Raw genomic sequence first — 461,373 nt, 5'->3', positions numbered from 1 at the left:
TGAGCCAGTGTTTACTTCCAAGCAGTGGGCGACACTGGAGGCGGCAGTATCACGGGGACAGTGGCCGTCCACGGTGACACTGCGAGTTGGTGAGAGAGAGTTCACTGCCTATGTGGATGAGCGGGCAGACGGGCGTATCGTCGAGGCTGCCCGGCTAGGGGGTATCTGATGGCGGTAAAAGCCTGGATCGCTGCACATACGGGCCTGCCAGCGTTCTACTCGCCCGCCCCGGCGCGGATCGTGGCGGGTGATCGGATCATCGCAGATGGCACGCGGCCTGTCTGCGTGTCTGACGGGCTGGCGCGCCTGGGTGTGGCGACAACGTATCTAGTGGATGGCGTCCCGGTCGTGCTCACACGTCCGGCTGGTCCGCGTGAGGGTGCTATCGTCGCTGACCGGTACGGGCGGACGGTGCCTGGCCTGGTCGCGGTCGCTAACGATGATCCCGTTTCATGGGATCCTGGCGTCTCCCGTACTGGGCATATCACCCGGTGGCCGATGGTCCGCCCGCTGGCGACGGGTACTAGCCTCGTCCTGCTGGAGGATCCGACGCTGGAGGCGAGCCTGTGGGATATCCTGCGGCAGCGTGCCCCACTGGTCATTGGTCCGGCGCGTGAGACTCCGGGGGTGCCGCTGCGGCTGGTCACGCTCGATGCGGTGTCCCGGCAGCGTATCGGCATGCGGGGAGAGCTAGAGTTTCAGCTCGGGTGGACTGAGTGCCCGGCGTCGCAGGGTACGGGGGCCGTGCCGGTGGTGACGTGGGGAGAGTATGAGGCCCGCTATGGGACGTGGACGACCGGGGCTTATACGGATGTGTTGCATGATTTGGCGGGGATGCCGGTATGAGGCCGGGACCATCGACTGAGGCGCTGGCCGGGCCGGTCGCCGTCGGCGTCCGCGTCAATGTCGCACGTGCGGGCCGGGTCATCGCTACCGATATCCCGGTGACTAACGTACAGGTGGACGTGCAGGCGTCCCGTACGGTGCCGGGACAGGTCACGTTCACTGCGCCTCATACGCTCGTCCCGGTAGGCCCGTATGACTCCCTCGCGAATTTTGGGCAGCGAGTACAGATTATCTGCCTGCTGGATGTGGACGGTACGCCATGGGAGGTGCCGCTCGGCTGGTATCTGATCACGGAGTGGGCAGAGCAGGCGGGCGGTGGCGTGCAGGTCACCTGTGCTGACCTGCTGCGTACCCTGGAGGAGGATCCGCTGCCGTGGCCGTCGTCGCCGCCTGTCGGGGCGACGCTACGGACGGAGGCACAGCGCCTAGCCGCAGGGATTCCGGTCATACTCGACGACATGACAGACCGGGGCGTGTCCCGAGAGTCGCAGTGGGGGACGTCGCGGACTGAGGCACTGGCCGCGCTCTGCACGGCATGCGGCGTCTCCTACGCGGTCCGTCCCGACGGCTACCTGCACCTGTACACGCCGGGCATGTCGTCGGCTGATGTGGTAGCGACGTATCGGGGGTGGACTATCGAGCCCGAGCGTGCGTCTATCGCCCGGCAGCCGAACCGGTGGATCGTAGCAGCGACGGCGGGGAGTGGTGACGCGCAAGAGCAATACTCGTCTACCGTGTCGTACACGTCGCCGCCGTATGATACCGCGTCGTATGGGTGGGTGACTGAGCGGGTGGAGTTGTCCGGGTCGGAGCTGACGGCTGCATCTGCACGCCAGCGGGTGGCTGAGGAGGCGCAGCGTAGGCTGCGGATGCGCCTCATATCTGCGCGTACCCGCTCGGTGGAGATCCCGCTCGACCCACGCCTAGAAACTGGTGACGTGGTGGTGGTTGAGTCTCCGGGTGAGACAATCACGGGCCGAGTTACTGCCTACAGTATGCCACTATCGGATATTAGCGCGCGTATGCGTGTAGACCTCGACGTTTTGGAGTGGTGATCTATGGCTAGACCTAATTTCTTCTTGGACATGCTTCCCCGGCAGGAGCAGCCGACTGACTCTACGTTGACGGGTGTTGTTGTGGAGGATTTGGGCGGTGGGAAGGTCGCGGTTGCTGTGGATGGTGCGCCGGATGATTGGCCGCCTGTGGTGGCGGTGTCTGAGGCGGGGTTGACTGGTGTTGGTGCGCGTGTCCGGCTGCCGCGTGATTCGTCGGGTCGCGTGGTGGCGGCGTCGTCTCCCCTGTCGCTGCCTGAGGGTGCCGTGCCGGTGCCTGTCGGTGTGACTGGCCGGGCCGTGGTGGAGGCGTTGGAGGCTGCGCGGGCTGCTGGTGCGGGCCTGGTGGAGGCGCAGGCGAAGGCTGATGCTGCGGCGGCTGATGCGGTGGCGGCGATGGTCGCGGCGGGGAAGGTTGTCACGGTCGCGGCGGTCGCGCCGGAGTCTCCGGCTGAGGGCCAGTTGTGGGCTGTGACGGAGGCGGGATCGGCGCGGATTGTGGGTCTGCGCCTGTGGACGGGCAGCGAGTGGGTGGCATACGCACTGCTCGCGGATTCGGTGATTGTGCCTGGGAGTGTGGGCACGATTGCGTTGGCGGATGGTGCGGTTACCGCGCCGAAGGTTTTGGCGTCGGACGAGCTGTGGGCGAATTTGCTGACGGTGGCAGGCGACGCGACGATTGGAGGCAGTCTGTTGGCTGAGATCATTACTGGTAAGACTCTTATTGGTTCGCAGGTGATTGCGACGCAGGGGGAGCGGGACGTGGCAAATGCGGGGCAGCGTCTCGCGGCTGCTGATGCGGTGGCGACGGATACAGGGTGGACACTCCCGCTGGGAGAGCTGTCCGGCAAGCTCGACTATAACATCGCGGATGTGGTCCCGGCTGGCGTGACTGATCCGGGCACGTGGCAAATGCGGGTAATGGTCGTCGATAAGGGGTCGCCGCGCGTCTATGCTCGCCTGTCCCGTCCGACAGGCAGTCAAACCTCGCAGGTTGAGCTACTCGACAGCGAGTGGGTGACGCTATCGGGGGTGTATACGGGAGCTGACACGCTGTTCCGGCTCTCGCTGGATATCCGGGGGGCCGAGCCGCTGCCGATGGACGCCACACTGCACGTCGAGCGCGTCCGCGTATACCAGCCTGCATCGCAGGTTGCGTTGAGGAATCTCGATGATGGCACGCCAGTGGTCGTGTATGAGGATGTGGACTCGGGCTTGCATACGGTGATGTCTCCTGACAGGCTGACGATTACGCAGGCCGGGCAGGAGACGCGGATTCCGTGGCGCAACGTCGGCCTGGCTATCGCGCCGCCACGCGCCTACCTGGAGGACAACACGGCGCGAAACGTCGGCAACGCGAACTGGAATATCGGGACTCTCGTCCCGCTCCAGCTGGAGAATGGCATGACGGGAGCGTCGTCCGGTGTAACAGTGCCAGTATCCGGGTACTACCGGATTTCGGCGCGCGCGAAGTTCGCGCCGAATCAGACGGGGCGACGCGTCGTCGGCATCTCGGTTAATGGCGAGTCGCCGGATACTAATACGTCGGTGATGGCGTCGCAGGGCACGACAGCTGTTGAGTGTAACACGTCCCTATATCTGGAGGCAGGGGACCTCGTGCAGATGAAGCTGTTTCAGCAGTCCGGCACGGTGTTGTCGTCGCCGGGGCGGACTATGACCATTGTCTTCGAATCGGAGAAGAGGGCCTGAGATGGCACACGCGCATTGGCGGGGTGTATCCCTGCCGGACCCAGCAGACGGGATCCTCTCCTCGCTGGAGACAGCGGCGGATACGGCGGGGCTGATCACGCCGCTAGTCGGTGATATTGCGGCAGCCCGCGCGCTGGTCGCATCTGCGTTAGCGGCTGGCGCGCCGATTTCTACGGCGCGGCCCGCGTATGTGGACGTGGGCGGAATCCTGTACCGGGCGACGGGTGAGCAGACAGATGGCGTGCTCCGTCTGTCCCCGGTATCGGAGGTCGAGTCAGCGTTTGACTCGTTCCGGGGTGGCCGTTATCAGCGGCAATCGGGAACGCAGTCGGCGCTAGTTACGTCTAAGCTTCCGGCGCGGCCCTATGATCGGACTATCATAGCATTCGGTATGGCTGATGCGACCGTGCAGGGCACGGCTGGTCTGCGGCTGCTCGTGGTGGACAACTCCCAGCCGGTTACGGCACGCTGGGAAGACAATTCGACGTATGAGACGCAGACGACGTTCACGATTGCGCGTGTGCCCGCCGGGGTTGATCCGAAGATAATTCTGGCGGTGTCTTTCGGCGGCGCGTCGGGGAAAGTGTCAACCGTCCAGTTCTCGGAGGCGGCGGACGTGAACAAGTTGGCAGTGCTCGCCTTCCCGGTGTCTATGGGCTGATGGAGGGTGAGTTTCAGGTTATGCATGGGCCGTGGGATGATGTAACATTCTGGGTTGCCATTGTAACAACGTTGGGGGCGATTGTTGCGGCGGTTACGTCGCGCCGGTCGGCCCGCGAGAGCGCGGCGGCGACTGAGAAGGTGGAGTTGCAGCGCGTCAAAATCCAAGGGCAAGAGGTTACCGCTAAGACGTTGTCGGAGACGATCTTGCGCCTACAGGAGCAGGTACGAGACGCGGAGGGCCGGGTGCAGTTGATCCGGCAAAACCTGGACGCGGCGGATGAAAAAATGACGCGGTTGCGCGACGAGCTGGCCGAGGCGCGTAACGATAAGGCGGGCTTGGCGGTCGCGTTATTGGATGAGCAGGCGTATGTGGCAGCGTTGGAGCGGCATATTTGGGCGAAACTGCCGCCCCCGCCACCTGCGAGACCACAAGCGGGTGCGCGGAACCGCGAGCGCGAAGCTGCCGCGACTAGTGGTGGCGACGTGGCGGATGAAGACGATGATGAGGAGGGGGACATATGGCGATCTATCCTAGGGCGGTTGTGGAGCTGTATACGGGGCAAACTGGTGTGGCGTATCGACATACGCCGACGCGGCTTACGTTGCATACGGCGGTCTCTAGCGCGGTTGACTTGTATAAGGGTAGGCCAGATGGTAACGGGTTGATCTCGCACTTTTACGTCAACCGCGATGGCGTGGTCTACCAGTATCGGGATACGCAGTTTCAGGCGTGGGCTGACTATCAGGGCAACGCTGGCAGCATCTCGGTGGAGACGTGGGACGGGGCGCAGGATGTGGCCTGGACTGAAGCACAGATCGCGGCCCTGGCGGACCTGTACGCCTGGGCGTACAGGGTACATGACGGGCTGCCTAATCGGCTGGCGACGGTGTCGGACGTTCGCGGCCTGGCGTGGCACCGGCTCGGATGTACGGGGAATTTCGGCGGGTACGATCCGGGGAATATCCTCACGTGGTCGGGTAATCAGACCGGCCTCGTGTGGTCTAGGGCGCGGGGGAAGGTTTGCCCGCGTGATGTGCGTATCCGCCAGATACCGGAGATTTACCGTCGCGCGCAGACCGGACAGGCGACGACGGCGGCGCAGACGACGGGGGTCGCGAGCGCGGCCACCTTATCGGACATAGAGGAGGTTATCGAGGCGATGAAGGCTACACACGTTATTTTCACGTATGGCAGTGCGATTTGTATTGCTGACATTTTGGCGGGTACCTGGCGGAAGATGCCGGATACGCAAACATATAATGACACGCTGGCCGTGCTCAAGCGGACGGGGGCGAAGGTCGCGGAATGGCGGCATTTCGCGGCTTCCAAGTCTAACACGGTTGCTAATCCGCGCGCCTTCGGCGCACAAGTGGAGGTATGATACTATGGAGTTGTCTCAGCAAACCGAAATCTTTACAGGCGTGGCCGCAGTGGTCGCGCCTTTTTTGACCGCGCTTTTCCAGCGCGCCCACTGGTCCGCAGCGGTCAAACGCTGGGTAGCAATCACTGTGGCGCTCATCCTGGCGACCGTGACCGTGCTCGTAACCGGGGTGGAGGATCCCGGCGATATCCTGGCCGTGGCCGCGCTGATCATCGCTGGGTCGCAGGTGATTTTCTCGGCTGTCTACCCGGCGGCCTGGGCGATCACGGACGCGGCGACACCGGCAGCAGAGGTGCCGGAGGGCGTGTTGCCGCCTGAGGAGCCGGTGGAGCCGACCGAGGACGGGGTGGACCTGGATGCGGTGATCTCCTCGGCGCTGGCCGCGTCGGAGCTGGAGTCTGGCGAGGATGACGTGTGAGTGTCTGGCGTGTGGCGGGCTGGTGTGGGTGGCTGAGGTGATGCTCGGCCCTGATCTGGTGCCTGTCCGGCTGGTGGGCGTGCCTGTGTGTGCGGGGTGCGGTGCCAGTCATCCGCTGGCGTGATGTGTGGGATAGCCCCCGGAGCCTCTGAGGAGGTTCCGGGGGCTATCTTTGATTGGTTCCCAGTTCGGAGCCTATCGGCTCCGGTGGTAGGTCTAGTGTATCAGTCAATCGCTCCGGCGAGTACCGCGTCCCAGAATCCTTCGTCCTCGGTGGCGAGGCGGAAGGCGTTGCGGCCTTCGCCGTCGTGGATGATGACCTGCTCGGCGATGGCGTCGAGATCGTAGGTGCCGGGCTGCTCGTCGAGGATGATCTGGAGTTCGTCCTTCGCGTCTGCGGCGGTTGCGTGGTAGTTCATTTCTGTTCTCCTTTTGCTTGTTGGCTTGGGTTCCTTCCCCCTCGCCTTGTACTTCTAGTGTACAGACAGGATAGGAAGGAAGTCAAGCGTTTTTTCGTGATGCTCGCCACTTCTCCCGCGCCTTCGGGTCCTTCGGATACCGGCCCGTCCAGTCATAAATTATTGTCCGGCTAAGCTCTAACCGTCGCGCCATCTCAGACATGCCCACACCGGCTTCCGCTGCCGCCTGGACCGCGCCACGCAACCGGTCCCGCGCCTCACGCTCCGCGTACTGCGAGGCCCGCCAATCGGCCACTAGATCGTCGAGCACGTCCGCGTCCGACTCGTATGCGGCCCGTCCAGCCTGCACAGCCTCCGGGATCTCCGATAGCCGCTTCATCTGTCCTCCTACTAGTCGTCGATATGAGCGATAATCTCATTCCTGATAGCGCTCACCGTCTCAGCACGGGCTACCGCTCGCGCGATCTCAGGGTCGGGATGCAGCTCTGCTGGCGGCAGCACGCCGTATAGCTCAGTCACATTGGCGAACATTGGTTTTGGCCACTCCGAGCGGGGAATATACTTCTCAATCTCTGGCCAATCTTCCTGTAACCACGTCGTGAGTCTCCTTCCCTCGGTCAGAATGAGGACGAAGGAGGCGTACAGGTCGCCGTTGCCACGATCTCCTGCTTTGAAAAGGATTCGCGCGCCGTCTTCCGCGTAGGTGGCGAGTCGCGCGCCGTCAGCGCGTTCGTCCGGTGTCGGTTTTTCCCAGTTGTAGCGTCCCATAGTTTCTCTCCCTGTATCCCCGGCCCCATGTGGGGCCGGGGATATTCGCGCGTCCAATTTACGCGCCGTGCTCTACGGCGATCTGCTCACGGAGGCTATCCCGGTCGCGGTCAACCTGCGTCTTGCGGGCCTCACGCCACGCGGCGAACTCCTCATCGTGAATCGCTTCGGCCTCGGGGTTTGCGGCCCACTCGGCAGCGAGCGCGATGGCCTTTTCGCGCACCTCGTCGGTGTCCAGCAGGTCCAGTTCGTCAGCGGTGAACAGGGTTGCGCTGCGCAAGCTGGGGATGGTGTCGATAACCGCGTCCACGTGCTCCGCGTTGGTGTAGTCGAGGCGTGCGAGGCTGTGGGTCAGGATTCCGGCGATCCGGTTGGCCAGCGCGTCAGCTGCGGTGTAGTTCATTTTGTTCTCCTTTTGCTTGTGGGTTCGAGGCCTTCCCTCTCCCTGTACTTATAGTGTACAGCTTGGGCGAGCGGGAAGTCAACCCTCAGAAAGTGGGATGAGACACAAAAGCGGCGGGGTCCCAAAACCGGGACCCCGCCGCCATTACAAGCAAAAGGATCAAGAAACTTGAGCCTCGCTTGTAAGCATATCACTCATCGTCGCCCACTGCCAACAGCTCTGCAAGATCAGCCCGCGCCTGCGCTACAGCATCCGCGATAGCTGGATCAGGCCGACGCTCCGCCGGGCCCTTCCGCCCGGTATAGATCTCTTCGGGCCACTCAACGCGCGGAATGTACTTTTCGATCTCCGGCCAATTCTCGGGTCATCGTGCTAAACGGGTTGCCAACCGTGGGGAGCACGACGAAATCAGGGATGATCTCGCCGTCCAGAGTGTAAATGCCGAAGAGTAGCCGTGCGCCATCCTCGGCGTCGGCGGCCAGCAGGACTCCGGCATTCTTTTCGCGGGCTGTCGGCTCGCCCCATGCGTAATGACTCATTGCTTCTTCTCCTTTTGCTTGTGGCTTGGGTTCTTCCCCCTCGCCTTGTACTTCTAGTGTACAGAGGGGGAAGGAAGGAAGTCAAGCGCCAATAAGTGAACTAGGCCATATCACTAGCTTAGCTCTAGCCTCTCAGCCACACCCTCCAACGCCCGCGCCGCCATATCCCGCGAAACCGTCATATACCCCCGCGACGTCGCCATCGTCGAATGCCCCATAATCGCCGTAATCACGACGGGATCAACCCCCGCGTCGAGTAGCAGCGTCGCCGTCGTATGCCGCGCCTCATGCACCACATAATGCCCGCCATCCTCACGTGATATGTCCAACCCGCCTAGGATGCTATGCCACGCGCGCCGGTCGGCCCCAGCCGCCAGCGGCCCACCGTCGGGCCGCGTCCACACCAAACCATACGGCGACGGCGGAGCGACCGCCTGCCACCGCTCCAACGCGGCCCGCATCGGCTCAATCATCGGGATAACACGCTGCCCCCGCGACGTTTTCGGCGGCGTCAAATAGTACCTGCCCTCTACATGCTCAGCCTCCATCCCAGCCGGTATCGCCGACGGATCCCCTATCCGCTGTAGCTGCCGGTCTATCACGATCAGCCCAGCCTCCCAATCGATATGATCCCACGTCAGCCCGAGAGCCTCACCCTGCCGCATGCCCTGGAGCAGCGCCGCGACCCACCGCGACGTATCCGGCACATGCAGTCCATCCCCGGCATGCTGCCACGCGTAGACGGCGAGACGCCGCGCATCCGGTAGCGGTATGGCTGCCCGGTCTGATGGCTGCCCGGCTGGCGGGCGGACCATCAGGACCGGCTGCGGCACCTGGTGGCCCTCGACGACGGCGGCCCGCAGCGCGCGCTGTAGTATCCCGTAGACTCCCCGCGTCGTCGAGGCGGCTAGTCCTGCATCCTCGCAGGAGGCGGCGACGGCGCGCATGTCCTCCGGTGTCAGCTCCGAGAGCTGACGGTGGCCTATCGCGCCGATGATATGCCGTAGGCGCGAGGCGAGCGTCCGGTACGTCTCCGGGCGTAGCCTGCCGCGCTCGGCGGCGAGCCACTGATCCAGCCACGCCTTGACCGTATAGGAGCGTTTCACGGCGGCGATGCCTTGGAGGTTGTAGTCGCGGAGTTTCTGCTGGAGTTTACGCTTCGCGGCGGCCTCCGTGGGCGCGGTTACGGATATGCGCCGTCGTCCGCCTGACGGCGTATATCCCGCCTCGAAGCTGCCGCGCCACTTCCCGTTCGGCAGCCGGGTTACTGACCCGGTGCCCTTCTGTCGTCTCCCCATGCGTCCCCCTCTCTAGTATGATCACACAATCAATCACACTATCTACGGCCTATCCTATACACGCCTAGGGTAGCATAAACGGCGTGATTTCGCGGGTTTCTAGCGTCACCTGGTGCCGTCGGCGGGTTCGTCATGAATCCGACTAGCGTCACCGCGTCCACGTTCCAGTGCGCAAGCCATTCAACGAACTCGGGTGAACTGAAGATGCTCGCCCTGTTCTTCGTGAAAATGGGAAGGTCTCGACTCTCTGATGGCGCCGAGAACTTGCCCAGCGCTGCCACGCGCGGATGAAGCTGCTGCCCGCGCGAACCTGCCGCGAATGCTGCGGACCCAGCAGGGTTCTCGTGTTGGATTAGTGCAACGGGGAGGCCGGACTCCCGGGCGGTTGTGATTGTTGCGATGATCGCGTCGAGCGCAGCATCCACCGGTGGATATTGAATCTGGAGTGGGCCGTCGAAGTATTCGCGCTGGACGTCGACGACGACGAGTGCTCGCCGGGGCGTGGTCATGTGTGTCTCCTTCATAGTGAATAGGGGCTGACTTGCGCAGCGAATTGGGTCTTGTTTGCGTAGCGAATCGGGTCTTGTTTGCCCAGCGAATTGGGTCTTGTTTGCGCAGCGAATTGGGTCTTGTTTGCGTAGCGAATCGGGTCTTGCTTGCGGAGCGAATAGGGTCTTGCTTGCGGAGCGAATTGGGACTTGTTCGCGGAGCAAATAGGGCCTGACTCGCAAATTGGGCGCGACTGTGAGGACCGCCGTGCAGATGCTAGAAATCTGGCTTGATGGTTGTTGATCGATCCTCGACGCGACCGATCCGATCCCGATGCGTCGAATCTGGTGTGGCCGTTGCGACTTGGGTAGCGAATGCCGCCCCTGGTCATCGAAGGGATCGTTCTGAGCTGGCTCCGAGAGAGCATATCGGCGCTAGCAGTTGTTCCTAATGTCATCGCCTCAATTGTCCGCACGCGGGAAGCGGTACAGTGAGAGGCAGAAATGCCCATCTACGATGAAATTAGGCCATATGGGTCGGGAGGGGCCGATCATGCGTATTGCGGTCCATGCGTTTGAGGGAATGTCGCTGTTCCACCTTGCATCCACGCTACTGGTTTTTGGCGAGGTGACCCGCCTGGGCCTGGCACAGGATTGGACGTGCAGAATATGGACTGCTGACGGCGCCCCGGTACGCGCGGCGGAGGGTGGCGTGTTCGACGAGGTGCGGGGCCCGGAGTGGGCTGCGCGAGCCGACCTGGTAGTCCTTCCCTCGTGGCCGGGAGACTTGCCGGAGCCCGGGGAGGACTTGCGGCATGTTGTTCTAAGCGCGCATCGGCGCGGTGGAACGATTGCGGGACTGTGTCTGGGTGCTTTTCCGCTGGCGGCAACCGGGTTGTTGGACGGGCGCAGTGCTACAACGCATTGGCTACATGCGGAGAGCTTGACGAGTCGCTACCCGAAGGTTCAGGTTATGGCGAATGCGCTGTATGTGGATCATGGAGACGTGCTGACTTCGGCCGGTACCGCCGCCGCTCTGGATGCATGCCTACATATCGTGCGGAAAAAGATCGGTGTAGAGGCCGCGAGTTCCATTGCGCGGCGGGCAGTCATAGCCCCGCATCGAGATGGTGACCAAGCGCAGTACGTGGATCGTCCCGTGCCCGCGTATAAGCCCGAAGGGGTTGGTGCGACTGTGGAGTGGGCCTTGACCAATCTGGACCAGCTGCTGAGCGTACGCGATCTTGCCGCGCATGCTCATATGAGCGTCCGGAATTTCTCACGGCGCTTTGCTGAGGCTACGGGTACAACGTCGGCGCGCTGGGTCTTGCTGCAGAGGTTGGACGAGGCACGCAGGCTGCTGGAAACAACGCCGTGGAGCATGGAGAGAATAGCCCGCACCTGTGGCTTCGCTAGTGCGGTGACCTTCCGGCAGAACCGTCACCCAGTACTCGATCACGCCGACGGCGTACCGCGCGCGATTTGCCGGGTAGGGATGGTTGGAGCGGGTTCTGGTTGTGGGCGGTAGCGATGTGGATGGTGCTGGTTGCGTGGGGCGGTGCCGAGGCGGATGAGGCGGTTGTGTCGGGCGTTGCCGGTGTGGATGACGTGGTTGTGTCGGGCGTTGCCGGTGCGCTGTATGGTGCCAATGAAGAAATGTCGTGGCTGAAGTGGCGATCTGTCCAAATCCCGTCCAAACGCGCACACTCTGGATTACTTCCAATTTAGGAATGGCGGAATCATGCGGATTCTTGCCATCGCTCCGCGCGCACTCCCATCGTTTGGACGGGATTTGGACAGTGCTTCCGCCGCAGGTCATGATTTGGCGATTCCGGTAGTGAACACGCGGCCGATGAGCCACTGCTCGCGACGCCTGGCCGGTTCTAGTTCTTTCTCGTTCACGGTGGTGACGGCAAGCTTGCGGCCGACTTGACCAGGTGCCTGCTATGTGAGCTGTTTTACTTACAGGAACGCGGCGACCTGATATAAAGATATTGGTGGTGCCGACAAGGTGCTACCTCCAAGTGCCGGGGGATGTCCCCCGGCAACTTTTGTATCGGAGGTCCTGTCGGTGCGTGAGCTTTCCATATTCGCTGACGAAAGTGGGGTAGTGCCACAACCTCTGCTCATTATCCTCGGTGGCCTTCCCGCCACTGGGAAAACAACGGTTGCGCACGAGCTTATTCACGACGGCGGCTTCGCTTATCTACGCATCGACACGATCGAGCAAGCTCTGCGCGACAGCGGTGAGATGGGAGAACGCGGCGTCGAGGGAGCGGGTTATGCCGTCGGGTACGCCGTCGCACGCGATCTACTGCGAAGCGGCAACAATGTTCTCGCCGAATGCGTCAACCCGATCGAACTCACCCGGGAGGCGTGGCGCGCAGTTGCCCGCTCCACCCGTGCGGAGCTCCTCGAAGTCGAGTTGTACTGCGCCGACCCCGAACTCCACCAAGCTCGCGCCGAACATCGAACCAGCGATATTCCCGGCCTCGAACTGCCCGACTGGCACGCCATCACGACCCGCGAATACGACCAATGGCACGGGGTCGATTTGCGCATAGACACTGCGCGAATTGGCCCGCCTCACGCCGCAGCCCTGATCCGCGCGCGTGCAGCCGATAAGGAACGCCTAGTCAAGGAAGCGCGGGAACCACGGGATGGAGGTGGGGTCTAGTTGTAGTTTCCCATGAGGCAACGCGTTGCTGGTAGTGAGCCTGCGACGCCAGCATCGGACTCTGTGTTGGTCACTGCACTGCAGGCTCGATACCGGGTGCATCAACGCGACCGGCGTCGACTTCCTGCGTTGTCTCAACCGCCGCCTGCTTCTCCGCCTCTTGCCGACGCAAGCGAAGCAGCCAGTACACGTCGATCAGCACGATCGCCGCATTCATCCCAACCGCGGGCCAAACGCCGAGGATGGCGTTGTACGTCGTGGCGATAAACGAACCACTGAAATTCATCCAGCGGAAGGTGTATTGGTTGGCAACAACCAGCGAGATAACGACCAGGCCAGACCCGATCCATCCGATAATCTCAAGAACTGTGCGCGTGTCCACATGAACTCCAAGAATGCCCGGCCGGTCAATGCGCGTGCACTGGTCGAGTCTGAATATCTCGTTGCCGGGGCATTTCAGAATATCGGTTCAACGATATATGGGCAAATTCAGGGCGAGTCCTCCACGGTGTAAGTATTCGTTAACGACGGCGCCCGGTCGCCGGTTCTGGCGTCAAAAGACAGATTCATCGGTGGGGTGTTGGTGTTGGGTCGTCAGTGTGGGTATCGAGGGTAGGGGTCATTGGTCGGGATGCCGGTTGTTGGGGCGTCAATGTGGATATCGAAGGTCAGAGCCATCAGTTCCGGTGTTGCCTCTCGAGGCATGGGATCTGATTTTGAACGCCAGTGCTTCCAGAGTCGCTGTCTGGCTAGTACGTCATCTTTATGCGGAAGGGCACCTGATCTGCCTGGAACGGTGAAAGCTGTCGCTTTTGATGCTGCCCTGACGGGGTAGTGCGCCCGCTTGACCGGCAGGAGGGCTCACACACCCGTCTTCCAACGTCACACTCGAAAGAACATCCGTCGAAGCCTATAGGTGCTTCCAACGCGGGGCCATGGCCGTCACAAACAGCCCGCCCGCAACCACAAGCGGGTAGATGAGAGCGGTTAAGCCGCTTAGTCCCGCCCCGCTTATCCCGGCGGTTCCCATCCCCTCCAGTCCTTCGCGTAGCCCAGAGATAACCGGTGTTAACGGACTGAACTTGGAGATGACCTGCGCCCAGCTAGGCAAGGCGTCAACTGGATAGAACACGCCGGAAAATGACAGAACGATACCGATTGCGAAGGAAATCGCCACATATGTTCCGCGTGTGGCCGCGAAACGGGCACCGAGCGTCGCGGCAGCGATCACAAATGCAAACAGCACAAGCCCGCACGCCGCAGCGGCGGGTGTGACCGCTAACCGACCGCCTGCCAGTGGCCAGAGCACCGCGCCAACCACGAGGCTCTGGCAGCATGCCACCGCAAATTGCGACGTCGCCTGCAGTAAGGAATATAAGCGAATGCCTCCCGGAGCCAAGCGGATCAGAGCCAGACGTTCCTCACTCAGATCTTGGCGCGCCTCGTACGCAGCTCCGATGATGCTGTTCGAGATGACGTTCGCAATCATCGAGGAGACAATCATGAATGTGGTCAGCGTTGAAGCCGTGCTCAATGTGCTCACCGTGCCAGCCGCACTGCCAGCCGCACTGCCAGTTGAGTGTCCGCCGGATCCAAGATACATCGCAAAAGACACCAGCAGGATCCCGCTGAGAAGCGGCCGGATGAACATCGCCGCCGCATCAGTCCGGCTCTGCGCGAGAACTCGTCGATACCGGAAGAAGAATGCGCCAGTCATCCCCGAACTCCGATCACACCGTTCGTCCGGTACGCTGCCACACAGCGCCGGGCCCACCAGGCGCCAACAAGGGCGAAGAGGCCCGCCAGTGCCAGTGCGATCACCAGCTCTGCAGGCTTACCGCCCCGGAGGAATTCATTAAGCCATGCATTGGGCAATAGCCGGGCTGCGTTTCCAAGGATTGGTCCGAGCGTGGTCAGCGGGTACATAACCCCGGCAAGGATAAGAACCGCGTCCAGTCCACTGTTTACGATGTGGAACACGCGTCCCCAGCGCAGTTCCGCCCCGAGAATCAAGCATATGACGCCGATAGAGACGGGAACGCTCGCCAGCATGACAACCAGAACCTGCAGAGCCTGGAGCGGATAGTGCAGCGCGACGCCGATCAGCAGCGTGCTTATTGCGGTGGAAGTGATATACATGGCGTTCAATGCCGCAGTAAAGCCGAAGGCCCACGCGATCACGCCGCCGTCGAGTAGTAGAAGCATGTCAAGCCGCGCAGAATTCACAACCATCTGTAGCCACACCAACGCTTGCAGCGCACAAGAAGAGATAAAGCCCCAGGCCAGATTCGTGTAGAAGAACCAGTTCGCCTGCTCCGCACTCAAGAACGCGCTACCCATCAACAGGATCGGCAGAATTTGCGACAACGGCACAAAGAGCAATAACCGACTTGCGCTACCCGGCTGGCGGAACAGCTGCCGCAGGCTGTACCGGAAATGAATCAGCCAGTTCACGCGTCCTCCTCGGCCAGCAGGATGAACGCGTCGGATAGTGTGACGGGACGCTTCTCAAACGGCATCCCCAAAGCATCAATAGCAGCTGAATCTGCTAAGCCGTACACGTGGAGTGTTGGCCTCCCGTTGACGCGTCGCGTCGCGAGTCGCTCGATACCGGCAGCTCGGAGAAGGTCCCTCTTGGCCGTGAGGTTGGCGTCGTCGTTGGCGGGGATGGTGTAGACGATATCGCCGGCGCTTTTTCGAACTTCGTCGGGTGGACCATCCACGAGGATGCGACCGGTATTGAGAAAAAGCACGCGGTCGCACAGGTCATCGGCTTCTTGCATAAGATGCGTGCAAATGATGAAAGTGATGCCGGTTGTCTGAAGGTCAATCAGGGTGTCGTATACCTTTTGCGCCGCAGCTGGGTCCAGGCCGCTCGTGGGCTCGTCTAGCAGTAGGAGCTCTGGGCGAGCTGCGAGTGCCCGAGCAATATTTGCTCGCTGTTTTAGACCGGTTGATAGCGTCATCACGCGGTCGTCCGCGCGCTCCGTCAGAGCGCAGGCTTCAAGCGCCGCAGCGAGGTTTTCGGCTCGTTCGCGCTTGGGCACGCGGGCCAGCCGCATCATGTAGGTGATGTTCTCACGCACGGTCAATGTGCCATAGAGCTGGGATGAGTTGGTCACCAATCCGATCCGGCGTTCTGCAAGTGAACGTGGGGTTGAAGCGGCGAGGTCGCGGCCGAGGACATTCAAGACGTCGGCCTCACTTGGGCGAAGAAGACCGGCGACCAGTTTGACGAAGGTGGACTTTCCGGCGCCATTCGGCCCAATGAGCGCGGTGGAGCCCCCGGACTGCAATTGGAGGTCGTCCACGCGTAAGGCGACGCGGTCCCCGAAACTCTTGGAAACGGAGCGCATCTCAACGGCGATTAATCGCTCGCCAGCGGCAATGGGCCGCCCTGCCGCGGTGGGAGGGGTAGGTGTGTGCATGAAACCCTTCTGTTGGGCGGTGCTTTACAGGGAAAGTCTATCTTTGGGCCGACGACGACCACCAGCCGCACTGGCGAACTCTGCCGTGCCATGCGGCGCAGGCTATCAACGGTCCGAAGACGACCAACCGCACTGCCGGACCCTGCCGTGCCATGCGGACCGGGCCATCAACAGTCCGACGACGACCACCAGGACCGTCAGGCAGAGCGCCATTCCGCGACTGCCTGGAGGGGTGCAGTCTGGGATGCCGAGCGCGCCGTACACTGTGCACATGCGTGTCGCTGAAATCGCCCGGCTTACCGGCACGACCGTGAGAACGGTCCGCTACTACCATCAACTCGGGCTGCTGCCGGTGCCGGAAGAACGTGGCGGCTGGCGCGACTACGACCTCTCACACGTGGCGCGGCTCTCTCGTATCCGTTGGTTTGTGCAGGCCGGAGTACCTTTGAAATCCATTGCGCAGATTCTGGACCAAAACGCGGGCACGTCCGTTCAGGACCGGAGCACGGGCACTTCCGTTCAGAATCGGAACGCGGGCGCTTCCGTTGAGGACCAAAACCCGGGCACGTCCGTTCAGGACCGGAGCACGGGCACTTCGGTCCAGAATAGAAGCGCAGTTACCTCCGCGCGGGAGTCATCAGATTCGACGCCGGACTCTGCGGGCTCCACCGTGCTCGCCGATCTAACCGGAGCGCTCGACGCCGTCGAAGAGCACCTCGCCGAGGTGCTACGCCAACGGGACATGCTGGTATCTCTGCTGGAGCGTGCCCGGGAGGGGATGACTCTTTCTCCCATGCCGCCGCGTATGGTGGCGTTCTTTGATCGATTGGAAGCCGCCGCCCCAGACGAGTGGACGCGCGCAGCCATTCGGCGGGAACGGGACGCCGTGGATGTCGCCTGTTACCGTGGGCAAATGCCAGCTGAAGCGGAACTCCTATTTCCGGAGGCCGATGACGCGGAAGACGCGTCGGTTCTTGCAGCTTACGGGCAGAACACCGCCGAATTCACCGACGACGAGGCAACCGCGCACGCGGCGGCGAATATTGCCCGTTTTGAACGAGTGCTCGGGCCGGAGCGCTGCCGGACACTGGCGCGCGGTGTTGATAGGACGGCGATTCGCACCTTGTTTCGGCTGTGGGCGACCATGGACGCTGCTGACGCGCGCATAGTCGCTGCCATGGAACGTTTGCTTGACGAGGCTATCGAACGGTGGCGGAATCAATAGACACTCTTGCGTGTGACGTGGCGTAACACCAGATGCTAGCGGCATGACAAACAAATCTTCCGATGGTGCCCAGACGGACGGGACTGTGCGGAGCGCTTTGCGTGCAGACGACGGGGTGCCGATACTGCGATCAAGAGGTGGCGGTTCGAAAGGAGGAGGACGTGCCGCCGGAAATACTCCCTCCGCCGCCGCAGGCGCTGCGAAGGAGGGGAAGCAAACCGTTTCGACCAATTCCTCCTCCGCCGCTTACTCATCCGCAGCTCGCACCTCCGCCGCCGACGTCGTCGTCGGCACTATCCGCGCCGCAGGTTCCGCCACTGCAATCGATACCGAATACGCCATCGAAGTCACCGGTCTCGTAAAAGCCTTCGGCAGCCTGCACGCCGTCGATGGCCTTGACCTGAAGGTTCCGTGCGGTCAGATACACGGGTTCCTCGGCCCCAACGGTGCCGGGAAGTCCACCACCATCCGCGTGCTATTGGGCATGTGCCATCGCGATTCCGGCGTGGTCCGAGTACAGGGCTGCGACCCGGCCCGCGATGCCGGAACCATTACGCGCAACACTGCGTATGTGCCCGGCGACGTCGCACTCTGGCCCAGTCTCACCGGAGCGCAGACTCTCGACGCATTCGCTGCTCTGCGCGGCAAACGCGACCGGAGCCGCGAGATAGAACTCATCGACGCCTTCAGCCTCGACCCCAACAAACCCGTGCGAAGCTACTCGAAAGGAAATCGGCAGAAAGTCGCCCTTATAGCGGCACTGGCCGCCCCGTGCGAGCTGCTCGTACTCGACGAACCCTCCAGCGGCCTCGACCCATTGCAAGAGGAGGTGTTCATGGCGGCGGTACGCGACGCAGCAGCGCGGGGGAGGACGGTGCTGCTTTCCAGCCATCTGCTCTCCGAAGTCGATCAGGTGTGCGATGCGGTGACGATTATCAAGGACGGGAAGACCGTGGAAACGGGCACCTTGGCATCACTTCGACATTTGCGCAATTCGACGATCTCATGCCGCCTTCCGGAAAGCGCGGTACCTCTACTGCCCGACGGCGTCAGTCAACTCGCAGGGCTGAGCCGGGACGCTGGGGCGCCCCAACGCGGAGCGGAAACCAGCGGAGGCATGCCGACTCGGGATAGTGCGCCGGGCTCTCCGCAGTCAGTGCTCCGGTACTCGGTTCCAAGTGAGTCGGTTTCGGGAGCGCTGAGCGCGCTCATTCAAGCGGGCGCTTATGACATTTCCTGTACGCCCGCTTCGTTGGAAGACCTGTTCCTGCGGCATTACCACGTGAGTGCGCGATGAACGGGCACGCAGGGGTATGCGGCGGCTACGCCGCCGCGATGTTGAGGAGCGCGCAATGAACGGGCAGACCAGGATATCCGGCAGGTACACCGTCGGGATGTTGAGGAGCGCACGATGAACAGGCGGACGAGCATGACGTCAGCGATGCGGAGCGAGTCTCTGCGGAATCGGGTACCGATCCCGGTGCGCGTTTGGAACGCCGTGCGTTTGGGGAAGACGACCCGCGTCGATAGCCCGGCGGGTACGCGGAGTTGGGCAGGTATGCGGAGTTGGGCCGGTACGGGGAGCCGGGCTTGTATCGGGAGCTGGGCGCGTCTGTGGATCCCTGCGCGTATCGGCGCTCGCGAAGAGCGGGTATGGCTATTCGCCCTGCCACTTATTGTTCTTGTTATCACGGCCCTCCTCGCTCCCAGTTACGGCACAACATATGCCACAGCGGACGACCTGGCCCGCGCCGTCGTCAATCTCAGATTCTCGAAGGTCGCTGCTGCCCTATACGGCGTACTTCCAGCGGGTGCGAATACGGTTCAACTCGCCGTCTGGGAGCTTGGAGCACTGACGTGCCTGATACTCGGCATCGTCGTCGTTCTGCGGACCGTTCAACGCTCCAGGGCGTCGGAGGATGCCGGGCGCTCGGAAATGCTCCGCGCGATTGGCGTTGGGCCGGCCAGTGAGGTCGCGACCACGGCGGTGGTGATGAGCGTTGAATGCCTGTTACTCGGCTTGGCTGGGGGAGTGGGCCTCCTGGCTTTGAATGGCGCGCGAGTCATCTATGCGGCAATCTACGGTGCGGCAATTGCTGGATTCTGCCTCCTGATGAGTGCCGGTGCACTGGTGCTTGCGCAGTTAACCGGTGACGCTGTCCATGCCCGTGCCGCCGGGGTGGGTGCCATGATTGCTCTGTACGCCGGTCATGGGGCGTGGGCGGCATGGGGTTGGGCATGGGCAGGTGCATGGTCTCCCTTCGCTCTGCGGGCGGCGATGGATCCCGGTGGGCGGAACGAATGGCAGCCACTGGTGTGTGTCGCCGTGGCGTTGGCGGTGCTCTTGTTGGCCGCGACCATTGCGGCTCGCAGGCGGGATATCCAGGCGGGGGTGATTCGCGCGCGACGTCGTCGCCCCCGTCCGGTGCGCGCGGCAGGGCCGGTGAGTTTCGCGCTGCGGCTCTGCCGCGGCCAACTGCTGACCTGGGCGGTGCTGATCTCGGTGCTAGCGGCAATCTTCACCTCCATGGGGAAGAACATGGTGGATTTGGCACGTGCGGGAGCGACGTCCGGGGGTGCGCTCGGCTCTCAGCTGGGAACGGCGGACCCCGGCGCCGATTTTCTCCGCTATATCGGTGTGCTGGTGGGGGCCGTCACTGCGGTGCAAGCCATCGGGTTGGCCGGGCGTTTCGCCTCCGATGAGCGAGCTGGGCTGGTTGAGGGCATGCGTGGCACGGGGAATGGACCTGCGCGCCTACTCCTCGCATGGTGCTTCGTTGCGTGCCTTGGGGCAGCAGTAACGCTTGCACTGGCGACGGCGACGGCGGCATGTGTCGGGTCGACGGTGCTGGACACATCGGCCGCTCAGGCGTTGCGAGTAATTGGCGGCCAATGGCCGGCCTGCGCTGCATGTGCCGGGATCACGGCTCTGCTCAGCGGCTGGTGGCCACGCCTGAACTGGATCGCCTGGGTGGTTATGCTGGTCGGCCTCGGGATCGCGCAGCTTGGCCCGAGTGTTGGCATGCCGGAGGGTGTGATTGATGCGGGGATTTTCGCGCAGGCGGGAGACCCGTGGTCCGGGGGCCTGGTGGCACTTGCTGTTGTGGGTTCTGCACTTGGCGCTGTGGGTGTGCGCCGTCGCGATCTGCAGGCAATGATGGGGCGCGGGCCTCTGAGGCGTAGGCGCGCCTTCACTATGTGGGGTGCAGGCGGCGGCCCGGGTGGCGGTCGAATGTGTTGAGGGTGCGCCCTAACTATGTGGGGTGCCGACTAGCGTAAGGGCAGAGCGGCCGTCGGCGTCCAGCAGCGTCCCGCGCGGCTGGCATGCGCTACGCGCTTCTAAGCACCGCATCCGCGATGCTTTAAAGTGGCCGTATGACGAATCAATCGTTGCATGAACGTGAGGATCGACTGCACCGCTTCTTCGCGGCGGAAAACGCGCGGGATTGGTCCGCCTACGCCACCTTCCTCCACCCCGATGTCGAATGGGTTCTCGTTGAGAGATCCGATGCCGGTAGTTCGAGTAGTTCGGATGTTTCAAGCGCCGCCGTTGCAGCAGGTGACCCGGAGGGGTCAACGAGCACCGTCGTCACAAGTGACCTGGATGTTTCAACGGGCACCGTCGCCACAAGTGACCTGGATGTTTCAACGGACACCGCCGCCGCAGGTACCGACCCCGCGAATACTGCCAGCGCCATTGGCCGCCTGGAACGCCTGATCGCGGGGCGTGACGCCTATGTGAGCGCCATGCGGGCCGCTTATGAGGGGCGGTCGACGACGTTCCGGTGCGAGGCGATGTTCAGTGACACGACCCATGGACGGATCGCCTGCCTGTTGGTCGACGACCACGGCGAGCGCTCTCTGGATATTTTCGACTTCGACGGCCCGCTTATCCGCCGTGAATGGGAGTTTCTTCTGGGGTGCGGCGCATAGTCCCAAACCACGCCACCGGGCCCATCCGTTTCGCGTCGGTCATACCGATGGCCGGCGAGTCCCGAAACTGCGGCATCAAGCCATTCCGGCAACGTTCCAGGGTTCATCGCCCGCGGCAAGCTGCTGCCATGTCAATGTGAGGCCGGGCCAGGTGCTGAGCGCTTCGAAGGCGTCGTCGGCGGCGGATTCGATACCGTCGGCGACATCCTGACCGCCGGACACGAGATCAAGAGCGTTCTGCCTGTCCGCAACGGGATAGGCGGCCCAGCCTCCACGACCGTGTACGCCGCTATCATCGGTCGGTAGGCTGCCCAGGAAAGTCAGTATTGCGGTTCGTGCGATACGAGGGTCTTGGTGATGCGCGACAACGCGCAGCGTGGCCACGTCGGTCTTGCGACGGCGATCCCACACCCAGTCGTGGTCAAGCATGTAGCGCTCGGGTGGAAGGTGCATGGTTCAACGGTACACACTCCTTCACCGGGTGGCACCTTCCAGCTTGTTCACCCGCGATGGAGAGCGATGCGCAGGCAGGGGCCTGGCGTTTCGTTCGCAACGGAGATGGAGGAGAAGTCTCGCGCACCTCTGTTTGCGGAGACTGTGGGCGATGCGAGGGGCGGGGCAACGAGCGGCGACAGTCGGCGTGCAGGTGTCATCCAAGGCGTGCGGGCGCCAACCGACGGGGCATGGGTGCTAACCGAGGCGCGGGTGCCGCCAGCAGGAAGACGTTTCGGCGGCGAAAAGTGTCGGACCCTCCCCTTAGGCTAATGCCATGTCTACAGAACCTCTTACCATTGCTCTTTACGCAACGGACACCATGGCCGACTGGGAGTATGCCTACCTCACGTCACAGATCACCGTCGCCGAGCGCGCGAAACCGGGTCGTTTCACCCTGCTTCTGGTGGGTGACGGCGTCTATACGGTGCATTCGCTCGGAGGCCTGCCGATAACTCCCACGGCGGACCTTGATGTTCTCGATTCTCTGGCGGAGCGGTCGGCTCTTAGCATGTTGGTGATTCCGGGCGGTGAAACCTACGGCCACGGGCATGATCGCTTGATTAAGGCAGTCCGTGCTCTGTTGGCTCGCAACGTGCCGGTGGCGGGAATCTGTGGGGCAACGTATCTGCTGGCCCGCGCCGGTGTCCTCGATGAGAGGGCGCACACGTCAAACAGCGCAGATTTTCTGGCTGCTTCAGGCTACACAGGCGGCTCACACTACGTCGCGGCCCCTGTGATAACCGATTCGGGGGTGACGACGGCGTCGGGCATCCAGCCGGTTGCGTTCACGGCGGAGGTGATGCGGGTGACCGGTCTTGTGTCGAATCCGGTGGCCGATGCTTGGGAGCATCTCTATCGAACGGGAGGTGCCGAACAGTACGGTGCATATGTTGCGGCGGCTAACACATGGGCGGAGGGATAATCATGTAGCGGGGTCTTGCGGACCGGGCGAGATCATGGTGAGATAGGCAAAGCCTCCTTGTTCCTGCATGGCTGCAGCGAACAAGGAACACGCGCGACGCGGCTTTTACGGCGATGTAGGTCAACCGCTTGCCTCGCCGACATAGACCGTCGATGTCTGCTTCACAAAGTGGTGGACTATCACGACGTAATCGTTGTGGCACGTTGCTGGTGCGTAACGTCGGCATCCGCTACGCGCGGCGTAGGTCAAAGGTTCGTATCACGAATACCGGAGGAAACAATGATCCGAGTAGGAATCATCGGATGCGGGAAGATCGCACAGGTGCGGCACATCCCCGAATATCTCGCGAACGCTCATGCTGAGATTGTCGGCTACTACAACCGCACTCGGGGCAGGGCGGAGGAATTGGCACATCGGTATGGCGGCACGGTTTACGCGACAATCCCGGAGATGCTGGCGGATAGCAGCATTGATGCGGTTAGCGTATGCACAGCGAATACCGCACACGCACGGGAGTCAATCGCGGCACTAGAGGCGGGAAAACACGTCCTTTGCGAGAAGCCCATGGCATCGACCCTTGCCGATTGTGAGGCCATGATCAGCGCTGCTGACAGGAACGGCAAGAAGTTGATGATCGACCAGAACCAGCGTTTCGTGCGCGCCCATCGGAAAGCGAGAGAACTAATCGAGGCGGGGGCTATCGGTGAGGTACTGACCTTCCGCACCACCTTCGGGCACGGCGGCCCGGAGACGTGGAGTATCAACCCCGGTCCGTCCACATGGTTCTTTGACGCCAAGAGCGCGGCCATGGGAGCGATGGCGGATCTCGGCGTGCATAAAACCGATCTCATCCAATATCTGCTGGGAAGCACCGTCGTCGAGACATCCGCCAAGCTGACGACACGTGACAAACGCGGCCCTAGCGGCGAACTCATCGGCGTGGACGACAACGCCACCTGCATTTACACCATGGACGACGGCGTCGTCGGCACTATGACTGCCAGCTGGACGTATTACGGAGCGGAAGACAACACGACGATCATATACGGAACAAAAGGCATCATGCGGCTGTATGACGATCCGACGTTCTCTCTGAAACTGGTGCTGCGAAACGGTGAGGAGGTTTGCTACCGACTCGACCAGATTCAAACCAACGACAACCAGACCTCCACCGGGATCATCGACGCCTTTGTGGACTGCATTGAGAACGACACCGCGCCGGAGATCTCGGGCGAAAGTGTTCTGACCGCGATGCGGGCCGTATTCGGCAGTGTCGAGTCGAGCACAACGGGACGCAGCGTTAAAGTGAACCAGGCAAGGTGAACCAACAGCGAAGGCGCCAGGCCGCTGGGAGTGGCCGCTATCCACCTCAATTATTAGAACCATGGCGGTTCGCACAGGAGCGGATGGCCGAAGAAAGGACTCAACACATGAAACTCGGACTAGTCAGCGCAATTCTTGACGGCAGCACATACGAAGAGATGATCGACACCGTCAGCGAATTCGGATTCCAATGCGTCGAGGTGGCGTGTTGGCCACAGGGGAAGGCTGAGCGGCGATATGCAGGTGTTTCCCATATCGATGTGGAGCGGGTTCTCGACGACGACGCATACGCCGCGCACGTCATCGATTACGCACGGAGCAAAGGCGTTGATATCTCCTCGCTCGCCTTCTATCCCAACACTCTCGACCCGGATCTGGAGAAGCGGGCAGCTAACGTGGCGCATCTGCAAACGGTTATCAAGGCGAGTGCCAAGCTCGGGGTAGGCCTAGTCACCACGTTTATCGGCCGCGACCAGTACAAGACGGTCGAAGACAATCTAGAGATTGTCAAAGAGGTGTGGCCGCCGATCATTTCGCTGGCTGAGGCTGAGAATGTGCGCATCGGATTGGAGAACTGCCCGATGCTCTTCGGTGCCGACCAGTGGCCCGGCGGTCAGAATCTCATGACAACGCCAAACCTGTGGAAGCGGGTATTCGAAATCCTCCCCAGCCCGAATCTCGGAATCAACTACGACCCGTCGCACTTCGTCTGGCAGATGGTCGATTACATCAAACCAATCTACGAGTTTGCCGACCGTATCTTCCACGTGCATTACAAGGACATCAAGCTCTACGAGGACAAACTCAATCAGGTGGGTATCATGGCGTACCCGTTGGACTACATGTCGCCAAAGATTCCCGGCCTGGGCGACGTCGACTGGGGCAAGTACGTTAGCGCGTTGACCGACATCGGCTATGAGGGATACACCTGCATCGAAATCGAGGACAAGGCTTTCGAAGGATCGCCGGAGAAGGTCCTGGAAAGCATTCGCCTGAGCAAGCGGTACATGGAGCAGTTCGTCATATGAGTGAGGGGAGGCGAAACCTGTACGCCGCGCGGCGGGTGTCTCGCTCTGCGGCGAGGTATCGCTTCGCAGAATCGCCAGCGGCGGGGCATGCGCGACTGTCGGCGGCGGGGCATGCGCGACTGTCGGCGGCGGGACACGTGCAGAGTTGCTGGCAGTGGAAAACATGCGACGTCGCCTGCGGCGCAGAACATACCACGTCGCTGGCGACGCAGAACACACAGAGTGTCTGTGCGCAGTGACTCGTGAGCCGGTGCAAGACCCTAGAGAGGAAGGAGCCGCAGAAGCGTGGCAACGGAGAAGAAATCGAAGAAGAACTCGCCGGAGATCAGCCGCGACTTTGATGTGAGGACATTCGCCTGGCTGCTCGGAAGGCTACCTGCACATTTGCCGATATCAGACGCATATTATGGGTACCACCGTGCCAGAGAAGAAAAAGGCGTGCTGGAAACACTTGCGGCTTCAGAACGGTTTCACATGGTGAAATGGTTTAGGGCGCAACCGAATACGGGAGACGGGCCGTATCTGAGAAGTAAGTCGAATAGATCGGCGAAGAGGGCATATAACCGTCTCGTTAACTCGCGCTCGTTGCTGTGGATCAATGAGGCATTAGGGCAGGATCCGGCACGGGTGCAAGAGGCCGCCGATGCGGCAGCGGCCGAACCTGACTACCGCAGTCGTTGCCGCATTGTGCGCGAGTATCTGCCGTGGGAGGAGGTTGCCGAGTTGGCGAGTGCGCAGCTCGAATCCGGTAAGCGCGCGCTGTGGTTGCGCCGTTTACAAGTACGACGGCAGGTGTGGTTCACTAGCCGACGATCTGGCCGGTCGGGTACGCAGAGCGATGAATGACGCACCGGCCGCAGCCCGTCGGTGGACCGCGTGCATGTTCACCTTCTATCGGGGAACCGGCTAAACGCGGCGGATAACACCGGCCTGAGGAGTTCGCGGCCATGCAAGGCCGCGAACTACTGGTTTTCAGCCTTGGCGCTCCGCCCACTCCGTCAACGTGACTCGCGGTCCGGTGAAGAAGGGGATCTCCTTTCGCACATGCAGGCGCGCTTCCAAGTTGCGTTGGTGGCGCATGGCGTCGGTAAGCCGATGCAGTTCGTCTGCTTCAAAGGCAAGCAGCCACTCGTAGTCATTGAGCGCGAAGGCCGACGTCGTCGACCCCTTGACATCCGGATACTCGCGCCCGGAGCGACCGTGCTCGGCAAGAATACGCGAGCGCTTCTCCTCGTCCATGTAGTACCAGTCGTAGCTGCGGACGAAGGGGTATACGCAGACCCATGGCCGGGGCGCGACGCCGGAGAAACAGGCGGGGGTGTGCTTCGCGTTGAACTCGGCAGGGCGATGTACGCCCACGCAGGACCATTCAGGGTCGAGTGCGCGGCCCAGGTCCGAGCGGCGGAGGGCGTGGTAAGCGGCCTGGAGTTGGGCCGGATCGTCCGCGAGAGTCCACAGCATGAGGTCGGCATTAGCGCGGAAACCGCTGATGTCGTACCAGCCGCGGATAGTAACACCGGTTGCCAGTACTGCTTCCTCCGCCGTTGCCGTGTCGATTCCGGCGAGCGAAGCGGAGGTACGGAATACGGAGTACATGACGTAACGCGGCTTCGCATTAACCTCTTCGGGCGAAACGGGAGTGTCACGCGGATCAACTGCATGCTGGGCATCGGCGTGGCCGGGGTGCGTCGTTTGGGACATGGGATGATGCTCCTTATCGGGTGTTACTTGTCGATTTATACGGGCGGACGCGGTAGGCAGCATTCCACGGTTTCCTGCAGGCAGGGATGGTCGGGAATTGCTTTGTCACCGCGGGCAAAAGCGGCATGGTCGGCTAGAAGATCGGCGAGCGTACTGACGAAATCGGGGTGTGTTCCGGCTGTTGCGGCGCGCTGATATTCGAGCCCGAGATCAGCTGCAGTTGCACGCGCCTGTGTGTCGAGGTCGAAAGCGACTTCCATATGGTCGCTGATGAAGCCGATTGGTGCCGCCACTACGCCCGCGATAGCCCTCGCCGCATCGCCGCGCAGGGAATGTGCGTCCGGCACTCGCGTGGAGCCTGTATCCGGTATGTTATTGGAACCGCTATGGAGTGCCGGGTGCGTCACACATGAGGAGTTAGCGGCAGCAATTTCGTGCAGACGGTCGTTGACATCCGGCTCTAACCATGGCGTGTGCGGGTTGCCGGAGCGAGAGCAGTAGACAAGCTCCCAGTCCAGACCTTCTTTCACAAGTTCTGCAGCTGCCTGGGCCACTGCCGCTGCCACGCGCATATGCTGTGCATCGTAACGGGCCGGTTCTGTTCCGTCAGCTGAGGCGGCATTCATGGCCGTTGGAATGGAGTGGGTGACGAAGAGGACTTTTATGGTGCCCCTGCGAATCCGGCTGCGCAGGCTGCGGACTGCCGAGGCGAGCGCATCCGCATTTGCGGAGATGAATCCAGGCCGTTCTGCGTACGGACCTGCCTTGTCGATCACGATGCCAGGGACCTGTGCTGTGGCACGCTCCAGATCTTCGCGGTACTGGCGGCATCCGGAATACGAGGAGTACGCCGCCGTCGGTAAAGCAATAACCCGGCGATGCCCGGCCGCACGGAGATCGGCGACGGCGTCGGATACGAAGGGGGTCCAATTCCGGTTTCCGATAAGCACGGGGCGTGGGCAGCCGCGCCGGGCAAGCTCATCTTCCAAGGCATCGCGTAACGCCTCATTCTGCTCATTGATAGGTGAGCGTCCTCCAAACAGTTCGTAATGTTGGGAGACTTCCAGCAGGCGTTCATCGGGTATTCCGCGCCCCGCCGTCGCATTGCGCATGAAGGGCAGCACATCCTCGCTCTTGCGGGGGCCTCCATAGGAAGTGAGGACAACAGCGGTGTAAGGGCTGAGTGAGTCGCCTTGCGGCACACTATCGGCAGAGACGGGCGCGGCCATCAACGTGCCTCCGCCGAATGGTGCTGTTTCGTCGACCGAATGCGCTCTGCTAACCGACTATGTTCCGCCGGGTGATAGGCGGTCGACTGGTCATGTGCTAGTTGCTGGTCACGCGCCGTCGATCCGTCGCAGAAATCATCGCCTTTCCACTGCTGGAGTTCCGCGGCCCTGGTTGTCACCGACCGATCATCCGTGGCGGGTTCCTCCAGATCGGCATAACTCAGACCGGTGACTGGGCAGCGCCGTAGACGGGGGTCGGCCGCACGACGGGCTTCGATTCCGTACAGTTCCTCCAGCGCATCCAAATAATCGTCCATTCGTCCGGCGACGGCGGCGTCGCGGGCGCGAATTGAGGGAATGTGCAGGAGTCGGGTGGCAAGGCGATGTAGGGCCATGGTGCAGTCTTCGGTTGTCAGCGGTCGCCCCTGGGGAAGGCGGGCAACTTCGTCGTCGACCAGTTGCAGCATGGATGCGCGCAGCGAAGCCACCGCCGGATCGGCTACACGGGAGGCCAGGCGTGCGGATACCTCCGCGACTCCCTCAGACACAATTTGCGAGGCACGGGATGACTCTTCAGAGACGAGCGGGGATACGTGGTTTTGGATGGCTTCCAAATTAAGTAGCGTGATGCCGGGAAGTGCCGCCACGCCGGGATCCACATCTGCGGGCAGGGAGAGATCCAGGATGACCAAGGGGCGCGCCGTGCCCGCGGCCATCGAAGCGTCGCTGCACGCGGATGGGTATCCGTGCAATCCCCGAGCCTCTGCCAGTTGCGCCGCGTTAAGCGCGGTTGCAGATCCTCCACGGCAGGTGACAATTAGCGTGGCTTGGGTACATTCGCGCACAAGGTTCTCACCGGCGCGAATGCCATGGCGCTCGGCAAAACCTGTGGCACGGTTGGAGGCTGAGTGTACGGCGATATCGTGCACTCCGCGGCGGCGCAAGGCGGCCACTACCGCACCGGCGTAGGCGCCCGTACCCATAAGCAGAACCTGCTGTTCGCTCCAGTCGCGAATGCCGCTTAGGTCCAGGGCGCAGGCAACGATGGAACGTCCCGAATCATGCAACTCTGTCTCTGCCCCAATCTTGCGTGCCGTTCGCAGGGCTGCGTTCACCGCTGTGACCAGAGCGCCGGAGGTATGTCCGCGCTCGCTCGCCTGCTGGAGTGTGCGGCGCAGCTGTCCGGTGACTTCACGCTCACCAATGACCATTGAATCCAGGCCGCACGCGACTTTGAAAAGGTGTTCCAGCGCGCGGGTGTCTTCATAGATAACCCACTCCGGCTGCCGGTCGAGTTCGCGCGCCATGCGCAACCGGAGATGGGCGGCAGGAACCTGGGGAGCGTCAACGATGAACTCAATGCGATTGCAGGTGAGAAGGGTGAGAACGCCTTCGACGCCAGCGGTCTGCTGAACGCATGCGGACAGTGCGTCAGCATGTTGCGCGACACGCTCGACCTCTGCCAAGCCGTGTCTGTCATGTTTCACGGAGAGGATGCGCAAACTCACAGTGCGTCCAGTCTTGCAGATACATAGCGGTGCGGCAAAATCGATACGTGACACAGAGCGTTCAGTTGCCACTACTGATGGCTCTTTCGGGATCGCGGCCCGAGCGATTGCCGGTCTGGTTCATGAGGCAGGCAGGGCGCTCTCTCCCGGAATACCGGAAGGCCCGGCAGGGCGTCGCGATGCTCGACGCATGCCTCACACCCGAGCTGGCTGCAGAGTTGACCTGCCAACCCGTGTGGCGGCACGGAGTGGATGCTGCGGTGTTCTTCTCCGACATTATGGTTCCGCTTGCATTGGCAGGCGTGGATGTCACGATCGAACCAGGGATCGGGCCCGTCATTGCACACCCCGTACGCAGCGCCGACGACGTCGCCGCGCTCGCATCGCATCGCATTACGGATGGATCAGCGATTACAGCGGCGGTACGCATGGCGGTAGCCGAACTCGACGTGCCCATTATTGGATTCGCCGGTGCTCCGTTCACCTTGGCCGCATATCTTGTGGAAGGCCGTGGATCACGTGATCATTTGGCCGCTCGCAGCTTCATGCACGCCGAACCCGCGGCTTGGGACTGCCTCCTAACATGGTGTGCTCGCATATCGGGGGAGTTTCTCCGGCTGCAGGCGGCTGGGGGCGCGGCGGCCGTGCAGCTCTTTGACTCGTGGGCCGGAGTGCTGAGCCTGCAAGACTATATGGCACACGCCGCACCATACTCGCGGCTTGCGCTGCAAGCTGTCGACGTGCCCCGTATTCACTTCGGAACCGGTACCGGCCACCTGTTGGAGGCAATGTTCGAATGCGGCTGTCAGGCCCTGAGCATCGACTATCGAACTCCTCTCAACGAAGCAGCGCGGAGGGTTCCCGGCGCCGTCCTGCAAGGCAATATCGACCCCGCGTTCCTTGCTGCTGGATGGTCCGCGTTGGAAGCGCATACGCGCGACGTCGTCGCACGCGGTCGAAATGCTCCCGCGCATATTGTTGGACTGGGCCACGGGGTGCCACCGCAAACAGATCCTGCGGTTCTTACTGACCTTGTTTCCCTGATACACGAGCTCTGAAAGCTGGTGCACGATGAAGGCCGTCGTAATCGGAGCAGGAATTGCGGGTTTGGCCTGTGCGCACCGCCTCGTACGCGAGGGGTGGTCCGTTGATGTTCTCGAAGCAACGGATCGACCCGGTGGCCTAATCGCGCCGCTTGAGATAGCGGGTCAGGTTATTGATCGCGGAGCCGAGGCATATGCGAGGCGGCGGGGGATCGGTGATCGGCTCTGCGCAGAACTGGGCCTGGACGTTGCCGCTCCCGCGGGCCGTGCACACATCCGCTGGTCAACGACGGAGTCCTGGCCGGGTGCTGACGGCATACTCGGCATACCGGCCAGCCCCGACGATCCGGCGTTGCTACGGGCCCTGCGCCCAGTTGAACTAGCGGTCGCACGGGCCGAACCGCAGATGGCCCCATCAGTTGGGCAAGACGCGGAGACAGTGGGCGAGCTTGTAGCGGCGCGAATGGGGAAAGCCGTGGTAGACCGCCTCGTTGCGCCGGTGACACGGAGCATCTACCGGCTTGCACCCGAACAAATGACGTTGGCGCAGTACGCGCCCGCCCTACGTGGCCCCGGATCCCTGTACGCCAAGGTGCAGGCGGCGCGCGGCTCGCGTTCCAGTGTTGCACAGCCAATCGGCGGACTCGTTCGTTTAGTCGATGCGTTGGTGGAGGATATCCGAGCGCGCGGTGGGCAGGTTCATCTGTGCTCGCGTGTCGCCGGGATTTCTCCACGGAAGGGCGGGAGCTCTTCTGTTCCCACACGGGGTGCACAGCATTGCCCAGCGGCACCGCAGCGGGAGGGTGCATCCTCCGGTCGGAAGGCGATGGGTAGTGACGAGATCGCGAGCGGACGGGAAGCACCGGCTCGATTGCGGGTGAGTGCTGTGCCGAATACGAACGCCGGGTGGCATGTGAAAGTCGGAAATACGGACTATATGGCGGATCGGGTGGTGCTTGCCTGCCCGGGGCGCGTGGCCGTGGCGCTCCTCCGAGGTATTGGTGTGACTGCCGCCGCCCCGGCCACGAGTTCCTCACTCAGTGTGGTGCTAGCCGTGGATCCTACGTATATCGGGGGTGCGCCGGTTGGCTCGGGAGTGCTGCTCGCCCACCCAATTGAGGGTTTGCGGGCCCGGGCATTAACGCATTACTCGGTGAAATGGCCGTGGAGTGCGGGGCAGAGTGAACTGATCCGCCTGAGCTACTCGCCGCAGGATGAGCCGACCGAACAACAGGCCGTGGAGGACGCTGCTGTGTTGTTGGGGTGCCCGATTCCCGCAGCTCGTGATATGGCGGTTGTCCGGTGGCCGGAGATTCCGCGGGGGTTGAGCCCGGATGCGCGGGCTGTGCTCGATGCTTCATTGCCGGAGGGCGTGCGCGTCGCCGGAGCGTGGGTGGCCGGTAATGGTGTTGAGGCGGCCATTGCCTCCGGATTGGAGGCGGCCGTGTGAGTGAAGGCCTCATATATTTGAGTGAAGGCCTAATAGTGCATAAGTCTGGTGTGATGACTTCTGAAGGTACAAGACGCAGGCGTGACGGTTCGCCACCGGTGTAGGTGGTCGTAAGGAAGAATCGCTCGGCTTGGAGCCCAGCCGTGAGGTACGCCACCGGTGTAGGCGGTTGCGGGGGAAAATCAGCGGGAAAGGAACGCGAATATGAGGCTAGGGACTCGCGCGTCGGCGCTTGCTATGACCCAATCCACGCTGGTTGCTGACCGGCTGCGTGAAACAGGGCCGGACGTGGAACTTGTTCCGGTACGAACTTGTGGTGATCGGGAACGCGGTTCTCTCAAGCATCTGGCCGGCCTGGGAGTGTTCGCGGCCGAGCTACGTTCGGCGCTTCTGCGCGGGGACGTGGATTTCGCGGTGCACTCGCTGAAGGACTTGCCTACCGAGACTGTTCCCGGGCTCGTCATCGCAGCCATTCCGCAACGCGAGGTGGCTGCTGATGCTATGTGCGCACGTGATGGTATGCGCTTGATCGATTTGCCTGCCGGTGCCCGTGTTGGCACCGGTTCACCGCGGCGGGTGGCACAGTTGCGGGCGCTGCGTCCGGATCTAGTATTTGTTGATATCCGCGGCAATATTGGTACGCGCTTGGAGCGAGTTCGCCCGGGTGACCTCGACGCCGTCGTTCTGGCGGCTGCCGGATTGCGCCGTCTTGGGCTGGCGGGCTATATCACCGAAGAATTGCCTATTCTGCCAGCACCGGGGCAAGGGGCTCTCGCCGTGGAATGCCGTAGTGACGATGAGAAAACCGCCTCGATTCTGCGCACTCTGGATGATCCGGATAGTAGATTGCAGGCGCAGGAGGAGCGGGAGGTGCTGGCGGTACTGGGAGGTGGCTGTGCCGCTCCGATCGCAGCTCTGGGGATAGACGGCTTGTTACGGGCGGCCGTATTCGCGGCCGACGGGAGCCGACATGTTGCGGTGACGGTCCCCCTACACAGCGGGGCTGGCCGGATCGCTGCGCAATGTTTGCTCGACGACGGTGCCGCCGCAATTGCCGATCTGGGCGCTTCGCGGCAGTCGCGTTTAGAGGAGTTTCACGACGACGTCGCGCTCTGGCGGGAGGGAAAGGCACGGGAAGAGGGCCGCCCACACTCTTTGCGCGAAGGAGCGGATACATTTCCTTCGCGCGAAGGAGCGGTTGCGCCGCCTCCTGGTGAAGAACCCGGAGCGTCCTCTTCCCACGAAGAGGCATGGGCGCCTTTTGCGTGGCGAAAGGCAGAAGTGTTCCTTCCGCGAGAAGAGGGCGTGTTGTCTGCCGCGCTGCGAGAACTGGGTATAGTCGTGACGGCCTGTCCCGTCCAGCGTCGTCGGCTTCTGACGCCGAATATACCCAGTGACCAACTGGAGCAGGCGCAGTGGTCTGTCATCACCTCGGCGCGCACGGTCGGTGCCCTCAAGGAGCTGGGCGTGCAGTTGCCGGGGCGGATCGCCGCCGTCGGGCATGCCACCGCGCGTGCTCTAGAGGCGGCGGGTTACGGAGTTGACCTGATCCCCCGGGAAGAGAGTGCGGCCGGGCTGCTCGCCGAGTTCCCCCGTGGTGGTGGGCACGTATTCTTGCCCTGCTCGGCACTTGCCGGGCCGGAGTTGGCCGACGGCTTGCGCGGACGCGGTTGGCAGGTAGATGTCCAGAGCGTCTACACCATGGAAGAGGTCGAGATTTCAGCGGCAATCCGGCGCCGCTGGCAGGGTGGAGAGTTTGCGGTTGTTGTCATTACCTCGGGATCTGTGGCGCGTACAGTGGATCGAGTACTAGGCTGGCCGCGTGCAACAGCAGTGGTCGCCCTTGGGCCAGCCACTGCACGGGTGCTCGATGAGCTCGGTGTGGCGGCAGAGATTTCCCCGACGCCGCATGCTCCCGACGTGGCGGCAACCGTGGCACAGCTCGTCGTGAAGGCAGGGGAGGCTGCGCTGTGAATACACAGGAGGTAGCGCTGTGACACAGAAGGTAGCGTAAGCAGCGCAGGTCTAACCAGCGGCGGCGATGTCGCTGTTGTGGCAAGCAAGATCAGGCGGAAAAGAGGTGTCGGCAAGATTATGATTCAGCGTCCACGCAGGCTTCGCACAACTGCGGCCATGCGCAAGTTGGTCCGTGAGACCAGACCGGCGGCTTCACAGCTGGTTCTACCGGCCTTTGTGGGGGAAGCTTCGGCGGATATCAGTTCGATGCCGGGCGTGAAGCGGCATACGCCCGAGTCGATTGGCGCCGTCGCCCGTGCTGCTCGTGATGCGGGACTGGGCGGAATAATGCTGTTTGGTGTGCCTGATGATAAGGATAAAGACGCGCACGGAACGCAGGCATGGGCGGCCGATGGTATTGAACAGCGGGCCATTGCGGCATGCCGTGAAGCCGTGGGCGATGACCTAGTGATTATGTCCGATGTGTGTTTAGACGAGTTCACCAGTCACGGTCATTGTGGATTCCTAGGGAAGGACGGGCGCGTTCTCAACGATGAGACCTGCGAGGCCTATGCCCGCCAGGCCGTGGCACAGGCTCGTGCCGGAGCGCATGTGGTGGCGCCGTCCGGGATGATGGATGGTCAGGTGGGCGCGATTCGTGCCGGCTTGGATGCGGAGGGTTTCTCAGATGTCGCGATCCTCGCGTACTCGGCGAAGTATGCCTCGGCCTTTTATGGCCCGTTCCGCGAGGCAGTGGGGTCATCTTTGCAGGGGGATCGGCGCACCTATCAGCAAGATCCGGCGAACCGTCGGGAAGGCCTGCGTGAGGCGCTGCTGGACATGGCCGAGGGTGCCGACATGGTGATGGTGAAGCCTGCGAGTCATTACCTGGACGTGCTGGCTGATGTCGCGGCTGCATCCGATGTGCCGGTTGCCGCCTATCAGGTTTCCGGGGAATACGCCATGATTGAAGCGGCAGCGGGCCGTGGGTGGATCAATCGGCAGGCGGCCATTGAGGAATCGGTGACGAGTATTGTGCGCGCCGGGGCTGACCTGGTGCTGACCTACTGGGCGATGGAGGTCGCGAGATGGCTGAACTAACGGGAAATGCGGCGGGGGCCGATCACGGCACGCCGACTGATAACAGTGCACAGGAAGGCTCTGAGTGGCAGGTGGGTGCCGCCGGGGAAACCGGTACGTATGAGTCGACCGACATCCGTAAACCGGTCGAGGTCGCCGACCTGAGTGTGCAGGCAGTGAGTCAGAACGAACGATTAATGGAGCGGGCACAACAATCGATCCCGGGCGGGGTTAACTCACCGGTGCGTGCCTATGCGTCGGTAGGTGGAACACCGCGCTTTATCCGGGAGGCGGCAGGGTGCCGGGTGACGGATGCCGATGGGCGCAGCTATGTGGACCTTGTCGGTTCGTGGGGACCCGCTCTGCTGGGGCATGCCCATCCGGCCGTGGTCGACGTGGTGCGCGAAGCGGCGGGCCGAGGTTTGAGTTTTGGAGCTCCCACTGCAGCGGAAGTGGAGCTGGCTGAACGGATCCGAAAGCGAGTACCGGCGGCCGAACACGTGCGCCTCGTATCCACGGGCACCGAGGCGACGATGACGGCGGTACGCATCGCGCGCGGTGCAACCGGGCGCGACAAAATGGTGAAATTTGCCGGGTGCTACCACGGGCATTCGGATGCACTACTCGCCGCAGCCGGTTCCGGTGTTGCCACCCAGGGTTTGCCCGGCAGTGCCGGGGTGACGGCAGCAGCGGCCCGCGACACGATAGTGCTCCCCTACAATGACGGCGCCGCGTTGCAGGAAGTGTTCGAGCGTGAGGGTGCTCGGATCGCGGCTGTAATCACGGAGGCCGCCGCTGCCAATATGGGTGTCATTGCACCCGTGGCGGGGTTTAACGCTTTGATCAGGAGTTTGACGGCTGAGCATGGCGCCCTGATGATCCTGGATGAAGTGCTGACCGGTTTCCGTGTGGGACCGGGCGGATGGTGGGGCCTGGAGGCGGGCGGTGGTCTAGCCGTGGACGGTGTCCTGGACGTGGATGACGGCCTGGAGGCGGGAGACGTCGTCGGCAAAGACGCAGCGGGGGCAGCACCGTGGACCCCCGATCTGTTTACCTTCGGGAAGGTGGTGGGCGGTGGTATGCCGCTGGCGGCCGTGGCGGGACGGGCAGATGTGATGGACCTGCTGGCACCGCTCGGTCCGGTTTACCAAGCGGGCACGCTCTCCGGTAACCCGCTCGCCACTGCGGCGGGTATAGCGACACTCGATCTTGCCACACCACAGGTGTATGCCACGGTGAACCGACGTTCGGTGCAGTTGCAAGAGCTTGTGCACGAGGCATTGACCGGGGCGGGCGTGCCGCATGTGGTGCAGTCGGCAGGTAATCTGTTCTCGGTGTTTTTCCGCGAGGATCCGGTTCTCAATTACGACGACGCCCAGGCACAGGACACCGCCGCATACGGCCGTTTCTTCCATGCGATGCTCGATAACGGGGTGGCGTTACCGCCGTCGGCTTTTGAAGCGTGGTTCCTCTCTGCCGCCCACGACGACGCCGCCATGGAGACGATTGAGCACGCCTTGCAGGCAGGCGCCCAGGCGGCGGCCAGCGGATGAGGCACAGGTGACCTTCATCTGAGAGGTCACTATTTTGGCGTGCGAGCAGAGTCAATTAGACAGTCAGGTCTAAAACCAGATCTGAGATGTCCCGTAGGCGCTTGCCGTCTAGCAGTGAATTAAGCATTGACTGCGCTTCGTCATTTCCGCTCTGTTCAACTGCGGCGATCAATTCAGGAAGAGCGAAGTGGTAGACACAGTCAACATCACCGGTTCCTAATGCCAGTGATGCGAGTCGGGAGGGAGTAGGCTCAGCGGTCACAACAGCAATGTGAGGCGTTCTTCCCTTACGATTTCTGATGAGACTGAGAGCCTCTGAACGGGCGTTCTGCGCTCGATCAGAACGTAGCGTCCACTTGCAACTTACAACGGCGTGCAGAATACCGTGCGTGTTGTTCATTGCGCGAATAGGGGCGTGGAGCCCGCTGTCTTCGTCGACGAGGTGTTCGTCTATGTTGATGTGGTCGTCAGGTTCTGGATCGCGTATAACGAGGACATCTGGACTAATGGCATAGGAGTTTCCGAGAACCGCGCGTAAGGTGTTGTCCTTTTCGATAGCGTTAGCTAGGTCATCAAGGTGGGTGTAGGGTTCAAATCGTGCCAGATGGTATTCGCCGCGACGAGCGCCGACATTCTCGATGCGCCAAGCTCCCGGACGTAATGGAGCGAAACGCGGGAAGGACGAACGCAAAAACTCCGATACGGCATTCTCAAAGTTTCCACCGGTCGTCTGTCCGTTTAACCTGCGTGCCACCTCGCGCGCCCGGAGTTTCCGAGCGATTGATAGAGCAATCTTTCGCGAGGTCTCTTGCGAGCGATCGGCATTCGAGGCAATGCCGTTGTTGTCAATGATCAGAGTGCCACTGTCCACCAAGGTCTGGTGAAACAGTGTTCGAGCCTGAGTAAGAATGCTAGACATCTACAGAACTCCTACTTAGTGCACGGGCGATTTGCCTCCCTACCGCGCGAGCAACCGGTGGTGGAAATGCGTTGCCAATCTGCCGATAAGCGTTGGTTTTCGCTCCCGCGAACTCCCAATCATCAGGGAAACCTTGAATTCGAGCCGCCATTCTGGTGGTGAGGTGGGGCATGCCCTGGAATCCCGGGTGAGGGGGATTGTTCCCAATCAGCCGCCCATCGACCCCCAGTTCTGCCCAGGCCTTTCGCGCGCGGCTTGGTCCCAAGTCTGGTCCGCCGTGTTTCTTTGACCCGCCAACAAGGGTCGGGGCTATCCGATTGGCACGCTTTGCCCATTGATCGGCATGCTCCCAGCCATTGGAAGACATAAGATCTACAAGAAGATCTCCGACGTGCCTAGGGGGTGACTGATGAGGCTCTGGCCACTCAAAATTTGTGGCGAACTCGCTGTCCAAGGCCACCATAACAGCACGCGGGCGAAGTTGTGAGACTCCATAATGGCAAGCGTTCAATAGTCTCCAACGTGGGGTGTACCCAAGGCTGCTCAGACGATCATTAATTCTCTGTCGGTAGTCGTCGAACTTGGGTGTCATGAGTCCGCGAACATTCTCGAACATTACTGCTTTTGGTTGGATCTGCTCAACGAGTCGCAAGGCTGCCGGGAAGAGGTCACGCTCGTCGCTGGCACCGAGTTGCTTTCCGGCGACGGAAAACGGCGGGCAGGGAACACCTCCGGCAACTAAGTCCACGCCCTTATAACGTGCTCCGTCCCACTCGTTCAAGTCATCTTCTACGACGTTCCACTGAGGGCGATTCAGCCGTAACGTTGATGACGCCCACGCGTCATACTCAACTAGCGCAACGTGTTCAAAGCCCGCTTGTTCCAACCCTAATGCCTGGCCGCCTGCGCCGGCACAGAGTTCAACACTTGTGAAATCCATGTCCTCCCCTCGACTAGTTCTCCATTCTAATGTCTGAGCGTACGTCTAATGTCTGAGCGTACGTCCCACCTCCGACACGGAATACTCTCCATTCTTTCTTGACGCTGTGCGTCGAACATTCCATGGTGGTGTGCCCTCGGCCGGTCAACTGGGGAAAGAGCGTCGGGCTGACTCGGTGTGCGTGAAGTGGCACCTAGGTTGCGGCAGGTAGTCCGCCGGGAGGGCCTACTTCGCGGAAGGCGTCGAGAGTATTCGGCACGCCTTACGCGACGGCGGGAAGTCCAGGCCACCCACGACCGGTGGTATCGTGAAATAACACTGATTGGAAACTGGCGGCGGACTTGGAGAGAGACGAATCGTGACAGACATGCCCACTTGGGAAGAGTTCATGACCCCTACGCTCCGGGTCCTCAGCGATGGAGTGACGCGACATGGTCGCGAAATTCGGCCTCTCGTTGCTGCGCAAGCAAAGTTGACTCGCCGACAAAAGAACATAATGCTACCTTCTGGTCAGCAGCTGATGTATGAGAATCGTATTGGCTGGGCCCTCTCATTCCTCGCCATTGTCGGTGCACTGGAACGGCCGAAGCGAGGGAACTACCGCATCACGGACGCTGGCAGACAGGTGTTGAAGCAATTCCCGAGCGGATTTAGCCAACAGGATCTTAAGGCTCTCGGCGAGGATCCGACGTCTCCGATCCGTGTCTATCAATCTGGGTCGCGCACTCGGCCAGAGGAGAGAACCGCTGATGCACAAGCTGCCTCGATGACGCCTCTTGAGCAAGTGCAAAGCGGTATCGAACGCATTCATAGAGATGTGGAGGCTGAGCTCCTTATACGTCTACAGGGCCAAGACCCGGGCTTCTTTGAGCACGCCGTCGTCGAACTTCTACTCGCCATGGGTTATGGCGGTACTAACGGTGCAGGCAGCGTTACCCCGATCAGCAACGACAACGGGATTGACGGTGTCATTGATCAGGACATTCTTGGCCTCAACCGGGTGTATATCCAAGCAAAGCGGTATGGCGATGAGCATCCCGTTGGTCGGCCGGAAGTGCAGGCATTTGTGGGTGCCCTCAGCGGCAAGGCAGACAGCGGTGTCTTCATTACAACGAGTCGATTCTCGGACGGTGCACGGAACTATGCGGATGGCATTCCCGCGCGGATTATTCTTGTGGATGGCAAACGCTTGGTGAAACTGATGGTCCGCTATGGGGTTGGTGTGCAGGTACGCGATACGTACCACGTGGTCGAGATCGACGAGGATTTCTTCGAATGACCGGGCGACATGCCGGGTTGCCCGGGCGGCATGCTGCGGCAGGCGCCTCACTTCACCGGCGTTGCGTACTCGGCCGAAGCATCATTGGCTGCCAGACTTCAGGCAGGCCTCAACGAGGCGGTTACGATCACGCTGTGCCAGTGTTTTCGCGGTGATGAGAAAGCGGACAGGGTGAGCGGCGGGTCAATGCCCACGGTCCGGATTCCCGCATAGGAATGCTCGGCTTCGTGCCCGCTGAAAACGGGCGTCCGCATAGCCATCGGAAGCGTGGCGAGTTGCGCGAACGTTGCCTCGACCGTTGTGAACGGTATGCCTGCGTTTACGGCCAGACCTCTTGAGGCAAGTGCTCCCTCGATAAGGTCGTGCTGAGCTGGGTTCATTCTCCTGTCAGCCAGTGACACGGGTGATTGTGCGAGCTCTTGAAGGCTCACTGCATTCCGGTTTGCCAGCAGATGTGTGAGGGGCATGGCGGCTACGAGTTCTCCATACCAGATGTGTGTTGTTTCGACGGCGTGCGCGCGAACGTGTCCCCGCAGCAGGGCAGCATCGATCTTTGCCTCTTCAACTTGGCGTGTGCGTTCGGCCGGTGTTAGGGGAAGCGTTCGCAGGGTCACGCCTTCACGCGCGAGACGCTGCAGGATAGCGGGTAGTCGCGGTCCGTAACCTCTGGCGAACGCGCGTCCCGCACCGTGAGTAGATGCTCATGCCTAAGAATGACGGCGCAGGTGCGGAGGCTGAATCGTCCGTTCGTGCTGGAGGAGGACGGGTCCATCACCTTGCGAGTCTACTGCGCTGCGGTCCTTACTGCTTGCCCTGTGCACTGCAATAGCCGACGATGCCGGAGATCGCAAGGACAACGACGAGCCCCGGCACACTCGCGTAACGCAACCGCAAACAGAGGCTGTCAGAAAACGTATCCTGAAACCTCGTTGATGCGGTTGACCATGAACACGCAGCACACCAATGCCGCTAGCGCGAGGAGTCCCCAGAGGATGGCGGCGCTGCGACTCGGCCTGCGTATATGAAAACCGCCTGCAACGGTGGCGCCGATACCCAGCACGCCCGTTGTGACGGCCATTTGGATCAGTTCCGGATAATGAAGATGCCTCGGAACATACTGCGGGGCTCCGCCGGGTTTCAGGGGCGGACGCACGTAGGACGTATACGCGTTCGCCACTGCGCTTGAACACGCGAGGAAGATGCCAATCGCGAAGAGGGCCACCGCCGAAATGAGCAGGGTGCGTTTTTTCTTGCTTGGTGTAGCTGCATGCTGAGCAGTTTCCGTTGCACTGTCTGAGGTTATCTGGGTAGATACTGGTTTTTCGGCGAGCATGGCATTATGTTAGCGTTTCAGAATGCGGTGTGCAATGCGGCAGCTCTTGCCGCACCTTGGCTCCCGGTACTGACCTATATCCAGCGCTGAGTTGATCGGTGAAGAGAGCAACGCAGGGTCAATAGACTAGCGTCGAAACGTCGTACGAGTGCCGGGCGGTGACCGCACAACAGATAAGTGCGGCGAGAATGAGGAGTCCCCATGCCAGGCCGGTTGCCACGGATCGCTTTCGTAGGTGAATGATGCCGACGACGGCGGAGCCAGCTCCAACGATTCCGGTAAGCCAGGCCAGTCGAATCAGTTCCGGATAGTACGCCGTGTGGTCACAAAGTTGGAAATCCTCGGTACCGCACGGGGTCACATACCCAACCCTCGACTGGGCAACCGCCCCCATGCACACGATGGCGGTGGCGAAAATAGACCCGGCAAGTGCCAAAAGACGCCACGCAAAGGCTGGTGCTCCCCATGCTGGCCGCATGTTGCTGCGAGGCGCGCGCGGTTGTTCTGCACTCGGTCCGGGCGCAGACGTTTGCGGGGTGTGTTCATTCACCGTATGTGCGTTCGCGTTTGTTGCTGGCTGATCGCCGCGTTTCTCCAGTGAGCATAGGTTCAGCATACCGTTACGCTGCTGCGGTTCGTTGCCCAGCAGCACTTGTGGATAATGAACCCATGGACCAGATCTGGTATGACATCGCGGGCAGACTGCAGGACAGCGTGCATGCGGGCGCGGCACCTTCGCTTATCGCCGCAGGCATCGGCGTCGGCGTGGCGTTGACAGCCGTCGTCGTCCCGCAGATCTGGAAGGTGTTCCGCGTCGTTGTCACCCTTGTGCACGAGCTCGGACACGCCGCAGTCGGCGTGATAACTGGACGCAAGTTCGCCGGATTCACGGTGGAGCCAGATATGTCTGGCGCGACCGCCACCAGGGGTCCGAGCCGGGGTCCGGGACTGGTGCTCACCACACTGGCGGGGTATCCGATGCCGGCACTAATCGGCGCGCTGCTGTTCTGGCTGGCTTCAACGGGACGTGCTCGCCCTACTCTGTTGGGAATTGCCCTCGTTATCGCACTGGTGCTATTTCGTGCTCGCTCGGTATATACTCTCGCGATCCTATTGTTTGTACTTGCCACCGATATAGCGCTGTGGTGGTGGGGAGAACCGGAGGCTGCCGGAGGGGTGGTACTTGGCCTTGGCCTCTTCCTTCTGGTTGGGGCGTGGCGGCAGTTCTGCAACGTACTTTTCCACGGAGATAACTCACAAGATCCGGGTGCACTGGCCGCGCGCACGCGCGTTCCCGCCTTCGTTTGGAATCTCATCATCGGGCTGTTGCTCGTCCTCGCCACGGACTGGGCCGTTCACAGTTTCTTGTGGGCGTATACGTGAGCATTTTGTGCATGGGTACGAGTGCGCTACATGCGAAAACAAACAGCCGTGCCAAGAGCACACCCCCTCTTGGTGCGAGGTGGGTGCCGGTCAGTCATTGCCATCGCAAGCCTCCGATTCCTCCTGGAGGGTCCTGCCCGTACCGATCAATCCACCCTAATTCACTGGTCCTGCGCGCTGCGAGTCGACGACGGCGTCGAGCTTGCCATTCAACTCCGCGATCTGCTGCTGTAGCTCAGCGATCAACTGGCGTGTAGTCTCTTCTTCCTCCTCGGACTCCTCGGAAACCGAGCTGATGATCCACGATGCCAACGTTGCCGAAATAACGCCAATAAGCGCGATCCCGCCGGTCATAAGCAGCACGGCGACGAGTTGCCCGGATGGCGTAACCGGTGACACGTCCCCGTAACCGACCGTCGTAATGGTAACCAGCGCCCACCATACTGCGCGCGGGAAGGTGGTGATGGTCGCGTCGGGAGCGTCACGTTCCGCATTAAGGGCCGCGAGGGAACCGACGAGCGTGATAAGCACGACGCCCCCGGTGGCATATATGCTGATCCGCCCACGAAGTGCGGCGCCAGCGGTGCGTTGCAGCGTTCCGATGAGGGTGAGGACTCGCAGGAGTCGCAGAGGACGGAAGAAGGGGAGGACGACGATCGCTAGGTCGAATAGGTGGTGGACAAACCAATGACCACGCTGCGGCGCAAGGGCCAAACGTATGACATAGTCGATAACGAACACCACCCAGATGACGTTCATGGTGGCTTCGGCGGCGGTGCGAGCAGAACCCTGCAGGTCGGCTATGATCTCCCACGCGTATGCGCCGAGGAAAATGAGAGAGACGATAGCCAGGGGCCACTCGGTTATATGTTCCCAGCGTGCGAGCCGCGACTGTGGGTACTCATTCACCTTTGCATCCTAACGCCCAGCAGTTGTGTGTAGTTCGTAGTTGTGAGGAACTCGGCCTGTCACCATGCGGCCTGCCACCATGGGTGACAACACCCGGATCATCAAACGACAGGGGCAAGGCATCATGCCCACAGCGGCTGGCCCAGCCACCGGCACTCCTTCACCGGCGACCACAAACACGGTAACGGACGACCGCATTCCTTCGACCCGACCGCCTACAAGGATCTCAACACGGTCCAGCGCTGCTTCGGCCAGCTCAAACAGAACCTGGCCATGGTCACCAGATACGGCAAACTCGCCGTCCGCTACCAACCACCACTCATATCGCCAGCATCGACCACTGGCTCAAACGATTTGCATATCACAACCTAGAGCCAGTTCATCGACGGCGTCTTAGTTCGTGATGAACCCAGAGATCGCTCTCCTCCCCAGCGAGCGACCCTAGCATCGCGATCGATAATAGGCTAAAATCGACAGCCGTGGTGATCGATTTTCGCCGCCCGTTGGCGGTAGACCTCTTCGCTGGGGCTGGCGGCTTGTCCCTCGGTCTCGAGCAGGCCGGCTACGAAATCGCCGCCGCCGTGGAGTACGACCCCATTCACGCGGCGATCCACGACTTTAACTTCCCCTATGGCAAAACCTTCTGTGCCGACGTATCTAAGATCTCGGGCGACCAGATACGCGGGGAGTCTTTAATCGGCAACCGTGAGATCCACCTCGTCGCCGGGGGTCCGCCCTGCCAGGGCATCTCGATGATAGGACGCCGCGCACTCGACGACCCCCGAAACGCCCTGTTGAAGGAATACGTTAGGGTCACTCTGGAGCTCGATCCGCGGTACTTCATCATGGAGAACGTCTCCGGTCTCATGGTGGGCAAACATCGGCAGCTTCTCGACGAGGTCATCGAGATGGTCAACGCAAGCGGTCGCTACCGCGTCGTGGAGCCGGTTCGCGTCCTCCAGGCGGCGGACTACGGCGCACCGCAGTCCCGTCGGCGCATGATCCTCATGGGTGCCCGAAGTGACGTGGCCTTGCCGGAGTACCCCAAAGCCATGTTTACGCCACGCACGATCAAGGGCGCGATCCCGACCAAGTTCACGCTCCCGCTCGGACCGAGTGTATTCGATGCGCTTGGGGATCTTCCGGACGCCGACGACTACCCCAAGCTCCTGAGCGACGACTCAGTGAGACCTGTGACCTATGGCCCTCCGAGCGCTTACGCGGCCAAGCTCCGCGGATTTATGCCTGACGTCCGCGATTTCTCCCGTCCTCGGCCAACGGACCCCGATTCCCTCACATCCTCTACTCGTACCGTCCATACGGACGTATCGATCAGCCGCTTTGACGCCACTCCGCCCGGGACGACAGAGCCCGTGAGCCGCTTCCTGCGGCTACACCCCGACGGTCTCTGTAACACCCTGCGCGCTGGGACGAACTCCGACCGTGGTGCCTTCACGGCTGCGCGGCCCATCCACCCGACTCTCCCTCGCGTCATCACCGTGCGCGAGGCGGCCCGCCTTCAAGGCTTCCCGGACTGGTTCCGCTTCCACGCGACAAAGTGGAACGGCTTCCGTGAGATTGGCAACTCGGTTCCTCCCGCTCTCGGCCGGGCTGTCGGAGCAGCCGTCCTCAGTGCTGATGGCGTCAAACCACGACGGGGGCGTCCGACGCCCTTGGGGGATCCTGCGGTGCTCAAGATGACCTCTGGTGGCGCGCACGCGCACTTCGGTTTGACTGAGCGTGTCATTGCGCAACGTGATCGGAAGGCTGAGTGAACATGGATGAGACGGCGATGAACCTGGGTGCAGTCGGCAGCAAGGACACATCCAAGGCCAATCGGTACCAGCAGCTGATCGAGTGGGTCTTCCAGCGCCACTACGTGGCTGGGGACACTGCAGTCTACTGGGAGCGCCCCGAGCTAGTCGAGGGCGCGAGAGAACTCGGCATCGCCTTGCCCCGAAACCTCGGAGACGTGGTATACGCCATACGTTACCGCATACCGCTGCCCCAAAGTGTAGTCGAGACGGCCCCTGCGGGCACCGAGTGGATCATCCGCGGCAACGGGCGAGCAAAGTACGTATTCAACCTCATTCCTGCCCAGGTCCGCATCCGCCCTGACATGGCGCTGACAGTGATCAAGATCCCCAACAGTACGCCCGAGATCATCGCTGCGACCGCCCTGGGCGACGAGCAGGCTCTGCTAGCGCTATTGCGCTACAACCGACTTGTCGACATTTTCCTGGGGGTCACGGCCTACTCGCTCCAGAACCACCTGCGCACCACCACGCGCAAGATTGGCCAGGTCGAGATCGACGAGGTCTACGTGGCCGTCGACCAACACGGCCGCCAGTTTGTAGTCCCGGTCCAGGCCAAGGGTGGCAACGACGAGATCGGCATCACGCAGACGGAACAGGACCTCGCCGTCTGCGCTGATAAGTGGCCCGAGATGATCTGTCGGCCGGTGTCTGCGCAGTTCGTTGCTGACGGGCGCATCGCGCTGTTCGAGCTCGCGCTTCAAGATGAGCAGATTCGTGTACGGCGTCAGGCGCACTACAAGCTCGTGCCTGCGGCCGAAGTCACGAAGAGGGACCTCGACCTGTACGCCTTGGCGAGCGACGAGGGTACCGTGAACGCGGTGGGCGTTGAGTCCCCACCATCGGAGGACTAGGTCGTATTACGTAAGTGGGTGGGGTGGTAGGTGTCGTGTGCGGACCAAGGTGAGGTCTTCGGGCTATCACGGGTGGTGTGAGAACAGGCCGTGACACCTCGAAAGGCCTCGACCGTTAAGTAGAGAAGCTGCCGCGGGCCTCGACCTGGCCGATGCCCAATGGGAGCTGCTCGAGCCCTGCTGCCCACCCCGGCTGCTCGTGCAGGCCTCGCATGTGTCCGCTGCGGGCCCAGATCAACAGGGCACACGCCCCGTACCGGGACTCGCGGCTGGACGGGGTGTGGGGGTGCATTGGCAGCGAAGGCCGATGCTGAAGGTAAGGTCGGCTGACGGGTGACGGTGGATTCGAGCACCTGCCGGGTGTAGCCGACCAGGGTGCCCATGGCAAGGCCCACCGACGACTGGGGGTGGTTGTGGTAGGACCTGATAGGAAGCACGAGAGTAACTCTCTGCGACAGCTTTGGGCGGGCATCCAGTGACTCATGGCCGAATCTCAGCCCGGCATCCGGTCCTTGATGTCCTCATTGTTCTCAATATGTTGCCCGCGCGGGGCGCCGTGTCCTCGTCCATGAAGGCGAGCCCGGTCTAGGAATAATGCGTTACTCGCACGGGGCGTCGCGAGACGCACAAGATGTTGATCGAATGATCGCATGATGAGAATATGTGCACTGCGTTCATCTGTTCAAAAGATGTACATCCGATCAATACTGGTGTAACGTGGAACACGTCAACGCCGAGACGACGACGTCTAGAGGAAGGATGACGACATATGGCACCGAATATGAGAATGCAGATGGCGCCCGACCTTTCGTTCTCCCGTGTAGCCCATGGCTACTGGAGGTGGGACGAGTGGGGAATCAGCGTGGACGACCTGGCACAGTTGCTCCCGCAAATCCTTGACCTCGGCATTACCACCTTCGATCACGCCGATGGGTATGCGCTGGGAGCAGCTGAGACCGCCTTTGGCGAGGCCTTTGCAAAGACGGGAATATCCCGTGAAAGCATCGAAATCATCACCAAATGCACACTGGTGTACCCAAACGAGCATGTGAAGGTGAAGTACTACGACACCTCGCGTGAACACATCATCGCGCGGGTGAACCGTTCGTTGCAGAAGTTGCAGACCGACTATATCGATCTGTTGCTACTACATCGCCCAGATCCGCTAATGGATCCGGAGAGCACGGCTGCCGCGTTCGATGAGTTATACGAATCGGGGAAGGTCCGCCATTTCGGCGTGTCAAACTACAAGCCAATCGATTTCGACATGTTGCAGTCGTTTTCGAACCAGAAGCTGATCACCAACCAAATTGAAGTGTCCGTACTTCAGCATGAGAACTTTGATGATCGTACGGTTCAACACGCGGTGATGAAGCGCATCCATCCAATTGTGTGGTCGCCGTTGGCTGGTGGGCGGATCTTCACGGGACAGGGCGAAGAGGAGGTCCGGGTGCGGGAGGCACTGGAAGCAATCCGTGCTGAAATCGGCGCTCCGGCGATCGACGACGTCGCCCTGGCGTGGATCTTCACCCACCCGGTTGGATTTGTTCCCATTACGGGCGCCGCGGAACTTGAGCTGATTCGCAGGCCGATTGAGGCACTCGACTACACGTTGACCAAGGAGCAGTACTTCACGATCTGGTCGGCAAAGACCGGACGCCGGGTTCCGTAGAAGAACCATCAGCACCAGAACAAATGTCCAGTATCCAGAAAGGAAGAGTCATGCAATTGACAAGAGAAGAGTTTTTGCAGCGGAATGATCATTCCCTGCTCAAGCCGACTTTGACGTACGCCGACCTGCGCGCCGGTCTCGAATTCGCCGCCGAAACAGGGTGCGGCGCGGTATGTATTTCTCCGCATCGCCTGGCCCTGGCCAGTGAAGTCCTCAAAGGCACCGATGTGCGCATTGCTACCGTCGTTGGCTTCCCGACCGGAACGCATGCCACCCGGGCGAAGGTCGATGAGGCCAAACAGGTGATCGACGACGGTGCCGTCGCCCTTGACATGGTGATGGACATTGGCGCCATGCTCTCCGGTGATGAGACGAGGGTGCGCGATGACGTCGCCGCCGTCGTCGAAGCTGCTGCCGGAACTGAAGTGAAGGTCATCCTTGAGGTGGACTATCTCAGTGACGAGCAGATTGTCCGTGCGGCGCAGCTTTGCGCCGAGGCAGGGGCGAATTACGTAAAGACGTCCACCGGCTTTGTTGCGGGCGGTGCCAACGCGCACAATATCGGACTAATGCGCGGGGCCGTGCCGGATTCCGTCAAGATTAAGGCTTCCGGTGGTCTGTCATCCCTAGCGGATGTGCAGGCTGTTTTCGATGCCGGCGCAGATCGGTGGGGGATCTCGCGCACCAAGCAGATCCTCGCTGAGTTCTGAACTCAAGCGAGTTGCTGAGCAAGGCAAAGCATTGGGCGAGGGTGGCTGACGGGCAAGGCCGCCAACCGCCCGGCGCGGGGCCTGCTTCCGGTTTCATTCTCGACATGGTGCGAACAAGTGAACGAGGAGATGGACAAGGTGACGTATATTAAGCGCAGATACGCGTGCCAGGGGATCGCGTGCAACGCGGTCGCACGCCATAGCGCGGTCGCGTGCAATACGAAGGAGCCACATGTTCATTTCGCCGTCGCGAATCGCGCATATGTACTACGAGGAGGGCAAAACCCAGCAGGAGATTGCAAATCTGGTCGGTATGTCACGGATTCAGATCTCCCGTGTCCTGCAGCAGGCGCGCGTCGATGGAACGGTGCGCATCTCCATCGACTACGACGGATACTTTCCGGAGTTGGAAGGCGGGTTGAGCGAGAAGTACCCCGATGTGCAGTTCGTGGTGGCAGATTCGCTCGACGGCAGCGATGCGGCAATCAAGCGTTCCATCGGTGTGACGGCCGCCGATTATCTGGTACATCGCGTGCCCGATGGTGTGAAAGTTGCCGTGGGCTGGGGAACAACCTTGCGCGAACTTGGGCAGCGCCACGACGCCAAGGTCAAGAACATGATCTTCATTCCGTTGATCGGTGGGCAGGTCGGAGCGGGACTGGATGTGCATGCCAACTCGATTGCCGAATTGCTGGCCCAGCGTCTGGGCGGACGCGCTTTGCGCATGTTCGCACCCGCCGTCGCGGAAACCAAGAAGATCCGCGATCAACTCGTGGCGTCGCGGCCTCTGCGCGACACTCTCGCAGAGGCAGCGAGCGCCCAGGTGGCCCTTTTCAGTGTTGGTTCGCCTTTCGCTACCACAACCACAATCGACAAGATTGGTTACTTCACTCCTGATGAGGTCGAACAGCTCCGCAAGGACGGTGCTGCCTGCGACATCATCTCACTGCGGTACTACGACTCTGTCGGCAAAGAATGCGGACAGAAGCTCAGTAGCCGTACCGTATCTATCACAGCTGAACAGCTTTTCAACATTCCGCTGAAGATCTGCCCGGCGGGAGGAGAGGACAAGCACGAGGCCATTGGCATTGCGCTCGGTCTTGGCCTTATCGACGTACTCGTCACCGATGACGCGACCGCGCGATTCCTCTTGGCCTAGCCCGGAAGCAATGTAACCGCAAGGGCTATGCGCCTCTGACCGCGGCGGGGATTTGATGCTCGTTCATGGCGATGGTGAGTCGTAACACGCCCCGTCGCACTACGTGTGATGCATTTCCTCGCACGGGAAGACGATCTGGCTCAGGGCACTTGCGGTGCAGAGCCGATGGCATCGGTCCGAGTTGCTGCAGCTGTTCATGATCGAGAGGCAACTCATGACTTTTTCCTTCAAAACAGCCGAAGAGATTGTCTTCGGCGACGGAGCCGCCGCGCGGCTCCCTGCATTCGTCGGGTCCTTCGGTTCACGCGCCTTTCTGGTTCTCGATCCGTACCTCGACGAATCGCGACCTCCGGCGGCCGGTATTGCACCGGAAATGCAGACGATTCGCAGCAGCGGTGAACCGACCGTCGAGGGGATCCGAGCCGCAACGCTGCAGGCTCGCGCCTTCGCACCGGACGTCGTCGTCGGAATTGGAGGCGGATCCACAATGGACACGGCAAAGGCTATCGGCATCCTGTTGCGCAATGACGGCGACGTGCTCGACTACCTGGAAGTAGTCGGCGTCGGCAAGCCGCTTGTGGCGGAATCGGTGCCCGTCATCGCCGTTCCGACGACGGCGGGAACCGGGGCCGAGGTGACCGCGAATACGCCAATTTACTCGCCTGAACACCAAGTGAAGGCGAGCCTGCGCAGCCCGGCCATGGTCCCGGATATCGCCCTGATAGACCCGGCGTTGACGGCGAGCACGCCGCGCTCGGTGACGGCCTCCTCTGGCTTGGATGCGTTGACGCAGTGCCTCGAACCCTACACGTCGCGATTTGCCAATGACTTCACGGATCTGTTCGCGCTGGAGGGATTGCGCCGGGCCGCGCGCGGACTGCGTGCTGCCTATGCCGATGGAAGCGATATGGCCGCACGTACGGACATGGCAATGTGTTCGCTGCTGGGAGGCCTATCGCTTGCAAACGCCAAATTGGGTGCGGTACACGGCCTGGCCGCTCCACTCGGTGGCATGATCGGCGCCGCGCATGGCGAGATCTGCGCCTCGTTGCTCGCGGTGGCGACCGAGGTGAACGTTGCCGCCATGCAGGCACGGGAGCCGGATAACCCCGCACTTGCCCGTTACAGTGAGGCCGCACGTATCCTCGCGGGGGATCCGCAGGCGAGCGTGGACGACGGCGTCGCCTGGATCCGTGAGACGGTGAACATGCTGGGTGTGCGCCCCCTATCCCAGCTCGGGCTGACGCAGGAACGGATTCCCGAAGCGGCCGAGAAGGGCATGGTTGCCAGTTCCATGAAGGGCAATCCAATCGTTCTCACGCTTGGCGAGGTCACGGAAATCGTCACGCGTTCTATGTGAGGTGCAACGAGGCGTTCCCAGGTGAGGTGAGACGGCGCAGGATGCGAGCGTGCAATGGGCTTGCGCGCCGACGCCCAGCCGAGATGCCTGTACCTCCACCCATCTGCTATTTCACGACGACTACTCGAAGACGAGGAGGACATCATGACATCACAAACTGCAGTCTTAACTATCGACGTCGGCTCTGGCTCGGTGCGGGCTATTGTCTGGAATCGTTGGGGGCAGATACTCGGCATGTCGCAACACGAATGGACATACGCACTATCCGATGTACCCGGCGGTCTGGATTTCGACACTGCGGCGGGCTGGGCGGCAACGGTCACCTGCATCCGGGAGGCTATTGAACGGGCGTGCGGTGAAGACGGAAGTATCGACCGCGAAAACATCAAAGCAGTCTCCGCCGCCAGTATGCGTGAAGGCTTCGTCCTTTACGACGACGTCGGCAAGGAGATCTGGGCCATTCCCAATGTTGACGCCCGGGCACAGGAAGAGGCGGCAGAGCTGCTCGAAGAGGGCCACGGCCCGGAGTTCTTCCGGATAGCGGGCGATTGGACATCATTGGCCGCGTCGGCCCGGCTGCGGTGGGTGCAGAAGAAACGTCCCGATCTGTGGGCGAAGGCCGCGCATATGACGATGCTGGGTGACTGGGTGTTGTACCGCCTTTCGGGCGTATTCACCGCAGATCCGTCCTTGGGTTCGTCATCGGCCATGTTTGACCTCAGGGAGCGGACGTGGTCGAAGCATATCGCGCAAGTCATTGGCGCCAAGCACATCCTGCCGCAGGTGCGTGAGTCGGGAACCGTCATCGGCGAGATCACCGCTGCGGCTGCCTCGGAGACGGGTCTTTTGCCGGGAACCGTTATCGTGGCCGGCGGCGCGGACAATATGCTCGGAATGGTAGGCGCACGCGCCGTTGAAACCAATCAAATAGGTATCGCAGGCGGCACGTACTGGTTAACCGCCGGGATTACCGACAGGCCCGTTCTCGACGACGCCATGGAACTGCGTTCGCTCTGCCATGCCATTCCGGGCAAGTGGATCCTGGAGGGTTGCGGCTTCGCCCACGGATTCTCCACCCGTATTGTCCGTGATGGCCTGCTACGCGAGGCCAATCCCGCCTTCGACGAGTCTAACGGCTACGAATATCTGACCAAGATAGCGCGCGATTGCCCGCCCGGTGCCAATGGCGTGTTTTACTTCGCGTCGAACGTGATGAACACGAAGTCCTGGAAGCACCCCGTGCCCTCTATCGTCGGCCTGGATCCCTTCCGAGTAGAGGAGACGGGACTGCCGTCGATTTACCGTGCGGTGATGGAGGAGGCCGCTTATGGGGCTCGCGCGCACCGCGACATGATCGAGCATGTGTGGGGGCATGGCGCGAGCGAGACGATCTTCTTCGGCGGCCCGTCGCGTTCCGAGTTGTGGTGCCAAATTGTGGCCGATGTGCTCGGAGTAGATCTGAAGGTTCCGCGTGGCCCGGAGGCGACGGCGCTCGGTTCGGCCCTATGCGCTTTCGTGGGAGCAGGAGAATTCGCCTCGCTGGACGACGCCGTCGCCGAGGCCAGCTATCGGCACCGCACCTTCCACCCTATCCCGGAGAACGTCACCGCCTACGAGCGACTGTATCCGCAGTGGCGTGCGCTGAACGACCACATGCTCGAGGCCTCTGATAAGGGGCTTGCGCCGTACATGTGGGTGGGAGCGGGCGCAGCTAGCCCACTTTCGCAGCGTTGAGGCGTGGGCGCGCGCAGGCGTGTGTCAGAGCCGAGGGCAACACCTACATTGGCAGGCGAAGGTGGCCGAGAGGCGCAGGGGAGCACTTCCCTGCGCAGTGCCACGTCGTCGTCGATGTGGCGCCGGTTCAACTGATCGGCGCCACACACAACACATCAATAAGTAAAACAGGGCGGTTTCGTGAGGCGGATGTACGCATGTGGGTCTGCGTATGTGGGCCCGCGCATTCGCGACGTACGCCGGCCTCACCGTCCACCTATCGAATGGAGAACATTATGACTCTCGTCGCCGGAGTGGATTCGTCCACCCAGAGCTGCAAAGTAGTTGTCCGCGACCTCGCCGGAAATATTGTCCGCGAGGGACGCGCACCACACCCGCCTGGAACCGCCGTCGACCCGGCGCTGTGGTGGAATGCCATGCTGTCCGCCGTCCAGGCGGCGGGCGGTCTGATGGATGTCGAGGCGATATCGGTTGGTGCGCAACAGCACGGCATGGTGGCCATGGATGAGCGAGGGAATGTGTTGCGCGACGCTCTAATGTGGAATGACACCAGTTCTGCACCAGCCGTCGTCGCACTGAACGATGAACTAGGGGCCGATGAGTGGGTGCGCCGCACCGGGTTGCCGCTGGCGGTCTCCTTTACCGTCACGAAACTACGCTGGCTGCGCGACAACGAACCCGACAACGCCGCCGAGGCGGCTGCGGTGATCCTGCCCCATGACTACCTGACGTGGCGGTTGAAAGGCGGTGAACCGGGAAATCTGAACATGGACGATTTGACCACCGATCGATCCGATGCGTCTGGTACGGCCTATTGGTCGGGTGAAACAGAGGATTACTGCCATGATCTTGTGGAGGTGGCGCTCGGCCATCGAGTGCACCTGCCGCGGGTGCTCGGACCGCGGGAATCCGCCGGCGTCACGGCCGAAGGTCTACCGGGGATTCCCGCCGGGATTCCGATTGGAGTGGGAGGCGGCGACAATGCCTGCGCGGCGCTCGCGCTCGGATTGGAGATCGGTGACGCGGTTATTTCCATGGGGACGTCAGGAACGGTTTACGCTCGCACTGATCGGCCCGTGCACGATTTCTCCGGTGTTGTGTCGTCCTACGCGGATGCCTCGGGAGCGCATCTACCGTTGTCGGCAACGCTGAATGCGGCGCGGGACGTCGACGTCGTCGCGCGGCTACTGGGCCGCGATCACGGCGAAATCGCCTATCTCGCCTCGGTGGCATCTCCGGGATGTGACGGTCTCACGCTCCTGCCGTATTTCGAGGGAGAGCGTACTCCGAATCTTCCCGATGCCCGTGCCAGCCTGTACGGCATGAATATAGCCAACACGACGCCGGCAAATCTGGCCCGCGCGGCGGTGGAAGGTATGCTGTGCTCGCAGGTTGTAATGCTGAATGCGACTATTGACCTCGGCGTGCCGGTGGAGCGGGTGCTCATTATCGGTGGTGCTGCACGTTCGGCAGCTGTGCGAGCGATTTTGCCGCAGATCATCGATAAGCCCATCTTCGCACCGGAACCGGGGGAGTATGTGGCTCAGGGTGCCGCGATGCAAGCGGTGGCGGCGCTGACCGGTGACTTCCCGGATTGGGAACAGTGTGGCGACACAATTGAATCCGCCGAGCAGCATCCCGAGATCATGGGTCAACATCTGGAGGTACGCCAGCGCATCTACGGCGTGTGACCCAAGCTGTGGCCCAATGCGATGGGGCTGGTGTTGGGGCTGGGGGCCTGGCCGTGGGCGTGTTTCGGCTCTGGGCTGGGGCAGTGGCTGTGGTCTTGGGCGCTTCGGCTGTGGGCTGGGGTGCCGGGATTCCTGACTCGGGTGTTCCAGTTGCGGACTGGGGTGTTCCAGTTGCGGACTGGGGTGTTCCAGTTGCGGACTGGGGTCTTGGGTGCTAGGGGTCCTGACTTGAGTCCCTGCCTCTTACTGCGTCAAAATCTCCGGGTTTTCCGCAATCTTCCGCGGAAAGCCCGGAGGTTGGCGGAAAGCCCGGAGACTTCGGCTAGTGGGTGGGGATAGGCAGGCCATGGCGGCGCGACTCGGCTCGCGGGTCCGTTGGATATGGCGTGTGGTCACGTGCTGGACGCGAGAAAGAGTGTGGCCTGGACTAGAGATCGCGCGTGAGCCCGGTAGGAGTCAGATTGCCTGTGGGCCAAGCATGAGCGTGGGATCATATAGGCGGGACTGAAAGGAGAATTACCCGGATACCTTGGGAGGCAGGCACGGGTGAACAGACAGGACATACTCGAGAGGCTGCGGGCACAGATCGCGGTGAATGGGCACGTGGTTGGTGCCGTCGTTGGCTCGGGAATGGCGGCTAGATTCGTGGCGATGGCGGGCATCGACTTCTTGCTGGCGCTTAGTGCTGGTCGATTCCGGATCGCAGGTCGCAGTTCGTACGCGAGTTATTTCTGCTACGGGAATTCCAATGAGATCGTCAAGGAGTATGGAACCAGCGAGCTCTTGCCGATTATCCGCGATGTGCCCGTCCTTTTCGGTTTGTTCGCTTCCGATCCATTCATTGCCCTCGGGCCTTTCCTGGATGGGATCCGGGAGAGTGGATTCTCCGGCGTCGTCAACTTTCCGACGGTCGCGCTTCTGGACGGCCAGTTCCGCGAGGCGGCAGAGGAGGACGGAGTCACCTTCCAATGTGAGGCCGACGCTATCGCCATGGCACACGAGCGCGATCTCTTCACGGTCGCGTTCGTGACGAATGCCAGCCAGGCGCGGGAGATGGCTGAGGCCGGAGCAGATGTCATATGTGCTCATTTGGGCCTGACCCGTGGCGGATATGTTGGTGATGGCCAAAGTATCCCGATAACTCAAGCCGAGCAGATCGCCCGCGAGGTCTTTGCTGTTTGCCAGCAGGTGCGCCCTGAGGCAATTCGCATGGTTTATTCCGGGCCTGCCAGCACGCCGGTCGACATGCAATACCTGTACGACAACACACCCTGCCAGGGATACATCGGGGGATCGGTCTTTGACCGTATACCCTCCGAGAAAGCGATTCTTGATGCGGCCATCGCCTTCAAGAGCGGAGGTAATGCCGCAAAAGAGGCCCGGATGCGTCGCCTGGTACGTCGAAGTATGCAGCCGTCCGACTATGCCGACATTGTTAAGCAGTATGTCGCAGAGAACTATGCACATCCGGTCCATCTGCGTGACATCGCGCTTGTTCTTCATCTGTCATACTCGCACCTCAGCGCCATGTTTACGCGGGAGGTGGGGTGCACCTTCACGGAATATCTCATCCGCTACCGGATGAATATTGCCCAGGATCTGCTGCGTCAAAGTAGAGCCAACATTGGTGAGATTGCGCGCAGTGTCGGTTACTCTGACCCGGGGCAGTTTTCGAAAACCTTCAAGAAACGAGTCGGTCTTCCGCCCGGCGCGTTTCGACTGGCCGAGGGACCTGGCCGAGGGAAGTGATTGAGTCGGCAGGTGTTGACCGGGGCCGATGGGGAACCCGGGGCCGAGGGAAGTGATTGAGTCGGCAGGTGTTGACCGGGCCGGTGGCGATGTCTTGTAGCGCGGCACTACGCAGTGAGTAGGCGGCGGTGACGCCGTAGCGCAACGACGCCGAGCCGGTTCCCCGCACCGGCTAGGGTACGGGGAACCGCTCTAGGTCTGCAGGGCTTTCCGACCGGAGGCACAGGCAGAAGCCATACCCGGACGGTCTCAGATCCAGGATGTCCGATTCCACCTGTGCAAGGTTGTGCCCGGTCAAAAGCGCGAGGACGGGACTACTCTCACCCGTCGGCATCGCCACGACCAGGACCGGTTAGAAGCGCGCAGACGGGATCACTTGCTAATCGCCTTGAAGGCGGCGGCCTGTGCCGTCATACCGCGCTCGGAGGCAAGCCTCTCAATGGAAGATGCCCCGAAGAATCCGTCGATTTCGGGAACGTTCCGGATGACGTATGCGGCATCCTCCGGGTCCGCGATCGGACCGCCATGGCAGATCACCATGACCTCGGGGTTGACGGCGCGACCGGCGGCAATGATCTCGCGGATTTTTGCACAGCAGTCGTCCAGTGTCAGAGCCGTTTCCGCGCCGATTGAGCCTTTTGTCGTCAAGCCCATATGGGCCACGAGGATGTCGGCGCCTGCCTCGGCCATGGCGGCTGCTTGGTCCGGATCAAAGACGTAGGGGCAAGTCAACATGTCGAGTTCATGTGCCTTTCGGATCATCTCGACTTCAAGCCCGTACCCCATGCCGGTCTCTTCCAAGTTGGCACGGAACTTCCCGTCAATCAAGCCGACCGTCGGGAAGTTCTGGACGCCGTTGAATCCCTGTTCTTTGAGTTGCTTCAGGAAAATGTCCATGATCCGGAACGGGTCGGTGCCGCAGACTCCGGCGAGTACCGGTGTTTTCTGCACGATGGGCAGCACCTCTTGCCCCATCTCCTGGACGATCTCATTTGCGTCGCCATAGGAGAGAAGGCCGGAGAGCGATCCACGTCCGGCCATGCGGAAGCGCCCGGAGTTGTAAATGATCAGGATGTCGACGTCGGCCTGCTCGGAGCATTTTGCGGTGATACCGGTACCGGCACCAACGCCGACGAGGATTTTCCCGGCAGCGATCTCTTCTCGGAAACCTGCGAGTATCTCGGATCGGGTTGCGTGAAGCATTTGTTGTCCTTTCCTTTGAAACTGTCGTGTTGGGATTGAATGCGGCGGATTGTCGGGCGAGGGCGTCCAGCGCTGGAACTTGTGGCCCTGGATTGTCCATCGCGCCGATGCGGTCTAGTCCGCTGCCCGCATTAGGCGGATAAGAGTGTCCGCCGCTATGCGTGCGAAGTTCTCATTGTTGATATGAAGGTCTAGTTCTCTCACCTCGATCCGGGTGGGGTCCAACTGTTGGCGGAGGGTGGTGAACAGGGCGGCGTCGGCCTGTTGATCCCAGAAGGCTTCACCCTCAGCGTCAAGTGCTGATACGCCCTGTAACGGTAGGAGCACGATCGTCTTCCCGCCACCTTTGTTGAGGTTCGCCGCTATTCGCGTACCGATTTCTCGGAGCTCTTCGGGCGTTGTTCGCATGAGGGTGACAGATGGGTTATGCCGGTATAGGTTCCGTTCGCGAAATTTGGTGGGTACTGAGTCCGGTGGGCCATAGTTCACCATATCGAGCGCACCTACGGAAACCACTTGTGGCGTGCCAGCCCTGCCAGCTGCGGTGCAGCGATCTGGCCCGGCCGCCAGGATGCCTCCCACCACTTCGTCGCACCATTCTGTAGTCGTCAGATCTAAGACACCGGCGAAGGCACCGGAATCGATCAGAGACTCCATCGTTCGCCCGCCGGTACCGGTGGCATGGAAGACCAGGACTTCGTAGCCCGCCTCCTCTAGACGTTCCTTGGCGGCCATAACACAAGGGGTTGTAACGCCGAACATTGTGGCGGCGACGAGCGGACGGTCCTGCTCGTGGTCCTCTGCTGTGCCGTCCGCGTTGAGCATGCCGACGACGGCGGCCACGGCATTACGGTAAATGGTCCGTGAAATCTTATTGAGCCCGGCGACGTCGACAATTGATGGCATCATTACGATGTCACTGGTGCCAACGTAACGGGCGACATCGCCAGCCGCCATGGTTGAAACCATGAACTTCGGAACGCCGAGGGGAAGCTCCCGCATGCCGGCTGTTGCGATCGCTGTTCCGCCTGAGCCGCCTAGTGAGAGCACTCCGTCTAGGCGGCCTTGTGCGTAAAGACGAGGGAGAAGTTTGGCCATGCCCTCGGACAGAGCCGCCGTTGCTGCGGCTCTGTCGTGTGCGGCTGCAATGAGGTCGATGTCGTGGCCTGCTGCCGCGGCGACATCACGATTGCTGATGTCTGGCGTGGGGCTCCCGGTTCGTTCGGGCACCGGGCTTGATGCGGCGGGGGATGGAGTGCCAGTGTCGGCGAAGACTCCGGTATCGATCAGCAGGGTACGCGCGCCAAGTCGTTCGGCGCATTGTTGGACGTAGAGGAATTCGGCACCCTTGGTATCAAAAGTGCCTGCGATAGCGAGGGTTTTCATATGAACCTCCTGCTGTACTGCAATGTACAAATCGATGTCTATTTCGACGGTTGCGCGGCCGTCTGGAGACTGGTGCGCTGACAGTCGCTCAGTGGCTTGTGTCAGTTTCAGCCTCGTTGCGTGTGTGTTTTCAGTATGCGGAGGCGATCGGGGGAAGGGAATGGTTTGATTTTGGATTGTTATGGGTTCATGTTGGAGCCGGGGAGCTCCTGAAGGCTGGTTGCGGTCGGTGGGTTGCTGGTTGCGACCTGTGCGGTGTTAGTTGCGGCTCGCGCGGTGTTGTTGCTTGCGGGGTGCTGCGGCGGCTGTGGCGCCTTGGTTGCGGCTCGTGAAGTGTTGGTAGTGGCGGTGGATTCTCTGATTCTCCGGGTTTTCCGCAGTTTTCCGCGAATAACCCGGAGACCGGGCGAAAACCCGGAGAATCCCGGTGGTGAGGGGGCCAGGTTGGTGATGCGCCTACACGTTGCCAGTTGCTCGTATTTCACATGCTGAGCCTCTCGCGAGGGGAGGTTTCAGGTGGCCGAGCCCATGCCTCACTTGTCGGGGTCATCGTTTTCCGGCGGTTGAAGTTGGTGCTCAGCGCCGAGCATGGCGATGTGCACCTCAGCGGGTGGAAGATCAAGTTCTTGGGCAATACGGGTGCCAGTTAGCTTTCCGTATCGGGTGGACTCCAATACAAAAGCAAATAGTCGCGACCGTTCGTAGCCTGGCATTCCCTCTGGCTCGCTGGTGCGGTATCCAAGGTGAGTCAGCTCGCTCGAAACTGAGCGGTAGGACCACACAGTCATATGTCCGATGTCGCGGGCCACATGCGTGAGGGTGAGGGCGGCGACGGACCAGACCTGCTTGGTCTCTAGAATCTCTTCGGTCGAGGGATTGTGGTTGAGTTGCTGGGCTAAGACATCGCTGGGTAGGAGGAACTCACGAGCGAATAGGGTGGCCTGGACCTCGTGCGAAGCTCCAGACGGGGTGCCGCTGTGGCGGTGTAACACGAGATGGCCGAGTTCGCGCGCTAAGTCAAAACGTGTTGCCTCGGGTGTAGATGCGCGGGCGAGCAGGATATACGGGCGGTCATCATACCAGTGCGAGAAACTCTTAACCGCGGCGGCTGCCATCGGAAGCCCGTTGATCCGGATGCCGCGGAGCTCTGCTAGCCGGACAAGATTAGGGATGGGATCTGAGCCTAAACCCCAGGCGGAACGGAGCTCACGAGCCGCCTCTGCCGGAGAGAGACCTGGCAAGTCGGGAACATTGAGGCGGGGCAGACTGAAACGTGTGTCAATCCACTCATTGACGTCCATGTAGAGCGTTGCAGCCGCAATGGCGAGCGACCGTTGCTGGTGCGTGGTCTTCCGGCCCGGTCGCAGAGCGGGAGAGGAGATGTTCAGTTGGACCGGATCGCCACGGGAGAAGAAGCCGTCGGGGAAGGACAGCAGCGCTCCGAGTGCTGGCCGGACGGTATGGGGAGCGCTATGCGCCTCGTATTTCTGTACCGTGGGTTCGGTGACGCCTAGTAGGCGAGCAAGTTCATTTTGACTCAGTCCACGGCGCAGGCGGGCAACACGGATCCGTTTGGCATTCAGTGGGCGTTGACTCACTCCCAATGGCGAAGAGGACCTCACGTGCCTCTGCTCCTGGCTAGTTGTTTGTTGCGTGGTTAATCAATTCTCCCACAAAAACAGATAACTCTAGCCCCTATCGAGAATTCCCTGACTGGATGGAGCGCCGACAGACCCTCAGGAGGCGAACAATGTTGTGGTGACAGAGTAGCGATCAGTGCGGTACAGGTGGTTCCCAAACTCGACGATCTGATCCCCTTCGTCGTACGAGGTGCGTGTTGCGGTGAGAAGAGCCGTCCCTTCGCGCACACCGAGAGTCGCTGCCTCCTCGGAGCTTGCTGCACGAGCGCCAACGAATTGGTCGGCGGTTACAGGCACGATTCCACGCTCGTGTAGTAGATCGTAGAAACCTGCGGAAGTTAGTTCCTGCGGGCTTGGCGCTATTGCTGCGGGCAAAAGATTCGCCATGAGAGCCAGAGGCTGGCCGTCGGCACTGCGTAAACGGAGCATGCTGACGACCGGTACACCCACTTCCGTTCCAAGTACTTGAGCATCGCCCGCGGTAGCGGCGCGCTCTTCGTATTCCAGTACGGATGTGGTCACCTCGTGCCCTGCAGCCAGAAGGTCGGCGTGGAGGCTAGTGAGATCAACCGGCCGTCGTATAGGAGCAGGGGAGACGACGGTGCCGACGCCGCGTCGGCGCTTGAGGAGGCCGCGATCCACGAGTTGTTGGAGAGCCTGACGGGCAGTGAGGCGTGAGACCCGCAGACGTCGTGCCAAAGCGATCTCGTTTTCGAGCCGCGCACCGGGAGGCAGTGCACCTTCGTTGATGCGCTGCGCGATGGCTTCGGCAATTTGAATGTAAAGCGGGGTGGTGCTGCGTCGATTCAGGTCGATGTCAATGATGAAGGACGAAGGGTTCATAATTCTGGTGTATCCGGTGTTGTGTGAATCTGAGGTTGTCCGATGAAGTCTGCTTGCCGGAGGCGCCATTTCCGTGGTTTCCGTGGCTCAGGTCGCGTGGTCGGGTAGGAGGAACTTCAAGGGTGCGGTGAAGGGAATTGAGCCACAGGGCGGCACCCATTTGTCTCAAAAGCCCCTAACCTAGGTCGCACCTCGAAATACCAATAACAGTATACCCCGCAGCGGGCGGTTTCTACTCCATCTTTGTTCTGACAATTGTTTGGCGACGCCGCAGAGGAGAGGTGATGGCGACAATGAATAGCCGCGATCCAGTGATCGTGTCGTCATAGATGGCCCCAAGTGCACCTCAAACGTGAGGTGAGCGATAGGTGGCGTGGTGGCGCGTGTTTCGATATTGTGTCATGTAGTTGTATGCACATTACGGGAAGATCTTGGTGGTGCGCGCCGTAATATCACCGGTCTCACCGAATGTACACGCGGGTTGCGCTGCTACAGTGAACGGCACAATCGTTCAGGTGCGCAGTGCAACTCGTTCGACTTGTGAGGCCAGTCTAGCGTGGGGGACTTAGGACTCATTACAGTGGAGGTGTCGCGGCACATAACCGGACTCTCAACGGTCGACGGAAGTTGTGCTTCAGCAATCCTCACCAGGACATGGGAACAAAGGAACAAATTCCAGGAGTCAATGACGATGAAAACTATTACACACTGGATCAACGGAGAGCACTACGAAGGGAGTCCCGTGGGACGAGTCCCTGTGGAGAACCCCGGAACGGGCGATATCAACGCCGAACTGCTCCTCGCCTCTGACGACGATCTCGACTATGCCGTCAAGGTTGCTACAGAGGCGCAAAAGGTCTGGGCAAGCTATTCACTCGCGAGGAGAACCGCTGTCATGTTTCGCATGCGCGAGCTGGTGCTTGCGCATCAAGATGAGATGGCTAGGCTAATCGTCGCCGAGCACGGCAAGAACTATTCCGACGCGATTGGAGAAATCCAACGCGGGCGCGAAACACTTGATTTCGCGACGGCGATCAACGTCGCCCTCAAGGGCGAGTACTCGTACGACATCTCAACTGGTGTTGACATCCACACCTTGCGCCAACCCGTGGGTGTGGTTGCGGGTATTTGCCCCTTCAACTTTCCGGCGATGGTCCCGCTGTGGATGCACCCACTGGCAATTGCGACGGGCAATGCCTTTATTCTCAAGCCTGCTTCCGCCACGCCGTCGGCGGCGATGCTCACGGCCGAACTCTACAAGGAAGCCGGGCTTCCCGACGGCGTCTTCAACGTGGTCGCGGGTAACCGGGAGATGGTGACCAAAGTTTTGGAACACCCCGGCATCAATGCGATCTCCTTCGTGGGATCTACACCCGTGGCGCATATCGTCCAGAACACCGGCATTATGCATGGAAAACGTGTGCAGGCGCTCGGCGGTGCCAACAACCATGCCATCGTGATGCCGGATGCCGACCTGGATTTCGCCGCCCAGCACATTTCAGCGGCAGCCTTCGGTGCCGCGGGTGAGCGCTGCATGGCGCTGCCCGTCGTCGTCGCCGTCGGCGGTATCGGGCCCGACTTGGCGCAACGTGTCAAGGCGAACGCCGTCAAGATTAAAGTCGGGTACGGCATGGATGAGGGCGTTGAGATGGGCCCGGTAATCGATGCTAAGTCGAAGCAGAAGATTATCGATCTGATTTCCGAAGGCGAGTCCAAGGGAGGCGAGGTTGTACTCGATGGCCGCGACCTGGTGATTCCCGGTCATGAGAACGGGCACTTCCTCGGCCCGACAATCGTGGATAACGTGCCACTTGATTCGCAGCTGTACCAGCAGGAGGTGTTCGGACCAGTGCTGGCGATTGTGCATGCTGAGACGTATGACGAGGCAATCAGAATCGTCAACGCCTCGCCCTACGGAAATGGTTCGGCGATTTTCACCAACGACGGCGGTGTCGCGCGGCGTTTCCAACTCGATGTGGAAGCGGGAATGGTCGGCATTAATGTGCCGATCCCGACGCCGGTGGCGTACTACTCCTTTGGCGGGTGGAAGGAATCACTGCTCGGAGATACACATATCCACGGTCCGGAAGGTGTGAAGTTCTATACCCGAGCCAAGGCGGTGACCGAGCGGTGGCCCACCGAGAAGGGCTACGCGGCAACGATGTCATTCCAGCGTGAGGAGTGACGGAACTGACAGGAGGGGCACTGTTCTCGGTGAGGGCAAGGGCCTGTTCGCGGCTGTGAACCCTAAGAGCGGAATCAAGGCCTGTTCTCGGCCGTGAGCTCCGAGGTCGGCCCCAGGGGTCCACTTGCAACCTCGGCAAGGGCCTCGAAGTTGAGACCATCCGGACTCCACATCCCAAGGATGGCGAGGTTCTTATCAAGGTTGCAGCCTGCGGCATGTGCCATTCCGATCTGCATGTTATCGGTGGCGCGATCGTATTTCCGCTGTCCGCCGTGCTCGGCCACGAAGTGGCCGGAACGATTGTGAAACTTGGTCCGGGCAACGAACACACCGGGCTGTGCTCGGTGCCCGAATGTGTCCCTTTCCCGTCCAAACGAGTGCGCGGCGGAATGGTTCGCTTTGTGAAGTGGCAGAATCATGCGGATTCTGCGACGAGCCAGAGGCCGGGCGGAGCGGTTTGGACGGGATTTGGACAGCACCCATTTCGACCTGCTCATCCACCCCGCTCATAATTGAGGATGAGGAGGAAAACGTGGTCGAGAATGGATGTGCGCAAAATGAGCCTAGGCGAAATGAGTCCAGACAAAATGGACCCGCGCAAGAAGGTGCATGCGAATCGGGCGGTGCGGCTACTGTTCTTGTCACCGGCTTTGAGCCTTTTGGTGGCGCTTCGTACAATCCGACGGAGGCCGCCGTGCGCATGCTGGCCGCTGACTATGCCTCCCACTATCCGCGCCTGATCGTCGAGATTCTGCCGGTCGAATTCGCTGCTGCGACAGCACGTATCCGTGAACTGATCGCAGCTTATCGCCCAACAGTAACGCTGTGCTGCGGTTTGAATGCTTCCTCAGAAGTACCAGTGCTGGAACGGGTAGCCCGAAACCGTATCAATGCGCGCATAGCCGATAATGCTGGGGTTCAGCCCGTTGGAGAAGCAGTCCAGAGCGGAGCCCCCGGTACGCTTCGTGCCACACTCCCAATCGGCAGAATGTTGGAGGCTGCGCGAAGCTCGGGGTATGAGATTGGCGTATCTGACGACGCCGGGGGTTTCGTATGCAATGCGACGCTGTTTTCGGCTCTTGACGCCTTACGGCAGATCAATGACAAGAGGTGCTGTGCTGGTTTCTTACATCTTCCCGACGACGTCGCGCGTTCTCGCGTGAGCAACGACGCAGAGTTAATTGACGTGCTGGTTGGTGCTGCTACGGAATGACTCCGCGGGGAAGAGCGGGCGGCACCGGGCAAGGCTTGCCGGAATCCGCGAGTGTGCCCGCCGCTGCTGATCCCTGCTGCGGAAACTCACAGGCCCTTTGCTGGGGGTGGAGGTGGTGCAGCCTCGCAGCCGTGCACCTTTCCGATGTGCGCTGTGTAACGCATTACCCCTTTGACCTGGTGAGAAGCTATGTACCAACTGGTAAGTTCATCTGGTAGCCCGGGCTCGTCCCTACTGACAGCATGAGAGGTTAACAATGAAAAACCGGATCTTTGCACTAGGAGCGTCGGCTGTTCTCGCCGTCTCCCTCGCCGCTTGTTCGAATGACAACGCGGACTCCGATTCGACAGATGGCAGCAGCTCGGCGGTTGAGACGACTGCGGTTGATGAGCCTATCGCTTCCAACGATGCAACTGACGACGAGGAGCTCAGTGCAGGAGAGAAGCGCGATGTCACCCGGTACCTGACGCTGGCGTCCGACCCGGGCGGATTCGACGAAGTATCGCTTGACCGTAACGATATGCGGGCATTTGTCGACTCGAATAAGAAGACGGCGGATGATGAGTGGGAAAGCTTCTTCCTCGTCGTCGCACTGACCGATGATTACTATGCTGAAGATCAGTACGTGATCCAGGATGTTTCTGAGATGACGTTCCTGGATGATGACGAGGTGCAGGCCGATGGCACCATGACGATTGCCGGTGAAGAGGCGAAGGTCTTCGTCGGGCAGACGGAAGAAGATGGATCGTATTACGGGGTGCGAGCAGCTGTGGTCGACCGCGGTAATGATGTGCGCATCTTGTTCGTCCTGCAGTTTGACGGTTCTTCGGAGTCAATGGCCGAGGTCAAAGAGAGCGATCTTGAGAATTACACCAGCACGGTGAAGTGGATCGACTGATCCGAGAGACGCCGCCGCGTTCGCGACGGTTGGCGCCGCATCGGCGTGACTGGGCCGCGAGCAGCGACAGTCTCGGGACCAGCGCGATGGAATAAATAGGCAATTCCCGCGAGGCTTCGTGCTTCGCGGGAATTTCTTTCTGCAAAGGCATGTAGCTACGCCGGCATCAGTTCACCGGGCGGTTGCGAAGAAGTGAAACTGCGGCAGACGCAGCGGAGGTCCGACTGGTGGGGGTCATCGAGAATCACGGGCCGACTGGATGGGTTCGAGCAGTGCGGTGGTGGGGCGTCGACATCTTCCGATTTATGTCGGAGGTTTCCGGCAAGATAGAGGAGAGACGGATCGTTTGCACCCTGATTGAGAGGAGGTAGCCGATGGATATCCTTGAGCGGTTCAGTGGCCCGGCGCGCCGCTGGTTCCGTTCCACTTTCGGCTCTCCGACGGTGGCGCAGGCAGATGCCTGGCGAGCGATTTCGCAGGGGCATAACGCTTTAGTGGTCGCGCCGACAGGGTCAGGTAAGACGTTGGCGGCTTTCCTCTGGGCAATTGATCGAATCGTCCGGGAACAGAGTGAAGAACGGGAGAATGAGACCCCGTCGAACAAGGGCTCGCTGGAGAAATCGGCGGTTGCTGCTCCGGGAGAGGGTGCCATGCCGCGTGAAAGCCGACACGTGTCCGGCACCGGTGCTGCCACAACGGGTGCTGGAACAACGCGGATATTGTATGTGTCCCCGCTCAAAGCGCTGGGCGTTGATATCGAACGAAACCTGCGCGAGCCATTGGAGGGGATCACACAGGTAGCGCGGCAGTTCGGCGAATCGCCGCCAAGTATCCGGGTAGGAGTGCGTTCCGGCGATACTACGTCATCGCAACGCCAGCGCCTTATACGGAATCCTCCGCATATTCTTATTACGACGCCGGAATCGCTCTACCTCATGCTCACCAGCCGCGCCCGCGAGACGCTGCGCGGTATAGACACAGTCATCGTCGACGAGGTCCATGCCATTGCCGGAGCGAAGCGTGGTGCGCATCTGGCTGTGAGTTTGGAGCGCCTTGACGCTCTGCTTGCCGCACCCGCCCAGCGGATCGGACTATCGGCCACGGTACGGCCTATTGATGAAGTGGCGCGTTTTCTTGGTGGCACAGCACCGGTGAAGGTCATCGAGGCGGGGGCGGCGCGTTCGCTAGAGCTAACCGTCACGGTGCCCGTCGTCAACCTGCAGGCATTACCCGCGCAAGTCTCGGAAGCCGGGGCGGCCGAAGAAGCCGTGAATTCCACCGGTTCGATATGGCCGTATGTGGAGGAATCGGTTGTTGATCAGGTCTTGCAACATCGCTCGACGATCATGTTCGTCAATTCGCGGCGGCTGGCAGAACGGTTGACCGGTCGCTTAAATGAGGTCTACCTGCGGCGCTTGGAACAGCAGGTGGAGCCATCGCAACGGCAAGAAGGGCATGGCGTGGCGCCTCCGGCGGGCGATAGGGCAGCCATGGCGCCCCCGCCGGGCGATAGGGCAGCCATGGCGCCTCCGGCGCAGATGATGGGGATGTCGGGGCGCGCGGAGGGCGTCGCGCCTGTGCTTGCCCGGGCACATCACGGTTCGGTATCGAAGGAACAGCGGGCCGAGGTGGAGGAGGGCCTGAAATCCGGGAGGCTGCGCTGCGTCGTCGCTACCAGTAGCCTCGAACTCGGCATCGATATGGGCGCTGTTGATCTCGTTATTCAAATTGAATCGCCGCCCAGTGCAGCCAGCGGCTTGCAACGTGTGGGGCGTGCCGGGCACCAGGTCGGTGAGGTCAGCCGTGCTGTTTTCTATCCCAAGCACAGTGGCGACGTTCTGCACAGCGCCGTCGTCGCCGAAAGAATGCTGCACGGGAACATCGAGGCCTTGGCCATTCCACGCAACCCGCTCGATATCCTCGCCCAGCAGACGGTGGCGCAGTGTGCTCTTGAATCCGTCAATGTGGACGAGTGGTTCGCAACGGTTCGGCGCAGCGCTCCATTCCAGTCGCTGCCTCGAAGTGTTTTCAACACCGTGCTCGATTTTCTGGCGGGCCGTTATCCCTCCGAGGAATTCGCGGAACTGCGTCCCCGCCTCATCTGGGATCGGGATGCGGGGACCATCACCGGGCGGCCCGGTGCACAGCGTCTCGCCGTGACAAGCGGCGGGACCATCGCCGACCGGGGTATGTACGGCGTTTTTGTCGCCGGTGAGCAACGTGATGCTCGGGTTGGCGAGCTTGACGAAGAAATGGTCTACGAGTCGCGCGTAGGAGATGTGTTTACCCTCGGTACGACGAGTTGGCGAATAGTCGAGATTACGCATGACCGTGTCAATGTGGCTCCGGCCTTCGGGCGGCCAGGCCGCCTGCCCTTTTGGCGCGCCGATAGTCTGGGCCGGCCGGCCGAACTCGGCGAAGCTATGGGGCGTTTTTGTCGAGAAATCACCGCAGTTCCCGAGGCCGAGGCGGCCGAGCGGCTCAGCGCTGCCGGTTTGGATGAGAACGCCGCCAACAATGTGTTGTCGTATCTGCGCGAGCAGCGTGCGGCAACCGGCACACTGCCCACAGACCGCACCCTAACCGTGGAACGTGGGCGCGACGACGTCGGCGACTGGCGGATTATCTTGCACTCGCCCTTCGGCATGCATGTGCATGCCCCCTGGGCGCTCGCTGTTGCGGCACGTATTCGCCAAGTCTACGGCGGTGACGCATCCGCAGTTGCCAGCGACGACGGCATTATCGTGCGAATCCCCGCCGCAGATACGCGGACGCCTGGAGCGGAACTCTTTGTTTTCAACCCGGACGAACTTGAGCAGATCGTGACCGACGAGGTGGGCGGGTCGGCGCTCTTCGCGTCCCGCTTCCGAGAGTGTGCTGCCCGTGCCCTGCTGATGCCGCGGCTCAACCCTGGCAAACGGATGCCGCTTTGGCAACAGAGGCAGCGTTCGGCGGCACTGTTGGAGGTAGCGCGCAGGCATCCGGACTTTCCGATCATTTTGGAGGCAATGCGCGAGGTTCTGCAGGATGTTTACGATTTGCCTGCGCTGCTGCGGCTAGCACGAGGAATCGCCCAGCAGGACGTCCGCCTGGTGGAAACCGACCCGGCGCAACCATCTCCCTTCGCGCGTGACCTTTTATTCGGTTACGTGGACCAGTTCATTTACGAGGGCGACGTTCCGCTGGCCGAGCGCCGCACCGCTCTCCTGCAGGTCGATCCTGAGCTTCTTGGCGAGCTGCTTGGGCGGGTGGAGATGCGCGAGCTGCTCGATGCCGATGTCATTGCTGATTATGAGGCGCAGCTGCAGCACCTGACTCCGCAGCGGAGAGTACGTGGAATTGAAGGTGTGGCCGACCTGCTCCGGCAGCTTGGCCCCCTCAGCGTGCGCGAAATTGCGGATCGCCTGCAACCCGAGGAGGCCAAGCTGCAGGGGTGGAATGAGGATGAGGCGGTGCATGCTGACGGCGGCGGGAGTGAGCGCACAGGAAGGGATGCGGCAGAGAGCTGGAGTATTCGTGTTGCGCAGGCACATGTAGGCGAATTGGTTCATGCCGGACGTGCGATTGCGGTGGTATTCGCTGGAGCCGTGGCAGGTGAAGAAGCCATGCCGATAGAAGAAGCCATGCCGATAGAAGCGGATACGCCGATAAACGGCATCGGGCGGAGAGTGCCGACTTCGCGTTATGCCACCGTCACGTCCGAGGATGGCGCGTCCGAGACTGGCATGGTTCCCGCGGATCAGCCGACGGCTCTGCGTTACGCAGCCATTGAAGACGCGCCGCGCCTGCGTGATGCGCTCGGCGTGAAGCTGCCGCCGGGCATCCCGGCAGTATTCCTCGAACCTGTTTCCTCGCCCCTTGATGACCTCGTCTCTCGCTATGCGCGCACGCACGGCCCCTTCATCGCCGACGACGTCGCCCGGCGCTTTGGCCTGGGAGTAGCCGTTGTTACCGAGAGCCTGCAACGGCTACGTGAGGAGCACCGGGTGACCAGCGGGTTCTTCTTACCGGAGCGTCCGCACCCGCCGGAGGAGGGCGCTGCGCAGGCACCTGGCCTCTCCGCGCAGGAGCGGCGGTCCGCTTATGTAGAACTACCTGACGCCGTGAGCGGTGCGGGTATGCCAGTGGCGGCAGAGTGTTCGACTGATGGGGTCCATGGCGGCGAACCGTCGGGCTCGATACGGTGGGAGCGCATCGAATGGCGGCAGCGCGTCGAATGGTGCGATGTGCAGGTGTTGCGGCGCCTGCGGCAACTGTCGCTTTCCGTGCTGCGGGGAGGTGTGGAACCGGTCGCCCCGGAGGTGTACGCCCGTTTCCTTCCTGCGTGGCAGCACGCCGACGGATCCTTGGAAGGGATCGATGGCGTACTCGCCGTCGTCGAACAACTGGCCGGTGTTCCTATTCCGGCCAGTGCCTGGGAGTCGCTGATTCTTCCCGCTCGGGTACGGGACTATTCCCCGGCCATGCTTGACCAGCTCACAGCGGCGGGAGAAGTGACCTGGGTGGGGCACGGAACGCTTCCGGGGCGCGACGGATGGATAGCGCTATATCCGGCCGGGTATGCGGATGCGGGCGCGATACGAGGTATAAGCACGGCCGGAGCGCGGACTGCTAGCCAGCAGGCCATCGGCGGTATCGAGAAGCCTTCACCCGAGGCTGAGGCGGAACGAACAATCATCGCGGCCTTGCGCAACGGAGGTGCTTTTTTCGCGGGTCAACTGCGGGAGGCTGCGGGCGGGATAGCCGATGAGCAAGCATTTATGGCCGCGTTGTGGAACTTGGTGTGGGCGGGGTATCTGACGAATGACACCTTGGCTCCCGTGCGTGCGTTCATTGCGTATGGAACGCAGGCGCATAGAAGTGCGCGTACACCGCGTCCGCGCGCATACCGTGGTATGGGATATCGGGGAGTGCGGGCTGCGGCGGTGCCGCCGGTACTGGCCGGGCGGTGGTCGCTTGTTCCGGGTGCAGCTGGGGATGGTGGTGGCAGTCAGGAGGAAGGTTTCGAGCTGGTAAGCGCGGAGGTGGATTTGCCCCTCGAAGCTCGGCATATGGATGGGGAACCTACAGGGTCATTCGCGTTCGGGGTGAGAGCTTCTGTTCCGGCGAAGCAATCTTCTGTTCCAGGCACGGTGTCTTCTGCTGATGACGCTGCGACCGGCCGCGGGTGGTCCGCGCAAAGTGTACAAGCGGTCGATACTGCGTCTGCCTTACTTGACCGCTACGGCGTGGTGACGCGCGGATCGGTCCAGTCCGAGGGTATGCCGGGAGGATTTGCCGGTGTGTACCGCGTGCTGCGTGGTTTTGAGGAGGCGGGGCACTGCCGACGCGGGTATTTCATCGCCGGGCTGGGTGCTGCTCAATTTGCCTCAGCTGCAGCAGTTGATCGATTGCGGGAATTCGCCGATAGTGCTGATAATCAGGGGGATTCCGGCGGCGCTGTCACTCAGTCGAATGGCTCCAAGGAGTACACGGATCGCACCGCGACGCCTTCAAGCCGCAGCGGGCTTCAACCAACCGGCCACGGAGCGGCAATCACACTTGCTGCAACTGACCCTGCCAATCCGTACGGCGCGGCGCTTCCGTGGCCGGTAATCGAGAACGTGCAGCAGCGCCCGGGCCGCAAGGCGGGTGCACTTGTGGTTCTTGTGGCCGGTAAGCCGGTGCTATATGTGGAGCGTGGAGGGCGCACCGTTCTTCAGTTCACTGACGAAGCGGAGGAGTTGGCGCAGGCATGCCACAGTCTGGCGGCGACCGTGGCAGACCGGCACTTGGAGACGCTGGCCATAGAAAAGGTTAACGGCGAAGGGGCGGTCTTCCGCTCGGCGCTGGCAGGTCATCTTCGGGATGCGGGTTTTGTGGACTCGCCACGTGGGCTCGCACTGTACCGCGCGTACTAGCGGGTAGGCTGCGGCGTACCAGGCCGCAGACAGGACATTTGCCTGCACTTTTACAGCATTTCTTTAAAGGTAGTGCGGCGGCGCATCCTGTCTGCTAGCCTCGTACTATCTCACCGGTTCGGCCTCCGGCCAACTCACCGGTACAGCAGAGAGGTGGCATAATGACCCGAATTGATCCCGAGTATGTGAGCGGGCAGGCGACGCGTGTGCTGAATGTGTCGGTTGATCTCCGCTCGGCGTGGCAGAACGAGTCTTTTCCCGTTTCCGGAATCTCGTCGGCGGCAGCGGGAAATAGCTCGGCTGGTCCGCAGTTCGTCAGCAAACTCACGGGAATGGCGAATTCCGGCGACAACGCACATGAGAATCTGTCTGACTCATTGGAGTCGGCGTCGGAGGCAATGCAGGCCTGTGCGGCGGACTTGAGTGATACCGATGAGCGGACAGCCGAGAGTTGGAGGATCTGATGAGTGGGTCATGGGATCTAGAGGCGAAGCTGTCGGAGTTGTATGCGGCTCAGGGTGCATGGGAACGCATGGCACGGTTCTCCTCGCGAGCGGCGGATGATTTCGCGCGGCACGCGAATAATGCTCTGGGGGAATGGGAAGGCGATACCGCTGATGCCTTCGCTACCCGGCGCTCGGAGTTGGTCAAGGATCTGGACAAGGCAACGGAGATTGCGGGTCGGTGCGCTGCGGTGATCTCCTATGCAGCATCTGATATTTCCCGAGCACAGGGAGCACTGGATAGTTCGTGGCAGCGAGTGTCGAGTGTTTCGCATACGGGCGGACCGAGTTCTGCGCCTACCTTTCAGCCCGAGGATGCTGACGAGGAGCAACTGGTACAGCAGGAGATGGCTGAGGCGGAACGGATTCGGCAGGAATTGGATGAGAAGCTCAGCGGTTACGGGGCCGATGTGGACGCCTTGAGCAGAAGTTGGGGAGAGATTACCAGGCGCTGGAACAGGATCGCAGGAGGAGCCCCCTTCATCTGGAATATGCCGCAGGAAGGTTCCGACGTCGGCATCCTGCAAAACGGTGACGAGGTAGTCCTTTCAGCGGGCAAGGAGGATAACCGGATTACGGTGATGATCGATCCAAAGACCGGTGACCAGATCGTCAAGGTGGAGGACTTGGTTTACAACGACAAGGGCGAGATCGTTGATGTACGCAATACTCAGTCGTATCGCATCCCAGCGGGGAAGCATCTGACCATCCGCGGTGGTGGCGGTGACGATATTATCGCGTTGCCCTCCGATGCGACTGTTGGGTACACGGTTGTTGGTGGTGATGGGTTGGATCGGATCACCGGCGGTGGTGGAGATGATCGTCTGTTCGGTTCAGCCGGTGACGATGAGATCAAAGCCGGTGCGGGCAATGACTATGCTTCCGGAGGTGCTGGACACGACTATCTGGACGGTCAGACCGGTAATGACCGACTCTTCGGCGGGCGGGGCCGTGACACAGCGTACGGCCTAGGTGGAACTGACAAACTCTCCGGCGGGCAGGATGCGGATTATCTGGAAGGTGGTGAAGGCAAAGACGAGCTGCTCGGCGGGGATGGTGATGACGTTGTCTCTGGCGGCCGGGGTAATGACCACATGCTCGGCGGCAGTGGGAACGATACGCAGTACGGCGGCCTCGGTGCGGACACCGTCATGGGCGGCCAAGGCGATGACACGCTCTACGACGATAAGGGTGGCAAGACGGACTCGGTGGAGAAAGATATCACCGTACAGATCGAGGACCAGACCTCGTGGATCAAGATCGAAGGCTCGCCAGAGTTCATCGCCCGTACCCAGGCAGACCTGGACATGCTCAGCGCATCCCCCGCAGGCGCAGAGCTTCTTGGGCATATCAAAGAGAATCATGAGAACTCGGGTCTCTTCGGAGTATTGGGAAAGAACTCGCTGACAATCAAGGAACTTATTCCTCCGGAGAATAATCCTGGTTTTCGGAATAGTTACGCCTACCCAGGGCATTTGGGCCATCACAGTGTGGAGTACTTGCCTACTATCGATGATTTCGGAGGAGCACCCCCGGTTGTGGTGTTGCAGCATGAGCTAGCACATGTGGATACCTTCGGTAGTGGTATCTATGATTCTCAGGATATCTACGACGGAGACGATGCACGGGACAATATGAAAGACAACCCTGACCCCGACACCAAACCGGTCTATACGGCTGAGCGGCAGGCTGTCGGGCTGCCGATCGACCATGATGACAACCCGAACACTCCGGAGATTGTGGATCCGCGGCAACCGATTGAACGGACCGAGAATGGATTACGGAAGGAAATGGGTTGGCCGGAGAGAGAGTCATACCGATGAGTAAAATGTTGCGGCGTCGTCGTGTGTCGTCGGTCGTGGTAGCCCTGTTGGTGGTTGCTGTGGTGGCTGCTGGGGTCGTCTTCTGGTGGGTGGTGGTACGGGATACGCGTCCGCGGTTTGTGGTGGATGAGGTGGATGATGGGCTGCAGGTGGAGTGGGTGTCGACGACGGTGTCGGATGGTGAATTCACGGGCACGTACCGGCTCACGAATATGACAGGTGAGGATGTGTGGCTTCCGACGGGGTCGGGTGCCGTACCGGATTCTGCGGGTGGGTACGCGCTGGGACGGGTTTTTCTTCCTCTTGATGATGCGAAGCTGTGGGTGACGCCGCCGATGATTTCTGCGTTTCGGTTAGGTGCGGGTGAGAGTCGGGAGTTTACGTTTTCGTATGCGCGTCCTTTTGGTTTGATTTTGAGGTATCTGGAGGAACCGGAAGAAACAGTGAACCCGTCCACAGTACGACTGTGTGTGGGTTACATTTCAGGCTCTGATCTCCACAGTGATCCTGATCCGAGTGAGGATCTGGAACTGGGAGTTATGAGGGCCTTCGAGCTGCAGCATGTCTCGTGTTCTGAGTCGATTGATGTGGAGTAGGCGGTGTGGTTGTGACTGATCGCTGGTCGGCGGTGCCAGAGCTCGGAGCGTGTTCTGGGGCATCGCGTCGCTCGTGGTGTCTTGTGTCGGTCTTTCTCTTGTCTGCAGGATCGGGAGGGTTTCGATGAGCGGAACCCGACGTCGTCGTGTGTTGTTGGTCGTTGTAGTAGTGCTAGTGGTCGGGTTGGTGGCTGCCGGGGTCGCCTTCTGGTGGGTGGTGATACGGGATACGCGTCCGCGCTTTGCGGTCGATGAAGTCGATGATGGTTTGAAGGTGGAGTGGGTGTCGACGGATGTCTTGGACACTTTGTTTGAGACAACGTATCGGCTCACGAATACGACCGGCGAGGATGTGTGGTTGGGTGGCAGTCGGGGGATTGTGTCGGATCGTTCACGCGGGGGCTATGCCTTTGCCGCTGCGTTTGTTCCGCCTGATCCTGACGTGGATTACTATGTTGAGCCTGCTAGTGGAGTATCGGTGTTGGGTGCGGGTGAGAGTCGGTATTTGAATATCTCCGTGGCGCTACCGTTTAGCTTGATGCCGCAGATGGAAGATGATGATTCGGATGTGTATGTTGATCCGTCTTCGCTGCGTATCTGTGTTGGGTATATTCCGGATTCTGAGCTTCCCGAGGGTATGCCAGAGAAGGGGCTGAGCTTGGGCTACCCGGATATGCTCGCGATATACGACTGGACTGGCTTCCGCTTGCAGCATGTTTCGTGTTCTGAGCCGTTTGATTTGAATTAGGTGGGGAGGAGGGAAGGTGGATATGTGTGTGGTGTGGAGACAAGTGAGGGTTGTCAGAGTGCTAGCTGCTGCGGTGGTCGTGTTGTCGGGTTGTCAGAGTAGCGATTCGCCGGGTAGTTCGAGTGCCTCGTGAGGGTCGTTGCCTGTGACGCCGACGCCGTTTGTCTCGTCGTCGGCGTCGGATGAGTCGGAGCGGTTTGTTGTGGATGAGGTGGATGATGGTCTGAAGGTGGAGTGGGTGTCGGCGACAGCGACGGATGACGAGTTTACGGGCACTTTTCGGATCACGAATCTTACCGGTGAGGATGTATGGACGCCTTCGGGTTCCTATGTTGTACAAGACAAGGAGCGTGGGTCGTATGCGTTCGCGCGTGTGTTTCTGGCTCCTGATCCTGATGTGAGTTACTACGTGCCGCCTACGAGTTCCGTCTTTTTGTTGGAGGCAGGCGAGAGCAGTGAGCGACGTATTACGTTGTCGCTTCCATTCATGTTGACTGCGCAGCGGATTGATGCTGCTCCGACTGTTGTTGATGTGCAGTCGGCACGGATGTGTGTTGGGTATATTCCGGCGTCTGAACTTCCCGAAGGCCGCCCTGCAGAAGGTTTGTACAACAGTACGGGTATGAGAATGGAAGACGATTTGGGAGCTTCCCTTCAGCATGTTTCGTGTTCGGAGTCGATTGATGTGGAGTAGGGAGGCGTGGTTGTGATGTGTCTACGGCCGCCAGTGCCCGGGTTCGGTGCGGATTGTGGGGCATCGTGTTGCTCGTGTTACCTCGCGCCGGTTTTCGTGTCGTCCGTCGCGGTGGGAGGTTGTTGATGAGTAGGACCCGGTGTCGTCGCCCGGTGTTGGGGATAGTGGCGGTCTTGACGCTGGCCAGTGTGGCGGCTTGTCAGGGTAATGGTGAGCTCAGTGGTTCGGGTTCCGTGTCGGTATCTTCTGGGGTGTCGTCGACGTCGTCGCCTGTGACACCGACACCGTCGGTCTCGTCGTCTGCGTCGGATGAGTCGGAGCGGTTTGTTGTGGATGAGGTGGACGAAGGCCTCAAAGTGGAGTGGGTGTCGACAGATGTAACGGATACGTCGTTCGAGGCCACGTATCGGGTCACGAATATGACAGGCGACGATGTGTGGCTTGCGGGTGGCATCGACGTGGTGCGTGATGCTGACCAGGATAGTTATGCGTTTGGGGCGGTTGTTCTTCCTCTTGATGAGGCGAAGCATTGGGTGACACCGCCGATGACGACGCTGTCGTTGCTGTCAGTGGCTGAGAGTCGTGAGGAAGGTTTTTCGCAGCCGAGGCCTTTTGAGGTGTCGTCGCGAGAATATGAGGACTCGGAAGGCCCCGTGGATCCTTCCTCGATGCGATTGTGTGTCGGTTACGTTATGAGTTCTGATCTCTATCGTGATTCTGACTCGGGTGGGCTTTTGGGTGTGGAGATCGTGGAGGCCTTTGAATTGCAGCATATTTCGTGTTCTGAACCGGTTGATCTGGGGTAGGTGAGGGCACAGATGAGCGTGCGAGTGGCGTGGCGTTGGATGGTGGTTGTCGGAGTGCTTTCCGGCGTGGCGTCGGTGTTGTCGGGTTGTCAGAGTGGCGATTCGCCGGGTAGTTCGAGTGCCTCGTCAGGGTCGTTGCCTGTGACGCCGACGCCGTTTGTCTCGTCGTTGGCGTCGGATGAGTCGGAGCGGTTTGTTGTGGATGAGGTGGATGATGGTCTGAAGGTGGAGTGGGTGTCGACTGATGTTTCGGATACGTCGTTTGAGGCCACCTATCGGGTCACCAACATGACGGGTGAGGATGTGTGGCTCGCGGGTGGTTCGTATGTGGTGCCTGACGAGGTTACTGATGGCTATGCGTTGGTGGATGCATACATGCCAGTGGATCCGGATGTTCTTTACGAGTACGAACCAGCCAGTCCGGTGCATTTGTTGGCGTCGGGTGAGAGTGAGGAAGGGGAGATGGCGTTCGCGCGCCCGTTTGAGGTGTCTGTGCAGATGATGAATGCCCCTGCAATGATTGTTGATTTGGATTCGACGCGGATGTGTGTGGGGTATGTTCTGGCATCGGACCTTCCAGAGGGCGTGCCGGAAAAGGGACTGCTTAACGGTTCTCCAGATGTCTACGCACTGTCGGACCAGACCGGTTTCGAGCTGCAGCATGTTTCCTGCTCAGAGTCAGTTGCTCTCGACTGATTCCGCGGCAGGTCGGGATGAAAGGCGCTAAGCGCCCGCTGTGGGGCCGTTACGCCGGAACACTGCGGAAGCGGAGTGTCGCCCCTAGGAATCCGCCGGCCAGCCCTAGGAATCCGCCAACCCCTAGGGATCCGTCAGGCGTAGCCCCGAGGAATTCGCCAAGTGCCGACTGCCCCTAGGAATTCACCGGGCGTCGGCTCGCCACTCGGGCCAGTACGAGGCTTGCGATGATTACCATGCCTCCGAACCAGGCAGTAAAGACGAGCAGATGGCCGACGTCGAGGACACCGTTGCGAGCGTCCGTCACCATTTGCGTCACGGCAGTCACCGGTGAGGCGCTGACAACGGGCCGTAACGCGGGCGCGTACATTTCACGCGGCATCACCGCTGTATTGAAGAACATTGCCGCCATGATCAGAGGCGAGAAACTCAATGCTCCCTGTGGAGACTCCACGGTGTAACCCAGCATGCTGCCGATGCTGCCAGCCGCATACGCAACCAGCGCAAGTATGAGAACCGTCCAGGCGAAACCGGCGACGCCGCCGAAGTCCGCGCCGTATGCGAATCCGACGCCCAGCGCAGCCGCAGACGTGATAAGGGCGCGCAGGCTTTCCGCCACCACGCGCCCGGCTAAACTAGCCGACTGGCGCCCTGGCATGGTTGCCAGTCGATCAGGCAGTCCCTCCTGGCGCTCCTGCACCGTGCTGCCCGCACCCATGATCGCACCGGTAAATGCCATGGACACGGCGACCATCACCGCAACATGCGCGGGGTTCATCCCGCTCCCAGAGAACTCTTTGACCATGCCTCCGAACATGATGTTGATAGCGGCGACCATGACGATGGGCATGCCTACGGTGGAGGTGATCATGGTCGATGAGCGAGACCATCTTCGCAGGAGCCGTCCCGCGTGAACTCGCATAGACGTGAACCAGCTGACCGATGATCGAGTGGCGGATGCAGAGGCCGGTGAAACCGCTGGTGTCAACGCCCCCTGTGAGGAATTCGGGCTCGTACTCATTGCTGCCCCCTACTCATCGCTGCCTCCTAAAGGCATGGGCCACCCAGAGCGAGCCGAGTACCAAACCCGCAACCAGCCACGCAAGGGCCTCCCATCCCGTTGAGCCTGCGCCTGTTCCTGCCAGGAGCGCCCGAGTGGTGTCGATAAGCGGGGAAAAGGGCAGATGCTCAACAACGGGTCGCAGCCAGCCTGGTAGCAGGGCCACAGGAATGAAAGCCGTGGAGAAAACGAGTAGCGGCATCTCGACTGCCTGGAGCAATCCGGCAGTCTGCACCGGGTGGGATGAGCGCAGAGCGATGCCGCAGAAGGCCAGGGCCATTACTTCCCCCATAACCAGCACGATACCGAAGCCTAGGATCAAGCCCGAGACGCCGTCCGGTTGTGCCCCGCAGACCAAGCCCAACGCCACCACGGTGGCTAATGAGCACAACGACCGGATGAGATCGGTGATCAGGCGTCCACCTACCGCAACTATTGCGTTGATGGGCATGGCACGCATACGGGAGAGCAGTCCGTTCTCCATGTCAACAGCCAGTGCCAGTGTGGAGCCGCCTGCGGTGAACATTACCGCTTGGATCATGCATGCGGCCATGAGGAACAATGCGTAGTCGAAGCCGGACGTAGCCGCTGCATGGCCGAAAACCGACCAAAAAGACAGCATGAATAGCCCGGGAATAACAAAGGCCGACACCAGGGAGGCGGTATTGCGCCGCAGGCGCAGGTTGTTGCGCCAGACCGCCCCCGCCAGGGCGCGCGTCAGCTGGTGCTCGCTCCTTGTATATGCCTGGTCGGAGGCCGTGCCGCGTGTAGCGGGCGCCTCGGTACGGTTCGCATCGCCAGCATCCCCGGTTCCGGGTGCCTTCGGAGGGTGCACTGACCGCGCACCGTACGTGGGTCCGGTGCTTTCAACTGGGTGGGTGGACATTATGATGCCCCCGCCGCCGTGAAGGCCGTGCCAAGGAAGACGTCGTCAAGCGTCGGCGGTGTGAGTGCCGCAGAAACCGTGACGATATCTGCATTTTGAATGGCAGTGAGCGCGCGCGAAAGATCCTGCACTCCACCATGGGCGGTGAACGAGACTGTTAAACCGTCCAGGGATGGCGTGATACTCGTAGGCCCGAACTCCGATATGAGAATGGTCTGCGCTACCCGGCGCGAATCTGCCGTGTCGCGGAATGTCAACTGGCACAAGGGTGCTCCGAATTCTTCTCGGATAGCAGCGGGAGGCCCGTGCAAGACCACCTGTCCATCGCGGATGAGGACCACATCGTCGGAAAGCCTCTCGGCTTCATCAAGATATTGAGTGGTCAGTAATACTGCGACACCGCGGCCACGCAGCTGCTCTACCGTCTCCCACAGTTCGCGGCGGGATAACGGGTCAAGTCCGGTTGTGGGTTCGTCAAGGAAGAGTAGCCGCGGTTCGACAACGAGCGAGGCCGCGATATCCAAACGACGTCGCATGCCGCCAGAGTACGTGGCGACGCGCTGGGTTGCCGCATCGGCGAGTCGGAATTGTTCGAGGAGTTCATCGGCGCGCGCCTTCGCCTCACGGGGTGGCAGGCCGTGGAGGCGCGAGAAGAACACAAGGTTCTCCCGGCCGGTGAGTTCGCCGTCAACGGCAGCGAATTGGCCGGTCAGAGAGATGAAACGGCGCACCTCGTCGGCTTGTTTGACGACGTCGGCTCCGCAGACGGATATCGTGCCGGAAGACGGCAGCATCAGTGTCGAAGCGATGTTGACCAGGGTCGTTTTACCGGCGCCATTGGCACCGAGCAGGCAAACGACTTGGTGGTTGAGTACGTCGAAGGAGAGCCCCTTGAGCACATCCTTCTTACGTCCGTTTTTACCGAAGCTCTTGTGAATCTGCCGGACGGCGAGAATAGGCTCGTTACCTACAGTGTTGCTGCTCATGCGATGCGTCCTCTATTTCTGAGTGTTCGATGCTCAGGGCACCCGATCCGAGTCGCTGCTCATAAGGACATCCTAACTTGGACGGTTGTGGTAGGCAATGGTGGGATCTGTATCGGTTGGAGTCCGTGCCATGGCCACAGTAGGCGAGCGGCCATTCATTCACAGCACGTCAAGGCAAGGTAAGGCTTTCCTAAATTGCTGCGAGCGCCTAGGCTTGCGAGTAGCGTGACGAATTGGCGGTTGGCTGGCCCGTCAACACATCTATATCGAATTCGCGCTGCTGCAGACGTACACGGAAGGTGAAGGAGCGATGACGCGAAACGAAGAACAGATGACGCGGACTCACCCAGCGAGCAATGCCTGTACGGGACCGGCCAACGTCTGGCAGTTAACGGCCAGCGCGCATCGCTCGATGCTGCTGGGCGGCCTGACGGCTTTTGTCGGCTCTGCAATCAAGCTAGTGCCCTACATTGCACTGGTAGAAATCGGGCGTGGTCTGCTGGCAGGCGCCGACTCCTCGCGACTGTGGCGCTGGGTTATCGTCGCCGTCGTCGCCATGGTGATTCACGGTGTTGCGTATATGGGAGCGCTGGGAGGCAACCATCGCACGGAGGCCCGGCTGCGATACGAACTGCGGCGCAAACTCGTCGCTAAACTCAAACACGTCGCCCTCGGATGGTTCAATGACCGCTCCTCCGGGGTGGTTCGTAAATCAATCACCACTGACACGAGCGCAATCCACTCCCTCGTTGCTCACCTCGCCGGAGACCTGGCCAATACGCTTGGAACAATCGTCGTGGGTTTCGCCTACCTGCTCTACCTTGACGCTCGGTTCGCCGGGATCATGATTGCCGCATCCGTTGTGCTCATCATCGTGTGCATGATTCCAACCACACGAGCGTGGGGAAACGATTTCAACGCCTACGCCGACGCGCAACGTGACCTTGCCGCGGTCACGGTGGAGATGGTCGACGGCATCAAGGAAGTGAAGAACTTCGGTATGACGGCCAGCGTCTACGGGCGCTTCGACGAAGCCCGCCGACGCCACGGCGACGCTGCCATGCAATGGATGCGTAATTCCGGTATCGGTATGGCCGTGATTCAAGCGGTTATGCAACCGGCTGCCACCCTCGCCCTCACCGCGGGTATCGGATACTGGATGGTTGCGCTGGGATGGACGACGCCGGTCACGGTGTTGGCGTTCATGCTCGTGTGGGTGGGAATCCCCGAAGGGCTGACCACTCTGGTGCAGCTCGGGCAACAACTCTATGCGGCACGGGAGGCCGCCCGCTCCACCGTGGACATACTGCAAGCAGAGGAACTACCAGAACCGGATGAATCGGCCGTCGTCGTCGGGAATCCATCCCGGGTGGAACTCCGGGATGTTGAATTCTCCTATGACGAAGGACGCAGGTTATCAAGGGCATCAGTCTGACCTGCGAACCCGGAACCGTAACGGCGCTCGTTGGTCCTTCTGGTGGTGGAAAGTCAACACTCGCCAAGCTCATCGCCCGCTTCTGGGATGTGGATGCCGGGGCGATAACGGTAGGTGGCGTGGACGTGCGAGATCAAACGAGCCGGCAGCTCATGAGTTCCATGGCGCTGGTTTTCCAAGAGGTGATGACTGTCGCCGACACAGTCGCCGGGAACATTGCGCTCGGAAAGCCGGGAGCCAGCCGAGAAGAGATCATCGCCGCCGCGCAGGCCGACGCCCACTCGGAGTTGGAAATCCAGCGGGCCATTACCGGGCTGGCACAAGGCCGCACGGTCATCATGATCGCCCATCGCCTTTCCACGATCACTTCGGCGGACCAGATCGCCGTGATCGACTCTGGACGAGCGGTGGAAGTTGGAACGCACGAGGAACTTGTCGCCCGCGGTGGGCTCTACGCCGATCTGTGGCGCGCCCAGACGGCAAGCATGAACGCTACCGCTTCCGCGCAGTCGACGGCGGCCGCAGCGAGCAGCGAAGGAGAAGCAGGGCATGTTTAGGCGTTTTAACAAGCATTTCGACCACCCGGAGACCATCTATTTGCTTATCGTCGGCTATGTTGCCGCCGCTATCCTGCAGGGCCTGGCCTTCGGAGCACTTATCGGGTTCTTACGTGCTTTTCTCGGGCCTGACCCGTCGACGGCGAAGAGCGCCCTGTGGGTTCTTCTCGCGCTTGGCGTGGCCGCATTCCTCATTCAATCCATCACCACCGCGTATGCGAACAAGGTGAGCTCCTACGATATTTGCAACAATATGACGGCCCAAGTGGGCAAACGAGTCTCCAATCTGCCCTTGGGATGGTTCGATGCGAATTCGGTGGTCCGGGTCACCGCAACAATTTCCACCGAAGTTGATACCCTCTCCCATTTGGCCTCCGTCGTGTTGCCCCAGCTCATATCGGCCACTGTCACCCCGGCGACGGTTATGGTGGTCACCTTTGTGTATGACTGGCATCTGGCGCTGATCATGCTTGTCGTCTTCCCGGTGGTGGCGGTGTTGTGGCGTTGGGCCTCCCGGCTCCTGATACGCGAACACCGGATCGCACCGCGTGTAGCCGCCCAGACTGCGGCACGTACCGCAGAGTACGCCCACCTGCAACCCGTTCTGCGAGCGCAGGGAGCGGCGGGCACCAACTGGCAGCCGCTCAGTGACGCGTTGCGAGCCGAGAACGATACCGTCACCGGGCTTATGCGTGCGCAGGCGGCACCCGCTGTATGCTTCGGGATCCTGGCACAGATGTTCTTCGCCGCAATATTGGCGGCGGGTCTGGGGCTCGTAGTGGGTGGAGATATCGACACTCCCACATATGTAGCTATCGCGGTGATGGCGGCGCGGTTCACGACGCCGATCAGCCAGTCTGTGCTGTATGCCTCTGCGTTGCAGGAGTGAATGGTCGCACTGGATGCCATCGGTGCGATTGTTGACAGCCCGATTCTGCCGGAACCCGCCGTACCACAGGCCTCACAGGGAACGCGGATCGTGCTTAACGACGTCGACTTCGGGTACACGCCGAACCAGAAGCTCTTCTCGTCACTGAGCCTGACGGCTCCCGCGCAGCAGATTACGGCGCTCGTGGGCCCATCTGGGTGTGGAAAGTCAACGATTACCAAGCTCATTGCCCGGTTCTGGGATGTGCATGGTGGCTCAATCACCGTCGGTGGCGCCGATGTGCGAAGCATCGGCTCTTCCGACCTGATGGTGATGACATCTATGGTGTTCCAGGATGTGTACCTTTTCGACACCACCATCGCGGAGAATATCCGCTTATCCCGCCCGGAGGCCAGCGACGAAGAGGTGCGTGATGCTATCTCCAAGGCTGGATTGGATGCGGTTGTCGCCGGCTTGCCAGATGGTATTGACACCCAGGTCGGCGAGGGTGGTCTTAAACTCTCCGGGGGTGAGCGGCAGCGCGTGTCAATCGCGCGAGCCTTCCTGAAAGATGCTCCGATCCTGCTCTTGGACGAGATCACTTCCGCGTTGGATACGGAGAACGAGGCGGCGATTACCGAGGCTCTTGCCGAGTTGTCCCGTGGGCGCACGGTTATCGTGGTGGCGCACAGGCTCTCGACAATCATGAATGCCGACCACGTCTATATTCTGTCGGGATACGAGAATGGCGAGCCGACACGTGTGGTTGAGCATGGTTCACCGCGCGAACTTGCCCGGGCCGGAGGCGTGTTCGCCTCGCTGATTGACGATTTCGCTCAGACCGCTCGCTGGCGTATCCGCTAGGTGTGCCGAGGGGAGAGGCCGTTGGCTGGATGAATTGGCGGTCCGGGGCGGCCGTGTTTGTCAGCTTGTGATATTCGTGCGGCCGTCACCCCTCAAACTGCGAAATTCATGAGGAGAACAAAGCAGAGGGTCCCGGCAGCAACCGAGAGGATGGTCCGGCGTCCGCATATCAGGTGCACGGCGGCGGTTACCGCGGCAGCAATTCCCGTGTACAGGAGGGGTGCGCCGGACGCTGCCGTGCGGAAGGTCGCTGCTGCGAGTATGCCGAGAATCCCAACCGGCATCCACACGGCCATCCGCGAGACGAAGCGGGATTCGCGCAGCGGTTTGAGTATGGCGAAGGGGATCGCGCGCAGCGCCACGGTAATTGCGGCGGCAACGCCGACGACGGCGAGAATCGCTCCGGTACTAGGCATAGGGCCATGCCCCTTTATTGCGAGTGAACAGGTAACGGATCCCGAGTGACGCCGCGAATAACAGCATGGAGGTGAAAATGACTGCACCCGGAGTCGCGACTATTGCAATGGCGAAGCTGAGGGCCGCCAGTAGCAAAGAGGGAACGGTCGCCAACGAGCGGGCGGCGTCGAGCGTCAGGGTGATGAAGAGTGCGCATAGGGCGAAATCAAGGCCTTTGATCTGCCCGGGCAGCAGGGAGCCGAGGAGGACGCCGACCATGCCGCCACCGACCCAGTACATCTGCAGAGATACTTGCAGCGCAATAAGGCGTGCCGGTGTCCACCCGTGTGGATGCGCAGTGGTGATGGCGTAGGCCTCGTCCGTCATCGCGTAAACCGAATACACGCGCGCAAAGCGGCCACGTAACACGCGCAGCGGGAAGGAGAAAGAGTAGAAGACGTGGCGGAAGTTGACGAAGAAAGTAGTCAGTGCCACCGTTGCCAGCGGCGCGCCGCCTGTCATAAGGCTGATTAACAGGAGCTCCAAGGATCCCGCATAGACCGCGCACGAGGTCAGCGGAGCAACCCACCACGGCAGCCCGGCCTGCAACACGAGCAGGCCGAAGGCGACACCGAGGGGAAACATGCCCAGCCCAACGGCCAGCGACATGCGGATTCCGGTGGTGACCTCGTGTTTCACCGGATCAGTCTCCCACTGTGCCCATAGCACCGGCCACTTCGCCCGATTGCTGGTAGGTAGAGCCGCTACCATCTAGCCAAAGAGCGGTCCGGTGGGTGTGCGAATTCGCCACAGCTGCCGTTCGATTCAAGGGATGAGCGAGCGTTGCCCGGTCACACATTGTCGGCATGTATTGCCCGTTCTTCCCTCCCGCGCCCCGTGATGTACGGCGCCAGCGCACACTGCATGCTGCTAGTCGATATTCCTTTGCATCAAGGGCACAACAAGCGGCGTACCTGACTCCGGATCCGGGATGACGCGGCACGAAACACCAAAGACTCTGTGCACCAGATCTGCGGTAATCACGTCTTCCGGGCTGCCATGGGCAAGAATCTTTCCGTCGTGCATGGCGATAATCTCGTCGCAGTACCGACCGGCCTGGTTCAGATCGTGTAAGACCGCAACAATCGTGGTGCCGTACTCGTCCACGAGCTCTCGGCACAAATCGAGTACATCGAGTTGGTGGGCGAGATCGAGGAATGTGGTGGGCTCGTCCAGCAGCAGGATATCCGTCTGTTGTGCAAGTACCATGGCAATCCATACGCGTTGCCGTTGGCCGCCTGAGAGTGCGGTCACGGGCTCTTTGGCGAGCTCGGAGGTATGGGTGCGTTGCAGAGCACGGGCGACGGCGGCTTCGTCGTCGCCGGTCCACTGATGAAGAAGGTTCTGATGCGGGTAACGTCCTCGCGCGACCAGATCGGCAACAGTGATCCCGTCCGGTGCCGTTGCGGACTGTGGCAGCAGGCCGATGATACGCGCGAATTCCTTGGAACCGTAGGCGCTCACCGCTCGTCCATTGAGAAACACGTCGCCGCTGTGGGCTGCCAGAACGCGACCGCAGGCTTTCAAGAGCGTGGATTTCCCACAGGCATTCGGCCCGATGATGGCCGTCATTTTACGTGGTGCTACCTGTAACGACACCCCGTGTAGGATCTCGGGCGCTGATCGTGAATAGGCCAGGTGTAGGGAGTCGACGTGTAGGTGGGCGCCCGCCGTTTCAGCAGCGTGCGCCCACCTGTGTGGTTCATGTGTCACGAATACCTCGTGCCGTGCTACCGGGAGCGCTATTTGCCGAGCCGTTCGCTCAGTGTGGACAGCACGAGGTTGGCCGCCGTCGGTCCGGCGTTCAGATAGAAGGGGTCGTTGTCGACGGCGACGGCATGGTTCGTGGTGACAGCCTCAAGAGTGTTCCACAGCGGCAGGGACTCCAGTTCGCTGTTGTCGCCGCCATTCACGCCGTAGAACAGCCAGGTTCCGTCGGCTTGTGCGAGTTCCTCGGAGCTGATATCTAAAGAGGTCTCGTCGGTGAAACTCTGCGATTCAGGTCGGGAAATCCCGGCGTCCTCGGCAATAGACCCGCTGAAGGAGGATACGCCGTAGACGCGAATACGATCACCATTCTTGGTTAGGAAGGATACCGTCTCATCCGGGTCAACCTCGGTAGCGAGCTGATCGGCTTTCTCATGGTAGTCGTCAAGAATGCCTTGCGCTTGCTCGATGCGTCCGAGTGCGTCGGCCAGGAGCAGGAAGTCGGACTTCCAGTTCACTCCGGTTCCCTCGGTAACGACGGTTGGTGCAATGGCCGTGAGGGATTCGTATAGGCCGTCAGAATCCTTCTTCCCCGCGTTGTTGATGAGAATGAGGTCGGGGTTCAAGCTGGCGATATCCTCGATGGACGGTTCGGTGCGGCTTCCAACGTATGTGATGTCATCGAACTGCTCGGCCAAATCTGGGAATGCATCGCGCAAGTATTGCGGAACAGTTTCCGTATTGCTTGGCGCGGTGGTTCCCGCCGGCACGACGCCGAGGGTGAGCAGGCCGTCAATTTGACCGGTGGAAATGACGACGACGCGCTGCGGCTCCGCCTCAATGGTTGTCTCGCCCTGGAAATGCTTGACGGTACGCGGGAAGACGCCGTCGGCTTCGCCAGAGCCCATGCCGTCGGCCATGGTGCGTGGAGCAATATAGTCCGTACCAGAGGTAGCAGCGCTGTTTGACGTCTCCGCGGAGGCCGTAGCAGTTGCCGCGCCGCTGGTGGTCACATTGTCGGAAGTTGAGTTTGAACAGGCCGTCAGACCTGTTAGAGCGATGGTGAGGGCTCCGGCAGTAAGCGCAGCCCGAAGAGAGATTGTTGACATGAGGTTAGCCTACCCACACGTAACTTCTTCTTAGTAGAGTGTGGACGTGGAATATGGCCAAGGTCACCGAGGAGGGGTTACTACTCAGGTGCGATTTAGGGGGCCCAGCGGGAGCAGTGTGCCCACGAAAGGAAGGGGTGCGGATGCGAAAGAAAAAGGTCCAGCGCCTGCGCGTGTGATTGGTGTCGTCATTGTCTGCCTTGTTGTTCTTATCGGGCTATTCATTCTTAGCATTGCCATCGGGGCTAACAACATGTCGCTTGCGGACGTGTGGCGCGGGATAAGCGCGAGCTCCTCCCAGCGGGATACCCTGCCGGAGGCCATCATCGTCTGGCAGTTGCGCATGCCGCGCACGTTTCTGGCTGTTCTCGCCGGGGCGGCACTCGCGGTGGCCGGTGTGGTCATGCAGGCGCTTACCCGAAACCCACTAGCGGAGCCGGGCCTGCTCGGAGTGAACTCCGGTGCCGCCTTTGCCGTCGTGTGCGCGACGCTGTTTCTGGACATTACGGAACCGAACCGGTACGTATGGTTCGCCTTTTTCGGGGCAGCGGTGGTGGCCTGTCTCGTCTACGTGGTATCGGTACGAAGAATAACGCGCAATGATCGTGCGCATTTGGTGCTGGTGGGGGCTGCTATTAGTGCCGCGCTGTCCTCCTGCACCGGGGTCCTGACCATGTCGCACACCGACGTATTCAATTCTTACCGCTTCTGGGTTATAGGCTCGGTTGCGAATCGTGGCTATGAGGTTTCCATGCCACTGCTTCCGTTGTTCGTGGTGGGGTTTATGTTGGCCTTCGCGGCGGGGCCGACGCTGAACGCCATGGCGCTCGGCGACGAGCAGGCACAGGCGCTCGGTGTACGCCTTGCTGCGGCGCGGTCCGTTTCTCTCTTGGCCATTACCTTGCTATGCGGTGCGACGACGGCGGCTTGTGGCCCCATCAGTTTCGTCGGGCTGGCCATTCCGCATATGCTGCGCCTCTTAGTCGGCGTCGATCAGCGGCGCTTGTTGGTGTTTTCGCTGTTGACCGGGCCGAGTTTCATGTTGGGGGCGGATATTATCGGCAGGGTTGCGGCGGCCGGTGAACTAGAAGTCGGAATCGTGACGGCATTCGTGGGAGCGCCGGTGCTCCTCGCAATTCTGCTGCGGAAGGTGCGGTGATCGCGTGAAAGGCAAAAGGAGCGTGAGGGAAGTCCGAGGGGCCGCAAGTGCGGCTCAAGTAGGTATGGAGGAAGTAGATCCGTGTGCAGGAAAGACGGGCTGTGCGGGGCAGCCCCAAGGGTGCGTGAGCTCTCTCGTCGCGAACATGGGGCGTTTTTTACCGGCAGGATACCGGCGGCTCTCTCTGCCGGGCGGTGGGAGCTTGCTTCTGCATAGACGCAGTGTCACAGTAACCGGAATGCTCCTGCTGGCAGCTGTTGCCATCGGTTGCGTGACTCTGACAACGGGCTCCTACGATATTCCGATGGCGCGAATCATTGAGATCTTGCGTGGCGGGCAGGAGGGTACGGATGCGTATCTGGTGCTGAACCAGCGCCTGCCGCGAGTGGTTGCCGCGCTACTCATCGGCATATGCCTGGCTGCATCAGGCGTGATCTTTCAAACCCTGTCGTCTAATGCTCTTGGGAGTCCGGATCTCATCGGTTTCACCACCGGTGCGACGACGGGCGGACTCGTGGTGATTATCGTGATGGGCCGTTCCACTGGCAATGTTCTGATGTTAGGAGCCTTCTGTGGCGGTCTCGCCACCGCGACGGCTGTGCTTCTTGTCGCCCGGGCCGGGGCCGGTACAGGGGAACGGTTGGTGGTGGCGGGTATTGCGATTGCCGCCATGCTCTCGTCGGTTAACGACTATTTGGTGAGCCGTGCGGATATTGAGACGGCTGAGGCGGCACGCGTATGGCAGCATGGCAGCCTTAACGTCATCACGTGGCGCAGTGTTGTGCCCCTGGCTCTTGGTGCCGCAGTTGGGATTCCGCTGGCGATGGGTGCTGGGCGGGTTTTGCGCTATCTCGAATTAGGCGACGACGTCGCAATTGGTGTGGGTTTACCGTTGCGGCGCGTGCAGATCGGCCTTGCCGTGCTCGGCGTGGGGCTGGCGGCCGTCGCCGTGGCGAGTGGCGGTCCGATTGGTTTCGTTGCACTTGCGGCACCGCAGTTGGCGCGTCGGTTAGCCCGGTCCCCGGGTGCGGCGATGGTGCCAGCAATGGCGATGGGCGCGGCCCTGTTAGTGTGCAGCGATCTAATTGCGCAGCGGGCGCTGAGCCCCTTCCAGATCCCGGTGGGTCTGGTCACGGGGGCGATAGGCGGGTTGTATTTGGTGGCAATGCTGTTGCGGCGTCGCAGCGCATGAGAACGAACGCACGCAGCGCGTGAGAGCTACCAGTGCGTGAGAACGTACGCAGTGCGTGAGTTGCTACGCAGAGCGTGAGACCATACAAAGTGCGTGAGTCGCTAAGCGTGAGGATGCAGGAGTTAGGGACGTACTCGGGAGAACCCACCCGACAGGAGCTGGGGCAGGTCATGCGCGTTCTGCCCAGCCGATATATCGGTCCAGCGACTATCTATCGCGGACGCTTCCCGTACGTACATCTCGGATGTACTTAGCGGGAACGCCACCGACGATGGTTAGCGGTGCGACGTCTTTGGTGACAACAGCTCCGGCTGCAATAATTGCGCCTTCGCCAATGGTGACACCGCCAAGGATCGTCACATTGGGGCCTATCCAAACATTCGGGCCGATGTGGATAGGTGCGGGATGGAGGAGAGCGCGGTGGGCGGGATCCTCATCGTGGTTCAGAGTCGCCAGCACAGCGTTATGGCCGATGAGGAAGGTCGCTCCTGCAATCGGGTTGTTCCCACGCCCGGCGGTTCTTCCTGCGGTCGAAGGTCGCTGCCGGATTCTGCGAGATCAGTCGCTGAACTTGAGGCCGTTCAACTGCTCAACCATGGAGTTGAGCGTCTCCTCGTCGGGCGCGTTGATAGTGATATTCCACTGCACGCCATCCACAGCAACAATATAGATCCGTCCCCGGTAGTCGCCATCGCCGTATCTCAAGATGTCGGTTGCCGCAGCGGGAAATTCGCCTAATTTGGTGACATCGGTCGTTGTCGAGTCGGTATACCCCCCGCTGATGAGCAGATCAGTCATCTCTTGACTGCTTGGAATTTGGTCAACGAAAACGTCGTCGCGCCGGAACACATAGTTGCAATACGGATCATCGGGGGCAACAGCCATTCCGCCTTGCGGGTTGTCGTTGCTGCTGAAGTAGTAACCGCTGGGCGGCGTGAATTCAGCGGTCCGGCTTCCATCGGCGGAGAACGTGAAGACGCCGTCGTGGAGAGCGTACTCCTCTACGGCCTCAACGTTGTTGCCGGTTGGAGAACGCGTGGGGGAAGGTGATGGAGAACCGCTTGTTGTATCTGTGCTCGGTGCGGGCGCTGGTGCTGGCGCCAATGTGACACTCGGTGCTGGTGTTGTGGTTTCGATATCGAGTCCGCCTGCAGTTGTCCAAAGATCGCAAGCGGTTAACGTGGCGCCGAGCAGCGACAGGCAGGCGATGCCTGCAAGGCCCCGCGTTACACGGTGAGAAGACGGTGTCATCATGATTGGTTTTCCCTTCTATGTTGTATCCACCTTGGCACAAGACGCCGCGCCGCGCCATGGGGAAAGATACCCATGGCGATTTTGATGATTTTGCTTGTGTGATCGCGTGCGATGTGGTATGCGCCGAATGTTGCCTACGGGGTGCGGGGTGGTCCGTCGGCCTCGTCGGATGTTGTCCTGCGGGGTGGAGCGGCCGACGGCGGGACGGCGCAGTGCGGCAGTGATGGGAGGGATCGGGCGCGTGATGGTTGCTCGTGGCGGGTGGTGTGGGGTCATGTTTCGCCGCTCCACTCGAGTGATGGCGGTCGTGGGTCGTCATGTTCTTGTAGTTGCGGAAGGATGGGATTCTGATGGTGTGGGCGGGGTATCTGCCTGGTGGGGTAGGCGGTTCTCGTTGTCTTTTGGTTCTGGTCGGGCTGTTGGGTTTCGTTGGCTGCGGTTATGGCGTGGTGGCATGTGACTCTCCTTGTCGTGCGTGGTCTTCGCTGTCAGATGGGGCAACGTGTGCGGTTCTGTCTCCTCACGTCGGGTTACCGTCTGCGAGGGGTCGAGGCAGTGTGAGGCGTTGTAATGGTTGCCGCTGTTGCTCTAGTTGGTGGTGGGTATGAGGATGAAGGTTTCGGGTGGGTCGGGGTCGGTGCGTTGGTCTTGGAAGCTCATGACGGTGGGGGTGAAGTCTCCGGGGACTTGGTAGTACAACCAGCCTTCACCGGTTTCACCTTGTTCAAGCCAGTGGACCTTCACAAGGTATTCGTCGCCGTGGTAGCCGGCAGTGTCCATGTGGTGTTCGTAGTAGGTGCCTTTCGAGATGCCGATAATGTACCGGTCAAGATCCACGTAAGGGGCAACTCGGTCTGTGCCGTTGTTGGTGATGCGGAGTTTGACGCCGACGTATTTGTGTCCTTCGATGTACACGGGTTGGTCGGCGGCGGCGAGGATGTCGTTCACATTAGGTGAGTATTCCAAGATTTCAACGGTCCATTCGCCGACTTGGGTGGGGCCTGTGGATACTGGTGCGGACGCTGATGCTGACGGCAGAATCAGGGGTGACACGGTCACTGTCGCCGTGGCGGTGGGCGTGTCGCTCATTGTTGTCCCATTAGGTGTGGTCGAGGTTGTTGGTATCAGTGTTGTCGTGGCGACCGGTTGTGTGCTGGGCGTGGTCCGCCCCGCGATCATGATCCCGGCGATGACGACGGCCACGACTACTAGGGCGCCGAGGAGCGCCCATGCCCAGCCGCGCGGGCCCCGCCGCGTGGTGGGTGGTGTGGTAGTCGTCTGCGGCGTGCCACTACTGTTCGTGTGTTGGCGCATATGCGGGGCTCTGTTTGGCGGGAATGCCTGCGGTCCATCGGCAGGCGGTGGTGTGGTCATGGGGAGAGTGTCCTTGTCTCGTTCAGTTCCAGCCGTGGCGTGTGGGGAAACGCGGGCGTGTGCCTCTCGCGTCCGGGTTACCGTTTGTGAGGGGTCGAGGCAGTGTGAGGCGTTGTAATGGTTGCCGCTGTTGCTCTAGTTGGTGGTGGGTATGAGGATGAAGGTTTCGGGTGGGTCGGGGTCGGTGCGTTGGTCTTGGAAGCTCATGACGGTGGGTGTGAAGTCTCCAGGCACTTGGTAGTACAACCAACCCTCACCGGTCTCACCAGGTTCAAGACGGTAGACCTCAGCCAGGTATTCGTCACCCGGGTAACCGGCGGTGTCCATGTGGTGTTCGTAATAGGTGCCTTTCGAGATACCGATAATGTACCGATCAAGATCAACATACGGGCCGACACGTTCTGTGCCGTTGTTGGTGATGCGGAGCCTGACGCCGACGTATTTGTGTCCCTCGACGGTGACGGGGTGGTCGGCGGCGGCGAGGATATCGTTCACATTAGGTGAGTATTCCAGGATTTCAACGGTCCATTCGCCGACCTGGGTGGGACCGGTGGATACTGGTGCGGACGCAGATGCCGACGGCAGAATCAGGGGTGACACGGTCACTGTCGCCGTGGCAGTGGACGTCTCAGGCACGGTCGTCCCACCAGACGAAGCCGACGCCGTCGGTTCCGGCGTCGACGTGGCGACTGGTTGTTTGCTGGGCGTGCTCCGTCCCGCGATAATGATGCCAGCGACCACGACAGCCACGACCACCAGAGCGCCAATGAGCGCCCAGACCCAGCCGCGCGGGCCCGGCCGGGCGGCTGGTGGAGTGGTAGCGCCGTGGGTTGGGTCAGGTGTGTTGCCGTGTGGAGTTGGTGGTGTGGTGGTCATGTCGCTCCGCTCTGCTTGACTGCTGTGGGTTGTCTTTTGTGTAGATTGTGGCAGATCACGGAGCGGTGTGCAGTTTCTGATGAGTTTTCGTCATCGTTGTCGGGGTGTGACACGCGGTGTGACCTGCGTAAACATGTTGGGACGTCATTCTGGTGAGGGAGTGCGGGTTGTTATTCGTTGTAGACAGGGCTTGGTTTGCCGGGTAGAGTCTGTTCCATCACACACGATTCTGTTCCGGATTCGGGGTGCTCACCGAGTACGACCCTAACTGGGACACGAGGGGAGAGGGGACAGCAGATGGCGAGTCGAGAGCAGCGTGACACCTTGGCGGAGATCGCAACCTTCGACCCGAACGAAGCACAAGACCTCGCCAATCGGCTCAGTCTTATCAGTGAGGGTTTTGAGGGGTTGCGTCTGCGGATTAATGGGATGTTGAATCCTGATGATTGGGGGATCCGGGGTGCGACAGCGGATGCGATGTTATCGTCGCTGGAGTGGGTACGGAACCGCCTAGGAGACCACGCGGATGATACGGAGGCTATGGGTAAGTCGGTGCAGGTAATTGCTGATGCGACGATTCAGGCCCGGGCAGCGCATGAAGAAATCAGTGCGGGCACGCAGGCCTCGGATACTGCCTACAAGGCGGAGGTGGCGTCTATTGGTATGACGAGTAGTATGCTTCCTACCCCGGCCAATGCGCTCCGTACCACAGCTGGCATGGAGCATGCTGAGCAGGCGCATGAGGCTCGCGATGCCGGGTATGAGGAGCGGGCTGGGCGGATGGTGGATTATGTGGGTGAGGAGGTGGATCGGGCGATTCGTATGCTGCCTAGGAGTGAGAAGGCCGAGCCACGGTCCTATGTCACCTACGCGCCACCGTTGTCTGGTGTGGATTCGTCGGTGACGGGGCTGCCGTCTGATGGTGGTGCGTCGTATGCGGCGGCGTTGGCGGAGGGCCGCCCGACAGACACGGACCCAGACCTAGACGTGTCGGATGGTGGTGGGTCTGTTGTTCCGTCGGTGGGTGCGATTGCTGCTGGTGTGGGTGTTTCTGGGAGTTTGGCGTGGATGTTTTCGTGGTATGCGGGTGAGCGTGTCGAAGGCATGGTGGGTACTCCACAAGGCAGGATGATCCGAGCTGATTCGGCGGAGGCACGCTACTTGTATGGTCCGGGTGGAGGGGATTTGATGGACCGGGTCCGGGAAGCCGGACGTCTCTCCTTCCAAGACAACAACAACCCCACGGGTGGTGCGGCGGGTGCGGCTGCGGGTGCTGCTGGTGCGGCGGGGTTGGCTCGTGGTGCGGCATCTGGTGTGCGGTGGAGTAATGCGCAGCAGATGGGTATGCGTCCCACCCGTATCCCCTTATCAGGCCAACCACAACAAGCCACCGGTACCGGGGCCCGGGGAACCGGGACCGGGACCCGAGGCACGGGTGTTCGTGGTGGTCAGGCCCAGCAGGCCGGTATGCGTGGCACGGGTGGCGTTCGTGGTGGTCAGGCCCAGCAGACTGGTGCCCGCGGCGGCCAAGCAGCTGGTGGTCGTGGCACGGGTGTTCGTGGTGGACAGCCTGCTGGTGGTCGTGCTGGGACTGGCCGTGGAGCCGGTACGGGCGGCGTCCGGGGCGGGCAGACACAGCAATCTGGCCGTGGGACGGGTCGTGCTGGAACGGGTGTTCGCGGCGGCCAGGCCCAGCAGACTGGTGTCCGTGGGGCTGGTGTTCGTGGAGCGCAGGGCCAGCAGTCTGGCGTGCGTGGTGCGGGTGTGCGTGGTGCTGGTCGGAAGAGGGATGAGCGGGAGCGGAAGTGGAGTCCGGAGGTGCGTTTTGCTATGCGTGGTCGGGAGGTTCCGGATCCGCAGGAAGAGGAACGCCGCAAGGAGGAAGCGCTCAAGCGTTTGGATGCGGTGTGGTTGAGCCGCCATGGTGCCGAGAGCATCCGTGAGCGTGAGCGGCGTGAGGCCGAAGAGGCCACCCGCCGTGAAATGTTCTCCCGGCCCCTCCTGTACTGGCGAGAGCCCCGCGAAAACGAACAACAACAATAAACCCGACCGGTGACCTGCGCGTCCAGCTGGTTTAGATCAGTAGGCACGGGTCGGTCTTTGAAGGCCCTCATTTCTGGCAAAGGAGACAAAACGATGAGTATCGAGTTCGACCGTGAAGCTGTTGGCGTCAGTGCGAAAGAACAGTGGAATGACTGTGAGGAATTTGGCGCGTTGTTCGCGTATTTGCGTGAAACGGTAGTGGCGTACTGCGCTTCTAAGCTTCCTTCTTTTGACGGGCCGGGAACCGAGAAGCTGGATGCGGCGCTTAAAGAGTACCAGGCGGCGATGCGGGACGGGTTGGGGGAATTCTCCAACGCATGTGCTGTTTTAGGGTCGGGTGCGCAGGGTGCAACAGCCGATTTTGACGAGACTGAGTCGCGCCAATCGGAGGCGTACAAAGAGATGGAGGCGATACTCGGTGGTGGCGAGGACTCATGATGCGGCGGCGTCTGGTGGGTAGTGCCCTAGCACACGGCGGCTTTGCAGACCGAGGCACATGCCGTGAATTACCACAGCGAGAACTGTTTCTCATGCGTGGCGCGTTGACACGCGCAACGTGTGATGCGTTGATGATGGAAAGGTGTGGATGATGGCGTCCGGTTTCACGTTTGAGGTACCACCAGACACGGCAGGGGAGTGTGAACGCGTTGCCTACCGTTTGGAGCAAGCCGGTGGTCGTGTTGCGGCAACGCAAGTGGCGACGGCGACCGGCGGTGTACCGGGATGGATTGGTGAATCAGCGGACGCCTATACGGATCAGATCCTCGCGGTGGGCGGCAAGGCACGGAAGATGGCCGACGCACTGCGGTTTGCATCGTCTCCACTAAGGGAATATGCAGATAAAGTGAAAGAGACGATCCGCAACATCGGTGCCTTGCAGGAGGATTACGATGCGGCTGAGGCCGCGTATGAAGCCAAGACTGCCGAGATAGACGAGGCACAGGCCGAGGTGGCGACCAATGCGGTGACACCGTATACGCAGGGGGATGTGGATGCGTGGCGCCAGCGTGTGGACCAGGAATGGCAAGAGACCGTGGTGGAGTTCAACAACAAATATAAGGGTCTGTTGACAGAGCTCGACGAGGTAGCAGACAGCACGGCTGCAAAGGTCTTAGCGGCGCAAGATGAGATCATCAACCCGGATGTGCCACACAGTTCCAGGTGGGAGACGGGCTTGAACATTTTTGGCGACGTGCCTTTGGTGGCGGGTGCGATTGAGTGGAAAACCGCCGATAAGGAAGCGCGAGAGATTGCCACGGTTATTTCGGATCCGAACCTGACGGCCGAGGATGTTGAGGCTTTCAATACAAAGTACGGCGATAAAATCCAAGATCCTTTTGTCGCCAATGCGCTCTTGCAGTACGTTTCTGCGGACGACCTCGTGAGGTTCTCGCTGCGGATTGATCGCGCGTACTCCCAGGAGGATATGGCCGCGAATCCCGATCTTGATCGAGAGGTTCGCGATGACGTGCTCTGTGCGATAGGCACCACCATAGCGCTGGGTACAGGTGGAATGAACCTGGCAGGAGATAACGCTGAGAGGCAGATCCTCTTTGAGCAGGTCAGAGATGGCATCGAGACCAGATCGGGAAAGCCGTTGGCATCACAAACACAGCGGTTCGTAGAAGATCTTAAAATGGTGGGAAGAACCGAGTATGACCAGGCGAACTTAGATTCAAACATGACCTGCGACATCGGCACAGACGGGTACGACATCATCCTGCAACTTGTGGGCGAGGCGGGATATGCCAATCCGGAGTTGACATTAGGCCCGGGATTCTTCGAGCCGCCTGCGGGAGGTGGCGTGTCCGTGGCGCAAGATATCGTCGCCATGGATGCCGAGGAAATGCGTTGGAAGGGTGAACGAACTCCTCAAGCCCAGTTCGGAACCTACATCTTCGGCTCGGACCGCGCGGTCCATGAGCCTCTGCAGGCCATGTATATGTTGATGGATCGGCCTGAGAGTTTAGATCCGCAGACCGGCGACCCGGCGCTTCTTGCAGCAGATCGGCGCAGATTAGATTCAGTACAGCTGTTCTTTGCCGGTGATACGCCGACGGGCATGGATATCAACCACGATGGCGTCGTCGATAGCAATGACAAACCGATGAACATGACACGCTACCTCACCGGAGGACGGACATACGCTACGTGGGAAGAAAACCAGTACTACGGATTCGAAGACGGTGGCGAGCAGTTTGGGCGTGTGCTTCAGCAGGCTGCAGATACCGGGGATGTGCCGGATCGCAGTCAGATGACCGATGAGGAGTGGGAGCAGTGGCAGAAGCGTGATATGACTGCGACGACGATTGCGGCGAACTTCCTGTTCGGTTATCAGGATGGCCTAGATGTGGTCCATGACTTCAACATGCTCCGGGACACGGACAAGGTCGACGGCCAGGACGCGTTCGGGTATCACAACCCGAATCTACGTTCCTGGGCAGGATTGATTCTGGAACCGCATGTGGATGGCATCGCGCTGTCGCTCCTGGCGGCTGGTTCGTCGAATGGCGTTGTCGCTACGGGTAATGGCGACTATCAGATCGTGTTTGATACCTACATGAGGGCAAAGTTGCTCGGCCCAGATGGGGTGATTCTTGACTTGGGGTTTGATGAGCCTGAACTCAATAACAATGGAACGCCAGATGACGAAAGCGACGATTATTGGGAGGGAGGCCGCGCCCCGGCAATCGATAATCTTCTGGTCGCCAGTCAACGCGGCTATGAGGAAGAGCTGGATGATGCGCTTGATGGTGTTGGCGGGACGCCACCGAAAGACGTTGTACAGAGGTGGAACCCGATGCTAGAGGCTTTGTTCACGGTAGATGCGGATGCCTCTGATGAGGCAAAACACGCGCTTGATGTTCGCAATGCTCGGTGGAAGGGGTACATTATGGCAGGAGCGGGCGCTATTCCGGGCGGCGCCTTTTTCGATGAGAGTGACAAGGTCGCAAATTACTTCTTCGACCAAACCAAGGCGAACGGTGTTGCACCCGTGGTTGATTTCCTGCTCCCCACCAACAATGAGGAACATGGGGATCAGGCGGCGGCCACACTAGAACTCAACAAGTACATGGAGCAAGCGGTCTATCAATCTATGAGTACGCACGGCTCTTTTGAGGACTTCGCGCAGACACCGGAAGAGTTCATTAAGACGGACACTCAAAACCTGGAGCCATTCTTCGATGAAAACGGCGACATCATTCCCTATGCGGATCAGACGGATAAACAGCGGACATCCTATGAACGGTATATCCAGAACCAATCGGGAGGGTCGGGCTACGTCGAAATTGTGAATTCGGTTGGGGGTTTCACTGCGGATAGTGCCGCTCAGCACTCCAATGCGTACGATATGAGCAAGCGGTATCGGGGGAAATGATAGTGCGTAGTGCACGCCGTCAACGGGTTCATCGGAGTATAGCCGCATCCGTGATCGCCGCGTTGTGTTTTCTTGCAGCGGCGTGTGGGGTGTATCGTCCTGAGGTTGCGGAGGTGACGCCGTCGGTGCCGTCGACGTTTGTGGCGACCGATGAGGCTAGGGATGTGATGCATGCTGACGTGCCGTCGGGGTGGAGTGAGGTGCCCGTTGACGGGGAAGCGATTTTTTTGATCACTCCGGATGGGTCTTCTTCTGCGGTTGGTGTGGCTAGTATCAGTGCCGCGCATTTTCCCTTGGTTATTCTTGACCGATCGCAGTATCGTGCTTATGGCGGAGATGCTAATGAGTATGATCTGGAACGGTGGATGCGCGGACTTCTCATCGATAGAGAAAGGTATCCGGCTAGTTCGAGTTTCGTTCTGTTGCCTGATCGGTATATTGATGGAAATCCGGCGCGTGGGTTCAGCTGCGTGTTTCGGACCGCAGACGGGACTGCGAGGCGTTGGGAGACTTGGTATGTCGGTCGTCATGATGGGGTGTGGGAGATCAGGTTGACGTCGGGCCCTGGTCATACGGAGTTGCCGGCGGAGTTGGACGGGATTTTGGATACGGTGAGGTGGACGGCGCCGTCGTCGGATGCGGATGGGTGAGACGATGGGTGGGTTCCTTCCTCGGAGGGGTGGCACTAAGCGCCTGCTGGCTGCGATCACCGCGTTGTGTTTTCTTGTAGCGGCGTGTGGGGTGTATCGTCCTGAGGTTGCGGAGGTGACGCCGTCGGTGCCGTCGACCTTTGTGGCGACTGATGACGCTCGGGATGTGATGCATGCGGATGTGCCGCCGGGGTGGAGTGAGGTGCCCGTTGACGGGTTAGTGGTCTTCTTGATCACTGCGGATGGGTCTTCTTCTGCGGTTGGTGTGGCTAGTATCAGTGCCGCGCATTTCCCCTCGGTTATTCTTGACCGGGCGGAGTATCGCGCGTATAGCGGAGATGCTAATGAATATGACCTGGAATGGTGGATGCACGGACTCCTAATTGACAGAGAAAGAGTTCCGGGTAGTTCGAGTTTTGCTCTGCTGCCTTCTCGGTATATTGATGGGAATCCGGCGCGTGGGTTCAGCTATGTCTTTCGTGATGCTAACGGGGCTGCAGTGCGGACAGAAGTCTGGTATGTCGGTCGTCATGATGGGGTGTGGGAGATATTTCTGGAGTCGGATCCAGGTCATACGGAGTTGCCTGCGGAGTTGGACGGGATTCTGGATACGGTGACCTGGAGCGCGCCGTCGTCGGATGCGGATGGGTGAGATGTTGGACCGAGCCCTGATACGACAAGGCGGCACGATACCCGGGGATGAATCCGGTACTTATGCTGCTGGTGCTACCTGGCCTGCTGAGTCGGCTCGGCTCGCGGAAGTGGCTGCCGGAGGTGCAGGAAGTGACAGGCCGGTCGCCAGGCGAGATGTTGCCGCTCACGCTATACGCGGATGCGGCATGTTTGACAGTACAGCTCGGCTACCTGGAAAGGATGGTGTGTTGCCATGAGGCATCGTTTGAGGAAGCGTGGATTGCTTAGGCGCCGTGCCCGTGATGCGGTGGTCGGCGCTCTCGCGGCGGCGGTGGTCTTTTGCCTGGCCGCGTGTGGTAGCGATGATAGGGCCAGCAGACACACCACTTTTGTTGCGACAGCGGAGAGCGTGTCGGTTATGGATGCGGAACCTCCAGCCGGGTGGGTGGAGATCGCGCAGGACCCTGATCCGGGGATTGAGTATCTTGCCTCGGCTGATGGAAGCGCGGGTTTTACGGGGGCGAGCGTACGGGCGACGCGCATAGCGCCGGATATATTGGAACTTAACGGCTATTGGGTTGAGGACCATCCGGATACTTTCGATTTGGATGCTATCCAGCGCTCATGGGTCGGCAGAACACAGGCATACGGCCAAAACGATCAGGTGACGGAGCTTCCCGAGCGGATGATTGATGGCAATCCTGCCCGTGGCTACTCGTACATCAGTACCCGCGAGGACGATACGTACTATGAGATGTGGATCGTTGGGCGTCCAGATGGACTGTGGCGAATCACTTTCAATGCGCCACACGGCGAGGACAGCCTGCCAGCAGGACTAACCGAAACGTTCCTGGACTCGATCACCTGGGCCACACCCACGCCGACGGGTGCGACACCGAGTGTATCTAGGTGACGGTACCCGCCTGTTTATTGGGAGGACAGGGCGTGGAACCGGTGCGCCGACCGGCACGATAAGACGGCGGTCCGCCGCGCTGGGCGGCAACGAAGTCAATGCGGCAGTGGAGTCAGTGCGGCGGCGGAGCCGCCCTCGTAGCGAAATGCGCTCTCGCGTATCGCCCGCACTGGAATCAAGTGGTATCGCCCGTACTTGAGTCAAGCGGTATCGCCTGCACTTGAATCAAGCGGCGTCACCCGCACGTGAATCCCCCGTAGCCCGCAGGCAGCGCCTCCCACGGCCCCACCGCGATCTCAGAGGGCTAGAAACTCGGCAAAGCTCAACGGTCTCCGCCCGGCAATGTCCTCAATGGCTGTGCTGTCTCCATCCAACTCGCCGACCTTGATCGCGGTGTAGGTGGACACCCAGGCGTCGTACTCCCACTGTTCGGCCGGCCAGCGCAAGCGCGACTGGTATGCCTCTTCAACGGTCTCATCATGGAAGCGAATCTTGCGGCCCGTATGGTCGGATAACGCCTGCGCAACCTCGGTCAGCGTGAACGACTCCGGCCCGGTCAGGTCATAGGTTCGCCCGGCATGTACCGAGGGATCACGCAGCACTGCCGCAGCCGTGCGTGCAACATCAATACGAGCAACGCCCGCGGCTCGCCCGTCACCGGACGGTCCGCGGATCACGTCGTCGTCGCCTGCAAGCCCGGCGAAGAAGTCCAGATAGAAGTTATCCCGCAGAAAGGTATAGTCAAGCCCTGATTCCTTGATGTGCTCTTCGGTGACGAAGTGATCACGCGCCAGGGTGAAGGTCGCATCCGGCGCTGCACCGAAGAACGACGTGTACACAATCTGCTCAACCCCGGCCCCGGCCGCCGCATCGACTAGCGCGAAATGCTGCTGCAGGCGATCCGGTGCTTCCACCCCGGAGACCATGAAAAGCGTCTTTACTCCCGCAAGGGATTCTCGCGTAGCGGCGTCGTCGGCGTAGGAGCTGCGAACGGCCACCGCCCCAGCCAACTGTGGTGCGCGCTCCGGCGCACGGGCGAGCAGACGAAGGTCAAAACCCTCGTGTGCGAGTAGGCGGGCGGCATTCCCTCCGATGAAACCGGTGGATCCGGTCAATGCAAGTGCCGGTGCGGAAGATGTCATGAGGTGTCCTATTCTGGTGATACCGGCCGTTGCGGCGCCGTGGCCTCGAACATTCACTCGGCACATGCGCGCACCGGCCGGTAGCGGTAGGCCGAGAGCCCTGACGCCAATACCGAGAGCCCTGACGCCAATACCAATTGTGTGGGTGTCGGTAATTGCCGATAAGCGCGGCGTTCAGCTGCGGTTTCGCTTATCAATCCCTGCCAATTGTGCACGTCACCGCAGCCGACCTTGCCTTCGTCATCGCCGTTAACGCGAATCACGCGAGCAGGATTCCCGACGGCGTGCGCATTGGGCGGAAGATCTCGTGTCACCGCAGCGCCGACGCCCGCCACGGTATGAAGGGTGGCAGCGCAGTGTTGGCAAAGGCACCAGGGGCAGTTTAATCGCATCCGCTAGATCAACCCGAGTTGTTGAAAACCGTAGGCCAATCCGTCGTCGTCAATACCGGGCACGATCATGTCGGCCGCATCCTTCACGCTCTCGGTACTATTGCCCATTGCGACTGCGGTATCGACAGCGTCGAATACGGCGAGGTCGTTCGGGGAGTCGCCAAACATAATTGCATCACGCGCATTTACCCCGAGGTGTTCTGCGGCTTCCTGTAGACCGGTGGCTTTGGTGACCCCGTTTATCAGAATTTCCCCGGCCAGGCCCGACTCTCCTTCCACGGAGCCGGTGAGTGCGATGTATCGACCATCATAGGGCGCAACGGTTTCATTCGGATGGAGCGGATTATCGTCCGGGATGAGGAAGGTTCCCTTCGACGCACTTTGCGGCGGACCGCTGCGCAAGAAGGGAGAAATACGGGCGGCGTAGGCACTCCAGTCGGAATCCGCTGTATCGGCCGAGCACGCCGCACCCGCATCGGTACCGGGTGTATCCGCATCGGCGTCGGCCTGATGTGCATCCGAATCGCGTTTCTCCGCAAACGCGGCGAGGAAGTCGGCGCTCGGGTAAAAGTCCGTGGGCGTCTGCCACAGCCACTGCACGCCGAGCGCGTCGAAACGTTGGCTCATATGCTGAACGTCGGCGGTCGGCATGCGATGGTCGGCAACGACGACGTCGCCTACGCGCACCCACGCACCGCTACCCCCAATCATTCCGCTGAACCCGAGATCCCAGATCCACGGGTAAATCTCCGGCAGAGACCTTCCGGTGCACAGTAGCAGTGTGTGCCCGGCGGCCGCTGCCGAAGAGAGAACCCTGCGGGCGGAATCCGGCACTTGTTGCCGCGAATTAATCAGAGTGCCGTCAACGTCGACGAGGATCAAGCGCTTGCTCACTGTTTCAGAATACCCGGTGGGATGCGAGATACGAAATGTCTGTTATAAGGTGTAGGTGCCACTGCCAGATGTGGCGAGAGGATACGTGATGAGACTAGCGGGTGCAGCTTTAGGAGGTGGAATGGCGCAAGCGCGTGGCGAGATTCGGCGGGCGGTGCGGTGTGATGGCGGGCTATACTTCGGTAGCATTTCGGGAGCAATCCACTGTGACCGAATCCTCGTACTGTTAGAATCCGTGGAAGACAGCTGCAAACGCTGCGGGCAGTTATAAGCGCTGCGGGCAGTTCAGAACCGCGGGACCAGTGGACTGGTAGGTAGGAACGGCTAAAGGGCTTGCTGTGGTGACAAGAAAGGACACGCCGCGATGACAACAGAGCATGGACAGAGCAACCGTACCGTTGTTTTTCTGCACGGCATGGGGGAGGGGCCGGAGGCTTGGGATGCGCAGGCGGCTGCGCTGCCCGCAGGTTTCACCGGATTGGCACTCCCGGTTTTCGGAACCCGGGACGCCGATATGCTCGATTTTACGCTTTCCGGTGCGGTGAGAGCACTTGTGGCGGATCTGGATCAACGCGGCCTCGACGTTGTGGATGTGTGTGGACTCTCGCTTGGCGCAATGGTGGCCACCCAATTTGCGATTGACCACCCACAACGGGTGCGGTCGTTGGTACTTTCCGGTAGTCAGACGCGTCCAAACCCGATTCTCATGAAGCTTCAGAATGCACTGATCCGCGTCGCCGGTGGTCAGATTGCGCCGGAGGGTATGAGTAAGGCACGCCTGCGGCAGATTGTGCATGAACTGGCGCGGATCGACACGCGGGAGGCAGTCACTACCCTCAGCGCTCCGACCCTGATTATGTGTGGTACACGTGATCGTCCAAACCTCCCGGCGTCGCGCTTGCTGGCGCGGCTGATTCCGGGGGCACAACTGCAGATCGTGCCAGGGGCGGTCCATGTGTGGAACACGCAGAAACCAGAGGAATTCTCCCGGCGGATCAACGAGTTTTTCGTCGACGCGATACCAACGAGTGCCGGTGAAGCCTGAGGGCGGGCTGATAGCTGTGACGCGCTCTGATACTGCCAGTACCAGGGTCCTGACGCGCCAACGCGAGAGTTCCAACGCGCCAGCACGAGAACTCTGCCAGCACGAGAGCTCTAGCGTGCCGACACGAGGCTCTGGCACTGCGGAAGGCGCTGGCTACGAATGATCTTGGTCGTCCAACTGCTCGAAGATATGTGGCAACAGGGGGCAGATCACCCCGAGTGCGTCCTTCACCCCGCCACGTGATCCGGGGGAGTTGACGATCAACACCCCGTACACCCCGCGCTCGGTGATTCCTACGATTCCCCGCGATAGCGAGGATAGCGGTGTCTTTGCCAGGCCGACGTCGCGAATCTGCTGCGTGAGTCCGTCCATGCGCACGCTGATGAACTCCGCGCTGACCTCCGGAGTAATATCGCCCGGTCCGACTCCCGTACCTCCCACAGTGACGATGATGCGCGCGCCGGAAGCAATCGCATCCCGCAACGCCGCGCGCAGCTCGAGCGGGTCCTCTGCCACATGCTGTGGTGTTTTGGTATGCACTCGGCTCTGTTCCAAAATGCCCACGGCGAGGGGGCCGACCGTGTCCTCGCGCGTCCCGTTGACGATCTCCGTGGACACGACGACGGCGCCCGGCAGGTCACGGTCCATGGCGTGGGCTTGACGATGCTCCGATTTGCCGCTGAGTTCTGCGGCATGGTCGCGACCGGGCCGACCCTCGTTCCGGGAAGCCTCAGTCGGCGATGACGTGACATACGACGACAAGGCGTGCCGATCTGTGCCCAGGGAACCCTCCGCCTCCCTCCCGGTACTCGCTGCCGCTTCCCGGCCGGCGTCATTGTTGCCTCTCATCATGCTCTCCTGGCGCTATTGCGAATTTGCTAACAAAAGTCTTACGTAAAAACGCGGGAATTGCGGCCGAATATGCCGCGTGCGGCGATTTTTGCCCGTAGCCTGATAGTAGCAAAAGCACGGTCGGTGGCGTGAAAAATTGACTCGGTTGAACTGCCTCTGTTGGTTTGTTCAGGCGGAACCGGTACGGCTGCCGTACTGTGCCATTGGTCTGTATGACTCGAACGGTGGTTTGTACTGACTAAGTGCAGGCCGCTCGCTCGGTGCGCAGGTCCGAGTAGGGCGCATTTGTGCCCCACCTTGGACCGAACAGACCGAGCTTCTGAGCGGGACGAACTTGCGGTCCGCGCTGATTGCGCGGATGGCCGGAGCGGCCCTCGCGAACCGCCCTGCCTGCCTGGCTGGGTATCGGCCGACATCAATCTAATACGGGCTGTGACACTGCTAGACAAAGGTGCTGGTTCACGGCTCGACGTCGTGAGAATCAACGTCGTCACAGTAAGGAAACCACGTGAGTAAGCACAACCCTGAGGAATCCACTACGGAATCCACCAGTTTGCATACAGAAGGCTACCTGCTCGTCGGCTGGGATCCGGAGAACCCAGACCGGTGGAGTTCGAAGACGGCTTGGACCACCCTTGTCATCTCCACCTTCTCGCTGGTGATTGGCTTTTGCGTCTGGTTCCTCGTCTCGGCGCTGGCCTCAAAACTGAACGACATCGGCTTCAACCTCACCAGCGGACAGCTCTACTGGCTTGCCGCCATGCCCGGCCTCTCGGGCGGCCTTCTCCGGCTGGTCTTCATGTTCCTCCCGCCGATGATCGGCACCCGGCGCCTCATCGGCTACTCGTCACTGCTCTACACCATCCCCATGTTCGGATGGTTCTTCGCCGTGCAGAACACCTCGACCTCCTTCGGGGTACTTATGCTTCTCGCCTTCCTCTGTGGTGTTGGCGGAGGTACTTTCTCCGGCTACATGCCCTCCACCGGGTACTTCTTCCCGAAGCGGCTCTCCGGAACGGCTCTCAACCTCCAGGCCGGCATCGGTAATCTCGGTATGTCCATCATCCAGATCGCCGGACCGTGGCTGATGGGCTTCGGACTCTTCGGCATCACTTTCATCGCTCCGGAGAACAGTGGCGGAGAATCACTCTGGGTGCACAATGCGGCGATCTTCTTCGTACCCTGGGCGCTGGTGGCGGCGGCCCTCGCCTTCACCTTGCTTAAAGATGTGCCGATCAAGGCCAACTTCCGCCAGCAGATCGATATCTTCGGAAACCCGAACACCTGGTTCATGACGCTGCTGTACATCATGACCTTCGGCATCTTCTCCGGCTTCTCCGCCCAGTTCGCCCTGCTGGTTAACAATAACTATGGCTCCGCCTCCCAGCTCGCGGAGGCGGGCTTCGCCAATTTGCCGCAGGGGGTGACCTACGCCTTCCTCGGCCCGTTGATCGGCTCGATTGTCCGTGTACTGTGGGGGCCGCTCTGTGACCGATTCGGAGGTGCCATCTGGACCTTCGTCTCCGGCGTCGGAATGGCGGCAACGTTGGCCACCTGCGCCTTCTTCCTTGATCCCTCCTCTCCGGACGACTTCACCGGATTCCTGTGGGGAATGCTCGTGATGTTCTTCTTTGCGGGCATCGGCAATGCCGGCACCTTCAAACAGATGCCAATGATCATGCCGAAACGGCAAGCCGGCGGCGCGATCGGTTTCACGGCAGCCATCGCGGCCTTCGGTCCCTTCCTGGTAGGTGTGGCACTGTCCGCCATGAGCGCCCGCACCTGGTTCATTGTCTGCGCCTCGTACTGCGTGGCTTGCGCATTGCTGTGCTGGATGCAGTACGCCCGCCGCAGGGCACCCTTCCCGGGATAAGCACCTATTCATCACACCAGCGGAAAGGAGTTTCACATGGCAACCACAGGCAATGCGGCCGGTCCGAAGGACTCATCACTGTTCTCGTTTGGTGCACATCTGCGCCGCGGCGAGGTATCCGCCGATGCCCGGCAGATCTTCCTGACGGGCGGGCGGGAAGCCGACGTGTTCTACCGGCAACGCTTCAGCTATGACAAAGTCGTTCATTCTACGCACGGCGTGAACTGTACTGGATCATGTTCGTGGAAGGTGTACGTGAAAGACGGCATGATCACCTGGGAGTCCCAGGTCACCGACTATCCGACGACGGGGCCGGATATGCCGGAATACGAGCCGCGCGGTTGCCCGCGCGGGGCGGCCTTCTCCTGGTACGAGTACTCGCCGACCCGTATCCGCCACCCGTATGTGCGCGGCGTACTCCTCGACGCGTATCGTGCGGCGAAGGCCGTTCATGGCGGCGACCCCGTGGAGGCGTGGCATGCCGTCATCTCCGATCCGCAGGTTTGCCACGCCTTTAAGAGTGCTCGCGGCAAGGGCGGCATGGTCCGGACCAGTTGGCAGGAGGCCACCGAAATAGTTGCGGCGGCGACGACGTCGACCATCAAAGACTACGGCCCGGACCGCCTGGCCGGCTTCACCGTAATCCCGGCCATGTCGCAGGTTTCTTACGGTGCGGGAGCACGCTTCCTCGAACTGCTGGGCGGAACCATGCTCTCCTTCTACGACTGGTATGCGGACCTGCCTCCGGCGTCGCCGCAGGTATTCGGCGACCAAACGGATGTGCCGGAGGCGGGTGACTGGTTCAACGCCGACTACCTCATCATGTGGGGATCGAATGTGCCGCTGACGCGAACCCCCGATGCCCATTTCATGGCGGAGGCCCGCTACCACGGGCAAAAAGTCGTGGTCTGCTCGCCGGACTTCGCCGACAACACTAAGTTCGCCGACGAATGGTTGCGGGTTGCGCCCGGCACCGACGCGGCCCTCGCTCTGGCCATGGGCCACGTGATTCTCTCTGAATTCCACCTTGACCGCAAAGAGCCCTTCTTCCTCGACTACATGAAGAAGAACACCGACTCTCCCTTCCTCGTCACTTTGGTGAGGGAGGAGGACGGCACCTACACTCCGGGTAAGTTCCTTACCGCCTCCGATGTAGGTGGGGCATTGGCGCAGACCCCGTACGCGGATTTCCGGCTCCTCGTACTGGATGAAGACGGCGCCGTCAAGGACCCGGGAGGCACAATCGCTGATCGGTATGGTGATGCGGGCGCTGGCAAATGGAACCTGCGCATGGACGGCGTTAACCCGGTCATGTCGTTGTACTCCGAGGGTTGCCGGAGCGCGGAGATCTCCCTGCCTCGTTTCGACCTTCCCGGGCAGCCCGGTGACGGACCGATCGGCACCGGTGTTGTGCGCCGTGGTGTTCCCGTGCGCGAAGTGGCCGGGCAGCTCGTCACCACCGTGTACGACCTGCTGCTTGCGCAGTACGCGGTGGCCCGCCCGGGCCTGCCGGGTCAGTGGCCAACCGGCTACGACGACGCCGCGACACCGGGCACGCCGGCATGGCAGGAGGAGCTTACCGGCGTACCCGCCGCGGCAGCCGAGCGCGTGGGCCGCGAATTTGCCCAGAATGCACTGGATTCCGGCGGCTGTTCACAGGTCATTATGGGAGCGGGCATTAATCACTACTTCCACGCTGACGTGATTTACCGGGCGATTCTGGCACTGACATCGATGTGTGCCACGCAAGGGGTAAACGGCGGAGGATGGGCGCACTACGTGGGGCAGGAGAAGGTGCGCCCAATTACCGGGTGGACGCAGTACGCCTTCGCGCTGGACTGGGCACGGCCCGCGCGGCAGATGATCACCACCGGCTTCTGGTACATCCTCACGGATCAGTGGCGCTATGACGGCGCCTCCGCCAAGCGCCTCTCGTCCCCGCTGTCCAAGGGATCACTGGATGGGATGAGCCTGGCCGATACCCTGGTGGAGTCCATTCAGCGCGGCTGGATGCCCGGTTTTCCACAGTTTGATCGCTCGTCGTTACAGTTGGGTGATGATGCGAAGGCGGCCGGTATGGCTCCCGGCGACTACATTGCGCAGGAACTTGCCGCCGGGCGGCTGCACTTCGCCGTTGAAGATCCGGATGCCAATGAGAACCAGACCAAGGTGCTGTTCAACTGGCGCACCAACCTGCTCGGTTCTTCGGCTAAGGGCACGGAGTTTTTCCTACGGCATATGCTGGGGGCGGATAACGACGTGCAAGCCTCCGAGCTGCCACCGGAGCGCCGCCCCAGCAAAATGGTGTGGCGAGAGGAAGGCACACGCGGCAAACTCGACCTCATGGTGACGGCTGACTTCCGTAACACCTCGACGACGCTGCATTCCGACGTCGTCCTCCCGGCGGCTACCTGGTACGAGAAGCACGACCTCTCCTCCACCGACATGCACCCCTTCGTACACACCTTCAACCCGGCGATTCAGCCGCCATGGGATGCACGGACGGATTTCGAACTTTTCCAGGAGCTGGCCGATCTGGTTTCGCAGCTGGGTGCCAAGCATTTGGGCGTGCGCACCGATATTGTGGCCAGCCCACTTACGCACGATACGCCGGATGAGCTCAACGGGGCGCACGGAATCGTGGGGCCACGGGAGAAAGTCGGGTGGGTTCCCGGCATCACAATGCCGAAAATTATCCCGGTGGAGCGCGACTACTCCAAGATTGCCGAGAAGTTCAATACGATTGGCCCGCTGCCGGAAAAGGCAGGCATGATTACCAAGGGCGTGGCCTTCAAACCCGACAAGCAAATTGAACAACTCAAGGCTCGCTTCGGTACCGCGCCCACCAGCGCCGGGGAGCGCCCGCTTGTGGACACCGCCAAGAAGGCGGTGGAAATGATTCTCACGCTGTCGGGTACCACCAATGGAGCCGTCGCGGTTCAGGGCTGGAAACAACTGGAGAAGCGAGTGGGCACCGCGTTGGCCGATCTGGCCGCCGGGGACGAGGAGAAGCTCATCCGCTACGAGGATATTGAACGCCGTCCGGTAGGGGTTATTACCTCTCCGGAATGGTCCGGATCGGAGCACGGTGGACGGCGCTACACCGCCTTCGCCGTAAACAGAGAACGCTCCAAGCCATGGCACACGCTCTCTGGGCGTATGCATTACTTCCTCGACCACGATTGGATGCGCGATTCGGGCGAGCAGCTGCCCACCTTCCGCCCGCCGCTCGATCTACTCCATCTGTACGGCGAAGCCGCGCCCGGCACAGTGTTGGAGGACGGCCGTGGACAGGTGGAAGTGGCGGTGCGCTACCTGACCGTGCACAACAAATGGGCTATCCACTCGCAGTATTACGACAATCTGCACATGCTGACTCTGGGCCGGGGTGGCCAGACGGTGTGGATGAGCCCGCAGGATGCGGAAAAGGTTGGGGTTCGTGATAATGAGTGGATCGAGGTGCATAACCGCAACGGCGTGGTCACGGCCCGTGCCGTTGTGTCGCATCGCATCCCGGAAGGGACCGTCTTGATGCATCACGCGCAGGAGCGCACTATGAACACCCCGCTGAATGAATCCACCGGTAAACGCGGCGGTATTCATAATTCGCTTACGCGCATCCTCATTAAACCCACCCATGTGCTAGGTGGTTACGGCCACTTCACCTATGCATTCAACTACATCGGACCGACGGGCAACCAGCGCGATGAAGTGGCGCTTATCCGCCGTCGTAGCCAGGAGGTGCAGTTCTGATGAAAGTCATGGCACAGATCGCGATGGTGATGAACCTCGATAAATGCATCGGTTGCCACACCTGTTCGGTCACCTGCAAGCAGGCATGGACGAACCGTGAGGGCACCGAGTACATGTGGTTCAACAACGTGGAGACCCGGCCCGGCGTCGGCTATCCGAAGCGGTGGGAGGATCAGGAACACTATCGTGGCGGATGGCGCCGCACCGAGGATGGCAAGCTGGTTCCGCGCCAGGGTGGGCGGCTGCACCGGCTCTCGCAGATCTTCGCCAACCCGCGTATGCCGCAGCTCGACGCCTACTACGAGCCATGGACCTACGAATACGACAAGCTGCTCTCCGCTCCGAAAGACGCGAAGGCGGTACCGGTTGCGCGTGCGAAATCGCAGATCTCGGGCAAATATATGGATACGCCGCAGTGGGGACCGAACTGGGACGACAACCTAGGTGGCTCATTGGAAACCATGCAGGACGATCCGGTGCTCGCAGCATCCGGGGCGACCATCAAGGCGGAGATCGAAAAGGCCTTCATGTTCTACCTGCCGCGCATCTGCGAACACTGCCTGAATCCCACCTGCGTGGCCTCCTGCCCCTCCGGTGCGATGTACAAGCGGTCCGAGGACGGCATCGTGTTAGTGGACGAGGACAAGTGCCGGGCATGGCGCATGTGCGTATCCGGTTGCCCGTACAAGAAGGTGTACTTCAATCACCGCACCGGTAAGGCGGAGAAATGCCACCTGTGCTATCCGCGCATTGAGCTTGGTGAACCAACGGTGTGCTCGGAGACCTGCGTAGGGCGCATCCGCTATCTGGGCGTCTTGCTGTACGACGCCGAGCGGGTGGGGGAGGCCGCGGCTACGGAGGACGAGAAAGAACTCTACGAGGCACAGCGATCCATCCTGCTTGATCCACACGATCCGGCTGTTATTGAAGGTGCGCTGCAAAACGGCGTGCCGCATTCGTATATTGAATCGGCGCAGCAGTCGCCGGTGTACGCGCTGATCCACGACTACCAGGTGGCCCTGCCGCTACATCCTGAGTACCGCACGCTGCCCATGGTGTGGTATGTGCCGCCCCTCTCTCCGATTGTGGACGAAGTGACGGCCTCGGGTGCCGACGGCGAGGGCGCCAAGGTGCTGTTAACGGCCATTTCGCGTATGCGCATCCCGCTGGAGTATCTGGCTGGAATGTTCACCGCGGGCGACACCGTGCCCGTGGAACGCGTGTTGCGCCGCCTCGCATGTATGCGCTCCTATATGCGCGATATTCACCTGGGAGGCGAGGGGAATGAGGAGATTCCGGCCGCCGTGGGCATGACTGGCGAGCAGGTGGAACGCATGTATCGGCTGCTCGCCGTCGCCAAATATGACGACCGGTATGTCATTCCAACGACCCATCCCGAAATTGAACGGTCGGCGGATGCCTTCAACTGCCCGCTGGATAGCGCGGGTGGGCCGGGTATGGGCGGCAGGCCCTTTTCCGGGCGCAAAGTATTCGTGGATCTTCTGCCCAGTAGGCCGTAATGAGTATCAACATGGGGCCACGCCGTAAGGCGCAGGCAGGCTCTTCCACTGCTGACCGGGCACATGGTGTGCCTGGCCGGGGCGCACGTCGCGGTGCACCCGCAGACGTGGTACCGGTAACCGTGAGCGACGCCGAGCGGGCTACCACCTTCATGGCGGCGTCAATATTGCTGGATTATCCAGGTGCCGATTTCGCCGCGCGGCTCGATGCCGTGGACGACGCCGTCACCTCCCTCCCGGAGCGGCTCGCTGTGCTTTTCATGGACTTCACCGGGTGGGCACGGGTGTATGGCCTGCGTGCGGTCGAAGAAGCGTATGTGGCGACCTTCGATGAGCAACGGCGTTGTGCTCTGGAGCTGTCGTATTACGCAGTGGGGGACACGCGGCAACGCGGGCAAGCTCTACTGGCCTTCCGGGAACTCTACCGGGCAGCCGGATTTGAACAGGAGGGTGACGAGCTTCCCGATTACCTGCCTGCGATCCTCGAACTGGTTGCGCGTTCGATTGATGACCCGGTCACTTCCGGTGTGCTTCCCGCACATCGGGAGGGCCTGGAGGTGTTGCGCGCCGCGCTCTATCAGCGTGAATCGGCGTGGTACGGCATTATTGCAGCGGTGTGTGCCGTACTGCCGGAGATCACGGACGACGTCGTCGAACGATACCAGAAACTCATCCGGCAGGGCCCGCCGACGGAACTCGTCGGCATTCATAATCTTCCTTTCCCGACTCTTCAGGAGGCACGGCCATGAACGCCCTTGATCTCTTCCTGTGGGCCATTTTCCCGTATATGTGCGCGGTTCTTTTCGTCGCAGGACTCGTGTGGCGATGGCGCACGGACCAGTTCGGTTGGACCGCACGTTCCTCCCAGCTGCATGAATCAAAGTTGTTGCGGCTTGGTTCTCCGCTGTTCCACTTCGGCATTATCTTCGTGCTGCTCGGCCATCTGATGGGGTTGATTATTCCGAAGTCTTGGACGAATGCTCTGGGGATTTCCGAGCATGCGTACCATGTGCTGGCTACGGTCGGGGGATCTGCGGCAGGGCTGGCTACGATCCTCGGCCTTGTGCTGCTGATCATTCGGCGTATCCGCTATCCGGGAGTCCGCCGGGCGACGACGCGAAATGACAAGATCATGTACGTGTTGCTTGGCATGCCGATTCTGCTGGGGGCTTTCGCAACCGTGCAGAATCAGATCTTTGGTGCACCGGGCGGTTACGACTACCGCGAAACGATTTCGGTATGGCTGCGCTCCTTGTTCGTATTCCAGCCGAAAGTGGAGTTGTTGGCGGGGGTGCCGCTGAGCTTCAAGCTGCATATCGTGGCGGGCCTGCTCCTCATCGCGATGGTTCCCTTTACGCGTCTCGTGCATTCGGTGACGCCGCCGGTGGGCTACGTGACCCGGCCCTACGTGGTGTATCGCTCGCGAAGGGCTGACGTGGCAACGAGCGCGACGGCGAAGGGGTGGGCTCCGTTGAATGGTGTTCAACCGCGCGATCAAGGCCGCCATGACGCCCATGCGCAGGGAGCGTGACGTGGTCAGACTTGACACTGTCGTTCGGGCGGCGGCTGAGTCTGAATGATGTCGGCGCGCAGCTGGCTCTAGGCCGCGCCGACTCCCCCCTCGCTGCCGCCGCCAAATGGTGGCGATGCACCGGCTGCGACTATGAAGCAGGTGTCATACCTGCTTGGTGATGGTCATGCCTGCGACGATGGTCCGCTCTACGCCGTCGGACTCTCGCGGTATGATGACCGAAAATGTATTTCGATAACAGCGGGTAGTGCGGCATCGGAGGACCCCGGTGGATCGGTTCCAGCACATCTGGCAGCGTTATCGACGGGAGGAGAAGCCATGACGACCAGTTCTACGCAGTTGCGTCACAGCGCTGCCATTGATTCTTTTTCACGGCTTGCCTCTAATCTGGCGGACTTGAGCGCCGGTCAGAGTTCTATGCTGCTTGTACTGACGGAGTTCGGGCGGCCGGCCACCATCAGTGACCTAATGGAACGGACCGGATTACACGCGAACTCGATCCGAGAAACGCTGACTGTATTGGTGGATGCGGGCCTAGTGCAGCGGTCAGCTGTTCCCAGTGTGACTCGCGGGCGCCCGGCTTGGCAGTACGAGCCAGCAGTGCCGCCGTCGATCAGTGCGCTGATGGACGACTTCCTCGCTTTCGCGATGGCCATATGCCGCTACTTACACGCCAATGCTGCTGACGAGTGGAATGACGCCTGGCAGATCGGTACGGCGTGGGGCGACGAGATTATCGCGTACGGAATCGCGGGTGTTGCGCCATCGCAGGAGGATGGGCTCGTCGGAATGCAGTCCTCGGTCTACCCGGTGGCGCAGCAGAAGCAGGGACGAGTTGCAGGGTACTCGCCTACGGAGCCTTCCTCCGGGGAGAATAACGAGCTCTCCGGTCCCACGGCACGGCTCCGGATTCTGTTATCGGTTCTTGGCTTCGCTGCCCGCGGCGGGACGGATGTTGGCACCATCCAGTTGACCGTCTGTCCATTCTCCCGTGAGGGCAGGGCACCTGATCCGTTGATCTGCCGTATGCATGCAGCCATGCTGTCGCGGCTCACCGCTGCTCTGGCGGGCGAGCAGTATCAGGCGAGCATCGCGGTGAATTATCCGGTTGCGCCCTGTCAGGTTTCTCTGCTGAAACAGGACGGTGTCTGTGTGTGATGGTCCTGCGGTAGGTAGTGTCGCTCACCGTTGGCACGGCGCACCGCTAGAACTATAGGCCACACGGATCCGTATTTGCGGAATTGTTCCAAGTGTTTCCACGCAAATCGGTATAGTTGAGGTATGGCTGATTATCGGATCGCTGAGGTTTCCCATCTGCTCGGAGTTTCCGATGACACCGTGCGGCGGTGGATTGAGGAAGGGCGCATCGCGACGGTTCCCGATAGTTCTCCGCGGCGGGTGGAGGGAGAGTCCCTGGCGCGGCATTTGAGCGAAGCGCATCCACATGAACCTGAGACGCGTGTATCCACGCGGAACTTGTTAGAAGGCCTCGTCGTTGAGGTGATCTCTGATCGGGTGATGAGCCAGGTCGTTATGCAATGCGGCCCGTATCGGGTGGTCAGCCTTATTTCCACAGAGGCGGTTCATGAACTGGGACTCGAACCGGGAGTGATTGCCGCAGCGCAGATCAAGGCAACCAACGTCTCCATCGTCTCTGGTCGGTCCGCGGGATAGCGCGTGGAGCCAGTACGGCTGGGCGTGCGCTGGTGAGCACAGGGCCAACTGGGAATGTGCAGGAGTTAGGCGGCGCGGCTCCGAGTGCGCCCAGGCAAGCGGCTTGGACGGTCCCAGACGACGGTCACATAACAGTCGCGCATAAGAGGAGCAATCATGTCATCGCTACACGATAGTTCGGTACGACGCCGCACGGTCGCCATCCTCGCGGTCTGTGCTCTGCTCGGCGCGTGCGCAGGAAACAACTCCAATGCTGCAAGCACAGCAGCTGAACGAATGCCGAGCAGCGTCAACAATACTGGCGCCGTGGAGCTCTCAGGCAACATCACCGTGTTCGCCGCTGCTTCGCTGATAGATGTGCTGCCGGAGGTGGAGGAAGCCTTTCACACCAAGTATCCCGATGTGGCGCTTACATACAACTTCGGTGGCTCGTCCGGCCTCGTCGACCAGTTAGAAGGAGGAGCCCGAGCGGACGTCCTCCTGACCGCCAACGTCACCACCATGGAGAACGCCGACGACGCCGACCTGATTGACGACTCCTACTCCTTCACATCGAACACGCTGGTTATCGTTGTGCCTGCAGGGAATCCAGCCGGTGTCACCGGTCTCGCCGATGGATCGCTCGATAACACCAAGGTGGTGATCTGTGCGCCAGAGGTCCCCTGTGGCGAGGCGACCCAGAAGCTGGCGGCGATCAATGATGTGACTCTACAACCCGTCTCGGAGGAACAGGCGGTCACCGATGTGCTGGGCAAAGTGGCCAGTGGTGAAGCAGATGCCGGACTCGTCTACACCACCGACGCGCAAGGGGCGGGCGATCAGCTTGAGGTGATCGAGATTGAGAATGCTGACCAGGTTGTAAACGACTACCGGATCGCCATCCTGCGAGAGGCGGCGAACCCGCAGGCCGCACAGGCATTCACGGACTTCGTCCTCTCGGAACGCGGGCAGGAGATCCTGCATGCGCATGGTTTCCAAGACCCGGTGGAGTAGGAGCGAATGCCGGAGAAGCCTGCAGTGATGAGCCTACGACCTCGCCCTCGCCAGCCGATCCCTCGCCGACGTATCGGCTATGCGCCATGGCTCCTCATTCCCAGCTCGCTCGCTGCCCTGTTCCTTCTTGTTCCGCTTGTGGTGATCGCAGCCCGCACTCCGTGGGGGGATTTCTGGCCGCTCATCAGCGCGGAGGGAAGCAGAGCCGCGCTGTGGCTCTCGGTGAAGACGTGCCTTGCATCGACATTGTGCTGCGTGGTGCTGGGTGTTCCGCTGGCGATGGTGTTGGCGAAACTTCCAGATAGCTGGTGGGCGCGCGCAGTTAGGACCGTTGTCACATTGCCGATGATGCTGCCGCCCGTGGTCGCCGGCCTTGCTCTGCTGTTGACCTGGGGGAGGCGCGGATTGATCGGCCAGCACTTGGCTCTTTTCGGAATCGAGATCGGCTTTACGACACTCGCCGTTATCATGGCGCAAACCTTCGTAGCCATGCCATTTCTGGTCAGTTCGCTTGAGGGTGCGATTCGAGCAAGTGGATCGCACTACGAAGAAGCCGCTCGCGCGCTCGGGGCCTCCCGTACGCGGACATTCTTCCAGGTGACTCTGCCGGTGTTGCTTCCCGCCTTCATCTCGGCGACGGCGATCTGCTTTTCACGGGCGCTGGGTGAATTCGGCGCTACCATCACTTTTGCCGGCTCATTGCAGGGTGTTACGCAGACGATGCCGTTGGCGATCTACCTGCAGAGGCAGATCAATACCGATCAGGCGCTTGCACTGGCGATTATGTTGATCATGTTGGCGATTGCCGCAATCTTCGGGGCGAATATGGTGGCAGCACGCTTGCCCGGGATGGGCGGTGTAATCGCAGGAAGTGGGCGGGAGCACCGGTTGCGGTCCGAGGGCATGGCACGGGCAATCACCGCGGGAGGCTTCGACCCGGATGTGGAAGATACCAGTGCGGGCGAGGGCTTTGCCCGTCCGGATGGAGAGAGTGCCGTTGCGCAGGCGGAGCAGCCCGCCCCGGAAACGCGAAGACCGCCGGGCAGTTCCGGCCTCTCGGGCTACGGCACACACCGAGGAGCCTCCCCGCGCATCACAATCCGGGCGGCCGTGACCGCGCGAGGAGCCAAATACGATGTTGAGATTCCCGGCGGCGAGCTCACGGCGATTATGGGGCCGAACGGCGCCGGGAAATCCACCATGCTTGAGTTGGTTGCGGGTTCTCTGCAGCCGGACAGTGGCCGCATTTCCTTCGATCCCGCCGACGTCACGGTAACGATCCTGCAGCAAAAACCGCTCCTCTTTCCGCATATGAGCGTGCAGGCCAATGTGGAGTTTGGCCTGCGCTGCCGTGGCGTGGGAAAGCCTGAGGCGCGGCGGCGCGCGACCAGCGAACTTGCGCAGGTCCGCTGTGAGGCATTGGCGGAAAGAAGGCCCCACCAGCTATCGGGTGGCCAGGCACAGCGGGTCGCCATTGCTCGCGCCATGGCGATCAATCCCGACGTGGTGCTGCTCGACGAACCCATGGCCGGGCTGGACGAGGAAAGTGCCTGCCAAGTGCGCGCCCAGCTGCGAGAGCGGTTGGCCGGATCCGGAGTGACAGCATTGCTCGTCACCCATGACCCGGTGGATGCCGAAGAGCTTGCCTCTCGAACCGTCCTGATCCGACATGGTCGAGTGGAACGTGTAACAGCGCGCTAGTACTTTCCCGCAGTAACGAACCGTTGTGCGTGCTTCCTGCAGCTTCGTCACCAGGCGAAGCAGGCCAGCTTGTGCCTTCGGGGGTACATCCGCGGTTGAGGCGCGCCAGTTGTTGCATGGGACGGGGTGCGTTCCATTGCCCTGGCCGGATGCGGTCTATTACCCGGAACTAGACGTGGTCTATTGCTTGGGCCGGACGCGGTCTATTGCTTGGGACCGGGCTGCGTCTCCTGCTTTGGGCTGGGCGTCGTCGTCTGCTCGGGACCGGTCGGCATCGTTTTGCTTGCGACCGGGCGTCGTCGTCCGGGTACTGAACACATTCGCGGTACCCGAACTCCCCTTGCCTACGCTGAGGGCACACCGGTTGGGTGTCACACCGCGCCGCGTCCCGCTGCGGGTGTTCGCCACACTAGCAAGAAAGGAATGACATGAACCGGATTCTGACCACACATGTGGGATCTCTGCCGCGCCCGGCGGAACTACTTGAGGCCAATGCGCGCATGTCGGCTGGCGACATCAGCGTGGATGAGTTCACCGCTATTCTCGACGACGCCGTCGCGACCGTGATCAAGCAGCAGCGCGAGATCGGTATCGATATTGTCAACGATGGCGAATACGGCCATATCATGACGGAAAGCGTCGACTATGGTGCGTGGTGGTTCTACTCCTTCACCCGCTTCGGCGGCTTGACCATGAGCGAGGATGTGCGGTTCGAGTTCGCCCCGGCAGCTTCGGAATCGAAGGTGCAACTGCAACCGTTCTCGGAACGCCGTGACTGGACGCGCTTCCGCGATGCCTATAGCGACCCCGCCTCGGGAATCCATACGGCCAACAGTAAGGCGACTGCCTTCCCGATTATTACTGCCCCGATTACCTATATCGGCCAGGAGGCAGTACAGCGCGATATTGAACTGACGCTCAAAGCTCTTAAGGCAAACGGGCTGAGCGCCGCTGACGGCTTCGTCGCCGCGCTATCGCCGGGGTCGGCTTCCCGTATCGGGAATGACTACTACAAGAACGACGTCGAAGTGGTCAACGCCTGTGCGGACGCTCTGCACGAGGAGTACAAGGCGATCACCGATGCCGGCCTGACGGTACAGATTGATGATCCGTCCATTGCCGAGGCTTGGGATCAGGTCAATCCGGAGCCGGCGTTGGAGGACTACCGCGACTTCATCCAGGTGCGTATTGACGCGCTTAATCGGGCCCTGGAAGGAATCCCGGAGGATCAGGTGCGGTTCCACGTCTGCTGGGGATCCTGGCACGGTCCGCATACCACCGATATTCCTTTTGCAGATATCGTGGACAAGGTGCTGCAGGTTAAGGCGCGTGGTTACACCTTCGAGGCTGCCAACGCCCGGCATGCCCACGAATGGAAGCTGTGGAAGAATGTGGAGCTTCCTGCGGGGAAGGTCATTATTCCCGGCGTTGTTTCCCATTCCACAAATGTTGTGGAGCATCCCGAGCTGGTGGCGGAGCGTATCGAGAACTTCGCCAAGTTGGTTGGTCCGGAGAACGTTATTGCTTCTACCGACTGTGGACTGGGCGGGCGTGTTTACCCGTCCATCGCGTGGGCGAAGCTGGAGGCACTTGCCGCTGGAGCTCGTATAGCCAGCCAGCGGCTTTTCGGCTAAGTGGCACGATAAAACCATGCGGGCATGAGGCCAGGCCGGTTGGCTTCATTACCCACAAGGCCCGGCTCGCAGCGCGCCATGCGCGACCCAGGTGTGGGTCGGGCCTTCTTTTGGACCTTGCGTGAGTACTTGCCTCGCATGTCAGGGGTTAGTGCCTCACATCGTGATCGGGTGGTGAAGGCTTCTCACCCCAACGTAATACCCAGTCGCGCCCGTAGACGCAGATGATCGCAAAGGGAAGTTGCAATAGGAGCAACGGCAACTCGGCACGCAGTACCTGACTGAATGCGGCATCGCTCGCGATGCGTCCGGCGATCAGTGCCACGGCCACTAATGCAGCGTAGCCGATTAAGACTTTGAGTGGTATGCTGACCTGCCCACCTCCTTCGTCGTCGACACTTCCTTCGTCGTCGACCGCGCATAAGGCCGACTCACCGTGAACTCCGTTGCCGAAGAGTCGGCCCTGTAGCACGGCCGGGCCCTCGCTGGAATCGACACGGCAGCGGCGGAGGAAGAGTCGGCCCTGTAGCACGGCCGGGCCCCATGGCTGCCACATAGACGTGCTAACAGGACGTGAACGTGGGATAAACACCAAGGTTAAGTACGCCGAAAACACCGGGGTAGAGTGCGGTGGGCGTCGCACACCGGCGTGCGAGTAATGCCGAACAGGTGCCGCCGAAATAGCATGTGGAAACATTGACAACCGACAGACTCTCCGACGAACGCCTACGCTCGGCCCGTGCACAGCAGGAAACTGATCCGCTTCGGGTGGTGTGACCACGCTAGGATAGCGGTGTGATTCGTGACTTTCCGCTTCCGGATGCGCAAGTCCCTGCCGTCCGCGACTGGCTGTCCAACCCCACCGTAGGGGTGACTCCGCGCCCGGCATCGACTGTCATGCTGTTGCGTCCCGCCTCCGGTTCCCATCCTTTCGAGGTGTACATGGTGCGTCGCGCTTCCACCATGGCGCACACTCCCGGCGTATCCGCTTTTCCGGGTGGTTCCGTGCGCCCAGACGACGACGATCTTGACATTCCGATGCTGGGACCTTCCACCGACGTGTGGGCGTGGCGTCTGGATGAGGAACAGGAGAAGACCCATCGAATGCTGCTTGCCGCAGCACGGGAGGTCTTCGAGGAATCCGGTGTGCTGCTAGCCCAAGGGGAGGCATCCCTTGCCTGTGATGAGTGGGAAGATGCACGGCGCGAAGTGGAAGCCCATCGCTTGGACTTCGGCGATATGCTTCGGGAGCACTCACTGACGCTCGATTTTCGTACCGTGGCCTTCCGTGGAATGTGGACGACGCCGGACTACGCTCCGAAACGCTTCGCCGTCGCCTTCTTCACCGCGCTGTTGCCGGAGGGGCAGAATCCGGTGCTTGCATCGTCGGAGGCCACACGCGCAGGTTGGGATACACCTGCCGGTCACCTGGAGCGCGCGGAGCGTGGCGAGATCACACTGGTTGCACCCACTCGGGTCAATCTTGAGGAGCTTGCGGCGGCTTCGAGCCTGGATGGGGCCTTGGAATCGGTGACGAGGCACATCAAATTCGTGCCAACACAGCGCGCACCGGGAGAATTCGTTCTTCGGTGGGAGACATGATCCCGGAACTGGGAGCTGCCGAGGAGGTACAACGTATCGCACCTTGTGCGGTGCGTGTGCTCGCGAACAATCCGTCGCCTATGACCCTGAACGGAACCAACACCTATGTGTTAGCCGCCGCGGGCCAGGGCGTCGTCGTCGATCCCGGGCCGACACAGCGCGCGCATCTGGACGCCATTATCGCCGGAGCCGATCTGCTGGGTGTTTCGATCACCACGATCATCACCACGCACTCCCATCCTGACCACACCGCTGGCGTGCCGACATTGGCAGAACATACCGGGGCAGAGGTTGTCACTGCGGCGGAGCTTGCGGGGCATGGCGGAACGTTCCGCCGCGCCGCGGACCTCCAACCGGCGGGTTCCGCCGAGACGATAACCGGTACCCCTGCAAGGCTCAGCACCCCTGCAAGGCTCAGCACCCCATACCAGAATGCCTGCCCTCCGTCCGCCGGTTCCGTTACCTCCGCCGACGACGCGGGGCGTCGGCACTCCGTAGGCGGAGGCTGTCCGTCCTCCATCAAGGGGGTGGTCGCCATTGCCACGCCGGGCCACTCGGCGGATTCGGTTTGTCTGCTTGAGCCCGGCGAAGGTCTACTGTTCACCGGCGACACCATCTTGGGTCGGGGGACAAGTGTGATCGCGCATCCCGATGGGCATCTCGCCGACTATCTCGCCTCGTTGGACAGGATTGAGGAATTGTTTTCCGCAGGCCGTGCGAGGCGGCTACTGCCCGGGCATGGTCCGGAGGTGGCTGATCCTCTTCAGTGGCTTCGTTTCTACCGGGACCATCGACACGAGCGTTTAGTGGAAGTGCGAGCCGCAGTGGAGCGGTATGGTCCGAGCGTCGAACTGGTCACCGCGGCTGTCTATCCGGATACCACTGGTCAGATTCGCACAGCTGCCTGCATGATCGTGCGGGCACAGGTGGAGTACCTGGCGAAGGAACACCAGTAGAGAGGTAACGCTTGTGCGGACTGCGCCTGCACATAGGCGTAGTGGGGAGGAGGCTAGCGCCAGCGGAGTCGGCGGCCGGGTTCGCAAGTAGAAGCGGGCCTCTCACGATACCCACCAGGTAGCTCATTGCTACGCATGCGCACAACCACACGCCCGTGCCCACCAGGCCCTTTATCGCTACGCTTGCACACAACCACACGCCCGCGCCCACCAGGCCCTTTATCGCTACGCTTGCACACAACCACACTTACCAGACCTCTCGGTTCGACCGGGTTCACTGCTGCGTTAGCTATGGATTCTCTCCGGGTTATTCATACATCTCCGCGCAAAGACAGGACCCCGGCGAAAAACGCGGAGCAGATCCATAGTCGGCGAAGAGATACACCGCGAGCAGTGAGCGACCTAGCTCAGAGCAGGCGCCCTCACCTGGAGCATGAGCTCCCACCTGGAGTGGACAATCAATCCCTGTCGGCAGCGGGGATCCTCGGCTCGGAGTGTTTTCCGAACCCTTCACGCACAGTGTCAAACCACCAAAGGCGGTACGAGTCAGCCATGCAGTAGCCACGTGTCAGAAATAAGAACTGAGCCGAAATCTGCGTGCAGATTTCGGCTCCGTCCGCTGCGGTTGTGCTACCGCTACACAGGTCAGTTCACGGTTGATTCACCGAGGGTGACTTCGACTTCCCGCGAGGTGCCGTCAACACCGGTTACGGTTAGTGTGACCTTATCTCCCACGGAATACCGCTTGATGGCCTCGGAGAGCTCAGAGGCAGAAAGCTCCTGACCGTTCAAGGCGGTAATTGTCTCGCCCGCTTGCAGGCCCGCCGCTTCAGCGCCGGAGCCCTCGAAGACCTCGCGGATAATCGCCCCGCTGGAATTCGACTGGCTTGGATCAGCCTGCTGACCTGACGACTGGGAATCCGCGTCTGCTGTGGAGATGGACACTCCAAGCGCGGCATTCTTTCCGATCACGACCGTGTCGCTGCTTTGACCGTTTTTGATCTGATCAGCAATTGCCATCGCATCGGAAATCGGAATGGCATAGCCAGAGACCTGGGTTGAGGTAACTCCCATTGAGGCGGCGGTGGTAACGCCAATGACTTCGCCGTCCGCATTCATCAACGGTCCGCCGGAGTACCCGGAGACCACGTCGGCATCGGTCTTGATCAGCCCCGACAGCTCTTCGGATCCCGAGGAGGATCCCTCGCTCTGCGCGGTGATCTGTTGGTTGAGACCGGTCACGCTGCCTTTAACCTCGGATAGGTAGCCCTGCCCCATGCCATTTCCGATAGCAGAGACAGCGTCGCCCTCGTTAACCGTGCCTTTGTTAATCTTCACCGTCTCAAGATTTGTCGCATTCTTAAGCTGTAGGAGTGCAACATCTCGGCTGGCATCATGCCCGACGACGGTAGCCTCATACGTTTGGCCGGTATCGCCAACCGTCACGTTGACGGTGGTCGACCCTTCCACAACGTGATAATTCGTGAGAACGAGTCCGGAGGGGTCAATAACCATTCCGGTACCGGCTCCCTGGCCATTCATGAGTAGGGTGTTGATCAATACGACTCCCGGTGCCGATTCCACCCGGGTTCCGGTGCTGGCCGCATCGGAGTCTTCTTGATCGTTTGGCAGGACCGGAATAAAGCCGCCCTCAGTGCCCTCGACATCATTAGTTCCCGGGTCGGTAAAGAAGGGGTCGATAGTCTGTGATGGCGTATCCACTGCGGTATTGTCACCCTGGATCAGGGTCCCTATCCCTGTTCCGAGTACACCTCCTAGCACGAGGGCAAGTGCGGCCGTTAGTGCCAGGACGGCGGTGGAGAAACGGCGGCGCGGCGGAGACGGTACGAGTGCCTGAGGGGCAAAACCGGTGGGGCCGTTGGTATACCCAGTGGCGCCGTAGACGTTTAGTCCAAAGTTTGGGGGAGTGTTGTAGCCGGAAGTGCCCGGGCTCCCCGGTAGCGCAGGGCCTCCTGGGAGGGAATCTCCGTCGGACATTGCACCTGCAGTTGCGAGGGGAACTTCTACGTTATGTGTAACGGTGGGCTGCGGTGCCGGAACTGGAATTCCTCCAGTTTGGACTGTGGTAGTGTCGACCAAGCCTCCGCCGGGAGGGTAAGCCGCCGTTGGAGCACCAGTTACCTGTGAAGCGTTGGGCTCTACCGAGGTAGAAGGCACACCCGGGTTGGGGCCAGGGTGTGACGCACCGGGCGTTGTTACTGGGGTGGAGGCATCAGCTCTGGCACGAGAATCCGCATTGCCGGTTGATGTACCTGCAGAGGGATCCGGTGCTGCTCCCTGGTGGGGGTTCCACGAGGCGTCATGCATCTGTTACTCCTTACGTCTCATCCGTGTCGGTGTAACGCACGGACTGGCCGATTCATTTCTTAGTTGGTAACCATCTAACATGGGAAGTTGCAATGTTCTCCTGTAGAAGCCTGGGAATAATCTGCGTGGGGAGCGTTGTAGGCATTGGCGCCATGCTGTAGGTGGCGCATGCACATACTAGGCAAAGCTCTGCTGCCACGTCGAACCCCGTTGTCCTAACGTGGCACAATTCGCACGCTACGCTACTTGGGTGAGCGGTGCAATACTCGAAAGGTCCCACAAATGCTGGGCATGTGACGGTTAAGTGCAGTGACCTGCGGCTTTGTTGGGGCACCTCATAAGGTTGGAGTGATTCAAGATCGGCGCGGAGTGTAGATTCGCAGGTGAAGGGGTGTGGATCCACAGGTGAAGGCGTCGTCGGTGAGGCTAGATCCAGCCCTTGGCTCGTGCCTGGCGGGCTGCCTCGAAGCGATTGGCGGCCCCCATCTTGGCTTGCGCGCTCGAAAGATAATTGCGCACGGTTCCCTCCGCCAAGAATAGACGTTGCGCGATTTCCGCCACGCGTGACCCATCCGCAGCGAGTGCCAACACGTCCGCTTCACGCGCACTTAGCGGGTTGTCTCCAACTGCGATTGTCTCCGCCGCCAACTCGGGGTCGACGGCGCGCCGGCCCGCGGCGACCTGCCGGATGCCGCCGACCAATGCCGCGCGGCTCGCAGTTTTCGGGAGCAGGCCGCGAACATCGGCGGCGAGGGCCCGCTTGAGATAGCCGGGGCGAGCGTGGCTGGTCACAATTATCGTGCGCACGGTTGGATACTCGCGCATCAGCGCCGTACAGGTCTCGATGCCGTCCATGCCAGGCAATTGGAGATCCACGATGGCGACATCCGGCTCGACACCACGCACATTGGCAAGGGCCTCTTCGCCGCTGGAGAACTCGCCGCACACCTCGAAATCTTTTTCAAGCGCTAGCAGGGCAGCAAGTGCCGACCGAATAAGCGTTTCGTCGTCAACGAGGAGTAGGCGGATCATGGGGTGCCCTTCAGGTCGAGTTGGAGTACGAAAGAATTGCCTTGACAATAATGCACCAGGCTGCCGCCCGCCGCCCGTGCCCGCTCCGCTAGTCCAATAAGACCATGTCCACCACCGCTTGTTGTCTGTGCGGCACCCTGAGCGTTTGCTTCGAGAACTCCGTCATTTGTGACAATCAAAGAGTGGTGATTGACCGCGATATCAACGCGCGTCGGCGTGGCGTGCCGGAGGATGTTCGTCGTCGCTTCATGGATAGCGGCAGTGAACAGTTCGGCGTCGTCGTCACCGTAAGTGCCTCGCACACTGATAGAGACCTCCGCGCCGACCGAGCGTAGCAGTCCGGCCGCGCCGTCCAGCTCGCGTTGGACGTCCACTTGCCGGTAACCGGCTACCAGGGAATGAACGTCGCGGCGCGCCTCATCGGCCAACTCTTGGATGCGGCGAGTCTGGGCGATCGCGCGTTCGTCACCGCGTGTCGCCAATTCGGAGGCGGTTTCCGCAGTCAGCGAGATAACCGCAAGCCAGCGGCCGACGACGTCGTGCAAATCGCGCGAGAAGCGAAGCCGTTCGTCGACGACGGCGAGTTCGGCGCGAATCTGCTGCGCCTCCTCCAGTTCATCAACGATCGCCAAGTACCACATGGAGCTGTGCGTCGTCGTGAACATCAATACGACGTAGAACGCCATCGCCGGAGAGGCCAGCAGAATAACGGGTATCGATGTGAGTAGCGCGAAGCCAGCCCCGACGTACCAACGTCCGATCGTAGTGAGCGGCCCGGCCGCCGGTACCACAAGTGCGGCCACAGCGAAGCGTCCCACTCCCGCCAGAATGCCCTGGGCGAATGCAAGCAGCACGATGACGCCGAGAAGAAGCCAAGGAAGACCGCACAACACGACGACGGATCTCCGAGCTAGTGGGCGATACGTCAGCAGTAGATACATGGCAAGACCGGCCACCATGCCCATCACCATTGCGCCGACCGACCAGAACCACGGCCGCTGAATGAGCAGAATCTCTTCAAGGGCGGTGGTCGCAGCGAAGGCGGGCATGAGGCCGTTGAAGATAATGAGTGGCCAGGTGACGCTCGTCGTCATGAGACGTCCAGAGCGCGTGACATTGTGGTGTTTCTCCGCACCAAGCCAGCGCGAAAGGCGCGACGGCGACCCCAAGGCGGGGGTGTTTTCCATGGTCGCTATCTTACGCATAGATGTCCTGCTTGCCTTGTGGGGAGGGGCCTTGTGGGGAGGGCGTCATGGCGGGGCCTTGTGGGGGCGTCATGGCGGATGAAGCCGACCAAGAATGGATGCGGCGACGTCTGTTTACCTCGCGGGAGGAGGCCATGCGCCGGGTCGCGCGCTGCCTTACGCACGGGGATCCCAGCGGAAGGCGGCGCGGACAATCACCGCGATCACTACGCACCAGACGGCGAGGGAAGCGAAAGCAGGCAAAGACTCAAGCAGGGCCCCCAGGCGGGAGAGCGAGGCCTCGTTATTGTCGATTCCGAGCCACCCATACTGGGCAATAACCGTAACCGCATTGGTGGGAACGAGAAGAAGGGCTTGCTCCGCCCAGGCCGGCATGCTGCTCAAAGGCAGCAGTCCGTTCGTCGCGAGGAATCCGACGACGAAGAAGGGAAGATACGTAACACCGGCGGATTCGGTTGTGCGGGTGACAATAGCTGTTAGTGCGCCGATTCCGGCGATCACAACTGTGCCCAGCACAATGCCAACGATAGCGAGTTCTGGATACTTCGGTAGGGGCAGCTCGAATAGGAACGAGGACATCGCCAAGCCGACTCCGAGCGCGGCTAAGGAAAGAAGGACGGCTGGAGAAGCGGCCGAGATGAGAATCGTCGCGTCTGAGCATTCACCTGTACGCAGACGCTTCAAAACCATGTCTTGACGACGTGAGACGTAGGTGGACAAGACATTGAAATACGTCGCGGTTAACAGGGTCGTGCTTATGAGAAGTGACAACAGCATGGTGGCAGCCGTTAAAGGCGGCATATTCGAAGATTCCGCCAGCGAGTTCGCCCAGAGGGGGATCAGAAGTGGAGACATGATGGCGGTGGCCATCAACATGCGGTTTCGCCGCAGTAGTGCCCATTCACTTCCGAGCAATGCGCGAGCCTTGCGGAACTGTGAGTGTGATGCTGTCCTGCCGGGCGCGGCGGGAGACCCGTCGGGCATTGCTTGCGTGGCAGGAGTGGAGCGTACTTTGAATTGGAGCTTTTCGTAAGGCATATGTGTTTCTTTCCTAATTGGCGACGCACCAGTGGGTGCGCTGGGCATACCGGTGTTGGTGGCGATGGTGTTGGCCATGCCCGGTGTTGGTGGCGACGGCGCCGATCATGCAAGCGGCAGAGCGCGCGTTGTAGGCCTAACTGTTGGCGATGCCGAGGAAAACGGACTCGAGAGTCGCCTCTCGCGCGGAGAGACCACTGAGCGTGACGTTCTCTGCGTCCGCCCAGCGGAGCAGCACTGCCAGGTGTTCCTGAAGGCGCGTGGTCTCAATGGTGGTGCGTGGTCCGACGGTTTCTGCCAGGGAGGCAAGAGGGTCGGGCAATCGCCGGTTCAGCGTGCGGAAGGTGATTACTGCCGGATGATCGGCGACGATCTCCTCGATTGTTCCTGAACGGGCGATTTCGCCCTGATGCATGATGGCCAGCCGGTCGGCCAGCTCCTCCGCCTCCTCCAAATAGTGCGTCGTCAGCACGATGGTCGTGCCGTTCGCGTTCTGTGCGCGGAGCAGTTCCCAGGCGGTGGCCCGTGACTCGGGATCGAGACCGGTTGTCGGTTCGTCGAGGAAGAGCACGGACGGTGAGGCGTTAGCCAACGCGCAGGCCAGGTCGAGGCGGCGTCGTTCACCGCCGGAGAGCGCGGATACTCGGACCTCGGCTCGATCGGTCAGGTTGAGTTCCCCGAGCAGCTTGACGGGGTCGCGTGGCTGGCTCAGGGTGCCGCACCACATGGTGAGGGTTTCTCGCACGGTGAGATCCCGGGAAAAGCCACCTTCTTGCAGCATAGTGCCAATATGCGGCCGGAGTTGGCTGCGGTTGGCGACAGGATCCTGCCCCAGCACCCGCACGCTTCCACCGTTGGGCCGGGCAAGGCCTTCCAGCATGTCCATCGTTGACGTTTTTCCGGCGCCATTGGTGCCTAGCAGAGAAAAGACCTCGCCCTTCGGAACGTCGAGGTTGATTCCTTTGACTGCGGTGAACACCTTATTCTTCGTGCCATACGTCCGCGTCAGATTGCGAGCGGTGATTGCGTCTCCGGCTGCTGGGCCTGGACCTACGGATACAGCGTACGAGGCCGCGGCGTGTGGTTGTGCGACTGCAGGGTTTGGGGTTGTCGGGTGTGCATCTGTGGGTGCATCCTCGGCGCCCCCTGGCATGGCATTTCGTTCACTCGTAGCTTTCATATCTTCTATGTTTCCCGCTGGGAATCCGCTGTGGTAGAGCCGGATGTAATGAACTGGAGCAGCACTTTCCACGGCAGCCGTATGACAAATGTCAGATCGGTGGAAGCGAAATAGTCAGAGCGGTGTGCGATGCACTTCTAGGATGAGCGTATGGCGGAGAGAATCGGCAGAGTCGAGGCGAAGGCGGCTGATGCGAGGAATAGTGCGCAAGCGCGGGAGGATAGCTCGCAGGCACAGGAGAGCGGCGTGCACGCGCGGGAGAATAGCTCGCAGGCACAGGAGAGCAGCTCACAAGCACGGGAGAGTTACGCCCACGCACAGGAGAATGTGGATGAACGCGGGCGGCGAGCGCTCCGGCAACTCATTGGGACACCGGAGCCGGATACTGCGGCGAAATTGGCCGTCTACTCACCGCTGACTGGCAGCCGCATCGGGGCATTACCGGTGGCGACTCCGCAGGACATTGCAGAAACAGCACGCCGCGCGAGAGTGGCGCAGCAGGCATGGGCGGCGACCCCGATCAGTCAGCGTGTGCGAGTGCTGCGCTCGTATCAAACCCTGGTATGGCGTGAGCAGGACGCCCTGCTCGACCTCATTCAGTGGGAAAGCGGGAAGGCCCGCGCCGACGCGTTCGAAGAGCTCGCTGATACGGCGATGACGGCTCGCTATTACGCGAACACTGCGGCTCGGCATCTGGCTGACAGGCGGCGCCGAGGCGCAATTCCGCTGCTCACTGACACCCAGATCCACCGCCACCCGAAGGGGTTAGTAGCGGTTATTGCGCCATGGAATTATCCGCTTACCCTGGCGGTTTCCGATGCGATTCCGGCCCTTGCGGCGGGCAACGCCGTCGTCGTCAAACCGGCCAGTCTCACGCCGTACACCGCCCTGGCCGCGCGGCATTTGCTGGTACGTTCCGGCCTTGATCCCGATCTGTTCCAGGTGGTTATCGGATCGGGTTCCGCGGTGGGGGCGGCGCTGGTTGACGAGGCCGACTACCTCATGTTCACCGGGTCGTCTCAGGTGGGAGCGAAAGTCGCCGCTCAGGCGGCAGGTGCGCTGATCGGAGCGTCGGCGGAGCTGGGCGGAAAGAATGCGCTTATTGTGCGCGGCGACGCCGATATTGCGCGCAGTGTGCGCGGTGCGATCAAGGCGTGCTTCTCCAACGCCGGCCAACTGTGCATCTCTATTGAACGAATGTACGTTCACCGTGCCGTGTGGGATCGCTTCGTCCCCGCCTTCGCGGAGGCTGTTAATGAACTGCGGGTTGGTACCGGACTTGATTGGGATTCTGACCTCGGCGTGCTGATTGACAGTCGGCAACTCGAGAAAGTACGGGCGCATGTAGACGAGGCATTGGCTAAAGGAGCGGTTGCGCTCGCGGGTGGCACGCCGCTGCCCGCCATTGGGCCAACGGCTTTCGCACCCACGGTTCTCACCGGGGTCACGGAAGAGATGAGGGTCTACCGCGAGGAAACCTTCGGACCCGTCGTCGCCGTCTACCCATTTGCCGACGACGCCGAGGCGATCCGTTCCGTTAATGACACGCCGTATGGACTCAATGCGTCGATTTGGACTCGGGATGTTCGGTATGGGCGGGCAATGGCACGGCAGATTCAGGCGGGAACGGTCAATATCAACGACGGGTACACCGCCGCGTGGGCGTCGCTGGCTGCACCCATGGGCGGGATGAAGAACTCCGGCCTGGGTAGACGGCATGGCGCGGAGGGCATTCTGAAGTACACGGAGTCACAGACAATCGCGGTGCAGCGTGCGATGGGAATTCAGGCGCCGGGCAGCGTTGGGACGGAGACGTGGGCGCGCACCATGCGCTTATTCTTACGCGCTACGGCGCGAATTCCGGGGTATGACAGGTGACGTGCCTGATTTCGTCTTAGCCCCGTCTGCTGCCTAGCGGCTATTGGCAGGGTGGTGCTCCTGGGGGCCGATAGGGTGGCCTTTCCGCCTACCGGCAGGGTGGTTTGTAAGAAGTGTAGGGTTTTTCGAGAAGTATCGTGAATTTGCCTCTACTTCTTCATATTCCCTACATTTCTTGGCTGTTTTCTTGGCTGTCGTGTGGCTGGAGTCGGACGTTGATCGGGGTGACAGGGCACTGGCGCCGAGCGCGGCCGTACCGGGGCGCTGCATGCTGTAAGAAGTGTCGGGTTTTTCGAGAAGTGTCGAGAATTTGCCTCTACTTCTTGATGAGCCCGACACTTCTTCGCTCTTGTTCCTGGTGTGTTAGTTGTGTGGTGTGGGTGGTGTTGGGGTGGAGCGCCGTGCGCTAGGACTGCGCGTGTCCAAATCCCGTCCAAACGGCCGATAAGTCGATTCGATCGATATACGAACCGGCGGAGCTCCGCGGATTTCTCGGTACGACGAGGTCGGGTTCCTCTCGTTTGGACGGGATTTGGACAGTGAACACCCTTGCAGAGGACAATGAACGCCCACGCGTTGGATAGCGAACGCTCGTGCAAGGGGCAGTGATCGCCCATGCAGGGACTGACACCGTTGCGGGCGGGTAGGACCTTCGTTTCGTGCCCCGCCTACTGCCTACTGGCTACCGGCAGGGCAGTCCTTCTCGCCGCAGGCAGGGCGGCCTTTCCGCCTACCTGCAGGGTGGCCTTTCCGCCTACCGGCAGGGTGGTTTGTAAGAAGTGTAGGGTTTTTCGAGAAGTGTCGTGAATTTGGCTCTACTTCTTCACATTCCCTACATTTCTTGGCTGTCGTGTGGCTGGAGTCGGACAGCGATCGGGGTGACAGAGCACCGGTGCCGAGCCCGGCAGCCGTGTGCGCCACATTCCTGGCGCACACCCACCCGGCTCGGCGCTACACCTTGGCGGCAACACCTTGGCGCTACACCCAACTCGGCGCTACAACCCCACCCGCGGCGGCACCCTTCCTGGAGCAACACCTGGCGCACCCCCACCCTTCCCGGAGCAACGCCTTGGTACTGCAGCCTTCTTGGCGCTACACCCAGCTGGGCAGCCACATGTGGATATGCCAGAAGGTGTACGGCACGGTTTGCCCGGTCCAGATAGGCCACCAGAACGCCGCGAAAACGGTGATCACGCCGAGCACGACGCCGAAGGCCACTTTGGCTGACCTGGTGGCCCGCCGTGGCAACCACCAGTCGCGCGGCTTCTCCGGCGGTGGGGGCGGCACGTCTGCGTCCAGTTGCACCATGAACTGCTGCGCCGGAGTCAGACCTGGCGCTCCAGGTGTAGGGCTCGGTGAATAGGGACCGAACGGAGCTGGGCCCGGCACGGGGTCCACGGCACCCGCGCCGAAATCTGGCTGGGTGCTGCGCGCATGGTCCAACGGCGTGGCTGCGCCGGTCTTGGTATCGGTGCCGCTGGGGACGCCGCCCGGTCCTTCTCCGACGCCGAGGTATGCGTCGCTAGGAAGGGAGCTGTCCGTAGCACTGCTGGCATCTTCCTGCTCGACGGAGTAGCTATTACCGTCCATAGAAGAGCTGCGCGCAAGTCCATAGGCTGCGCCTGCAAAGGGGGTCGACGCCGCTGTACCCGAAGGCTGTGCACTCGACGTCTCCGCACCCGCTGTCTCGGAAGCCGCTGCACTCGCGAGGGCTGTTCCCGATGTCTTTGTGCTCGTTATCTCGGGACCCGTTGCGCCCGAAGGCTCTGCGACCGACGTCTCCGCCCCCGAAGCCGCCACACCCGAAGGCCCTGCCCCCGACGTCTCTGCACCCGTTGTCTCGGAACCCATTGCATCATCTGCATCATCCACGGCGCCATCGGCCGCATCGATGGCGCCGTCGGGTTCCCGGGTGTCTCCTGTGCCGTTGGCGACTCGATTATCGGTTTCATTTTCCCCGCCTTCCTCGGTGGCGTCGTCGTCGGCATCATCGCCTACGGGCGCTCTCGGCAAACCGACTGCGGGAGAGTGCGCCGGAGCCAACGCCCCCACTAAATGTGCCAGCCCAAAGGCCAGGGCAAGTACCACGTACGGCAGCACCGCGACGGCGTAGAACTGATAAATCGTTCGGTTCACGTAAGTCAGCCACGGGGCCCAGGTAGCCAGATAACCCGCGAGAATCGCGCCTGCTCGCCAATCGTGCCGCCGAATCAGCGCCCAGATGACGACGAGAAGACCGATAAGCGCCAACCACCACACTGCGGGGTTGCCCACCGAAGTAATTGCCTGCACACAGCCACCGGAGGAATCGCACGAGGTCAACTCCGAGTCGGTGCCCTCCCAGTAGAAGGAGACCGGGCGGCCCTGGAAGAGCCAGCGCCACGCTTGCGACTGATAGGTGTGCGCTGAGTCGAGCCCGTGGTGGAAGTCCCACATTCGCTGGTGGTAGTGGATGAAATTGTTGATGATGTCGGGCGCCCAGGAGAGCGCTTTCGATTCTGTTGCCGGGTTGAGTTCGTTGGCTACCCAGTCGCGATCAAAAGAGTTGGGGTTGAGGAACCAGGAAGTCCACGCTCCGAGGTAGGCAAGCAGCGCGGTTGGGACAAGCGCGAAAAAGGCGGGGAAACCCTCGCGGAAAACACCAGCGCCAGACCAAAGTCGCGTGCCGACCGCTCGCCGAGCGGCGATGCCCCAGAAGAGAACAAGAAGCCCGAAAACAGCAACGGCGTAGATACCCGACCATTTCACGCCGCAGGATAGGCCCAGCAGGACGCCCGCCAGCAAAAGCCACGGACGGAAGCGAGTGCTCGGACCCCAGGGATCGCGCGGCTTTCCCTTAAGTGTGAAGTACCCGTAGGCGACCCGGTGAGCGAGTTTTGCACGCGAGGCATCGCGATCACGCAGCACCGCCCAGAATCCGGCAAGTACGAGGAAGGCGAGGATATTGTCCAGGATCCCGGTGCGAGAAAGAACGATGCCCATACCGTCAAGGGCCATTGCCACGCCCGCGAAACCGGCAATCCAAGGCGAGCGGAACATGCGCAGCGCAATTCGGGTAATAAGCATAACGGCAAGCACGCCGAGCGCAGCGGTGGTGAAGCGCCAGCCTGCTCCGTTGTCGCTCCCGAAAAGCGCTTGACCGATGGCCATCAGCCATTTTCCAAAAGGAGGGTGGACCACATACTCCGCATTGGTGGCCGATAGTGCGGAGTAGTCGCCATTGACGAACATCTCGTTGATGATCGAGCCCTCGCCGGTCCAACTGCCTTCGAAGCCCTGCTTGTACAGCGAAAATGCTTCTTTGACGTAATACGTCTCATCGAACACCAGCGCGTGGGGATGATTGAGGTTCCAGAAGCGGGTGATAAAGGCGATGAGGCCGGTGAGCACGGTTGCTATCCATCCCTGGATACGCAGACGGCGCGGCACGACGACGCCCAGCGGAAGCAGCCCGAGGCGCCCACGCAACTCGTCCTCGTAGCGGCGAGCGCGCTCCGGAGTTAGGCGAGTACGGGGACGAGTACCCGGCATGGATCCCCAAGGCGTGTGTAGCTTCCTGCCGGTGTGTTTGTCTGCTCTTCGGGCAGCGTCAGGTCTCGCCTCAGCCATGCCACCGGTTGTGGGACCATCGCCGGCGAGATTCCGATCGGGTGCGTTTTCATCGATCGTCTTGTGCTCGGTCACAGGCGCGAGTCTACCGGCCTTCACTGCTCGACGCGAAAGAGCCGTGCGTTGGCCTGCCCGGGCGGCGCGTTGCGGGGCGTGTTTCTCCGCTGCGCATCGTGCTTTGAAGCCGGCGGTGGGCGGGGTGATTCGCGCATGTTAACGTGCCGACATGCGATAGTTGACCCATGACGGGAACCATCGTTTTAGCGGCAACACCGATTGGGAACGACGGCGATGCATCGCCGCGACTACGCGAAGAGATGGCCAGGGCCGACGTCGTCGCCGCAGAGGATACGCGACGTTTCCTTAATCTTGCCGACCGATTGAATGTGACGGTTGGAGGCCGCGTTCTCTCGTACTACGAGCACAATGAGGCCGAGCGGGGACCTTACCTTGTGCAACTGGCCCAGGAGGGGCAGAGGGTTTTGGTGGTCACCGACGCCGGGATGCCAGCAGTTTCCGATCCGGGCTATCGTCTAGTGAGACGGGCGGCGGACAGCGGCGTGCCCGTTACCGTGGTTCCCGGTCCTTCGGCAGTGCTATGTGCCCTGGCCGTATCCGGGCTGGCAACGGATCGCTTCTGTTTTGAAGGGTTCCTACCGCGTAAGGATGCAGAACTGCGCAATCGGCTCGGTCACCTCGGCGGAGAGGAACGCACGATGGTGTTTTTCGAGTCTCCGCGCCGGCTTCCCGCAACGCTAAATGCGATGGCGGAGGTCTTCGGTTCCGCTCGGCCCGCATGTGTGTGCCGCGAACTCACCAAGACGTATGAGGAAATTGCGCGCGGGCAGCTGGGGGAGCTTGCCGTGCGTTTCGATCACGATGTACTCGGTGAAATTGTGATCGTGGTGGCGGGCGCACAGCCCGGCGAAAGCGACATGACGGCAGCGGTTGAGGAGGTTCTTACCCTGGAGAAGGCGGGTCTGCGCTTGAAGGACGCGGCGGCGCATGTAGCTGCACGCGTCGGCATACGTAAACGAGAGTTGTACGACGCCGCACTCTGCGCACCGACGCGAGGCGCCTAGAACCTCCACCATCGCCCGGGTCCTGCTCGACAGGAAGCAATCGCCAGGTTTGAGGACATAGAACCTCCACCATCGCCCGGGTCCTGCACTCGCTAGTGCAGAAGATGTGCACGATTTCGTGCCTGCGAGTGAGCGTGGTCGGTATGTTGCCCGCCCGGGCGGTCTTGGTAGCGAGCAGTGTTGTCAGGAATACGCGCTGGTGGATGCTCGATGGCATGCCTTGCGTAGCGCTTCGCACTCATATTTGATACGGCATGTCGTCTTCTGGTGTGCAGCGGATTACTACGGTAGAGTGGTGATCAGTTGCAGTGCTGGCAGCACTCACCGGCTCACCGCTGGGAGGGCGCCCGGTGTTCGGGGCGGCTCGCCGTCGTGGTGGACGGATGATCGCAGCCTGTACGCGGCACTGAGATAACGAATAGGCAGACCGTGAGGGAAAGTCATGTCAGAACTGTACGTAGATAGGGCGAGTCTATCGGCTGCCGCGTCAAACGCCGGTAACGCTAGCGATGATGTAGCGGGTGTGAAGATTACCGGCGGTATGACGGATGTTTCGACCGGGATGCCCGGGGCCTCGGCGCTCGACTCGACGTCGCCGGTTGGGGAAGCCGTGGACGCGATGGCGAAGAAACTGTCGGAGGCGTTGACCGAGTACTCCACAGCATTGACAAGTGCAATGGAGTCGTATACGGCCGCAGACAACAAGACGAGTATCGACTTCGCCGCGTTTGACAAGGTGGTGGAAGGCTGATGGTGACATGGAGCGATATCCAATTATGGAAGAGCATTGGCCTCGACCCGGCATTAGATGATCTGTTCCGTGCGCGTGGTAGGGCGATGTCGTCGGGAGGGAACATCGTTGATATCGACGTGAAGTCGGGATGGTCGGGGGCGGGCGCCACGGCCGCGCAGTCGCGGCGGGACGAGCTGGAGGACTCGTGCGAGCTTCTGCTGGCGCATATTGGTGATCTCATCACTGCGACGTCCGCGGCACAAGACGGCGTGGGCGAGGTTCAGTTGCTTGTCAATGAAGCGAACTCGCGGGCGGATTTTTACGGGTTTCACATCGATTCTTCTGGGGTGGTTAGCGACCCACTCGCAGCAGGTACGTCGCCCACTATTGAGGATGTGCTTGAGTATCTGCGCAATCCAACCGCAGCTTTTGATTTGGAGGCCTTGGATCGCCAAGAGGCCATGTCTGATACGGAGATCGCAGTGGGCAAGGCACTCACAAAGGCACGTGAGGTCGATGAGGCCTACAAGGCTGCCTTAGATAGAGTCCTTCAAGGTAAAGTCAGCCAGATCGAAGATATGTCGGACACCCCCGGTTTAGCTGACTCCCCGCCTGTAGGCGCTTCGACAGAGGAAGTGGCCGCGTGGTGGGAGGCTCTCACCGACGGAGAGCAGGCGAAGATGATTGACGACTACCCGCGGGAACTCGGCAATCTGGACGGTGTTGATGGCTGGGCGCGGGATAAGGCTAATCGAAGAAATTTGGAAGAGGATATTGCACTGTATGGCCCAGAGGTGGTCGAATTAGGGCGCCAGATTTACAGCGGTCGGAAGCTGACACTGACTCCGGAGGAAGAGGCGAAATATGAACGATACGCGGACATGGTGGCTATCAGGAACGCACTCGACCAAGGAGATGTGGAAACTCAATTGCTTGTTTATGAGCCTCCTCGAACAGGGGAAACCGGACGCGAGATGACACATGCGGCAATCGCAGTGGGCAATGTTGATACTGCGGATCGTGTGACAACCTTTGTGCCGGGGATGACGACGACAGTGAGGGGCGATATGGAGGGGATCACTCGAAATATGACTAGCCTGAAAGCCGATACTGAGCGCATGCTGAATAATGGCGAAACAGTGGCAGCTATTGGCTGGATAGGATATGACGCTCCACCGGATCTTATCGCAGCAGCAAGCGCTGACCGGGCAGTGGCTGGAGCAGATGACCTTACGCCTTTTCTAGAAGGAATTGCAGACTCGCGTAATACCGACAGCACGGGAAGTTCTGGAGTGGAACAGATTCCACTGGGCCATTCTTATGGGTCAACGACCTTATCCAAAGCTTTAGCACAGGTGCGACCGGGTGTAGCCACGAGCTACGGGGTTTTTGGCTCTCCGGGGACCGAACCTGGATGGGACATGAATACCGAAAGTGGGTATGCGCTCGGGAATGTTACTGATCCGGTTACGTATGTAGGCAACGTGCACCTTAGTGGGGCACCAGGGCTCTTGGGAAGCGATCCGCTTACAGATCCTAACATCACCGAATTGAGCGCAGGAGGCCCGAAATGGCCTTGGGACTCTCATTCGTCATACTGGGACGAAGGATCTACTTCTTATAAGAACATTACAAGGATTGTTGCAGGACAAGCGGGATGAGAAACCACCGCAGGAGGTACGGTCGTCCAAGAGCCGTGGGTTCGGAAGGGCGATGTCCACGGCTGGCACTGGCAATCGTGCCGTTGGTGCTGGTTCTGTTGTTTTCTGGTTGTGGTTCGGGTCAGCGAGGAGATGACATGTTTATTCAAGATAATGGGTCGAAGCCGTTTGCGGAGCGGGTTGATTTGGCGACGGCGCAGGAGCAGTTGCTGGGTGCGGCTGCGCGGATGCGGGAGCGGATTGACGCGGAGTTCGGGCCGTTTAAGTGGGATCGGATTGATGGTCCGACGCGGTCCTCTTGCCGTGATGGCAATGATCGTGGCGGTGACGCTGTTAACGTTCAGGGCATGGTGCCAAACTCGGGTCTTTCTGATGAGGATTTTGAGGTGGCCATGCAGATTGTGCGGGAGGAAGCCGCTGTCTATGGGTTTACCTACGAGGTCGATGTCAGTGACGAGGTGGTATTCTGGGTGAATCTGTTTAACGAGGAAGATGGCGGGCATGTCTCCGTCATTATGAATCGTGAGAATCGCGGCTTCTCGATCGGTTACACGACGGGCTGCCGTCCGGAGGCGAGGCGGTAGGCGTCGGATTCGTCGCGTTGATTGGGAAGGCTCAGGATGTGATGACGGGGCGCGTGTTGCGGGCCGGGGATGCTCGGAGAGCCCGGTGAACTGCGGGCGGGGTTGTGATGCGTGAGGGTGCCCGCAGCTTTTCTGGTGGATCGCGGCGTTCGTCTTGTTGGTTTGGTTGGGGTCTGGGAGTGCAAACTTGCAGGCCGCGTCGCCGGTTCGTTTGGCTGGCTTTTGCGGTGGTCGTGTCGTCTGTTGGGTTGGTTGCCTGTGGTTCGGGTCAGCAGGGAGATGACATGTTTATTCAAGATAATGGGTCGAAACCGTTTGCGGAGCGGGTTGATTTGGCGACGGCGCAGGAGCAGTTGCTGGGTGCGGCTGCGCGGATGCGGGAGCGGATTGACGCGGAGTTCGGGCCGTTTAAGTGGGATCGGATAGATGGTCCGTCGCGGTCCTCTTGCCGTGACGGTAACAATCGTGGTGGCACGGATATTAGCAGTCAGGGCACAATATATGATTCTGGTCTTTCTGATGAGGATTTTGGGGTGGCCATGCAGATCGTGCGGGAGGAGGCTGCTGTCTATGGGTTTACCTACGAGGTAGATGTCAGTGACGAGGTGGTGTTCTGGGTCAATCTGTTCAACGAGGAAGAGGGCGGGCATGTGTCTGTCATTATGACTCGCGAGAACCGTGGTTTTTCGATCAGTTATGTCACAGGCTGTCGTCCGTCGCCGCGGCAGTCGGCATCAAATTAGCAGAGTTGATTGGGAAGGTTCAGGACGTGATGACGGGGCGTGCGTGGCGGGCCCGGGAATGCTTGGAGGATCCGGTGAACTGCGGGTGTGGTTGTGATGCGTGAGGGTGCTCGCGGTTTTGCTGGTGGGTGGCGTTCGTCCCGTCGGTTTGGTCGGGGTCTGGGAGTGCAAACTTGCGGGCGTCGTCGCCGGTTCGTTTGGCTGGCTTTTGCGGTGGTCGTGTCGTCTGTTGGGTTGGTTGCCTGTGGTTCGGGTCAGCAGGGAGATGACATGTTTATTCAAGATAATGGGTCGAAGCCGTTTGCGGAGCGGGTTGATTTGGCGACGGCGCAGGAGCAGTTGCTGGGTGCGGCTGCGCGGATGCGGGAGCGGATTGACGCGGAGTTCGGGCCGTTCGAGTGGGATCGGATAGATGGTCCGACACGGTCCTCGTGCCGGGACGGCAACAATCGTGGCGGTGATTCGATCAATCGGCAGGGAACAATACATAATTCTGGTCTTTCTGATGAGGATTTTGAGGTGGCCATGCAGATCGTGCGGGAGGAGGCCGCTGTCTATGGGTTTACCTACGAGGTAGATGTCAGCGATGACATCGCGTTCTCGGTGAATCTGTTTAACGAGGAAGATGGCGGGCATGTGTCTGTCATTATGAATCGTGAGAATCGCGGCTTCTCAATAATCTACACGACGGGCTGCCGTCCGGAGGCGAGGCGGTCGGCGTCGGATTCGTCGAGTTGATTGGGAAGGTTCAGGACGTGATGACGGGGCGGGTGTTGCGGGCCGGGGATGCGTGGCGGGCCCGGGAATGCTCGGAGAGCCCGGTGAACTGCGGGCGGGGTTGTGATGCGTGAGGGTGCCCGCAGCTTTTCTGGTGGATCGCGGCGTTCGTCTTGTTGGTTTGGTTGGGGTCTGCGAGTGCAAACTTGCAGGCCGCGTCGCCGGTTCGTTTGGCTGGTTTTAGCGGTGGTCGTGTCGTCTGTTGGGTTGGTTGCCTGTGGTGCGGGTCAGCAGGGAGATGGCATGTTTATTCAAGATAATGGGTCGAAGCCGTTTGCGGAGCGGGTTGATTTGGCGACGGCGCAGGAGCAGTTGCTGGGTGCGGCTGCGCGGATGCGGGAGCGGATTGACGCGGAGTTCGGGCCGTTTAAGTGGGATCGGATTGATGGTCCGACGCGGTCCTCTTGCCGTGATGGCAATGATCGTGGCGGTGACGCTGTTAACGTTCAGGGCATGGTGCCAAACTCGGGTCTTTCTGATGAGGATTTTGAGGTGGCCATGCAGATTGTGCGGGAGGAAGCCGCTGTCTATGGGTTTACCTACGAGGTCGATGTCAGCCATGACGTTGCCTTCTCGGTGAATCTGTTTAACGAGGAAGATGGCGGGCATGTCTCCGTCATTATGAATCGTGAGAATCGCGGCTTCTCGATCGGTTACACGACGGGCTGCCGTCCGGAGACGAGGCGGTAGGCGTCGGATTCGTCGCGTTGATTGGGAAGGCTCAGGATGTGATGACGGGGCGCGTGTTGCGGGCCGGGGATGCTCGGAGAGCCCGGTGAACTGTGGACGGGGCGTAGGCGACTCAAGTGACTTGGTACTGTGTCGATAACAAGCCCGCAATAATGCGGGGTCGGCAGACGGACAACGGCGACCGTGAAACTCCTCAGGAACCTGCTGATCAGGCTACAGCGGGACGTTCTGGCCGCCTTCGGCGTGACCGATCCGACTTCGAGGAATTCGTGACGGAGACCTAGCTGTAGCCCTTGAACGTAGAAGGCAAAAACCAACTGGAGTTTAGGCCAGAGCGAGGCTTGGCTAGAGCGAGGCGTGCTAAAGCTCGCGCGGATCGAAATCTATATCTGAGAAGTCGAAGTCCTCCTCGCTGACCTCATCGGAGAAGTCCGCATCTTCGTCGATATCGAAATCGTCCTCTAGATCGACATCGACATCCCCACCCGAGCGGCCTGTTCCACCGGGCCCGAACAATCCCGATGTGATGCGGGAGGCGAGGTCTGTGGGCGGATTCAGATTGGCGAAGTCCTCGTCGTCGAAATCTTCATCGTCGTACTCATCGTCCGCGGCGTCTGCGTCATCGTCTCCGAAGAGATCGTCGTCAAAATCGCCCTCGTCATCGCTGTAGTCGCCGTCCAGGTCGTCGTCGTAAAAGTCATCGTCAACGTCGCTGTCCAACCCGTCACGCTCGGCGCCATAACCGTCGTCACCGTAGCCGTCATCGCCGGGGATGGCTACGTCCTCGCCTTCTTCGTAGAAACCAAAGGCCTCGCTGGAGAGCAGCTGCTCGACGCCGACTTCATCCATTTCTGCTCGCGCCTCTTCGCCCAGCTCTTCACTGGTAGGCACAGTCAGATCGGAGAATACGCGCACCGGCCACCCCGCCTTGAGGCCATCCAATGCCGTTTCTTTCACGCAGTGCGATTCAGCGATGCCAACCACATCGATGGCACGAATATCGGCATCGCGCAGGATATCCTCCAGAGTGCGGCCGTCTGCATCGGTACCCTCAAAACCCGAATATGCCGCCGCGTATTCGCCCTTCTTCACCGACACATCGATGGGTAGCGAGGCCACGGCCTCATGCAGTTCTGCCTCAGGGGTTCCGGCGACGCCATGTGGCGGCCACGTATCAACAAAGTCCGGTTCATCGGAAAAATGTTTGCCGGGGTTGATATGCCAATCCTGCGTGGTGACTATCAAGTCGTATTCATCGGCATTGTCGGTGACAAAGTCTGCAATCCGCTCCGCGGTGGCGTTTCCGCCGTCGACTGCTAAGGCACCGCCTTCACAGAAAGTGGGCTGAACGTCAACGATGATGAGTGCGCGGCTATCCGATTCTTCATCCATGGGAGCCTCCCGGGAGTCTGTTCTGCTGGCAAGATTGGGCATATCCAGTCTAGCCGCAACGGCAATGCCACGTCGCGCGAAGTTGCAACACGGCGGAACATCGTCCGAACTGCAACACGGCGGAACATCGTCCGAATATGAGCGACGCGCTCTGAAGACGTAGGCTTATAGGCATGTCGCATATTCTTTCCGCAGTTGCCTGGCCCTACGCCAACGGGCCCCGCCATATCGGTCATGTCGCAGGATTCGGCGTCCCCTCGGATGTGTTCTCCCGCTACATGCGAATGCGCGGAGAGGACGTCCTTATGGTGTCCGGAACCGATGAACACGGCACCCCCATCCTCGTCGCGGCAGAAGCCGAGGGTGTGACACCGAAACAGCTGGCGGACAAGAACAATCGCATTATCGCGGAAGACCTGGTAGCGCTCGGCCTTTCCTATGACCTCTTCACTCGCACCACCACGGTGAACCACGAGAAGGTGGTGCAGCAGATGTTCGAGGTTTGCCGTGACAACGGATACATGATCATTGAGGCGCAGAACGTCGCCATTGACCCGGAAACCGGCAACACGCTTCCCGATCGCTACATCGAAGGAACATGCCCGATTTGCGGCGCGGATGGTGCGCGCGGTGACCAATGCGATACCTGCGGCAACCAGCTGGACCCGCAGGATCTCATTAATCCGATCTCGAAAGTGTCCGGCAAGGCCCCCGAATTCAAAGTCAGCGACCACTACCTTCTTGATATTCCGGCGCTGGCGGATGCGCTCGCCACCTGGCTGGATCAGGTGGAGGCCACGGGCGAATGGCGGCCTAACGTCATCAGCTTCTCCAAGCACCTGCTTGAGGATGTACGACCGCGCGCCATGAGCCGTGACATCTCCTGGGGCATTCCCGTGCCCGGATGGGAGGACCAACCCAATAAGCGCTTGTATGTGTGGTTCGACGCCGTCATCGGATATCTCAGTGCGTCAATCGAGTGGGCTCGGCGCCGCGAAGCGGCGGGTACAGGCAGCGCCGATGACTGGCGGGCGTGGTGGAATGATCCGGAGGCTCTCACCTATTACTTCATGGGCAAGGACAATATCGTCTTCCACTCCCAGATCTGGCCCGCCGAGCTCCTCGCCTACAACGGTAAGGGCAGCCGCGGTGGACAGCCGGGTGCTTTAGGCGAACTCAACCTGCCCACGCAGGTTGTTGCCTCCGAGTTCCTCACCATGGAGGGAAAGAAGTTCTCCTCCTCGAAGAACGTGGTGATTTACGTGCGCGATGTGCTTTCACGCTATCAGCCCGACGCGCTGCGCTATTTCATCTCTATTGCCGGCCCCGAGGCTTCCGATGCCGACTTCACCTGGGCTGAGTTTGTACGCCGGAACAACTCCGAACTGGTGGCAGGTTGGGGAAATCTTGTCAATCGTACCGCGGCGATGATCGCGAAGAACTTCGGAGAGATCCCCACACCGTCGATGCGCGACGACGTCGACGAGGAACTCCTAACCGCTATCAGTGGTGGTTTCGAGACCGTCGGCGACCATATCGCCCACCACCGCCAGCGCGCGGCGCTGGCGGAGATCATGCGACTGGTGGGTGAGGCGAATGCCTACGTGGCCAAGACGGAGCCCTTTAAACTGAAGGCCCCCGAGCAGCGCGAACGCCTAGCTACGGTGCTGCATACGCTGGCACAGGCCGTTTCAGATTTGAACACGATGATATGCGTGTTCCTACCGCATTCTTCTAACGCGGTGGATCGTGTGCTCGGGGGTAGTGGTGATATTGCGCCGCTGCCGCGCCTGGAAGAGGTCAGCGATCTGGATGGGGGCGACCCGTACCCGATTATTACCGGCGACTATACCGACGTTCATCGCTGGGAGTCGGTGCCCGTTGTACCGGGTACGCCGATTGCCAAGCCGAAGCCGGTGTTCCAGAAGTTGGACGAATCCGTGGTGGATGAGGAATTGGAACGCCTCGGATTGTCCGATTAGGCCCGATGAATTGTCTAATTGGGCCCGGTGAATAGATGTACTGACGTCAGGCGGACTTGGCGGAAGGAAGAGACTTGGCGAAGAAGAAGCGTCACCAATATCCAGATGTCCCCGAGCGTCTGCCGCATCCGGTGGTCGACAACCACACGCATCTGGCGGCACGCCGCGAAATGGCACGACTGGAAGAGCTGACGCGCTCCGGGGCGGCGGAAGCCGCGGAGGCGACGTCGTCGCGACACTTGAACGTGCCGGAACATCTGGACCGGATGGAACGTGTCGGCGTGCGGCACGCTATTACCTGTGGCTGTGAGGTTCCCGAGTTGGAACCAACCGTTGCCGTGGCATCCATGCATCCGCACCAGCTATCGGCAGCGATCGCCATCCATCCGAATGAGGCGGCGCTGCACTGCGGGATTACCGCCGAGTCACCGGACGGATTGAGTCACGGGCTGGACCCTTGGCATCGGGAGTACAGTCTCACCGACGCCGTCGCGCTGGTTGCGGAACTCGCGCGGCGCCCCGGCGTGGTAGCCATCGGAGAGACGGGACTGGACTACTACCGCACCGGCGACGCGGGAAAAGCAGCGCAGGCCGAATCGTTCCGTTTGCATATCGAATTGGCCAAGCAACTCGACCTGCCGCTGCAGATTCACGACCGGGAAGCCCACGCGGATACCATCCGCATCCTCATGGAGTGCGGAGCGCCTGAGCGTACCGTGTTCCACTGTTTCTCCGGTGATGTGGAGATGGCGCGCATATGTGCCGCCCATGATTGGTATGGCAGCTTTGGCGGGTCCATGACCTACCCGGTCAACGGGTCATTGCGGGAGGCCTTCCTGGCCTTCCCGCCGGAGTTGCTCCTAGCGGAGACGGATGCACCCTATCTGACCCCTGTGCCGTGGCGGGGCCACCCCAACGCGGCGTACGCGGTGGCGTACACCGTGCGGGCACAGGCGGAATTGCGAGGGTTATCGCTTCAACGGTGGTGCGAGCAAATTGATACGAATACGCGCACGGTGTACGGGGTGTAGACGGTAAGAGTGCCGTGTGGGTGTTGCCGCTAGGGGCCGCAGGCTTCGCATAATCGAGCCGCGGGTTCGTATGCAACCGCACCCAAGGATGATGAATGCTTGATGGACTGATGTGAGGATGTATGTCTCATGGACCGGTGTGTGGATGAATGCCTCACGGACCGGTGCGCGATATATGCTGTGCGGGCATTTGCGCTTCGGAGTTCTTACTGCTGCGCGAGGATATGTTCACGACGGCGGATGGCTGCCCATACGCGAGCGATCAGTACCATGCCAGCGGCGATCAGGCCGACAGCACCCGCAAGAATCAAGCCAAAGCCGATTCCGCGCTCGAGTATGAAACCGTTGTACTCAACCCAGCGTATGTTTCCCGGCTCGAGATTCACTGCGACATTGCCAAGCGCAACGCCTCCGGCGATGAGGCCAAAACTTGATGAGCCAAGGAGGAGGTTGCTGGGCATTTTACGGTCGAAGAACTGCAAGACGAGCGGGACGAGCGCAAGTGCTAGGAATACGAGCGTTGAGATGAACGGCCTCGCGCTCCCTTGGATCTGACTTGCTGTGGCCCAGGAGATCGGTGTACCCGCCGAGTCGGGTGTTCTTATCTGAAAGTAGGGAAGGAAGAGACCGATGAACGTCACGATGATCGGGATGCCACAGATCAGAACATGTACGATCCGTGCTATGGGCGTGAATAGTGCGGCGTGGGACCGTTTTGCGGAGTCTGCGGCCAACTCGTCTGCGGGATCCGTGGTCATAGCTGAAGACTAACACCATATGCACATCGCATCGTGCGTGATAGACGCGATAGATATCTGTTGTGTGACGACAGCCGATAGATATCTGTTGTGTGACGACAGCCGAAGTCACCTTACTGTTTAGCTGGTCGGCTGCTGGCAGTAGTCAGGGACTGACGGTAAACTGCCTTCGCCCGGTGTCTGATCGCGACTATCAACTTCTCACCCGATAGCGGCACTCTTGTTCTGGGGTGGCAGTGGCTGTTTGGTGCTAGTGGCTCAACGAGTACGTACGCCGAGGCTGCGTGCGCATGGCAAAGTGTGTGCTATTCCTCGAAATCGTGCGAGAAACGCCATTTTCCGCTGGTAGATCGGCAAAAAAGCGTGTGGCGCACTTTGTGGGCGTGACGCCGGTTGCGGCACAACAGTGGAAACTGCTGGCCAAAAGGTCACGATTTGGTTACGATCAGTCTAGATTTGTTACAAATTGGGGCGGCAGGCCGTTCTCGATGAGAACAACTATCAGGAGGCACTCGTTTGGGGCGTCATAGTGGGGCTGCAGAGGCAGACATCCAGCGGCTTGAGGCGCTGCTGGCACAAGAACCGGCCGAAGGGTCGCGGCGCGCGGCAAGGCGGGCCGAACGTCTAGCGCAGAAACAGCTGGTAACCGGGGGTGTAGTGAACGACGCATCGTCGGTCACTACAGGCGCGGCTGCCACGCAGGAGCCTGTGACCGATGCGCAAGAGGCAGCAGCGAATGACGAGTCGGCGTTGGCAGCGGATGCCGCAGTCGTTGTGGAAGAAGCTACCGCAACGGTTGAGGAGCCTGCGGCGGACAGTGTTACGGAGACGCTTGAAGATGAGGCGGATGCGCGCGACACTGCGGAAATCCCCGTTGTCACCGCAGCACCTCGTAAGTTCCACCTCTTTGCGCGTTCGCGCGCGGCCGTAGTGGCGGTTGTCGCCGCTGCCGCCGGTGTGGGGGCCGTTGGTGCATCAGATGGCAGTTTGCCGGCGTCGGCCGATACCCTGCACTCCAGCCGGGCGTCGATGGCGTCGTTGAGTGCGCCGTCGACGAGTAAGGCAAGCGACGTGACCTTCACCGTGCACGTGGATGGTGGCGAGCGGGAAGTCACCACCAGCCAACCCACACTCGGCGGAGCATTGGCCGAGGCGAATATCGCGGTCGATGCGGACGATCAGGTATCGCAGCCCTTGACCGATCCGGTCGCGGATGGGGCTGAGGTGACGATCAACCGAGTGGAGACAAAGACGATCTCCGAGGATGAGGTTGATAAGTACCAGTCTTCAGAGGTTGAGGATGCCACTCTCGCCTCTGGCAGCACCGAGGTTGAGTCCGAAGGTGTCGACGGTGTTACGTCGAATACATACGAAGTGACCTACATTGATGGTGAAGAAGTGAACCGGACGCTCATCCTTTCGGTGAAGAAGACCGAGCGGGTTGACGAGGTTGTCCGGGTTGGTTCTGGAGATACCACTGCCGCCAGCAGCACGGACGCGAGTGCGAGCTCCAGTAGTACAAGTTCCGCTTCCATCGCTCCGGCGGGTGAAGCACAGCAGATTGCCTACAACATGATGAGCTCTTACGGCTGGGGCGATGGCGAATTCTCCTGCCTCGTTTCGCTGTGGAACAGGGAGTCCAACTGGAATGTGACGGCGAGTAATCCGTATTCCAGTGCCTACGGTATTCCGCAGGCACTGCCCGGTTCCAAGATGGCCTCGGCCGGTTCCGATTGGCAAACCAACGCCGCAACACAGATCAAGTGGGGACTCGGTTACATTTCCGGGCGCTACGGGACGCCATGCGCTGCCTGGTCGCATTCGCAGAGCACCGGCTGGTACTAGATCGGCGCCCTGATCACTTACGATGACATTCTTGGATGCCGCCGGTCAGGCATCGGAAGCGGCACAGTTGCTCGGTCCTGCCGACATTCGCGCATTGGCTCGGGAATTGGGTATTCGGCCGACGAAGACGCTGGGCCAGAATTTCGTGCACGACGCCGGCACCGTTCGGCGTATTGCGCGTGATGCCGACATCGGCCCGTGCGATAGAGTTCTTGAGATCGGACCAGGCCTCGGATCCTTGACACTCGCGCTGCTGGAAACGGGTGCTTGTGTTTCCGCAGTGGAGATCGATCCGCTATTGGCAGCCGTTCTACCGGCAACGGTAAAGGCGCGAATGCCGCAAGCTTCCGGGCGTTTCGCATTAGCGCAGTGCGATGCCCTCACCATCGACGGCGTCGCTGATCTTGCCGTTCCTCCGCTGGCTGGCGCGGCACCATATGTGCCGGAGCATCTTGTTGCCAACCTTCCGTACAACGTGGCTGTTCCGGTGCTATTGACCTTGTTGGAGGTGCTTCCTAGCCTGAAGACCGCGCTTGTCATGGTGCAATCCGAGGTCGCTGATCGCTTGGCGGCGGAACCGGGCTCGCGCACCTACGGGGCTCCTTCCGTGAAATTGGCGTGGTATGGACAGGCGCGGCGTGGCGCGAAGATCGGCCGTTCCGTCTTTTGGCCGGTCCCCAACGTTGACTCGGCGCTGGTGAGTTTCAGGCGTAACGCCTCGCCGCGGGATGCCTCGCCGCAGGATGCGGCGCAACGCGCATCCAACATTTCGCGCGAGGAGGTATTCGCCGTCGTCGATCATGCCTTCGCGCAGAGAAGAAAGACCTTGCGCGCCGCACTGGCCGAATGGGCAGGAAGTCCAAGCAGTGCCGAACAGATTCTCCGCCGGGCCGGCCTCGATCCCGGGGTGCGTGGTGAGCGTCTGAGTGTCAATGAGTTCATTGCCATAGCGACGGCGGCCCGTTTGATCACAGAATCTGAGGGTGGGCTGGACTAGGCTTAGACGAGGAGCCCTTCCACCGGGGACCCGCTCCATGGCCCGCGAAACGAGGAACGTAGATGGATCAGGCGATGCACCAGCTCTGGCTGCGGGCTGAGCGTCGGATCGATCTGGCCATTGCGGGTATGGCTGCCTGCGGACTGTGGGCGCTGCTGTTGCTGACAATTGTGATACTTACTGGGGTGCACTGGACGTCCCAGTATTCCGTAGCACTAATAGCCGGATTCCCGGTGGCGCTGGTGTTGTGCGGTCCGCTGCGTGCCGGGCTGCGTGTGGCGCGGGCGATCGAAGAGCGAGATCTCGACGAAGTGGAGCGTTGGCGCGAAACGCGTTTGCCCCCGGCTTCTCCGGACCTCCTCATGGCGCGCATGCGCCGCGTTCACTTCCCGTTACTGGGCGTTGTGGCGGGGTTCGCCGTAGTGATCGGCATGCTGGGCTATTACGGTATGACTCACCCGGAGCATTCCGCCATGCGGCTCTACGCACTGGGCATTATGCTGACGGCGCTGGGAGTGGCACTATGCGCATTGATTCTCATGACGGTGGCGCGGCTTAGCTCGCGTGTGGTTTTGGCGCTGCTGACCGCAGTGAGCTGGCTGGTTCCGGTAGGTCTAGGCACGGGCGCGTGGGCTCTGATCAGCGGCAGAGTGGAAATCGCGGATTCTGCCGGTGGCACCAGCACCACGGCCATTGTGTATGTCATTTTCGGCGTGATTCTGTTCTTGATCGCAATCACGCTCAGCGGGCTGTGGGTGGTGTGGCTGGGGCGTGCCCTACGCGGATTGGGCTTGGAACTGAATCTCGATGCGCGTACCGTCCCCGCCATTACTGATGAGAGTGCACTAGCCTTCAGTGAGCCCGAATTCGACGAGACCGACGTTCGTATTGTGCGTGACGCCTTGGCGGTGTCACTGCGCGACAGGGCAGCCGGAGTAGTGGTGGCACTGGCCAGCGTGGGGATTATATTGCTAGGGGCGGTCGGCCAGTCGGGAACGCCGATCCATGGTGTTGTGGGCGGAATACTGGTGATCGCCTTCGTGTACTACATGGCGCGTATGCGCGGGCCAGCTGGAGGCTAAGAGCGTATGCGCGGCTTTCGATGTCCTTCGCGAGCGGCGCGAGCACATGGCACGAGAGTTCACTCCTGCTCGAAAGATGGGAGCAGAAGCAGAGCGGCGGCCTCTGGATCGTCGCGGTATTGTCGGCCTACTCTCCCTTCCCGGTAGACTATCCGCCGTGCATACAGTTCTCGCATCTGCACCGGCAAAGGTGAATCTCGCACTGCGCGTCGGGCCGCCGCGTCTGGATGGTTTCCATCCCCTCGACACCGTTTTCGAGGCTCTTGACCTCTTCGACGACGTCCGCGCCACCGCGCTGCCCGATTCGGATTCAGTGGCGCAGGCCGGCTCGGGCAACAGGTCCGTCCGTTTACGTTACGAGGGCGACGACGGCGGTGCTCCCACCGGCGATACGAACCTGGCCGTTCGGGCGGCACAGCTGCTGCGCGAACGCTACGGCATTGCCGACGGCGTCGAACTGACCCTGACCAAGCGCATTCCGGTGGCGGCCGGGCTGGCGGGTGGGTCCGCCGACGCGGCTGCCACGCTGGTGGCATGCAACGAACTATGGGGCCTGGGGCTCGACGCGCCGACTCTGCGGGAACTGGGCGCCGAACTCGGCTCTGATGTGCCCTTCTGCCTGTTGGGAGGCGTCGCCCATGCCACCGGCCGTGGTGAAGAGCTGCGGGTGCTGCGCCCGGGCACCATGCACTCCTGGATCCTCCTGGTTTCGCCACATGGCCTGAGCACGCCGGATGTCTTCCGTGAATTCGACGCCATCATGGGATATCGGCCCGTGCCCGAGTCTCTGGTGCCGGAGACGGAGGAATTGCAGGGCACGGTTGGCACAGCCGATCTGCGGCGCATGGCGCCGCTTATGGTCAACGATCTGCAGGAGGCGGCCTTCTCGCTGTATCCGACTCTGCGGAGCATCATTGGGAAGGCGAACTCCTACGGCGTGGCAGCGCTCGTCTCCGGGTCGGGCCCAACGGTTGCCGTTCTGGCAGAGGATGCAACGACCGCCGACGCGCTCGCGGGACGCCTCGCCCGGGATTTCCCCGAATTGACTGCACTTCGGGCGGACGGGCCCGCCGGCGGCGCGCATATCCGGGACGCCTTCTGATGGCTCATTTGTTGGCCGCCGACCGGATCGGTATTACCCGCGGGCACCGTCCCATTCTCGCTGATGTCTCTGTGAGCCTTGCGGATGGTTCACGCGTCGGCGTCGTCGGTGCAAATGGCGGCGGGAAAACTACCCTACTGCGGATGCTCGCCGGAACCCTCGCACCGGATACGGGAAGGGTGACGCGCACACATGATTCCCGGATCGCCTTTCTCCTGCAGGCCGACTCGTTTGCCGAAGGCTCCACGGTGTACGAGGTCATCCATTCCACGGCCGCCGTACACGAGTGGGCGAGTGACGCACATATCCGGCGCCTGCACGCCGGTTTACTGCCTGATATCGCGCTGGATAGCAAGGTTGACGAGCTTTCGGGTGGGCAGCGCCGCCGCGTCGCCCTGGCCGCAACGCTGTGCCAGGACGCTTCCATCGTCATGCTGGACGAGCCGACCAACCATCTCGACATTGACGGTATTACGTTTCTGGCGGACTATCTCAACGAGCGTTTCGGAGGGGCACGTGTACGCGGTGCGTTGATTGTGGTCACTCACGACCGGTGGTTCCTGGACGCGGTGTGTACGCGACTATGGGATGTAGTGCCCGGTGTGGATGAGCGGGGCGGCACCGCACCCCAGCCCGGCCGTGTTGAAACGTACGAGGGTGGCTATGCCGCCTATATCCTGCAGCGGGCAGAGCGGGAGCGGCAGGCGGCGGTTGCGGCCGCGAAACGTAACAATATCCTGCGCAAGGAACTGGCATGGTTGCGTCGGGGAGCTCCCGCCCGTACATCGAAGCCGCGGTTCCGCATTGAAGCGGCGGAGGCACTGATCGCCGACGAGCCGGCTCCCCGCGACACCGTGGAACTCACGCGCATGGCAACTGCCCGCTTGGGCAAGGACGTTATTGATCTCGAGGGTGCTTCTTTCGCCTACCCGGGCGGCGAGGATGTGTTGCACAATGTCACGCTTCGCCTCGCGCCCGGGCAGCGCATCGGTGTTCTCGGTCCGAACGGTGCGGGAAAGTCCTCGCTGCTCGGTCTGATCTCCGGGAAGCTTCAGGCCACGGCCGGCCGGGTGAAAACCGGGAAAACCGTGCGGCTGGCCGCACTGACGCAAGAAACGCGGGAATTGGACGAGGTCGCAGATTTGCGCGTGGTGGAGGCTGCAAGCGAGGTTGCCACGAGGGTTACGGTGGGAAAGAAGGAATTGACCGCGAGTCAGCTGGTGGAACGACTCGGATTTACGCGCCAGCGCGCCTGGACCGCGGTGGCCGATCTTTCCGGTGGTGAACGACGACGGCTGCAGCTGCTCCGCTTGCTGATGGCGGAGCCGAATGTGCTGTTGTTGGATGAACCGACCAACGATCTAGACACCGACACCTTGGCAGCGGTGGAAGACCTGCTCGACTCGTGGCCGGGAACGCTGGTGGTCGTCTCGCATGATCGCTACCTGCTGGAGCGCCTCACCGACCAGCAATATGCGGTACTGGGCTCCGCGGTGCGGCATCTGCCCGGAGGCGTCGATGAGTACCTGCGCCTGCGGGAGAATGCGGCGGTACGGGCAGCCGGTGTACAGGCGGCACCCGCAGAGAGGCCTGCCGAGCAGAAGACCACGCGAGCCGCAGAAAATGATGGTGGTAGTGCCACGCCACTTTCCGGTGCGCAGGAACATGCCCTGCGCAAGGAACTTCATGCCGTAGAGCGAAAAATGGACAGGGCTGCTCGCACGGTCGAGGCGATTCACGAGCGGATGGCAGCGCACGATCCGAGCGATTTCGAGGGCTTGCGCGCTCTGGATGATGAACTGCGCGAGGTGCAGGCCGCTAATGAGCAACTCGAACAGCGCTGGTTCGAGATCTCAGAACAGCTTGAATAACCGATGTAATACGGATTGGAGACAGGCGCAACTCGCCTAGAAGATGCAGGTTCTTTTCGGATCCGCCGATTTCGTCCCTTTTCTCAGGCGCTCTTAGCGACCGAGTCATCCTCCAGCAGGCAGCGAGCGGTTGCTACGTCGGTAACGAGGTGGGTGGCCAAACCGCCGATCAGCGCACTGTGAAGGGCCGCGACCTTTGCCGGGCCGTGCGCGATAACGAGGCGTGTTGGGATCTGGGTCATCTGTGGGAGCGTTAGCCCGACGACGCGCTTCTCCAAGGTGGAGGCAACGGTATGCCCGTCCGCGTCGAAGAAGCGTGCCGATGTGTCGCCGACGGCACCCGCGCGTTCCAACTGTTGGCGTTCTGTGGCGGTAATGGCGTGAGCCAGTGGGCTTTCCGTCCAGTCAAGGCCACCAACGCCCGTGATAAGCGTGTCCGCGCTTGCCGCCCGGCGAAGTGCTTCGGCCACTCCGGGGCTTTCGCGCAGGCTGCGGGCGACGGCAGGTGTTTCGGCAAGCAGCGGTGCCAGCAGGTGATAGCAGTGGCCACCGGTGACGGAGGCCAGATGAGCGGTGAGCTCTTCCGGGTTCAGCCCTTCGGCCGCTCCGGACCACCCGCCCGCCAGCGGAACGAATAGTGCATGCCTGCGGCCGAATGGAGCGAGCTCCCGAATCGCGGCACCGAGCGTGCGGGAAAGACCGACGGCCACCGTTGATGCCTGGTTAAGAGCGAGATATAGGGTTTGTGCGCCCGTGCCTGCCATTTCAGCCGCAGTACGCTGTGGATCATCGAATGTGGGGGCAAGGCGAACCTGTTCCAAGCCGTATCGCGCCGCCAAGCGTGCCGCCAACTCGGCGAAGGGCGGGCCGTCGTCGCCGTGAATACGGATCTCGACGATTCCGCGTTGGCGCGCCTCTGCCAATAGGCGCGTCACCCGTACGCGTGAAAGTCCAAATGCCTGTGCTATCTCACGCTGCGTCATATTTCGCTCGTAATAGAGGCGAGCGATTTCTACCAGGTGCCGTGAGGATAACCCATCTGATAGTCGGATAGGTTTGCTCTGGTCGACGTCGCTCATAAGACAAGACTAGCGGCAACAGCATGAATGCGTGTGAACCGTTGTGCAATCCTGGTGAACCGTTGTACGCTTGCTCTGTACTACCGTTCGAAGGAGATCGGCATGGAAGAAAAACAGAACCGATACGTCATCGGAGTAGATGGCGGGACGACGGCAGTCAAAGCCGTCGCTTTTGATATGACCGGGGGCGTCGCTGCCGTCCACTCGGAGCGGGTTCCGGTTGAGTACGGCGAACATGGTGAAGCCGAACAGGATATGGAGAGCATATGGCAGGCTGTTGCTGCGTGTCTGCGCCAGGTTGTTGCCGAGTTGGGCGACGGGGTGGAAATCCTGGCGGTGGGATTAACCGGACAGGGCGATGGCCTGTGGCTGCTAGAGGGCGACGGACGCCCGGTTCGCAAGGCAGCGATATGGCTGGATGGTCGAGCCGCTGAGAGAGTGGAGGAATGGAACCGCAGTGGTAAGGCCGAAGCTGTTCTGGATACGACGCAGACGACGACTTTTCCCGGACTGGCACCGGTTCTGCTGGAGGAGCTGCGGGAGGCCGAGCCGGACGCAATTGCCCGGGCGGCCACCTTGCTGTACTGCAAGGACTGGTTGCGCTACCGGCTCACCGGTGAACTCTCCACGGATTACACCGAGGCCTCGCGGAACTTCCTCGACGTGCGCACCGCAGCGGGATACTCCGAGGAATTGGCGAGAGCACTCGGCATGGAGGAGGCCATCGGCCTGCTTCCGCCTGTGCGGCAGGCAGATGCATTCGGTGGTCGAGTAAGCGCTGATGCCGCGGCCGAGACCGCCTTACCCGTGGGTACCCCGGTAGGAATGGGAATGATTGATGTTGCCGTCACGGGAAATGGTCTGGGTGCCATTAACAATGGCGATGGATGGCTGATCCTGGGCACTACGGGATTTGTTGGTGTGTTGCGGGCGGATGCGACGGCGCGCAGCTCGGAGAACTCCATGGTGCTCGCCACCGGACGCGGCACGCAGGTTCTTGAATTCTTCGCGCCCATGACGGGTACGCCAAACCTGGAGTGGATTCGCAGCACCTTGGGGTTGGAAGAACTGACCTGGGGCGAGATAGAGAGCATGGCACGCACCGTGGCTCCGGGAAGTCAGGGTGTTATCTACTTGCCCTACGCCTCGCCCGGTGGTGAGAGGGCACCATTCCAGGACACCGCAGCGTCGGCGTCATGGATGGGAATGTCCATCACTACCACTCAGGCGGAGATCCTGCGCAGCGTGTACGAGGGCGTCGCCTTCTCGTTGTTGGAATGCGTTGACGTTCTGCAATTGACGGGAGAACTGGTGGTCTCCGGGGGAGGATTCCGCTCCGATCTCATGTGCGAGATTCTTGCCGATGCCTCGGGGCAGAGTGTACTGCGCCAAGACGCTCCGGAGGCGGGCGCGCGGGGAGCCGCCGTGCTGGCACTGGTGAGCGCGGGTGTGGCGCCGGATGTGAAAGCCGCTGCGGGGATGCTTGCTACCTCGTTGAGTCGCTTCGAACCGGATAGCACGCGCCGCCAGCGTTACCGCGCCGTGCACGAGGTCTATCTACGCGCCCGAGAGGCAATCCGACCGGTATGGCCGCAGATGCGTGCGTTGCGCGTGGACGGCGTCGCGTCGGGCGATGATGCGACGGGGAACGCCACGGCTACAGCGGGTGCAACAGAGGCGGAAACTGCGCCCGAAACTGGGGTGTCACCGGACGCCACCTCAGCAACGGAGACGTCCCTGCCAGCGGCCGATGCGGCACCAACAGGCAGGCAGTCGCCGTCGGACAAAGGCATGGAAGGGCAATGATGATGAACGAAGCACTGGAGAAAGAGATAAGAGAGCGTGTGGCCGAGCTCATTGAGGTGGGCCGCGATATCGTTGCCAAAGGCTTAGCGCTAGCCAGCGGTGGAAATCTATCTGCCCGAATAGGTGAGGATACCTTCGTTGTTACGGGGAAGGGGACGTGGCTGGACAGGTTGCAGCCCGAGCACTTCACGCTGATGCGCATGGAGGGCTCGGTTATCAACGGGCCTGTTCCCTCCAGTGAATGGAAACTGCACGCGCGAACATACGAGGCGCGCGCTGACGCGCGAGCCGTGGTGCATATGCACCCGCAATACGCCCTGCTATTGACCGCTCTCGGTCACCGCATCCGCTTCATCACCCAAGACCACGCCTTCTATGTGGGAAGCTATGGGTACACCCCGTACTACGTCAACGGTTCCGACGAATTGGCGGATACCGCTGCCGAACAGGTAGCCGACGGGTCACACGACGTCGTCGTACTGGGCAATCACGGGATTAGCGCACTGGGTGACTCGGTTGAGTCGGCGTTCCGTAAGGCGTTGAACCTGGAGGAGGCCGCGACGATGACGTACCGTGCCCTGCTCCTGGGCGATACGACGACGGTATTTCCGCCGGATAAGTTGGCGGAGCTGAAACATCAATAAGAGCAGCGGAGGAACGAAAAATGAAAGTGCTGGTTGCCGCGGATCGTTTTATGACCGCGCCGGTAATGACCGACGCGTTGCGGAAGCATTTGCCCGACGCGGAGATCGCCTCCGTCGCAAACGATTTCCCGTATACGCCGCTGGCGTCAATTGGTGATGTCGATGAAGCAGTGGGAGACGAGGAGGAACTTATCGCTGCTCTCACTGGGGTGGAGGTGTGTTTCACGCACACGTACCCTTTCACACGCCGGGTACTGGAGGCCTGCCCGCAGTTGCGGATGGTAACGGTATGCCGCGGGGGACCGGTTAACGTCAATTTGCCTGCCGCAGCGGATCGCGGCGTCGTCGTTACGAATACTCCCGGGCGAAATGCGGCTGCGACGGCGGAGCATACCGTGGCGATGATTATGGCGGCGGTGCGCCAAATACCGCAGCGGCACAATGAATTGGCAGCGGGGCAGTGGCGTGGGGACTATTACGATTATGAGAAAGTTCCGCTCCAGATCGATGGAGCCGTTGTGGCACTTGTCGGATACGGTGCGGTGGGTTCACGCGTTGCCGCTGTGCTGCGAGCGTTTGGCGCGCACGTGCGGGTCTATGATCCGTTCCTCGCTTCGCACCTGCTTCCAGACGGTATAGAGCACGCCGTCTCCTTGGAGGCGGCATTGCGAGACGCGAATATAGTGACGCTGCACGCGCGATTAACCGCAGAAAACCGGGGCATGCTCGGCGCCGAACAGCTGGCGTTGCTCAGCCCGGGAGCGGTAGTGGTCAACTGTGCACGTGGTGCCCTGCTTGACGCGGATGCCCTCTGCGATGCGTTGGAATCCGGCTATCTGGGCGGCGCGGCGCTTGACGTATTCCCGATTGAGCCCCTGCCTGCCGACCATCGCTTGCTGCGGGCGCCACATGTGGTTTTGACACCGCATATTGCCGGTGCGAGTCGCGGCTCAGCCGAGGTGGCGGCTCGCACCGGGGCGGAGGACATCGCGCGATACACGCGGGGAGAAAAGGTGCTGCATGCGGTGATATGACACCCCGCGCTGGAGCACGCGGGGTGGGCACGCTCGGCAAAGTTATCCCTGAGACCCCCTGAATAGCGATGTGATCTTGACGCGCTCGCCTGTGCGCAGAATGGATCGCTCGTAGATCCTCCCGGCGAGTATGCCGAGCAGTGGGATACAGACAAGTGTCAGAGCCGCTGCCAGTAGCTGCTCCCAGAGAGCCACGGAGTCAAGAGCGGTTCGCATGGGCATCATGTAGGGGGAGAGGAAGGGAACATACGAAAGTATGCGGGTGATGCTTGCGTCGGGTAGCAGCGGAACTAGGTTCAGTGCCGCATAGAACGGGATCATTTGGAAGAAGACGACCGGGGTTTGTACCGCCCCCAGATCTTCCTGTCTCGATACCGTCGCTGCCAGGCCACCGATTAGTGCGGCGTAGGTGAAATACCCGAGTACGATCCATAGAAGAACGACCGGCAGGAAGCCCCACAGGCCCAGGCTGCCGAGCGCGGAGAGATTACTGAGAAGCCCGGCGATTGCGAGGCCTGAGAGCAATGCCGTGAGGTAGACGGCAAAAATGATGAGCATGGCCGAACCAATGCCAAGGATCTTGCCGAGTAAGAAGGTACGCGGGCGCACCGTTGTCAGCAGGATCTCCACCACGCGGCTCGACTTCTCTTCCACGACGCCAGCAGATAGTGTGGAGATACCCAGCAGAACTATCACCATCAATAGCGCACATCCGATCGTTCCGGCGAGGTAACCCATTGGGTTCTCGAACATTGCGTTGGTTGAGATGACGTTGACCTGTAAGAAGGACAATCTGACCAACTGTGATGACAACTCGGGGGTGAGCACGCCTTGCTGGTCAACCAGATAGAGGGTGGATGCGAGGACGACCTTTTCACGAATAGCGTTCGCTTCGCCGCGGGTCGAGAGAACTGGTTCGGCGGGTATTCCCGATACAACGGCCTCGACTTCCTCGTTGTCCTGCAGAATTGTCTCGGGATTTCCGCTTGCCTCGACTACTTCGATTCCACCCTGCCCGACGAGGAACTCGGTTAGCGGGGAGGCATCTTGCGTTACCGCGATGGGGATGGCTTGCGGGGTGGATTCCTCGTCGTTGTGCAGGAAGATCCGCCCAGCAACTCCAGCGAGTAGCAATACTGCGACGACAATGGCGGTTGAGATACGCATTGCCTTCGACGTCAAGATGGTGTTGAATTCACGCCTAATAACGATTCCGAGCATCAGGCCACCGCCTTTCGCCGCGAAAACAGACTTCGCTTGGGTTTCTTCGCTGTTTCTTCTTCGTCTTCGGCAGGCGCCACGACGACGTCCTTGAATAGCTCGGTCAGGTGGGGACGGCGCGGCGCAAACTCGTGCACCGGGCCCGCTGACAGGGCCGCCTGGAGGATTTGTTGGTCGTCGACGGCGCTGGGCTGATCAAAAACGACTCGGACGGTGCCGTCGATACGGGGTGCCTCGGAGGTTCCTTCGAGGGGATCCGCCTCAACGCGGATGCCCAGTGGAGTGAGCACATCTCGTAGGGCGTCGAACGAGGCTCCGGAAGCGATGGCGAGCTGCTTATGGTTGGCGCCGCGAAGTTCGTCAATCGTTCCTTCGGCGATCATATGCCCCTGCGAAACAATGCCAACGCGATCACAGAGGCGCTCCACCAGATCGAGCTGATGGGAGGAGAAGATAACCGGGACGCCGACCTTTGCCTTCTCTTGTAGGACCTTGCTCATCACATCTACGGCTACTGGATCCAGGCCGGAGAACGGTTCGTCCAGGACGAGTAGTATCGGGTCATGCACAAGCGATGCAGCCAGTTGTACTCGTTGCTGGTTGCCGAGGGAAAGCTTTTGAACGTTATCGTTGCGGCGGGATGCGATGTTGAGCCGCTCGGTCCAATGCTCCATGGCGGTTTTTGCGGCTTCAGCGTCTAGGCCGTGTAGCTGTGCCAGGTAGATGAGTTGCTTGCCGACAGCCATACGCGGGTAGAGTCCGCGTTCCTCCGGCATATAGCCCACCTTGCGGCGGGTATCGAAGTCTAGTGGGTTATGATTCCACGTCACTGTGCCGGAATCGGCGGCGAGTACGTTGAGCATAATGCGCATAGCGGTGGTTTTTCCCGCGCCGTTCGAGCCGACGAATCCGAAGATCTCGCCTGGATTCACGTGGAAGGACAGATTGTTCAGGGCCTGTAGGCTGCCGAACGACTTATTGAGGTTGTCGATCTGAAGCATGCCGCTCCTCCATGTAGTGGTACTTCCTGGGCAAGCTATCACATTGCAGATAGCCGTGTACAACCCCGGGGAGTTGGTGAGATTGAGCAGTGGATGGCCAAGCGCGGGTAGCCGGGGGTCTTCCTCCGGAACGGGGATTCTTCCCGGTCAGCGGTCTTTGCTGACCGCTGTTGTGCGAGGGCGTCGTGCTGCTGTACCGAGTGGGAGGCGACGGCGGCCTCTCTGGTGCGGATATGGGGTGTTGTTCAATGGCCGCTGGCATGCAGTGGAGTGTGGGTCTGTTACGTGTTTGTGGGGTTTGATTCCTCTGGCGGGGTGGTGGGGGTGTTGGTTTCGTCAGGGTCTTCGATTTCGTAGGGTTCGTCGAGGCCGTAGGGGTCGTCCGGGCAGCGTCGTTCGTCTGCTGCCGGTGAGGGGATAGTGGGTGGGAGGGGTTGGTCGGCGAACATTTGCTTCACGAGGCAGGGGTCGATCTCGAATCCGGGTTCGGGTTCGAAGCAGAATCCGGCGGAACCGCCGGAGCCGATGAGTTCTGGATCACGATCACGTTCCTCTGGTGTGATGGAGAGGAGGGTGAAGGTACCGACGCCGGGTTGGGTGACGGACTCCCCGACTTGAAGAGTCCTGTCTATGCTGCCGAGTCCCTTGCCACTTCCGCGGATGTGAGCTTTTCTGATGCCGTTTTCGATGCGAACGCCGGAGACTGTGTATTTCGGCCCGTCATCGTCGGCGCCAAGCCACAGGCTGGTTCGTTCTATCATGGCGATCGGGATGCCGTTAGTGCAGGCAGCTTTGTCAGCCGGGATTGTCATGCGGCTGACGGAGGGCATGGGAACGTTGAGGTCTGCGGTGCAGGAGGAGAGCGTGGATCCTAGGAGGGCTGCGGTGATGATTGCCGTGCCGAGTTGGGTTCTTTGCGTGGCTCTGAGCCGCATGGTGTGTTCTCTTCCTCGCGTTTGTCGAAGTGCTTGTCTGCCCATGTGATTGCCGATGGCTACGTGTGCGTGGTATCCGATTCCTCTGCCGGGGTGGCGGGGTTGTCGGTTTCGTTGGGTGTGTTGGAGTCGTCGGTTTCGTCAGGCTCTTCGATTTCGTTAGCTGCATCGGCTTCGTAGGGATCGTCCGGGCAGTTCGGTTCGTCCGCTGCCGGTGAGGGGATACTTGGCGGAAGTGTATGCCAGTAGGGTTGTTCTTTCACGAGGCAAGGATCAACTACGAAACCGGGTTCCGGCTCGAAACAGAACCCGGCGGAACCGCCAGCACCGATAAGTTCTGGGTCTCCCTCATACGGGGTGATGGACCTCAGGGTGAAGGTGCCGACGCCGGGTTGGGTGATGGACTCCCCGACTTGAAGAGTCTGTCCGATACTGCCGATTTCCTTGCCTCCTCCGCCGACGTAAGCCTTCCTGATACCGTTTTCGATGCGAACACCGGAGACCGTGTAGTGGGGGCCTTCCAAGTCTGTACCGAGGTCGAGAACTGTCCCTTCGCTGATGCTGATGATGATGCCGTTGGTGCAGGCAGCTTTGTCTGCCGGGATCGTCATGCGGCTGACGGAGGGCAGGGGAACGCTAAGGTCTGCACCGCAGGCGGAAAGCACGAATAACGGTACTGCTGCCAGTACGGTGAGTTTGCGTGCCATCCTTCTTCTCCGGTCTGTGCTTCTCTGCATATCTGGTGTGTTCTTTCATGTAAGCAAGGCCGGGTTGATGGTGAATCCGGGTGCGGGGTCAAAGGCGAAGGTAGCAATGCCACCACCTCCGGTACGTCCGGGAGCGCGAACCTGAACGCGAATATGCACCAGAGTGAAGGTCCCAACTCCGGGATGGTTAACCGACTCGCCGGCCTGCAGGGTCCGTTTGATACGGCCGGTCCGGCCTCCGCCGCGTAGGTGGGCTTTTTGCACGCCGTCCTCAACACGCACGCCGGACACCGTGAACCGTGGTCCGTCCGGGTCATCGCCGAGATGAAGAACAGTCATCTCCTGGGCAGGGATAAGAATGCCGCTGTTGTTGTGGCTCATGGGATGGTTCCTATGTCGACCTGACCGTAGTACCGTGAGAACGTATCCCAGGACAAATGGAAGGTGCCGTCCACAGCGCTGTCGCTAGGGGTGTCATTATGGCCCCAGGGGTTGCGTAGCGTGACGCCAGACGCGTCGGCGGAAACAATGGTGTAGGCATGTGAGCCGTTCAGAAAGATCTCTTGTTGGCTGCCATCCGGAAGTGACGCGGTGACGGTTGCATGGCCCTCGCTATCGAAGGTTCCGTCGGGTACCACGGTGGTCGAGGCGATGGCGGGCTGGTGGTTCCTACTGGCCTCGATGATCGCGGCGCGTTTCTCGGAGTCGTATTCTCTTCCCATGCCAAGGACTGATGTGGCCTCCAAGCCGGTGATGTCTTTGAAGACCTCCGTGCCGCTATTGCCACTGATACCGTCTGGGCCGCCCAGTGTGCCACCAGGATGGAGTTGACCGTAGGCGGACTCGAAAACAGAGACGACACTAGGGCCGTTACTCCCTTTCACGCCTCTGGTGTAAACATCGGTGACCAATACCTGTTGTTTAGCGTCGTCATCGGGATGGAGGGGATCGTCGTAGAGTGTAACCAGGTAGCCGTCCTGCTTTCCACTCGCGTCATAGTGCGGAGTAATGCAGGAGGCGAGCCACTCCTGCCCCTCCGGGTACTGCATCACCGATCCCAGACCAGCCAGGTAGGTACAGTCCCCGATGCCACGCTGGTTGATATCCTCTGGGGCCATGTCCTTCAGCTGGTTATTGATCCGCTCCATATCCCGCTCGGTCAGCGACCGTTGCGAGCCTATCTCAACACCGTCGTCGTTATAGTTGACCGGCTCGATATCCAGCGCATTGCGTAACTCGGCACCGCATTGGTCTGCCGCCTCCTCCAGCGAGGTGAGGTACCGGTTGTAGTCGTCGACGAGCAGGGCGACCTGCGGAGACAGTGCCATATAGGTGGCTGCCTCCTGCCAGGAGGGGACGCTGGAGAGCTGTGCGTCCAACTTCTCCAGCTCGCCCTGTACATTGGCTGCCAATCGCTTGAACTCGGCAACAATGTATCCGTAGTTCTCTAACGAACTCGCCGCCATGTACAGCCCATCTTGCAGTCGTGTTACGGCTGACTTTTGTTCTGACATGGCAGATTGGAATGCATTGGCGGAGGCGCCCTGCCAATCGGGTACCGCGCGTTCGCTATGCCGCAGATCGCCATACGCTTCCTCCGCGTTCTCTCCGGCCGCTCGTACTTCCCGGGCGTAACGGGCTACCTCGGCCGGATCGCCGGGCACATCCCCGATCAAGTTATTGAAATACGACATAGTCCACCCCTAGTGGGCGCGGTGATCATTGCCGGTAAAGATCTGCGACCATACCGACGTTCCGGTGATTTCGCCGCCGAGGAGTAGCGCCATGGCCTGCCACGAGGCCCCCGAATCCGACTGGGCCCAATCATGCGCGACATCGTCATCCGTCTGGCCGACAAACTTGGCCGTGTAATCAACCGCGTCGGCCGTATCCTCACACCAGGAGATTGCGCGCGAACGCCGTTCCGTGTGAGCAAGGCCGAAGGTAATCGCCGAATCGAACAGGCTCGGGAAACCTAAACCAACATCAGGCACGTACGGGAAGGTTTCGAGGTGGAGATTGTCCGCGATCTTCAGTAGCCGCTTACGCAGATCCGCCATCTGATCCACATCAAGCCTGATATCACCCATACGATGCTCCTGTACGAGGCATGGAAGAAATGGAAATTTCGCTGTGGATTAAAGGCTAACAGGATGAAGGTGGCTGGCGCTAGGACACGGAGAGCGCCAGCACCCGAACTCCAACGGCGGCGGGTGGCTGCGAGCCCGCAACGAACTGTCGCCCGAATCACGTTTGCGCAGGTGAGAGGTCCGAGGTGGAGGGTTGCTGCACTCTGATACCCGCGGCTGGGGGCGACGGCAAAGCTGAAATATGTGCTTGGTCACATGGCTATTACTGGGGCGGCGACTAACCGTCGCCCGTCGCGGTTCCGCTGCGCAAGGCCGCAGAGGCAGTCGGGGTGGACTGCTAACCCTCGCTTGCGGGCGCTCCGCCATCGCGCCCTAAGGTCACCAGATGTGGATTGCGTTCCATTGCCCGTAGCCCGAACCAGACGAGATTCGTCACATGAGCGGCCGTCTCCTCCTTGGAAAGCAACCGATCATCGGCCCACCATTGCCCGATCCGCCCGATTGCCCCCGCCAGCAGCTGACCGTAAATCGGGGCGGTTTTCGGATCAAGCCCCTGCCTCTCCAACAAAGGAGCCAGCAAGTCCGCCACTTGCTCTGCGACGTCGGCAATCACCGTGGAGAATGTGCCGGATGTAACGGCGGAAGGGGACTGATGCGACAGCAGGCGGAAACCGTCGGCGCTGTCCTCAATGTAGTCGAGAAGGGAGAGCACGATGCCCTCCAGCATCGCCCGCGGGGGTAATTCGGGGCGCATTTGTGCCGCGAGCATGTCGGTGAGAGTGGTCAATTCGCGGTCCACAATGACCTGGTAGAGGCCTTCCTTTCCGCCAAAATGCTCATAAATCACGGGTTTTGACACCTCGGCGGCGGAGGCGATTTCCTCGATGGATACAGCGTCGTATCCGCGTGCTCCAAAGAGTTCCCTTGCCACGCGAATCAACTGTTCGCGCCGCTCGGCGCGCGTCATGCGCACGCGCTTAGGAGTTGGCAGGTGCGGAGCCGGTAGAGAATCACTCATGGCTTCCATTATGACAGGAGGCGAATCCCCCGCTAGAATCATCATGGTCTGAATTCCGCCTTGGTGTAATGGCAGCACAGAGGTCTTTGGAACCTTTAGTCCAGGTTCGAGTCCTGGAGGCGGAGCTGGCGTGGCATCTGCAAAGTGCCGCGCGGCTCGGCACATGAGTGCCGAGGGGCCCGTCCCAGTCACCCAGATAGGGGGTTGCCGTGAGCGTGTCGCATCCGGCCGCGGTTATCATCCTCGCAGCGGGGCAGGGTACCCGTATGAAGTCCGCCACTCCGAAAGTCTTGCATACCATGTGCGGGCGGTCATTGCTCGGCCATGCCATTGCGGCGGCGCGTGGCCTGGAACCTGAGCATCTTGTTGTCGTGGTGCGCCACGAGGGTGAGATCGTCGCGGCGCACGCCCAGCAGTGCGACGCCGCCGCGGCAATTGCATGGCAAGACGAGATCAAGGGCACAGGCCGCGCGGTGTGGTGCGGTCTGCAGGCGTTGCCAGAAAGTCTTGACGGCGCAGTCGTCGTGATGGCCGGTGATACGCCACTACTTGATACTGCAACGCTCTCGGAACTCGTGGAGAACCACGCGGCGAACGCCGTGACGATTCTGACCACGCTGGTTCCCGATGCCACCGGATACGGTCGGATCCTGCGCGACGCCGCCGGTCAAGTGTGTGGCGTGGTTGAACACCGCGATGCCACGGAAGAGCAGCGCGCCATCCGAGAAATCAACACATCCACCTATGCCTTTGATGCGGCGTTTTTACGCGATGCTCTCGGCAATCTCGGTACCGCCAACGCGCAGGGTGAAATGTACCTCACCGACGTGGTATCTGCAGCCTACGGTGCCGACGCCGGCGTCGGAGATCTGGTTCTCGATGACTCCTGGCTGGTGGAAGGCTGTAATGATCTGGCACAACTGGCCACCCTGCGCGCGCAGATGAATCGGCGCCTTCTAGAAAAATGGATGCGATCCGGGGTGTCGATTATTGATCCGGCGACGACGTCGATCGATGCGGGTGTGCGCCTGGAACCGGATTGTCGGGTAGAACCGGGGACCCTGCTCCGTGGAGAGACGACCGTGGCGACCGGCGCAATCGTTGGACCAGGTGAATTCGAGAACGCACTTGTGGGCGAAAACGCCGTCGCCCGGCACGTCGTGGTCCACGACGCATCCATACCGGCAGGCGCTCGGCTCTCGCCCTACACCGCCGTGTCAGCAGAAACAGAATCTGCTGATGATACTGACCCGAAACGACTACCGGCCAACTGAGTGATACAGGGGATCCATCATGACGGGAATGCAGGTCAGCAACGATAAGCGCCTCGTGCTGGTGAGCGGCAGAGCCCATCCGGCACTGGCCAAGGACGTGGCCGAGGAGCTGGGGATTGACCTGCTTCCCACCACGATTTATGACTTCGCCAACTCAGAGATTTACGTCCGCTTCGAAGAATCGGTACGTGGTGCGGATGTTTTCATCCTGCAGTCACATCCCGATCCGATTAATAAGTGGCTGATGGAGCAACTGATCATGGTCGACGCCGCCAAGCGTGCGTCTGCGAAGCGCATTACTGCGGTTGCGCCGTCCTATCCCTATGCGCGCCAGGATAAGAAGCACCGTGGCCGCGAGCCCGTTTCTGCGCGTCTTGTTGCCGACCTCTTGAAAACAGCCGGAGCCGATCGCATTATGAGCGTCGATCTCCATGCCGCCCAGTCGCAGGGTTTCTTCGACGGTCCGGTGGATCATTTGTGGGCGATGCCCACACTGGTGGAATATGTGCGCACACGTATCGACACTGAGAATGCGGTGGTGGTGTCCCCGGACGCCGGGCGTATCAAGGTGGCGGAACAGTGGGGCAACCGGCTGGGAGGCGTACCCCTTGCCTTCGTCCACAAGACTCGCGATATCAACAACCCGAATCGGGCGACGGCGAACCGTGTTGTGGGTGACGTGATCGGGCGGACCGCAGTGATCGTAGATGATCTTATTGACACGGCCGGGACGATATGTGGCGCGGTACGTGTGGTGTTGGAAGCAGGGGCGAAGGACGTCATCGTCGCCGCCACGCACGGCGTGCTCTCCGATCCGGCGGTTGCCCGGCTGCAGGAATCGGGCCTGCGTGAGCTTGTCATTACTGACACTTTGCCCATCCCGCCGGATAAGCGGTTCCCGCAACTGACCGTACTGCCGATTGCTCCGATCCTGGCACGTGCCATCGACGAGGTATTCGAGGACGGTTCGGTCACGAGTCTGTTTGACGGCGCCTACTGACGATGCGGGCACGTGGCTGCGCTCTACGTTCAGGTGTCATCGCGATACTCTTGAAGGGATGTATTACACAATCCTTGTGCTGGCCGGAGTGGGTGCAGGAATAGTCGGCTACCTCGTCGGGCTGGCGTCTCTGGTGAGTTATCCCGTCATGGTTGCGCTGGGTATCCCGCCGGTACTGGCGAATACCTCGAACACGGTGGCATTGCTTGGCGCAGGAGCCGGCTCCGTGGCGAAGGCATGGCGGCGAATGCTGCAAGTAAAGGTGTACCCGCTATGGCCGCAGTTGCTGGTATCCCTCGTTGGAGGCGCTGTTGGGGGATGGCTCCTCATCGTGGCCGACCCGGCCGTATTCGAAGCGGTTGTGCCATGGCTTGTGTTGACCGGTACGGTGTTGGTGATGCTGAGTCCACGGATCAACGGTGCGGTGACGAAGCGTCGCCTGGCGCTATGGGCATTCCTCGCGATTCTGCTCCTCATTACGATCTACGGCGGATATTTCGGTGCCGGGGCGGGAGTACTGTTTTTTGCTCTATGTGTTCTGGCAACGCCGATGTCCGCCCACGATGCGGTGCTGATGAAAACGCCCATGCTCTTGGTGTCGAATATGGCGGCCGCACTGATCTTCATCGCGCGTGGGCAGGTGGATTGGCCTGCGGCCATTGCCGTTGGTGTAGGCGCTTTTGCGGGAGGTTATGTTGCCCCAATCATCCAGCGCTACATCCCGGAAAACGTCATGCGCTGGATGGTGGCTATAGGTGGTCTTGTCATGACCGTGTGGTTGGCGGTGCGTTAAGGTCAGCATTCTTCAGACGAAGGCGTAGTTCCAAGTGCGAGTGGTAGCCGGAACTACTGTTGCTGGGTGCTGACGCGCACTACTCGGGCCGTCCCGCCGGTTATAGCGCGGTACGACTCCGGCTTGACGTAGTGCACCCGTCATGTCCGCTGTGAGTGAAAGGTAGGGGTCGGGTTGTGACGGGCTTTACTTAGTAACCATACACTCTATATACGTTGGTAACGTACATCGGGCCCGGTTGTACACCGATCCGCAGCCCGGCAAGGTCGCGGATCCCTGTCATGTACCTACGACCCAAGGACGAAACTATGTTGTTCCGTACTATCGCTGCTACAACGGCGCTCAGCGTTGCGCTTGGCACTGCCGGCGTTGTCACGGCATCAGCCTCAGAAAACCGTCAACCACCTATCCCGCCGGTGGTATTGACCAGTCACCTTACAAGTGGCCGCACCGCTCCGGACGAAGCATTCACTCTGCCACCCATCACGCCAGTGATCCCACCAGCTGTCGGCGCAGTGCTGATGTGGCTCGGGCGGCTCGCGATCCGATTCACATTCCACTCAACGCAGAAAATGGCGAAACACGGACTCTCCCGGCAGATGGTGAAGAATGTCATCAACAACGGGAAAAGAACGAAAGGCAATGGAAATACATCGGTCTTTACCTCCGGGAAAGGGCAGAACAAGATCCGAGTCGTCATCGACAACAGAACCGGCAACATCATCACGATAACGAAAGGAAACAACTAGATCATGCACATGACATACGACAGTGTGGCCGATGCGGCAGACATTGAACTCGTTGACATCTCGAGAATCTACGCCTCGCGCAACGAGATTCATCATCCTGATGGGATCAATGAGTGGGAGATCAACCTGCATTTCGATGTGAAAGGCTGCCTTGTCGGGGTTGAGATCCTCTTTGCCAAGGAGGGCCTTCCAGCTGAGTTCGTAGCTCAATGTCAACAGCTCGCCTGAAACCTTGCCGAGAGAAGCGCCTTAGCCGCGCACTTCTGGCAGAGAACAGCCGAGTTGATGACCCAACGCGAGCTTCTTGGCGAACAGGCAGGGATTAACCACCACGGAAGGAGGAATCATGTATATGACCTACGCTGCAGATGTTGACGCGGCCTATATCGGGCTGATCGACAACATGAGAAGCCACGACATGGTGACGGCGATTCACCACCCCGACGGGATTAATGAGTGGGAGATCAATCTGGACTTCGACGTCAAGGGTCGGCTTGTCGGAATCGAAGTGCTTTTCGCGAAGGACGGCCTGCCGCCGGAGTTCATCTCTCAATGCGAACGCCTCGCCTAGGCACGCAACCGGGCAGGGTGCGGGCCCCTGACCGGTTGCGCCGTGGTCCTATACGGGCCGATGTCTGGTCCAGGCCCCTGATCTGCCTCTGATCCGTGCCCCCAGAGTTTTGCAGGCTTGTTCACTCGCCTACAACCACATGCCCCCAACCGAACGACAACGAACCCCAACAGAACTACAACGAAAAGGAAGAACCATGCGAATGACATACGATGACAAGGCCGACGTCGCCTATATTGCCCTGGTTGACGAGTTCACAGGCGACTTCACGATCGTGCAATCCGTCACCGGGTTGCGGCACCCCGAGGGAATCAACCCTGTCGAGATCGCACTTGACCTCGACGTCAAAGGCCGCCTCGTCGGAATCAAGATCCTCCACGCAAAACAAGGAGTACCACCAGAATTCCTCACTCTCTGCGAACGCATCAACCCGTAAGTCCGGCGAATTCGTTGGCTTGGATTCGTGGCATTGTCGCGTTAAACTGGCACAGTTGCCTCGGCGAGGGAGAGCTGACGGTACGGACTAGCCGGTTGGCGCTGGGCCATTACGTCAGCCACTCCGTTATCGACGCGGTGGTTATGCCCTTGTGGTGTCGCCTGTCGTGGAAGAGGCCACATCGGTCCGGTCGGGCCGGTGGAGAACACTAACAAGGAGTAGACCATCATGGCAGATTCCAACAAGCTCTCTGCACTTGCGCGCACCAACTTCGGAAAGGGCGCGGCGCGGCAGTTGCGCCGCGCGGGGCGCATTCCGGCAGTGGTATACGGGCATGGCGCTGAACCAGTTCACCTCTCTTTTGATGAGCATGACGTTTTCCTCGCCACGAAGGGCCAGGCAAATGCTGTTCTTACCGTCGATCTGGAGGGTGAGGAGCTTCTTGCCCTTGTTAAGGATATCCAGCGGAACCCGCTCTCCCGCGCCATCGAGCATCTGGACTTGCTGCGCGTCAGCCGTTCGGAGAAGGTGGAAGTGGAGATTCCGGTCGAAGTGACCGGCGAGTCCGCATCCGGTACGATCCATCAGGTCGAAGTCATGCAGCTGCTGGTCAAGGCACCGGCCGTTGCGATCCCGGAGAATATCGTCATCAGCGTTGACGGCCTCGAAGACGGCAATCACGTCACCGTTGCTGATATTGCCTTCCCGGAGGACGTGGAATGCGATCTCGACCCGGAGACAATTGTCGTCGTGATTTCCCAGCCCGAGGTTGATCGCGCCCTGGAGGCCGCTGACGAAGCCGCCGCAGAGGCTGCTTCCGCCGCTGCCGCCGAAGCGGCTGAGTAATCCTGCCGAAGGATTGCTATCGGCCCTGAGACGATAGAGTTTTCAACGGAAGGCGGCTGTTCGTGTCCGCGACGGTACGAGCAGCCGCCTGCCCACTACATGGCATAATGTCGGCGCGATTTCGCGCCACTTGGCAGGTGCCTGGCTCACCGCGTTTTACAACAGCCCATCACAGGGAGGACCGGAAGGAATAATGTTCGCCGTCGTCGGTCTAGGCAATCCCGGGGAAAGATACGCACAGACTCGGCACAATGCCGGGCATATGGTCATTGCTTCTCTTGCGTCTCGCGCTGGAGGCGCGCTTCGCGCGCATCGTGCTACACATACGCATACCCTTTCTACGCGAATCGGGACCGTTCCGGGCGAAAGCGGCGAACAGGTCATACTCGCCACCTGTGACTGTTTCATGAATGTTTCTGGAGGGCCGGTCAAGGCGTTGCTCGCGTACTTCAACGCCGGCGCGGAGGGACTTCTCGTCATTCACGACGATCTCGACCTGCCTTTCGGCACCCTTCGTCTGAAACGTGGTGGTGGGGAAGGCGGGCATAACGGACTGAAGTCCATCAGCCAGGCCTTGGGTACGCGCGACTACCTGCGGCTGCGTTTCGGCGTAGGCCGTCCACCCGGCAGGCAGGACCCGGCGGACTTCGTGTTGCGGCCGTTTGCCGCGGCGGAGCGGCGTGAACTCCCGACCCTGGTGGACAAAGCCGCCGACGCCGTGGAAGACGTTCTGACCCGGGGCTTTGAAGCGGCACAGATGCGCCTCCATACCGCGCATTAGGCGACTGTACTTCGCTGCCAGCGCTACCTTTTCGCCACGCAGGCGATGACACCGTGACATGAGTTGGAGATGCCATATGGATTTACGTCCGATTCTTCCTCTTGTTTCCGCCGACCCGGTGCTCGCGGAGCTTGAGGCGCAGTTTGGACTTGGCGGGAATGCCGAGCAACGCCGGGACATCGCCATGCCCCGCGGACTGGTCACACCGGTTGTCGCACTGCTCGCCGGTGCTGAAGGCGCTTCCGATGGTGCACGCGGCGACGTCGGTGGGGAACTCGTCTCGTCGCCAACCGACCGTGCCGACGACGCCGCAGATCGGTCGGTACTATTGCAGGTCGCCGTTACCGCCACTGGGCGGGAGGCAGAGGAACTTGCCGGTGCGTTGCGTGCATACCTACCAGAGAGCGCGGTGGAGGTATTCCCCTCCTGGGAAACACTGCCACATGAACGGCTCTCACCGCGTTCGGATACCGTTGCCCGGCGGTTGCTGGTGCAGCGGCGGCTCGCCCACCCGGAGGAGTTTGCTCCGCTGAAGGTGCTGGTTATGCCGGTACGAGCCTTGCTGCAGCCGATTACGGCCGGCTTGGGTGAGATGGTGCCTGTGCGCGTCCGCCTCGGGGACCGGGTTGACCTCACCGAACTGGAAGAAGCGCTGGTCGGAGCGGCATATTCCCGCGTGGATATGGTGGAGCGGCGCGGTCAATTCGCGGTGCGCGGCGGCATCATCGATGTCTTTCCGCCCACCGAGGCACGCCCGCTGCGAATCGAACTATTCGGCGACGAAGTGGACGAGATTCGTAGCTTCGCAGTCGCGGATCAGCGCTCACTCGCGCCGGCCAGCGAGGTGTACGCCACCCCGTGCCGAGAGATTCTTTTGACCGACGGCGTGCGGCAGCGCGCTCGCGATCTCATGGCAGAGCTGCCCGGCGCCGTCGACATGCTGGAGAAGATCTCGCAGGGAATCGCTCCGGAGGGTATGGAGTCGCTTGCACCGGTGCTGGTGGAACGCATGGTTCCCGTGGTCGATACTCTGCCTGATTCGGCGCGTCTGCTCATTGTGGAACCGGAGCGCGTCCAGCAGCGCGCAGAGTCTCTGATCGCCACTACCGAGGAGTTTCTTACCGCGGCGTGGAGTTCGGCGGCCGCCGGTGGCAAGGTGCCCGTCAGCGTTGATACGGCGTCGTTCGCGGAACTCGCTGACACGCGCGACCGAGTGTTAGACAGCGGGCGCGGTTGGTGGACGCTGGGCGGCTTCGCACGCGACGAGCGGATCACTACGGGCGCCAGCACGGTTGATGCGCGGGAGCCGCGCCGTTTTCTCGGTAAAGTCGACGACGCAATTGCCGCCATAGGCGAGCGGTCGCGGCAGCGGTGGCGCCTGGCACTGGTGGTGGAAGGCGCCGGGCCAGGCAGGCGGTTGGCTGCGCAGCTCGGCGACCAGGAGATCCCGGCCCGGTACGTGGACGACTTGCCGGCAGTACTGGAACCGTCCGTGTGCTACGTGACGATGGCACCCATCTCCTCCGGATTCATCATGGAGGGGCAACGCCTCGGCGTGTTCACGGCCGCCGATATATCCGGGCGAGGCGGCTCATCAACGAAGGACATGCGGAAGATGCCTTCCCGCCGTAAGGCGACGGTGGACCCGCTGTCTCTGAAACCCGGCGACTTCGTCGTCCACGAACGGCACGGCGTCGGCCGATTCATTCGCATGGACAAGAGAGCCGTTGGCTCGAGTCGCGATAACCAGCGCGAATACGTCGTCGTCGAATATGCGCCGAGCAGGCGCGGGGGGCCGGCAGATCAATTGTGGGTGCCCACAGACGCACTGGACCAGCTCTCCCGCTACTCCGGCGGTGAGGCGCCACCGCTGAACAAGATGGGCGGCTCGGACTGGGCGAAAACAAAGGCCAAGGCACGTGCAGCCACGAAGCAGATCGCCTCGGAACTGGTGCGTTTGTACGCGCAACGCCAGGCCACCAAGGGTTTCGCCTTCTCACCCGACACGCCGTGGCAGCGGGAACTGGAGGACGCCTTCGCCTACGTGGAAACCCCCGATCAGTTGCATACGATCGACGAGGTGAAGGCGGATATGGAGAAGCCGGTACCAATGGACCGGCTTATTTCCGGCGACGTCGGCTACGGCAAAACCGAAATCGCCGTACGCGCCGCCTTCAAAGCCGTGCAGGACGGAAAACAGGTAGCCGTCCTCGTTCCCACTACGCTACTGGTGCAGCAGCATTTCGAGACCTTCTCCGAGCGCTATTCTGGTTTCCCGGTCCGCCTGGCAATGCTGTCGCGTTTCCAGTCTGATAGGGAAGCGGATGGGACTATCGCCGGGCTGGCCGCAGGCACGGTGGACGTCGTTATCGGCACGCACCGCTTGCTTACCGGTAACGTGCGTTTCAAGGATCTCGGACTGGTGGTGATCGACGAGGAGCAGCGCTTCGGCGTCGAACACAAGGAAACTTTGAAACAGCTGTATCCAACTGTGGATGTGCTCTCCATGTCAGCCACACCGATTCCGCGTACTTTGGAGATGGCGGTTACCGGGGTGCGGGAGATGTCCACACTCGCCACACCTCCAGAGGAACGCCACCCGGTGCTCACCTATGTGGGCGTGCATGAGGAGAAGCAGATTGTGGCGGCGATTCGCCGGGAGCTGTTGCGCGACGGCCAGGTGTTTTATGTACACAACCGGGTGGGCGATATGGTGCGTATCGCCGCGCATTTGCAGGAGCTGATTCCCGAGGCGCGGGTGGCCCTTGCGCACGGCAAAATGAACGAGGCACAGCTGGAAGAGGTTATCCAGAGCTTTTGGGATAAAGAGATCGATGTGCTGGTGTGTACCACCATCGTGGAGACCGGCCTGGATATCTCGAACGCCAACACCCTGATCGTGGAGGACGCGGACAGGTTCGGGCTCTCGCAGCTGCACCAGTTGCGCGGCCGGGTGGGGCGAGGCCGGGAGCGTGCCTACGCCTACTTCTTCTACCGTCCGGAAAAGACTATGACGCAGACGGCGCTGGAACGCCTGCGCACGCTCGCCGCCAACACGGAACTCGGCTCCGGCATTCAAGTGGCAATGAAGGATCTGGAGATTCGCGGCGCGGGCAATATGCTGGGCGGCGAGCAATCCGGCCATATTGCCGGTGTCGGTTTCGACCTGTACGTGCGTATGGTGTCCGAGGCGGTTGCCAAGTTGCGCGGCCAGGGAGTCGATAGCGGCGACGACGAGCCCGCCGACGTCCGTATTGAGCTGCCCTTCGAAGCGTTCCTGCCGGAGACGTATGTGCCGTCTGAGCGGCTGCGGCTGGAGATCTACACGAAGCTGGCAGCCAGCCAGAATGAGGAGCAGCGTGAGGCGGTCCGGGCGGAACTTATTGACCGGTATGGGCCGATTCCGCAGGAGGCGGAGCGGCTCTTCCGCGTGGCTCGCCTGCGTGAGCTGTGCCGGCGTGCCGAGATCGGTGAAGTGACGCAGATGGGGCGCAATATCCGCTTTGCGCCGGTGGCGCTTCCGGATTCGCGGCAGGCCCGCCTGAAACGGTTGTACCCGGGATCCTTCCTGAAACCGGCGATTCGTGTGCTGCTTATCCCGGCGCCGGGCGTGGGCCGCCGCATGGGGGAGCAACGCCAGTTGGAGGGCGATGCACTGCTCGAATGGGTTGAGCAGGTTATTACCTCTGTTTTTCTTGCCACCATTGGTGCCGCGCGGTAGATACGAGGTGCACGGTGATAGTGGACACGGTGGGCGTAGGCGGACGTGGTTGGACGCGCCGGGCGACGTCGCCCACCTAGCCTTTGGTCCCGGGAGGTCCTACTGGCGCAATCAGCGGGCAGTGAAATGAGCAACGTCCGCAGACGTGAGGCTGACGCGGCGGGTACTTCTGCGAGACAATAGCACTTAGCGGGATTTCTTCCCGTCAAGATGTGGCCGTCAGGCGGCCGTGAAGTTGAACAAAAGGAGTACCTGTGGCCAGCATTGAGGCTGTTGCTTCTCGCGAGATTCTGGATTCGCGCGGTAACCCGACCGTCGAGGTCGAGGTTCTGCTAGACGACGGCACATTCGCCCGCGCGGGCGTGCCGTCCGGCGCATCCACCGGAGCTTTCGAGGCGGTGGAGCGTCGCGATGGCGACAGCGGCCGCTACCTCGGCAAGGGCGTCCAGGACGCCGTCGGCGCCGTATCCGAAGTCATCGAGCCGGAGATCGTCGGAATGGAAGCCGATGATCAGCGCTTCGTTGACCAAACTCTTATCGATCTTGATGGCACGGATAACAAGGGCAAGATTGGCGCCAATGCCATTCTTGGCGTGTCGCTCGCCGTGGCGAAGGCTGCCGCCGAATCGGCCGGCCTGCCGCTGTACCGTTACCTGGGGGGACCGAACGCGCACGTGCTGCCCGTCCCGATGATGAACATCCTCAACGGCGGATCTCATGCGGATTCCAACGTTGATATCCAGGAGTTCATGATCGCCCCCTTCGGCGCACCCACCTTCAAGGAGTCGCTGCGCTGGGGTGCTGAGGTGTACCACTCGCTCAAGTCCGTGCTCAAGCAGCGCGGGCTCTCCACCGGTCTTGGCGACGAAGGCGGTTTCGCGCCGAATCTGGAGTCGAATGCGGCCGCCCTTGACCTGATCTGCGAGGCTATCGAGAAGGCCGGGTTCAAGCCGGGCCAGGATGTGGCTCTCGCGCTTGATGTTGCCTCCTCGGAGTTCTTCAAGGATGGCGCTTACCAGTTCGAAGGTGGCCCGAAGGACACCGACTTCATGATCTCGTACTACGAGAAGCTCATCGCCGATTACCCGCTTGTTTCCATCGAGGATCCGCTTTCCGAAGAAGAGTGGGATGCCTGGGTGCGCCTGACCGCCGAGATCGGTGACAAGGTGCAGCTGGTGGGCGACGATCTTTTCGTCACCAACCCGGCCCGTCTGCAGAAGGGTATTGATCTCGGTGCTGCCAATGCGCTTCTGGTCAAGGTGAACCAGATTGGTACTGTGACCGAGACCTTGGAGGCCGTGGAGCTGGCGCATCGTAACGGGTACCGTTCGATGACCTCGCATCGTTCCGGTGAGACGGAGGATACGACGATCGCCGATCTCGCGGTTGCCACCAACTCCGGCCAGATCAAGACCGGTGCACCGGCGCGTGGCGAGCGCGTCAACAAGTACAACCAGCTGCTGCGCATTGAGGATGAGCTGGACGACGATGCAGTGTTTGCAGGCCGTTCGTCCTTCCCGCGCTTCAAGCGCTGAGGCGGCGGTGAGAGGACGCTCTGCTAGCAGAGTATGCCTCGCTGAGCACCTGCGCAGGTAGAGCCTGTGATAACGATGGGGGCGGAACCGGAAGGTTTCGCCCCCACCTGCATGCGCTTGGGTCAGGACAGCGGTTCGATCTCGCTGACTTCTATGACTCCCGGGTAGACGAGCGTGCCGGTGACGGTGACAAATGTGGAGCGGTAGCGGGGGCGTTGCTGCGTCAGCTCGGTATCCCAGCTGATCTCGTCGAAGGGGATATTGAGCGCGATGAAGCGGCTCCCAGTGCAGACGGGAGGATGAGACTCGCCCACATCCAGGCACAGTGTCGCAATGTCTTCATCGAAACTCTCGAGAAGCACGGTCATTGTGACCACGGTACCAACGCGGAGGTCGGCCGCATCCTCGTAGTATTCGATGATCGCCGGACCTATCGGATGAATCTCCGACGGCGAGGTGCTGTTGCCGGTTGATTGGGTTCCGCAGGCGGATAGCAATATTAGGCCAATGGATGCGATGGCTGCGGCTAGGCGCTTGAACATACGGTTCCTTCCGGTGCCGATGGTGGGGGACCGTCAGGTCCCCCGCCATGTACTGACTAGGATGCTGCCGGGGAAATCTCGCTGACTTCAATGACTCCGGGGTAGACGAGGGTGCCGGTTAGGTCGACATATGCGTAGCGGTAGTCGGGACGTTGTTCGGTCCATTCCTCCTCCCAAGTTATGTCGTTGAAGGGGACGTTCAGCAGGACAAAAGGACGTTTTGAACACGTTGGTGGGTCAGAGTCGCCGACCAATGTACATATGGTTGCCACGTCTTCATCAAATGCTTCGAGGAATCCGGACTCGAATACGACGGTGGTGCCCACGGGCAGATCTCGTACTTCCTCCTGGTACTTGAACGTTACAGGGTCCGATGGCACTGCGGGCGACGGAGACGTATCGTTGCTGGTTGATTGGGATCCGCAGGCGGATAGCAGCGCAAGGCCGATGGCCGCGATTGCTGCGGCTAGGCGCTTGAACATCTTGTTTCTCCTTTCTTTGTTAGCCAAGATCGATGGTCATCTGCTGCCCGAGCGTTCTGTTCCAGTATGTGCGGATCAGTGGCATGGGTGTAAAGTAGGAATATTTACTTGCGTTATTACGATGACAGCCGCTATCTGAACCGGAATGGACCCCATACAGTAGCCTCACCCCGGACACGTTTCTTGTCCACGGGCCACCTGAGTCTCCTCCGCAAGCGTCGTATCCTTTAACGGCGACGAGCCCGTTCCTGAAACCGCTGATAGTTCCACAAGGAGAAGAGCTGACGTTTATTCCACCGAGGCAAACTGAGTGGCCCTTGATATAGGACGCATTGATGCTGATGAAGCCCGTAACTCTGCCAAGATTATCCGGACTGCCCGGGTGGAAAATGACACCGCGGCGGGGCCAACTGAGCCAGTAACTGTTTGCGATTCGCGCCCGGGCGAGGTCGAGTCCGGGATAACCAGACTGATGTCTGTAGTCGAATGATTGGCGGATCGGGCCGATACGTTGTTCGCCATGTGCTGTCATACTGTTGCGTCCCCCGCAGTGAATGCCCAACGGCTGCCGTCTGCAGCAGTCGCCGTGAAGCCGATGCTACACACACCGTCCGGGACTGTCATGGAAATTCCCGACCGTAAGGGGCCGCCACAGTGAAAGCGATCGGTGCACTTATCTTCCGGCATGTCCGCCAGGTCTTCGATTGTTGTGGATACGGGAATTGAGGCGCCGTTGGAAGCCCCCGAATTTGTCTGCGTCTGGTTACCGCCCGATGCGCTGGCTGCCTGCGTTTCGGATAGGGAGGCTATGCGGCTCTCCACCCGGTCGGCGGTGGACTGGTCTGGCGCGGTAACAAGTAGTGTTGATGTTTCGTAGTCCGGCGTGGCAGCCACCCCTTCGGTGCCGAACTCGGAGTTTATGGAAGCGGCAACAGCGTCGAGTTCAGCAATGCTCCAGGGTGTCTCATCATAGGTGATATCAATACCGTGTTTGGCTGCGATTGCATCGACTTCCGCTTTGTTGGCGAAGTCCGGGGTGATTCGGACGTGTAGCGTGCCGGTGTGAACGTCCAGCGAAAACCCACCGACCGTGTCGGAGTACTGGCCGCCCACTTCTTCCGCGAAGAAGACCTGTGCGTCTTGGAGTTCGACCAAGTGGCGGGCTTCGGCCTCGGTAATGCCGTTGCCTTCCATAGAGGCAGCAACCTGGGCCTCGACGCCGTCAAACTCTTCGTCGGTATTTGCCATCTGAGCGCTCACAGGCGTAGCAGCAGGGGGATTTCCCACAGGGGACGCAGTGGCTGATGCGGCAGCAGTTGCAGCAAGGCAAAGAGCCGAGAACAGTGCGACCTGCCGTGCACGCCATCGCTTTGTGGTATGCATGATCATTCCCTCCTTCTTTGGAGTGTTATATGAAGTTATGGGATTGGTTGGCGCAATGGGTAGTTGTACTGCTCATTGCATGGATGGTAGGGTAGTGCCCCACCGGCGTAGGTTGTGCGAGCGGCGATCCGTCGTCGTGGAATCCGCTTAGCCTCAGCCTACCAGATGATGGTTGTTAAATAAAGAACGACGCCGACCGGCCCGGGCATGTGCAGTCGGGCGGTCGGCGTCGTTGGACCGAGTGACTAGAGCTTACGGCCGGGCGTGAGAATCCCGTTCGGGTCTAGCGCCTTCTTAATGGCCAGCTGGACATCGCGAGTGTCCGGCGAGAGCAGCTGCGTTACGGCGTGATGCTTGAGATAGCCGATACCGTGCTCACCGGAGACGACGCCGCCCATGCCAACGGCCATCTCGCAGACCTCGTCGAGCAGTTCTTCCGCTGCCCGGCTCTCCTCAATGCCCTCGCCGCACTCGACGATCGGGTGAATATTGCCATCACCGGCATGCGCCAGAATAGAGACGCGGCGCTGGCGCTTCTCCGAAATGGCCATAATGTTGTGGATGGCCTCGGCCAGTGACGCGATCGGAACGGAGACATCACCAATGACTTCCATCCCCGCAGCGGAGAGTGCCGGATAGGCATCGCGCCGCACCTGGAAGAGGCGGTTGCCCTCCTCGAACATCACCGCGGTGGCGCCGTATTCGCGGCAGGTGTTGGCGAACTCCTCCACGTCTTCCTTGGCGCTCTGACCCTCGGCTTGGCCGAGGAGTAGGCCTGCGCCCGGCTGCGGAATCTGCAGATCGGGGTTCCGCTCATTGACAAGCCGCACGCCCAGAGCGTCGATAAGCTCGAGCGATACGGGCTTGTTCTCTGCCGCACGGATAGCAATTGTTGCGTAGCCGGCATCCTCGATGCTGTCGAAGCAGGCGAAGAACGTGTAGGGCTCGTACTCGGGAATGTGCTCGATGCGCACAACTGCCTGCGTGATAACGCCGAGCGTACCCTCCGATCCGATGAACAGCTCCTTCAGATTGAGGGAGGAAACGTTCTTGATGGTCTTCGATCCGACCTCGATCACACGCCCATCCGCGAGTACCACCTCAAGAGCGCGCACCCAGTTGATGGTGACGCCGTGGCATACCGCGCGCAAACCGCCAGCATTGGTGGCGATATTTCCGCCCACCGAGGCAATGGAGGCGCTGGCCGGGTCGGGCGCGAAAAAGAAGCCTTCCTTGGCCAGCTCTTTGTTGAACTCGGCGTTGATAATGCCCGGTTCAATCACGGCGACGCCGTTTTCCGGGTCGATCTCAAGGATACGGTTCATCTTGTGCAACGAGAGGATGAGTCCGCCGTCGTAGGAGACGGAACCGCCCGCCAGGCCGGAACCGCCGGTGCGTACCGATACGGGAACAACATGCTTATTGGCCCACGCCAGTGCCTTCGACACGTCCTCGGTGCTTTCGGCGAAAACCGCGCCGACCGGTTCTCCTTCCGGAAGCATCCACGACATGTCGCGCATATATGGGGCGAATGTGCGCTGGTCGGTGATGAAACGCTCGCCGAACTGGTCCTTCAGCTCCTGCAGGTCGGAGGCGGTGATAGTCATGAACTCATCTTTCTGGTAGGCGGTACTCGTCGTCGAGTGGACTCCGCGCGACGAAGGGATGTAGGTCCTACGAGCCGGTGGTCCCTCTCACAGCCTACTGGGTGTTAGTGGGGGCTTGTCAAGCGCTTTGTAATAATCAGTTAAAAGTCGGGCGGGTGAATGGGGTGCCGCGCGGTCCGCCACGCGGCGCGGGTCTTCTGCATCGCGTAGTACGCCGTCACTCCGGTTCGGGCAGTCCAAGTCGTTGCCGCTGCAGGCCAAAAGTGTGAACTCGTGCCACGCCTCCGGCGGTGTGTGAGTTCTGGGCTTTCCGTCCCGCTCGTCGCCGCTATGGGCCGTGTGTCGCCGCGAACTGTGTGCCACCGGCCAGCCTCTCCCGCGCCGAAAACGAAGCCGATTCATACGCTCGATACCGGCAATGGTGGTGGCAGGTGCAGGTTGTGCAGAGAGGTAATCAGGGTTTCTCACCGCGGCCACGCATCTGATACACGGTGTTCTCCAGTTGCCCGCCTCCGGGTCACCCAGTCGTTCTATGTGCAGCTGCTGTTCTATGTGCAGCGGAGTTGCGGCTGTTCTATGTGCAGCGACTGCTTCATATGCACTGGGCTGGCACGGGTCGTTCCCACTCGCACCCATTGGCATGCGTAGCAGTGGCGAGGAATTGAAGGAGGCCGAGAGCGAAGGCACACCGGGGTGTTCGTCATGCCGCCGTGGCGCGGGCGCCACATAGAATGGTTCGTATGAGTACGCGCCGCCCTTCCCCTTCACGCCGAGGCCCCCGCGGTGCGGGGGCTCGTGGCGGTACGCGGCCCGAGCAGCGTGCAGAACGGGCGGGGGGAAGGCGTCCGTCGTCGCCGCAAAATGCCGCAAGTAACTCCAAAGCGCGTGACGGGCAACAGTCCCGTGGCGATACGCCGTCCCGGAGGGCAACCGGTGGAAGGCCGAAGAACACGGAGAATACGCGGCAGCGTTTTCGAATGAAGCGTTCGGTGGTTGTCTCCGGGGCGAGGGGCTCTCGCCGCATCTCCCTGCGGTTAGCGGTTGTCCTGTTCTTTGCGGTACTCGCGGTGATCATCGTGACTCCAACACTCTCGAACTATCTTGAGCGTCAGGCTGAGCTGCGCGATGCGAAGGCCGAACTGGAGTCCGTGCGGCAGCATAATGAAGACCTCGAGCGCGAGTTGCAGCTGTGGCAGGATGACGACTATGTGAGGGCACAGGCGCGGGAGCGGCTGGGGTACGTGATGCCAGGGCAAACACTCTACGTGGTTACCGATCCTAACGAAGGGACCGCACGGGAGAGGCTCGACGAGCGAGTCGAGACCGCCAACCGGCAGCGTCGGGCGGCGACGCCCTGGTTTGTTACGCTGTGGGATTCGGTGACGATGGCGGGTGAGGTTTCCGGCGACGACGTCGACAATCCAAATAACACGCCGCTTATCGAACCCGTCGAACCGACTGAGTCTGAGGCTGGATCTACGCCGTCGGAAACTGTTGCAACGCAGTCAAGCGATGGCTCCGCGGCGGATGGAGGCGAGTGAGCCCAAGCGGATGGAGGTGAGTGAGCTGGAAAGGAACCATGTGAGAGCGGCGAGGCGCCGGGGCGAGAGAGCAATAACCCGAGAAACAATGACCAGAGAAACAGCGGGCGGCGAATGTTGCAGGCACGCGATGAGAGCGGAGGAAAGTGACGGTGAATGACCACGTGACGGCGGATCTTCTTCGGCGCGTGGCCGCGAATGCCACTCCCTTACGAGACGGAGACGAGGCCCTGATCGCCAAGCAACTGGGCCGCCTTCCACGTGGGCTTGTAGGAGTGGGGGCGCGTTGCGCATGCGGTGCACCTGCGGTAACCGTGACATTGCCGCGCCTGCCAGACGGAACTCCCTTCCCCACGTTGTTTTACCTGACGTTGCCCTGGGTGGTGCGGTCAGTGTCGCGGCTGGAAGCTGCCGGAGAGATGGTCCGCTTCAATGATCGCCTGGCGAGTGACACTGAGTTCGCTGCGGCCTATGAATTGGCGCATCATTCATATCTACAACGGCGCGCACTTCTGGGAGAAGTGCCGGAAATCGTCGGCGTCAGTGTCGGCGGAATGCCTCGCCGGGTCAAGTGCTTACACGCCCTGGCGGGATACTCGCTTGCCGTGAGGGCGGGAGTGTGCCTCGTCGGTGATTTAACACTGGAGGCTGTGGGCTGGGATCCGAATGTATGCCGCTGCTCTGAATCTGAAGGTGTTGCGGGGCGGGAGCCCAGTGCTGCCGCAGAGTCGGCACCCACGGCCGACGCCGCGGTGAAGCCAGACGGTGAAGCCGCCGAGAATGGGTAGATGGTCGGATATCGGGTAGGTGGCCGGTTATCGGGTCGATGGTCGGATATTGGGTCGATGGTTCACGTTTGCTTGACCGAGGAGTGCCCGCGCGGCGCTAGGATAGCGGAGGCGTGTCGGAGCGATATGACAGGATGGATGACGTGAGAGTTGCAGGAATCGATTGCGGAACAAACTCCATCCGATTGCTGATCGCCGACGTTCCTGGTGCACGAGCGCCGCTGGATGACGTCGTGCGGCGCATGGATGTGGTGCGGCTGGGGCAGGGCGTCGATCAGGCGGGAGAGTTCGCGGCGGATGCCCTCGAACGGACCTTCGCACAGGTGGAGGAGTACGCGCAACTGTGCCGGGAACACGGCGTCGAATCCATTCGTTTTGCGGCGACTTCCGCCGCTCGTGATGCACGGAACCGAGACGTGTTTCTCAGCGGCGTCCGTGCGCGAATGGGTGTCCCGGCGCAGGTACTCAACGGTGAAGCGGAGGCGCGAGCCAGTTTTCGTGGCGCCGCATCGGTGCTCTCGAATGGGGCGGCATCGGGCGCTACATCAGTGTTGTCAGAAGGAACAGCGCCGGGCGCTGCCGCGACGTCGTCGGCGATGCCACCATCCGCTGCGCTGCCAAGGTCAGATGTGGCGGGGGCAGGTGCGCTGGCGGCGTCGCCGCTGCTAGCCGTCGATCTGGGAGGTGGCTCCACGGAGATCGTGCTCGGCTCGCTCGTTGGTGGAGTTATCTCTGAGTTCTCCATGGATGTGGGCTGCGTGCGGATGCATGAACGCCACTTGCACGACGATCCGCCAACATCGGAGCAGATCGCTGCGGCACGCGCAGATGTAAACGCTGCATTAGATGCTGCCGAACGAGTCGTGGACTTTGGAGCCTCCCACGCCCTGGTCGGTCTGGCCGGAACCGTCACCACCTTGACGGCGAAGTCGTTGGGATTGGAGGCCTACGACCCGAGCCGAATCCATGGGAGCAGGCTGACGCCCAGTGAGGTGATCGCTACCTGCGAGTGGTTCCTCGCTGCTCCGCGAAGCACGCGCGCCGCGTTGGGATTCATGCACCCGGGCCGGGTCGATGTCATCGCGGCGGGGGCATTGGTATGGGAAGAGACCGTCAAGCGCATCGCGCAACGTATGGCTGAGGGCGGGCATGCGTTGGAGGCGGTTGTCACCTCCGAGCATGACATCCTCGACGGCGTCGCCCTCTGGGCGGCAGAGGAAGTACAAGCGCCGCAGTGGTGATTGCGGCCGGGCCGCTCGATCTCCGTCGTTTGCGGGTAGGCCGACCTGCCGCTGGGTATTGTTGGAGTCCGTGTTGCTGGAGTCCGGCCTCTTGTGCTTTCCAGATGACGGGTGCGGTATTCTCCGAACGAACGGCTGCCGGGCGCGGCCGGTGGCGGTTGGGCACGCTGGACACTGCTGCACGTAGCGTGAGAACTGTCGCCGGGAAAGGCCGGAACCGGTTTAGCGCCGCATGGATGCGGAGACGACCAGATGGACATCTGTCTGTCCGACAGGTGGCCTATTGCTTAGCGGGCTGTGCCAGAGCCTGGCCTCTTACGGTCGTTGTTCTTTGCACGGGCTGAGGGCTCGCGTTCGTCCGTGCGAGCCTGCTCGCGGTTGCGGCCTTTGCGTTCCAACGCGTCCGGCGCATGGTCGCTGGCGCCGGTTGACTTGCCGTGACGCCGCCGAACCGGGCCGCGTAGCCGCTGGTTCTTGCGGATCTGCAATGTGACAGCGCCGAGTACCATCGCTAGCAGGGAACCGACAATAACAGCTACCCGTGCGTGGGCCTCGTGTGGGTCCTCGGCACCGAACGAAAGCTGTGCGATCAGCAGCGATACGGTGAACCCGATGCCGGCGACAAACGAGATGGGGAAAATATCCGCCAAGTCAATACCGTTGCCAAGGCGGAGTTTGAACAGCCGCGTCATAATCCACACACCGCCGAAAATACCGATGCACTTCCCCACAGGCAGACCAAGGTAGATGCCCGCGGCGACCGGGTCGGTCATCATTCCGCCAATGCCGCCGGAATCGATGATGTTCACTCCTGCTGCAAAGAAGGAGAAGATGGGCAGAACGAAACCGGAGCTGTAGAAGTCAAGCTTGTCGGCAAAGAGCTTCGTCATCGGTTGGCGCTCTCCGGCGATCTGCCGCGTGGGCACAACCATGCCCAGTGCGACACCGGCGATCGTCGCATGAACTCCCGCGCGGTGCATGGCATACCAAGCCAAGATCGCCAGTGGCCATAGCAGCCACCAGTGCGTGATGCGCTTTTGAACGAGCACGCCGAAGATCGCGACGATGGCTAGGGAGATTGCGAGCCACAGGAGGGAGATTCCGGAGGAGAAGAATACGGCGATGACAATGATTCCGCCGAGATCATCCGCGACGGCGAGAGTCATAAGGAAGGTGCGGGTAGCCGGGGGAAGACCACGCCCAAAAATGGAGAGAACTGCCAGCGCGAAGGCGATATCGGTGGCGACTGGGATAGCCCAGCCGCCGTAGACGCCTGAGCCGGTAATAATCTGAATTAGGCAGTACAGACCGATTGGACCGGCCATGCCGCAGATGGCGGCAATGATTGGAACGGCGGCCTTGCGGGGGTCATGCAGCGATCCGATAGTGAATTCTTGCTTGAGTTCCAAGCCGACGACGAAGAAGAACAGCGCCAGCAGGCCATCGGATGCCCAGTGAGCGATGGGTAAGGAGAGATGGATGGCCTCCAATCCTACTTCCGTTTCTGCCATGGTGAAGTAGGACTCGCGGATGGGCGAGTTTGACCAGATGAGGGCAAGCAGCGCCCCGATCAGCAGAACGATTCCAGCGAAGGATTCGTTATGCAGAGCGTTGCGGTAGCGGGCGATGATCCCTGGTCTTTTTGGCATGACACTCCTTGTTGTGCCGGTCGCGTGGTTGTGCCGGATCGGACGCTGGCTGGATTGCCAGCTGTTGTGGCCAGCGCTGTGGCCTCGGTTCGGCACCGGGCAGATGGCCAGTGCTCGTGGCCTGCGGTTGCGGCCGCGGTTGTGCGCGGGCCGGGTTTCTCGTGGTTGCCGCACCGGTCGCGGTGCCGGGCGATCACCACTAGTTCCGCGCCGACGGGACGATTGCGGGTCAGGACTCTGGCCCACCGGACCTCTGTAGGCCCATGAACGGTCCGGTGCTTGGGAAGGTTCACATGTACTCCAGCATCAGACCATACCTTTCAAGTGTACCGGCAGGTGGAGTGTTCCGATGGTTGGTAAGGACGCATGGGCTCCGATGGTTGGTAAGGACGCATGGGCTCCGATGGTTGGTAAGGACGCATGCGCGGGGGCGGGCCTGTCGTGCTGGGTCCTGTCGCCTTCTGAGAAGTGGAGGGTTTGGGAAGAAGTGGAGGTTTTTTCGCGAAGTTTCTTGAAACACGCTCCATTTCTCGGGCGGAGGGTCGTGTGAGGCCGATTGTGCAGAGAATAGGCGGCTCATAGGAGCCCCGCGCGTTCCGTGCCTCTCCGAACTCTAGGCGAACTCGGGGTCATTACCTGCAGTAGAGCTCGACTCGATGGGTGGAGTGCATGTTTCCTACTCGAACGCATACAATGTGGGAGGTACCGCTTCGCTCGACGGATCGGTCAGCCCCCATAGCCCAACCGGCAGAGGCAGCCGACTTAAAATCGGCACAGTGCGAGTTCGAATCTCGCTGGGGGCACTCTCAGGGTCAGTCTGATGGAGGTCTTATTGGCAAGGAGCTCCGCAGGCTAAGGGCGCGTGGATGTCACAGGGCCATTCCACGCGCGGGATACAAGGAGCTCTGCAGATTATTAGGGACGCGTGTGGAGATTTATGATCAACGGTGGCATGTGGGTGTGTGTGCGAACTGTTTGATTCCATTTGATCCGCAGAAGGTCAGACGAGAGCATGCGACGTTCTGTTCGACGCACTGCAGGCTCCAAGCAGAAGGAATCCAATATATGCGCCGTTCTATACGCGATGGGCGCATCGCCGACCCCATGACTGCGCGGGTCATTCTTGACAACAAAGTTGCATTTCTGGCCTACGCGCGGCCCAAGCTCGCTCCAGACCTGCGTGCGGAAGTGTTGTCAGACGACGACGGGCTATGTGTGATATGTAACAAGGAATTAGCAACCGGGGTGGATCATATTCGAGGCGGATCAATCGACCGCAGCAACATGCGTGGCGTATGTCGTGAGTGCCACGAGTCCAAACCTCATGGCCCCGTCCCAGACGGCCTGACTAGAGACGGGCAAGGGGCCGTGGATTGTGGAGACGAGACGATGCCGCTTCTACGGTGTTGGGCAGCGGTTCTAGACCGAGGAGATTCTCTCGATGATAGTGATGGTTGGCAGGAGATACGCCGATGTGCGCGGCAGTACTCGCACACGCGTTTTGGGTGGATCACAGAGCAGATTCTGACTGACCGCCCGGAATCCCCGGCACATGACGAGGCGACGTGGCACCGAAGGTGGCGGCAGTACCGCCAGGATTATCTGGACTGGGCTGCGGATTCAGGGTGAAGTGAGATGGGGATGCAGTGCGAAGGGACGATCTCGAGGATGCCGCTATGAGGAGCGGAGCAGATGGTCCGCGTTCGCGCCCGAACTCATGGTCTACGATTGCGCCAGATTTGAACATGGGTCAGACATTCAGCCGTAGAGGTTTGATTTTGTGCTGATTTCGGAAAAAAGTTCCGAAAAGGTCTCTGATTGCGATATGATCAAGGTATGTTGCTCGACTTTAGCGTCTCCAACTACCAGTGCTTCGCTGATGAAGCGTCGATTAATCTTGTACGTCCTAGCCTTCGTACCCAGGTTCCAAAGGCCGACCAGTCATGGATTGATGTAACGTACCGTGCTGCAGCACTCTATGGTGCCAATGCTTCGGGTAAATCTACCTTTCTACGCGCATTCAGCAGGCTGTGTGCTGCGGTTACTGAATCGGCGCGATTCAGTAGTCGGCTTCATAACCCGGATCGCTCCCGGGATGAGAATCTCAGCCTTCCGACTGTGTATGACGTCAACTTCGTGGTCGATAGCGTTCGCTACCACTACACGGTTGAAGCACATCCATGGGGAATTTCCTTTGAGTCTCTCCATGCATACCCGCGCGGTGTGCGGCGTCATCTTTTCACTCGGACGCAGACGGAGGGTGGTGTGATTGAAGTCAAGGCAGGGACTGGGCTTATTGGTCCGACGGCGCAGGTTCTCAAGGTGACAACTTCCCAGGATTTGTTCTTGGCCGCGGCATACCGCTATGGCCACACAACTCTTGCTCCCGTTGCCAAAGGGTTGCGTGTCGGTGTTTCGGTGACGATCGTAGAGCATAGCGAGTTCGCACAACGTGAGCGGATCGACTGGGTGATGACCAGGATCCTAGAAGATCCGCTCTATTGGCAGGCGATGGTCAATGCTCTAGCGCAGGCGGCTGATCTTGGAATCAAACGAATTGAAGTGCGCGAGCAGGACGTACCCCCCAAGGTGCTTGAACATATTCGGTCGTTGTACAAATCGCTGGCGTCGCAGGAGGAGGAAGGTGTGGAGCTTCCGGAAGATTTGTTGAGTCCGGTTGCGCGAGCGCTTGTATTTGTTCATAGCGGTCCGGATGGTACGGAGTTTGAGCTGAGCCTCAATGCGCAGAGCGAAGGAACTCGCACGTGGCTCGCAACCATAGGACCGGCCGTTGATACTCTGCGAAAGGGAAAGGTCCTCGTCGTCGATGAACTGGATGCAAGCCTACATCCAGCACTCGTGGCCACGCTCGTCAGTATGTTCAAGGACCCTGACTTTAACAAGACTGGCGCACAACTCGTTTTTTCGACCCACGACACTGCACTTCTGGGAAACGTTCCAACGCGACAGTTGGAGCCGCCAGAGGTCTGGTTCTGTGAGAAAGATGCTGCGGGGTGCAGTGAAATTGTATCGCTGGACGAGTATGACACTCGGAAAGGAAACAACGAGCAAAAGCGGTATCTCTCGGGACGTTTCGGGGCAATGCCGCGGGTTGATCTTTCGCGGCTACTAGCCCATGTTGCTGCCGACAACGCCGATAGTGAGGGCTGAGTATGTCGAAAGACATCACCCGCCGAAATGGTAGGCGTGCGAATCGTAGAGAGGTACGTAAAACGGTTCTCCTTGTAACTAACGGCGAGAAGACCGAGAGGTTGTACTTGGAAGAATTGAAACGCCGAACGGCACCGAATGATGTGGCCGTGACTTTGGGTAGGCCAATCCCCGGGGACCCGATGACGTTGATGCGCAAGTTAGAGTACCAACACGCCACCTCGGCGTTTGATGAGGTGTGGATCGTGGTGGACCACGACGGTGAGGACAGGAGTGAGTTTCTCGCAGAGTGCTTACGGCGTTCAAGGCCTGCGAAGCGGAGAGGAAAGGGGACGATGTTCTACGGGGTCGTCTCGCTCCCGTGCTTTGAGGTGTGGCTGATTGCCCACTATGAGCAAGTTGGTAATTTTCAGGACCAAAATGAAGCCCAGCAGAGATATAGGCAGTTGACCGGGTTGACCTCAAAAGAACAGAAGTCTTTGCCGGGTAGTTTCCCTTGGGAGGAGATTGGTTCGGCTTGCGAACGTTCAAGGCTGAAGGGAGTTGCAGAACCAGAGGTGAATACCCAGGGGCCCCACCCGTCGACGACGATGCCGCATCTCGTGCGTTCGCTTGGGTTGGTGTAGGAAGCAGCGATGGGCTTCGGCTCTCTGGAGGGCCTTCCGTGCTCTGATTGGTGTCGGTAGAGTTGCCGGGGCGTGAGGGATGAGCCCCGAATACGCTGGTCAGCATGTTCTCCTCCACGGTGTCGCCGGAGGATGCGCGAGGCGACGCGGTCGACGCCGATGCGCGGTCGCGGGATAGGGCGTGATCGTAGTTGGTGGCGGGCGTGATGGGAGAGGGGCGTGATGCCACTACCTGTCAGACGCTCTACGGCCGCGGCGAGGCGGCGTGCTCAGAGAGTGCCGACCGAGCGAGGGAGCGTGCAGAACACAACTCAGGGTCCTCACCCGGTCGGCGCCGAAGTTGCCATTACTCGGGGCGGCGGTTCGCCGCTGTGGCCGATCAGTGGTTGCTTCTCACTGGCTGTTTCTCAATGGTTCCTTCTCGATGGTTGCTTGGACCGGTCAGACGGTCGTCGGTTCTCGGCCAAGTCGTCGTCGGTACGACCAGTTGGTAGCCGCCAGAGCTAGCGGTCAACAAGAACTGCCTCGGTGCCGGCTTGATGGCCACTCCTGGTGCCTCGCGTGCCGATGTATGATTCTCAATCTCTGTGAGGCTTGGCCATGCGCCTGATCTCTGCAAGGCTTGGCCACGGGCCGGAACCTGGTGTTCAGCGCACCGATGTATGATCCTCAATGCTACGAACCGCCCACCAGCCCAGAAGGCCTGCGAGTATCACCACTGCGAGGATCGGCCCAAAGTCAATAAGGCCGAAATTTGAGCGGGCGGTGGCGTACTCCAGGTCGCCCATTATCTCGTGGTACAGCCACCCGCGATGCTGCCAACGCTGAAGCAACGCCTCATGATCGTAGTGGAGTCGCAAGGGCACGACCCAACTCATGAAGCCAGCGGTGACTGTGACGCTGAAGAAGAACAAAACGCTGCCAATCACAGGGGCTCCGAGGCCGAGATGATTCCAGCGCGACTGGGAACTGATGCTGAGGCTAGCCACCAGGCCGACAATCAACGCGATGACGGCGATGATGCCAGCGGGAATCACCACCCACAACCACGGGCCTACTACTGTAAGCGCATCAAGGACAAGATTAAGGAGCTCACCATTAACCGAGCTGGTTTTCTGGCTGTTCATCCATGCCGTTAGGAAGCATCCGGCGATGGCGAGGATCGTGCCAACGACGGTAGTCAGGATCATGAACAGGAGCTTGGCAGCGAAGATGGCCCGCCCGCGTACCGGGATCATGAAGGTGAAGTAGCCACTCTTGCCATACAGGCTCCGCCAGTACTCGATCAAGAGAAGAAGGAATATGAAAACGGGAATGGAGAGGAAAGACGCCAGTGCTATCCCCATGAGCTCGGTTTCGACAATGGGCGTGTCCGCGAGACTCGCAGCTGCTGCGGACAGTCCAACGACTGACATGACGACGACAATGGCAAGGATACGGCGCCAATTGGTCCGCAATTCCTGGCTGAGAAGAGTGGTGAGCATTAGCGGTACTCCTTCCGGAAGAGGCCATCGAGGCTGAGATTGTTTTGGGCGCGCAAATCGTCGGCGTCGCCGGTTAAGAGGATGCGACCGGCACGAAGGAAGACCACAGAATCGACGATGGTTTCGACGTCGGCGATCAAATGGGTGGAGATGATCATGAGGGCTTCGGGATTGAAGTCGTTCAGAATGCCTCCGAGGATGGTTTCGCGGGCGGCTGGGTCGACGCCGGAAATGGGTTCGTCGAGCAGGTAGACGCGGGCACGGCGTGCCATGGTGAGTGCGACCTGCAGTTTTTCGCGCATACCCCTGGACATTTCTTTGAGTCTGCCTTGTTGTGGGAGTCCAAAGTAGGTGACGAGCTCATACGCCTTGGCCGCGTCGAAGTCTGCAAAGAACCGTGCGTAAAGCGCAATGGCATCGGCACACGTGAGTCGGGAGGGCAGGAAGCTGGTGTCCGGTAGGAAGGAGACGGTAGCCTTGGTTTCCGGCCCGGGCCGGTTCCCGGCGATCGTGACATCTCCCTCCCAATCGGAGAGTAGGCCGGCCAGGATCTTCAGCAGGGTGGTTTTGCCGGAGCCGTTTTCTCCCATGAGGCCCACAATGTGGCCGGCCGGCAGTGACAGTGAGATGTCATTGAGAGCGCGGGTGGAACGGTAGTCCTTTGTCAGGTTTGCGACGTGGATGAGCGGTGTTCCAGTTGGGATTGTGCCCATTATACGTCTCCTTTCTGTTGTGAGCGCGTCTTGCGATCAGAAGTGTCTGGTGCGATGGAATCGACCGTGGCTTGTGCGGCGTCGCTTGCGGACTGGGTGCCGGTTGCGGACTGGATACGGCTTGCGGACTGGGTACCGGTTTCGGGCGCGGCAGCAGTTGCGTTTGCTCTGGCCACTTCCGATGAACGGGCCGGGCCAGGTGCTTCCGACGAGCGAGCTCGGCCAGGTGCTGAATCGGCACGGTCTTGGGCGACGTCGCGCGCGTGCCACTGCTCTTGAAGAGTGTTGGTGGCGTCCTCGAGGCCAAGACCGACGGCGATGACTGCGCCGATATAAACGTCCGCAGCGGTCCGTGCCAGGGTGTATCGGGCGGTCTCGATGGTGGCGGCATCCGAGGTGACGAATCGGCCGGATGTCCGTTCGGTGGCCGTGAGGCCTTCGCGGTCGAGTTCCCCCAGGGCACGCTGGATGGTGTTCGGGTTCGCCCCTGCTTCCATAGCGAGTTCGCGCACGCTGGGGATCTTCGTTCCAGCCGCCCAGCGTCCGGAGGTGATGCGCATGCGGAAATCTTCCGCCAGTTGGACCCAAATGGGGCGAGCATCATCAAGGTGCATATCCTCCTCCTCTCTGCATCACTGTATTAGTACAGTAACACAATAGGGTGGCGGGAGAGGTTTGTCCAGTGCGATGGGTGTGAGGTGACCGGCGTCATGAGTGCACAAGGCCATGGTGAGGCGAGGCAGGTGCGCACTGTGGCGAGCGATGCGGGTATGCGGTGCGGCGGGCGTGCGCGGTGTTCATGGGCATGCTTCGTTGCGGCCGAATCATGTCCAAACGGCGTCCTTTTCGGTCCTGTGTGGCGTCGCGGATGCCTTCTACGTGGCCGAATCGCGTCCAAACGGCGTGGGTCTTGTGCTGCGTGAATGTGAGATTCGCATGGCTTCGCCGTTTTTGAGAGCAGATGAAGTGCGGTCTCGGCTCGTTTGGACGCGACTCGGTCAGTTTGCCATTGGGCCAGCTTCTTTGGTGTGAGGCTTCGGGGTCCTTGACCCGCGGCTTTTAGATATCGGAGCGGTTGTACCGGACGAAGCCGAGCGCCGTAACAACGACGGTATAGATCACCCAGACGGCCAGAGCCGCGCTCCAACTCAGATCTCCGGACTCGACGAGGCCGCCCGTTCGATCCGCCTGTGCCATGGCTTGCATGACGTTGGTGGGCAGGTAGTCGGAAAGCGTGTCGCGCACCCAGGCACTCGGCACCAGGCTGAAGCCATTGGTCACATAGAGGAATACGAAAGCTGCGGTCATCCCGCCCGCGGTCGAGCGGACAACGTAACCGAATCCTGCAGACATCAACGCGGTGAGGGTCAATGCGAGCCAGAACATCACCAGGGAGCGGCCGTTGCCGTTCTCCAGTAGGACGGGTGTCCCTGAGCCGAAGCGTAGAGCGAGAAATGCCAGCGTGACTAAAACAAGATTCACCACGCCGCAAGCAACGAAGACTGCAGTCATCTTTGCAAGGAAAGCACTGGGGCGTTTCGGGCTTGCGAGGGCAGTGGTGCGCATCGTGTTTGCAGAGTACTCATTGGTGACCGGCAAGATCCCGATGACAACCACCAACATGCCTATGAAGGAGACGCCGTAGGAGATTACACCGGCGGGGATTTGGCGCGGTCCGTCGCCGAATTCGTCGAAGGCTTTCGCTATGCCCAAGATAATGAGCGTGTACAAGCTAACCGTGACAATCGCCGTGATCCAGAATGACCGAAGTGTGGTCATCTTGCGTATTTCTGCACGCAGGGAGCCCCAGAATGAAACATGGTAGCGTTCCGGATCGACAAGGCGAGGTCGTCCGACGGATGCAGTTCGATAGGTGGCGGTCATCGGAGTCCCTCCTGCTGATCATTGATGTGCCGCGGGGCGGGCATTGCGTGGCCTGGGGCGGGCATTGCGTGGCCTGGGGCGGGTGGTGGTAGCGGGATATCCGCTACATGTGGAGCCCTACCGGTGCCGCCGGAACCGTAGACGACCTGGTCGCGAGTCATCTCCATGAAAACGTCTTCCAGCGACGAATGCGTCTCGGAAAGTTCGTGAAGCTCTAAACCGGCCTCATGGGCAAGGTGCCCGATCTGTGCGCGATTACCTCCGACGACGTCAAACATGCCGCCCGGATGCCTTTCGCTCGCCGGTGTTCTTTCGAATGCGATTCCGCCTTGAGTTAGAGCGCGTTCAAGCCCCTTCATATCCGGGCCTGCCACATGCACCCGCGTGTGAGCGTCGCTCTGCGTGAATCGTTCAACCGGCCCCTCGGCAATGAGCCGCCCACGGCCAATTACCACCAGATTGTCGGCAGTTTGCGCCATCTCGCTCATGAGGTGTGAAGAAACGAAAACGGTCCGACCTTCACCAGCGAGCTGACGCATCAATGAACGCACCCAGCGCACGCCGTCGGGATCGAGGCCGTTAACCGGCTCGTCGAATAGCAACACTTCGGGATCTCCGAGCAGCGCGGTGGCGATTCCCAGACGCTGCCCCATGCCGAGTGAGAAGCCTTTGAGGCGTTTATCGGCGACCTGCGCGATACCGGTCAGCTCCAGTACGTCGTCGGCGCGTTGCCGGGGAATGCCGTGCGTTGCCGCGACGATACGAAGGTGTTGACGGGCGGTCCTATTGGGGTGGAAGGCATTGGTGTCCAGAAGCGCGCCCACGGTGGTGATGGGGGAGCGCAGGTTCCGGTACTCCACTCCGCCGATAGTGCAACGGCCCGCAGTGGGTCTGTCGAGGCCCACAATGCAGCGCATGGTTGTGGACTTTCCGGAACCGTTCGGGCCGAGGAAGCCTGTCACTTTTCCTGGCGCAAGGCGGAAGCTCAGCTGATCGACGGCGAGGGTTTTTCCGTATTGCTTGGTCAGGGTCTCTACGGTAATCATCAAGATCCTTTCGTTTGCAACATTGTAAGCAGAAGCGGCTGGTCGGGGTTTGAAGAGGTCGGCATGGTCCGCTCTCGACGCGAAGCGACCGCAGTATCCGTTGTGCTGACCCGCAGCGTCGGTTGTATGGATCATGCCAACAACGCGGCCCCCAACAGAAGTGAGGCATGTCATTGAGTGACTCATTTGGCGTGAGTTTTGTCATCATGCGGGCGGCTAGTCATCATGCCTGCAGCTGCTCGAACTAGTCGTGCTCTAGTCCTGCGTAGGTGTGAGTGATGGCAAGGTAAGTGCGGCTACTCGCTAGATGCTGCCGCGATCCTCGACAGGCTGCGATTCTTGCATGATGGGTGCTGCTGCTCATCCCGCCCGTTGCGGCTCTCTCATGCGACTCGCCGATGGCCTGGCTCGGCTTCTTGCTCGGCGTTCGCCACGCCTCCTTGAGCCCCATCGAAGCCCGAACGACGTTGTGCTCTCGGCGTATACCCTGTGAAAGAAATCCCGCGTTTCGCTACAATTGCCCTAGCCGGACTAGGCTCATCAGTCCATACGAAGGAGGAAGACCTTGTCCAATAACCCGGTTATTAGCCGGAACCCGTATTTCAACGGGCAGACGGCTACTCCAAATACCTACCCGTACGGAACTCAGGTGAATGGCCAGGGAGTCCCGCAAGGGGATGCGTCGCAGGCGTACGCGCCCTACAACGCCGCTGCCCAGCAACAGGGTATGCCGCAGTACGGATACCAGAGTGATGGGCCATTCGCCAGCGCGCAAACCACCACTATGACGTACGACGACGCCATGGTGAAGACCTTCGCGCTTCTTGCACTCGCGGTGCTCTCCGGCGTCGGTACGGCAACATTGCTTCCACTCTCCTCCATGATGCCGGTCGCGATCGGAACCACTATCGCTGCCTTCATCATCGGCATGATCGGGGCGACGCAGCGCTTGGTCAAGCCGATCTTTGCGGTGCTGTACTCGGTGCTCGAAGGCATTTGCCTTGGCGCACTAACCGGTGCGCTCGACGCCCTTTACCCGGGTATTGCCGTTCAGGCGGTCTTGGGCACCGTCCTCGTTGTCGGCGTTGCGGCGGCTTTGCACTTCAGCGGTGCAGTTCGCACAACGACCAAGGGCTTCCGCATCATGATGACCGTGATGATCGCGGGAATCATCTATGGACTGGTCAACCTCGTGGTGATCTGGACGGGTGCTTCGCAGCGCATGTGGGGCTTCAGTTCAATGCGCGTGGGCGGCATACCGCTCGGCGTGATTATCGGTCTTGTTCTCATCGTGGCAGCGTCCTACATGCTGATCTCCGATTTGGAGCAGGTGAAGTTCGCGGTTGCTAATGGTGCACCCAAGGCTTTTGCTTGGACTTGCGCTTTTGCGATCGTGATGACGGTGCTGTGGATTTACATTGAGGTGCTGCGCATTCTGGCCATTGTCGCGTCAGACCGTTAGTTGGCGGTCGAGCGAGGCGAGACAACTAGTAGCGAGTCAAAGCGACCGCGCAGCTTGGAGAATGTACGCCGAAGAGACCGCGTGAGTCGACGTGGTGTGATGTGCGACGCCGGAGCCAACGTTGCAGTCACCTCTTGGGGCCGCAACGCAGCGTGCGGTCGAATAGGGGCGTTGGCAGAGTTACGATGGCGGACGCCACAGCCACGCGTACATGCGCGCGCCGAGCAGTCGGCACATACCGGGCGTTGAAGCACTCTGGGCGTCGATGCGCAAAGGCGGGGTGGGATTGGATCCCCACCCCGCCTTTGTGTGTTTTCCGGTGCCACGTTTTCTGTGTGGTGCTCGCACTGGTTCGCTGAGTGAGGCCCCGAGCGTGAGTGGTGTGTCTGAAGGTGGGATCGCGCCCGCCAACTGTGGGCGAGGCCTTCCGGCGTGAGTGGTGTGTGGCTGCCGGGGCAGTTCATGCATCGGTTCGTAAAACGGGGTGTGCAGGGCGGAGCGATATCTTGAGGCGCAAGTGTTGCTCGGGATGCGGGACTTTGTGTTGTCACGGGTGGGCTATTGTGTTGTGGAGCGATTGCAGTGCGGGGTTTTGACGGTGAGGTTTGTAGGGGGCGATGCGGCCATCGCTGTGGCGCGTTCGGTGAGGCGGCATTTGCTTGGAGGCCGACGGCGACATGTGGATGCGGCCTGTGAAGGCCTGGCATAGGAGATGTGTGTAGTCTTGAGGTGGAGAGTGTCCAGATCCCGTCCAAACAAGAGGTGCTGAGGCTGGGCGAGTCGTGAAATCCTTGGAAATCCGCCAGTTCTTAAACTGAGCCGGTCAAGTTATCAGTCGTTTGGACGGGATTTGGACAGTTCTCTGTCACTCGCGGTCGCCCAGACCCCGCGCATCAGGCGGGGGAATCGACGCGAGACACAGGATGGCTGCAGGACGCCCGCACAACAGGTGGGCGGCGAGGACACGGGCGCCACGCTGCTCGAACACAAGCCGGACGCCCGCGGCCCTACTTGAGGCGGCGAATATCGACGACGAAGACGAGCGTGTCCGTTCCTTTAATGCCCGCACGCGGATTTCCAGAGCGGCCGTAGCCCTTTTCCGGCGGGATCGAGATCAGCAGCCGTGACCCGACATTCTTTCCAACGATGCCCTGATCCCAGCCTTGAATCACGACGCCGACGCCAATGGGGAACGAGGTAGGCGTCCCACGATTGAAGGAGGAGTCGAAGACGGCGCCATCCCAGATCTGCCCGTGATAATCAACCTCAATCTCGCGGCCGATTTGCACCGTGGGGCCGGTTCCTTCTTCGAGCACGACGACGTGCAGGCCCTGCGGCGCGTCATTGTCAGGGAATGTCAGTTCAGGCGTCTCGCCGAAAGAGCCGTTGACGGTGGGAAGGGAGATGTCCATAGTTTCCTCTCGTTAGTCTCTCGGTGCAGGTCACCGCGCCGAGCGGGTCGTGGTGGGGAGTGCCCCGGATACTCTACCGCCGCGCTATGGCAGCAGTCAGGCTCGCATCGATGTAGATGGCGGCGCCAGAAGGCAACCCGGAGCGTATACCGCACCGCCGTTAGTTTACGTGCTGCTACGCAATTGCGCTGATAACCGGTATTACGGATCGCGGTTTCTTCGCCTGCCATGCCGCGGCCAGGGAGACTCGCCGCAGTGTTTCGCTTAGAAAAGACGCACTGGTAGGCCGCTGATGGCCATTCGTATAATAGAAGTTGGTATTGGAGGCGACGGTCGATAGCAGCGGCCCATACAAGCGCGGGAGATGACAATGACGAGTCTAGTGACGATCTTAGCGATATTCGCACTGACAATCCTCGCGGTCGCCGTTGGTGAGCGCACGCACCTGCCTTATCCGGTTCTGCTCCTCATCAGCACCGCGGCTCTCGCTTTTCTCCCCTTCACCCCGAGCCTCGTCGTCGACCCTGATATAATCCTGCCGCTGTTCCTGCCGCCGTTGCTATTCTCCACCGCCCGCCGCGCTTCGTGGAGCGTCTTTGCCGTGCGGCGTCGCACGCTGTTCATCATGGCATTCGCGCTTACAGCCGTGACGGCCTTCGCCGTCGCCGGCCTGGTGAAATTGCTGGTCCCGGCCCTGAGCCTGCCACTGGCCATGGCTCTCGGGGCTATGGTCGCCCCACCCGATCCGGTGGCGGTTGAGTCTGTTGCAGGGCCCGCACATTTGCCACGGCGAGTCATGCGAGCGCTGCAAACAGAGAGCCTTTTCAACGATGCCGTCGCCATCATCCTCTTTACCGCTGCCGTGGCGGCTATCAGAGGGGAGCGGGCCTTCGGGCTCGGCGTGGCCGGTAACTTCATCGTGGGCGCTGTATTGGCAGTTGCGGTTGGTTTGCTCGTCGGATGGATTGCGAGCTACGCAACGACCCATTTGCGCAGCTCTGCCGCATCGGGTGCACTCACGCTGGTGGTGCCCTTCCTCGCTTACCTGCTGGCGGAGGAAGTCCACGCTTCCGGTGTGATCGCCGTTGTTGTCACCGCACTGGAAATAGGGCGTCACGCTCCGGAAGCCGTCCACGACCGCGTCATCACCGCATCCTTCTGGGAAGTGGCGGACCTGTTGATCATTGGCGCGGCATTCGGACTCATCGGGGTGGAACTGCGCAATATTGTGACCGACCAGGGCTGGAGTGACATCGTCGGCTACCTTCCCGTGGCACTCCTGGTTGCGCTCGCGGTGATTGTGATCCGTTTCTTCGGTACCTGGGTTCTGCACTGGATGACGCGACGCTCGCGCGGAGTGCCGCGCAATTGGCGGGAATGCGTCGTGGTGACGTGGTGTGGCATGCGTGGTCTGGCAACCCTGGCACTGGCATTGTCGCTTCCGGCAGTTGCGCAGGGAACAGTGGTCATAGGCCGCAATTTCGCAGTAGTCACCGCGCTCGTGGTCATGATTATCACGCTGGTTCCAACCGGATTACTCCTACCGTGGCTGATTCGCGTGTTGAAGTTGCAGGAAGATCCGCGCAAGCAGCGCCTGGAGGCGATTCGTCTGAGCCGCCGTGCCGAACGGGCTGCGCTCCGTGCCCTCAACAGTTACTTGGCCACCTTGGACCTACCGGAAGATACGAAAGACAAACTACGGGCATGGGGAAGTCAGCTGCACCGGCGTATCACGCTTCTGCAATCCCTACCGGGAGGCCCGCAGACGACGGCGGAGTTCCACTCCTCCTCCCCGGAGAAATACCAGGAGCAGCATGACATGATGGTGTCGGCTCAGACCGTTGCCCTGGAAGCTGCGCGCGCCGAAGTCTTGGCCGCTCGAATGGATCCGGAACTTGATGTGGCGACGGTGGATCGCGTGCTGCGTACCCTCGACTTGCGCACCCTCGCAATTCGCAGCTAGGTGTTTGCTTGCCCGCTGTGCGGTTGGCGACGGCGCCGCGGCGAGGCCGCGTGGCCTTAGCCAGCCATTCCCCGCCCCAGACGCTTTGCGGTGAGGAGCCCTTCAACTAGCTGCAGGCCCGGAGCCGGGCAGAGGGCAGGCGATACCCGTACGAGAGTGGCACTCATAGCCGCCCGGGTTCTTATCGAGGTACTGCTGGTGATAGTCCTCGGCCGGGTAGAAGCCACCCGCTTGGGAGGAGGGGACGATCTCCGTCACGATCAGCCCGAATCCTCGTTCGGCTAGCACAACCTGATAGCGGGCCACCATTTCGTGGGCGATGCGTTCCTGCTCCGCCGTCGTCGGGAAAATCGCCGACCGGTACTGGGTTCCGATATCACCGCCCTGGCGGTTGAGGCTGGTTGGATCGTGCGACTCGAAGAACATCTGCAACAGGCTTGCCGTGGAGAGTTTGCTCGGCGAATACAAGACGCGCACGGTTTCCGCATGACCGGTTTTGCCGGTGCAGACCTCTTCATAGGTGGGATTCGGGGTGAATCCGCCCATGTATCCCACGGCCGTAGTGTCGGCTCCGAGCTGCCAGGCGGCTTTCTCTGCTCCCCAGAAGCAGCCCGAGGCCAGGTAAATGACCTCCTGGTCCACCTGGGGATCCGCCAAAATAGCAGTTCCCAGTACCGTGTGGGCGGCCGGGTTCGGAAGGACCGGCTCGCTACGCCCCGGCAGGGCTTCTTCCGGCGTTACCATCTTGGTCTTGTTCGCGATATCCCAAATGAACATCTGCATACCTTCCAGTGGGCTGGGATTATGAGGAGCGTCGGGCGTGTTAGCGCTTTTGCCTAACGCGACGACGGTCGGGCTATGCTATGCGGCCCGGAAACTTGATGTCCCGGACTCGAATGTGGCTCATGTCCCGGACTCGAATGCGGTGTAGGCGGTGCGTGCTCGGGCGGGCGCGTACAACGGCACGCGCAAGACGTGCAGTAAGCACACGCAAATACGCCATGAGCGCGCTAAGCGTTTCACCGAGGGTACAGATCAGCCGGCAAACGGCTCAATTTTAAGGATCTCAACCTTGATCTGGCGGCCATTGCGCATCGCGAAAGAGGTGGAGTCGCCCTCTTTCAAGCCCATGATGGCCTTTCCAAGCGGCGCATTCTCGGGGTACACCTCGATATTCACCATGTCGGCGGCCTCGCGCGAGCCGAGGAGGAAACGCTCCTCCTCACCGCCGATCTTCGCGGTAATAACGGTGCCTGCCGCTACCTTATCGGCTGCAGGGGGCTCGGAGACATGGGCGTTCTCCAGCAGATGTGTCAGCTCGGCGATCCGGCCCTCCATTTTCGACTGCTCTTCGCGGGCCGCCTGATAGCCGCCATTCTCACGCAGATCGCCTTCCGAGCGTGCAGCCTCAATTTTTTGAGCGATTTCGGCGCGGCCAACAGTTGTCATCTGCTCCAACTCAGCCTGCAGCTTCGCGTAGCTTTCGGGCGATAGCCAGGTTCCCTGACTGCTCTCAGCCATGTGCCTCTCCTTCCGAAGCATGTCTCGACCGGGTGGCCCGTCCTTGAAAAGTGCGAGCAGGTGCAGCCGAGTGTTGACGAAAAAAGTTATGCCCGCCGCAGCGGACATCTTGATCTGCTGGCAACAATACCAGCGGTACGCCGTTTTTCAAGAGTCGGTCGCCGGGATTTGCCCAGGGCGTAGTCTCGGTTTGGCGAAAGAATGCGCGCGGCCTGGGGCGATGCGATGCATAAGCTTGCCTGGCGTAGTCTCGGTTTGGCGAAAGAATGCACGCGGCACACGTGATCGAAAAGCGGCAAGGTGGCGCAGACCATGGGAGAGAGAACGGACAGGGCGAGCAATAGTAGCCGGTACTGACTATGCTCACGTGGTAGGCTGCTGCGCCGCCGTCGTAGTTTTTGTTCTTCGGCGGTACCACGAGAAGTCGGCGACGTCGTTGGAATTGCGGCGGACGTCGTCGTCGATCCCACAAGGAGGAGCAAATGGCTACCGAACGACGCCTCATGGCTGTGCATGCGCATCCGGACGACGAATCGTCCAAAGGTGCGGGAATGATGGCGAAATACGCCCAGGTGGGGCGAGTCCGAGTAGTCACCTGTACCGGCGGCGAGCGGGGCTCCATCCTCAACCCGCATTTCGTGCCCGCTTACCCCGACGAGCCGATGACGGATATTCGACGGCGGGAAATGGCGCAGGCCGCGCAAGCGCTCGGAATTGAGCATCACTGGTTGGGCTTCGTGGACTCAGGGCTGCCGGACGGCTACCCGGATGTGGAGCTGCCCGGGGGCTGCTTCGCCGTCCAACCGCTGGAGATTCCGGTGAAGGCGCTGGTTTCGCAGATTCGAGAGTTCCGCCCGCAGGTGCTGACCTGCTATGACGAGCGTGGCGGCTACCCGCATCCGGACCATGTGCGTTCGCACGTGGTCGCCATGGAAGCGGTACGTAAGGCTGCCGATCCCGGGCTGTGGCCGGAGCTGGGCGAAGCCTGGCAGGTCTCAAAGGTCTATTACGATCTCACCTTCAATGCGCGGCGGTTGCGTACCCTGGATCGGGCGATCCGGCGCGCCGGCCACGAATCGCCGTATGCGTCGCTGGTCTCCGCGCGCGAGGACCTTCCGGAGGCAGCGCCGTCGGCCCGGATCAACGTTGGCGATTTCTTCCCACAGCGCGACGCCGCCCTGCGCGCTCACGCCTCGCAGATCGACCCGGAGGGCTTCTTCTTCGCCTGCCCGCGTGATATCGAGAAGGAGAACTGGCCGTGGGAGGAATTTGTTCTCGCACTGTCCATGGTGGGGGAGCCGAGCGGGATCGTCGATGATTTGTTCGCACGAGTGCCGGGCGTGGAACATGTGCCGTGAGGCGCGCGGGCCGGGGCGCCTGACCGGGCTACATACTACTGTGAGTCGTGCCGCGAGGTATGCGGACTAGGGCCTCCCGCATGCGCGGTCCAGCATTGGCGTGGCTCGTGTGGCGTCGCGAGCCGTGATGCGCGTGCGGACTGAGGTATCTCACATAGCGCAAGGCTTCCTGCTGTGTGATGTGTGAGGCTTATAGGCCTGACTCTTCTGCACGACTCGACTAGTGGTCCGTGAGTCGATGCCCTTCACGTACGACGGCGACCACACGGAAGGTCGAATCAAGTACCAGGAAACTCGGCGCATGGCCGCGCTCAAAAGTGAGGGTGACACCCGGAGTACTCGCAATACCGGCGGCAAGCGCGGGCGTTGCCACGCACGCATTGACAATACTACCGAAGGGCAGGCGGCCCCGCAGCGCGAACAGCCGTAGTTGGTCCGCCAATGTCGTCGCGCCTCCGGCGAGGGTATCTGTGCCAGCCACATAGCATCCTCCCGCCCGTAGCTCTACCGCGACTCTGCCGAGTAGAAAACGTCCCGGCGGCGAGCCTGCGGCCGCCGATGCGTCCGTAACAAAGCACACCCCGAGTGGTTGGCGGCGCCGGGACCTTCTTGACGCAACGAACGCAAGAACGTCTTCCACCACCTCCGGGGCCACATGGACGCCATCGGCAATGATCTCTGCGGTGGCCCGCCCGGAGCGCGCCGCGCAAATGAATTCCCGGACCGGCCCCGGTTCGCGGTGGGAGAAGGGTGTCATGCCATTGAACAGGTGGGTGATCATCTGTGGAGCTGCCGTATGCTGCCTGGCCGCCTGCGAAGAGGTTGGCTTGCAGATGGCATCGAGCAGTTTGCGCGCGGTCGCGGCATCGGCATTGGTGTGCCCCCACGAGGGATGCGCGCCATGACTCAGCGCCAGCAGTGCAGCATCGTCTGCTCCGGGTAACTCTGGCGCGAGCGTGACCGTTCTGATCCAGCCGCGTCCTCTGGTCAACCAGTCGCGCAGTTTTGCCAGGTCGATGGGCTGAATTGCATGCGGGTTCTGCGCTCCGGCCCGGCGTGGTGAAATAAACGGCCCTTCGAGGTGAATACCGGCAAGCTCACCCGTCTCGCACAGGGGGATGAGAGCATCGATATATGGTTCTGGTTCCGCTAAGGAGACGAGCGAGGCCAACAACGCAGTCGTTCCGCGTCGCCGATGGGTAAGGATGGCCGTTTCAATAGCGCCATCGGCGGTGCGGTCTGGACCGTCGCCGGGCGGATCGCCAGTACACGTGGGTTCCGGGGGATTTCCGGCGGATTGAGCGTGAGTACACGCGGGTTGTGGTGAATTGCCGGTGGCCTGGCCGTGAGTACACGCGAGTTGGCCGGGACTATGAGTGGGCCTCTTAAACTCGCCAGTACGCGGGGCGGGACTGCCGGTGGGCAAATCGGAGAAGGAGACGCCACCCCCACCGTGACAGTGGATGTCGACAAGGCCAGGGATGATAAAGGCTCCGCAGGTACCACCATGCTCGGCGGCCGAGTCCGCGGTAGCACCCGCCCGGGTTGCAGCGAACTGCGTATCCTTCGGCCTGCCGCGCTGCGCATAGTCGGTGTGATTCCGGAAGGCGCTACGGCCGCCGTCGGTACTGGGATGTGCGGTGGGGCTGCCCGCAGCCGGGTCGTCGTCGCGTCGCATCGTTTCTCTATCCGGGGAGGAAACATAATCGCTCGTGACGACGCGGACCAGGCGGCCGCCGTCGTCCAACTCGAGACCGGCGCCAATCGCTTCACCGTATCCGTCGTATACCTTCCCCGTGTACAGCATCATCTGCCTCACTGCAGCGGCACCCACCACCGCGATTGCGTACCTCTCCAGTGTAGAGGCATGTGAGGATCGATGCATGAGCGTGCCGGATGCTTCGAGCACCCGCATGGCCGCCCCGGGAAGCTGCGTGGCAGCCTTGAGCCTGCTTGGTGGCCCTGAGAATCTGCGCAGCGAGGTTTCATGCTCGGCGATCTCGGAGCCTACCGACTACCTGAGCTTGCAACTGGCTACCGCCTACCTAAACTCGCAGCTGCCTACCAACGATCACGCACCGGAAGAGACTACTCTCGCGCAGATGCGCCTCGTTAAGACTCGCCGTGCGCTCATGCGCGCTGGGAGGGATTTGCTGCGACTCATACTCCCCGGCGCCCATACACGGATGGGCTCACGCGCGCTGGGAGAGATTCCAACGTGCGCGGTAGAGATCCGTAAGCTCGAGGTCGCTCGCGGCGGCTTCGTCGAGCAACACGGTCACCAGCGGATGCATTTGCAGAATCGTGGCGGGCCACCGCTGCGAGATCGGCCCTTCGATGAGTTCCCGCACTGCCGCGCTCTTCCCGCTGCCGAAGGCGAGCAGCATGATCTCGCGCGCTTCCATAATCGTCCCGAGGCCCTGCGTGAGAGCTGACGTAGGAACTTGTGACAGGTCGTTGCCGAAGAAGCGGGCATTATCCGTGATCGTTTGTGCGGCGAGCGCCTCATGGTGCGTGCGAGAGACCAGTGAGGAGCCCGGCTCGTTGAAGGCGATATGCCCATCGGAGCCGATGCCGAGGATCTGCAGGTCAATGCCTCCCACTTCGCGAATTGCCGTGTCGTAAGCCTTTGCGGCGGCCTCCGGATCGGGATGTTGCCCATCCGGTGTGACAAGGTCCTTCTCGGCAAGTCCTGTTTTATCCTCGCCGACTAATTCGGCTCGCAGCACGTTTCGATACGCTTCCGGATGGTCGGGGGCGATACCGACGTACTCATCCAGGGCGAAGGCTCGTGAGTGAGCCAAGGTGAAGCGGCCCTGGGCCTTGGCCGTGCGCAGTTCGGCGTAGAGCTCAAGTGGAGTAGATCCGGTGGCGACGCCGAGTACCGCCCCGGGTGAGGCGGCGAATCGATCAATGATCATCTGCGCACCAGCAGCGCAGGCTGTGGCGGAGGTGGGGAAGATTCCGATACGCATGGTGTTCCTTTCGTCTTCTCTCCCGCAGTGTTCTCGCGGGGAGGGGGCAATTGCGCCTAGCGGCGAAGTGAGATGGCAGGGAAACGCGACGGCAGGAGAGGGCTTTCGCTACTTCTTCTCTTTCGCTTTCCGGGCCTTCTTCGCCGCGCCTTTCACCTCCCGATTTCCTTTCTTGCTTTGAGAGGGTTTGCTGAGTTTCTTCTTGTGTTTGGAAGTGCTCTTCTTGTGTTTGGAAGTGCTCTTCTTGGACGCCTGCTTCGCCCCGGCTGTTCTTTCTTCTTTTGGTGTGACGGCGTCGTGCCGTTTCGAGCCGACAGTGTTGTGTTGTTCCAGGTGGCTGCGTTCAGCCTTTGCCTTTCCCTTTTTGCCGATTTCCGGCTCTCGGCCTGCGGCCACATTCGGGCTCGCCGCCGCGCTCTTCGTGTGTCTGGGCCGTGCGGGACGAGTGTCCTGATCGGCCCTGTTCGCCCGCAGGGCGGAGAGTTCGGCGTCCACGCGGTCGCCGGCGCGTTCCGCACTGCGCACCTTGGCTGCGACTCGACGTTGTAATGCTGTTGCTTGGTCGGCCGGAATCGTGGTGAGCAGGCGATGGCGTTGCGCCTCTAGCTGCCAGGTGGCTTGCGGCCAGCCCAGGTCCATTCTCGACATCGCCTCGATGATGAGCTCAGTGACCGCAAGCCGGGCATACCACTTGTTATCGGCAGGAACCAGGTACCACGGCGCCCAAGAGGTTGAGGTCTGATCGAGCACGGCCTGATAGGCGGTTTGGTAGTCATTCCATTTCTCGCGTGCATTGGCATCAGAAGGGCTGTATTTCCAACGTTTATCCGGTCGCTCTAAACGTTCCAGTAGACGTGCCCCCTGCTCCTCGAAGGATATCGCTAGCAGCACCTTAATGATGACGTAGCCGGCCGCGACGAGTTCCTCTTCGAAACGATTGATCTCCGCATACCGAGCTGCCCACACCGACTCCGGAACCAGGTGCTCGACACGGGCGACGAGCACGTCTTCATAGTGCGAGCGATCAAACAGTCCGATCATTCCGGCAGCGGGGAGTGCCTTCTCCACCCGCCACAGATAATGATGGCGGCGCTCTTCGGCGTCGGGAACACCAAAAGCATGCAGTTGTACGCCCTGCGGATCGATCATCCCCAGAACATGGCGGGCAATTCCACCCTTACCAGCGGTATCTACGCCCTGCACGACGACGAGGACGCGACGGAAGTCGGCTCCTACTTTCGCGGCGGCGAAAAGGCGTTCTTGGAGATTGCCGAGCAGTGCGCCGCGTTCCCCCATGTAGGTTTCAGCTTCGAGCCGTGTCCCCTTCCATCCGGGGGTTGCGGCGTGACTGAGACTCGCAAGGCAGGTTCCCGGATAAACGCGCAGCAGCGCTGAAGGCGATGCCTGCCAGCGAGCGTTTGTAGCCAAGCGGCGCGTCGCTGAGGAGCGGCGGGATGTTAGACCTTGCTGTTTTGCCATGTATCCTCCCGTGCCCGGGGTCTGTGCCTCTCCTGAGCCTACCGGAAGGAAGACTTCCAAGGTCAGAGCAAATCGGTGTGCCGGTACGTCCGCAATGCGCTGTTCTGACAGGCCTGGATGCGGTATAACGGCAGTCCTCGGTGTGAAGGCTGCTGGTACCGTGTTCGCATACGCGGAGTGTGGCAGATAACAAGATGAGGGTTAGTCATTCAGCCCGCACTGTGGCAACACGTGTGGACCGCGCTCCACCTGGTGGGCGCGGCGAACTGCGCTTTATCCGGGCATTCAGGCGAGGCATTCACCCAAGGCGTTCAGGCGACGGCGAAAATAGTCAGCCACACGGCTACCGCGTGGCAGGCGTAACCGATCAATGTACCGGTATGGAAGAACTCGTGGAAGCCCCATATGCGCGGCCACGGGTTGGGCCACCGCAGACCGTAACACAGGGCACCGATGGTGTAGGCGATACCTCCGGCAATGATTAACCACACGATAGCTGGCCCGCCAGCTCGCCAGAAGGAGGGGAGGAACCAGATGGCCACCCAGCCCAGTGCCACGTAAAAGGGTACGTAGAGCCAGCGCGGTGCATTCGGCCGGAACACGGAGAGGAAGATTCCGCCGACGGCGCCGATCCACACGATCAGAAGTACCAACAGAGCGGTCCGTCCCGGTAAGAGAGCTACGGATAACGGTGTGTAGGTGCCGGCGATGAGTAGGAAGATATTGGAGTGGTCCATGCGGCGCATGATGTCGTGCGCCCGCGGTGACCAGTTGATGAGGTGGTAGAAAGCGGAGTGTCCGAAGAGTACAACGGCTGAAATGCCGAAAACAATGCAGGCGAGTTTAAGCCCTGCGCCGGGTGCGAAGATGAGGAGCACGATGGAATTAGCCAGGGCAAGCGGTGCTGTACAGGCATGGATCCAGCCGCGGCCCTTTGGTTTGGGCAGTGAGTTCAGCCATTCACGGCGTTGCTTGAGGCGGCTGGTCTTTCCGGCGTGTGGCCGCACAGTCGTGTCATCGCTGCTTCCGTCGTGGCTCAACGGATCGCGCGCATCATCCATGGCCTTCTCCGGTGGTGCTGGAGTGCCGAGCTTCGCTGACATATCGTGCCTCTTTACTTGCGTGACTCTTGGACTCGTGCCCGGCCGCCAGGCCGACGAGCCGACCCCGGGTGGCTCTGTATGCAATTTTAGTGCAGCACCGAAGGTGTAGAAGGATGCGTTCGAAGCACGGGCGGTGTTCCAGATGTCCCGCACTAGCGATGATCGGATAGACGACGGTGAGGATTCGCAACGTGGCAGCGGCGCCCGGCCAGGTGGCAGCGGCGCCAGGTGGTGGTGTGGATTCATCAGGAAGCACGGATTCGCGCGGAGGGACATCAGCCCCAGAGTTTTAGGTGGCACGCCCGAAGCGGCGTAGTTGATAACCCTGCTCGCACTGGGCGGTAGGTCTTTGGCGGGAGCTACGCCGGAGTTGGGTGCCGACGAGCACCCTTTTCTGGCGCCTGGTCGTGTTCGGTGGGTCATACTCCCGTTGAGCCGCTAACCTTGACTTACCGAACGAAAGGGGGAGGCATGGATGCGCCGGCCGTGCTTTACAAACTGTACGAGAGACGCCTTCTTCGTACCCTCACCAGTCAGGAATTACCGCGCCATATCGGCGTGATGCTGGACGGTAACCGGCGTTGGGCCCGTGAACTCGGCCATACCGCTTCGTACGGGCATCGGCGGGGCGCAGACAAGATCTCGGAGTTTCTCGGCTGGTGCGACGAAGTCGGCATCCAGTTGGTCACGCTGTGGCTGCTTTCTACAGACAATCTCAAGCGGGATGAGGCTGAGCTGACCGAGTTGGTGGACATCATAAGTGGGGCAGTGACATCGCTGGCCTCAAGCGGCAGGTGGCGCCTGCACATGGTTGGCAATCTCGACCTGCTGCCCGAGATCTGCGCCCGGGAGTTACGCCAGGCGCAGCAGCATACCGCCAATGTGCACGGAATGGCGGTCAACATCGCTGTCGGCTATGGCGGACGGCAAGAGATTGCCGACGCGGTGCGCGACTTGCTATGTGAGGAGGCAAAGGCCGGAAAGACTCTGGCAGAAGTGGCGGAGACGATATCGCTGGATGGGATTGCTGCGCATCTATACACCCGCGGTCAGCCGGACCCGGACTTGGTGATTCGCACCTCCGGTGAGCAGCGGATGAGCGGCTTCATGCTCTGGCAGTCGGTTCACACAGAATTGTACTTTTGCGAAGCCTTTTGGCCGGATTTTCGCCGCACGGATTTTCTGCGAGCGCTGCGCGACTACACGCAGCGTGAGCGGCGACTGGGCCGATAACGATCCTGGCAGTGCGCGCAGCACCTGACGCGGCCGACCGAAGTAATCGCGTGCGATGCCCCGCTGAACTCGCTCTCCAGCAGCGGGAATCATCGATTGTCGGGTGTCCTACACCACTGGCACGGCCGCTTCAGGTTGCTACACCGCAGTAGCAACCGGCTCATCGGAGACTTGCCGCGCTTCGGATACGCTAATCACCTCTTCACGACTAGGTGGATATACCCCTGCTCGGCTAGCGGCAACGGTTGCTGCGGCTGTGGCATATGAGCCAAGCACATCCAGAGCGTCACCTGTCAAAGCATGTAAGGTCGTTTTACCATGCGGTCCGTCAAGTGAGGAGCGGCTGATGCCGTCGATCAGTGCCGCAAAGAAGGCTTCTTCCGCGCCGACGGTGTCAACGACTCGCGCAAATGCCTGCACGTGCAGTGGTTCACCAACCCGTGGGATGAAGTCTGCGCCGTCGTCGTCAGCAACGACGACGAGTGCCGCACCGAGTTCTTGCCAGTGGCGTGCAATGGTCAATACATCCGTGGCGCCGTACAACTGACCAACCCGCCTGCGCGGGGCGCAAACCACGTCCGCCAGGCCGATGAACGCCTCGGCTTGCTCGCGCACTTGCGCCATTGGCGCGGTGAAACCGGGAGGGAGCCCGAGGTGGTAGAACACGGATGTTGTACTGCGGAGGTGTTCGACCCAGCGGCGGACCTTCCCCGCACCGGGAGAGGTATGGCACGCGGCTCCGCCGAAGGCAACCGAACGCGGCGCCAGCATCTCCAGGTCGAGTACGCAGGCCCCGGATACAGGTGTGTCTTGGATATCCCATGTGAAATCAAGGCGCGCAGCGGGCGACGGCCTCTGCGCAGTTATTTCCTCGCTGTCCGTGACGGTCGTGAGAACCGAGGTGGGGTTGTTCCGCTGGTCGTCCGCGCGTAGCCACAGCTCAACGCTATGTGCTGCGAAGTACTCCGCGAGTAGCGTGCCGCCCGCATCCAGCCCGAAATCGGTGACAAAACGGACGGTTCGCCCCAGTCGGCGCAGAGCCACCGACACATTCAGCATGTACCCGGCGGGCGTACGCTGCCACGAGCCGTCGGCACGCTTCACGGCGTGAATGAAGCACTCCCCGAGGGTAAGCACACTCATGATTCATCCTCGGGGGAGGAATCGGTGCCGGAGGACGGGGTGGTGGTCTCGTCCGCCTGGGGAGCTGACGCCCCCGCGGCGGCCAGGCGTTCGCGCGCCCCATCGAGCCATGCCTGACAACGCCGGGCCAGCGCCTCGCCTACCTCCCACAGGGCAAGCGACTCCTCGAGAGGGAGTGCACCCTGCTCCAACTGGGCCACGATTTCCACTAGGCGGGAGCGTGCTTCCTCGTAGGAAAGGCCAGCCACTTTCTCGTCGAGTTCGGCGGGCGTGACGGTAGTATCGGGTGCGGCGTGATCACTCATCATGGTCTCCTTGCACAATGGTGTGGACGTTGAGAGTTAGGCGGCCGGAAGCGAGGACACCGGTGAGGCGATCACCGGGTGCCGTTTCTGCGGCGTCGCTGATGACGCGGCCTTGTTCATCGAGCAGGATGGAATACCCCCTGCCGAGCGTCGCCAACGGCGAAAGCGCTCTGGTCTGCGAAAGCAAAGCGGATACCTCTGATTCTGCTCGGTCGATTCGCTGAGTGACGTGACTGCGCAGCCATGTGCGCAGCGAGCGGATGTCCTGTTCGCGCACGGTCACCATCTCATAGGGCCGGGCGAGAGCGGGCCGTGTCGTGAGTGAGCGCAACTCGTCCTCGGCGCGTTGCAGGCGCAGTTCCAGACTACGGCGCCCGCGTGCGACGGCGTCGCGCAACCCGGCATTCTCTTCGGCGACGTCGGGCACGATCCGTTTGGCAGCATCGGTGGGGGTGGAGGCGCGCAGGTCGGCGGCGAGGTCCACGATGGGGGAATCGCCCTCGTGACCGATGGCCGAGACAATCGGCGTGGAAGCTGCGGCGACGGCGCGCACCAGACGTTCATCGGAGAAAGGAAGTAAGTCTTCGACTGAGCCGCCACCGCGGGCGAGCACAATAACCTCGACCTGAGGTGCGGCGTCGAGAGCGGCGAGGGCTTCCAACATGGCGTCAACGGCGCCCTGTCCCTGTACCTGCACTTCACGGATATCGAAGCACACGGCGGGCCAGCGCAGGCGTGAATTAACGACGACGTCTTCTTTCGCCTTCGTATTCCGGCCGCAGATCAGGCCGATGCATGCGGGGAGGAAGGGGAGTGGCTTTTTCCGGGAGGCATCGAAGAGTCCTTCCGCCATCAGTTGGGCTTTCAGACGCTCCAGACGGGCGAGAATGTCGCCCAGCCCAACCGGGCGGATCTCATCTGCCCACAGGGAGAGGGAACCGTTACCCTCGTAGAAGTCGGGTTTTGCGCATACCACCACGCGACTGCCCGGCTCAATGGAGTCAGGCAGCAGATGCGTCAGGATCTTGACGGTGATTGATACCTTGACCTCGAGATCGCGCAGACTGAGGAACTGGACCTTCGCGCCGGGACGTCGTTGTAGGGTGATGACTTCGCCTTCCACCCACAGGCGTGACATGGCTGCCACGTACTCGCGGATCTTCGCCGATAGCAACCGCAACGGCCACGGGTGTTCCGGGGTCGTCTGCGCCGCCAGCTGCGGGAGATCCGCTGGCACGGGAATCTTGGATGCCATGGATCTATGGTTTCACAGGAACAGCCCGTCAGATTGTGCCCTTGAGCCTAGACGGGTGTGGGTTTGTGTTTTGCATCGGTATCGCGCGCGTGGGCATGCGGGGACGGTGACCTGTGAGGAAGCGGCGTCTATCGCATCGGTATCGCGCGCGTGGGGATGCGGGACTCTGCACCCGTGTGGGTCTCGTACCAGTGCCTGCACCGGCCGGCCCCGCTACTCCTATCATGTGCGAGTCAGGACGTGTGGCCGCGCTCGCTGTGAAACTGTGTTCCGGCGCTCTCGTATCCCAGGCGAACGCCTATTACCCTGGAGGGATGAGTGTGAAGAATCCGGTGCAACAGCTGGGCGGGTCCGAGCCTGTGCCCGAAGCGGAGTCGCTGGCCGGGGCGTCCGCTTTTCCGGCCGACATTTCCTCGCAGCCTTCACCCGATGGGCGTCGGATTCTCCTGGCCACACCGCGCGGTTATTGCGCGGGTGTTGACCGAGCGGTCGACGCCGTCGAAAAGGCATTGGAGCTGTACGGTGCCCCCGTGTACGTGCGCAAGGAGATAGTCCATAACAAGTACGTCGTCGAAACCCTCACCCGCCGCGGGGCGATTTTCGTCTCCGATACCGACGAGGTGCCTGAGGGCGCGCGAGTCATCTTCTCCGCACATGGCGTTTCACCGCAGGTGCATCGCGAAGCCGGAGCTCGGAGACTTCTGACAATCGATGCAACGTGCCCGCTGGTCACAAAGGTGCACAAGCAGGCGGTTCGTTTCGCGGGGGAGGACTACGACATTCTGTTGATCGGGCACGCCGGTCACGAGGAGGTCGAAGGTACATATGGAGAGGCGCCCGAACATATTCAAGTGGTAAACGGGCCGCATGAGGTTGATCGTGTTCAGGTGCGCGACCCGGAGAAGGTCGTATGGATTAGCCAGACCACGTTGTCTGTGGATGAGACGATGAAAACTGTGGAGCTGCTGCGACGTCGTTTCCCGCATCTCGCCGATCCGCCGTCGGGGGACATTTGCTATGCAACGCAGAATCGGCAGGGCGCAGTCAAGGCGATGGCGCCGCAGTGCGACGCGGTGATCGTGGTCGGTTCGGCTAATTCCTCCAATTCGGTGCGCTTGGTGGAGGTAGCCTTGGAGGCCGGTGCGCGGGCCGCCTACCGGGTGGATCGTGCTGTGGAAGTTGATCCCGCGTGGCTTTCTGGTACGACGACGGTGGGGCTGACCTCGGGGGCATCGGTTCCAGAAGTCCTTGTGCGCGAAGTGGTGGATCGCCTGAAGTCCTTCGGATATACACAGGTGGATCGGGTGGAGACGGTTCAAGAAGACATGCGTTTTTCACTGCCGAAGAATCTGCGTGCTGATTTGAAGGCCAGCGGCATCCAGCCGGATCGGCCGCACAAGGTGCGAGAAGGTCGGTCACACGCGTAGCTCGTGGCTCGTGGCGCCGGTCGGCGAGTTCGCCGAAGGCAGGTCAGTCACACGTGGGTAGCACGTAGCGCGCTGATGCCGGAGGTCGGCCGGGCGCGGCACGTGCTCAAATCAGGAAACGGCATGGTGGCAGTTACGAGTTGGGGTCGGTGCCGCACGAGTCCGTGGCACAAGACTCGTACGATTTCAATGGGGAGCATTCCCCGTGCTGGAAACTTTTGCGATGGGTGCGGGGCCTTTAGGTTGAGGGGCATGAAACGAGAATTTGCAGTGCAGCGCAGTTATGCGCGCCGCCGTGCCCAGCTCATCGGTGCGGCGATCCTTTTGGCAGCGGCGCCTCTCACCGCATGTTCGAATGCGACCGACGACGCCGAGACGACGTCGTCTGAGACGACGATTGCACCGAATCCGGATTCGGCGGAGACGCGGTCAACTACGACGGACACCCAGGCGGCCCCCACAGAGACTGCGGAACCGGATGACGGGCCGACGGCGATGGAAATCTCCCGGACAGATCCGGCCAGCGGCTCGGGTGTCTCACAGTTCCTCTACTCGGGTATCGGTTTTGAGATGCCGGTTGAGACGGTCAGAGATGGTGAGCCGAACACCGATTCAGCTCCCATGGGTGTGCCGTTTTACTACACCGAGGGTGATACTCTTGTTGCCGCGCAGCCGGACTGGTTTGGTCAGAAGATTGAGTCAGTTGACAGCATGAAGTCCCATGCCGAGGACTACGCGGAGAGGCAACATAATGACTTCACGGCTAGCGATATAACCGTTCCTGGTGCCAAGGAGGCGCAGCTGTGGGAGTGGACAGAAACCGTGCAAGCCGGAGACATTGATGGTGTGGACGGTTGGAGCAATTTTGAAGGTGATGTGCAGACCAAGGTGGTGGCCGTGCTTGGCAGCAATGGTTACTACTACGAGGTGACGTACATCTACCGCGTGGGTGACAGCGCCGCTGAGAAGATCGTGTCCGACTCCATTGACTCGATCTACATCGATACGAAGTACCCCAAGAAGTAAGGCGGCATTCAATATCAAGCGAGACGATGGCGTTGGCGGCAACGGTCAGAAAGCTGGGAGTGTTGCCCCGAGCCGGGCACCGCTAGGCGGAATCCTTGCCACCGGGCAAATGGTGAACGTTTGAAGATACGTGCACGGGCTCCTGGCACCCCGGTTGATGCGATACCCACAATCGGGTAACGGACGAAGGTGGGTGTACAGGTTCCCGGCACCCCCGTAACAAGGAGGGGCGGCGGGGTGGCGTGGGGCTCATCACACTGCGAGGGCAGAGCGGGCCATCTACCTGTGCATGTGCGCGAACTGCTACCCAGAAGTCCTTATCCGCCGCAAATGCGAGTAACGTGGTGACGACTTACGTCCCAGTGTGATGGTACCTTGTATAGCTATACCGGGTTTGACCGAAACGTGCGGTCTCACCCAGACACGCAACTTTTATCAGGAGGAAGATTGTTCCGCCGTATGGCCGCCTTTCTCACCCTGGCACTCATGAGCCTTTTCAGCCCAGTGGCCTCAAGTGCCGCTCCGAATACGGTTCACGTATCGGCCACAGATGGTTCAGATCAAGACGGAGATGGCAGTACCGCGAAGCCCTACGCGACCTTGGCGCATGCCGTGACTCAAGTCTCTGATGGTGACACCATCGCGTTGGACTCGGGCACATATCGCGAAGGTGGAATCTTCGTGAGGAAAAGTGTGACCATCACTGAAGAGCCGGGGGCCACGGCGGTATTAGACGGTTCTCAGGTGGTTTCCGATTGGCGGCAGACGGGCAACGCGTGGACGACATCGTCGAGCGACTTTGTACGGTTCTGCGACGTGTGTACGACGAATAACGATCCCTCGCGAGAAGGCATGGCCGCTTATGTAGAGCAGGTGTTCTACGACGGTGAGCCGCTGACACAGGTGGCATCGGCAGACCAGGTGACGGACGGAACGTTCTATGTTTACGATCCGGACCCGGTGACGCTGCAGCAACCCAACGATGTCTCCTCTGGTTACAACGTCAAGCCGCACCGGGGTACGGCCTATGTGATCGGCTCTGATCCGAACGGGCACACGGTGGAGATCGTGGAACACGCCCGTGCCGTTACCCTCGTTAGCGGTGGCATCGTCTGGGACGGTGTGGACGTGCAGCGATACAGCCCGGTGCAGCGCTGGGACTACGACGATCCGGAGATTGGCACTATGACCGGCGGTGCCATGTTCGTGAACCAGTCTGCGGGATCCACGGTCGCTAACTCGACATTCTCCTATTCCGCAGCGGGAACGGCAGCTGAAATAACCACCACAGAGAATGTGACATTCAAAGGGAACCGGGTCGTTAACAACGGCGGCGTCGGTTTCGGTATCAATAAGTCGAAGAACGTAACGGCGGAAAACAACCTGTGGAGCCGTAACAATCTGGCTGGATTCATCACGACGAACTGCGGTGCTTACTGCACCTTGAGTGACACGAAGATTACGCATTCCGAAGGTGTGCGATATGCCAGCAACACACATGACTATTCGGATGTGGGCTACGACCACAGTGATCCTGAAGTTGAGAGCCCGTATCGTCTGAACGGTGTGTGGTTCGACGAGGGTGTTGTGGACAGCTCAATCGTCAATAACAGCTTCATCAATGTGGGCCGCACTGCCATTTACGACGAGGTGAGCAGCCACAATATCATCGCGTCAAACGTTGTGGCCTCATCTCATGAGGGCATTGTGATTTCCGGATCGGATCACGACCAGATCTGGAACAACACCGTCGTGGATACGGTGAGCCCGCTGATTGTGCGTGAGGACACGCGCTATGGCGGGTGCAATGCGCGTGCAGCGGACGGCAGCTGTACGGCACCCGAACCCTGGTCGCGCTCGCGCGGCCTATCGTGGAACACCACGAATACCTCGATATACAACAACGTTTTCGGGCAGTCGTCCTCGCGACTCGCGAGAGACCCGTACCGGTACTCGGTTATCGCACGCTTCTCAGCGGGCACAAATGGCGACGGCACGCGTATCGGTGCAAATGAGATGGTCGAGGGAATGGATCACAACACGTATTTCCGTACCTCGGCTGAGCAGCCTTCGTATGTCATTCACTGGAAGACCGATGAGGAGCAACCAGGATTCAACGCGAGCACGTTGGCGGATTTTACTGGCTCTTCCACAGTGACAGTTCCCAATGCTGAGGTGAATGGCCAGGATGTGGTCGCATCTCGTGGCTCGCAGGATCTGTTCACGGAACTCAGTGACAATGCGAAGAACACAGGCAAGAACAATCTCCGGGCGCGTCCGGGAGGGCGGTTGGACGGCACGGGTACCGCCCTGCCGAAGGATGTCGCCACTGCGATTGGTGAAGAGTCTGATACGCCGGTCAACCGGGGTGCACTTGTCAGCGTAACCTGGGGAGCAGGCGGTCAGGCGCAGGCCAACAATGCCAGTAAAACCGCGTCAAGTACGGGGAATACGGTGGGTGCGCAGGCATCCAGTGCGGCGCCGGATGCGACGGCGACCCCTGATCCGAGCGATGCCGGGTCGACGACGCGGGGTGCCGGGGCCACGGCGGCGGACAATCCGGGTCATGCGGCTGACAGTGCGAGTGCGAAGGGTACGGCCGGGCGTGCAGTGTCACTGGCGTCGCTGCCGACTGCCCGTGTCTTAGCAGCCTCGGCGCTGATTGGGGCATTGTTCGGTTCTGTTCTAGGGGTCGGGGTCGTGCGATATCGCAGCGGGTTGCGTATGAGGCGCTGAGACCGGTCGGGAGATTGGCTCTAAGCACTTGTTGCCTTGGGCGTCTCGCCCGCATGCGAGGTTTCGAGATGGTTTTGAGATGCCGGGGTTACGGCAAGAGGCTCCGAGTTCCTGTTGCCACGGTGATGCTCCTCATCGAGCTAGTGTTGGGAACTGCTTCGTAAGGCAGAAGCGATACGGGAGCTGCGGCGAGACCGCAGCTCCCGGTTCAACGCCCCGTGTGTGGACGCGAGGCATTGTGCCGCGTACTGACCTACTACACAGTGACCTACGAGGTGATCGCCTCCTCAGATTGCGCGAGCTCGGGTGCGGTGAAGCTGCGGATCTGGGCGTCGTCGGCCTCGATCTGTGGAACTTCGCGCAAGGGAACCTCGATGGAATCGAAGGAGCGGGCGGTCACCAGCACCCGAGACTCTAAAGATGCCACTGCCTTGTTGTAGTTGGCTACCGACCGGCGCAGTCCGGCGCCGAGATCGCCAAGATGATGTGCCGCCACATCTAGACGCTTCACCAGCGTGCGACCGAGTTCCATAATGGCCTGTGATTCCTCCGCGATACGTGTGGAGGACCATACGGCAGCAACGGATCGCAGCAACGCGAGCAGGGAGGACGGCGAGGCAGGGGAGACGCCTGCCGCCAAGGAATCCTCCAGCAGAGCTCCGTCCGCCGCCAGTGCCTGCGAGAGTAGCGATTCTGCGGGCAGGAACATGACGGTGATCTGCGGTGATCCCGGAAACTCTGCCGGGTAGTTCCGCTTCGCCAAGGTGTTGATATGCCCGCGCAGGGCCTTTGCGTGTTCCTTGAGAAGCCGTTCACGTTCTGCCTGTTCCTGCGGGCCCTCGCCGGAGATATCTTGCGCACGCAGAATCGCCGACAACGGCACCTTGGCATCCACCGCGATATGTGCCCCGCCGGGCAGGTGGATCGTCAGATCCGGCCGTGAGGCCGATGCCGAGTTTGAGACGGCGCCCGTGCTCAGCTGTTCAGAGAAGTCCACATGGGCAAGCATTCCCGCCGCTTCGACAACGCGATGTAGCTCGACCTCGCCCCAGGTGCCGCGCGCCGAGGTTGAAATGAGCACGGAGCGCAAGGAACTGGTCTCTTGAGCCAGTTCGCGCTGCCCCCGCCCGGTGGCCTCCAACTGTTCGTGCAGCTCTGCACGTTGAGCAGCCTGTGCCTCCTGCATGACCTGTACACGGTGCTCCATGGCTTCCAGGTGCCTGCCCAGTGGGGCGATCGCGCGCATGATGTCATTATCGGCGCGGGAGCGACTGACGAGGCCATTGTTTTCCTCCGCCAGGCGTTCGGCACGTGCCTGTGCGGCGGCTTCGCGCGCCTGCAGTTCACCAAGTTCGCGTGTACGCGCCTGGTCTGCGGCACGTGCGCGCATGGTGGCCGCGCTATAACCAAGCGCAGCTCCGAGGCCGAGGCACAGCAGTACCAGGAGCAGCAGTAGTCCGACTGAAATGTTCATGGGAACAGTACAGCAGAGGGGTCCGACACAAGATGCCTCACGAACACGATGGGCCGACGCAGAGAGCGGAGGCGACAGGGGCAGGTGGTAATCGCGAACGGGACGGAGGAGAGTTTCAGGTAGGCATTGTGAGCACTGCACGGGAGACAAGGGAGTGCAGTACCGGTGTGAGGCATCTGCGCAATGGAGCACTGTGAGGAGTGAATGGGGTGGAATGACGAGGTTTGAAAGGTGTGGATCGCTCGCGCGGGGCACAAAGTTGATACGCGCTGATGCGTGAAGGGGACAAGTCGCTCGGTATGCCGGTGCGGGATACGGACGCACGCTTGTCTGGGCACGTGGAATCCGGAAGTTCGCGCCATCCTTGAGGAAACTGCTCACTGCCTCCCGCCGAGGTGTGTGTTCATCGTGTCGGCATTGCTCGGGTTGATTCCGATCACCCCTACGTGCCCGGGAATGTGGCGCGACTCTGTATTTGTGACTGTGACACATCTGTCAATTAGTCCCATATCAGTCTAATGTAGACTTATTTGGGACAAAGGAGAGTGTGATGACTGAGTCGAGGGAAGTGAGAACCGTTCGGGCAGACTTGCGCGTTGCGAGTGCAGAAAAGAAGTTCCAGGAAAAGAACGGGCAAACACGAGCGAGGGATCTGGTAGAAGAATCGGGGAAGGGACAGGCCGAAGGAGAGACCGGAGAAGAAACGAAGTCCGTGGGAGTCGACGTCGCCGACCAGTTGTACACTGCTGGGCAAGCGATCGAGTCAGTCTACGACGCCTTCGCCAAGTCGGCTGGCCTTACACCGACAGAGTTCTACGTGTACTGGGCTTTGGAAGATCTGGGTGCGACGGCTACGCAAAAGAAGATAAGCGACTACATGGGGATTCCTAAACAGACTGTTGCAGCCGTTATTGCCAAAGCGCGTGCTGAGAGTCTAGTCGTTTCTCGGCGGAATCCTCGTGATGCGCGGAGCAGCTACCTCGCATTGACATCACGCGGCCATGCGATGTTCGATCCCTTGAACGAAGCCCGCAAGGCAGCTGAAATGCGTGCGTATGAGACCGTGGGTGATGAGAATATCCGCCGCATGATACGGGCACTGAAGTTGTACCGCTTAGGGCTACAGGAAGGATTCGGTTTAGGAGATTGGCCTGGACAAGACGAGTGATGACCTGCCTGCTCGGTAGCGGATATGCCGCTGGGCGGCGGTCGTTGGGTCTGCGTTGCCGGATTGATGTGTGCACTGGCGGGCGATCCCAAGAGGAGGAGAGACGGACACAAGGTGATCGCGGAAACGAGAGGTGCGCGCTCCAACGAACCGACTCGGCGCCACGCAGTCTAATCTTGCGGACCCGGGTGTTAGGAAGTGTGTCAGATGTGTGGCGGTTGCGGCTGAGTTGGCGTGCCCCTCCTAACGCGATATGCACCCACCGGGTATGGACACCGGCAGTAATCACTACGCCTATGGCAGTACGGATGCCATGCCGGAAGGGACAAGGTAGGAATGGATGTGCTCGCACGAGCCGCCGAGGTTCGCCGATCACCCGACCCACCTTGCCCGGGCCTGTCAAGGCCTGGTATGGGCCGCCACCGTACTGTCGACAAGTTTGAAGAAGACGCGAAGAAGAGGACTAGGAGATAGCAATGGCAGTTGATATGAGCCAGCATTTCACGTTTAGCAAGCTGATAAAGTTTGCACTTCCGACTGTTGGCATGATGCTCTTCATGTCGGCGTATGCCATGGTGGACGGATTCTTCGTATCGAATTTCGCTGGGAAAACCGCGCTGGCAGCCGTCAACTTTGTGTATCCAATCTTTATGATCATGGGAACCGTCGGATTCATGCTAGGAACCGGTGGCGGCGCCGTCGTCGCCAAAACACGTGGTGAGGGCGACCCTGCCCGCGCCAATCGGCAGTTCTCCCTGTTGGTGTATGCGGCGATAACAGCCGCGGTTGTATTCACGGTGATCGGCTTTGTGGCACTGCGGCCACTGCTTGTGCTAATGGGCGCGGAAGAGGCGTTGTTTGGAAGCGCCATGGCGTACGGTGTGGTCCTGATGGTGGGTATCCCATTCAGTATCTTGCAATACCTCTTTCAGGAGTTGCTGATCACAGCCGGTAAACCGGGGCTTGGATTTGCGATCACGGTGGCAGCCGGTGTGACGAATATTGTGCTCGACGCCGTCTTCGTTGCCGGATTGGGCTGGGGGCTGCGTGGTGCGGCCGTAGCCACGGTGATTGGTATGGCCGTGGGCGGTATTGCCCCACTGGTTTACTTCGCGTTGCCAAACACGAGTTTCCTCCGGCTGGGCGAGGCAACCCTTGATTGGCGGACACTGGGGCATATGAGCGTGAATGGCTCTTCTGAGATGGTCTCCAACATCGCGTTGTCCGTTGTGGCAATCGCTTACAACATTCAGCTGTTGAAGTACCTCGGCGACGCGGGCGTAGCCGCATACGGCGTCATTATGTATGCCGGCGGCATGTTCGCGGCGATCTTCATGGGTTACATTGTGGGTACCGCACCGCTGATGAGTTTTCAGTACGGTGCCAAAAATCGGGTAGAGATGCAGTCCTTGTTCCGCAAGAGTTTGGCCATTGTTGCCGGTAGTGGGCTGCTTATGTTCGTTGCGGTACAGCTTCTGGCACGAACGGTAGCGCAGGTCTTTGTCGGCTACGATGCGAGCCTCGTGGAACTCACGGTGCACGCAGCCAGGTTCTTTGCCCCGGCAGTCACGTTGATGGGGTTCAACATGTACGCCTCGGCGTTGTTCACCTCGTTGGGAAACGGAGGGATCAGTGCGGTTATCGCCTTTGTGCGGACCTTCATTTGCGAGATTGTGGCGGTGCTGCTGTTACCGGTGTGGCTGGGTTCCAATGGAATCTGGCTTTCTGTTGTGGTGGCGGAGATTGTGGCACTGAGCTTGGCGACGTTCTTGTTGCTCCGTTTTGCGCCGCGCTACCAATACATTGCGGTGGGAGCACACGGGGTCGAAAGGGGATCACTGCGAGGAGGTCCGGGTACTCCGCAAAGCGGGCAGAACTCTGAACATATTGGTGTAAACGGTTCGGCGAAGAACGAGCGGTTCGATGCTGATTCCGTCGGTGTGCTGGAGTAGCAGGTAGGTGTGAATCCCGCGCCTTATCAGGGTGCCTCCTTGACGTGGAGACTGGTGGCGCAATTGGGCGAGCGGTTGCGCCCGTTCTAACGGCGTCTGCATCGATTCTGCCGTGAAAACTGAGGCGCCGGGAACGGATGTGGACGTGGAACGGGAAGCCGGTAGCGCACTGGCATAGACTTGTACTCGTGTCACTGACTATTGGAATCGCAGGCCTGCCCAACGTCGGCAAGTCCACCTTGTTCAACGCCCTGACTCGGGCGACGGCGCTCGCGGCGAACTACCCCTTCGCTACCATCGAGCCGAATGTCGGCGTTGTGCCGCTACCGGATAGCCGACTCGACGATCTGGCAAAGCTGTTCAACTCGGCGAAGATTGTTCCCGCGACGGTGTCTTTCGTGGATATCGCAGGGATTGTGCGGGGCGCCTCTCAGGGGGAGGGCTTGGGCAACCAGTTCCTTGCCAATATTCGTGAGGCGGACGCGATATGCCTGGTCACGCGCGCATTTGCCGATCCTGACGTGGTGCACGTGGAGGGCCGCGTTGACCCGAAGGACGATATCGAGACGGTGACAACGGAGCTGATGCTCGCCGATATCCAGACCTTGGAAAAGCAGATCCCGCGCGTGCAAAAGGAAGTGACGGGCAAGAAGACTCCGAAGGAAGTGCTGGACACCGCGCAGGCGGCGCTCGCGCTGCTGGAAGAGGGCAAGGTGCTCTCCGCTCATGCTGGATCGCTGGACTCGGATATCCTCAAGAGCTTCCAGTTAATGACCACCAAGGCGGTCATTTACGTTTTCAATACCGACGACGACGGCCTGGCAGACGACGCCATGCAGGCAGAGCTGCGAGAGTTCGTGGCGCCTGCCGAGGCGATTTTCCTTGACGCCAAGTTCGAGGCGGAGCTGGTGGAGCTGGAGCCGGAGGAGGCGAGGGAACTCCTGGAAGCCACCGGGCAGAGCGAATCGGGGCTCGACCAGTTGGCGCGGGTCGGCTTCGACACGCTCGGCCTGCAGACCTTTCTGACTGCGGGGGAGAAGGAGTCGCGCGCCTGGACGATCCACAAGGGGTGGACCGCCCCACAGGCCGCAGGCGTGATTCATACCGACTTCGAGAAGGGTTTCATCAAGGCTGAGATCGTCAGCTATGACGACCTCATTGCGTACGGTTCCATGGCCGAGGTGCGCGCCCACGGGCGAGTGCGCATGGAGGGCAAGGACTACGTGATGGCCGACGGGGACGTGGTGGAGTTCCGCACGGGACTTACGTCTGGGAGTAAGAAGTGAGCGAGCAGGCCGCAGTGACAGTCCCCAGCGACGACGAAGCGCCGGACGGCAAGGTCGTCGACTATATCTCCGGCATCCCGGTGCCTGCCAAGCCTGAAGAGCTGCTCGCGGTCCAGCCGTTCGCCCGCCAACTCGTCGAGGACTACGGCTACCCCAAGGGGCACATCCGCACAAGGCCCCAGTGGCACGTGAAGGCGCGCCCGTCGGACCGGGCGAAGACTTATCCGGTCGACATCGCCGTCTTTAGCGGCGACCAGCATCGCGACGAAGACTTGTTCCTCGTGGTCGAGTGCAAGAAGCCGGACCGCCGCGATGGCCGGGACCAGTTGGAGGACTACCTCCGCCTCTCCCGCGCTTACCTCGGCGTCTGGACCAATGGGGACGAGCGCCTCTTCCTACGAAAGCGTGAGGCCAACGGTAAGGTCACCTTCGACGAGATCCCTAACATCCCGCGCTACGGGCAGCGCGTCGAGGACATCGGCCTGTTCAAGCGCGAGGATCTACGACCGACCCATAACCTCAAGGCCGTCTTCCGCTCGATCCGTAACTACCTGGCGGCGAACGCCGTCGGCATGACGCGCGACGAGCCCCTAGCTCAGCAGATCATGAACCTCATCTTCTGCAAGATCTACGACGAGCGATTCACGCGACGCGACGCTGTCGTCACCTTCCGGGCGGGCGTGGACGAACCCGTTGCCGACGTGGCGGCGCGCGTGAAGGAGGCCTTCGCTCACGTGGTCAAGCAGTACAGCGATGTCTTCGACGACACGGACAAGATCGAACTCGACGACCGCTCCATCGCCTACGTTGTAGGCGAGCTCCAGCAGTACTGCCTGATCGAGTGCGAACGCGACGTCGTCGGCGACGCCTTCGAGACGTTCATCGGACCCTCCCTCAAGGGCGGCCAGGGGCAGTTCTTCACGCCGCGCAATGTCACGCACCTGGTGCGGGCACTTGTGCGCCCGAAGATCCAGGACATGGTGCTCGACCCAGCCTGCGGCTCGGGCGGCTTCCTCGTCGAGGCCCTGCGTGGCCTGTGGGACCTCGTCGATGACCGTGCCGACGAGCTCCAGTGGCCCGACAGCGAGCGCGAGAGCGAGAAGCAGAAGGTCGCAATCCGCCAGCTGCGGGGGATCGACAAGGATGAGTTCCTCAGCAAGGTGGCCAAGGCCTACATGGCGCTACTCGGTGATGGTCGCGGTGGGATCTTCTGTGAGAACTCGCTGGTGCCGATGAGGGACTGGGGGCTCAAGGCTCGCCAGGAAGTCTCCGTCGGCGAGTTCGACGTCATCATGACTAACCCGCCGTTCGGTCAGAAACTCAAGGTTACCGAACGCACGACCCTGGCCCAGTACGACCTCGGCTCCAAGTGGCGCAAGGCCAAGGGCGGTGTCGGCTACGAGAAGACGGATAAGGTCGCGGACTCGCAGACCCCGCAGATCCTCTTCATTGAGCGCTGTCTCGACCTGCTCAAGGATGGCGGCCGCATGGGCATCGTCCTGCCGGAGTCGATGCTGTGCAATCCGTCGCACCGCTACATCATGCAGTACGTACTGAGCCGGGCGACGATCCACGCGGTCATTTCCGTGCACGAGAACCTCTTCCAGCCGCACACCCACGCCAAGACCGCCGTCGTGCTCTTGGAGAAGGGTGCTGAGCCCGCTGGCGAGTCGCACGACGTGTTCATGGCCGTCGCCCGCTGGTGCGGGCACGATTCACGAGGCCACTCAATCCCGTTCGACGACCTGCCCAAGATCGTCGAACGCTGGGAGAAGTATGCGGACGGTGAGGCGCTGGACTTCGACCACCTCGGCTTCGTCGTTGACTCCGCGCAGATCACGGACATGATCTACCTCCCCAAGTACTACAACCCCGAGGTCCGCGAGTCGGTTGAGCGCCTATCGAAGACCCATGACCTCGTGCGCCTGGGTGATCTGGTCACCCAAGGCGTGCTGTCAGTCTCGACCGGCGACGAGGTGGGCAAGCTGGCCTACGGCACGGGCTCGATCCCGTTCATCCGCACCAGCGACATTGCAAACTGGCAAATCAAGGGCGACCCCAAGCACGGCCTCAGTGAAGCTCTATACGAGTCGCTGGCGGATAAGCAAAATGTCGCCCCTGGCGACATCCTCATGGTCCGGGACGGCACCTACCTCGTCGGCACCTGTGCCATCGTGACTGACCTGGACTGGAAGATCGTCTACCAGAGCCACATCCTCAAGTTCAAGGTCCTCGACGAGAGCAGGATGGACCCCCATATGCTGCTCGCTCTGCTGTCGTCACCTGTGGTCAAGTCTCAGATCTTCGCCAAGCGCTTCACGCAGGACATCATCGACACCCTGGGTGGTCGCTGGGCTGAGCTGGTCCTGCCGGTGCCTAAGGACTCCAAGCGGTGCAAGGAGATCACCGACTCAGTGAAGAAGGCGATTCTGTTGCGGCGCGAGGCCTCCGAGCTTTCGTGGCAGGCCGTCCAGAAGGTCGCGCCGAAGGTGGAAGGGGACCTCGAGCTGCTCGACGACGAGGCGGGGTACGGCTTCGGTATCCTGAACCAGTAGTTCAGATATCGCCTGAACTCGGGGTGGAGTTCCGGTTTAACGTGTAGGGGTAGGAGGTAACCGCCTGACCGGTCAGGACATGGGTAGGCTTTTGTTTTCGGGATATGGGCGAGCTGTTGTTTGGGGGTTGGGTTAGTTGGCTACCTCCTGCATTGGCTCGTGGGAGCCGTTTTGCCCTGGCATGCCGGGTTGGGTCCTGTCGGGCACGATCTCCGGTCGACTCCACCACCCTGTGAAGTCGACGGTCCACACGTCGTTGGGGTCTTTCGCCGAGATCAATTGCCTCATAGAATCGGCGTCTGTGCATTCAGCCTTGAGTACCGGTCTTTTCTGCCGTGAGTCCGTCCTTGCCGAGTATGCGGTAGATGCTGCTGTGTGATGGGGCCGGATCGTGTGGGTAGGCCCGCTCGTAGAGCGCTTTTGCCTTCTTCTATCCTCAGGTCGGATGGGCATGCCTGAGCGTGATGATACGGACGACGGCGTCCTCGTTGAGTTGGTTGACACTGGCGTGAGGGGCGCGGCTCTTGTCATGAAGGCCCGCACCTCCGTTTTCCATGAACCTTCCACTTATGCACCGTCTTCTCCGAGATGCCATACTTCGCGTACAGTTCCCTGATGGAGCTCGCTGCGCGTATCACGTCTTCGATCAATTTTCTTCTCTGGTGAGTCACACGGGTGTCCTTCCACACCACGCAGAAACCCTCTGTCTAGTGTCTTCTACATAGCCTATGGCTCTGGCGTACCCATGTCCTGAAACCGGACAGACCTCGCCCCACGGGAGACCGTGGTGTATCAAACGCCCGTTGTGAGGTGCGTATTCTTCACTTGTTGATAGTCCTCTGCTGGTGTATTGGCTCATACGTTGTCCGCAGATGCGCTGCCGATTTACGGCGAGCATGGATGAACCTTGGTGTGGTGAGCGTAGTAGCAAGTTCAGCTCTTGGCGGAACGGCGCCGCCGGGGTGGACTTGAGCGCGGGTTGTTGAGATCGCATAAGTCCGGGGTGTAGGGCTTCAGTCGTGGGTGTGAAGCGTGATCGCTCACCTCCGTCGGTGGAAGATGGGTGACGTCGCAACTTGAGATTATTTGGTAAGTCTGGAATGCTTCATTATTGCCTCGTTTGAGACCTGCGCGTTTCCAGCGCCTATACGGTGGGTCACTGTCTGTCGGAAGCAGGGGGTTCTTCAGATCGTGTCTGGAGAAGTGAGCTGAGTAATCCGAAGACCGTCTGCGCATTCGGGTGGGTTGCCGATCGAACTTGGTGCAAGTCTGTCAGTCGTTATGGGCAAGAAAGATGAGTAAAGCTATGCGTGAATCCGGCAGAGTGTCATGGAAGATCCAGTTGGTGTCAGCCATTGTGATCTTCTTCTTTTTCGGGGCACTTTTCCCTGTGTTGAAGTTGCTAGGTTTTGATGCCTCAGCCAATGTTCTTCTCGACAATGCACTTCGGCTCGTTCTCAGCCTCGTACTAGCAGTGATATGCTACCGCCTCATTGAAGGTAGTCGAGTGCTGTTGACACGACCACAGCTTTCGGTGTCAACAAGAGTCTGGGTTGTCGCCCTATGGCTGGCGATGGTACTGCTTTTTGTGTCGAGTGGTGTTCTACGCAATGTTCTTGCAGTGTTCAAGCTCAGCCCCTCGCTGTTTCTCGCTTCGTTTTTCGCGGCGCTGGGAGCTGCCGTGTTTGAGGAATTGCTTGTGCGCGGACTGCTGGTCTCGACCTTTATGAAGGCTTTCGAAGGGAAGAAGTACAAGCTGCTGCTAGTCGGCTTCTTTTCCGCTTTGGTCTTCGGCGTGCTCCACTATTACAACCTGCACGAGGCAACTTTTGTTGCAACGAGCAAGCAGGTATTCTTTGCCTTCGCTGTGGGGCTGCCGCTGGTGGCAATCCGCATCCGCTACAACAACTTGTGGCTGCCGATACTGATCCACTTTCTGATCGATTTCCAGCCCTCTGTTACGAAAGCCGTTTCCAACGGCGCCCCTTGGATTGCACTCTTCGCTATAACGGCGCCGATGATACTGGTTGCCGTGGGCGTCCTGTCGTCGATGGATCGTGACATATGGCGCGCGGAAAAGTCAATGCCAAGTGTTAACTAGCGTTGGGGCTGGGGTGTTACTGTCAAGCAGGCGATTGTCTGTAGGTAAGGTGTCTACGGACTTCCCGTCCTGGCGCACTATGTGATGTTGGGTGACCAAGACGCGCCCGTAATAGGCCGTATTCGTCACGTGGCGGTGTGTGCGATGTACATGCCGCCACGTGTTCGGTAGGCAAGTAGTTGCATTTTCGCCCTTGGATTTGCGTGATGGGCAGCGCATTCACTCGGAGGTTCTGGGCCTATTCTGACGAAAGTAAAGTTCCGGTGTAGTAGAGAGTGGGGAACCCCAAGACTTCCCCTATGGTGCAAACACTGGAGGAACTTCGCGAAGAGTATGAGAGTAGCGTAGTACTGGTTTACGAGTGTGATGGTCAGATTGTCGGTTCGGTGCGAGCTTCAGCTTGTAAGTCAATTGCGTATGTTGGTCGCTTGATTGTCGATCCGGCCTGGCGACGTCGTGGCATCGGCAGTTTACTCATGAAGGAACTCGAATGCCGCCTTGGGGGATGTGCCGCGTTTGAACTCGTCACGGGGAGGAGTTTCCAGAACTCATCCGCCTCTACGAAAACCTGGGCTACCGGGTGACTGGCAGAACCGAGGAGGGTTCGGTGCCGATGGTTCTGATGTCTAAGCGGAATGCAGTGCGCTAACACGGCGTAAGTGCGGTTGTTTTTGGGGAGGGCATGGCTAGTCTCCACTCGCGGTTTCATCCCACGGGTTGATAACTGTCGCTTTGAGAGGTTGGAAATTTCTGACGTTTCGCGTGACGATGGTCAGTCCGTATGCCAGAGCAGTTGCGGCAATGAGCGCATCTCGCCCGGGTCTTGGATCGGGCACGTGAAGGCGTGCCGCTTGACGTGCAACCGTCAAGTCAACAGGGATTATGCGGTTGGTGAATGCGTCAAGAACTCTGTTCTCAAGCCAGTTTCGCAGCAGTTGCGCTTGGTCCGGGTCTCGTCGACCTAGTCTCGCGATCCCGGTTTCAATCTCCAGGATTGTGATAACAGACAGATAGAACTCGTCTGCGTTATGCGACTCAACCCAAGTGCGCACCCGGTGTGCCGCCCGTCTGGCAGGTTTACGAAGTTCGCTTACGACATTGGTGTCTAGCAGGTAGCTCATAGGCCTGGATCCTTGAGATCGATCTTCAAGGGCTCGAAATCAATATTCAGGTCCTCATCCATGCTTAGGCGGTCAACCAATGAGACCTCGTTCTTGCTGAGGCGCCGATACTCGTCGATGGAAAGGAGAACATAGGCGGGCTTCCCTCGATCAGTGATAATGACGGGCCTCTTGCTGGCGTGGCGTTTGGCGGCACTGACGTCTTGATTGAACTCGCGAGCGGATATCTGAATCATACGTCACCTCCATTGTAGGTACATGCCTACAATATGGCCGTATCGCAGGTATAGCAAGGGGTTTCTGTCGTTCGGTGCGTTTAAGGCAAGACCGCGACTACTCTTGCGCTTCCCTGCAACTTACTATTGACCTGCCTTCCGCAATGCACTAGCCTTGTACACCGTCCGGGCGGGCCGGCGATAGTCGGTTATCAGGACTGGAAGGTTCGGGGTTCAAGTCCCCGTCGGCATTAGCCGATAGCTCAAAGGTAGAGCGTCTGGCATTTTCTCCGGTTATCACAACATGACCGCCCGGACTTCAGTCATTCTGTTGCACCCATGGCCTACACATGTGCAGCATGACCATTGCCCGCAAACGGAGAGGAATCCAGACATGGGGCAGCCGCAAGCCATGCCGTAAAACCCACCACCCTCATATGAACAAGAATCCCGGCATAGCGCTGCCGTAAGCCATGCCGTAAAACTCACCGCCCGCATATGGAGAAGAATCCCAGCCAATTCCCCGCATTGCCAACTTGCATCTATGCCGTGTAGGGGTCTACACTCTTGTGAGTCGGCGCAAGTCGGCACACGTGCGAACACAAGCAGAACGGGCCGAAGATCTTCGGTTATCGGAATTAGTTGGTTCGACCCCAGCCCTCTGCGGAGGATCCGGAGGTCAACACACGTCCGTTCCGCTTTGTTCGCGGTGTCGCATTGCGGGGAGCCACACGCCCCAGGGTGTGAATCTCTCGACGCCGGGCCGGAGGCCTTTGGTTATCGGTATTCGCTGGTTCAACTCCAGCACTCTTCGGAGCGGAGCATCCGGAGGCCACACCATGCCCGGTTTCACCCTCTTCGGTGGTGTCGAGAGGTCCACATTGGGACGAGCGGTTCCCACGGCTTACGACGGGCCGAAGCTAGTCGGTTATCAATAAGGCTGCGGCAGGTTCTCCGGGTCAATACGGCCACGGTGATTAGTGCGGGTCGACGGCGGTTACGCCTGGTTTTCGGTAGCGCTCCACGCCCGTCGTCTCTAAGTGAATACGCGGCTCGGCGACGCCGTCGTCGTGCGCACAGTAGTCGTATCCGTGCATCCCGCAGATGCCACTACTCAAGCAACAGTCCCCGAGGAGAAAGGAAGGAAGGGACATGGACATTCTGAAGAGCATCAACACCAGGCGGACGCCACAAGGCATGCAGGCCACAGCGAGCCAGGTGCAGAACTCCGCCGGTGGTTACGTCTTTGCGCTGGACGACGCCGCCCGGTTGCGCCGCTTCCTGATTCTCGGGGTCGATGGGGGTACCTATTATTCGGCACCGCAGGAACTGGCCGTCGACAATGCCAAAGTACTGGAGCGCATGGCTACGAATGACCCGGAAACGCTGGTCGAGACCATCGTAGATGTCTCTACGGGAGGACTTGCCCCCAAACAAAATCCGGCGCTGTTCGCGCTCGCCTACGCCGCATCGGTTCCGGAGTCGCGCGACGCCGCCCTGGCGGCACTGCCGAAGGTAGCTCGTACAGGAACACACCTGTTCACCTTCGCAACCTACGTCGAGCAGTTTCGAGGGTGGGGGCGTGGCCTGCGCCGGGCAGTCGCCTCGTGGTACACGGTGCGTGACGCCGACCAGCTTGCCTACCAGGCGGTCAAGTACCGCCAGCGTGGTGGTTGGACGCATCGCGACCTGCTGCGTCTGGCCCACCCGGTAGCCGAGAGCGCCGAGCTGCGTGCCACCTTCGACTGGATCGCACATGGTGCGGTCGGGGATGAAGTCCCCACGCTGATTGAAGGATTCGTCAAGGCGCAGGAAGTTGAGGCAAGCGGTAAAGGCGCTGCCAAGGCCTGGGCGGAACTCGTGCGCGAGTACGGCCTGACCTGGGAGATGCTGCCGGACGAGGCGTTGAGCATGCCGAAGGTGTGGGATGCGCTGCTCGACGTCGGCATACCGATGACGGCTCTTATGCGTCAGCTGCCGAGGCTGACACGCCTGGGCTTGCTGCCCGCGATGGGCGGACGCACGCGCGAGGTATGCGCACAGTTGACCGACGTGGAGCGTCTGCGCAAGGCGCGTATACACCCGGTGAATGTGTTGGTGGCGCAGCGTACCTATGCGCAAGGCACGTCCATGCGGGGCACCGGCAAGTGGACGCCGACGCCGCGAGTTACAGCGGCGCTTGACGAGGCGTTCTATGCGGCGTTCGGCGCTGTAGAACCTGCGGGTAAGCGCACCATGCTGGCGGTCGATGTCTCCGGCTCGATGGGCTGGCCGATCTCCGGCATGATGATCACCGCCCGCGAGGCTTCGACGGCACTTGCCTTGGTACAGTTGGCAACCGAACCGGAGGCAGCGGCCTTCGCCTTCTCCGGTTCGTTGGCGCGCAGGGCAAGATCACCTCTGCGGCCGCTGGATATCTCGCCGAAGCGCAGGCTCGACGACGCACTGGAAACAGTCAGTGGGATGCCGTTCGGCGCTACCGATTGTGCCGTGCCGATGCTGCATGCCACCAAGCAGCAGCTTGAGGTAGATACCTTCGTCATCTACACGGATAACGAGACCTGGGCCGGAGATATCCATCCGTTCCAGGCGCTGCGGGACTACCGTGAGCGCTCCGGCATTGACGCGAAACTCGTCGTCGTCGGAATGGTGTCTACGGGCTTCAGCATCGCTGACCCGAACGACGCCGGCATGCTCGACGTCGTCGGATTCGACGCTTCGGTGCCGAACCTGATCTCGGAGTTCTCGCGTGGACTCTGATCCACTGCGCGGTATCAGTACGAGGAGGGTGGCCACCCCGGAAGGGGAGGACCGCCCTCCTGTGCTGCGCTCAGCGGGGCAGATGACCTCCGTAAAACAGAAGCGGGCCGAAAGAGCTGCGCGTGCACGGGTGCAACGCGCGCTTGAATCTGACCATGGCACGGGGGATGGTTTAGCGCATGCGGGCAGCGGCGTAGAGCACCGAGCGGGGGACGGCGTTGAGCACCTCGCAGGTAGTGGCGGAGAAAACCGAGCGGGCAGCGGCGGAGAGCGTGGCCCCGAGGCGGACTCGGCCGAGTTTCGCGCCGGGGGAGTCTCAGATCCTTTGGCCGCGCGGGCAGCAGAACTTCACGCCAAGGCCCTGGAAGCCGACGCACTGGCCGCCCGCTACCGTGCCGAACGCGACGGCATTATTGACCGACTCCGCGAGGCGGAGCCGAAGCGCTGGTCCTATACTGCGCTCGCGCAGGCTCTCGGTTGCAGCCGGGAGCTTATCGCGCAGATCGTGCGACGCCGCCGCTGAGGGCACAGTGGCGGCTGCTAAGTGACTGACTGAAGTCCTGCTAATTCACTGATGAGTACCGTGCTGAGTGACTGGCTGAAGTCCTGCCAATTGACAGATTCAGACCGTGTCAAGTGACTGACTGAAGTCCTGTCGAGGAACTGATCGGGGCAATGTTAAGTGACTGATTTTGATCGCGCTGAGAAACTGATTGAAGTCTTGCCAAGTGACTAACTTGCGTTATGGAATGCGTGCGGAGAACAGCAGCTACGAGGCTAGACATTCTGCTCGCCGAGTCGTCGGCCCACTTACGCACGCGTACCGGTGTCCGCGAAATCGGCTTGGCAATCGTCCGTTCGGATGGCTGCGGGCTCGTAATGGAGATGGAACTCTTGTCCTGCCGCACGCCAAGTCTTCTGTTCGGATGGCTGCATGCTGGTAATGGAGATGAGGCTCTCAGTAACTACTATCGAAGGCGATGTCAGGCACTTTTATTGGCTGAGAAAGTGATTGGTCACTCAGCTGCTCGATGCTATTGTGGTGACAACCGGCCCCGTCGCTTACCGGCGCTCAGATGGTATCGGCATTGTGCCACTCAGCTTGCTGGGGCCATAAACAGCAAAGTCAAGGAGATCGACCGTGGAAGTCGGAAGCATCGCGGATTGGCTAAGCGCTGTAGGAGGGCTGCTGGCAGTCGTCGCCGCAGTCATCGCGTGGTGGGTGAGTGTTAAAGCGTTGAAGCTGGAGCAGCAGCGGGAAGCTGCGGCGCAGGCCGCTCGGCGCCGCGAACAAGCGGAGCTGGTGTACGTCATGGGCGCGACACTTTCCGGTCATGACAAGAACGAGAGATGGGCGGTATTCATCGCGAATGGTTCGTCGAAGCCGATTTACGATGTTGAGGTTCGTACACAGCACGTCCGTAACGGCTCTGCCCAGCCCGTCCTGCATTTGGGTGCGGTTCCGCCGGGGCACTATGTGGTGCCGCGCCATCCGCAATACAACTGGGGGCACATGATTGATTACGAAAGGCTGAACGTGGGAGTTGACCTGCTGGTGCGTGGCAAAGGAAATGCGATGGTCACCGAGGTGAATTTCCGTGATGCGCGGCGGATAGCCTGGTGTTTGGTAGGCGGCACCGAACTCTGGGAAGTTGACGGAGCAGGGATTGGGTAAGCGAAGAATTGCTTACACTCCGCAGTGGGGGCAACCGGCCGGTGCGGCAGGCATCCTCCCGGGCAAGAATTGCCACCTCTGCGGGGGCCAATCTCTGCCTGCCGACCCTCGTGAAAGCGGAACAATGGCAGGAATTGCCACCAGAAGAAGCCTCAACTTGGCGGTGGTTCAGGGATCTGCGAGTACGGAATACCGTCTTCGAATTGATCGCCGGATCTTGCTTGGTGCGACAGTATCGATTACAGTGCGCGCCGGGCGTTACCACGCTGACTGCGGAATACCAATGATGTATCCATCCGACTGATTGCCGCTTCGTCGGCTGTGCTTCGTTCAGGACATTTGACGCCGGAAAGCGACAACCTCGGGCGCCGTGCGGAGGCGCTCGCGGTGAGTTATCCGGCTGTACTGCTGGTCGTTTTCGCGTCTTCAACAGCACTGAAAGGCAGAAGTGTCGACAAGAGTTGAAAGGAGCACTCAGTGTTCTTGAGCAGGATCGCCACAATCAGCAAATGTGTGACCTTGCTGTGGAACTTGCTGTTGGTTTCGACGGCAATAGCAGGCGTGGGCGTGCCGTCAGCGACGGCGGCAACCGCATCCCAGCGGTGACCACCTGAAACAACCGCAGCGGTCCAGGCGATGAGACGGGCTGTACGGTCGCGACGGTTTGCGCGCAAGATGGGCGCAACAGTAGTCGACTGCGAATAGGCCGGAAGTAAACGGCGGCGTGGGAGTACGCCACTGGCAAGGTGTGTAGGCAAGCGCCTAGCTGGGCGCGCAAGGCGCACGGCGGCAGGATGCGCGCAGGTCGGGCACTGTAGGACAACGGCATACCACCAACAGGAGGTCTTATGATCAGGGTAGCGATCAACGGATACGGCAATCTCGGGCGAGGAGCCGAACAGGCGATCTCCAAGAATGATGACATGGAGCTCGTCGTCGTTTTCACTCGACGCGATCCGAGCTCGATCACTACGCAAGGCGCACCGGTTGCCCATGTCGACGATATGCCCGCCTGGGTGGACAAGGTGGACGTGTGCCTGAACTGTGGCGGTTCGGCCACCGACCTCATCGAGCAGACCCCGGCGACGGTCGCCCTGTTCAACACGGTCGATTCTTTCGACACACACGCGCGCATCCCGGAGCATTTCGCCGCCGTCGACGCCGCCGCGCGTGTGGCCGGGCACGTTGCGCTTATTTCCACCGGATGGGATCCGGGGCTGTTCTCCATGCTGCGAGTTCTGGGGGATGCTGTTTTGCCCGACGGTGCGACCACCACCTTCTGGGGTCCCGGCGTTTCGCAGGGGCATTCCGACGCGCTGCGCCGGATCGACGGCGTCGTCGACGCCAAACAGTACACGCGGCCCGTGGAGGCGACCGTTGCTGCGGTGAAGGCCGGGGACGACGTCGAGCTGACCACGCGTTCGATGCATACGCGTGATTGTTACGTTGTGGCGGAAGAAGGCGCCGATCTTGCTCGCATTGAGAAGGAGATCGTGGAGATGCCGAACTACTTCGCCGACTACGATACGACGGTCACCTTCATCACCGCGGAAGAGATGGCGGCCAAGTATGCGGGTATTCCGCACGGGGGCACGGTGATTCGGCGGGGGCATACGTCCGACGGCGTCGCCGAAACAGTGAACTTCGAACTGCAGTTGGATTCCAATCCGGAGTTCACAGGTTCAGTGGTGGCCGCCATGGGGCGTGCGGTGGCGAAGATGGCTGCGCGCGGGGAAAGCGGCGCCCATACAGTATTCGACGTGACGCTAGGAGATCTTTCGGGGAAGTCGTCCGAGGAACTGCGCGCGCATTACCTGTGAGTTCGCGTGAGTTTGCCGCCCTGGAGTGGGCCGTGCGCGTATCGATGCGAACTCTCCCGTTGGGCGCAGTACCCAGAGCGGGAGTTGTCCGCGGTCGGGCATTAACGTGACCTGTGGGCACGTGCGGTCGGTAAGCCGGTGCCATTGGAATATGGTGTGCCAGGTGCGTAGTCGTGGGGAAAACGGGCGGGCATAGGCTTGTCAATTTGGTCGATGGCGACGACCTGGCGGTTTTGCAGGCGCGATATCGCTATTGCTTGGCGTTGATGAAACGCGGTGGGCAATGGTGGTATCGCGCCAGAGTGTTCGTATGGCAAGGAAATGGGTCTTGGTACGGGAAGGAAATGGGCGCTCCCTTTGGCGGGAGTACGGGCGGCCGTCGGCGGTTGTCGACGGCTGTCAGGTTGGAATGGGTGCGGCTGCATAGGTTGAGCGTGGCTGCATAGGTTGGGCGTGGCTGCATAGGTTGGGCGTCGCCGCGCCGCAAGGGCATGGGTTGGCCGAAGGGGTGCCTCCGGTGCTCGTGGCACGCAAGCGCGGCGAACTCGCTCCCACTCAGCCGTGCTGCTTTTCTAGTTTGCGCAGCATTCTCATGGTCCCGATCCAAGGAATTACCGTGAAGATAAATGGGACAACGGTGACCAGGTACAGGGTGATATCGACCCACAGGGGCGGTTCGAGTTTGATGTGTACCGCTAAGGCAAGCATCATCAACGCGAGGCACACGATCGCCGCGAGTCCATGCCCCCCCTGGCCTGCAAGGCGAGTGTTTCTCTTTCTCCCTGCTTTTCGGTATGTATCGGGCGCGTGCCCGGGGCGGCCTTGAAGATCTGCATGTCGCCGATCCCGAGGACGTGTTGCCAGCCGGCTGCCTCGAAAACGGCTAGATAGTCTTCATTGGGGGTGTCGGTGTAGTCAAGGGCGAAGATGACATCTTCGGCGGGGGCGGGCTTGAATCTCCACATGAACCCGAGCGCGCTAACGCCCACGAGTGCCTGCCCGCGCGCTGCCATGTCGGAGAACAGGGCGAGGTTCTTTTCGGGAGCGACGGCCATGCCATGCGCTAAGCGTCGTGTTGTCATGCTTCCTCCATTGCTGTTTGAGCGAATTCGATAAGCCGCTGGCGGCGTTCGAGACTTTGGTTGAGTGCCGCTGTGCCGCTGCTGGTGCGGCGGTAAGGGCGGCGTTTGCCGGTATCGTCGACTTCCTCGATGAGACCGGCGCTGAATAGCTTCTTCAGTGTTGTGTACAGCGTGGCTGGCCCCATCGTTATGTCGGGGCCACCACGTTCATCAAGGAACGCCATGATGGCGTAGCCGTGCAGTGGCTTTCCCAGTGTGGCAAGCACGGCGACGGCGGGATCTGGCAGATCGCCACTGGTGTATCCCGAGGTGCGACTCATGACGCCTCCTCTCACTCGGTTATATATCAACAATGGATATATTATTGATTGATATAGGTGAGGTCAAGTGGCGTGGCGTTGAGGTGGTGGTTTGGGTGGTGGAAGGGCGGTGGTTGGGGTGGTGCTGGTTGGGGGTTCGCGCGGGGGTGGATGTCTAGTCGATTGGATGGCTGCTGGCTTGGCGAAGACGCTTGGGGTCTGTCTGTGACCGATTGGTGATGATGCTCCTATGGTTGTCAAGTGGTGAGGGGTGGGTGGGTGTTGAGCCGTTGGCGGTAGTTGTTGGTTAGTGCGGTGTCGTGGTGGAGTCCTCGTTCGAGTCGGCTGGTGAGGGGTGGGTGGGTGTTGAGGTGGTGTGCGGCTTGGGTGAGGGTGAGTCCGCGTTGGTGGTGTAGGTCGTCGGTGCGTGGTGGGGTGGGTGGGTTGGTCAGGAGTTGGTAGGCGTCGCGGGCGATGGCGCGTTTGAGGCAGCGCATGATGTCTCTGGGGGGTTTGTTGTGTTGTGTGAGGCGTGTGGCGTAGGTCTGGGTGCGTTGGTCGTAGGACAGGCGGACGAGGGCGACTTGGTGGAAGGCCCAGTTGGCTTGTCGGTCTCCGCCGCGGTTGAGGCGGTGGCGGTTGGTTTTGCCGGAGCTGGCTGGTATGGGGCAGACGCCGCATAGGGTGGCGAAGGATGCTTGGTTGTGGATGCGGTCGGGGTTGTCCCCGATGGTCACGAGTAGGGTGGCGGTGGTCAGGGGGCCGTAGCCTTTGGTGGCGAGCATGGCGGGAGCGGCGTTCGGCCAGGAGGACGCGTAGTTGTTCGCATGTTCCCTGGCGGTTTTTGGGGATGGGGAGGGTGTGGGTGTCAGCAAGGGTTTGCTGAGCGGCGGCGTACGCGTCGATCCGGTCGGATTTACCGCGGCGTCGTTGACTGCGTTTGGGGCGGATCACTTCCCGGATGGGTGTGTCGGTGTCTGTCAGGGCGCGGGCTAGGCCTGCCCCGTAGGATCCGGTGCCCTCGATACCGATCATCTGGATCTTTCCCAGGCTGGTCACGAATTCGTGTAGTTGGTGATAGCCCGTCGGGGTGGCGGGTACTTGTCTATCGCCTAACCGCTGCCCGGTGGAAGCGTCAAGCACGGCGACATGGTGCGTGTCTTTGTGGGTGTCCACCCCGGCGACCACCCACCGGTCTGGCTGCCGGGGCAGGGTCGATAAGCCTGTGCTCGTGGTGGTGATCGTGCGTCGTTGGGTGTTATCTGTCATGATGATCATGACCTCCTTGAAAGTAGGCCTACCGACAAGCCCGGGACACGCTCTGGCAGACAGGACGTTGACGAGAAATCAACTCCAAGCTCATATCAGGTCATGCCAGCAGCCCCGAGCCTGTCGGGACTCGTTACATACACGCCCGCCCAGCCCAGAACGCGGACAGATCACTACCAAGACAAACCCAATCAGGCCGCCAGTCCAAACCAGGGTCACACACCCCACACCGAGCAGACACTTACATTCCCAACGTCCAAATCCCGTCCAAACGATGGCAATATGGAATGCTTCAATTTAAAGAATGGCGGAATCATGCGGTTTTTGACATCGGTTGAAACCGGCCCGTCTTCGTTTGGACGGGATTTTGACAATGTGCCTCATGGATGGTGTCAGGTCCGTGTTTGGCTTATGGTGTCAGAAGAAGTGGGTGCTGTGTGCTTGGGTGTCCGATTCGCGTCCAAACGCTCCGTTCCTGGATTTGTTCCATTTAAGAAATGGCGGAATGACGCGGTTTTCGCGGATGGATGTGATGTGTGGTTAGTTGTTTGGACGGTAATTGGACAGTGGCAACATGTTATGGACCCTCAAAACACGTATTGGATCCTAAGGCCATGGGGCACGGCGTTGTGCTAGGCGCATGATGGAGCGCGGCGGGGCACCCGCTGCGGTCACGGCGAGGACGCGGTTCGTCCTCTAAAGAGCCTCGCAAACGCAGTGCGCCATGATGCGTTCTCCAGAGCGGGCCAGCCAGTCCATTGTCAGTGCGGATATGCCAGGGCGGTGAATTCTGGACAAGTGACCTCGCAGTGCTGGGTCGGCGGCTGGATCGTCATGGTGGTAGTGATGGAGCGCAGTGACACATGCTAAACACGAGCTGAAGTGAGCTGTTCGTATGCATGGTCGGGGAGGCTAGTGCGGTGACGAGGTTCGAAGCGGTGCCCGCATCACTGCGAAAGCGAGCGCGTTCATCGTTTTGTAAAAGCCCCGCTCGGAAGATCGCCTTGCGAAGAGGGCGCTGCCTCATGCCTTAGTAGCTACCGGCTCCAGTGCACCCGTGGCACTTGGTGAGTGGCCGTTATCCGTTCATGCCTTAGTAGCAACCGGCTCCAATAGCGGGCTGGGCGCACTGTTCCAAGAAATCGCCAACTGGTCTCGTGCTCGGCTAGCGGCGACGTACAGCAATGACCGCTCTCGCAGGAGTGCGTCGGTCCGATCTTGTTCAGAGTAGCTCTGTTCTTGAACCGAACGCGGAATGATGTCCTTACTTACGTCGAATAGCAGCACCTTCCGGAATTCGAGCCCCTTGGCGCGGTGCATGGTCATCACGAGCGGCTGGCCGCGCAAGGCAGTGTCTCGTGCGACCGGGCGCACATCGATGCCCCGCTCAGCAAGCCCTGCAACGACGGCGTCGCATCGGTTGCGGTCGCGCGTAAGAATTGCGATTGTCTCTGGAGCAGTCTGACCGGAGGCTTCGTCTTCGTCAAGCCAGTCACGCACAAGTTGCGCCGCCATGTTCAGCTCCTCTGCGGGATTTCCCGCTTTGAGCAGTATTGGCTCGGGGCCGGAGCGTGGAGATAGGTAACGATGCTGCTCGGCACCGCCCTCAAGATCCTGATAGTCGCCCGGCTCTAATATCTCGAAGGCGAAGTTGAGATTCTGCCGTGTTGTTCGGTAGTTACGGGTGAGGCGGTGAGACCGCCCGCGCACCTCAATGCCGTAATGGCTGAGTACGATTTTCTTCCCGTAAATGCGCTGGTGTGAATCCTCTGCAAGGAACAGATCGTTAGGCCCGGGGGCTACCAGCGCGCGGAGCAGCAGAAGGTGTGCGGGGGAAAGGTCTTGCGCCTCATCCACAACGACATGCTGGAAAGGCCGCGCACCACCATCTGCCACGCAGGCATCCAACCAGGCCGCCGCGAGTACCAGGCGTTCGGCGAAGGACGTGTAGTCAGCCGCCGCCGCGTAATCACGGTAGGCTTCCACCACCTTCCACACGGCTGCCCGCTTGGCACGATCAAGAGCCACGCCGCGTCCAGGGCGGCGTACGCGTAGATACCTCTGCACAGTGGTGAGTTGCTGAGGGAGAATGATGAGCTCGTACTCGGATTCGAGGAAGTCTGGTTTGCGCAGTGCTTCGGGCAGGTCCGCGCCGGCCACGGTAAGCGCCTCATTCCAGGGATTGGACTGCCGACCGCGTAGCCCCGAGAACACGCGGGAACGCCGCCTACCGAGCACCGATGCAGTCACTCGCAATATGGAATCGCCTGCGTTTTGTAGGATCGTCATGGCAAGAGCGTCCAAACCACTGACCGTAATACCCGGCTCGGAGAAGTCATCGGGCAGCGCGAGTTCCGGTGCGAGTTGGGAAACCTGCCGGTGTAGGTCGTCGGCAAGATTACGGGTAAAAGTTGTCAGCAGGACATGTGCCGCCGGGTTACGACGGGACAGCCGTGTCGTCCGGTGAACGGCGACGACGGTCTTTCCGGTACCGGCACCGCCACTGATGCGGGAGGCACCGGCGGTATCTCGCTCGACGAGGACGCGTTGCTGCGGATGCAGGAAAAGCTGCCACTGCTGAAAGTCCAGGACTTCAATCGCCTTGCGGAGTTCGTCATCGTTCTCTGCCCAGGTGAAGGAGGAGCGGGCGGCGGGGGTGCGAAGGCCGTCAAGTAGATCCTTGTCCGAACCAGTAGCAGAAACGTCTTCCGGAAGGTGTAGACCGAATTCTTCCCGGACATCTTTGATCGTCGAGCCGGTGGCCAGCGAGAGTAGTGCTTCCGCCTGCCAAGGCACCTCCGCGGCCATGGCGATATCGAGGAGCTGTGATTCCCGTTCGGCCGCAAGCGCGGTAGTGACTAGCGCAAGGTCAAGGCCAAGTTGTTCGTGAAGCTCTGCTGCGGTGAATGGCCGCGCCCAGGCGGGAGGGTCATCGCGTATGGCCACGGAGACGCCTGATTCAACGCCTGATTCAACCTGCGCAGAGCCCGCGTCCACTTGCTGACGGGCGCGCTCATTGGCCGCTTCAACTTGGGCGGCCTGCCGCTCGAGGGCCCGTGTGGCGTTCTCTGCGGCCTGCAGTCGCTTCATTGCCTGATTCTGCCGTGCCGTGACGCCTTCCTGACTCTTCTGAACGGCTTCGGCGACTCGAATTACTTCTGTGGCTCCATTGCGCGGATTGACTTGCAGGCTCACCTCTTTCGCTTCGTTGATGGCATCGTCATGGGGCCAGACACCGTGGAATACGTAGACGGCGTCGTCGCCCTGCCCGATCTGAAAGACCACCGCGCGGTAAAAGCGGTCCACGCGGGCGGTACGTACACGCGGATCCGCGGAATGCCGAATTGGCTCCACATGCAGGCCGGACGTTCTATCCGTGCTGGCCAGCTTCATCAGAAAAGTGCCGACCTTGGACTTCAGTGACGGGTCTTTGGCCGTCGCATCCTTCGGATTCGCCTTCGGTACCACAATGGAGGGCATATCAGTCTCCTTCCAGGAACAAGGTTAGTCTCCCACACGCTTCCGACACGTTTTCAGTTTTGATTGCGGTACATGCCGTTACGTGCGATGCTTCGGCTAGGCCTCGTGCGTCAACAACTGGGCCACTTGTGCAGCTGTTTGTTGTGGATCGGGCCCGGTGCAGACAACGCGCCAGCCGGCAGCACGCATAGCGGCGGCATCGTCCTCCGCATCGTCGACGACGACGGCGACCCGCTGCTCGTGCCAGACGAGGTCGGCCATTATTCCGCCAGCGATCTCTTCGCCATCGGCGCTATGCCGGACGCCGCGAGCCGCCAGATGGGGCAAGAGGTCCAAGATGCGCGGGTCGGTGAGCTCGGGGTCAACACGATTCCATTCGAGTGCTTCAAGCGTTGATAGGCCAAGGGTCTGACCAGTAACGGTTGTGCCTTCGGGCCCATACTGCTCATCGATGGCAGACTGCGCCGGAGTCCCAGCCCGCTCCGGACCCCCAGCCCATTCCGGACCCCCAGCCCATTCGGGACCCCCGGTCCGCTCGGGAGCCGCGATGGGCTCCGAGGTCGCGGTTTCTTCCAGGGGCCCAGTGTGCTGCGGCACTCCGCTCTGCTGATCCGCAAAGACCCGACGCTGCGAAGCGAGGCTGTGGTCGCCCGCGAATAGATCTTGCGAAGCCAACTGGTGTTGGGGTGTGAAACGGCGCTTGTCGGCGAGCTTCTGCCGCGCACCGGACACCGTGGTCACGGTGACGGGTGCGTTTGCCAGCGGCAGGACATTGCCCAGTCGCAGCCAAGTCAGCCAGGCATCGCGGTGATCTGCGGAGGCGATTGCCTCGCGGGAATCATCAAGCACGAGCGCCATGGCCACGGTGGACTTGCCCCGCAGTTGCACGGCAAGCGCCAGATGTGGCCAGAGGAATACCGAGGCCGATGTGTGGTTGCTCGGGGAGGCCGCAGTATGCGTGCCTGCTGGCACCGACGTGCCGACGGCGGAGGTACGGGCGGGGGCAGGTGTGCGCCTAGTGGCAGGTGAGTGGCTAGTGGTTACAGCAGATGCGCCTGTTGAGGATACAGACCCGGTATCTGCACTTCCAGCATCGCCCGCCCTGCCCTGTGCATCGGGCGATGCGGGATACAGTGCATTCAGAGCCTGCTGCAGCACATCACTTGCCGCGTCCGCAGACTGCTCCCAACGCATGCCATCGCTCCCGCCCTGCGCATACGCCTGCTGAGCGTGTACAAGCAGCGGTACCCACACGGCGTCGGCCAGGGCACTGCGCGCATTATCTTCGTGGTCACGATCATGATCGGTGGCGTCCAACAACATCTCGGTGAGCAGGGCAACGGGACCGCCCTGCCACGTGTCAATGGCCTTATCCGTAACCGCGCCAGCGCGGGCCGCATATTTCGAGCCGTCTGTTCGCAGCAGTTTTGCGCCCTGAATAAGCCACTGGGGATCCCAGGCTCGGTCCAAATCTGCGGCAGCCACCGCCACAACCCGGTAGCCACGGGCGCGTAGGTGCTCGCGTTTGGCGGCGTCGTCGGCAAGCCGATTGTGCCGCGGGCTGGCATGATACTCCCACCCGTCGCAGAACACGGCAATCCGCGCGGCTTCAACTGAAGGCAAGCAGGTGAAATCGGGGCGAGAGCCACCGGTGTCCAGCTGGGGTTGAATTCTCCATCGCCCGCCATCAATATTGAGCGCAGGTGCTCCGGAGTGATGCGCAATTTGTTCGACGTCGGTCACCTGGGCCAGTCGGCGCCACAACTCATCGCGTAGGCGATCTTCCAACGGACTGGCACTGGCCGTCTGGCGGACCACGGCGCCCCGTGTGATTCCCCATTGAGGAATGCCGGGGTCAAGAGAAGAAATCGTTTCGTCTTTATCAAGGCCGAGAATGCGGCGGATTGCGTCTATTGCGGCGGCGCGCGAAACATCACCGCCGACTGCGAAGGGCAGCAGGCAGCGGTGGCACATGTGCTTATTCTCGTGGCGGCAATCGCAATTCTCCAGATGTGTACCTGCGCAGACGAGGAGATTCCAGAGCCTACTCGGACCCGTCAGATCCGTGAGATAACCGGTGCCTCCCGGTACGACGTCGTGCACCAGGACGGCCTGCCGTGTTTCTCCCGGTTCTCCATCGGCCACGGGGTGTGGAACGACGGTAACGTTGAGATGGGCGGGAACGCTGTTGGTGATGATCCGCAAGCCGAGGAATAGTGCGGCGCACAGTGAGGCCGTGCCGGTGCGGTTCGTTGCGAATGACGGCGGGAGGATAAGAGCCAGCGCTTCGGTTTCGAGGGAGCGCATGAGATCGACCTGTGCGATGTGTTCCGTGCGGGAGTTGCGATGTTCGCACCACGGCCGATGCTCCCGCGGGTTATTCGGCCCCGTTTCCGTGTCCAGCTTTCCGCACGCCTCACACAGCCGGAAGCCGGTGGCGGCGATTTCGATGCCCGCCACCTGATCGTTGCCCTGCCCGCCGCCGAGGCGTCCGGTATTGAGCCAGCGCAGCATGAGATGCCGATAGCTGATCAGGCCAAAGCCGCTATCGGAGGCCCATTGCTCTTCCGCTCGCTGCGGGTCGAAGTCTGCCAACGGCAGGATTTCGAAGCGGGCCTGCAGGCGGTCTTCGCGGGTATCGCTGATACGGGCGTCGTCGCGCGAAATATCGGCAAAGACGCGGGTGAGGCGCAGAACGCGGCGGGCACGGCCGATATCCGCAATGCGGGTGTCGGCGCAACGTGGGCAGTGGGTGGGAGCCTGCGGCACGTGTTCCTGTGCGCGCTCAGTATGGACGTATCCGCAGCGCGAGCAGCAGAACCACCACTCGGCCTCACCGGAGATGCCGGAAAGGTCGACGCCGTCCACCTGCATCTCCATGCCGTGTGCGTAGAAGGTGGCGCCCGGTGCGAGCTCGGCCAGCGCCTTGGCGGAGGAGCGGTCCAGATCGTAGGGCTCTGTCCGCATCTCGTCACTATCCGGATCGCGCCACGATATCCGCGCCGCCAGGCGGACGGTATCGTCTAGCAGTGCATAATTGGGCAGAATCCCGTGGCGTTCGAGTGCCGATACCCAGTGTTCCTCATTCAGATCACTCAGCCGGGCACCTACGGCCTGATAAGCACCGCGTGCCGCACGCACGGCCCGCTGATCCTCCTCCGTAGCGTTGGGAAGATCGGCCGCTTCGATGAGTTCGGGTAAGGCGGACTTGATTTGGTCGAGTTGTTCGTAAAGCAGGCGTTCTTCGTTGGCATGCTCGGCGACGGCGCGCTCCAGCAGGCGCCGCGGCCCCGCCGCGTGGTCTTCGGTGGCCCAGGCAATGAGACGGCCGAGGCTACCGTTTTCCAGGGCAGGAGCGACTGCCCAGTCCGAAGCGGACGCCGTACCAGCGGCGATGCTAGAGGATTCGGAGAGATCCGACGTGAAGGTAGGGCTAGCGGACGAATCCGTGTTGCTGGCGGTGAGGGAGGCGCCGTTGCCGTTCCGCCCGCCCGTATCGGAGCCGCCGCCTTCGAAGGTGGCGGCAAAAGCGGATGCCAACGTGGCTCCGTCGTTCTCAATCCGATTGAGTATGGAGCCGACCAGCGACTCACGAGAGCTGGATTCAAGTGCGGCGCGGGCTGTCGGGCGGTGGCCTCCCCCTCCGGGGATCGCCGGATCACCGGAACGCGCCATTGAGTCGAGTACGGAGGCGATGAACTGGCGCCGAAGGATATCCTCTGCGCCCAGATAGGTGGATGGTGGCTCCACCGCGCCGTTCAACAATCGTGCCGGATCCTCCAACAGCGGCAGCTGGCTGCTCCGCCCCGGAACATATGCGAGGGCGAGTGCCGAGCCGTTCCGCCGCCCGGCTCTTCCCACCCGCTGAATATACGAGGCAACATTATCCGGCAGTGAGCCGAGCAATACCGTGGAGAGATCGCCAATGTCAATGCCCATTTCCAGGGTGGGTGTTGCCACGAGGACATTCGGATCGCCGGGATTCTGCTCGGCGCGTTTGAAGCCCTCTTCGATTCTGTTGCGTTCTTTCGGGGTAAGGAGCGAGGTGTGCTCGTGGGCGTCCACCCGCCGTACCCGGTTTCTGGCGTATTGCTGCCGGTAGAAGCTGGTGTGCGCGTGCTCGGTGCCTTCCAGATGCCCGGGGCAGGCTGCGGTCAGGCACGGTGCCCCCGTTAACTGTCTCGAGGAGGTGGACGATGAGGGCAGTTGGCTGCGGCAGGTGTCGCAGACCAGTAGTAGGCGTTCGGAAGACTCCTCCAGGGGAGAGGTAGTGGCGGGTTTCTTCTCCAGCGGAGAGGTAGTGGAAGGCTCCTCCTTCAGAGGAGACACAATGATGCGGGCAGTCGGAATGCCGTACACCGTGCCGCCACTCGCGGTTGCGGTGGTGGAAAGAACACCGGCCTGCGCCAGGCCTTTGAGTAGGTTGCCTGCGAGCCTGGCCGCATGCTGCGGGCTGACCTGCAGGCACTTACGAGTCCAGATGGCATGCCAGGACTTCGGCGAGGTCACGGGGGTGAAAGTGGAGCGCTTCGAGTTCGTTGTGCCTCCGACTTGCGGAAATGCGGGTGCACTGCGCCCGGCGGGAAAGGCGGGCTGGCCCTGCGCGCGTTTGCGTTTGTACCAGATCCATACTCGTGCGCCGTCGTCCTCCTTGTAACGTTGCAGCCATTCGTGGTCAATGGCTCCATCGCGCCGCATGTGCTCAAGCGTTCCACGCACCCAGGCGAGCAGCTTGCTTTCGGGTAGGTCGGTGAAGGCGGGTAGGAGGCCTCCGTCGTCGTCGCTGAGCGTTTCGCGGGCGATGGAGGCGATCTGGGCAGAGCTTCCGGCGTCAACGTGCGCGGCGATGGAACCGGTTGCCTCCATGGTCCGCCCGTAGGTAGATTGCAGACCGACTTCGAGCGATGCATCGAAGAGGAGGCGACGGCGCACGTATTCCTCGGCGGCGCGACGGCTCTTGCGTGAGGCGCCCGAATCCCAGAAGGGCTTGAAGTGTTTGTGCTCGGTGAGGTCGGCGGGAACCAGGCGGTAGCGGTCGAAGGGATCGGATGCGGTGATCGTCGTGGCCTCCACCCAGGAATCCAGTGGCATTGGGTTCTCGAGTGCGCCGCGTAGCGCGGAACGCAGGCTGATGGTGTGGGAGCGCTGGTCCACGAAACCGGCACGATGGGCGGCATCCTGCACGGAGTCGGTGAAGATGAGGGTGCGTTTCTCCGCGGAGTCCAGAGCGTCGTCCCCGAAAAGGGTGGTGAGGCTGACGGAGAGGAGCGTGGCGACGGCGGAGCCGAGGAAACGGATGGCGTCGTCGCTGCCACAGGAGGGGCAGACATCGCGGGTGGTGTCGCGGGAGATGTCGGATTCGGCCCCGGTGAGGATGAGCACGGGAACAACGCGGCCCTCGCGGGTCTCCGTATCCGATTCTGCGGGGCGGCGCGTGAGCAGTTCCCGGCGGGCGACCGAGTACCAGCGCAGGCCGGGAAAACGCTCGGCAGGATTGGGGTGGCCGTCCGCCAACGCGGTCAAGTAGGCGGCATCCTCGCCCGGGGCGTGCAAGAGAGCGCGGAAGCGAGAATCGTGCAGTAGGTGGTCCCGTCGGACATTCGACTGGTCAGGCTTTTCCGCCTGTCCGGTACGCGCAAGTGTGATCCCCCAACCGGAACGACCGCAGGAGCGGCAGTACAGGGCCGGACGCGCGGGAATATCCTCTTCGAGGTCGGCGTAGGTGGAGGCAACGTCATCTGACCAGCGGAAGGCGGGTTGGGTGGAGAGCATGCGGTCGATTCGGGTTACTTCGCGAACCCACAGGGTGATTTCGACGCTGACGGCGTTCCGGTTGGGAGTGCCGTTGAGCCCGGCACGCACGGTGGACAGTGCGGCGAAGACGGCTGCTAGCACGCGCCGAGCACGTACTGGATCCTCCAGAAAAGCCCCACCCAGCACGCGACGGGCGAGAGTGGACACCGGCACGGCCTGCTGGGCCGCCTCGATGAGGGTGAGAACGTCGGGATGGGCTTGGAGGGCCGCGGCACAGGTGGCGGGGTCGGTTCGACTGGTGGGGTCGGTTCGACTGGTGGGGTCGGTTCGACTGGTGGGGTCGGTTCGACCGGCGGGTGTGGCGCCCTCGTACAGTTTTCCGACGACGTCGCGCAGCAGGTCCAGGGCATCGGCGGCGGAGCCTTCTGCGAGGTCTGCTAGAGCATCGAGCTCGTTGGCCTGCAGTGTGTTCAGGCGGCGCGGTGTGAGGCCGAGCGGAGCGATTGTCCGCCTATGCTGTTCCGCCCACTGGCCGAGCGGAACCCGTGTTTCGGTGATAACCGCCTCGGGCGGCAGCGGGAAGCCGAAGACTTCGCGGGCGAAGGCGAGAATCTCGGAGGGATCGCTGCCGTCGCCGAGGGTGGCGGATGTGGCAACCGGGATGATCGGGCCAAGCGGGGAGGCGGTAAAGGCCTCCAACCTCGGATCGCCGGTGGATAGGTAGGAGCGAATGGCTAGGCCCAGGCGGCGCAGCAGCATGGCGACATCGGTGCCCTGTGCGCCGTCGTAGGTGTGGAACTCGTCGAGCACCAGGTAGGTGAGGGACTGTGCGGATGCCTCCCAGAGCTTCTGATCCTCCGGGCGGAGCAGCAGTTGGTCGAGCATCTTGTAGTTGGTGAGCAGGATGTCCGGCGGGTCGCGGCGGATGGAGTGGCGGTCGGTTTCCAGGGCGGTGCCGCGGTGCTGCAGGGCAGAATCGGTGCCGTCGGTGGTGTTCGCTGGCGCGGTGGTGGGGGTCGGTGTGGCGCCGGGGGAGGATGCGGTGCCGGGGGAGGTCGTTTCGGCGTCGCCGGTATAAAGACCCGCGCGGATGTGAGCGAGGGCCGGATCTGAGGTGATGAGTTGCGTGAGCCGGGCGGCTTGGTCGCTGGCCAGCGCGTTCATCGGGTACAGGATGAGTGCTTTGATGCCGGTGATTCCGGCTTTCTGTGCGCGTAGTACATGGTCGAGGATGGGGTGGAGGAAGGCCTCGGTTTTGCCCGAGCCGGTGCCGGTGGTGACGATTGTCGGTTCCGGGCTGGTGTGAGCGGACCCGAGCGGCTTGCTGGTCAGGCGCCTATAGGCCTGTTCCTGGTGGTGGTAGGGAGGGAAGGGCGGGGTCCAGTCCAAGGCGGTGGTGCCTTCGGAAGGTAGGTAGGGCAGACGCAGCCGTGCGAAGGGGCCGGTGAATACGCCGTGCTCGGGATGTTCGAGGAAGTCCGTCAGGGCGCGGCGGGGTTCGGCATCCGTCAGTGCGAAGGTGGTGGCCAGATAGTCGACGACGGCGCTGCGGATGCGTTCTGCCTGCACACTGGGAAGGAGGATGGCCATGGAATAAGCCTAGTAGATCCTGGGAAGAAGGGTTGGATTCGGGGAAAGTCGGATTCGGTGGGTGGGTGGGTGGAAGCGGTGCCTGCTCGGGGTGGGGCTCGCGGGGCCGTGACGCAGGCGATAGGGTCGAACGAGTAGGAGCACACGTTCGGGGTTTCGATTTTTTCGAATTGTCGTTATGCTTGAGAAATGACAACTGGAGCTGCGCAGATGCAGGTGACACTGCCACCCGGGGACCTCGAGCCGATGCTGGACCTGTCCCGCTTTTTGGAGCAGGTTACGGAACCGGTTGCGCTCGTTGGGTCGGATGGCCAGACCGTCAGTCTCCCCGCGGAGGTGTATCGGGTGCTCAGCAACGTCGTGGACGCCATGTCGCGAGGCAGGGCGATTGCGGTGGCACCGGTGGATCAGGTGCTGACGACGCAGGAGGCTGCGGACTTCCTCGGTATTAGCCGCCCTACCCTCGTCAAGCTTCTGGAGTCCGGCCGGATTCCTTTCGAGCGTCCAGCAGCGGGTAGGCACCGCCGGGTACGGCTCGCCGACATTGTCGCGTACCAGCAACAGTCTGCTCAAGAACGTAGCGACACTCTGGATGCCATGACGCGCGAGGCCGTCGACCTCGGCCTGTACCACGATACCGCCGCGGACTACAAGGACGCCCTGCGTCGCGCACGCGAGGGATGACGCGGCCGTGACTCTCGTGTGACTGGGGGAAAGCCTCGATGGCTGGCCCGGAAGGAGACGTGGTTCGCAGAGGTGTGGGTGTCGCAGGGGTGTGGATCATTGCCGCAACATGTACATTTCCGCCATTTTCGCGTATGTTGAGCAATGTGGTCGACATTAGTGTTTCCTGTGCGCGCAGCAGGCTTGCAGACGTGATTGATCACGCTCGTGTTCACCATGTGCCCGTGTTCCTTACCCGCCGTGGCCGTCGCGTTGCGGCGGTCATCGATGCGGAGGACCTTGAGCGCATAACCCAGGCTGCAGAGGACCTTGAGGATATTAAGGCGGTCGAAGTTGCTCGCGCGGAAGTTGCCGAACACGGCACGATTCACTGGGATGAGGTCAAGGCGGACCTCGGGCTGGCTTGACATACCGGATCGAGTTCAGCCCCCGCGGCGGCGCGCCGACTGCGCAAACTGGATAGCCAAGCACAGCTCCGGGTCCAGGCTGTGGTTGAACTGCTGGCGCAAGAGCCACGCCCCTCTGGCGCGAAGAAGCTCGTCGGAGGGCGGGGCGAGTGGCGCGTACGCACCGGCGATTACCGCATTGTTTACGAGGTCCACGACGGTGTGTTGCTAGTCCTGGTCCTCGCCGTTGGGCACCGCCGCGAAGTCTACCGGCGCAGGTAGCGGGGAGGGGCAGGTATGGGGAGTGCCTGTGTGGCTTGACTCGCCAGGCAGTGAGCAAACAGTTTTTCGCTGCATGACCTTGGACTCGGCAGCTAGCAACCGTTCGGCTGCTGCGCGGCATTTTGAGTGGTCACTACCGCACCTCTGGCGAGGATAAGGATTCAGCCTTCTGCGGCATTCCCGCGCATTTCAGCCTGTTAAGGAGGGCTAAGTCATGACGAGTGTTGAAGAGGTGCTACACGAGGTTGAGAACGCTTACAACTGCGAGGCGCCACATCCCGCAGTGACTGTCGAGGGTCCCGCTCTTGCGCGAAACGCTATTGAACAGATACGCGTTTAGGCCGGTGAGAGTGAGCATGATGAGGTTATGCTTGCGGCGCGGAAGGTTGGTTAGTCGTGATAGGCGATTGGCGAGGCAGAGGCGGAACCGGCTATCAGGGTCCGAGACGTTGACGAGCTGATGGGCCTCATCGACCGTGCATGACCGGGAGATCGCCTATCGCCCAGCTTTCCTGCGCGACGTGAAACGGCTTAAACGCAAGCACTACAGTATGGACGCGCTCAAGAGTGCGATCCAGGCAGTCGCCGAACGGCGCACCGACTGGCTCAAGCGGCACCGCGATCACCAGTTCACGGGCAACCTAGCAGCCTACCGCGAACTACACATCGCAGCCGACTGGCTGCTCCTGTACACCATCGCCGCCGGGACTCTCATCCTGGCGCGCACCGGCGGCCACGACGAACTTCTCTGATGTGATCAAAGGTTGTGGAAGATGCAGAAAATAGCGTCTGTCTGAAAGATTGTAAGCAGATCTGGTTCGGTACGCCGGGATGCTGGGTGATCCTTGCTGATGCCGTGAGGGGAGGCTGTGCTGGACCGAGTTAGTGGTTGGCAACCTCACGTGATCGCGATGCCTCGATGTTCCACGATATGTTCCGATCAGGCGGCCGTGTGCTGGGCTAGGTGGCCTATGCGGTCGCAAGGCTACGATTGGCCCGAATGTTCGGGTCGGCCCGAAGTTGTCAGACTGCACCGCGTTAGCACGGCTGACGACCGTGCCAACGCTCCTCGGTGGTGAGGTCGGCCGTGTCCACAGAAATGGGTGCTCTGGGCACAGTGAAATGTCGTGACTGCTGCCGAACTGGGGTGTCGTTTTGGGGTCAGGACGAGGCTGGTGATAATCTCGTTTCGCAACCCGGTTGCGGCCGTCCTGCCGGGGCGGTTGACATTGGAGTCGGTCGGAAGGACAGCATGTGGTTCAGTTAAATGCGGAGTCTGGGCGCGGAACAGCGTGGCGGATCTGGGACTTGCACGTCCATACGCCCGCCTCACTAGTCCAGCACTACGGTGCCGACAATGACGAGACCTGGGAACGGTTCATCAGTGAATTGGAAAAGCTCCCAGAAGAGATGAGCGTTATTGGGATCAACGACTACTGGTTCCTCGACGGTTATGAGCGCGTACTCAAGGAACGAAAGAAGGGAAGGCTTCAGAACCTTGAAGCAATCTTCCCGGTGATAGAGATGCGACTCGATCAATTCGGTGGAACAGACAGTAAGTTGTCCCGGGTGAATCTCCACGTCATATTCGATCCTAACCTCGAGGTGGAGGTAATTAGCGCGCAATTCATAAGTGCTTTGCAGCCAAAGATATCTCTGGCGCCAGGCTATGCCGAAGTCGATTGGCAGGGAGTCATTACAAAAAAATCATTGTGCAATCTTGGTCGGAAGATCAAAGACACTGTGCCACTTACCGAGCGCGAACGATATGGGAGTGACTTGATGGAAGGGTTCAATAACATCAATGTCAGGCTCGATGACGTCAAAGAGGTGCTTGATGGCCCGTACTTCCGAGGCAAAGCCCTTATCGGGATAGGTAAGACCGAGTGGAGTGACATCAAGTGGAACGAGCAGTCGATCGCCTCAAAAAAGAACGTAATTAACTCGTCGCGCCTCCTTTTCACTGCATATCCCGATGCATCACGCTGGTCGGATGACGTAGAAAAACTGCGCGCGAGTAATGTCACCTACAAGATCCTAGATTGCAGTGACGCCCACTACTTCTTGGATTCAGATCAACCTATGCGCCTTGGAATGTGTCAAACCTGGATGAACACGACGCCCTCCTTCGCAGGATTGACGTATGCGCTCGAAGAGTTTGAAAGACGTGTCTATGTTGGCCTTGAGCCTCCAGCGGTTGAGCGTATTCGGAAGAATCGAGAGCGTTTTATTAAGCGTGTTCGTGTGAGGTCTGAGAAGAAGGACTGTAACCTCTTCGATCATGACCTTCCACTCAACCCGGGGTTTGTGGCGGTCGTGGGTAACAAGGGACAGGGTAAATCGGCGTTACTCGACTGCATTGCGCTCGGTGGGAACTCGTCACGCAACAAGGAGTTTGCGTTCCTGAGTGCGTCCCGTTTTCTGAACAAGCGGAACGAGAAAGTGGCGCGAGACTACACCACCGAGCTAGTCTGGGCTACCAATACTACCCCTCGTAAGGTCCGACTCACAGACGGGCATGATGGGTCAGTGCCCGTCTCCGTCGAGTACTTGCCACAGATGTTTGTTGAGCGTGTATGCAGTATCGACCCCGGAACGGACGGTATAGATGAATTTGAACGTGAGTTGCGAACGATATTGTTTACGCATATCGATAAGTCCGAACGAGCGGGCGAGAAGACGTTTGAGGCGCTTCTAGCGCACAAGACCCAGTCGTCTGACGACGACGTCCTTAGGCTGAGGAAGGAACTCAGCGAAGCTGTTCGGCAATACGTCGCTGCGACGACCTTCCGCTTTGAGAACAAGGCTGAGGAGGTGCAAAACCGATTTAAGCTCAAGCAGGAGGAAGTAACTGAGGCCGAGAAAAAGGTTGGTGAAGCCGAGGAAGCGTTGGCTGAGATCGATTCAGGGAGTAAGGACGACGACGAGCTTGCGGATCGCAGGAAGCGCTCAGAAGAAATTGAGAAAGAACGGTCACGCCTGCTGGAGCAACGCCGTGTAAATGAGCATAAACGCGCACAGATGAGAAGACAACTAGCCGACATGGAGTCGTTGATTCATCGCGCGGAAGCTATCCGTGAGGATGTTGACGAAATCAATCGTGATGTGAAAGCGATTCTCGGAGACGAGGGTGAAACGCTCGTAAGCCTAACGATCAACGAAGCCAGATATATTTCATGGCGTTCGTCAACCAAAGAAACAGTTCAGAACCTCGAGGTTCGACACCAAGAACTCGGCGATACAATCGCCGAACGAGAAAAGGACCTACTTGGGATTACTGGTGAGCTCGCCGCTGCGGATAGCGCTCGCGAACGGGCGCGACAACGTGTACTTCAGTCGAAAGAACATGTTACCGCCCTTATGGGTGACGAGGATGAGCCCGAGTCGTATAAGGGCCTCAAGGCGTTGCTATGTCGCATCAATGATGCGCCGGCTAGAGTTGATCAGGCTCGTGAGCAGATACTTAGGTGTTCGGAGCGTATATACGAAGCGCTCAATGCGCGACTGCGGGCCGTTGAAAGTATGTACTCACCGGCGGCCGATTTCATCGCTCGGTCCGAGGTCGTTAAGAACGCTGGGCTCCAGTTCAGTGCAGAACTTCGCATGCTACCTAGCTGGAAGGACGTGTCCGCGGGTCTTGACGGTCGCAGAAACGGCGATTTCATTGAATGGCTTAGGGGGCTTCCGCAGCGAATCGAAGACACGAGCTGGGAACAACTTAAGAAGCAACTCGCTGAGGCACTCTGTCGGCTTGAGCACGAGAGGGGAGAACTCAGCGGAGAGTTACGCAACCCCGGGGCTGCGTTGCGCAGCTCAACTACTCTCGAAGAATTCCTGAATAGGATGTTCGATCTCGCTTGGCTGGAAGTCAGCTTCGGTCTGACTGGTGACGGGCGGCCTCTCTCGCAACTATCACCCGGGCAGCGGGGCCTCGTTCTCGCGCTTTTCTATCTTGTGGTCGATCAGCGTACTACGCCGCTTCTGTTGGACCAGCCTGAGGAAAACCTGGACAATGAGACTATCGCGTCCAAACTCGTTCCAGCGATCCATGAGGCAGCCGGTCGGCGCCAAACAATAGTGGTCACACACAACGCGAACCTGGCGGTCGTGGGAGATGCGGATCAGATTATTCACTGCCAGATACGCGACGGGCGTTTTACCGTGAGTAGCGGGAGTATAGCGGAACTCGACGTGGCTAGGTCGGCAGTCAATATCTTGGAGGGCACGAAGCCTGCGTTTGACAATCGCAGGCACAAGTATGAGGCCTTCCCGTCATTGACGTAGGTATCAACCCATCAACATGATTCGCAGCGGACAGAGGGCGTCCGTCTTCTTGGATGAAAGCAATGGTCATGCGGGTCGCGAGTGGCGCACTGCCAACAACAGGATGCTATAGATGGGCTCCTCCGGGTCTATTAAGGCGCGAGAGCGCTGCAGAGATGCGGCGGAAGTCGGATTCGCGGTCGCGGGTGCGGAAGGGGAGCTCATAGACGTAGGTTACGCCGGAGCCGGGGTGGGTGTGGGTGCGTTCGTCCAGCGGCATGTCGGCGTCCGACTCGGGGCGCTTGCGCTTGTCCCAGGCCTGACGCACCGGCGTGGGCACCTGCCGCCCATTGGCGTCATACACATAGGCGCCCGTGCCCCGGCCATGGTCGTAGTCGTAGAGCACCGCGAACTGCGTACGGTAGATCGTGCACAGATCCTCAATCGGTACCCCAAGCATCGTAGCCACCATCACGTCGACCTCCGCCTGCGCGTTACGCCGGTCCTCGGCACGCCGCAACGGCGTATCCGGAGTCCAGACCGGCCCGATCGGGCGCTCGTCGTAACGCTCCAAAATCGGCGAGTCGTCCAAGAAGGCGTCATCCCAACACTCGGCCCACAGGTCCGCGTAGGCGTCGGTGAGACAGTTCAGGCGGAGAGTTCGCAACAGGATGTGTTGCGCAATAGATGAGTGTGCATCCGGTTGTGGAAGTAGGTTGAAATCTGACCCATGGATATCGTTCCTGGCGCGCGCCCTAATTTGGAAGTCAGCCAGGAGGGAGGATGCGATGCTTCCGATGAGTACGAGGTCTGGAGAATCTAGGGACTGACTGCCAGCAGCGTATACCGGGTGCACGTGTGCGGTTCCCGGAGGAATGATTGCCGGGATCAGCGTCCGTTCACCGGTGTTAGCTGCCATGCGGCGCCAGGCGATGCGGTAGTGGTCGCGGGCGGAGGTGGTGCCCCAGTGGGTGTAGAGGCGATCGTAGGTGGCGCGGTCGCCGGCGGGCTTGTATTGGGTGACCGGCTGCGCGTCCGCAGGCAGGGCCTCGAAGTCGGTCGAGGTCCAGTCCTGGTTGTGCTTCATGGTCTCGTTTGGCTGCTTGTACAGCGGCGTGGACACATGCAGGTGCGGACCCTGCAGGATGGCGTCCTTCCAAGAGGCTAGGCCCCATTCTCTGATGAAGCGGCCTTTCTCAAAGTCCGCTGTCTCGTGCCAGCCGGCGGAGAACTCAAGACCGAGCGAGCCTACGCGCTGGTTATGGGACAGCGTTTCCAGGGTACGGGCGGCTGCCGAGTTGACGGTGGAGACCATGGGTGTGGAGCGCCAGTCGTCTGCCTCGGTCACGGCCTGCCAGGTGCGGAGCATGGACTCGTCGACCCGCTGGATGCGGGAGGCATGCGGGCGCAGGTCCCAGGTGCCCGTGTGAGGATCTTTGAAACCCGGTTCCTCGCCTGAGCCATCATGCTTGAGAGAACGAGCAACCGTATCGGGATGGTAGAGCGAGGCGGCGCTGAGGAAGTCGGGCGTGTGCTCAGCGCCGTAGACGTGGACGCCATAGGCATTGTGGTGATCGATGTCGAATAACTGAAGCTCATTGATGAACTGCCAGTGCCTCCGCAGGTGTCGATACGTAGCTGCGCGGAGGTTCGGGGTCTTGGCATCGGTGAAGTGAGTCTCCATATGGATGAGTCCCGAGGCGCCGCTGGGCCTCTGGTGCTCCCACACCTGGCACATGAAGGCGCGATACAAGTCGGGCTGGCCGCTCAGCAGCGGGTATACGGTCGAATCGCTGAGCAACTCGGACTGCACGATCTGCTCGGCGGTGCCGTCAATGACCAGGTTGCGCATGCCTGGGCGCGCGAGAGTGCCCGGGCGGCGGGCCTGCTTCGCCGCCTCCGAGGGCTTCTTCGTCAGCGTCCACCACGGGTCGCCCTCCGCCAGGAGCGCGTTCACGTCGGTGCGGGGCCGCACCCACGGCGGGTTACCCACCTGCAGATCGAAGCCGCCGCGCGCGAACACGGTGGCGAAGTCCAGCTCCCAGTGGAAGAAGCCCTGCTCGTCCGCGACCTGCTTGGCCACGCGCAGCCACGGCTGCTGCTCAAGTACTGCCTCCACCCTGCGGGCGCCGGCGAACTGAAGGTCCCAGGCCTCCGTCTCCTCCAGGCCCTCCCAGGTGATGGCCTCGGCCAGCGGCACCGCGTTGGCGGGGGCGGCGTCGCCCGCGTAGCCGAGCGTGTGCTCCAGCGTCTCCAGCCACTTCTCCAGGCTCGGCGGCTTTACGTCGGTCGTGAGCGGCCAGTACCACAGTGCGCACCACGCATCCATCACCAGCCGCAGGCGCCGGTAGGCGGAGTCCGGGCTTGCCAGGTAGGCCTCGATCTGCTCCCGCGTCACCGCAGAACCCGCGCCCGCCCGGGGCTCGCGGCCCCACAGGTCGATGCGGCGGGAGGCCTCCGCCTCCGCCACTCGCAGGCGCCGCAGCGTCAGCTCCCACAGCACCTCCACGCGCCGGGCCAGTGCCGTCAGCCGCCTGACTTGGTTGTTCGCCTTGTCCTTCGGCGCCTTGGTGATGTCCTTGCGCCACTCCTTCAGAGCCTTCAACCGTCCGGCGTCCACCAGGTCGCGCACCTGCTTGGGCACCTCCGTGGCCGAGCCCCAGCCCCGGGCGGGCAGCAGGAAGTGATGCACCCGGTCGGCCACGTCCAGGGCCTGCCCCAGGCGGTGCCCGGAGGCGGGCGAGGCAGGCTCGCTTACGCCGGTGGGCTGCGCTTCCGAGCCGCCCGGGCCTGCCAGGCCACCCGGGGCGACGCCGTCGTCCGCCGCACCATCGATGGCCTCGGCCACCTGCCGCAGCGGCTCGGCCACCGGCGTGGTGGTCAGCCACTCCCGCTTCTTTCTCAATGCGCTCTCCGGGTACAGTGCCCGCCTGGCCCCCACCAGTGAATTGCCGCGACGCAGCCGCAGGCCGAACCACGGCGCCGCCAGACCCTCCACCATCGTGTCCAGCCACAGGGAAATTTCCGCCAATTCCACCGCGGTGGCGTTCAAATCCACGCCATAGACCTGGTGCAGCGCCAGGTAGGCCTTCACCTTGGCCAGCTCGCGCGGACGCTCCTCCGGGTCCACGCGCCGCCCCAGCTCCCGCTCCCGGCGGGACAGGTACTGCTCGGCCAACTGGCGCACCGCCTCAATCGCGAAGGCGCCCGAACCCAGTGCCGGCTCGCACACCGTCAGGTGCAGCACCTCCTCCGCCGTCGTCGTGCGGCCATCCTGATCCAGCAGTTCGGCCAGGGCCTGCTGCACCGTGAAACGCGTCAGCACCTCCGGCGTGTAATAACTCGCCGACCGCTGCCGATCCCGGCCCGAGAGCCGGAACACGAACTCGCCGGGCTCGTAGGTGACATTGCGGCGTTCCCCGGTCACCTCATCCACCACGGTGACGAGGTCGTCCCGGTTCAACTTCTCCATCACATCACGGGGTACCACCCACGAGCCTTTGGATGCGTCACCGCCCGGCGCTACCTCCCACAGACGTTCGGTAGCGAAGGTGCCGGTGTAACTCATCAGTCCTTCGTACACCGCTCCCAACTGATTAATGCCGAGTTCCACATAACTGATGAATCCGCGCCCGGCGCCGGAACGTTCCTTGGTGAGCAGCAAGTGGCGCAGCACGCGCAACAGTGCCTCATTGCCCAGGCCTACCTCGTCGATTAACGCCGTTGCCTGCGGGAGGAACAGGTCGGCGCGCATGGGCTGAAATACGAGGCCGTCGAAATCCTCGGGCAGTTCCCCGGTGTGATTGAATCCCTTATCAACCAGGCGGAATAGTACGGCCAAAGACTCGTACACATGCGTGCCCGACTGCTCCGCCTCCTGATGAATCTCCTGCAGGGTCAACTCCCGTAGCCGATGCAAGCCGTATCCGGCGTCGTACTCGGCGGCTCCCACCGGCAGAATGCTCAACTCAGGGCTCGCCTCGGCATAAAGCAGGAAGATGATGCGATACAGGTAGCGCAAAGACTGCAGGGCGAGCGGTTGCGCCTGCTCTGGAGGCAGAGGCGGCAGACCTAGCGCAGCGCGGCGCCGGACCACCTCACCCGCGATGATCTCGATGGAGAGCCGCACGCCTTCACGTAGATCTTGCGAGACGCCCACGGTATGCGCGGCAGAATCCTCCAAAGTGGCCGTCCACCAGGTTTCGCCGTCGGCGGTGGGCAACAGGGAACGCGCTTCCAGGCAGGTGAGGGCGTGTTCCACCTCGCCGCCGCGCCTGGTATCGGCACGTTCGACGACGAGCTGCAGATCGACGGCGAGCCAGCGCCCCTCCGGCCAGCGTTCCTTCTCCGCAATCAAAGCGAAGCGCCCGGCCAACACGAGGGCGAAGGCGGGGCCGTGCGCGTCGGTGAGTAAGGTAGAGAGGGCACGCGCCACCGAGTCGATGGACTCGGCTCCCTCTATTTCAGGTGCGGACGGGTCCGCCAAATCAAGCGGGAACCAGGGCTCGATCAGCGTGCGGGTGGCTGTGCTCTTGTTGAGGAGTTCTTCGATGGTCGCGGCCGAGCGAGCACGCAGCAGCACCAGTGGCGCGGGCCCCTCCTCGCCGCGCGGGCGGACCAGCGTGACGGGCCCGCGGTCAAGCAGTTCGTATTCGCCCGTGGTATACCCAAGGACGTCTCGCAGCAATGCATCGATGTGTAGGGTCAGTTCGTCCGCCTGCGTGACTGCGGCGTTCACACGAACGGTGGAGCGGCGCGGCGAGGCCGGGTCGGCCGAGGAAGCGGAGGCAGCGCGGAAGGTAGAACTGGTCGAGTGGCCGGAGTCGGTCCGGGAAGAAGAATTGGCGGAATATGCGGGGGTGCTCCGCGGGCCGGAACCCGCCGGGAAGGCGCCCGCCGGCGCGTCGTCGTCGAAGAAATCGTCGCTGTCGGAGGGGAGAGCGGCGAATAACTGCTCTAGCTGCGCGCGCACGCCAGCCAGTCGTGACCGGGCAGTGGGCCGCCCCTCCTTCTCCTCCGCCTCCCATTCCTTGCGGCGCTCCAACACTCTGGCCAGGAAGGATTCCTTGGTGGCGTCGGTAGTGAAGTAATGCTCGCTGATCCAGTCCTCGCCCACTACCAGGGCATCAGATACCGTCATTAGCGTGCTCCTTCCGCCATTAGTGCGATGCTCATTGGTGGGGCCGTCGTTACGCGACGCTCGTAAGTGCGTCCGCCGTTAGTGCGCCCGTCATAAGTTCACCGCCCGTAAGTGCGCCTGCCATTCGTGTGCCCCTCATCAATCCGCCGCTCAGTATTCTCCCGCCGTGCCAAAGTCATGCGGGACGACGACGAGCAGCGGCCGCACCAGCGTGTGTGCGGGCTGATGTTGGTCCAATAACTGCTTTTCCAACGCCACCGTTGAACGTTGTTCACGCAGTTGCCGGTTCTGGACCAGGTGGCCGGCGTCGTCGTCCCACGCATCAACATGCCGTGCCCAACTTTCCACACGTTGGTTGGCGTCGCGGCGTGCGGCGTCAACCGTCAGTGCCATTTGGTTCTCTGCCGCATCCACCGCCGGGGCAATAAGAGCCTTAAGCAGATCGAGATGAGGAACCGGGCCGGGATTGGTTTGTGGTTCGGTCACGCGCACATCGGTGAACATGGCAGCGGGCGTCGGATGAATCGTCGTGAACGCCACTGCCTGCGGCGCCTCTCCACGAGCCAGTGAGTCGCGGGCGGAAGCAAGGTCGAGATAGCGGAACTGTGCGCTCAGGCTGACTAGGCTTACCGTTCGGCCAACGCGGTTTGTCAGTGTTCCCATGAGCAACACGGTAGGAGCATCCACCGCGCCACGCATCGCAAAAACGCTACCGCGATTAAGACCGGCGAGGATGCGGTCGCTTATCCAGTCGAGTATGGGATGCAGTGGACCGAGATAGTGAGCCTCCGGCCATGACGAGTCGCTGGAATCGCGTAAGGCATCGGCCATCAGGGCCTTGGCCTTGCTGCGCGAGGTGGCCAGGACCAGATGCTCCCGCACTCCGCGCTCAGCGAGATAACTCTGCGGAAGCACCTCCAAGCGGGAGCGCAGACCACTGGGCGGCACGAGCTCGGCGATATGCTCCTTGGCATCGTACCGCCAAGAAACACCGCCTCCGCCGGATGGAAGAGCCTTCTCGGCGGGCCGGTCGTAGATCTCGGCTAGACCTTCACGCAGGAAGTCCACTTGTGAGGGGTATAGCAGTGAGGCGTGCAGCGGAGCATCATGATGCAGGTCATTGCGCCCTTGCCCGGTTGCGGCGTTGTGCTCGGTTGCGGCGTTGTGCCTGGCTAAGATCGATTCACTTCCCGTCAGCGTGGCGAACAACGCGGCCATCGGGTCGAGTTCAAGTGCGCTCTCGGCGTCGTGGACGACGTCGTCGATATCCGTTCCCTGTTGCAACGCCTCGCGGATCGCCTTCTCCTCCTTCTCGCCGGAGTACAAACCCATAAGCGATGCGGCGCTGCCAAGAGCGCGATGCGCCTCATCCTCCTTGTGCATCAGGCGAGCCAACACGTGGATATCGCCGTTGAAACGCCGATCCGACGGGTCGAGTAGGAGCGTGGTGATCCGCGGCGAAATCTCCTGACCGTAGCGGTCAATGCGTCCGTTGCGTTGCTCAATGCGGATCAGGGACCACGGAATGTCGTAGTGGATGAGTTCGTGGCACTGGCTGTGCAAGTTCACGCCTTCGGAGGCGACGTCGCCGGTAATCAGCACCCGGATGGGCGTATGCGTTTGGCGGAACTCCTCCACAATCTCCTGCTGTTCAACGTCCGAGAGGCTGCCGTGCATCACCCGCACGGCACCGAGTGGCATTTTGAGGTCTTCCTCAATGTGCTCGCGCAGCCAGTTCAGTGTGGCGATCCGCTCCGCGAAAATCACCACTCGCTCGGAGGAGCGCGGCCCGACGCCAATGCGCGCTAGTTCTTCCAAGAGCGCCCGGTACTTGCCGGAGGCGCTCGTGTTTGCGTCGGTGGCAAGTCGCAGCAGGTGCTCCAGCGCCAGCGCCTGCTCGCTGGTCAGTGGGGCGTCGTCGGCGGATGAGGAGACTGCGGTGCCGTCGGGGGTGACGGCGGCGACGGAGGCGTGGGTATCGACGGGGGCTGCCGCCGGGGTTGTTGCTTGGCCGACAGAGGGCGCGTTGGCGGGCCGCTGCTGGGGCGGCACAGGAGGTGCAGCAGTGCTTTGGACGGTTGTTGTTGGCGCGGTGCCGAGGCTCGTCGTCACCTCACGACGGCGGTTCAGGCGCCCATCAATCGTTTCGATTAGCGCGGCGGGCGAACTGAGGAAGGCCTTCGCCAGTGTCCATGAAAATAGGGCCTGACTCCCGCGCGTCCCACTCGGCACACCTGGCGCCAGAGCGCCGTCGGAGCGATGCAGCCAGGTCTGGGAAAGCTCGCCCGCTACGACGTCTTCCTCCGGAGAAGGCGTTACCAGGCGATTCACCGGCTCCTGACGCTCCTTCCACTTGTCGCCGACCACGCTGCTGACCTCGGGCGAATGGCGGTGGCGGCGGATGACGAGGCGGCGCACGGCGTCGTCGTCACGCGTACCATCCGGGCGCACGGCAGTCGGTTCCAGGAGGCGGACCAGTTCGTTGAAAGACTTCGGATCGCCGTTATGCGGGGTGGCGGAGGCAAGAATCAGCGCGTCGGTTTGCCGAGCCAGAATATCGGCCAGCCGATTGTTCTGGGTGGCGCGGTTAGTGATGTTGTGTGATTCGTCGATGACGACGGCATCCCAGCGCTGTTTGCGCAGGTGGGCCAAATAGCGGTCATTCTTGAGGGTGTCGATGGAGATAATCGCCCGGTGATACACGGAGAACGGGTTACGGGTGGCCGGCACGCGCTGGCGCACGCGCTGAATGCCAAGCGAATCCAGCCGCACGAAAGGCAGGGCGAAGCGGGACCACATTTCATGCTGCATCTGCTCCAGCACGTGGCGGGGCGAGACAATCAGAATCCTGTCTCCCCAGCCGCGGCGCACCAACTCCGCCAGGATCATACCGATTTCCAGGGTTTTGCCGAGTCCAACGGCATCCGCCAGCAGAATGCGCGGGCGTAGGCTGGCTGGGTCGAGGGCCTGACGTACAGCGGTGAGTTGGTATTGCAGAGGGTCGGCCAGCATGTCGCCCACAACGGAGAGGGATGTATCCGAGGTGGGAAGCGCGGTTTTTCGCCATGTCGCCTCCAGCCACAAGCGCGAGAGCCTGTGGCCGGTGGAGGTATCTGCGACGACGTCGGTATCGCGCGGGTCAATCGGCTCGATGCGGTCGATTCCAGCGCTGAACTGAGCCGAGGTATCGCGGACCAGTTCGGAAAGACCTTGCACGGTGATGAGAGTGCCGTCGCTGGTGGCGGTGACGCGGGTGACAAGCCAGTCTTCATCCCGCACGCGCACGACCGAACCGGGAGCGAGGTCGATGGTCGTATTTGGTGGTGGGGTGTTAGTGGGCGGGGCAGGGGTTTGCCCTGGGGTGACGGTTGGTGCGGGTGAGGTGGTGGGTCTTGGGGTGGTGGTTGGTGTTGGGGTGGCGGGTCTTGGGGCGGCGGCCGATGTGGCAGTGGACTGGGTGCCGATGCGGGGGTTACTGGTTCGCTGAGAGTTCGTCGCTAGGGCGGTGGTAAGGGAGGGCGATGTCGGGGATGAGGAAGAACTTGTGGGCGTGGTCGAGCCTACGTCCGTGTAGTTGGAAGAGTTTGAGCCTCGGCCAGGGCGCGGCGAACCGGAGGCGTCGGAATCGCGCGGGATTGACGGCGTCGGAAAGGCAGCATCGCGTGGCACAACCGTGATTTTATGCCGCGAACGGAAAGATGGCCAGCAAATCGCCAGGAAAGCGTGAGGTAGTTGGGGTGAGGATGCCGGGGTGTGTAGGGAACTGCGTTGCACGGGACGTGGGCGGGCATCTCAGTATAGGGAGATAGGAGGAGTGGAGGGGTCGTTGGTGTGGGGAGGAGTGAACACATGGACGTGCTCTCTGTGCGGGGAGGGGAGTGAAAGGAGTGGCAGTTCGGGAGTTGAGCTGCGAGAAGGTACCCGTCGAGGTCGGCTAAGACGGGGTGTGGCAGTTCGGGGAGTTGGAAAGATAGGGGCACAGTACCTGGGAAGGCGACATCGAGGTTTCTGATGCTCCTGTGCTGTTGTGATGGTGTAGTGCGGTTGGGTGTTGTGATGGTGTCGTGCGGTTGGGTGTCTGCCGGGGTTTCGTTACTTTTGAGGCTATTGTGACAGTAGGGTGAAGGCTCCCGCAGGCAAGGTGTCCAAATCCCGTCCAAAGGAAGAAAACCTGGAGTGATTCCACTTTAAGAATGGCGGAATCATGCGGATTTCGGCGTCGGTGAAAACCGGGCGGCCTTCGTTTGGACGGGATTTGGACAATGCGGCTCGTGGATGGTGCGGTCTGTGCCTGGCTGATAGTGTCAGAGGTGGCCGTTGGGGAGATTGGAGGAGGATTTTTGGGAGAGTAGCATGCGTGTGACCGTTCAGGACTTCGCCATCAATGCGCGCGAGATCAATTCGGAGGTGGCTCTTCGTCACTTTCTATCGCGGCGCTTCGATGACGCAGGTATCTTGCGCAGCGCTCGCGGCTCAAACCGTTTCATCCTCTGGTTCGGGGACGATGAAAAGCCGAGTCTCAGGGTCTACGTGCGTGATGGCGTGAGTGCCGCATACTTCACCTCTGCGAGTGGCGTCATGTATGCGAGTGTCGGTGATTCGCGGCGCACCGATTGGCAGGAATTTCGCGATGACGCTTCGCCAGATGTCGCTGAAACAATTCTCCTGGCGGGCGGCTCTTTGATCCCGTGGCCGCAAGGCCTAGAATCGGCGCTGGAGTTCGCCTGTAATCGGCATCGGTCGGATGTAATCAGTTGGGAAGGACTGTAAATCATATGGCAGAGCCTGTAATACGTGAGGGTGAGCTGTTCCCGCGTCCAAGCCTCGCGGGTATGGCGTAGACCTGCGGCTTCGTCGTCAACGGCAGCGAATTGGCCAGCCTCACGAGTATTGCGGAACCATAGACTTCAGCAAAGTGTAAACCTGTACCATCCATCTCGATGATGTTGCCTCGCACGTAACGCCTCCCCGGCCGAGTGGGGCTCGAGCCAGCTGTTTGAAATGGGTGCGCGGATAGGAGAGCCCATCCCCACCCGGGAACTCGAACGTCGCGCGGCCCGGAGGTAAGGTCGTCGGCGGGCCACTCCCCGCCCGGGCCGGGCTCGAACCATTGTGGCTGCTTGCGCACGGCGCCGTGCGATCCCCCGCCCGAACCCGGCTCGAAACGTGTCGGAGGCATTCCGTAAGCTAATCCCATGGCGCGCGAGATTGCACATGACGACTGGCCGAGGCAGCTGACCGACGCAGCGATTGCGGCGGTCGCCGGTGGTGTGACTTTCGCGCGTGGGCGCGCCTACTACGAGGACGGCATGGTCTCTCATCTCTCGATTGACGACGACGGCGAAAACATCACCGCCGAGGTGGATGGCTCACAAATCGACTCCTACCAGACCATGGTGTTTCCGGCATTGCATGGCAAGAGCGTTTCCTGGGAGGGGATATGCTCCTGCCCGGTTGCCAGCAATTGCAAGCACACGGTTGCCGTGCTCCTTACTGCGCGGCACGTGGCAGCAACGAGGGCTACTTCGGCAGCGAAAACCGGATGGGAACGTCAACTGGACGATCTGCTGCATAATGTGCCAGAACGCAGCCAGGTCGGGGGATATCGGCGTGTTGCCGTGGAAGTATCAACTGCGGAAAGCGCCGGGGATGTGGCACGGCGCAGGGCTGGCAGGCTCGGCCTATTGCCACTCATTGAGGGGCAGCGCGGGTGGCTGAAACAGGGGATTTCATGGCGAGCCATTCGCGACGGAGCACTTTCCGGCCAGGTCGCTCCGGCCGCGTTGTCGTGTCTGGCGGAGCTGGAGGCCATGGACCTCGGGCGCAATACGAACCGGAAAACTGATCGGATCGATCTGGAAGCACTTCCAATAGAAGTATGGGACGTCCTTCGGCGATGCCTGGATGCAGGAGTGACGCTGACGACGGCGCAGCGCAACGGGCAGCCGGTAGCGATTCGCGAGGGTCTGCAGGCCGGGGCCACGGTGTCGCGCCGGAAGGATGGCTCCGCCCTGATCTCCGCAAGGATGGACTGTTCAGCGATAAGCACGTTGACGGAGGATGAGCGCACGAATCCGGAATTGCATCCCATCGGGCTGCCGCCTCACGGGTATGCGCTTGTCGGTAGGGACGGGGCGATCAGCCTGTTGCCGCTAGATCCGCTGCAGAGCGAGGTACTTGGGCCGCTACTGCGCCAGGGTGGCGACATCGTGGTCCCACCCGACGGTGTGAAGCACTTTGAGGAGCAGTATCTGCCTCAACTGGCCGTCATCGTTCCGGTGGTTGGCCTGGATCCTGGGCTGAAAATACCGGAGCGTTCGGAGCCCATCGCGGTTCTGCAGGTGGCGATGGATGCTGCCAAACACCGTGCCGAGACATGCTGGGCCATTCGCTATATGACGGCCGGTGGCGAGGTGAAGGGGACGGTTGCTGTTCCGAGCCTGGCGGATGTGGTGGATGGCCCACTGCCTCATAAAGAGAAGCGTCGCGCGCTGCGCGGTGATGTTGACGCCGTGCTTGCAGAGTCCCTGGTGAGCCCGAACGGCCTCGTAGCTGGGAGTGTGGAGCCTGCCGCGCATAATACGGAGCCTGCCTCACGGAATGCCGCGCCTTCCCCGCGTGACGCCGAGCCAGCAGTACGGGACCGGCAGGCCGAGGATGAACTCGCACGCCGCGTTATTGCCGCCTGTCTGCCAGTGGTCGAAGAACACGGACGGCTGTGGGAACAGCGTGTTTTCGCGGGAATGAACACCGCGCGGTTCTTCACGCATGCCTTGCCGATCATGCGGGAGATTGCGGGTGTAGTCGTCGAAGTGCACGGCGACGTTCCCGAATATCGAGAAACTGAGGCCACGCCGCGTATCACGACGGCGATTTCGGACGACGAGGAGGACCTCGACTGGTTCTCGCTGCGGGTGCGAATACGTGTGGGCGACGAAGAGATTCCGATAGACGAGCTTATGACTGCGGTTGCCGAAGGCGCCGAAGCGATTCTCCTCGAATCGGGGCACTGGGTGGTGCTCGCGGATCACCCCGAGATCATCCGATTGGCCAAGTTGATGGAGGAAGGGCGGGAGTTACGGGATCCGGCATCAGCGGATGGAGGCGATCTGACGATCAGCCGCTTCCAGACCGGAATGTATTCCGAACTGCTCGACTTGGGAGCCGATAGCGAGGCGACGCCAAGGTGGCGGGAAGGCATGGAGCGTCTGCTGGCCGTTATTGCGGCGGCGGAGGCTGCCGGTGATGGCCGGGAGGCGGCTGCCGGTGATGGCAGCGCGGCCGCGGAGAAGAGCCAAACAGTAGAGCGCGAAGGTTTGACACAGCCCGAGAGTCACATAGTGGAGGGCGAGGGGGTTGTCGGTTCACCTGAGAACGAGTCAGGGGCGGGAGAGGGTGCTGTTGGCGTGACCGATAACGGGCCAGGGGCAGGCGGCGCTTTTGTTGAGGCAGGCGAAGATTCGCCACTGAACGTTGCGCCTCCCGCTGGTCTGCAGGCGACGCTCCGGCCCTACCAGCTCGACGGTTATCGCTGGTTGGCGTTACTGCAGTCCACCGGCCTGGGCGGAGTCCTAGCTGACGACATGGGCCTGGGGAAGACAATTCAGGTACTGGCGGCTGTTCAGCGGATGTTGGAACAACGCTCCGCCCCGGGGCCAGCAGCATCGAAACCAACCGCTCCGGGACCAACCGCCCCAAAACTCACGGCGCAGAGACCGACCACATCGAAAGTGGCAGCTCCGAAAGCGGCAGCCCTGAAGGTCGATGCGCAGGAACTAACCGCCCCGAGCCCGAGCACTCTGAAACTCGCTGTGCAAGAACCAACCGCTCCGAGTTCGGCCGCGCAGGGCCCTGCCGCCCCGGGCCCGACCATGCAGAGTTCCGCTCAGCGTGACTCCTGCACATCCGGCGATGGTCCGGTTCTGGTGATTGCCCCGACCAGTGTGATCGGCTCTTGGATGGAACAAGCGGCTCGATTCTGCCCTGCCATGCGGGTGCACACCGTCACACGTACCCGTGCCAAGCGTGATAGGAGCCTGAATGAAGTCGTCGCGGAGGCGGACCTCGTCGTCACCAGCTACACGATCATGCGCCTGGAGCAGGAAGATTTTGCCGCTGTCGACTGGGCCTGGGTCGTGTTGGATGAAGGGCAAACCGTCAAGAACCCTCACTCGATGACGTACAAGGCGGTGCGGCGTCTGCGCACGCCGTCCACTATCGCCATCACGGGCACTCCTTTGGAGAACACGCTGATAGACCTTTGGAGCCTGCTGTCGATTACGGCACCGGGGTTGCTTCCCGGTGTGGAGCGTTTCGCTGAGGTGTATCGGCGTCCCATTGAGCGCGGCGACGACGGCGTCCTGGCGGCACTCCGGGCTCGGGTCCGTCCTTTCCTGCTTCGCCGCACGAAAGAGCAGGTTGCTTCCGACCTGCCGCCGAAGATCGAACAGGTGCTATTCGTCGAATTGGATGCTGAGCATCGGCATGCCTATGAGCGTCGATTGGCACGGGAGAGGCAAAAGGTGTTGGGCCTGCTGGAAGAAGACACGGCGCAATCACGGTTCACGGCGCTCCGTTCGCTGACCATCCTGCGGCAAATGGCGCTCGACCCGGCGCTGGTTGAAGAGGTCGATCACGAAGATGGCGATACGGCCGCGGCAGTTGAGCAACCGAAGTACACGGCAAAGATCGAGATGTTGCTGGAGATACTGCGACCGGTGGTCGCAGAGGGGCATAAAGCTCTCGTCTTCAGCCAATTCACTCGGTACTTGAGCGGCGTGCGTTCTGCACTTGACACCGAGGCAATGCGTACCGCTTATTTGGACGGTTCGACGTCGGACCGGCAGGAAGTGATTGACGCGTTCCGCAACGGTGACGCCGATGTCTTCCTGATATCCCTGAAGGCGGGCGGAGTTGGCTTGACTCTCACCGAGGCGGACTACGTGTTCCTGCTTGACCCGTGGTGGAACCCGCAGGCCGAAGAACAAGCAGTTGATCGCACCCACCGGATCGGGCAGGCTAGGCCGGTGATGGTCTACCGCTTGGTATCCGCCGGAACGGTGGAGGAGAAGGTCATGGCGCTGAAGGAGAAGAAGGCGGAGCTCTTCGATCGAGTTGTGGAGGGCGCCAAGGATGCGATTGGTGCCGGGGCCGAGGCTGGAGTTACTGGGGCCGCCAGGGCTCGCGGCGTTGGTGGCGGAGGTGTTGCCGATGGTGGTGTTACCGACGGAGAAGCCATGGACCATGCTGACTACACTGACGATGCTGGTGTCGCTGCCGATAGCGGTGCCAACGGCGGCGCTGACAGCGGACCGTTGGCCGGGGAAGGCAGCTCGATCGGCGTGGGCGGTGTTCGACTCACCGCTCAAGAGATTCGAGACCTCCTCGACGGGTGAGAACGCGTACCGTCGTCGCTATCGAGGCCGTCTTGCTCGGCGCACGGATGCGCGGAATCTGCTGCGCCGCAGCCGCCTGCTGCACGCGGGAGCTCTACCCGTGGCGGCTAGGCATCGCGCCGGGCCGAGGTGTCGCAGCCGTGTTCCTTGGTCGGATGTAATTCTGTGGTGGCTGGGTGTAGCGCTAAACCGATGCTGGGCGAGATCACAAGACGGCATTTAGCCGTATTAGTGTGAAAATCGCAGAAGTAGTCCCCAAGACGATACCGATGATTGCAAGAGATTGCCCACGCTGTCTCTCGCGATTAGCGGCACCGATCCCGACGCCTCCGGTGATAATCGCTATTGCACAGGTGACAAAGAAGAGTGGCAGTAGCAACGAGACAACGCCCATGACGGCGCTGACCGCGCATGTTTCGTTCAGGCTTTGCAGCTCGCGGCGACTGGAGCCTCCGTAGGAGCGTTGGGACGCGGTGGCTGGAGGCTGTCGGCGGTTGGCGCCCGATGCGGTCGAGCTTCGTTGCCTGTAGCGCTCGGCGTCGTCAATGGGAGAGGCGTAATGAGATGAGCGCGTGGTTGTAACGCTGCTGGTTGGCGAGCTAGTTCCCTGTGTCGCTGCCGCAGTACTGCCGGAACCCGGTTCGCGATCGGCGCTGGGATTTGGCTTGCTACCGCCGTCTGGTGTGGTAGTTGCACTAGAGTTAATGATCGTTGCTGTGCCGCAGCGTGGGCAATAATTGTAGTCTTCGGTTAGCTGTGTGCCGCAGTGAGTGCAAAACATGTGGTCCTCTCTGGTGTTGAAGAGCGGTGTTATGGCAGATTCCTGCGGAATTGCCGTAACAAGTTGAGGATCTCCGACAAGCGCCGGTGAGTGCCAATTCGATAGTACCCGTATTGCGGCGTGACTAACCACCGGAGTCTGCTGTGGCAGGCGGGCGGCAGGGGTATAGGGCCTATGGTGTGACGGGCTCTTGACCCTTGCGAGTATGTCGCGTTTAGCGTGTACGATACACCGCTGCCACATCGCTCGGGCCAGACCTCCTCCACGGCCTTGCGCAGAGCCCAAGTGGGCATTGGAGGTACCTATGCGTGTGTGCCTCACACTGCGTCCTTCGAGGGCCTGCAAGAACCCCTGCCACGACGCGTTGCACTCGGCGTTGGTACACGTGAAGCTCAGGACGTGGCGTCGGCCCTCGTCGCCCACGCCGATAGCGGTCACGAACGTCTCGGACCGGACCCGACCATTCAGGCAACACTTCAGGTAGGTCGCATCAAGGACGAGATAACACAAGCGCATGCCCGACCAGTCCTTGGCGAGGAACGCGTTAACCTCACCATCAATGATGGCGAACAGCCAACTCAGCTGGTCCTTGGACAACGACTCCACGCCGAACTTTGTTGCTACCTGCTCCACCTTGCGCGTCGAGGTGCCAGCGACGTGCATCTCGGCGTCCGCAGCAGCCAACGCCCGGTCGGTCCGGCTTCACCGCTCGGGTACATCCTGCGTCATCGTGTTCAAGCTGACCATCGTTACTCCTTCCCTGTCCGTTTTGGCGAACCGACATTCTAGAACAAGCGATGGTCTCCCCTCATATGTCACAATCCGCGACACGATCACTGCTGCATGCGGGCAGCTCTGACCCGTGGCGGCTAGTCATGTTAAGGCGATGCTGGGCGAGATCACGATACCGCACAGCCGCATGAGCGTGAGAATCGCAGAAGTAGTCCCCAAGACGATACCGATGATCGCAAGAGATCGCCCACGCTGTCTCTCGATATTAGCGACACTGATTCCACTATTTCCGGTGAAAATCGCTATTGCACAGGTGACAAAGAAAAGTGGAAGTACCAACGAAACTGCGCCCATGACGGCACTAACCACGCATGTTTCGTTCAGGCTTTGCAGCTCGCGGCGACGGGGGCGCCCGGTGGAGCGTCGGGCCGCAGTGGCTGAAGGCTGCTGCCGGTTGGCGCCCGATGCGGTCGAGTTTCGTTGCCTGTAGCGCTCGGCGTCGTCAATCGGGGTGGCGTGATGCGCTGAGTGCGTGGTTGTAACGCTGCTGGTTGGCGAGCTAGTTCCCTGTGACGCTGCCGCAGTACTGCCGGAACCCAGTTCGCGATCGGCGCTGGCACTTGGGGTGCCACCGGTGTCTGGTGTGGTAGTTGCATCAGAGTTCATCGTCGTTGCCTTGCCGCACTGTGGGCAATAAAAGGACTGTTCGGCGAGCTGCGTGCCGCAATGAGTGCAAAACATGTGGTCCTCTCTGTTCTGGCCGTTGAAGAGCGGAGTTACGGCAGAGTCCTGCGGAATCGCCGTAACAAGCTGAGGATCGCCGACAAGCGCCGGTGAGTGCCAATTCGATAGTACCCGTATTGCGGCGTGACTAACCACCGGAGTCTGCTGTGGCAGGCGGGCGGCAGGTTCGGGGCTTGTGGTGGCGCGGCCTTTCCGGAAGCCAATTCGATCCGCCACTAGGTGGCGGCAGCGCGTCTAGTGCCGGGCTACGGCAAAACGTGGCCGGCCGCGCGGTACAGGCCGTACCATTCTGCCCGCGTGAGCGGGATGTCGGAACCGGCGGCCGCAGCGGCGGCGTGCTGCGGCGTCGTCGTTCCAAGAACCACTTGAATTCCGGCGGGGTGCCGAGTGATCCACGCGACCGCAATTGCTTCCGGAGCCACGGCATACTTATCAGCCAGGTGCCCCAACTCAGCATTGAGCTCGGGATAGTGCGGCGAGCCGAGGAACGTGCCGCCGTGGGCCGGCGCCTGCAGCGGGCTCCAGGCTTGCAACCTGATTCCGTTCAGACGTGCATAGTCGACGACGCCGCCACCGTCGCGCGTGATTGCGTCGTCGTGCCCGAGCATGTTGGACGCGAGGCCCTGCGCAATGATCGAGGCGTGAGGTAGGGACAATTGCACTTGATTGACGATGATTGGCTGGGCAAGCGTGTAGCGGAGCAGATCGATCTGCCTGGGCGTGTGGTTGGAGACGCCGAAATGTCTGACCTTGCCAGAGGAATGCAGATCGTCGAAGGCGCGGGCGACCTCTTCCGGCTCGACAAGGGCGTCGGGGCGGTGGAGCAAGAGGATGTCGAGGTAGTCGGTGCGCAATGCGCGCAGCGACTCGTCGACCGAGGAAATGATGTGCGTGTAGGAGTGATCGTAGCCGGGCGGGTCGGTAATGATTCCGGTCTTGGTCTGCAGGATGATCTGCTCGCGCTCGGAAGGCGCGAGGCGCAGGGCGTCGGCGAAGCGGCGCTCGCAATAGTGCAGGCCGCCACCCGGGTGATTGAACCCATAGATGTCGGCGTGGTCGAAGAAGTTGATTCCTACTTCGCGTTCGGCGGCATAGAGCGCGCGGATCTCGTCGTCAGTTTTGCTGGCGATGCGCATCATGCCGCCAATGATGTTCGAGGCGGGGAGGTTCAAAACCTCGACGCCGTGTGATGCGGGTCGGCGCGAGGGTTTCGTGTGGGAGGAGTTTGCAAAAGTAACGGTTTTCATCGCTTGGACTCCTGAACAAATGGCTTCCGGAATAAAACGTGACGTGTTATGCCTGATCGTATCTGCTCGGCACTTGCTCGTGTAGCTTCGGCATCCGTTCCGGCGTTTAAGTCGCTATGGGTCAGGGAAGAAGACATCCTCGATGCGTAGGTCGAACGTAGCTGCGATGAGGAAAGCAAGCGGAAGCGAGGGGGAGAATTTTCCCTTTTCGATGGAAATGACGGTCTGCCGACTCACGCCGAGCACCTCCGCCAGGTGCTCCTGCGACCATCCGCAGCTTTTTCGCAACTCTGCCAAGCGATTACGCATCTACCTCACCTTGTGAAGCAGATAGCTCACAAGGAAGGCGATAGCTGAGAAGGCAGCTATTGCGGCCAGTGTCCAGGACACTGTCGCATTCCATTTGCTCGCCACACCGGACCCAACACCGCATACAGCAAAGGTTAGGTGAAAGGCGTCGAAGGCTGCCTTCGAATACCAAGTGCTCTCCACGCTGTTTTCGGTATCGCGCACCGCACCCGGTAGCGTGCTGCGGTCAACGCACGCAACCCATACCAGCCCTGTGACAGACGGGGCTAAGAATGCCGCGAGGATGATTGCGGCTACCCACTTATTCGGTCCGTCGGGATTGTTGAGAAGTTGCACTGCGGCAAGTGCCAGGGCCACAGAAAGGCCGATGGGTATTGCGAGGCGCAGAGCGGGCGTGCCGTTTGGCCTTATGCGCCCGAATCGATAAGTCTTTTCGGCTGTTCGGCGTGCGGCGGTGTCATTTGGGCCTACCGTGCTTCGCGTAGCCGACGGTACAGCATCCATCGGTACTCTTTCATTGGTGGATGTTTCTGTTGGCGTGTGCCTATCCATTGTTCCTCCTTGCATCATGTGATGTTCCGTAAGATCTACTGCGCCCAAGATCCTTGTGGCGCGCACTCCACTTTTCTGCGATCTCCTCTGAGCAGGGCTCTGCGGAAAGCGCCCAATCTCTGCTTCTGAGCCCTTCGGACACGTGTCAGTCGGACCGCCTATCGATTGCACGTGCGGCACTCATATCGACTCGATACGCCGTGCGCCTATATTGCCCGGGTGTGGTCGGTGTTTAACAGCCAGGTGGGTCGAAGGCCTTCCATCTGGCGGTGTCGACCTGTAACTCGTAGGTTCACAGCACGAGAATTGTAAAGGTAACTTTACGTGAAGCTCACTTTACATGCAAGTGGTCCATGACGGCGTTTGAGCATGGTGGTCATGGGTGGCCGGGGCAATGGGGTGACTGTGGTGACGAGGCGAGAACAAGTGGTAGTCGAAAGGACTAGACGTGCTGAAGACATATCCAAACGGCAACTATCGTGACCAGGTCAATTGAAGGAATGGTGGGGTCACGCGGATTTTATAGGTTGCCGGAATCGTGAGTCTCGCATGCAGACGGGATCTTGAGGCTCTTGCTCGCGCCAATGCTGTGCTGTTTTCTTCTCAAAAGACGTCGCGGGAACGAGGTGCTGGCCGGTTGCGGTGCACGGACAACGTCTTCCATATCGGTACTGTAGGTGAGCATGTCGTCAATCAATGGCAACGGGTCCATGTGTCACCTTATTTCTGTAAGTCCGGGACAACTTCGAATGTGTTCAGATTACCTCGTCCACGTCTCAAAGTGAAGGCATCGGGACCCGTCTCCTCGCTGCGGCCCGCTACCGTACAGGGACCCGCCGCCTCGCCGGGGTCTATCCGCCTCGCCGTCGCCCGTTGCCCGACCGTGGCCTGTTACCGTACCGAGGTCCGTTACGTTGTCGGCGACCCGTCACCTCACCGTGGCCTTGCCGCCTCGCCGTCGCACGTTCCTCACCGGGATTGGTCACTTCGCGTGGCCCAGCCGACCCGCCAGGATCCGGCCACGTCGCTCGTATACGCGCCACCGAAAAGGCAAAACGAGTGGCAGTACATGCGCATAACGTGCAAGAATCCAAATTGGAGAGAACAGAGGAGCCCTGTAGTGGCCGGATGTGACGACCACGCCCCGCTCAGTGAGGAGAAAACGATGCTCGAAACAGACTTCATTGCACTTAACCCAAACCCGCTGGTACGTACCCTAGGCAAGTCGCCGGAGAATTTCACCCGCGCCGATATCGCCCGCTTCGTCGCTGAGAATGACATCTCAATGCTCACCCTGCGCTACGTCGGGGGTGACGGCCGCCTCAAAGCTCTCAACTTCGCCATCCAATCCGCTGCTCACCTCGACCGCGTGCTGACCATGGGGGAGCGGGTCGACGGCTCATCGCTCTTCGACTTCGTCGACGCCGCCAGTTCAGACCTCTACGTCATCCCGCAGTTGCGCACGGCCTACGTCAATCCCTTCGCCGAGATCCCAACCCTGGAAATCCTGTGCGGCTTTTACGACGTCGGCGGTCACCCCCTCGCATCGGCACCCCAGCAGGTGCTCCGCAAAGCGCAGCAGGCGCTCGAAGACCAGACCGGTTGCCGCCTGGAGGCACTCGGCGAACTGGAATACTACCTCTTCTCCCGTGAAGAAGAGCTCTATCCCGTGGAGCCACAGCGTGGTTATCACGAGGCCGGTCCCTTCTCGAAGTGGCAGGAGATTCGCACCGAGGCGATCCACCACTTGGCGCGCATGGGTTGCACCGTCAAGTATGCGCACGCCGAGGTGGGGAACTTCGTCGACGACGGACAGCAGATGATCCAGCAGGAGATCGAATTCCTGCCTACCGATGTCATGCGGGCGGCCGATCAGATGGTGCTCGCCAAGTGGGTGGTCCGCGAGGTCGCCAGCTCCTACGGTATTGAAGTGTCCTTCTCGCCGAAAATTGCCGTCGGGCAGGCCGGATCCGGCATGCATTTCCATACCCGTCTGATGAAAGATGGCATCAACCAGTTCTCGCAAGGCGCCGGTCTGACCGGCCAGGCACGGCGGGTAATTGGCGGGTACCTTTCTCATGCGGCCTCACTGACCGCCTTCGGCAACACCGTGCCAACGTCATTCCTGCGCCTCGTCCCGCACCAGGAGGCGCCTACCGCAATTTGTTGGGGCGACCGCAATCGGTCCGTTCTGGTACGCGTGCCGCTTGGCTGGCAGAACATCGACGACAGCATGTTCCGCGATGCGAACCCGCAAGAAGGGTCAATTGGGGCTCTGCCCAATGATTCACAGACCGTTGAGTTGCGTTCCCCGGACGGCTCGGCGAACGTGCATCTTCTGCTGGCGGGGATCACAGTGGCGGCTCGAATCGGCCTGACCGATCCCGCGATGCTCGACTACGCCAACCAGCGCTACGTCAGCGGCGACGCCTCGAAGATCGAAGGTTTGGATCAGCTGCCCACCTCCTGCGCGGAGGCTGCTCGCAGGCTGTTGGATCAGCGTGGGAGCTACGAGGCCTTCGACGTGTTTCCCGCCGGCCTTATAGACTCCTGGGCGAATCGGCTTATCGCCCTGGGCGACGACAACCTGCGTGAAGACATCGCCGAGGCGCGCGTTGAGGTGGAGGACCTGGTAGACAGGTACTTCCACGTCGGTTGAGCTCCGTAGATATCGGGTTCCTTCCGGAGACTAAGGCGTCGGCCTCGGGTGCGGATGGGATGCGGAGCATGCCAGCAATCACCGCAGATTGCATGCCCGCTGGCTTCATGCGTGGACGGACTGCGGTGCCATGACGGCGAACGTCTGCGGACGCTGGCCTCACGTGCGGACGGGCGTCGGGGTGGTTGTGCGCACGTTAGGATGCGGGATTGGGTCCTGCATAGGTACGGGCGTCGGCCGTTGTGGGCCTGGGGTGGTGCAGGCCTCGAGAAGTGTAGGCGTCAGTTGGTGCAGGCCTCGAGAAGTGTAGGGATTGTCGAGAAGTGTAGGGAAAAACCCGACACTTCTTGAAAGACCCGACATTTCTCACGGGCCGGGTCCCTGGATGCTCGTCACGATACGGTAGCCTTGGCGTTTCTTCCGCCCGCCTTGGCATTTCCTGGGATGTGCTGGGCTCCGAATCTGCAATCCGTGACCCCGGCGTCCACAATCCGACCGCCCAACTTGTCCAGCACCCTGATCTTGTCCAGCACCCTGATCTTGTCCAGCACCCCCATCCAACCCGGCGTCCACAATCCACGCCCCTGTGGCCTGGCGCACATCACCACACCCGACAATAATGCCCTGTTGCCACTATCCACGCACCCCGTGGCCTGGCGTCCTGCCGCCTGTGGCCTGGCGCACATCACCACACCCGACAACAATGCCCTGTTGCCACTATCCACGCACCCCGTGGCCTGGCGTCCTGCCGCGCTATCCGTATCCTTGCCCCGCGATCACCCTGTGCGAACGAGGGAAATAAGAGTCCTGTTACTGCCTATAGTGTCTGCATGACAAGTGGATACGATGACGCTTCCCAGACCCTGCAGGCCGACCTTCTCGTCCTTGGCTGGGGCAAAGCCGGAAAGACCCTTGCATGCGACCTCGGTTCGCGTGGGCAGCGCGTGGTGCTGATTGAACGCGACGACGCCATGATTGGCGGCACTTGCATCAACGTAGCCTGTGTTCCAACCAAGGACCTGATCGATTCGGCTGAGCACCGCGGCGACGCGGAGCCATCCTCCTACCTGCAGCGGGCGATCGCCTCACGTGATTCGCTGATCGACAAGCTACGTGCAGCCAACCGCAAGATGCTGGAAACGGTTGATACCGTAACCCTGGTAAGCGGCGAGGCGCGTTTTGTTTCACCACACCGCGTGCGCATGCGCGCGGGAAACGACGTTCTCGACGTCGTCGCCGACTCTATCGTCATCAATACCGGAACATCACCCGCACTGCTGGACGTCCCCGGCGCCAGTCTGGGGCATGTCCATACCTCGCAATCGATTCAGCATATTGAACATTTGCCGGAGAATCTGGCGATTATTGGCGGCGGTTTCATCGCCTTGGAGTTCGCGAGCATGTTCGCCGCCTTCGGATCAGCAGTCCGCATCCTTGAGCGCTCGGACACTTTTGGAGCGCGCCTAGATGACGACGTGCGCGACGCCGTCGTCGGTACACTTGCGGATCGTGGGGTGCAGATCGTAACCGGCGCGCAGGTGCAGGCCATCGAGGTGGATTCTGTGATGACCTCCGCAGGCCGGATTCCTGCCGATGCTGTGCTGGTTGCTATTGGCAGAGTGCCGGAAACACAGGCTCTTCACCTCGAAGCAGCGGGCATCACCACTGATCAGCGCGGTTATATCCCGGTTGATGACCACCTTCGCACCAATGTGCCCAATGTTTGGGCCGTGGGCGACGTCAATGGAGGCCCGCAGTTCACCTACATCTCTCTGGACGACTACCGAATTGTGCGCGACCAACTCGTTGGCGACGGGGAGCGTTCGGTTGCGGATCGCGTAGCGGTTCCGACGACGACGTTTATCACCCCGCCGCTGGCACAGGTGGGTTTGACGGAACGCGAGGCGCGTGAGCGCGGCATCGAATATCTGGTGGCAGCTAAGGATATTGCTGCGATTGCAGCGATGCCCCGGCCGAAGATCGTTGGCGAAACGCATGGGTTAATCAAGGTGCTTGTGGATCCGGAAACTGATCTGCTGCTGGGGGCGACGGTGTTCAGTGTGGATTCGCAGGAGTTGATAAACCTGCTGGCGCTCGCGATGCGGGCAGGGGTAACGGCCAGCGCGTTGCGCGATGGTATATGGACACATCCCTCTAGCACCGAGGCTCTGAATGAGGTGCTCGGAGGTCTGCATCCCGTGGGCTAGAAGGTCTCTAGGTGCGTGTGGCCGTGGGTGACAGCGGTGCTGACCAATGGGCACAGGCTGTACGCGGGTTTCTAGGCGCCTGTGACTGGGGCTGCCAATATGCCACCACCGGCAACGTGCAGGCTACGTGGAATTGCAGGTGCGTGTGGTTGGGGACGGCAGCGGCTATCCCGTTAGCCGGGTAGGCTTCCGCTGTGCCTCTGTTTCCGCTGGCAATGGCGGTCGTTATCCTGCAACTCAGAGGGTTTTCGTGCCATCGCTTTGGTTGTGGCAATAGTGCATTCGATGTGCAGGCGCGCTGCACCGATCTTGCTCTTGGTTAAGCTGTCGCGATTCGGGGAGCAGGCGCAGGGGAGCGTCTTGTCGATTTCCTATGGCCCGCTTTGTTTTGGGTCCTCGCGTGTCACGCTGCAAGGGACTGCGCCAAGAATAGCCCAGAGAACTTTGTTCTGGACTGGAGTCACCCTTTGTTCCGCAGGAGCGGATGCAGAAAGGAGAATGCCGTGGCACAGGCGATAAGTACGATGATCGCAATGAAAGGTGCAGCCGTGTTCCAGCCGTACACGCTGGTGGAAAGAATCGGCGCTATCGCGTAGGTGACGCCGTTATTGGCATTGATAAGGCCGGCCATGGATCCCTGCTCGTCAGCAGACAGTGCCATGGTCGGCCCCGTGTTATAGCCAGGGATGGCCATGCCGATACCCAGACCGCCCGCAATCGACCCCGCGAACAGCAGGATGTACGACGACGATGGCAGTAGGCATGCCATCCCAATGGTTGTCAGGAGGAGGCCATTGCGTAGAAGGCGCTGCGAATTCCAGTGCAGACGCGGGACGATTCCTCCCTGCATTGCCACCATTGAGACTGAAAGGACCACCATGACCGCGGAGGTGATTCCCGCAGTGGAGGAGGAGTTCAGGCCGAATCGATCCTGAATGGCAAACCCCAGTAGGGTCTGCATCGAGGAGAATGCCAGGAATAGGATGAAGTCGGCGACGAGGAAGGGAAACGCGCGCGGATCGCGATAAACGATCTTCTTCGGGTGGTCCAAGCGGCTCTGTGCGCTCTCTGGTTTAAAGAAGAAAGCGACGACGAGCACGCCGATAATCATCAGCGATGGCATGACGGAGACCGGAAGGAGTAGGCCGCCGGTGGCGGCCAGCGCCCCGCCGACAACGCCGCCGACGATGGTTGCTAGGCCCTGCGCCGCGCCCGAAGCGCCGAGGAGTTTCACCCTTTGTGCTTCGCTGTTGGCATGAGTGACGAAGTATGTTTGCGTGGTTGGGAAGATGGCTGAGATGCCGGAGCCGTAAAGGAGGCCACGCGTCAGAATCACTCCGGTGACGAGTCCGGGGCCGACCCAGATGCCGCGGATCCCTAACCACGCCAGGGCAGCAAAAGACGCCAATGCGAGCGAACCAACACACATCGAGATGATGAAGATCCGTTTCGGTCCGACGATTTGTGACCGCCGCCCCCAAAATTGGCTGAGACAGGCGAGCGTAATGGCTGCGAGCGATATTGCGGCGCCGATATGCCATTCTTCTAGGCCCATCTCACGTGAGAGCGGGGCGATGATGGGGTTGAGGATCATCTGGCCCATGTAGGCCAGAAATACCGTCATCAAGACGATTCGCACCTGAGCGCCTTCCTTCTTCGTTTCTGATGGCATGTGAATCCCTTTCTGGCCAATACGGATTATGTGGCGACTCGTGGTGCCGCCACACATGACGACTCCGCACAAAGCGGGCAGTGTGTCGACCAATGCTGGGGTGCTTGACGGGATGAAGTGGCCGCGTCATCCGATCCAGTAACCCGTACTAGATCGCCGTTCTACCATCAAAAGTAGAACGGCGATCTAGTGTTGTCAAGGCGATAGACTTGGACTATGGGATCGGAAAATGAGGTTGCAGGGGGAGGAAAGGGGCGGACGGCTCGACGCGTCGGTCTGAGCTCGGAACTAATAGTAGAAAGAGCGCTGCGCCTCACCGAAGAGCGCGGTTTGGCCGGGTGGTCGATACGTGACCTAGCCGCTGCGCTTGATGTCGTCCCATCCGTCGTTTACCACTATTTCCCAAAGAAAGACGATGTAGTGGACGCCGTCGTCGGGCAAATATGCGAACGCGTAGAAATGCCTGATCCACACCTCGGATGGAAGGAGTGGTTCACGGAGCTATGCCTTGCCATGCGACCACTTCTTCTGGAATACCACGGTGTTGCCGAGCATCTCACCACGGGACGGCTCACGGAGAGCGTGGTCCCTATCATCGATTTGGCTGCCGCCAAACTGCAGGAGGCAGGTTTTGGTGATTCGACGCCGCTAGTCTATTCGATGGTATTTGATGTGGCCGTCGGTGCCATTGCTGCACGGGATCGGCGCTCACCCAAGGCAAGGACCCCGGAGGACATGAAGGGTTTGATCGCGCGCTTGGAACCTCTTATGGAACATTCACCGGGGGTGAGTCTTATGGTGCATTCCTTTTTTGAGCCACTCACCGATGTGAACCAGGCGGATGCCATGTCGGATAAGTACTTTCGCCTCATTATCGAGTCGATCATCGACGGGATCGAACACGTGGTTCTGCCACGAGTAGGAAAGAAATAGTCCCAGGCCTTGAAGTCACGGATACCGCTAATGGTCCTGTTGCGAGTGAGAGAAATAAGCCGTGTGCCATGCCTTCCGCCGCGCCCGCTCCGTCGAGACGGGCACATGATTGCAACATGGTGGGAGCTGCTCCGAGGACTGCAGGGCGATAGGCTTGGGTCAGGTGTGTAACCAGCGATCTCCTGTGCCGTGACAAGCGATCTCAGTTCGGCGAAGTCCGGGCTTGCGGTGTTTGTGTGCAAGGTGCTTAGGTTGAGCAGGGACACGGCTACGTCGTCGGCAAAACAACAGAGAAGGACTGAGATGAGTATCGGCTCAATGACTCCCGTGGGGTGGGACGAGTTCTATCGCATTGCGAAAGACGCCGGCGTGACGCTCCCGCCTGAACAGTCGATCGCCTGGGATGCCTTTGACGAGGCGACGCCCGGGCGCAGCCCGTGGGGGCGTGTCGTCTATCGTGGCGGCGACGGTGCACCGCGCGCGCTTCTCGCACTCACGCGTATGGAGGTACGTGGTTTCCCGTACCTGTGGGCGAAACACGGTCCGGTTTGGTTGGGCGATGATCCTAGCCCCGAAGAAGAGGCTGACTTGCGGGAGTTGTTGATCAAGGGTGTGCGACACCGCGACCGCAGCATCGTTTTCGTCCGTCTGCACGCTATGCATGCTGCCCCCGACTGTCATGAGCTACTGCAAACGAAAACCTTCGATCGCACCATCATTCTCAATCTGGATCGCGACGACGACGAAGCCATTCTCGCCTCATTCAAGTCACGCGGCCGCCGTGACGTGCGCAAGGCCCTACGCAATGAATCATTGACCTTCGCTGACGAGACTGATCGCGCGGAAGAGGTCTTCGATGAGTTGTATGCCATCCTGACCGAAACGGGTGAGCGTGATGGATTCCGAGCGGCACCGAAGGAGACCTATCTGACGATGCTGCGTGCCCTCGGCCCGGAGCATGCCCGGCTTTATGTGGCACGTGAGAATGGTGGCCCGGCGCTGGCATGGGGGCTGCCGGTCCTATGGGAGGATCGCGCGATCTACTACTATGCCGCATCCTCGCATCAAGCTCGGCGGATGCTTGCCGCCGACGCCCTGCTATACAAAGAGGCATGCTGGTTGCACGAGCTCGGTGTGCGCACTTTTGACCTCATGGGCATCGACTCCGAGCGGGCGCCTGAGCTGGCGGGTGTGCGCATGTTTAAGTCCAAGTTTACGCAGGGCGAGCCGGTGGAGGTTGCCGGCGCGTGGGACGTGCCCGTGCGGCCGCGCCTCTATGCCGCATTAGTGCACGCGCTGAACGCCAAGCACACGTTAAGCGCCTTGCCTGAGAAGGCTCAAGGCCTCGCGGGGAAAGCGCGCGGGGGTATGCAAGCTCTGGTGGCTAAGGTCCGCGCGGAAGGGGGCGCGGTACGGGAAGAACACGCCGCCGGTGCTGCTGGCTCCGACGGCGCGGCGAAGGCCGTGGCAGATGTGCAGCCGGTAGCTACGCCGGGCGCGAAGACCGCCGACGCTGCTGGCGCGACCAACATTGCTGGCGTCAGCGATACTGCTGGTACGGCGGGTTCCAGTGCGACAGCGGACGATAACGAGCGGTGAGGCCTTCTCCTTCAAAATTGGGCGGCCTCCCGCGTGGGCTTCTTATAAGCGGCCTACTAGCCACCGCTCTGACACTGTTCTCGATGTTCTTTGGTGCCGGGAATCTGATTTTCCCGCCCATGCTTGGCGCGCAGGCGGGGGCGAACTTCCCGGCGGCCATTGCGGGATTCCTCATCGGTGCCGTGCTGCTACCGGTTGCCTCGGTAATCGCCGTCGCCGTTTCGGGTACCGATGCGCGCGACGTCGCCAGCCGTGCCGGGACGAAGTTTGGTGCGGCATTCGCGGTTCTGTGCTATCTCTCCATCGGAGCTTTCTATGGATTGCCTCGTACGGGAGCGGTTAGCTTCTCCACCGCCATTCAGCCGCTGACAGGTTGGAGTTCTGGTGGCGCCGCCGTCGGCTTCAACGCCGCGTTCTTCGCCGTCGCCGTCGTACTGGCATATAACCCGCGCCAGGTCGTTAATAGGTTGGGCAAAGCGCTGACTCCCGTTCTGCTCGTGCTTCTGGTACTGCTGGTATGGCGTTCCGTCAGTGGCAACGCCACAGATCGCGAGGCGGAGCAGGCGGCCGCCGACGTCGTCACCGGTGCGTACGCTTCGCATCCGCTGTCGGCCGGGCTGCTGGAAGGCTACATGACCATGGATTCGGTGGCAGCGCTGGCCTTCGGCATTATCGTCGTGTCCTCTCTGAAGTACCGGGGTGTGCGTGAGGGGCGGCCGGTTGTTTATGGCGCGGCGATTGCTGCGACCATTGCCGGAGCTTTACTTGCATTCATCTATCTGGGGCTCGGCTTGATCGGCCGGACAATACCGAACTCCGGCACGTATAACAATGGTGCTGCCTTGCTTTCCGACGCCGCGGGCTACGCTCTCGGTCGCCCGGGCCGGGTTGTCTTAGGCCTCATTGTGGTCCTCGCTTGCCTCACGACGGCTGTGGGCCTACTTGCAGCGTCTGGGCAGTTCTTTCACCGCCTTGTTCCGCAGGTCTCGTATCACGTATGGGTGCTTATCTTTGGTGCCACTTCCTTCGGGGTGGCGAGCCTCGGTTTGCGCACCGTTTTACGCGTGGCGGCGCCCTTGATCGCCTTCCTTTACCCGGTGGCGATCACGGTGGTTGTTGTGACGTTGCTGGATGCGCTGCTGCGCGCCGTCCTGCCCGGATACCGTCGGCTGCAGTGGGGATTCACCCTACCGGTGTGGGCGGCGGCCATCTGGTCCGCCCTCGTGCTACTGGAGGGCTTTAGCTGGGGGAATCCGCTAGTGGCGCCGCTGGTAAATTGGGTGCCGCTGGCAAGTGCGGGCCTCGGTTGGATTCTGCCGGTATGCCTGGCTTTGCTTGGCGGAATGATCGCCGATGCTGTTGTCGGTCGCAGTGTGATCCGGGGCGATAATCGGCAGGGCAAGCTACTGCGTCCGTCACAGGGCTAAGTGAAATGTGAGTCGCCCAGGCCAAGTGAAATGTGAATTGCGGGGTCAAGTGAAACGTGCGTTGCGAGGCTTGGTGATACGCGCGTTGCTAGGCTGATCAAAACGTGAAATGCAGGCCTAGATGAAGTGTGAATTTGTACGGTCAGGCGAAATGTGCGTTGCGGGGCCAGGCGATACGTGAATGGTCCAGGTACAGGCTGCGTGACACGCTTTAGTGCAGCGTGACTCACGCGGGTAAGCGCAGCACCGGTCGCGAGGCTAAGCGCAGTACCGACCACAAGGCCAAGCGCCGAAGCGGTGTGCCGACAGAGCCACGATGACCATTCCCAGCTGACTTTCGGTCAAGTGCTTGGTGTTGCACAGTTTACTAGCGGAGAGTGACGGTGCCTCTGAACTGAGGCCATTACGTCCGGCACAAGAGCGGAGGGCAGGTCAAAAGCGATGGTCGCGCAGACTGGTGGGATCGGCTTCGGGCACAGACGCGGATAGTGCGGGAAGTACCCCCGATAGTGGCGGCTGCCAGACGGGAGGAGCGTGAGGTATAAGGTGCTGGCAGGCGCAGCATTCTGCGCCTGCACGGCGGATTGCGCAGTTGCAGTGCACTTGGGTGGGCGCCGCGTGGGCAGACCGGCCTCATCGTGGCTACTTGTTCGTATTGCGACCTAATTGCCTGCTTGGCCGTATCGCTGGCTGTGAAATCAGACTGTTGTTGTTCTGCGGCAGGCAGCCGTCGATAGGGTTTTAACCCCGGTGCGGATGATCAAGGAGAGGGATGGTGAACAAGTGAAACGGAAAAGACTGCCCGTGCGTCTCACGGCGCTTGTGATGGCGGGAAGCACAGCTTTCGCATTATCCGGGTGTACCGGATCCAGCGATACGGACTCCACCACTACGGCCACGGCGTCGTCGTCGATGGACTATTCGGCGCTCGGCATTGATGAAACTGCCTGGCAGTATGACGAAGCCAATGATGTCTACTACCAGATCGGTGTCAGCTACGTGCTGACGCCGCAGGCCGCTGACTATGAGACGCTCGGCATTTACGTGCCCGGTGCCTATATGGACGCCACGGATAACGGAGACGGCACCTATACTGCGAGCATTAGATCAGACGGTGCAGTCGGCGATTTCACGGCGACGACGGCGCCGATCATTTTCCCGGTGAATACACCGGGCTATGCAGCGCAGAGTGCGCCACTAGAGTACAACTACGACAGCATCTCCGAGTATATGGAGGCTGGGTTCATCTACGTATGGCCCGGCCTGCGAGGCCGGGACTCCAACACCGATGACTACACTGGCAATGCTCCGTGGGGTGTCACCGACCTGAAGGCAGCTGTGCGCTACGTGCGCTACAACAGCGATAGTCTGCCCGGTAACTCGGAAGCTGTGTACGTCTTCGGGCATAGTGGTGGTGCGCAAAGTGCCGTCATGGGAGCATCCGGCGATTCCGAGCTGTACACTCCCTACCTCAACGAGCTTGGCGCCGCCATGAACGATGCTGATGGAAACGCGATCTCCGACGCCGTCGCCGGTGTTATGGCCTGGTGTCCGATCACCAACCTTGATGCAGCGGACGCCGCCTACGAGTGGAACATGGGGCAATTCTCGAATTCAGGTACGCGGGCCGAAGGTACCTGGACCGCAGCCTATTCCAGCGACTTAGCCGAGGCTTACGCGCAATACATCAACGGACTCGGTCTGACCGACGAAGACGGTAATGTGCTCATGCTGGACGAGTCCAACGAAGGCATCTACCTTTCCGGCACGTATTATGACTACCTGGTCTCGACGATTGAGGGATCGCTGAACGACTTCTTGGCCGAGACCGAGTTCCCGTACACGCCGTCTAGTAGCGAGATGGCGGGTATGGATGCGGGTGGTCCGCCCTCCGATGGCGAGGATTCGGGGAGTATACCCTCTGGCGGCGCCTCTTCTGATGGCGCTTCCTCCGATAGTCCACCTTCCGAAGATCTTCCCGACGACGCCAGCGGCGCCCCGGACGGTTCGAGCAGTGGGCCGAGCGGCGATGGGGGAGCTCCTAGTGGTGGCGCACCCGGCGGTGGCAACTCAACGGAGGATGCCACCACCTATGAGACGGTGCAAGACTATATTGATGCGCTGAACGCGGACGGTGAATGGGTGAGTCATGACGCCGATACCAATACCGCGACGGTGACAAGCCTGGAAGGCTTTATCACCAGCCAGAAGAATGCATCGAAGGATGTCGGCGCTTTTGACGGTGTTGACGCTTCCGCCACCGAGAATGTGGTGATGGGCTCCGGTGCAGATGGTCTGCACTTCGATACCATCGCCCGTGATCTGATTACTGAAAATGAAGAAGAGTATTCCTCGTACTCCGACTGGAGCGTGGATTACGCGGGGATCAGTATGACTCGGACTTTGAGACAACCGACTCGCTCGGCATTGATGTTGCGACACGCATGAATATGTACAACCCGATGTACTACCTGAATAGTAGTTACGACGGGTACCAGAGTTCCGAAGTTGCGCAGAACTGGCGTATCCGCACCGGCATTGCGCAGGGAGATACCGCAAATGCCACCGAGGTGAATCTGGCGCTCGCGCTGGAGAACTATGGGGTGGAGAACCTGGACTTCGCGACCATCTGGGGGCAGGGCCACACCATGGCGGAGCTGAATGGAAATGGCACCACGAACTTCATCCAGTGGGTGACTGAGAATGAGACAGGCGCCTAAGAGGTAGGTGCTAGAACTCGTTCATGGCACAATGCGCTGCCCGAGGTGACATGCCCCGGGCAGCGCATTGCATCAGCAGCTGTATTGCGGTGGTAACGAGCGTAGGGTAGGGAGGGGGAACGGGATACATGCAGCTCCGCGTGGAAACTGGTTTTTGCCGTTCGCGGCGAAGAACCGGGGAGCACGCAAAAGCTCGGCGGCTTTCGGCGTAGTTACCTCCGTCACTCCTACGGCAAGCGATCTCATTTGTTCCAAGCTCACTCCCGTGGCAAGCGGTCGCGCTGCGCGTAGGCCATGAAGCCGGTAACAACGACGACGACGATTGCGCCTAGCGCTATCGCAAACACCGTGCCGAAGCCTCCCCAGTGCTCAGCGACATATGGCCAGACAACATTTCCAGCGGCCCCGCCCAATGTTACTGCGACGGAAATCCGGGCGTAGAACACCGGATAGTTCTTTCCGGCACCGAATATGCGACGAGCAACCATCGGGCAAAGCACGAGCACTCCGGCAATGAAGAAACCAAAGATAAGGCTGCCGATCGGAAGCAAGATCGTCGAGGGGAACTGCCACACGAAGATGATTCCGAGTGCCCCGGCACCAGAAAGAACGGCAATGGCACGGCTGACGGATAGGTCGGAGAAGAATCCGAGGCCTATCTTGCCGATGGCGTTGCCTGCCTGCGCCACGGCAGCAAGCGTCGCGCCTGCGATGAACGCCTTTGTCGCAAGTCCCGAATCAGCCTGTTCATTGATCCAGCTGACATACCTCGGGAAATAGCCGGGGATCTGGCAGACGAGGTTGACGAAGAAGCCGAACACGATAACGATCCAGAACACGCTCGAGCGCATGCCGACCGATGGTCTGACGGAGGTGGGTTCTGCGACATTGCCATCGCTTGAATTGCGCGCCGCCTCGGCAGTGCCATAAGGCAGAAGGCCGCGTTCGGACGGATTGGAACGCACGCAGATAAGAATCACCGGAATCGTGACAACGAAAGTGATGATGGCAAAGACAAGGTAGGCGGTCCGCCATCCGTGCGTGGCAATGATCTTCTGAGCTAATGGCAGGAACAGTACTCCGCCAAGGCCCGTGAAGGCCGTACAGAAGCCAATAATGACGCCCACATGGGTCTTGAACCAGCGATTGACCAAGGTGGCGGTTGCCATGCCGAGCAGAACGATGTTCGAGAGTCCTGCGAGGAAACCGCCGACCCAGAACATCCAGGGACCTTGGGAGATGGAGAACAAGGCAAAGATGGTAGCTTCGAGAGTGGCTCCTGCGAGCAGGAGAGGACGGATGTCATATCGCGCGATTAGGCTACCCATCAGGGGAGAGAAAATCGCACACGAGATCAGCATGAATGACATCCACACGCTAATACTTGCTATCTCGACATTGAACTCGTTGGCAATTGGCTCGTAGAACACAGACGCGGAACTGATGAGAATCGCCGAAGGCACGCCGCACATCGTGCAGCAGGCGATGATGATGGGGAGATAGCTGGCGAAGCCCTTCTCCGTCAGCTGTTGGTCAGTTGTGGCTTGAGACATGATTACTTCCTTGGATCACGTGGAATGTGGAGGGACATGGGGATATGTAGTGTGGGGTGTGCGCCGTATGTCGTGCGTGGTCATAGCAGGCTCAGTCCTCGATCAAACGTGGGTCGGGTGGTAGAGGAGTGCGGGTGCGCGGTCCGTCCCATAGAACTGTGTCGATGAAGTCGATGATCCGATCCACGACCTTGTCGGTCTTCATTGAGGGATGTCCGTGCCCAGCGCCGCTGAACGATTCCAGCTTTGCACGTTTTTCGTGGCAGGTTTCGTTGACCTTGTTGGTCATAGCGGCCGATTGCGAAAACGGTACGACGACGTCCTCGGTTCCGTGCATGAAATATGCCGGTGGGAAGCTCTCTGTTACGAAGTGAATGGGGCTGCCATATGCTGCGGCTTCGGGGTTTCGCGAGCATTTGAATCCCATGACGAGGTTATGTGGGAAAGCCATGCCTTCGGCGGCGATATCGACTGCGCTGAGTGCTGATCCGGGAGTCACATCGGCGACGGCGGATTCCGGCAGTACGTTGCACAGGTCCACCTGGTACATGTCACTGGGCGCATAGAGGTTAATGAGACCTTGGACTGCGTCGGATTGTTCTGCGTTTCCAAGGTGCTCGCCGCGCTGGATATTGCGCCCGCCCAGTGCAGCTACCATGTTGAGGATATGACCACCAGCGGAGTTCCCCCAGGCGACGATTTTGTCGGTCTTGAGCTGGTACTCGGGCCCGTGCGCACGTAACCAACGGATGGCGGCGCGCACGTCGAACAGTGGCGCGGGCCAGGTGACCTGCGGCGCCAGCCGATACTCGATGCAGGCGACGGCGTAGCCCTGGGAAGGGAGCTTGAACACGCCGGGCATTGTGTTCTCGCGTTTATCGCCGCTGACCCAGCCACCGCCGTGCACGAAGATGACGAGAGGGAAGGGGCCCTCGCCGTCGTCGGGGAGCCAGATGTCGAGTACTTGGCGTGGGTCCTCACTGGCATATGGCACGTCGAGCCAGTGTCGGGAGAATTGCGCGGGATCAATCTGACGGAATGGCCCTGCCATTGTTGTCCTTTCATTCGGCGTCATTGTCGGTTGCTCCAACCATACGTGCTAGTAAAGGGTAATTCTAGGCTTAACGAACTAGATACTACAGTGCTGGAAGTGAGGTATGTCACTGCGCAAGAGGTAGGACATGCCGTTCGTAGCCGGAGGGTTATGCGCGGGCGGAGAGTAGTGCGGGCTGGCAGGGCGTTGCGAGTTGGGCGCCTGGTTGCAAGTGGAAGCATGGGTGCGAAAACGGGAGTGTTACACGAGGGAGACTAGTTCAGGACTGGGAGGGCGTTGTGAGTGTCGAGAATGGTTATGAGCTGGCGGGGCGTGGTGGAGGTGGGGACGTGGCGTGAATGTGGAGAGTGGTTATGGGCTGGCAGTGATCGGTCAGTGCGTGGTGGAATTAGAAGGGTGGCGCGGAGTTTGGGGTGTGTTGGGGCTGGGAGAGTGGTGCGGACCTGTGAGGCTACTGCGTGTTGGGAGTGTGGTTGAAGGCGGGAGCGAGTGGCGAGTTGGCGGAGCGACGTCGTCGGGACGGACGACCGGTTCGAGTTAGAGGCACAATCTGTGGCACAGCGGGGTAATTGCGGTCGATAACGGGTGTATGAAAATGCTCGGAATACCAAGGGAAAGGCATTACGGTAAGGCTCGGAATACTAAGGGGTGCTCGATGACTGATAGGCTCAGGCCATGACGGGAACAGATCGGACGTTCCCTGCTGACAATGCCCAGTACTTCGCCGACAATCGGGCCAACTGGGATGATCGCGCTGCCCTGCACTAATCTAGCGGCTACGGGATTGATGCCCTGTTAGCATCCCCGACGGCGATCTCTGTTGACATTGCCCCGGATCGGGAACGTCTTGGCGACTTGAGCGGACTGGATGTGGCTCACCTGCAGTGCCATCTCGGCGCAGACACCGTGAGCTTGGCGCGTATGGGTGCTCGCCGCGTTGTTGGGCTGGATTTGTCGGGCGAATCCTTGCGCCGCGCCCGTTCCATTGCCGAGCGTGCCGGTGTCGATATCGAATTCATTCAGGCCAACGTCTATGACTCAAGGCAAGTGATCACAGGGGACTTTGACCTCGTCTACACATCCCTTGGCGTTCTGTGTTGGCTTCCGGACATTATGGCTTGGGCGAAGGTCGTCGCCTCATTGCTGAGGCACGGCGGCCGACTAGTGTTGCGCGATGACCACCCGGTTTTCCAGGCTGTGGGTGATGATACCGCTCGTGGCCTTACTCTCCATGCGCCATACTTTCAACGCCGCTTCCCCATTACTTGGGAGGACAGTGGGTCGTATGTTCAGGCCGATTCCGGCTTACCCGCTATCTCCCATACTGTGAGTCACCAGTGGAATCACGGGGTTGGTGAGATCCTCACCGCGCTGCTCGAAGCTGGCATGCTCATCGATGAGGTTACGGAGACGCGCTACTCCGCGTGGTGCCGCTGGCCCGAGATGATGGAGCCCTGTGCAGAAGGCTACCGTTTTATTGATGCGGAGCTACGTGATCGTCTTCCGCTGCAGCTTGCCGTCGTCGCCCATAGAGCGCGTTGATCCGGTGAGCCCAGCGGGACGGTTCTGCGCGGCGGATATCACTCTTGCTCACCGGAAGGCAGCTTGCGCCGAACGGGCACTGCTTTTCGCTCGGGCCGTGGCTTGTGGCGAGCAGGCCGTGACCTGCCTTCGCCCAAAGACCGCCCTACACTTCAGTATCAAACGCTTCAATCAGGTCGTAGCCTGACGCTACTAACGCCACATGCTCGGCTAAATCGGGCGGCAAATGTTTCCGCTGACTCTCGCGCGTAATGCAGGTGGGAGAGCCGGGCGCGATTATCACCCAGTTGGCAGCTCGTGCCGCTTCGACCAGCAGGTCGCAGACCCGATCACCGCCGAAACGCTCTGCAGTCATGGAATCTTCGAAAAGGCCAATGGTTGCTTTTATTTCCGGACCCTTCAAATGCAGGTGGAGGTGGTTCGTGGCGTTTACGAGTTCTTCTTCCACGTTGTAGGGGTCTTCTGGTGAGGGCAGTCTAGGAGTGCGGGGCTGTGGGTCCTCTTCCACGATGTAGGGGCGTAGGACTTCGTAAGCATCGGCTTTGCCATCCCCACGCACCTCGCCGTTGTGGAAGCCACCGGCAACAATCATGAAGGACACAAGTTGCATCATATCGCTCTGTGCTGCATGCCGCGGCGTGGGGAGACGCCCACCTGGCCCCCGAAGCAGAAGGAGAAGCCGGTGCGTTCCGCCGCGGCGTGGGGAGACGGGTGGTAGGAGGGGGTGGGATGGGAGAAGATGGAATGGGGGAGTCAGGCGCGGCCTTGAGGGTGGAGAAGTGGAGGTTTTTTCAAGAAGTGTCGCGAAAAGACCTCCACTTCTTGCTGGGCCCTCCATTTCTTGGCGCCCAGCGCACCCAAGCGCACCGTGCGCGCTGGTAGCGCGGAACCTTCTCATCATGTTCGACGACGACTACGCTATCGCCCACGCGCGCGCTGGTAGCGCGTTTTGACTTCGTAACTGAGGAAGAGCGCCAACAGCCAGACAGGCCCAACCACCACGGCCACCTGATGGTCGGGAAGCACCGCCATAAGCACGGCGACCGCGCCCAACATGGTCAACGCGAAGGCGGTTGCCAACCGCCCTCCGGGCAGCTTGAAGCGCAACTGAGCCACCTCTTTCGGGGTGAGCGACTGCCGGAACTTGAGCTGGGTGATGAGGATCATGGCCCAGTTGATAAGCGCGGAGGCAAGCGCAGTGGACATGAGAACAGGGAACGCGGTGTCCGGTTGTGCGAAGGCAAGGATCACCGCGCCCACGGTTACCACGGAGGAAACGAGAACGCCGAGAAGCGGGACGCCTCGTCCCGATAGTTGGCGGAAAGAACGTGGTGCATTACCCTGCCAGGACAGCGAGTACAACATGCGGCCATTGGAGTACAGCGCCGAGTTGTACACGGAAAGCGCGGCCGTTAGCACTACCAGATTGAGAATATGCGCGGCTACGCCAATCCCCACGGAATCGAAGATCTGCACGAAAGGACTCAGTTTCCCGTCGATGCGATTCCAGGGGACGACCGCCATGATAACGAGGAGCGCACCGATATAGAAAATGAGGATTCGATAGACAACCTGGTTGATAGCACGGGGAATGGAACGTTGTGGATCGTCCGCCTCGCCAGCGGTAATGCCAATGAGCTCAATGCCACCGAAGGAGAACATCACCACCGCCAGAGATTTCGCCATGCCGCTCACGCCATGAGGGAAGAAACCGCCTTCGTTCCACAGGTGGGAGAAACTGGGGGCCGGCAGGCCTGCGCCGGGATTCGTCCCCATGATGATGACGACGATACCCAGCACGATCATGCCGATAATCGCAATGACCTTGATAAGGGCGAACCAGAACTCGAACTCCCCGAAGGCTCGCACGCCGACAATGTTGACAAAGGTAATGATGAGGAGAACAAGCGCAGCCGTCAACCAGCGCGGGACGGTGGGGAACCAGTAGTTGATATAGACGCCAACAACAGACAACTCAACCATCGAGACGGCGACGTAGTTGAACCAGTAGTTCCAACCGGAGATGAATCCGGCGCGCGGACTCCAATACCGATAGGCATAGGCGCTGAACGCGCCAGAGGTGGGGGACTGCACGGACATTTCGCCCATCGCCCGCACGACGAAGAAAATCGTTACCCCGCCCAGCAAGTAGGCAAGCAGAATCGAAGGACCCGCGAGAGTAATCGCATCAGCTGAACCATAGAACAGCCCGGTGCCAATGGCTCCTCCCAGAGCAATCATCTGGATGTGACGGTTGCTCAGCGCGCGGCGCAAGGCGGGCTCGGCAGAGCTTCCGACTTCGCGAGCATCTACTGCGCGCGTGGATGCCGCAGAGTCGCCTCCCGCAGCTTTCGGAGTAGTCATGGCAGTTTCTCCTCCCGGTCTGGACTACCAGTCTGCCAGTTCCGTACGTCGCGATAACAACATGCCCGGCTTGCGGCGGGAACCCCTTCGGGTGTCCGTAGAGCAGTACGCGTCCCGCCCGCGTGCACTGGGTAGAACCGACGGCGCCTATAGCTGTGACCTTCGCCAATGAACCCCACCCGCCTGCATAGGTATCGCACCACGACGGCGTCGCCCGCTGGAACTTCAGTCGTGCTCTTTCTCGTCCGAGTCAAGGCATCCCGCACTCGCCCTAAACCAAGCAGTACGGCAAGTCAGATCACCAGTTGCGGTAGATCCTCGGTGATGACCTGTTCGTAGTAGTCGTCCGGGTCGAGCCGCCGTAGTTCTTCCATCAGGCAGTCCTGCACGGAGCGTGTCGGTAGGTTGACATCTGCGGTCTCCAAGCCGGGCCGGTCGAGTTGTGCAACGGCAGAATCAGCCCGGCGGCTCAGAGTGACCCGGGTTCCGTCGTCGAACTCAAAACTCACTGCGGTGATGGTTTCCGCCTCAGTGTGGGTCTCCCGGACTGTCTCCACTCCGAGTTGTCTGCCCAGCCACGCAGCCATCAGGAAGGAAGAAGGATGGGTGGCGTGCCCCCGCACAACGACTCGTACCGGCATGTGATCGAGTTGCTCGACGACGGCAGCTAGCAATGCACGCCATAGCGTTACACCCGCCCAGCTCAAATCGGTGTCTCCCGCCGTGTACACCTCGGCAAGGTGGAGCAGCGCCTGGACGGCATCATCCGTGGTGCGCGAGTCGGTAATACGCCGAGTGGCGATCTTCCCCAACGGGTGCTCGCCCGGGTTATCCGGCGGGGTATCCGGCCAGTAGGTTACCACCGGAGTATCCGATAGGAGCAGTGGCATGACTAAAGAGTCCAGGTCGCTGGCTGCCTCTCCGCGCGGTTCGAGTACCACGACATCAGACGGTCCGGCAGACTCTCCAATACGTACCTGCGCGTTAAGACGTGCCGGGGTGTCACGCTGCTCGGTATCGACGACGACGATCACGCGGCACGGGTGCTCCCGTGAGACGGCGTCGGAAATCTCAATGGCACGATCAACATCGATTAAATCCGGCACCACGATGATCAGGGTCAAAACCCTGCCAAGGGCGGCGGAGCCGCGGTCGGAACGCATCTCGACGATACGTTGGGCTACCTCCGACGTCGTCGTGTTTTTCAAAGTGATAATCACGGTATCCTCCACGTACGTCCATCGCGGGCCAGCATGTCATGCGCCGAATCGGGCCCCCAGGAGCCTGGCTTATACGGCTCGGGAGCACTGCGCTCGGCCCAATACCGCAGCACCGGGTCCAGAATCTGCCAAGAAAGCTCCACCTCCCGCTGATGCGGGAAAAGCGGCGCAGAACCCACGAGGGCATCAAGAATCAGCCGCTCGTATGCCTCCGGGGAATCCTCAGTGAAGGCGTGCCCGTAGTTGAAGTCCATGGTGACATCCCGCACTTGCATTTCTGTGCCGGGAACCTTTGCACCAAACTTAATCGTCATGCCCTCGTCTGGTTGGACGCGGATCACCAGAACGTTCTGCCCGGACTCGGCAACGTCGGAGTTCTCAGAAGGCACATGGGCCGCGCGTTTGAAAACGACGGCGATCTCCGTAACACGCTTGCCGAGCCTTTTCCCGGTTCGCAGGTAGAAGGGGACGCCCGCCCAGCGTCGCGTGTCAACGAATAGTTTCAGTGCCGCATAGGTCTCCGTATGCGACTCGGCGGGGATACCATCCTCGTCCAGAAAACCTTTTACCTCGGCGCCTCCCTGCCAGCCGGCGGCATACTGACCATGGGCGGTGGTGGAGGCCAGATCTTCGGGCAGGCGAAGTGCGGAGAGGATCTTCTCTTTCTCCGCTCGAAGCGATTCGGGGGTAAATCGCACCGGCTCTTCCATGGCAGTCAGTGCCAGGAGCTGCAAAAGATGATTCTGGATGACGTCGCGCGCCGCTCCGATGCCGTCGTAATATCCGGCGCGGGTGCCAATGCCGATCTCTTCCGCCATGGTGATCTGGACGTGGTCAACATAGTTGGCCTTCCAGAGGGGTTCGAACATGGTGTTAGCGAAGCGGATCGCGAGGATATTCTGGACGGTTTCTTTGCCGAGATAGTGATCGATACGGAATACATCTGATTCGTCGAAGGCTTTTCCGACGACGTCGGAGAGTTCGCGGGCCGAGGCAAGATCCTGGCCGAAGGGCTTTTCGATGATGACACGGCGCCACGCATTTCCCTCGCGCTGGTTGAGCCCGTTATCAGCGAGATTCTGGCAGACCACGGGGAACCATCGCGGCGGGATGGACAGATAAAAGGCATGGTTGCCACCTGTACCGCGGGACTGATCAAGTTCGGCAACCGTCTCGGCCAGGCGTTTGTAGGCGTCTGGATCGTCAAAGGAACCGGAGACGAAGCGCAGGCCGGATGCCAACTGCTGCCAGGTGCGCTCGTTGAAGTCGGTACGTGAGTAGTTCTCAATCGAGCTGCGGACGAACTCCTCGAAATCCTCTCGGTCCCAGTCGCGCCGTGCAAAGCCGGTCAGGGCAAAGGCAGGGCTGAGAAGCCCGCGGTTCGTGAGGTCGTAGATGGCAGGGAGGAGTTTCTTACGTGCTAGGTCGCCTGTGATGCCGAAAAGAACGAGTCCACACGGTGGGGCCATATGAGGAAGCCGCCTGTCGCGTGGGTCGTGTAAGTCAGGGGTGGGAGATTCTGATTCCACCAAGTTCCTTCCGTGGGTCTACATTCCGTTGGTTTACACGCCAGGTGCTAAACCGTATCGACGCGCCCGGTAAACACATGGTTATGGCCGCCACGTGTTTTATGACGGGCACATACGCATTTGGTCACGTATGAGTATAGACATCACCCACGACCGGTCTAGTCGTGGCGGCACCTGCCGATAATCAAAGGGTTTGCGCGGTTGCGTGAAGCACGCGCCAGCGGCGATGACAATACGTGGACGCCAATGAATGCGGATGCTGCCGAGGCGGCTAGTGCAGTCAACCGGGGGCGGTGCGGAAGTAGCAGGGCCTAATTCACGGCGTGCCGCGTTCTCCAGTTTCCGTCGTATGTTCCCGCCCCGATAACGTGCACCGGTTGTCCCGATGGTGGGCCACGCGGTCCAGCACCTACCGCGTATCGGGTCGCCCCGATAACGTGCACCGGTTGTCCCGATGGTGGGCCGCGTTCCCTGGTCCCGGTGGCGTGCTCTAGGTCTGGTTGTGTGGCCCGGCAGGGTGGATGCAGGTGTCAGTCGTCGAGAAGTTCGCGCAGTACTTCCTCGGTGGCGGCAGTTTGTGCCTCCCGTGCCTCGCGGTGCCCTCGCTGAACGAGCGCCGTCACCGAACCGATTAGCCCACCCCAGATGATGAGAATTGATACCAGCATGCAGACGATTGCTTCGGGAGCCATGTCATTTCACCTCCGGGTCGTGCGTGTTTGAGGTGTCGGATAGTGCTTGCGCGGTGTTGGAGTCAAAGGATGGTGCGACGTCGGGAACATGTGTTGCCGGATCAGTTCGTACTGCCGGAGCGGTAGCCGCGGTTGCAAGCTCTCCTGGTGCGGCGTCGTCGTGAGATCCGGTACGAGTAGCGGTGCCGGATGAGGTCTGCGTGGCGATGCGTGCCTCTTCGCCCGAGCCTGCGCGCCGGGTCCTCTTCCTATCGCTGAGCTCTAAAGGCACGAAGTCGTCGACGGGTGTGCGCCAGGGAAGTAGTGTTAACACCGCCACCAACACTGCGCCCACGAAAAGCGTGCCCCAGCCAAGTACAAGCTCGAAACTGGGCGAATAAGCGTAACCGTCATGCACATAGGACCAGGCAGTCTGAACAAACATGTATCCGAGCAATATCGGTACGACGACGGAGACCAGAACCCTCCACCAAGCGCCAATCAGATTCGTCTCCGAGACGTGATCGAGATGCCGTTGCAGGGTACGGGTGCGCCGCAACACGACGCCGACGCCAACACACATGATGATGGCCGAGCCAACCACGCCAATGTTGTTGATGAAGGCGTCAACGATATCGAGATTGTATTCTCCCGATGCGGTGCCAAAGAGGAGAAACGACAGCGCGGCCGCCGGAAGGCTCACGACAACCGTTGCCACCGGTGTGGTCAGATTGAATTTCTCCGCGATGGCGGGAGAAACGACCTGGATAATTGAGATAAAGGAGGTCATGCCCGCCATTGAGAAGGAGGCGAAGAAGAGCACGCCGAAGACGGCTCCGCCTGGCATCTGCGAGATCACGGTTGGGAAAGTGATGAAGGATAGAGAGATGCCGCTAATGCCGGCGTCGGCCAGGTTGGTGCCCTGTGCCTGCATCATGAAGCCGAGGGTTGCGAACACGCCGATGCCGGCCAGAATCTCGAAGGAGGAATTGGCGAAGGCAGCAACCAAACCAGTACCTACCAGGTTGGAGCGTTTGCGCAGGTAGCTGGCGTAGGTCAGCATGATGCCGAAGCCGACTGACAAGGAGAAGAATATCTGCCCGAAGGCGGCCATCCACACTCGGTAATCCGTCAGCGAGGACCAGCGCGGGGTGAATAGGGCATTGAGTCCGTCCATGGCACCCGGCAGGAAGAGGGCTCGGATCACCAGAGCGACGAACATGACGACCAGGATGGGCATGAAGAAACGGTTGGCGCGTTCCACGCCGCGGGTCACGCCCAGTCCGATAACGACGATGCCGAAGATCCAGACGATTGCCAGCGGAATCGCAACCCCGGCAACCGGAGTGGCGGAGAACACAGGGGTTCCCGACTCCGTCAGCTCGCCAACGCTGATAAAGCGGGTGAAGAATCCTTCGGCGTCGTTCCCCCAAGCCTCGTTGATGGCGAACAGTGTGTAACGTAGCGCCCACGCGACGATAACTGCGTAATAGCTCATAATGATGAAGCAGATGAAGACCTGCCACCATCCCAACCACTCGAAGCGGCGCGCCAGCCGCCGGAAAACTGTGGGCGCGGAGCCGCGGTAGCGGTGCCCCAAGGAATAATCCAGGAAGAGGATGGGAATGCCTACGAAGAGTAGAGCCACAATGTAGGGAATGATGAAGGCGCCGCCACCATTCGTGTAGGCGACGCCCGGAAAACGCCATATATTTCCGAGGCCGACCGCAGAGCCGATGGCAGCCATGAGGAAGCCGAGCTGACTGCTCCATTGTTCGCGGCCGACATCCGCCGCGGCGGACCGTGAAGTGCGTGTAGACATGAGCTCTTTTCGGTAACGCGGCGTGCTTGGGGCACGCGCATACGGGCGTGGATGCGGGCGAAGCCACTGTGGCAACCGTAGCCGGGTGTTGAGCCGACGGTGGTGTGTAGCGGTATTCTGCCCCTACGCTTCGAGCGTGACCCGCGGGATTACCGGGTGCGCGCTCCGTGCCATCCTGCCTGTAGTTCGGAGGGCACATTTGGTCTCGCGCCATATTACGCGTTTTGTAGCCGTGTTGCTGTGAGCTGCATTGCGCTTCTACGGTGCTACCCGAGATTGGCAAACCTGCGGCCCCGGGATCGCAACTGCCCGGATGCCAGGGGCGCGATGCCAGATGTTCCACGCGTGAGGTTCGCGAATCAATGCTCGCGGGCGCGGTCGGATTCCTCACGCAGGATGACGGAGAAATCGTGTTCTCCGAGTCCCGCACGCTGCGCGCGTACCAGCGATTCGAGCGCAGCCGTTGTGGCGGGTAGTGGTTCGTTGGCCGAGTGAAGCATTAGTCGGGCGTCCTTAGCTATGGCATTGGCGCTGAACTGCGCATCGGCCGTATCGCGCTCCAGGGCGAAGTCACGTTTGAATCTTGCCATCCAGCTCAGTGATGTTCCGGCCAGCAGATCCAGCACGCGGTCGGGGGAGAAGCCCTGCGATGCACCTAGACGTATCGCCTCGGCAACTCCCTGCGCGGTCACAGCGAGAGCGAGATTTGCCAGTAGCTTCGCTGTGGCTGCTTCAGCGGCGGTTTCCAGAGGCCTGAGACGCGACGGGTCGGCGTACGCGCTGACGGCGCTGGTAACGAGCTTGCGTGCCTGTGGGTCGGTACCACCCACGTAAACGCCGAGCGTTCCGGCTCGCGCCGGTCCGAGCGTACCGACGACGGGAGTATGTACGTACTTGATGTGGCGATCCTCGGCCCAGTTGGCCGCGGCTGCAGCATCCGCCGGGGAAATGGTGGTGATATCGGCCCAAGTCACACCGGCGGGCAACAGATCTGTTCCGAGAACGACATCCCGAACGGTATCTGGACCGAAGAGGCAGGTCATCACCAGGTCAGCGTTGACGACGGCATCGGCGGGACTGGCGAAGGTGGCGCCGGCGTCCACGACCGGCTCTGCCTTGGCAGCGGTCCGGTTCCATACCCGTAGTTCGTGACCGGCGGCGAGAAGACGCAGTGCCAGTTCGGTTCCCATTCGGCCTGTGCCAAGAAAAGCGATTCGCATATTAGCAGCCTAGGCAATGATCTTGCAGTGAGATAAGCATTTCACGATGCGGAAAGTAGTGTGGTGAAAGATGTAATAAGGGTTTCCATGGCGGGTGTGGCGTGCGCAGGGTGTGGGGCAATTTAGCGGGTGAGCAGCGATGTCTGCGACTCGGTTTTGACGGGCGCGGTGCCGTCTATATGCGTAGTTGATGTGATATAGAGGTGCACGACATGGCCTGAATGTGACTAAGCAGACGTCAGGTTGGCGAGGCCGGATGCAGCGGGTGGCGATATCGACATTGCCTCCTTCGCCCTGGATTTCACTCGCGCACGCCCGGCAGCACGAAGTGTGATCCTGGTACAGATGGTGCCCGTGAGCGGCCAAATCTATCCCGGCAAAGGGAAGGTCGTTGGCCGGTGTGGAGCGGCTGTTGCTGTGATGGCCCAATAGGGTCGGACTACGAGTGGTGGTGCCGAGTTGTAGGTGTGCAGCTGCTACCGAGTTCATAGGTGCGCCGTCGTGTCGAGTCATAAGCGCGCATATAGTACCGAGTCATAGGTGCAGGTAGACCAGGTGATCGGTACGAGGCGCTGGCACCACCGATACGCCGGTGTGCGAGTGGGGATCTACTTGAGGCGAGACGCCGGGCCCGCAATCCGCATACCGGTGGCGAAATGTTAGCTGGGCAGCAAGCTATCGCCCCTTGTGGAAGGGCGACTGTGGCCGCTGCCAGTTCTGTCGCTGCTGGGGTGTGCCGGGCTGGCCCCATGCGTTGGAACCGGGTTGCGCTTGCGTTGGAAAGCTCTGCGCGGCACCGGGCTTCCCCTGCAGGGAAGCCGCATTGGCCGCTCCCGGCACGGTGCTAGCCGACTCCGCTTGCTGCGCAGGTGCAACATAGGGTTGTTGTGCCGTGTACCTCTGTGGAGCCTGCCCGGCAGATGCGGCCCCGAAGCCCTGCGTAGGAGGCACTTGCGGCTGAACGTGTGGGTTCTGATAGCTTCCGTGCGGTCCAGCGGGCGAGACGTGCCCCTGCAGACCCGCACGATGAACCAGAAAGTTCTGCAGCTCTGCAGGATTGGGCCAGTGCCCGTACTGCTGCGCGAACTCATGCCGGATTTCCAGGGCCGAGACATCGAAGCTTCGTTTGTTAAGCGATAGCGTTGTGCCATCGCTGGACACCACGGTGAGTTGTGGGTTTCCGTACTGGGAGATAACCCTGTAGGTGGTGATATCCGCGTAGCGGATGCGCTTGCGCCGTCCGAATGCAGTCGAGAAGTCGATTGCGTCGTCGCCAACGCTTATCCACCAGTTGCGGTACAGAATGGCAAAGAACAAACCGGTCAGCATCATTGCCAGGCCCGCAATAAACATGCCGATCCAGGCATCGTCACCGTCATTCGCTGCGGTGAGAGCCACCGCTACGAATAGGAGGCCTATCAGCAGGAAGAGGATCCCAATGACAATTATCAGGCGGGGCTGCCGGATACGGCTTGGATCCTTCGCTGAGCGGTTCGGACGGCGACGCGTGAGCATACTGACCATATAGGTGATGCCGACGACGAGTAGGATGATGAGTATTCTGAAGAGGATCTTATCCATCCCCCCACCATACAGGGAATGAAAGATTCGCAACAGTACGGGATGTCTGCAGTGCCGACTGCAAACTCGGCAAGACAACAGTAGTGCGCCTGGTAGAGGGGAAAAAGTATGTCGCGACTACGTACCACCGAACCCGCCCGACGGAATTTCCGCGTCGCTTTCCTTATTGGCCTAATGGCCGGGGTGTTCTCCGCCATTGTGAAGTTTGGCTGGGAAGTTCCCTTTCCGCCGCGCACTCCGGAGCGTAAACGTGCTGGCACTGCCGGGGTATGCCTGGCCTGCTCGGCAGAGGCATGGAATGGAAGGAAGAGATGAATAAATCGACCACGTTACCAAGCGCGACGCGTGAACAACTCTGGGCAATATGGTTCTGGCGGCTACTGATCATGGCTGCTTCTGGCGTGGCGCTGTATTTGATGTACAGCGACGACTTCACACCGGAGGGCATACTCGACCAGACTCTCTACTTCACGACGCTGTCCACACTGATGGTGTTTCTTGTCAGTGCGGGATACGTTCTACGCCCGCTTTTTCTGCATGGCACTGCGCGCAGCAGAATCGAAGGCAATGTTCCTTGGTTGCGCGGAATTGCCACCTGTATGACCGCCTTCACCGGCATTATCTTCTTCTTCCTGCTGGGAGGAGAGTATCCGGACCTGTCCGGCAAGCTTGCGCATGTGGCCTGCCCGCTTATGATGAGCGTCGATTGGCTGTTCGTCGGACGAAATCAAGGGAAACTGCGCATCTGGGTACCCCTGACGTGGATGGCGGTGCTCGTGCCATATTTGTGGGCGTATTCCTGGGATGCGCATCGCGACGGCGAACCCATGTATCACTTTCTGAACCCGCTAGAGCCGGGTTTCTTCAAGTGGTGCGCAATCATGGTTGTTGCCTTTGCTGCGCTCTCCTACGCGGTGTGGGGTATCGGACGACTACGAGGAAGGATTCTGGCCAAGTAGGCGGGTGTGCGGTCCTCGCAGCATCGGTCGGTAACGCGTCGCACGCGGAAGGATACTCAGCGCGGCGCAGAAAAGGCGACTGCCCGCACAGGGAGATAGCATTCCCTGGAACGTGCGACCTATATCGCCATGTGTAACAACTACTGTCCTCGATCATCGCAACAAGTTTTCGGTGCGGCGGTAGGCTTTGTTAGGAACGGGTTGAGGTAGGAGGATCATGCGTATCGCACTGGTGCTTGGTTCGGGCGGCGCTCGCGGTTATGCGCATATCGGCGTGATCGATGAGTTGAAGGACCGAGGACATGAGATCGTCACAATTGCCGGGACTTCCATGGGGGCCGTCATTGGCGGGCTGGAAGCTGCGGGCGGCTTGCCCGGTTTTTCGCAGTGGGCGCAGAGTTTGACCTACTTTTCGATGCTGCGGCAGATGGACGTGACGCTCACTGGCGCCGGCATGGTGAAGGCGGCACGGATCATAGAGAAGATTGACGAGTTCTGCGGGAAAGCTTGTATTGAAGATCTTCCGATCCCCTTCACCGCTGTAGCCACAGACATTACGGCGCGTCGCGAGGTGTGGTTCCAACGCGGCCCACTGTCTTCCGCGATTCGCGCCTCGATGGCACTGCCCGGATTCATCACGCCGGTTATTATGAACGACCACATCCTCGTGGATGGCGGGGTGTATAACCCGGTTCCCGTGGCTCCGACGTTCGCGGTGCCCTCTGACCTCACCGTCGCCGTATCACTGGGTGGGCGGCAGGGGCTACCGGAGCCATCGATGTCCAATGCCGATGCTGCGGATGTGCGTACCGATGCCGAGGTCGAAACTGGTCATTACGACATGGCGGATAAGCATGGCGACGCCGAGCACAGTGGGCAGACTCTCGAAGAGGTGAGTAACCGACTTTCCGAGGTGGAGGGAACTGATGAAGTGGAAGGCCGGATCCCGGAAGATCTCAACGCTGAAATCTCCGGCCCCGAAGGCGTTGTAGATGCGAGGCGGGCGAACGGCTTCAGATACCTGCAAGAGCTGGAACGCATTGCCGAAAGCGGACGCTGGCAGTTACCACGGGAGGTGCTTCGTGAGTTCTCGTCACGTTTCACGGTCCCGCGTGCAGGCGAGAGTGCGGAAGCGACGGCGGAAACCGTAGCAGAGGCACTGGTGGCGCCGTCCACCAGTGAAGTTCTGCACATGTCACTGACCGCCATGCAAGAAATGATTGAGCGCTTCCGCGTGGCTGTGACTCCGGTCAATGTACAGATCACGGTTCCGCGTAGTGCGGCAAGTACTTATGACTTTCACCGTGCGCAAGAGATTATACCGGTCGGTCGCCAGCTCGCTCGGGAGGCCTTTGACGCGGCGGGAATTTAGGCATTACCAGGTGCACCTAAACGCATTGAAGTTCCGGTAGAGCCTGCGTTCGCGTTGGTGTAGTTGCTTGGCCGACGTCTCTAAATCCACGCAGTTCCGGTAAGGCTGCATTGCCTGCAGTGTCTAAGGAAAGACTCTGGGCCCACGTATCAATACGCAGGCCCAGAGTCACATCACGTGGGGTCGATTCGTCCGCAGGGGATCCTGCGAACGGTCTTACGTCACCTCAACCGTTGGTCGCTCAGCAGCAACCGGTTTGAATGTTCTCCTCGTCCTGGCGGGCACGTGCTCGCCAGAATTCGCGTTCCGTCATCGGGGCATGATCGGGATGTTCACGCCGGTGGCGCTGCACGTACCGATCATATGCCGACTCGCCCGTGAAGTCGCGCCACAGAGCGCGCCCATGCCGCAGCGCGCGCTGAAGCTGCCCGGTCTGCATACTCATATCAACCTTCCGATGCAGGAGTAGTGTCGGATCCGGTGCGCGCACCGCCAGGGGCAGAGCCCGCTGCGGCATGGGCGCCGGACGACGAAGCCGTGGTGCCGACGGGCTGTTGGCGCTCGTCGGATTTCAGGCCAGGAATGAGATTCGGGTCTCCTACCACGGCATATTCCGCGACAAGCTTCTTATCCAGCGGCGAGGCGAACAGCGTGGTGGGGGCGAAGAAATTCGACTCCTGGTAGGCGTCCTCCGACGTCGTCGTATCACCACTGCGCAGTGCTTTCACCACACGCAGACACGCACAGACCATCACAAAGGCCACTGCTACCACGAAGACGATTGACAGTGTTCCTTGAATGAAAGTGTTGCGGACAATTGCATGTTGGATATTGATGGCTTCTGGATCCTCCAGTGTTGGTAGCAACTCTCGGGCATCGCGCCACTGCTGCCAATATCCAACCTTGGCGTCGGTGGAGAATATCTTCTGCCAGGAGGCGGTGAAGGTCACCGCCGTGTCGAAAGTCAGCGGGATCAGTGGTATCCATGCCCACTTGGCGTATCCCTTACGTACAACCATCACGGTGACTACGAGCAGGGCAACTGCGGCAATCAGCTGGTTCGCGATACCAAAGAGTGGGTACAGAGTCTGGATGCCGCCGCGCGGATCGGTTACGCCCATCAGGAGCAGCGATCCCCATGCGGCAACCACCACGGCGGTGGATACCCAGGCGCCGATTCGCCAGGAAGGATCGCGGAACTTCGGCATGAGATTACCGAGGGCGTCCGATAGCTGGAAGCGGGCCACACGGGTGACGGCGTCGACCGCGGAGAGAATGAAGAGGGCCTCAAACATAATGGCGAAGTGGTACCAGAAGCCCATCATGCCGCGGCCGCCGCCCACCTGGTGCAAGATATTCGCCATACCCACGGCCAGGGTGGGAGCGCCACCGGTACGGGAGACGATAGAGGGCTCGCCGACGTCGGCAGCCACGGCCTTCAGCGCATCAGCCCCGGTGACCTCCACTTCCTCGCCGTCGACATCGGTTGCCCAGCGCGGAACAATCTGATTGCCGTGCACATCTGTGACTCCCAGATTCTCCATGGCGGCGGCGGTGATTTCCTCACGGTCATCGGTTGTTTGCGTAATAGCCGTGCCAGCAAGCTTATCCACGGTGGCCTCGGAGGTGTTCATGCTGAAGTAGATTCCCTGGTTGAGGGAAACGGCAGCCGCCATGGCCATGATGGCGACGAAGGACTCCATAAGCATGCCGCCGTAGCCGATCATGCGGGCCTGGCTCTCCTTCTGGATCATCTTCGGGCTGGTTCCTGAGGAGACCATGGCGTGCATTCCTGACAGAGCGCCGCAGGCGATGGTTATGAACAAGAACGGGAACAGGGTGCCCGCAAACACCGGGCCATCCGTATTCGAGGCAAACTCGGTCACAGCAGGCATCTGCACCAGCGGGCGCACAATAACGATGCCAAGTGCCAGAATCACAATGGTCCCGACCTTCATAAAGGTCGAGAGGTAGTCGCGTGGGGTGAGGAGGACCCAAACGGGGAGGACGGCGGCGAAGAAACCGTAAATGATCATGGCCCAGACCAGTGCGGTCGGAGACAGATGCAAGTACTTCTGGCCGAAGTCGGATTCTGCAACCCAACGCCCGGCGATAATCACGATAATCAGAAGCGTGCAGCCGGCGATGGAAACCTGGGTGATCTTGCCGGGGGAGATGTAACGTAGCCACAGGCCCATGCCGACGGCAATTGGGATGGTGCAGCCGACGGAGAATACGCCCCAGGGGGAGGCTGCCAGTGCGTTAACACAGACCATGGCTAGTACGGCCAGCACGATCATAAGCATGACAAAAACGATGATGGTAGCGACGGCGCCGCCCACCTTGCCGATTTCGTCCGTTGCCATCTGCCCGAGAGACCGGCCACCGCGGCGCATGGAGAAGAACAGGACGAGCATATCCTGCACTGCTCCCGCGACGCAGACACCGAAGATGATCCACAGCGTGCCGGGCAGGTAGCCCATTTGGGCGGCCAGGACCGGGCCTACAAGCGGGCCGGCTCCCGCGATTGCCGCGAAGTGGTGGCCGTATAGGACGACGCGGTTGGTGGGGTCGAAGTCCTTGCCGTTATTGATGCGCTCGGCCGGAGTGGCGTTGGAATCGTCGGGACGCATGATTCGGCGCTGCACGTACAACGCATAGAAACGGTAGGCGATGGCGTAGGTGCAGATGGCGGTGATAACGAACCAGACGGTGTTCACGCTCTCGCCGCGCACGATGGCCAGCATGGTCCAGCCGAGTACTCCCAGCGCAGTGATTGCGACCCAGAGAATAATCTTCTTGACGGTCCATTTGTTGTGGGGGCGTACGCCAACGGGCACGCCCTCTTTGTTCCTGATAATGAGCTTTTCTTCCTCTTCTGCGTAGGAAGGAAGCTCCTGTGCGGTTGATTCAGACATTGCTCGCTCACCTATTCGGTTAGTCGATATGAACCCGCTGTACCCCTTCTGTGTTGTGTACAGCTGGGTTTAAGTATAAGGAAATCCGTGATTAAGAGCGGGGACCTTGGTGCTCGGACAGGGCTACTGGGCCTTTCAGTGAGCTGTTTGCGGGGCGTTGCGGCAAGGTCGACGGAACTCAGTGAGGCGGCTGCACAGGAGCGCGCGGTGGCCCGCGCGGTGGCCGGAGTGAGGAACGCTTGGTCGCGGCCACCGTGCGGGGAGTTGTCTCAGTGTGTTTGAACGGCGTCGACGGGAGTGGTCGAGTCGACGCCGTCCGTGGTTTCCTCCGAAGCGTCGTCCGCAAACAGGTCCTCGGCGGTTGCGGAGCGGTACTTCTCCTCGTCGAGGATGTGTTCGCGCTTCGCGACGATAACCGGAACCAAGGCCTGACCGGCCACGTTCACCGCGGTGCGGCCCATGTCGAGGATCGGGTCGATCGCCAGCAACAGGCCCACGCCCTCCAGGGGTAGTCCGAGGGTAGACAGCGTTAGTGTCAGCATGACTGTCGCTCCGGTGACACCCGCGGTGGCGGCTGAACCCACCACGGAAACGAAGGCGATTAGCAGGTAGTCGGTGATCGAGAGTTGCACTCCGAAGAACTGCGCGACGAAAATCGCAGCGATAGCCGGGTAAATCGACGCGCAGCCGTCCATCTTCGTCGTCGAACCAAGCGGAACCGCGAAGGAGGCGTAGGCGCGGGGAACGCCCAGATTGCGATGGGTGACTCGCTCGGTGACGGGCATGGTGCCAATGGAGGAACGGGAAACGAAACCGAGCTGGATGGCCGGCCAGGCTCCGCGGAAGTAGCTGGCGACATTCAGGCCGTGCAGACGCAAGAGCGCCGGATAGACAACGAACAGTACCAGGGCCAGTCCGAGGTACACCGCAATCGCGAAGGTGCCAAGGCTGGCCAGGGATCCCCAGCCGTAGCTCGCTACGGCGTTACCGAGCAGTCCGATGGTGCCCAGTGGTGCGAGCCGGATAATCCACCACAACACCGTCTGCACGATCCGCAGTAGCGACTCGTTGAAGCTGAGGAAGGGCTCTGCCTTCTTTCCCACCTTGAGCGCGGCGACTCCGATAGCTATGGAGATGACGATGAGCTGCAGGGCATTGAAGCTAATGCTTGAGGCGATCCCGGAGATGGCACCTGAAGCGTCGGTCTCGATGCTTGAGCTGGCAGAGATTCCAAGGAAGTTGCTTGGAATGATGCCGTCCAGGAAATCGAGCCAGCTTCCGGTGCGTGCCGGGTTCGCGGCGGAGGAGATACTGACACTGGTATGAGTACCGGGCTTGAGTACGAGTCCGAGGATAATGCCGATCATTACAGCAATAAGTGCGGTGATGGCGAACCAGAGGATTGTTTTGGCCGCGAGTTTCGCTCCGTTCGCCACGCCGCGCAGGTTGGCGATAGAGGCGACGATGGCGGTGAAGATCAACGGCGGAACCACCGCGCGCAGCAGGGTAACGAATGAGGAACCGATGGTACTGAGCGTGACAAGAAGCCAGTTGTCGGTGCCGGAACTGGTAGGCCCGATCTCCAATGCCGCCCAGCCGAGTAGAACGGCCAGTACCAACGAGATGAGGATCTGTGTGGAGAATGACGGAATGAAACGGCGCCATGTGCGCGCTTTAGCGTCGGCTTCTGCAACCGGGCTTGCCGGTTGAGCTGACTGTGACGAGGTGGACATAGTCCCTTCCTTTGGGGTTGTTGGTGTGTATCCGCATCCGTATGCCCTTGGCGTTTCATAACCGCATGTGTCCCCACTCGTGGCGGCCTTACTTGTGTGGTTCACCTGTGGCGGCCGTACCTGTAGCACCCACTTGTGGCGGCTCGTTGCGTTTAACGGGATATCCGCCTGGGAGTGCTCATCTTGGGGCACTGTGCCGGTCAGAGGGGCACAGTGCCGGTTGGAATTGAGACGTTTGTGGCAGGGCGCGAGAGTTGATCGCTGTGCACCAATTCGATTTTCTGGGAGCAGACCGCAGCCTCTCCCTTCGTTGGGCAGGCAAACGACTTCGGCTATTGAGTGAAATGGAACTGAGATTTGCCGGTGACCGGGTTCTGCCTCACAGACCGCGCACTCATGTGGAGTGCGGTTCGTTGCAGATCCAGCGGCTATTCCATCCGCCTATGCGAAAGCCGACGCCTTCCGCATACAACAACAGATGGCCTGCGAGCGGTGCGCTGTGGCCAACATGTTACGGCGGAAAGCGATCACGAGTTCTCCCGGTCTATAGGATCAACTGGCACGGGGTCTTTGAGCATTAGTGCCCGTGCGTGTGCACCCGGCGGATGCGCGTCTAATCTAGACGCTCCACCCGAGGGAATACAAGTAAGCGCGTTCTATCTCACGTTCCGGGGTGTTGTGGCGTTGTGGCGGGTTGAGCGGAGTACGAAGAGCTCTCGCTGTTGTGTGAATGTCGTGCGGGAACAACGAAGAGGTGCCTCAGTGAGACTTGAGCCCCGGACCGGCGTGCGAATTTTCTTAAGGGGAGTGCACGTGCAGCGCACTGATCCGCGCCGCGGATAGATGCGCCTCATGCGTGAGCACATATTGGGCGGCAGTACTGTTGAGGCGCCTGAGCGGCGTAGAGTAGCCGAGTATATGCATCCGGTCATGACCGTACAAACCGCTGGAGTCTCTGCTTGAAAACAGGCGAGGTACATGAGGAAATACGTCAAGCTTGGACCGGTGGCACGAGAAGAAAGGCACCTATGAGCCAGCGTGACATTAACAACGCGGACCTCAACGTGGTCGAGAAGGCGGAGGCCGCGCAGAACAGCGAGCATTTGCGGCGCAGCCTTTCCAATCGGCATATTCAACTCATTGCCATCGGCGGTGCGATTGGCACCGGTTTGTTCATGGGTTCCGGCAAGTCGATTCACACGGCGGGTCCGTCGATTCTGTTGGTCTACACCATCATTGGCTTCATGCTCTACTTCGTAATGCGAGCGATGGGGGAACTGCTGCTATTCAAGTTGGAATACAAGTCGTTCCAGGATTTTGCGGCCGACCTGCTCGGACCGTGGGCGGGTTTCGTGGTGGGGTGGACCTACTGGGCGACGTGGACGGTGATCGGCATGGCCGACATCATCGCGATTACGGGGTACTGGAATCATTGGGTGAAGAACCAGACGATCTCGATGATCCTCGCTGTGACACTCATGCTGGTGCTGTTGGGGATCAATATGCTCACGGTCAAGCTTTTCGGCGAGATGGAGTTCTGGCTTTCCATTATCAAGTTGGTTGCTATCGGAGCGTTGGTCGTTGTGGCAGCGGGCATGGTTATCACAGGCTTCACCTCGCCCGATGGCACCAAGGCCTCCGTGACGCATATTTGGAGTCATGGCGGTCTGTTCCCAACCGGGTTCTGGGGCTTCCTGGGTGGTTTCCAGTTGGCCATCTTCGCTTTTGTCGGCATTGAGCTCGTGGGTACCACGGCAGCTGAGACGAAGGACCCGACGGTCACGTTGCCGCGGGCAATCAACTCCATCCCGGTGCGTGTTCTGCTCTTTTACGTGGTGGCGCTGGCCGCCATCATGTGCGTTATCCCATGGGACGAGGTCAATCCGAACAAGTCGCCATTTGTCAACCTATTCACGCTGATGGGCCTCGCCGCGGCTGCCTCGCTCATGAACTTCGTGGTGCTCTCCAGTGCGTCGTCGTCGTGCAATTCCGGCATCTATTCCACCTCGCGCATGTTGTACGGGCTGGCGCATAAGAAGATGGCACCGCAAGCATTCGGCAGACTCACCCGGCATGGTGTGCCGTGGATCGGCCTGATTACGACGGTCGCCTTGATCTGTGCGTCACTGGCATTAACGGCAAGTAGTGGAATTATGCGTGCGTTCACCATTGTGACGACGATCTCCTCGGTGCTATTCATCGTCGTGTGGTCGATTATCCTGGCCTGTTATCTCGTATATCTGCGGCGGTATCCGCAGGCGCATGAAGACTCCGTATACAAAATGCCAGGCGCACGGGTCATGCCGTGGGTGGTGCTCACCTTCTTCGTGCTCGCCCTCGTTGCACTGGGGTTCGACCACGACACGCTTGTCGCCATGGCGGTGACTCCCATATGGTTCGTCGTTCTGGGGATCGCCTGGCTCCGAGTTCGTGGCAGGGTTTCTGCCGACGACGCCGCTGCTGACGCCGTCGTCTCGCACTAGGAGAGGCGTACGTCCTGCTCATCGGCGTACATCTTGTCGATCAGACTCTGGTAATGCTCGATGGCATGGGAGCGGCGTACCTTCAATGTCGGGGTTGCGGTGCCGTCGTCGACGGTCATCTCAGCGTCAAGAATCTCAAAACGCTTGACTGTTTCCCAACTGCCCAGCTTCGAGTTTGCCCGGTCAATGTCTCGCTGTAGCTGGCGGCGTACTTCCTGCAGCCGCACCGCCTCGGAGTACGGCATTCCGGCGCGCTCATGGGCAGAGCACCACTCGGAGATCCACTGCGGATCCAATGAGACAAGGGCGACGCAGTACTTGTGGCCTTCACCGACTACCACGGCCTGTGAGATCGCCTCCGAATTACCGGTCAGCATCGCCTCGACTTCGGAAGGCGAAACAAACTTTCCGTTGGAGGTTTTGATGACGTCCTTGATCCGGTCGGTGATGTAGAGGAAGCCATCGTTGTCGACTCGCCCAATGTCCCCGGTGTGGAACCAGCCGTCCCTGATGACCTGCGCGGTTAACTCGGGGTCGTTGTGATAGCCGCGCATCACGCACGGACCCTTAATGAGGATTTCACCGGTGCCTTCGTCCACGCGTACAGCCGATCCGGGAATAATCCTTCCCACCGAGCCGAAGGTGAGATCCTGCGGGCGGTTGTAGAAGGTGACTGCGGCAGTCTCCGTTACCCCGTATCCCTCCAGAAGCGGAATGCCCAGGTTGAAGAACCACCGTTGTAACTCCGGGTTGAGCTTGGCGGAGCCGGAGATGACGTACTGCAGCTTTCCGCCAAGCTGTCGGCGGATGGTGGAGAACACGAGGCGATCAGCCAGGCGGTATTGGGCCGCGAGCCGGGCAGGCATTTTCAAGTGTTGGGAGCGGTAGGGGAAGGACTGTTCGCCTACCCGCATCGCCCACTTCACAATCTTGCCTTTGCTAGAGTCCGGCGGTGCTGCGTTCAGAACTCCGGAACGTACCTTTTCGAAGATGCGCGGGACCCCGCACATAAGTGTGGGATGGACTTTCGCCATGTTGGGCACGATCTGGTCGATACGTCCGTCCAGGGCATTGATTGTGCCGGTATACAGCGAAATGAGGATCATACACTTGCCGAAACCGTGTGATAGGGGCAGCCAAATGAAGTGAATATCGCGGTCTTGGATGGTGTTGTTAGCACCCCAACCGATGGCTTCATAAATCCATGTCCCCTGTGTGATCTCCACGCCCTTGGGTCGCCCGGTGGTACCCGAGGTGTAGATGATGGTTGCAAGGGTGTCATGTGAGGTCGTGTCCATGGCGTTACGTACGCATACGGGAGATTCCTTCAAATGGCGCCGTCCGTGAGCCTCAAGTTCCTCCCAGGTCAGGACGCGTGGATCCGCTGAGCGGTTCTCACCTTCCATCACGATAATGCGGCTGATCTGCTCGTTCAGAGCCTGATGCATGGTGACTTTCTCAAGGATCTGCTCGTTCTGCACGAAAATAGCGGCGGCGCCGGAATCACGCAGAATGAAATTGATATCGTCGGCGCGAGTGTTGGGATAGAGCGAGTTCGTTGTCGCGCCGATAACAGACAGCGCCATATCTGCAGCGATCCAGCGTATTGAAGTCCCGGCACAGATTCCGACGACATCGCCCGTCCTATAACCGAGAGCCAGCAGACCTGCACCAAGAACATGGGTCCAGTCACGGAATGCACTCCAGCTCATCTCGCGCCATATGCCCTTCGCATCCGGATACATCCAGCCGGTCTGGTCGGGGTTGGTGCTCGCTTTGTCATCTAGCGCCGCTCCGATATTGGGCCAGGAGTTGTCGAAAGCATCTTGGATATCAGCTGCGAGATCGTGCGTGCCATAATCCATGCTCTAACAATACGCTCGTTCAGAGTTCATAAGGCGAACTTGCCGGGTGAGTGCGGTGCGTGGCCGCTGGAGCGCGAAGGGGCCGAGTGACACCGCAAATCGTGGACGTGCGTGGTGTGCGGCGGATGGAGCGCGAAGGGACTGCGCGGAGGGCCGCCGTTTCACCCTATCTCCGGTGGATTGGGCGAAGTCGTCATAAGGGGCGCACGTGGAAGATCGTTTCGCCTTGTCGCTTCTGGTTCCGGCGTGCGGAATGCGCGCATGCCTAACCGGGGGAAGGCGCACCGTATGTTTGGCGGAGTGGGTGTTCACGCCCCTAGCGGTGTCTTCCTCTCAAGCAGCGTGCACGAACTGCGGTCCCTTCCCGCCCAATTCAAGGGGCACCTTTGTTTTGGGTGCTGTGTGTGATCGTAGCCTGGGTGCCGACGCTCAACCCCAGCAGAGTCTGCATTTCGGCTTTTGCGGCTGGCCTGAACGTCCACTCCCGTGCTCCCTCGAGCAGAGCGTGTTCACACTAGATCCAGTTGATTGTGTTGTAAAACTCGGCCAGTTCCGCGTCGGTGATTTCGGGCGGAGCGCCGGAATCGCTGTAGGAAAGCATGGCGGCAAGGACGTTGACATCGTTGCGGGTGACCATGATCCCGCGAATACACATATTGCTGCTGTTCTCTTCCACCGAGCAGAAGCTAAACGTCGTTCCGGGAACCCCCTGCAGGTCGCCGCTTCCCAATTCGATAAGCGAGCTGGCATCACGCGAAAAACTCGCAATGTAGCTCCGGGCAATTTCCTCGGGAGTCGATCCGAGAAGGTCGACGTCGGTAGTGACGGTAGCTGCCAGACTTCCGCCTTTCATATATGCCCGTGTAGCCTCGTCCGAGCCGGCGTCCTCGTAGCCTTCCGGGGTGTTGATAGTCAGCAGTGTGTCGAGCGGCACGTCCGATGCGGCCGCTGAGGCTTGGGCAGAGGTCGGGTCCAGCGTCGTTGCTTGCGGTGATGTCGTTGCGTCGGGTGGCATCACCGTGGCAGCGGGCGACAGGTGCGTTGCCGTGGAAGACGTGCCCGGTTGGCTGGCGCAGGAGGTGGCGGATACGACCAGAGCGGCGGCACCAAGCAGCCCCAACGGGTATGCGAACTTCGGACGGGCAGCCTTCATACTCGTCTTTATAGCCCATCTGGCCCCCGCAGTGCCAGCGCCGGTGTTGCTAGCCGTCGTCGTGCTGCTACTGCCGCTGGCGCCGATCAGACCTGCGGGGAAGCAGTGTTGTACAGCTGAACAAGGCCTTGTAGAGAAACATCGCTGATCGGTTCTGGGGCGAGACGGTGTTTTACTTCCACCTAATGTTGTCGGTGATCTCCGCGAGCATTGACGGTGTCACTTCCGGAGCGTTGCCTGAGTCACTGTGAGTGAGAACAACGGCAATGGTGTTCTGGCCATTATGCCCGACGACGATGCCGCGCGCGCATATGTGGTCTGCGTTCGGCGTTCCATTGCCACGCATGACGAAGCCACAAGCGGTGAAAGTGACCCCTTCTTCTCCTGCCATTTCACTTGTTCCGAGTTCCGCGATCAAGGAGTCGTTGTCGGTGATGTAGGGCATGAAGGTGCGGGCGATCTCCTCTGGAGTAGTTCCGAGGGTGAGTGTATCGGCAGTGATCAGAGCTGCTTGGTCCGCGCCCTTCGAAAAACTGAGAGCATTTTCGTCGGAGTGGTAGTCCTCATAGCCGTTCGGAGCGGTGAAATCGATAATCGAGGTGATGGGAGCAGACTCACCGGTACCCGTTGTCGCAGAGCCGCTCGGCGCGGAGCTGGAGTTTGGTGAAGCAGAGTCCTGTGGTGCGCCTGAGTTCTGGGCGGTCGGATCGGGCGAGGTCGCGGAGGATGTTGCCGTCGGCGTCGTCGAGTTTGACGCGGAGGAATCACTAGCCGGGTCAGAACTCGAGCAAGCCGAGATCGTCAGGGCAAGCGCAGCCATAGCAGTGAGAAGCGTGACGCGACGAGACTTCATAGGACCTACTTTCGGAGGTGACATGTACACGGGATGTGTGCTGAGACTAGCACGGGTACGGCGCTAAAGGCACCGCGGTTGAAACGGTCGTGCAGAGAGCCTCTGTTTGTGCGTGATGTTGCCGTGCGGGCGGTGGTGTATCGTTCGCGCGTGACGCTGCCATGCGTGACGGCAACACTATTGGCTTCCAGGCACCGCCGTGGAGATGACCTGAGCGGCAGCGCTTGCCACACGTCGTAAGCCGGAGGTGTCCAGTAAGTAGCTGGTCAACGGGAAGAGCCATCACTTCCGGCCACACGTGCGGGAAACTGCTGGGGCATGGCCAATACATCGGAGTGTATATATGTTCCTGTGCGAGGCGCTGTGCCGCTTGTTCGGCGTGCGGCATCTGAAGGGCAACGGTGTAGGCGCTGGCCGCGATGATGGCTTGGGCGGGGATGCTTGCGGCGCGCAGGTAATGAACAAGCATTGCGGCATGCCGGCGGCGTCGACTCATAATCTTGGCGATGTCCAGCGCGGCAAGTAGGTGCCGGGCCGCAGTGCTCATGGAGGTTGGGTCCCGGGCCGCGTCAACGGCTTCTTCGGCTTGCGGAGTGGGGGTACCGCGTAGTCCGGCGAGCTTCAGCGTGGTGACGCGATCATCTGGTGCAGGCGGAGTCGGCGCGGGCAGGGCAGTGGCGCCCCGGGCGGCATGGGCCCAGGCGCCGTCGGGAATCGGCAACCATTTGCGGAGGGAGAGAACACTGTAGGTGGCATAGTCTGGCGGCGGGGTGTCCGGCCCGGCATGAGTGATATCGGCGACGATGGCGCGGCCTCGTTCGGCCTGCGCGTTCAGGAGTGTTGCGAGTGCGGGGACGGGGTATCACCGCAGGTTGTGCCGAATAGAATCGCAGCGCCCGGGGTGCGTTCGGTTGCTCTATCGAGTGCGGCTGGATCCGGTAGTAGATCGGTGCCGACGGGCACGTGCTGGATGCTGATGCCTTCGAGTTGGAAGGGCTCGATCATGGTGAGGCAGTAGTACGCGGGTACCAAGATGCGGTTGATTCCACGGTCTCGCAGCGCTCTGGCGACGAGACTGAGCGCTTGTCGGCCGGAGGCGACGGCGCGTGTCGGCCACACGGGTGGTTGAGCGATGCCTGCTTCATTGGAAGAGGGGGTACGCGGCGGAGGTGCGGCGCCTGGTGAGGTGCGAACGTTGGGGCGGACTGCGGTGTGACTGTGAAATGTTCCAGGTGCGGGTGGGTTGATGGCGGGTGGGGTGGTGTGTGAGGGAGGTGCTGCGGGTGGGGTAGCGGCAACACCGAAGGGATTTGGGTCCTTGCGCGCTGGGGTAGGGCCTACGTCGGTTAAAGGTGTGGCGGGGGTTGATGCCGCGATAGTAGCGCTGCACAGGGAAGCGGTTGGTGGTATGTAGTGCCCGGGGAGGAAGTCCTCGCGGGGTGCCCAGGTAAAATCGCCGCCAATTTCCGCATTTGCCATTATGGCCAACTTACGAGTATCTGCACCTGATAGCGGTCGGGGTGGAACCTAGTGGCACGTCAGGCGGAGGTGTCGATGTGTATGGGGAGTTGGTGCGGGCTGGTGTGAACCCAGCAACCAACAGGGGAGGTGTTGATGCGTACGGGGAGCTGGAAAAGCCGCTCGGTGAGGGACGTAAACTTGTCGGCGCGAGTGAAAATCTGTTGGTGAGGAGGCGAGGTGCGGCGCGCTTTGCGAATACGCACTTATCGGGTGTGGGCGGACCTCTGTTGGCGATTTGGATGTGTCGTGTGTAGTGGCCAAAGACACCATAATGCGGAGCTTGGTGTGCCTCCGCAAAGGGGCGTGTCCAAATCCCGTCCAAACGATCAGAGTGGACTTCGTTCGGGCCACGAAAACCGCACCATTCCACCATTCCTAAAACTGAATCAATCCAGTTTTGCTCCGTTTGGACGGGATTTGGACATGCTCGCCCGAGAACAGGCAGCCAAACGCCACTCGGCGTGGTCTGGCTCACGGGATAAGGAGGGGTCCTGCAGCAACCAGAGCACTTGTGTGCACAGCAGTATGGTTCTGCATGGCGCGCGGTGTCCGCTGGGTGTGCCTGGGCTGGAGGTAGTATGGTTCTGCGCGGCGCGCCGACGCGCTCTGCGCCACCTGCGCTCCTGGGACTGTTGCAGCGGGCGCCTGGCCGAGCGAAGGCGTAGGCATCGCCGGTGGTATGGGTGGACGAGGCAAAGAGAGCGGTAAGAAGTATCGGGTTTGGCGAGAAGTGTCGGTTTTTTCGCGAAGTTTCTTGAAAAACCCGACACTTCTCGAGGCTCTGCGCGGTCTCGATAGTCGACGGAGCCTCGCAGGTTCGCGGGGCCCTGAAGGTCGACGGAGCCTCGCAGGTTCGCGGGGCCTCGCAGGTTCGCGGGGCCCAGCAGCTTCACCTGGTCGCGAAGACCTCGGCTTGGAGTTTACAACTCTCGCCGAGCGAAGGCATGTGCACCGATGGTAAGTGCGCAGCAAGCAACAAGTAACCCGGTTAGTGCGGGCACCGCCAACGCCGCAGTCCCGCCGCCGACGAGCGTATTCGGCGCTCCGATAAGCCCGAGCGGAGTGTACTTCGCCAGGGGTGCGAATCCACTCAACGCTGCGCAGAGCACGTAGCAGCCCAGGGCGCATCCGGTTGCGGCGCCGGGTGAGGACACCGCTGCGGACAGGCCACAGGTCAGTGCCAGGAATACAAGTGCAGTTACTACCCAGGCCGCGCTCGCCAAGAGGAGTTGGCGCAATGGAGCATCGGCAAAAGCAAGGCGAGTCAGGCTGTACAACAGTGCCACGCCACACATGCATCCGACGACGAGTACCACCGCCCGTGCGGCAAAGGCCGCTATCGGCTGGGCCGAACGGTCGGCTGGGCGCACGGCGAGTAGGCGAGCGCGGCCGGACGAGACGAGGCTCGCCGTCGACCCACCCGCCGAAACGATGACGGCGATCATAGCTAGCTGTGCCAGGTTCTTCGTCCACTGCGCGTAGGTCTCAGCCCAACTCGCAGCGGGAACGATTCCCGCGTAGGCGTCGCCCATAACGGCTTCGGTAAACTCGGGGCCGAAACGCCCAATGAGGATGGACATGACGGCTAGGGCGAGGAAAACGCCGAGCATGACGCGCCCGAGCCAGGTACGCCGTACAGCATTCAGCTCGGTGTGAAACAGGGCGGGGAATCCAATCATGGCTGCTCCGTCAGGTGAAGGAAGACGTCCTCGAGGGTGGGGGCCTCGGAACTGAGTGAATAAAGGGCGAGGTTTGCGGCCGTGATAAGCGCCGGTATGCGCTGCGCCGCTTCGCGCCAACACGAGTCACCGGTGCGCGAAGAGTACGGCCGCGACGAGCATGATGGTGACGAGTACGGCCGCGACGAGCATGATGGTGACGAGTCCGGCCGCGACGAGCATGATGGTGAAGAGCTCGGTTCCCGGTCGTACGGAGATGAGTCCTGTTGCCTTGCCTTGCGCGGGCCGACGTTCCCTGACCGCATACCGTATCCTGGCGAGTCACCTGATCGGGAATCGCGTGGCTCCAATGCGCTGGTCCGCCGATCGCCCGGATCCGAACCACTCGGTTCGGTGCCCTCGCGGCAAAGTGTGGCAGCGGAGTCGGCGTCGGCAATTCGGACGAGGACAGCCGTACCCTGCCGAATTGCGGACCGGCACCACGGTTCGGCGCGCAGCAGCGGCAGCAGTGCTTCCGGATCCGAGCACTCGATGCGCAGGCTGTGCCCGCCCACAGACGTCCGTAGTTCGGCCACGGACCCGGAGAACAATGCGCGTCCGGAACGAAGGACCAGCGCATGCGAGGCGACCTGGGCGACGTCGGACAAATCGTGAGAGGAGAGGATGATTGTCGCGTGCTCGCTCAGTCTCGCAATGAGCTCCAGGACGGCATGGCGGCCGGCCGGGTCGAGCGCGGAGGTAGGCTCGTCAAGTACCAGCAACTCGGGTGCTCCGATCAGTGCCTGCGCCAGGCCGAGCCGTTGACGCATGCCACGTGAGTAGCCGCGAATCGGGCGAGTCATGGCCTTCTCCAGGTCTGTCATTTCCAACAACGCCGGGATTCGCTTTGCTGCAGCGGCGGGGCGGACGCCGACCAGCCGCGCCACGGACTCCAGGTACTCGTATGCCGTCATCCACTCGGGGAATGCCGGGACATCCGGGAGATACCCAAGGGCGCTCCGGGCGGAGCGCGATCCGGGAGGGGAGCCTAGAATCTTCACGGTTCCCGCGTCGGCACGCGCCAGGCCGAGCAGAATTCGCAAAGCCGTCGTCTTACCCGCGCCGTTGGGGCCGAGCAGTGCAAACACTGAGCCCTTGGGTACCTGGAAGCTGACGCCGTCAAGCGCCTGCACGCGTCCGAAGGAGCGGGCAACATTGGAAAACTCTACATCTGTCACGGGTGCTCCTTCTCGCTGCCGCAGTGCGGAGATTCTGGTGTGTGCTCATCCTTGTATGGAGTGTTCATCGGGATCATTCATAGGTGTTGTTGAAGGGTGCGGTGACCACAGTGTTTTCGTGCTCTCAACGAGTAGAACTTGCCGCTTACGAGTAAAACTTGCCGCGAGTGGCATCGCTGGGCATGCGGCCATGGCCATTTCATGTTGCCTCGTCGAGGCGACGCCGGGCCGCGTGTCTCCTTGCGGCATGCAACCACGGCCTTGTCATAATGTTTCGTTGACATGGCGCTGGGACGTATGTGTCGCCGTGGAACCGTCGTCGTACTGTGTTGGACCGTCGTCGTACAGCGCGGAAACACCCGCCTCGACTTTTGTGGTTCTAGGGGTGTCGTGGCGGGAGGAGGCGCCCAGGCCTTTTTTGGCCGTGGCATCGTTCGCCAACTCCGCCGCCAGACGGGCGTGGCGTGAACGCATGATGAAGAAGATAATCGGCCCGACGAGTTCACCGAGGATAATAATGACCGCCCAGAGCAGACGTGTTCGGCGCGAAGGGTTGTCCTGCGATGCCGTATCTGGAGGAGTTTCGGCAGCATCCACGCGCGCATCCGCCTCACCGTTCCTGCGGCTTTGACCCCTGGGCATGCCGGTGTCCAACGACCGCGTGCGTCCGATTGGCGGTACTAGATAATCGGGCATGCGTACCAAGGTCACAAGGGCCACTACGGCCAGTGTCAGTTGCACCAAGGCCAAGCAGGCAATGAAGACCTTCACCGCGGTTGGCAGGGCGAAAAAGGCGTCCAGTCCGTTCATCGCACCTCTCCAGGAACTTGTGCCGAGTTGGCGTCCGTGACGTGCCGCAGTCCAGAGCGTGTGGCCAGAATGAGGAGAACCGGCTCGATGGCCAGGGAGGCGGCACTGGCGCCAAGGACCCAAAGTGGATGGATGCGTCCATCACGTGACTTCAGCGCAAATAGCGCCGAGCTGAGCAGTGAGGCGTTCAGCAGACTCCCCATAGATCCGCGGATTAGTGCATCGCGGATATCATCCCCCTCGCGGGCCGCCCAGATGGCGGTGCCGAAATTCGCTGCGCCGAGAAGGGCCGTGCCGAGTGTTGGATCAATGGTGCCACGAACCTTCCCCGTCAGAGAGATGTTCAGCGGGAGCCGCTTGCCTCGTCGTCGTGCGGTCAGTGTTGCGGCAACGGTTCCGGCTGCCAGCACGCTCGGGAAGAAGCGCACGATGCGGCGCATGTACTCGGGGATGGCTGCTAGGACCTCGTCGTCGACGTCGTCGGGGCGGAGCAGGCCAAGTTTCACGGCGACCGCGCCCATGTTCAGGTCAGCTCCGGCGCCGAACACTCGCTTGACGAACAGTCGTGGGGAGCTGGGATCCCACAGCCGGGCGCGCGCGTCGGCGTCGAACAGGCCGGAGAAGTTTAAATCGAGGTTCGGGTTTGCGCCGCTGCCTTCGTCGTCGGGATCAGCCTCTGCCCCGGGAGCGGCGACGGCGGCAAGTTGTTCGGCGAGCCGTGCGGGGGCACCTAGTGATTCAGGGGTGGTGCCGTCGCTCAGGAGCGATTCGATCTCGCGCAGGATGTCGGTGCGGCGCGGTTCCTCGATGCGCCGTTGTGTCAGCTCGTGATCGAGCTCTTGTAGGTACAACTGTCCGTTGAGGTTGTCAGGCATCGATACCTCCGAGTAAAGCGTTTAAGGCGGATGACATCGCCGTCCAAGCGGTGTGTTGGGCGGCGAGAGCATCGCGGCCGGTGGCGGTTAGTTGGTAGTACTTGCGCGGTGGTCCGACGGGGGACTCCTGCCATTTCGTGGCGAGAAGTCCGGCTTTGGCCAGCCGGGTCAGGATGGGGTAGACGGTTCCGGCCCCCGAGTCGAGCCCGGGGTGGGCCGCCAATGCGGCGACGATTTGCCCGCCATAGGTGGGTTCTTTGTCCAGCAGGGCAAGGATTGCAAGTTCAAGCACGCCTTTGCGTAGCTGTGTGGCTTGCGTTGTTTGGCCTGCCATCGTTCCTCCTCTCTTGCACGTGGTCAGTGTTCGTGGAGAGTCCGCCTGTTTCTTCTCTGGCGGACTCTCTTTTGTTGATCAACCCGTCAACGTTGTTGATCGACCCGTCGATGTTCGTGATCAACATGTCAATGTCGTTGTTCGACCTGATCGAGCTGATCGGCCTGCCGGTGTTCGTGATCGACATATCGACGTTGTGTGGCTCATTGAATGCCTCCATCATAGATGTATAACCTAGTAGCGTGCAATACCAACTAGTAGGTATTGCAAGCTTTGCCACACGAGGAGCGGTTGGGACGTGGGTGGGGAGCGGTGGGCCGGAGCAGTCGGGCGTGTCTACGACCTGGCCGCCCGCGATGGCTGCGGGATGGCCGTGGCTGCAAGGGCGGGCCTCGGCTGGGGCACGGCAGTCTCTGATGCGTTGCCACGCGGCGATGAGAGCATCCGGGCCGGTCCAGGCAGGACAGCGCGCTGCAACACAGCCGCTGAGATCGGCAGGGTTCCGGGCGGGCGTACGCTGGGACTATGGCAGTCTTTCGCGTTCAACGTGTTTACGAGGACGTCGACCAGGCAGACGGCTATCGAGTGTTGGTTGACCGGATGTGGTCGCAGAAGCTCACTAAAGAAGCGGCACACATCGACGAGGGAGACCGCGATGTCGCCCCAGCAACGAACTTGGGTGTTGCCAGCACCGAACTACGGCGTTTGTTTGGCCACGATCCGGCGAGGATGCAAGAGTTCTCTGCGCGATATCGTCAAGAGTTGGAGGCAAGCGGTGCGGCTGCGGCGATCAGACTCTGTGTCTAAAACACCATATGAGTACCGAATTCGCGGTGTTGAGTGGGGCATGTGATAGGACTCTACGAACAGATGGCTTCCTAGACAATGCAACGAGGCCGACAGTCCAAATCGGAATCACGCACCCCACACCGAGCAGACACTTACATTCTCAAGCTCCCGACTAACTACGTGCCTGCCCGAAAAGCCGCGGACGAGGGGAAATGTTCAACGCTATTCAAGACTCAGTCAATTTTCGTTACATGGCTGGTTCGCGCACAGGGGAGGCGCTTAGACTTGTCCCTATGCGTAACCGAAAACAGCGCCTCGCGGCTGGTCCGCAGCTAGACCGCGACGCTTCAACCGCGAGCACGGATGCGCACAGCTCCGGCGTAGGTGGCTCCAAACAGGGCAGCTCGGCTCGACCTCGCGGTAACCCGGCGGATGGCCGCTCAGTTTCCGGCGGTTCTCGGCTAGGGAATCATTTTTTCCCGCAGGAGGCTCTGGGCTTCTTCGATGGCCACGTGGCAGGTCTCAATACGGACATCAACGACGCGGCGTACCGCGATGCGGACCGCAACGATGCGACAGTCATCGATAACGGCGGTATGGCAGATCGCAACAACACCCGCCCGGCAGGCCCTGGCGCCGTTCAGATGGAGAGCTTTGGCGACGACCAAGGTGTAAACGGCGACGCACGACTGGCACACGCACGCGACCTCGCCGAATTCATCTTGGCATCCCCGGTTTCGTATCACGCGGCGGAAGAGGGAGCCCGCCGCCTTGCAGCGGTCGGGTTCACACGCCAGGAGGAAACCGAGCCGTGGGATGCCACGCCCGGTGGGCATTATCTGGTTCGTGGCGGAGCCTTGTGTGCGTGGTGGGTGCCGGAGCAAGTGGGGCCCGGCAGTGCTTTCCGCATCGTCGGAGCCCATACGGATTCACCCGGTTTCAAACTTAAGCCTAACCCGAATTCTACTGCATACGGTTTCGCGCAGGTCGATGTTGAGACCTACGGCGGGCTGTTGCGCAACTCGTGGCTGAACCGTGAGTTGGGCATAGCCGGGCGAGTCACGACGTTGGACGGCGAGGTTCACCTTCTGCGCACCGATGCGTTGATGGTGATCCCGCAGCTGGCAATCCACTTGGACCGCGGTGCGAATGATGGTCTGACTCTTGATCCGCAGCGGCACCTTCGTCCTGTGTGGGCACTCGGCCAGTGCGACCTCTTCGAGGTGATTGCGCGCGCGGCCGGTGTTGAACCGGACCGGATCGCGGGCACCGACTTGTACGCATATGACACTCAGGCGCCGCAGATCATTTCGAATACCTTCCTGGCGTCCGGGCGGCAGGACAACCTGGTCTCGGTACATGCGGCCGTGGTGGCCTTGTGTGCTGCGGTGATCAGCGCGGGAGCCGCGGCTACACATAAGAAACGCCGATTCCGTCGCGGGGCGGCCACCAATGCGGCGACGAATGCGCAGAGGCCCGCGCAGCCGACCACGGGGGCAGACATGGCGGTCCCCCTTGCGCATGGCGATATTGCCGTCTTCGCGGCCTTCGACCATGAGGAAGTCGGTTCCGCCACCACAACGGGGGCGTCCGGTCCTTTGCTGGAGGCGGTGCTACGCCGCACAGCGCAAGCGTTCGGCGCCGACGAGGACGAGTACTATCGCATGCTTGCTCGTAGTAGCTGCGTGAGTTCTGACGTGGGGCACTCGATAAACCCGAACTACCCGGAGAAGCACGATCCAGACCATTATCCGCTGCTCGGACGCGGCCCGATCATTAAGGTTAACGCCGCGCAGCGTTACGCCTCGGATGCACTGGGTGAGTCATTGTGGCTGCGTGCCTGCCAGGCAGCGGGCCTGCCGACGCAGGAGTTCGTTTCCAACAATGCGGTTCCCTGTGGCAGTACCATCGGCCCACTCACGGCTACGCGTCTGGGGATCACCACCGTTGACGTCGGCATTCCACTCTTGTCCATGCATTCCGCCCGAGAGATATCCGGGGTTTATGATTCTTGGGCACTCGCCGAGATTCTGAAGGGGTACTGGACTATTGCGTAAACTTCCGATTTTCAACGCAGCGTTCACGCTGGACCGTGCCGCCTTCGACCACCCGGATCGAGTGTCGCTGACCTATGGTCAACAATCGTGGACAGTGGCTCAGGCGGCGACGGCCACTCGACGCCTTGCGCAACTTTTGGCGCAGGTGGGGGTGAGCGCTGGTGACCGCGTCATGCTGGTCTCTCACAACTCGCCGTATCATTTGTTCTTCCACATTGCTTGTGCGCGGCTTGGCGCGGTGCTGGTGCCGGTGTCCTTCCGCCTTACGCAGTTCGAGCTGCAGGCCTTGGTGGATTTCTGTTCGCCCCGCACAGTGATCTGCGAGCCGGAGGTAGCTGCCAGAGGGTCTTTCACCTCCACCGGAACGCTTATGCATTTCGTCATCGACGACGACGTCCAAGCCGGCCCGCTGACTCCCGGACTGGCGGTGGGATACCTCGGTCTAACAGCTGCTCTCATCGCTTTCGATGGTGAATTTATTGCAGATGGAGCCGACGACGGGCCCCTGGAACTGAACCAGCATGACTACCCGGAAGGCTTGGCGGATATTTTCTTCGTCGCCGGTACTGTCGGCCAACCACGTGGCACGGAACTGACCCACGAAAACCTGTGGTGGGGGTCGAGAAACTTCCGTGACGCCCTGGGCTACAACAACGACGACGTCGCACTAGTAGCGGCACCACTGTCGCATGTCAGTGGCTTTAACTGCGTGACACTCGATCTATTCGCCAGTGGCGGGCATGTGGTGATCACCCGTGACTTCGACCCCGCTGCCATACTACAGATGATCGAAGCGCACCGGGTGACTGTGTTCTTCGGTATGTCCACCATGTACTTGGCGCTGTCCGGGCACCCGGACTTTGCGACGCGTGACCTCAGTTCCTGGCGCCTGCCATTGGTGGGTGGCACGCATGTTCCGCCTCCGCTGTTAGGAAGGCTTGCCAGCAGGCACCTGCGCCCCCTGCCGGTGTGGGGACTACCTGAAACAGCCGCCGCGATCGCCTACCTACCATTTGAACACTGTGCCGAGTATCCGGGCGCGGTGGGCAGGCCTTTCCCGCATGTTGCGATGCGGATCGTTGATCCGCGCACCGGCGAGGACCTGCCAGAAGGACAGGTGGGTGTTGTCGACGTCCAGGGTCCGGCAGTGGCGGCCCGCTACTGGCATAACGATGCTGATAGCAGGGCTACCTTCCCCAACGGCTGGTTTCGCACCGGCGATTTGGGGCAGATGTCCGACGGCGTCGTCACCATAACCGGGCGCTATTCGGAGGTGATTTTCTCCGGCGGTGAGAGCGTGCTTCCCGCGGAGGTGGAAGATGTACTCATCCAGTACCCCGGCATCACCGAGGCGGTGGTGTGTGGTGTACCGGATGCAATCTGGGGTGAAAGCGTTGCCGCTGCTATTACGGTCGATAGCGGTAGTCCCCGGCCGGAGGTGTCCGACCTACTGGCTTTCGCCGACCAGGTTCTGGCGGGGTACAAGCTTCCCCGGCGCGTTATTGTGGTAGACACCATACCTGCCGGTGAGGAAGGTGTCGTGGATCGGGCGGCCGTGCGCGCCATGTTGCTTGATGTTCCTCCGCTGCAGTCGCTTGAACAAGCTGGGAGTACTGCGGGTATCGCGGCTGCGGACATCGCTGTAACGGCGTCTCCCGAGCCATTTGCCGCTACGCCGGGCGAGGAAGTTTCGCTGAATGATGATCTTACACTCAGAGATTCTCCCGCACACGAGAGCGGGACGACGTCGATGGAAAGGCAGTAATTCCCGGTGGCGCGCCGGTCTTTTGGTTTCCACAACAGGTGGCATATCCGCAGCGGTAGCTGTCCACATTAGTTCCATATTCCGAGATATCAAGAATCACGGTATATGATCGGGAGACCGCGTACGGGCTGGAGCACTAGGCCCGGATGCTGGGGAGCCGGAGTTCGGACGCCTGCCGACTGTTCTTCGCCAAGCTCCCCCTAGTATGGATAGAAGGGGATTCCATGAAGAGAATCTACTCACTGGTGGCTCTAGGCGCCGCGGCCACGCTCGCGTTGAGTGCCTGCAGCTCCAGCAATGACAACAATGGTGGCAAGAAGGCAACCGTGGACAGCGGCTCGGCCAGCACTGTCGCCTTTACGACCGGCGCCGATGAATACGCCGGCTACAACAACCGGCTTTCGTCCACGTACTCCACTGGCAACTCGGCCATCAACGACCGGATGATGCCCGGCTTCGGATACTTTGATTCCAAGGGCAATTGGGTACACGGCACTGACCTCGGTGACTACGAGATGCTCTCCGAAGATCCGTTGACCGTCAAGTACACGATTAACGAGAAGGCCGTATACCAGGGTGGCACACCGATTACCTGTGAAGACTACTACATGGACTGGGTGAGTCAGAACCCGAAGTGGATTCAGGACGGCCAAGTTGCCGCTGGCAATGTAGACGATGCGGGTAATGCGGAGTCGCTGTTCAATAATGTTTCGGATGCTGAGTCCTACGCCAATCCGGTCGCTGACGGTCCGCAGTGCGAGGCCGGTGACCGCGAGTTCACCATCACATACTCCGAGCCGAACCCGGATTGGGAACTGGTGGTCAGCGGTGCAATGCCTTCCCACGTCATCGCCGATAAGGTCGGTCTGACGAAGGAAGAGCTTTTCGAGGCCTTCAAGAATGAGGATTTCGAGGTCGCCCAGCAGGCCGCTGAGGAATGGAATAACTGGATCGCCAAGAACCCGGGTGAGCTGCAGTCCAGTGATGAAGCTCCGTCATGGGGCCCTTTCACCTACAAGGAAGGCGGCTGGAAGGCCGGCGAATACGTGACCCTCGTTCCGAACCCCGACTGGTGGGGAGAAGCACCTGGTGTTGACGAACTAGTGATTAAGCAGATTGCGCCCGAAGGTCAGCTGCAGGCGCTGCAAAACGGCGACGTGAACGTCATTGAGCCGCAGGCAACGCAGGATACGCTGGATCAGCTCAACGCCATGGACAACGTCACCGTGCTTGAGGGGTCCACCATGATCTGGGAGCATCTTGATTTCAACTTCGCCGATACCTCGGTATTCTCCGAGGGGCAAGGCGGCCAGGCGCTGCGTGAGGCATTCGCATACTGCGTGCCGCGCCAGGACATCGTTGATCAGTTGATCAAACCGCTGAACAGTGATGCCGTTGTGATGAATGCCCGCGAGTACTTCCCGACCGACGACGACTATGACGAGGTCGTGGAGACTTCTTATGACGGCCGTTACGACACGGTCGATATCGACAAGGCGAAGGAGAAGGTTGCCGAGTCCGGTGTTTCCAACCCGACGGTGCGCATTGGCTACTCCAGCCCGAATCAGCGTCGTAGCGACACGGTGGATCTCATCCGCTCCTCCTGCGAGGAAGCAGGATTCACAATCGAGGATGCTGGGTCGAGCACCTTCTTTGACGCCGGCGGTGAACTCGATCAGGGAGCATACGATGTGGCTCTCTTCGCGTGGAGCGGCTCCGGTCAGGTTGTTTCCGGTGCGAATATTCAGATGACGACCGGAGGGCAGAATTTCGGAGGTTACTCCAACGCCACCGTGGACGAGGAGTGGGGCAAGGTCCTGACCTCTGTCGACCCTGAGGTGTGGCTGTCTTCCAAGAAGATCATCGAGAAAGAAGAGTGGGATACCCTCTTCAATATCCCGTTGTATCAGCATCCTGGCATCGTTGGGCATACCAATGGACTGAAGAACGTTGAGCGTAACGTGACGCAGTCGGGTGTCGTATGGAACGCGGAGAAGTGGACCTGGTAGTAGTACCAGTTGGGTTAACAACAGATCTGTGACCGCACAGTGGCGGGACAGGCTATGCGTCTGTCTCGCCACTGTGATCTCCGTCAAGCATCTCCCGCCAATACGCCTCGCACGCAGATCAAGCGTGTAAAGTTAGGTCGCTTACGACGGTCGGTCACGATCTGCCCGGCGTAAGGGCCATTTGGGATACTGACTGATTGGTCAACACGTGTGCTGCCGGGCGCGTGAGGAAAGAAGTTCGTCTAGTGTTTAGATTCATTGCCAAACGGGTGGGGATCTCCGTTGTCATCCTTTTCCTGGCATCGGTGCTTATGTTCGTCCTGACGATTAATTCGGGCGACCCACTCGCTGATCTGCGCGAGTCCAGCGCGAAGAACCGCGAGAACCTTATGGCACAGCGTGCGGCCATTATGCATCTCAACGATCCCTGGTACGTGCGTTACTGGAATTGGTTGCGCGGAGTTAGCGGATGTTTGCGTGGCTCCTGTGATTTCGGTGTGAACCGCTCGGGGCAGAGCGTCAACACCTTGCTCGGCCATGCCTTGGGTTCCACAATTCGATTGGTTCTTCTCGCTACGATTTTGGCGATTATTCTTGGCATCTTCTTCGGCGTGATGACAGCAGTTCGCCAGTACTCGGGCACCGACTACACGATCACCTTCCTCGCCTTTGTCTTCTACTCTCTGCCATCCTTTGTTTTCGCGGTGCTCCTGAAGGAGTATGGCGCAATTCGCTTTAACAACTGGCTGAGCGATCCGACGATTTCGCTGCTCACATCGATAATCGTCGCCCTACTTTTCGCGGCGTTTACACAGGGCCTATTTGCGGGAGATTCCAAACGTCGCATGCTCACCTTTGGGGTATCTTTCGCGCTGGTACTCGGCATTATGCAGTACGTCTCGATGACGCGCTGGTTCAACAACCCCACGTCGGGATATGTCATTGAAGTCATCGTTGGTATCGCTGGCGCGGTAATGTTCACTTCGCTGTTTACCGGCCTTGCGAACCGTCGGGCACTGCTATCGGCTCTTGGAACGGCGGCGGTTATGATCGCTATCGCGGTGGCGCTGCAAGGGCAGTTGTGGGATCCGACATGGGGCTTCATGTTCATCCTCCTCGCTGTCGGCGTTGCCATTGCTGTGGTCATCGGACTGGTGTTTGGCGGCTACGCGAAGCGTTCGGTTGTCTGGGCGTGTATCTGGACTGCGGTTAGTGTTCTCGTAGGTATAATCATCGATTTCATGGCACGTTACTGGCCGGACTACGTCAGCCTGGTCGGTGGACGACCGGTTTCAACCATTGGTTCAGAAACTCCGAACTTTGCCGGATCTCAGTACTTCTGGTACAGCGTTCTTGACAATGCGACGCATCTGATGTTGCCGACGATTTCCTTGACCCTGATGTCGGTTGCCGCGTACACGCGTTACACTCGCTCTTCCATGCTGGAGGTGCTTGAGCAGGATTACGTGCGTACCGCACGCTCCAAAGGGCTTCCCGAACGCATGGTCATAACCCGGCATGCTTTCCGAAATGCCATGATTCCAATCACGACAATTGTGGCATTCGATTTCGCCGGCCTTATAGGTGGTGCAGTTATCACCGAGAACGTCTTTGGTTGGAAAGGGATGGGCCAACTCTTCGCCGTGGGTTTGCGGCAGATTGACCCGGCCCCGGTCATGGCATTCTTCGCTGTGACTGCCACTGCGGCAGTTGTCATGAATATGCTCGCTGATATTGCGTACGCGTACATCGATCCACGGATTAGGCGGTGAGCTTGATGATTTACACACCCCAGTCCGTTTCGATTCTTAGGAGGTGCGCATGAGTGAGCATGACTCGGCGTCGGTTACAAACGAGAAGCTTTTTGACGCCGTTGAGATTGATGATGAAGTACTCGATCAGACAACCGACAAGTCGTACTCTCAGGGACAGCTCGTACGTCGACGTTTCTTCCATCATCGCGCCGCGATGATCTCGCTGATTCTCTTCGTACTTGCTGTACTTCTAGCCTTCACCTCTATCGGGATTGGTCCGATTCCCGGCTGGTGGAAGTACGGCTATCGGCAGACTTCGCCAACCATTAACGGCGGTGCACCGACTATCGGCTGGTTCCACCTGGGAGAACACCCCTTCGGGCAGGACAATGTCGGTAAGGACTATTTCGCGCTTGTTATGCGCGGTACGCAGATCTCCATCATCATCGCTTTTGTGGTGGGAATCGTCGGTACTCTTGTCGGCACAGTCATCGGGGCTTTGGCCGGCTACTTCCGGGGCTGGCTGGAGAGTATCCTGATGCGCCTGACCGACTTGTTCATTGTTATCCCGCTGCTTGTGCTCGCCGCGGTCGTAGGGCAAATCACCGGTAGCCACGGCGTGATGGTGATGGCCGTGATGTTGGGACTGCTCTCGTGGACAAGTCTGGCTCGCCTTGTTCGCGGTGAGGTGATGTCGTTGCGTGAGCGGGAGTTCGTTTCTGCCGCGCACGCACTGGGGGCTTCCGCGCCACGTATTATCTTGCGGCATATCCTCCCAAACTGCCTGGGAACGATCATTGTGAGCGCGACACTGTCCATCGCTTCAGCGGTTCTGCTGGAGACATCGCTGTCCTATCTCGGTTTCGGTGTGAGGGCGCCTGATACATCGTTGGGCTTGCTCATTTCCACCTATCAGACAACGTTCTCCACCCGTCCGTGGCTCTTCTTCGCCCCGGCAGCCATGATTCTGCTTATTGCCCTCACCGTGAATTTCATCGGTGACGGCCTGCGTGACGCTTTCGACCCGCGCCAGAAGGGAAAGGTTGGCTGAGATGACCAACTCGAATACTGAAGACTCGCACGAGGTGGAAGAGACTCGCGGTGAACAGGACGCCACGGGGAACGCGGCGGATGCGGCTCCAGCAGCAGATTCGCCAGCTGAACCGGAGGGCGCTGGTGCGGAGCCTGCCGCGGCAAATGCCTCGTCCGAGGAGAACAAAGGCGCTGCGACGCAGGCGAACGGCCGAGAGAACGCCTTTGTCAAGGTGCATGCTCGCTCCGAGGAGCCGATTCTTTCCTTCGACGAACTCGATGTCCAGTTCAAGACAGAGTTCGGCCGCGTGCATGCTGTGCGCGGAGTGAGCCTCGAGGTACATCCGCACGAAGTTGTTGCCCTGGTCGGTGAATCGGGTTCGGGCAAGTCGGTGACGTCGACGACGGCGCTCGGGCTTCTGCCGCGCAACGCCACGATTACCGGTGAGATCGTCGTCGCCGGTCGGGAAGTGCAGGGCATGTCTTCGCGTGGCCTGCGCAATCTGCGGGGACGGAACGTCGCGATGGTGTTTCAGGAGCCAATGACGGCTCTGAACCCCGTGTTGACCATCGGGCGGCAGATGACCGAATCCATGGAGATCCACGGGTTGGCCTTCGGCAAGGAGGCGCGCGAGAGGGCGATCGAACTCCTGAAGATGGTCGGCATTGACGACGCCGAGGCGCGCATGAGCCAGTATCCGCACGAGCTCTCGGGTGGTCAGCGACAGCGCGTCGTTATCGCGATTGCGATCTCCTGCAATCCCGAGGTGATTATTGCCGACGAGCCCACGACCGCACTCGATGTGACGGTTCAGGCGGAGATCCTCGATCTTCTTCGGTCCTTGAAAGACAAACTCAATGCGGGCATTTTGCTCATTACCCATTCGATGGGCGTCGTCGCGGATATGGCAGACACGGTCCATGTGATGTTCCGCGGCAACATCGTAGAGTCGGGTTCGGTTGATGATGTACTCAATCATCCGCAGCATCCTTATACAAAGCGATTGTTGGAGGCGGTTCCGCACTTGGGTGCGGGGCGCGAACAGTTTGGTTTCAGCGAGGAGAAGGAAGCGGAGCTGAACCTTGAAAACAAGGTTCTGGAGGCCACGGATCTCGTCATTGAGTACGAGCGCAATGGCAAGGCTCCGTTCCGCGCGGTTAATGGCGTCTCGCTAGATATCGCGGAGAAGGAAATCGTCGGCCTCGTCGGCGAGTCGGGTTCCGGGAAGTCAACGATTGGCAAGTGCGTCCTAGGTTTGATTCCAGCGGCTGCCGGTGAGATCAAGATCTTTGGTGAGGATCTGCTCTCGTTGTCGAAGAAGGATGCACGTGCCGCGCGAGCGCGGATCGGCGTTGTATTCCAGGACCCTGCGGCCTCGTTGAATCCGCGTTTCCCCATCGGAGACTGCATTGCAGAGCCGCTCGTTGTACACGGAGTAGGCAACAGTGCTTCCCGGCAAGAACGCGTGTATGAATTGCTCGATGCCGTTCGTCTGCCGAAGTCCACGTACAACCGCTTCCCGCACGAGCTTTCCGGCGGCCAGCGCCAGCGTGTCTGTATTGCGCGCGCTTTGGCCTTGTCGCCGAGCCTGCTGATCGCGGACGAACCCACATCTGCGCTGGACGTGTCCGTGCAGGCGCAGGTACTGACCATGCTCTCGGAGTTGCAGGATGAATTCGGGTTCGCCTGCTTGTTCATCTCGCATGACCTTGCGGTAATCGATATGCTCGCGCACCGCGTGGTCGTGCTGCAGAACGGTGAGGTCGTGGAGCGTGGACTGCGCACCGAGGTGCTGCACAACCCGCAGGAGGAGTACACGCAGCAGCTGCTGGCGGCCGCGCCGGTTCCTGAGCCGCATGAGCAACGTCGTCGCCGTGAGGCTCGTCATCAACTGCTGGAGTCGCTGGGCGAAGAGGTCTCCGAACTGCGTATCTAGGCACTGGCTACCCGGACAGAAGGACGACGCTCCAGATCCCGGCGGCGATCAGCAGCAAGGACAGGCCGAGGATCACCGCGGAGACCGGTTCTACGTGCTGTACGCGCGGCGCGCCGCCGCTGCGGCGCGCGTGCTTCTCGCGGTAGCGTTCCAGTGCCGAGGGGAATTGACGGAACGTTATCCACCGGGTATGTGTACCGGAAGTCGCAGTGAAATCTATGGGCAGTGACGACGCATTGTCGGTGCGGTGGAGCGGGTGCGAATCACTCAAGCGGTCGCGTCCGCGTGTGATTCCACCCGATCCGGGGAAGGAGGCAACCGTATCGCGATGCGGTACGCCGCGAACCGAGGATAGGACGGCGGTGTCGTAACGGTTCTCTACGCCGGTGAACTCTGACCATGGAACCCGGACGCTGCGAACCCAGTTTCTCACTGTCACGCCTGCGGCGTCGAGCGTAACGGCGGGCAAGAAATACAGCACGGCGGCGGTACCGATTGCTCCGCCACACACGAGCAGCGGGGGAATGAGGGTGACGAGCCGGGCTCCTTCGATGAGGGTGGCGATCACAAAGACAAGGCCGATCATGCAGAGGACAACTCCCTTGATGATCTGGGAGCGGTTGCGCAGCACGTAGCGGGGTTCCTTCACATCGGCCATGTGCAGATTGTCGCACAGGTGTTCTTCTGCGGCGCTCAGTGGTGCGCTATCGGCGCGTACCTGGACGCTTTAGGAGTAGCGGTACGAGCGATACGAGTGACGGTACGGGCAATAGGTGGCGTCTAACGGGGCCCGGCGCGGCGGTGGAATTACGCTGGCTCCTACTGAACCTTGCTGCAGGTGCGCTCTGAACTGGAGGGGTCTGAGCCAGAAGATGTTTGTGGTAGGCGAGTCTTGAAGGAGCCCATCCGCCGTGTCGGCTCGCGGAGGCTCCCAGTTTGTGGTTGGTGAGAATAAAAGCAGGGTGATCGGTGTGATCTAGGGGCGATGTGGCCTTACGAATGCTCATTCGCGCCCAGATCGCGTACTATCGGTACGCGACTTGTGCGCTCCTTCGGAAGTGGTCTGGTCATGGATAGAGGACACGGCCTCGGCACCGTTCGAACTGGCATGCCTATGAATCCAACATGCACGCCCATGAAGGAGCTGCCGGTACCAGGCTGGTCTCGCGTATACCCCGTGCCGCCGGGCGCGTTGCGTCCGATGGCTGTTGAGTCCGATGGCTGTTGGGGCGTGAGTCTGATAGCTGATCGGCACGTGAGTCCGCTGGCTGCTGGGTGCGTGCCCGGCAGTGCTGGGTACGAGTCCCATAAGCCGCCGAGTGCATGACTCTGATAGCTGCCGTGGGCGTATGCGCACGGTGTGGAGAGGGGAAGTTCATTACATGAGTACGCGCAAGGATCTGCGTAACGTCGCAATTGTCGCCCATGTGGATCACGGGAAGACCACTTTGGTGGATGCCATGCTCTGGCAGTCCGGCGCCTTCGGGGAACGCGCCACCGTGGAGAAAACGGGTGAGCGCGTGCTCGACTCCGGCGACCTGGAACGCGAGAAGGGGATCACCATCCTCGCCAAGAACACCGCCGTCACCTACACCGGACCGTCAGCTGCAGCTTTTGGCGCCCCAGAGGGCGTCGTTATCAATGTTGTTGACACCCCCGGCCACGCCGACTTCGGAGGCGAGGTGGAGCGCGGGCTCTCCATGGTGGACGGCGTCGTGCTGCTGGTCGATGCCTCAGAAGGGCCGTTGCCGCAGACACGTTTTGTACTACGTAAAGCACTGGAAGCCCACCTGCCGGTGATCACCGTCGTCAATAAGGTAGACCGGCCGGATGCCAGAATTGACGAAGTCGTTAACGAGACGCAGGACCTGCTGCTCTCACTGATGGCCGATTTGGAGGAGCCCGACGACGACGCCCTGGACCGCCTCCTGGAGATCCCCGTCATCTACTGCGCTGCGAAGGCGGGCTATGCGGATACTCGACGCCCGGGCGACGGCGAGCTACCTGCCAACCACGATCTGGAGCCGCTTTTTGAGGCCATCCTCCACTACATTCCCGCTCCAAGCTTCGATGCCGAGGCTCCGCTGGCGGCTCAGGTGACCAACCTGGATGCCTCGCCATTCCTCGGGCGTCTGGCGCTGACCCGCATCTACTCCGGCGAGCTGCGTAAGGGCTCCTGGGTGGGGTGGTCACGCCACGATGGCAGTGTAACCAAGGTTCATATTTCCGAACTCCTCGCAACCCGCGGCCTCGAACGGGAATCGACGGAGTCCGCGCGTGCCGGTGACATTGTTGCTGTGGCGGGGATTGCAGAGATCACTATCGGAGATTCGCTGGTAGACCCGGAGGATCCGCGCCCGCTGCCGCTGATCCACGTGGACGATCCGGCCATTTCCATGACCATCGGTATTAATACCTCCCCGCTGGCGGGTGGCGAGAAGGGGCACAAGCTCACCGCGCGGCAAGTCAAGGACCGGCTGGATAGCGAGCTGGTGGGAAATGTGTCGATCCGCGTACTGCCAACCGACCGACCGGACCAGTGGGAAGTACAGGACCGCGGCGAGTTGGCCTTGGCCATCCTGGTGGAGCAGATGCGCCGAGAGGGTTTTGAGCTTACCGTCGGCAAGCCGCGGGTGGTCACCCGCACCATTGATGGCACGCTCTGTGAGCCGATGGAGCGCACCACTATTGATGTGCCGGAGGAGTACCTGGGTGCGGTCACGCAGTTGATGGCCGCACGCAAGGGGCGCATGGACACTATGTCCAATCATGGCTCGGGCTGGGTTCGCCTGGAGTTCGTCGTTCCCGCGCGAGGCATGATCGGGTTCCGTTCCCAGTTCCTGACTCGCACTCGCGGCACCGGCATCGCCTCGTCGATCAGCGACGGCTACGCCCCCTGGATGGGGGAGATTGTTTCGCGTGCCACCGGATCCCTGGTCTCTGATCGAGCCGGGCAGGCGACGGCGTACGCGCTTCAGAGGCTGGAGGACCGCGGCACCTTCTTCATCGAACCGGGGCAGGAGGTATACGAAGGGCAGGTTGTGGGTGAGAATCCGCGCGATGAGGATATGGATGTCAACGTGGTGCGCGCCAAGGAAATGACCAATATGCGCTCCTCGACGGCAGACGTGTTCGAGCAGCTGCAGGCGCCGCGGCATCTGACCCTGGAAGAATGCATCGAGTTCGCTGCCGACGATGAGTGCATTGAAGTCACCCCGCAGGCCGTTAGAATCCGTAAGGTGATCCTCGATTCAACCGAACGTTACAAGCAGGCGGCCCGCCATCGGCGGGGAGGGCACTGAGCCGGGAGCCGTGTGGCTGGTCGTCATGGCAATCATCCCCATTGCTCTCGGGTAACCGAGTCACTAGTGATGGTTTGCGTCCCATGACGAAATCAGTCCGCCGCGCTCGAGTACAGGTGCCACTATGAGTGCAACGCATCGGTGATGAGTGGGTGCAATCGGTGCTAGTGCTACCACACGGTCGGGTTACAGTGGAGGCTGGCCGGAGAAGGAGAGAATGTGAAGGTACTGCAGATCGTCCTGGGCGCGCTCGGGGGACTCCTGGTTGGGATGTTGGCCACTGTGATGCACAGTGGTCCGGTGGACTTGCCCGTCGTCGGCCTGGTGCTCGCCACGGCGTTAGTAGCCAGCGGTACGTGGTTTCTGCTCGAATGGAAGAAACCCTACGTATGGCTGGGGTACGCACCGGGTGTGATAGGTGCAACGATTTGGCTGCTCATGTTCCCGCCAGTCAACGATTCGGTTCTTAGCGTTGACCAGTGGGTATCGCAACTCTGGTTGATTCTCGCTCCGGTAGCGGCGCTGGTCCCGAGCCTGCTGCTGGCATACCGGAGGCCGGATTCGACCTCCGGCGAGAAGGCTGCAGACTAGCACGGAGTGAGGCGGTGAACTCTTGAGTCGCAGACTTTCGCGCTTCTATGTGGCGAAAGATACGTTGCTCGTGGTTGCGCCAACTCCTGAGCGTAGGGATCTGCCCGGTAAAATCAAGCCATATGTCTAGTAATGTTGGAGGCTAGTTGTGGCGGAAGACGACGACGCGACGACCGGAAAAGACGCGGCGGGCACCCAAGAGGCGCCACACGACGCCGCGCCAGAATCTGCAGCTACCACCGAGGTTACGGTCACGGATGTGGCGGAAGCTGCCGCGGATTCGGCCACTCTTGCAGGCGGGGATTCAACCACCTCTGAGGGGGCGCGTGCCGATATTGCCGGAGGCGGTTCAGCTGCGACCGCCGCTGATGGCACAGGTACCGCCACAGTCGAGACAGGTACCGCCACAGTCGAGACAGGTACTGCCGCTGCGGTCGCCGAAGGTGCGAGTACGAAGGCGGCTGATAAAACCACAGTTATACCTGGCGCTGACAGTGTCGCTTCTGCCGGAATTGCCCAGGGGCAGGAGAATAGCGGCTCCTCTTCGGATGAAGGAGGCACGCCGGTGAAGAAGCGCCGCCGTCGGTGGCCATGGATCACCGCAGCAACAGTCATCCTTTTGGGCGGAGCTTATGTGGGGGCGGCATACTACTTCGCGGAGCGAATTCCGGCTGGTACAAAAGTGGTTGGCGTTGACGTTTCGGGTATGACGCGCAGTGAAGCGGCAACCGCCCTGGAAGAGCCGCTGCGCGAAAAGCTTGGTGACCCGATTCAGGTAACCGTCGCCGGTGAAAGCTACACGGTTGATCCTGCCTCATACTCACTCGATCTGGACAAAGAAGGCACCCTCAACTCACTCGTTGGTTTTTCTTTGGACCCCCGCCGCCTGTGGGCGCATATCGCCGGGGGACGCAACGTTAAACCGGTCTTGACCGTTGATGAGGCTGAGCTTTCCTCCGTCGTCGACGATCTTGCCGAAAAGACTGACACGGACGCCGTCAACGCAGACATCGTGTTCGATGGCACCACGCCTAGCGTCAAGCCGTCGGAACGGGGAATTGCGCTGGAACGTGAAGCCGCGCGCGATGTGTTCTCCACGGATGCGCTCACCGTGACTCAACCGATCAATCTTGAGGTATCCACGATTGATCCGGTCATTGATGACGAGAAGGCGCAAAAAGCTCTCACTGAACTCGCCGAGCCGCTTGTTGCAGACAAGCTCTCCGTTACCGTACAGGAGAAGCTCGTCGAGTTGACGCCAGAGCAGTTGGCGGCCGCAGCGAGCTTCACGGAGAACGACGGCGAACTCGCCCTGGAGCTGGACTCGGAGCAGCTCGGAGACATCGTCCGTGAAACCGTTCCCGATATTCTCACACCCGGTACGGATGCACGCATTGAGATTGCCAACCACACAACTCCCACGATCACGCCGTCGGAAAACGGTGTGGGCATTGACGACGAGCAACTCGCCGTCGATGCGGTCACGGCGGTTTCTTCCGGAAACCGCACGGTTGAGGCACCAACCAAGGAAGTGGAGGCGGAGTTCAGCACGGCGGATGCCGAAGCGCTGGGCGTGACGGAAGTGGTCTCCCAGATTGAGACCCCGTTGACCAACGACGCTGTGCGGACCACCAACCTGGAGGTTGGAACGGCGAAGATCACCAACACCTTGGTGATGCCCGGTGAGACCTTCTCGCTGTTGGACGCGCTCGGTCCGATCGATGCTGAACACGGATTCGTTTCCTCCGGTGTGGTGGCGGACGGTTTCAACTCCACCGCCATGGGTGGAGGGCTTTCCCAGCTGTCCACCAATACCTTCAACATTGGTTATTTGGCGGGGTTCACAGACGTGGAGCACAAACCGCATTCCAAGTACTTCTCCCGCTATCCCATGGGCCGTGAGGCCACACTGTGGGAAGGGCAGATCGATATGAAGTGGACCAATAACACCCCCTACGGCGCCGTGATCGATACCTGGGTTGCCGACGGGCAGGTGCACTCGCAGTTGTGGTCGACGAAGTATTGGGATGTCACGACGTCGACTTCCGATCCCTACGCCTATGTGGCGCCCAGTACCAGCTACAATCCGGCTGCAGACTGTGTGCCTTCGGGTGCCGGCGGCTCCGGCTTCACGGTGACGGTGAGCCGGACCGTGGCACGCGAGGGTAAGGTCGAAGAGGAGTCGAGCTACGCGTGGACCTACGCTCCCGTTGACGCCGTCGTCTGCAGTCCGACGGGCTGAACGGGCTGGTTCAATCTGGCGGGGCCGGGCTAGCGGGTTCACGCTGGCAGGTGGGCTCTGGCGGGCTGAACGGGCGGCTGACTCCGACGGGTCGAGCTGGCAATGGCCTGCGGAGCAGGGTTATATTGGCTCTCGCGTTCTCATGCGAAACCAGCGATAATAAACACGTAGATATCCGTAGAAAAGGAGTTGGGATATGACGTACATCATCGCCCTGCCCTGTGTGGACGTGAAAGACCGGGCGTGTGTGGATGAGTGCCCGGTGGACTGCATATACGAGGGCGAGCGAACCCTCTACATACACCCGGATGAGTGCGTTGACTGCGGTGCATGTGAACCGGTCTGCCCCGTTGAGGCCATTTACTACGAGGACGATGTGCCGGAAGAATGGTCGGTGTTCAAGTCAGTGAACGCCGAGTTCTTCGACGACCTCGGCTCACCGGGCGGCGCCGCCGCCGTAAGCCCCACCGGCAAAGATCACCCCTACGTTGCGGGGCTGCCCCCGCGTGACGCCAGCGAGTAACGATGCCTCTAGATGCCTCCCGACTTCCCGACTTTCCCTGGGACTCAATGCTTCCGGTGCGTGAGCGCGCCGCCGCTCACCCGGGAGGCTTGGTCGATCTGACGATCGGCACGCCCGTCGACCCGGTGCCGGAGATCATCCAGCAGGCACTGCGCGAGGAAAGCGACTCGCCCGGCTATCCCGCGACAATTGGCAGTCCGGAACTGCGCGAGGCGATCTATGAATGGCTGGCTCGACGGCGCGGTGTTGTTGCCGGGGCATCTTTCGGCGTCGCTGTCGGCGCCTCTCTCGGCGTTGACGCAGGTGCCACCCTCGGCGTCCTTCCCACGATTGGTTCCAAGGAGATGGTCGCGCTGCTGCCGTCTCTGCTCGGCCTGGGAAATGGCGACGTCGTCGCCTTCCCGCAGACCTCATATCCGACGTACGACGTCGGTGCTCGCCTCACGGGTGCTACGCCCTGCCCGATTGACGCCGACGCGAACCCGGACTCGTGGCCCGAGAACATCTCCATGCTGTGGCTCAATTCTCCCGGAAACCCGAACGGGCACGTGCTCGATGTGGAGCAACTGCGCAGAATACTGGCTTGGGCGCGTGCGCGTGGGGTAGTAGTGGCATCCGATGAATGCTACGCGGAACTGGTGTGGGAGGTTCCCGAGGCGCCGTCGATACTTGACCAGCGCGTGTGCGACGGCGACTACCGGGGCATCTTCAGCTTGTATTCCCTGTCCAAACAGTCCAACCTGGCGGGATATCGCGCGGCATTTCTAGCCGGCGACCCGCAGCGCATTGCCGCAATCACCGAGATTCGTAAGCACGCGGGATTCATGATGCCCGCACCGGTGCAACACGCGATGGCGGTGGGGCTCAATGACACCACCCATATGGAGGCCCAGCGTGAGGTCTATAGCCGACGCCGGGAGGCCTTGCGCGGGGTGTTGGAGGCGGCGGGTCTCATCGACGATCCGGCTTGCGTTGCAGGACTCTACCTATGGGCCGCGGACCGGCGCGGCAGCGCCGATTGCTGGGATATTGTCCATGCCTGCGCCCGCCTGGGCGTTGTCGTGACGCCGGGAGTCTTCTACGGAGAGGCGGGGCGCAAGCGGGTGCGTATTGCGTTGACGGCCCATGACGAGGCCATCGCCGAGGCCGTGCGCCGCTTGCCCCTGCTGCCGGAAGAGTTGGAGCGCGCTCAGGCGTGAGGCCGCCCGGCGCATGACGCGCGTGGGGCCGCGATCCTGCTCCAGTCGAGTGGGTGTGGGGGTTGGTCAGCGTGGGCATTGCCCGCGAAGACCCGTGCTGCGGTGCTTCGCCTGGGTACCAGTGCCAGTGACGTGGAATGCGCGGCCACGGGGTAGTATCCCGCCCGGCTCGGCTGCGCGTTGAGTGGGCCCTGCGCAGTCGTGAAGCCGGAATGACCGGACGTGCGACCGGATGGGGCAGTGATCGGCCTGCGCCGTCGTAGAACCTGAAGCAGGTTCTCTTTCAAAGTCTCATCCCTGCCGCCTCGACGATCGGGCCGCCGGGAACGTAGTATCGTGCATCAGAGGAAATCTCACGGCCCCGCCGGGGTCTGAGCGGCGTGAGCCGCAAAATGAGGAGGTCACAATGACTGAGAACAATGCCCCGCGTCCAGCGCGCCTGGAAGTTGACGGCACAGCCATGGAGCTTCCCCGCGCAGGTGCGACGGTGGGCCTTGATGGACTACGGATCTCGAAGATGATGGCGACGACGGGTGCTGTCACCCTTGATCCCGGATACATTAATACCGCCTCATGCGAGTCTGAGATCACATATATCGATGGCGACGCCGGCATCCTGCGTTACCGGGGGTATCCCATCGAGCAGCTGGCGGAGAACTGTACTTTTCTGGAAGTTGCCTATTTGCTGGTGTACGGCGAGTTGCCGGACTCGAAGTCGCTGGCCGATTTCACCCGTTCAATCAAGCGACATACTCTGCTGCACGAAGACTTCAAGGCATTCTTCACAGCATTCCCGGCAGGCGGGCATCCCATGGCAATCCTGCAATCCGGCATCGCCGGCCTCGCCACCTATTACGAGCACACCCTTAATCCGCGCGACCCGGAGCAGTTGGACTTGGCAACGGTACTGCTCATGGCGAAGGTTCCTACCATGATCGCGTATATTGCCAAGCGTGCGACCGGGTTACCGCTGCTGTACCCGGATGCGTCGCGTTCCTACACCGAAGACTTCATTCGTATGACATTCGGCCTGCCCTATCAGATGCAGGAGATCGATCCGACAATTGTGAACGCATTGGACAAACTGTTCATTCTCCATGCGGATCACGAACAGAACTGTTCGACGTCGACGGTGCGCCTCGTGGGATCGTCCCAGGCGAATATGTATGCCTCGGTGGCGGCCGGCGTCGGTGCACTGTCTGGGTCGTTGCACGGCGGTGCGAACGAGGCGGTGCTCAGCATGCTCGGGCAGATTCGCGATTCCGGGATCAGTGTTGCCGAGTTCGTGCGGCAGGTGAAAAACAAGGAGAACAAGGTACGCTTGATGGGCTTCGGCCATCGCGTTTATAAGAATTTCGATCCGCGTGCTCGTGTAGTGAAGTCGCTGGCAGACGAGGTGTTGGGGAGCCTGGGCGGCGACAACGAGCTGCTCGACATCGCCAAGGAACTTGAGGAGACGGCTCTGGCGGATGACTACTTCATCGAGCGCAAGCTATACCCGAATGTCGATTTCTACTCGGGTCTGATCTATCAGGCAATGGGCTTCCCGCCCCGGATGTTCACGCCGCTTTTCGCGCTGGGCCGCCTGCCCGGCTGGATTGCGCAGTACCGTGAGATGATCACGGATCCGACGCAGCGCATCGGGCGCCCGCGGCAGGTGTACGTGGGAATCGAGAAGCGCGATTGGGTGCCGCGTAACCGCCGTGCCAAGCTGCACGACGTGGCGCTGACCTTCGACATGGATATCAAGCGCCTGTAGAGAGAACCTGCCGCCCGTGGCGTGGGGCGTGGGCGCGCCCGGCAGCGGGTGCGGGCGAGAAGTGGAGGGTTTGTGGAGAAGTGTCGGAATTTTTCCTCTGTTTCTTGAAAAACCCTCCACTTCTTGCAGGCCTGCGTCTTGCGGGCCGGTGTGCTAGAAGCTCTTGCGAGCCGCCGTGCCCCAGCCGCGCCCTATGGGCTGACGCGGCCCAGCCGCGCTCCGCGCCCGTCAGCTGGTCTGCATAAGCGCCTGGAGCTCGCTACCGTTCGCGCCTGGGCGCGGTAATGCCTCCACGGCGCCGGAGGTGGAATTGCGGCGGAACATGATGTTGTTCAACCCGGACAACATGCGGGCAGGTACGACGTCGGGTTCCTGGATGTAGCCCTCGCGGCCGGGAGTCACACCTCCGGTTGGAAGCAGCGTGACGCGCGTGCCCGCTGTGACATACAGCCCCGGCTCCACAATGCAATCGTCGCCCAGCGCAATACCGAGACCGGAATTGGCCCCGAGTAGTGATCTCTTTCCTACACGTACGCGTTTTTTCTCATCGGCGGAGAGGATTCCCATGGTCGAGGCGCCTCCGCCGATATCGGCTCCGTCGTCGACGACGACGCCCTGTGAGACGCGACCCTCGATCATCGCTCGGCCCAACGACCCGGCGTTGTAGTTGACGAAGCCTGCATGCATCACGGTGGTGCCCTCCGACAGATAGGCGCCCAGGCGCACGTTGTTGCCATCGGCGATGCGCACGCCGGAGGGGATGACGTAGTCCACCATGCGCGGGAACTTATCGACAGAGAGGATACGGATCGGTGTGTTGCGCGCGGCACGAATGCGCATGCGAGTTGCGTCGAAGTCTTCCAGGAAGCAAGGGCCCGAGCTGGTCCACGCCACGTTCTCCAACACCGAGAAGATGCCATCCAGATTGATGCTGTTGGGCTGCGCTAGGCGCCATGACAGCAAATGAAGCCGCAGGTAAGCGCCAGCCGCGCTGGAGGGTTCATCGTCGAGGTTGATGACGGTTTTCACGATGCGCAGGTGGACGCGGCGTAGCTCGTCGTCGCTCTCAAGTGATAGCAGCAGGGGATCCGGCTGGGCGTCGTCAGGCGGGCTGCCGAGCTGCGGGTGCGGGTACCAGACATCCAGTACCTTGCCATCCGGGCGGGAGGTTGCGAGGCCGAAGCCCCACGCGGTGTTGTCACTCATGGGCCAAGCCTATCGGATTGCACCGGGTTGCCGTTGACAAGCCGACCAGTGAGCGGTCCGAACGGGCGCTCGTCTCAGATTTGGGGCTTAAGCGTATTGTGCGGCTTGTAGTGCCGGTGTGCTTGTGGTGCCAGTGTGTGGCGACTATCTGATTAAGCTCCCTTGTGCGGCTTGTAGTGCCGACGTGCCTAGTGGCGCCGACGTGCGGTGACTATCTCATTAGGTGCTTTGCCCGGCTTGTAGTGCCGGTGTGTCTTGTAGCGGCGGTGCGCTGTGCCTATCTCACCTCTGGGGGCATGAGCCCACGTACGGTCTGCCATCCTTCTGCGAACTGCCGATGTAATGTACCCGGCACGCCGGTGGGGATGTCATCGACGTCGAACCAGCGCAGCTCCTGCGACTCGTTATTCGGCGTGGGAGTGACGTCGTCGAGGCATTGTGCCGTGAAGGTGGTGTACTTCCAGTCTTGATGATCAATGACGTAACTGGTCGTAATGGCGATATGCTCCGCACCGATACCCGTTTCCTCCGCGAACTCGCGCAGAGCTCCCTGCTGGCGGGTTTCATCACACCGCAATGCCCCGCCGGGGATCGACCAGGTACCGCCGTTATGAGACCATGGCGCCCGCAACTGCAGCAACACCTGCGGGCGTCCTTCGTGACGTCGGAACAGGGCGAGACCGGCTGCCCCGGCCAGACCCCAGTGCCGCTGCCTGCAGTTCCCGCAAAATACGAAGCCGTCAGAATCCTGCTGGGGGTTGAAAAGCCTGGTGTCTTGCAGGAATTCACTGCCGCGTGGCGTAAGCGGAACCGATTTCACGCCCGGGCGTGTCCACAGCTGCGCCACGGACAGGCCGAGCTCTGCCAGCATGTTGCGCAGCAAGCTAAGAGACAGGCCGACTACGTTGTGATAGTCCCCGTGCAGACCGGTGACGAAGGGGCCGCCCATGCCATCGATCATGAAGCATCCCGCAGCATTCAAAGGTTCACCGGTGGAGATATAAGCATCGATCTCGGCGTCGGACATGCGGGCGAATCGGACGCTTGACTCTTGGACGGCACTTAGGCTGAACACGGTCTGTGGGCGCAGCAGGCAGTGCCCGGTGTACAGGAATCCGGACTGCCCGGACATGGCGCGCAACTGTTCGCGCGCCTCGTCGGCGTTGCGCGGCTTGCCGAAGAGTTTGCCCTGGAACTCGAACATGGAGTCGCAGCCCAGAATCAGGTCAGGGAGTGCGGCGTTTGTGCTGACTGCAGCGGGCGTGCTGCCTTCAACCGAGGTGCTGCCCGCAGCGGAGACGTCGCCTTCAGCCGATGCGCTGCTTTCGCCTGATGCGCGGACTTCACCCGATGTGCGGCTTTCCGCCGATTCGTGGAGTGCGCCTGCTCCGCTATGCGATTCGTCGACGGCGGGGCCGGGCAACGATGCGTAATGACCAGCGACGCCGTCGGCGAGAGCTCCGCCTGCCGGGTTCCCTTCCGTCAAGGCCACGGGCGACTGGATACTGGTCGGCTCAATGCTGGACTGTCCGCTATCCGCCCGGTCGGCGCGTAGCTGCCGCGCGACGGCGCGTGCCTTTGCGGTAGCGAGAACAAGTACCTGCCGCTGAGGGCCGCCTTTCACTCCCGTTAGCACAGACTCCTCGTCCACATGCGAGACGTGGACAAGTGGTTCAATGCCGGCCTGCCGCAGGATCGACAGCCGGGCGGGGGATTTGCTTGCTAGCAGCAGCGAGAGGTGAGGACCGCCCGTGGAACGGTCCGGGGCCAATCCGCCCGGACTTTGAGGCGGGATGCGCGCGGGTTCCAAGGACGGGGTGAGCGCAGGAACTAGTGGCAGCGATCCAGACTGCTCACCAGGCGCCGAGTTTGTTGGGACCGGATGCAGCGCGCCTGTCGGGTCCGAGGAAACAGACCCTGCGTCTTCCGGCGGCAATGCAGGGGGCATTACTCGGCCTCCCGCAGGGCGTCGCGCAACACATCCAAACCGAGCGATCCGAAGGAGAGTGCGCGCATATGCCATTCCTTCAAGTCGAATTCGCGCCCCGCCGCCGCAGCGGCACCACGTGCCTCTTCGCGCAGCTCATTCCAAATGCGCTGCCCGATCTTGTAGGAGGGTGCCTGCCCGGGCCAGCCTAGGTAGCGATCCAGTTCAAAAGAGAGAAATGCCGGATCCATGGCGACGTTCTCCCGCAGGAAGCGCCAGGCAGACTCATGGTCCCAAGCCCCCTCGCCCCACTGACCGGCGGGCTTTCCGAGGTGAACACCGAGATCAACAACGACGCGTGCCGCGCGTAGGCGTTGCGAATCGAGCATGCCCATACGATCTGCCGGATTGTCGTGGAAACCGAGTTCGTCCATCAGTTGTTCGGCATACAGCGCCCAGCCTTCGCCGTGTCCAGATACCCAGCATCCGAGGCGGCGCCACAGGTTGAGCTTATCGCGCAGATAGGTGGCCAGTCCGAGCTGCAGGTGATGCCCGGGAACACCCTCGTGATAGACCGTTGTCTTTTCCTGCCAGGTGGAGAAATCCGTCACACCGGAGGGGACGGACCACCACATCTGACCAGGTCGTGAGAAGTCCTCGGTGGGGCCGGTGTAATAGATGATGCCGGTGCCATCAAGCTCAACGCGGCAGGTAATTTGGCGCATGGCCGCCGGGATGTCGAAGTAGGTGCCGTTGAGGGCGGCGACGGCGTCGTCGGACGTCTTCTGCATCCATTCGCGCAGCGTGTCCGTGCCGTGGATACGGTAGCGGGGATCGGCGTCGAGCCGGTTCATCGCTTCGCGCACGCTGACGCCGGGCCCATACAGTTCGCGGGCGATTTCCTCCTGTTGGGCCACGATGGACTCAAGCTGGGAGAGCCCCCATTCATAGGTCTCGTCGAGGTCGACGGTCGAGCCGAGGAATTCCCGCGAGAATAACTGGTAGCGATCACGACCGACGGCGTCCAGTTCCGTGGCCCGTGGTGCGACATCCCGGCGCAGGGTTTCGGCCAACTCACCGTAAGCCGCCCGTGCGGTGGCGGCTGCCGCATTCAGCCGTTCGGCCAGCTCTGGATGCGCGGCGGCACCGGCTGTGACCAGTCGCTGCAGGGAGGAGCGGTCGGCGTCGGCAACGGTGTCGCACTGTTCGGCACAGCGTTCCACCTGCCGCAGCGCGACGGCGGGCCCGGAGTCCAGACGCTTGTTCAATGACACCAGATAGCCGGTCAACGCACCGGGAACGGCTTCCAACCGACGCGCAATTGTCACCCACTGCTCTGCGGTGTCACGCGCCATAAGATCGAAGGAATCGCGGACCAACTGGATCGGCGAGGCGATGACATCTATGGTGCCGCCGGATTCCCCCTGCTCGGCGAACTCCACCTGCAGAGAGAGGCGTTCGCGCAGGGCTGCGGCGCTCACGGCGTCGGCGCTGTCGCGTGGGGTTAGTTTCTCCAAGGACTGCAACGTAGTGCGTGCCAGGGCCAGTTCGGCTTCCGTACCGGCGGGCGAGTAGTCGTCGAGAGTACCTTCATCGGCCCCCGCCAAGCCGACGCTTGTGGTTAGCGTGGGGGAAAGCCGGAGCAACTCGCAGAAGTAGGATTCGCTGAGCTCGTCGATCGCTGAGGGCACCTCTTGTGCCGTGTGCGGCTGTGCAGTTGCTTCATCGTGTGCAGTCATGTATCCCAGCCTAATGGTCCAGCCCGATCAGCGGGCATGCTCTGCGCGAGCAATATGGAAGGGATTCGCCGGAAAGTCTCGACGTCGCGCGCTCTGGCCGCTACACTCATTTGTGATCGAAAACACAAGCTGCTACAGTGTCTGCGGTTTGACCTGCGGAAATGCTGTGGCTTCAGTCAGCCGACGCGAAGGAGGAACGGTGGTGAGTAGCGCCATGGACGGCACCATGGACGATGTGGGCCGTGAGGTGCCCGGCCGTGAGGCATCGCCCGGCAGTGCATCTGCATCCGGCACTCCGGCCTCGTCGCCGCAGCCGGTACCCGACGCGCCCGCCACAGACGGCACACCCTCGGCCTCACGCAACACGGTACAGCGCCACGTTGATCGCCTGCTCGGCGGTCGGGAGATCTATACCTTGGCTGAGGCGGCCCAGATCGCGGGCATAAGTACCCGCCTCGCCCGGCGTATCTGGCTCTCCATGGGCTTTCCGACAATCGAGGACGAAGACAACGACCGTGTATTCGCCGACGTCGATATTGAGTCGCTGCGCCAGCACCGCGACATTCTGGAATCGGGCCTGCTCACCGAAGAATCGCTGACATCACTTATTCGCTCCGAATCGCATATGGCGGATCGTCTGGTGCTCTGGCAGCATGAGGCACTAGTGGAGTATGCGGAGAATGAACTGAAACTGGACGGGATATCGGCCCGCTTCTGGATCTTGGACCATTTCGGTGATTATGAAGACTTCCTGCGCATGCAAATGAATTACGCCTGGCGCCGCCACCTTGCCTCGTTGCTGCGACGCTCCGAGGCCGAAGTATCGGAAATGCAGCTCTCCAACGCGGATGATCTGCAACTGCAACGCGCGGTCGGCTTCGTCGATATGGTGGCCTTCACGAACCGCTCCAATGAGATTGGCTCGGCGGAGCTCATCGAGTTGATTGAGACCTTTGAATACACGTGCCGCGACGTGATCGCTTCTCACGGCGCCCGCGTGGTCAAGACCATCGGCGACGCCTTCTTGTTCATTGCCGACGACGTCGTCGTTGGTGCCGAGGTCGCTAGCTCGATTGTGGAGGAACTGCGGCAGGTGCCCGGCATGCTTCCGGTGCGGGCCTCCCTGGTGTGGGGCGGCGTGGTGTCGCGGTTCGGTGATATTTTCGGGCCCACGGTGAATCTTGCATCGCGATTGGTGGATGAAGCGGATACCGGTTCCGTGCTGACTGATCGAAATACGGCGAATCTGCTGCGAGCGGTGAAACCAGGACGCTACACCTTGGTTCAGGCCGGGTCCCCCGAGCTGCAGGGGATCGGGCGTATTGAGGCAGTGGAACTGCGGCGCATGCCCGCGCAATAGACCGGACTGCATGATGCGGCGGTTCGCATGGACTGCGTGGTGTTCTTGCGCTCGGTTCGCGTGGTGCTATTGCGTCGGTTTGGAAGTGTCAAAATCCCGTCCAAACGACAGTAAAGTGGAATTGCTCCAATTTAAAAATGGCGGAATCACGCGGATTTGCAACGGCCACTGCGTCCCGCCCGAGTCGTTTGGACGGGATTTGGACACCGTCCGCCGAGTCTAAGGGCCAGCGAACTGGACAACCGCCGGGTCAGACGGCGGGGACGGGTTCATAGGCCTCTTTGGCGTCGTCGTCCGGACGGCCGTCGCCCGCAGCACCGTCATCACCGGCATCGCTCCTGCCAGTGGCGTCACCAGCTCCGGCATCGCTCTCGCACATGGCGCAGTCATTACCGGCCCTGCTCTCGCCCGTAGCACCGCCCCCGTCCGCATAGTCGTCGTCATCGGTGGCGCGAGTGGGAACAGTGGCATCCTGGTTATCGTGCTGACCGGAGAATACGACGTAGCGGTACATGATATAGCGGAAGGCTGTGCCCAGGGCCAGGCCGACGATATTCGCGGAGATATTGTCGGCGAATTGGCTGCGCAGCCCGAGACCATAGCGTGAGAAGGCGAGGCAGGCGAGGGCAATGAGCATTCCACCGATGTTGACGAGCACGAACATGGTGAACTCGCGGGTCTTGTTCGCCATGCGTCGATCTCCGAAGGTCCACATGCGGTTGACCATCCAGGAGAATACGACGGAAACACTCACCGAGATGATTTTGGCAGTCATGGACTGGTCGCCCGGCAGGTGTACGAGGCCGGTGTGTGCAAGCAGGTTGAAGAGGCCGACATCAACCACATACGACCCCAGACCAACGACGCAGAAGCGCACAAACTCAACAAACCATTCGCGTGGTGACTGGCCTTTGAGGAGGCGGTGGACGAGATGACTAGGGTGAAGCACGTTATCAGTGTAGTGGCTAGGCGCGGTTGTGGCATGCGACCGATGCAACACGGTGAGGAGTGACTCGTGCGTCATGTGGTAGGTACAGGCGCTGAAGCGGCGGCGCCCGCGGTGGGAGTTGTAGGCGGCGGCCAGCTGGCCCGTATGATGCAGGAACCCGCAGCGGCGCTCGGAATCCAGCTCCATGCCTTAGTTGAGGCGCTGGATGGTGCAGCGGGGCAAGTCATCCCTCATGCACGCCTTGGCGAGGCCGACGACGCCTCGGGCGTGCTCCAACTGACTCAAGATGTGGATGTCATCACTGTTGAGCACGAGCACGTGCCCGAGCAGATCCTCGCACAAGCGGCTACGCAGGTGCCGGTGCGACCCTGTCCACATGCCTTACGCTTTGCGCAGGACAAGCTAGCCATGCGGCAGCGGATGGACGAATTGGGAGTACCACAGCCACGCTGGCGCAATGTGAAATCCATAGCCGACGTTGCGCGAGGGCTGGAGGAGTTCGGTGGCGTCGGCGTTCTCAAGATGCCGCGTGACGGATATGACGGCAAGGGCGTGATGCTTATCCACGATGCCGACGACGCACAGGCGTGGCTCACGGAGGCGCCGGGCGGCCTTCTGCTGGAAGAACGTATCGCCTTCGAGATGGAGGTGGCCCAGCTTCTCGCCCGGCGGCCCTCCGGCGAGGCACGTTGCTGGCCGTTGGTACAAACCGTTCAGAAGGGCGGAATCTGTACCGAGGTGATTGCTCCCGCTCCCGCTATTGGGGATGCCGTGGCTCGCCAGGCGCAGCGGGTGGGGGAGCGCATTGCTGCGGAACTCGATGTAACGGGCATCCTTGCCGTGGAAATGTTCGTGGCGCGCGGGCGGGACGGCAACCTGCGGCCTTGTGTCAATGAACTGGCGATGCGACCGCATAATTCCGGCCACTGGACCATTGAGGGGGCAGTTACCAGCCAGTTCGAGCAGCATTTGCGTGCCGTGCTGGATTTACCGCTCGGCTCAACACGCCCCCGCGCCCCGCATGCCGTTATGGTCAACGTTCTCGGTTCCGCACTTGAAGATCCCCGCCGGGCGTACGCGCGAGTCATGGCGGAGTACCCGCAAGTTAAAATCCACACATACGGCAAGGCTGTGCGGGTGGGCCGGAAGCTGGGGCACGTTACCGTGTTGAGCGACGACTTACAAGAGGCGCTGACAGTGGCCCGCGGTGCGGCCGCCATGTTGCAGGGAGAAGAGGCGCTCCCTTAGGCCTCCGCGCCATTATGATTCCCGCCCACTGCGACTGTGCGCAGGGATGACGGTGTGTGCTGGGGGCCGGGAGCGTGAGCAGATGAAAGGATATAGAAGCAATGACGCAGACGAATGCCGAAGTCGGCGCGCGAGTGGGCATTGTGATGGGGTCCGATTCCGACTGGCCGGTTATGCAGGACGCTGCGGATATCCTGCAGGAGTTCGGCGTCGCCGTGGAGGTCGACGTCGTCTCCGCACACCGTATGCCAGAGGATATGCTTACCTACGGTCGGAAAGCGGCTGAGCGGGGCCTGCGCGTGATCATTGCCGGGGCCGGAGGGGCAGCGCATCTTCCCGGCATGTTGGCAGCGGTGACACCACTGCCGGTGATTGGAGTTCCGGTACCCCTGGCACACCTGGATGGAATGGATTCACTGCTGTCCATCGTGCAGATGCCAGCCGGTGTGCCGGTGGCAACTGTCTCGATTGGCGGCGCTCGCAACGCTGGCCTGCTGGCGGCGCGCATCCTTGGTGCGGAAGACCAGGGAATACGGCAGCAGATGGTGGAGTTCCAAGATAGTCTGCGGGCGATGGCAGTTCAGAAAGGGCAGCGATTGCGTGCGAGCTGGCGGGAGCGGCCGTAATCGGGGCCTCCACGCCATCGGAACTCTCTTCGACGCGGTCGGGCCTTTTTGGGCAAGGTTCGCGACGTCGTCGGCGAGACTCACGACCTTGCGGCAAGGATGACGACACTTCGGCAAAGCTCGCGGCCCTTTCGACGAGGATCGCGCGGTTTATCGACGCCAGGTGGGCGGCTCAATGCCGAAGCGCCTCGGCACGGAAGCACTCCGCCGTACCGCACCGGTAAGCCGATGTGCGGCGCCAACGATGCAATTCGCGGCGCAGAAACCCCGGTACACGGCGCGACCCGTGGCGCCCGCGACCCGACGCACCGCACGCCTAGAACCCAGCACGTGGGGACCGCACCTCGACGCGCGAGGCCGACACCCCAACATGGAGCACCCGCAAGCTGGTCTAATAGCTCGCCTGGTAAAAGTCGTCCGCAGTCAGCGTGCCGTTCATCATTTTCTCGAAGAAAGGATCGCTCAGCTCCTGATCGAGTAGGACCACCGACTGGCCGCCCACTCGGTAGTCAAGGCTGGCAATCGGCGGTGCACCGATTAGCCCGCCTTCTCCCATCACGGTCCGCAGCGACATTCCCGCTCGCACCAGCGACAGCATGGAGGTATCGGGATCGGTGGTCAGGTTTTCGGCGACCGCACCCACCAGGTTCTTCTGCCTGCCCGGGCTGAGCAGCGTATCCCGAGAGATGGCCTTATCGACAACCTTCCCGACCACCTGTCGTTGTCGCATAGTACGGCCGATATCTCCGAGAGGATCCGCCTTGCGCATCCGCGAGAATGCCAATGCCGTTGCGCCGTCAACATCGTGGCAACCTGCGGTCCATTCAAGTTGTGAGTCGGCATCCGAGACGTCGTAGTCGTAGCACAAATTGACTCCGCCTACCGCGTCCACCAGTTGCTGCACTCCGCCCATGGATATTTCAATATAGTGGTCAACGGTCATTCCGGTTAGATTCTCGACCGTTGCCACCAGGAGTTCCGGTCCGCCCTGCGAATACGAGGCATTCAGCTTTCCGTCGCCGTACCCCGGGATTGCCACATAGGCATCGCGCGGAAGCGAGACCAGGGCGGGAGATCCCGCTTCTGGAACCTGCAGTAGCATGATGGTGTCGGAGCGTTGCCCCTCGGTGCCATCGTTGATGGCGTTCTCTTCACGCCGGTCAGAACCCACAATGAGATAGGTGGTGCCGGGCGTATCGGCGCGGCCGGAAAGTGCACTGACATGCTCCATTTTGGAGTTGCTGTAGTGCAGCAGGTAGAGCGGCCATCCGATAACAAGTAACAGAATGATCACGAAGACGCCCAGCACCCAGGGCCACTTTCTGCGCCGTCGCCGCCTTCCGCTCGGCCTGTCAGAATGGCCGGAGCGCGAGGGGGAGGCCGAGCGCGACGTGCCTGCCGACCGGGACGAGTTGTTGGACCGGCCGGATCGTGCTGGTCGGCCCGCTTCCTGGGCGGGCTGGCGTGAGGCGGAGTCTCCACGCACGTGCACCTGTGGACGCTGTTGCTGGGCGGAGCGCGCTATCGCGGCCGCGCTGGAGGTGGAGGGACGCGACGACGCCATGGAACGTGAGGCGGGCTGATAGCTAGGCGGGGGAGTCTGGTCGTCCTGCCGGGCGCGGACTTCGCTCTTAGAATTGGGGCTGCTTAGGCTGTTTCCATTCGAATCGCGTAACTTCGGGCGTCGCGAGGCGGCGGAGGCGCGGCCCGCAGAGGCAGACGCCGCGTTGTTGGAGCGAGGCGAATTCGCCGGTGAATGGAGTGCGCCGTGGCGGGAGCCGACCGTGCGTGCACCATCGGCGCTCGGGCGCGCACGCCGTCGCTTCGGCTCAAAGGACGGTGGCTGTTTTTGGTCCTCAGCCAACGGCATTCTCCTTATTGCAGGTCGGCGTCGTCGTACTGGTTGATGGTGCGTCGGCAGACGGTACGGAAGCGGGGATGGTCGTTGTTGGAGTCGACGTGTCTACGTCCTCCGTCGTGTCGCCGTCGGTTTCATCGCCCGCTGTATCGGGATTATTGGCGGCATCAGGATCCACGACCTTGCCCTCTTCGTTGACTGTGACGGTAACCGGGGTGTCATTCGCCAAAGCTTCCCAGATCTGATCCGCGCCCTCCCCAACGGTAACACGGGAACCTGCCCATTCCCAGGGCATAGTAATGAAGTTAATGGAGTCGAGGTTGATATTCCGTAGTGAGTTCGCCAGACTGGCGAGTGTGGTGATATTGCCCAAGTTGTCGCTGGTCGAGAGCGAGGCAGTTCCGGCTTCCATCACCTGGTAGAGCTTAGGCAGATCGGTGAGAAGGTTCATGTCGAGGACCTCCCGCACCATGGCACCTACCAGGTCTTGTTGCCGTGATATACGGCTGATGTCTGACCCGTCGCCAATTTCCTTGCGGGCGCGCGCCAAGGCCAGTGCCTGCTGACCGTTGAGCAGGCGGCAACCCGCTTTCACGTCGAGTCCGGCCAGGGAGTCGTACATGTCCTCCTCGAAATACATCGGCACACCGCCGAGCGCTTCCACGATTTCCTGGAAGGATCCGAAGTCAACCACGATATAGCCGGTCAGCCGAATGCCGGTCAGTGCTTCGACCGTCTTCATCGTGCACGCGGCGGCAGAGCCGACGTCGCCGGTCTGCCCACCGATGGCAAAGGCGGAGTTAAACATGGCATCGTACTGCTCGTCGGTATCGAATGTTTCGGGCGAGCCCGGTTCATTGCGTACCGAACATGACGGGATGTCCACCAGTGTGTCGCGTGGAATGGAGACGATGTCCACCCGTGAGCGGTCGGCGGAAATATGCACGATCATCGTGGTATCGGCGCGCATACCATCGACCGCACCGGATGCTCCAGCGCCGTCAATGTCGGAGGCACCGGAGCGAACATCGGATCCCAGAACGAGGATATTCATGGCTTCCGTGTTTTCGGCGTTCGGGCGTTCCGTACCAATGAGCTCCTCGGGATTGTCCTTTTTAATGTTGCCTTGTAGGACGGAATATCCAATGCCGACCGTAGAACCCACCGTGAGCAGGGCAGCGAAAAACGCCAACGCCACAACGCGGCCGCGGTGTCGTAGCGAGACCGTCTTCTTCAAATGTGCCGCAGCACGACCCGACTTACTCATCGTGCCTATAATAGAGGACGCGGTGAGGAAGGCGCGTGTATCAGCGCAGAAGTTAGGGATACTCACACTCGAAAATGGAGCTGCTTCCCAGGTAATCCATGGTTTCAATAGAGTTACCCCGGGAAGACTCCAGTTGCGGGTGATTCAGGTTAGGCTTGGTTCGTGGAATACCCGTCCCTGCGAATTGTGACAGTTGCCTTCAACCCGGGTAGTGAACTCGCGACACTTGCGGCCTCGCTCGATGCGGCGACTCACCTGCCTTATGAGTTCGTCATCGTTGACAACGGCACGGAGAACGGCACCGTTGACGATGTCGCAGCCACTTACCGCGGTCGCGTTGTGCGCTCGGGTTCTAATCTGGGTTATGGCGGAGCGGTCAATCTCGGTGCTGAAGGTTTTGCGGGGCAATGGCTCTTGGTGGTCAACCCCGATGTTGTGCTTAGCCCGGGCTGCATTGATGCGTTGCTGGACGAAACGCGGGCGTGGCCCCGGGGTGGCGCGTTCGGGCCATTGATTCGCACGCCAGAGGGCGAAGTGTACCCCTCCGCGCGGCATTTCCCACGCCTGATTTCCGGGGCTGGGCATGCTGTTTTCAGTGGAGTTTGGCCGTCCAACCCATTCACTGCCGCCTATCGTGCCAATGAGTCGCTGGAGCGTACGCACGCGGTGGACTGGCTCTCCGGTGCGTTTTTGCTCATGCGGATGGCCGCATTTGAACAGGTTGGCGGATTCGACACCTCGTATTTCATGTTCTTTGAGGACACACAGCTGGGCGAGGATCTTAAGGCGGCGGGCTGGCAAAGCATCTACGTGCCCGGGGTGGAGGTCATGCATGAACAGGGGGCGAGTTGGAGGGAACGACCGGCGAATATGATCCGTGCACATCACCGCTCTGCCGCTCACTACATTGATGGCGTCTACCATGCGCCGTACCAAGCTCCCCTGCGCTGGGCTTTACGCCTTGGTTTGCGTATGCGTGAGGTTGCGCAGGTCCGTGGTGCTCGGAGGGGGCGACCGAGCCGGTAGCGCCAACGCTTGCCTGTGTGTCGCTCATCGGCCTGCCCTGAGACTCGTGTGATAATTGAGATTTTTGGCAAGGATTGTGAATATTGGTGAATCTTCGTACACTGGTCTGCGGAGGCTAACGAAGGGACTACCACTATGAACACATCCCGAACGGCTGCAGCAGCAAGTGCGTTATCGCTACTTCTCGGATCGTTTATCGCCTTGCCTGCTGCCACCGGAGATGATGCCAAACTAGGCGGTATCGCCATTGAACTTGTGACGAGTAGCGGCGTTGAAACAGATGTCGCACGCTCCGGTTTCGATGGCGATGGCGCAACAGAGGTTGTGAAGACGACGTCGCACGTGGCGCAAACCGACGAAACGGTCGATCCTTTCACAGATGAGACCGCAACGGATCCAAGCAGCAACGACTCGGAGGTAGAGTCCGGCACCGGAACATCCGGTGACGATACGACCGATGGCGACGGCGATTCCGCCACCACTCCGGCGGAGCCGCAGACGGATGCCGATGAAACGGATGTTGACGAACCCGACCAGTCCGAGTTGGAGGAGGAGTACGCGCTTTTCACCGATCCGATTGCTATTGACGCGCCCTTCGCCGTCGCCGGCCTCACCTGGGATTCTGGCGATCTGCCCATCGGCTCCGCCGTCGAGGTGCGAACGCTGGACGGTGCGGTGTGGTCCGACTGGTATGTGCTGCCCAGCGAAGACTCCGCAGACGGCCGACCCGGAACGGAATACTACATCTCGGGTGCTTCGACCGGTATCCAGGTACGAATCAGCAGGGGAGATGGTGATCTCCCGGCGGGGCTCCGCATTGATATTGCGTATGATGCCGACGGCGACCTCGTGGCCGAGGATGGAACCGAAACCACGGACGTGCTACCCGCTGCCGATACTCTGACCGACGAAGCTGTGAATGCGGAAGAGGCCAGTCTGATCAGTTCCAGTACCACGGCTGATGCAACGGCCGACGAGGAGGACGTGCAGCTGGCAAGCGTCGTGCAGCCAGCCTCCGCAGCCCCGGCGGGCAGCTACGCGGCCGCGCGGGGAGCCTCTGCCACCACCACAAACGCGGCCCACCTGCTCAACGGGGTGCTGCCGATGGCCAACAGTGTGAATATCAAGTCGCGTTCGGCGTGGGGAGCGGATGAGAGTGTCATGACATGGACACCGCAATACGCCGCCTTCCAGGGTGTTATCGTGCACCACACCGCCGGTTCGAATAACTACACGCAAGCACAGGTTCCTTCCGTAATCAAGGGGATTTATCGCTACCATGCGGTAACCCGCGGGTGGGGCGACATCGGCTACAACGTGTTGATCGATAAGTATGGCGGTCGCTGGGAGGGCCGATCCGGAACGCTCTCGGCACCGGCATCCAAGATGGTGATCGGAGCGCATGCGGTTCCGCGCAACAGCGGCACAATGGGAGTTTCCGTCATGGGGCTCTACACGGAGATCAATCCGTCGACGACGGTTATCGATGCCTTGGTTGATGTGATCGCGTGGAAGTTTGTCGCCGCCGGGGTTGACCCCAACTCGACAAGTCCCTTGACCGTTCCGGCAAGCAACAATTCGCCACTGGTTGGAGGAACGCCACTGCCGCGCATCTCCGGACACAAGGACGTAGCGAACACCGCGTGCCCGGGCAATATCTACAACTACTTCGGTACGATCCGCTCGCAGGTCTCTACGAAGTACAAGGCAGCTAAGTCCGGCACCGCAACGACTCCGACGACGCCCGCAGTGACACCGGGCTGCCCGACCTCATCTACTGGGAAGGTGCTCTGCCTCGGCAATGGCTGGAACACCACATTCAACTCCGTCTTCCAGTACGGTGTTGCTGGTGACGAGGTCTATGTCGGTGACTGGAACGGCAACGGACAGGACACCCCTGTTGTGCGACGTGGTGCAACCTACTATTTCCGCAACTCCCTCTCCATGGGATCCGCCGACAAGGTGATCACCTACGGAAAGGCTAACGACGCCGTAGTCTTTGGCGACTGGAACGGCGATGGCATAGACACTCCTGCGGTGCGCCGCGGAAACGCGTATTACATTCGCACCACCCTGAGCAGCGGGCCGGCGAATCGGGTGATCACTTTCGGTAGGGCCGACGACGACGTGCTTGTGGGTGACTGGAATGGTGACGGAAAGGACACTCTGGCCGTGCACCGAGGAAACGCCTTCTACCTCAGTAATACTCTTGCTACAGGAAAGGCAGAGCGTATAGTCGCCTATGGAACCGTGGGAGACAAAGCCTATGCCGGGAAATTCAATGGACAGCGAGGTGACTCGCTGGCGGTACGACGCGGGACCACGCTCTACGTGACGAATACTCTGAAGGGCGGTCAAGCAGACCGAACGTTCTCGTATGGAACCGCATCGGAGAAAATTGTGGTAGGCGATTGGAACCGGAACGGAACCCAGACTTTCGGCATCGTGCATTAGGACCCTCTCGCACGGCTTGGTAACGCGCGGTCCCGAGAGAGGAACCGCACCACGCCACGAGGTCCAATCGGAATGGGGCACGAGGTCCAATCGGAATGGGGCCGGGAATCTCAGCCCGGCCCCTCCGTTATTTTCTCTACTCGCTCGGCGGAGCGCAGGAGTTCTGCGCCTGCCCAGCATGCACGCACGGCACTGCCTGCGCGCTTCCCGCGAGCAGGGGAAATCGCGGGCCTACTGCCCCTGCTTGGCGTACTTGGCCTCCACTGCCTCTTTCTGCGGGCGCCACCACGCCTCGTTGGCCTTGTACCACTCGACGGTGGCGTGCAGGCCGACGGCGAAGTCCTGGAAGGACGGTTGCCACCCGGTTTCCTCCACCAGCTTCGAGTTATCGATGGCGTAGCGCTGATCATGGCCGGGCCTGTCATTGACATGGTCGAAGTCATCGGGGTCGCGTCCGAACTCGGCGAGGATCATTTTGGTGACCTCAAGGTTGTTCTTCTCGCCGTTCGCACCGATCAGATAGGTTTCGCCAATACGCCCCTTGTTGATGATCTCCCACACGGCGGAGTTGTGGTCGAGCACGTGAATCCAGTCGCGCACCTGCTCTCCGGTGCCGTAGACCCTGGGGCGCACTCCGTCAATGAGATTCGTGACGGTGCGTGGAATGAACTTCTCGATGTGCTGGTAGGGGCCATAGTTGTTGGAGCAGTTGGAAATGGTGGCCGGCACGCCGAAGGAGCGCACCCAGGCGCGCACCAGCAGATCTGAGGCTCCCTTGGATGACGAATACGGCGAGGACGGCTTATAGGGGTCGCCCGGCGCAAACTTGCGCGGCTCATCGATTGCCAGGTCGCCATAGACCTCGTCGGTCGAAATATGGTGCAAGCGAGTTCCGTGCCGCCGTACCGCTTCCAGAATCTGGAAGGTTCCCTCGATATTGGTGCGAATGAAGGGGGAGGGGTCGTTGAGCGAGTTGTCGTTATGGGATTCGGCGGCGAAGTTGACGACGACGTCGGCGTCTTTGACTAGCGGATCCACCGTGTCTGCGTCCGCGATATCGCCAACAACGAGTTGTACCCGCTCCAATCCGGCAATGGAGTCCGGGTTACCGGCGTAGGTTAACTTGTCGAGCACAGTCACCTCGGCATCCGGGTGATTCTCGATGGTGGAATGCACAAAGTTGGCGCCGATGAATCCAGCGCCTCCGGTCACAAGGACTCGCATATGTTTCCTTTCACGTCGGTCCGGTATCACAAACAAGTCTGCCATGAACCACCGGGGTGGGGCACTTCGAATTGCGCAGAGAAGCGTTTTTGAACGCGTGTATACCTCGTAGCGAAGTGCCGCGGGGTGGGAACAGACGCTCAACGCGGCAGGAAGGACAGCGCGGCGGGAAGAACTGCACGCCAAAACGAGTGCCAGGCATCCACGGGATGTGGTTATCCGGAAGGAACAGTGCCCGCGATGCTGAAATCGCCGCCGCGGCAGCCGTCGTCCGAACGCTCGCTCCGAAGGTGCGGCGCCGGGTCAGCTAGCGCTACGCCCGGTCAGCTAGCGGCGGCCGATTCCGCGGTAGCTCCAGCCGGCATCCTTCCACTTCTGGGCATCAAGCGCATTGCGGCCGTCCAACACGACCTTTCCGCGCGCCAACGGTGCCAACGCCTGCGGGTCGAGCTCGCTGAACTCCTTCCACTCGGTGGCGAGGAGCACGGCATCAGCACCCGTGATTGCGGTCGTGGCGTCGGCAGCCACATCAATATCACCCTGCGCGGCAAGGATCGGACCGGCACCGGGATCGGTGACGACGACGTCGGCGCCGCGTTCCTCGAGCAGACGGGCAATCGTGCGCGCCGGAGAGTGCCGGAGATCGTCGGAGTTCGGCTTGAACGCCGCTCCAAGAACCGCCACCCGTTTTCCTTCGAGGCCGCCGGTCATCTCATTGAGGGTGTCGACTGCGCGACCGCACTGCGACTCGTTGATGAGTTCCACCTCGGTGAGGAAGTTGAAGGTCTCATTCAGCCCCAACTCCGCGGCCCGGGCATGAAAGGCGCGGATATCTTTCGGGAGGCATCCGCCGCCGAAACCGATACCTGCGCGTAAGAACTTCTTACCGATACGGTCATCAAGACCAATGGCCTCGGCCAGTTTGCCAACATCGGCGCCGACGGCGTCGCAGGCCTGCGCCATCGCGTTGATGAAGGAGATCTTCGTGGCGAGGAAGGAGTTCGCTGAGACCTTCACGAGTTCTGCCGTCTGATAGTCCATGACTAGGCGCGGTGTCGTTCCGTCGGCCAGGATCTTTGCGTAACACGTGTCTAGAGCGGTTTGGCCGCGTGCGGCGAGTTGTGGATCATCCGGCAGGCCGTAGACGATACGGTCCGGCTCCAGTGTGTCTTTCACCGCAAAACCTTCGCGCAGGAACTCCGGGTTCCACACCAGACACGCGCCCTTGGCTTCAACGGCCGATGCCAACTCGGCAGCCGTTCCCACGGGGACGGTGGATTTGCCCACAACAACGTCGCCCTCGCGCAGATAGGGGAGGAGTCCGTCAATAGCGGCATGCACGTACGTCAGGTCAGCGCCATGAGAATCGCGACGTTGCGGAGTTCCCACGCCGATGAAGTACAGTTCGCAGTCAGCGGTCGCCGCGTAGTCCGTACTGAAGGTCAGGCGGCCAGAATCAACATTGCGGGCTAGGATCTCGTCGAATCCAGGTTCAACGAAAGGAGACTGGCCAGCGGAAAGAAGGGCAATCTTTGCCTCGTCCACATCGATACCAACGACATCGTGCCCAAGCTCCGCCATAGAGGCCGCGTGGACCGCGCCGAGGTAACCACAGCCGATTACGCAAATCTTCATGCTGACTAAGATACCGTCAAAGGGCCGTGGACCGAAACAGAAAACATGGAGTCAGGCGGCTAGTCGGAAGATCAATGCGGAACCCGCTGGGCGCAAGGCAGGCTTCCAGTGCGTGACCTATCGGTACTTCGCGTTTGAGGAAGCGGACCGTGCCGTCGCCGAAGCATGCAGGTCAGTGCCTTCCGGACGAGGTATATCTGCCGCGTTGTCGGCGCTGCTCGTTGGAGCGTCACCTGATATTCGCCGTGAACGTCGCCTGCTAAGCACCACAGGCAGGAACCACAGGATCAGAAGCGCAATTGCAGCGGATACGGTGACATATGCGCCGATTCTCTCCGATGGAAGGTCATAGAAAAGGACGACTTTGTGGGTTCCCGCAGGAACAAAAACGGCGCCACCGGCGTGGTCCGCTTCGATAAGCTCGGCCTCATTGCCATCCACCGTGGCTGAGAAACGCCCCAAAACGCTCTGCTCAACAACGAGCCAGCCGCCGCCACTGGAGGTGACGGAGAAAGACAAAAGATCGCCCGTGTCGACTTCGACGTTGACGCTGCCGGTGGATTTCGTCGCGGGAGTCTGCTTAGGATGTTCGGAAAGAATCACCGAATTCGCGTCAACAGGGCTTTGAGCCACTGCCGCGACGCGATCAGATGCATCGGAGATGACGTCGTAGTCGGAGGCAAAACGGAATCGGTCCAAGGCATTTGCACGCTCGTAAACGACGGCATTTTCTCCCACATAAACCGGATAGAACGAGTTGTTTCTCCGTATTCCCCACAATCGGCGGGGACTCGCGTTGTCTGTATCGAGCATCACGGTGGTGCCTGGAGCTGTGGCGGTTAACGTGACCTCAACGGTCAAGATCTCCGAGTTCTCAACTGTCCTATTGAGAAGTAGAGGAATGTCTAGAGGAACGGTCCCGGAGGTAGACGCGCGACTGATAGTGTTGTGTGCCAGAACCTCTCCCTCGGAGTTAGTGACGGTAGCAGAAGCGGAGAACATACCGTCGGAATTCACGTAAGTGCCGACGCCTACGAGGTCTTTTGCGCTGATTTCCGCCTGTAGAGTGTGTGGAGATGGCGTCCGGACAGGGATCTCGCCCTCGTCACGGTCGCCGACCATGGCATTGGGGAAGCCAAAGGCTCCCAGTGTGTCTTCAGCCGAACTGGCGATGATATGTGTGACGCCGAGGCGATCAAGTCCAGGATTATCAATAAGCGGTGTCAGCGCCGGACTGAGGAAGGAGTAGGTTCCACCATTGATATAGGCGGTGGGGTCGCTAGCTGTAAGGACTTCCTTCCAAGCCGGAGTTGCGAAAGAGTGGCCGTTAGCAAGACGCACGCCGTAAACCGTGGCGACATTCGGCCTTGCCGCGAGCCCTGCGGTCCCCGCCTGATTGTGGCCAACAACTCGGCTGAGATAGTCGAGTGCCTCCGAGTCCGGATAGACCTCATTTCTGTCGGCAATCGGCCAGAAAAACGCCGTAGGCGCCAGAGCTTGAACAACGACGCCAACGCCAAGCAGTACAACGGCAATGGTTCGCAGGTGCCGGACAAGAAGCGCACAACAGATCAGCACCAACGCTGCCAACAACCCGCAGTAGGCCCAACGAAGATCATCGATGTACCAGACGGTGCGTAGATCTGCTGCGTACCGGTTGACGTGGACGTACGCCATGGGGAAAGCAAGAAATAGGGATGCGCCGCTCGCAATGGCAAGTGTTGACCGTGAGAATCCGGGTTTCAGCCGGTCGGGTTTCGCCCAGTCGGATTCGCCGGGATCGTTTCGCAACCAGTCGATCCCCATCGCCGCGAATGCTCCGAAGGGAATGGCGAGTTGGGCGCGGAACCGACCGGGTGGATTGCCACCGAAGACTGGCAGTTTTTGTACGATGTCAATCCAGGTTCCCTGGCCGACGGTGAGCAGTACGGCAAAACCGATCACACCGAGGAACAAGGCACTGATCCCTCGAGGGATCCGGCGCCGTAGTGCGGCAGCGAGTCCGAGCGCGGCGAGCAGCAGCGCAATGGCCCCGACATACGATGCGTAGTCTTGGAACGCGGCCTCGTGGTCGGAGAAAGAGCGGGGAAGTACCATCGTGAACCAACTGACAATGGTGTCCGAAGACTGCGACATGCCATCGCGGTATGAAAGATCCCCGCCTCGTAATGTGAGTTCGACGAAGGGCAGTAGTTGTATTGCGGAAAGGGCCACACCGAGCACCACGCCGATGGCCAGTCTGACAAGGTCGGTCAGCGGTGGCCTCCAGCCCGCCTGCGTGCGAGTGCCGATGACCCGGACGATTGCGTAAATCCCACATACATATAACGTGTGCCCGGCCACCGCGGGAAATCCTCCGAGCATGAGCAACCCGACCGCCAGGGCTACGGGGACGATGTCTCTCCAGCGGCGCTCGGCCATGTAGCGTTCGACCGCCCAGAAGAGCATGGGAATGATGATCGCCACTGAGCTCTGTGCCCAACCGGTCCATGCAATTGTGAAACCTGTCATTGGAACGATGAAGGCGCCAACACAGGCGGCGAAGACGGAGAGCTTCAACCGACGGAAAAAGAGGAACGCGAACGCCATTCCGAAGGCGATCTCGAAAAGTTTCGCCCACGCCGGCGCAACTGTGATCGGTAGCACCAGCCATGCCCACCGACCAGGAGCCGCAAGCCCCAGGTTCGGGCCACTGAGCAAAGGTTGCCCGCCAGCGACCATGTTGGACCATTGTGGGATCTCTCCGGCGTCGAGGCCCGTTTGGATTTCGGCAATTGCCGGGATAGAAGAGTCGATGAGATCGGTCACGTAGATGTTGTTGAGGTATTCGTCGCCGGCGGTGGGCATTGAATTCCAGGGAGCGTAGAGGTCGAGCATGTCATATGCGCCGAAAACCGTGGCTCCTACGAGACTCTCACCCAGGCGTATCCACAGAAACACGGCGACAGCGGTCCAGAATGCACCGAGGCAGAGGCGGCGTTTGAGCGCAGGATTCATTGTGGTCCATTCGACAGAAGTACGTGGTTTCAAGCGTGGATTGCGTTCTGGGTACCATCTTAGTCATATCGTTAGAGCGTGTGTGGGATGCTCGGCAACGCGGTCGCATTGAGCCGATTGATGGGCTTATGGGTGGGACGAACCTGGGCGGGACTGCCACATCGGGCGTTGGTTTGCGGTAATCTCCTAGGGACGGTTGGAGAGGAACAGATGAAGGTATTCGTACAGATCCCGTGCCTTAACGAGGAGAAGACACTTCCCTTGGTGCTGGAGTCGATTCCGGAGACGATTCCGGGCGTCGATGAGTTGGAGATTCTCGTGATTGATGACGGCTCCACGGATCGCACAATCGAGGTGGCGCAGTCCTTCGGGGTGAAACACATCGTTAGGCATGCTCGGAACCAGGGCCTGGCCCGTTCTTTCCGCGATGGAGTTGACTACGCACTTGCCCACGGTGCCGACATTGTGGTCAATACGGACGGCGACAACCAATACCCACAGGAACGTATTCCGGATCTAGTTGCTCCATTGATCGCGGGCGAGGCTGATGTGGCAATCGCTGATCGGCAGACTGCGAAGATCTCTCATTTCTCGCCCTTTAAGAAGATGATGCAGGCGTTTGGCTCGAAGATCGTGAATATCGCCGCTGGCACACACCTGCCCGACGCAGCTTCTGGTTTCCGGGCCTATTCGCGTGAGGCACTGTATCGCCTCAATATCATCACCAAGTTCTCCTACTGTATGGAGACGATCATCCAGGCTGGGAACAAGCGGTTGCGGATAGCGTCGGTACCGGTGACGACCAACGCGAAGACGCGAGAGTCACGCCTGTTCAACAACATCTTCCAGCACATGGCGAAATCAGCGAGCGCTATCATCAAATCTTTCCTGATGTTCAAACCGCACATCCCGCTTGGTTGGCTCGCGGTAATTACGGGAGTGCTAGGGATTGTTCCTTTTGTGCGTTTCTTGGTGTATGCAATTCAGGGCGAAAGTGGTGGTCACGTCCAGTCGCTTATCTTCGGCTCGGCGATGTTGGTGGCTAGCCTGCTCTCTCTCGCGTTGATCGTTATTGCCGACCTCCAGAAGACAAACCGTGTTCTGATTGAAGATGCACTCGAACGAGTGAAAAGAGTCCAATACGCGGAATCTCGGTCTGTTGCGCGACCGGGACCGGAGGCAAGCGACGACGACGAAACATCAGAGCGCCAATCCGATAACGACTAGTTGTCTGTAGGTGGGAGTGAACCGTGCGACTTCTCGGATTCGGCACTTACGACATTCGCAGGCACCCCCGTGTCGGGGTGATCTTGGATGGCTTGGCCGCGCGTGGGCATAGGGTGAGAGAGCTCAATCGTCCGCTCCGGCTAGAAACACCAGAGCGGGTGGCAGCTTTGCAAAGGCCTGCTGCCACATTGCATTTCGGCGGAACACTTGCGCGGCAGTGGGTGGGCCTCATCCGTGATGCGGCGCGTTTCCGCGGCGGCAACCGACCGGACGCCGTCATCGTGGGGTATCTGGGGCATTTTGATGTACTGCTGGCACGAATGCTGTTTCCTCGCGCGCGGATCATCCTCGATCAACTCGTTTTTGCTGCGGATACCGCTCAGGATCGCGGACTGCTCGGTCCTGGTCCCTTCAGCCTAGTGAAGAACATGCTGTTACACGGAATTGACCGCGCGGCATCGGCAACGGCCGATGTAGTCGTGGTTGACACGCGGGAGAGTCTTGGCCTACTGGCCGATAAGCAGCGTGCCAAGAGTGTTGTTGTTCCTGTTGGCGCCCAGGACATGTGGTTTGATGCTGCTGCCTCCCCCGACGAGAACGGCGTGCGTCCCCCCGATGGCACAGTGAGTCCGGAAGCCACGCTTCCTTCCGGGGCGCTTTCGGTCGTCTTTTATGGTCTTTTTACCCCGCTGCAGGGCACCCCTACCATCGCGAAGGCACTGCGCAACCTGGAGGCCCGCGGGATCGACCTCAGCGTCACTCTCATTGGAACTGGTCAGGATTCTGATCGCGTGCGGGACCTGTTGCCGGAAGGCGAGCACGTCACCGTTACGTGGCACGATTGGATTGATGCGCAGGAACTTCCGCGTGTTGTTGCGGCACACGATGTGTGCCTGGGGATCTTCGGAACGACGCCCAAGGCGTTGCGGGTCGTTCCGAACAAGGCGTTCCAGGGTCTGGCGGCGGGTTGTGCCCTCATCACCTCGGATACTCAGGCACAACGAGAGGTGTTAGGGCGGGCCCCTGTGTACGTTGAGCCTGGTGATGCGCTGGCTCTAGCAGATGCCATCGAGAGCCTCACCGATCACAAGCGATTGAAGGAGGCGCGCGTGGCCGCGCTCAGGAAGCGCGAGATGTTCCGCCCGGGCGCGGTTGTCGGTCCGCTTGCAATGGTGTTGGGAGATCCAAAGAAATGAGTGTGCCAGGTTTGCAACGTGATGAGGTCGCCATCGTGAGAGATCTGGATTCGGACGTGTTTGGCTTAAGATGGCCTTCTGGAAGTCTCCGATGAGGAATGCGTGAGATATGGCTGATACGACAGATGTGAGAGCCCCACTCCCGCTCAAGCAGCAGTGGACGCTTGTGAATGCTTTCGGGCAGCGTGACCTCAAGGCCAAGTTCAACGGGACGTTGCTCGGTTGGGTGTGGTCACTGGTCGTTCCCCTGGCGACACTGGGCATCTATACTCTGATTTTCGGCGGTCTCTTCAAGATGGAGCCCCCGCAACTAGCATCCAGGCACGCGGGCATTGGCGTATTCGCGGTGTGGCTGTTCGCTGGATTGACCTTGTGGAGTTTCTTTCAGAACTCGATAAATGCCGGCATTAGCGGATTGCTGAGTGCGGGCGGTCTGCTCCAGAAGGTCTACTTTCCGGCTTATGCGCCAGTGATTGGTGCCGGCCTCGCCATTGGCATTCAATCCGCCATCGAGGTGGGTCTCCTCTTGGTGGTGCTGGCCGCACTGGGAAATATCGGTTGGACATGGTTGCTCATCCCACTGTTCCTGGTGGTGCTGGTTGTGTTCGTGCAATCGATGGCCGTGATTCTGGCCGTCTGGAACATCCATGTGCGCGATCTGGCGCAACTTGTGGGTGTGATCCTCCAGCTCATGTTTTACGCGACGCCGATCATCTATGTGGTCACCATTGTTCCGGAGTCATGGCACTCCATTCCACTGCAGGCGATCATCACCCACATGCCCGTTGCGGAGTTCATCGGCGTTTTCCGCTCTTTGTGTTACGACTTGAATCCCGGCAGCGTCCAGAGCTGGGGACTGTGCATCGCCTGGGCGGCAGCGGCGTTTGTAGGAGCACGGGCGGTGTACCGCAGATGGGGCCAGGACTTGGGGGAGAGGATCTGAGTGTGAGCGAGCAGGCAGAATACGCGATTGTCGTTGATTCGGTCTCGAAGGTGTTCGAGATGCAGCAGGATCGCCGTTCCACATTCAAGGAGCGTTTTGTTCGAGGTAAAGCCCAGGGAAGCAAACACACATTTCGAGCGCTGAATGACGTCTCCTTCAAGATCAAAAAAGGAACGACATTTGGCTTGATTGGACACAACGGCTCGGGTAAATCAACGATGTTGAAGATCCTGGCTGGCGTATACAGGCCTTCAAACGGTTCCGTCGCCGTGTCGGATAAGGTCGACGCGCTTTTGGAGCTGGGCGCCGGATTTCACGGGGAGCTTACTGGGCGGGAGAACATATTCTTAAATGGCGCGATCCTTGGTCGAAGCCATAAGCAAATAGAAGACACCCTTGAGTGGATCATAGATTTTGCCGATATTGGAGATTTCATCGACCAACCGGTCAAGGTCTATTCCTCGGGAATGACAGTTCGTCTCGGTTTCGCCGTCGCCGTCGCGATTAAACCGCGGGTACTCATCGTAGACGAGATCATTGCGGTGGGTGACGAAGAGTTCCAGCGCAAGTGCTTCGATTACATGCGTGAACTGCGGGATTCCGGCACGACGATCGCATTGGTCACCCACTCTCTTTCACTGGCGCAGGAGATGTGTGATGAAGTTGTATGGCTCGATCACGGCGAGGTGCAGATGATTGGTAGTGCCGACGAGACCGTTACCGCCTACCTCGAGGCGGTTAATGCCAAAGAGGCGCGGAATCGTGCCGAGCAGGCGGTTGACGAGCTCGACGAGTTCCCCGAGGATGACTCCTACAAGCTCAATCAGGGCAACGGAGACTGCCGCATGACACACGTGGAGTTGCTGAATGCTTCCGGCGAAGTGGTTCCTTTCGCGACCACCGGAGAGAAAACGACAATTCGGGTCTACGTGCGCGCTAAGAAGGATTTACACGATGTGGAGCTCGGCCTCGCTTTCTCGACGGACGGTGGCGTTACGATTGCCGGCCCCAATTCGCGAGCGAAGGGACGCCTTTACTCACTTTATGCGGGCGAAGAGACCTTCGTCGATTACACAATGGATCCCATCCGAATCCAGCCCGGTCGCTTCTGGATAACCACGTGCTTCGTGCGTGAGGGCTTGATGTTCGATTATTCGGACCGGAAGACGGAACTCGTGATTCGTGGTGGACGCGTTATGGACGAACCCGGGCTGGTTACCTTGCCGTCCGGAAGCTGGAGCAGACGTGCAGGAATCGCTGCGGAGGGAGATAACTAGTGTCAGGAGAGACGCATCAAGATGAGGAGATTCGGAAGCTTCGCTCCGCCTTGCGAGAGTCGCAGCGCCAGGTGACCGAACTCGGTCAGAAGGTGGAGCAGCTTGAGAAGGATCTACGCATCAGCAGGCGCAAACTTGCCGGTGCGTGGGAACAACTTGAGGCGCTTCGGCACTCGTCGTCGTGGCAGATGACCGCGCCGTTGCGCGGCGTTAAATCTGTGCTGCGGAGGGCGATCAGGCGGTGATCGGATTTAGAACTCGCGGTCCGCTGGTTTCTGGGCTTTCGCGGGGCCGGGTGCGCATTGAGAGAGGCCGGAGACAGGATCTTGTAACACGCGAGCGGGTGGCTATTGTGGCCCAGTTCTCGATGGGACCAGTTCAGTCGCGTTCATTGTCCACGTATCTGACGGCGCTGGATGCAGCGGGGTATGCGACGATTGTCGTCTCCACTTGCGAATCTGAGGAACCACTTGCGTTTCCCTTCGGGTTTCCGGAGAACACGGTCGTCATGCGGCGTCCAAATGTTGGTTACGATTTCGGGTCATGGGCTACTGCGCTCGGCTGTGTCCCGGAGATTCGAAATGTACCGGTGGTGCTCCTGACGAATGATTCCCTCCTTGGTCCCTTTGCGCCAATCGACCACCTGCTGGAGTGGGCCGCTAAACCGGGGCCAGATATTCGCGGGCTGACCGCCTCGCACCAGTTCGCCCGTCATACCCAGAGTTTCTTCCTGGCGTTCCGTAATGGTTGCATAGCCGAGAAACCGTGGGTCGACTTCTTCAACAATATCCGCGAGGAACCTGACAAGGATAACGTGGTGTTGCACTATGAATTGGGCGCCTCACGGCTCTGTTTTTCCGAGGCGTACTCCTCGGACGAATGGGTCACCGGCCCCGACCTGGGCGTTCCCTACGGGAATCCGACCGTCGATGGGTGGAAAAAGCTCATTGAGTCTGGCGTGCCCTTCCTGAAACGGACAATCATGACCCACCCAACGACACTGGCAGAGTGCGTGGAGGCGAAGAGTTATATCGAGCGGACCTTCAACGTGGATGTCACCGACTGGTGAGAAAGGAAATATCATGCGGCGACTGACGAGTAATGGCCTCCACCGGCGCGTGGTTTACGTTGCAGCGCGAGCACGCAACGCGGCCGCCAACCTGATCTCCACCGGCAATATCCACGGTTCGCGCGCTGAGCATTGTGCCGATTTCGTGAACTTTGTACAGAGGCAGGGGGGAAGGCAGGATTCCGGCTTTCCAGACCAATGGAGGGTTGATCCGCAGTTCGAGAATCCGGATCCGGCGCGCATCGGCGTGGTGATCCATTGCTTCTACAGCGAGCTCATGCCAGAGTTATTCGAGCACCTACGCAACATTCCCGTGGACTTTGATCTATTCATCACCAATGCTTCAGGTGACAAGATCACGATTCCCGAGATTAAGAACCTCGGCCACACAGTTGTCGTCGATGTCGAGAATCACGGACGCGATATTTTCCCGACTGTTCAGATCGTGAACTCCGGCGCGCTGGACCCCTACGACTTGATACTCAAACTGCACACGAAACGGAGTCCGTGGCGTGAGGAGCACACGGAACTCGTCGGCAACGGTGCCGCGTGGAAAGACCAGTTCCTGGGCGATCTGGTGGGGTCCACTGAAACTGTACAAGACATCCTCAATGCCTTTGCGGATGATGCTGCTCTCGGTATCCTCACGGCAACCGACTCAATTGTTGGTAAGCAGTTCTGGGGAGGTGACCAACGGATTGCCGACCAGTTGTTGCGGCGCATTGAGCTCTCGCTCGTACCCGACGAGTTACAGTTCGCTTCCGGTTCGATGTACTGGACCCGTGGTTTCGTGCTTCAGGGCCTGCGGGCACTCAATCTCCAGGCTGCAGATTTCGACGAGGAGGCTGGCCAGGTTGACGGGACAACTGCGCATGCGATTGAGCGAATCATCGGTATTCTCACTAACGAGGCGGGACTGAATATCGCTGAACCGGTTCATGTGGCGCAACTCAAGCGAGAGGGGTGGCGAAACCCAACCGCTTACCGACGGTTCGAACGTGATGCGCAACGAATCGCGAACGCGCAGGTAGTACCGTTCTATCTGCCGCAATTCCACGATTCTCCGCAGAATAACCGTTGGTGGGGGCGTGGATTCACTGAATGGTCGAACGTTGTGGCAGCGGTTCCCGCCTGGCAGGGGCACTACCAGCCGAAGCAACCCACCGAACTGGGGTACTACGATCTGGCACTTGACAGCGTGCGTAAAGAGCAAGCAGACCTTGCCGCTGCGCACGGTGTCGCTGGATTCATGTATTACTACTACTGGTTCTCGGGCGAGCGCCTTCTCAGCCTCCCGATTGAGAAGCTCAAGGAGTCTGATATTGCTTTTCCCTTCTGTATCATGTGGGCCAATGAAAACTGGACGCGACGTTGGGATGGACGCTCGGAAGATGTGCTGGTTGGGCAGGACTACTCGAAGGTTCCCGCAGAAGATTTCATTGACGATGTGATGGAGTTCCTGCTGGACCCGCGGTATATGCGTCTGGATGGAAAGGCTGTGCTGGCGGTGTACCGCCCGGCACAGATGGATGATTTCGCGCAGGTAGTGAGAACCTGGCGGGATCGTGCGAGGCGTGCTGGCGTTGGGGAATTGAAGATTCTTGCAGTGGCAGTGGCACGAGAGTTTGATGGGTTGGACGACTTTGCGTCGGCAGGTCTTGACGGTACTTTGCAATTCCCGCCGCACAACCTTCCCTGGGTTGCCGGTCCTGCCACCGCAGTCGGGCTCGATTCGCGTTGGCGCGGGAATTTCATGAGCTATCAGGCCACGGCCAATGCCTCGTTGCATGCCGCTGCGGACCTGATGGACAACGAGTATCCGGGGGTTATGGTTGCATTCGACAACACGGCGCGACGCCAGTGGAAGGCCGATGCGTGGTACGGTTCGAACCCGTACACATTCCACCGCTGGATGTCCGGCATGGTGCGTTCGGTTCTTGCGCGTGAACCGCAAGATCGTGTGGTCTTCATCAATGCCTGGAATGAGTGGGCGGAGAGTGCGATTCTCGAACCAACTACTCGCTACGGCAGGACATTCTTGCAGGCTGTCCGCAACGCTGTGTGGAGTTGACACGGCTGCGGTATAGATGTGCCCGGTTGGCTAATCGGCGAGGGTGACCGGGCGGTGCGCACTTGCATCGCTCTGCTTTGCCTACACGCGATGTTGAGTAGTTGAGCTGATCTTTGCACATACCGGTGGGAGTTGCCGTACCTGTGCAGTAGGTGTCAGGTTAAGCGGCCAAGACGCCCCCAGAGGCCGTCTCGAATGGCTCGGACCATCAGGCGTTGGCGCTCCCGCCGCCGATTCACGGCGAATGCATTAAACGCCATGTACTTGAGAGCCCAATAGGTGTAGCGGATGCGCCATTTGCGTGGCAGCACCTGTTGCCTGATCAGGGCGATAGTGTTCCGAAGAATGTAGTAGTTGCGCACGGGGGTGTGAACGTGGACCGGTTGACGACGTCCGGGAAGCATCACCACGTCGTCGCCGAGGGAATGCGTTAGGCGTGCTGCCGGAACGACGATGAGGCGCCACCCGGCTCTTCGCGCACGAACTCCCCATTCAAGGTCAACGTGGTCGATGAAGAGGTCCTCGCGCATGCCCCCCACACCGTCAAGCGCTTCCATCCGTATGAGGCAGCCAGAAGCGATCAGGAATGCGACATCGAGGCGGTCCTGCCGCAATTCTTCCCGGGTGGCGCGCTTGGGCGCCCAACCGCGATCAATGTACACGAGCTCGTCGGCGCCCTCTCGCTCTTCGTAGGGGAGAGGACCGGCAGCAGCTATCTGCGGGTCCTCCCGCAGTGCTTCGCTTAACAGCGCCACCATATTCGGCGCTGGCATCGAGTCGTGATCAGACAGGAGCACAAAACTGGCGCCGTGTGATCGGGCAAGTGTTATCCCTCGGTTCTGCGCTGCGGCAATGCCGATATTCTCACCAAGCTCGAGGAGATGGCTACCGTACTCATTGCACGTTTCGCGCAGTGCTTTCAGGGAGGTCGACCCAGAACCGTTGTCCACGACGACGACGCCGTCACATTGTCGGTGCAAGGCGTCCAATAGGTCTCCCATCGCACCTGGGGGATTGTAGGTGACGATAACCGCTTCGAGCATTACAGTGTCGCGATGAAGGCTTGGACCTCGTCCCAGTTGGGAAGCAGCCCCTGCGCGGATGCTTCGGCCAAGGTGGGAGCCGCGGAGTCCTTGGCGGACAGCTTCAGCTCAAGTGGTTGGTTATCGCGGCTCACCTCAGGGAAGACCAAGCCAATCTGCGGATCGAGTGGAGAGACGCCGTGTTCGCGCCCGGGCGCATAGGGAGCGGAGCACATGTACAGCACGGTTGAGTGATCTTCAAGGGCAACGAAACAGTGCCCGAGCCCCTCGGAGAGGTAAATGGCCCGGCGGTCGACGTCGTCGAGGAGAACGGAATCCCACTTGCCGAAGGTAGGGGAGCCGACTCGGATATCAACCGCGAAATCAAGTACCGCTCCGCGCGGGCAGACCACGTACTTCGCCTGCGAAGGCGGGATATCTGCGAAATGGATACCACGGACGGTACCGGCCTTCGACACCGAGGTATTGGCCTGGAGAAGATCAAGGCGATGGCCGACCGCCTCTTCGAAAGCGGAGGCCTTGTAGGCTTCAAGAAAGACGCCCCGGTCGTCGGGGAATTGTTTCGGGGTGATTTCCCAGGCCCCGGCAATTGCCAGTTCACGGACTCTCATGCTGTTCCTTTCGGTCGCGTCATCTCTTGCCACGCAGTTATCTGACTATTCTAGTCCGGTGGCGCATGGGAATGTGTGTTGCGTTTCCACTCGTTACAATAGGCATGTTCCATGAGGTCTAAGAGAACGGTGGAAACGATGCTCTGGTTGGTTGCGGGTGCAAACGGCATGCTCGGGCACGATCTGGTTGCTCGTATCGGCGAAGAGGGCCACGACGTTGTTGCGGTCGACATAGATGAACTGGATATCACGGACCCGCACAGCGTTGAGCGGGTGGTCAACGGCGCCGACGTCGTCGCGAATGTCGCGGCGTTCACCGCCGTTGATGCCGCGGAGGAGAAGGAAGACCTTGCATTCAACGTCAATGCGACGGGGCCGGAGATCCTCGCGCGGCGATGCAGAAAGATAGGCGCCCGGCTCATTCATATCTCCACTGACTACGTATTCGGCGGAGAAGCAGATGAGCCCTACTCTGAAGATGGGCTCCTGGAACCAAAAAGTGCCTACGGCCGCACGAAGGCTGCCGGAGAGTGGGCAGTGCGGACCAATACGGATGACTACCTCATCGTCCGCACGGCGTGGCTTTATGGGAAGAATGGAAGCAGTTTCCCCGCTACCATTGCAAGGCTCGCGCAGGAACGTGACGTTTTGACCGTTGTCACTGATGAAGTGGGCCAACCAACCTGGACGGTTGACCTTGCAGATCTGATTGTCCGGCTTGTAAGTTCGGGCGCCCCGGCGGGTATATATCACGGCACCTCTGCGGGGCAGACCAATTGGCACGGATTTGCTCAAGAGATCGTCGCTGCGGCGGGTAAGGATCCCGCCATGGTGCACGAAACCACTGCGGCGGCCTTCAATCGGGCCGCTCCGCGCCCGCACTACTCCGTGCTGGGCCATGATGCGTTACGCCGCATCGGAGTAGAACCGATTGGTGATTGGAGAGACCGGTGGAAGCAAGCGGCTCCCATTGTGCTCGGCTGAGCTCCTGACGGCAGTGACGATCAGCGTGGCGGCTGCTCCCTGCCACGAATCCGGGCTGACTAGCACGTCGAAAGCAGGAGCGAGGGGTGGGGATGGTGCTTGCTGTGTGTGGCAGAGTTGGCATACGACATGCGACGCTCTGCCTTACGGTGGCGTTTCTGTTGTGGCAGATTGTCTGGGCGGTGGCGACACCTGGTTTTCGGACACCGGACGAACCGGCGCATTACAACTCGGTACTACGTATGGCTGCAACGGGCCAATGGCCGACGCCTGGAGAGGCCGCCCTTAATCAAACAGTGGCGGATGCAGCGCGAGAGTCCGGCTTGACGACTGTTGAACAGGATTTGTTCAGCCAGGCGAACCGCAGTGAGGTTGCCGGCGGAGACGTGCAGGCAAATGGCGGGGACGTTCTGCCGTACCCTGAAGCGTTGATCGTCGAACACGGTCAGCGCTCTGTTGGAATGTATAGTGATGCCGAGGTGACGGGTGAAAGGGACCAGATGACTCAGCACCCGCCGCTATATTACTGGTTGGCGGGCAAGGCTCTACGGCTTGCGGGTGGCATGGAGTGGACGTGGGATAGGCAGCTACTCTTCCTGCGGATTTTCGGGATCTTTCTTACTGCTCCGCTAGTACCATGCCTGGTGTACACCGCTTGTCGTCTCGGCGCAGGGCGGCGTTGTGCGCTTGCAATTGCCGCAACGGTTTTCCTGGTACCCCAACTTGCCTTCAATACGGCAGCCGTGACTAACGACGACTTGGCGATCGGTGCCGGTGCGGTGGCCATCGCGGCGAGCGCTGCAGCAGCGTATTCCGGCTCTTGGTACGCCGTTTTTGCCAGTGGAACTGCATTGGGCGTGGGATTGTGGAGCAAAGGGACTTTTATTCCCATGGGTCTAGTGGTGGGATGCGCCTTCCTGGTCAATCCTCGAATAGGATCATGTGGCCGCCGCTTACTGCGAGCTCTGGCGGCGGGAGGAATGGGAGTCCTTCTCGGCGGGTTCTGGTGGGGGCGCAACCTCGTGCTGTACGGCGTCCTGCAGCCGGCGGGGCTGGAACGAACCCAGAGTGGCGAGGGGAGCGATGTCTTTTATTTCATTCAGGCCTCGCTCCGCGGCCTGGCGGATACCTCTTGGGGGCGACTCGGTTGGCTTGAGTTCCCGCTGCCGCAACCACTTCTTCTGGCCCTTCAATTGGGAGCATTGGGCTGTTTGACGTGGGCTGTCACTCATGCGCGGGTGCCGGAAGGGGAAACGGATCAGCCCCGTGACGATAGGCTTCGGCGCGCGGTCTTGATACTCTTCTACCCGGCGACTGGCGCGCTGCTGATAGTCCAGGCCTGGACTGCTTATACGCAGACGGGAACACTGCCCGGGCTGCAGGGCAGGTACCTTTTTCCTGCTGTCGTAGGGATGTTGGCGGTGGCGGGTATGGCCTGGGCGCCTCGCCTGGAGCGTAGCGGCGAGCGTAACTGGCCCTACATGATTCCTGGCATTATCAGTTCCAGTGTGGCGGGCTACTCGCTTCTCCTCTGGTTACGCGCGTGCTATCCAGCGGAAGAGGGCCGACTCGGCGTCGATTGGTTGCGGTGGTCCGTCGCGTCAGGACTGGGGCTGTGGTGGCTCCGCCTCGCCGCTGTGCTCGGTGTAGGGATGCTTCTCGTGGCTGTACTGACACCGTTTCTGTTTCGAGATGGACGGGCAAGAGGCGATGGTGGGTACGCCCAAACGCTGTCACCGGCACTCGCGATGCCTGAAAAGGATGGCGATACTGTACAGCAGGAGGCTAGAGTTGAGCGTCCACATCGGGAGAGATACAGGTCGGAGGAACGCGGATGAGACAAGACCCTGCGGAGAAGAGCGCACTTACGGCAGTCATGGTTTTTCCCCTCATTATCGTAGGGGTTGCCGCGTGGGCATTGATTTCTCCCAGTAGTGCCGGGCACCTGACGCCTCATATCAATCAGCTTCTGGGAGTCATCATGTTCGGTATGGGGTTGACTCTGACAGTGCAGGACTTCAAGTTGGTCCTCACCCGACCGCGCCCGATTCTGGTGGGAGTGGTGGCGCAGTTCATTTTGATGCCACTCTTGGCGGTGCTCGTTGCGCATGTGCTGCGGCTGTCACCAGCGGTCACTGTGGGTGTCATCTTAGTCGGTTGCGCACCGGGAGGCACCGCGTCCAACGTTATTGCGTACCTGGCTAGGGTCGACGTCGCATTGTCGGTCACCATGACGGCGGTATCAACGATTCTTGCTCCCATCTTTACCCCTCTACTGACCAAGTGGTTGGCGGGGGCTTATATGCCTCTGGACGCGCTCGGTATGGCGGGTACCATTGCACGGATTGTGTTGATTCCCGTGATCGGTGGACTGACGTTGCGGATGCTGCTGCCTCGAGCGGTGGAGCGGGTTCTACCTGTACTTCCGTGGTTTTCAACCGTCGGCGTGGCACTTGCGATTGCCGGAGTCGTCGCGGCGTCGTCCGCTTCGGTGAAAACGGCTGGAGCGATTATTCTACTCGCCGTCGTGATTCACAATCTGCTCGGTTTTGTGTGCGGTTTCGGATTCGCGTGGCTACTTGGTGTGCCCGGGCGAGCAGCGCGAACAGTCTCGATTGAAGTCGGTATGCAGAACTCTGGTCTGGCGGCGGGACTGGCCACCACATATTTCACACCCGAGGCCGCTTTACCCGGGGCAGTCTTTTCTATTTGGCACAATTTGTCCGGCGCGGTATTGGCTGCGGTGTATCGTCGTATTGCAGATCGGGAGATCGCTGATCGTGCACGGGCGTGGAACGTACGGAAGTGCCGTGCCACCCGCTTCGGACGTGACAACTGATCTTCCTCGTCGATTTCGCGACGTCTCGTGGGTGATTGGAGTCCGAGACGTGCGTAGTCAGTATAATGTGGTAGGCCGTGTGCAGTTCATAGACATGCTCTCAAGTTGTGAAGACGTATGCTTGGACTCCTCGCGGCTCGGTGCAGGGAAGGGAGTATGGGCGTGGCCGAAATGGGTAGCGTGCGCCGAGGCGCCACGAGGCGTCGCCCTCGGGTCTTGATACTCGCGTCCACTTTTCCTGCCCATCAGGGTGATGGAACTCCTGAGTTCGTGGGCGATCTTGCGTCCGAAGTAGCACGGTATGCAGATGTTCGAATCGTTGTACCGGCAGTAAGGGGCGCTGCCGATGAGGAAGGCTACCGTGGTGCAATAGTCTCGCGATTCCATTATTTCCCTGCGCCGTGGCAGGACCTCGCGGAGGGGGCCATTTACGAGAATCTACGCACCAAGCCCTCCCGCGCCCTGCAGGTGCTGCCATTCTTCGTGGCGGAGTGGAACGCGACTCGCCGTGCGGTACGGGAGTTCCGTCCCGACGTTGTTCATGCCCACTGGATCATTCCGCAAGGATTGATTTCATTGTTGGCTGCACGCCGCACTCCCACACTGCTCACCACGCTCGGAGGCGATCTCTACGCCTTGGACCGCTGGCCCATCAACCGCGTGATGTCACGCATTATCAGACATGCGCGTGGTGTGACTGTGATGAACCAGGATATGCGGTCTCGAGTGATCCGGCTAGGAGCGGAATCAGATCGCGTCCATATTATGCCCATGGGTGCCGATCTTTCCGGTATTCGCCCGGCCACCCACCAAGACCGCAGAGAAGTCCGGTTACTCTTCGTCGGTAGACTTGTTCCCAAAAAAGGCCTCGCCGTCCTTCTGGAGGCATTGCGCCGTGTTCCGGAGGAAGCATTGTGGAGGTTGACCGTTGTTGGCGATGGCCCGCTGCGGGAAGAACTACGACAGGCGGCCGTCGATTTACCGGTGGAGTTCGTTGGCGCACTATCCAAGGAGCGGTTACGCGACGCCTACGCGGGTGCGGACATGATCATCACTCCGTCCGTGCCAGCCGATTCAGGGGATCAAGACGGTCTGCCGGTCGCCATGTTGGAGGCGATGTGCGCGGGACTCCCGGTGATCGCCTCAAACCTACCGGGCATCAACGAAGTTGTTGTCGACGGACGTAATGGAATCCTCGTGCCTCCCGGTGACAGCGAACGACTCGCCAGTGCCGTGACTCGGCTGGTCACCGAATCACAGGAACGGGCCGCGTTCGGCGCAGCCGCTCGTGAAGTTGCCTCCAAGCACTCGACGGAGGCGATGGGGCGAGCGTACTACAGTCTTCTGAGAGATGTTGCGACGCAGGAGAGGCCGTGAGCTTGGAAGGTCTTCACGAGGAGCATCCGGGCGGCGGTGTCCCGGAATGGACACGGCCGCGTGGACGCGTCGGTGTTGTCGGCGGAACCGGTTTTCTTGGTTCTCGGATCGCCGAGGCCTTACGAGGCAACGGCTGGGAAGTGGAGGTCTTCTCGCTTGAGAAACCGCTCCTGCTAGCGCGAGGAGTCATCGCCTCTGAGGCGCACGATATTGACCTGGTTGTGTGGGCGGCAACACGCAACACGCCAGCTGTTGCGGCCCAGCATCCGGAACTCGTGCAGCAGGAGCTCGATGAGGTGACCGTCACTCTTGACGCCTTGCGGGCCGCTGCTCCTCAGTCTCGAGTGGTGTTCCTTTCTTCCGGGGGAACGGTTTACGGCGGAGGTAGCACGAACCATCGCGAGTGCGATGCGCTTCATCCCGAGTCCGCCTACGGCCGCCTGAAGGTCGAGTTGGAGCAGGTGGTGCTTGCCGCCTGTGATCGGGCCGTTATTCTCCGCGTCGCGAATGCGTATGGGCCGGGTCAGGGAGCGCACAATGCACAGGGCGTGCTCGGATACTGGTTGCATGCCATCAGCAGAGGGGAGCCGATTACCGTGTACGGCAATCCCGCCTCTGCGCGCGACTACGTTTTTGTTGACGACATTACGGCGGCCGTCGTAGCGGTAGCGAACAATGCTACGGATGTGACGCAGCACATTTACAACGTGGGATCGGGTACGGCCACATCACTTGCAGATCTTCTCCACATCGTCCGAACGGCGACCGGCGCGCATTTCGATGTCATTTATGAGCAGGGACGCGGATTTGATTTGACCTCGTCCAAGCTCGATAGCACCCTCATTGAACGTGAGCTCGGTTGGCGTGCGGCAACACAGCTGCCGCTCGGTGTGAGGCGAATGTGGGAATGGATAAACGCATGAGGGCTTCCGCATATCGATCTGGTAACTTCCTGGAGTGACCGTGCTGACGAAACTACTGCGGATCTTCCAATCGCGTGCATTCCGCACTGGATTCCTGCTGCTCGCACTGGTAGCGGCCATCTGGGCCATTCTCAAGTACCGGGTCGAGGTGGGTGAGGCGCTCACCCGACTTCCGCTGTGGGTAGTGGCCGGGGCTACGTTAGCTTCGTTCATCTTCGTGCCGCTGACCATGCTCTCCTGGCGAGTGATTCTCAACGCAACCGGGGCACCGGTGGATCGCGTCGTCGCGCGCCGCATCTTCTTCACCTCGCAGGTGGCGAAATACCTTCCCGGCGGCGTGTGGAACTTTGTGGCTGCGGCGGAGGTGGGGCGCGACTACGCGATCTCTCGACGACGTTCCGTATGCGCCTTGCTGATCTCGATCATCATCTCAATCGTCACCGGTATGATCCTGGCGGGTCTGGCAGTCGTGTTCGGACCCTCTGGATTGCTCTCGCGATACTGGTGGATCGTTGTGGTGGTTCCCGCGGGCATCGCGGTGCTACTGCCCCCCGTGCTTAATCGCCTTGTTGGCCTGGCGCTGCGGCTCATGCGCCGCGAACCCCTGGAGACTGATATCTCTTGGTCGGCTACCGTGCGCGCTGCCGGATGGGCGTTTCTTTCTTGGTTCGTCATGGGTGTGCAACTGTGGCTGATGCTCACTCATGTGGGGATGACAGCAAATCTCTCCACCTTCATGCTCGCAACTGGAGGATACGCGCTCGGTTGGACTGTGGGCTTCCTCATCTTCTTCGTTCCCGCCGGAGTAGGAGTGCGGGAAGTTGCGCTGGGCGCCGTATTGGCGACGGCGGCGGTGAGCCAGGGGGCAATCCTTGTGGTGGTGCTCCTCTCGCGCGTATTCACCACACTGGCGGATATTGTTCTCGGGGTTGCGGCGGCCGCGGGAATGCGGCGCGCAACTGCCAAACATGCGGCTCCGCCAGTGGAGACGGACGGCAGCGGCAGCCGCTGATGGACGACGGCGACGCCCACTTTTCCTCCACCGGTGCTTCGACTGACGGGCCGCAGTCCTGGGCGAGCTCCGCGCAAGAGGGCCGACCGGCCGAGAGAATCTCGCGGCGCGCCTTTATCCGCTGTGCGATCCTGCTGACCCTGGCGTTTATGACATGGCAGGCAGTGTGGGCCATTGTGACACCGCCTTTCCGCACCCCGGATGAACCGACACATTACAACTCCGTCTTGCGCGGCGCGACAACCTTCGACTGGCCCGCGGTCGGCACGGCGGGCATGGAGGAAGGAGTAATGCAGGCGGCCACCGAAGCCGGTGTACTCGTGGATGGAGTGGTGGGTACCTCCCGGCGGGACAGGACGGTCCTGCAAGAAACCGAAGCCGTTCCATCGTTTTACGACGCGGTGATTACGCCGCACAATAGCCGCCTACATGTGCGCTACACGGGGGACTCGCGCGCCGAAACTCGTGACCAAATGACGCAGCACCCACCGCTGTACTACTGGATGGCCGGGCGACTGCTCCGCACCGTCGGAGGAAGTGATTGGGCGTGGGATCGTCAACTGCTCTTCCTGCGTCTGTTCAGCGTCGTGCTGTCTGCTCCCGTGGTGCCATGCCTGGTCTACGCGGCGCGGAGGATAGGACTGGCGAGGCACTGGTCGCTCACCGCCGGCACGCTGGTTTTCTTCGTCCCGCAACTGGCCTTTGTAACCGCAGCGGTCAGCAATGACTCACTGAGTGTGGGTGCGGGCGCAGTGACCATCGCTGCCTGTGCCGCAGCAGCGTTCGGTACCGGCTCGTGGCGTTCGGTTGTGGCGACCGGATGCGCATTGGGGCTTGGGCTCTGGACGAAAGGACTCTTCCTACCCATGGGGTTGGTTGTCGGGCTTGCGTTCTTGAGCAACGGCTCAATCGGCCCACTCTCACGCCGACTGATTCGCGCGACGGCGGCAGGGGGCCTCGGGGTGCTCGTGGGAGGCTTCTGGTGGGTGCGGAATCTTATCGCCTTCGGCCAGCTTCAACCCGATGGGATGATGCGGGAGACCGCCAACGTGAACCCACAGGTGGGCTATTTTCTACGAACGGGCGGGCCCACGCTTCTGCACTCCTCCTGGGGGAAACTCGGCTGGTTGGAATGGCAACTTCCACTGCCGCTGCTGCTTGTTTTGGAAATCGGTACTGTTGCCTTGGTACTCGTGGCCTTCGTTCGCGGCAGAGAACGCCTACGCCTCGGCGTACTGCTCGCCTACTACCCGCTGACCCTGCTGGTTTTGCTCGGCGTCTCCTGGCGTGCCTATGCGCACACGGGCGTCGTGGCCGGGGTGCAGGGGAGGTACCTATTTCCCGGCATCGTGGGACTGTTGGCCATTGTGGCGGTGGCGATGGCGCTGCCTGATCGGCGTCGCGCAGCGAGGTCGATAAACGGTGTGGCAGATTTGCCTGCGCGCTCGCGTGTGCAGACCATCGTGGGCGTGGTCGGCTTCCTCGTGTCCGCCTGTTCCCTGTGGGCGTGGGCGCACGTGTGCTACCCATCCGGTGCCTTCGGTATCGACTGGGATCGCTGGTCGCTGGTGGCCGGGTTGGATCCCGCGTGGCTTGTCGTCACCGCTTGCGGGGGCGTACTGGCACTCGGGGTCGCCGTGGTCGTGCCGGTGGTGGCAGGCGGCGTACGTGACCGGAGGTGTCAGTAGCCCGGAGGAAGCATCGGGCGTGACAGCGCCGCGGGCGCTGCGCTGTCACGAAGGTGCCGCTCGTGCTTATCCCAAGTTGCCTAAGTACGGGCGGCGAGTGCTCACTGTCGCATAGCGGTCGCGCAGTTTCTGCGGACCGGTACACCCGGCCCTGCTCGCCTCATGGCTCGCGGCGGCCGCGCGGCGCTATTCCTGTTCGAGCAGGCTGAGCAGGTATTGGCCGTAGCCCGACTTCACCAGTGGCGCAGCACGCTCCCGCAGCTCGTCATCGCTGAGGAAGCCCATACGCCAGGCGACTTCCTCCGGGCTTCCCACCTTCAGCCCCTGGCGCGCCTCCACGGTACGCACGAAACCGGTGGCATCCGCCAGGGAATCGAAAGTGCCCGTATCCAGCCAGGCGGTGCCGCGTGGCAGTACCTCAACCTGCAGCTTCCCCGCCTCTAGATACACGCGGTTGACGTCAGTGATTTCGTACTCGCCGCGTGCCGACGGTTTGAGATCGCGCGCGATCTGCACCACGTCATTGTCGTAGAAGTACAGCCCGGGTACCGCGTAATTCGACTTTGGACGCGCGGGCTTCTCCTCGATGGAGAGGGCGGTGAAGTTCTCGTCGAATTCGACAACGCCGTAGGCGCGTGGATCGCTGACATGGTAGGCGAAGACAGCGCCGCCGTCGGGATCGACGTGACGGCGCAGCCGTGTTCCCATGCCGGGACCGTAGAAGATGTTGTCGCCCAGTACCAACCCCGCCGGCTGATCACCTATGAAGTCGGCGCCGATAACGAAGGCCTGGGCCAGGCCGTTAGGAACCTCCTGCACGGCGAAGGAGATATTGATACCGAATTGCGAGCCATCGCGCAGCAGCCGATGGAAAGCGGGAGCATCCTCCGGCGTGGTAATCACCAGAATGTCCTGAATTCCGGCAAGCATCAGGGTGGACATGGGGTAGTACACCATCGGCTTGTCGTATACGGGTACCAGCTGTTTTGAGGTGCCCAGGGTAATCGGATTGAGTCGAGTGCCGGACCCGCCGGCTAGAATAATTCCGCGCATGTGGCTATTCTTCCCTATATTCGCGGCGGACGTGCGATCTTCGCGCCCTCTATTTGTGCAATATCCCGCGGGTCTTTCGCCTGTGAGTCGCTTTCCACGACGACGAGGCTGCCGCGCCCGAGCTGCCAGGCTGCCGCGGCCAGTGCCTGACGCGGGGTGGGGGAGATCAGCAGCAGACGGGAGTCGTTCTTCTTTTCAGAGTCGACGAGACCTTGGTTGGTACCACGATCAGCGGCGGGTCGCTTGGCCATGGCGATATTTCGCCGAGTGGCCGGATTCGCCTCCTCCCGACGTTCGTCTCCGTCGGTAGCATGTGCGGCGGCCGCTTCCGGAACCAGGGCGCCGCGCCCGTGCCAGGCTGCGAAATTGGATGCTTCGTGTAGCGAGCTATCCAGCAGCTGATCGGGCGCGCCGAGTACTTCCGCGCTGGCATCATGTACCGCAGGTGGCAGGGGCGGTCCGCTCCAGGCAAACGCCAGTGGAGCCAGATCAAGAGCGAGAACTTCGGCGCCAGGGATAAGCTCGGGCTGCACAGAGACGTTTTCCGCCCCGCCGGTTCCCGCGCCCGACGGCCCGGCGGAAAGAACGGCGAGGCCTGTCGGCTCGGGAGGTGGCGAAGTCGGCGGCCGTTGCGGTGTTGCGGTAACCAAGGCGACGGCGGGTGCATCGTTGTCGGTCAGCTGCACCACTGCTCCCGCCAGGAAGGCACCGAGCCCCCACAGCACTTGTTTCCAGTGCGCGGGAAGGTCTAAGCGAACCGTCTCACCCGGCGCGACCCAGATGTCATCCGCCAGATAACCGACGATTTTCGCCAGATGATTGGAAGCGACCTTGCCGGACAACTCGGTACGGCCATCTCTCCCATACCAGGTCAAGGCGGGGCGGGTACCGAGGCCAAGCAGCCGCGTGTACACCCCGAGCGCGCTGGCCATGCGGGCGGTCTCGCCGGACGCGTTGGTGCTCAGCGGCCGGGGTGCGCCCGCCGGGACGATGTCAGGCACGGTTCGCACTTTCCCCTTCGCCTGCATGTAGGTCGGGGCGACCGAGCACATCGAGGCAGAAGTTCGCGGCGTCCAGCGTGGCAGCGGCGGCGAAATTTGGCGCCAGTGCGAGATTACGCCGATACAACGGTCCGTCGTCGTCGCAGCCCAGGTAGAACCCTCCTGCACGTTGGACTAACAGAATGCCGGCGGCTACATCCCACGGGTGCGTGCCCCGGTTGAAGGTCGCCAGGAAGTGACCGGCTGCCACCTCGGCTAAGGCAAGCGCCGTGGAACCGCAGCGACGAGTGGAACGCGCAGTTCCAACCAGTCGGGTGAAGTCGGCCGCCGCTTGCTGCTTGTCGGGAACGCGCGGCGAGGGGAACTCGGTGGCCACCACCCCTTCATTTAATGGTGCGCGTCGTACGGCGAGACGTTGCCCATTGCGAAAGGCACCCGAATCATCCGCTCGGTAGAGAATCCCGAGCGTCGGCTGGTAAATTACCGCCGCAATGAGCTCGCCACCGCGAGCGGCAGCGATTGAGACACACCAGTGATCGAAGCCGGTGGCGAAGTTCGATGTGCCGTCGATGGGATCGACGTACCACACGACGTCGTCGTCGGTGGCCGTGCGGGCCCGACCATCGCGGTCGAGCAAGCCGTCCTCCTCCTCGCCCCGGATCAGAGAACCGGGTGCACCGGAGAACAGCGTGGCGCAGAGACGCCGCTGCGATTCCTTATCGTGTACGGTGACCACGTCGTGAAAATCGAGTTTCAGGTCAATACGGCCGGGATCGAGGAATGCATCGGTTAGGTAGGGGCCGACGTTGCGGGCGGCCTCCTCTGCAAGGTCCGCCAATTCAGCTGCGGTTTCACTCATGCCTCCATCTTCCCACGTTCTTTCGGTGAGAGCCCCGGCGCTGGCCTCTGTTGGGCCGAGACGCGCAGGCATGTTCTTGTGTGAGGGCGGGCGGAGATGGTGGCGGGTGCTATCGGAGGGAGAGATTCCCGCGCGAGCCGTGATCGCAACGGGCATAAAGATCACGTAAAGTGGATTAGATCACACTTTAGCTTTGCGCTGACTGAAAATCTCCCTGTAAAGCGGTGCAAACTGTTTCCATCGGGTATGGCAAGGGGCCGAGAAATGGGAGCAGAATTGGCTTTCCTCTTGACTTTTTGGGGATAACACGGGTGTAATTTAGGTCAGACTTGATCAAACGCACTGAGGAGGTCAGCGTGCGTATTGTCGGCGACAGCGCCCCGTTGAGTATCCGCTCGGGCAAAGCGGAACTCACCGAGGACGCACAGGCGATGATGGTGGGCATCTTCGATCTGGGCTACGGGAAAGATGCCGGAGAAGAGCTGCACTGGCAGGAATTCGCCCTGTGTGCTCAGACGGATCCCGATATTTTCTTCCCGGAGAAGGGCGGTTCCACGGCTCCCGCCACGAGCGTGTGCTCCGCATGCGCCGTGCAGAGCGAGTGCCTTGAATACGCTATCTCGCACGATATCCGGCACGGCATCTGGGGTGGAATGTCAGATAATGACCGGCGTCGCATTTCGCGGGAACGCCGCCGCGCTCGCCGGGGTGCCTGACATTTGAGTTCCGAGGCTCCAGCATTACGGGGGGACGTTCTCGGTGTTCTGGTCACCCGGGACGATAATCCACGTCTGGCGCGAGTGCTCGCCAGCCTTGCCGCTCAAGAGCTACGCCCCGCCCGGCTTATCATCGTCGTACCCGGCGGAGCCACCGATAATGTGCGAGAGCTTGTTTCGGCGCATGCAGAGGAACTCCCGGTGGAAATCCGGGCATGCGACGAGCACGCGCCGAACTTCGCCACGGCCATCAGCGGCTCTCTGGACGGCGACGAGCCCTGGATCTGGTTCTTACATGACGACGCTGCCCCGGAGCCGGAATGCCTCGACGCGCAACTGCGGCTAGGCGAATCGAGTGCCAAAATCGCGGCGGTGGGCACAAAACAGGTGGGATGGGACAACTCGCGCGATCTGCTCGAAGTGGGAATCCTTGCGACGCGCACCGCACGCCGAGTACCGGAAATCGAGGATGACGAGCTCGACCAGGGGCAATTCGATAAGCGCCAGGATGTTCTTGGTGTAGGCACGGTCGCCATGCTGCTGCGGCGAGCGGCGTACGAGGAAGTCGGGGGGCTGGACCCGGCGCTCGGCCCTTTCGGTGACGGCTTAGAACTATCGCGGCGGTTATGGGTCGGCGGATGGCGCGTGGCGGTCGAGCCACTCGCTACCGTGGCGCACGCGCGCGAAACGCTGGGAGAAGACGCCCGCTCCTCCTTCGGCCGACGGCGTGGCGCACAGTTGTACAACGCACTATTGGCAGCGCCGCGGTTTCTCGCGCCTTTGCTTTTTGTGTTCTACCTTCTCTTCGCCCTGCCGCGCTCACTCGCCCGTCTGGTTACGAAGGAAACGGCGCTGGCACGCGGCGAGCTCTACGCGGCGTGGTTTCTACTCGCCCACACGCGGACAGTAATCCGCGGCCGGTCGCACGTCCGCAGCATTCGGAAAGTGTCGGACTCCGTGCTGCATTCCCTGGAGTCAACCCCGCGTGATGTGCGCCGCGCCCGCCGGGAAGCACGACGTGCGCGGGTGGAGGCAGTAGCGATGGCCACACTGCCGGACCCGCTGGCGTTACGCGAACAGGCGGTCTGGCGCCGCACCACCCGCGTGTGTGTGCTGGTCTCTTTCCTCTTCGCACTGGCGGCCTCGCTTATTGGGCAGTTGCCGCTACTTTCCGACGGCGTACTCACCGGCGGTGCTCTTCTTCCGGACACATGGGGTCCGGGTGAGTTGATCTCCGCGGCTCGCACTCCCTGGCTGCCAGCGGGGGATGGCTACGCGGTTCCGGTTGACACTTTTTGGATTCTCCTCACGCCTCTCGTGTGGCTGACCTCCTCGCTTGGAGCGGCGGCAACGGGATTACTGTTCGTGGCGATGCCCGCGGCGGCGTTGGCAGCGTTCTGGGCCGCTGGTGTGCTGACGCATTCACCGCAGATCCGTCTCCTTGCCGCATTGGGCTGGGCGTTCGCACCGCCGCTGTTATCCGCGTTGAGCTACGGTCAGGTGGCAGCAGCGACCTGGCATATGCTCCTGCCCATTGCCTTTGCCGCCAGTGTCGCCGCGCGGCGCGCACGGTCTGCCTCTGCCCTTGGACTCGCTTCACTGAGCTTCGGGATTATGGCTACCGCTGCGCCGATCACACTGCCACTGTGCATCGGGGTCACCGTCTGGGGCATGCTGGGTAGCCGCGGTGCCCGTAAACGCTGGTTGTGGCTGCCCATCCCGGCACTTACCGCCCTGCTGCCCGCACTGATCGCTGCCGCCCGCGGCAGCGAAGGGTGGCGCCTTTTCTTCTCTTTGCCCGGTGCCCCGATAGATGTACAGCCCACACTTCTCGGCATGCTCACGCTCTCGCCGACAGCACGAATTAACGTGAGTTCTTTCGCAAACGGCACCTGGCATGTGTTGCTGAGCGTGTGCGCCGCAGCTGTTTTCCTGCTCGTTTCGATTCTGGCGCTGTTCCGGCGTCGCAACGCCGGCCGAATTCGCCTGGGGTGGGTTATGGTCGCAGGCGGAATCGCGTGGGCGGCAATCTGCCGCATCGTCCCGGTGGGCGTCGTCACCGATGGCATTGTGACCAGCGAGGTTGAGGCGTGGACCGGAATCGGCCTGTCTGCTGCCGCATTCGGTCTGTGGGTGATCCTCGTCAATGGCGGTGACGGGCTGCGCACAGACCTCTCCACACGTTCCTTCGGCGCCCATCAGCTGGTGGCACTCGCGGCGCTGATCCTTGTGGCCGCCGCGCCGCTTGCCGCGATGGCGAGCTGGGCGGGCCCGGCATTGCAGGGAAAGAACACCGTTTTGGGCCCCGCCGCTCGGTCAATTCCCGCCGTCGCGTCGAGCGAGCAACAGTCGGAGAATCGCAGCCGCGTCCTCGTCCTGACTCCCCACGACGACGGCCTGCACGCAGCACTATGGCGCGGAGCGGGAACCGAACTTCACGAAGCTGCGATGGGAGCCGGGCTTGAGGATCTCGCACGGTTGCATGCAGCGGCACGCGGAGATTCCGACGACGCCGCCAACGACGCCCTGATTGCGGCCATCGCCGATATTGGCAGCGGTGCGGAGGTCGCCGACGAGCTGGGCGAGCACGCCATCGCCGTCGTCCTGGTACCTCCGGAGAGCAACACCGTCTCCGAGAAGAACAGGCGGCAGATCGTTTCGCAACTCAACACCGTTCCCGGCCTGGAATACGTTACCGAAAGCGATGTTGGTACCTTCTGGCGCGTCCGGTCGGCAGCCGGGCCTACCGGGAGAGGTGCCGATGTTGCCGCAGCAGCGACGTCGCGTCTACGCGTGCTGGATGATGAGGAGGCCATGGAGGTTCCGGTGGGAGTCCTCAGCGGCTCCGCGCGGATCACAGCAGGAAATGGTCCTCGCATGCTCGTACTGGCGGAGCGAGCCGATGCGGGTTGGCACGCCTATCTGGATGGTGAGGAGCTGCCGGTGGTGGAATCCTCCTGGCAGCAGGCATGGCAGTTACCGGCTTCCGGCGGCAGTGTTTCGGTCATCTATGAACCCTACCTGGGGCAGGTTATGGCCGGGGCGCAATTGGCTGCCCTTCTTATCGCAATCGTGGTCGCAGTGCCGCTGCGCCGTAGGAAGCGAGTGCGCGAATGAACCGAATGCAACGCCTTATCAGCGGTGTCGCCGTACTTGCCGCGGCAGCGGGATCATGTGTGTTGGCGCTGGCGCTGCCGCACAGCGAGCCCATATCGGTGGCCGCCGAACGTGTCGTTTCCTCATCGGAACCGATTACCATCGTGTGTTCGGGGGGATTGAGCCGCACCTTCGAAAATGGACTCGACGTCACGGAAGTCACAGAGGATGTGAGGGTCGAATCGTGGGTCCTCGGCACGAAGGATGGCTTGGAGGGGGCCGCTCCCACCGTCACTTTCTCCGGCAGTGGCGTAGCCGCCGTCGGACCGCTGGCATTTGAGGCATCGAGCGAAGCCCGAGAAGGCGCCGCGACGACGCAGGCCGATGGGAACCCGGAGCAGATCCTGCTGGCCGGAGGAACACTGCATGTCGCGTCCGATGGCGACCTGCGTGGAACGGCGATGAATCCTTGTCAGAGTGCCTCCATGGATCAATGGTTGGTTGGTTCGCAGTCCGGTGTGGGAACCTCTAACGAGATTCTGCTGGCCAACCCCGGACTTACACCGGTGACCGTACGACTGGCTGCCTACGGGTCGGTGGGACGGCTTGACCTGGGATCTTCTTCGCGGGTGACAGTGGATGCGCAGACCGTGCAGCGTGTCTCTCTCGATGGCATCGTAGAAAGTGATAGCCGCATTGCCGTGCATGTGACCACCGATGCGGGAGCGGTAGCGGCATCGATGCAGGAGATCACCCTCGATGGTGCGCGCGCTGCAGGCGTTTCTTTTGTGACTCCCGGGCAGTCGGGAACGGATCTAATCATTCCGGGAATTAACGCCACTGAAGGGCAGACCGCGAACCTCGAGGCGCCGACGCTGCGCATCGTCAATCCGGGGACGCAGGCGGCCACCGTCGATGTCTACACCCGCGACGATGACGAGGAAGAGGAACTGGCCGGTGGACAGGGGCTCACCGTTGCACCGGGCACCGTGCTCGACCTCTCCCTGGCCGGGCTCAGCCCCGGATTCCACAGTCTGCGCCTGCGCTCCTCATCCGAGATCGCCGCTGGAGTCGAGTTGCACAGGCAAAGCGGCGACACTGCCCCGCGCGATATCGCCTGGGCGACGGCGCGCCCCGCGCAGGAGACGGGAGCTGTCGTGACGGGGCCGCTCCATGGCGCTCTGGTTGTCACTCCCACAACGGCGGGAGAGGCGATGGTAACGGCCACACCAATTGCTGCTGACGGTTCCCTCCTCGATGAAATCACCGTCACCGTGCCAGAAGCGAGTACCGCCTCGTTATCCCTGCCGGAGGGTGCCGTGGCGGTGGTGTTCAGAGCCGATGCGCCGATAGCGGCCGCAGCAGTGACGCAAAGCGCGGTCACCGATGGCAACGCCATAGACTGGGTTGCACCCTTCGCGCCGGATTCCCAGGTCATGACGCGCCGGGTCGCCGTTGACTAGCCGCCGGAAGATTGACGTGACAGGGGATTTCGGCGTGCGGGAGGTACGTGCCTACGGTTAGCGCAGGTAGTCGATATCTTCGGGTGCCCGTCCCAAGGCGGAGGCCAATTGCTCGGTGATCACGTCGTGCAGGAATAGACGTGGGTGAGGAGAGCGGGACGCCGCGGCAAGCATGGGAAGCCGGTAAAACACAATTCGCCCGGTGATGCGGGCAGGCCGTTCAAAGGGCAAGTAGCGCGCCAGCGGCACCCCGTGTTCCCAGGGCGCCGGATCCGCCTCCGGTACATCAAGCACTCCGAAGTCAGTGTGATCCATGTCGGAGCCAAGAAAACGGCGATAGGTTGCCAAGTCAAAAGCAATGAAGTCGTCGAACCTATCGGCTCGCGTACGCCACGCGGGTGCTTCGGGCGGCAGAACCGGGCCGCGCAGGCCACGCCCGTGGCGGTCGCGCCGTCGTGCATGGGATCGCTGCGGGATAATACTGCGAGGCATGCCCCAACTCTAGCGTGACAACAGCGCGGTGGTGGGACATGAAGCGCCAACGGTGGTACCTTATGTGCCGTGAGTCATGTGCGTCAGTGTTCCCGTCAAAACTGTCATGAACCGGCAGTGGCAACGATGACATACGGTTACGACGACGCAACCGCCGTGATCGGGCCGCTTTCGCCGGTCGCAGAGCCAGGAGCCTTTGATCTGTGCGCGGATCACGCGCTGTCGGTAACTGTCCCACGCGGCTGGACGATGGTGCGTCTGATGACTGAATTCGAACCGGCACCGCCCTCTGACTCTGATCTGATGGCCTTGGCGGACGCTATTCGGGAGACGTCGCGCCGTGAGGTGCCGCCGCCGGTGCGCGCTCGGCGTGAGGTTAGTCGGCCGGCGGATATCTCCGCCGATCCAGTGCCACGGGCGCGTTTAAGCCTGGTGCCGGAGGCGGACTCGGCCGACGAAGCCGAACAGGAGGGTTAGTCACCGCGGCGCGTGCGATACAGTTTCGGCTGCCGACGGTCCGAATCGCGGCCAGTGAATCCCCAATTTGTCGGCGCGGCATGAGAACATACTTCTATGAGCACTCGCATTCTCGTTGTGGACGACGATCCCGGCATTTCCGAGATGGTGGCCATCCTCCTCGAATCGGAGGGATATGACGTCACGGTGTGCGCGAATGGGCTTCAGGTTCTGCCACTGTTCCGCGCCGAACGTCCCGACCTTGTGCTTTTGGACGTCATGCTGCCCGGCTTGGACGGTGTCGCGGTGTGCGCGCAGCTTCGGGAAGAATCCGACGTGCCAATCATTATGATGAGTGCGCGGACGGACTCGGTTGACGTGATTGCCGGATTGGAAGCCGGTGCTGATGACTACGTCACCAAGCCGTTCGAGAACTCGGTTCTCATCGCGCGGGTGAAGGTGCGGTTACGGCGGCAGGAACCTGAGGCGGAAACATTACGGATTGCAGATCTCACGGTGGATCTGCGGGGGCATCAAGTGCTGCGCGAGGGCAAGGATTTGCACCTGACTCCGCTGGAATTCGATTTGCTTGCCGTGCTGGCGCGGAAGCCCTGGCAGGTGTTCTCCCGCGAAGAACTGCTGGAACAGGTGTGGGGATACCGGCACTCTTCGGCGGATACGCGCCTCGTTAACGTTCATATCCAGCGCTTGCGTGCGAAGGTGGAGAAGGACCCGGATCACCCTGAAGTCGTCTTGACCGTGCGCGGAGTCGGTTACCGTGCGGGGGCCGTTCAGGAGTGAGTCCGCGCCGGTCCGCGCCGTATACGCCCCACCAGCGGCGGAGCTTCGTCGAGGGGCTACGCTCCCGCATCGTCGCGCTCGGCTCATGGTGGATGTCCTCGGTGACGGTACGAGTCGTCTCTCTGGTGATGTTGGCGGGGATCGTTTCGATGGTCGTGGCGGGCAGCGTCATCGTCAGTCAGGTACGCAGCCAACTCTTCGACCGCGCGGTAACCTCCGCCGTGGACCAGTTCGAGGCGGCGCGGGCAAGCGCGCAATCGACTTTCGGCACCACCGTGCTCACAGCCGGGCAGATTGAACAGGCTGCCAATGAGCTAATCATCTCCCAGTACGACCCGGTGCGTTCGATCGTGGGCGCCGCGCTGCTGCGGACGCCGAACCAGGATGAGACCTCCTTCCAGATCGCCGAACCGTCCACGCAGTCATCAACGCAGATCGTCACGCTGATCAGTGCCGAGATGAGGCAGGCGGTACCGGGATCCACGGGCGTGCTCTGGCAATCCGTCGCGCTGCCCAACGATAACGGTTCCACGAGTCCGGGCATCGTTGCGGGAGCGTCCCTCGAGCTTCCCGGCGCCGGACAGTACGAGTTTTACGTGGCCTACTCCCTGGAGAACCAGGAAGAAACGGTGCGGCTGGTCACCGGCATTCTGATGGCCGGTGCGCTGGTGCTCGTTCTTCTTCTGGCGCTGATCACTTGGCTGGTGGTCGGGCTTGTGTTGCATCCGGTCCGCGAAGCCTCCCAGAATGCACGCAAGCTTGCTGACGGTGCCTTCGATGCACGGATGCGCGTGCATGGTGAGGACGAACTGGCGCAGTTGGCGCGCTCCTTCAACCAGATGGCTCAGTCGATTTCGGATCAGTTCACACGCCTGGAAAGGATGTCGAAGGTACAGCAGGACTTCGTATCGGCTGTTTCCCACGAGTTACGCTCGCCGGTGACAACCATCCGCATGGCCGGACAACTAATCTACGACAAACGTGACGAATTGCCGACGGCCTTGCGCCGCAGCGCCGAACTTCAGCACGATCAACTTATCAACCTGGACACCATGCTCTCCGACCTATTGGAGATCTCTCGCTTCGACGCCGGAGCCATGACTCTGGCCACTGAACCCTCCGATCTGGCTGATATCGTGCGGCGTACGATTCGCGCGCAGCTGCCGTTGGCGCAGTCCAATGGCGTCGTGGTATACATGCAGACGCAGGGAGACACCACGGCGCAGATAGAGCCGCGTCGTATCGAACGGATTGTTCGCAATCTGGTGGTAAATGCCCTGGAGCATGCTGAATCCCGGCCGGTGCGCATCCGCGTGGTAGGGGGGTCGACGGCTGTGGCAGTTGAAGTGTCGGACAACGGCATCGGCCTGACTGACGACCAGGTGGCGCATGTCTTCGACCGCTTCTGGCGTGCGGATACGGCGCGGGTCCGCAAATCGGGAGGAACCGGTCTCGGGCTGACGATTGCACGCGAGGATGCGCTGCTGCACGGTGGTCGCCTGCAGTGTGCCGGCGAACTGGGCCTTGGTGCAACCTTCCTACTTGCCGTTCCCCGCGAGGTAGGGCAGACGTGGACCAGCCCGCTCCCGCTGCGCGTGGCTGCGGCGGAGGAGTCGTGGAGTGATGACACGCTATGGGAGCGCATCGGCGACGACGGAACCACGCGTGGAGCAGAGGAGGGGGCGCCGCCCCTGATCCCAGAAATTGGACGTGTGAAACGTGAACTCTCCGAGACGGGCTCGATACGTGTCGTTTCTCGTGAGGCGCAGCGTCCGCGCCCCGATGCAATGTCGGCACCTGAGGCTGCTGCCGGAGAAACGCGGGATGTGATGCCGACCCCGGGGGCAGATCCACATCTCGGGCCGAATCAGTCACATGCTCCCCGTGAAACAGAGCCGCCGGAACCGAAGGTCCCGGAGACGGGAGGTAAGGCATAATGCGTTCGCGAGCTATTGCGCTATTGACCGCCTGCGCGCTTGTTCTGGCGGGCTGCTCGTCACTGCCACGCGCCGGTGAAGTACATGAAGTCAACCCATCCCCGACCGCAGAGGGGGACATCGGGCTCACGGCCCAACCGCCAGGGGAGGGGGACGATCCGGAGAAGATCGTCAGCGGCTTCCTCGTCGCCAGTCGAGCGGGACTCGATGACGACTTCGTTGTCGCCCGCCAGTATCTGATGGATAGCGCCGCCTCCGAATGGAACCCTTTAGCGCAGGTGAGAGTGTATTCGGACAGCCAGAATACGCAGATCTCCACCATTGACAGTGGCGCGATACGGGTCACGGTGGGATCGCTTGGTTCACTGTCCAGCTCCGGCGTCTACACGGAATCGGCGAACGATGCCGTGATAACCACCGACTTCTCGCTGGCGAAGAACGCAGACGGGCAGTGGCGCATCGTCTCTCTGGAAGATGGCATCCTGTTCTCAGAGCACCTTTTTGACCAGCTTTACGTCAAGTCTCCGCTCTACTTCCTTTCTACCGATTCGAGCGCGCTCGTCGCGGATTTGCGGTGGTATCCGCGTAAGACCTTCGCCACCAACGCGGTGGATGGTCTGCTTGCCGGACCCTCGCAGTGGCTTGCCGGAGGTGTGCACACTGCTTTCCCCAGCGGTACGTCGAGGGCAATGGCCGTTGACGTCACTAATGGAGTTGCAACGGTTGATCTCTCCACCGAGGTGCTCGCCGCCAGCGATGCCGAGCAGACACTGCTCGCAACCCAACTTCAGCGTACGTTGACTGCTTCGACGGATATTCAGAGCGTGCAGATCACAGTGGCCGGTGCACCACTCGGCGCGGATGCGAACGCCGATCTTTCCGCGTATCCCTTCGGTTCCTTCAGCCTCTCGGTCCTCGCTGACGGCCTGCCCGCCCAGGTCTCCGGCGGTAGCGCGGTTCCCATGATCGACAACCCGGCGCTTCCGGAAGCTGATCTCAGCGACCTGGCGGTTGGCTATGACGCCGACCAGACGCAATACGCCGCGTTGGCGAACGGGGGGAAGGACCTCATGTGGATCGACACGCGCGGTGCTTTCGCGTATTCGCTCTATTCCGGGGAGTTGCTTATCAGGCCGTCGTTCGATGCCTTCGGCTGGGTGTGGACGGGCGAGACGGCGAACAGTGGCTCCTTGGTCGTTCTGGAGAACGACGGCGCCGTGGCGCAGCTGCAAGCCGGATGGCTTGGTGGGGTCAATGTGCGTGATATCGCGGTTTCACGTGAGGGGACGCGCATCGTCGTCGTGTGCGATGTGGGCGGGGAAGCAACGGTCTATGTCGCATCAATCACTCGCGATGGCCAGGGCGTGCCGACAGCGTTGGGCGATCCTGTGACCGTGGGTCAGCGGCTGGCCGACGTCACGGAACTGGCGTGGATAGGGCCCGTTACTCTCGTAGTTTTGGGCAAAACGGCCGCAGGTTCGGAGACCAGCCTGTATTCGGTGGAGATCGGCGGACCGATGAGCCGTATCGCCGCGCCGTACACCGGCACCATTCGATTGACGGCGGGCCGCGATGAATCGTCAATCACCGTACTGACTGACAAGGGTAATGCGTACGGGTATGACGGTGGTAGCTGGCGCTCGATTGCTACCGAGGTGTCCGCGGTGGCGTACCCCGGCTAGCGGGGCGGTGGACGGCTCGCCCAGGAAACGCCACTCAAAGGCTCGGACGCACCCAGGCAAGCGGGGTTGTGGATTTCCGGCGCACTTGGTCCGGTGCTCGTGCGACGCTCTCTGTATGGAGATCACAAGTATTCCCCTCTCCCGAGCGGCGGCGGGGGTACTCCGGGTCTTCGCGGACCTCGGGGACCTCATCTTTCCTCGTTCCTGTGCGGGATGTGGAGCGTGGGATACCGTGCTGTGTGGGGAGTGTACGCGAGAACTATGCGGGCAATGGCAGGATGTCGCCGCTCGGACTCCTTACCTTCAGTACATCAGACCGGCCGACTGCGCGGTGCGCGGTCTCCTGTGGCCCGGAGATCCCGTACCGTTGTTTGCGGTGTGGAGCCTGGGGGAGTACACGGGCACGCGGCGCCGGGTGATTATCAGTTGGAAGAACGCGATTAATCGGGACCTCACGCGCGCTATTGGTGCCATGATCCGGCACTGCACACTTCGGCTGGCGCAGATGATGGCAGATCACTTCCCGGCTATCGATGTGGTGCCGGCGCCCTCGCGGCCACGCCGAAAACGCGATGGTCTTTTCGTGGCCGGGCATATGGCTGCCGCAGTTGTTTCCGGGTTGCGTGATGCAGGCATTGACGCCTGCGTATGTGATGTTCTAGATGCCGGTCAACAGCGAGGGGACGGGCTACTGACCGGGAGACGGCAGAAGACGCGGGGTATCGGCATCGGGAGCGGCGGTCTGCGAGGTGTACCGGTGCTGCTTGTCGACGACGTCGTCACCACCGGGGCGACTCTTGCCGGATGCTGGGAGGCGCTGCGGTACATGCCCGTCGACAGCGGCTGCGACCAGGCTTACGCGGCGCTCGCCGGCGGGCAAAGCGGCCCTGAGCGGGTACCCGCTCAGGGTATGGCCGTTGACGTCATCGGGGCGATAGTCCTAGCCGCCGCTTCGGATCCGCGAGGCCGCGGCGAAGGTGATTCGGTGCTGCGCGCGCCAAGGGCTGCGTATACCGGCGGCGTGGCCTAAGATATGAGCAGGAACACATGTCGGTCCTTTTAGCAGGGACGATGCAGCTCATAAGGAGGTGGTTTATGACGTAGGTGGCACTCGAATCAACGTATGTGACAGTCACCATTTACCACCCGAGGAGGGCATCGTGGAAATCATTGTCAAGGGTCGAAACGCCGAAGTATCTGACCGGTTCCGCGTGCATGTTGAAGAAAAGCTTCAGAAAGTAGAGCAACTCGCCCCTCGCGCGCAGCGAGTCGAGGTAGAGGTTACCCATGAGCCGAACCCGGCTCAGGCGGAAACATCTGAGCGTATTGAGATTACTGTTAGAGACAAAGGGCCGGTGATTCGCGCGGAGGCCTCCGCGTCCGACCGCTACGGCGCCCTGGATCTAGCGATTGGCAAGTTACTGGAGCGCTTGCGCCGTGCACGGGATCGCCGTAAGGATCATCGTCGCCGCGCGGAGGTTAAGCAGCCTCTGACGCTGACCCCCGATGATGTCAACGTCAAGACGCCCGAAGAAGTAGAACCGGAAGCGGCCACCGAACTGGCGGTTCCGACGACGCCTGGCGAGGCAATTGAGACGCAGCTGGGCGACTCTCCCGTCGTCGTACGCCAGAAACTGTACGAGGCGACTCCTATGTCCGTGGATCAAGCACTTTACGAGATGGAGCTCGTCGGCCATCCCTTCTACCTTTTCATTGATGAAGAGACCCGGCAGCCCTGCGCCGTCTACCACCGCCATGGTTGGACCTACGGTGTGATTCGGCTTGACACACGGACGAACTGATATCGCCTCGCCGGTCCCTCGTGGCCGCGGTGAACAGTGAGACCAACGCCTGTGGCGGGTGGACGTAATTCCACCCGCCACAGGCATGTCCATCGGCAGCGGCGAAATGACCGTTGTGCACAACAGCACGTTGGGAGTTAGTACCGGTCACGCTAGGATGGCTAGCGGATTTGTGAGGAAGGGAGCACAGTGGCAGATCGCCGTCTCAATGTGGCTGTTGTCGGGGCAGGACCTGCGGGAATTTACGCCTCGGATATTCTTTCGAAGTCCGATCTTGATGTATCGATTGATCTTTTCGAGCGGCTTCCGGCGCCCTACGGCTTGGTGCGCTACGGGGTTGCTCCGGACCACCCGCGTATCAAGGCCATTATTAACGCCTTGTATAACGTGCTGCAGCGCGGTGATATCCGCCTGCACGGGAACGTGGATATAGGAACGGACGTCACACTCGACGAGCTGCGTGCCTACTACGACGCGGTCATCATCGCGACGGGGGCCAATGCGGACGCGCCACTCGATATTCCGGGAGCCGACTTGCCGGAATGCTACGGCGCCGCGGATTTCGTCTCCTGGTATGACGGTCACCCCGACTATCCGCGCACCTGGCCGCTCGGGGCAAAAGAAGTGGCCGTGATCGGCGTGGGAAATGTCGCATTGGATATCTCGCGCATGCTCGCTAAACATCCCGATGACCTGATGCCAACCGATATTCCGGCAAATGTGGAGGCGGGACTGCGAGAATCTCCGATCACCGATGTGCATATTTTCGGACGGCGTGGACCGGCGCAGGTGAAGTTCACGCCGATGGAGTTGCGTGAACTTGGCATGGTTCATGATGTTGATGTAATCGTCTACCCGGAGGACTTCGAGTATGACGATGGTTCTCAGGCAGCCATCGAAGATTCGAAGATGACCAAGCAAGTCGTCGATCAACTGACCAACTGGGTGTTCCAGGAACCGGAGGATCTTAAGGCCTCCCGGCGTATCCACATCCATATGTTGCAGCAACCGGTCGCCATCCTCGGTACAGACCACGTGGAGGGCGTGCGCATGGAGCGCACGGCGTTGCAGGGAGACGGGTCGGTGCGCGGTACCGGCGAATTCATCGATTATCCGGTGCAGGCCGTCTACCGGGCAATTGGCTATGCCTCTTTGCCGCTGGCCGGGGCGCCCTTCGACCATATTCGGCATATCATCCCGAATTCCGGTGGTCGGGTCATGGACAACGGTGAAACCGTCACCGGCCTCTACGCCACCGGTTGGGTCAAACGCGGACCGGTCGGGCTTATCGGCTCAACCAAGTCGGATGCGCAGGAGACTATTGCGAATCTGCTCGAGGACGCCGCGGCCGATAGACTACATGCCACCGGGCCGGGAACGGGCGCCGAGGGCATGTTCGCGCTGCTTGACGAGCGCGGCGTGCGGTACACGTCCTGGCATGGCTGGGAGCTCCTGGAGGCATACGAGAAGTCACTGGGAGCGCCGCAGGGACGCGAACGCATCAAGGTCGTTGAGCGCGACACTATGACGGCGGTATCGCGCGACGAAGAGCATGACGGCAAACTGTACTGACGGTGCGGGGCTACCGGTAGCCCCGCAATCGGCAAGTAGAGCCGCCCGCTACCGGTAGTTCTGGAACTGGAGCGCGCAGTCGACGTCGGCTCCCTTGAGCAGGGCGATGGTTTCCTGCAGTGCATCACGTGATTTTGATGACACGCGCAGCTCATCGCCCTGAATCTGTACCTTGACGCCCTTCGGACCCTCGTCACGGACCAGCTTGGAGAGTTTCTTCGCGTTTTCCTGTGTCAAGCCCTTCTTCAGATTTCCCGTCAGTCGGTACTCCTTGCCGGATTGTTTCGGTTCGCCGTCGCCCACATCGAGTGACTTCAGTGACACGCCGCGCCGCACCAGTTTGGTCTGCAGCACGTCATAAACGGCCAGGCACCGCTCCGGCGTACTAGCGGCCATGGTGATGCTCTCACCAGATAGCACAACCGAGGCACCGACACCCTTGAAGTCGTAACGTTGTGCGATCTCCTTAGCGGTCTGGTTGACGGCGTTGTCGACCTCTTGGCGGTCATATTCTGAGACGACGTCGAAGGATGAATCTGCCATGTTTTACTCCTTAGAGTTCCTGCTGACACGTTACGGGTGGGCAGGCCCACTCCGCCTTAGTTTGACAGTCTACGGGGAGAAGCTGGTAACCTCATCTGGCGACGTTTTTGGAGCTCTCCGCATGGGCGAGGTTCTGAAGCGCGCAAGAGGCGGGTTTCCCGAGCGGCCAAAGGGAACTGACTGTAAATCAGTCGCGTAATGCTTCGCAGGTTCGAATCCTGCACCCGCCACTGGATATGGCCCTGTGTCGTGTCCATGCCGGAAGGCACGCGGCTATTGACGCGGCATGAGCGCTCCGATGTGGTGTGTGAGTGTTGTTCTTGATAGGCTAGTCCGCGCTGCCCCGATAGCTCAGTCGGCAGAGCGTCTCCATGGTAAGGAGAAGGTCAAGGGTTCGATTCCCTTTCGGGGCTCAAACGCCGGTGTCACGTCGGCGTGTCGACGATGTACCGATTTTGGCGCGACGTCGGAAGGATGAGGCGGGGTAGCTCAGTCGGTCAGAGCGCACGACTCATAATCGTGAGGTCGCGGGTTCAAACCCCGCCCCCGCTACAACAGGAAGCGGTTCTCCGCTTCGTTACGGACCAAGGAGTTGGAAAGTGGCAAGCAAGTCGGCAGACGTTCGCCCGAAGATCACCCTCGCATGTGAGGACTGCAAGGAACGTAACTACATCACACGTAAGAACCGCCGGAATACCCCGGATCGGCTCGAACTGAAGAAGTACTGCCCGAGGTGTCATAAGTCGACGACGCACCGCGAGACACGCTGAGCACAGTGCGGCGCGCAGGCCGGGATACTTTCCATTAGCCATGTGCGTCGGCCCACGGGTTTGAAAGCGACACGCCCTGCGGCAAAGGCCGCGGGGCGTTCATCTTTCGTCGCGCGATATTCAGCGCAGTCAGATCGTACGCGCGCCTGCGGCACTGCTACGCTCTTGTTGTGAGCTGCAGTATCCCAGAGCATTCAGGTACCCCAGCGGACGTTGCTCCGCCGGTTCCCTCGACGCGGCAACGCGACGGGGCGACGTCGCTAGACGAATTGACCACTATTGGAGTGGGAGGTGCCGTCGCCACTGTTGTCAATGCCACCACGGAAGAGGAAGTGATCGAGGCGATCCGGCAGGCCGACGCGGACGGCGTACCGGTGCTTGTGCTGGGTGGGGGATCCAATATCCTTGCCTCCGATGACTCTTTTGACGGTGTCGTCGTCCGCGATACCCGCCGAGATATCCGCCTCTTGCAAGAAGGCGGATGTGAGGGTGCGAATATGCGTGTACTTGGCGGCACCCCATGGGACGACTTCGTGGTGCACACGATTGAGAACGAATGGATGGGCGTGGAAGCCCTGTCGGGGATTCCGGGAACCGTCGGAGCTGCGCCGGTGCAGAACATCGGTGCCTACGGACAAGAGGTTGCGAGTTCCATCGCACGGGTGCGAGTGTGGGATCGCCAGATCGGGCGTCCACGTGAGATACCCATGGCCGATCTGCATTTCGCCTATCGCAGCAGCATTCTCAAGGAGTCATTGCGGCACGGGTGGGGGCCGAGTCCGCGCTACATTGTGCTGTCCGTGGACTTCCAGCTGCGAATCGCCTCGTTGAGCGCGCCGGTGGCCTATAAGCAGCTCGCTGCGGCGCTCGGCGTGCAGATGGGAGCGCGCGTGTCGGCGGCTGATTTGCGGGCTGCGGTACTGGAATTGCGCCGCTCTAAAGGCATGGTTCTCGACGACGCCGACCGCGACACGTATTCTTGCGGTTCGTTCTTCACCAATCCGATCCTGACGGCGGAGCAGGCCGACGCGCTGCCGGAGGATGCGCCTCGCTTCCCGGTGACCGACCTTTCGCACACCTTCTTGGGCAAGGAATCGCCCCAGCTGGCGGGATCTGTCAAGTCCTCGGCGGCGTGGCTTATCGACCATGCGGGTTTTGGGCGCGGATTTGGCATGCCCGGCCCCGCGGCGTTGTCGACGAAACACTGCCTCGCCCTCACGAATCGCGGTGGGGCAAGCGCCGCCCAGATACGCGACCTGGCACGCACGGTTCGCGACGGGGTTGAGAGTACCTTCGGGGTGCTCTTGGAGCCAGAACCGGTTCTCGTGGGCGGTGGACTGTAGTCACGCGAACACGGGGCACATGTGAGGCGCCAACGCCGCGGATGTGAAACGCACGGGTCCGGGAGCGGCAGAGTGACACCGTGCGGGTCCGGGAGTGGCAAGAGTCACGCCGAAGATCGAGATTCCCCGGGGTTTTTCAGCTTCGTTGGATGGTCGTCCAAGGACTGCCTGGTTATATAGAGATGTCGGCAGGAAAGCCGGTGGACGAGGTCCACGGGATTGGTCTCCTGAGTGTGTGCAGGACGAATCCACCAGGCGGATGCTGATGGGATTGTGTGTGTTGATCCAGAGGCGCGCAGCGCCTCGTAGACAAATGAATATAAGCCACCTGATTGTGCGGCCCCGCAGCCCCCTTCACTGCGGAAGAGCCCCGGAGGTGGTAGGCGGGCGGCGATGCGTGGATCGCCGCCCGCCTTGTCTTATGCCATCGGTTCGTTTTCGCTGTTACTGCGGTTTTGGTGGTGCGGTATGGGGAGAGGGTGTCCAAATCCCGTGGAGGCGGACGGGCTCGGCCCTACGACGTGGTGCGGTGTGGGGAGAGGGTGTCCAAATCCCGTCCAAACGCGAACTGCGAGGTCCAACTCAGGCACAAGATCCGCGGAAATCCGCCACTTCTTATATTGACCCAATCAAGTTATTTGCCGTTTGGACGGGATTTTGACACAATTCCTGAGTAGTGAACTCGCACGGGTGGCACGCGGCGGGGCATGCAGTGTTGCGGCGCCCAGGTGCCAGTGTCACCATCTTCGTCAGCAAGCGGTGCTACCGCGCAGGTGTTGGCGGTAATGACTACACGTTGCGCGGCCCGTCGGCAGGACGAGTGAAGCCGCTGGTCAATGCGAAGTTGTTCCCTCTTACAGCTTGCTTTTAGAATGCTCCTGTGAGGTAGCACGCAACCACATGTAGTGACGCGAAGATGCAAGACATAATCACGGCAGACTCGGAACCGTCACAACCGAGATGCCTCGAATTACCAGTGGAGAGGTAGATGCACAGGAGAAAACCCCACAGACGCACGCTGGCGGCGGCAGTCTCATCTTTGGCTGTGATCGTCGGCGGACTTGTCTCCTCAGTACCCGCAATCGCGGACGATGCTCAGGCGCCGGAGGGAGAATACACAATCGCGCAGATCCAGGGTGAAGGGAGCTCTTCACCCCTCGCCGGGCAAAAGGTGACGACCAGCGGTGTTGTTACCGCGGTGCAGACCGGGCGCAATGGTCTTATCATCCAGATGAAGACAGCGGACGTACCGGCGGACTTCACCGGTTCCTCCGCACTCTTCGTGCAGCTGAGTACGGACCTGAGCAGTTACGCCGTCGGCGACGAGCTCTCGGTGGCGGGCGAGGTGCAGGAGATTGGCAATGTAACGACGCTGATTGCCACGAATGGTACCGTCGAGCGGACCGGGCAGGACTTGCTTGATCAGGTCGATATTCCGACGCTGGCGGCGCCGAAGGCCACCGAGGACGCGGAGTCGCGGGAGAGCATGGTATTCAACCCGGCGGGCACGTATCGCGTCGTGGGTAACCCCAACCTCGTTTACACCGGTCAACTCAGCCTTACCGACGGCGACCGGCCGCACCTGCAGCCGACCCAGGCCGGCTTGCCAGGCTCGCCGGAGGCAGTCGAACAGGCGGCATACAACGAGGCACATCACGTCATACTTGATGATGCCAATGCCGCTCGTTTCGACGTGCAGTATCCTGACACGTCCGAGCCTGCACCGCCGGCGGAATTACCTTACCTGGCGCTGGGCAGGCCCGGACCAACCCTGGGAGCCACCGTCACCTTTAAGTCTCCGGCAGTGGTCACTTCTGTTAACGGCAGGACTGTTATTGAACCGACCTTCACGGTGCCCAGTGCGCAAGAGTTCGTTGAGTTCAGCGAGGTGCGCGAACACGCTCCGGCCGACGTCGGCGGTAACTTCAAACTCGCCACCTTCAATGTGCTGAATTACTTCTCAGATTTGGGGGTCTACGACGAAACAGTGGGCGCAGATGGAAACCGTATCTGCCAGCCGACTCTCAACCTGTGGGATAAGAGCGTTCCCGTTGCCGGAAACTGGGACTGCCCGCGTCGCGGTGCTTGGGACGAAGCCGGCCTGAAGCGCCAGGAGGCCAAGATCGTCAATGCCATCAATTCTCTCGGTGGTCAGGGCGCGCAGGTGGTTGCCCTGCAGGAGATCGAGAACGACTGGCTCTTCCAGGAAGACATTGACGCCTCTCTTAAGAGCCTGGTCACGGCGTTGAATGAGGCAGATCCAAGTCAGGGCTGGGGCTATGTGCCCTCTCCGCCTACAGGGAAGGGACAACCGGTTTACGGAGGCGAGGATAAGATCCGGCAGGCCTTCATCTACAAACCTGCCGCCATCGAACTTGTTGGTGACGCGAAGTACTTAGACGACGAGGCGTACCAGTCAGCCGCTGACGCACGGGCTCCTCTGGCGCAGGTATTCAAGCATCGCGACTCCGGGCAGAACGTCCTCGTGATTAACAATCATCTGACCTACAAGGGTGGAACCGTCGTCGGCGATGACAACAAAAACCCCGGTGATGAGAAGGGGCTCGCTTGGGATACGGGACGTAATAATGGAGACCGGACCCGCCAGGCCAAGGCGCTGGTAGCCTTTGCAGAGCAGGAGAGCGCGGCCAGCGATGCCGCGGTGACCCTTCTGGTTGGCGACTTCAACGCATACTCCTACGAGGATCCCATTCAGGAGATGGTGGCGGCCGGGTATGCCGACCTCATGGATGTCAACAAGTTCCCATCATCGCATTCGGCGACGGACTGGAATGAGTACACTTACTCCTACAACTCCATGTTCGGCAACCTTGATCACGTGATGGTGTCCGATTCGGGTATGCAGTACCTGACGGGCAATGACACGTGGACTGCGAACGCGTACGAGTCGAATGCGCTCGAGTACAGCCGTTTCATGCACACTGGAACCAACTACCACTCCGATGACGTGTTCCGGGCATCGGACCACAACGCGGCAATCGTCGGCTTTGAATTGCCGAAGGTCACCGAACCGACCGCACAGCCCTCAAATGAGCCGAGCTCGCAAGCTTCGCCTTCTAGCAGCTCGAAACCAGCGGTGAGTGCAACACCTTCGGTCAAGGCCGAGAACGCAGGCAAGCGTGGCCTACCCAAGACCGGCGCAAATGTGTTGCTATTCGTGGTGATCGCGGCCGGTTTGATACTGGGTGGTGCAGGATTGCGACGGGTACGGGCGGCCTAAGCGCCTTCATTTCCGGCAAGCGGCCGGGGCGTGTATCAGTCGGCACACGCCCCGGCCCTCGTCAAAATACCTCTGGCGTTGAGACAGTTCGGCTCATCTTGTGCTCCGGATGTCAGTTACACAGCCAGGCGTCTATCTCCCGGTGCCAGTGAGCCTTTGATTCGTTGTCGGCAAGTGAGGCGTCCACGGAGGTACCGGCCAGGTAGGCGAGTTCGCTATCGCTGAATCCTGCTGCCCGCAGTATTTCGTACTGGTCGTTCAAACGCGAGAGGAAGAGCAACGGGTCATCCGCGCCGAGAGCAATGGTGGCACCCGCGTCCATCAGTTGGCGTACCGGTACCTGTGCTTCTTCCGGGTACACCCCCAAAGAGACATTGGATTCGGGGCACACCTCGAAGGCCACGCCCGCATTGACGATGGCCTCGACAAGAAAGGGATCCTCACTCGCGCGTACGCCGTGTCCCAGGCGCGTCGGTTTGAGGTGGGTCAAGACGTCGCGTACATGTTCGGGGCCCAGCAGCTCGCCGCCGTGCGGTACGGCGGCCAATCCGCCACGTCGGGCGATATTGAAGGCCGAACTCCACTCGGATGTTTCCCCGCGCCGCTCGTCATTGGACAAGCCGAAGGCGACGACGTCGCCCGGTCCCGTACCGGCGTACTTGACCGCCAGTCGCGCCAGTGTTCGTGCCTCCAGTGGGTGCCGGATGCGAGAGGCGGCGACAATCACGGCAACTTGCACGCCGGTGTCGAGACTGGCGCGCCGCGCCTCATCACAGACGATCTCCAGCGCCGGTGTGATGCCGCCGACGAAAGGCGCATACGATGTGGGGTCGATTTGGATTTCCAGGCGGCGAGAGCCCTCTGCGGCATCGTCCTCGGCGGCCTCGCGCACAATGCGCCGCATCGCCGTCTCGGAGCGAACAACCTTTCGTGCCGCGTCGTAGGCCCGCTGAAAACGGAACCAACCCCGCTGGTCGGCGGGCACGTGGAGGGCCACATTATCGGTGAGATTGTCAGGCAGGCGGATCAGTTCGCGGTGCGCCATGTCTTGCAGGGTCGACACGCGCATGGACCCGGTGAAATGCAGGTGCAGATGGGCCTTAGGAAGAAGCTTGAGATCGCGCACATCGTAAGCATAGTGGCTCGGTGTTCATGCTGGCACGCGAGCGCCGGAGTGCCTGAAAGAAATGCTCCGATACGGTAGAACTGAGTCATGACGAACGGAGCCAGCTTCGCGCGTGAGGGCGAAGACCTTGCGCTGCTCACCGGTAGTACGGCGGGGGATATGCTGCGCGGCGCGGTGGGCACAGATGCGGTGTTGCGCTCGTGGCAGGTGCACTCGGTTCATCACCGGCCGGGGGCGGGAGTCACCGTGGGGTACACGGTGACTGTTGACCGGCAGTCTGCTGCGGGAACGTGGCAGCGGCAGGAGGAATACCTATGTGCCTCGACGGCGCGCCTCGCGCACGCATCCTCACCCCATCTGACCCATTTGCGCTCCGGTGATACGAGAGTCGCGATATGGACCTACCCGGAAGACCCGGAGCTCCCCGGGCTGCCGACGGCGTGCTCTCCGGCCCGTATGGCACAGCTGCTCGGACATCCGGTGTCCATTGAACTGATGAGCTACCGGCCCACTCGCCGCGCGGTGGTACGCGTTACGGATATCGACGGTTCGGCATCCTACGGGAAGGTACTCCGGCCGCCACAGGCGCAATCGCTTGCTAAACGTCACATGATGCTGGAACGCGCCGGAGTTGCGGCTCCGTCCTTACTACTCAATGTTCCGTCCGGGATTGTGCTGGTGGCGGGGGCCGAGGGCGAACCACTGGCGAATGCGATCTCCCGCGGTATGGGAAGCCGGGCGGCGCAGATACTCGGCGCGCTGTCTGCGGTGCTCGACTCCCTGCCGACGGATGCATTAACACTCACCAAACGGCCCGCGTGGGCGGAGCGGGCGACGCACTACGCCCACGCCGCAGCGACCGCGCTACCGGAACAGGCGCGCCGTTGCCGTGCCATCGCGTTGGAGGTCTCTCACTTGCTCGCAGCAAGCGACCCGGGGCCGTTGGTGCCGGTGCACGGCGACTTCTACGAGGCGAACATTTACGTCGATGTCGCCTCGTCCGCGGTGACGGGGCTGATCGATATTGACTCCCTCGGTCCGGGTCACCGGGTTGATGACTGGGCATGCCTGCTGGGGCATATGAGTGTCCTTCCACATCTGGCACCGCGTTCATATCCGCATGTTGCCAGCGATCTGCCGACGTGGCGCAACCTGTGCGAACGCATGGTGGATCCGGTGTCTTTGTGTGCCCGAACGGCGGGGGTTGTGCTCTCGTTGGTTGCCGGGGCCAAACGCGTCGATGGCACGGCTTGGAAACATGACGCGGAAGGTCGCCTCGCTACGGCGGAGGCGTGGTTAACCCGCGCTCGTATCTGGGCGAGCGGCCGCATTCCCGTGCAGTGACGATGAGCCCACCTCGCAAACCGGCGGGTCGCCGAGGGCGATGGGGACGCGGCGATTGCCGCAATAGACGACCTTCACACGCCGGGCCCAGTGTGCGTTCCCTTCAGCGAAGAAGCGTTCCAGATGAGCCGGGCCCCGTGCGCGGGGCCCTGGTGCGAGTCTCCTCACATGTTGGCCGCGATTACGCGAAAAGCCGCTGTAGGCGGTTGATACCCTCCACGATGTCGTCGTCGCCAAGAGCGTAGGAAAGCCGGAAGTACCCGGACGGTCCGAAGGCTTCACCGGGAACCAGGGCAACATCGGCCTCTTCCAGGATGAGGCTCGCCAGCTCGATTGAAGTGCGCGCACTCCTCCCGTTGATGTCGCGTCCGAAAAGCCCGCTGACATCGGGGTACACGTAGAAGGCACCGGCGGGATCCGGCAGGCTTACCCCATCGATCTCGCGCAGCATGTCGACGATGATGCGCCGCCGCCGTGCAAAGGCGTCACGCATCTGGTCAACCACATCCTGCGGGCCGGTCAGCGCCGCAAGCGCAGCGCGTTGCGAGACGTTGGCAACGTTCGACGTCGTGTGGGACTGCATGTTGGTGGCCGCCTTAATCGCATCGGCGGGACCGTACATCCAACCAACGCGCCACCCGGTCATCGAGTAGGTCTTGGCGACACCGTTCAGCACCAGGGTACGGTCGGCCAGTTCAGGGACCTCTTGGAGAACATAGCCGGCACGGGCGCCGTCGTAGGTCAGGTTCTCGTAGATCTCATCCGTGATCACCCAGATCCCGCATTCATGAGCCCAGCGCCCGATCTGCGTGACCTCCTCCGGTGAATACACCGCTCCTGTTGGGTTGCTGGGGGAGCAGAGCAGTACGGCCTTTGTCCGTGCGGTGCGCGCGGCCTCGAGTTCTTCCACGCTCACCTTGTAGTGTGAGTCGACCGTGGCGAAAACCGGCACGGGGATACCGCCGCACAGACGGATTGCCTCGGGGTATGTCGTCCAGTATGGTCCGGGCAGGATCACTTCATCGCCCTCGTCGATGATGGCGGCGAAGGCTTGATACGTTGCCTGCTTTCCGCCGTTGGTGACGAGAATATTGTTGGGGTCGACGACGTTGCCGGAGTCCCGCAGTGTTTTCGCCGCGATGGCTTCCCGCAGCTCCGGCAAGCCTTTCGCGGGGGTGTACTTATGATTCTTCGGATCACGGCAGGCGGCAATGGCGGCTTCCACGATGAAGTCTGGTGTGGGGAAGTCTGGTTCACCCGCACCGAAGCCGATGACCGGACGTCCGGCGGCACGCAGGGCCTTCGCCTTGGCGTCAACGGCAAGCGTAGCTGACTCACTAATAGCTGCTAGCCGGGAGGAAACCCGGCTGCCTGGTGTCGAAGTACTCACGCGGTCATAGTGCCACGCTTCGCTGATTTGTCGTGGCCGACTTTCATATCCGAAGACGCATCTGCCGGGAACGCACCTTCCTCAGTTGGCGACAAAACAGCAGAATTACGCCAAATCGCCATACACCCGTGTCAAGATGTGAGATGTCTCGCTCACATCGAGAACGGCTCGACGACGGAAGGCCTACTCGCTACGCCTGACCGGCGTCAGTGGTGATCGCTATGGAAACGGCGGCGCGGAGATACCGAGTGAGTGCGGCAGGTGGTCTGTGGTGGTCCTTGCGGAAATGGCACTCGCGGGCTGCGATACGCGTTACAGTATGTGGCGCGCAGGCGTATGCGCTGGCGTAAAGGATGCTGCATGGGGCATAATGTTCGAGGCTTCGGCTTTCCGCGGCCCATAGGGTAGTGGCGCAATTGGTAGCGCATCGGTCTCCAAAACCGGAGGTTGGGGGTTCGAGTCCCTCCTACCCTGCCAAGGCGGCTCATTCCAATATGAGCCGCCTTTGTTACCTAGAGGACATGACCAGCTAGGACATGAAGGAGCGATGTGAACGAAGTTGCTGGCGCACGTGGCGCTGCGAAGGCTAGTTCCGCCAAGAAACGGGGCCTCGTCGCGCGCATCGCGCTCTTCTTCCGTCAAATTTTCGGCGAGCTGCGTAAGGTGCAGCGCCCGTCGCGGCGTGAACTCGGCGACATGTTCATCACGGTGATGGTGTTTATCGCGCTAGTGATGGTGTTCGTCGGGATTCTCGACGCCGCGTTCGGTCGGCTTACCTTCTGGATCTTCGGTTAACGCAGTCGGCGAATACCACAGGAAGGCAGGAATGAACGTGCCTGAGGATATCCTCGAGCCAAATGATGCATCCGGTGAGAGCCTCTTCCGCGCTCCCACCCCTCAGGATGACGTGCAACCCGATCAGAGCACGAGCGAACTGAATGAGGCAGGCCTCCAGGATGACGCTGTCTTCGACGCCGATGAGGCGCCTGCGGACGACTCGGACGCTGCGGCCGAGGATGCTAACGCTGCTGCGGCGACGCCGGAGAAGGCAGAGGCGCCGGGTGCCGTCACCGAGGAGGAAGTGCGCGCCAAGCTACAGGGGCTCGACGGACGCTGGTACGTGCTGCATACCTATTCCGGCTATGAGAAGCGTGTGAAGCAGGACCTCGAAGTTCGTATGCACTCGATGAACATGGAGGATTACATCTTCCAGATCGAGGTGCCGATGGAAGAGGTTTTTGAGATTCGGCGCGGTCAGCGCAAACTTGTGTCGCGCGTGCGCATGCCCGGCTATGTTCTTATCCGCATGGACATGACCGATGACTCCTGGCGTGTGGTACAGAACACCAATGGCGTGACTGGCTTCGTTGGTAACGGGCGAACCCCGGTGCCTCTTTCGGAAGACGAAGTCGTGAAGATGCTGACACCTGTTATTGAGGCTGAGGCGGCCGCCGAGGCCAAGGCTGAAGGGCGGCCTACCGGCACCGCTCCCGCCACGGTATCGCCGTACGAGGTTGGCGATGCGGTTATCCTCACATCTGAGCCGTGGGCGGGTATGCCGGCCACCGTCTCCGACGTCGACGCGGCGAACCAGCGGCTGACGGTACTAATGACCCTTGTCGGCCAGGAAACGCCCGTCGAGCTGTCATTCAGCCAGGTGCGGCGCGAAGACTGAGGCCGCTGTCCGGCAACGGTCGTTACCGACTGCATGGTTGCGAGTGCCAATCGTGGCAGGACGCGCTGCGGGTGACGAGCCGCTACTCGAAGCCGGGTAATGGCCCTAATCCGAAAATGTGAGCAGATCGGATTCGAATCTGCGCTACGAAGCGCGTACTCTTATGAGGCGGCTGTCGCTTCTGCCATTGCGACGGCCAACGAGAAAGAAAAGGACCCTACATGCCACCCAAGAAGAAGGTTGCAGGTTACATCAAGCTTCAGATCCAGGCGGGGGGAGCGACTCCGGCTCCTCCGATTGGCCCGGCACTGAGCCAGCACGGCGTCAACATTATGGAGTTCTGCAAGGCATATAACGCCGCAACAGAATCCCAGCGGGGCAACATCGTGCCGGTTGAGATCACGGTGTACGAGGATCGCTCGTTCACCTTTGTCACCAAGACTCCGCCCGCCGCCGAGCTCATTAAGAAGGCCGCCGGCGTCGCCAAGGGATCGTCGACACCGCAGTCGGACAAGGTTGGCCATCTGACGGCCGACCAGGTGCGTGAGATTGCGAAGACGAAGCAGCCCGACCTCAACGCCAACGATCTTGACAACGCGGCCCGCATTATTGCCGGAACCGCACGCTCGATGGGTATTACCACCGACGCGATCTAATCAAAAGGCGTCAGTTGGACGTCATATACAGTGCCCACGGGCACGTGGAAGGACCCGCGCAGGTCCGCTAACCACAACTGCGAAGGAGAAAGCAGCAATGGCAAAGCGCTCAAAGAACTATCGCGACGCCGCAGCGAAGATCGCCCCCGGCGTCCTGTACAGCCCACTGGAGGCCGTGACTCTCGCCAAGGAGACCTCGACCACAAAGTTCGATGCCACGGTGGAAGTCATGTTCCGCCTTGGTGTTGACCCGCGTAAGGCGGATCAGATGGTGCGTGGCACTGTCAACCTCCCGCACGGCACCGGTAAGACGGCAAGGGTCGTCGTCTTCGCCCAGGGACCGCGCGCACAGGAGGCGCTGGACGCCGGTGCCGATGAGGTCGGCGGCGACGAGCTCATCGAGAAGGTCGCCGGTGGCTACACGGATTTCGACGCCGCCGTCGCCACGCCGGACATGATGGGTAAGGTCGGCCGTCTCGGCCGCGTCCTCGGTCCACGCGGTCTCATGCCGAACCCCAAGACGGGCACTGTCACCATGGACGTGGCGAAGGCGGTTTCCGACATCAAGGGCGGGCGTATCGAGTTCCGTGTGGATCGCAACGCGAATCTCGCCTTTATCATCGGCAAGACATCCTTCACGCCGCAGCAGCTGGTGGAGAACTACGCGGCGGCGCAGGAGGAGATCCTGCGGCTCAAGCCGTCGTCATCGAAGGGCCGTTACCTGCTGAAGGGTACCGTATCCACCACCATGGGTCCGGGTATTCCGGTGGACACGACGAAGACCCGCAACCTTACGTCCGAGGCGGCGTCCTAAGGCCGCTTGCCTGAGACCGACCGTTCCGGGCGTCTGGCCGACCGACACGGTCGCGCGGACGTCCTGGCGGCAATTGGTCCGACGTTGCACCTTTGGCGCAAGTGATCGGAGGGATCGCTCGGATCGCTTCGCCATCCAAAACGTTGCTGTGCCCCACCCTCGCGGTGGGGCACAGTGCTTGTGCGCACTTGGCCTTCGTTGCTCCTACGGCAACGGCGCGGTCATAGTGGGGCACAGTGCTTGTGCGCGTGGTCTTCCTCTTGAAACTCGTGGTTTTCGCCGGTGTTCTGCGAAAATCGCGGAGATTGGGAGAATACCCGGTGATCCGTGCTGGTGGTGGGCGTCGTCGGCTGGGGTGTGGTGGCTGGCTGTTGCCTAGTGGCCTGCTGTTGCTTGGTGGTCGGCTGGGGCCGGGCCGATAATGGCATCGAGGCTAGCTGCGGTCTGGCGCCCGGCTGCGGCGTCGTCGTCGGTTGAGTATTGGGCCGGGCTGGCGCGCTGTCGCTGGCGCTGGGCCCTGATGCGATCTCTACACTGCGTGCCGCTCGGCGGCGTGCGGCATAGAGACTCGCCACGGCGACGGAGCTTCCGAGCGCAAGCTTGGAGCACTCCCGCACGTGCCTTACGCTAGACGAGTGAATATCGGGAAGCGTGACGCTCTGTTGGTAGTAGTACTTGTCGCGCTCTCCCTGACATGGAGCGCGGTTGCCATATCGCACGGGACGCCGTTGAGCCGCTACGACGAATGGACCTACGTGGACTACGCCTGGAAAATGGCTTACGGGCATGTCCCGGTCCAGGGGGAAGACCTCGCTGATGAAACGCTGGAGGCATGGTCCTGCCGAGGCATGGAGGGCTCGATCCAAGGCGTATATGTTCCCGTGTGTGGGGCGCGCACGGAAGGCCGCGGCATCGAGGAATGGCCCTATCGTGGCGAGAACTACAACGGGTTCCATCCGCCGCTGTATTTCGCCCTCGCCGGGCACGGCGGCACCTTCCTCGCCAGCCACTTCCATACGGATTTCGTTACTGGCGCCCGCTGGATCTCCGCTTTCTTTGTGGCCGGGGGAGTGGCTGCTCTCTACCTCGCTCTTCGGTCGTGGCGTGCCTCGCGCCGAGCGGCCTTCGCCGGTGCACTCTTGGCCTTGGCGACGCCGGCTGTCGGGGCGTCTGCCGGAATTGTGCACAACGACGCAGTCACATTACTGGCCGGAGCGGCAGGGGTCTGGATCGCGGCGCGTATCTTTCTCGATCATCGGCTCGGCAGTACGGCGCCCGCGCTCGTCATGGTGGGGATTTCCGCAACACGGGTGATATCCGTCGGCGCCCTACTGGCGGTGTTGTGCGCCGTGGGATGCGCGGTGATTCGTCCCGAATCCTTCGGATTCTCCCTCTCTGATCGACGACGCCTGCTCCGGCTCCTCCTTGTCAGTGTCCTCGCACTACTGCTCGTCTACCTGCTGTGGAGCCGTTGGCAGAACGGACGGCGTCCCGCAGATTACGTTCCTGCCATCAGCGGGCTGTCTACCGTCACCCTTGGGGAAGGCGGCTATGACTCCGTGCTGGCGAGCCTGCTGGACGGTTACGGTTTGACCGACCCGCGAAGTGACTTCTACCTACAGCCGGGCGTGCGCTCCGGCGTTGTCAAGGTGTGGGCCGCGTTCCTGTACCTGGTGTATCTGGTTACTCCCGTGGTGGCGATTATTTTGTTGTGGTCGTGGCGGCGTCATCGTGGTCTGGTGGTCGCAACGGTTGCGGGTCCGGCAGCGGCTGCACTGGCAGTTCAAGCACGTGAAATCGTGAACAGTGCGGCCTACTTCCGCATAATCTCCGGACGTTACGCCATCAGCACGGTGGGACTGCATGTGACTGTCTTGGCGCTGCTGACGGACCGGCCGGGCTGGCGGGATGGCTTTCTCGCTTTCGCCGGCAGCGGGTACCTGCTGATGCTCGGCGGTACACTGTTGACCTCAGTCGGGTAGTCACTGCGCGGTTCGTGGTGCACAGCGGCGCCCAATCGCGTACCTTTGGGTAGAAGTCATTCCTCGGAGGTGGGAGATTATGGGGACATTGGTCGTCGGGGTAGCCGGTGGCACGGGAAGCGGCAAAACCACTCTCACCAAAGCACTAATACGTTCCTTCCCCGGAAAGACATCAGTTATCTACCACGACAACTTCTACCGGGCACGTGATGACCTCACCTACGAAGAACGCGCTCGGCTCAACTATGACGCGCCCGAGGCCTTTGACAATGACCTGATGGTTGAGCAACTCAAGCAACTAGTGGCCGGACACAGCGTTGAATGCCCGGTATACGACTACTCCGTGCATAACCGCTCTTCCGAAACCACCGTCATTCATCCGAATCCCGTCATTATCGTCGAGGGGATTCTCATCTTCGCGGAACCGCAGATCTGCGACCTCATCGACATCAAGATCTTTGTGGATACTGATGCGGATGTGCGTATTCTGCGGCGGATCAAACGCGACGTCGTCGAACGCGGCCGCACCCTGGAATCGGTGGAGTCGCAGTACCTGGCCACCGTGAAGCCGATGCATGAACTCTACGTCGAGCCGTCAAAACGCAATGCGGACGTCATCGTGCCCGAAGGCGGGGAGAACCTCGTGGCGCTCGACATGCTCATCCACCGTATCGCCCACGAAATCAGCTAGCACGGCGTCTGATGACCGCAACACGACGAGCGAAGTTCGTCACGAAGGCCGCGGCGGGTTTGGCATGGCGGGCGCGGACGACTACGCTATTGGCTGCCAAAGACCGCAGGTCTCCGCCCACCGGTGGGGATAAACCCGAAAAGGGGCCAGCGTAGGTGAGATGAGCTGAGCCGAGCAGATTCGGCGCGGCCCCGTGCACCTGCGCGGGGCTTTTTTCATGGGCCTGCGGATACGACCGGAAGGAGGCCCTATGGCACGGACCGACAAGTCTGCAGCGATTGCGGAGCTCAAGGAGAAGTTCGAGAGCTCGTCCGCGGTGCTGCTCACTGAGTACCGCGGCCTGACCGTGGCACAGCTGCAAGAGCTGCGCCGTTCGCTCCGGGCCAACGCGGAGTACAAGGTCGCCAAGAATACGCTAGCGATGATCGCCGCGAACCAGGCAGGTATCGAGGACCTCGATGACCTGCTCACCGGACCGACGGCTATCGCGTTTGTGACCGGTGAGGTTGTCGACGCCGCCAAGGCTGTCCGCGACTTCGCGCAGGAGAATCAACAGCTCGTGATTAAGGGTGGCGTGCTCGAAGGCTCGCTGCTTTCGGCTGATGATGTCGTCAAACTTGCCGACCTCGAGTCCCGCGAGGTTCTCCTCGCCAAGGCTGCGGGGGTACTCAAAGCCGCCCTGTACCAGGCGGCATACGTTTTCCAGGCGCCTGCCGTCAAGGCTGTGCGCACCATCGACGCGCTGCGCGCGAAACAAGAATCCGCCGCCTGAACCACGGGTGGCACACCAACAGAAATATCTGCTCGCGTAGCAGGCATCAGGAAGGAAGGCCATCATGGCTAAGCTCTCCACCGAAGAGCTCATTGCTGCTTTCAAGGAGCTCACCCTCGTTGAGCTCAACGACTTCGTCAAGGCATTCGAGGAGGAGTTCGACGTCGAGGCGTCTGCTCCGGTCGCAGCTGTCGCTGCCGTCCCGGCTGCCGGTGACGCCGCCCCCGCCGAGGCGGAGGAGAAGGACTCCTTCGACGTTATTCTCGAGTCCTTCGGCGACAAGAAGGTCCAGGTCATCAAGGAGGTCCGCGCTCTGACCTCTCTCGGCCTGACCGAAGCGAAGAACCTGGTTGAGTCCGCTCCGAAGGCGATCCTCGAAGGCGCCAACAAGGAGACGGCTGACAAGGCCAAGGAGCAGCTCGAGGGCGTGGGTGCGACCGTCACACTGAAGTGAGACGTGTAGCAACCAGCAATCGCTAGTTCTCGGTGGGGTGCGGCAGTGAGCCGCACCCCACTATTTTGTGCTCCATCTCACTGATTGTGGGAAAGGTTTGCGCGGGAGTCGGGATTGTGGAACTCTTCTGGTGACAAAGAGGTTCTGCGTGACCCCTTCCACATGGGAACGGGGTGGACTGTTGTACGCCGAAAGAGTACATTTGATACTTGCGCCAGCGTATCTACAGCTATGCCCAGAGGCCGTCTTGGAGGCGACGGTGATGTGCGGATCGGGTAATCCGGCACGTCAGCGGCCTGCCACCGGGAAACGGGGGTGCTGCTGTGGGCACTGCCGGCGGAATGCCTAACAACGTCAGGGAAGGAACCCCTTTGGCTGCTTCGCGCACCTCTTCACTTTCCGCTCAAAATGGCAAGCCCGCCGTTGACCGCGTCTCCTTCGCCAAAATTCGCGAGCCACTTCAGGTCCCCAACCTCCTCGGTCTGCAGACCGAGAGCTTCGGGTGGCTGATCGGCTCGGAGGAATGGAAGGCCAAGAATCCGGGAGAGCAGTCCGGCTTGGAGGAGATCTTCGAGGAAGTCTCTCCAATCGAGAACGCGGCGGGCACGATGGGCCTCGTGCTGTCTTCTCCGCATCTGGAAGAACCGAAGTACTCGATCCAGGAATGCCGCGAACGCGATCTGACTTACTCGGCCCCTCTCTATGTGACTGCCGAGTTCCAGAACTACGACACCGGTGAGATCAAGTCACAGACGACGTTTATCGGTGACTTTCCGCTGATGACTGATCGCGGCACCTTCATCATCAACGGTACGGAGCGCGTCGTCGTTTCTCAGCTTGTCCGCTCGCCAGGCGTCTACTTCGAGCGTATTGCCGATAAGACCTCAGATAAGGACATCTTCTCCACCAAGGTCATCCCTTCGCGCGGGGCATGGCTTGAGTTCGAGGTCGATAAGCGCGATGCCGTGGGCGTGCGCGTTGATCGTAAGCGCAAGCAGTCGGTCACCGTGTTCCTCAAGGCTCTCGGTATGAATGAATCCGAGATTCGTGAGGCTTTTGACGATTTCCCGGTGCTGCTCGAGACCCTCGAGAAGGACACCGTTCACACTCAGGAAGAAGCGCTCCAGGACCTTTACCGCAAGTTACGCCCGGGCGAGCCACCGACGGCCGAGGCCGGCCGCACACTGCTGGATAACTTCTACTTCAACACCAAGCGTTACGACATCGCGAAGGTCGGCCGTTTTAAGATCAACAAGAAGCTTGGTCTGCACGCCGAAAGCTCTGCTCGTCAACTCGGTATTGAGGACATTACGGCGTCGCTGCGTTACATGCTCGCGCTACACGTCGGCGAGACAGAGGTTGTCTGCGCCCCTGATGCGACCCCGGTGCGTGTGGAGACGGACGACATCGATCACTTCGGTAACCGCCGCATCCGCGCCGTCGGTGAACTCATCCAAAACCAGGTGCGAACCGGTCTGGCCCGTCTGGACCGTATGGTCCGCGAGCGCATGACCACGCAGGAGGCCGAGGCCATCACGCCGTCGTCCCTGATCAACATCCGGCCCATCGTGGCGGCGATCAAGGAGTTCTTCGGTACCAGCCAGCTCTCGCAGTTCATGGATCAGAACAATCCCTTGGCGGGTCTGACGCATAAGAGGCGCTTGTCCGCACTGGGCCCGGGTGGTCTTTCGCGTGACCGTGCCGGCATGGAAGTGCGCGACGTGCATCCTTCGCACTACGGGCGTATGTGCCCGATTGAATCCCCGGAAGGTCCGAATATCGGCCTGATTGGATCCCTGGCTTCCTTTGCCCGGATCAACTCCTTCGGATTTATCGAGACTCCTTACCGCAAGGTTGTGGACGGCAAGGTAACCGATCAGATCGATTATCTGCAGGCCGACGACGAAGACGCTGTGATCATCGCGCAGGCCGAGGCGCCACTGGATGGCGAGGGACGTTTCACTGAGGAAGAGGTTCTGTGCCGTATGCCCGGAGGCGAGCCCGCGCTGGTGGCGCCGTCCGAGATCGGCTACATGGATGTCTCTGCCCGGCAGATGTGCTCGGTGGGAACCGCCATGATCCCGTTCCTGGAGCACGACGATGCGAACCGCGCCCTGATGGGTGCGAACATGCAGCGTCAGGCCGTGCCGCTGATCCGTCCGGTTGCGCCTTATGTGGGGACCGGTATGGAGATGCGTTGCGCCGTCGACGCCGGTGATGTCACCATCGCTCGTGCGGCAGGAACCGTCACCGAGGTTGACGCCGACGCCGTTCATGTGGAGCAGGACAACGGTCAGCATGTCATTTACAAGATGACGAAGTTTGACCGCTCCAACCCCGGCAACTGCACCAACCAGCACGTGGTCGTTTCCGAAGGTGATCGTGTCGAAGAAGGCACGCTTATCGCCGACGGCCCGGCAACAGAGGGCGGCGAGCTTGCGCTTGGCCAGAACCTGCTGGTGGCGTTCATGTCGTGGAACGGCTACAACTACGAGGACGCCGTGATCCTGTCCGAGCGTTGCGTGAAGGACGATCTGCTCACCTCGATTCATATCGAGGAGCACGAGGTCGACGCGCGTGATACCAAACTGGGACCGGAAGAGATCACCCGGGACATCCCGAATGTCTCCGAGGAAACGCTCTCGCATCTTGATGAGCACGGCGTTATCCGTATCGGCGCCGAGGTACAGGCCGGCGATATCCTCGTCGGAAAGATCACCCCGAAGGGTGAGACCGAACTGACCTCGGAAGAGCGTCTGTTGCGCGCGATCTTCGGTGAGAAGGCCAAGGAAGTACGCGACACCTCTCTGCGCGTGCCTCATGGCGAGTCCGGCATTGTGATCGGCGTTCGGCAGTTCACGAAGGCGAACAACGACGAGCTGGCCGCCGACGTGAACGAGACCGTGCGCGTTTACATCGCGCAGCGCCGCAAGATCACCATCGGTGACAAGATGGCCGGTCGGCACGGCAACAAGGGCGTCATCTCCCGAATCCTTCCGATTGAAGACATGCCGTTCATGGCCGATGGCACTCCGGTGGATATCATCCTGAATCCGCTCGGTGTTCCTGGCCGTATGAACCTCGGTCAGGTGTACGAACTGCACCTGGGATGGATCGCCAGCCAGGGCTGGGATGCCAAGAAGGCTCGCGAGGCCGGCGAGGAATGGGCCCTGCGCCTGCCGGAGGAGACGGTGACCGGCGTCGCCGGGCAGCATGTGGCCAGCCCGGTATTCGACGGCGTACGCACCGACGAAATCGACGGTTTGCTCTCTTCCATCCTGCCCAACCGCGACGGTGACATTCTCGTCAACGGCGAGGGCAAGGCGCAGCTCTTCGACGGTCGCAGCGGTGAGCCGTTCCCCGATCCGGTTTCCGTTGGGTACATGTACATGCTGAAGCTGCATCACCTCGTGGACGACAAGATTCACGCTCGCTCCACTGGTCCGTACTCCATGGTGACCCAGCAGCCGCTCGGCGGAAAGGCACAGTTCGGCGGACAGCGCTTCGGCGAGATGGAGGTGTGGGCACTGGAAGCCTACGGCGCCTCGCACACGCTGCAGGAGATGCTGACCATCAAGTCGGACGACACGGTCGGCCGCGTCAAGGTCTATGAAGCCATCGTGAAGGGCGACAACGTGCCCGAGCCGGGTATCCCGGAGTCGTTCAAGGTACTTATCCAGGAGATGCGCTCTCTGTGCCTGAACGTTGAGGCACTGGATGCCACCGGAGAGGCGATCAACCTGCAGGATACGGAGGAGGACCAGTTCCAGACTCCGGAACCGCTGGCAATGCCTACCGGGCTGGAGGGCCTTACATCCGGAGCTGAATTCTAGCCCCGACAGTATTACGGACAGTTTTACTAACCTGAGGAAGTAGGAAACTTGCTCGACGTCAATCGCTTCGATCAGCTCCACATCGCCCTGGCCACTTCGGAGGATGTCCGAAAGTGGTCGCACGGCGAGGTGAAAAAGCCAGAGACCATCAACTACCGCACTCTTAAGCCGGAGAAGGACGGCCTGTTCTGCGAACGCATTTTCGGCCCCACCCGTGACTGGGAGTGCGCCTGCGGTAAGTACAAGCGCCCCCGTTTCAAGGGCATCGTATGTGAGCGCTGCGGTGTGGAAGTCACCCGCTCCAAGGTGCGCCGTGAGCGCATGGGGCATATTGAACTGGCCGCTCCCGTCACTCATATCTGGTACTTCAAGGGTGTTCCTTCTCGCTTGGGCTATCTGCTGGATATCGCACCGAAGGATCTGGAGAAGGTCATCTACTTCGCGGCCTACATGGTCACGGATGTTGATGAACAGTCCCGTCACGACGACATGGCAACTCTGCAGTCCGAATACGAACTGGAGCGTGTCGCCCTGGAGAAGTCGCGGGATGTCGACCTGGAGGCACGCCAGCAGAAGCTGGAAGCCGATCTCGCCGCCGCTGAGGCGGAGGGCCAGAAGTCCGATGCGAAGAACCGGCTGAAGCGGTCCGCAGAAAACGAACTGGGCCGCATCCGTAAGCGCGCCGAACAGGACATCGCGCGTCTCGACGACGTTTGGGAGCGTTTCACCAAGCTAAAGGTCGGCGACCTGGAAGGTGACGAGGATCTGTATCGCGAGATGGAGTCCCGTTACTCGGATTACTTCTCCGCCTGCCGCGGCGCCGAGGCCATCCAGAAACGCCTGCAGACCTACGATCTGCAGGCCGAGCATGATCACCTCGTCGAGGTTATTGAGACCGGTACCGCGCAACGCAAGGCGCGTGCTCTGAAGCGCATCAAGGTGGTCAACGCCTTTTTGCACTCCGGCACTAGCCCGGAGGCAATGGTCTTGGACGCCCTGCCCGTGATCCCGCCGGATCTGCGGCCGATGGTGCAGTTGGACGGCGGACGTTTTGCCACATCGGATCTTAACGATCTCTACCGGCGCGTGATCAATCGGAATAACCGTCTCAAGCGCATGCTTGATTTGGGCGCACCGGAGATCATGGTGAACAACGAGAAGCGCATGCTGCAGGAAGCGGTGGATGCCCTCTTTGATAACGGACGGCGTGGCCGCCCGGTGCAGGGAGCCGGTAACCGCCCGCTCAAGTCGCTCTCCGACATGCTCAAGGGCAAGCAGGGGCGTTTCCGCCAGAACCTGCTCGGTAAGCGAGTGGACTACTCCGGGCGCTCCGTGATCGTCGTCGGTCCGACGCTGAAACTGCACCAGTGCGGTCTGCCGAAGATCATGGCCTTGGAGCTGTTCAAGCCCTTCGTGCAGAAGCGTCTGGTTGACCTGGAGATCGCGAAGAACATCAAGGCCGCCAAGCGCTTGATCGACCGGCAGCGCACCGAGGTATGGGACGTACTGGAAGAGGTCATCCAGGAGCATCCGGTATTGCTGAACCGGGCACCCACCCTGCATCGCCTGGGCATTCAGGCCTTCGAACCGCAGCTGATCGAGGGTAAGGCCATCCGCCTGCACCCGCTGGTCTGCGCGGCTTTCAATGCCGACTTCGACGGCGACCAGATGGCCGTCCATCTGCCGCTGTCAGTGGAGGCGCAGGCTGAGGCGCGTATCCTCATGCTCTCTGCCAACAACATCCTCAAGCCGTCTGACGGACGCCCGGTGACCATGCCCGCACAGGATATGATCATCGGTCTGTTCCACCTCACGACGCTGCGTGAGGGACTGGCCGGTGAGGGGCGGTACTTCTCGTCGGTGGCCGAGGCGCAAATGGCCGCAGACCTGGGTGAGTTGCATCTGAATTCGAAGTGCCACATCCGTTTCGAGGCCGACGTGGTTCCGCCGCGTGATTGGGAAGGCGAGGAGGGCGCACCCCTCCTGCTGGAGACCACGCTGGGGCGGGCGATCTTCAATGAGACCTTGCCGGTGGATTTCCCGTACGTGAATGAGGTCGTGGACAAGGGTGTGTTGGGCGGCATCGTCAACCAGCTCGCCGAGCGCTACGAGAAGGTGGCCGTTGGGGCTTCCCTCGACGCGCTGAAATCCACCGGGTTCTACTGGGCGGGACGCTCCGGCGCGACGATTGCCGTGTCCGACGTCGTCGTTCCGGAAAGCAAGTCCGGGATTCTGGAGAAGGCGGAGCAGGAAGCTGCTCGCATCGAGAGCCAGTTCATGACCGGTCGTATTGAAGACGAAGACCGTCGCCGCGACCTGGTGGACCTGTGGTCCGAGGTCACCGATACGGTGGCCAAGGAGATGCGCGCGAACTTCGACGCGACGAATACCGTGAACCGCATGGTCTCCTCCGGTGCCCGTGGTAACTGGGAGCAGGTGCGCCAGATCGCCGGTATGCGCGGGTTGGTGGCAGACCCGAAGGGTGCGATTATCCCGCGCCCCATCCGTTCCAATTACCGCGAGGGACTCTCTGTTCTCGAGTACTTTATGGCGACGCACGGCGCCCGCAAGGGTCTGGCGGATACCGCGCTGCGGACGGCTGACTCCGGTTACCTGACCCGCCGCCTGGTGGACGTGTCGCAGGACGTTATCGTGCGAGAGCAGGACTGCGGCACACGGCGCGGTCTGACGAAGACCATCGCCCGCCCGGGCGAGAACGGACTGGTTCCGGACGAGATGCTGGATGTGTCCGTGTACGCCCGCACACTGGCCCGTGATATCACGGATGAATCCGGAGAGGTGCTGGCGGCCGCCGGGACCGACCTGGGCGACGCCGTCATCGAGAAGCTGATTGCCGCCGGTATCACCGAGGTGACTGTGCGCTCCGTGCTGACATGCGAATCGCGGGTCGGCACCTGCGCCATGTGCTACGGTCGTTCGATGGCCACCGGAAAGCTGGTCGACATCGGCGAAGCCGTCGGCATTGTCGCGGCGCAGTCCATTGGTGAGCCCGGCACGCAGCTGACGATGCGGACCTTCCACACCGGTGGTTCGGCGTCGGCCGACGACATCACCCAGGGTCTGCCGCGTGTGCAGGAGCTTTTCGAGGCCCGCACGCCAAAGGGCGAGGCGCCGATCGCCGAGGCTGCCGGACGTTTGCAAATCGAGGACGGCGAACGTACCCGTCGTCTCGTCATTGTGCGTGACGACGGCGACGATGACCTCGTCTACCAGGTGTCCAAGCGCGGCAAGCTCCTCGTACAGGAAGGCGGCCACGTGGAGGTTGGCCAGCAGTTGGTCGAAGGCTCCGTGGACCCGAAGAAGGTATTGCGTATCACCGGACGACGTACTGCCCAGCAGCACATCGTTGCCGAGGTGCAGACCGTGTACCGGTCGCAGGGCGTGGAAATCCATGACAAACACATCGAGGTCATCGTGCGGCAGATGCTGCGCCGCGTCACAATCCTGGAGGCGGGCACCACGAAGCTGCTCCCCGGTGAGCTGGTCGATGTTGCCGTCTTCGAGGATGAGAACCGTGCCGCCATGGCGGAGGGTGGGAAACCGGCCTCTGGACGTCCGGAGCTCATGGGAATCACCAAAGCCTCACTGGCAACGGATTCCTGGCTCTCGGCCGCATCCTTCCAGGAGACCACGAAGGTACTTACGGAGGCCGCGCTCAACTCCAAGTCCGATCCGCTGTCTGGCTTGAAAGAGAACGTCATCCTCGGAAAGCTCATCCCGGCCGGCACCGGCCTGGAGCAGCTCCGCTCGGCAACCGTGGAGCCCACCACCGAAGCACGTGTGGAATTTGAGAAGAGTAACGGCTTCTCGCATCGAGATCTGGAAGCCTTCGATGATGGTTTCTCCTACGGCGAGTTTCCAGATTTTGATCTGACAGCGGGTTACGGCCCGTATTGATGTAGTAGTAGCCCCCGGAAAGTGGTACCTACCACGAGATACCGCCATTCTTTGACGAGTTCCCGGGGGAGCCGCTACTCTTGTGTAGGTTGTCCACATCGAGTTGTTCCATGCGCTCGCCGGACATTTTCTAGAAGAACATTTTGCAGGAGAGATAGTGCCCACTATTCAGCAGCTGGTCCGCAAGGGCCGCTCAACAAAAGTCTCGGCGGCTAAGACGCCGGCGCTGAAGGGAAGCCCGCAGCGTCGTGGTGTCTGCACCCGCGTTTTCACCACCACCCCGAAGAAGCCGAACTCTGCGTTGCGTAAGGTTGCGCGTGTTCGTCTGTCGTCGGGCATCGAGGTGACGGCGTATATCCCGGGCGAGGGGCACAACCTCCAGGAACACTCCATCGTTCTGGTTCGTGGTGGCCGTGTGCGCGACCTTCCCGGTGTGCGCTACAAGATCATTCGCGGCGCACTGGATACCCAGGGCGTGAAGAACCGCCAGCAGGCGCGCAGCCGTTACGGCGCCAAGAAGGAGAAGAACTAATGCCTCGTAAGGGACCTGCGCGCAAGCGCCCGCTCACAGCAGACCCGGTGTACGGTTCAACCCTGGTGACCCAGCTTGTCAACCGCGTTCTGCGCGACGGCAAGAAGTCCACCGCTCAGCGCATCGTATACGGCGCGCTGGAAGGTGTGGCGGAGAAATCCGGCCAGGACTCGCTGACCGTTCTCAAGCGGGCCATGGATAATATCCGGCCGTCGCTGGAGGTACGCTCTCGCCGTGTGGGCGGTGCGACCTACCAGGTCCCTGTCGAGGTGAAGTCCGGACGCGCCACCACGCTGGCGCTGCGCTGGCTGGTGGATTACGCCCGCGAACGGCGTGAGAAGACCATGACCGAGCGCCTCCTCAACGAGATCCTCGACGCTTCTAACGGCCTCGGTGCCGCCGTGAAGCGGCGTGAGGATACGCATCGAATGGCGGAGTCCAACAAGGCCTTCGCGCACTACCGCTGGTAATGACGTTGGGCGCTAGGCGCCCTTGAAGGAAAAGAGAACTAGAACGTGGCACTTGACGTGCTGACGGACCTCAGCAAGGTCCGCAATATCGGAATCATGGCGCATATTGACGCTGGCAAAACCACCGTCACAGAGCGCATTCTGTACTACACCGGCATTAACTACAAGATCGGTGAAACTCACGACGGCGCCTCCACCACCGACTGGATGGAGCAGGAGAAGGAACGTGGCATCACGATCACTTCCGCCGCGGTGACTGCCTTCTGGAACGGCACGCAGGTCAATATCATTGACACCCCCGGCCACGTCGACTTCACCGTGGAGGTGGAGCGTTCGCTGCGCGTTCTTGACGGTGCGGTGGCAGTTTTCGACGGCAAGGAAGGCGTGGAGCCGCAGTCGGAGACCGTGTGGCGCCAGGCCGATAAGTACAACGTGCCGCGCATTTGCTTCATTAACAAGATGGACAAGCTTGGCGCCGATTTCGACTTCTCGGTCCAGACCATCCGTGATCGTCTGCATGCCACTCCGGTTGTTATCACCTTCCCGATCGGAGCGGAGAATGAGTTTGATGGCGTCGTCGACGTCCTGACGATGAAGGCTCTGCGTTTCCCGGAGAAGGATGAGAAGGGTAACGACACCAAGGGCATCGTCGTCGTCGAGGAAGACATTCCCGCCGATCTTGTCGCCAAGGCCGAGGAATACCGCATGGCCGCCGTTGAAGCCGCCGCGGAGGCCAACGAAGAGCTGATGGAGAAATTCCTGGAGGAAGAGGAACTGACACTGGAGGAGATCCAGGCGGGCCTGCGTGAGCGCACCATCGCCTCCGAGATCTACCCGGTGTTCTGTGGTTCAGCCTACAAGAATAAGGGCATTCAGCCTATGCTTGACGGCGTCGTTTCCTACCTGCCTTCGCCGCTGGATATTCCGGCTACTACCGGTTTCCGCCCCGGCCATGAGGACGAAGGTGCAACCGAGGTGCGCAAGGCGGATGAGAACGAGGCCTTCGCGGCGCTAGCCTTCAAGATCGCCGTGCACCCGTTCTACGGCAAGCTGACCTACATCCGCGTGTACTCGGGCAAGGTGGCACAGGGCACTCAGGTAATGAATGCCACCAAGGGTCGCAAGGAGCGCATCGGCAAGATGTTCCAGATGCATTCCAACCACGAGAACCCGGTTGAGGTGGCGCATGCCGGCCATATCTATGCTTTTGTTGGATTGAAGGAGACAACGACGGGTGACACGCTGTGTGCGCTTGATCAGCCTGTCGTGCTCGAATCGATGACCTTCCCGGATCCGGTGATCCACGTGGCCATCGAACCAAAGTCGAAGAACGACCAGGAGAAGCTCTCTATCGCCATCCAGAAGTTGGCGGAGGAGGATCCGACGTTCACCGTGCGGCAGGATGAGGAGTCCGGCCAGACCGTCATCGGCGGTATGGGCGAGCTTCATCTTGACATCATCGTCGACCGTATGCGGCGCGAGTTCAAGGTAGAGGCTAATGTCGGTGCGCCGATGGTCGCCTACCGTGAGACGATCCGTAAGAAGGTCGATAAGGTCGAGTACACGCATAAGAAGCAGACCGGTGGTTCCGGCCAGTTCGCGCGTGTCATCGTTTCGCTTGAGCCGCTGACCGATGCCGAAGACGGCGCAACCTACGAATTCGAGGATGCCGTCACCGGTGGCCGCGTGCCCCGGGAGTATATCCCGTCGGTCGATGCGGGTATCCAGGAAGCCATGCAGAATGGTGTTCTAGCGGGTTACCCGATGGTGGATATCAAGGCGACACTGCTCGACGGTGCGTATCACGAGGTCGATTCTTCGGAGATGGCGTTCAAGATCGCCGGTAACCAGGTACTGAAGGAGGCCGCCAAGCGTGCCAACCCGGTGCTGTTGGAGCCGGTGATGGACGTCGAGGTGCGGACTCCGGAAGAGTACATGGGTGATGTTATCGGCGATTTGAACTCTCGCCGTGGCATGATCAAATCCATGGAGGACGCCACCGGTGTGAAGGTGGTTCGCGCCAACGTTCCCCTCAGCGAGATGTTCGGCTACGTCGGTGATTTGCGTTCCAAGACTCAGGGGCGTGCGGTCTACACGATGCAGTTTGACTCCTATGCGGAGGTTCCGAAGAACGTGTCCGAGGAGATCATCAAGAAGACCCGGGGCGAGTGAGTCCCACCGGTCCTGTACAATCAGTTTCCGAAATAAAAAGCACTTAAGCCGGGTCTGATGCGATAGCATCTCACTCATCAGCTGAAAGTCAATCGAGAGTCCCAGGAGGGCCCAAGTGGCGAAGGCCAAGTACGACAAGTCCAAGCCGCATATGAACATCGGCACCATCGGTCACGTCGATCACGGAAAGACGACGCTGACTGCTGCAATCACCAAGGTTCTGGCGGACAAGTATCCCGAGCTGAACGAGTTCACCCCGTTCGACCAGGTTGATAACGCTCCCGAGGAGCGCCAGCGTGGTATTACCATCAACGTGTCCCACGTTGAGTACCAGACCGAGAAGCGTCACTACGCACACGTCGACGCCCCGGGCCACGCCGATTACATCAAGAACATGATCACCGGCGCGGCGCAGATGGACGGCGCCATCCTCGTGGTGGCCGCCACCGACGGCCCGATGGCCCAGACCCGCGAGCACGTGCTGCTCGCCCGCCAGGTGGGCGTGCCGGATATCATCGTCGCCCTGAACAAGGCCGACATGGTGGATGACGACGAGCTGCTCGAGCTCGTCGAGATGGAGGTCCGCGACCTCCTGTCCTCGCAGGATTACGACGGCGACAACATTCCGGTTGTCAAGGTCTCTGCGCTGAAGGCTCTTGAGGGCGACGCACAGTGGACCGCTGCTGTCGAGGCGCTCATGGATCAGGTTGATACCTACTTCCCGGATCCGGTTCGCGACCTCGACAAGCCGTTCCTCATGCCGATCGAGGACGTCTTCACGATTACCGGCCGCGGCACCGTGGTCACCGGTCGTGTGGAGCGCGGCCAGCTCAACATTAACTCTGAGGTTGAGATCATTGGTCTGCGCCCGACGCAGACCACCACCGTCACGGGTATTGAGATGTTCCACAAGCAGATGGACACGGCCGATGCCGGCGAGAACTGTGGTCTGCTGCTGCGTGGCACCAAGCGCGAGGAAGTCGAGCGCGGCCAGGTTGTGGCCAAGCCGGGCACGACCACTCCGCATACGGAGTTCGAGGCACAGGTTTACGTGCTGAAGAAGGACGAGGGTGGACGTCACAACCCGTTCTTCTCGAACTACCGTCCGCAGTTCTATTTCCGCACCACGGACGTTACCGGCGTCATCACGCTGCCCGAGGGCACCGAGATGGTTATGCCCGGTGACAACACCGAGATGCGCGTTGATCTGATTCAGCCGATCGCCATGGAAGAGGGCCTCGGCTTCGCTATCCGCGAGGGTGGCCACACGGTCGGTTCCGGCCGTGTCATCAAGATCATCAAGTGATCTTCTGACGTAGGGACGGGCCCGCTGCCGGGTGGCAGCGGGCCCGTTTTGGTGTTTGCCCGTTTTCTGGCGAGAAGTGGAGGGTTTTTCGAGAAGTGCCGTGAAATCTCCTCCACTTCTTGCGCGACGCTCCATTTCTTGGCGGAGGGGTCGCGTGCCCTGCCGACGAGGCGTGGCGACGCGCGGCACGCCGGTCAAAGGCCGCTGCGAGCTTCCAGTTGAGCGATGAGGTCAACGCCGCGCGAGGTGCCGATCCGCGTCGCGCCCGCTGCGATGAAGGAGAGGGCAGCGTCGAGCGTGCGAATCCCACCCGCAGCTTTTACTTGGACGGCGTCGCCGACGCACTCCTTCATAAGCTGCACATCTGCAAGCGTCGCCCCGCGGGATCCAAACCCAGTGGAGGTCTTGACGAAGTCGGGACGCACGCGCACTGCGACTTCCGCGACGGCGCGTTTCTCCTCGTCTGTGAGGTAGCAGTTCTCGAAGATGACCTTGGTAGTCACCGCGCTGGAGCGGGCGACGTCGACGATGGCTTGCATTTCGCGCTCAATGTAGGAGAGGTTCCCGGCCTTGAGCTCGGTGATGTTTATGACGTAGTCGATCTCATCGGTACCGTTCGCGATGGCGTTGCGCGTCTCCGATACCTTGTCCTCGATGGTCACCTGCCCGAGTGGAAAGCCGATCGCCGCGCCGATGTGCACGCCGCTGCCGCGCAGAAGGTCGGCGCATTGGGCTACGGGATAGGGGTTGATCGCGACCATTGCGAAACCATGCGTTCGTGCTTCTTCACACAACCGGACGAAGTCTTGTTTCGTCGCGTCCGGTCGCAGATTGGTGTGGTCGATCATCGCCGCGAGGCGAGCGGGGGTAATAGACATCGATTCTCCTGTGTATATCGGGTGGTGGCGTGAAACGCATGCCGGGTGGTGGCGCTGCGTGTCGGGTAGTGCTGTTGCATGCCGGGAATGCCGTGGACGTGCGTTGGGCGCTGCTGTGACGGTATGTCGGGCGTGCCGTGACGGTAGGTAGATGGCTCTGTGGAGGTGGAGCAGGGGAGTGCGCGCCACGCGTGGCCTACTCCATCGTGGCATGGCGTTCTCGCATTGATTCATCCGTCTCCTGGAGCTCGTACATTAGATCGAGAACAACTGCGTCGAGGGTCAAGAGAAGTGCCTGCTCGAACAGCGATCCCATCGGTTGTACTGATGGGGAAGAGGCAACGACAAGAGTGGCGCTTGCGCACTGCGCCAGGGGGGAGAGAGGATCGGCGGTAACAGCCACAACCGCGGCTCCGCTGGCTGCCGCGATGTGGGCATTGGCGAGTGGGCCCGCCGTCGACCCGGATCGAGAGGCCACAATCAGGAGATCGCCGGCGCGGATCGCCGGTGAGGTGACATCGCCCACCCGATGCGCACTTAGCCCAAGGTGCATCAGCCGATTGGTGAACGCCGTCAGCATGAGCCCCGAGCGCCCGGCGCCGCTGGTAAAGATCCGATTGGCCCGCACCATCGCCTGTTCGAGCGCTACCGCGCCGTCGTTGGCGGCCTGCGGCAGCACCGCCGCGAGTTCACGCAAAATCGTCGCTGCCGCCCTCATGGCACGATGCTCTCTGTGGGGACCGGTTCTTCCGCCCAGAATCCGCCGGGTGCGAAGAGGGATGCGACGACGTCGTCCAGGGTGCCCGTCTCAAAAAGGACGTCCAAGATGGCATAGCGGGAGCGGATCGTCTGCGCCTGGAAATAGGTGCGGCGGAGTTTCTCGAGGGAGATTCCGATCATTGCCGGGTGGTAGGGGGCGCCGACTGCCTTGAGCATGTCACGAATCTCCGCCGCGGGTGGCACCTGGGAGCGAAGGCGTGCACGGATCTGCGGCCATACCTCTTGAATGGCGGCCACGCGTGAGGGTATCTCCTCGCGAGAAATGTATTTGCCAGCCGCCTGCCCGACGGCGGCCTCGGCTATGGCCGGCACGGACTGTAGCGCCCGCACCCTCGCCTCATTCTCCTGCGGTGTTGGCCACGAAGCAGCGACCTTCGCGGCGTCGACATCGGCGAAGTCGTGGCTCAGCACGGCGTCGTACACCGCGGCGATCGCCATGGTGCCGATGCCGACCTTGGCGCCGTGTGATAGCGGTAGCGGCCAGTCGAGGCCGTAACCTTCCATTTCCCACTGGTGGGAGAAGTTGTGCCCGACGCCGGACCCGGGGCGCGAGGACTGTGCCGCCTGAATCGCCAGTCCGGCGAGCATTGCCTCTTCAACGAGACCTTCTAGTGCTCCTCGCTCACCCGTGCGAGCCGCGTCAGGGTGGGCGAGTGCCTCACGCAGCCCGTCTTGCACCAGGCCCCAGGCAAATGGTGCAAGCGGTTCAATACCGAGCGCATCGGCAATTATCCAGTCGGCACCTCCCGTGAACTTCTCCGTTAGGTCGGCATATCCGTTGGCAGTCATCATCGGCGGCGCCGTCGCGATGATGTCGAGATCTGCAACAATCCCGGCAGGTGCCGGGCAGGCGCGGGTGATCTTGAAGCCGTCCTTGGAGATGGCGGCGCCGAAGGCCGCATAACCATCCATCGACGCCGCCGTGCATACATGCACATAGGGGTGGGCGAGTTCTCCCGAAGCCAGTTTCACCAGATCGGATATTGTTCCGGAGCCGATGGAGCAGGCGGTGGCACCGGATTCTGCGAGTCGGCGGCGGATGCGCGTCACATTCTCGTATCCGGCATACACGGGAGGATCTGCCGGAAAGACCAGCGGGTCGGCAAGGGCGATGCCGGAAGCGGTTAATGCCGCGCGAACCGCGGGGCCGGCCAGGTTCCACGTCGTCTCGTCAGCGATGATCATCGCCTCCGGGGCGCCGGTTGTCGCGGCGAAAAGCGGGCCGGTGCACGAAAGGATTCCGCTTCCAATCTCAATCCGTCTGGTATCGTCGGCGTGGGCCAGCGCCTTCGTAATTCGCGTGGATGTCATTGCTGCCCTACTCGCTGTAGTGATCGGTGACCCGGGCCATGAGCTCCTTCATCTGCTCGTATGACTCGCGGTAGGCCTGGTAGTTGAACATGTACTCCGCGTGGGCGGCGGGGTCGGGCTGGATGACTTCGGCCACCTTCGTCATGGCAAGCGAGGCCGCTGGGATGTCCTCGTACCAGGAAGCGCCGACCGCGGCAACCATGGCCGAACCGAGGGCCGGCCCCTCCGGGACATTGGTGAGAACCAGTGGCACATTGGAGACATCGGCATGCATCTGTAGCCAGAGACGGTTGTTGGTCGCCCCACCCGAGACGATGATCTCGTCAACAGGTACGCCCTCGCCGCGCATGGCCTCTAGAATCGCCTCGGTGCCGAAGCAGATTCCTTCGAGAAGAGCGCGGAACATGTGCGCTTCCGTGTGGTGGAGTGTCAGCCCCCAGAACATCCCGCGTGAGCGGGCGTCGAAGTACGGCGCTCGATTCCCCTGGAAGTGATCGAGGCTGAGCAGCCCGTCACAGCCGATTGGAATAGCGGCGGCCTGCCGGGTGAGGACGTCGTAAATCGACTCGCCGGTTCGCGTCGACTCGGCGCGGGAGGCACCCGCCAGATTCTTAAGGAACCACTCGACGAGGGAGCCCGTTGAAGTCTGTCCGCCGTCGATGGTGTAGTAGCCCGGTACCGTCGCGCCCGTATATGCGCCCCATAGCCCGCGGGTGTGTATCTGCGTGGAGAGCTGGCCGGTAATAACATGAGAGGAGCCGGTGATAAGAGCGAGGCGACCCGGCGCTGCTACTCCAAGGCCGACGGCTCCAAGATAGGCGTCGATTCCTCCCTCCACGATGGTGATGCCGGCAGGAAGTCCCAGTTCCTCGGCCGCTGCGGGGGCAAGCGGGCCGACGACGTCGCCCACCTGCAGTATCGTGCTTGGGTAGCGCTCGAGAATATCGCCTGCCTGCACGGCTTCGTACAACGACGTGGGCCAACCGCCATGGTCGTCGTCGTAGAAGTACTTTCCGGCGGCGTGGGAGACCGACATCGTCCAGCGCCCGGTGAGCCTGTGAACTAGCCAGTCGGTTTCGTCGCAAATGGTTTTGGTGCGCGAGAAGGTATCCGGTTCGTTCTCCTTCACCCACATCGCCTTCGGCAGTCCCCATTCTGCCGATACCGGGCCCTGCCCGCACACGCGCAGCGCCGGATCGCCGGTGGCGTACACGGCTTCGGCTTGCCGGACCGAGCGCACATCCATCCACAGGATGGCGGGGCGAGTGATCTCGTCGTTCTCGTCCAGAAATACCACGGTGCATGAGGTTGCATCCATGGAGATCGCGCGGATGAGGGTGGTATCGATTGCGGCATCGGCAACGGCCGCGCGGACGGCCGAAACGGTCTGCCGCCACCATTCGTGCGGGTTCTGTTCCGCCCAGCCGGGCCGAGGATAGGAGGTACTCCAGGGCGCTGTCCCAAAGCCGAGCTGCTTGCCGGTCACGTCGAAGACGCCGGCACGTGCCGAACCGGTGCCCATATCAATGCCAATGACGTATCCGCTGGTTTTCATGGTGGTCCTTTCTGAGTCGCGTCATCGCGCGGTGTTGAGGTATTGGATTTTTCCTGTCGTAATGGAGGTGTTGCCTGCCTGGACAACTTCGACCGCGGCGAGCCCGTCCTCGCCCGTGGCCAGTGGCTCGGTATCGTGAATGATTGCGTCGACGAAGGCGGCGTCCTCGGCGCTGTACGCGTCGTGGTACAAGGTGCGCCATGAGGGGACAGTGTCGCGATATGAGGAGCCTTGCGCGCCGGAGACGACCACTCGATTGGCGTTCAGGTCGCCAATGTCAATGCGTCCGGTGGTGCCGTGGATTTCGACCCGGCTGTCGTATCCATAACGCACGCCCTGCGCACCGTTGATATGCCCGAGCGTGCCGTTGGAGAAGCGGGCGGTGAGTAGGACCGTGTCATAATAGTCCGGAGAGTGATCGTGCGCCTCCGCGCTGCGGAAGTTCCCGGCGATGGCATAGACGGAGGTGATCTCCGCGCCGGTGAACCAGCGCAGCGCATCAATATCGTGGCTTGAGACTTCGGCCAGCGGGCCGTTGCTGGCCTGCAGATCGTACATCCAGGGGTGGGGGACGCTGGGACCGTGGGTCAGCGAGGTCACCGAGACGATATCGCCGATTGCACCTTGCTCAATGAGTTCCTTGGCCCGGCGATGGCCAAGGTCGAAACGACGCATGAATCCGATCTGTAGTTTGACTCCCGCCCGGTGGGTGGCAGCGATCATCGCGCGGCATTCCTGTGCAGTGATTGCCATCGGCTTCTCGCACAGAATGTGCTTTCCGGCTGCAGCGGCCTTCAGGACGGCGTCGTGGTGGTGCTTGGTTGGAGTCGTGATCACGACGGCGTCGATATTCGTAGCGAGGAGCTCATCCGCGGTTGCCACAACGTTGACGCCGAGTTCGCGCCGCGCCGCCGCACGCGCCTGTTGATTCGGATCGCACAGGGCAACGAGCTCCCCCTGCTTCACGTGGTGCAGAAATGCTTTGGCGTGAATGAGGCCGGCACGTCCCGCGCCGATGATTCCGATATGAACGGTCATCCCTGTCTCCTTCGACTGCGACCGGCGCGGGAGCTGCCTGCCTGTACGCGACGTTGCGCCAGTACCTCTGAGCCTACACCTGTACGGACAACCGGACAACCCTTTTGGCAGAATTGGCAGAAGACGTGGGGCAGGGTGCTTCCACAATGTCAACGTCACGGTCGGCCCGTGCTTTTGGTAGAAGACGTGGGGGCGAGTGGCGCTTATCGGTGAACGAATCAGAATGCAACGGTAAAATGGCGCCATGCCAACGCAACAAGCGCCGGTCGAGGCCATCGATACCGCCTCGGCCTTGCCGTATTATCACCAGCTGAAGACGATTCTGCGGGCGAGAGTCGAGCGGGAAGGGCTTGTGGCCGGCGACAGGCTGTGGTCGGATAACGAGGTCAGTCAGGAATACGGCGTGTCCCGCAGTGTTGTGCGGCAGGCGCTAGCCGAACTCGAGAACGAGGGCCTGCTCGAACGCATTAGGGGCAAAGGCACGTTCCTGGCCCGTGAACGCCGCGACCACGGCCTGGCCCAATCGCTGCAGGGCCTGTACGCACATGCGCAAAAGGCTGGCATCACGCTGGAGAGTGAAGTGTTGCGGCAGGAGATCGTGGCGGCGGGGGAGGTGGTGGCGGAGGCGCTTGCGCTTCCCATACACGCGCCCGTCTTCGTGCTGGAGCGTGTGCGGCGCGCGGAGGGCGAGCCGTGGGCGCGCACCACCACCTGGCTTCCGGCCGCACTGTTTCCCGGCATTGAGAAGAGAGACTTCTGCCAGAGTTCCCTGTACAGGATTCTGTCGGACGACTACGGCCTCACGATGGGCACGGCTCGCCGGTCGATCGAGGCGGTACTGGCCACCGAGGAGATCGCGGCTTCGCTTGAGGTGGAGGAAGGCGCTCCACTGCTACGCATCCGGTCCGTTCTGTGTGACGAGCAGGGGCGGCCGATTGAGGCGTTCACGGCCTACCATCGCGGCGATACGAGCCGCTTCGACATCATCGTCGGCAAGGAACTGGACTCGGCCGCGGTGACGATAGAGCATGCCTGAGTGTGCGCGTCGGGAGAACGTGGCGCTGCCCACGTGTAGGCCCCGCCACTATTGGACGATATGGCTTGCCTGTTCAGCGCGCCTTTTGGCATACTAAACAAGTTGCTCGGCTCGGCCGAGCCAGGAACTTCGCCGGGGCTCCGTGTTACCGGTGTGAAAAAGGGTTCATCGAAATCTGCAATAGGGCTTGTGCTGGTGGTAACGTCGCGACACGCCCGAGTGCGGGTACCGGTGATCACCACGGTAGAGAGAGGTAGACGACGCCATGGCGGGACAAAAGATCCGCATCCGGCTCAAGTCATATGACCACGAGGTCATTGATAGTGCGGCGAAGAAGCTCGTCGACGAAGTGACGCGTACCGGCGCAAGTGTGGTCGGTCCGGTGCCACTGCCGACGGAAAAGAACGTTTTCTGCGTTATTCGTTCACCCCACAAGTACAAGGACAGCCGCGAGCATTTCGAGATGCGCACGCATAAGCGGCTCATCGACATTGTCGACCCGACGCTTAAGACGATCGACACGCTGCGGCGTCTCGATCTTCCGGCCGACGTTAACGTTGAAATCAAGCTCTGAGGTAACGCACATGAACTCCAAGCAGGTCACTGCCGGTGCGCCCGTGAAGGCGCTAATCGGCACCAAGCTGGGAATGACCCAGCTGTGGGATGAGGCGGGGCGCCTCATCCCGATCACGGTCGTCAGAGTCGGCACCAATGTCGTCACGCAGATTCGCACCCCCGAGACGGACGGCTACTCCGCCGTTCAGCTTGCCTCGGGTGAGTTGAAGACGAAGAACGTGACGAAGCCGCTGCAAGGCCATTTCGACAAGGCCGGGGTTGCGCCGCGTCGCAGCCTCGCCGAGGTGCGCACATCCGATGCGCAGGATTACGAACTCGGTCAGGAGCTGGGAGCGGACCTCTTTGAGGCCGGCCAGCTCGTCGACGTCGTCGGTACCTCCAAGGGCAAGGGCTTCGCCGGTGTTATGAAGCGGCACGGCTTCGCCGGCGTTTCGGCATCTCACGGTGCGCATCGCAATCACCGTAAGCCGGGCTCCATCGGCGCCTGCGCTACACCGTCACGCGTTTTCCGCGGTCTTCGTATGGCAGGCCGCATGGGAAGCGACCGCGTAACAGTCCAGAACCTGCTCGTTCACGCTGTGGATGCCGAGAAGGGTGTCCTTCTCCTTGCCGGCCCGATCCCCGGCAACAAGGGCGGCACAGTCGTGGTTCGCACCGCTGTGAAGGGAGCCTGAACATGGCAGAGTCCCGCAAAGTAGACGTTATTGACGTGACCGGCGAAGTCAGTGGCTCGGCAACGCTGCCGGCTGAGCTTTTCGACGTCGATGTGAATATCCCGCTGATTCATCAGGTTGTGGTGGCGCAGCTCGCAGCCGCGCGCCAGGGTACGCATTCCACCAAGACGCGCGGTGACGTGCGCGGTGGCGGCAAGAAGCCGTACCGCCAGAAGGGCACCGGCAGGGCACGGCAAGGATCGATTCGCGCTCCGCATTTCACCGGCGGCGGCACGGTTCACGGTCCGCAGCCGCGCAGCTACGCCCAGCGCACCCCCAAGAAGATGATCGCCGCCGCCCTGCGGCAGGCGCTTTCTGATCGGGCGCGTAACGGTCGCATTCATGTGGTCACGGCCTTCCTGGAAGGGGAGCAGCCCTCTACAAAGAGCGCGCTGACCCAACTGCATCGGGTTGTTGACGAGCGCGACGCCCTCGTCGCAATCGCTCGCGGAGACGAGCTGTCACAGCTCTCACTGCGCAACGCTCCCGAAGCACACGTTATCTATGTTGACCAGCTCAACACGTACGACGTCCTCGTCGCCGACGACGTCGTCTTCACGGAAGATGCGCTGAGCGCCTACGTGGAGAAGAGCGGCAAGGAGGAGAAGTGAGCGAGAACGTCAGCTTCTGGAACAAGCATCCGCAGGACGTCATTCTGCAGCCGGTGGCCACCGAGAAGTCGGCCCGGCTCGAAGACGAGGGTAAGTACACCTTCTTGGTCGACCCGCGGGCAAACAAGACGGAGATCAAGCAGGCCATCGAGGCGATCTTCAATGTGAAGGTCGCGTCGGTGAACACGCAGAACCGTCAGGGTAAGACCGTTCGCACCCGCACGGGGGTGGGCCGCCGCAAGAACACCAAGCGTGCGATTGTGACGCTCAGCGAAGGCACCATCGACATTTACGGTGACATCGTCGGCTGAGGCCGCGAGCGAAAAGATTGAGGATCTGAACTCATGGGAATTCGTAAGTACAAGCCGACGACCCCGGGTCGTCGCGGTGCGAGCGTTGCCGACTTCGCGGAGATCACCCGATCGACGCCGGAGAAGTCGCTGCTGCGCCCGTTGACCAAGTCCGGTGGTCGCAATAACCACGGTCGTGTTACCACACGGCATCGCGGCGGTGGCCATAAGCGCCGTTACCGCCTCATCGACTTCCGCCGCTGGGACAAGGACGGGGTACCCGCGAAGGTCGCGCATATCGAGTACGACCCGAACCGCACCGCCCGTATCGCCCTGCTCCACTACGTGGACGGCGAGAAGCGTTACATCCTGGCGCCGAAGAACCTGCGGCAGGGTGACATGGTGGAAAACGGTCCGAATGCGGATATCAAGCCGGGCAACAATCTGCCGCTGCGCAACATTCCGGTGGGTACCACCGTGCACTGCGTGGAGCTACAGCCCCTGGGCGGTGCAAAGATCGCGCGCAGCGCTGGCACCTCCGTGCAGCTGGTTGCTCGTGAGGGGCGCTACGCTCAGCTGCGTATGCCCTCCGGTGAAATCCGCAATGTTGACGCACGTTGCCGCGCCTGCGTGGGCGAAGTCGGCAACGCCGAACAGTCCAATATCAACTGGGGCAAGGCAGGCCGCATGCGCTGGAAGGGCGTCCGCCCAACCGTCCGCGGTGTCGTTATGAACCCGGTTGACCACCCGCACGGCGGTGGCGAGGGCAAGACCTCCGGTGGCCGTCACCCGGTCAGCCCGTGGGGTAAGCCCGAGGGCCGCACCCGCCGTCCCAACAAGGCCAGCGACAAGCTCATTGTGCGCCGTCGCAAGACCGGCAATCGCTGAGAGAGGATGAGCAATGCCGCGTAGTCTGAAGAAGGGCCCCTTCGTTGACGACCACCTCATGAAGAAGGTGGACGAGCAGAACGAGAAGGGCACGAAGAACGTTATCAAGACCTGGTCACGCCGTTCGGTCATCACCCCCGATTTCCTCGGGCACACCTTCGCGGTGCACGATGGCCGTAAGCACGTGCCGGTATTCGTTACGGAATCCATGGTCGGCCACAAGCTCGGGGAGTTCGCCCCGACCCGTACATTCCGCGGGCACGAGAAGGACGACCGCAAGGGCCGCCGCCGCTGAGCGGGCCTGAGAGAAGAGAGTTAGGCAGGAACATGGAAGCCAAGGCGCAGGCGCGATACGTGCGCGTTACGCCCCGCAAGGCCCGGCGCGTCGTGGATGTTATCCGCGGCAAGCGCGTCCAGGATGCGGTCGACGTGCTGCGTTTCGCACCACAGGGGGCGGCACAGCCCGTCCTGAAGATTGTTGAGTCGGCCGTTGCGAACGCCCGTTACGCGGCGGAGCAGGCCGGTGAGCGTTTCGATGAGGGCGATCTCTACATTCAGGCGGTATACGCCGATGAGGGGCCCACTATGAAGCGAATCCAGCCGCGTGCGCAGGGGCGTGCAAATCGCATCCTCAAGCGCACTAGCCATATCACCGTTGTTGTCGGCGACGAACCCGTCGCCACCGGAAAGAAGAGGAGGACCCGATAGTGGGCCAGAAGGTCAACCCGACCGGGTTCCGACTCGGAATCACCACTGATCACCGCTCGAAGTGGTTCGCGGACTCGGTGAAGCCGGGGCAGCGTTACGCCGACTTCGTGGCGGAGGATATTCAGATCCGCCGCATGATTGAAAAGACGCTGGAGCGCGCCGGCATCTCGCGCGTCAACATTGAGCGTCGCGCCGAGCGTGTCGTCGTCGATATCCACACTGCCCGCCCGGGAATCGTGATTGGTCGGCGTGGTGCGGAGGCCGACCGTCTGCGCGGGGATCTCGAGAAGCTGACCGGCAAGTCGATTCAGCTCAATATTCTCGAAGTGAAGAATCCCGAGGCGGACGCACAGCTCGTCGCTCAGGGCATCGCGGAACAGCTCGCATCGCGTGTTTCCTTCCGCCGTGCCATGCGCAAGGGAATTCAATCGGCGCAGCGCGCCGGCGCACGCGGTATTCGCGTGCAGTGCTCCGGGCGCCTCGGCGGCGCCGAGATGTCTCGTTCGGAGTTCTACCGCGAGGGACGGGTGCCGCTGCACACGCTGCGGGCAAACATCGACTACGGCTTCTACGAGGCACGTACCACCTTCGGCAGGATCGGCGTTAAGGTGTGGATCTACCGTGGCGATATGACCGACGCCGAGTACTACCGCTCGCAGGCCGAGGCCCCGCGTGGGCGCGGACGCGGCGAGCGTCGCGGACGGCGCGGTGAGCGGCAGGGCCGCGGCCAGCAGGCGCAGCAGCGCTCTGCACAGAGTACCGAACAGGCGGCAAGCGAGGCTCCGGCGGCCGCTCCGGCTGCGGAGTCCGCAGAGGCTACCACCACAGGAACGGAGGCCTGAACATGCTGATTCCTCGTCGCACAAAATGGCGCAAGCAGCACCGTCCCGGGCGTAAGGGTATGGCCAAGGGCGGTACGCGGTTGGCTTTCGGTGACTTCGGCATCCAGGCGCTTGAGCCCGCCTACGTCACCAACCGGCAGATCGAGGCGGCCCGTATCGCCATGACGCGTCACGTCAAGCGTGGAGGCAAGATCTGGATCAACATCTTCCCGGATCGCCCGCTGACCAAGAAGGCGCTCGGCCTACGAATGGGCTCCGGTAAAGGCCCGGTAGAGACCTGGGTGGCAAATGTGAAGCCCGGGCGGGTCATGTTCGAGATGGGCGGCGTCGACGAGACGTTGGCGCGCGAGGCCATGAGCCGCGCCATGCACAAGCTGCCCATGAAGACGCGTTTCATCGCACGTGAGGAGGCTGAGTGATGGCTAAGGGACTGACGACTGAAGACCTTGACGCCATGACCGAGGCGGAACTGCGCGATAAGCTCAAGGAGTCCAAGGAGGAGCTTTTCAACCTTCGGTTCTCCTCGGTGACGCACCGCCTGGAAGACAGCGGCCGTCTCCGTGAGGTTCGCCGCGAAATCGCCCGCATTTACACCATCCAGCGCGAACGTGAGCTGGGCATCCGTACCGCTCCGGCGGCGAAGAAGTGAGGTTTCAGTGAGCGAACAGAACACCGCCGAGGCAACTGCCCGCGCGCATCGCAAGGTACAGACCGGTTACGTCGTCTCCGACAAGATGGATAAGACCGTCGTCGTGGAGGTCGAGAATCGCCGCAAGCATTCGCTGTACGGCAAGGTCATCACCCGCACGAAGCGCGTGAAGGCACACGATGAGAACAACGAGGTGCGCGTGGGCGACCTCGTGCGCATCATGGAGACCCGGCCGCTCAGCGCGACCAAGCATTTCCGCGTGGTCGAAGTCATTGAGAAGGCCAAGTGAGCCGCAAGCTCACCGATAGAACCCCATCCGTTCGGCAAGGCTCGCCTGGCGAGAACCGGCACGACGACAGGAGAAATCACAAATGATCCAGCAGGAGACGCGGCTCAACGTCGCCGACAACACGGGTGCGAAGGAGATCCTTTGCATTCGTGTACTCGGTGGCTCCGGCCGACGCTACGCCGGAATCGGCGACACGATTGTCGCCACCGTCAAGGATGCTATTCCTGGCGGAAGTGTTAAGAAGGGCGACGTGGTGAAGGCAGTCGTCGTCCGCACGAAGAAAGAGACCCGTCGCAAGGACGGCTCCTACATCCGATTCGACGAGAATGCCGCCGTGCTGCTTCGGCCCGACGGCGACCCCCGCGGAACACGCATCTTCGGCCCGGTGGGCCGCGAACTGCGCGACAAGCGCTTCATGCGCATCGTTTCGCTGGCACCGGAGGTGATCTGATGGCGAAGATCAAGAAGGACGACCTCGTTCAGGTTATCGCCGGTCGTGACAAGGGCCTGCAGGGCCGGGTGCTCTCGGTTGATACGAAGCGTCAGCGCGTTGTCGTCGAGGGCGTTATGCGAGTCAGGAAGCACGTGAAAGTCGGGCAGACATCCCGCGGCGGCACAACGGGTGGGATTGAGACTGTTGAGGCTCCGATCCATATCTCGAACGTGCAGCTGGTTGTGGATGGGAAGCCCACGCGCGTGGGTTACCGCGAGGTCGAGGTTGAGCGTGACGGACGGAAGAAGATCGTCCGTGAGCGCATTGGACGTCGCGGTGGGAAGGAGATCGAGCTGTGAGCGTGCAGACCGCTCCCCGTCTCAAGACGAAGTACCGCGAGGAGATCATCCCCGCTCTGGAGTCCGAGTTCCACTACTCGAACCCGAACAACGTCGCGAAACTCGAGAAGATCGTTGTGAATATGGGTGTCGGCGACGCCGCGCGCGACTCGAAGGTTCTCGAGGGCGCCATCGCCGATCTCACGGTGATCACCGGCCAGAAGCCGGCGGTCTCGCGGGCGAAGAAGTCGATCGCCCAGTTCAAGCTGCGTGAGGGGCAGGCCATTGGCTGCCGCGTCACGCTGCGCGGTGATCGTATGTGGGAATTCCTCGACCGACTGTTGGCGACGGCCCTGCCGCGTATTCGTGACTTCCGTGGCCTGTCCGATCAGCAGTTCGACGGACACGGGAACTACACCTTTGGTCTTACGGAGCAGACGGTGTTCCATGAGATCAATCAGGACAAGATCGATCGTGTCCGCGGAATGGATATTACCGTTGTGACGACGGCGAGCAATGACGACGAGGGCCGCGCCCTGCTGCGCCACCTCGGATTCCCCTTCAAGGAGGCGTGAGCATGGCGAAAACCGCTCTGAAGCAGAAAGCCGCCCGGAAACCGAAGTATGGCGTGCGCGCCTACACGCGCTGCAACCGCTGCGGGCGTCCTCATTCGGTGTACCGCAAGTTCGGCCTGTGCCGGATTTGCCTGCGCGAGATGGCACTGCGCGGCGAACTGCCCGGTATCAAGAAGTCCAGCTGGTAATAACTACGTCGCAGGTCCGCAAGGGAAACCACGACGAGGAAGGGCACAAGCCCAATGTCAATGACTGACCCAATCGCAGACATGCTGACACGTCTGCGTAACGCCAACTCGGCGTTCCATGAGTCGGTGAGTATGCCGTATTCGAAGCTCAAGGAAAATATCGCAAAGATCCTGGAGCGCGAGGGCTACCTTGCCGGCTACACCGTCGACGACGCCAAGGTGGGAAAGACTCTCACACTCGTGCTCAAGTACGGTGCGAATCGAGAGCGTGCACTGGCCGGCCTGCGCCGCGTATCGAAGCCCGGCCTGCGCGTGTACGCGAAGTCGACTAAACTGCCCAAGGTTCTCGGTGGCCTCGGTGTGGCGATTCTGTCCACCTCATCCGGCCTGCTAACGGACCGCGAAGCGAAAGATAAGGGCGTCGGCGGGGAAGTCCTCGCCTACGTCTGGTGAGAGGGGAGGAAGAAGATATGTCACGTATTGGCAAGCTCCCCATCCAGGTCCCGGCAGGTGTCGAAGTGAAGATCGACGGCCAGCAGGTTTCCGTCAAGGGCCCGAAGGGCACCTTGGAACACACCGTTGCCGCTCCGATCACCGTAGCGCTGGACGGCGACTCCGTCGTCGTGTCGCGGCCGAACGATGAGCGGGTGGCACGTTCGCTGCACGGACTGACTCGCACGCTAATCAACAACATGGTGGTCGGAGTGACCGAGGGTTACTCGAAGGCCATGGAGATTGTCGGCACCGGTTACCGCGTGGTTGCCAAGGGCTCGGATCTCGAGTTCTCGCTCGGCTACTCGCACACGATTCTCGTGAAGGCTCCGGAGGGCATTAGCTTCCAGGTGGAATCGCCCACGAAGTTCTCCGTTAACGGAATCAACAAGCAACAGGTCGGAGAGCTGGCGGCCAATATCCGTAAGCTCCGCAAGCCCGAGCCGTACAAGGGCAAGGGTGTGCGTTACGCCGACGAAACCGTTCGCCGCAAGGCCGGAAAGGCTGGTAAGTGATGGCAGTGACCGTCAAAGGCAAAGGCAAGTTCATCTCGCGTTCCCGCCGTCACTTCCGTGTCCGCAAGAAGGTTGTGGGTACCGCAGCACGTCCGCGTCTCGTTGTCACCCGCTCGAATCGGCATATGGTCGCGCAGGTAATAGACGATTCCATCGGTCGTACGCTGGTTTCCGCTTCAACCATGGAGGGCGACCTGCGCTCCACCGAGGCGAACAAGGTGGACAAGGCGCGCAAGGTCGGCGAGCTCGTTGCGAAGCGTGCTCTCGACGCCGGTATCAATGCTGTGGTTTTTGACCGCGGTGGAAACAAGTACCACGGCCGGGTCGCGGCCGTGGCGGACGGGGCCCGTGAGGCCGGGCTGACTCTGTGAGTCAGCGAGCACGAGAACAGAGGATGTACTGATGGCTGCACAGCAGCGAGACCGGGCCGCCTCTAACGGCCCAGACCTGAACGACGGCGGTCGCGAGCGCGGCGGACGCCGTGACTCGCGGCGCGGCGAGCGCCGTGACCGTCGTTCGGATGACAAGAACGCTTACATTGAGCGTGTCGTGACCATCAACCGCGTCGCCAAGACTGTCAAGGGCGGACGTCGCATGTCGTTCACCGCTCTTGTGGTGGTCGGCGATGGCAATGGCACCGTGGGTGTCGGTTACGGCAAGGCTAAGGAAGTTCCGGCGGCGATTGCCAAGGGCACGGAAGAGGCCAAGAAGAAGTTCTTCAAGGTGCCGCGTATCGGTTCCACCATCCCGCACCTGGTGCAGGGTGAGGATGCCGCCGGCGTGGTCCTGCTTCGCCCGGCTGCACCCGGAACCGGCGTTATTGCCGGTGGACCGGTGCGCGCCATTATGGAGTGCGCGGGAATTCATGACGTGCTGAGCAAGTCGCTCGGCTCATCGAACGCGATCAACATCGTGCATGCCACGGTCGCGGCGCTGCGCTCGCTCGAGCAGCCGGAATCGGTGGCGGCTCGTCGCGGACTCCCGCTGGAGCGCGTTGCTCCCGAGTCGATGCTGCGCGCTCGCGCCGAGGCGGATGCCAAGGATCGCGCGGAGAAGCAAGCGGAGGCTGCCCGCGCTGAGAACGAGGCGGCAGCTGCGGGAGTTGGTGCATAATGGCACGGCTGAAGATCACTCAGAAGAAGTCCACCGTGGGTGGAAAAAAGAATCAGGCGGCAACGCTTCGGACGTTGGGACTACGCCGCATCGGCCAGTCCGTCGTCCGTGAGGACCGCCCTGAGGTGCGCGGCGCGATTCGTACAGTCGCTCACCTGGTTACCGTGGAGGAGGTTGACTGATGGCGGACAACGAAGAGACCAGCGGGCGCACCCACGTCCTGAAGGTTCACCATTTGCGTCCCGCCCCCGGTTCGAACAAGCCGAAGACCCGTGTCGGTCGTGGTGAAGGTTCGAAGGGTAAGACGGCCGGTCGTGGTACCAAGGGAACGAAGGCGCGCAACCAGGTTCCTGCTCGCTTCGAGGGCGGGCAGATGCCGATTCATATGCGGCTACCGAAGCTGCGTGGTTTCAAGAACCCGTTCCGTGTTGAGTACCAGGTTGTTAACGTCGGTGCGCTGGCGGAACTTTTCCCGCAGGGCGGCACGGTTACCGTTGACGACCTCGTTGCCAAGGGTGCAGTACGCGACAATTCCCTGGTCAAGGTGCTTGGCGCAGGCGATATCTCGGTCAAGCTCGATGTTACGGTTGACGCCTGGTCGGCGTCGGCAAAGACGAAGATTGAGGCGGCTGGCGGATCGCTGGCGACACGCTGATCTGAGACATCTGCCCCCACATAACGGTGGGGGCAGGTGTTTATCTACATTGCTAATTCCAATGTGGGCCAATAGGCGGGTATAGTGGACCCGGCGGCGGTGAGGTTCCGACCTCCCGTAGTCCAAGAAGCATGAAACGCGGAGGGGTGCTCCGCACCAACTGGAGGAACCTTGGTTAAGGCGCTAGCGGCAGCGTTCCGTACTCCCGACCTGCGGCGCAAGCTGCTTTTCACCATGGGGATCATGGTGCTCTATCGATTGGGCACCTTCATTCCCGCCCCGTTCGTTTCGATTCGGAACGTACGCGAGTGCATGGTTGAGAGCGGCACGGGCGATTTTCTTTCGATGCTCAACCTGTTCTCGGGTGGGGCGATGATGCAGTTGTCCGTCTTCTCGCTGGGCATCATGCCCTACATTACGGCGTCGATTATCATCCAGCTTCTCCGCGTCGCGATTCCGCGGTTCGAGGAGTTGCACAAAGAGGGGCAGGCCGGAACAGCAAAGCTCACTGAGTACACCCGCTACCTGACCATCGGACTCGGGGTGTTGCAGAGTGCCGTGGTTATTTCGGTGGCCAATACACAGCTATTCACCTCCTGCACGGTGGAGCCGATTCCGGATGCCACTCCATTGAAGATTTCCATGGCGATCCTGACGATGACCGCTGGTACCGGCCTGATTATGTGGCTGGCGGAACTCGTCACCGAGCGTGGCGTCGGCAACGGCATGTCGATCCTGATCTTCACCGGAATCTGCGCGAACTTCCCGACCATGATTGTCAATGTGGTCCGGTCCAATTCGGGTTGGGCTGGTGCCATCCTGATAGTAGCCGTGTTCCTCGCTATTACCGCAGTCGTCACCTTCGTGGAACAGTGCCAGCGGCGTATTCCGGTGCAGTACGCAAAGCGTGTGGTGGGACGGCGTACCTACGGAGGCTCTACCACCTATCTGCCGATCAAGGTGAATATGGCGAACGTGATCCCCGTGATCTTCGCATCCTCCATCTTGATGCTGCCGCAGATGATTGCGCAGTTCGGTAGCCAGACCTCGGGCTGGGTGCAGTTCATCATGCGCTACTTCAACTCGCAGTCCTGGGTGTACATGCTCACCTATGCGGTGCTGATCTTCGCCTTCACCTTCTTCTACACCTCCATCACGTTTAATACCGAGGAGGTGGCGGACAATATGAAGCGCTACGGCGGCTTCATCCCGGGTATTCGCGCCGGACGACCCACGGCTGAGTACCTGCGGTATGTCTCTACGCGTATCACTTGGGTCGGAGCGACCTATCTGGCGATCGTTGCTCTTATTCCTACCGTGATGTTTGCACGCATGGGCATTCCACAGGCAGGCTTCGGTGGAACTTCTATCATGATCCTTGTGGGCGTCGGTCTGCAGACGGTAAAGGATATCGATGCTCAGCTGCAACAGCGTCATTACGAGGGCTTCCTCAGGTAGGCGGCCCGAAGGAACGAGGAGGCTTTATGGCTGTTCGTCTCATTCTCGTTGGACCACCCGGTGCCGGCAAGGGTACCCAGGCGGAACTTTTGTGCGCTCGGTTTGGTATTCCCGCTATCTCTACTGGCGCGATTTTCCGAGCTCATGCGCAGGCGCAGGACGAACTCGGGCGCCTCGCGGAGTCCTATTCGGCACGCGGCGAGCTGGTGCCCGATGAGGTCACGGACCGCATGGTTGAGGAGCGTTTGGCGCAAGAAGATGCGGCAGTCGGCTTCCTTCTCGACGGTTATCCACGCAATGCGGCTCAGGTGGGTTCATTAGACCGTATTCTGCGAAGTGGCGATGTCGCCCTGGATGCCGTGGTGGAACTTACGGCTGACGACGACGTCGTCGTCCAACGATTACTCGGTCGGGCAAGCGAACAGGGCCGTAAGGACGATACGGAAGCGGTTATTCGGCATCGGATAGCGCTGTACCACGAAACAACGGAGCCTGTCGTATCGGTGTACCGGGAGCGCGGCCTCCTGGTACAGGTGGATGGTATTGGCACGATTGATGAGGTTGCGGCTCGAATAGCCGTTGCACTCGATGCCTATCTCGAGAAGCGAGCCTGAGAGCGGGATGCACTAGTCTTGGAGCATATCGAGTACAAGACTGACGCCGAGATCCGGTCGATCCGTACAGCGGCATTGGTGGTCGCGGAGATTCACGCCGCACTGCGGGAGGCAGTTCAGCCGGGAATGACCACGGGCGAGTTGGATAGCCTGACCCTGCGAGTGCTGCAGAGGGCCGGTGCGCGTTCTAACTTCTACGGATACTACGACTATCCCGGGCAGGCATGTATCTCGGTCAACGAGGAAATTGTGCATGGCATTCCGGGTGATCGAGTGCTGGCTCCCGGTGATATCGTCTCCTTCGACTGCGGTGCGGTGCTCGATGGATGGCACGGCGACTCTGCCTTCACCGTGGTTCTTTCCGGGGGCGATCCGGCTATTCGCGCCAGGCGGCAGCGCCTCGCCGACATTACGGAAGAGGCGATGTGGCGGGGAATAGCGGCTATGGCGGCCGGCAAACACGTTGGTGACATCGGCCGCGCTATTGACGATTACATCTCTGGGCTGCCCGACGGGCCGAATATAGTCGAAGACTATGTTGGCCACGGCATTGGAACGGCGATGCATCAGGCGCCGGACGTGCCGAACTATCGGACACGCACGCGTGGACCGCGGTTGCGCCCGGGGATGGTGCTGTGCATCGAGCCCATGCTGACTGCGGGTAGCCAGGAGAATATGGTGCTCGATGACGACTGGACCGTGGTGACGGTGGATGGCTCTGACGCCGCACATGTGGAGCACGAGGTCGCGCTGCACTCCGGTGGAATCTGGGTGCTCTCGGCGCCGGACGGGGGAGCGGCGGGTCTGGCGCCTTTTGGAATCCGCCCCGTTCCTTTGGACTGAGCAGTGAGTGCGTGAGCACTCGTGTGTACCGGCTGAGAGGGTAACGCGCCTGGATGAACACGGAAGGTACCGGTTCGCCCGTTTGCTGCGTGCGGTTGCAGGTGCCTGCTACGCCGATGGGCATGAGTGAAAAACGTCGGCGCAAGTGCCGCGGCGGCCTCTACGTGACCCAGTGCACCGGAATCTGGCTTTCACGCTGAACAATACCCGAGTAGGATTAACACTCGGTACGTTGTGCCCAAGGGGTGCACGTATGCGGTTTCCCGCAATCCGGTGGGGGATCGTAGAGAGTGTTAGCGAGGGATATGGCGAAGAAGGATGGCGTCATCGAGGTTGAGGGAACGGTGGTTGAAACCCTCCCCAACGCGATGTTCCGTGTCGAGCTAGAGAACGGGCATGTTGTGCTGGCCCATATTTCTGGCAAGATGCGGCAGCATTACATCAAGATTCTGCCCGAGGATCGGGTGGTTGTGGAGCTTACTCCATACGACCTGAATCGTGGGCGAATCGTCTACCGCTATAAGTGAGCCCTACTGTGCTATCGCCGTCAGGCGGCAGCCGGACGGCAAGGAAGAACGACAATGAAGGTCAAGCCCAGCGTTAAGAGGATCTGTGACAAGTGCAAGGTAATTCGCCGGCACGGTCGTGTCATGGTGATCTGCGAGAACCCGCGGCACAAGCAGCGTCAGGGTTAAGCTCGGCGTAGCGGGCAGAGCCCGCAAGAAAGCGCATCACCAGCCGATTGGCAACCTCCGGACCGAAGGCCGGGGCCTGCGGTGAGACCCGCAGGGATGGCGATGCATCATACCTTCGGAACTATCAACAGGAGCTAAGAAATTGGCACGTCTCTCAGGTGTTGATCTCCCTCGCGAAAAGAGGGTCGAGATCGCGCTCACCTATATCTACGGCATTGGCCGGACACGGGCGGCTGAGGCCTTGGCTGCGACCGGTGTGAACCCGGATACTCGCGTCAAGGACCTTACCGAGGACGATCTGGTCAAACTCAAGAACCATATCGACGAAAACTACAAGGTTGAGGGTGATCTGCGCCGTGAGGTCCAGGCGGACATTCGCCGCAAGATCGAGATCGGCTGCTACCAGGGTCTACGCCATCGGCGTGGCCTGCCGGTTCGCGGCCAGCGCACCAAGACCAACGCGCGTACCCGCAAGGGGCCGAAGCGTACCGTTGCCGGAAAGAAGAAGGCTAAGTAAGCCTCGTCGTTAGTTCGAGAGAGAAAGTAGATTATGCCACGTCAGTCTGCCTCCGGCACCCGTCGGCCCCGCCGTAAGGACCGCCGGAATATTGCAGTGGGCCAGGCCCACATAAAGTCCACCTTCAACAACACCATTGTGTCGATTACTGACCCCACTGGCGCAGTTATTGCATCTTGCTCCTCGGGGCAGGTTGGTTTCAAGGGATCGCGTAAGTCGACGCCGTATGCGGCTCAGCTCGCGGCCGAGAACGCTGCCCGGCAAGCGATGGACCAGGGCATGAAGAAGGTCGATGTCTTTGTGAAGGGTCCGGGATCGGGCCGTGAAACCGCCATTCGGTCGCTGACCGCATCCGGCCTCGAGGTTACGTCGATTTCTGATGTGACACCGCAGGCGCATAACGGGTGCCGTCCTCCTAAGCGTCGCCGCGTGTAGCGGTGTGCTGCGGCTTATCAATCGCCGCGTTCCCTGCCGTGACTGCGGCGGAACCGGCGCGAAGCCGCTGGTCACAATCGACTTGGGCCCGTTGTGGGGCCATGTCGTACGGCTGGACCGAGAGCCGTACGAGTAACGCGGACATCAAATAGCGGGTGTCCGCTGAAAGGAAAGAATCGTGCTGATCACACAGCGTCCTGTCCTCACAGAGGAACAGGTCTCCGAGTATCGCTCGCGGTTTACACTCGAACCCCTCGAGCCGGGGTTCGGATACACCCTGGGTAACTCCATGCGGCGCACACTGTTGTCTTCTATTCCGGGTGCAGCAGTCACTTCCATTCGTATCGACGGCGTGCTCCATGAGTTCTCCACCATCGCCGGAGTAAAAGAAGATGTCGCGGAGATTATCCTCAATTTGAAGGAGCTGGTCGTCTCCTCCGAGAACGACGAGCCGGTGCTGATGTACCTGCGCAAACAGGGACCCTGCGAGGTTACCGCCGCCGACATTACGCCGCCCGCAGGCGTTGAGATCCACAACCCTGATCTTCATATCGCCACGCTCAATGAGAAGGGCAAGATCGAGGTTGACCTGACCGTCGAGCGCGGTCGCGGCTATGTTTCCGCCGCACAGAACAAGGGAGCCGACGACGAGATCGGGCGTATTCCGATCGACTCTATCTATTCCCCGGTTCTGAAGGTGTCGTACAAGGTTGAGGCCACCCGTGTGGAACAGCGTACCGACTTCGACAAGCTTATTGTTGATGTTGAGGTCAAGCAGTCCACGACGCCGCGTGACGCGCTAGCCTCGGCCGGGAAGACGCTGGTGGAACTGTTCGGACTGCTGGTTGATCTGAACACGGAGGCCGAAGGAATTGAAGTCGGCCCGGCGCCGGTTGTGGAGACGCAGTCTTCCGACCTGCAGCGCCCGATCACCATTTTGAATCTGCCGGCCCGCTCGCAGAACTGCCTGCAGCGCGAGGGCATCCATACCATTGGCGAGCTCGTGCAGCGTTCCGAGGCCGACCTCCTGGACATTCGCAACTTCGGCGCGAAGTCCATTGAGGACGTTAAGGATGAACTGGCGAAGCTCGACCTGCGTCTTAAGGATTCCCCGGCAGGCTTCCTCGCGGGTTATGGCGAGGAGAGCTATACCATGCAGTTCAGCGACGACCTGCAGGCCTGAGGCCCGCAGCATTATAGGAGACAAGTACTATGCCCAAGCCTACGAAAGGCCCGCGTCTCGGTGGCTCTGCCGCCCACCAGCGGCACATCATCGCCAACCTGTGTAAGGACCTCATCCGCAACAAGTCGGTGCGGACGACGCAGGCGCGCGCCAAGGCCGTGCAGCCGCATATGGAGAAGCTCATTACGAAGGCGAAGCGTGGCGATACGGCCAACCGCCGTCAGGCACTGAAGGTGCTTGGAGATCGCGAACTGGCCTACATCCTCTTCGAGGAGTTGGCTCCGCTTTTCGCCGAGCGTGACGGTGGGTACACCCGCATCACCAAGATCGGTAATCGCAAGGGTGACAACGCCCCGATGGCCGTCATTTCTCTGGTGACCGAGAAGGTTTCGCCGAAGCAGGCCGTTGTGCAGGAGGCTGAGAAGGCCGCGGCCAAGGCTGCTGCGGCTGAAGAATCCGCGGAGGAAGTGGAGGAGTCCGTATCCGCAGAGTCTGCGGAGTCCGCCGAGAGTTCCGAGTCGGCAGAGTTGGCAGATGATGCCGAGGCTACCGACGATGCCGAGGCAACCGACGACGCCGAGAAGTAAACGATTCTTATACGGTGAGGGGGCACTCTGTCGGGTGCCCCCTCGTTGTTTACGCCTGGGTGTCATTTCAGACTGGGCGTTGTTCCCGACTGCGCGGCGTGGCCGAGATGCGCGGCTTGGCCCCGGTTTCGTGTTGTCTTCTCTGCGCCTCGGCGTCGTTGCTGATCAGGCGTCTGCCGCTCGGGCGTTGTGGCCGAGATGGGCGTTGTCTCCGGCTGGGCATCGGGTGGGGCCTTCGGGGCTTAGAGGCCGGTTTGTGTGTCTAGGTTGGGCGTGTTGGGGTGGCTGCTGACACCCAGTACATCGTGTGCTTGTAGACTCTCCGGGTTATTCGCGGAGAACTGGGGAAACCCGGAGACTTCGGGTAGCGTGCTATGGCCCGGGTTGCGGGTAGGTGCATCATGGGTTCGGGTCGGGGGTGGGAGTTGCCCCGCGGCACCTAGCATGCATGTGGCGCACTGCGCTCCGGCCTGTTAGCGGTGCGGGCGGGCGAGCGACCAAGCGCGCACGCCACCGTTCATTCCGGCAGCATTGGGAATAAAACTGACGTTGTCGCCTAGCCGGGCGCGCACGGTCGGCGAAATTCGCGCGCTATTGCCACCTCCCAAATAGAGTCGGTCCCAGCGGAAGACGGGCCACAGATACTCAAGGGCACGCAGCACTCGGCGGGACCAGGCGGAATCGCCAAGCCGGATACGCTCCGCCTCACCGATCACGTCATCGTAGGTCAAGCCCCACCGCATAGGAGCGTGCGACAATTCGAGATGCGGCGCCAGCTGGCCGTCGTCGACAAGCGCGGAACCCAATCCGGTTCCCAGTGTGATGACGAGCTCGGAGCCTCGGCCCGAGACCACACCGGCGGCAGCGACTTCGGCGTCGTTCAACACTAACGCGGGTACGGCGAACCGTTCCTGCAATACCGCGGCCATGTCGAGGTGGTCCCATGCCTCCGCCAGCTCCGGAACAATCTTCGTATGCGGTCCGGAGCGCCGAATGTAGTGCGGCGTGTAGATTACGATCCCATGGCGGATCATGCCCGGCATACCCAGGGTGATGCGGTCGAATTCACCAAGAGAGTGCGCATGGTCCGCAACGATGCCGAGAAGGTCCTCGGGAGAGAGGGGATAACGCAGGGCGGTTCGTTGCGGCGGGCCGATTTGAAAGCCTCCTGGGTCCAAGATGCAGCTCTTGATTCCGCCGCCGCCGCAGTCGACGGCGAGCGTGCGCGGCTTGGGTGGACCCAGCGGGGTATGGGAGACTTCACTCATGACTTCGACGGTATCGCAAACTGTGCGGCTGCGTCTCGATCTGGCGTACGACGGTGCGGGTTTTCACGGTTGGGCGGCACAGCCCGGATTACGAACCGTGGAAGGAACGCTGGCGGAGGCCTTGACCACCGTCTTGCGTCATGAGGTGCAGCTCACCGTTGCCGGGCGTACTGATGCCGGTGTCCATGCACGTGGTCAGGTAGCGCACGTCGATGTTCCAGCGGCCGCCTTCGCGGGCCTTTCCGGCCGTAGCAAGCGGGAGCCGACGGAGGCCTTGCGGGCGCGGCTGACAGGCGTGTTGCTGCGCGCAAGTGTTGGCGGTCCGCGGGGATCGTCAGACCTTCTTGTTCGCGCGGTATCGCTTGCACCCGCGGGATTCGATGCGCGCTTCTCCGCGCTTGCTCGCACCTACAGTTATCAGGTAGCCGATTCCGTTGGCGGTTACGACCCACTGCGCCGCAGCACCGTTCTCTGGTTGCCGGAAAGACTGGATGTGCAGGCAATGCAGCGGGCAGCGATCCCGTTGCTCGGGGAACATGACTTTCTTTCCTACTGCAAGCCGCGCGAGGGGGCGACGACGGTGCGCGAGTTGCAGCTGCTCGAGATTGCACGGCGTGGCGAACTAGTGCAATTCACCGTCCGTGCCGACGCATTCTGCCATTCCATGGTTCGCACATTGGTGGGGACTCTGTTGCGGGTCGGAAATGGAAAGAGACCCGAAGAATGGCCTGCGGAGCGGTTGGCGGCGCGCAGACGCGACGGCGAGGTTGTGGTGGCACCTGCCCATCCCCTCACCTTGGAGCGCGTCAATTATCCTGATGATGCGCAATTGGCGTCGCGGGCCCAGGTTACGCGGGCGGTCCGGAATTGTGGTTGTTAGCAGAACTGGTCCATCATGGGTAAATGTGGAGGCAGATCACGTTGCGAAAGAGGTACGAGTGGACTCAGGAAAGGTAATTGAACGCTACCCCGTTCCGCCGGAAAAGCCGCGGTATACGAGCGAGGTGCAGAAAGTATCCGGTCGACGCGGGCCGCGCCTCTACGAGGCGGTTGCCGGAGTGTTCGTCGTTTTCGGATTGATCTTAGCGTTTTGGTTAGCGGGACTGCTGTTGATGCGCGCTTTACCCGGGGAACCGCTATGGATTGTGTACTTGCTGCTATTCTGGGCGCTGTTGACATACCTTGCCCTTCCACGCTTGCACCAGTTGTTCACACTGATTTATGTGCCGGATTACTTCATCGGACGGACCCGTACAGGTGACGGGTTGCTGGGTGACCCGGTGAACCTCGCATTGGAGGGCAGCGAGGAAGATATCCACGCTGCGATGCAGGCGGCGGGATGGACGCTTGCCGATGAGATAACTCTGCGTTCTTCGTGGGGGATGATCGTTTCGGCTCTCGGGCGTCGTTCTTATCCGGCGGCCCCGGTCTCCAATTTGTATCTTTTTGGGCGGCGCCATGCTTTTGCCTACCAACAGGAAGTCGATGGGAACGCTTCGCAACGTCATCATGTGCGATTCTGGCGCACGCCAGACGGCTGGCGTTTGCCCGGCGGTGAAAGAGTGCAGTGGCTCGCTGCGGGAACCTATGACCGCTCGGTCGGCCTATCCGCTTTTACCGGGCAGGTCACACACAAGATCGATGCGAACATTGACATCGAACGTGACTACATCATCAATACGGTTCGCTACGCGGATCCTCAGTCAAGCGTGCGGGTGATTGACCAATTCTCCACCTCGTACCACTCCCGCAACGGCGGCGGAGACGAGGTACATACAGACGGTGATCTTCCTGTTCTTGATGTCGCGGGTGCCGCGCCGCGGTTGCGACTCTCCACCGCAGACGGCGGGGAGCAGAGCGAGCGCGCGCACCGCCTGCCGCCTCTGCCCCTGCTCGGGGCGGGATTGCTGAGCATTATGTCTGTTGTCGCAGCCTGTGGCGATGTGTTGCAAGGTCCGGATGCTTTGACCGGAACACGCCTTGTTGTGCAGTCGTTGATACTGCTGACGTGGATCCAGGCGGTCCGGCACAGGCGTTGGGCCTGGGTCGCCTTCATGGCAATCGAAACTCTTGCTGCCTTTGGAACACTGTGTTTCCCCGACGAAGCCAGTGGTATTTTCCAAGCGGCGCTCGCGGTGCTCGTCGTTCTGGCCGTCACGGCGAATCCGGTGCGCGCCTGGGTTAATGAAGGTCGCACCGACCCGCGCGTCCGGCTTCCGCAGTCGTGAGACGTATGTGCATGACGTCTGGAGCAAACCGTTGAATGGGCGCGGCACGTGCCGCTGATTGGCTAAAGAACGACCCGCTGACCAGGCGGCTAGCCCACGTCGCCATACGATTCGTGCCACCGGTCCGTCTGGAGCGGGCCCGATCCAGACGCACCCGCTCCAGAGGAACGCTGCGAGGGCTCGCGCCGGTTCCCAGGTACCTGCGGCGTGCCACTAGCAACAGTTCATTTGCACTGCAGTTAGTTCCAAAGCAGGCCCGGTGCGAAGACCTCCTCTTTGATCTCTTCAAAGAGTCCGATCTCCCGCGCGACGTCGAGAACCGTGTAACGTGACCGGTAGTACATGGCGCGGGGGAAGGTCTCGCGCACATCGTCGGCGGTCAAGCCGATGTCTTCCGGACGCGACGGCGCACCGGCCTCGGCCAGCATCCGCTGCAGCTCCTTAACGGGCATGAGTTGCCCGGAGAGTCGCTCCCGCAGTGTGGGCCAAGCGGCGCGCAGTTTCTCGACCCGCGTGCGTAGCCCATCCGCATCAACGTACTTCTCACGGGTCTCGTTGATCCCCTTGTCGATCAACGGCCCGGACATTGTGTTGCGAATATCGGCCTCAATGGCGCCCCAGGACGGCCAGGCGGCCACCACGGCGTCGATATCGAGTGCGGAAATATCCCGCAGCAGGAAACGCTCGTGGAAAGCCGTCATAGCGAGCGTCCCGATCACCACCTTGAAGCCGTGGCTCAGGGGCGGGTCGAGCTCGGCGCCCAAATGGTTCAGCTCCCACAGGTGACTGAAATAGTGCTCGGCACCCGAGGCGGGCCGAGTGCCACGCGCCACCTGCATGGCTAAGCCGGACATGACTAGACCGGAACATAGACCCTCGTAGGCCTCGGGTACGCCAGCGGCGAGTTCGGTCGGCCGTGACAGGGCTTCGCGCACGCCTCCTTGGACCAGTTTCCATGCCAGCGGGTGAATGGGATCGACACCGACGGCGTCGGCGTACATCCAGTCCGCCCCGGCGGGAATCTTCGCCGAGAGATCGCCATAACCTGACGCTGCCATGGGACGCGGGGCGCCAGCGGCGACGTCCAGATCAAAGATCACTGTATGAGGAGCCGGGCAGGGCATGGTGATCTTCAAACCGTCGCGCGTCATAGGGGCGCCGAAGCCGGTGTAGCCGTCCATGGAGGCAGCTGTTGCGACGACGGCGTAAGGTTGGTCAAGTTCCCCGGAGGCCAGCTTTGTGAGATCGTTGAGTGTGCCGGAGCCGATGGCGATTCCAAGAGCTCCGCCCGCTGTCAAACGTTCTTTAATCTCCACACAGTGATCGTAGGAGGCATAGAGGGTTGGCCTGCCGGGGAAAATCATTGGGTCGATGGCGGTAACGCCATCCTCCGCCTCCAGATAACCCTGGATGGTCGCTCCCGCAGCCTGCCAGGTATTCTCGTCGGCGACCAACATGACCGGGCGATTCCCGACGCTGCGCAGCATCTGGGCGATGATCTCTCCAGACTTTGTGATGACGCCGCGTCCGACCTCAATAGCCTTGGTGCTTTCGGCCTGGGCGAGCCCTTGTGCGGTGATGTCCTCTTCTGCAGTCATTTCTTTCCTTATTCTCCGTGGTTGAGAACTGTATTCCTTGTGACACCGACTCATATGCATGCCGGATACCGCGCAGATCGATTGGCAATATCGGAGAAGGCCATCGCGCAGATCCCTGCACCTTGCGGTTGTCTCAACCTTTGTTTGTTCGATGGTCGAAAGAGGCGTGATGGAGCTCGAAGAGTGCCGGGTAGAGTTCCGCATACTGGTCGACCCAGAAGCGATACTCCTCGTAGCGTGCCGGGTCTGGCACGATTGTGGTCTTCTCGTGAACCATCGCCGCAGCCGCTTCGTGTAGGTCCTTGTACCGACCTGCCGCAACGGCCGCCATCATGGCCGAACCAAGGGTGGGGCCGTCCTGCACTTCGGTTATTTTGATGCGCAGTCCCGTAATATCGGCATGCATTTGTAGCCAGGAGGGGCTATTCAATGCTCCACCACATGCCACAATGACTTCCGGGTTGTAGCCGAGTGAGCGCAGAGTACGTAGGTTCATTTCCAAGCCGTAGCAGGTGGCCTCCTGGATCGCGTGGTAAATGTGCTCTCGGCTGTGGTTCAGGCTCAGGCCGGTGATGGTGCCGCGGGCGCGCGCGTCCGTATAGGGGCTTCGGTTGCCCTGGAAGTAGTCCGTGACAAGCACACCGTCCGATCCGGGGCCGATATCCTTGCTGGCCTCGTTGAGGATCTCATAAGGGGAAGGACCGCCGTTCTTATGTGCTTCGGCTAGATCGGCGCAGAAGGTCTGCAGAAACCAACGGATAATGGAGCCGGTGGATACTTGCGAGGCTTCGAGCGTGTACTGGCCCGGCACAAGGGCATCCGTGTGCGCGCCGAAGAGGCCCGGACCATGCATCGTTTGTGCCGACTGGGCGAGCAGGCAGTTGCTGGATCCGGTGATAAGCGCCATTTGGCCCGGGTTGAGGACGGCCATGCCGATCATGCCCGCCTCGGCATCGATGCCCCCTGCAGCCACGGGAGTCCCAGCGACGAGGCCGAGTTGCTCGGCGGCTTTTGGTGTGAGTTCGCCGAGGTGATCACCCATCACCTTGAGATCGTTCGGCATCTTATCCATTAGGTCGTCGAGGCCAAGTTGGGCGTAGAAGTCGACCGGGAACCCGCCATGGTCATTGTTGTGGTACATCTTCAGGGATGCACTGGTGAGATTTACGCAGGCGCGGCCCGTAAGGCTGAAACCGATCCAGTCCGGTGCGTCCAGAACCCATTTGGTACGCGCCCAGATATCCGGTTCGTTCTCCTTGACCCACAGTGCTTTGTAAATGAACCATTCAGCCGAGGCCGGATCCTCGCCGCCTGCGTTGTAGAGGCGTGCCCAATGGCTAATGTCGGATGCGCGGGCTGCCTGGTTTTCGGCGCGCACGTCGGACCACATGATCGCGCGACGTAGGGGAGTGTCGTCCTCGCCGACGGCGATAAGCGTTGCGGAGGTGGCATCATAGCCGATTCCGGCAATGTCGGCCGGGTCAACGCCGGATTTTTCGAGCACCTTGTGGACGGAGGTGACCAGTGCATCCCACCATTCGTCGGTATCCTGCTCCACCCAGCTTTGATACGGGTAGTAGGACGTAACATTTGTGTCGTGAAAGGCGAGGGGATGACCCTCGGCATCAAACAAACCAACTCGGCATCCGCCCGTGCCCAAGTCGATACCCATATATGCCTGTGGCATGGATCTTCCTCCTTTGGAGATCTACGGCAATCATAGACAACGCTAGCATCTGCCCGGGCTGCCCGCGGGATTTCGGGGAAGCCGATTCCACTGGGCGATGGCTGGCATATCTCTTGGAATTGCGCCTCTCTTGGAGTTGCGCCGACGACGCCGGTTTGACATCCGTATCTCGGCGGCCGCTGGCCGTCGTCGTGCGGGGCCTGTCGGAATAGGGTGCGGCGGAATCATCTTCTGGCGAGAAGGTCGGAGAGAGTCGTCGGGCCGGGGAGTGCGATGGAATGATCACCGGCTGGTAGGTGTGGACGGTAGTACGTGATGGAGTGCGGGAGCGGGTGCACCGTCCGCCGACGCAGTGCCGTCGCTCACAGCGGGCTCTTCCTTTTGACCGCGCCAAATCCGGCCAGTATTCTTAGTTGATGTTGTGTGTGCTGTTTGCACGGTGTTCTTCCCACTCGCCGTGCCGCATCCGACAGTAAGTTACCTACCCTTTGGGGGTCGTGTCCTCTTACCGCGGTCCCCGATACGAGAAACGAAGGCTACGCCCGTGCGCACGTATACACCGAAGCCCGGCGACGTCGAACCGAAGTGGTATCTTATTGATGCCGACGGCGTCGTCCTTGGCCGATTGGCAGCTCAAGTTGCCACCCTGCTCCGTGGGAAGCACAAGCCGAACTTTGCCCCTAACGCTGACACTGGCGACTATGTGATCGTCGTCAACGCTGGCAAGGTCGAACTGACCGGCAGCAAGCGGGAGCAGAAGATGGCCTACCATCACTCCGGTTACCCGGGTGGTCTGAAGGCCACCAGTTACACGGAGCTGCTTGCAACCAAGCCTGAGCGCGCCGTCGAAAAAGCCGTTGCGGGAATGCTCCCGAAAAATAAGCTGGCTCGTAAGCAGCTAAAGAAGCTCAAGGTTTACGCCGGCGCTGAGCATCCGCATACCGCTCAGCAGCCCGAAACCTATGAGCTGAAGAAGATCGCTCAGTGATAACCGGAAACAGGATGTAAGTAAATGGCTGAGACCACAGTTGATACTGAGCTGGACGAAGAATTCACCGGCTCTTACACCACGGAGAGTGAAGCTCCACGCGTTGGTCAGGGTTCCTCCCTGACCGCTCCGGGCCAGGCAGTCGGCCGCCGTAAGGAGGCGGTTGCCCGTGTCCGTCTTCTTCCTGGAACCGGCGAGTGGAAGATCAACGGCCGTACTCTGGAGGATTATTTCCCCAACAAGCTGCATCAGCAGCTAGTGCGTTCGCCGTTCACCCTGCTGGACCTCGAAGGTCGTTTTGACGTCGTTGCCCGTATCAACGGCGGCGGCGTCTCTGGACAGGCGGGCGCCCTGCGCCTCGGCATTGCCCGTGCACTCAACGAGATTGACCGGGAGGCCAATCGTCCGGCTCTGAAGAAGGCCGGGTTCCTGACGCGCGATGCTCGCGCGGTTGAACGTAAGAAGGCCGGCCTGAAGAAGGCCCGTAAGGCTTCGCAGTTCTCCAAGCGATGAGATTGTTACGACGAGGGGTTCCGAGATTCGGGACCCCTCGTCGTGTATATAGTGGAGCGCGAAGCGCGAACCGGGCTGCCGCACACACCGAGAAGCCGATGCGGGGCGTCGTCGTCGGTTTAATGCGATACTGACCAATGAACTGATCAAGGGAGTAGTAATGCCTCGACTTTTTGGTACCGATGGAGTACGCGGACTCGCTAACCGCGAGGTCACCGCCAGTCTCGCCCTCTCTTTGGGAGATGCCGCGGCGCGGGTGCTCACCGAGTCCACAGAATCCGGACGCCACCCGCGCGCGGTTATCGCACGCGACACGCGCATCAGCGGGGCCATGCTGGCACAGGCGGTGGCGGCTGGCCTGGCAAGCGCCGGCGTCGACGTCGAGCATGTTGGAGTATTGCCCACACCCGGGCTGGCGTATCTGACCGCCAGTCGGGACGTGGATTTAGGCGTTGTTATCTCCGCTTCGCATAATCCAATGCCGGATAACGGCATAAAATTCTTCGCCCGTGCGGGTTACAAACTCGAGGACGCGCTTGAGGATCAGATCGAGGCGATCCTGGGGCAGGACTGGGAGCATCCCGTCGGCGCGGATGTTGGGCGTATTTCCAGCGCGGTGGAAGCTGCTGACGCTGCTTACGTGGACCATTTGGCGGCCTCGATCTCGACGCCACTGAATGGACTGCGGATCGCCGTGGACTGCGCAAATGGTGCCGCATCAACGGTGGCACCGGAGGCGCTGCGCAAGGCGGGTGCGGAACTCGTTGTTATCAACGCGTCCCCGGACGGGTACAACATTAATGTCGCCTGTGGTTCGACCCATCCGGAGCAGTTACAGCGCACGGTGGTCGAGTCCGGTGCCGACTTCGGTGTAGCTTTCGACGGCGACGCCGACCGCTGCCTCGCGGTGGACGGCAACGGCAAGATGGTGGATGGCGACCAGATAATAGGAATGCTGGCCCTGGGGCTGAAGGAAGAGGGACGCCTGGCACATGACACCTTGGTTGTCACGGTTATGTCGAATCTGGGCCTGATCCTCGCGATGCGCAATGCCGGTATTGAAACGGTGCAGACGGCGGTTGGTGATCGGTACGTTTTGGAAGCCATGCGCGCGGATGGTTATGTGCTTGGCGGTGAGCAGTCCGGGCATGTGATCAACATGGAGCATGCCACCACCGGCGATGGCACTTTGACGGCGCTGCTGGTGGCTGAACGCGTTGCCGCAACGGGTAAGTCGTTGGCCGAGTTGGCCGGCGTGGTGCAGCGCCTGCCGCAGACGCTGGTGAATGTGCCGAATGTGGATAAGACTGCGACCAGCAGCAACAGTGCTGTTACAGGTGCCGTGGCCGCCGCCGAGGAGCGGCTGGGCGAGACCGGCCGCGTGGTGCTGCGTGCTTCTGGCACTGAGCCCTTGGTGCGGGTAATGGTTGAGGCCGCGACCCAGGCCGAGGCTGACAGTGTTGCGGCCGAGCTGGCAGAAGTGGTGAAGAAGAATCTCTCCCTGTAGATGTGGGGATTTAGCAGCGAGCTTGCGGGATGCGTGGGTGGGCTTGTGAGAAGTGTCGGTGAGCCTGCGAGAAGTGTCGGGTTTTTCAAGAAGTGTCGTGTGAAAGGGCGGAGTTTCTTGAAATTCCCGACACTTCTCGGCGTGGTGTGGTGCTTGGCGTTGTCTGGTGTGCGGGGGTGTTCGGTCGTGGCTGGGGTGGCTGTGTGCTGGGGGTTGTGTTGTGGGTTATGGTTGGGTAGTCTCGGGGTGATTTAATGGTGCTCGCCGGTTTGGTTTTCACTGGTTGGCCTGAGATGAAGGAGTTGGGATTATGGCGACGGTGGCGGAGATTGCGACGTGGCGCAGTGGGCCGTTGCGAGAGGCGAGTGCGGATTTGAAGACGACGGCGCGCCGGTATGCGGAGGTTGCCGAGGGGTTGGGCGGGTTTGTGAATGATGAGGTGTTTGTTGGTGAGGCAGGTGATGCGGAGGCGGCGTCGCGGCGGGCCTTGGTTGATGATATGGGGGATATGCAGCGGATTTTGGAGAAGGCAGCTAATGATTTTGATGCGATTGCGGATGCTATTGATGAGTTGGTACCGGAGGCGGAGGGGATCAGGATTGAGTTGGGTGGTGCGCAGGTGCCGGATGTGGGTGGTGCGGGGATACCGGATGGTGTGTATTGGCGGGCGACGACGTGTATGAGTAAGGGTGATGCGATTGTGAGAGCGTTGGAGGATGTGTATGCGGAGTTGGGTGGTTTGGTGGCGGCGGGTGAGGCGCCGAGTGCGGCGATACTCTCGCATGGTGTGTCTGCTCCGAAGTGGGGGTGGAGTGTTGAGGAGGTTAATGATTGGTGGATGTCTCTGTCGCGGGAGGAGCAGGAGACGATTATTACGAGTCATCCGGAATGGATCGGCAACTTGAATGGGATCCCGATTGATGACCGCAGTGATGCCAACGTGAATCGCTTGGATGAGGAGATCGAGGCGGTCACGGCTGAACTGGAGAAGGCGGAGGAGGAGTGGGAGGCATCCCGTGCGATGACGGTTCCGGAGATGGGGCCGATGGTGCAGCGTGCTCCTGATCTGGTGGCGCTCCAGGATAAGAAACGCCAGTTGGAGGCGTTGAAGCAAGCGTTCGAGGAGGACAACGGGACGCATAGCCTGGTGAGTTTGGATGTGTGGTCGAGTGATCGTTTGCGTGCGGTGGTGGCGATTGGAGATGTGGATCGGGCGGATCGGGTGATGGTGCATACTCCGGGGATGACCTCGACGGTCAGTAGTAGTCTTGTGACCTTTTCCGGTCAGTGGGGCGGTGGTGTTGAGGGCGTGCAAAATGTCTTGAATGAAGGAAAGACACAGCTGGAACGTGAGGGCCGTGGTGATGAGTTGGCTGGGGTGGTGTTTTTGGGGTATGACGCGCCGCAGTGGGATGAGATGGTCTCGAGTAATTCGGTGGCGTTGAGTAAGAGTGCGAGGGAGGGTGGTGAGAATTTGGCGGGGTTGTTGGATTCGATTCAGGCGACGCATGAGGGGGATTTGTATCTGGTGGCGTCGGGGCATTCGTATGGGTCGACGGTCACGGGGTATGCGTTGCGGCAGTCCACGGTTGCTGATGAGGTGATGGTGATGGGTTCTCCGGGGATTACGACGCGGCAGAATCAGGATGTGAATATGGTGCCTGGGCATGTGAGTGTGGGCGAGGCGCAGGGGTTCCCGCGGATTCCCTTCGTGGATGTCGGTGATGGTGATCCGGTGGCTGATCTGGGTTGGTTTGGTGGGGATCCGAGTACGTCGCGGGAGTTCAACAGGATTGGTACGGATGAGTGGACCAGCGCGGAAGGGGTGGAGTATACGGACTCGAAGGGTCATTCCGAGTATTACGATGTTGGGCGGACCTCGGTC

388 protein-coding genes, 6 tRNA genes and 4 pseudogenes (1 of these 398 only partly in view) are annotated in these 461,373 nt (G+C 60.9%); 252 read left to right on the top strand and 146 right to left on the bottom strand.

Going from position 1 to position 461,373, the window contains the following annotated elements:
* The 8 genes in view from EKN07_RS04105 to EKN07_RS04075 are tightly spaced (at most 10 nt apart) and all read left to right on the top strand, a layout consistent with a single transcriptional unit that may run on beyond the window.
* A protein-coding gene (locus EKN07_RS04105; protein WP_126145687.1) for a peptidoglycan DD-metalloendopeptidase family protein crosses the window boundary here: on the top strand, positions 1 to 169 show its end. 3,335 nt of this gene lie to the left of the window's left edge; the window shows 169 of its 3,504 coding nt (coding positions 3,336–3,504); its start codon lies off the left edge, out of view; the stop codon is at positions 167 to 169.
* Positions 169 to 846, top strand: a complete 678-nt coding sequence (locus EKN07_RS04100) for a hypothetical protein (RefSeq protein ID WP_126145686.1) — start codon at positions 169 to 171, stop codon at positions 844 to 846. The genes EKN07_RS04105 and EKN07_RS04100 overlap by 1 nt, the downstream gene beginning before the upstream one ends.
* Positions 843 to 1,901 carry a hypothetical protein gene (locus EKN07_RS04095; protein ID WP_126145685.1) on the top strand — a complete coding sequence of 353 codons (1,059 nt, stop codon included), beginning with the start codon at positions 843 to 845 and terminating at the stop codon, positions 1,899 to 1,901. The genes EKN07_RS04100 and EKN07_RS04095 overlap by 4 nt, the downstream gene beginning before the upstream one ends.
* A gap of 3 nt (positions 1,902 to 1,904) precedes the next feature.
* The gene (locus tag EKN07_RS04090) at positions 1,905 to 3,608 is read left to right on the top strand and encodes a hypothetical protein (RefSeq protein WP_126145684.1); all 1,704 of its coding nucleotides are present in this window, start codon (positions 1,905 to 1,907) and stop codon (positions 3,606 to 3,608) included.
* 1 nt (position 3,609) lies between these two features.
* Positions 3,610 to 4,269 (top strand): hypothetical protein, encoded by a 660-nt coding sequence (locus EKN07_RS04085; RefSeq protein ID WP_126145683.1) that lies wholly within the window; start codon positions 3,610 to 3,612, stop codon positions 4,267 to 4,269.
* Positions 4,269 to 4,937 carry a hypothetical protein gene (locus EKN07_RS12475; protein WP_164546592.1) on the top strand — a complete coding sequence of 223 codons (669 nt, stop codon included), beginning with the start codon at positions 4,269 to 4,271 and terminating at the stop codon, positions 4,935 to 4,937. The genes EKN07_RS04085 and EKN07_RS12475 overlap by 1 nt, the downstream gene beginning before the upstream one ends.
* Positions 4,841 to 5,653, top strand: a complete 813-nt coding sequence (locus EKN07_RS04080; RefSeq protein ID WP_241228131.1) for a peptidoglycan recognition family protein — start codon at positions 4,841 to 4,843, stop codon at positions 5,651 to 5,653. Before EKN07_RS12475 ends, EKN07_RS04080 begins: the two co-directional genes overlap by 97 nt.
* 10 nt (positions 5,654 to 5,663) lie before the next feature.
* Positions 5,664 to 6,071, top strand: coding sequence for a hypothetical protein (locus EKN07_RS04075; RefSeq protein ID WP_126145681.1), 408 nt, complete (start codon positions 5,664 to 5,666; stop codon positions 6,069 to 6,071).
* 224 nt (positions 6,072 to 6,295) lie between these two features.
* Here EKN07_RS04075 and EKN07_RS04070 read toward each other — a convergent pair whose 3' ends face one another.
* From EKN07_RS04070 to EKN07_RS04040, 7 genes are all read right to left on the bottom strand, one after another.
* Complete coding sequence (locus EKN07_RS04070) at positions 6,296 to 6,490, bottom strand: hypothetical protein (protein ID WP_126145680.1); 195 nt, start codon at positions 6,488 to 6,490, stop codon at positions 6,296 to 6,298.
* 82 nt (positions 6,491 to 6,572) lie between these two features.
* Positions 6,573 to 6,869: a hypothetical protein gene (locus EKN07_RS04065; protein ID WP_126145679.1), complete on the bottom strand. Its 297-nt coding sequence runs from the start codon at positions 6,867 to 6,869 to the stop codon at positions 6,573 to 6,575.
* Between the two features lie 11 nt (positions 6,870 to 6,880).
* Positions 6,881 to 7,258 (bottom strand): hypothetical protein, encoded by a 378-nt coding sequence (locus tag EKN07_RS04060; protein ID WP_126145678.1) that lies wholly within the window; start codon positions 7,256 to 7,258, stop codon positions 6,881 to 6,883.
* Positions 7,259 to 7,316: 58 nt separating this feature from the next.
* On the bottom strand, positions 7,317 to 7,661 hold the full coding sequence (locus EKN07_RS04055; RefSeq protein WP_126145677.1) for a hypothetical protein: 345 nt from the start codon (positions 7,659 to 7,661) through the stop codon (positions 7,317 to 7,319).
* Between the two features lie 320 nt (positions 7,662 to 7,981).
* Positions 7,982 to 8,200 (bottom strand): hypothetical protein, encoded by a 219-nt coding sequence (locus tag EKN07_RS04050; protein ID WP_126145676.1) that lies wholly within the window; start codon positions 8,198 to 8,200, stop codon positions 7,982 to 7,984.
* 113 nt (positions 8,201 to 8,313) lie between these two features.
* Positions 8,314 to 9,498 carry a site-specific integrase gene (locus EKN07_RS04045; protein ID WP_126145675.1) on the bottom strand — a complete coding sequence of 395 codons (1,185 nt, stop codon included), beginning with the start codon at positions 9,496 to 9,498 and terminating at the stop codon, positions 8,314 to 8,316.
* 38 nt (positions 9,499 to 9,536) lie between these two features.
* On the bottom strand, positions 9,537 to 10,007 hold the full coding sequence (locus tag EKN07_RS04040; protein ID WP_164546590.1) for an isochorismatase family protein: 471 nt from the start codon (positions 10,005 to 10,007) through the stop codon (positions 9,537 to 9,539).
* Positions 10,008 to 10,539: 532 nt separating this feature from the next.
* On the opposite strand from EKN07_RS04040, the gene EKN07_RS04035 reads away from it, so the two are divergent.
* Together EKN07_RS04035 and EKN07_RS04030 are read left to right on the top strand one after the other, a co-directional pair.
* Positions 10,540 to 11,514 carry a helix-turn-helix domain-containing protein gene (locus EKN07_RS04035; protein WP_241228124.1) on the top strand — a complete coding sequence of 325 codons (975 nt, stop codon included), beginning with the start codon at positions 10,540 to 10,542 and terminating at the stop codon, positions 11,512 to 11,514.
* Between the two features lie 582 nt (positions 11,515 to 12,096).
* Positions 12,097 to 12,663: an AAA family ATPase gene (locus EKN07_RS04030; RefSeq protein ID WP_206435668.1), complete on the top strand. Its 567-nt coding sequence runs from the start codon at positions 12,097 to 12,099 to the stop codon at positions 12,661 to 12,663.
* A 70-nt stretch (positions 12,664 to 12,733) separates the two neighbouring features.
* Here EKN07_RS04030 and EKN07_RS04025 read toward each other — a convergent pair whose 3' ends face one another.
* Complete coding sequence (locus EKN07_RS04025; RefSeq protein WP_108714947.1) at positions 12,734 to 13,045, bottom strand: YgjV family protein; 312 nt, start codon at positions 13,043 to 13,045, stop codon at positions 12,734 to 12,736.
* Here EKN07_RS04025 and EKN07_RS13095 point away from each other — a divergent pair, their 5' ends adjacent.
* Positions 13,046 to 13,177 carry a hypothetical protein gene (locus EKN07_RS13095; protein ID WP_276308087.1) on the top strand — a complete coding sequence of 44 codons (132 nt, stop codon included), beginning with the start codon at positions 13,046 to 13,048 and terminating at the stop codon, positions 13,175 to 13,177.
* A gap of 396 nt (positions 13,178 to 13,573) precedes the next feature.
* Here EKN07_RS13095 and EKN07_RS04020 read toward each other — a convergent pair whose 3' ends face one another.
* Genes EKN07_RS04020 through EKN07_RS04010 form a run of 3 tightly spaced genes read right to left on the bottom strand, consistent with a single transcriptional unit; the run spans position 13,574 to position 16,091 of the window.
* Complete coding sequence (locus EKN07_RS04020; RefSeq protein WP_126145673.1) at positions 13,574 to 14,380, bottom strand: ABC transporter permease; 807 nt, start codon at positions 14,378 to 14,380, stop codon at positions 13,574 to 13,576.
* A complete protein-coding gene (locus EKN07_RS04015) occupies positions 14,377 to 15,117 on the bottom strand; it encodes a hypothetical protein (RefSeq protein ID WP_126145672.1) in 741 nt (246 codons plus the stop codon). Before EKN07_RS04015 ends, EKN07_RS04020 begins: the two co-directional genes overlap by 4 nt.
* On the bottom strand, positions 15,114 to 16,091 hold the full coding sequence (locus EKN07_RS04010; protein WP_126145671.1) for an ABC transporter ATP-binding protein: 978 nt from the start codon (positions 16,089 to 16,091) through the stop codon (positions 15,114 to 15,116). Before EKN07_RS04010 ends, EKN07_RS04015 begins: the two co-directional genes overlap by 4 nt.
* 271 nt (positions 16,092 to 16,362) lie before the next feature.
* On the opposite strand from EKN07_RS04010, the gene EKN07_RS04005 reads away from it, so the two are divergent.
* The 4 genes from EKN07_RS04005 (at position 16,363) to EKN07_RS03990 (ending at position 21,249) form a co-directional block, all read left to right on the top strand.
* On the top strand, positions 16,363 to 17,316 hold the full coding sequence (locus EKN07_RS04005; protein ID WP_126145670.1) for a MerR family transcriptional regulator: 954 nt from the start codon (positions 16,363 to 16,365) through the stop codon (positions 17,314 to 17,316).
* A 43-nt stretch (positions 17,317 to 17,359) separates the two neighbouring features.
* On the top strand, positions 17,360 to 18,613 hold the full coding sequence (locus tag EKN07_RS04000; RefSeq protein WP_126145669.1) for an ABC transporter ATP-binding protein: 1,254 nt from the start codon (positions 17,360 to 17,362) through the stop codon (positions 18,611 to 18,613).
* Positions 18,614 to 18,745: 132 nt separating this feature from the next.
* Positions 18,746 to 20,557 carry a hypothetical protein gene (locus EKN07_RS03995; protein WP_206435667.1) on the top strand — a complete coding sequence of 604 codons (1,812 nt, stop codon included), beginning with the start codon at positions 18,746 to 18,748 and terminating at the stop codon, positions 20,555 to 20,557.
* Positions 20,558 to 20,691: 134 nt separating this feature from the next.
* Positions 20,692 to 21,249, top strand: a complete 558-nt coding sequence (locus tag EKN07_RS03990) for a hypothetical protein (protein WP_108714954.1) — start codon at positions 20,692 to 20,694, stop codon at positions 21,247 to 21,249.
* Positions 21,250 to 21,324: 75 nt separating this feature from the next.
* Here EKN07_RS03990 and EKN07_RS03985 read toward each other — a convergent pair whose 3' ends face one another.
* On the bottom strand, positions 21,325 to 21,702 hold the full coding sequence (locus EKN07_RS03985; protein ID WP_126145667.1) for a hypothetical protein: 378 nt from the start codon (positions 21,700 to 21,702) through the stop codon (positions 21,325 to 21,327).
* Positions 21,703 to 22,018: 316 nt separating this feature from the next.
* Between EKN07_RS03985 and EKN07_RS03980 the strand changes: the two genes are divergently transcribed.
* The 4 genes from EKN07_RS03980 (at position 22,019) to EKN07_RS03965 (ending at position 25,863) form a co-directional block, all read left to right on the top strand.
* Positions 22,019 to 22,666 carry a DJ-1/PfpI family protein gene (locus EKN07_RS03980; protein ID WP_126145666.1) on the top strand — a complete coding sequence of 216 codons (648 nt, stop codon included), beginning with the start codon at positions 22,019 to 22,021 and terminating at the stop codon, positions 22,664 to 22,666.
* A 279-nt stretch (positions 22,667 to 22,945) separates the two neighbouring features.
* Positions 22,946 to 23,989, top strand: a complete 1,044-nt coding sequence (locus tag EKN07_RS03975) for a Gfo/Idh/MocA family oxidoreductase (RefSeq protein ID WP_126145665.1) — start codon at positions 22,946 to 22,948, stop codon at positions 23,987 to 23,989.
* A 107-nt stretch (positions 23,990 to 24,096) separates the two neighbouring features.
* Positions 24,097 to 25,017, top strand: coding sequence for a sugar phosphate isomerase/epimerase (locus EKN07_RS03970; protein WP_126145664.1), 921 nt, complete (start codon positions 24,097 to 24,099; stop codon positions 25,015 to 25,017).
* A 285-nt stretch (positions 25,018 to 25,302) separates the two neighbouring features.
* Positions 25,303 to 25,863 (top strand): hypothetical protein, encoded by a 561-nt coding sequence (locus EKN07_RS03965; protein ID WP_108714958.1) that lies wholly within the window; start codon positions 25,303 to 25,305, stop codon positions 25,861 to 25,863.
* Positions 25,864 to 25,989: 126 nt separating this feature from the next.
* Here the strand turns inward: EKN07_RS03965 and hemQ are convergent, their stop codons facing one another.
* From hemQ to EKN07_RS03955, 3 genes are read right to left on the bottom strand one after another with little or no spacing between them, the layout of a single operon-like run.
* A complete protein-coding gene (hemQ, locus tag EKN07_RS12815) occupies positions 25,990 to 26,718 on the bottom strand; it encodes a hydrogen peroxide-dependent heme synthase (RefSeq protein ID WP_205647287.1) in 729 nt (242 codons plus the stop codon).
* Between the two features lie 35 nt (positions 26,719 to 26,753).
* Positions 26,754 to 27,947 carry a ferrochelatase gene (locus tag EKN07_RS12810; protein WP_241228123.1) on the bottom strand — a complete coding sequence of 398 codons (1,194 nt, stop codon included), beginning with the start codon at positions 27,945 to 27,947 and terminating at the stop codon, positions 26,754 to 26,756.
* On the bottom strand, positions 27,947 to 29,455 hold the full coding sequence (locus EKN07_RS03955) for a glutamyl-tRNA reductase (protein ID WP_241228122.1): 1,509 nt from the start codon (positions 29,453 to 29,455) through the stop codon (positions 27,947 to 27,949). Before EKN07_RS03955 ends, EKN07_RS12810 begins: the two co-directional genes overlap by 1 nt.
* Before the next feature lie 77 nt (positions 29,456 to 29,532).
* Here EKN07_RS03955 and hemE point away from each other — a divergent pair, with 77 nt between their 5' ends.
* From hemE to EKN07_RS03930, 5 genes are all read left to right on the top strand, one after another.
* Positions 29,533 to 30,513 (top strand): uroporphyrinogen decarboxylase, encoded by a 981-nt coding sequence (gene hemE, locus EKN07_RS03950; protein ID WP_241228129.1) that lies wholly within the window; start codon positions 29,533 to 29,535, stop codon positions 30,511 to 30,513.
* Between the two features lie 13 nt (positions 30,514 to 30,526).
* Entirely contained in the window at positions 30,527 to 31,948 is a 1,422-nt protein-coding gene (locus tag EKN07_RS03945) for an FAD-dependent oxidoreductase (RefSeq protein WP_108714960.1), read from the top strand.
* 204 nt (positions 31,949 to 32,152) lie between these two features.
* Positions 32,153 to 33,922 carry a hydroxymethylbilane synthase gene (gene hemC / locus EKN07_RS03940; RefSeq protein WP_126145662.1) on the top strand — a complete coding sequence of 590 codons (1,770 nt, stop codon included), beginning with the start codon at positions 32,153 to 32,155 and terminating at the stop codon, positions 33,920 to 33,922.
* A gap of 120 nt (positions 33,923 to 34,042) precedes the next feature.
* A complete protein-coding gene (gene hemB / locus EKN07_RS03935; RefSeq protein ID WP_126145661.1) occupies positions 34,043 to 35,005 on the top strand; it encodes a porphobilinogen synthase in 963 nt (320 codons plus the stop codon).
* Positions 34,993 to 36,537, top strand: coding sequence for a glutamate-1-semialdehyde 2,1-aminomutase (locus EKN07_RS03930; protein ID WP_108714962.1), 1,545 nt, complete (start codon positions 34,993 to 34,995; stop codon positions 36,535 to 36,537). Before hemB ends, EKN07_RS03930 begins: the two co-directional genes overlap by 13 nt.
* 55 nt (positions 36,538 to 36,592) lie before the next feature.
* On the opposite strand, the gene EKN07_RS03925 is transcribed toward EKN07_RS03930, so the two are convergent.
* Entirely contained in the window at positions 36,593 to 37,456 is an 864-nt protein-coding gene (locus EKN07_RS03925; RefSeq protein WP_126145660.1) for an NgoMIV family type II restriction endonuclease, read from the bottom strand.
* Complete coding sequence (locus EKN07_RS03920; protein WP_108714964.1) at positions 37,449 to 38,396, bottom strand: DNA cytosine methyltransferase; 948 nt, start codon at positions 38,394 to 38,396, stop codon at positions 37,449 to 37,451. Before EKN07_RS03920 ends, EKN07_RS03925 begins: the two co-directional genes overlap by 8 nt.
* Positions 38,397 to 38,763: 367 nt before the next feature.
* Here EKN07_RS03920 and EKN07_RS03915 point away from each other — a divergent pair, with 367 nt between their 5' ends.
* Positions 38,764 to 39,675, top strand: a complete 912-nt coding sequence (locus tag EKN07_RS03915) for a restriction endonuclease (RefSeq protein WP_346962689.1) — start codon at positions 38,764 to 38,766, stop codon at positions 39,673 to 39,675.
* 98 nt (positions 39,676 to 39,773) lie between these two features.
* Here the strand turns inward: EKN07_RS03915 and EKN07_RS03910 are convergent, their stop codons facing one another.
* The 3 genes from EKN07_RS03910 to EKN07_RS12470 all read right to left on the bottom strand — a co-directional run bounded on the left by EKN07_RS03910 (position 39,774) and on the right by EKN07_RS12470 (position 41,624).
* Positions 39,774 to 40,316: a LysR substrate-binding domain-containing protein gene (locus EKN07_RS03910; protein WP_126145658.1), complete on the bottom strand. Its 543-nt coding sequence runs from the start codon at positions 40,314 to 40,316 to the stop codon at positions 39,774 to 39,776.
* A gap of 263 nt (positions 40,317 to 40,579) precedes the next feature.
* Complete coding sequence (locus EKN07_RS03905; protein WP_108714967.1) at positions 40,580 to 41,008, bottom strand: hypothetical protein; 429 nt, start codon at positions 41,006 to 41,008, stop codon at positions 40,580 to 40,582.
* Between the two features lie 118 nt (positions 41,009 to 41,126).
* The gene (locus tag EKN07_RS12470) at positions 41,127 to 41,624 is read right to left on the bottom strand and encodes a hypothetical protein (protein ID WP_164546588.1); all 498 of its coding nucleotides are present in this window, start codon (positions 41,622 to 41,624) and stop codon (positions 41,127 to 41,129) included.
* A gap of 53 nt (positions 41,625 to 41,677) precedes the next feature.
* Between EKN07_RS12470 and EKN07_RS03895 the strand changes: the two genes are divergently transcribed.
* The gene (locus tag EKN07_RS03895; protein ID WP_108714969.1) at positions 41,678 to 42,391 is read left to right on the top strand and encodes a M50 family metallopeptidase; all 714 of its coding nucleotides are present in this window, start codon (positions 41,678 to 41,680) and stop codon (positions 42,389 to 42,391) included.
* Positions 42,392 to 42,547: 156 nt separating this feature from the next.
* Here EKN07_RS03895 and EKN07_RS03890 read toward each other — a convergent pair whose 3' ends face one another.
* Complete coding sequence (locus tag EKN07_RS03890) at positions 42,548 to 43,300, bottom strand: potassium channel family protein (protein ID WP_108714970.1); 753 nt, start codon at positions 43,298 to 43,300, stop codon at positions 42,548 to 42,550.
* 479 nt (positions 43,301 to 43,779) lie between these two features.
* Here EKN07_RS03890 and EKN07_RS03885 point away from each other — a divergent pair, with 479 nt between their 5' ends.
* The 9 genes from EKN07_RS03885 to EKN07_RS03840 all read left to right on the top strand — a co-directional run bounded on the left by EKN07_RS03885 (position 43,780) and on the right by EKN07_RS03840 (position 56,043).
* On the top strand, positions 43,780 to 45,075 hold the full coding sequence (locus EKN07_RS03885; protein ID WP_126145656.1) for a DNA cytosine methyltransferase: 1,296 nt from the start codon (positions 43,780 to 43,782) through the stop codon (positions 45,073 to 45,075).
* 2 nt (positions 45,076 to 45,077) lie between these two features.
* Complete coding sequence (locus tag EKN07_RS03880) at positions 45,078 to 45,968, top strand: endonuclease (protein WP_206435664.1); 891 nt, start codon at positions 45,078 to 45,080, stop codon at positions 45,966 to 45,968.
* A 769-nt stretch (positions 45,969 to 46,737) separates the two neighbouring features.
* Positions 46,738 to 47,640, top strand: a complete 903-nt coding sequence (locus EKN07_RS03875) for an aldo/keto reductase (protein WP_206435663.1) — start codon at positions 46,738 to 46,740, stop codon at positions 47,638 to 47,640.
* 50 nt (positions 47,641 to 47,690) lie between these two features.
* On the top strand, positions 47,691 to 48,350 hold the full coding sequence (gene deoC / locus EKN07_RS03870; protein ID WP_108714972.1) for a deoxyribose-phosphate aldolase: 660 nt from the start codon (positions 47,691 to 47,693) through the stop codon (positions 48,348 to 48,350).
* A 232-nt stretch (positions 48,351 to 48,582) separates the two neighbouring features.
* Positions 48,583 to 49,509 (top strand): sugar-binding domain-containing protein, encoded by a 927-nt coding sequence (locus EKN07_RS03865; RefSeq protein WP_126145655.1) that lies wholly within the window; start codon positions 48,583 to 48,585, stop codon positions 49,507 to 49,509.
* 214 nt (positions 49,510 to 49,723) lie between these two features.
* Positions 49,724 to 50,869: an iron-containing alcohol dehydrogenase gene (locus tag EKN07_RS03860; protein WP_126145654.1), complete on the top strand. Its 1,146-nt coding sequence runs from the start codon at positions 49,724 to 49,726 to the stop codon at positions 50,867 to 50,869.
* 144 nt (positions 50,870 to 51,013) lie between these two features.
* Complete coding sequence (locus EKN07_RS03855) at positions 51,014 to 52,603, top strand: FGGY family carbohydrate kinase (protein ID WP_164505416.1); 1,590 nt, start codon at positions 51,014 to 51,016, stop codon at positions 52,601 to 52,603.
* A 275-nt stretch (positions 52,604 to 52,878) separates the two neighbouring features.
* The gene (locus tag EKN07_RS03850) at positions 52,879 to 54,294 is read left to right on the top strand and encodes an FGGY family carbohydrate kinase (RefSeq protein ID WP_126145653.1); all 1,416 of its coding nucleotides are present in this window, start codon (positions 52,879 to 52,881) and stop codon (positions 54,292 to 54,294) included.
* A gap of 546 nt (positions 54,295 to 54,840) precedes the next feature.
* Entirely contained in the window at positions 54,841 to 56,043 is a 1,203-nt protein-coding gene (locus EKN07_RS03840; protein WP_108714977.1) for a phosphoenolpyruvate hydrolase family protein, read from the top strand.
* A 372-nt stretch (positions 56,044 to 56,415) separates the two neighbouring features.
* Here EKN07_RS03840 and EKN07_RS03835 read toward each other — a convergent pair whose 3' ends face one another.
* The 4 genes from EKN07_RS03835 to EKN07_RS03820 all read right to left on the bottom strand — a co-directional run bounded on the left by EKN07_RS03835 (position 56,416) and on the right by EKN07_RS03820 (position 61,115).
* Positions 56,416 to 57,246 carry a phosphoenolpyruvate hydrolase family protein gene (locus tag EKN07_RS03835; RefSeq protein ID WP_126145651.1) on the bottom strand — a complete coding sequence of 277 codons (831 nt, stop codon included), beginning with the start codon at positions 57,244 to 57,246 and terminating at the stop codon, positions 56,416 to 56,418.
* Positions 57,247 to 57,360: 114 nt separating this feature from the next.
* Positions 57,361 to 58,632: a Tm-1-like ATP-binding domain-containing protein gene (locus tag EKN07_RS03830; protein WP_126145650.1), complete on the bottom strand. Its 1,272-nt coding sequence runs from the start codon at positions 58,630 to 58,632 to the stop codon at positions 57,361 to 57,363.
* Positions 58,633 to 59,165: 533 nt separating this feature from the next.
* Positions 59,166 to 60,230 (bottom strand): XRE family transcriptional regulator, encoded by a 1,065-nt coding sequence (locus tag EKN07_RS03825; protein ID WP_164505417.1) that lies wholly within the window; start codon positions 60,228 to 60,230, stop codon positions 59,166 to 59,168.
* Between the two features lie 138 nt (positions 60,231 to 60,368).
* On the bottom strand, positions 60,369 to 61,115 hold the full coding sequence (locus EKN07_RS03820; protein ID WP_108716602.1) for a GntR family transcriptional regulator: 747 nt from the start codon (positions 61,113 to 61,115) through the stop codon (positions 60,369 to 60,371).
* A 691-nt stretch (positions 61,116 to 61,806) separates the two neighbouring features.
* Between EKN07_RS03820 and EKN07_RS03815 the strand changes: the two genes are divergently transcribed.
* The 12 genes and pseudogenes from EKN07_RS03815 to EKN07_RS03760 all read left to right on the top strand — a co-directional run bounded on the left by EKN07_RS03815 (position 61,807) and on the right by EKN07_RS03760 (position 77,177).
* Positions 61,807 to 63,300: a CoA-acylating methylmalonate-semialdehyde dehydrogenase gene (locus tag EKN07_RS03815; RefSeq protein WP_108716603.1), complete on the top strand. Its 1,494-nt coding sequence runs from the start codon at positions 61,807 to 61,809 to the stop codon at positions 63,298 to 63,300.
* 140 nt (positions 63,301 to 63,440) lie between these two features.
* A pseudogene (locus tag EKN07_RS03810) lies at positions 63,441 to 63,638 on the top strand (alcohol dehydrogenase catalytic domain-containing protein); the annotation flags it as partial.
* 68 nt (positions 63,639 to 63,706) lie between these two features.
* Complete coding sequence (locus EKN07_RS03805; protein WP_164505419.1) at positions 63,707 to 64,513, top strand: pyroglutamyl-peptidase I; 807 nt, start codon at positions 63,707 to 63,709, stop codon at positions 64,511 to 64,513.
* Positions 64,514 to 64,769: 256 nt separating this feature from the next.
* Positions 64,770 to 65,411, top strand: a complete 642-nt coding sequence (locus EKN07_RS03800) for a hypothetical protein (protein WP_108714981.1) — start codon at positions 64,770 to 64,772, stop codon at positions 65,409 to 65,411.
* Positions 65,412 to 65,785: 374 nt separating this feature from the next.
* Positions 65,786 to 71,311, top strand: coding sequence for a DEAD/DEAH box helicase (locus tag EKN07_RS12985; protein ID WP_241228121.1), 5,526 nt, complete (start codon positions 65,786 to 65,788; stop codon positions 71,309 to 71,311).
* A gap of 161 nt (positions 71,312 to 71,472) precedes the next feature.
* Positions 71,473 to 71,775, top strand: a complete 303-nt coding sequence (locus EKN07_RS03790) for a hypothetical protein (RefSeq protein WP_108714982.1) — start codon at positions 71,473 to 71,475, stop codon at positions 71,773 to 71,775.
* Positions 71,775 to 73,637, top strand: coding sequence for a M91 family zinc metallopeptidase (locus EKN07_RS03785; protein ID WP_108714983.1), 1,863 nt, complete (start codon positions 71,775 to 71,777; stop codon positions 73,635 to 73,637). The genes EKN07_RS03790 and EKN07_RS03785 overlap by 1 nt, the downstream gene beginning before the upstream one ends.
* Positions 73,634 to 74,233, top strand: coding sequence for a hypothetical protein (locus tag EKN07_RS03780; RefSeq protein WP_108714984.1), 600 nt, complete (start codon positions 73,634 to 73,636; stop codon positions 74,231 to 74,233). The genes EKN07_RS03785 and EKN07_RS03780 overlap by 4 nt, the downstream gene beginning before the upstream one ends.
* A gap of 124 nt (positions 74,234 to 74,357) precedes the next feature.
* Positions 74,358 to 74,981: a hypothetical protein gene (locus EKN07_RS03775; protein ID WP_126145649.1), complete on the top strand. Its 624-nt coding sequence runs from the start codon at positions 74,358 to 74,360 to the stop codon at positions 74,979 to 74,981.
* 145 nt (positions 74,982 to 75,126) lie between these two features.
* Entirely contained in the window at positions 75,127 to 75,675 is a 549-nt protein-coding gene (locus tag EKN07_RS03770; protein WP_126145648.1) for a hypothetical protein, read from the top strand.
* A gap of 125 nt (positions 75,676 to 75,800) precedes the next feature.
* The gene (locus EKN07_RS03765) at positions 75,801 to 76,481 is read left to right on the top strand and encodes a hypothetical protein (RefSeq protein ID WP_126145647.1); all 681 of its coding nucleotides are present in this window, start codon (positions 75,801 to 75,803) and stop codon (positions 76,479 to 76,481) included.
* A 12-nt stretch (positions 76,482 to 76,493) separates the two neighbouring features.
* Positions 76,494 to 77,177, top strand: coding sequence for a hypothetical protein (locus EKN07_RS03760; protein WP_126145646.1), 684 nt, complete (start codon positions 76,494 to 76,496; stop codon positions 77,175 to 77,177).
* A gap of 175 nt (positions 77,178 to 77,352) precedes the next feature.
* On the opposite strand, the gene EKN07_RS03755 is transcribed toward EKN07_RS03760, so the two are convergent.
* From EKN07_RS03755 to EKN07_RS03745, 3 genes are read right to left on the bottom strand one after another with little or no spacing between them, the layout of a single operon-like run.
* Positions 77,353 to 78,198, bottom strand: a complete 846-nt coding sequence (locus EKN07_RS03755) for an ABC transporter permease (RefSeq protein ID WP_126145645.1) — start codon at positions 78,196 to 78,198, stop codon at positions 77,353 to 77,355.
* Between the two features lie 13 nt (positions 78,199 to 78,211).
* Positions 78,212 to 79,072, bottom strand: a complete 861-nt coding sequence (locus EKN07_RS03750) for an ABC transporter permease (protein ID WP_241228120.1) — start codon at positions 79,070 to 79,072, stop codon at positions 78,212 to 78,214.
* Positions 79,073 to 79,122: 50 nt separating this feature from the next.
* On the bottom strand, positions 79,123 to 80,109 hold the full coding sequence (locus EKN07_RS03745; RefSeq protein ID WP_126145643.1) for an ATP-binding cassette domain-containing protein: 987 nt from the start codon (positions 80,107 to 80,109) through the stop codon (positions 79,123 to 79,125).
* A 310-nt stretch (positions 80,110 to 80,419) separates the two neighbouring features.
* On the opposite strand from EKN07_RS03745, the gene EKN07_RS12800 reads away from it, so the two are divergent.
* The 4 genes from EKN07_RS12800 to EKN07_RS12785 are packed head-to-tail and all read left to right on the top strand — an operon-like array spanning position 80,420 to position 83,833.
* Positions 80,420 to 81,544, top strand: a complete 1,125-nt coding sequence (locus tag EKN07_RS12800) for an ABC transporter ATP-binding protein (RefSeq protein ID WP_206435662.1) — start codon at positions 80,420 to 80,422, stop codon at positions 81,542 to 81,544.
* Positions 81,526 to 82,101, top strand: a complete 576-nt coding sequence (locus EKN07_RS12795; protein ID WP_205647350.1) for an ATP-binding cassette domain-containing protein — start codon at positions 81,526 to 81,528, stop codon at positions 82,099 to 82,101. Before EKN07_RS12800 ends, EKN07_RS12795 begins: the two co-directional genes overlap by 19 nt.
* The gene (locus tag EKN07_RS12790) at positions 82,094 to 82,990 is read left to right on the top strand and encodes an ABC transporter transmembrane domain-containing protein (protein WP_205647296.1); all 897 of its coding nucleotides are present in this window, start codon (positions 82,094 to 82,096) and stop codon (positions 82,988 to 82,990) included. The genes EKN07_RS12795 and EKN07_RS12790 overlap by 8 nt, the downstream gene beginning before the upstream one ends.
* On the top strand, positions 82,991 to 83,833 hold the full coding sequence (locus EKN07_RS12785; RefSeq protein WP_205647297.1) for an ATP-binding cassette domain-containing protein: 843 nt from the start codon (positions 82,991 to 82,993) through the stop codon (positions 83,831 to 83,833).
* A 92-nt stretch (positions 83,834 to 83,925) separates the two neighbouring features.
* Here the strand turns inward: EKN07_RS12785 and EKN07_RS03730 are convergent, their stop codons facing one another.
* The 4 genes from EKN07_RS03730 to EKN07_RS03715 form a co-directional block, all read right to left on the bottom strand.
* A complete protein-coding gene (locus tag EKN07_RS03730) occupies positions 83,926 to 84,249 on the bottom strand; it encodes an AzlD domain-containing protein (protein ID WP_108714990.1) in 324 nt (107 codons plus the stop codon).
* The gene (locus EKN07_RS03725) at positions 84,242 to 84,928 is read right to left on the bottom strand and encodes an AzlC family ABC transporter permease (RefSeq protein WP_240611337.1); all 687 of its coding nucleotides are present in this window, start codon (positions 84,926 to 84,928) and stop codon (positions 84,242 to 84,244) included. Before EKN07_RS03725 ends, EKN07_RS03730 begins: the two co-directional genes overlap by 8 nt.
* A gap of 231 nt (positions 84,929 to 85,159) precedes the next feature.
* Entirely contained in the window at positions 85,160 to 85,927 is a 768-nt protein-coding gene (locus EKN07_RS03720) for an ABC transporter ATP-binding protein (RefSeq protein WP_346962688.1), read from the bottom strand.
* Between the two features lie 104 nt (positions 85,928 to 86,031).
* A complete protein-coding gene (locus EKN07_RS03715) occupies positions 86,032 to 87,105 on the bottom strand; it encodes an iron-siderophore ABC transporter substrate-binding protein (RefSeq protein WP_108714993.1) in 1,074 nt (357 codons plus the stop codon).
* 175 nt (positions 87,106 to 87,280) lie between these two features.
* Here EKN07_RS03715 and EKN07_RS03710 point away from each other — a divergent pair, with 175 nt between their 5' ends.
* Both EKN07_RS03710 and EKN07_RS03705 read left to right on the top strand, forming a co-directional pair.
* Positions 87,281 to 88,264 carry an iron chelate uptake ABC transporter family permease subunit gene (locus EKN07_RS03710; protein ID WP_240611338.1) on the top strand — a complete coding sequence of 328 codons (984 nt, stop codon included), beginning with the start codon at positions 87,281 to 87,283 and terminating at the stop codon, positions 88,262 to 88,264.
* Between the two features lie 238 nt (positions 88,265 to 88,502).
* Positions 88,503 to 89,456 (top strand): iron chelate uptake ABC transporter family permease subunit, encoded by a 954-nt coding sequence (locus tag EKN07_RS03705; protein ID WP_241228119.1) that lies wholly within the window; start codon positions 88,503 to 88,505, stop codon positions 89,454 to 89,456.
* A gap of 207 nt (positions 89,457 to 89,663) precedes the next feature.
* Here the strand turns inward: EKN07_RS03705 and EKN07_RS03700 are convergent, their stop codons facing one another.
* From EKN07_RS03700 to EKN07_RS03685, 4 genes are all read right to left on the bottom strand, one after another.
* On the bottom strand, positions 89,664 to 89,915 hold the full coding sequence (locus EKN07_RS03700; RefSeq protein ID WP_240611339.1) for a DapH/DapD/GlmU-related protein: 252 nt from the start codon (positions 89,913 to 89,915) through the stop codon (positions 89,664 to 89,666).
* 99 nt (positions 89,916 to 90,014) lie between these two features.
* Positions 90,015 to 90,710, bottom strand: coding sequence for a hypothetical protein (locus EKN07_RS03695; protein WP_126145642.1), 696 nt, complete (start codon positions 90,708 to 90,710; stop codon positions 90,015 to 90,017).
* Between the two features lie 588 nt (positions 90,711 to 91,298).
* Positions 91,299 to 92,084 (bottom strand): hypothetical protein, encoded by a 786-nt coding sequence (locus EKN07_RS03690; protein WP_125482408.1) that lies wholly within the window; start codon positions 92,082 to 92,084, stop codon positions 91,299 to 91,301.
* A 135-nt stretch (positions 92,085 to 92,219) separates the two neighbouring features.
* Entirely contained in the window at positions 92,220 to 92,960 is a 741-nt protein-coding gene (locus EKN07_RS03685) for a hypothetical protein (protein ID WP_108714997.1), read from the bottom strand.
* A 297-nt stretch (positions 92,961 to 93,257) separates the two neighbouring features.
* On the opposite strand from EKN07_RS03685, the gene EKN07_RS03680 reads away from it, so the two are divergent.
* The 7 genes from EKN07_RS03680 to EKN07_RS03650 all read left to right on the top strand — a co-directional run bounded on the left by EKN07_RS03680 (position 93,258) and on the right by EKN07_RS03650 (position 100,578).
* Positions 93,258 to 95,003: a hypothetical protein gene (locus EKN07_RS03680; protein ID WP_108714998.1), complete on the top strand. Its 1,746-nt coding sequence runs from the start codon at positions 93,258 to 93,260 to the stop codon at positions 95,001 to 95,003.
* Between the two features lie 93 nt (positions 95,004 to 95,096).
* Complete coding sequence (locus tag EKN07_RS03675; protein ID WP_108714999.1) at positions 95,097 to 95,441, top strand: hypothetical protein; 345 nt, start codon at positions 95,097 to 95,099, stop codon at positions 95,439 to 95,441.
* Positions 95,442 to 95,589: 148 nt separating this feature from the next.
* Positions 95,590 to 98,382 carry a hypothetical protein gene (locus EKN07_RS03670; RefSeq protein ID WP_108715000.1) on the top strand — a complete coding sequence of 931 codons (2,793 nt, stop codon included), beginning with the start codon at positions 95,590 to 95,592 and terminating at the stop codon, positions 98,380 to 98,382.
* 2 nt (positions 98,383 to 98,384) lie between these two features.
* The gene (locus EKN07_RS03665) at positions 98,385 to 99,032 is read left to right on the top strand and encodes a hypothetical protein (RefSeq protein ID WP_164546587.1); all 648 of its coding nucleotides are present in this window, start codon (positions 98,385 to 98,387) and stop codon (positions 99,030 to 99,032) included.
* Positions 99,025 to 99,684 carry a hypothetical protein gene (locus EKN07_RS03660; RefSeq protein ID WP_108715002.1) on the top strand — a complete coding sequence of 220 codons (660 nt, stop codon included), beginning with the start codon at positions 99,025 to 99,027 and terminating at the stop codon, positions 99,682 to 99,684. The genes EKN07_RS03665 and EKN07_RS03660 overlap by 8 nt, the downstream gene beginning before the upstream one ends.
* A 47-nt stretch (positions 99,685 to 99,731) precedes the next feature.
* Positions 99,732 to 99,953, top strand: a complete 222-nt coding sequence (locus EKN07_RS03655; protein ID WP_108715003.1) for a hypothetical protein — start codon at positions 99,732 to 99,734, stop codon at positions 99,951 to 99,953.
* The gene (locus tag EKN07_RS03650) at positions 99,946 to 100,578 is read left to right on the top strand and encodes a hypothetical protein (RefSeq protein WP_125482410.1); all 633 of its coding nucleotides are present in this window, start codon (positions 99,946 to 99,948) and stop codon (positions 100,576 to 100,578) included. Before EKN07_RS03655 ends, EKN07_RS03650 begins: the two co-directional genes overlap by 8 nt.
* A gap of 296 nt (positions 100,579 to 100,874) precedes the next feature.
* Here EKN07_RS03650 and EKN07_RS03645 read toward each other — a convergent pair whose 3' ends face one another.
* From EKN07_RS03645 to EKN07_RS03635, 3 genes are all read right to left on the bottom strand, one after another.
* Positions 100,875 to 101,720, bottom strand: coding sequence for an SDR family oxidoreductase (locus tag EKN07_RS03645; RefSeq protein WP_126145641.1), 846 nt, complete (start codon positions 101,718 to 101,720; stop codon positions 100,875 to 100,877).
* A gap of 53 nt (positions 101,721 to 101,773) precedes the next feature.
* The gene (locus EKN07_RS12780) at positions 101,774 to 102,034 is read right to left on the bottom strand and encodes a hypothetical protein (protein WP_205647298.1); all 261 of its coding nucleotides are present in this window, start codon (positions 102,032 to 102,034) and stop codon (positions 101,774 to 101,776) included.
* Positions 102,035 to 102,115: 81 nt separating this feature from the next.
* Positions 102,116 to 103,006: an HAD family hydrolase gene (locus EKN07_RS03635; RefSeq protein ID WP_108715005.1), complete on the bottom strand. Its 891-nt coding sequence runs from the start codon at positions 103,004 to 103,006 to the stop codon at positions 102,116 to 102,118.
* Positions 103,007 to 103,370: 364 nt separating this feature from the next.
* Here EKN07_RS03635 and EKN07_RS03630 point away from each other — a divergent pair, with 364 nt between their 5' ends.
* On the top strand, positions 103,371 to 104,051 hold the full coding sequence (locus EKN07_RS03630) for an alpha/beta hydrolase (protein ID WP_108715006.1): 681 nt from the start codon (positions 103,371 to 103,373) through the stop codon (positions 104,049 to 104,051).
* A 153-nt stretch (positions 104,052 to 104,204) separates the two neighbouring features.
* Here the strand turns inward: EKN07_RS03630 and EKN07_RS03625 are convergent, their stop codons facing one another.
* Positions 104,205 to 104,900: a molybdopterin-binding protein gene (locus EKN07_RS03625; RefSeq protein WP_241228118.1), complete on the bottom strand. Its 696-nt coding sequence runs from the start codon at positions 104,898 to 104,900 to the stop codon at positions 104,205 to 104,207.
* Positions 104,901 to 105,411: 511 nt separating this feature from the next.
* Here EKN07_RS03625 and EKN07_RS03620 point away from each other — a divergent pair.
* From EKN07_RS03620 to EKN07_RS03575, 10 genes are all read left to right on the top strand, one after another.
* Positions 105,412 to 106,776 (top strand): nitrate/nitrite transporter, encoded by a 1,365-nt coding sequence (locus tag EKN07_RS03620; RefSeq protein WP_206435661.1) that lies wholly within the window; start codon positions 105,412 to 105,414, stop codon positions 106,774 to 106,776.
* Positions 106,777 to 106,812: 36 nt separating this feature from the next.
* Complete coding sequence (locus EKN07_RS03615; protein WP_108715007.1) at positions 106,813 to 110,529, top strand: nitrate reductase subunit alpha; 3,717 nt, start codon at positions 106,813 to 106,815, stop codon at positions 110,527 to 110,529.
* Positions 110,529 to 112,049 (top strand): nitrate reductase subunit beta, encoded by a 1,521-nt coding sequence (gene narH, locus EKN07_RS03610; RefSeq protein WP_108715008.1) that lies wholly within the window; start codon positions 110,529 to 110,531, stop codon positions 112,047 to 112,049. Before EKN07_RS03615 ends, narH begins: the two co-directional genes overlap by 1 nt.
* Positions 112,049 to 112,798, top strand: coding sequence for a nitrate reductase molybdenum cofactor assembly chaperone (gene narJ, locus EKN07_RS03605; protein WP_205647300.1), 750 nt, complete (start codon positions 112,049 to 112,051; stop codon positions 112,796 to 112,798). Before narH ends, narJ begins: the two co-directional genes overlap by 1 nt.
* Positions 112,795 to 113,580: a respiratory nitrate reductase subunit gamma gene (gene narI / locus EKN07_RS03600; protein WP_108715010.1), complete on the top strand. Its 786-nt coding sequence runs from the start codon at positions 112,795 to 112,797 to the stop codon at positions 113,578 to 113,580. Before narJ ends, narI begins: the two co-directional genes overlap by 4 nt.
* 132 nt (positions 113,581 to 113,712) lie before the next feature.
* Positions 113,713 to 114,738, top strand: coding sequence for a MarR family transcriptional regulator (locus EKN07_RS03595; RefSeq protein WP_108715011.1), 1,026 nt, complete (start codon positions 113,713 to 113,715; stop codon positions 114,736 to 114,738).
* Between the two features lie 123 nt (positions 114,739 to 114,861).
* Complete coding sequence (locus EKN07_RS03590) at positions 114,862 to 115,254, top strand: TOBE domain-containing protein (protein ID WP_108715012.1); 393 nt, start codon at positions 114,862 to 114,864, stop codon at positions 115,252 to 115,254.
* Positions 115,255 to 115,410: 156 nt separating this feature from the next.
* On the top strand, positions 115,411 to 116,247 hold the full coding sequence (gene modA / locus EKN07_RS03585) for a molybdate ABC transporter substrate-binding protein (RefSeq protein WP_108715013.1): 837 nt from the start codon (positions 115,411 to 115,413) through the stop codon (positions 116,245 to 116,247).
* A 27-nt stretch (positions 116,248 to 116,274) separates the two neighbouring features.
* A complete protein-coding gene (locus EKN07_RS03580; RefSeq protein ID WP_126145640.1) occupies positions 116,275 to 117,948 on the top strand; it encodes an ABC transporter permease in 1,674 nt (557 codons plus the stop codon).
* A 428-nt stretch (positions 117,949 to 118,376) separates the two neighbouring features.
* Entirely contained in the window at positions 118,377 to 119,582 is a 1,206-nt protein-coding gene (locus EKN07_RS03575) for a cobalamin-independent methionine synthase II family protein (RefSeq protein WP_108715014.1), read from the top strand.
* Positions 119,583 to 119,730: 148 nt separating this feature from the next.
* Here EKN07_RS03575 and EKN07_RS03570 read toward each other — a convergent pair whose 3' ends face one another.
* Positions 119,731 to 120,138 (bottom strand): hypothetical protein, encoded by a 408-nt coding sequence (locus tag EKN07_RS03570; RefSeq protein WP_108715015.1) that lies wholly within the window; start codon positions 120,136 to 120,138, stop codon positions 119,731 to 119,733.
* Positions 120,139 to 120,377: 239 nt separating this feature from the next.
* Between EKN07_RS03570 and EKN07_RS03565 the strand changes: the two genes are divergently transcribed.
* Together EKN07_RS03565 and EKN07_RS03560 are read left to right on the top strand one after the other, a co-directional pair.
* The gene (locus tag EKN07_RS03565; RefSeq protein WP_126145639.1) at positions 120,378 to 121,184 is read left to right on the top strand and encodes an NUDIX hydrolase; all 807 of its coding nucleotides are present in this window, start codon (positions 120,378 to 120,380) and stop codon (positions 121,182 to 121,184) included.
* Positions 121,181 to 122,140, top strand: a complete 960-nt coding sequence (locus EKN07_RS03560) for an MBL fold metallo-hydrolase (protein ID WP_108715018.1) — start codon at positions 121,181 to 121,183, stop codon at positions 122,138 to 122,140. Before EKN07_RS03565 ends, EKN07_RS03560 begins: the two co-directional genes overlap by 4 nt.
* 645 nt (positions 122,141 to 122,785) lie before the next feature.
* Here EKN07_RS03560 and EKN07_RS12465 read toward each other — a convergent pair.
* The 5 genes from EKN07_RS12465 to EKN07_RS03535 form a co-directional block, all read right to left on the bottom strand.
* Positions 122,786 to 123,862 (bottom strand): trypsin-like peptidase domain-containing protein, encoded by a 1,077-nt coding sequence (locus tag EKN07_RS12465; RefSeq protein WP_164505423.1) that lies wholly within the window; start codon positions 123,860 to 123,862, stop codon positions 122,786 to 122,788.
* A 1,032-nt stretch (positions 123,863 to 124,894) separates the two neighbouring features.
* Positions 124,895 to 125,500, bottom strand: a complete 606-nt coding sequence (locus EKN07_RS03550) for a response regulator transcription factor (protein WP_108715020.1) — start codon at positions 125,498 to 125,500, stop codon at positions 124,895 to 124,897.
* A complete protein-coding gene (locus EKN07_RS03545) occupies positions 125,497 to 126,687 on the bottom strand; it encodes a histidine kinase (protein ID WP_164505424.1) in 1,191 nt (396 codons plus the stop codon). The genes EKN07_RS03550 and EKN07_RS03545 overlap by 4 nt, the downstream gene beginning before the upstream one ends.
* 174 nt (positions 126,688 to 126,861) lie before the next feature.
* Positions 126,862 to 127,743 carry an ABC transporter permease gene (locus tag EKN07_RS03540; protein ID WP_164505425.1) on the bottom strand — a complete coding sequence of 294 codons (882 nt, stop codon included), beginning with the start codon at positions 127,741 to 127,743 and terminating at the stop codon, positions 126,862 to 126,864.
* 136 nt (positions 127,744 to 127,879) lie between these two features.
* Positions 127,880 to 128,923 (bottom strand): ABC transporter ATP-binding protein, encoded by a 1,044-nt coding sequence (locus EKN07_RS03535; RefSeq protein ID WP_241228117.1) that lies wholly within the window; start codon positions 128,921 to 128,923, stop codon positions 127,880 to 127,882.
* Between the two features lie 150 nt (positions 128,924 to 129,073).
* Between EKN07_RS03535 and EKN07_RS03530 the strand changes: the two genes are divergently transcribed.
* On the top strand, positions 129,074 to 130,801 hold the full coding sequence (locus EKN07_RS03530; RefSeq protein ID WP_108715024.1) for a succinic semialdehyde dehydrogenase: 1,728 nt from the start codon (positions 129,074 to 129,076) through the stop codon (positions 130,799 to 130,801).
* A gap of 1,092 nt (positions 130,802 to 131,893) precedes the next feature.
* On the opposite strand, the gene EKN07_RS03525 is transcribed toward EKN07_RS03530, so the two are convergent.
* Positions 131,894 to 134,485, bottom strand: coding sequence for a phospholipid carrier-dependent glycosyltransferase (locus EKN07_RS03525; protein ID WP_240611345.1), 2,592 nt, complete (start codon positions 134,483 to 134,485; stop codon positions 131,894 to 131,896).
* A 167-nt stretch (positions 134,486 to 134,652) separates the two neighbouring features.
* On the opposite strand from EKN07_RS03525, the gene rsmI reads away from it, so the two are divergent.
* From rsmI to EKN07_RS03490, 7 genes are all read left to right on the top strand, one after another.
* Positions 134,653 to 135,492 carry a 16S rRNA (cytidine(1402)-2'-O)-methyltransferase gene (gene rsmI / locus EKN07_RS03520; RefSeq protein WP_108715026.1) on the top strand — a complete coding sequence of 280 codons (840 nt, stop codon included), beginning with the start codon at positions 134,653 to 134,655 and terminating at the stop codon, positions 135,490 to 135,492.
* Positions 135,493 to 135,934: 442 nt separating this feature from the next.
* Positions 135,935 to 136,243, top strand: coding sequence for a hypothetical protein (locus EKN07_RS03515; protein WP_108715027.1), 309 nt, complete (start codon positions 135,935 to 135,937; stop codon positions 136,241 to 136,243).
* Positions 136,243 to 137,886 (top strand): alpha/beta hydrolase, encoded by a 1,644-nt coding sequence (locus EKN07_RS03510; protein WP_108715028.1) that lies wholly within the window; start codon positions 136,243 to 136,245, stop codon positions 137,884 to 137,886. Before EKN07_RS03515 ends, EKN07_RS03510 begins: the two co-directional genes overlap by 1 nt.
* 137 nt (positions 137,887 to 138,023) lie before the next feature.
* Positions 138,024 to 138,470, top strand: a complete 447-nt coding sequence (locus tag EKN07_RS03505; protein WP_164505426.1) for an LppA family lipoprotein — start codon at positions 138,024 to 138,026, stop codon at positions 138,468 to 138,470.
* Positions 138,471 to 138,754: 284 nt separating this feature from the next.
* Positions 138,755 to 139,213: an LppA family lipoprotein gene (locus EKN07_RS03500; protein ID WP_164546586.1), complete on the top strand. Its 459-nt coding sequence runs from the start codon at positions 138,755 to 138,757 to the stop codon at positions 139,211 to 139,213.
* A 270-nt stretch (positions 139,214 to 139,483) separates the two neighbouring features.
* Positions 139,484 to 139,951 carry an LppA family lipoprotein gene (locus EKN07_RS03495; RefSeq protein WP_164546585.1) on the top strand — a complete coding sequence of 156 codons (468 nt, stop codon included), beginning with the start codon at positions 139,484 to 139,486 and terminating at the stop codon, positions 139,949 to 139,951.
* A gap of 282 nt (positions 139,952 to 140,233) precedes the next feature.
* Entirely contained in the window at positions 140,234 to 140,680 is a 447-nt protein-coding gene (locus EKN07_RS03490; protein WP_164546584.1) for an LppA family lipoprotein, read from the top strand.
* 804 nt (positions 140,681 to 141,484) lie between these two features.
* On the opposite strand, the pseudogene EKN07_RS13170 reads toward EKN07_RS03490, so the two are convergent.
* Positions 141,485 to 142,072, bottom strand: a pseudogene (locus EKN07_RS13170) (isochorismatase family protein); the annotation flags it as partial.
* Positions 142,073 to 142,245: 173 nt separating this feature from the next.
* Between EKN07_RS13170 and metG the strand changes: the two are divergent.
* Both metG and EKN07_RS03475 read left to right on the top strand, forming a co-directional pair.
* Positions 142,246 to 144,054 (top strand): methionine--tRNA ligase, encoded by a 1,809-nt coding sequence (gene metG, locus EKN07_RS03480; protein ID WP_126145634.1) that lies wholly within the window; start codon positions 142,246 to 142,248, stop codon positions 144,052 to 144,054.
* Between the two features lie 74 nt (positions 144,055 to 144,128).
* Positions 144,129 to 145,085 (top strand): TatD family hydrolase, encoded by a 957-nt coding sequence (locus tag EKN07_RS03475; RefSeq protein ID WP_126145633.1) that lies wholly within the window; start codon positions 144,129 to 144,131, stop codon positions 145,083 to 145,085.
* Positions 145,086 to 145,291: 206 nt separating this feature from the next.
* Here the strand turns inward: EKN07_RS03475 and EKN07_RS03470 are convergent, their stop codons facing one another.
* Positions 145,292 to 145,843 carry a hypothetical protein gene (locus EKN07_RS03470; protein ID WP_108715032.1) on the bottom strand — a complete coding sequence of 184 codons (552 nt, stop codon included), beginning with the start codon at positions 145,841 to 145,843 and terminating at the stop codon, positions 145,292 to 145,294.
* Between the two features lie 516 nt (positions 145,844 to 146,359).
* Here EKN07_RS03470 and EKN07_RS12980 point away from each other — a divergent pair.
* From EKN07_RS12980 to EKN07_RS03445, 5 genes are all read left to right on the top strand, one after another.
* Positions 146,360 to 147,688, top strand: coding sequence for a G5 domain-containing protein (locus EKN07_RS12980; RefSeq protein WP_240611357.1), 1,329 nt, complete (start codon positions 146,360 to 146,362; stop codon positions 147,686 to 147,688).
* Positions 147,689 to 147,710: 22 nt separating this feature from the next.
* The gene (gene rsmA / locus EKN07_RS03460; RefSeq protein ID WP_108715033.1) at positions 147,711 to 148,685 is read left to right on the top strand and encodes a 16S rRNA (adenine(1518)-N(6)/adenine(1519)-N(6))-dimethyltransferase RsmA; all 975 of its coding nucleotides are present in this window, start codon (positions 147,711 to 147,713) and stop codon (positions 148,683 to 148,685) included.
* Positions 148,686 to 148,747: 62 nt separating this feature from the next.
* Complete coding sequence (locus EKN07_RS03455; RefSeq protein WP_108715034.1) at positions 148,748 to 149,767, top strand: hypothetical protein; 1,020 nt, start codon at positions 148,748 to 148,750, stop codon at positions 149,765 to 149,767.
* Positions 149,768 to 149,813: 46 nt separating this feature from the next.
* Positions 149,814 to 150,869: a 4-(cytidine 5'-diphospho)-2-C-methyl-D-erythritol kinase gene (locus EKN07_RS03450; protein WP_126145632.1), complete on the top strand. Its 1,056-nt coding sequence runs from the start codon at positions 149,814 to 149,816 to the stop codon at positions 150,867 to 150,869.
* Entirely contained in the window at positions 150,869 to 152,740 is a 1,872-nt protein-coding gene (locus EKN07_RS03445; RefSeq protein ID WP_206435660.1) for an ABC-F family ATP-binding cassette domain-containing protein, read from the top strand. Before EKN07_RS03450 ends, EKN07_RS03445 begins: the two co-directional genes overlap by 1 nt.
* A gap of 83 nt (positions 152,741 to 152,823) precedes the next feature.
* Here the strand turns inward: EKN07_RS03445 and EKN07_RS03440 are convergent, their stop codons facing one another.
* Entirely contained in the window at positions 152,824 to 153,819 is a 996-nt protein-coding gene (locus EKN07_RS03440; protein ID WP_126145630.1) for a sugar-binding domain-containing protein, read from the bottom strand.
* A gap of 102 nt (positions 153,820 to 153,921) precedes the next feature.
* Between EKN07_RS03440 and EKN07_RS03435 the strand changes: the two genes are divergently transcribed.
* From EKN07_RS03435 to EKN07_RS03425, 3 genes are read left to right on the top strand one after another with little or no spacing between them, the layout of a single operon-like run.
* A complete protein-coding gene (locus tag EKN07_RS03435) occupies positions 153,922 to 155,625 on the top strand; it encodes an FGGY-family carbohydrate kinase (protein ID WP_126145629.1) in 1,704 nt (567 codons plus the stop codon).
* On the top strand, positions 155,622 to 156,269 hold the full coding sequence (locus EKN07_RS03430) for a class II aldolase/adducin family protein (RefSeq protein ID WP_240611359.1): 648 nt from the start codon (positions 155,622 to 155,624) through the stop codon (positions 156,267 to 156,269). The genes EKN07_RS03435 and EKN07_RS03430 overlap by 4 nt, the downstream gene beginning before the upstream one ends.
* Before the next feature lie 20 nt (positions 156,270 to 156,289).
* Positions 156,290 to 157,303, top strand: a complete 1,014-nt coding sequence (locus EKN07_RS03425) for a 2-hydroxyacid dehydrogenase (RefSeq protein ID WP_126145628.1) — start codon at positions 156,290 to 156,292, stop codon at positions 157,301 to 157,303.
* A 42-nt stretch (positions 157,304 to 157,345) separates the two neighbouring features.
* Here EKN07_RS03425 and EKN07_RS03420 read toward each other — a convergent pair whose 3' ends face one another.
* The 8 genes from EKN07_RS03420 to EKN07_RS03385 all read right to left on the bottom strand — a co-directional run bounded on the left by EKN07_RS03420 (position 157,346) and on the right by EKN07_RS03385 (position 164,275).
* On the bottom strand, positions 157,346 to 158,524 hold the full coding sequence (locus tag EKN07_RS03420) for an ABC transporter permease (protein WP_126145627.1): 1,179 nt from the start codon (positions 158,522 to 158,524) through the stop codon (positions 157,346 to 157,348).
* Positions 158,524 to 159,525: an ATP-binding cassette domain-containing protein gene (locus tag EKN07_RS03415; RefSeq protein WP_126145626.1), complete on the bottom strand. Its 1,002-nt coding sequence runs from the start codon at positions 159,523 to 159,525 to the stop codon at positions 158,524 to 158,526. The genes EKN07_RS03420 and EKN07_RS03415 overlap by 1 nt, the downstream gene beginning before the upstream one ends.
* A 281-nt stretch (positions 159,526 to 159,806) precedes the next feature.
* Positions 159,807 to 160,460, bottom strand: coding sequence for a hypothetical protein (locus tag EKN07_RS03410; RefSeq protein WP_126145625.1), 654 nt, complete (start codon positions 160,458 to 160,460; stop codon positions 159,807 to 159,809).
* Between the two features lie 59 nt (positions 160,461 to 160,519).
* Positions 160,520 to 161,167 (bottom strand): hypothetical protein, encoded by a 648-nt coding sequence (locus tag EKN07_RS03405; protein ID WP_126145624.1) that lies wholly within the window; start codon positions 161,165 to 161,167, stop codon positions 160,520 to 160,522.
* A gap of 45 nt (positions 161,168 to 161,212) precedes the next feature.
* Positions 161,213 to 161,548: a hypothetical protein gene (locus tag EKN07_RS03400; RefSeq protein WP_126145623.1), complete on the bottom strand. Its 336-nt coding sequence runs from the start codon at positions 161,546 to 161,548 to the stop codon at positions 161,213 to 161,215.
* Positions 161,545 to 162,861 carry a hypothetical protein gene (locus EKN07_RS03395; protein WP_126145622.1) on the bottom strand — a complete coding sequence of 439 codons (1,317 nt, stop codon included), beginning with the start codon at positions 162,859 to 162,861 and terminating at the stop codon, positions 161,545 to 161,547. Before EKN07_RS03395 ends, EKN07_RS03400 begins: the two co-directional genes overlap by 4 nt.
* A gap of 9 nt (positions 162,862 to 162,870) precedes the next feature.
* Entirely contained in the window at positions 162,871 to 163,257 is a 387-nt protein-coding gene (locus EKN07_RS03390) for a hypothetical protein (protein WP_126145621.1), read from the bottom strand.
* Positions 163,258 to 163,594: 337 nt separating this feature from the next.
* Entirely contained in the window at positions 163,595 to 164,275 is a 681-nt protein-coding gene (locus EKN07_RS03385) for a TetR/AcrR family transcriptional regulator (RefSeq protein WP_240611361.1), read from the bottom strand.
* Positions 164,276 to 164,329: 54 nt separating this feature from the next.
* Here EKN07_RS03385 and EKN07_RS03380 point away from each other — a divergent pair.
* The 12 genes from EKN07_RS03380 (at position 164,330) to eno (ending at position 175,981) form a co-directional block, all read left to right on the top strand.
* Positions 164,330 to 164,400: transfer RNA gene (locus EKN07_RS03380), tRNA-Gln, on the top strand.
* An 84-nt stretch (positions 164,401 to 164,484) separates the two neighbouring features.
* Positions 164,485 to 165,549 carry an NTP transferase domain-containing protein gene (locus EKN07_RS03375; protein WP_126145620.1) on the top strand — a complete coding sequence of 355 codons (1,065 nt, stop codon included), beginning with the start codon at positions 164,485 to 164,487 and terminating at the stop codon, positions 165,547 to 165,549.
* 19 nt (positions 165,550 to 165,568) lie between these two features.
* Entirely contained in the window at positions 165,569 to 166,549 is a 981-nt protein-coding gene (locus EKN07_RS03370; protein ID WP_126145619.1) for a ribose-phosphate diphosphokinase, read from the top strand.
* A gap of 58 nt (positions 166,550 to 166,607) precedes the next feature.
* Positions 166,608 to 167,342, top strand: a complete 735-nt coding sequence (locus tag EKN07_RS03365) for a sulfite exporter TauE/SafE family protein (RefSeq protein WP_126145618.1) — start codon at positions 166,608 to 166,610, stop codon at positions 167,340 to 167,342.
* 308 nt (positions 167,343 to 167,650) lie between these two features.
* A complete protein-coding gene (locus tag EKN07_RS03360) occupies positions 167,651 to 168,091 on the top strand; it encodes a DUF4258 domain-containing protein (protein WP_108715050.1) in 441 nt (146 codons plus the stop codon).
* 3 nt (positions 168,092 to 168,094) lie between these two features.
* Positions 168,095 to 168,319, top strand: coding sequence for a DUF2283 domain-containing protein (locus EKN07_RS03355; RefSeq protein WP_108715051.1), 225 nt, complete (start codon positions 168,095 to 168,097; stop codon positions 168,317 to 168,319).
* Positions 168,320 to 168,437: 118 nt separating this feature from the next.
* Positions 168,438 to 168,662 (top strand): DUF2283 domain-containing protein, encoded by a 225-nt coding sequence (locus tag EKN07_RS03350; protein WP_108715052.1) that lies wholly within the window; start codon positions 168,438 to 168,440, stop codon positions 168,660 to 168,662.
* A 202-nt stretch (positions 168,663 to 168,864) separates the two neighbouring features.
* Positions 168,865 to 169,098, top strand: a complete 234-nt coding sequence (locus EKN07_RS03345) for a DUF2283 domain-containing protein (RefSeq protein WP_164546583.1) — start codon at positions 168,865 to 168,867, stop codon at positions 169,096 to 169,098.
* Between the two features lie 228 nt (positions 169,099 to 169,326).
* On the top strand, positions 169,327 to 169,944 hold the full coding sequence (locus tag EKN07_RS03340; RefSeq protein ID WP_108715054.1) for a 50S ribosomal protein L25/general stress protein Ctc: 618 nt from the start codon (positions 169,327 to 169,329) through the stop codon (positions 169,942 to 169,944).
* A gap of 193 nt (positions 169,945 to 170,137) precedes the next feature.
* Positions 170,138 to 170,725, top strand: coding sequence for an aminoacyl-tRNA hydrolase (gene pth / locus EKN07_RS03335; protein WP_126145616.1), 588 nt, complete (start codon positions 170,138 to 170,140; stop codon positions 170,723 to 170,725).
* A 76-nt stretch (positions 170,726 to 170,801) separates the two neighbouring features.
* Positions 170,802 to 174,446 (top strand): transcription-repair coupling factor, encoded by a 3,645-nt coding sequence (gene mfd / locus EKN07_RS03330; protein WP_126145615.1) that lies wholly within the window; start codon positions 170,802 to 170,804, stop codon positions 174,444 to 174,446.
* 254 nt (positions 174,447 to 174,700) lie between these two features.
* Entirely contained in the window at positions 174,701 to 175,981 is a 1,281-nt protein-coding gene (gene eno, locus EKN07_RS03325; RefSeq protein ID WP_126145614.1) for a phosphopyruvate hydratase, read from the top strand.
* A 122-nt stretch (positions 175,982 to 176,103) separates the two neighbouring features.
* Here eno and EKN07_RS03320 read toward each other — a convergent pair whose 3' ends face one another.
* From EKN07_RS03320 to EKN07_RS03300, 4 genes are all read right to left on the bottom strand, one after another.
* A complete protein-coding gene (locus EKN07_RS03320; protein ID WP_108715057.1) occupies positions 176,104 to 176,523 on the bottom strand; it encodes a hypothetical protein in 420 nt (139 codons plus the stop codon).
* 56 nt (positions 176,524 to 176,579) lie between these two features.
* Entirely contained in the window at positions 176,580 to 177,005 is a 426-nt protein-coding gene (locus tag EKN07_RS03315; RefSeq protein ID WP_126145613.1) for a hypothetical protein, read from the bottom strand.
* A gap of 528 nt (positions 177,006 to 177,533) precedes the next feature.
* Positions 177,534 to 178,388 carry a hypothetical protein gene (locus EKN07_RS03305; protein WP_126145611.1) on the bottom strand — a complete coding sequence of 285 codons (855 nt, stop codon included), beginning with the start codon at positions 178,386 to 178,388 and terminating at the stop codon, positions 177,534 to 177,536.
* Between the two features lie 245 nt (positions 178,389 to 178,633).
* Entirely contained in the window at positions 178,634 to 179,995 is a 1,362-nt protein-coding gene (locus EKN07_RS03300) for an FAD-binding oxidoreductase (protein WP_126145610.1), read from the bottom strand.
* Positions 179,996 to 180,735: 740 nt separating this feature from the next.
* On the opposite strand from EKN07_RS03300, the gene EKN07_RS03295 reads away from it, so the two are divergent.
* The 3 genes from EKN07_RS03295 to EKN07_RS03285 all read left to right on the top strand — a co-directional run bounded on the left by EKN07_RS03295 (position 180,736) and on the right by EKN07_RS03285 (position 183,565).
* Entirely contained in the window at positions 180,736 to 181,536 is an 801-nt protein-coding gene (locus EKN07_RS03295) for a septum formation initiator family protein (RefSeq protein WP_241228116.1), read from the top strand.
* 188 nt (positions 181,537 to 181,724) lie between these two features.
* Positions 181,725 to 182,324, top strand: a complete 600-nt coding sequence (locus EKN07_RS03290; RefSeq protein ID WP_126145705.1) for a DUF501 domain-containing protein — start codon at positions 181,725 to 181,727, stop codon at positions 182,322 to 182,324.
* 143 nt (positions 182,325 to 182,467) lie between these two features.
* Positions 182,468 to 183,565 (top strand): exopolyphosphatase, encoded by a 1,098-nt coding sequence (locus tag EKN07_RS03285; protein ID WP_108716613.1) that lies wholly within the window; start codon positions 182,468 to 182,470, stop codon positions 183,563 to 183,565.
* Positions 183,566 to 183,852: 287 nt separating this feature from the next.
* Here the strand turns inward: EKN07_RS03285 and nhaA are convergent, their stop codons facing one another.
* Positions 183,853 to 185,214 (bottom strand): Na+/H+ antiporter NhaA, encoded by a 1,362-nt coding sequence (gene nhaA, locus EKN07_RS03280; RefSeq protein ID WP_108715064.1) that lies wholly within the window; start codon positions 185,212 to 185,214, stop codon positions 183,853 to 183,855.
* Between the two features lie 729 nt (positions 185,215 to 185,943).
* Between nhaA and EKN07_RS03275 the strand changes: the two genes are divergently transcribed.
* The 4 genes from EKN07_RS03275 (at position 185,944) to EKN07_RS03260 (ending at position 189,011) form a co-directional block, all read left to right on the top strand.
* Positions 185,944 to 186,017: transfer RNA gene (locus tag EKN07_RS03275), tRNA-Leu, on the top strand.
* A 262-nt stretch (positions 186,018 to 186,279) separates the two neighbouring features.
* Entirely contained in the window at positions 186,280 to 186,843 is a 564-nt protein-coding gene (locus EKN07_RS03270) for a hypothetical protein (RefSeq protein WP_108715066.1), read from the top strand.
* A gap of 207 nt (positions 186,844 to 187,050) precedes the next feature.
* Positions 187,051 to 188,385, top strand: coding sequence for an ATP-binding protein (locus tag EKN07_RS03265; protein ID WP_108715067.1), 1,335 nt, complete (start codon positions 187,051 to 187,053; stop codon positions 188,383 to 188,385).
* A gap of 2 nt (positions 188,386 to 188,387) precedes the next feature.
* Positions 188,388 to 189,011 (top strand): RloB family protein, encoded by a 624-nt coding sequence (locus EKN07_RS03260; RefSeq protein ID WP_108715068.1) that lies wholly within the window; start codon positions 188,388 to 188,390, stop codon positions 189,009 to 189,011.
* A 647-nt stretch (positions 189,012 to 189,658) separates the two neighbouring features.
* Here EKN07_RS03260 and EKN07_RS03255 read toward each other — a convergent pair.
* From EKN07_RS03255 to EKN07_RS03235, 5 genes are all read right to left on the bottom strand, one after another.
* Positions 189,659 to 190,495 (bottom strand): hypothetical protein, encoded by an 837-nt coding sequence (locus EKN07_RS03255; RefSeq protein ID WP_108715069.1) that lies wholly within the window; start codon positions 190,493 to 190,495, stop codon positions 189,659 to 189,661.
* Positions 190,495 to 191,208: an ABC transporter ATP-binding protein gene (locus tag EKN07_RS03250; protein WP_108715070.1), complete on the bottom strand. Its 714-nt coding sequence runs from the start codon at positions 191,206 to 191,208 to the stop codon at positions 190,495 to 190,497. The genes EKN07_RS03255 and EKN07_RS03250 overlap by 1 nt, the downstream gene beginning before the upstream one ends.
* Entirely contained in the window at positions 191,208 to 191,822 is a 615-nt protein-coding gene (locus EKN07_RS13165; RefSeq protein WP_108715071.1) for a GntR family transcriptional regulator, read from the bottom strand. Before EKN07_RS13165 ends, EKN07_RS03250 begins: the two co-directional genes overlap by 1 nt.
* Positions 191,823 to 192,267: 445 nt before the next feature.
* Positions 192,268 to 193,092, bottom strand: a complete 825-nt coding sequence (locus EKN07_RS03240; protein ID WP_108715073.1) for an ABC transporter permease subunit — start codon at positions 193,090 to 193,092, stop codon at positions 192,268 to 192,270.
* Complete coding sequence (locus EKN07_RS03235) at positions 193,089 to 194,138, bottom strand: ABC transporter ATP-binding protein (protein WP_108716614.1); 1,050 nt, start codon at positions 194,136 to 194,138, stop codon at positions 193,089 to 193,091. The genes EKN07_RS03240 and EKN07_RS03235 overlap by 4 nt, the downstream gene beginning before the upstream one ends.
* Positions 194,139 to 194,703: 565 nt before the next feature.
* On the opposite strand from EKN07_RS03235, the gene EKN07_RS03230 reads away from it, so the two are divergent.
* On the top strand, positions 194,704 to 195,600 hold the full coding sequence (locus tag EKN07_RS03230) for a Bax inhibitor-1/YccA family protein (RefSeq protein WP_108715074.1): 897 nt from the start codon (positions 194,704 to 194,706) through the stop codon (positions 195,598 to 195,600).
* Positions 195,601 to 196,607: 1,007 nt separating this feature from the next.
* Here the strand turns inward: EKN07_RS03230 and EKN07_RS03225 are convergent.
* Positions 196,608 to 197,012, bottom strand: a complete 405-nt coding sequence (locus EKN07_RS03225) for an FKBP-type peptidyl-prolyl cis-trans isomerase (protein ID WP_108715075.1) — start codon at positions 197,010 to 197,012, stop codon at positions 196,608 to 196,610.
* Between the two features lie 370 nt (positions 197,013 to 197,382).
* Here EKN07_RS03225 and EKN07_RS03220 point away from each other — a divergent pair, with 370 nt between their 5' ends.
* On the top strand, positions 197,383 to 198,975 hold the full coding sequence (locus EKN07_RS03220; RefSeq protein ID WP_164505431.1) for a sodium:proton antiporter: 1,593 nt from the start codon (positions 197,383 to 197,385) through the stop codon (positions 198,973 to 198,975).
* A 102-nt stretch (positions 198,976 to 199,077) separates the two neighbouring features.
* Here the strand turns inward: EKN07_RS03220 and msrA are convergent, their stop codons facing one another.
* Positions 199,078 to 199,758, bottom strand: coding sequence for a peptide-methionine (S)-S-oxide reductase MsrA (msrA, locus tag EKN07_RS03215; protein ID WP_108715077.1), 681 nt, complete (start codon positions 199,756 to 199,758; stop codon positions 199,078 to 199,080).
* A gap of 252 nt (positions 199,759 to 200,010) precedes the next feature.
* Positions 200,011 to 200,496 (bottom strand): transcription elongation factor GreA, encoded by a 486-nt coding sequence (greA, locus tag EKN07_RS03210; protein WP_108715078.1) that lies wholly within the window; start codon positions 200,494 to 200,496, stop codon positions 200,011 to 200,013.
* A gap of 482 nt (positions 200,497 to 200,978) precedes the next feature.
* On the opposite strand from greA, the gene mca reads away from it, so the two are divergent.
* Entirely contained in the window at positions 200,979 to 201,854 is an 876-nt protein-coding gene (gene mca, locus EKN07_RS03205) for a mycothiol conjugate amidase Mca (RefSeq protein WP_108715079.1), read from the top strand.
* A 220-nt stretch (positions 201,855 to 202,074) separates the two neighbouring features.
* Here the strand turns inward: mca and EKN07_RS03200 are convergent, their stop codons facing one another.
* From EKN07_RS03200 to EKN07_RS03185, 4 genes are all read right to left on the bottom strand, one after another.
* Positions 202,075 to 203,664 (bottom strand): amidohydrolase family protein, encoded by a 1,590-nt coding sequence (locus tag EKN07_RS03200; protein WP_241228128.1) that lies wholly within the window; start codon positions 203,662 to 203,664, stop codon positions 202,075 to 202,077.
* A 382-nt stretch (positions 203,665 to 204,046) separates the two neighbouring features.
* A complete protein-coding gene (locus tag EKN07_RS03195) occupies positions 204,047 to 204,829 on the bottom strand; it encodes a glucosamine-6-phosphate deaminase (RefSeq protein ID WP_108715082.1) in 783 nt (260 codons plus the stop codon).
* A gap of 108 nt (positions 204,830 to 204,937) precedes the next feature.
* Positions 204,938 to 206,308 (bottom strand): PPK2 family polyphosphate kinase, encoded by a 1,371-nt coding sequence (locus EKN07_RS03190; RefSeq protein ID WP_126145608.1) that lies wholly within the window; start codon positions 206,306 to 206,308, stop codon positions 204,938 to 204,940.
* A gap of 311 nt (positions 206,309 to 206,619) precedes the next feature.
* Positions 206,620 to 207,411, bottom strand: a complete 792-nt coding sequence (locus EKN07_RS03185) for a hemolysin III family protein (protein ID WP_240611364.1) — start codon at positions 207,409 to 207,411, stop codon at positions 206,620 to 206,622.
* Between the two features lie 471 nt (positions 207,412 to 207,882).
* Between EKN07_RS03185 and EKN07_RS03180 the strand changes: the two genes are divergently transcribed.
* Entirely contained in the window at positions 207,883 to 208,644 is a 762-nt protein-coding gene (locus EKN07_RS03180) for an isoprenyl transferase (protein ID WP_108715084.1), read from the top strand.
* A gap of 138 nt (positions 208,645 to 208,782) precedes the next feature.
* On the opposite strand, the gene EKN07_RS03175 is transcribed toward EKN07_RS03180, so the two are convergent.
* From EKN07_RS03175 to xseA, 3 genes are read right to left on the bottom strand one after another with little or no spacing between them, the layout of a single operon-like run.
* Positions 208,783 to 209,787, bottom strand: coding sequence for a PfkB family carbohydrate kinase (locus EKN07_RS03175; protein WP_126145607.1), 1,005 nt, complete (start codon positions 209,785 to 209,787; stop codon positions 208,783 to 208,785).
* On the bottom strand, positions 209,784 to 210,095 hold the full coding sequence (locus tag EKN07_RS03170) for an exodeoxyribonuclease VII small subunit (RefSeq protein WP_241228115.1): 312 nt from the start codon (positions 210,093 to 210,095) through the stop codon (positions 209,784 to 209,786). The genes EKN07_RS03175 and EKN07_RS03170 overlap by 4 nt, the downstream gene beginning before the upstream one ends.
* Entirely contained in the window at positions 210,085 to 211,347 is a 1,263-nt protein-coding gene (xseA, locus tag EKN07_RS03165; RefSeq protein WP_126145606.1) for an exodeoxyribonuclease VII large subunit, read from the bottom strand. The genes EKN07_RS03170 and xseA overlap by 11 nt, the downstream gene beginning before the upstream one ends.
* A gap of 314 nt (positions 211,348 to 211,661) precedes the next feature.
* On the opposite strand from xseA, the gene EKN07_RS03160 reads away from it, so the two are divergent.
* The 3 genes from EKN07_RS03160 (at position 211,662) to EKN07_RS03150 (ending at position 216,536) form a co-directional block, all read left to right on the top strand.
* On the top strand, positions 211,662 to 212,774 hold the full coding sequence (locus tag EKN07_RS03160; protein WP_126145605.1) for a 4-hydroxy-3-methylbut-2-enyl diphosphate reductase: 1,113 nt from the start codon (positions 211,662 to 211,664) through the stop codon (positions 212,772 to 212,774).
* A gap of 252 nt (positions 212,775 to 213,026) precedes the next feature.
* Positions 213,027 to 213,800, top strand: a complete 774-nt coding sequence (locus tag EKN07_RS03155; protein WP_108715086.1) for a hypothetical protein — start codon at positions 213,027 to 213,029, stop codon at positions 213,798 to 213,800.
* 447 nt (positions 213,801 to 214,247) lie between these two features.
* Positions 214,248 to 216,536 (top strand): NosD domain-containing protein, encoded by a 2,289-nt coding sequence (locus EKN07_RS03150; RefSeq protein ID WP_206435657.1) that lies wholly within the window; start codon positions 214,248 to 214,250, stop codon positions 216,534 to 216,536.
* Between the two features lie 268 nt (positions 216,537 to 216,804).
* On the opposite strand, the gene EKN07_RS03145 is transcribed toward EKN07_RS03150, so the two are convergent.
* On the bottom strand, positions 216,805 to 218,010 hold the full coding sequence (locus tag EKN07_RS03145) for a DNA recombination protein RmuC (protein ID WP_164546581.1): 1,206 nt from the start codon (positions 218,008 to 218,010) through the stop codon (positions 216,805 to 216,807).
* Between the two features lie 550 nt (positions 218,011 to 218,560).
* On the opposite strand from EKN07_RS03145, the gene EKN07_RS03140 reads away from it, so the two are divergent.
* The 4 genes from EKN07_RS03140 (at position 218,561) to EKN07_RS03125 (ending at position 224,971) form a co-directional block, all read left to right on the top strand.
* Entirely contained in the window at positions 218,561 to 219,178 is a 618-nt protein-coding gene (locus EKN07_RS03140) for a MarR family winged helix-turn-helix transcriptional regulator (protein WP_126145602.1), read from the top strand.
* A gap of 476 nt (positions 219,179 to 219,654) precedes the next feature.
* Positions 219,655 to 221,130: an MATE family efflux transporter gene (locus EKN07_RS03135; RefSeq protein WP_108715090.1), complete on the top strand. Its 1,476-nt coding sequence runs from the start codon at positions 219,655 to 219,657 to the stop codon at positions 221,128 to 221,130.
* A gap of 188 nt (positions 221,131 to 221,318) precedes the next feature.
* Complete coding sequence (gene ychF / locus EKN07_RS03130; protein WP_126145601.1) at positions 221,319 to 222,416, top strand: redox-regulated ATPase YchF; 1,098 nt, start codon at positions 221,319 to 221,321, stop codon at positions 222,414 to 222,416.
* Positions 222,413 to 224,971 (top strand): N-6 DNA methylase, encoded by a 2,559-nt coding sequence (locus EKN07_RS03125; protein ID WP_126145600.1) that lies wholly within the window; start codon positions 222,413 to 222,415, stop codon positions 224,969 to 224,971. The genes ychF and EKN07_RS03125 overlap by 4 nt, the downstream gene beginning before the upstream one ends.
* Before the next feature lie 132 nt (positions 224,972 to 225,103).
* Here EKN07_RS03125 and EKN07_RS12460 read toward each other — a convergent pair whose 3' ends face one another.
* Complete coding sequence (locus tag EKN07_RS12460) at positions 225,104 to 225,259, bottom strand: hypothetical protein (RefSeq protein WP_164505433.1); 156 nt, start codon at positions 225,257 to 225,259, stop codon at positions 225,104 to 225,106.
* A gap of 1,018 nt (positions 225,260 to 226,277) precedes the next feature.
* Here EKN07_RS12460 and EKN07_RS03120 point away from each other — a divergent pair.
* Both EKN07_RS03120 and EKN07_RS03115 read left to right on the top strand, forming a co-directional pair.
* The gene (locus EKN07_RS03120; protein ID WP_164546580.1) at positions 226,278 to 227,072 is read left to right on the top strand and encodes a CPBP family intramembrane glutamic endopeptidase; all 795 of its coding nucleotides are present in this window, start codon (positions 226,278 to 226,280) and stop codon (positions 227,070 to 227,072) included.
* Between the two features lie 299 nt (positions 227,073 to 227,371).
* Entirely contained in the window at positions 227,372 to 227,656 is a 285-nt protein-coding gene (locus tag EKN07_RS03115) for a GNAT family N-acetyltransferase (RefSeq protein WP_126145598.1), read from the top strand.
* Positions 227,657 to 227,758: 102 nt separating this feature from the next.
* On the opposite strand, the gene EKN07_RS03110 is transcribed toward EKN07_RS03115, so the two are convergent.
* The 3 genes from EKN07_RS03110 to EKN07_RS12455 all read right to left on the bottom strand — a co-directional run bounded on the left by EKN07_RS03110 (position 227,759) and on the right by EKN07_RS12455 (position 229,568).
* Complete coding sequence (locus tag EKN07_RS03110; protein WP_126145597.1) at positions 227,759 to 228,193, bottom strand: type II toxin-antitoxin system VapC family toxin; 435 nt, start codon at positions 228,191 to 228,193, stop codon at positions 227,759 to 227,761.
* Entirely contained in the window at positions 228,190 to 228,429 is a 240-nt protein-coding gene (locus EKN07_RS03105) for a type II toxin-antitoxin system Phd/YefM family antitoxin (protein WP_108715096.1), read from the bottom strand. Before EKN07_RS03105 ends, EKN07_RS03110 begins: the two co-directional genes overlap by 4 nt.
* Positions 228,430 to 229,385: 956 nt before the next feature.
* Positions 229,386 to 229,568: a hypothetical protein gene (locus EKN07_RS12455; RefSeq protein ID WP_206435656.1), complete on the bottom strand. Its 183-nt coding sequence runs from the start codon at positions 229,566 to 229,568 to the stop codon at positions 229,386 to 229,388.
* On the opposite strand from EKN07_RS12455, the gene EKN07_RS03100 reads away from it, so the two are divergent.
* The 3 genes from EKN07_RS03100 (at position 229,561) to EKN07_RS03090 (ending at position 232,843) form a co-directional block, all read left to right on the top strand.
* Positions 229,561 to 231,168 (top strand): TROVE domain-containing protein, encoded by a 1,608-nt coding sequence (locus EKN07_RS03100; protein ID WP_126145596.1) that lies wholly within the window; start codon positions 229,561 to 229,563, stop codon positions 231,166 to 231,168. The two genes, EKN07_RS12455 and EKN07_RS03100, sit on opposite strands and share 8 nt — an antisense overlap.
* Positions 231,158 to 231,691: a hypothetical protein gene (locus EKN07_RS12970; RefSeq protein WP_241228114.1), complete on the top strand. Its 534-nt coding sequence runs from the start codon at positions 231,158 to 231,160 to the stop codon at positions 231,689 to 231,691. The genes EKN07_RS03100 and EKN07_RS12970 overlap by 11 nt, the downstream gene beginning before the upstream one ends.
* A 618-nt stretch (positions 231,692 to 232,309) precedes the next feature.
* Complete coding sequence (locus EKN07_RS03090; protein WP_108715099.1) at positions 232,310 to 232,843, top strand: hypothetical protein; 534 nt, start codon at positions 232,310 to 232,312, stop codon at positions 232,841 to 232,843.
* A gap of 392 nt (positions 232,844 to 233,235) precedes the next feature.
* Here the strand turns inward: EKN07_RS03090 and EKN07_RS12775 are convergent, their stop codons facing one another.
* Positions 233,236 to 233,517, bottom strand: coding sequence for a hypothetical protein (locus EKN07_RS12775; protein ID WP_206435655.1), 282 nt, complete (start codon positions 233,515 to 233,517; stop codon positions 233,236 to 233,238).
* A gap of 174 nt (positions 233,518 to 233,691) precedes the next feature.
* Between EKN07_RS12775 and EKN07_RS03085 the strand changes: the two genes are divergently transcribed.
* A complete protein-coding gene (locus tag EKN07_RS03085) occupies positions 233,692 to 234,663 on the top strand; it encodes a diaminopimelate dehydrogenase (RefSeq protein ID WP_108715101.1) in 972 nt (323 codons plus the stop codon).
* Between the two features lie 710 nt (positions 234,664 to 235,373).
* On the opposite strand, the gene EKN07_RS03075 is transcribed toward EKN07_RS03085, so the two are convergent.
* From EKN07_RS03075 to EKN07_RS03055, 6 genes and pseudogenes are all read right to left on the bottom strand, one after another.
* On the bottom strand, positions 235,374 to 235,745 hold the full coding sequence (locus tag EKN07_RS03075; protein ID WP_126145595.1) for a DUF2812 domain-containing protein: 372 nt from the start codon (positions 235,743 to 235,745) through the stop codon (positions 235,374 to 235,376).
* Positions 235,742 to 236,065, bottom strand: a complete 324-nt coding sequence (locus tag EKN07_RS03070) for a PadR family transcriptional regulator (RefSeq protein ID WP_108715103.1) — start codon at positions 236,063 to 236,065, stop codon at positions 235,742 to 235,744. Before EKN07_RS03070 ends, EKN07_RS03075 begins: the two co-directional genes overlap by 4 nt.
* Positions 236,066 to 236,301: 236 nt before the next feature.
* The gene (locus tag EKN07_RS12965; RefSeq protein ID WP_241228113.1) at positions 236,302 to 236,829 is read right to left on the bottom strand and encodes an IS110 family transposase; all 528 of its coding nucleotides are present in this window, start codon (positions 236,827 to 236,829) and stop codon (positions 236,302 to 236,304) included.
* A 55-nt stretch (positions 236,830 to 236,884) separates the two neighbouring features.
* Positions 236,885 to 237,313 (bottom strand): annotated as a pseudogene (locus EKN07_RS12960) (transposase); the annotation flags it as partial.
* A gap of 1,086 nt (positions 237,314 to 238,399) precedes the next feature.
* On the bottom strand, positions 238,400 to 240,793 hold the full coding sequence (locus tag EKN07_RS03060; protein ID WP_108715104.1) for a 3'-5' exonuclease: 2,394 nt from the start codon (positions 240,791 to 240,793) through the stop codon (positions 238,400 to 238,402).
* 96 nt (positions 240,794 to 240,889) lie between these two features.
* Positions 240,890 to 248,137 (bottom strand): DEAD/DEAH box helicase, encoded by a 7,248-nt coding sequence (locus EKN07_RS03055; RefSeq protein ID WP_126145594.1) that lies wholly within the window; start codon positions 248,135 to 248,137, stop codon positions 240,890 to 240,892.
* Positions 248,138 to 248,326: 189 nt separating this feature from the next.
* On the opposite strand from EKN07_RS03055, the gene EKN07_RS03050 reads away from it, so the two are divergent.
* The 6 genes from EKN07_RS03050 (at position 248,327) to EKN07_RS03030 (ending at position 253,773) form a co-directional block, all read left to right on the top strand.
* Positions 248,327 to 248,821 (top strand): helix-turn-helix domain-containing protein, encoded by a 495-nt coding sequence (locus EKN07_RS03050; protein ID WP_108715106.1) that lies wholly within the window; start codon positions 248,327 to 248,329, stop codon positions 248,819 to 248,821.
* A gap of 134 nt (positions 248,822 to 248,955) precedes the next feature.
* Positions 248,956 to 249,228, top strand: a complete 273-nt coding sequence (locus EKN07_RS03045) for a type II toxin-antitoxin system Phd/YefM family antitoxin (RefSeq protein WP_277600492.1) — start codon at positions 248,956 to 248,958, stop codon at positions 249,226 to 249,228.
* An 81-nt stretch (positions 249,229 to 249,309) separates the two neighbouring features.
* Positions 249,310 to 249,489 carry a type II toxin-antitoxin system RelE/ParE family toxin gene (locus EKN07_RS03040; protein WP_346426229.1) on the top strand — a complete coding sequence of 60 codons (180 nt, stop codon included), beginning with the start codon at positions 249,310 to 249,312 and terminating at the stop codon, positions 249,487 to 249,489.
* Between the two features lie 214 nt (positions 249,490 to 249,703).
* Complete coding sequence (locus EKN07_RS13090; RefSeq protein ID WP_276308090.1) at positions 249,704 to 249,829, top strand: hypothetical protein; 126 nt, start codon at positions 249,704 to 249,706, stop codon at positions 249,827 to 249,829.
* Positions 249,830 to 249,965: 136 nt separating this feature from the next.
* The gene (locus EKN07_RS03035; protein WP_108715107.1) at positions 249,966 to 250,241 is read left to right on the top strand and encodes a type II toxin-antitoxin system YafQ family toxin; all 276 of its coding nucleotides are present in this window, start codon (positions 249,966 to 249,968) and stop codon (positions 250,239 to 250,241) included.
* 502 nt (positions 250,242 to 250,743) lie between these two features.
* Positions 250,744 to 253,773, top strand: a complete 3,030-nt coding sequence (locus tag EKN07_RS03030) for a TrlF family AAA-like ATPase (RefSeq protein ID WP_126145593.1) — start codon at positions 250,744 to 250,746, stop codon at positions 253,771 to 253,773.
* A gap of 106 nt (positions 253,774 to 253,879) precedes the next feature.
* Here EKN07_RS03030 and EKN07_RS03025 read toward each other — a convergent pair whose 3' ends face one another.
* Entirely contained in the window at positions 253,880 to 258,892 is a 5,013-nt protein-coding gene (locus EKN07_RS03025) for a class I SAM-dependent DNA methyltransferase (RefSeq protein ID WP_241228112.1), read from the bottom strand.
* Between the two features lie 150 nt (positions 258,893 to 259,042).
* Positions 259,043 to 262,561, bottom strand: a complete 3,519-nt coding sequence (locus EKN07_RS12955; RefSeq protein WP_346962687.1) for a helicase-related protein — start codon at positions 262,559 to 262,561, stop codon at positions 259,043 to 259,045.
* Between the two features lie 684 nt (positions 262,562 to 263,245).
* On the opposite strand from EKN07_RS12955, the gene EKN07_RS03015 reads away from it, so the two are divergent.
* The 3 genes from EKN07_RS03015 (at position 263,246) to EKN07_RS12950 (ending at position 269,857) form a co-directional block, all read left to right on the top strand.
* On the top strand, positions 263,246 to 263,662 hold the full coding sequence (locus EKN07_RS03015) for a hypothetical protein (RefSeq protein WP_108715111.1): 417 nt from the start codon (positions 263,246 to 263,248) through the stop codon (positions 263,660 to 263,662).
* Between the two features lie 425 nt (positions 263,663 to 264,087).
* Entirely contained in the window at positions 264,088 to 268,287 is a 4,200-nt protein-coding gene (locus tag EKN07_RS03010) for an SNF2-related protein (protein ID WP_126145592.1), read from the top strand.
* 1,093 nt (positions 268,288 to 269,380) lie between these two features.
* Positions 269,381 to 269,857, top strand: a complete 477-nt coding sequence (locus EKN07_RS12950) for a hypothetical protein (protein ID WP_240611370.1) — start codon at positions 269,381 to 269,383, stop codon at positions 269,855 to 269,857.
* An 84-nt stretch (positions 269,858 to 269,941) separates the two neighbouring features.
* On the opposite strand, the gene EKN07_RS03000 is transcribed toward EKN07_RS12950, so the two are convergent.
* The 4 genes from EKN07_RS03000 to EKN07_RS02985 form a co-directional block, all read right to left on the bottom strand.
* Complete coding sequence (locus EKN07_RS03000) at positions 269,942 to 270,466, bottom strand: hypothetical protein (protein WP_126145591.1); 525 nt, start codon at positions 270,464 to 270,466, stop codon at positions 269,942 to 269,944.
* 323 nt (positions 270,467 to 270,789) lie between these two features.
* Positions 270,790 to 271,791 (bottom strand): aldo/keto reductase, encoded by a 1,002-nt coding sequence (locus EKN07_RS02995; protein ID WP_206435654.1) that lies wholly within the window; start codon positions 271,789 to 271,791, stop codon positions 270,790 to 270,792.
* A 114-nt stretch (positions 271,792 to 271,905) separates the two neighbouring features.
* Positions 271,906 to 272,100, bottom strand: coding sequence for a helix-turn-helix transcriptional regulator (locus EKN07_RS02990; protein WP_108715116.1), 195 nt, complete (start codon positions 272,098 to 272,100; stop codon positions 271,906 to 271,908).
* On the bottom strand, positions 272,101 to 272,652 hold the full coding sequence (locus EKN07_RS02985) for a hypothetical protein (protein ID WP_125482414.1): 552 nt from the start codon (positions 272,650 to 272,652) through the stop codon (positions 272,101 to 272,103). It lies immediately after the preceding gene.
* A 1,165-nt stretch (positions 272,653 to 273,817) separates the two neighbouring features.
* Here EKN07_RS02985 and EKN07_RS02980 point away from each other — a divergent pair.
* Positions 273,818 to 275,311: a glutamine synthetase family protein gene (locus EKN07_RS02980; RefSeq protein ID WP_108716621.1), complete on the top strand. Its 1,494-nt coding sequence runs from the start codon at positions 273,818 to 273,820 to the stop codon at positions 275,309 to 275,311.
* A gap of 830 nt (positions 275,312 to 276,141) precedes the next feature.
* Positions 276,142 to 277,518, top strand: a complete 1,377-nt coding sequence (locus EKN07_RS02975) for an FAD-dependent oxidoreductase (RefSeq protein WP_108715119.1) — start codon at positions 276,142 to 276,144, stop codon at positions 277,516 to 277,518.
* A gap of 460 nt (positions 277,519 to 277,978) precedes the next feature.
* Here the strand turns inward: EKN07_RS02975 and EKN07_RS02970 are convergent, their stop codons facing one another.
* Complete coding sequence (locus tag EKN07_RS02970; RefSeq protein WP_108716622.1) at positions 277,979 to 279,190, bottom strand: MFS transporter; 1,212 nt, start codon at positions 279,188 to 279,190, stop codon at positions 277,979 to 277,981.
* A gap of 216 nt (positions 279,191 to 279,406) precedes the next feature.
* Between EKN07_RS02970 and EKN07_RS02965 the strand changes: the two genes are divergently transcribed.
* The 5 genes from EKN07_RS02965 (at position 279,407) to EKN07_RS12945 (ending at position 285,869) form a co-directional block, all read left to right on the top strand.
* Positions 279,407 to 280,123, top strand: a complete 717-nt coding sequence (locus EKN07_RS02965) for a TetR/AcrR family transcriptional regulator (protein WP_108715120.1) — start codon at positions 279,407 to 279,409, stop codon at positions 280,121 to 280,123.
* Between the two features lie 303 nt (positions 280,124 to 280,426).
* Positions 280,427 to 281,722 (top strand): GNAT family N-acetyltransferase, encoded by a 1,296-nt coding sequence (locus EKN07_RS02960; RefSeq protein WP_108715121.1) that lies wholly within the window; start codon positions 280,427 to 280,429, stop codon positions 281,720 to 281,722.
* The gene (gene brnQ, locus EKN07_RS02955) at positions 281,719 to 283,149 is read left to right on the top strand and encodes a branched-chain amino acid transport system II carrier protein (RefSeq protein ID WP_346962686.1); all 1,431 of its coding nucleotides are present in this window, start codon (positions 281,719 to 281,721) and stop codon (positions 283,147 to 283,149) included. The genes EKN07_RS02960 and brnQ overlap by 4 nt, the downstream gene beginning before the upstream one ends.
* A 783-nt stretch (positions 283,150 to 283,932) precedes the next feature.
* Entirely contained in the window at positions 283,933 to 285,597 is a 1,665-nt protein-coding gene (locus EKN07_RS02950) for a subtype A tannase (protein ID WP_241228111.1), read from the top strand.
* The gene (locus tag EKN07_RS12945; protein WP_126145590.1) at positions 285,594 to 285,869 is read left to right on the top strand and encodes a hypothetical protein; all 276 of its coding nucleotides are present in this window, start codon (positions 285,594 to 285,596) and stop codon (positions 285,867 to 285,869) included. The genes EKN07_RS02950 and EKN07_RS12945 overlap by 4 nt, the downstream gene beginning before the upstream one ends.
* 257 nt (positions 285,870 to 286,126) lie before the next feature.
* Here EKN07_RS12945 and EKN07_RS02940 read toward each other — a convergent pair whose 3' ends face one another.
* The gene (locus EKN07_RS02940; RefSeq protein WP_108715124.1) at positions 286,127 to 287,422 is read right to left on the bottom strand and encodes an MFS transporter; all 1,296 of its coding nucleotides are present in this window, start codon (positions 287,420 to 287,422) and stop codon (positions 286,127 to 286,129) included.
* A 91-nt stretch (positions 287,423 to 287,513) separates the two neighbouring features.
* Complete coding sequence (locus tag EKN07_RS02935) at positions 287,514 to 288,473, bottom strand: alpha/beta hydrolase (protein WP_164505435.1); 960 nt, start codon at positions 288,471 to 288,473, stop codon at positions 287,514 to 287,516.
* 873 nt (positions 288,474 to 289,346) lie between these two features.
* Here EKN07_RS02935 and EKN07_RS02930 point away from each other — a divergent pair.
* The gene (locus EKN07_RS02930; protein ID WP_346426231.1) at positions 289,347 to 290,018 is read left to right on the top strand and encodes a class I SAM-dependent methyltransferase; all 672 of its coding nucleotides are present in this window, start codon (positions 289,347 to 289,349) and stop codon (positions 290,016 to 290,018) included.
* A gap of 145 nt (positions 290,019 to 290,163) precedes the next feature.
* Here the strand turns inward: EKN07_RS02930 and EKN07_RS02925 are convergent, their stop codons facing one another.
* The 8 genes from EKN07_RS02925 to EKN07_RS02890 all read right to left on the bottom strand — a co-directional run bounded on the left by EKN07_RS02925 (position 290,164) and on the right by EKN07_RS02890 (position 300,425).
* Positions 290,164 to 290,619, bottom strand: coding sequence for a hypothetical protein (locus tag EKN07_RS02925; protein ID WP_126145589.1), 456 nt, complete (start codon positions 290,617 to 290,619; stop codon positions 290,164 to 290,166).
* A 317-nt stretch (positions 290,620 to 290,936) separates the two neighbouring features.
* Complete coding sequence (locus EKN07_RS02920; protein WP_205647305.1) at positions 290,937 to 292,382, bottom strand: amino acid permease; 1,446 nt, start codon at positions 292,380 to 292,382, stop codon at positions 290,937 to 290,939.
* 293 nt (positions 292,383 to 292,675) lie between these two features.
* Positions 292,676 to 293,602 (bottom strand): glucose-6-phosphate dehydrogenase assembly protein OpcA, encoded by a 927-nt coding sequence (locus tag EKN07_RS02915; RefSeq protein ID WP_108715127.1) that lies wholly within the window; start codon positions 293,600 to 293,602, stop codon positions 292,676 to 292,678.
* A complete protein-coding gene (gene zwf, locus EKN07_RS02910) occupies positions 293,599 to 295,131 on the bottom strand; it encodes a glucose-6-phosphate dehydrogenase (RefSeq protein WP_126145588.1) in 1,533 nt (510 codons plus the stop codon). The genes EKN07_RS02915 and zwf overlap by 4 nt, the downstream gene beginning before the upstream one ends.
* A 530-nt stretch (positions 295,132 to 295,661) precedes the next feature.
* Positions 295,662 to 295,823, bottom strand: a complete 162-nt coding sequence (locus EKN07_RS02905) for a methionine/alanine import family NSS transporter small subunit (RefSeq protein WP_108715129.1) — start codon at positions 295,821 to 295,823, stop codon at positions 295,662 to 295,664.
* A gap of 1 nt (position 295,824) precedes the next feature.
* Positions 295,825 to 297,624, bottom strand: a complete 1,800-nt coding sequence (locus EKN07_RS02900) for a sodium-dependent transporter (protein WP_108715130.1) — start codon at positions 297,622 to 297,624, stop codon at positions 295,825 to 295,827.
* Positions 297,625 to 297,983: 359 nt separating this feature from the next.
* The gene (locus tag EKN07_RS02895) at positions 297,984 to 298,844 is read right to left on the bottom strand and encodes an NAD(P)-dependent oxidoreductase (RefSeq protein WP_108715131.1); all 861 of its coding nucleotides are present in this window, start codon (positions 298,842 to 298,844) and stop codon (positions 297,984 to 297,986) included.
* Between the two features lie 675 nt (positions 298,845 to 299,519).
* Complete coding sequence (locus tag EKN07_RS02890) at positions 299,520 to 300,425, bottom strand: DUF6560 family protein (protein WP_108715133.1); 906 nt, start codon at positions 300,423 to 300,425, stop codon at positions 299,520 to 299,522.
* Between the two features lie 108 nt (positions 300,426 to 300,533).
* Between EKN07_RS02890 and EKN07_RS02885 the strand changes: the two are divergent.
* The 3 genes and pseudogenes from EKN07_RS02885 to EKN07_RS02875 form a co-directional block, all read left to right on the top strand.
* Positions 300,534 to 300,671, top strand: a pseudogene (locus tag EKN07_RS02885) (DUF1440 domain-containing protein); the annotation flags it as partial.
* A 65-nt stretch (positions 300,672 to 300,736) separates the two neighbouring features.
* The gene (locus EKN07_RS02880; RefSeq protein ID WP_108715134.1) at positions 300,737 to 301,384 is read left to right on the top strand and encodes a hypothetical protein; all 648 of its coding nucleotides are present in this window, start codon (positions 300,737 to 300,739) and stop codon (positions 301,382 to 301,384) included.
* Positions 301,385 to 301,601: 217 nt separating this feature from the next.
* The gene (locus EKN07_RS02875; RefSeq protein WP_108715135.1) at positions 301,602 to 302,756 is read left to right on the top strand and encodes a patatin-like phospholipase family protein; all 1,155 of its coding nucleotides are present in this window, start codon (positions 301,602 to 301,604) and stop codon (positions 302,754 to 302,756) included.
* 241 nt (positions 302,757 to 302,997) lie between these two features.
* On the opposite strand, the gene EKN07_RS02870 is transcribed toward EKN07_RS02875, so the two are convergent.
* From EKN07_RS02870 to EKN07_RS02860, 3 genes are all read right to left on the bottom strand, one after another.
* Positions 302,998 to 303,201, bottom strand: a complete 204-nt coding sequence (locus tag EKN07_RS02870) for a YbdD/YjiX family protein (RefSeq protein ID WP_108715136.1) — start codon at positions 303,199 to 303,201, stop codon at positions 302,998 to 303,000.
* 1 nt (position 303,202) lies between these two features.
* Complete coding sequence (locus tag EKN07_RS02865) at positions 303,203 to 305,674, bottom strand: carbon starvation CstA family protein (RefSeq protein ID WP_108715137.1); 2,472 nt, start codon at positions 305,672 to 305,674, stop codon at positions 303,203 to 303,205.
* A 269-nt stretch (positions 305,675 to 305,943) separates the two neighbouring features.
* Entirely contained in the window at positions 305,944 to 307,407 is a 1,464-nt protein-coding gene (locus EKN07_RS02860) for a dicarboxylate/amino acid:cation symporter (protein ID WP_108715138.1), read from the bottom strand.
* Positions 307,408 to 308,435: 1,028 nt separating this feature from the next.
* Between EKN07_RS02860 and EKN07_RS02855 the strand changes: the two genes are divergently transcribed.
* Entirely contained in the window at positions 308,436 to 309,890 is a 1,455-nt protein-coding gene (locus EKN07_RS02855) for an amino acid permease (RefSeq protein WP_108715139.1), read from the top strand.
* Here the strand turns inward: EKN07_RS02855 and EKN07_RS02850 are convergent.
* The 3 genes from EKN07_RS02850 to EKN07_RS02840 form a co-directional block, all read right to left on the bottom strand.
* Positions 309,887 to 311,755, bottom strand: a complete 1,869-nt coding sequence (locus EKN07_RS02850) for a long-chain fatty acid--CoA ligase (RefSeq protein WP_108715140.1) — start codon at positions 311,753 to 311,755, stop codon at positions 309,887 to 309,889. The two genes, EKN07_RS02855 and EKN07_RS02850, sit on opposite strands and share 4 nt — an antisense overlap.
* Before the next feature lie 514 nt (positions 311,756 to 312,269).
* Positions 312,270 to 312,908, bottom strand: a complete 639-nt coding sequence (locus EKN07_RS02845; protein WP_108715141.1) for a hypothetical protein — start codon at positions 312,906 to 312,908, stop codon at positions 312,270 to 312,272.
* A gap of 172 nt (positions 312,909 to 313,080) precedes the next feature.
* Positions 313,081 to 313,761, bottom strand: a complete 681-nt coding sequence (locus EKN07_RS02840) for a hypothetical protein (RefSeq protein ID WP_108715142.1) — start codon at positions 313,759 to 313,761, stop codon at positions 313,081 to 313,083.
* A 343-nt stretch (positions 313,762 to 314,104) separates the two neighbouring features.
* Between EKN07_RS02840 and EKN07_RS12765 the strand changes: the two genes are divergently transcribed.
* A complete protein-coding gene (locus EKN07_RS12765) occupies positions 314,105 to 314,287 on the top strand; it encodes a hypothetical protein (protein WP_108715143.1) in 183 nt (60 codons plus the stop codon).
* A 305-nt stretch (positions 314,288 to 314,592) separates the two neighbouring features.
* Here the strand turns inward: EKN07_RS12765 and EKN07_RS02830 are convergent, their stop codons facing one another.
* From EKN07_RS02830 to EKN07_RS02805, 6 genes are all read right to left on the bottom strand, one after another.
* The gene (locus EKN07_RS02830; protein WP_125482415.1) at positions 314,593 to 315,240 is read right to left on the bottom strand and encodes a hypothetical protein; all 648 of its coding nucleotides are present in this window, start codon (positions 315,238 to 315,240) and stop codon (positions 314,593 to 314,595) included.
* Between the two features lie 962 nt (positions 315,241 to 316,202).
* Entirely contained in the window at positions 316,203 to 316,961 is a 759-nt protein-coding gene (locus EKN07_RS02825) for a hypothetical protein (protein ID WP_108715145.1), read from the bottom strand.
* The gene (locus tag EKN07_RS02820; protein ID WP_164505436.1) at positions 316,958 to 318,178 is read right to left on the bottom strand and encodes an ATP-binding cassette domain-containing protein; all 1,221 of its coding nucleotides are present in this window, start codon (positions 318,176 to 318,178) and stop codon (positions 316,958 to 316,960) included. The genes EKN07_RS02825 and EKN07_RS02820 overlap by 4 nt, the downstream gene beginning before the upstream one ends.
* A 264-nt stretch (positions 318,179 to 318,442) precedes the next feature.
* Positions 318,443 to 318,988: a hypothetical protein gene (locus EKN07_RS02815; protein ID WP_108715147.1), complete on the bottom strand. Its 546-nt coding sequence runs from the start codon at positions 318,986 to 318,988 to the stop codon at positions 318,443 to 318,445.
* Complete coding sequence (locus tag EKN07_RS02810) at positions 318,985 to 319,863, bottom strand: hypothetical protein (protein ID WP_108715148.1); 879 nt, start codon at positions 319,861 to 319,863, stop codon at positions 318,985 to 318,987. Before EKN07_RS02810 ends, EKN07_RS02815 begins: the two co-directional genes overlap by 4 nt.
* Positions 319,856 to 320,197, bottom strand: coding sequence for a PadR family transcriptional regulator (locus EKN07_RS02805; RefSeq protein ID WP_126145587.1), 342 nt, complete (start codon positions 320,195 to 320,197; stop codon positions 319,856 to 319,858). Before EKN07_RS02805 ends, EKN07_RS02810 begins: the two co-directional genes overlap by 8 nt.
* A 32-nt stretch (positions 320,198 to 320,229) precedes the next feature.
* On the opposite strand from EKN07_RS02805, the gene EKN07_RS02800 reads away from it, so the two are divergent.
* The 8 genes from EKN07_RS02800 to EKN07_RS02765 all read left to right on the top strand — a co-directional run bounded on the left by EKN07_RS02800 (position 320,230) and on the right by EKN07_RS02765 (position 331,540).
* Entirely contained in the window at positions 320,230 to 320,430 is a 201-nt protein-coding gene (locus EKN07_RS02800; RefSeq protein ID WP_125482416.1) for a hypothetical protein, read from the top strand.
* 292 nt (positions 320,431 to 320,722) lie between these two features.
* On the top strand, positions 320,723 to 321,004 hold the full coding sequence (locus tag EKN07_RS02795) for a DUF488 family protein (protein ID WP_108715149.1): 282 nt from the start codon (positions 320,723 to 320,725) through the stop codon (positions 321,002 to 321,004).
* Between the two features lie 275 nt (positions 321,005 to 321,279).
* Entirely contained in the window at positions 321,280 to 323,043 is a 1,764-nt protein-coding gene (locus tag EKN07_RS02790; protein ID WP_205647307.1) for a M18 family aminopeptidase, read from the top strand.
* Positions 323,036 to 324,808, top strand: coding sequence for an AMP-binding protein (locus EKN07_RS02785; RefSeq protein ID WP_108715150.1), 1,773 nt, complete (start codon positions 323,036 to 323,038; stop codon positions 324,806 to 324,808). The genes EKN07_RS02790 and EKN07_RS02785 overlap by 8 nt, the downstream gene beginning before the upstream one ends.
* Positions 324,809 to 325,032: 224 nt before the next feature.
* A complete protein-coding gene (locus tag EKN07_RS02780) occupies positions 325,033 to 326,817 on the top strand; it encodes an ABC transporter substrate-binding protein (RefSeq protein WP_108715151.1) in 1,785 nt (594 codons plus the stop codon).
* Between the two features lie 245 nt (positions 326,818 to 327,062).
* Complete coding sequence (locus EKN07_RS02775; protein WP_108715152.1) at positions 327,063 to 328,589, top strand: ABC transporter permease; 1,527 nt, start codon at positions 327,063 to 327,065, stop codon at positions 328,587 to 328,589.
* A 49-nt stretch (positions 328,590 to 328,638) separates the two neighbouring features.
* Complete coding sequence (locus tag EKN07_RS02770; RefSeq protein ID WP_108715153.1) at positions 328,639 to 329,622, top strand: ABC transporter permease; 984 nt, start codon at positions 328,639 to 328,641, stop codon at positions 329,620 to 329,622.
* Position 329,623: 1 nt separating this feature from the next.
* Positions 329,624 to 331,540 carry an ABC transporter ATP-binding protein gene (locus EKN07_RS02765; protein WP_126145586.1) on the top strand — a complete coding sequence of 639 codons (1,917 nt, stop codon included), beginning with the start codon at positions 329,624 to 329,626 and terminating at the stop codon, positions 331,538 to 331,540.
* 7 nt (positions 331,541 to 331,547) lie between these two features.
* On the opposite strand, the gene EKN07_RS02760 is transcribed toward EKN07_RS02765, so the two are convergent.
* The gene (locus EKN07_RS02760) at positions 331,548 to 332,198 is read right to left on the bottom strand and encodes a PH domain-containing protein (RefSeq protein WP_108715155.1); all 651 of its coding nucleotides are present in this window, start codon (positions 332,196 to 332,198) and stop codon (positions 331,548 to 331,550) included.
* Between the two features lie 724 nt (positions 332,199 to 332,922).
* Between EKN07_RS02760 and typA the strand changes: the two genes are divergently transcribed.
* From typA to EKN07_RS02730, 6 genes are all read left to right on the top strand, one after another.
* Positions 332,923 to 334,842, top strand: a complete 1,920-nt coding sequence (typA, locus tag EKN07_RS02755) for a translational GTPase TypA (RefSeq protein ID WP_108715156.1) — start codon at positions 332,923 to 332,925, stop codon at positions 334,840 to 334,842.
* Between the two features lie 219 nt (positions 334,843 to 335,061).
* Positions 335,062 to 335,433, top strand: a complete 372-nt coding sequence (locus EKN07_RS02750; protein WP_108715157.1) for a hypothetical protein — start codon at positions 335,062 to 335,064, stop codon at positions 335,431 to 335,433.
* Between the two features lie 148 nt (positions 335,434 to 335,581).
* The gene (locus tag EKN07_RS02745) at positions 335,582 to 337,675 is read left to right on the top strand and encodes a VanW family protein (RefSeq protein ID WP_108715158.1); all 2,094 of its coding nucleotides are present in this window, start codon (positions 335,582 to 335,584) and stop codon (positions 337,673 to 337,675) included.
* Positions 337,676 to 337,871: 196 nt separating this feature from the next.
* Positions 337,872 to 338,198, top strand: a complete 327-nt coding sequence (gene fdxA / locus EKN07_RS02740; RefSeq protein ID WP_108715159.1) for a ferredoxin — start codon at positions 337,872 to 337,874, stop codon at positions 338,196 to 338,198.
* Between the two features lie 2 nt (positions 338,199 to 338,200).
* The gene (gene dapC / locus EKN07_RS02735; RefSeq protein ID WP_108715160.1) at positions 338,201 to 339,397 is read left to right on the top strand and encodes a succinyldiaminopimelate transaminase; all 1,197 of its coding nucleotides are present in this window, start codon (positions 338,201 to 338,203) and stop codon (positions 339,395 to 339,397) included.
* A gap of 406 nt (positions 339,398 to 339,803) precedes the next feature.
* Positions 339,804 to 341,156 carry a citrate synthase gene (locus tag EKN07_RS02730; RefSeq protein ID WP_108715161.1) on the top strand — a complete coding sequence of 451 codons (1,353 nt, stop codon included), beginning with the start codon at positions 339,804 to 339,806 and terminating at the stop codon, positions 341,154 to 341,156.
* Between the two features lie 228 nt (positions 341,157 to 341,384).
* Here the strand turns inward: EKN07_RS02730 and EKN07_RS02725 are convergent, their stop codons facing one another.
* The 3 genes from EKN07_RS02725 to EKN07_RS02715 all read right to left on the bottom strand — a co-directional run bounded on the left by EKN07_RS02725 (position 341,385) and on the right by EKN07_RS02715 (position 346,028).
* A complete protein-coding gene (locus EKN07_RS02725; RefSeq protein ID WP_108715162.1) occupies positions 341,385 to 342,362 on the bottom strand; it encodes a DapH/DapD/GlmU-related protein in 978 nt (325 codons plus the stop codon).
* Between the two features lie 277 nt (positions 342,363 to 342,639).
* Complete coding sequence (locus EKN07_RS02720; RefSeq protein ID WP_241228110.1) at positions 342,640 to 344,310, bottom strand: Maf family protein; 1,671 nt, start codon at positions 344,308 to 344,310, stop codon at positions 342,640 to 342,642.
* A complete protein-coding gene (locus tag EKN07_RS02715; RefSeq protein WP_126145584.1) occupies positions 344,310 to 346,028 on the bottom strand; it encodes a DUF885 domain-containing protein in 1,719 nt (572 codons plus the stop codon). The genes EKN07_RS02720 and EKN07_RS02715 overlap by 1 nt, the downstream gene beginning before the upstream one ends.
* A 202-nt stretch (positions 346,029 to 346,230) precedes the next feature.
* Between EKN07_RS02715 and EKN07_RS02710 the strand changes: the two genes are divergently transcribed.
* Positions 346,231 to 347,388, top strand: coding sequence for an adenylate/guanylate cyclase domain-containing protein (locus tag EKN07_RS02710; protein ID WP_241228109.1), 1,158 nt, complete (start codon positions 346,231 to 346,233; stop codon positions 347,386 to 347,388).
* 250 nt (positions 347,389 to 347,638) lie between these two features.
* Here EKN07_RS02710 and EKN07_RS02705 read toward each other — a convergent pair whose 3' ends face one another.
* Entirely contained in the window at positions 347,639 to 348,337 is a 699-nt protein-coding gene (locus EKN07_RS02705; RefSeq protein WP_240611383.1) for a GtrA family protein, read from the bottom strand.
* Between the two features lie 66 nt (positions 348,338 to 348,403).
* Between EKN07_RS02705 and EKN07_RS02700 the strand changes: the two genes are divergently transcribed.
* The gene (locus EKN07_RS02700) at positions 348,404 to 349,585 is read left to right on the top strand and encodes a 5-(carboxyamino)imidazole ribonucleotide synthase (protein ID WP_240611390.1); all 1,182 of its coding nucleotides are present in this window, start codon (positions 348,404 to 348,406) and stop codon (positions 349,583 to 349,585) included.
* A gap of 101 nt (positions 349,586 to 349,686) precedes the next feature.
* The gene (gene purE, locus EKN07_RS02695; protein ID WP_108715165.1) at positions 349,687 to 350,211 is read left to right on the top strand and encodes a 5-(carboxyamino)imidazole ribonucleotide mutase; all 525 of its coding nucleotides are present in this window, start codon (positions 349,687 to 349,689) and stop codon (positions 350,209 to 350,211) included.
* Between the two features lie 391 nt (positions 350,212 to 350,602).
* Here the strand turns inward: purE and EKN07_RS02690 are convergent, their stop codons facing one another.
* Positions 350,603 to 351,505, bottom strand: coding sequence for an LCP family protein (locus tag EKN07_RS02690; protein WP_240611392.1), 903 nt, complete (start codon positions 351,503 to 351,505; stop codon positions 350,603 to 350,605).
* Here EKN07_RS02690 and EKN07_RS02685 point away from each other — a divergent pair.
* Positions 351,498 to 351,794, top strand: coding sequence for a hypothetical protein (locus EKN07_RS02685; protein WP_108715166.1), 297 nt, complete (start codon positions 351,498 to 351,500; stop codon positions 351,792 to 351,794). The two genes, EKN07_RS02690 and EKN07_RS02685, sit on opposite strands and share 8 nt — an antisense overlap.
* Positions 351,795 to 352,067: 273 nt before the next feature.
* Here the strand turns inward: EKN07_RS02685 and EKN07_RS02680 are convergent, their stop codons facing one another.
* A complete protein-coding gene (locus EKN07_RS02680; protein ID WP_108715167.1) occupies positions 352,068 to 353,336 on the bottom strand; it encodes an LCP family protein in 1,269 nt (422 codons plus the stop codon).
* A gap of 162 nt (positions 353,337 to 353,498) precedes the next feature.
* Between EKN07_RS02680 and EKN07_RS02675 the strand changes: the two genes are divergently transcribed.
* Both EKN07_RS02675 and EKN07_RS02670 read left to right on the top strand, forming a co-directional pair.
* Positions 353,499 to 354,362 carry a glycosyltransferase family 2 protein gene (locus EKN07_RS02675; RefSeq protein WP_240611394.1) on the top strand — a complete coding sequence of 288 codons (864 nt, stop codon included), beginning with the start codon at positions 353,499 to 353,501 and terminating at the stop codon, positions 354,360 to 354,362.
* Positions 354,363 to 354,497: 135 nt separating this feature from the next.
* A complete protein-coding gene (locus tag EKN07_RS02670) occupies positions 354,498 to 356,816 on the top strand; it encodes an N-acetylmuramoyl-L-alanine amidase (RefSeq protein WP_108715168.1) in 2,319 nt (772 codons plus the stop codon).
* A 231-nt stretch (positions 356,817 to 357,047) separates the two neighbouring features.
* On the opposite strand, the gene rfbB is transcribed toward EKN07_RS02670, so the two are convergent.
* From rfbB to EKN07_RS02655, 3 genes are all read right to left on the bottom strand, one after another.
* Positions 357,048 to 358,040: a dTDP-glucose 4,6-dehydratase gene (gene rfbB / locus EKN07_RS02665; protein ID WP_108715169.1), complete on the bottom strand. Its 993-nt coding sequence runs from the start codon at positions 358,038 to 358,040 to the stop codon at positions 357,048 to 357,050.
* A gap of 327 nt (positions 358,041 to 358,367) precedes the next feature.
* Positions 358,368 to 359,675, bottom strand: coding sequence for a UDP-glucose/GDP-mannose dehydrogenase family protein (locus EKN07_RS02660; protein WP_108715170.1), 1,308 nt, complete (start codon positions 359,673 to 359,675; stop codon positions 358,368 to 358,370).
* 117 nt (positions 359,676 to 359,792) lie between these two features.
* Positions 359,793 to 362,672 (bottom strand): 6-pyruvoyl-tetrahydropterin synthase-related protein, encoded by a 2,880-nt coding sequence (locus EKN07_RS02655; RefSeq protein WP_126145583.1) that lies wholly within the window; start codon positions 362,670 to 362,672, stop codon positions 359,793 to 359,795.
* Between the two features lie 210 nt (positions 362,673 to 362,882).
* Here EKN07_RS02655 and EKN07_RS02650 point away from each other — a divergent pair, with 210 nt between their 5' ends.
* The 7 genes from EKN07_RS02650 to EKN07_RS02620 all read left to right on the top strand — a co-directional run bounded on the left by EKN07_RS02650 (position 362,883) and on the right by EKN07_RS02620 (position 370,455).
* Positions 362,883 to 363,899, top strand: a complete 1,017-nt coding sequence (locus EKN07_RS02650) for a glycosyltransferase family 2 protein (protein ID WP_108715174.1) — start codon at positions 362,883 to 362,885, stop codon at positions 363,897 to 363,899.
* A 158-nt stretch (positions 363,900 to 364,057) separates the two neighbouring features.
* Positions 364,058 to 365,095 carry a glycosyltransferase gene (locus EKN07_RS02645; RefSeq protein ID WP_205647308.1) on the top strand — a complete coding sequence of 346 codons (1,038 nt, stop codon included), beginning with the start codon at positions 364,058 to 364,060 and terminating at the stop codon, positions 365,093 to 365,095.
* Positions 365,096 to 365,204: 109 nt separating this feature from the next.
* Positions 365,205 to 366,038 (top strand): ABC transporter permease, encoded by an 834-nt coding sequence (locus EKN07_RS02640; RefSeq protein WP_108715176.1) that lies wholly within the window; start codon positions 365,205 to 365,207, stop codon positions 366,036 to 366,038.
* A 2-nt stretch (positions 366,039 to 366,040) separates the two neighbouring features.
* Entirely contained in the window at positions 366,041 to 367,315 is a 1,275-nt protein-coding gene (locus EKN07_RS02635; RefSeq protein ID WP_240611396.1) for an ABC transporter ATP-binding protein, read from the top strand.
* Positions 367,315 to 367,560, top strand: a complete 246-nt coding sequence (locus EKN07_RS02630; RefSeq protein WP_108715178.1) for a methyltransferase — start codon at positions 367,315 to 367,317, stop codon at positions 367,558 to 367,560. Before EKN07_RS02635 ends, EKN07_RS02630 begins: the two co-directional genes overlap by 1 nt.
* 122 nt (positions 367,561 to 367,682) lie before the next feature.
* Positions 367,683 to 368,384 carry a rhamnan synthesis F family protein gene (locus EKN07_RS02625; RefSeq protein ID WP_241228108.1) on the top strand — a complete coding sequence of 234 codons (702 nt, stop codon included), beginning with the start codon at positions 367,683 to 367,685 and terminating at the stop codon, positions 368,382 to 368,384.
* A 13-nt stretch (positions 368,385 to 368,397) separates the two neighbouring features.
* Complete coding sequence (locus EKN07_RS02620; RefSeq protein WP_108715180.1) at positions 368,398 to 370,455, top strand: glycoside hydrolase family 99-like domain-containing protein; 2,058 nt, start codon at positions 368,398 to 368,400, stop codon at positions 370,453 to 370,455.
* Positions 370,456 to 370,610: 155 nt separating this feature from the next.
* Here the strand turns inward: EKN07_RS02620 and EKN07_RS02615 are convergent, their stop codons facing one another.
* Both EKN07_RS02615 and rfbC read right to left on the bottom strand, forming a co-directional pair.
* Positions 370,611 to 371,498, bottom strand: a complete 888-nt coding sequence (locus EKN07_RS02615; RefSeq protein WP_126145582.1) for a glycosyltransferase family 2 protein — start codon at positions 371,496 to 371,498, stop codon at positions 370,611 to 370,613.
* A complete protein-coding gene (rfbC, locus tag EKN07_RS02610) occupies positions 371,498 to 372,109 on the bottom strand; it encodes a dTDP-4-dehydrorhamnose 3,5-epimerase (RefSeq protein ID WP_108715181.1) in 612 nt (203 codons plus the stop codon). The genes EKN07_RS02615 and rfbC overlap by 1 nt, the downstream gene beginning before the upstream one ends.
* Positions 372,110 to 372,247: 138 nt before the next feature.
* On the opposite strand from rfbC, the gene rfbD reads away from it, so the two are divergent.
* The 7 genes from rfbD to EKN07_RS02575 all read left to right on the top strand — a co-directional run bounded on the left by rfbD (position 372,248) and on the right by EKN07_RS02575 (position 380,932).
* Entirely contained in the window at positions 372,248 to 373,093 is an 846-nt protein-coding gene (gene rfbD, locus EKN07_RS02605) for a dTDP-4-dehydrorhamnose reductase (RefSeq protein WP_108716629.1), read from the top strand.
* A 149-nt stretch (positions 373,094 to 373,242) separates the two neighbouring features.
* The gene (locus EKN07_RS02600) at positions 373,243 to 374,931 is read left to right on the top strand and encodes a DUF2142 domain-containing protein (RefSeq protein WP_164546578.1); all 1,689 of its coding nucleotides are present in this window, start codon (positions 373,243 to 373,245) and stop codon (positions 374,929 to 374,931) included.
* Positions 374,928 to 375,932, top strand: coding sequence for a bile acid:sodium symporter family protein (locus EKN07_RS02595; protein WP_108715184.1), 1,005 nt, complete (start codon positions 374,928 to 374,930; stop codon positions 375,930 to 375,932). Before EKN07_RS02600 ends, EKN07_RS02595 begins: the two co-directional genes overlap by 4 nt.
* 270 nt (positions 375,933 to 376,202) lie before the next feature.
* Positions 376,203 to 377,309 carry a glycosyltransferase family 4 protein gene (locus tag EKN07_RS02590; protein WP_164505439.1) on the top strand — a complete coding sequence of 369 codons (1,107 nt, stop codon included), beginning with the start codon at positions 376,203 to 376,205 and terminating at the stop codon, positions 377,307 to 377,309.
* Positions 377,306 to 378,232: an NAD-dependent epimerase/dehydratase family protein gene (locus tag EKN07_RS02585; protein WP_108715186.1), complete on the top strand. Its 927-nt coding sequence runs from the start codon at positions 377,306 to 377,308 to the stop codon at positions 378,230 to 378,232. Before EKN07_RS02590 ends, EKN07_RS02585 begins: the two co-directional genes overlap by 4 nt.
* Positions 378,233 to 378,272: 40 nt before the next feature.
* Positions 378,273 to 379,244 (top strand): lysylphosphatidylglycerol synthase domain-containing protein, encoded by a 972-nt coding sequence (locus EKN07_RS02580; protein WP_241228106.1) that lies wholly within the window; start codon positions 378,273 to 378,275, stop codon positions 379,242 to 379,244.
* The gene (locus EKN07_RS02575; RefSeq protein ID WP_108715187.1) at positions 379,244 to 380,932 is read left to right on the top strand and encodes a DUF2142 domain-containing protein; all 1,689 of its coding nucleotides are present in this window, start codon (positions 379,244 to 379,246) and stop codon (positions 380,930 to 380,932) included. The genes EKN07_RS02580 and EKN07_RS02575 overlap by 1 nt, the downstream gene beginning before the upstream one ends.
* 186 nt (positions 380,933 to 381,118) lie before the next feature.
* Here EKN07_RS02575 and rfbA read toward each other — a convergent pair whose 3' ends face one another.
* From rfbA to EKN07_RS02560, 3 genes are read right to left on the bottom strand one after another with little or no spacing between them, the layout of a single operon-like run.
* The gene (rfbA, locus tag EKN07_RS02570; RefSeq protein ID WP_108715188.1) at positions 381,119 to 381,985 is read right to left on the bottom strand and encodes a glucose-1-phosphate thymidylyltransferase RfbA; all 867 of its coding nucleotides are present in this window, start codon (positions 381,983 to 381,985) and stop codon (positions 381,119 to 381,121) included.
* A 14-nt stretch (positions 381,986 to 381,999) separates the two neighbouring features.
* Positions 382,000 to 382,986 (bottom strand): TIGR03089 family protein, encoded by a 987-nt coding sequence (locus EKN07_RS02565; protein WP_108715189.1) that lies wholly within the window; start codon positions 382,984 to 382,986, stop codon positions 382,000 to 382,002.
* Positions 382,979 to 383,845, bottom strand: a complete 867-nt coding sequence (locus EKN07_RS02560; protein ID WP_164505440.1) for an inositol monophosphatase family protein — start codon at positions 383,843 to 383,845, stop codon at positions 382,979 to 382,981. Before EKN07_RS02560 ends, EKN07_RS02565 begins: the two co-directional genes overlap by 8 nt.
* A gap of 434 nt (positions 383,846 to 384,279) precedes the next feature.
* On the opposite strand from EKN07_RS02560, the gene EKN07_RS02555 reads away from it, so the two are divergent.
* From EKN07_RS02555 to EKN07_RS02545, 3 genes are read left to right on the top strand one after another with little or no spacing between them, the layout of a single operon-like run.
* Positions 384,280 to 384,561, top strand: a complete 282-nt coding sequence (locus EKN07_RS02555) for a WhiB family transcriptional regulator (RefSeq protein WP_108716631.1) — start codon at positions 384,280 to 384,282, stop codon at positions 384,559 to 384,561.
* Positions 384,562 to 384,564: 3 nt separating this feature from the next.
* A complete protein-coding gene (locus EKN07_RS02550) occupies positions 384,565 to 387,678 on the top strand; it encodes a glycosyltransferase (RefSeq protein ID WP_126145580.1) in 3,114 nt (1,037 codons plus the stop codon).
* The gene (locus EKN07_RS02545; protein ID WP_126145579.1) at positions 387,675 to 389,120 is read left to right on the top strand and encodes a DUF5719 family protein; all 1,446 of its coding nucleotides are present in this window, start codon (positions 387,675 to 387,677) and stop codon (positions 389,118 to 389,120) included. The genes EKN07_RS02550 and EKN07_RS02545 overlap by 4 nt, the downstream gene beginning before the upstream one ends.
* A 57-nt stretch (positions 389,121 to 389,177) precedes the next feature.
* Here the strand turns inward: EKN07_RS02545 and EKN07_RS02540 are convergent, their stop codons facing one another.
* Positions 389,178 to 389,612 carry a metallopeptidase family protein gene (locus tag EKN07_RS02540; RefSeq protein ID WP_108715193.1) on the bottom strand — a complete coding sequence of 145 codons (435 nt, stop codon included), beginning with the start codon at positions 389,610 to 389,612 and terminating at the stop codon, positions 389,178 to 389,180.
* Positions 389,613 to 389,681: 69 nt separating this feature from the next.
* Here EKN07_RS02540 and EKN07_RS02535 point away from each other — a divergent pair, with 69 nt between their 5' ends.
* The 7 genes from EKN07_RS02535 (at position 389,682) to EKN07_RS02505 (ending at position 397,862) form a co-directional block, all read left to right on the top strand.
* Positions 389,682 to 390,089 (top strand): DUF3499 domain-containing protein, encoded by a 408-nt coding sequence (locus EKN07_RS02535; protein ID WP_108715194.1) that lies wholly within the window; start codon positions 389,682 to 389,684, stop codon positions 390,087 to 390,089.
* A gap of 96 nt (positions 390,090 to 390,185) precedes the next feature.
* On the top strand, positions 390,186 to 390,869 hold the full coding sequence (mtrA, locus tag EKN07_RS02530; protein ID WP_108715195.1) for an MtrAB system response regulator MtrA: 684 nt from the start codon (positions 390,186 to 390,188) through the stop codon (positions 390,867 to 390,869).
* Positions 390,866 to 392,806: an MtrAB system histidine kinase MtrB gene (gene mtrB, locus EKN07_RS02525; RefSeq protein WP_241228105.1), complete on the top strand. Its 1,941-nt coding sequence runs from the start codon at positions 390,866 to 390,868 to the stop codon at positions 392,804 to 392,806. The genes mtrA and mtrB overlap by 4 nt, the downstream gene beginning before the upstream one ends.
* Positions 392,806 to 394,488 carry an LpqB family beta-propeller domain-containing protein gene (locus EKN07_RS02520; RefSeq protein WP_126145578.1) on the top strand — a complete coding sequence of 561 codons (1,683 nt, stop codon included), beginning with the start codon at positions 392,806 to 392,808 and terminating at the stop codon, positions 394,486 to 394,488. The genes mtrB and EKN07_RS02520 overlap by 1 nt, the downstream gene beginning before the upstream one ends.
* Positions 394,489 to 394,603: 115 nt before the next feature.
* The gene (locus tag EKN07_RS02515; protein WP_126145577.1) at positions 394,604 to 395,518 is read left to right on the top strand and encodes a hypothetical protein; all 915 of its coding nucleotides are present in this window, start codon (positions 394,604 to 394,606) and stop codon (positions 395,516 to 395,518) included.
* A gap of 130 nt (positions 395,519 to 395,648) precedes the next feature.
* Positions 395,649 to 396,290: a ribosome-associated translation inhibitor RaiA gene (raiA, locus tag EKN07_RS02510; protein ID WP_108715201.1), complete on the top strand. Its 642-nt coding sequence runs from the start codon at positions 395,649 to 395,651 to the stop codon at positions 396,288 to 396,290.
* Between the two features lie 189 nt (positions 396,291 to 396,479).
* Positions 396,480 to 397,862, top strand: a complete 1,383-nt coding sequence (locus EKN07_RS02505; RefSeq protein ID WP_126145576.1) for an FAD-dependent oxidoreductase — start codon at positions 396,480 to 396,482, stop codon at positions 397,860 to 397,862.
* A gap of 48 nt (positions 397,863 to 397,910) precedes the next feature.
* Here EKN07_RS02505 and EKN07_RS02500 read toward each other — a convergent pair whose 3' ends face one another.
* A complete protein-coding gene (locus tag EKN07_RS02500) occupies positions 397,911 to 398,405 on the bottom strand; it encodes a YajQ family cyclic di-GMP-binding protein (RefSeq protein ID WP_108715203.1) in 495 nt (164 codons plus the stop codon).
* Positions 398,406 to 398,553: 148 nt separating this feature from the next.
* Between EKN07_RS02500 and EKN07_RS02495 the strand changes: the two genes are divergently transcribed.
* The 6 genes from EKN07_RS02495 (at position 398,554) to EKN07_RS02470 (ending at position 403,759) form a co-directional block, all read left to right on the top strand.
* Positions 398,554 to 398,635: transfer RNA gene (locus tag EKN07_RS02495), tRNA-Tyr, on the top strand.
* Positions 398,636 to 398,745: 110 nt separating this feature from the next.
* Positions 398,746 to 398,818 (top strand) — tRNA-Thr (locus EKN07_RS02490).
* 65 nt (positions 398,819 to 398,883) lie between these two features.
* A tRNA-Met gene (locus tag EKN07_RS02485) sits at positions 398,884 to 398,957 on the top strand.
* 47 nt (positions 398,958 to 399,004) lie between these two features.
* Positions 399,005 to 399,175 (top strand): 50S ribosomal protein L33, encoded by a 171-nt coding sequence (gene rpmG / locus EKN07_RS02480; protein ID WP_108715204.1) that lies wholly within the window; start codon positions 399,005 to 399,007, stop codon positions 399,173 to 399,175.
* Positions 399,176 to 399,345: 170 nt separating this feature from the next.
* Positions 399,346 to 400,518, top strand: a complete 1,173-nt coding sequence (locus tag EKN07_RS02475) for a UDP-N-acetylmuramate dehydrogenase (RefSeq protein WP_126145575.1) — start codon at positions 399,346 to 399,348, stop codon at positions 400,516 to 400,518.
* Between the two features lie 988 nt (positions 400,519 to 401,506).
* Positions 401,507 to 403,759: an ExeM/NucH family extracellular endonuclease gene (locus EKN07_RS02470; RefSeq protein WP_125482422.1), complete on the top strand. Its 2,253-nt coding sequence runs from the start codon at positions 401,507 to 401,509 to the stop codon at positions 403,757 to 403,759.
* 112 nt (positions 403,760 to 403,871) lie between these two features.
* On the opposite strand, the gene EKN07_RS02465 is transcribed toward EKN07_RS02470, so the two are convergent.
* Complete coding sequence (locus EKN07_RS02465) at positions 403,872 to 404,885, bottom strand: adenosine deaminase (protein WP_108715206.1); 1,014 nt, start codon at positions 404,883 to 404,885, stop codon at positions 403,872 to 403,874.
* Positions 404,886 to 404,972: 87 nt separating this feature from the next.
* Between EKN07_RS02465 and EKN07_RS02460 the strand changes: the two genes are divergently transcribed.
* On the top strand, positions 404,973 to 406,229 hold the full coding sequence (locus tag EKN07_RS02460; protein ID WP_126145574.1) for a phosphotransferase: 1,257 nt from the start codon (positions 404,973 to 404,975) through the stop codon (positions 406,227 to 406,229).
* 181 nt (positions 406,230 to 406,410) lie between these two features.
* Here the strand turns inward: EKN07_RS02460 and EKN07_RS02455 are convergent, their stop codons facing one another.
* Positions 406,411 to 407,619: a pyridoxal phosphate-dependent aminotransferase gene (locus tag EKN07_RS02455; protein WP_126145573.1), complete on the bottom strand. Its 1,209-nt coding sequence runs from the start codon at positions 407,617 to 407,619 to the stop codon at positions 406,411 to 406,413.
* Positions 407,620 to 408,020: 401 nt separating this feature from the next.
* Between EKN07_RS02455 and EKN07_RS02450 the strand changes: the two genes are divergently transcribed.
* The 15 genes from EKN07_RS02450 (at position 408,021) to tuf (ending at position 426,894) form a co-directional block, all read left to right on the top strand.
* A tRNA-Trp gene (locus tag EKN07_RS02450) sits at positions 408,021 to 408,096 on the top strand.
* 72 nt (positions 408,097 to 408,168) lie between these two features.
* Entirely contained in the window at positions 408,169 to 408,414 is a 246-nt protein-coding gene (gene secE, locus EKN07_RS02445) for a preprotein translocase subunit SecE (RefSeq protein ID WP_108715209.1), read from the top strand.
* A gap of 31 nt (positions 408,415 to 408,445) precedes the next feature.
* Entirely contained in the window at positions 408,446 to 409,294 is an 849-nt protein-coding gene (nusG, locus tag EKN07_RS02440) for a transcription termination/antitermination protein NusG (RefSeq protein ID WP_108715210.1), read from the top strand.
* Between the two features lie 221 nt (positions 409,295 to 409,515).
* On the top strand, positions 409,516 to 409,950 hold the full coding sequence (gene rplK, locus EKN07_RS02435; RefSeq protein WP_108715211.1) for a 50S ribosomal protein L11: 435 nt from the start codon (positions 409,516 to 409,518) through the stop codon (positions 409,948 to 409,950).
* Positions 409,951 to 410,047: 97 nt separating this feature from the next.
* Positions 410,048 to 410,764 (top strand): 50S ribosomal protein L1, encoded by a 717-nt coding sequence (rplA, locus tag EKN07_RS02430; RefSeq protein WP_126145572.1) that lies wholly within the window; start codon positions 410,048 to 410,050, stop codon positions 410,762 to 410,764.
* A gap of 635 nt (positions 410,765 to 411,399) precedes the next feature.
* Positions 411,400 to 412,746, top strand: coding sequence for a hypothetical protein (locus tag EKN07_RS02425; protein WP_126145571.1), 1,347 nt, complete (start codon positions 411,400 to 411,402; stop codon positions 412,744 to 412,746).
* Positions 412,747 to 412,825: 79 nt separating this feature from the next.
* Entirely contained in the window at positions 412,826 to 413,437 is a 612-nt protein-coding gene (gene udk, locus EKN07_RS02420; RefSeq protein ID WP_108715214.1) for a uridine kinase, read from the top strand.
* Positions 413,438 to 413,687: 250 nt separating this feature from the next.
* Positions 413,688 to 414,209, top strand: coding sequence for a 50S ribosomal protein L10 (gene rplJ / locus EKN07_RS02415; RefSeq protein ID WP_108715215.1), 522 nt, complete (start codon positions 413,688 to 413,690; stop codon positions 414,207 to 414,209).
* Between the two features lie 64 nt (positions 414,210 to 414,273).
* Entirely contained in the window at positions 414,274 to 414,663 is a 390-nt protein-coding gene (gene rplL / locus EKN07_RS02410; RefSeq protein ID WP_126145570.1) for a 50S ribosomal protein L7/L12, read from the top strand.
* A gap of 371 nt (positions 414,664 to 415,034) precedes the next feature.
* The gene (rpoB, locus tag EKN07_RS02405) at positions 415,035 to 418,496 is read left to right on the top strand and encodes a DNA-directed RNA polymerase subunit beta (protein WP_240611402.1); all 3,462 of its coding nucleotides are present in this window, start codon (positions 415,035 to 415,037) and stop codon (positions 418,494 to 418,496) included.
* Positions 418,497 to 418,544: 48 nt separating this feature from the next.
* Positions 418,545 to 422,414 carry a DNA-directed RNA polymerase subunit beta' gene (locus EKN07_RS02400; protein ID WP_126145569.1) on the top strand — a complete coding sequence of 1,290 codons (3,870 nt, stop codon included), beginning with the start codon at positions 418,545 to 418,547 and terminating at the stop codon, positions 422,412 to 422,414.
* 157 nt (positions 422,415 to 422,571) lie between these two features.
* Complete coding sequence (gene rpsL, locus EKN07_RS02395; RefSeq protein ID WP_108715217.1) at positions 422,572 to 422,946, top strand: 30S ribosomal protein S12; 375 nt, start codon at positions 422,572 to 422,574, stop codon at positions 422,944 to 422,946.
* Complete coding sequence (gene rpsG, locus EKN07_RS02390; RefSeq protein ID WP_108715218.1) at positions 422,946 to 423,416, top strand: 30S ribosomal protein S7; 471 nt, start codon at positions 422,946 to 422,948, stop codon at positions 423,414 to 423,416. The genes rpsL and rpsG overlap by 1 nt, the downstream gene beginning before the upstream one ends.
* A gap of 45 nt (positions 423,417 to 423,461) precedes the next feature.
* Positions 423,462 to 425,588 (top strand): elongation factor G, encoded by a 2,127-nt coding sequence (fusA, locus tag EKN07_RS02385; RefSeq protein WP_108715219.1) that lies wholly within the window; start codon positions 423,462 to 423,464, stop codon positions 425,586 to 425,588.
* A 115-nt stretch (positions 425,589 to 425,703) separates the two neighbouring features.
* Complete coding sequence (gene tuf, locus EKN07_RS02380; protein WP_126145568.1) at positions 425,704 to 426,894, top strand: elongation factor Tu; 1,191 nt, start codon at positions 425,704 to 425,706, stop codon at positions 426,892 to 426,894.
* A gap of 194 nt (positions 426,895 to 427,088) precedes the next feature.
* On the opposite strand, the gene deoC (EKN07_RS02375) is transcribed toward tuf, so the two are convergent.
* The 5 genes from deoC (EKN07_RS02375) to EKN07_RS02355 all read right to left on the bottom strand — a co-directional run bounded on the left by deoC (EKN07_RS02375) (position 427,089) and on the right by EKN07_RS02355 (position 432,456).
* Positions 427,089 to 427,772 carry a deoxyribose-phosphate aldolase gene (deoC, locus tag EKN07_RS02375; protein WP_126145567.1) on the bottom strand — a complete coding sequence of 228 codons (684 nt, stop codon included), beginning with the start codon at positions 427,770 to 427,772 and terminating at the stop codon, positions 427,089 to 427,091.
* 196 nt (positions 427,773 to 427,968) lie between these two features.
* Positions 427,969 to 428,490, bottom strand: a complete 522-nt coding sequence (gene hxlB, locus EKN07_RS02370) for a 6-phospho-3-hexuloisomerase (RefSeq protein ID WP_126145566.1) — start codon at positions 428,488 to 428,490, stop codon at positions 427,969 to 427,971.
* Entirely contained in the window at positions 428,487 to 429,863 is a 1,377-nt protein-coding gene (locus EKN07_RS02365) for a sn-glycerol-1-phosphate dehydrogenase (protein ID WP_126145565.1), read from the bottom strand. The genes hxlB and EKN07_RS02365 overlap by 4 nt, the downstream gene beginning before the upstream one ends.
* 7 nt (positions 429,864 to 429,870) lie before the next feature.
* The gene (locus EKN07_RS02360; RefSeq protein ID WP_108715223.1) at positions 429,871 to 431,418 is read right to left on the bottom strand and encodes an FGGY-family carbohydrate kinase; all 1,548 of its coding nucleotides are present in this window, start codon (positions 431,416 to 431,418) and stop codon (positions 429,871 to 429,873) included.
* Between the two features lie 21 nt (positions 431,419 to 431,439).
* Complete coding sequence (locus EKN07_RS02355) at positions 431,440 to 432,456, bottom strand: Gfo/Idh/MocA family oxidoreductase (RefSeq protein ID WP_108715224.1); 1,017 nt, start codon at positions 432,454 to 432,456, stop codon at positions 431,440 to 431,442.
* A gap of 244 nt (positions 432,457 to 432,700) precedes the next feature.
* On the opposite strand from EKN07_RS02355, the gene EKN07_RS02350 reads away from it, so the two are divergent.
* The 31 genes from EKN07_RS02350 to rplQ all read left to right on the top strand — a co-directional run bounded on the left by EKN07_RS02350 (position 432,701) and on the right by rplQ (position 449,699).
* Positions 432,701 to 433,492 (top strand): GntR family transcriptional regulator, encoded by a 792-nt coding sequence (locus EKN07_RS02350; RefSeq protein WP_108715225.1) that lies wholly within the window; start codon positions 432,701 to 432,703, stop codon positions 433,490 to 433,492.
* 265 nt (positions 433,493 to 433,757) lie between these two features.
* Positions 433,758 to 434,066 (top strand): 30S ribosomal protein S10, encoded by a 309-nt coding sequence (gene rpsJ, locus EKN07_RS02345; protein WP_108715226.1) that lies wholly within the window; start codon positions 433,758 to 433,760, stop codon positions 434,064 to 434,066.
* A gap of 10 nt (positions 434,067 to 434,076) precedes the next feature.
* Positions 434,077 to 434,742 carry a 50S ribosomal protein L3 gene (rplC, locus tag EKN07_RS02340; RefSeq protein WP_108715227.1) on the top strand — a complete coding sequence of 222 codons (666 nt, stop codon included), beginning with the start codon at positions 434,077 to 434,079 and terminating at the stop codon, positions 434,740 to 434,742.
* A gap of 2 nt (positions 434,743 to 434,744) precedes the next feature.
* Positions 434,745 to 435,392 carry a 50S ribosomal protein L4 gene (gene rplD / locus EKN07_RS02335; RefSeq protein ID WP_108715228.1) on the top strand — a complete coding sequence of 216 codons (648 nt, stop codon included), beginning with the start codon at positions 434,745 to 434,747 and terminating at the stop codon, positions 435,390 to 435,392.
* Complete coding sequence (gene rplW / locus EKN07_RS02330; protein ID WP_108715229.1) at positions 435,389 to 435,703, top strand: 50S ribosomal protein L23; 315 nt, start codon at positions 435,389 to 435,391, stop codon at positions 435,701 to 435,703. Before rplD ends, rplW begins: the two co-directional genes overlap by 4 nt.
* A gap of 33 nt (positions 435,704 to 435,736) precedes the next feature.
* Positions 435,737 to 436,570, top strand: coding sequence for a 50S ribosomal protein L2 (gene rplB / locus EKN07_RS02325; RefSeq protein WP_126145564.1), 834 nt, complete (start codon positions 435,737 to 435,739; stop codon positions 436,568 to 436,570).
* Between the two features lie 13 nt (positions 436,571 to 436,583).
* On the top strand, positions 436,584 to 436,865 hold the full coding sequence (rpsS, locus tag EKN07_RS02320) for a 30S ribosomal protein S19 (protein WP_108715230.1): 282 nt from the start codon (positions 436,584 to 436,586) through the stop codon (positions 436,863 to 436,865).
* 32 nt (positions 436,866 to 436,897) lie between these two features.
* Positions 436,898 to 437,278 (top strand): 50S ribosomal protein L22, encoded by a 381-nt coding sequence (gene rplV, locus EKN07_RS02315; RefSeq protein WP_108715231.1) that lies wholly within the window; start codon positions 436,898 to 436,900, stop codon positions 437,276 to 437,278.
* A complete protein-coding gene (gene rpsC, locus EKN07_RS02310; protein ID WP_108715232.1) occupies positions 437,278 to 438,120 on the top strand; it encodes a 30S ribosomal protein S3 in 843 nt (280 codons plus the stop codon). Before rplV ends, rpsC begins: the two co-directional genes overlap by 1 nt.
* Before the next feature lie 2 nt (positions 438,121 to 438,122).
* Entirely contained in the window at positions 438,123 to 438,539 is a 417-nt protein-coding gene (rplP, locus tag EKN07_RS02305; protein ID WP_108715233.1) for a 50S ribosomal protein L16, read from the top strand.
* On the top strand, positions 438,539 to 438,769 hold the full coding sequence (gene rpmC / locus EKN07_RS02300; protein WP_108715234.1) for a 50S ribosomal protein L29: 231 nt from the start codon (positions 438,539 to 438,541) through the stop codon (positions 438,767 to 438,769). Before rplP ends, rpmC begins: the two co-directional genes overlap by 1 nt.
* A gap of 7 nt (positions 438,770 to 438,776) precedes the next feature.
* Positions 438,777 to 439,058, top strand: a complete 282-nt coding sequence (rpsQ, locus tag EKN07_RS02295) for a 30S ribosomal protein S17 (RefSeq protein ID WP_108715235.1) — start codon at positions 438,777 to 438,779, stop codon at positions 439,056 to 439,058.
* Positions 439,059 to 439,140: 82 nt separating this feature from the next.
* Complete coding sequence (gene rplN / locus EKN07_RS02290; protein ID WP_126145563.1) at positions 439,141 to 439,509, top strand: 50S ribosomal protein L14; 369 nt, start codon at positions 439,141 to 439,143, stop codon at positions 439,507 to 439,509.
* On the top strand, positions 439,509 to 439,850 hold the full coding sequence (rplX, locus tag EKN07_RS02285; protein ID WP_108715236.1) for a 50S ribosomal protein L24: 342 nt from the start codon (positions 439,509 to 439,511) through the stop codon (positions 439,848 to 439,850). Before rplN ends, rplX begins: the two co-directional genes overlap by 1 nt.
* A complete protein-coding gene (rplE, locus tag EKN07_RS02280; protein ID WP_126145562.1) occupies positions 439,847 to 440,404 on the top strand; it encodes a 50S ribosomal protein L5 in 558 nt (185 codons plus the stop codon). Before rplX ends, rplE begins: the two co-directional genes overlap by 4 nt.
* A gap of 2 nt (positions 440,405 to 440,406) precedes the next feature.
* Positions 440,407 to 440,592: a type Z 30S ribosomal protein S14 gene (locus tag EKN07_RS02275; RefSeq protein WP_108715238.1), complete on the top strand. Its 186-nt coding sequence runs from the start codon at positions 440,407 to 440,409 to the stop codon at positions 440,590 to 440,592.
* Between the two features lie 54 nt (positions 440,593 to 440,646).
* On the top strand, positions 440,647 to 441,045 hold the full coding sequence (rpsH, locus tag EKN07_RS02270; RefSeq protein WP_108715239.1) for a 30S ribosomal protein S8: 399 nt from the start codon (positions 440,647 to 440,649) through the stop codon (positions 441,043 to 441,045).
* A gap of 17 nt (positions 441,046 to 441,062) precedes the next feature.
* Positions 441,063 to 441,599, top strand: coding sequence for a 50S ribosomal protein L6 (rplF, locus tag EKN07_RS02265; protein ID WP_108715240.1), 537 nt, complete (start codon positions 441,063 to 441,065; stop codon positions 441,597 to 441,599).
* Entirely contained in the window at positions 441,599 to 441,970 is a 372-nt protein-coding gene (rplR, locus tag EKN07_RS02260; protein WP_108715241.1) for a 50S ribosomal protein L18, read from the top strand. The genes rplF and rplR overlap by 1 nt, the downstream gene beginning before the upstream one ends.
* Before the next feature lie 31 nt (positions 441,971 to 442,001).
* Positions 442,002 to 442,712, top strand: a complete 711-nt coding sequence (gene rpsE / locus EKN07_RS02255) for a 30S ribosomal protein S5 (protein ID WP_108715242.1) — start codon at positions 442,002 to 442,004, stop codon at positions 442,710 to 442,712.
* Positions 442,712 to 442,894 (top strand): 50S ribosomal protein L30, encoded by a 183-nt coding sequence (rpmD, locus tag EKN07_RS02250; RefSeq protein WP_108715243.1) that lies wholly within the window; start codon positions 442,712 to 442,714, stop codon positions 442,892 to 442,894. Before rpsE ends, rpmD begins: the two co-directional genes overlap by 1 nt.
* Complete coding sequence (gene rplO / locus EKN07_RS02245; protein WP_108715244.1) at positions 442,894 to 443,367, top strand: 50S ribosomal protein L15; 474 nt, start codon at positions 442,894 to 442,896, stop codon at positions 443,365 to 443,367. The genes rpmD and rplO overlap by 1 nt, the downstream gene beginning before the upstream one ends.
* A 171-nt stretch (positions 443,368 to 443,538) precedes the next feature.
* Positions 443,539 to 444,825 (top strand): preprotein translocase subunit SecY, encoded by a 1,287-nt coding sequence (gene secY, locus EKN07_RS02240; RefSeq protein WP_108715245.1) that lies wholly within the window; start codon positions 443,539 to 443,541, stop codon positions 444,823 to 444,825.
* Between the two features lie 26 nt (positions 444,826 to 444,851).
* Complete coding sequence (locus EKN07_RS02235) at positions 444,852 to 445,439, top strand: adenylate kinase (RefSeq protein ID WP_108715246.1); 588 nt, start codon at positions 444,852 to 444,854, stop codon at positions 445,437 to 445,439.
* 18 nt (positions 445,440 to 445,457) lie between these two features.
* A complete protein-coding gene (gene map / locus EKN07_RS02230) occupies positions 445,458 to 446,282 on the top strand; it encodes a type I methionyl aminopeptidase (RefSeq protein ID WP_108715247.1) in 825 nt (274 codons plus the stop codon).
* Between the two features lie 305 nt (positions 446,283 to 446,587).
* Positions 446,588 to 446,809 (top strand): translation initiation factor IF-1, encoded by a 222-nt coding sequence (infA, locus tag EKN07_RS02225; RefSeq protein WP_108715248.1) that lies wholly within the window; start codon positions 446,588 to 446,590, stop codon positions 446,807 to 446,809.
* Positions 446,810 to 446,863: 54 nt separating this feature from the next.
* Entirely contained in the window at positions 446,864 to 446,977 is a 114-nt protein-coding gene (gene rpmJ, locus EKN07_RS02220; RefSeq protein ID WP_108715249.1) for a 50S ribosomal protein L36, read from the top strand.
* Positions 446,978 to 447,119: 142 nt separating this feature from the next.
* Positions 447,120 to 447,494 (top strand): 30S ribosomal protein S13, encoded by a 375-nt coding sequence (rpsM, locus tag EKN07_RS02215; protein WP_108715250.1) that lies wholly within the window; start codon positions 447,120 to 447,122, stop codon positions 447,492 to 447,494.
* A gap of 33 nt (positions 447,495 to 447,527) precedes the next feature.
* Complete coding sequence (gene rpsK, locus EKN07_RS02210; protein WP_108715251.1) at positions 447,528 to 447,929, top strand: 30S ribosomal protein S11; 402 nt, start codon at positions 447,528 to 447,530, stop codon at positions 447,927 to 447,929.
* Between the two features lie 178 nt (positions 447,930 to 448,107).
* Positions 448,108 to 449,112 (top strand): DNA-directed RNA polymerase subunit alpha, encoded by a 1,005-nt coding sequence (locus EKN07_RS02205; RefSeq protein ID WP_108715252.1) that lies wholly within the window; start codon positions 448,108 to 448,110, stop codon positions 449,110 to 449,112.
* 29 nt (positions 449,113 to 449,141) lie between these two features.
* Positions 449,142 to 449,699 carry a 50S ribosomal protein L17 gene (gene rplQ / locus EKN07_RS02200; RefSeq protein WP_126145561.1) on the top strand — a complete coding sequence of 186 codons (558 nt, stop codon included), beginning with the start codon at positions 449,142 to 449,144 and terminating at the stop codon, positions 449,697 to 449,699.
* Positions 449,700 to 450,172: 473 nt separating this feature from the next.
* On the opposite strand, the gene EKN07_RS02195 is transcribed toward rplQ, so the two are convergent.
* Positions 450,173 to 450,967: an ROK family protein gene (locus EKN07_RS02195; RefSeq protein ID WP_126145560.1), complete on the bottom strand. Its 795-nt coding sequence runs from the start codon at positions 450,965 to 450,967 to the stop codon at positions 450,173 to 450,175.
* Between EKN07_RS02195 and truA the strand changes: the two genes are divergently transcribed.
* Both truA and EKN07_RS02185 read left to right on the top strand, forming a co-directional pair.
* Entirely contained in the window at positions 450,966 to 451,847 is an 882-nt protein-coding gene (gene truA, locus EKN07_RS02190; RefSeq protein ID WP_108715254.1) for a tRNA pseudouridine(38-40) synthase TruA, read from the top strand. The genes EKN07_RS02195 and truA overlap by 2 nt on opposite strands.
* 58 nt (positions 451,848 to 451,905) lie before the next feature.
* On the top strand, positions 451,906 to 453,195 hold the full coding sequence (locus EKN07_RS02185) for an LssY C-terminal domain-containing protein (protein ID WP_240611405.1): 1,290 nt from the start codon (positions 451,906 to 451,908) through the stop codon (positions 453,193 to 453,195).
* A gap of 239 nt (positions 453,196 to 453,434) precedes the next feature.
* Here the strand turns inward: EKN07_RS02185 and EKN07_RS02180 are convergent, their stop codons facing one another.
* Together EKN07_RS02180 and EKN07_RS02175 are read right to left on the bottom strand one after the other, a co-directional pair.
* Positions 453,435 to 454,793, bottom strand: coding sequence for a sn-glycerol-1-phosphate dehydrogenase (locus EKN07_RS02180; protein ID WP_108715255.1), 1,359 nt, complete (start codon positions 454,791 to 454,793; stop codon positions 453,435 to 453,437).
* Between the two features lie 133 nt (positions 454,794 to 454,926).
* Positions 454,927 to 456,480 carry an FGGY family carbohydrate kinase gene (locus EKN07_RS02175; RefSeq protein WP_108715256.1) on the bottom strand — a complete coding sequence of 518 codons (1,554 nt, stop codon included), beginning with the start codon at positions 456,478 to 456,480 and terminating at the stop codon, positions 454,927 to 454,929.
* Positions 456,481 to 457,024: 544 nt separating this feature from the next.
* Between EKN07_RS02175 and rplM the strand changes: the two genes are divergently transcribed.
* From rplM to EKN07_RS02155, 4 genes are all read left to right on the top strand, one after another.
* The gene (gene rplM / locus EKN07_RS02170) at positions 457,025 to 457,468 is read left to right on the top strand and encodes a 50S ribosomal protein L13 (RefSeq protein ID WP_108715257.1); all 444 of its coding nucleotides are present in this window, start codon (positions 457,025 to 457,027) and stop codon (positions 457,466 to 457,468) included.
* A gap of 24 nt (positions 457,469 to 457,492) precedes the next feature.
* Positions 457,493 to 457,981, top strand: a complete 489-nt coding sequence (gene rpsI / locus EKN07_RS02165; protein WP_108715258.1) for a 30S ribosomal protein S9 — start codon at positions 457,493 to 457,495, stop codon at positions 457,979 to 457,981.
* A gap of 160 nt (positions 457,982 to 458,141) precedes the next feature.
* Entirely contained in the window at positions 458,142 to 459,488 is a 1,347-nt protein-coding gene (glmM, locus tag EKN07_RS02160) for a phosphoglucosamine mutase (protein WP_108715259.1), read from the top strand.
* A 310-nt stretch (positions 459,489 to 459,798) separates the two neighbouring features.
* A partial coding sequence (locus EKN07_RS02155) for an alpha/beta hydrolase (RefSeq protein WP_126145559.1) occupies positions 459,799 to 461,373 on the top strand: 1,575 nt, incomplete at its 3' end.

Source organism: Actinobaculum sp. 352, from assembly GCF_003957265.1.
In the GTDB taxonomy this organism is placed as follows: domain Bacteria; phylum Actinomycetota; class Actinomycetes; order Actinomycetales; family Actinomycetaceae; genus Asp313.
The sequence above is the reverse complement of the archived record's forward strand: the minus strand, read 5'-3'. Positions and strand labels throughout refer to the sequence as shown.

Excerpts from the sequence above, each read along its gene's own strand:
- EKN07_RS04100 (WP_126145686.1), top strand. The coding sequence starts at position 169 with ATGGCGGTAAAAGCCTGGATCGCTGCACATACGGGCCTGCCAGCGTTC.
- EKN07_RS04095 (WP_126145685.1), top strand. The coding sequence starts at position 843 with ATGAGGCCGGGACCATCGACTGAGGCGCTGGCCGGGCCGGTCGCCGTC.
- EKN07_RS04090 (WP_126145684.1), top strand. The coding sequence starts at position 1,905 with ATGGCTAGACCTAATTTCTTCTTGGACATGCTTCCCCGGCAGGAGCAG.
- EKN07_RS04085 (WP_126145683.1), top strand. The coding sequence starts at position 3,610 with ATGGCACACGCGCATTGGCGGGGTGTATCCCTGCCGGACCCAGCAGAC.
- EKN07_RS12475 (WP_164546592.1), top strand. The coding sequence starts at position 4,269 with ATGGAGGGTGAGTTTCAGGTTATGCATGGGCCGTGGGATGATGTAACA.
- EKN07_RS04070 (WP_126145680.1), bottom strand. The coding sequence starts at position 6,490 with ATGAACTACCACGCAACCGCCGCAGACGCGAAGGACGAACTCCAGATC.
- EKN07_RS04065 (WP_126145679.1), bottom strand. The coding sequence starts at position 6,869 with ATGAAGCGGCTATCGGAGATCCCGGAGGCTGTGCAGGCTGGACGGGCC.
- EKN07_RS04060 (WP_126145678.1), bottom strand. The coding sequence starts at position 7,258 with ATGGGACGCTACAACTGGGAAAAACCGACACCGGACGAACGCGCTGAC.
- EKN07_RS04055 (WP_126145677.1), bottom strand. The coding sequence starts at position 7,661 with ATGAACTACACCGCAGCTGACGCGCTGGCCAACCGGATCGCCGGAATC.
- EKN07_RS04050 (WP_126145676.1), bottom strand. The coding sequence starts at position 8,200 with ATGAGTCATTACGCATGGGGCGAGCCGACAGCCCGCGAAAAGAATGCC.
- EKN07_RS04045 (WP_126145675.1), bottom strand. The coding sequence starts at position 9,498 with ATGGGGAGACGACAGAAGGGCACCGGGTCAGTAACCCGGCTGCCGAAC.
- EKN07_RS04040 (WP_164546590.1), bottom strand. The coding sequence starts at position 10,007 with ATGACCACGCCCCGGCGAGCACTCGTCGTCGTCGACGTCCAGCGCGAA.
- EKN07_RS04035 (WP_241228124.1), top strand. The coding sequence starts at position 10,540 with ATGCGTATTGCGGTCCATGCGTTTGAGGGAATGTCGCTGTTCCACCTT.
- EKN07_RS13095 (WP_276308087.1), top strand. The coding sequence starts at position 13,046 with ATGAACTCCAAGAATGCCCGGCCGGTCAATGCGCGTGCACTGGTCGAG.
- EKN07_RS04020 (WP_126145673.1), bottom strand. The coding sequence starts at position 14,380 with ATGACTGGCGCATTCTTCTTCCGGTATCGACGAGTTCTCGCGCAGAGC.
- EKN07_RS04010 (WP_126145671.1), bottom strand. The coding sequence starts at position 16,091 with ATGCACACACCTACCCCTCCCACCGCGGCAGGGCGGCCCATTGCCGCT.
- EKN07_RS04005 (WP_126145670.1), top strand. The coding sequence starts at position 16,363 with ATGCGTGTCGCTGAAATCGCCCGGCTTACCGGCACGACCGTGAGAACG.
- EKN07_RS04000 (WP_126145669.1), top strand. The coding sequence starts at position 17,360 with ATGACAAACAAATCTTCCGATGGTGCCCAGACGGACGGGACTGTGCGG.
- EKN07_RS03995 (WP_206435667.1), top strand. The coding sequence starts at position 18,746 with ATGACGTCAGCGATGCGGAGCGAGTCTCTGCGGAATCGGGTACCGATC.
- EKN07_RS03990 (WP_108714954.1), top strand. The coding sequence starts at position 20,692 with ATGACGAATCAATCGTTGCATGAACGTGAGGATCGACTGCACCGCTTC.
- EKN07_RS03985 (WP_126145667.1), bottom strand. The coding sequence starts at position 21,702 with ATGCACCTTCCACCCGAGCGCTACATGCTTGACCACGACTGGGTGTGG.
- EKN07_RS03980 (WP_126145666.1), top strand. The coding sequence starts at position 22,019 with ATGTCTACAGAACCTCTTACCATTGCTCTTTACGCAACGGACACCATG.
- EKN07_RS03975 (WP_126145665.1), top strand. The coding sequence starts at position 22,946 with ATGATCCGAGTAGGAATCATCGGATGCGGGAAGATCGCACAGGTGCGG.
- EKN07_RS03970 (WP_126145664.1), top strand. The coding sequence starts at position 24,097 with ATGAAACTCGGACTAGTCAGCGCAATTCTTGACGGCAGCACATACGAA.
- hemQ (WP_205647287.1), bottom strand. The coding sequence starts at position 26,718 with ATGTCCCAAACGACGCACCCCGGCCACGCCGATGCCCAGCATGCAGTT.
- EKN07_RS12810 (WP_241228123.1), bottom strand. The coding sequence starts at position 27,947 with ATGGCCGCGCCCGTCTCTGCCGATAGTGTGCCGCAAGGCGACTCACTC.
- hemE (WP_241228129.1), top strand. The coding sequence starts at position 29,533 with ATGGCTCTTTCGGGATCGCGGCCCGAGCGATTGCCGGTCTGGTTCATG.
- EKN07_RS03945 (WP_108714960.1), top strand. The coding sequence starts at position 30,527 with ATGAAGGCCGTCGTAATCGGAGCAGGAATTGCGGGTTTGGCCTGTGCG.
- hemC (WP_126145662.1), top strand. The coding sequence starts at position 32,153 with ATGAGGCTAGGGACTCGCGCGTCGGCGCTTGCTATGACCCAATCCACG.
- hemB (WP_126145661.1), top strand. The coding sequence starts at position 34,043 with ATGATTCAGCGTCCACGCAGGCTTCGCACAACTGCGGCCATGCGCAAG.
- EKN07_RS03930 (WP_108714962.1), top strand. The coding sequence starts at position 34,993 with ATGGCTGAACTAACGGGAAATGCGGCGGGGGCCGATCACGGCACGCCG.
- EKN07_RS03925 (WP_126145660.1), bottom strand. The coding sequence starts at position 37,456 with ATGTCTAGCATTCTTACTCAGGCTCGAACACTGTTTCACCAGACCTTG.
- EKN07_RS03920 (WP_108714964.1), bottom strand. The coding sequence starts at position 38,396 with ATGGATTTCACAAGTGTTGAACTCTGTGCCGGCGCAGGCGGCCAGGCA.
- EKN07_RS03915 (WP_346962689.1), top strand. The coding sequence starts at position 38,764 with ATGCCCACTTGGGAAGAGTTCATGACCCCTACGCTCCGGGTCCTCAGC.
- EKN07_RS03905 (WP_108714967.1), bottom strand. The coding sequence starts at position 41,008 with ATGCTCGCCGAAAAACCAGTATCTACCCAGATAACCTCAGACAGTGCA.
- EKN07_RS12470 (WP_164546588.1), bottom strand. The coding sequence starts at position 41,624 with ATGCTGAACCTATGCTCACTGGAGAAACGCGGCGATCAGCCAGCAACA.
- EKN07_RS03895 (WP_108714969.1), top strand. The coding sequence starts at position 41,678 with ATGGACCAGATCTGGTATGACATCGCGGGCAGACTGCAGGACAGCGTG.
- EKN07_RS03880 (WP_206435664.1), top strand. The coding sequence starts at position 45,078 with ATGGATGAGACGGCGATGAACCTGGGTGCAGTCGGCAGCAAGGACACA.
- EKN07_RS03875 (WP_206435663.1), top strand. The coding sequence starts at position 46,738 with ATGGCACCGAATATGAGAATGCAGATGGCGCCCGACCTTTCGTTCTCC.
- deoC (WP_108714972.1), top strand. The coding sequence starts at position 47,691 with ATGCAATTGACAAGAGAAGAGTTTTTGCAGCGGAATGATCATTCCCTG.
- EKN07_RS03865 (WP_126145655.1), top strand. The coding sequence starts at position 48,583 with ATGTTCATTTCGCCGTCGCGAATCGCGCATATGTACTACGAGGAGGGC.
- EKN07_RS03860 (WP_126145654.1), top strand. The coding sequence starts at position 49,724 with ATGACTTTTTCCTTCAAAACAGCCGAAGAGATTGTCTTCGGCGACGGA.
- EKN07_RS03855 (WP_164505416.1), top strand. The coding sequence starts at position 51,014 with ATGACATCACAAACTGCAGTCTTAACTATCGACGTCGGCTCTGGCTCG.
- EKN07_RS03850 (WP_126145653.1), top strand. The coding sequence starts at position 52,879 with ATGACTCTCGTCGCCGGAGTGGATTCGTCCACCCAGAGCTGCAAAGTA.
- EKN07_RS03835 (WP_126145651.1), bottom strand. The coding sequence starts at position 57,246 with ATGCTTCACGCAACCCGATCCGAGATACTCGCAGGTTTCCGAGAAGAG.
- EKN07_RS03830 (WP_126145650.1), bottom strand. The coding sequence starts at position 58,632 with ATGAAAACCCTCGCTATCGCAGGCACTTTTGATACCAAGGGTGCCGAA.
- EKN07_RS03820 (WP_108716602.1), bottom strand. The coding sequence starts at position 61,115 with ATGAACCCTTCGTCCTTCATCATTGACATCGACCTGAATCGACGCAGC.
- EKN07_RS03815 (WP_108716603.1), top strand. The coding sequence starts at position 61,807 with ATGAAAACTATTACACACTGGATCAACGGAGAGCACTACGAAGGGAGT.
- EKN07_RS03800 (WP_108714981.1), top strand. The coding sequence starts at position 64,770 with ATGAAAAACCGGATCTTTGCACTAGGAGCGTCGGCTGTTCTCGCCGTC.
- EKN07_RS12985 (WP_241228121.1), top strand. The coding sequence starts at position 65,786 with ATGGATATCCTTGAGCGGTTCAGTGGCCCGGCGCGCCGCTGGTTCCGT.
- EKN07_RS03790 (WP_108714982.1), top strand. The coding sequence starts at position 71,473 with ATGACCCGAATTGATCCCGAGTATGTGAGCGGGCAGGCGACGCGTGTG.
- EKN07_RS03785 (WP_108714983.1), top strand. The coding sequence starts at position 71,775 with ATGAGTGGGTCATGGGATCTAGAGGCGAAGCTGTCGGAGTTGTATGCG.
- EKN07_RS03780 (WP_108714984.1), top strand. The coding sequence starts at position 73,634 with ATGAGTAAAATGTTGCGGCGTCGTCGTGTGTCGTCGGTCGTGGTAGCC.
- EKN07_RS03775 (WP_126145649.1), top strand. The coding sequence starts at position 74,358 with ATGAGCGGAACCCGACGTCGTCGTGTGTTGTTGGTCGTTGTAGTAGTG.
- EKN07_RS03765 (WP_126145647.1), top strand. The coding sequence starts at position 75,801 with ATGAGTAGGACCCGGTGTCGTCGCCCGGTGTTGGGGATAGTGGCGGTC.
- EKN07_RS03760 (WP_126145646.1), top strand. The coding sequence starts at position 76,494 with ATGAGCGTGCGAGTGGCGTGGCGTTGGATGGTGGTTGTCGGAGTGCTT.
- EKN07_RS03755 (WP_126145645.1), bottom strand. The coding sequence starts at position 78,198 with ATGAGTACGAGCCCGAATTCCTCACAGGGGGCGTTGACACCAGCGGTT.
- EKN07_RS03745 (WP_126145643.1), bottom strand. The coding sequence starts at position 80,109 with ATGAGCAGCAACACTGTAGGTAACGAGCCTATTCTCGCCGTCCGGCAG.
- EKN07_RS12800 (WP_206435662.1), top strand. The coding sequence starts at position 80,420 with ATGACGCGAAACGAAGAACAGATGACGCGGACTCACCCAGCGAGCAAT.
- EKN07_RS12790 (WP_205647296.1), top strand. The coding sequence starts at position 82,094 with ATGTTTAGGCGTTTTAACAAGCATTTCGACCACCCGGAGACCATCTAT.
- EKN07_RS12785 (WP_205647297.1), top strand. The coding sequence starts at position 82,991 with ATGGTCGCACTGGATGCCATCGGTGCGATTGTTGACAGCCCGATTCTG.
- EKN07_RS03730 (WP_108714990.1), bottom strand. The coding sequence starts at position 84,249 with ATGCCTAGTACCGGAGCGATTCTCGCCGTCGTCGGCGTTGCCGCCGCA.
- EKN07_RS03715 (WP_108714993.1), bottom strand. The coding sequence starts at position 87,105 with ATGTCAACAATCTCTCTTCGGGCTGCGCTTACTGCCGGAGCCCTCACC.
- EKN07_RS03705 (WP_241228119.1), top strand. The coding sequence starts at position 88,503 with ATGCTCCTGCTGGCAGCTGTTGCCATCGGTTGCGTGACTCTGACAACG.
- EKN07_RS03695 (WP_126145642.1), bottom strand. The coding sequence starts at position 90,710 with ATGATGACACCGTCTTCTCACCGTGTAACGCGGGGCCTTGCAGGCATC.
- EKN07_RS03690 (WP_125482408.1), bottom strand. The coding sequence starts at position 92,084 with ATGACCACACCACCGCCTGCCGATGGACCGCAGGCATTCCCGCCAAAC.
- EKN07_RS03685 (WP_108714997.1), bottom strand. The coding sequence starts at position 92,960 with ATGACCACCACACCACCAACTCCACACGGCAACACACCTGACCCAACC.
- EKN07_RS03680 (WP_108714998.1), top strand. The coding sequence starts at position 93,258 with ATGGCGAGTCGAGAGCAGCGTGACACCTTGGCGGAGATCGCAACCTTC.
- EKN07_RS03675 (WP_108714999.1), top strand. The coding sequence starts at position 95,097 with ATGAGTATCGAGTTCGACCGTGAAGCTGTTGGCGTCAGTGCGAAAGAA.
- EKN07_RS03670 (WP_108715000.1), top strand. The coding sequence starts at position 95,590 with ATGATGGCGTCCGGTTTCACGTTTGAGGTACCACCAGACACGGCAGGG.
- EKN07_RS03660 (WP_108715002.1), top strand. The coding sequence starts at position 99,025 with ATGGGTGAGACGATGGGTGGGTTCCTTCCTCGGAGGGGTGGCACTAAG.
- EKN07_RS03655 (WP_108715003.1), top strand. The coding sequence starts at position 99,732 with ATGAATCCGGTACTTATGCTGCTGGTGCTACCTGGCCTGCTGAGTCGG.
- EKN07_RS03645 (WP_126145641.1), bottom strand. The coding sequence starts at position 101,720 with ATGACATCTTCCGCACCGGCACTTGCATTGACCGGATCCACCGGTTTC.
- EKN07_RS03630 (WP_108715006.1), top strand. The coding sequence starts at position 103,371 with ATGACAACAGAGCATGGACAGAGCAACCGTACCGTTGTTTTTCTGCAC.
- EKN07_RS03625 (WP_241228118.1), bottom strand. The coding sequence starts at position 104,900 with ATGAGAGGCAACAATGACGCCGGCCGGGAAGCGGCAGCGAGTACCGGG.
- EKN07_RS03615 (WP_108715007.1), top strand. The coding sequence starts at position 106,813 with ATGGCAACCACAGGCAATGCGGCCGGTCCGAAGGACTCATCACTGTTC.
- narH (WP_108715008.1), top strand. The coding sequence starts at position 110,529 with ATGAAAGTCATGGCACAGATCGCGATGGTGATGAACCTCGATAAATGC.
- narJ (WP_205647300.1), top strand. The coding sequence starts at position 112,049 with ATGAGTATCAACATGGGGCCACGCCGTAAGGCGCAGGCAGGCTCTTCC.
- narI (WP_108715010.1), top strand. The coding sequence starts at position 112,795 with ATGAACGCCCTTGATCTCTTCCTGTGGGCCATTTTCCCGTATATGTGC.
- EKN07_RS03595 (WP_108715011.1), top strand. The coding sequence starts at position 113,713 with ATGAAGCAGGTGTCATACCTGCTTGGTGATGGTCATGCCTGCGACGAT.
- EKN07_RS03590 (WP_108715012.1), top strand. The coding sequence starts at position 114,862 with ATGGCTGATTATCGGATCGCTGAGGTTTCCCATCTGCTCGGAGTTTCC.
- modA (WP_108715013.1), top strand. The coding sequence starts at position 115,411 with ATGTCATCGCTACACGATAGTTCGGTACGACGCCGCACGGTCGCCATC.
- EKN07_RS03580 (WP_126145640.1), top strand. The coding sequence starts at position 116,275 with ATGAGCCTACGACCTCGCCCTCGCCAGCCGATCCCTCGCCGACGTATC.
- EKN07_RS03575 (WP_108715014.1), top strand. The coding sequence starts at position 118,377 with ATGAACCGGATTCTGACCACACATGTGGGATCTCTGCCGCGCCCGGCG.
- EKN07_RS03570 (WP_108715015.1), bottom strand. The coding sequence starts at position 120,138 with ATGTGGCAGCCATGGGGCCCGGCCGTGCTACAGGGCCGACTCTTCCTC.
- EKN07_RS03560 (WP_108715018.1), top strand. The coding sequence starts at position 121,181 with ATGATCCCGGAACTGGGAGCTGCCGAGGAGGTACAACGTATCGCACCT.
- EKN07_RS03550 (WP_108715020.1), bottom strand. The coding sequence starts at position 125,500 with ATGATCCGCCTACTCCTCGTTGACGACGAAACGCTTATTCGGTCGGCA.
- EKN07_RS03545 (WP_164505424.1), bottom strand. The coding sequence starts at position 126,687 with ATGGAAAACACCCCCGCCTTGGGGTCGCCGTCGCGCCTTTCGCGCTGG.
- EKN07_RS03540 (WP_164505425.1), bottom strand. The coding sequence starts at position 127,743 with ATGCCTTACGAAAAGCTCCAATTCAAAGTACGCTCCACTCCTGCCACG.
- EKN07_RS03535 (WP_241228117.1), bottom strand. The coding sequence starts at position 128,923 with ATGAAAGCTACGAGTGAACGAAATGCCATGCCAGGGGGCGCCGAGGAT.
- EKN07_RS03530 (WP_108715024.1), top strand. The coding sequence starts at position 129,074 with ATGGCGGAGAGAATCGGCAGAGTCGAGGCGAAGGCGGCTGATGCGAGG.
- rsmI (WP_108715026.1), top strand. The coding sequence starts at position 134,653 with ATGACGGGAACCATCGTTTTAGCGGCAACACCGATTGGGAACGACGGC.
- EKN07_RS03515 (WP_108715027.1), top strand. The coding sequence starts at position 135,935 with ATGTCAGAACTGTACGTAGATAGGGCGAGTCTATCGGCTGCCGCGTCA.
- EKN07_RS03510 (WP_108715028.1), top strand. The coding sequence starts at position 136,243 with ATGGTGACATGGAGCGATATCCAATTATGGAAGAGCATTGGCCTCGAC.
- EKN07_RS03505 (WP_164505426.1), top strand. The coding sequence starts at position 138,024 with ATGTTTATTCAAGATAATGGGTCGAAGCCGTTTGCGGAGCGGGTTGAT.
- EKN07_RS03500 (WP_164546586.1), top strand. The coding sequence starts at position 138,755 with ATGTTTATTCAAGATAATGGGTCGAAACCGTTTGCGGAGCGGGTTGAT.
- EKN07_RS03495 (WP_164546585.1), top strand. The coding sequence starts at position 139,484 with ATGTTTATTCAAGATAATGGGTCGAAGCCGTTTGCGGAGCGGGTTGAT.
- EKN07_RS03490 (WP_164546584.1), top strand. The coding sequence starts at position 140,234 with ATGTTTATTCAAGATAATGGGTCGAAGCCGTTTGCGGAGCGGGTTGAT.
- metG (WP_126145634.1), top strand. The coding sequence starts at position 142,246 with ATGTCGCATATTCTTTCCGCAGTTGCCTGGCCCTACGCCAACGGGCCC.
- EKN07_RS03470 (WP_108715032.1), bottom strand. The coding sequence starts at position 145,843 with ATGACCACGGATCCCGCAGACGAGTTGGCCGCAGACTCCGCAAAACGG.
- rsmA (WP_108715033.1), top strand. The coding sequence starts at position 147,711 with ATGACATTCTTGGATGCCGCCGGTCAGGCATCGGAAGCGGCACAGTTG.
- EKN07_RS03455 (WP_108715034.1), top strand. The coding sequence starts at position 148,748 with ATGGATCAGGCGATGCACCAGCTCTGGCTGCGGGCTGAGCGTCGGATC.
- EKN07_RS03450 (WP_126145632.1), top strand. The coding sequence starts at position 149,814 with ATGGCACGAGAGTTCACTCCTGCTCGAAAGATGGGAGCAGAAGCAGAG.
- EKN07_RS03445 (WP_206435660.1), top strand. The coding sequence starts at position 150,869 with ATGGCTCATTTGTTGGCCGCCGACCGGATCGGTATTACCCGCGGGCAC.
- EKN07_RS03440 (WP_126145630.1), bottom strand. The coding sequence starts at position 153,819 with ATGAGCGACGTCGACCAGAGCAAACCTATCCGACTATCAGATGGGTTA.
- EKN07_RS03435 (WP_126145629.1), top strand. The coding sequence starts at position 153,922 with ATGGAAGAAAAACAGAACCGATACGTCATCGGAGTAGATGGCGGGACG.
- EKN07_RS03430 (WP_240611359.1), top strand. The coding sequence starts at position 155,622 with ATGATGATGAACGAAGCACTGGAGAAAGAGATAAGAGAGCGTGTGGCC.
- EKN07_RS03425 (WP_126145628.1), top strand. The coding sequence starts at position 156,290 with ATGAAAGTGCTGGTTGCCGCGGATCGTTTTATGACCGCGCCGGTAATG.
- EKN07_RS03420 (WP_126145627.1), bottom strand. The coding sequence starts at position 158,524 with ATGCTCGGAATCGTTATTAGGCGTGAATTCAACACCATCTTGACGTCG.
- EKN07_RS03415 (WP_126145626.1), bottom strand. The coding sequence starts at position 159,525 with ATGCTTCAGATCGACAACCTCAATAAGTCGTTCGGCAGCCTACAGGCC.
- EKN07_RS03410 (WP_126145625.1), bottom strand. The coding sequence starts at position 160,460 with ATGCGGCTCAGAGCCACGCAAAGAACCCAACTCGGCACGGCAATCATC.
- EKN07_RS03405 (WP_126145624.1), bottom strand. The coding sequence starts at position 161,167 with ATGGCACGCAAACTCACCGTACTGGCAGCAGTACCGTTATTCGTGCTT.
- EKN07_RS03400 (WP_126145623.1), bottom strand. The coding sequence starts at position 161,548 with ATGAGCCACAACAACAGCGGCATTCTTATCCCTGCCCAGGAGATGACT.
- EKN07_RS03395 (WP_126145622.1), bottom strand. The coding sequence starts at position 162,861 with ATGTCGTATTTCAATAACTTGATCGGGGATGTGCCCGGCGATCCGGCC.
- EKN07_RS03390 (WP_126145621.1), bottom strand. The coding sequence starts at position 163,257 with ATGGGTGATATCAGGCTTGATGTGGATCAGATGGCGGATCTGCGTAAG.
- EKN07_RS03385 (WP_240611361.1), bottom strand. The coding sequence starts at position 164,275 with ATGAGTGATTCTCTACCGGCTCCGCACCTGCCAACTCCTAAGCGCGTG.
- EKN07_RS03370 (WP_126145619.1), top strand. The coding sequence starts at position 165,569 with ATGACGGGAATGCAGGTCAGCAACGATAAGCGCCTCGTGCTGGTGAGC.
- EKN07_RS03365 (WP_126145618.1), top strand. The coding sequence starts at position 166,608 with ATGTATTACACAATCCTTGTGCTGGCCGGAGTGGGTGCAGGAATAGTC.
- EKN07_RS03360 (WP_108715050.1), top strand. The coding sequence starts at position 167,651 with ATGTTGTTCCGTACTATCGCTGCTACAACGGCGCTCAGCGTTGCGCTT.
- EKN07_RS03355 (WP_108715051.1), top strand. The coding sequence starts at position 168,095 with ATGCACATGACATACGACAGTGTGGCCGATGCGGCAGACATTGAACTC.
- EKN07_RS03350 (WP_108715052.1), top strand. The coding sequence starts at position 168,438 with ATGTATATGACCTACGCTGCAGATGTTGACGCGGCCTATATCGGGCTG.
- EKN07_RS03345 (WP_164546583.1), top strand. The coding sequence starts at position 168,865 with ATGACATACGATGACAAGGCCGACGTCGCCTATATTGCCCTGGTTGAC.
- EKN07_RS03340 (WP_108715054.1), top strand. The coding sequence starts at position 169,327 with ATGGCAGATTCCAACAAGCTCTCTGCACTTGCGCGCACCAACTTCGGA.
- pth (WP_126145616.1), top strand. The coding sequence starts at position 170,138 with ATGTTCGCCGTCGTCGGTCTAGGCAATCCCGGGGAAAGATACGCACAG.
- mfd (WP_126145615.1), top strand. The coding sequence starts at position 170,802 with ATGGATTTACGTCCGATTCTTCCTCTTGTTTCCGCCGACCCGGTGCTC.
- EKN07_RS03320 (WP_108715057.1), bottom strand. The coding sequence starts at position 176,523 with ATGTTCAAGCGCCTAGCCGCAGCCATCGCATCCATTGGCCTAATATTG.
- EKN07_RS03315 (WP_126145613.1), bottom strand. The coding sequence starts at position 177,005 with ATGTTCAAGCGCCTAGCCGCAGCAATCGCGGCCATCGGCCTTGCGCTG.
- EKN07_RS03305 (WP_126145611.1), bottom strand. The coding sequence starts at position 178,388 with ATGCATACCACAAAGCGATGGCGTGCACGGCAGGTCGCACTGTTCTCG.
- EKN07_RS03300 (WP_126145610.1), bottom strand. The coding sequence starts at position 179,995 with ATGACTATCACCGCCTCCGACCTGCAGGAGCTGAAGGACCAGTTCGGC.
- EKN07_RS03295 (WP_241228116.1), top strand. The coding sequence starts at position 180,736 with ATGAGTACGCGCCGCCCTTCCCCTTCACGCCGAGGCCCCCGCGGTGCG.
- nhaA (WP_108715064.1), bottom strand. The coding sequence starts at position 185,214 with ATGCCAAAAAGACCAGGGATCATCGCCCGCTACCGCAACGCTCTGCAT.
- EKN07_RS03270 (WP_108715066.1), top strand. The coding sequence starts at position 186,280 with ATGCGCCGTTCTATACGCGATGGGCGCATCGCCGACCCCATGACTGCG.
- EKN07_RS03265 (WP_108715067.1), top strand. The coding sequence starts at position 187,051 with ATGTTGCTCGACTTTAGCGTCTCCAACTACCAGTGCTTCGCTGATGAA.
- EKN07_RS03260 (WP_108715068.1), top strand. The coding sequence starts at position 188,388 with ATGTCGAAAGACATCACCCGCCGAAATGGTAGGCGTGCGAATCGTAGA.
- EKN07_RS03255 (WP_108715069.1), bottom strand. The coding sequence starts at position 190,495 with ATGCTCACCACTCTTCTCAGCCAGGAATTGCGGACCAATTGGCGCCGT.
- EKN07_RS03250 (WP_108715070.1), bottom strand. The coding sequence starts at position 191,208 with ATGGGCACAATCCCAACTGGAACACCGCTCATCCACGTCGCAAACCTG.
- EKN07_RS13165 (WP_108715071.1), bottom strand. The coding sequence starts at position 191,822 with ATGCACCTTGATGATGCTCGCCCCATTTGGGTCCAACTGGCGGAAGAT.
- EKN07_RS03240 (WP_108715073.1), bottom strand. The coding sequence starts at position 193,092 with ATGACCGCCACCTATCGAACTGCATCCGTCGGACGACCTCGCCTTGTC.
- EKN07_RS03235 (WP_108716614.1), bottom strand. The coding sequence starts at position 194,138 with ATGATTACCGTAGAGACCCTGACCAAGCAATACGGAAAAACCCTCGCC.
- EKN07_RS03225 (WP_108715075.1), bottom strand. The coding sequence starts at position 197,012 with ATGGACATCTCCCTTCCCACCGTCAACGGCTCTTTCGGCGAGACGCCT.
- EKN07_RS03220 (WP_164505431.1), top strand. The coding sequence starts at position 197,383 with ATGACGAGTCTAGTGACGATCTTAGCGATATTCGCACTGACAATCCTC.
- msrA (WP_108715077.1), bottom strand. The coding sequence starts at position 199,758 with ATGCAGATGTTCATTTGGGATATCGCGAACAAGACCAAGATGGTAACG.
- greA (WP_108715078.1), bottom strand. The coding sequence starts at position 200,496 with ATGGCTGAGAGCAGTCAGGGAACCTGGCTATCGCCCGAAAGCTACGCG.
- mca (WP_108715079.1), top strand. The coding sequence starts at position 200,979 with ATGGCTACCGAACGACGCCTCATGGCTGTGCATGCGCATCCGGACGAC.
- EKN07_RS03200 (WP_241228128.1), bottom strand. The coding sequence starts at position 203,664 with ATGATGCTGTACACGGGGAAGGTATACGACGGATACGGTGAAGCGATT.
- EKN07_RS03195 (WP_108715082.1), bottom strand. The coding sequence starts at position 204,829 with ATGCGTATCGGAATCTTCCCCACCTCCGCCACAGCCTGCGCTGCTGGT.
- EKN07_RS03190 (WP_126145608.1), bottom strand. The coding sequence starts at position 206,308 with ATGGCAAAACAGCAAGGTCTAACATCCCGCCGCTCCTCAGCGACGCGC.
- EKN07_RS03185 (WP_240611364.1), bottom strand. The coding sequence starts at position 207,411 with ATGTCAGCGAAGCTCGGCACTCCAGCACCACCGGAGAAGGCCATGGAT.
- EKN07_RS03180 (WP_108715084.1), top strand. The coding sequence starts at position 207,883 with ATGGATGCGCCGGCCGTGCTTTACAAACTGTACGAGAGACGCCTTCTT.
- EKN07_RS03175 (WP_126145607.1), bottom strand. The coding sequence starts at position 209,787 with ATGAGTGTGCTTACCCTCGGGGAGTGCTTCATTCACGCCGTGAAGCGT.
- EKN07_RS03170 (WP_241228115.1), bottom strand. The coding sequence starts at position 210,095 with ATGATGAGTGATCACGCCGCACCCGATACTACCGTCACGCCCGCCGAA.
- xseA (WP_126145606.1), bottom strand. The coding sequence starts at position 211,347 with ATGGCATCCAAGATTCCCGTGCCAGCGGATCTCCCGCAGCTGGCGGCG.
- EKN07_RS03160 (WP_126145605.1), top strand. The coding sequence starts at position 211,662 with ATGAGTGTGAAGAATCCGGTGCAACAGCTGGGCGGGTCCGAGCCTGTG.
- EKN07_RS03155 (WP_108715086.1), top strand. The coding sequence starts at position 213,027 with ATGAAACGAGAATTTGCAGTGCAGCGCAGTTATGCGCGCCGCCGTGCC.
- EKN07_RS03145 (WP_164546581.1), bottom strand. The coding sequence starts at position 218,010 with ATGAACATTTCAGTCGGACTACTGCTGCTCCTGGTACTGCTGTGCCTC.
- EKN07_RS03140 (WP_126145602.1), top strand. The coding sequence starts at position 218,561 with ATGACTGAGTCGAGGGAAGTGAGAACCGTTCGGGCAGACTTGCGCGTT.
- EKN07_RS03135 (WP_108715090.1), top strand. The coding sequence starts at position 219,655 with ATGGCAGTTGATATGAGCCAGCATTTCACGTTTAGCAAGCTGATAAAG.
- EKN07_RS12460 (WP_164505433.1), bottom strand. The coding sequence starts at position 225,259 with ATGAGGCAATTGATCTCGGCGAAAGACCCCAACGACGTGTGGACCGTC.
- EKN07_RS03120 (WP_164546580.1), top strand. The coding sequence starts at position 226,278 with ATGCGTGAATCCGGCAGAGTGTCATGGAAGATCCAGTTGGTGTCAGCC.
- EKN07_RS03115 (WP_126145598.1), top strand. The coding sequence starts at position 227,372 with ATGGTGCAAACACTGGAGGAACTTCGCGAAGAGTATGAGAGTAGCGTA.
- EKN07_RS03110 (WP_126145597.1), bottom strand. The coding sequence starts at position 228,193 with ATGAGCTACCTGCTAGACACCAATGTCGTAAGCGAACTTCGTAAACCT.
- EKN07_RS03105 (WP_108715096.1), bottom strand. The coding sequence starts at position 228,429 with ATGATTCAGATATCCGCTCGCGAGTTCAATCAAGACGTCAGTGCCGCC.
- EKN07_RS03100 (WP_126145596.1), top strand. The coding sequence starts at position 229,561 with ATGGACATTCTGAAGAGCATCAACACCAGGCGGACGCCACAAGGCATG.
- EKN07_RS12455 (WP_206435656.1), bottom strand. The coding sequence starts at position 229,568 with ATGTCCATGTCCCTTCCTTCCTTTCTCCTCGGGGACTGTTGCTTGAGT.
- EKN07_RS03085 (WP_108715101.1), top strand. The coding sequence starts at position 233,692 with ATGATCAGGGTAGCGATCAACGGATACGGCAATCTCGGGCGAGGAGCC.
- EKN07_RS03075 (WP_126145595.1), bottom strand. The coding sequence starts at position 235,745 with ATGACAACACGACGCTTAGCGCATGGCATGGCCGTCGCTCCCGAAAAG.
- EKN07_RS03070 (WP_108715103.1), bottom strand. The coding sequence starts at position 236,065 with ATGAGTCGCACCTCGGGATACACCAGTGGCGATCTGCCAGATCCCGCC.
- EKN07_RS12965 (WP_241228113.1), bottom strand. The coding sequence starts at position 236,829 with ATGCTCGCCACCAAAGGCTACGGCCCCCTGACCACCGCCACCCTACTC.
- EKN07_RS03060 (WP_108715104.1), bottom strand. The coding sequence starts at position 240,793 with ATGCCCTCCATTGTGGTACCGAAGGCGAATCCGAAGGATGCGACGGCC.
- EKN07_RS03055 (WP_126145594.1), bottom strand. The coding sequence starts at position 248,137 with ATGGCCATCCTCCTTCCCAGTGTGCAGGCAGAACGCATCCGCAGCGCC.
- EKN07_RS03050 (WP_108715106.1), top strand. The coding sequence starts at position 248,327 with ATGACAACTGGAGCTGCGCAGATGCAGGTGACACTGCCACCCGGGGAC.
- EKN07_RS03045 (WP_277600492.1), top strand. The coding sequence starts at position 248,956 with ATGTTGAGCAATGTGGTCGACATTAGTGTTTCCTGTGCGCGCAGCAGG.
- EKN07_RS13090 (WP_276308090.1), top strand. The coding sequence starts at position 249,704 with ATGACGAGTGTTGAAGAGGTGCTACACGAGGTTGAGAACGCTTACAAC.
- EKN07_RS03025 (WP_241228112.1), bottom strand. The coding sequence starts at position 258,892 with ATGACGGTATCTGATGCCCTGGTAGTGGGCGAGGACTGGATCAGCGAG.
- EKN07_RS03015 (WP_108715111.1), top strand. The coding sequence starts at position 263,246 with ATGCGTGTGACCGTTCAGGACTTCGCCATCAATGCGCGCGAGATCAAT.
- EKN07_RS03010 (WP_126145592.1), top strand. The coding sequence starts at position 264,088 with ATGGCGCGCGAGATTGCACATGACGACTGGCCGAGGCAGCTGACCGAC.
- EKN07_RS03000 (WP_126145591.1), bottom strand. The coding sequence starts at position 270,466 with ATGAACTCTGATGCAACTACCACACCAGACACCGGTGGCACCCCAAGT.
- EKN07_RS02995 (WP_206435654.1), bottom strand. The coding sequence starts at position 271,791 with ATGAAAACCGTTACTTTTGCAAACTCCTCCCACACGAAACCCTCGCGC.
- EKN07_RS02990 (WP_108715116.1), bottom strand. The coding sequence starts at position 272,100 with ATGCGTAATCGCTTGGCAGAGTTGCGAAAAAGCTGCGGATGGTCGCAG.
- EKN07_RS02985 (WP_125482414.1), bottom strand. The coding sequence starts at position 272,652 with ATGGATAGGCACACGCCAACAGAAACATCCACCAATGAAAGAGTACCG.
- EKN07_RS02980 (WP_108716621.1), top strand. The coding sequence starts at position 273,818 with ATGCTCGAAACAGACTTCATTGCACTTAACCCAAACCCGCTGGTACGT.
- EKN07_RS02975 (WP_108715119.1), top strand. The coding sequence starts at position 276,142 with ATGACAAGTGGATACGATGACGCTTCCCAGACCCTGCAGGCCGACCTT.
- EKN07_RS02970 (WP_108716622.1), bottom strand. The coding sequence starts at position 279,190 with ATGCCATCAGAAACGAAGAAGGAAGGCGCTCAGGTGCGAATCGTCTTG.
- EKN07_RS02965 (WP_108715120.1), top strand. The coding sequence starts at position 279,407 with ATGGGATCGGAAAATGAGGTTGCAGGGGGAGGAAAGGGGCGGACGGCT.
- EKN07_RS02960 (WP_108715121.1), top strand. The coding sequence starts at position 280,427 with ATGAGTATCGGCTCAATGACTCCCGTGGGGTGGGACGAGTTCTATCGC.
- EKN07_RS12945 (WP_126145590.1), top strand. The coding sequence starts at position 285,594 with ATGAATATGTACAACCCGATGTACTACCTGAATAGTAGTTACGACGGG.
- EKN07_RS02940 (WP_108715124.1), bottom strand. The coding sequence starts at position 287,422 with ATGTCTCAAGCCACAACTGACCAACAGCTGACGGAGAAGGGCTTCGCC.
- EKN07_RS02935 (WP_164505435.1), bottom strand. The coding sequence starts at position 288,473 with ATGGCAGGGCCATTCCGTCAGATTGATCCCGCGCAATTCTCCCGACAC.
- EKN07_RS02920 (WP_205647305.1), bottom strand. The coding sequence starts at position 292,382 with ATGACTACTCCGAAAGCTGCGGGAGGCGACTCTGCGGCATCCACGCGC.
- EKN07_RS02905 (WP_108715129.1), bottom strand. The coding sequence starts at position 295,823 with ATGGCTCCCGAAGCAATCGTCTGCATGCTGGTATCAATTCTCATCATC.
- EKN07_RS02900 (WP_108715130.1), bottom strand. The coding sequence starts at position 297,624 with ATGTCTACACGCACTTCACGGTCCGCCGCGGCGGATGTCGGCCGCGAA.
- EKN07_RS02895 (WP_108715131.1), bottom strand. The coding sequence starts at position 298,844 with ATGCGAATCGCTTTTCTTGGCACAGGCCGAATGGGAACCGAACTGGCA.
- EKN07_RS02890 (WP_108715133.1), bottom strand. The coding sequence starts at position 300,425 with ATGGATAAGATCCTCTTCAGAATACTCATCATCCTACTCGTCGTCGGC.
- EKN07_RS02880 (WP_108715134.1), top strand. The coding sequence starts at position 300,737 with ATGAATAAATCGACCACGTTACCAAGCGCGACGCGTGAACAACTCTGG.
- EKN07_RS02875 (WP_108715135.1), top strand. The coding sequence starts at position 301,602 with ATGCGTATCGCACTGGTGCTTGGTTCGGGCGGCGCTCGCGGTTATGCG.
- EKN07_RS02870 (WP_108715136.1), bottom strand. The coding sequence starts at position 303,201 with ATGAGTATGCAGACCGGGCAGCTTCAGCGCGCGCTGCGGCATGGGCGC.
- EKN07_RS02865 (WP_108715137.1), bottom strand. The coding sequence starts at position 305,674 with ATGTCTGAATCAACCGCACAGGAGCTTCCTTCCTACGCAGAAGAGGAA.
- EKN07_RS02860 (WP_108715138.1), bottom strand. The coding sequence starts at position 307,407 with ATGTCCACCTCGTCACAGTCAGCTCAACCGGCAAGCCCGGTTGCAGAA.
- EKN07_RS02855 (WP_108715139.1), top strand. The coding sequence starts at position 308,436 with ATGAGCCAGCGTGACATTAACAACGCGGACCTCAACGTGGTCGAGAAG.
- EKN07_RS02850 (WP_108715140.1), bottom strand. The coding sequence starts at position 311,755 with ATGGATTATGGCACGCACGATCTCGCAGCTGATATCCAAGATGCTTTC.
- EKN07_RS02845 (WP_108715141.1), bottom strand. The coding sequence starts at position 312,908 with ATGAAGGCTGCCCGTCCGAAGTTCGCATACCCGTTGGGGCTGCTTGGT.
- EKN07_RS02840 (WP_108715142.1), bottom strand. The coding sequence starts at position 313,761 with ATGAAGTCTCGTCGCGTCACGCTTCTCACTGCTATGGCTGCGCTTGCC.
- EKN07_RS12765 (WP_108715143.1), top strand. The coding sequence starts at position 314,105 with ATGTTCCTGTGCGAGGCGCTGTGCCGCTTGTTCGGCGTGCGGCATCTG.
- EKN07_RS02830 (WP_125482415.1), bottom strand. The coding sequence starts at position 315,240 with ATGGCAAATGCGGAAATTGGCGGCGATTTTACCTGGGCACCCCGCGAG.
- EKN07_RS02825 (WP_108715145.1), bottom strand. The coding sequence starts at position 316,961 with ATGATTGGATTCCCCGCCCTGTTTCACACCGAGCTGAATGCTGTACGG.
- EKN07_RS02815 (WP_108715147.1), bottom strand. The coding sequence starts at position 318,988 with ATGAACGGACTGGACGCCTTTTTCGCCCTGCCAACCGCGGTGAAGGTC.
- EKN07_RS02810 (WP_108715148.1), bottom strand. The coding sequence starts at position 319,863 with ATGCCTGACAACCTCAACGGACAGTTGTACCTACAAGAGCTCGATCAC.
- EKN07_RS02805 (WP_126145587.1), bottom strand. The coding sequence starts at position 320,197 with ATGGCAGGCCAAACAACGCAAGCCACACAGCTACGCAAAGGCGTGCTT.
- EKN07_RS02795 (WP_108715149.1), top strand. The coding sequence starts at position 320,723 with ATGGCAGTCTTTCGCGTTCAACGTGTTTACGAGGACGTCGACCAGGCA.
- EKN07_RS02790 (WP_205647307.1), top strand. The coding sequence starts at position 321,280 with ATGCGTAACCGAAAACAGCGCCTCGCGGCTGGTCCGCAGCTAGACCGC.
- EKN07_RS02780 (WP_108715151.1), top strand. The coding sequence starts at position 325,033 with ATGAAGAGAATCTACTCACTGGTGGCTCTAGGCGCCGCGGCCACGCTC.
- EKN07_RS02770 (WP_108715153.1), top strand. The coding sequence starts at position 328,639 with ATGAGTGAGCATGACTCGGCGTCGGTTACAAACGAGAAGCTTTTTGAC.
- EKN07_RS02765 (WP_126145586.1), top strand. The coding sequence starts at position 329,624 with ATGACCAACTCGAATACTGAAGACTCGCACGAGGTGGAAGAGACTCGC.
- EKN07_RS02760 (WP_108715155.1), bottom strand. The coding sequence starts at position 332,198 with ATGGCCGATGTGAAGGAACCCCGCTACGTGCTGCGCAACCGCTCCCAG.
- typA (WP_108715156.1), top strand. The coding sequence starts at position 332,923 with ATGAGTACGCGCAAGGATCTGCGTAACGTCGCAATTGTCGCCCATGTG.
- fdxA (WP_108715159.1), top strand. The coding sequence starts at position 337,872 with ATGACGTACATCATCGCCCTGCCCTGTGTGGACGTGAAAGACCGGGCG.
- dapC (WP_108715160.1), top strand. The coding sequence starts at position 338,201 with ATGCCTCTAGATGCCTCCCGACTTCCCGACTTTCCCTGGGACTCAATG.
- EKN07_RS02730 (WP_108715161.1), top strand. The coding sequence starts at position 339,804 with ATGACTGAGAACAATGCCCCGCGTCCAGCGCGCCTGGAAGTTGACGGC.
- EKN07_RS02725 (WP_108715162.1), bottom strand. The coding sequence starts at position 342,362 with ATGAGTGACAACACCGCGTGGGGCTTCGGCCTCGCAACCTCCCGCCCG.
- EKN07_RS02720 (WP_241228110.1), bottom strand. The coding sequence starts at position 344,310 with ATGCCCCCTGCATTGCCGCCGGAAGACGCAGGGTCTGTTTCCTCGGAC.
- EKN07_RS02715 (WP_126145584.1), bottom strand. The coding sequence starts at position 346,028 with ATGACTGCACACGATGAAGCAACTGCACAGCCGCACACGGCACAAGAG.
- purE (WP_108715165.1), top strand. The coding sequence starts at position 349,687 with ATGACGCAGACGAATGCCGAAGTCGGCGCGCGAGTGGGCATTGTGATG.
- EKN07_RS02685 (WP_108715166.1), top strand. The coding sequence starts at position 351,498 with ATGATCACGAAGACGCCCAGCACCCAGGGCCACTTTCTGCGCCGTCGC.
- EKN07_RS02680 (WP_108715167.1), bottom strand. The coding sequence starts at position 353,336 with ATGAGTAAGTCGGGTCGTGCTGCGGCACATTTGAAGAAGACGGTCTCG.
- EKN07_RS02670 (WP_108715168.1), top strand. The coding sequence starts at position 354,498 with ATGAACACATCCCGAACGGCTGCAGCAGCAAGTGCGTTATCGCTACTT.
- rfbB (WP_108715169.1), bottom strand. The coding sequence starts at position 358,040 with ATGCGAGTCCTTGTGACCGGAGGCGCTGGATTCATCGGCGCCAACTTT.
- EKN07_RS02660 (WP_108715170.1), bottom strand. The coding sequence starts at position 359,675 with ATGAAGATTTGCGTAATCGGCTGTGGTTACCTCGGCGCGGTCCACGCG.
- EKN07_RS02655 (WP_126145583.1), bottom strand. The coding sequence starts at position 362,672 with ATGAATCCTGCGCTCAAACGCCGCCTCTGCCTCGGTGCATTCTGGACC.
- EKN07_RS02650 (WP_108715174.1), top strand. The coding sequence starts at position 362,883 with ATGAAGGTATTCGTACAGATCCCGTGCCTTAACGAGGAGAAGACACTT.
- EKN07_RS02640 (WP_108715176.1), top strand. The coding sequence starts at position 365,205 with ATGGCTGATACGACAGATGTGAGAGCCCCACTCCCGCTCAAGCAGCAG.
- EKN07_RS02625 (WP_241228108.1), top strand. The coding sequence starts at position 367,683 with ATGGGACCAGTTCAGTCGCGTTCATTGTCCACGTATCTGACGGCGCTG.
- EKN07_RS02620 (WP_108715180.1), top strand. The coding sequence starts at position 368,398 with ATGCGGCGACTGACGAGTAATGGCCTCCACCGGCGCGTGGTTTACGTT.
- EKN07_RS02615 (WP_126145582.1), bottom strand. The coding sequence starts at position 371,498 with ATGCTCGAAGCGGTTATCGTCACCTACAATCCCCCAGGTGCGATGGGA.
- rfbC (WP_108715181.1), bottom strand. The coding sequence starts at position 372,109 with ATGAGAGTCCGTGAACTGGCAATTGCCGGGGCCTGGGAAATCACCCCG.
- rfbD (WP_108716629.1), top strand. The coding sequence starts at position 372,248 with ATGCTCTGGTTGGTTGCGGGTGCAAACGGCATGCTCGGGCACGATCTG.
- EKN07_RS02595 (WP_108715184.1), top strand. The coding sequence starts at position 374,928 with ATGAGACAAGACCCTGCGGAGAAGAGCGCACTTACGGCAGTCATGGTT.
- EKN07_RS02575 (WP_108715187.1), top strand. The coding sequence starts at position 379,244 with ATGGACGACGGCGACGCCCACTTTTCCTCCACCGGTGCTTCGACTGAC.
- rfbA (WP_108715188.1), bottom strand. The coding sequence starts at position 381,985 with ATGCGCGGAATTATTCTAGCCGGCGGGTCCGGCACTCGACTCAATCCG.
- EKN07_RS02560 (WP_164505440.1), bottom strand. The coding sequence starts at position 383,845 with ATGAGTGAAACCGCAGCTGAATTGGCGGACCTTGCAGAGGAGGCCGCC.
- EKN07_RS02555 (WP_108716631.1), top strand. The coding sequence starts at position 384,280 with ATGGTGGGCATCTTCGATCTGGGCTACGGGAAAGATGCCGGAGAAGAG.
- EKN07_RS02545 (WP_126145579.1), top strand. The coding sequence starts at position 387,675 with ATGAACCGAATGCAACGCCTTATCAGCGGTGTCGCCGTACTTGCCGCG.
- EKN07_RS02540 (WP_108715193.1), bottom strand. The coding sequence starts at position 389,612 with ATGCCTCGCAGTATTATCCCGCAGCGATCCCATGCACGACGGCGCGAC.
- mtrA (WP_108715195.1), top strand. The coding sequence starts at position 390,186 with ATGAGCACTCGCATTCTCGTTGTGGACGACGATCCCGGCATTTCCGAG.
- EKN07_RS02520 (WP_126145578.1), top strand. The coding sequence starts at position 392,806 with ATGCGTTCGCGAGCTATTGCGCTATTGACCGCCTGCGCGCTTGTTCTG.
- EKN07_RS02515 (WP_126145577.1), top strand. The coding sequence starts at position 394,604 with ATGGAGATCACAAGTATTCCCCTCTCCCGAGCGGCGGCGGGGGTACTC.
- EKN07_RS02500 (WP_108715203.1), bottom strand. The coding sequence starts at position 398,405 with ATGGCAGATTCATCCTTCGACGTCGTCTCAGAATATGACCGCCAAGAG.
- EKN07_RS02470 (WP_125482422.1), top strand. The coding sequence starts at position 401,507 with ATGCACAGGAGAAAACCCCACAGACGCACGCTGGCGGCGGCAGTCTCA.
- EKN07_RS02460 (WP_126145574.1), top strand. The coding sequence starts at position 404,973 with ATGACGAACGGAGCCAGCTTCGCGCGTGAGGGCGAAGACCTTGCGCTG.
- nusG (WP_108715210.1), top strand. The coding sequence starts at position 408,446 with ATGAACGTGCCTGAGGATATCCTCGAGCCAAATGATGCATCCGGTGAG.
- rplK (WP_108715211.1), top strand. The coding sequence starts at position 409,516 with ATGCCACCCAAGAAGAAGGTTGCAGGTTACATCAAGCTTCAGATCCAG.
- rplA (WP_126145572.1), top strand. The coding sequence starts at position 410,048 with ATGGCAAAGCGCTCAAAGAACTATCGCGACGCCGCAGCGAAGATCGCC.
- udk (WP_108715214.1), top strand. The coding sequence starts at position 412,826 with ATGGGGACATTGGTCGTCGGGGTAGCCGGTGGCACGGGAAGCGGCAAA.
- rplJ (WP_108715215.1), top strand. The coding sequence starts at position 413,688 with ATGGCACGGACCGACAAGTCTGCAGCGATTGCGGAGCTCAAGGAGAAG.
- rplL (WP_126145570.1), top strand. The coding sequence starts at position 414,274 with ATGGCTAAGCTCTCCACCGAAGAGCTCATTGCTGCTTTCAAGGAGCTC.
- rpsG (WP_108715218.1), top strand. The coding sequence starts at position 422,946 with ATGCCTCGTAAGGGACCTGCGCGCAAGCGCCCGCTCACAGCAGACCCG.
- deoC (WP_126145567.1), bottom strand. The coding sequence starts at position 427,772 with ATGTCTATTACCCCCGCTCGCCTCGCGGCGATGATCGACCACACCAAT.
- hxlB (WP_126145566.1), bottom strand. The coding sequence starts at position 428,490 with ATGAGGGCGGCAGCGACGATTTTGCGTGAACTCGCGGCGGTGCTGCCG.
- EKN07_RS02365 (WP_126145565.1), bottom strand. The coding sequence starts at position 429,863 with ATGACATCCACGCGAATTACGAAGGCGCTGGCCCACGCCGACGATACC.
- EKN07_RS02360 (WP_108715223.1), bottom strand. The coding sequence starts at position 431,418 with ATGAAAACCAGCGGATACGTCATTGGCATTGATATGGGCACCGGTTCG.
- EKN07_RS02355 (WP_108715224.1), bottom strand. The coding sequence starts at position 432,456 with ATGACCGTTCATATCGGAATCATCGGCGCGGGACGTGCCGGCCTCATT.
- EKN07_RS02350 (WP_108715225.1), top strand. The coding sequence starts at position 432,701 with ATGCCAACGCAACAAGCGCCGGTCGAGGCCATCGATACCGCCTCGGCC.
- rpsJ (WP_108715226.1), top strand. The coding sequence starts at position 433,758 with ATGGCGGGACAAAAGATCCGCATCCGGCTCAAGTCATATGACCACGAG.
- rplC (WP_108715227.1), top strand. The coding sequence starts at position 434,077 with ATGAACTCCAAGCAGGTCACTGCCGGTGCGCCCGTGAAGGCGCTAATC.
- rplD (WP_108715228.1), top strand. The coding sequence starts at position 434,745 with ATGGCAGAGTCCCGCAAAGTAGACGTTATTGACGTGACCGGCGAAGTC.
- rplB (WP_126145564.1), top strand. The coding sequence starts at position 435,737 with ATGGGAATTCGTAAGTACAAGCCGACGACCCCGGGTCGTCGCGGTGCG.
- rpsS (WP_108715230.1), top strand. The coding sequence starts at position 436,584 with ATGCCGCGTAGTCTGAAGAAGGGCCCCTTCGTTGACGACCACCTCATG.
- rplV (WP_108715231.1), top strand. The coding sequence starts at position 436,898 with ATGGAAGCCAAGGCGCAGGCGCGATACGTGCGCGTTACGCCCCGCAAG.
- rplP (WP_108715233.1), top strand. The coding sequence starts at position 438,123 with ATGCTGATTCCTCGTCGCACAAAATGGCGCAAGCAGCACCGTCCCGGG.
- rpmC (WP_108715234.1), top strand. The coding sequence starts at position 438,539 with ATGGCTAAGGGACTGACGACTGAAGACCTTGACGCCATGACCGAGGCG.
- rplN (WP_126145563.1), top strand. The coding sequence starts at position 439,141 with ATGATCCAGCAGGAGACGCGGCTCAACGTCGCCGACAACACGGGTGCG.
- rplX (WP_108715236.1), top strand. The coding sequence starts at position 439,509 with ATGGCGAAGATCAAGAAGGACGACCTCGTTCAGGTTATCGCCGGTCGT.
- EKN07_RS02275 (WP_108715238.1), top strand. The coding sequence starts at position 440,407 with ATGGCGAAAACCGCTCTGAAGCAGAAAGCCGCCCGGAAACCGAAGTAT.
- rpsH (WP_108715239.1), top strand. The coding sequence starts at position 440,647 with ATGTCAATGACTGACCCAATCGCAGACATGCTGACACGTCTGCGTAAC.
- rplF (WP_108715240.1), top strand. The coding sequence starts at position 441,063 with ATGTCACGTATTGGCAAGCTCCCCATCCAGGTCCCGGCAGGTGTCGAA.
- rplR (WP_108715241.1), top strand. The coding sequence starts at position 441,599 with ATGGCAGTGACCGTCAAAGGCAAAGGCAAGTTCATCTCGCGTTCCCGC.
- rpsE (WP_108715242.1), top strand. The coding sequence starts at position 442,002 with ATGGCTGCACAGCAGCGAGACCGGGCCGCCTCTAACGGCCCAGACCTG.
- rpmD (WP_108715243.1), top strand. The coding sequence starts at position 442,712 with ATGGCACGGCTGAAGATCACTCAGAAGAAGTCCACCGTGGGTGGAAAA.
- rplO (WP_108715244.1), top strand. The coding sequence starts at position 442,894 with ATGGCGGACAACGAAGAGACCAGCGGGCGCACCCACGTCCTGAAGGTT.
- EKN07_RS02235 (WP_108715246.1), top strand. The coding sequence starts at position 444,852 with ATGGCTGTTCGTCTCATTCTCGTTGGACCACCCGGTGCCGGCAAGGGT.
- infA (WP_108715248.1), top strand. The coding sequence starts at position 446,588 with ATGGCGAAGAAGGATGGCGTCATCGAGGTTGAGGGAACGGTGGTTGAA.
- rpmJ (WP_108715249.1), top strand. The coding sequence starts at position 446,864 with ATGAAGGTCAAGCCCAGCGTTAAGAGGATCTGTGACAAGTGCAAGGTA.
- rpsK (WP_108715251.1), top strand. The coding sequence starts at position 447,528 with ATGCCACGTCAGTCTGCCTCCGGCACCCGTCGGCCCCGCCGTAAGGAC.
- rplQ (WP_126145561.1), top strand. The coding sequence starts at position 449,142 with ATGCCCAAGCCTACGAAAGGCCCGCGTCTCGGTGGCTCTGCCGCCCAC.
- truA (WP_108715254.1), top strand. The coding sequence starts at position 450,966 with ATGACTTCGACGGTATCGCAAACTGTGCGGCTGCGTCTCGATCTGGCG.
- EKN07_RS02195 (WP_126145560.1), bottom strand. The coding sequence starts at position 450,967 with ATGAGTGAAGTCTCCCATACCCCGCTGGGTCCACCCAAGCCGCGCACG.
- EKN07_RS02180 (WP_108715255.1), bottom strand. The coding sequence starts at position 454,793 with ATGACTGCAGAAGAGGACATCACCGCACAAGGGCTCGCCCAGGCCGAA.
- EKN07_RS02175 (WP_108715256.1), bottom strand. The coding sequence starts at position 456,480 with ATGCCACAGGCATATATGGGTATCGACTTGGGCACGGGCGGATGCCGA.
- rpsI (WP_108715258.1), top strand. The coding sequence starts at position 457,493 with ATGGCTGAGACCACAGTTGATACTGAGCTGGACGAAGAATTCACCGGC.
- glmM (WP_108715259.1), top strand. The coding sequence starts at position 458,142 with ATGCCTCGACTTTTTGGTACCGATGGAGTACGCGGACTCGCTAACCGC.